Below are 439,175 nucleotides of genomic sequence, written 5' to 3' on the forward strand. Positions count from 1 at the left end.
GGCCAACGTCGCCGCCGAAGCGGGCCTGCGGGTCGTGCTCATCGACGGCAACTCCGGCCAGGGCGACCTGCGCACCTACCTGCGCCTGAACCGCACGAACCTGCCCACCATGTACGACGCGGCGATCGGCAACATCAAGGACGCCATCCTGACACCGGCGACCATCAACGCCAACCGCGAAGAAAACCTGGGCGAGATCAAGTTCGCGTTCATCGGCGCCCCGCCGGATGACATCAACGATCCATCGGTCGTCACCGATGCGCTCTACCGGGACGTCATCCACTTCGCCCGCCGCAACGCCGACCTGGTCATCATGGACACCCAGATCGTCGAATCCTCCGACCGGACCGGCGTGGTCAACATGCTGCTCCTGCCGGCCCTGGTCCACGACGCGTGGGGCATCGGCGTCGCCGACATGTCCACCGTCGGGGTCAACAACCTGAACAACCGGCTGCGGAAGTTCATCAACGAAGGCGTCCCCACCTCCCGGCTCATGGTCCTCATCAACCAGGTTCACCCGGAGCAGATGGAGATGGCCGCCAAGGCTGTCAACTACTTCCGGAACCTGGGCACCTTCCTGGGCGCCGTCGAGGCGGACATCAACGTCAAGCACGACATGAACGCCGGCCGGATCAACTCCAACAACCCGCAGCTGCGCGCCGTGATGTCCAAGGCACTGCTGCGCATCACCGGCAACGAGGCGTTCCGCACGGCCGCCGAGTACAAGCCGGAAGCGGCCAGGAAGCAGGGCGTGTTCTCCCGCGTCTTCGGAAAGAAGGCCGCATGAGCCTGAACCTTGCCTCCGAGACGGCCGCCGCCCTGATGGCGGACGCGGCCCGTTCAATCGACGAGTCCAACCGCAAACACCCCTCCCTGGAGGTGCTGTGCGCCCGGCTCGAGCGGATCATGCACGGCCTCGCCGCCAAGGCGATCCTGGACGCCGGCGAACTGCCCGAACGTGCCGGCATCGTGACCCTTCCGGTCTGGAGCTGGGAGCACCCGCTCATCGACGTCGGCCGCAAAGACAAGGCACACGGCACGGGTGAGCGGATGCTCATGCCGGTCCGCAACGCCTGGGACACCCCCGTCGTCGTGCTCGTCACCGATGAGGCCGTGCCGGTCAGCTACCGCACCCGGGGCATGGGCCACGCGACGGCAGGCCAGTCCAAGCTGGTCCGCCGCCTCGGCGAGGCCCCGGTGGCCGCCGTCACCACGCTGCCGTCCCTGACCGAGCCCGTATTTGTCGGCTCCGGCATGAAGTCCAGGAACGCCTCGTACCTGACCGCGCTGGTCAAAGCCGGGGAAGCGGCGCACTGGGACGTGCTCACCGACCTGGAACCGAAACTGCGCAGCACCGTCTTCCAGGCCCACTCCTTCGTCTGCTACGAAATCGGGCTCAGCACCGGCACCGTGGAACCGATGCTCGACGAACTCGGTCTGGAACAGGTCGTGGACGCCATGATGTACGGCGAGATCCGGGACGAGGAGGCCGGGGAGCGGGAGAAGGGCAAGCCCTCCGCCATGTTCCGACTCATCGAGCTGTGCCTGGAGCCGGACTGCTTCGTGAAGGTCGATCCGCTCAAATACATGACTAAGCACATGCGCCGCGACGCCGAGACACAGATCCGCCGCCGCCTCGGGGACCCGCACATCGGACCCAAGATCCGGGAAATCGCCCGCCGCCACCCGCGTGCGGAGATCGCCGACATCGTCGATGCCTACCGAGAGGTGTATCCGAAGGACCGGCTCTCCCTGCCGCGCGCCCGGGCCGCCCTGTCGGTGAGCCCATCTGCTTCGGCCCGCAGCACCCTGCTTGCGCCCGAAGGTTTCACCGGAAGCCCCGTCTACGAAGGGAGCCAGGCGGCATGACGCCTCCTGCACCGACCCTGGAGAAGGCGAACGCTGCCCGCCGCAGCGCCGCCGTTTACCGGGCACAATGGCTGATGCTGATCCACGACGGGATGGTCACCCCCGGCGATGTTCTGGCCGACGCCGCCGGCCCCGAAGCGCGTCCTCTGCTGAATCTGTCGCTGCGCCAGTTGCTGCTCGCCCAGCAAGGCTGGGGACGGACCCGTGCAGACAACGTGATCGACAAGATTTTGTCGGTTACTGACGCTAAGATTGAACGTCGGCAAGTAACCATCGGATGGCTTCTTGATCCGCGTGCCGGCGGCCGCAGGTTTGCCGCCTGGTTGGATGCATTTGAACCACGTTCCGCACTTGGGGGAGCAGGGTTTCCCTACGCGAAAAGGAACGCTCATGGCAGTGCTGGAATCCACAATGCCCCGGTTGGGGGGAGCCATGTCTGAGAACACCCATGACGCCATCCGGGCCATCGCCGCAGCCACCGGCAGGACCCGCGACAACCTCATCCACGAGTTCATGCGCGCCCGGATGGGTCTGTTCAAACAGATCGCCTGGGGCCTCTGCCGCCGCTTCGGCCACGCACCCGACCAGCACGTGGAAGACTTCGCCTCCATCGTGTCCATGACAGCCCTGAAAATGCTCACCGAGGAACTCGAAGACGACGAGCTGCTCGAACGCATCGAGAACTGGGAAGGAATGCTCCGGGTCCAGGCCCGCGCAGCCGTCAGGGACTACATCGACAAGGAAGGCGCCCCGATGGCGGAGATGACCTCCGCGCTGCGGCGCAAGCGTGTCCTTGACGCCACCCGGGATGAGATCCGCCGGGAAATGGGACGGGAGCCTTCGGAGCAGGAAATCGTGGATACCCACAACGCCAAAATGTGGGAGAAGCGGTCCAACCCGGTCAAACAGGGCGTCATCGCCTCCGTGGAAGACCTCCGCGTCACCCGCGCCCAGGACGACATCGCCGACCACGACTACTCGGAGCCGATCGACACGGACTTCGTGCTGCACCCCGTCGAGGGTCCGCGGTTCGTTCAGCTGATCGTGGAGCGCACGAGCGCCTACAACGAACGGCTCGGGAAGGCCGCCGAGCTCTGGCTCTCGGGCCTCTACAGCGAGGATCATGAGCCCAGGATCGCGACAGTCGACGAGATCGCCGACGCCCTGGATGTCAGCCGGTCCACGGCCCGCGCCTACGTCCGCAAAATCAAGGAATACGCGGTCCTGGTCGCACAGCAGGAGTTCGCGATCACCGAGGACGACCTCTAGGCCGGAAACCACCTGCGGAAGGGCGGCAGCCACACCGGCTGCCGCCCTTTTTGCTGGTTGGATGTCTATTCCTGCATGATCAGGAGCTCATTCGACACCGCCCGCAGCAGCCTCCCGGGCGGAAGGTCCGAGCAGGTCCGGAGCTCGGCTGGTCGACGTGGACTAACCATGTGCGTCTGACCATCCACCGTGATGTACCCGCCTGGTATGAAGAGCCCCACTGTCCATAAGTCGGCGACGCGGTGAATCTGCCCGCCTTCCGGGTCGTTGGCAAGGTCTATTCCCCATACAGCTCCTTCGATGGTGGAAATGAGGGCGTAGCCGTCGTGGACCATCACTTTCTCCGCCCGACCTTTGAGGGGTACTTTTACGGCGGACCAGCCGTGCCCGGCGACCTGGGCCCTGAAGACCCGGCCGCGCCGTATGACCAGGACGTCACCTCTGTCGGTTCTAACCAGCAGATGTTCCCCGTCGCTCGCGGCATGATGGGTGTCCGGTAACCCCGGGAGCTCCGTCGCGGACCGCAAATCGCCCAGAACCGGGGACTGTCCGAGCAGCCACAGCTGACCGTTTGCGACGACCCAGCAGCTTGAACCGATGAAGCCCGCGCGTTTGACGGAGCTTTGGATTTCATACGGAATCTTCATGGTCCGGACCTTCTTGAGCCTGCGCTCATGTGTGCTTTCTGGCCCAGACCACTCGTAGACATAGGTCGAGAAGCCGCCGACGGCCCAGGGTAGAACGTAGCGTTCGGAGAGGGAGCGGATCCCTTCTCTGAACGGTCGATAGGGGAGCGCACGGAATGTGGAATTGCCCTCGGGATTAACCGCATAGATGCGCTCTCCCTTGGACCCGAAGGCAAGGTAGCAGTAACGGCTGGAAGCCGACCGACAGGATAGTCGCGGCAGCTCTGTTTCGGGGATATGCATGCGCTGCCATTGCTCTGGCCGCCGTTCATCCCGGCACCAGAACTGTACAGGGGCTGTGATGTCATGGCGGCTCAGGACGTTTCGAGGAGGCCTTTGGATTACTGCCGTTTTAGGGATGGGGCTTTTGCGGACAGCGCCTTTCGTGGGTGTTGTGGGTGCTGCAGGGGTAGGCGCCTTCGTGTCCGCCGGGGCAGGAGGCGTACAGACACTGAAATCGCGGGCAAGCAGCGCCGCAGCTGTCGGTCGCCTGCCCGCCTCCGGGGAAAGCATAGCGTTGACCGCGGAAGCGACAGGGTCCTGCGACGCAAGCGGGGCGAGCATGCCGAAAGCCTCCCGTGCAACAGCACCAAGGGACCAGATGTCCGAAGCGAACGTCGCCGGCTGGCCGGCCAACACTTCGGGGGCCATGTACGACTTGGTCCCGATGATGAAGCCAGTGTCGGTCAGCCGTTCATCAGAGGTTCGCCGTGCAATACCGAAGTCGGCGACCTTGATCTTGCCGTCGTTGCTGATGAGGATGTTCGCCGGCTTCAGGTCCCGGTGCACCACATCGTGCTCATCATGGAGGTAGGAGAGCGCCTGGGCCAGGGTGCGCAGTAGATGGACACCAAATTCTCTAGTGAAGGCCCCGCTGCTAAGGTAGCGGCGGAGATTCGTACCTTCGACGTACTCCAGCACAAGGCATAATTCGTCTTTTTCCGGGAAGACGTCAAAGATGGTGACGATGTTCGGGTGATGGAGCTTGCCCATCACGCGTGCCTCTTTGGCAAGCCGGCGGCCGTGGTCCGGGTCGCCTACAACTTCTGGGCGAAGAACTTTCAATGCGACCAGCCGGTCCAGCTGGCTGTCGTGAGCAAGGAATACCTGACCCATTCCACCAACACCCAGTGGACGCAGGAGCTTGTAGCGGCCGTTCCCGTACGTGCCATCGGGATAGTCCGACATGGACACCTTCTTTCGTGCAGCTTGCGGAACCAGCCGCATGAGACCGGCCACGCTAGACAATATATGCGGTTGCGTACGCGATATGCGCCAGAGCCTGAACTGAGACATGTTGGGCCACGGGGATTCGCGCTGCACCCTGGCAGCCTGCTGGCTGAGCAGCATTGAAAGTGACGCCCGTGCTCCTCCGGGACGCATAGGGGTTCACCATGGAAGAGATCACAAACCAAACAGACCAGGATTCCGGCGCCCAGGAAGAGCAGCCCACGGCAACCCCCGTGCCCCTGCCCGTCCCCGCCACTGACATCAGCGAACTCACCGGCATGAACGTGCTGGACCCCAACTTCACCGGCCTGCCGCCGTGGACTGCTGCAGACTACGCGTCCAGCATCACCGGTTCCGGCGCCTACAAGCTCGCCGACTCCGGCGTCGCCCCGCTCGTCGCGGCCGCCCGCGGGTACTCCCGGATCGACAAGACCAACTACGACCAGATGGCCCGCAAGATGCAGGTCGAGGGCAACTCCAAGCAGGGCAAGCGGTTCAAGCGCACCCTCTCGGCCCCGGGCAAGGACGGCATGCTCATGCCGTGGTACTCCCTGGCCGGCATCATGAAGGCGGTCCGCGAAGGCGAACTGCCGGTCCCGCACACCTACCAGGTCCGCCCCGAATTCCCGGAGGACAATGACGCCGGTAAGCCGCTGAAGTACGAGTTCGTCTCCAACGTCGGCACCCCGCTGGACCTGCACCCGGCCATCCCGACCGACTGGATCGACACGACCCCGGTGGTCATGTTCGCCGAAGGAATGCTCAAGGGCGACTCGGCCCTGTCCGCCTACCTGGTCCACAACGGCATCAGCTACTCGGAGCTGCGCTCCGAAGACGTCGAAAACCCTGTCGCGAAGCTGCGCGAGCTGCTCGAGCGGATCCCGCAGGATGACCGGGTCCTCATCGTCTCCATCGGCGGGGTCTACAACGCCTCCGGCAACGCCGTCGACTGGCGCGAAATTGCCCTCAAGGGCCGTGTCGGCTGGATCGCGTTCGACGCTGACATCGCATTGAACCCGGCTGTGCACGCCGCCGCGAACAAGCTCTCCACCCAGCTGCTGGACAAGTCCAAGATGTCCGAGGTCCTGTACTTGAACCCGGAAATCACCTCCGGCGATGACGGGTCGATGGCGAAGGCCGGCGTCGATGACTTCCTGGCCAAGTCCGGCAACTGGGCTGCCCTGATCAACCAGCTCGATGACGTCATGCCCGACGCCCCGGCCAAGAACGCCGAAGACAAGCCCGGGAACTGGCGCGTCGGAGGCAACGGCCAGTTCGTCGAAGAATGCGTCGCGGTCAACTCCGGCGCCGGTGGCACCATCGGGGAGTACCGGTGGGAGCGGCGCGTGGACATCGGCGGCCGCGTCGTGGCGATGGAAGCCCGCCGCCAGCCGACCGACCAGGAGCTGAAGACCGGCATCTTCAACCCGAACGTGAAGTTCGAGGACATCGACGACGCCCAGGTCGAGATCGAGATTTCCTGGCACCTGCACGGCCGCGACTACACCGCCACCGTCACCGGCCCCGAAACCATCCTCGGCTACAAGCCCGAAGAATGGGACCGCAAGAAGGCCGCCGTCCCGAGGGAACTGCTGCTGCACCCGGAGTGGCCCCCGCGCGGCGCCAAGGGCGAATCCTGGCTCTCCGCCATCAAGGCCAACCGTCCCGAAGAGGTCGCGTTCAAGACCCGCTGGATGCAGATGGGCTGGGTGCCCGTCCAGGATGGCGACCCGGTGTTCCTCATCGGTGACCAGATCGTCGGCGACGTCGAATCCTCCTCCAACGTTCTGCCCGGGATCAGTGCCCGCGAAATCGACGTCATCCAGAAGTACGGCGTCGGCGAAAACATCGCCGGCGACTATGACGACGAAGAGTACCGCGAAGAGGTGCGGAAGAACTTCCGGACCATCATGGACACCTACATCAACTCCAAGGCCTGGACCGATCTGTCCACTGCCACCGTCGTCCTGGCCGGCGCGCTGCGCCCGGTCATCCCGATCCGGCCCAAGGCCACCATCTACGCGTGGGGCCCGAAGGGCAAGGGAAAATCCTGGACGGCTGAGTGCATGATGCGCTTCTGGGCCCGGCACCGCGGTGACTGGCACGAGGAGCTTCCCGGTTCGGCGAAGGACACGGCTGCGGCCATGGAGAACGCCGTTGCGCGCACCCCCATCTGGGTGATCGATGACCTGGCCCCGTCCGCGGTGCGTCGTCAGGCCGAGCAGGAAGACGCGAAGCTGGCTGACATCACCCGCGCCATCTTCAACAACGCCACGAAGCTGCGCATGAACGCGGACATGACGGTGAAGAAGTCGAACAAGCCGATGACCCAGTTGATCATGACCGGCGAAAACGAGCTGAGCACCCCGTCCGCCAAGGAGCGGCTCATCCCGCTCTACGTCGGCAAGGGCAAGCTGAACCCGGAGAGGGACGCCACCGATGCCCTCAACGCGATCGCCGCCGAGAAGGGCACGCCGGCCCGGTTCACGTCCCAGCTGATCAAGTACGTCCGCTACGCTGCGACCAACCACCCGGGAGGCTGGGCCGCGTACGTCTCCGCGATGGAGGCTGCCCGCGTCCAGCTCAAGGACCAGATCAGCGGGCTGATGAAGGAAATGGGCGCAGCATCCGGGTCCCTGGAGCGCACCTCCACCCTGGCCGCCGACGTCATGCTGACCTTCTTCATTCTGGAGAACCTGGCCCGCGAACTGGACATGGACTATGACTTCATCGACCAGTTCGCCGTCGACGGGGACATGTCCATGTCCGTCATCCAACTGGTCACCAACGCCCACGCTGAGAACCAGCAGGCCGCCCCGGGCATCTCGCTGGTCAAGGCCCTGGCTGCGCTGCTGGCCTCCGGTGAGGCGCACGTGATCTCCGGCGACGACCCGTCCCGGCCTCCCATCGAAGGCAGTGAGCAGTCCGAAGCGATGGTCAACAGCCGGCTCGGCTGGGTCGTCAGCGGCAGCGGGGACGGCAGCCTGCGCCCCTCCGGGAAGAACATCGGCACCGTGGTGACCGTGATGGACAAGAGCCGGGAGTACCACAAGGTGGTCCTGTTCTCCTCGGACACCGCTTTCAGCGCGGCCCAGAAGGCATATCCGTCCCTGATCCAGTTCGGCCAGGGACCGACGGCCGCCTGGTCCAGCGTGTGGGATGAGAACCTGCAGCCGCCGTACATCACCCGGAACAAGAACGGGCGCGGGACACTGCTGACCACCTGGCGCAAGGACCGGATCACCGGTGTCCCGATCGAGGTCGACCGCCTCCTGGACGGCGGCCTGTCACTTGAAGACCTGCCCGAAGCCAGCACCGAGTCCTAACCGCACCGGCCAGGACTCCACGGAAAGCCCCGTCGATTTCGGCGGGGCTTTCCGCATGCCAGACGAAAAAACGGCTTTTGCATATCATTTCGGAAAGCCCGGAAAGGCTGCCCGGGGTGGAAAAGCAGGAGATGTTCATGAGCAACTTAAAAGCGAAATGGCCCCCATTTGGGAGCCATGTGATAACCCTCGTCTCTAGTGACCGGATTCGTTCCTCAGGTTATCACATGGGGAGAAATCAACGGTCTCTCACAATTACCCCGACTCCACCGTAATGACACAGTCAAACACCGGGCAACCTACCCCTGGTAGTACGGGTTTATGCCCCTGCATCCCAGTGTTGGCGGCATTTTTGTGTCAGCGCAGGCCCTCACTCGACCAACTCGGCGGTACGTATAGGGCGTCTATGGAGAGGGAAAGCATTCTCTTACTAAAGGGAGGGGGTCTCTAAGGGGTCTCTAGGGGAGAGAATAGGGGCCCCTATATATATATATCTCTATTTTAGGTCGTTTAAGTAGAGTAGTAGTAGTAGGGGGCCCTATATTCCCCGCCATTCCGGGGATTTTCCCACTCCGCCGGGCGGTAGGGTCTCCGCGGTTTCGTGCGGTCGGCCGGCGGGGTGCTGGTTTCTTTCCTGCAGTCCCGTTTTGGTGTCGAATAGTGACACCCGTGGTCCGGGTCGGCGCATAGAAATTCTATGAACCAGACCACGCCACTGCTCCGCGACAAGCTCGCCTGGGACGGCAAGAAGCTCGTCGTCACCAGCGATGCCGTTATCGACAAGATCCGCCGCCAGGCGCTCTCGGCGTCCACCTCCAAGTCGATGCAGTCCTGCGCGGCGCGCTGGGTGGGGGAGCGGCTGCTGCGCAATGAAGTCGAGGACCCGTTCGCCCCGGCGCCGCTCGGGACCAGCGCCCACTCGATCATGGAAGACATGTTCGACGAGGACGTCTACGAACGCGGTGAGCGCACCCTTGCCCTGGCCGAGGCGCTGACCATCCGCGACTCGGACATCATGTGGCCTGACGTGCCGGCCGAGGACGACGGCGTCCGGGCGCTCACCCGTATCAACCGCCGGCGCTGGATCGAAGAGGTCAAGACCGCCTACGAGGGCCTGTTTGTCATCGAAGACCCGAAGACCATCGAGGTTTACGCACGGGAGCTGCAGATCGACGGACTCACTATCAATGGCGTCCCTTCGAACGGCTTCATCGACCGTGTCCGGCACGGGGTCAACAAGCGCGGCAAAGAAGGCTTGATTGTTGAAGATTACAAGGGTCTGGCCGTGACCACACCTATCCCGACTCCCGCCGGCTGGACCACCATGGGTGAGCTCTCCAAGGGCGACATCGTGCTGGGGTCCGACGGAAAGCCGACGATTGTCGTCGCCAAGTCCGGCACTCACCACCGCAAGTGCTACGAGGTTGTCTTCAGCGACGGCTCCAAGGTCGTCTGCGACAACGTCCACCTGTGGGAGATCACCGACACCTACCGGAATGTGCCGAAGGTGTCTGAGACTGTGGACGCCGATGAGTTGTTCCGCCGTGTGTCCGACCGAGCCGGCGGCCGCATTGCTATCCACATCCCGAACACCGCTCCGCTTGAACTCCCCGCTGCCGAACTGCCAATCGACCCTTGGGTCCTCGGTGCCTGGCTCGGCGACGGGCATTCCAAGACTGGAAGCCTGACTGTCGGAAATGAAGACCTTGCCGACATGTGCGAGATCATCGAGCGTCGTTGGGGTTCTGTCGTCCCGCGTGTCGCTGGTGCAAGCCACAGCGTCACCCTTTCAGCCTCACCTGTTGCTGTCGCTGAGCAGGTCCGCATTCCCGCCAACCCGGATCAGTGCGAATGGGGCCACAGCACCGCCGGTACCTGCCAAGAATGCGATGGCGTCGTTCGTCGCGCCAGGAAGACCGCATTCGCGTCCCTTCCCACAGTAGACACTCGCGTGCCTGGCCAGTGCTCACGGGGTCACGTGCTTCGGGGTTTGTCCGCGAAGAGCCATGTTTGCCTGGACTGCAAGCTCATTGTTGCCCGACACCTTGAAGCTGTGCGAGGGCCCAAGACCAACGTACCCACGGTGGAAACCATAGCCGCAGAGAAGCCTCTCCAGGGTGGATCTCTCCGGGCGAAGTTGGCCAAGTCCGGGCTGCTCCTGAACAAGCACATCCCGACGGCATATCTGCGCGGGTCCTATGAGCAGCGACTGGAACTCCTTCAGGGCCTCATGGACACGGATGGCTCTTTCAACGCCCAGCGGGGAAGGGCAGTGTTCGTCACGACTAAGCGCGCCCTCGCCGACGGGGTACGCGAGCTCGTGTCGTCCCTCGGCGTCACCGTTCAGTGGTTCGAGAAGGACTACGAGAATGCTGTCCGCCCAGACGCAACCGTGTTCATGCTCGAGTTCCGCCCCCTGAACTTCGTCCCGTTCCAGCTGGAGCGCAAGGCCTCCGCTGTTCGCCTTATGCAGGCCTCATACAAGCGGTTCCCGAAGGCTACCGAACGGTCACTGCGCCGGGACATCGTCGGCATGAACGTCGTTGATTCGGTTCCGACTGAGTGCATTGCAGTGGACGCGCCGAACCACCTGTACCTGTGCGGAACCACCATGATCCCGACCCACAACACGGGCAAGGTAGGAAATACCCGGTTCGGAGACGATCACGGGGACCAGATCCGCATCTACGCGGCCGCCCTGAAAGAGAAGACCGGCGAGCTGCCCGTCGGCGGCACGGTGCTCTACACGAAGTTCGGCAAGGCCCGCGACATCGACCTGAGCCCCGGCGCGATGTCCAAAACACTGAAGACCTTCGAGCTGTCCTGGAAGCGGCACAACCGCTACATGGAGTCCCGCGAGTTCCCGACCAAGGTCTCGGCCTTGTGCGGCTGGTGCCCGCTGATCAACGCCTGCCCGGTCGCCAAGGAGGAAGGCAAGACGGTCTCCGAGAAGGTCGCCGACCAGATGCACTCCGCGACCCACCTGGGTATCCCTGCGCTGCGCCCCGGTGCTTCCGTCGCCGCAATGGTCTCCACCGAGGACACCGTCATTACCAAGCACGGCCAGGAAGTCAGCTTCTTCATGCCGGACCCGTTCAGCTACGGCATCCCGGACGAGCAGATGGCCGAAGTGGAGAGGGCCGCGGAACTTGCCGCACACATCTACAACAGCGGGGAGAACCCGATCGCCTCACAAGACAGGATTCACGGAATGAACAAGATCACGGAACGCGAGGTGTACAAGCCGTACACCATCGAAGGTGAACTGAACCCGAACTCGTACGCCGCCATGGGCGTCTTCGGTACGGCAGAACTCGCCGTCGAAGCACTCCACCGGGGCGGTCTGCCCATCAACGGAACGAACGTCAAGGCGCTGGCCACCACCTTCCAGCACATTGTCTGCGAGTCGCAGGAGCACTGGACCGGTTCGACCTCAGCTGCGGACGGCGCCAACTCCCGGATGCGCGGTGCCCTCCGTACCGTCCTGGCCACGTTGCCGATGCCGTTCGGCGAAGACGCCGCCTCATGGGACGCCTGGGTTGCCGCCGCGATCCGCCGTTGCAAGTCCATCACAGCCGTCGCACTGCACCTGTTCACCGAAGAACGCACCGAATCCCCATGGGAAGCCCTCGCCGGTGTCACCCCGGACTCCGCGCCGGCCGCTCCTGCTCCTGCACCGGCCCCGAAGGCCGCCGTCAAGGCTGCTCCGAAGGCTGAACCTGCCCCCGCCGCGGAAGAGGCGGCACCGGCCGCTGACGAGGCTGTGGAGGCCCCTGCCGAGGCCGACGCACCGGCGGAAGCCCCTGAACCGGAGCCCCGCCGAGTCGTCCGCAAAGCCGCCAAGGCTGCCGCACCCGTCGATGACATCGACTTCGTCCCCGATGACTTCGCCGTCAACGACGACGTTTTCGCCTAACCCACCCACCTCCGCACCAAACACGAAAGCAGGACTCCATGGCCCTTGACACCAAAGAACGCAATGACATCATCCTCGGCGCCGTCGCAATGACCGGCCCGGTCGGCGACAGCCAGGCCGAGTGGGACGCCAAGCTCAAGTCCAACGCCAAGTCGCTGGCTCTGATGCTGAACGACAACTCCGACGTCGCCCGCTCCATCGCGATGCTCGCCGACTGCAAAAACTTCACCGGCACCATCCTGGGTGTCCAGAAGGAAGCTTCCTCGACCCGCGGCTTCATCGCCTTCAAGACGGTCGAATCGAAGTTCTCCCCGGACGGCATCGAAGTTGCCCGCACCGAGCGCACCGATTCCTCCGAGGAAGCCAAGGCGTTCGCGTCCCGTCTCCGCCGCGAGCTGATCGGCCATCGCGTGCTCGTGTGGATCGAAATGCAGGAGACCAAGGGCGGCCAGAAGGTCCGCATCCTCCAGCACGTCCAGGACCTCGGCGAGGACCCGGATTTCGACCCCGAAGAGGGCGCGCGCATCACACTCGAGAAGATGAAGCGCTAGAAATCCGGCCCAAAGCCCCTGTCACCGGAAACGGCGGCGGGGGCTTTGGCGTCGGGACGGCCGTCACCGGATTGTCTACGCATGTTCCAGAGTGACCGCATCTGTACCCGCGGGCCCGGAATCGCCGCGGACCGCACGCACGAAGGAGCACGACACCGTGACTACAACCCCTTACGAGACTGACCGCTACCAGCCGTCCGGTTTCATCCAGTCCGACGATGAACTCCTGAGCCCCGATGCGGCCATCGACGCCGAACTCAACGGCGAGCTGGAAGCCGACGAACCGGACACGGACCTGGACGGCATCGACGAGGACTCCGCAGACGAGAACGGCGCCGGCAGCGGCAAGGCCAAGGCTTCCGCCAAGCCCTCCCGCGGCCTGTTCCGCCGGGTGGCCGCTAAGACCATCGAAGTCCAGGGCGCCACCGACACCGTCCGCGCCCTCGCCGCAGCCCAGCTCGGGTCCTCCGACGAGGTCATCGAACTGGTCACCTCGATCATGGCCGCGGGCCGGATGTCGACCTCCCCGTTGGGCGACATCGAAACCATCCAGCACGCCATCCAGAACGAGCCCTGGTCCGTTGGCATCACCGCCACCGCCCTGGGACGTGCCCGCCTGAAGGCCATCTGGACCCTGCTCCACACCCTGGGCGCAGTCGGCACCCCGGCCCCGCCGGCGTCGGACGCCAAGGCCGGCATGGCCGTCGCGAAGGCAGTGAACGACCTGTCCGAGGACAACCAGCTGGAGCTCATCGCATCCGCTGAACTGCTCAAGCGCTCCTAACAACTTTTCAACGAAGGACGATGATGGCCCGCAACGCCAAACGCAACGCCAGGACCCAGTCGGAAGATTTTTGGGGCAACGACGCCGAGGAACTGCCCCGCGCCGACGTGGAGTCGGTGCAGCTGACCGCCAAGCGGATCAAGCTGTTCAAGGTCTGGGTCATCTCCAGCGTGGTGCTCCTGCCCATCGCGCTGCTGGCCATCATCTCCTTCCTGCCGAAGTTCCTCGACACACCGGCCGCGGTGCCGGCCCCGGTCAACCAGCTGGACTCACCTACCAAGGCCGCGGCCATGAAGTCGGTCCAGGACTGGCTGAACCAGCAACCCTCCCCGATGCCCGGCGGCAAGATCCTCTCCTGGGACGGCGTGGACATCCAGGCCGAACCCAAGACGACCACCGACAGCAAGGGCAACGTCACCGAAACCCAGGGCCTGCAGCTGAACAACCTGACCCTGATCAGCCCGTCCGGATCGATCTTCACCACCCAAGTGCAGGTGGCCTATTCCCCGACCCGCGGCGCCAAGGTCCTCGGTGACCCGACCCTGATCCCTCACGCACCCGATGACAAGCAGTCCTGGCCGAACCTGAAAGCCTGGCCGGACCTGGTCCCGGCCTCCAAGCTTCCCCCGGTAGAGCAGGCCGCCACCGCCTGGGCGAAAGCCTTCACCTCCGGGGACCCGGACGCACTGCGACTCGCCGTGGGCGATACTAACGCGGACCGCTCCTACGTCCCGCTGGTCCAAACGACCGCCTCGAACGTCACCGTCGGTGACGTCGCATCCCTCCCGTTGCCTGCGGACGCCTCAAAGGACGCGAAGCCGACCCAGGTCGTCGCCCAGGTGTCCTTCGGGATCGCCTGGGACGGACAAAACCTGACCAACAGCCAGACCCCGTCCCGGGTCACCTACGACGTGCTCATTGACAAGGCAGACACCGCAGCACCGCAGGTTGTCGCCTGGGGTGGCGCCGGGTCCGGTGAATCCCTCAAGCCGTACATGAACGCCGTCGAAGGACGCAAGATCACCGCCGCAACCATCGACAAGACCCTCCCCTCGGCTGTCCCCGCGACAGCAGGAAAGTAGACATGGCACGCAACTCCAAGGCTCCCGCAGCCCAGCCACTGATGGACGTCTCCGTCCCGACCATGATGCGCACGCTGCTTCCGGGCGGCCGGATGCTCGGCGTCGACGGGTCCCTCTGGCTGGTCCGGAAGGTACCGCTCGAACCCGTCGTGGACGCCAAGTCCATCGATGAGCGCCTCAACACCTACACCCCGCTGATGGCCGCCTACGATGAGCTTTCCGCGATGACTCACACGGCGTCGAACCGTCGCGCCCTGGCCCGCAAGGATTACCGTCAGACGCAGGAACTCCTGGTGAACCTGAAGAAGCTCTACAACCCGGAAACCGGGCACCCGATTGCCGGGTTCCTGAAAGAGTCCTTCCCGCAGCAACTCACCGAGAAGCGGCTCCTGCTGCTGGCGGTGAAGCTGAACGGCAAGCTTGGCGGCAACGGCGGGCTCAAGCACGCCATCGATTCGTTTACCGAAACACTCGTCGTCGGCGGCACCCCGCTGAGTGACTACGACACCGACCTTGCCAGAGTGGATGCGGCGCTGGCCCGCTGCGGCCTGTCGGTGCCCTCCTCCCAGGAGATCGCCATCGCCAACGCCTGGTGGAACCAGGGCCACTTCCCGGACACGGTGGACCTGCCACACTCGGACCACCTGCACGTCTTCGCCGACGCGAAAGCCGTCCGCATGGCCGACGCCGCCGGCCGGGAAGACTGCCACTCCTGGCCGGCTATCCCCAACCACCGGACCCTGACCATCGCCACCCTTGAAGGTTTCGATTTTGAGTTCGTTTCGCCCACCAGCACGCAAGCGCACTGGGCCACCGGACTGGTCGAAGACGGTGCCGTCGCGATCTCCATCCGGGCGGGCGTCGAGCCGGCGAAGATCACCCGTGCTGAACTGCGCCGCCAGCGCAAGCGCTACCTGGATGACATCAACGAACGGCTGAAGCAGAACAAGATGGAGCTCTCCGAGCAGGAGGAGATGGTCCGGACCCTCGAATCCGTCGAGGCTGTCTACGCCTCCCGGGAAGGTTCCCCGACCCTGGTGGACTGCTCCGTGCTGGTCGCCTTCGACGGAGAAGTCGAAGACATCACCCAGGCCGGCCCCAACTCGGCCGCGAACCTGCGGATCATGAACTTCCGCCAACGCCAGGCCCTGGCCGAGATGATGCTCTGCTCCTACATCAGGTCGAACCCGAACCTGCACGACATGCCGACCCAGAACGTGGCCGCGTCGGGAATTCAGTCGCTCTCCACGGTGGGAGACAAGACCGGCGCCCTCATCGGTTTCACCGAACGTGACCGCCAGCCGGCGTACGTGTCTCCGACCGCAGCGTCCACCGCCGACGGGCTCCCGCTGATGCTCGTCGCGGGTGGAACAGGGTCCGGAAAAACCCAGTGTCTGCTGTGGTCGGCGACCCAGATGAACCGGATTCCTGGCCCCCGCTCAGCCCGTTCGCCGCAGGTTATCGTCGACCCCAAGACGGAATCTGATCACTCCCCGACGGTTCTGGCCGCCGGCGGGCAGGTCATCTCCCTCGATGACCTGCAGCACTCGGACGGCATCTTTGACCCGATCCGGTTCGCCAAGAGCCCCGACGTGGGCATCGAACTGGCGGCCTCCATGCTCGGCTCGATCAACCCCTGGGGTGACGACAGGGGCAAGTACGAGGTTGCCATCTACACGGCGCTTCGCTACGGCGTCGCCAACGGTGCCACCTGCATCGGCCAGGCCCTGACGACCGCCCTCGCGCACGGCAAGGCGTCCCAGGGGATGGTCCAGCCGATCCTTGACCTCGCCGAAGCCTCCCCGATGTTCCGTGCCTGCGTGGGCATGGACCCGAACTCCCAGGCGCTGAACATCTTCGACGGCATCACCCTGATCAAGGTCGGCAACTCCCACCTGGACCTGCCAGAGCCGGGAGCCATCGAAGGTGCACCGCTGATGCAGCGCGTCTGCCTAGCCCTGGTCCGCATGATGGTGTTCGGTTCCGCCATGGCCCTGACCGGCCGCGGCGGCGTCATCCACCTCGACGAGGCCTGGGTCTTCCTCGGCGCCGGCAAGGCCGAAGTCGAACGACTCGGCCGTCTGGCCCGCTCCCAGGGGGTGCTACCCATCCTCTACACGCAGCGCGTCTCAGATGCCCTCAAAGCCGAACTGACCGGCTACATCTCCCGCGGTTTCATCCTCCCGATCGAAGACCGCATCGAAGCCGAAGCCGCTTGCCGGCTCTTCAACCTGGAGCCGACCCCGGAAAGGATGGGCCGGATCCGGGCCAAGGCCAACGTCGGTGAAGGCGAACAGATCGCACCGAACTGGAACTCGATGCGAGCCTTGCGGGACCCGCGCACCAACCAGGTCATCCGCGGTGCCATCGGGATCTACGCTGACCTGACCGGCCGGGCTGTTCCGGTCGAGGTAGTCCTGCCTCCGACCTTCCTGACCATGGCCTCCACTAACCCGGAGGACATCCGCCGCCGGCAGGAAGCGGCCCAGGCCGTCCTCGTCTAGGTCCTAGGGGAAGCCCCGGCGTCCACAGCGGCGGCGGGGCTTTTCTGTGGCTTTTTTGCGCGGCCGCACACTTCTATTTCAGAGCACACAACTTCAACCACGAGGATTCCCCAGCATGGCGCCCCCCAACTTCGTCAGACATTTTCCACGGCCCGCACTTGCCTCCGAACGGGGCGCCTTTGACCTGCCCTCGATCATCACCGGAGTGGTCGTCGTGGGCATCCTGGCAGCTGGTGTGCTGGCGGCCATCTTCGGGATCATTCCCTTTGCGCAGGACAACGGCGCCAAGCAGGACACGGCTGCGATCCGCACCGCCGAAGCGGTAGCCAAAACCAAAGACGGGCACTACATGGATTCGGCTGGCCTTGTCGCTGCCGGGTACCTTCCGCCGGCGGTTCTTTCCGCGGCGCCCGACAACTCATCGGACCCTTCCGGATTCGCCAGGGTTTCTGCGACAGGCAGATACAACTACAAGGTCTCGGCCGATGCCGCCGGCACCTGCTACGCCGGTGTTGCCCGTTCCGGGACCGGCAACGTGTACTACAGCACCAACAAGACCCCGGATCCGCAGGAGCTCGCCCCGACGACCGACACCGGCTGCGCCACCGTTGATTCCACCCAGACACTGGTCACCGCGGTGGGAGGCTATCCGGCCAAGTACATCGTGGCTGCCCCCTCCGGTTTCACCGGCTCCCTCTCCACCAACACCAGCGCCATCTTCTCGTGGGCGGTAGCCTCTGGCGCGACCGGTTACTTGGTCGAAACCTCCGTCAATGGCGGTCCATGGACAACCGTGGCAGCAAGCCAGCCGGGCACGAACATTGTCATTACGGGCAACCAGGGCGACAAGATTTCCGGACGCGTCAGCTCGGTAAACGCCGCCGGCACGTCCACGCCGACCCTTTCCATCGCCGTCAGCCTGCCGACAGGGCCCAACTTCGCCAGCCCCGTTGTTTGGACGAAGCGGACCGCCGCGCCGGCCGGCACCTGGAATGATCTTGCGGCATCTTCCGATGCGACGAAGATCTTCGCGTCCCAGAACGGCGGCCTCTACCGCTCGGCCGACTCGGGCGCCACTTGGACCAAACTCCCCGCACCCTCGGCCACTTGGGGCAAGGTTGCCTCCTCCGCAGACGGCACACGCCTCATGGCCCTTGCCAGCAACTCGGACATCTACATCTCGGCCGACTCGGGTGCAACCTGGGCGAAGAAGCAGTCCATCAGCGGGCTTGTGGCAATCGGGTCATCCGCTGACAGCAAGAACCTGATCTCAGCCGTGTACGACAGCGCTATTTACACCTCAAACAACTACGGGGCCTCATGGACAGGGCACAACCTTGCATACTCCGACATGTGGAATCAGGTGCACGTGAGTGCCGACGGCACAACCATGACTGCCACCAACGGCTACGACCCCAACCTGTACATCTCACGGGACGGCGGCGTGACCTGGAGCAAGAGCCCCACCACCAATGGCATCGGCGGCTTGGCTCTTTCGTCGGACGGCAAAACCATCCTCGTCGCGATGGGCACGAGCCTCCGCGTGTCCACTGATTCGGGAGTCACGTTCGCCCCCGCGTCAACCGGAGTCCCGACCAACCTCTCCTTCATGCAGTTCGCCATCTCGTCTGACGGCACGAAGATGGTCGCGTCGTCCTCCAGCAGTCAAGCCGGCGCCTATCCAGGGGTCTACACCTCCACGGACACCGGAAAGACCTGGATCTACCAGAACGCGGTCGGTACTGCCAGCACCTCGGGCACCAACACCGCCTTTGTCAGCACATCGGCAGACGGTGGAAAGATCGTCGCGGCGTACACCAGCATGTTCACCGGAGCCTATGGCGGCTAACCCTGAATGAAGGCGGCCCGGCATCCTTTGCGATGACCGGGCCGCTTTGGTGGACGAACTGACGGTGTGGAAACCCTGGTCTTCCGGGAGTTTCGATAGGTGATGGACGTTACACGCCAGGGTTGATGACGTTTGTCAGATCAGCCGCACACATAAGTTTCGTGCAACTGACTTCCCTGATCACTGACTCCGAATGCCACGACATCCTGCAGCGCCACGCTGACGGAATTGTAAGCGCGCCGGAGGCCCGCCGGCTCATCGCCGAGTCCCTCCACCGCTCCGGCATCGCCCAGGCAGTTGCCAAAGAAAAAGGTGGCCCCTACGGGCCCCAGATGGTCCAGGACCTGGCCCTGGAGATGGAGGAGCTTCTCTTCCAGAAAGTCATGCAGACCGAGCCGGGCGGCTTTGACCTGGATCTCGGGCTGGACGCTTCGGTGTCCGGCTGGGCCCGGAACCTGCTGCGCGCCGGCCACCTGTCGATGCTCCGGAACATCCGTACCCGCACGACATCGAAGATGACCCTCGTGGACCCGTCACCGATGCGCCAATGGCAGGACAGCTCCTGGCATGCCAGCTCCTACGTCACTTTCCATAACGCGGCCGTCTTCGACCGCACCGACCCAAACCACCTGAGTCAGAAGATGGAAGACGCTGCCGACTGGCTGCGTTCCAAGACCCGGCACCTGCGCGATTCCTCTAAGCTCGCGGCCCAGGCCGCTACCGTCATGCACGCCTACAGCGTCCCGGCCCTCGTCCGGCCCCAGATCATTGAACGCAAGCGACTCAAAGACCTCGTCGACAGCGAACCGGGCCTGGCCCACCGCTCCATTGCCGCGATGCGCTCCCTCATTGAAGGCGAACCGTACGAGGCCATCGACGAAGGGCTCATGGCCCTCTGGGATGACTACAGCTTCGAACAGATTGACACCATCACCCGCGCCGCGCCCCGTGTCGCCGGCGTCCTGGTCGACTCGATCCTGGCCGACCGTGCCCGCCCCTCCCGCACCGTGCTGCGCTCCTTCAGGGCCTCCGTCCGTGCCATGGGCAAAGGACGCGGCTGGTCACGCGTGGCCGAGGAGATCTGCGAAGCGTTCATCGCCCTGGAATTCGAGGCGTACTCATCCTTCGACACCACCGGCGCCGACTACCGCGAGGAACGGATCGCCGGCCGCCGCATCGCGATCCTCAAGGCCCCCGACGTCTTCGCCCGCGCCCTTGAATTCAAAGGCCAGCGCCTCGGACTGAACGAATCCGACATGTACGAACAACTCGACCGGCTCATCCGGTCCCTGACCGACCTGGAAGTCAAGGTACCTGAAGCAGCATGAACATCATCGACAAGATCAAGAACCGTTTCACCCGCCAGGCGCTGGCCAGCCCTGTCCGCTGGGTGGCGGCCGCCGCTTTCACCTTCGCCCACATCTTCGCCCTCGCCTCGCTGATCCTCCTCGGTCCGGGCTTCCTCAGCATGGACATCATGAGCTGGGTTTTCCCGCTGGCGGTCGTGCTGCCAGGCATCATCACCATGACGTTGCTGCCCGGCGGCTGGAAGCGCTGGTACCGGTGGGCGGCCCTGCTGGGCCTCGCCATGATGCTCTTCGAGAACTCCAACCCGTACATCGTCATCCTCTTCGGCGAAACCTGGATCCTGCACCGCAGCTGGGTTACCGAACGCACCATTGGACTCAAGCACCTCTTCAATTCCAAGCAGCGCAAGGCCGCTGTTACCGGGGTCTGCTTCAAGCCCGGCACCGAGCCGAAGAAAAAGACCAAGACGCTCCGTACCCCCAAAACTGCGTAAGGCCCGCACACCCTTACGCGCACCCGCCGGTCCGCACCGGCACGGACCCGCCCACCGCCCCAAGAGGTGGGCGGGTCCCACCATCTTCAGATGACGCCCGCCACCGGGCAGGAAGCATAGATGCCGCCATGATGCAGCAGACTCTCACCGAAACAGTCCGGCTCGCCACCGGAATTCCCGACGCTCTCGGACGCCCCGGCCAGGTCGCTTTGGTTGACCACATCGAAGAGGCAATCAGCACCACTGGCCACGTGGTGGGAGCCTGTCCTACAGGTGTGGGTAAGTCGTTCAGCCTGCTTGCGCCGGCCATGATCGCCGCAGCCGAACACGGTCAGCGAACCGTGATCAGCACCGAATCCCTGGCACTGCTGTCCCAGATCCTGCTCAAGGACGCCCCCGTTGCCGCGGCCGCGTGTGAGAAAGTCACCGGGACTAAACCCAAGGTCGCCGTCCTGAAAGGCTTCTCCAACTACGTGTGCAGCCAATCTGCGCGGGACTCAGCCGAGGCCCTGACCGACACCGTCGGGATGCGCCCCTCCCTGCCCTCGCTCCGCTCCAAGCTCAAGCGCTTGGCCAACCAGAAGAACCTTTTCCTGGACGGTCGTCCTTTCGACCCTGTTGCCGGGGTGCCTCTGCTGTTGTGGGCCCTGTCGTTGCCCGCCGACCAGGCCGGCGACAAACAGTCCTACCAGGGAAATACAACCCCTGAGCTCTGGGACGCCGTCTCCGTCGGACCCTCCGAATGCATCGGCGATACCTGCCCGGTCTTTGACTTGTGCAAGCCCCGCGCAGCCCGGACCAAGGCTGCCGAGGCGGACATTGTCGTCACCAACCACTCGATGCTGGCCGTCCAGGCCGCCAAGGGTGTCCCGGTCATCATCGGCAACAAGACCCTTGGCGAGTTCCACATCATCATGATCGACGAAGCCCATGCCCTGCCCGCGAACGTCCGCTCCGCCGGCGCCAGCGAAGTCTCCGCCGCGGCCGTCATGTCCCTGACCCGTTCCATTTCCCGAACCCTGGACGAATCCGAACCCGCCGTCGGCCGTCTCATCAAGGAGGGCAACGCCCTGGCCATCGAGCTGGAGGACGAACTCGCCGAGATGGCCAGGTACACCAAGGCCGGAGAAGTCTGCAAGATCAAGGAGGACGCCGACCCGCTCGACACCTGCGGCGACATGCTGATCGCCTGGTCCCGGAGCATCAAGAGCGCCCTGGAAGGGGCGGCCAAGTCCAAGAACATCCAGGCCCGTCTCAAGGCCAAGCGGCTCTCCGGACGGCTGGACGCGTTCATCGGTGCCGTCGGCCAGGTCAAGCTGCACCGGATCGGGACAGCACGCTGGATCGAACAGAAGACCCCGCCGGCGAACGCCAAGGTCCAGACCCCGTACTGGTGCGCCAACGCCTCCCCGGTGAACATCTCCGGACTGCTGCAGACGAACCTGTGGACCGCCCCGGCCATGCCGGATGAGGAAGACGAAACGGTCCAGGCCATGAAGGAAGCCGGGGGGTCGGTAGATGAGGAAACCGAGACGTACCCGATGACGGTCATCGCCGTCTCCGCGACCCTGCCGTCCCGGTTCGGCTACCAAGTCGGGCTGACGGCCGAGAACGTCGCCTACCCGTCCCCGTTCGACAAGGCCTACGACGACTCGCTGCTCTACATTCCCAAGCTGACGCCGGAGGAGATCCCGGAAATGTTCCCGGGATGGCGGCCCGGCACGAAAGGCAAGTTCAACGGCGCCCTCCACCAGGCGTGGGCAACCAAGAAAAACGTCGAGCTCGTCGAAGCAAACGCCGGGTCGGCGCTGATCCTGTCCGCGAACTCCACGGCCGGCAAAGCGTACGCCGCCGCCCTGCGCCGCGCCGCGAAAGGCCGCTGGAACGTCTACTCCCAATGGGACGGGCTCTCCACCCAGCAGCTGACCAACCTGTGGCGCGACGACGTGAAATCCGTGCTGGTCGGCACCAAGTCGTTCATGACCGGCGTGGACGCCAAGGGCCGCACCTGCTCCCTGGTGACCATCGACCGGATCCCTCGCGCAGCCGGCAACCCGGTCGACGACGCCCGCGTCGAGGCGATCATGGATGCCCTGCAGATCGGCAAATGGGCGGCGGACACCTATGTCTACGTCTCCGACGCCGCGCTGCTCCTCGAGCAGGCCCTGGGCCGGCTCATCCGGTCCGTGTCCGATTTCGGGATGGCAGCCATCCTGGACCCGCGGATGCTGAAAACCGGTCCGGTGTCCTACCCGGAGCCGACCTGGAAGGTCTACAAGGACGCCGCCGGCCGGTTCAGCAAGGTCACCACCAGCCAGGCAGCAGCCGAAGAATACCTCCACAAAATCAGCGCGGAAGCTTTCGCCCTCGCCTCCTGACGTTTTTCAGTTTCGCCGCACACAGATTCGTTACCGGCACCCACCACCGAGCACCACCTACCAGCCACGAAAGGCAGACACCATGTCACCCGTCACCCCCTCCACCTCCCCGAAGTCCGTCGTCATCCACAGCAAGGCAAAAGGCTGCGTCCAGTGCAACGCCATGGACCGCGCCCTTGCCAAGACCGATGTCCTGGTCACCAAAGTCGACGGCACCACGGACGAGAACCGCGAGTTCTGCAAGGGCTTGGGCCACACGCAGGCTCCCGTCGTTGTCGTCTACCAAGACGGCGTCATCATCGACCACTGGTCCGGCTTCAACCCCGGCAAGACCGCCGAACTGGCCGCAGACCCCCTGGTCGAGCGCAAGGCCCCCGTCCGCGAACTCATCGCAGCCTAGCCGCAAGCTTCGAAACCCGCTGCCCCATCCGGGCGGCGGGTTTCTGCTTTACCCGGCACATCTCATCGCGCTCCTGCCCGTTACGAGAGGCACCCATGAACACCAGAACCGCCACCGCCACGACCGCAGCCCGTCTCCTTTGCCTGCGCTTCAACGACGCCCTCCGGAACAGCCGGCCTATTCCGGAGCATTCAGCCACCCACTTCTGGAGCCCGGACAGCGGTGGCGGGTCCGTCATCGTCGGCGCCGACGGCACCTACCTTCGTGTGGACTCTTCGACCTCGTGGGACCAACACTTGAGCGCCTACGCGGCCGGCCAGCGGTCCAGAGCCGCGGGGTAAACCTTCAGACCAACGCCCGTGGGTGCCGTCTCTACGCATGCTTCCTAGTGTGAATACATTGACGATCCCGGCCCCGTCGGAGGCCCCGGCACAACAGCCTGCCGCAGGCGACGGAACCGACCCGTGGACCGAAATGGCCGCCTCGGTCGCCCTCTTCGTAGAGCGCACGGGCAACCTCCCCGTCCCCGGAGCGGAACCCGCCGAAGACGAGATGGCCGGCTGGCTTGCCGTCCAGCGCCGCGCAGCCCAGCAGGGCCGCATGGCAGGCCCGCACCGGTCCTTCCTGGACACCCGCATCCCCGCCTGGAGGCAGTCCCGCCAGGAACGCTGGAATTCACAGCTGGCCCTCCTCGCTGAGACCCGTAGCGCCGGCGCACCAGTCCGGGGACAGTTGAAGGTCTGGCTCAAATCCCAGCGCCGTACCGCGGCAGCAGGCAACCTCACCGCCGACCGCAAAGCCGCACTGGACGCCGTAGCCCCCGGCTGGGACCAACCCGCACCGGGCGCGGAATATCTGTGGCTGAGCCGGGCCGAAGACCTCGCCAACTACGTCGACTTCTCCGGCAGGCTCCCGGCCAGCGCAGGCGGCACCGCCGAAGCGACCGGACTGTACCGCTGGATGAGCTACCAGCGCGTTCTGGCACGGTCCGACAGGCTCACCAAGGCCCGCCGCAAGTGGCTGGACAAGAACGTTCCGGGCTGGCTGCCCGAGCACGACGCCAGGGAAGTCCACTGGTCCGCCCGGGCCAAGGCCCTGGAAGTTTTCAGGGAAGAGACCGGCAGGTGGCCGTCCGTGGCCGTAGCTGCGGAAAAGACACTGGCACGGTGGCTGGGGACCCAGCGCGCCGCGGCCAGGGCCGGCCAAATGGGCACTGAACGCCTGGAAGCGCTGGACGCCGCTGCCGTCGGCTGGCTCCAGGTCAGACAAGGTGCGTGACCGGGATGCTGGATGAGAAGAAGACCATCGAACTCGTGGCCGCGTTTTTCGCCGAGCACGGCCGCTGGCCCTCGGCCGCTTCGTCGTCCAGCTATGAGCGCGGCGCCGGGATCTGGTTGAACGAGCAGCGCGTCGCCGATTCGAACGGCACCATGGATCCGTTCCGGAAGTCTTTTCTGGATCACCATCTACCCGGCTGGCAATCGTCGCCGGATGACATCTGGCAGGAACGGGCACGGGAGGCCTCCGACTTCGTGCTTTGCCACGGCAGGCTTCCCGACATGGGCGCCGACGCCAAAGGGGAGCGGCTCATCGCCATCTGGCTCTCCAACCAGCGGGCTCTGCAGCAGAGCGGAAACATGCCGTTTGCCCGTCTGGGCTGGCTGAATGCGCACTGTCCCGGGTGGCTTGGCCCGGCTCCGAAACGGCCAATCTCGTTCGCCAGGCCCTTGTTCGCACTTAAACGACACCCGTCGTAAAAGTCGGCGCATAGAGAAGGCCATGAACCTACTTATCTGCGACACCGCCGACAACGCACTGGCCGACACCCAGCTCCACAACACCGTCAAAATGGCTTTTCTGGACCCCCCGTACAACACCGGCCGGAAGTTCACCCAGTACAGCGACTCCTCACCGCTGAAGGACTGGCTGGGCATGCTCGAGCGAACCCTCACCGCCGTCCGTGACACCCTCACCGAGGACGGCAGCATCTTCGTCCACCTCGACGACCAGTACATTCACCGGGTCCGCTGCATCATGGACGACGTCTTCGGGGACCGGAACTACGTCGGCACGATTATTTGGGAGAAGAAGAACCGCGGGTCCTTCCTGCACGCCCACCTGGCAGACGTCACCGACCACATCCTGATCTACGCCAAGGACAAGTCGAAGATGGCACCCCTAGTGCACTCCTCTACCGAGGTCGGCAAGCGGATCCCCGTCCACAACAAGGGCAACAAGCCCTCCGTGCTCGAGTTCCCCGCCGGGTGCATGACCTTCAACTTCCCGGACCAGACCATCCCGGCCGGCCCGATGAACACCCCGACGATCACCTCGGACCTGCTCGATGACCTGGTCGTCGAAAACGGCACCAACAAGAACGCCTTCCGGATGACCGGGCCCTTCCGCTACGGCCAGGACGCCGTGAACAAGATGGCCGAGACCCCCGGCGCCTTCATCTGCCCGCGGCAGATGCTGCGCCCGTCCTTCGTCTCCCAGGAATCCAAGGGCAAAGTGCTCACCAACCTGCAGTCGTTCCGGATCAACGGCTCGCCCACCAACGAGGACGCCCGCGCCGAGTCCGAGGCCATCTTCGGCACCGAGATGGGTGCCGCGTTCGACACCCCCAAGCCTGAGGCCCTGCTGGAAAGGCTCATCGCCGCGGCCACCGAACCCGGGGACACCGTCCTGGACTGTTTCGCCGGCTCCGGCACCACCCTGGCCGTCGCCCAGAAGTTGGGCCGGAACTGGATCGGCGTCGAGCTGAGCCCGGAAACGATTGAAAACTACATCGCCCCGCGCATCGACGGCATCCTCGCCGGCACCGACCCGCTGCCGATAGCCGGCTACAGCCCGTCGCAAGCCAGCTACAGCGTCCGCGCCTCTACGGCAGCGGCTGCCGCCTGACGCTCTGCGGGAGCACGGGCGTTGCCGCACACATAAGATCCGGCTCCTGCCAGGGCCAGCAATCCGACACCCCACATAGAGATCATCGGAGTTGCCCCGGAGAGCTGAGCACTACGGCCTAAAGCCGGACGTCAGGCTCCCCGTGCACGGTGGAGGTGAATTGGCCGGTCCCGTGCACCCCTTTGGGCAGCCGGCCCTGGCCGCCAGCCTTCGGCTGCGTGCTCTTGCCCGCTCGGGTTTCGGCTGCCTTGAGCGTCCAGGAGATTGATTCCCGTTGTCGGTAGTCCAGGATCTCCCGACTCTGGTCACTCTCGACGCTGTCGAGGTCAATGGAGGCTACGCGTTCCCCGAGGAGTGCAGGATCTATGAGTCTGGCGTCGATCAGGGCATGGACGAATTGAAAGTCTTTCTGCCGATGAGCCATGAGCTTCGCTCGGGTGACATCGTCGCCGCACGCGGTAGCTGGTCCTCGGTGTAAGACCCCAAAATCGCCTGGCTGCCAATGATGATGACCTGGTCCTGGCGGATAACGCTTGTCGCTGCACGGATTGCGTGCTCCAGTTCATCCCTTCGCAAGGAGCTGCGCCTTCTTCATGGCGATCAACCGTTCATCCCGGTCAAGGGCGCCGGCGAACGGGCTGATTTGTCGCATGTCCCTGCCCTGATCGTCGTCTTTGAGCATCTCCCGCTCCATCTCGTCCACCGGCAGTTTGAGGATCTCCTCCCACCGGTCCAGCCAGCCTTCGGCAATCGGCGCCCGGGGCGTCTCCCGCATGCGTCTGATGTTGGTCATGGCGAGATCGCGCAGCTGTTCGGGTTGCTCGTGCATCTTGGCTCCGAGGATGACGTGCAGCTCGTAAGGGAAGCGCTCCTCGCGCCGGGACTGCTGCGGGTGCCTGGAGATGGCCGTACGAAGCGCGTCCTGGATGACAGACGGGCTGCTCCCGAGCCGCGCCGCGATAGCCCTGACCGTGAGACCCGCGGCTTTCAGAGCCAGGATCGTCTCCTGCCGCCGGCGTGCGGCAGCCATCATTGCCTCCCGGGCGGCCTCCGTTTCCGCGGAGAGCTCCTTGGCTTCGTGAACCAGGCGGTCGACAAGCTCTTCATCCATATCTGTATGGTACCCCCACACACAGATGGGCGGTGGAGAGAGCACTGCAAGGAAGTGCTGCGAGGAGATGTTTGGCTGGTGACAGCGTCGGGGTGTTCCGCACACATAGGCAGGGTGAACACCACAGCGAAGCGTCAGCGTCCCGGCACCGCCCGTCCCATGACCCCCGCACCCGGCCGATCCCTGGCCGAGAAGTTCCCGGCGTTCGCTGTTGAATGGGACATCGACGGGAACGGCAGCCTCCGCCCTGAAGATGTCTCCTACGGCTCAGACCACCTGGTGTCCTGGCTGTGCCCCAACGGCCACGGCGCCTACAAGACCAAAATCTCCTACCGCACGACCCGCAACCGCGGGTGCCCGGAGTGCGGCAAGGCAAAGCTGTCCGCGCCCAAGAAGGGCAAGACCCTTGCCGAAGCTTTCCCGGAGATCGCTGCCGAGTGGGACTACGAGAAAAACCACCCGCTGACGCCGTCCGATGTTGCCCCGCGCTCAAACAAGAAGGCCTGGTTCATCTGCCCCAACGGACACGGAGCCACCGAGTCCTACATCAGCAACCGCACCGCCGGCAACGGCTGCCTCGACTGCGGCCGCCAGCGCGGAGGCCAGGCCAACTCCGCGCGCGCCAAGGCCCGCGGCACGTTCGCAGAACGACACCCCGAGCTCGTCCCCGAATGGAACACCGAGCTGAACGACTTCGGCCCCGGAGATGTCAGCCCCGGCAGTCCCAAGAGCGCTTGGTGGAACTGCCCCGAAGGTCACGAGCCGTACAACTCACAGGTGGCACGACGCCACCAGGGACAAGGCTGTCCGGTGTGCGCTAACGTGCGCCGCGCCGCGGCAATCAGCTACAAGGGTCCGAAGCCGGGAACATCCCTGGCTGACAAGCGGCCCGACCTGGTTCCGTTCTGGGACACGGAGCGGAACACTATGAATCCTGCTGACGTCACGGTCAACAGTCACCAGGTGGTGCACTGGATTTGTCCTGACGGCCACCGCTTCGAACGCAAGGTCATCCGGCGGGCGGCCAGCAACGTCTGCCCGGTCGGACGCGACGAACGCAGGACGGCGCGGGGCGCCATCGCTTCCTGATCATCTAGGAGCAAAGCCCAGAAAACCCCGGATGCTCTTGCAGCCGGGGTTTTCTACTGTCGGAACCTTGTGCGCTGCTTAGTGGCCCATGCTGGCGCCGCCGTCGACCGGAATGACCGCGCCCGAAATGTAGGACGCTTCATCACTGGCCAGCCAGCGGACAACGTTTGCGATCTCGGACGGCTCGGCGAACCGGGCTGCCGGGATGTCTTCCATGTACTTCTTTTTCACGTCGTCCGAAACTTCGTTGAACATGTCTGTGAGCACTACGCCGGGCATGATGACGTTCGCGGTGATCCCGCGGGCACCCAGCTCACGGGTGATGGAACGGGCGATGCCGATCATGCCGGCCTTGGATGCTGAGTAGTTCACCTGGCCCGGGGCACCGTAAATCCCGGACACCGAGGAGATCATCACAATCCTGCCCTTGCGCAGCTTCATCATGCCCTTGGTGGCGCGCTGAATGACGCGGAAGGCCCCTGTCAGGTTGGCGTCCAGAACCGAGGTAAAGTCGTCCTCGGTCATTCGCATCAAGAGGGTGTCCTTGGTGATGCCGGCATTCGGTACGAGGACCTCGACGGGGCCATGGGCAGCCTCAACCTCTTTGAACGCCGCGTCGATCGAGGCAGCGTCGGTGACATCGGCCTGCACACCCAGGATGCCTTCGGGCAGTTCTGTTTCGCTGCGGTAGGTGACCGCAACCTTGTCTCCGTTAGCCAGAAACGACTTGGCGATGGCGAGGCCGATGCCCCTGTTGCCGCCGGTGATGAGCACGCTGCGGGCTCCGGGCTGATCTGTCACTACGTTCGTCATGTTCTCTTTCTCTCCGTTCAGGACCGTGACATCGTATCGGCTGGATCTGAACGGGCCGTTACCGGCAGGTCTACGCATGTTTGTGAGTAGAAACGTCCACACCACCAGGAGACCCGCCATGAGCCAGAACCCCTCCCAGCAAATCACCGTCGACCAGCTCCGCAGCCGGGAAATCGTCGTCTCCGATCTGGTTGGCGCCGTCGCCGCCAAGACCGGCGCACGCAGGACTGCCATCACCGCGCCGAGTGAGCCGCTGTCGGTGTTTGGCCGGAAAATGACAGGGCACGACAACTAACTCCCGACGTTGATGTAGCCGCCGTTCCGTTGTGGACGGCGGCTTTTCTTTACCCGGAATTGTGCTGTAAACAGCGGTAAAACGGGGACAGGAAATACGAATTCCGCACACATAAAAGTCAAGGAAACCAACCGCAAAACCACCCAGGAGAATGTCATGGACGTTTGGATCGAAACCACGAACGGAACCCTCGTGAAGGCGTCCGCCACGACCCACATTTCGATGCGCCAGACCGACTCGGGCTGGGATGTCAGCGTTTCTGCCTCGGCAGCCCCCGCCCCGTTCGCGGCCGGACTGGCTGACAAAAATGCCGCCCGGACCGTGCGCAACACACTGGCCCTGAGCATGTCTACTGCATCCAGCGCTGAGACGCCCCAGGTCGTCGTCTACGAGGCCGAAGACCTGGCTGTCTCCTGCTACACGCTCGCCGCCTAGAACGGCAGAGGTCCCGGGACGGTGCGTGATACCCCCGTCGGCCGGGTTCCCGCATAGGGGAAGCCATGGCCCTCACTGCTGTCCTCACCGGGACGTATCGCAACCCCGAACTCCGCTTCAAATTCGGATGGGGAGCAGTCCTGCCCAACGGCAAGTCCGCGCAGGACTGGATGAAGAAGCTCCCCGGCCGGCGCTGGGACAACTCCGAGAAGACCTGGTACATCACCGGTACCGGCACCAACCCGGACCGCTTCTTTGCCGACAACCGGATCGAAGTGGACTTCTCTGAAGCCACCGGCGACCTGGCCGGCCTGACCTCCCTGGAACCCTTGTGGCGACCGATCATCCAGCGATCCATGAGGTTCCCGCACATGGCCTTCGTTCGGCCCCGGATGGCCGGCTTCGAACGCGTCAGCATGATCCTCGGTCCAGGAGCCGTCTGGGACAAGACACGGCAGCGTTTTGAGGTCATGCTCTCGGACCTTGTCACCGATGAGGGCGAACCCAAAAAGGGCATGCGGTTGGACCCGGACACCTGGGCCGCCGCGGTCGCAGCCCGTCAGTTGGAAGCCATCCCGGACAACGTCCGCGCCGCCGCGCGCGAGCTCGCCGCCTCCACCGGCGTCGAAGGGGACTTCCAGAAGGAAGTCTCCCCGCGGACCCAGGAACTCATCGACATTGTCGCCACCCACTCCGGCTACCTGCCCAAATGGTTCGGTCTGGCCCTCTACCCGTTCCAGCTCGCCGGCGCGTACGCGATCGCCGGCGGACACCGCGCCCTGGCAGATGCCCCTGGCCTGGGAAAAACGAGACAGGCCCTCGCCGCGGCCGCGATCAAGCGGTCCCGGCGCACTGTGATCATCGTCCCTCCTCTTGTGGTGGAGAACTGGTGCCGCGAAGCCTACGCCGCCCTGGGGCCCGGGCTGAAGAAGATCCAGCCACCTGAAGAGCCTTGCGTCGAGCCTGCGCCCTCGAAGCGGAAATCCAAAGCCAAGCCCAAGGCGCCCCCGAAGAAACCCGACTTCCCGGCCTACATCGTCCCCATCCGGGCCGGCAAGAAAGTCCCTCCATTCCCCGAGGCGGGCGTTGTGGTCGTTGCCGACTCCCTCCTCGGGTCCAGACCCGAGCTTCTGGATGACCTGGTTGCCTGGGCTCCGCAGGCTGCGCTGTTCGATGAAGTGCACCGCTCCCGCACCTGGGCCGGCAAACGCGCCACCGCGAACCGCAACCTGGCGTGCTCCATCGACGCGCTGCGACTCCCGATGACCGGCACCCCGTTCCTGCAGAACCCGGCCGAAGGTGTCAACATGCTCGCCATCGCCGGCCTCCTGGATCCGGTATTCGGCGGCGCCTCCAAGTTCATGGAGACCTATACGACGCAGAACCACTTCGGCGCGTTCCTGCCCAACCGCAAGATGCTGCCCCAGCTCGAAGAAATGCTCTCCCACAGCTGCTGGGTCCGGCGGAACAAGAGCGCCGTCCTCAAACAGCTCCCGCCCAAGCTGCGCACCACCCGCTACGTCGAAATCGATCCGAAGGGCTTCAAAGCCGCGCATGACACTCTGTACGAGAAAGTCACCGAGTGGATCGACGAGCAGCGCGCGGCCGGCGAAATCATCTCCAAGGAGACCATCAAGGACTTCGCCCGGTCCCGTGTTGACCTGATCACCCCGCTGCGCGCCGCGGCCGGCAACGCCAAGATCCCGGCTGCCATCGAGATCATCACCGACTGGATGGAAGCCACCACCGAGGTCCGCAACGGCAAAAAGATCTACACCCGGCCGCTGACCGTCTGGGTTCACCACCAGCCGGTCATGCAGGCCCTCATCGAAGCTGTTGAAAAGGCAGGCATCGCTGATGCCGGCTTCATCGACGGGGGAGTGGCCCAGCATAAACGCCAGCTCGTCGCTGACAAACTCCAGAACGGCGAGATCGGGGTTATCTTCTGCTCGATCGGAGCCGCGGGCTTCGGTATCACCCTGACCGCCAGCTCCGACACCATCTTCATCGAGACGGACTGGACACCGGCGAACATATCTCAAGCCGAAGATCGCTGCGTCGTCGAAGGTCAGCGGGTCCAGACCGATCGTGGGCCGGTCCCGATCGAGGAAATCTCCGTCGGAGACATCGTGCTGACTCACGAAGGAAACTGGCGGCCGGTCACTGACGTTTGGTCCCGAGGCTCCCGGGACAGCATGGGAACTCGGAAAGTCATCACGGAGATTGACTTCATGGGCCAGCAGGAGCCTCTCTCAGTAACTCACGACCACGAGGTCTGGGTTCGCCGAGCGAATGGCTCTGAAGAGTGGGCCTTCGCATCGACGATCCTTCCTGGAGACAACTTGGCAACTCCGAAGATGAAGACCAGCGACTTCGACATTGCGCGTATTGCCTTCCCTGATTCATGTCGGCGTTGGTCGGATGCTGATCTCAAGGCGTGGTCAGTTTGCAAGGTCTGCGGATCCGCCGATGTCCTTGCTCGCGGGCTGTGCCAAAAGCACTACACGGACATGAAACGCGAACATCGACGACAGTTCGGAGCTAAGACTCCGCTGCCGAAGCTGACCGAGCGCCGGCCCAACGGGCGCTACGTTCCGATGCCTCCATCGGTCGAGTTGACCCCGGAGTTTCTGTCGTTCTGTGGTCTCTACGTTGCGGAGGGATTCTCGACGGTCGACGAAGCTAAGGGTGCGTTCGTTTCGATCTCCGGACACCGCAATGAAGAACACATTCTTCGAGCTCACGGCGACTACATTCAGCGGACTTTCGGCTTTAAGTACACGATCCGTACAGCAACAGGCCTTGGGATAGAAATGCGGATCTACTCACAGGATCTCGCCTCCTGGTTCCAGCGCATGTTCGGCCACCGGGCACAGAACAAGCGATTCCCCTCCTGGGTATTCGACCTGTCGCATCATCAGCTTGAGCAGGTCTTCCTCGGCTATCTCGCAGGCGATGGTCACGCAAAGCTGTCTGGCAACGGAGAGAAAGTCGTCCTGGCATGGCGGTCTGTTTCGCGGACACTCAACGACCAGTTGAGTCTCATCGCGGCCACCCTGGGCTACCGCACAGGTTCGAGGGTTATCAAGGGAGGACCCAAGGAAATCCGGGGGAGAGGCTGTACAACGTTGGACGCACACGTCGGAGAATTCACAGATGACGTCCACGCCGGAAAGTGGATCTGGAGACGCGTCTCAGCCGTGACTTCCCGCTACGCACGCCGCGAGGAGCGGCTCTGGGATCTCTCTGTGGAAGGTGACGAGTCCTATATCGTTGGGGCCGCTGCTGTCCACAACTGTAACCGAATTGGGCAGGTGAACACCTGCATGGTCACGACTCTGCTGGCCACGAACACGCTGGACGCCCACATGCGGGCGATCTTGCGGAACAAGGCCAAGGATCTGGACGTCATGATGCCCGGCGCCGACAACAACGTCACCCGGATGACCTCGGTGCTGAACGAGGAGACCAACTCATACGAGGTGCTCACCGAGGAAGACCTGGAGCTCGAGAAGAACTTCAAGTCCCTGGGCGACATCGTCGAAAGCATCGTTCAGGACATCCTGCACATCCGCGGCTACGAGCTGGCGGCGTGATGAGGGCTGAACGGAATGCCGCACACATGGTGGGCATGAGCTCCATCCTGGGGTCCTGCTGATGGCGGGACTGAAGACGAAACCCGAGTACGAAGGTCTGGCCGAAGCGGTCAGCCTTGGCATCGCGCTGCTCAAAAAGGCCAAGCAGAACACCTGGCCTGAACTCGTCGAGGCCATGGGCTCAGGCAACCTACTGGTCATCAAGGCCTTCAAGGCGGTCGATCTGACCGACGCCCAACTGGAAACCGTGAACATGTGGCAGCATGTGCTGAACCTCGTGAAGGTCAACCCGGCCGTCATCCCGGTCATCTGCCCGGCCTGTGAGCACTACGTGTTGACCGCCGACACGGCACCGACCCGGTGCATGGTCACCGCAGGCTGCGAAGGCAAGCCCTTCAAAGTCACCGCGGCCACCGCCACCACCGCCACCAAGACACCAGCCGGTACGAAGGCGTCCGCTCCCGCGCCAAAGCGCGCAGCTCCGACTACCAAAGCAGACGTCGATGCGGCCGTGGCGGTCCTGGATGCGGTCACAAAGTCCGTCGGGGAATTTGCCGAGGCAAGCGCCGCCGCTGCGACACTGGAGGGCGCCGGAATCAAAACAGGATTTGCCGAGACGGCACCTGCACGCACGGCACCCGTCCGGAAAGCCCCGGCAGCCAGAGCCTCATCGAAGCCGGCACCGGAGCACGAGCACATCCCCGACGACATTCCAGAGCCACTGCCGGTGGCGGACGCCGAGCCACCTGCCGGACCCGTGGCCGAGGAAGTCCAGCCAAGCACCACGGCCTCCGCAGAACCCATCTACGACGTCGTCCTGGTCGCCGACGACGAAGACCCGTTCGCCTGAGCGACCTAGGTGCTCGCGACTCGCTTATGGACGCGCAATTCGTGCGGGAGATTCGGCCAGGACCGCCTCGAATCGCCGGTGGGTCGGCGGTACCAAACGTGTGCGATCCACAGTAGCCTTCAGGCATGAATTATTGCCGGTGTGGTCGCCAAGCCCAGATCCGTTGCACTTCTTGTGGAAGCTATGCGTGCGGAGCACATTCCGGGCCCGCGCCAGCCACATCCAATGAATTGCGAATTTCGGAAATGGCCTGCTCGTCCTGCATCCAAAGAGCCGAATCGACAAGGAAGCTTGCAATAGAAGCGTCGGTTCTGGAGCGAACGGGTACCCTACAGATCATCGATGCGCTTAGCAAAGGTGGGCTTACCGAGCATGGATTCGGATATTACAGGTCCCTCGGTGTGGCGTTCAAAACGGGCTCTCCCTGGGACGAGGCAATGAACCTTTACCGCGACTATCCCATACGTGCAAAGAACACCCGGTACTACCTATGGGTGCGCATCACCACGATGTTCGGTTCGAAGGTGAAACGGCACGACATCGGGTCCGTCCCCGGGATCCCAATATCCATCCATGATTCAGAGGGGTACACGAGAGGACGAGGACGCATTCTTGCCAGCGGCAAACTACTCAAGGACGTACCCTCTTTTAGCACCAACAAACTTTTGCTCACTTCGGAGTCAAACTCAGGCTGGACCGGCAGTGGAGTTGGATTTGGTCTAGTCGGAGCCCTCATGGCCGTAAGCGAGCACAGAAAAGTGATCGACCGTTACGCCCAGGAGCATTCGTCCCTCGTCTACAGCGAGGAAGAGTCAAAGGCTTTCCTCGTCCCGATGTTCAGTCAGTGGAAGTTGCACGCGACAGGCATCGACATTCCCGACGACATAAAAGTCTTGAAAGGTTGACGGTCAGGGCTCTTCTGTAGTGGCTCCAGTACGTTAGGGCAGCTACAGAAGACACGAGATCCTTGCGCTCAAATATCAGTGTGCCGGCACGGGCTCGCTGGCCTCTGCGAGGATCCTCGCAACCGTCGTCTTGGAGCACCCGAGACGCTGCGCAATGGCCCTCTGACTGAGCTTCTCGGCAGCCAGTTCCCGGACCTTCGCCGGGTCCACTTCAGTGCGCGTTTTCGGGGTGGTCCGCAGGTGGTCCTTTGAGTGGTCCACCCCTGGTCCATTTGCTGGTCCACCCAGTGGTCCTTTGCGTGGTCCACCCGAAGTGGTCCACTGGTCCTTCGAGTGGTCCATCTGGTCCGCGCGGACCACTTGATCGCGTGCCCGCTTGCGCCGCTGGGCCACCGATCCGTACGCCGGCGCCACCACCAGGTTGACGGTGGTCTCCGTCGCGAAGAACAGGCTGACGGGCATGATGGCGGCCAGGCAGGCACCGAAAACAACTGTCGAATTCATCTCAGTCGGGGTTCCTGCCGGGGCAAGGACGTGGGCGGCGTTGGCAAGGACAGAAACGAGAGTGAAGAATCCGATGGCCATCCAGGAAAGGGTCGTCGACTCGCCTCTGGCCCTTTGAACACTGGCCGCAATGGCATATACGAGGATTGTCGAGTCGACGACGATGGGCACCAACCATCGCAGCATTTCCGGGATTCCGGCCCATGCCGCAGCCTGGATCAAACCGAGAAACGAGAGCGTGAAACTCGCTGTCGCCAGAATGCCGACCAGGGTCAGCGAGAGCAGCACCATTTTCTGGCTGTCGGGTTCGATACGTGAGGTCATTCTTCCGCGTCCTCCCTTGCCGGTGGTCCGTCAGGACCGCTGAAGGCCCAGTCTAGGACCGGTCCACGACAATTTGCCCGGACAGTATGGACCAGTAAAGGACCACGGGTGGACCACTGAAAGGACCACCATGGACCACCCTGACGGACCACCGAAAAGACCACCCTGGACCAGAGGTGGACCACCCGATGAAAGAGACCTCTGCGTCCGCACACATGAGCCGCATGAGCAACCACAAAAAGATCCTCATTGCGCTGGCCTCTGCTGCGTTGATCCTGACCGCTGCCACGGGATGTTCGGACGGGCAGCGGAACGCAAATGCGGATGTCACCCCGGAGAGCCGTGCCGCCTACGAGCAAGCCCACTTCGACACTCCCGATGCGAAGATCGCCTCGTCTCTCGCCCTGGCAAAGATCTCCGCTGACGCCAAGGCCCAGGGTGCCGCTGCCGGTGGCGTTGCGAACACCCTGCTCAATCCGAATCAGTGGAAGGCGCAGGCCCACACGAAGCTGTGCGAATACACCAAGACCCTCATGAACAACGCCGACCGGGACGGAACCGCCGTGTCGGAGCGGACCCGCGCGATGGCAAAAATGATCCTGGACCGCTGCTGACCTGAGGGTCAGAAAATGTGACGGCAGACTTTTTTCGCCGGGTGCTGCGCGTTTTGGAAAGTTGCCGCACACACACAAAGCATGAGCAACGACAACGCATCCTCAGCCGGCATGAACCGCGTCCCGAAGGGCATCCCCACGGGCGGCCAGTTCGCAGCAACCGCGCATGCCGAGCCGACACTGAGCCTCGCCACGCAGCGGCTCAACGAACTCACCTCCGCCGAAGAGGTCATGGAGATCAGTTACAGCTCCACCAAGGTTTGGCGCCGCCGGTACAACCAGGCAGAGAAGTCGATCGTCAAGGATGAGGATGACATCGCTCAAGAGACGATGCTCCAGTTCCTTGAGGCGATGAACCGCGGCAACAAGGTCACCGACTACAAGCAGTGGTTGACCTCCACCGCTGCAAACCAGACCGTCCGGGCGACCGAAACGGTGTTCCGTGCTGAAGATCGCCGTGCCTACGTCATCTTCGAGAAGCAGCGCGAGGAAATCGAAGCCAAGATCGGCCGTCCGATGACGCAGCGCGAAAAGAGTGCTCTCGAGCAGAAGGTCCGCGACGAGTGGCACGACCCGCGCCATAAGCCGTCCAAGGACTTCATGATCGCCCGCACGTTCGACCGTTCCCTCGACGCGCCTCACGGAGTGGACGGCGGTGTCGAATCGACCCTCGGAGCGACTCTCATGAACCCGGAAACCAGCGGCCACTACATTGAACCCGGCTCCTACATGGACCGCGCACACCACGCCATGGAAGCGACCGGGGCGGCCCACAAAGCCGAAATGAAGCGACTCGCGTGGAACGCCCTCGCCGAAACCACCGGAGTGCCTATGTCGCATCCCGGCAGCCTCTCCCAGCGGCAGGTCACCAAACACCGCGGGGTCATGGATGACCACAAGAACGGTGTCCTGGGCGCCTGCAAGGCATGGTCGGTCGGCAACGACGGCGAAGCCACCGAGGCCCTCTTCGCGCCGTTCGGCGAGATCGGCTTCGAGGAGCAGGAAAAGATCGTCGATACCCTCGAGCGTTTCGGTGCGGACCGCGCCCAGACCATGTGGGAATCCGCCATGGCAATTGCCAACAACAAGCACAGCAAGAATATCTAGGAGGTCGCAGTGCCTACGAACCGAGTACCCAAAGGAGTCCGAAGCGGCGGCCAGTTCGCCGCTTCGGCCCACACGGAGCCCCTCGTCAGCATCGACACGGACTTCCCGTCCGTCGGTGACGCCGACGTCGAGCAGCTCCGCGCCCTGGCTGAGAGCAACGACCCGCTGGTCCGTGCAGAAGTGACCTCCAGCATCCGCGTACCGGATGACGTCCTGGAGCGCCTCGCCGAAGCAGATCAGCCTGCGTCGGTACGCCTGGCCGCGGTAAACACCGGCTACGCGGGCATTGCCGACCGGGCAGCAACAGACCCTGACCCGCTGGTGCGCGCAGCGGCCCTGTCCGGCTGGGACCTGTCGGATCACCACCGAGAACGACTCAGTCACGACCCGAAGGTCCAGCGGGTCATGGGGCTGATCTCCCGCTGAACGGCCGTCCCTCAAATCTCTACGCATGTGAATGAGTAGAAGTAACTCCGCTAAAGACAACGACATTCGCCACCGGCGGGTGCGTCCAAGAAAGGCATGAAATGAGCGCACTTCCCATGGCCGTCCCGACGGCAGCTGACAAAGTTGACCTCCAGGGTGGCTGGGACGCCTTCTGGGGCGCCATCACCACAGGCTTCCCCGGCATCACCACCCTGATGACCGTCGTGGGCGTCTGCCTGGTGGTCTTCGCCCTTATCAAATGGGCTTGGGACCGCCGCCGCGGCGGTGGCATGGGCCAGGGCTCGCAGCCTCTGTGGGGCGCGTTGGTCCCCGGCGCCATCCTCGCAGCCCCAGCCGTGCTGTTCCCCTTGCTCCTGAGCATCCTGGACTTTGTCGCGAATATCGCCATCAAGCTGGCCCAAACCGCAACCTCAGGCCACTAGTCCGGTCCTCGGGCTTGAACCACCACTGATGAGCCGGGGCTTTCAAGCCCCGGCTCACGTCTGAAGGGACCACTTCTTGGCCTCCATAAACTCCCTGTATCTGCTGACTCCGATGACCGGGCGCACGTCAGGTGCCGACCGCACCACTGTTATCGGCACAGTGGAAATGAAATGGAGGACCTTCTGGATCGCCGTGTTCGCCATGGTGCCAGGGGGCATTCTGGCGGGGATCTTCTTCCCGATGCTGAACGTTTGGGCCCTCTTGTGGATCCCCGCTGTTGAAGCCGCAGCGTTCCTGCTCATTGAACGCCGGTCCAAGGAAGGCCTGAAGTTGCTCACCTACCAGGCCATGTTCGACAAGAAGCGTTCGAACGTGAACACCTTTTACCTCTGCGGGCAACCAATCGACGTCAGCGGTGAATCATTCGGCACCATCCGCCAGATCACTGTCCCCGTCTACCGGGATGAAGATGACTCCCGGCCCAAGCAGTCCAACCACTTCGAAGATTTTGAGGCGTTCTCCCGATGAAGAAGTCCCTGTTCACCCGCCTGATCGGGGCGCTCATCGTGATGGCCACCCTGGTTGTCGGTTTTGCGCCGGCCGCCAGCGCCGCTGTCCCCACAGCCGAACCGTCATCCGTGACGGTCTCCGTGCCCACAGCGGAGTCCGCAGGCGACGGCACGGCGGCCACGACCAACTCCTGCGGGAGCACCTCTGACAGCAGCGGAAAGTATGCCTCCACCTCTCCTCTTCTTCCTGTCAACAGGTGGGCGGACGCGACCTCGAACATGCACTCCCGGCTCGACAACACCATGTTCGCCGACACCGCGACACTGCTTCAACGCCATGCACTGATCTCCAGCGGCATGTCGACCGGTAACTTCATGTGGTCTCTCGGCACAGGGCTTTCATCCTTCGCCATCAACTTCTGCATGCTTGACTCGATGGGAGGCGCCGCGGACAAAATCGGCGCCACCATCGGCAATGCTGTTCTTGGATCAGGCTTGCTCGCCGGCATCGTCGTACTCTCGGTCTGTGTCCTGCTCTTCCAGGCCCGCCGCCGGGGCGGGGCCGCCTGGAAGACCGTTGTCGCCAAGGGCGCTATTGTCGGCCTCCTCGCCATCATGGTCGGCGGGGCCATGAGTTCCACCGGCGGGGGCGCGGACGGCAGCGCTGCACCCTACAAACCGGGTCTGATGTCCCCGGGCTGGGTCGTCACCACGTTGAACAAAACGGTGTCCTCCCTGGCATCGGCTCCGGCCGCCGCGCTTGCAATGCCGACGACCAAAACCGGTCTCTACGACACCACCAACCCGCTTGGCTGCAACAACTACATCCAGTCACTCAAGGCCGGCTACCAGGCCACCTACGGCACCGGTGCAGACAAGCTCTCCTCAGGTGTCCCGATGATCATGTCCACCCTGTGGGAGGGGACAGGTCTCAAGACCTGGCGGACCGCACAGTTCGGCACCAGCGGACTGGACGACAACACCTACTGCCACCTCCTCGACTGGAACTCCGGTGTTCCTGTCATGGGACCGGAAATCACTGACGCCAGCTCCGCCGGTGCATCCAGCGTGCGCGGCACCATGGCCCGCTTCTGGGGTGACAACGGTTACAAGGTCAGCAACTACTTCTCCCAAGCCTGGCAGCCCACCGACAACGTCAGCCAGGACCGGTCCATGATCGGCTGGTCCACCTGCCGGTTGAACGACATGGCCGCCAACCCGAACGACAAGAACAGCTGGACCATCCAGACGGACTTCGCCAACGGCGACAAGGAAAAGAAGGTCAGTCAGGATGACTGCCGGACCTGGTTCATGGAAGGAGGCGACGTTCCAGGGGCCATGGACTGGCCCTCCGGAACCAGCGACGTCCAGGCCCGCATCCCCTCAGACCTGAAGCTGCGCGACTTCATCCTCACCCTGCACGGCAACTACAACTTCCAGGGCATGACCTCGGTCTTTGCCTACAACCTGTCGGCGCTGGCCATGCTGGGCGTCTTCGGTGCGATCGCGATCTCGATCATCGTCGCGAAGGTCGCCATGGTCATCATGATCATCACCGTCTTCTTCCTGATCATCATGTGCCTGCTGCCGAGCGCCGGAACGGACAAGCTCTCTGGCTTCGTGAAGATGCTCCTGGGCATGAACATCTTTGTCTTCGGCATCCAGATGATTTTCGCCTTGGTCGCTGTTATCTCCGACATGCTCCAAGGCATGGGCGCCACGTTCCTCGGAGGTGACGGCTCTCTGGTCGCCACCTTCTGGACCGGACTTTCGCCTCTCATGGCCGTGTACCTGCTCCACATGATGTTCACCAAGGTCATGAAGGTCCCGTCCCCGTTCAAGCTCTCCGCCGGCCTGGCCTGGGGCGCTTCAACGGCAGCGGTCGGTGGCGCCGCCGCAGCTGGTGTGGGATCCCTGCTCGACCGCACGGCCGGCCGTCACGGGGCGCGCGCCATGGGTGCAGCCAAGCGCGCCAGCGGTCGCGGACTGAGCAGTGCCATGTCCGCCGCATCCGGCGGCCGTCTGGGCAAGGGCGCATCAGCAACCCGCCGCGGGGCAGCCGCTCCGGTCGGCTCTGGTGCCCGCGGGGCGCTCTCCGGAGCCGCAGGCCTCCCGGGCGGACTGGCGAGCTCCAAGCGCCGCGGAGGCATCAACATGGCCGGTGCCTTCGGGGCAGGCGCCGCGGCTGGCGCGGTTGTGGCTGCTGCTGCCCACAATGGGGAAGCGACCGAGAACGTCGATCAGGCCACCACAGAGCAACCCCTGGCAGGGCAGACCATGTCCGAGCAAGTACGCGGCGGATACGCCGACGGTAAGCTCGACCACCTCGACTTGGTCAACTCCAACGTGCCGAACTCCAAGCTGGCCAGCGGCCAAATGGCTGCAGCGGACCGGAAGGCTATGCGCGGGGCAGCCAAGGACGAGCGGGACCGGGCACTCGAGTTCGAGAAGCAGCGCCGCGCCGAGCTTGGCCTTGCGCCGCTTCCGACCACGGCGAGAGGTAAGGCGCTGGCCTCTGTCAAGAACTCGTTTTCAGCTGCGGGCCAGCAATTCCGCGAACGCCCGGTCCGCACTATCGCCAAGTACGGTGCAGGAGCTGTCGCCGGTGGAGCACTGCTGGCACTCACCACGCCGGCCCTGGCCATCGTTCCGGTTGCGGCCGGAGCCTGGGCAGCCAAGAAGGCCATTGGTGCTGGAGCGAACAACCTGCCTGCTGCACGTCGCGAACGGGACGATGCACGCACCGAGACCTACCGCCAGGCAATGCGTCACCAGATGAAGCAGAAGACGCCGAAGGAACCAAAGATCAAGAAAAACAAGAACGGGGCCGAGACCATGGCCGGTCAGCATGCTCGCGCGGCAGATACCGCCCCGGACACACAGGAAGCACCCCTTCCCGACGAGGTCGGCAGCCGGTCGGCGCCTGCCACCGCACAATTGCCGGTCGTATAGCTCGTCGAAAATGCCTCCTGCCGGACACAAACCGGTAGGAGGCATTTAGCCGCACCGAACCTATTCGATCCAGTAGTATCAACGCCGAGCAACCGCGACGCGTTACCCGGACAACAAGCATCAAGGGAGCTTACCGACCATGACATCAGAAGGCATCAACCGTCAGCCGCAGGGCATTCCTGTCGGCGGCCAGTTTGCGCCAAACAAGCACGCGGAGGCCCCTATCCGACTTTTTGACCGAACCGACGGTTCATTCCTCAATCCGGCCCCGTCCGCAACGGCCGAACACTGCATCCAGTTCTGGTCTAGCGTCGAGATCCCTGATGAGATCATCGATCAGGTAGTCGCCGAGTACGGCAGGACACGCTCCGCGGAAATCGACGCCGACATGGAAGCCGCGATGAGTCAGTGGCGCGCCAGCTGGGAAGCCCGGAACCCGGTGCCCAAGGACAAGTACTTGGCGGAGTACCAGCAGCGATTCAAAGAAGAGTACGAACAGTACCGGCTCTCAATCCTTCCTGGGGTCACCGCTAAGCGCCCGGAGCGCCTCGGACAGTACGACACCCGCCAGTTGATCCGTGCAACCAAGATGCTCATCCACCGGCCCCACCCCGACCGCTTCCCAGGAGAAGACGAGAAGGTCCTCAACGAGAAGATTGAACTTTTCGATGGAGAGCTCACAGTCCTTGAGATTGAGCGGAAGTACCGGCTCTCCCAGGTCCGCAACGCGATGGACAAGATCTTCCGGAACGATGCCGACGCGCTTCTCAGGGCACTGGAGAGCCAGTCCGAGCAGCTTTCCGGGATCCATGAGCAACTCGTGCACCAGCGCGCTGACTTCTCCGAATACTGATCGGAACCAAACACGCAGGGCCCTTCCTAGTGGAGGGGCCCTTTTGTGTGCCGGGAGGCTGCACCGCTAGCCCGGTGGATGAAGAATGGCCCCTCCGAGGAGGGGCCTTTCGGTGACCGCTTTGGCTACTTCGCCGGAGGTCCGACTTGGTCAACGATCCAGCTGCCGTCCACCTGGATGGAGACCCGGCCTTCAAGAACAGGTCCGTTCGTGGAGTAGGCGCGGAACGTCTTGGACGCCCTGGACTCTTCTGCCAGGGAAACGTTCTGGAAAGCGGTGGTGGGAACCGTGCTGATGTCCGTCGCGGTAAACCCGGCGTACAGGTCCGGGCTGACCATCGGCTTCAGCCGGCCGAGCCAGGCATCCTTGCCGCCCGCTGTGTTCATCCATGCCTTGGTGAACGCTTCGGCGTAAACCTTCCAGTCCTTGGCGGTCACGGACTTGGAGTTGGCGCTGGCGACGTTGGTCGTGGAGGTAGCCGTGGGCACCGGCTGTATGGCGTTCTGGGGGCCTGTCGAGACCGCCTGGGAATAAGCGGCGGCAGACGGGCCTGCAGAGGCTCCTGGGGTGCCTGTGGCCCCTGGGGATGAGGGGTTGTCCAAGGCCGCGGTCGCTATCGGTGTCGGATTCACTGCGGCTGCAGGCTTAGCCTCTGCTGTCTTCGCCTGCGTGAACGCGAAGAACGCCAATGAGGCGGCCACCACGACGATCAGGCCGATGACCACAATGTTGTCCTTGAGGTATTGGACGGCAGGGTGGCTCTGGCGGGGACTGTTGGTCACAGGGTTTCTCCGATGGTTAGTTTTTCGTGCTGTCGATGTCGGCCACGTGGATGAACCCGCTGACCCAGGCGGCGGGGATTCTCATGGCGTTGTATGCGTAAGGGATGAAGTTGTACTGCTCGATGTCGATGGTGCCGTCGTTGTTGACGGCGCTGACCACCGCGACGTGGCCGGCCGCGCCGGTGGTGAACTGACCGTTGGCCCTGTTGAGGTCCTTATCAAACCAGGCGACCGCGCCGACCTTCGGGGTGTTATTCATGGGGTAGACGGAGCCGACCGTGTCTTTCCAGCCCACCGCGTCACCCCACAGGCCGACACCGAGCTTCGGAACAGTGAACGGATAGTCCTGCCCCGGCTTCCAGCCCATCTGCACGTTCATCCGCCAGGCCACGAAAGAAACACACTCGCGGTTCAACGTGCCCCACGGGTCATTGAGGTCCGGCATTGCGTCCTTGAACGGGTAGTCATCTCCCTTGCCGACGGCACCGGTGCCGACACCTCCAGCAAGGCAGCTGGAGGTGGCCGCCGATGCAGGTACCGCTCCGCCAGCCGGGGGTGCGCTCTTGGTGGTGGTGCCGTAGCTGCCGGTGGTCGGTTTTACCGTGGTCATGATCGTCCGGGCTTGTGTTTCATACGCGGCGTAGGCGTCCGGGAAGGCAGAGCCCTGGACGGCCTGCGCCGCGACGGTCACGGGCATGTCCTGCCAGCCGGGGACCCGAAGGAGAGCATCAAGGAACATGTCCGCGGACTTGGCCGGGTTCATGGCGTCTTGAACAGTGCCCCAATGGAACTCGCTTCCGTTGACCTGTTGCTGGAACAGTCCCACGGAATAAGAAATCTGCGGGGGAGCAAGGTCCTTTCCGCCTTCAGGTCCGCCGTCGGAGAGTTCCTGGGATCCGGGGACGTTGGGGTTCCAGTACATCTGAAGGCCCCCAGATTCCCGCAGGGCGACCGCCAGTGCGATGACGGCGGCCTGTTCGGGCATGCCTTTGGCCGCCACCTGGTTGACGATGGCCTGGGCATACGCTGTCTGCTTCGGGTTCAGGGTGGCTGCGCTCGGTCCGCCGATATTGACAGTGGCGGGGCTGCATTTGCTTGCCGGTGCCGCGGACATGAGATTGATGGACCCGTCAAAGGCGGATTCGGCCGTGGCCGGGTTTCCGGTGAGCGGCACGGTTTTGAGGGCCGCAACGTACTCGGTTTTGACTTTGTCCCGGATTGCCTTGGCTTCGTCGGTGTTGACCGGCTTGAGGATGTCTTCGCCCTTGTCGCCGCGGGTGTCCATGTAGCCGGCGTCCAGAGCCGGGTTGGGGAGCTTGTCGATGGTGTCCTGTGAGGACTTCTTCAGCTTGCGCGCGACGTACACCGCAGCCTTGTTGATGTTGTTCGCGTCCGCTTCGCTGATCTCGGAGCCCGCCGCCTTCAGGTCGATACCGAAGGGCCCGGTGCCCTTATCGCCGCTCTTGTTCTTCACTGTCTGATAGACCCCGGCGATGACCTCCCAAGGAACACCGCCCTGTACCGCCGCGTCCTGAATGGCCGCGAAGTCCGTCTTGTTCGAGAATGATGCCAGGGCTGCTGTATTGGCGTTGGCTTCACGGCCGGACGGAGTGGCAGTGATGGCCTGCATCGCGCCGAACACGAGGCTGGCGAGCAGGGATACTGCCAGGATCGGGGCTGCAATGGCAGCGATCGCAACGTTGCGTCCCGTCTTGGTTTTGACCGCACCTTTGAGTGCGCCGACGGCGGCTCCAGTGAGCCCTCCGGTGGCTGCTCCTTTGAGAGCCGCGACCGCGACGTCGGCGCCGTCTGCTTTGGCCTGGTCGCCGGCAGTGGGCTTCCCGTCCCGGCCGGCGGGGCCGGTTGCAGGTTCAGTCGGCCCCGGTGCGGCGGGACCGGTGCTTTCAGGGGGATTGATGCTCATACCCTGAAACATGCGCAGATTCCGGAACCACGGTCACCGCAGGATGGCTAAAGTCACCGCCGGTCGTAGCTTACGGATCTTGTCCCAGCCCTGGTTTTGGTAAGTGAGGATCTCTTCGGCCCAGGTGATCCTCAACCCGTCCGCTTCGGCCAGCGCATCGAACTGGTCTGCCCAGTGGAGGCCGGCAGGCTGGACGCTGCCGGGCGCCAAGGGTTCCAGGCCGGTGACCTGTCCGAGCGTGTACTCATCGTTGATGCAGGACAGGACGTTCCACAGCCCGTCGCCCAGATAGATGCCGTGCCGGTCCTCCCCGGCCAGGGACCAGAGTTCCCCGACGGCCGGGCAGGCGCTGTTCCGGTGGGTCACCGCGATGGCGTTCTCAGCGGTGGGCAAAGCGCTCACCGGCCTTCACCGGGACGCCCTGCGGGAAGTACTTCCGGCGGCGTGCTTCCATCCGCATGGTCGCCCAGGCGGTCGGGATTTTCGCGCCCTTGGAGGTGTTGCAGCGGGCGCAGGCGGCGACGAAGTTGGTCATTGACGTCGACCCGCCCTTGGACCACGGGTAGTGGTGGTCGCCGTGGTGCGCCTTGCCTTTGCACCGGGTGAAGAAGAAGATGCCGTCGAGCTCGCACTGTCCCCCGGCCCGGGCGAAGCCTTCAGTGCGCTGAACCGCGGAGAACAGCCGGGACGGATCAGTCGGGAACGGCCTGTTCCTGGCCGCGGCGCGGCCGGCGTAGATGAGCACCACGACTCCGGCGACGAGGACGAAAGGCACCGGATTGGCTGTGACCAGGGCAGTGATCTGAGTGGTCAACCCAGTGATAAAGGCAGTGATGGCGTCTGTGATGGCGGTGGGGGAGCTCATGATGCTTTCTCGGTGGTTGAATCGCTGTCCGTTGGAAACATGCGTAGACGGGTCCGAAAGGAAAGAGCCCCGCCCGGCCCGGTGAGGGGCTGGACAGGGCTCTTTGGTGAGACCTCGGCTGCTAGGGCTTAGAAGTCGTCGTCACCGGCGGCGACGGAGACCTTCGGCTTGGAGGCCGCGGCTGCGCGAGGAGCCGGCGCCTTCTTCGCGGGAGCGGAGCTTTCGCCACCCTCCTTCTTCGCGACCTTGTGGATCTCCAGGGTGGCGAAGCGAACCGGAGCGGAGATGTCGCTGGCGGTGAAACCGACCATCGTGATCTCCTTCTCTTCGAGCTCCTTGTTGGCGTTCTCCAGGTACACCGTCTTCGGGTACGTGTTGACGCGGGCCAGGACGATCATGCGGTCGCCCTTCTTGAAAGACTTCGCGGCGTTCTCGGCGGTCGTGCTGAAAGCCGTGAAGTTCAAGTAGTGCGTCTTCTCGTTGTCCGAGCCGCGTTCGCCTTCATTGACCGCGAGGCGGAAGTTGAGGCGGGCGATGCCCGATGCCGTGTTGGTGTTCAGTTCGGGGTCAGCAGTCAGGTTGCCGGTGAAGGGGATGTTGTACAAGGCGTAGCCTTTCGTAAGGCCCATAAGGGCTGCGGTAGAAACCCGGAACGACTCCGGCTTTCTGGTGTTCCTATGCGGTCCGGCGGGTGACGGGTGTCATTTCCGCGCAGGTGGCGCATCAGTTGGAAATAGCCCGAAACCGGGCTTCTCCTTCTGGCTTATATGTGTGCGGCGAACGCCAAAAACGTCACCGCAGAACAGGTCAATTGACGGGCAGCAGTCCGGTACCGAGGTGGCCTTCATGGATCAGGCCCATGATGGTTTCGCGGACATGAACAATGACCTCGTCGTGGCGGGCGTCGGTGGCCCGGGCGAGCATGCCGGTGAGCATCCGGGCAACATCGAGCAGGCCCATGGCCAGCTCCTTGTTGTTCGTGGTGTCCAGCAAGGCGTCGACGGAGTCGAAATCTTGGGTAGCGAAGCGTTCAAGCACAGCCAGGGCGGCGAGGGTGGTGTCCGTCTGGGGCATGTCGGTGGCGGGGCTCACGAAGGGGCTCCTTCTGCCGCACACAGCGGCGGGTAGATCTTTGGCGGTATTCCGCCTGTTCTTTCCTCATGTGTGCGGATTCCGGGGCCACTCTCACCGCCTAAGCGGCCCGGGTGTCTTCGGCCTCGCCGGCGCCCTCTTCAGCTTGCTCCAGCAGGTACCAGGTGTAGAGGGCATTGGAGCCGTCCTGCTTCGTCCACCGGGGGTCGTCGATGTCGACACCGGCGGAGATTTCCAGCAGCTGGGCGTGCCCCAGGGACGGGGACTTCACCAAGAGGATGACCACGACGTCGCCGGGGCACATAACCCGGTAGATGGATCCCGGCTGCACCTTCTTGGTGGGCCAGCTCGTGGCCGAGTGGGGCTTCACGGCAGCCGAATCACCGGAGAGGATCGTTCCGTTCAGGCCGCGGCCCAGTGCCGAGGTGGCCACAACAACCACTCGGGTCCGTGTCCTCTTCCGGTGGTCATCAAGGTCGGTGACCTCTGCGACGACCGTCTTTTCGGGCTCAACGGCGGGGGCTTTGACGGTGTCATCGTCCTTGCCGCCGTCAGGACCCTTGGGCTTGTCCGGGTTGGCGGCGCGCAGCTCGCGGTATTTGGCGGCGAAGTCGATGACCGCGGGCGGCTCGTTGATTTCCGGGGCGGTTGCCGAAGCGATCGGCCAGACTTCAAAAATGGAGAGCTCCTTGGTGGTGATGGTGTCCTGGGTCTCGGCGTCATCGTCCCCGACCGAGGTGGTGCGGACGTTGACCCTGCCGGACACGGCGACGACGTCCCCGACCTTGGGAACCACGCCGCGGCGGCGCAGGTTGGACAGCGTGCGGTCCCACATGACGCCCTGGATGGTGACCTTGGAGGATTCGAGGGCGAAGTTGGCCCGGCGGCCACCGGAGTAGCCTTTCTCCTCCCACATGGAGATGACGCCCACGGTCAGGACCGCTTCACCGTTCTCGTCCGCGATCCGGTGCAGCGGTGTGGCCTTGCCGCCGCCCGGGCCCTCCCATTCGAGGATCTCGTCCTTGAGGGACTGCAGCGGGTGGGTTCCGAGGCTGACGCCGAGGCGCTGGCGCTGACGGGTGGACTCCTCAACATCGGACCATTCGGCGTCGACCGGGGACAGGTCCGTCTTGTGGGCGGCGCGCAGGGTCATGAGCTGCCCGAGCCGGGGCCCGAACGAGTCCATGGCGCCGGCTTCGATGAGGCCCTGGATGGCGCCGACGGGAAGCTTCGTCGGTTCGGCTCCGTTCTTGCCCGGGACGGTTACGCGGGTGAGCACGTCGTGGAGGTTCTTGAACGGCCCGTTCGCGTTGCGTTCGGCGACGATGTAGTGGCCGGCGACCCCGACCTCCTTGACCTCTGCCAGACCCATCTGAACGGAGCCGTTCACCGGGGCGGTGCGGGCCAGGGACAGGTTGACGTCCGGGGCGAGAACGGTGATGCCGTCCGCTTTCAGGGACCAGAACGCGTTCATGCGCTTGTCGTCCTTGTCGGCGATGGCCAGGATCGCGGCAGCGTACTCGACCGGCCAGTTGGCCTTCAGGTAGGCGGTGACGAATGCCAGCTGGGCGTACGCGGCGGAGTGCGAGGCGTTGAACAGGTAGGAAGCGGAGCCCTTCATCAGCTCGAACATGTGGGCGGCGGTCTTCGCCGAGAACTTCGGGGAGATCATCACCCCGTCCTCGTCGAAGAACTCCTGCTCGGCGCCGGCGGCCAGCATCTGGCCGACCTCGGCCATCTTCTTGGCGTCCTTCTTGCCGACGGCCTTACGCAGCACGGAACGCTGGGAGGCATCGAACCCGGAAATGACCGTGCCAAGGCGCATCAAGGATTCCTGGAACACGAAAACCCCGTAGGTGGGGCCGAGGACCTTGGCGATCCATTCCTGCTCGATCGGGTCGGAGGTGAACTGGTTGTAGTCGACCTCTTCGAGCCCGTTTTTACGCGCGGCGTACCGGTCCGGGACCTTGGCGGCTAGCGGACCCGGACGGAACAGGGCGACAATGGCTGAAATGTCGGTCAGGGATTCCGGAACGACGTCCTGGGCGATTTTGATCATCCCTTGCGATTCCATCTGGAAGACACCACCTGTGTTGCCGGCGGCGATCAGCGCGAACGCGGCATCGACTTTCGGGTTCCCCTTGGTGTCCGGGTGGGGAATGTCATCCATGGTGAGCTTCTCGCCGGTGGACATTTCGATGTTTTCCAGCGCGGTGGAGACGATGTCCAGGTTCATCAGGCCCAGGATGTCCATTTTGAGGAACCCGTAGTCTTCGACCTCGGGGCCGTCCCAGCAGATGACCCGGGGAGCTGCCGGGTCGGCGTCTGCGGCGTGGGAAGCCCAGCGCAGGGGAACCAGTTCGTCCAGGGGTTCGGGGGAGACGACGAAGCCACAGGCGTGGATAGATTCGTTCTTGATGACCCCTTCGAAGGCACGGGCCATTTCGAGGATCTTCTGCGCGTCCTCACCTGATTCTTCGACAAGGTCACGGAAGGCCTGCCCGGCCTGGTCCTTGGTATCGGCCAGGTGGCTGAAGTCGTAGGCCTTTTCACCTGATGCGGGCACCAGGTCGGACATCTTGTTGCCGAGGCGCAGGATGTGGGTGGCCCGGTCGGAGGCTGCTTTTTCTGCGTCGCGCAGCAAGGTGGCTCCCTTGGCGCGTTCCCCGGCTTCGAAGAGTGCCTTGGCCTGGGCCTTCACTTCTTCGCTGGCGCCGGAGGGCTTCAGGATGCGGGCCGCGTCCTTGATGGCAGCCTTGGACAGTGCGACGCCGAAGGTGCCGATGCGTGCCACGTTGCCCTTGCCCCAGCGGTAGCCCAGGTAGGCGAAGACCTCGTCGCGGCGGCCCTTTTCGAAGTCGACGTCGATGTCGGGCATGCCGGCACGGCCAGGCTCGAGGAACCGCTCGAAGAGCAGGTTGTTGTAGAGCGGGTCGATGCCCACGATGCCCAGGCAGTAGGAGACGGCAGAGCCCGCCGCGGAGCCGCGGCCGGGGCCGACCAGGATCGGCTTCTTCCGGGGCGCGTCCGGGTTGTCGAACTCGATGGGGGCATCGGAGCGGCACCAGTTGATGACGTCCCACATGATGAGGAAGTAGTCCGGGAAGCCCATTTCGGCAATGATGTCCAGCTCGGTCCGGAGGCGCTCTTTAACCTCGGCGGACAGCGGGATCCGCTCCTTGGTCTCCGGGTCGTAGCCGTAGCGGTTGACGGCGCCCTGCTGGACGAGCTTTTTCAGGTAGACGTTGGAGTCATCGAACCCTTCGGGCAGCGGGTAGCGCGGCAGGCGCTGGTGCGGCGTCGGGATGACCTGGTCATCGCAGCGGTCGGCGATCACTTGGGTCATGGCGCAGGCGTCGGCCCAGGACTTGCTGCCGGGCATGATGTCGAGCATTTCCTGCTCGGACTTCACGTAGTAGCCGGAGCCGTTGAACTTGAAGCGGGCCGGGTCGTCCAGGCCCTTCTTGCTGCCGACAGCGAGGAAGCCTTCGTGTGCGGCGGCATCGTCTTCTTTTTCGTAGTGGCAGTCGTTGGTGACGACCATCGGGATGTCGTACTCGCGGGAGAGCACACCGATCGGTTTCAGGACGGACTGCTCGGCGTCGATGCCGTGGTACATGATCTCGAGGTAGACATTTTCCTTGCCGACGCAGTCGATCAGGGTGTCCAGGTTGGTCCGGGCTTCGGCGGCGAACTCGGCCGACTTCGCCAGGCAGACTTTCGCTTCGGCGGCCTGCTTCGCGGCCGTAGCATCGTCCGCGGGCTCCCGGGCTTCAAGCTCGGCGGCCTTGGCGGCTTCCCCGGCGGCGCGGGACAGTGGGCCGGCGACGGGGCCGGCCAGACAGCCGGAGAGCACGATGAGGCCTTCGCCGTGCTCTTTGAGCAGGGCGTAGTCGATGCGCGGTTTGTACCAGTACGATTCTTCGGCTTTGTTGTGCAGGGCCAGGAGGTTTTTCCAGCCGATCTCGTTGCGGGCCAGCAGGGTCAGGTGCTCGTAACGCTTTTCCTTGGTGTCACCCTTGCCGTCGTCGGCGTCGGCGGTGGTGTCGTCGTTGCGGTCCACGATCTCAGAGTTGCGCTCGAAGCGGTCACCGATGGACATGTAGATCTCGATGCCGATGACCGGCTTGATCCCTGCGGCCTTGCATGCCTTTGTGAACCTCCACGCACCGGCGAGGGAGCCGTGGTCAGTGATTGCCATGGCAGTCTGGCCGAGGTCTGCGGCTGTTTTGGCTGTGGATTTGATTCTTGCCAGGCCGTCTAGTGCGGAATGTTCGGTGTGGTTATGCAGTTGGACAAACGCCATGGGTGCCTCTGAATTCTGTCTGGCTGGATGGGGGCCGGCGGGCCCGGGATCATGCAGGACGGGAGTGCCGTCCGAGGTCTCCTATGCCGGGATGTGGCCGACGGCCAAAGACCGGTAGTGTTCCTCGAGTTCGTCCAGGAATTCCGGGGAGAAGAACTTGTAGTCAAGCTCCGGGGGATCCGTCAGTGCCGGTGCAGAGGCATCGGCGTATGAGGTGCAGGACGCGGGGCCGGGGAAGTGGAGATTCGCCATGGTCGCTATGTGTGCGGCAGGACTTGCAAAGGTCTACGGCGCCACCCTGACCTTAGAATCAGCTTCATGACGAACTACAAGGTCTTTTGGGTGCCTGAGTCCATCTCGTACAGCAACGAGGCGATTGAGGCCAAGAATTCAACAGCGCTGATCAACGAATGGTCAGAGCAGGGATACGAACTTGTGTCCGTTGCACCAGGAACTAACGCCCAAACGTACGGAGGATTATTCGTCACTTTGAAGCACGAATGATGTTGTTCAAAACTGACCCCGTTGACGTGCGAGGGCGCTCAAAGGCGGCCCCGCCACAAAGGAACCCGCAGGTTCAGCTGGGGCAAGTGCCCTCGGCGCCTGGCTCACCCGGCTTTTTGGCGGACCGGATGTGGGGGAGCGGTGAGTGCGTCGGAACGAATGGGGGCGCCCCTTCATTTCGAGGAGCGGTTGCTCGTCTGCCGACCACTGAAGCGGAAGAACGGCTGTTTGTGCTGCACAGGTAGTCGATCCGTGCTCACTTAGGTGGAGCCGCTGTGTTGTTCGCGTAGCAGGGGGTGCCCGGTGTTGAGTGGGACTCTGGCCATTTGAGAATGCCCGGGCCTTTCATGTCCGCAATGCCAATGACATATCCGTCCTGAGTGCCACCGGAGCCGGTGATGATGCATGGCATCGAGATCATGTGATCGGTATTGTCGCCGAGCATGAAGCCGCCTGGGACGTTCGTAGGCGGAGCAACGTAGATCACGTCGGGGCTCGTGTTCAATAATTCAGCAAGGCGCCCTTGCTCAGTCTCTGGAAGCTGTGCGACAGCTGCGTTCTCTGGCGCCCCGTAAATTGGGCTGAATCTGGCTGCACCAGGACAGCCAATGCATGAGGTCTGAGGGACGAAATTCAGCGGCCGGGTAGGTGTGACCTGAATAAAGCCAGTGCCTACTCCTTCAGGGTTCTCCAGACGGGCCTCGGATACAAGATAGCCGTTTGAATAGTCGCATCCGGGGCACCCGGCGTCGGGCTGTGCGTACTTGGCCCATTCCTTTGGGATTTTCCAGGCGGCGTAAATAGTCATCAAAAGGGTGCCCCCGCCACTGGTAGCCCACACTGGACGTCCGCCATCGGTTTCATCCGTGACGACTGCAGACGCCACGGTGAGGGAAGACACTTCGATATAGCCAGGATCTCCGAGCTGGATTGAAGGCTTAAATAAAGCCACATCGAGCCGGCCTTTGTAACCCTTGGCTGTTGCCAACTGCCAAGTAACGCCCATTACTCCGTTCGGCAAAACTGTTGCTCCGGCGGTGGGCTGAGGAGTTGACTGTGTGATTGTCGGGCCTATTTGTCCAGGCTCTGCAGGTGGAAGGGCTTGCGGCGTACCTGGGGAGGCGGTCGCCACTGTGGGAGTCGCACTTGCTGCGCTTGGTGACGGGAGCGAGGTGGACTGAGGTGCGGCGGCTGAGCAACTGCATAGGATCAAGGCTGCAATTAGGAGTGAGGCGAGGCGTGCTGGGGATGCTGGCATCTGGTGCTCCTGGCCGTGTATTTCCAGTCTTATAGCTGGGCTCCGTGGACCGGCCCCCAGTTGGCCAATCCCAAGGTCGTGCTTTGTCAACTTGGTGGAATGTTATCGGAGGCAACTTGATCAAGGAACCCCTAATCACTGAACCAGCAAAAGCTTTGGAATGGAAAGCCCGCGACCTAGGGTCGATTCAACGTAATCTGACCAGATCTGAATGGCCGGTGTTAGGTGTTGAATTCGGGGTTGGCCGCCCCAGTCAAACGGTTTCCCACCAGATGACGGTGCGGCCGGTAGCGGGCCAAATGGCCTTGTACGCCTCTTTGACCAGACCCTTGTCACGGAGTTCGAAGACGCGGCCGGTGACCTGGTTGATGGGTACGACGAGGTACTTTGCGATCTTGGCGTTGCAGGCGGCGCCCATCGCACTGATCGCGTTGCGGACGGCGGTCTGGCGTTCCCCGAGATCCTCGAGACTGGCGTACGCGGCGGCGCTGGTCTGCTGAACATTTGTAGTCATGCTCGCAATGTGTGCGGCGATACCGGGGCGGATCACCGGGACACAAAAAGCCGCCCCGTCACGTGGACAGGGCGGCCTTCTGTAAGCGCGGTCAGAGTTGTAAGGGCACCGGGGCAGCAACCCCTGGCGCCGGCAGCGCACCGAGCGCGTGCGCTGCCGCTTCCAGCAGCGGCAGGCCGATCAGGGCGACAACTGCAAGGACAATCACCGTGAGGATCACTGTCACGATAAGCCGCTGCCTCGTACTGGCCGGCGGCTTCTTCGATGACAGGGTCTTCTGGATGTCGGCCTCGACGTCGTACTTGGGAATGGCCCCTTCACCCATCTTCACCCGGGTCGTCACCGGCGCGGCCGGTGTGACCGGTGCTGCCACGATCTCGGTGTATCCGACGCGGCGTCGGCCGCTTTGTTTGAGAGCCTGCAGCAGGGCCTCCTCAGAGGGGTCACCGGCGGCGGCGAAAGCCGTCACTGCCCGGGGTTTCACTTCCGGGTAGAACGGGGTGATCTCGCCGGTTTCGTCGACCAAGTCACGTGTGACACTGCCGTTGGGGTGTGTGGTGGTCATCAGCAGCTTGCCGTTCTCGCCGGCGTACCGTGTCAGGAGCTGCAGCACCGAGGCCATGGCCAGGCCTGAGCCGCCGGGCACGGCAATGCCGTCGATCAGGACATCGACGGAGCCGTTGGGGTTGACCCTGGCCTCCAGCGGGATGTACTCGTCCACGGTGACTCCCATGGATCAGACCTCCTGCGGTACCTGGGGTGTCTGGAGGGACTGGAGGTCCTCCACGGATTCCCAGTAGGTGTCGCGGGTCAGCGTCAACCATGCCATGGCGTCGGAGGCAGGTCCGTCCAGGAACTCCTGAACTGTGGAGTAGATGCCGTCGCGGGCTTCGAGTTCGATCCGGTCCCAGAATTCCTGGGCGGGCTCCTCGTCGTCGGTCGGGACCTCGTCCAGTTGGACACCGGCGAGGGAGGCTACAACGGCGATCGTCTCGCGCAACTCGTGCAGCGGGGTGTTGGCTGCCTCGTCGTAGGCATCCATGATGACTTCCATGAGGGAGTCGGCCAGGATCGCCCACTGCGCTTCCGTGGCGGGCTCGGTCAGGGCCATCGCGGACTGGAGGGCCCAGTTCGGGTTGTTCTCCAGGGCCAGGTAGAGGTCCAGGTCGATGGAGTCGAGCAAGTCGTCGACGCCGCCGGCCTGCCATTCCTCGATGCGGGCCAGGTCGACCTCGTTCTCGACGTCGATGCCGACAGTAGCGAGGATGTCCAGCCATCCCTCTTCAATGCTGTAGAGCCCAGACGCGGTCAGCTCCAATGCGACACGGATGGACCACATGGTTGTGGACTCCGCTTCGAGGGCGCCGTCGGGGCCAGTGGGGAGGTTGTAGCGGCCTGCGAGGCGCGGCGGCAGCCAGAACAGCGGGTGCCACATGACCTCGGGCTTGACGGAGGCGAACTGACGTCCGCCGGGTGCCACCTGCGTGTAGATGGGCAGCGGAACGGAGCAGATCGGGTCAGCTGTGAACCGGTCCGGTGTGAGTCCGGTTGCCTCCTGCCATTCCGTGAAACGGAAGGCCGTGTCCATTGAGGACTTGGACAGGAGGAGGGTGTCGCCTGGCTCGGTGAGCATCCGGCGGCGTTTGATGTCCATGGTGATAAACCCCTGAGTGCTTGTAGTGGTTGGCCTCTGCCCTGGAACATGCGTAGACGTTTGGGCAATGGCCGTGGGGCCATTTATTGCATAGGCCCAGTATCGGCCACCGCACCTCAGAAGCGCAGGATTCGTCTCTCACCGCCGCCGGCCGCCGCCTGTGCAGAAAGCGACGGGCACGGGTCCTGGCTTCGCCGCACACATGAAAGATCATGAGTACCGCCCTGACTTACCGCCCCGTCAACACATCGCTCCGCACCTCGCCCGGAGACAGCGCGTTCCGGATCGAGACCGACGTCGAAGCTGTTGAAGAATTCCTCGCATACGTGCCGCCCGTAGAGGTCATCGAATCCCCGGAGCAGCTCGTCGTTGAACGGCCGGCCGCCCCCCTCATCCTCGAACGCGAAGTCGGCGATGAGCCCGAAGGCCCGGCCCTGGACGGGGAGATCGGCGACGACACCCGTCTGTACCTGAATCGGATCGGCGACTTTGACCTGCTGAATCCGGAGAAGGTCAACGACCTGGCCGTGGCCATCGAGGCAGGCCTGTTCGCCGAGCACGTCCTCAAAACCGCCAAACCAGAGGGTCGACGGGCCATCCTCGACCTGGATATGGTGGCCGCTGAAGGGCGCGCCGCAGTGATGGCCCTCGTGAACGCGAACCTGCGCCTCGTCGTGTCGATCGCCAAGAAGTACACCGGCCGCGGCATGGACCTCCTGGACCTGATACAAGAGGGCAACACCGGGCTCCTCCATGCAGTCAAGAAGTTTGACCACACCAAGGGGTTCAAATTCTCCACCTACGCGACCTGGTGGATCCGGCAGGCCATCACCCGCGGAATCGGCGACCAGTCCCGCACCATCAGAATCCCGATTCACGTCCACGAGCAACTCGTCAGCGTCTTCATTGTCGAGCGGGAATTCCTTCAACGCGAAGGACGCGACGGTACAGCCGAGGAGATCGCCGCAGCCAGCGGGAAGACGGTTGAGGAGATCATCCGCCTCCGCCGCCTCCGGATCGCGCCTGCGTCCTTGGACTGGGAAGTCCCGAACGGGAAGGGTGGGCTCGAACTTCTTGGCGAAACGCTGTATGACCCGGACGAGTCGACAGCCTTCGACACAACTGTCCATGACGCATTGCGCGCCGCATTGCACAGCAGGCTGGACTGTCTGACTGAGCGCGAAGCGAGCGTCATTGCTTACCGTTTCGGGCTGGCCACAGGGGAAACCATGACCTTGGATGAAATCGGCAGGATCTACGGGGTCACCCGGGAACGGATCCGCCAGATCGAAACGAAAGCCATGAAGGAACTCAGGTCGCCGGCCTCTACGTCCCGACTGCGGGACTTCTTCGACGGCCACACCAACCTGGAGATCGGTGCCCCCGATGTGCGGCCCGAACTCTCGACACCGGCCGAGGCTCTCGCGGATCCCAAGCCTGCCAAGACGCGGAAGCAGATGACCGGACCAGGAGTGGGAAAGAACAGGGCTAAATGGGAGCTTGCACTTTCGAAGCTTTCGGTATTCGTGTCCCGCGAAGGACATGCCCGCGTTCCCGTCAAGCACACCGAATCCGGGCACAGCCTCGGGGTATGGATCAACTCCCAGCGCAATGGCCTGCGCACGGGCAGCATCACCCCCGAACGGATCGCAGAGATTGACGCGGTGGACGTCTCGTGGCGCAATGGCAAGCTGGCCCCCTGGGAATCCGATCAGGTAATCCGGGAACCGAAGAACGTCCCTGAGCCTGTGATCGACGCGGTCATGGTGCCCGACGAAGTCGACCCATTTGCAGTGGCCGCCCCGAGCCGGGCCGCGACATATGTTCCAGACGACGACCCGTTCGCCGACCCAGCCTTCGGCGCGGAACTCTTCGACGCCGTCATGGTGCCCGATGACGTGGACCCGTTCGTGTGAGCCGCGGCGGAAGCCCCGTCGGCTGCCGGCCCGCATAGACCTGTCATGGCCAACAGCTCAAAAGACAAAGGCGACCGCTTCGAACGCGAGTCGGTCCCCGTCCTGGTGAACCTGCTCCCGGAGTTCGCTCTGGACAAGGCAATGCGCTACCTCGGCGCTGGACGCAAGGAAGACGTCGGGGACCTCTATGTCCTGCCCGACACCGCGGTGCAGGTGAAAGCCTGGGACGACATGGGTGGCGCGATCCGCACAGCGGTGGCCGGTTCTGTCGTCCAAGCCGGCCACGGAGACAAGGAATACGCGCTCGGCATGGTCCCGATCCTTGGCGCCCGCGCCCACCAGGTGCGCTGGCTCGCCTGTGTGGCACCGGGACACTGGCCGGTGCCGGTCGAACCGGTAGCAGAGTTCAAACTGGTCTCCAAGGCCCTCAAATGGGTCAAGGACGACACCGGCCCTTACGGATTCCGCGTCTGGGACCGGCTGGAACGCATCGGACTGCTCGGCGGCCCCGGGGAGCCTGCCCTGATCACCCCCATTGAGGCCTGGGCGGCGGCGTACCGGCAGGCACACGCGGAGCCGCTGAAGCTCGCTGCCTAACTCTGCGCCTGCTCGCGGTGACCCCTTGGAGGTCTGTTTGTTTCTGCCCATGCGCCGAGTCCGCTTGAGCGCCGGTGGTAGACGCGCTCTTGTGCCTGCGTAAGCTGACCGCGGTTGATGACGACTGCGTTGATGCCATCGACAGGGACAGTAGCTTCCGCGATGCCGTCTGGGTAGACGAAGGCAATACTCCGCGGTCCCAGAGGCATGGTGATCATCGCTGCATCCAAGAGCGGAGCCCGGACTTCTGGATTCATTCCCCGCGCCACCGATACCGCGGGACAGTCTCCCAGCAGAAACTCGGCGCCGCCAATGGCTGGGCGGATCATCAGACTGTATCCGGAGAGACGCGCCTTCGTTATCTCGAAGAAGCGAAATAGGGCATCGCGGAAGTCCACGCCAGTGGATAGCTGGGCACGTAAATCGGTGATTATTTCCTCGGCTATCTCCGCATGGATTCCCGGGGCATGCTCGAGGTGCAGGCCGCTGTGCTTCAGATTCGCCAGTCGGGATAGCATCGGCGTGTCTGAGCGAACATGCCTTTCGGCGTTGGCCAGGGCTATGTCATGAATCTGCCGTGTTGCCATGCTTCGGGCGTAGTGGAGGGCGACGAGGTCTTTCACGGCCGCCGATGTCTCGGGGGAGTAGGTGGCGGGGCTCTCATCTATCTCACGGAATGCCGGGGCGATTCTGTCCTCGACCGCCCGCCAGAGCTTTTCAGCTTCATCGGGTTCGTGTTTGACGAAGTACTTCTGGAACCCGATGGCTTTCGAGGTGCTGGGTTTCTGATGCCCGTACCTGACGTCGTACACGCCGATCAGGTCGTCGTTCGGGTCGCAAAAACGGTTCAAGAGAGCTTGCGAAACTACGTGCTGGCGCCACGTCTCGTTGTTCATTCCCATCCCCACAGGATCTCACCACCAGCACCCTCTTCGGCGGTAAAACAGTCGTGCCGCACACAAACCAGGAGAGAGAAGGAAGCATCAAGAGGAGCATTATGACCGAAAGCATCAACCGCCAGCCGCAAGGAATTCCCGTTGGCGGCCAGTTCGCGCCCACCGCCCATGCCGAACCTGACGTGGCCCTCGCCGCGTCGGCACCCGCCCGGCCCGCTGAGACGCAGCGGAAGCGTCGCGGCCATGACTTCTACCCGCCGGCCGAGGAGATGGCGTCCTGGCCTGAGCTGTACGCAACCGACGGCGACGGGCCTCTCGGTGACAAGCCGATCCAGGCGCACTACTTCCAGGGCGGCATGGATTGGTACATCGCCGAATACGACCCCAAGGCGAACGAGGCCTTCGGCTACGTGAACCTCGGGCACGGCGGCGAATGGGGCTACATCGACCTCGCCGAGGTGGAGAGCGTCCGAGGACAGTTCGGTCTGCCCATCGAGCGCGACTTGGACTTCACGCCGGGCACGCCCGCCAAGGAATGCATCCAGAAGTACAAGGACGAGGCCGCGGCTGAAGCAGCGGCGGCTCTGGCCGAGGATCGGGACGAGACAGACTTCGGCTGGGACGGTCCCGACGAGCCGGATCCGCTGAGCCCCGAAGACCGCAAGCAGTGGGACGAGCACCACCGCTTCGCCTTCAACTATGTCCACGAGGGCAATCTGCTGGGCGTCACCGGGTTTGAGGACCGGGACACCGTCGAACGCTTCGCCGGCTTCGCTGCGAACGCGTACATGGAATCAGGCTGGGACGGCATGATGGACATCCGCACCATCGCCCAGGCCTGGAGGGACCAGGAACGCCCGTTCGGCTAAGGACACCGGGGCCCGGCCAGTCTCCGGCCGGGCCTTCCTCATCCGCCTCAACACGACGTGCTGTAAGAAATATCGAACATTTGTCGCTTAAGACTGAATGTTCGAGATATTGAACAATTGGCCTCATAAGCAATATGATCGATATATGGAACATGACGAGTTGACCCCGTTCTACCGGGCCGTGGATGCCCCGTCCCTGGGGCGGTGCATCAGTGATGCGCGCAAGGAGTCCGGCCTGACTCAGCAGGACCTGGCGGATCGGCTCAAGGTGACCCGCGGCACCATCATCCGCCTCGAAGCGGGAGAGGCGGTGTCCGTTGTCGTCGCGATGCAGGCGATCAGGCTCCTGGGCCGTGACGTAGCCCTCGTGCCACGTTTCTCCAAGCTTCAGGTCAGCTCATGAGCGCACGCACCCTCGACGTCTTCCTCCGCGGTAGTCGGATCGGTGAGCTCACCGGTAGTGGACTTCGCTTGTCTTTCCAGTACGACCGGGCACCCCTGGCCGAGTATGGTGCCGAGTCCATACTGCTTTCATTGTCCATGCCTCTGAGCCGAAAAAGGATCGGCGGGCCGGAGGTCTACAACTTCTTCGACGGGCTCCTGCCGGAAGGCCAGGTGCGCTCCCACCTTGCCAAGGAAAACAGGCTTACAACACCTGACGCCTTCGGCCTCCTGCGCGTGCTTGGTGCAGACTGTGCCGGCGCCGTCCAGGTCCTGCCACCCGGCGAATCACCGGAACGCCCGGGCGCCGCCATCCCCATGACGGAGGACGAAGTGACGGGGGTCGTGGAGTCCCTCCCGACCTGGGACCTACCCGACGACTTCCTCGTCACCGCATCTCTGGGCGGCGTCCAGTCCAAGGTGTTGCTGACCAGGCACGACGACGGCTGGGCATGGCCTGGCCGCGGAGCTGTCTCCACCCACATCATCAAGCCGGAACCCCTGGATTCGAGCATTCCGGATCTCCTCGGCTCGGAGGACTGGGCGCTGAGGACGGCTTCGGCTGCCGGATTGCCGGCCGCGAACGCGCACCTGGAGAAGTTCGGAGCCCGGCAGGCCATCGTGGTGGACCGCTTCGACCGGGCGCCGGACGGAAGCCGGCTGCACCAGGAAGACTTCACCCAGGCCCTCGCGCTGACAAGCGAGGCGAAGTACGAGGGCACCTCGGCCCCGCCGTCGCGGCTGACCCGGCTGGTCAATGCGGCCGCCCCGCACACGCGCGATGACGCCGAATTCCGCAGGGACCTGCTCCGGGCCGTTTCCTTCAACGTGGCGATCGGAAACGGAGACGCCCACTCCAAGAATTACTCACTCATCCTGCGCGACGGCGGCGAAGTGCTGCTCGCCCCGCTCTACGACGTGGCGCCCACCCTGCTCCTCTATGCGCCCAGCAACAACGCAGGCCATACTGTGGCCGGTCAGATCCGCCTGGGCTACATCACCCTGGAACACCTTGTTCGCGAGGGTACGGCCTGGGGGATGGACGCGGAGGACGCACGCCAAACCGCGGTGTCCGCGCTGGAGTCTGTGGCGGCAGCGGCCGCCGCATCCTCAGCCGAGGGCAACCTCGGGTTCCTGCGGGAGCTCGTCCCGGCCCGCGTCAGCGACCTGCTCGACGGCAGCACCGCCCGGCGCGCTCTGGGCTGAGCCGCGGACTGCCCGACGTTTCCAGTGCGGGGAGAGACTTGACCGGTTCCGCACACATAGGGTCCAGAAACGAAACCCAACCCCCGGCGGTGAGGATCCGCCGGGGCCCAAGCCCTAATAGCTCAAGGCAGAGCGACCGGAACGTGAGAGTCCCGGAGGACAGCGGATTCGAGGCCGCACAGGGCACTGGCACCCGATGGTGCCATTCGCAGTAACACACACCTGGCCGGGTGCCTCCCGATGGGGCACGCGGCCGGCGTCCTGGGAGTCGGGACGGGAATCTTCCAAGCGGGTTGCTGCGCTGAAAGGTCCGGTACAGGCACCACTACGGTGCCTGCCGGGCCTTTCGCCATTCCGGGCACACGTGTCGGGCCGTCCGCACACATGAGGAGCATGGAAACACTTCCCGGCCTGGACTTCACGGCCATCGATTTTGAAGCAGCCAACTCCGACCGTGCCTCCGCCTGCGCCATCGGCGTGGCAGTAGTGCGCGGGGGAATCATCACGCAAACCCGGTCCTGGCTGATCCGCCCGCACACCGGCCTTGACTCGTTCGACCGCTATGCCACCCGCGTGCACGGAATCACCCCCGAGATGACCGCAGCTGCTCCGTCCTTGCCCGAGTCGATGAGCAAGCTGGCAACCCTGATTGGTGACGGCCCGGTGCTCGCGCACAACATGGGCTACGATGGCGCCGTTCTGCGCACGTCCTTCGAGATCGCAGGGCTGCCCAGGCCCGCCAACGAGTTCCGGTGCACCGAGACCCTCTCGCGAGCCGCGCTCCGGCTGCCCAAAAACAAGCTCGCCGACGTGGCCGCACACCTGGGCCTGCCCGCATTCGCCGCCCACAACGCCGGGGACGACGCCCGCACCTGCGCCCGCATTGCTCTGGCCCTGGCTGCCCGTCACAACGCCACTACCATCACAGGGCTCTACCGCGGGCTCGGCATCGCATGACAGCCGTAGATGCCGCCGCACAAGGAAGACATGAGCATGATCACCACTGCCGTGGCGCCCGCCGCCGGCGCCCGCTACCGCAAGCAGTCCACCGGCCGAACCTGGCACGTTGACCGGATCACCGAGGCCGGGCTCATCTCCCTCACCGAGGAGTTCTACGGCTCCGACTGCGAACGTCGCGACTACGTCACTCACGCAGAACTCGGAGCCGAGTACGCGCCGCTGACCTGACGGGGAGCTGGCATTGGGGTGCCGCACACATGAGCGGCATGAGCTCCATGACAACCCCCACCCCTCAATCCACTCCGGGCATACGCCCCGGTCTCGGTGACAGCTACCGCTGCCGCGCGACCGGCCTGGTCTTCTTCGTGGAAGGACGACGCTCCAAGGCCCGCAGCTGCCTCATCCACGACGCCAAAGGCCCGGGCCGGCAGGTCCGCGACCACGTCACCCTGGAGGAGCTGGCCACGGACTACGAGTTCCTCGGCTGCGACCACACGACTGCCTGCTGCGACACCCATGGAACCCACACGACACCTCACATGGGCTGCATCTTCCGCTAAGGAGGGGAGCGGCCGCCGGGCTGCCGCACACATGAGCTTCATGGAAGAGAACACGCCCCGAGCAGCCCGGCCCGCTCCCCGTACCGGGACTCCCCTCAAGCTGTCCGCAGTGACCCTTGCCCTGCCGCCGATCCGTATTCTGCTCGGCATCGGCTTCACTTACAGGGACAAGGTCACCGGGGAGGTTTGGACGCTCAGCATGCTTCGGTCCGGGCGCAACGTCGTCCTCGTCCGCGGCGACATGCGCAAGCCCGATGAGGTTCGCGACAAGGTCCACGTGGACACCCTGGCCGACGACTACGAGCACCTCGGCTGCGACCACGAAAACTACTGCTGCACCCTCCACCACGAACACGTCACGCCGCACCGCGGCTGCATGATGCGCTGAAGCGCACAAAAAACCCCGGCAGCCTCACCTGGCTGCCGGGGCTTTTCGACGTCACACCGGGCTCAAAGCCACATCACGCTGCCGCCGGCGCGCGGCTCGTAACGCTTGCCCACGATGGAGCGGGCGAGTGCCAGATCCTCGTCGGATGCCTCGGTGTTGAAAAAGCGGTCGCCGGACTTCAGCTCGCCTGTGAGGCGGCCGAGGAGCTGGAGTTCAAACCGGGCTTTGCGCGGGTCACCGGACGGAACGGCCTTGATGACCTTGGTGACGCCGGTGATCAGTCCGCCGAGTCCGACCAACAGGTAGCCAGCCTTGACGATCCGTTCGGCTCCGGCGCCGGTCCAGTCGCCGCGCTGGGCATTCAACCAGTCAGCGTCGCTCAGGTGCGGGGCGTCTCCCCACCATTTGCGCCAGCCGTCGGTGCTTTCCTCGGCTGGGGCCGTCTGGATCAGAGGCAGCGATCCGCCGGCGGTAACGAAGTCAGCCTTGCGAAGAGGCGTCAGGGACGACATGGACAAGTGCCTCAGGTACCCGGAGGCCAGCAGCTTGGCGATGTTCGGGCGGGTGGTGTTCAGGTAGGCCGCGGCGGCGTTCGGCGTGAGGACCTCATCGAGGATCGGTTCGGCGGGGATGATGGTGAGTTCCGGGAGGGTCATTTCTTCCTTCTTTCGATTCGTCGTCTTAAGTAATTTAACCATAGACAGCATTGTGTATATGTGTCAATGGGTTTGATGAGATCAATTTGGACCGCCGCACACATGTGCAGGGCTGCCCCATTCCCGGGGGTGCAAAACACACCCTGTTCGCGTCAGCGACGCCCGTCGTCCGCCGGGCCGCATAGGGGCAGACCAAGGGCCAGGATCACGGGCCCACGACAAAGGATGGTGCTGGGCGGTGACGGGGAAACTCATCTACTTTTCCTCGGTCTCGAACAACACCCACCGCTTCGTCGAGAAGCTCGGCCTGGCCGCTGACCGGCTGTCGGTCCGCACCTCTGATGAGACCCTGATCGCCACCGAACCGTTTGTCCTGGTCACTCCCACGTACGGGGGCGGCCCGGAGGGCGGGGCGGTGCCGAAGCAGGTCATCAAGTTCCTCAACGTGGAAGGCAACCGGAATCTCATCCGCGGGGTCATCGCGGCGGGGAACACCAACTTCCATGACTCCTACTGCCTCGCAGGGGATGTCATCGCGGCCAAGTGCCGCACACAGCTGTTGTACCGAGTCGAACTCATGGGCACCCCGGAAGACGTGGAGCGTGTCCGCACTGGATTGGAGAAATTTTGGAAACGAACACCCTTGCGCCCGAGCGCGTAAGCAAGGACGACGCCCTCCCGGAGGCGTACAAGGGCCTGGGCTATCACGAACTGAACGCCTACCTGAACCTTTACGGTCCGGACGGCAAGATGCAGTTCGGTGCTGACGTGGAAGCTGCCCGCCAGTACTTCCTGCAGAACATCAACCAGAACATGGTCTTCTTCCACGACCTGAAGGAAAAGCTCGACTACCTCGTCCTGAACCAGTACTACGAGGCGGAGCTGCTGGACAAGTACAGCTTCGAGTTCATCAAGAGCCTCTACAAGCAGGCTTACGCCCACAAGTTCCGTTTCCCAACGTTCCTGGGTGCCTTCAAGTTCTACACCTCCTACGCGATGAAGACATTCGACGGCAAGCGCTATATGGAACGCCTCGAAGACCGCGTCACCATGGTTGCGCTCGGCCTGGCCGACGGCAACGAGACGATCGCCCGACAACTGGTGGACGAGATCATCTCCGGCCGCTTCCAGCCGGCCACCCCGACGTTCCTGAACACCGGCAAGGCCCAGCGCGGCGAGCTCGTCTCCTGCTTCCTGCTCCGCACCGAAGACAACCTGGAATCCATCTTCAAGGCCGTCTCCAACTCCGGCCAGCTCTCAAAGCGCGGCGGCGGCGTGGCAGTCTGCCTGACCAACCTGCGCGAAGTCGGCGCCCCGATCAAGCAGATCGAAAACCAGTCCTCCGGGATCATCCCCGTGATGAAGCTCCTCGAAGACACCTTTTCCTACGCCAACCAGCTCGGCCAGCGCCAGGGCGCCGGCGCCGTGTACCTGCACGCCCACCACCCGGACATCAACCGGTTCCTGGACACCAAGCGCGAAAACGCCGATGAGAAGATCCGCATCAAGACCCTCTCCATGGGCGTCGTGATCCCGGACATCACCTTCGAGCTGGCAAAGAAGGACGAGGACATGTACCTGTTCTCGCCCTACGACGTCGAAAAGGTCTACGGCATGCCGTTCTCGGACATCAACGTCACCGAGAAGTACCGCGAAATGGTCGACGACGCCCGGATCAAGAAGACCAAGATCAATGCCCGTGAGTTCTTCCAGACCCTCGCGGAGATCCAGTTCGAATCCGGCTACCCGTACATCATGTTCGAGGACACAGTGAACAAGGCGAACCCGATCGAGGGCAAGATCATCATGTCCAACCTTTGCTCCGAGATCCTCCAGGTCTCCTCGGCCAGCACCTTCAACGAGGACCAGAGCTACGACGTCACCGGCAAGGACATCTCCTGCAACCTGGGCTCGATGAACATCGCCGCAGCCATGGACGGCGGGGACCTCGGCGCCACCGTCGAGGTGGCCATCCGCGGCTTGACCGCAGTGTCGGACCAGTCCGACATCAAGTCCGTGCCCTCCATCGCCAACGGCAACTCCAAGAGCCACGCCATCGGCCTTGGCCAGATGAACCTGCACGGCTACCTCGCCCGCGAAAGGATCCTCTACGGCTCCGAAGAAGGCATCGACTTCACGAACATCTACTTCGCGAACATCGTCTTCCACGCCATCCGGGCATCCAACCTGATCGCTAAGGAACGCGGCCAGGTCTTCGAAGGCTTCGAGAAGTCCAAGTACGCCACCGGCGAGTTCTTCGACAAGTACGTCACTCAGAACTGGTTGCCGGCCACGGCCCGCGTCCAGGAGCTCTTCGACAAGGCCGGCATCCACCTGCCGACGATCGCCGACTGGGAGCAGCTGAAGGCCTCCGTCATGGAGCACGGCATCTACAACCAGAACCTGCAGGCCGTCCCGCCCACCGGCTCGATCTCCTACATCAACAACTCGACGGCCTCGATCCACCCGATCGCAGCCAAGATCGAGATCCGCAAGGAAGGCAAGATCGGCCGCGTCTACTACCCGGCGCCGTACCTGACGGATGACAACCAGGAGTTCTACCAGGACGCCTACGAGATCGGCTACGAGAAGATCATCGACACCTACGCCGCTGCGACCCAGCACGTGGACCAGGGCCTGTCCCTGACGTTGTTCTTCAAGGACACCGCCACCACCCGCGACATCAACAAAGCCCAGATCTACGCTTGGCGCAAGGGCATCAAGACGCTCTACTACATCCGCCTGCGCCAGATGGCACTGGACGGGACCGAGGTAGAGGGCTGCGTTTCGTGTGCACTTTGATGCACGCTGATCTACTCTGAGTGCACAAAAATGCACATCGCAGGGAGATCCTGAGAAGGCCCCGGCAGGATGTCTGCCGGGGCTTTCTGCTGCCCGCAGCATCACGGGGAAGGAAATCCGCGGCCGCCGCACACATTGACGGTGAAGGACACGCACAGCAGACCGCCCACGATTCACTTGCCCATGTGGGCTCACAACCTCAGCGGGCCGAGCGGCCGCAGCGCAGTCCGGCAATCGCCCCGGTGACATCGCGCCGGGGCTTTCTGCTGCCCGGCGCGAAGAGATGCACCGCAGTCGCCGCACACATGAGGCGCATGGAAACCCGTAACGACCCGAAGAGCCATTTTGCCGCCGACACGGCCGGCCACCAGATGACCGTCCTGCTCGACCAGGGGCTCTACCGTCACCTGCGGTTCGCAACGCCCGGGAACTCCATCGGCTGGTACGAACTCATCACCACTCCGAACCTGCTGACCATCAACGGCGACATGGGGACCTTCATGTTCTCCCGCATGGAGGACATGCTCCGGTTCTTCGAGCGCCCCGACGGCAGCATCAACCCCGGCTACTGGGCGGAGAAAATCCATGCCTCCAGCGGTCCGGCCGCCGTCTATTCCGCGAAGGTCTTCACCGACACCGTCCGCGATGCCGCCATCGACCAGCTCGACGGCGTAGATGAGGCGCTCCATGGCCAGGCGCTGTCCGTGCTCGAGGAAGAAGTCCTCAACTACGCCGCGGAGGGTGAGGAAGAAGCGCGCAGCGCGCTGGACCGGTTCAGCCACGACCTGCTCGAACTCACGGACACGTGGGAGTACAACTTCACCAACCACTCCTTCCGCTACCTCTGGAACCTGCACGCCATCGTCCGCGGCATCACCCGATACCGGGCCCTGGCCGGCCAGTCATTGGAAGAAGCGGCCGAAGCGGCCTGACCGGAGTTTGCGGCGCGGTCTACGCATGTTCCAGAGCGATAGACCAGACCACCACTCCAAGAAACCATCCCCAAGTGCAGTCCTCAGGTTCCAGGCGCAGAACGCCCGTCGGCCACCGGGACGCATAGGGGAATCCAGACACCCTGAAAACCGTCGGATAGCTCCGGCCCGGGCACTACATCAGCACCACGAAAGAGAACAACATGGGATCCCTCCAACTCATTGAACAAGCCCACGCGATCAACTGGAACCGCATCCAGGACGAAAAGGACGTAGAGGTCTGGAACCGTCTCGTCAACAACTTCTGGCTGCCGGAGAAGATCCCGCTGTCCAACGACGTCCAGTCCTGGGCGACCCTGACCCCCGAAGAGCAGCTGCTCACCATGCGCGTCTTCACCGGGTTGACCCTGTTGGACACCATCCAGGGCACCGTCGGGGCCGTGTCCCTCATCCCGGACGCCATCACCCCGCACGAGGCCGCCGTCTACACGAACATCGCGTTCATGGAGTCCGTGCACGCCAAGTCCTACTCCTCGATCTTCTCGACGCTCTGCTCCACCAAGGAGATCGACGAAGCCTTCCGCTGGTCGGTCGAAAACGAGCACCTTCAGAAGAAGGCGAAGATCGTCATGGACTACTACGAGGGCGACGACCCGCTCAAGCGCAAGATCGCCTCCACCCTGCTCGAAGGCTTCCTGTTCTACTCCGGCTTCTACCTGCCGATGTACTGGTCCTCGCGGGCCAAGCTGACGAACACGGCCGACCTGATCCGCCTCATCATCAAGGACGAGGCCGTCCACGGCTACTACATCGGCTACAAGTTCCAGAAGGGCCTGGAGAAGGAAACCGAGGTCCGCCGCGAGGAACTCCACGAGTACACGTACGACCTGCTCATGGAGCTCTACTACAACGAGGTCCAGTACACACATGACCTCTACGACGGTGTCGGGCTGGCCGAGGACGTCAAGAAGTTCCTGCACTACAACGCCAACAAGGCCCTCATGAACCTCGGCTACGACCCGATCTTCGCCGCCGACACCACCAACGTGAACCCGGCCATCCTGTCCGCACTGTCCCCGAACGCGGACGAAAACCACGACTTTTTCTCCGGCAGTGGCAGCTCCTATGTCATGGGTTCGTCCAAGGCGGTAGCGACCGAGTCGGATGACTGGAATTTTTAGTTAGGCTCCCTAACAATAATCTTTCGCATCACACTGCGGTTCCAGCCTTTCTTCTTTTGGCAACACCGGAGTGAGTGAAATGAACCACCCCCGTCCGCGGCATGATTTCAACACGGATTTCGTGCCGCGGCGGACTTTAAGAAGCCTCAGCAGGAAGGGACGCAACGCAATGACAACGACAGCAACCCAAGCCAGACAGGACACGCCATCCGAGACCCTCTGGATCATCTGGGCTGAAGGCTTCGCGGCGACCGGGGAGTCAGAAACCGCCTGGCAGCTCAACGAAGTCCCCATCCGGGCAACCTCGCTGGATGACGCAGTGCACCAGTACAGCACCATCAGTGACAGCCGGCACCTGTTCCACCGCAGGAGCGACGGCACCTGGACCTACTGGGGCTGCCGGCTCTTTGACAACGAATCGGACGCCCGTGGGGCGTTCGGTTAGGACTTGCCGAGCATGTGAGTAGTCACCGATGAAGGGCGGCCGTCCTTTACCGCGCCCGGATTCGGGCCCGTCCGCACACATAGCCGGCATGAGCACCATCACCGCCTCCCGGCCAGCGCCCGCTACAACCAGCACCATCCTCTGGGCAGTCTCCGACGGCGCCTTCGAGAACCACTTTCTCACCTCTACCCCAGAGGCAGCCGTCTGGCTCACAGATGAGGCCATGCGGCAGTTCCGCCGCGGCCAGGAATCCTCCGTGGCAATCCATCTTCACGACCCCTTCCTGGGCGTGCTCTGGGACGCCAGCACGGACGTCCGGGACGTCTTCCGTGCCACCGGCTGGCCCCGTCTGGACGAGACCACCCTGCACCTGCGGTCCGACGTCATTGCGCTCGTCAGGGACATCCTCATCACCGACGACACCCCTCACGACGCACCGTTTCCCGGCATCTCTGACCCGCACACGTACGCCCTCGTCTGCCGCTGACACGCCAAAGAACCGGGTGGCCGCACACGTAACAGGCATGTGCACTCAATTTAATGAATCCCTGGTCGTCCGCCACGAAGACGGCCAGTTCGCAGCCCACATCCACCACGAACCCTCGATCACGCTTGCTCCGGCCCCCGAAAGGCTGGACCTGAGCGACTTTGACGCCGACTTCGCCGCGGCGCCGTCGTACAAGAGAACGCCATCGTCACCGCCCGCCACACCGACCGGCCCGAGCGCCTTGCCACCGTCCTCGCTGACGGGACTGTCGAAACGGAGCGAATCGTTCCCGCTGGCCAGTGGATCATCACGAACCCCGGCGGCGAGGAGTACGCCATCGACGATGAGAAGTTCGGCAAGAAATACGCCCCGGAGGGCCCGGAGGGGACCTACCGCGCAGCGGGGGAGATCCGCGCCTTCCAGTCGCCGGTCCAGGGCCCGATCACTATCACCGCTCCCTGGGGCGAGGAACAGCACGGCAACCCCGGCTGCTACCTGGCCGCCGGCATCGACGAGGACGGCAACCCCACCGCTGACCGCTACATCATCGGCGAGCAGGAGTTCGCTGACACGTACGTGCCCAAGATCTGAGCCATCCCTCGAAGGGCTGATGCGTGATTGGCCAGGCATAGTGCGGGCGGGGCGGGAAACCTCCCTGTCCGCACACATGCCACCGGACAGACCTTTTGAGGAGGCCACTATGACCTACGCCGAAGCCAAGCGCGCCGAATACCCTCCGCAGGACGAAGCGGAGCTGCTCATCGAATTCACCACGGAGCTGCTGGCCCGCAGTAAGTTCGCGGCCACCGGCCACGCCGGCGTGAGCTGGGACGAATGGATCGGGACCGACGAGGACACCCGGGAAGACCGCCTGAGTGCCTACCGGGTCCACTCCCTGGTCCTGGCCGGTCTGGGCATGCTCGCGTGGCCGGAGACCGAGACTCGGGACGTCAGCTGGATCATCGAAAGCCCCGGACACTACCGGGGACTGAGCGCCGTCCCGGCCCTCGACCGCATTGTCACCTTCGGCCGCGACGCCAAAGCGGCCGTCGCCTATTTCCGCGCGTGCACCACGGTGGGCCAGCCATGCCGGCTCTCCTGGTCGTTTGCCCAGGCGCCCGGGCACGGCCGTGGCTGAGACCATCGAAGCGCCTCCGGGCCACCCGGTCCTGGACTGGCTCATCGCCGACTACAGGGCCTCCTCGGCACGCCGTCGAAACAAGGGCGAGGACGAGGTTCGTCGCTACCTGGAAATCGCTGCCCTGGAACCCACAGAGGAGCTCGCCCACCAGCGGACAACCGCACTGGAGGAAGAAGCTGCGGCCCGCTATTTCGCTGCCCGCCGCGGCGTGAAGCCTCCTACCTGGAACCTTGTTGCCCGGCTCCGTGCCGCCCGTACCGTCCGCCGGCTCGCCAACGACCTCTCCGCCGCCCATAACGCGGACCGCATGTACTGGCTCGTGCACCGGAACCACCGCATGGCTGCCCGTGGCCGTGAGCTCGCCCTGCAGAAGGCCGCAATCGAAACCCACACCGCGGTCTGGGACGGAGACACCCGGACCCTCTCCTGCTCCTGCGGGGAAACTGCCGGCTACCTCACGCACATCGCCGCCTGATCGGCGCCGACGAGGCGGCCGCCCGCGAGGCCCTCCTGTACGTCCACAACAACGTCGAGACCCACGCCGGGATGTGCGGCGGCTGCGAGACCTGCGCCGGATCTTCCGCCGCCGTGCACTGCCCGGTCTGCGGAGATGCTGATGACCCCTGCCTGACCTACTTCGTGGCCGCCGGCCGCGGGCCCACAGACACCGAAGGACCCCATGAATAAGCACTACGACAACGCCATCGCAGCCCTCCGGGAGACGGACAGACTGGGCATCTCCACAGAGGCGACCGCCATGGCCGCCATGCAGACCCAGGCGACCCTGGCCGTCGCCGCAGAACAGGCCAGGACGAACCGGCAGCTCGAGCTGTCCAACATGATCGCCTACGCCCAGCTCCGACGCGCCCGACGCCGCCCCTCCCTGGACGTCGAGGAACTCGTGGACGTCCGCATGGCCTCGGCCTTCCCGGAACTCGGGGAAGCGATCCTGCCCGATGACGACGAAGACGGGATCTGATGCCTCCCCGCCTGCTCATCACCGGATCCCGCACCTGGGTTGACCGCGCCGTCGTCAGGGACGCCCTCCGCGCCTGGTGGGACACCACCGGCCGGAACCCCGAGGCCGTGCTCGTCTCCGGGGCCTGCCCGAAAGACGCCGACCGGATCTGCGAGGAAATCTGGAAGCACAACGGACTGACCGTCGAACGGCACCCGGCGCAGTGGAAGAAACCGGACGGCACCGTGGACAAGCGTGCGGGGTTCAACCGGAATGCCGCCATGGTGGACACCGGCCCGGACCACCTGATCGCCTTCATCATGGACGGCTCCAACGGGGCCACCCACACCCTGAACTACGCGAAGAAGAAGGGCATCCCGGTCACCGTCCACGAAGCGACGACCACTCCGGGAGCCTGAAGAGGGAAAGCCAGCCGGCCGCACACATATGGAACCGACGCCCGGCTGACCAGACGCCGGCACGAAGCGAAGGCAGCGATGACACCGGCAAACACCCAATCAGACCCCGGCAGCACCAATTCGCACCAGCTGCGTTGGGATTCAAACCTAGCAACACTCGTCCGGTTCATCGCCGACAATGGCCGTCCTCCCGCCCAGGGGGCCGCGGATGATGCGGAGAGGAAGCTGGCTTCGTGGCTGAACCATCAGAGAGGACATGCGCTGCCTGACCGCGTTGAAGCACTGGACCGGGCGATACGCACATGGCGGCAGACGACGTTCGACCTGAGGTGGGAGAAGCATCTGAAGGCCACGGCGGCATTCTCCGCGACCTACGGCCATCATCCACGACCCGGCAGTTCCGACCGTGACGAGAAGATGCTCGGCTCCTGGCTGGTCAAGCAACGCCAAAACACGACGCCGGAACGTGCAGCCAGGCTCGACTCAATGATCTCTGGATGGCGCGGATCTCGTGTCCAGTCATGGAGCGAAATCCTGGACAAGGTTGTGTCATTCGTAGCCGAACACGGGCACGTCCCGCACCAGACCGGTGCGGGTGAGCATGAACGAAGTCTCGCTTCCTGGCTGAAAGAGCAACGCCGATACGCTACGCCTGAGCGCGCTGCAGCCCTTGACGGCGCAGTACCGAACTGGCGCGGAAACCACCCCGGCCATCGCGCCTGGGAGGATTCCTTCACAGCCGTCCAGGACTTTCTTGCGGAGACCGGTCGGCTCCCGTCCCGCGGAGACAAAGCAGGCCGCCGGCTGGCCGCTTGGCTTTCTGACCAGTCACGGCGTGCCACCGACGAGCAGCGTGCAGCCCTCGACGCCGCACTGCCGGGGTGGGAACCCGCGGTTGTTTCCTGGGCGGAGCGTCACGCGGCCGTCGTCGCATTCCTCGCGGCCAACGGCAGGCTTCCTGAACAGACCGACACCGGCGATACACGGGTGCTCGGGGTGTGGCTTGAGAACCAGAGGTGGAACGCGACAGTACAATCCCGGTCGATCCTGGACACCTCCCTGCCGGGCTGGCACGTCACCCTCGAAGACAAATGGGATGCCCGTTTGGACGAACTGGTCGCGCACATCGCCGCAAACGGCCGCCTGCCCCGCCCTGGGGCGAAGAACCCGGAGACGTCCCTCGCCCGGTGGTTGGAGAAACAGCGCAGATTCGCGAACGCAGAGAGGGCGGTTCGTCTCGACTCCGCCGCACCAGGCTGGCGCGGGAAGAAAAAGCTCAGTGATCGGCTTCAACCATCAACTGCCTCGCCACGGTCTACGCATGGTTTGCAGTGACTTCGAATTGAAAGACCACGAATGCCATCTCGTCCGGCCCTAAACCCTCGCCGCATTCTTGCCTCACGCGCAGGTTCTTTCGACCTGGCAAGCATTCTGGTCACCACCCTCGTCGTCGGGGCTCTCCTGGCCGGCGCCCTCGTGGGGCTCTTCGGCGTCATCCCGTTCTCCCAGGACACCTCAGCCAAACAGGACCTGAATGCTGTCGTTACCGCCCAGCGCGCAGTCAAGGGAACAGGAAACCCCTACCTGCCCATGACCGGGCTCATCAACGCCGACTACCTGCAGGACCACCCCTCCATCGGCGTCTACACCAGTGCGGACAGCAGCTGCTACGTGGCCGTCTCCAAATCGGCAACCGGAGCCATGTTCTTCGTCACGAGCGAACGCACCGAGCCCGCCGCGCTGACCCGCGGAACCGACACCGGATGCATGCCCCAGCAATGGATCGAAACAATTCTTGGACCGGCCCAGGCTGCAACACCGGCACCTGCACCTTCGACAAGCCCGGCGCCCGGCCCCTCCAGTCCGGCGGCCACCGCACCTCCAGAACCAATTCCGACCCAGACCCCCACGCCGACATCCACAGCCGTTCCCAGACCATCGCCGACCGCCACAACTCCACCGCCTGCGGCCACACCATCAGCTACTGCGTCTTCCCAGCCAGCGCCGTCCCCGAGTCCGTCTGCCCCTTCTCTTTCACCCACAACTCCACCGCCTGCGGCCACACCATCGGCGACAGCGTCTTCCCAGCCAGCACCGTCCCCGAGTCCGTCGGCACCGGCCCCCTCTCCTGCAACCACAGCTCCAGCGCCTACGGCCACACCATCAGCTACTGCTTCTTCGCAACCAACTCCGCCGGCCACCGCTAACTGCCCCGGAGACCAACAGGGCCAAACCCAGGGCCAGTACGGGGACTGCAGCACCGTCGTGCCAGTCCCGGGCCTCTCTGTCACCAGCATCAGCGCCACCACGAACGCCACCTGCGCCGTCGCCGACGGCCGGGGCTACTGCTGGGGGACCGGCAAATCCGATGTCCCTCGCGAGATCGACATGTCCGGTGCACTGGCCGGCAAAGCGATCACATCCATCAGCGTCTCACCGAACCGGACCTGCGCGACGGCCGCCGGCGCCGTGTACTGCTGGGGGTCCTCAAAGAAGGACGCCCCGGCCAAATCCGTCCTGGCCGGAGCCATCGCCAGCAAGACCATTACGAACGTCGCAACAGCCCCTTCCCGTACGTGCGCTATCGCGGGCGGCCAGCCCTACTGCTGGGGCAGCGGCAACAACGACACACCAGTGCGTGTTGCCGTATCCGGTCCCCTGAGCGCCAAGACAGCCACCACGATCAGCGCGAGCAACAACTCCACCTGCGTGGCAGCCCAAGACGGCACCGCCTATTGCTGGGGGTCCGGCAACACCGATGTCCCGCAGCAGGTCGGCACGGGGGGAGCGCCGGCCGGACAGGCCGTGACAAGCATCAGCACAGCCAACAACACCGACTGCCTCACGGCCGGCGGGAAGGCGTACTGCTGGTCCGGGGGCAACTCAGCGACTCCTCAGGAGTTCAACGCCTCCGGGGCGCTGACCGGAAAGAACACCACATCGATCAGCGCCGCCACTAACCGGACCTGCGCCATCGCCGAACGCACCGCGTACTGCTGGGGACCCGGGAACTTCACATGGCAGTGGCTTTTTGGAGGATCCTGACCCGGAGATTCGGGACTACCACCCGTCTGCGACTACCTGAAGAATTGTCTGCCCCCAATGGTTCACTGAGGTCCTCTACCGTCTCGAGATATGAGGCCCGAAGATGCTGGTCCAGTTCTGCCACAAACTCTCGCAATCCTTGAAGTCCGAAGCGGGTGCCATCAACGTCACGGGAGCCCTGGTCGGCATCATCGTCACCGGGACCGTTGGAGGAGTGGCCGCGACCTCCTCCAATGGGATGATCCAGACCGCCCAGGACATGGCGGCCCGGCAGAACGCGGCCCAGGTCGGCACCGCCCAAGAGCTCGCCAAGATCATGGACGGCCGCTACACGGACCTGGCCGGGCTAGAAGCTGACGGGCACATGCCGGCGTACCGGGCCGCCGCCGGCCCCCGCCGCTTCGCCACCCAATCCGGGGCTGGCGGCACGTGCTTCGTCATTGTCAGTCGATCCGTTACCGGGAGAACTTACTTCGCCACCGATCTCATCCCTGCCCCTGAGCCCCTGGAGCCAAACTCCGCCACCGATCTCATCCCTGCCCCTGAGCCCCTGGAGCCAAACTCCGCCACAGGATGCCTGCTCTCATCCCAGGTCCAGGACATGGCTCGGTCCCTCGAGGAAGCCGCGGCGGCCACCAGTTCCTGACAGCCGGGCCCGAAGTCCCACCCTGCCGTCAGCACAGCCATCGCCGACCCGTTAGAACTCCTGGTCCGATCCGCACCCGCCGCGCCTCCTGTAAAAGGGGCCGGGCGGGTTTTTTGTGCCCAGGTACCGGACAGCGGGTAGGGGTCCCCAGCAGCTCAACGTGCTCGAGTCCACGATCCGCGACTATTGCCGACGCTGGAAACCTACCTCAACCTGCCCCGCACCTACGCCATGAGCTCTAGGCAGGCCGGAAAGAAATCAGCCCACGAGGAGTTTCTCGGACAACTGGACATCCTGGCCCGCGAGGCGGGAAAAATCCTGGACGCCGTCGTGGAAAACGACTCCTCGGCACTGGCCAACCAGGGCCGGTTCCTGGAAGGCAAATTCCGCACCTCCAGCCTGGACCTCTGATCCGCACCTCCACCAGTGCCAGGACCCTGACCTGGGGTTCTTCCGGGACCCGCGGGCGTGGGAGGATGTCCCGGTGAGACCGTTCTGAGGCTCCGCACACATAGAGTTCAAGCCCGGGCGACCGGGTATCCGAAGAACGGGGAAAGCGCGCCCCGCAGGACGGACAGGTAGGCGGATCGGCATCCGTCCGCCTGGTCCTAGATTGGAACCCCCTAAGACGGGGCCCGGAATCGATTACCGGCACTGGATGAAGGGCCCGAGACCGTGGCCTCCGGAACTAGCCGACGGATGAGAAGTGCTGAGCTGACGATGTGCAGGTCATCGCCGACGAGAGAGTCGGTCTGGTTCAACTCCAGGTGGCGGCGTTCTTCAACATAACGGAGCCGGGAAGCCAGACTTCCCGGCTCTTCTTTTTGCCCTCACTTGAGGGTTCCACTTGCGTCGATCTGCTCGCCAAGGTGCTTGAGCACCGTGGCACTCGTGTCATCATCACTGCTCTGGTAATAGCCGATGATCAGCTTGTGCTTCCCTACGCCGGTGTAAGTAACGGGGTTATAGAGTCCCCCGTCGCCTACAACTATTGCGCCTTGAGCGCTCATTTGAGCTTTGGCGGCCTCAAGCGCGGGCTGCTGGTCCACTACAAAATCGTCGTTGAGCGTGAACACAATCAGAAAAAGGATCTGAGGTGGAACGGGATTCTGACTTCTTGACTTCGGCAGTAGCGCCGGGTCCCCGTATTCGTAAATCGAGGTGCTCTTGATGTTGCTCGTGCTTACACCAAAGGTCTGATTGAAGTCCGCGGTTCCCCATTGCTTCATCGCGTCAGAATATTGCTGAGCAGTAGCCGGCGTGGGCATTGACGAACTAGGCATGCTGTAGCGGGAGTTCGAGAATGCGTTGAACGCCGCGCTCTCCGTGATTCGGCTCAGTCCGTCGATCTTTGTCGGCGGAAACTCGGTAGACCGTCCTTGCGTAGCGGTCGTTGAGACTGCAGTGGAGGCAGGCGACGAAGGCTGAGCAGTGGAAGTGCCACCGCAGCCAGCCAGAATTGGCGTGGAAAGAGCGGCCGCGATCAATGTGGCTGCAGCACGGAGTGCAATAGGCTTCAAAACAACCCCCAATGTGTGACAGCCCCAGCGGCCGTTTGGCCACATCATACGTGAACGTCCGGATCTCGCCTGCAATGTGATCGTTGATTTCATTGTCTGTACTCGTACCCCCGGGGGGCCTGAAAGAGGCAACCCGTCGGCAGGATCGGCAGGGTCTTTGTAGGGTCGGGGATTATCTAACGGCCATGCCCGGAATATCTACGCATATTTCAAGGTAGAAGCCATTGAAAGGCCCTCCCATGAAATCCGCCGTCCGCCAGTCATTGACAGCCACCCCAGCCCTGGGCGAAGGATGTCTGTCATGAACCGTTACGACGTGCTCGGCGTCAAGGAGAACGCGACACAGGAGGAGATCAAGAAGGCCTACCGGAGGTTGGCGGCCAAGACCCACCCGGACCGCAACGGCGAGGACATGACACCACTGTTCCGGTCAGTCCAGGACGCCTACGAGACGCTGTCCAACCCGCTCAAGCGTGCCGCCTACGACCGTGAGCTCAACCCCGTTTCCGCGCCCCAGCCTGAGCCCGCCGCCTACGCCGGCTCCCAGGCCTCCTACCACTACCAGGAGCCCGAGCCGCGACACGCACCGGAAGAGTCCGCAGCGCCGGCGGCCGCGCCCCGGTCTGTGCGCGACGTGAAGATCCGGAGAATCAAAATCTGGTCCATCGTCACCTTCTTCGCCGCCCTCAGTGGCTACTGGCTGGTCCAGGAGATCCAGCTCTGGCAGCTCGTGCAACCGACGGGGGGACTCAGGTTGCTGACCTTCCAGGGCCTGCCGGCGATTGTTTACGCGCTGCTTTGGGCTTTCGGGACCCTGGTTGCAGCCGTCGCCGACGACATCAGCACAGCGTTGAAGACCCCGTTCGGATGCGCGGCCATTGCAGGAGGGTTCGCCTTCATCACGGCCACAGGCTCTACCGGGATCTGGATTCCCGCCCTGGTCACAGGGATCATCTTCAGCTTCATCATCGGGCTGGCTGTCCGGCTCAAAGACCAACTGGCCGACTGGGTGCGTTGACATCCTCCCCGCACTGAAGAACGAGCCTCCCACCGCAGGCGGTGACAGCCGCGGGCCTTACCGCACACATGGGACGCATGAGTACCATCACCATGCCCGCGCCCGCAGACGTCGCGGCCACCACTTCCGAGGCTGTCCTGTCCCTCACCGATGAGCAGATCGTTGCCATCATGAACTCGTCCCGGAAGATCCAGCGACGTGTCCTGCCGAACTGCTGGGACACTGTACGGGCCGCCGCTCCGGATCTCGCCCTAGCACTGGATGAGCTCCACTCCACCGCGGCACCCAAAGACCTGCCTCGTTTTGAGGCCCTGGCCGCAGCCCACAGGAAGCAGCTGGACAAAGCCGTGAAAAGCCCCGCCGGGAAAGCAACCGCCACCCTCCTCATCGCGGCAGTCGCCCTCGGCATCGTGACGGCTGTCCTCGGATTGACCGGCGCCGCGGGGCTGCCGTTCGTCATCGGAGGGGCAGGCCTGACCGCAGCCCTGCTTACCGGCGCCTATGCTGCCGGGAGCCGACTCGCCCACCGGAGCGGCAACTGGCTGGTGGCCGACCCGGAGGCTGTCGCCTCCATCGTGTGGGACGCGGGCATCGATGCCGCCGCTGCTACTGTTCTGACGGCGCGGACAGGTCAGGATGGCCTCACTCCGGACATCCTCCGCGCACTCTCCCTGGTGTGGACACGCGCCGGCCTTGACACCGGCAACCTCATGCCCCAAATCGCTTAGTACCACCGCTTACTTCTGAAAGAGGCAACCACCATGCCCGAAACACGCACCGGCCTGCCGGCTATTTGGTCGGACGGCCTCGGCCGCGCAGGCATCCGATCCGCCCAGGCACTTCTTGTCGCAACCCTCGCCTGGGTCGTGATGTGGTCCCTGATGCGGGTACCGCTCGTCATCATCCCGGTCACCATCGCCCTGATTCTGGCCTCCGCCATCTCTCCGATGGTGCGCTGGCTGACAGGTAGTGGGTGGCCCCGCCTCGCAGCAACCGGGGCATCTTTTATCGGGATTCTGGGTGCCTTCGGCGGCGTCATCACCCTCATCGTTTTCCTCGTCCGGGCCCAGACCAAGGAGCTTGCCGCCAAAACTGCGGCGGGAATCGACCAGATGCACGCCTTCCTGAACAACGGTCCGATCCCGGTCAGTGACGAGCAGATCGCCACCACACGGGACTCCCTCCAGCATTTCTTCACCTCCAGCAGCTTCGGCGCGGAAGCGCTCACGGGTGCACGCACCGTCGGGGAAATCCTCGCTGGTTTCGTGCTCATGGCCGTCACCTTGTTTTTCTTCCTGCTTGACGGGGAGAAGATCCGGAACTTCCTCATCGGCTTCATGCCGGCCGCCCACCGGTCCAAGGCACACTTGGCTGCCGAACGCTCCACTCTCGTCCTGGGCGGCTATGTCCGCGGCACAGCCATTGTCGCCGCCGTCGACGGGCTCGTTGTCGGAACCGCCTTGGCCATCATGGGCGTCCCTCTGGCGCTTCCGTTGGGTGTGTTCATTTTCATCGGCGGTTTCATTCCGATCGTCGGCGCCACCGCGGCCGGCACGCTTGCCGTCGCCGTCGCCCTGATCTCCAACGGCCCCGTCGCCGCACTGATCGTTCTCGCAGTCGTCATCGGCGTCAACCAGCTCGAGCACCACTTCCTCCAGCAAGTCCTGATGGGCCGGGTCCTGAGCATGCACGGCCTGGCCATTCTCCTCGCCCTGGCCGCCGGGACTATGCTCGCCGGTGTGATCGGGGCTCTGCTGGCTGTACCGCTCACCGCTGCCGGCTGGACCATCATCAAGACCTGGACCAGCCGGGGAGCCACCGACGAGGCAGCTGTCCCGGAACCTGAAACCGCCGTCTGAGGCATTCCCAACCGGTAGGGCATTCCCACATAGAGGCAGCGGGAATAGAGTGATCACTCGCCGCACACATAGTGGATAAGAATGCCGCCACGATACGCGACGGCTCCACACACATAGGTTGCAACGGACCGCAAAAAGAAAGGCACCCCGTGCACCAGAACGACTCACGCCGCGAAGCGGCGAGACAAGCTGACGGCAGGTTCGGATTCCAGCCCCACGCCGAAGCGGACGTCCATCTTCCCGCGCCCCGCCGCTCGGGCCACAGGAAGTCCGGGGCGGTCGTCCTCGGTATCTCTGCCTTGCTGGCCAGTGCGGTCCTTACCGGCTGCTCGCCCAGCGGGGACGTGATCGATGCTGACTACGCCAAGGTCTGTCAGGACAAGACAACCCAGCAACGCATCGATGACAGCAAGTGCTCCGACCAGGGCCGGAGCAGCGGACACTACGGCTGGTACTTCATGCCGATGGGCTCTGCCGGGTCCTCGAACAGCCGCAGCCTGCCTGCCGTTGGCCAGAAGGTTTCCGGGGGCACCGAGTCGGTTCCCTCGGGAGCTTCCGTCAAAAGCGGCGTCCCGGCCCAAGGCTCCACTTCGGTCTCACGCGGCGGCTTCGGCAGCAGCGTCGGTGGCGGAGACAGTGCAGGTCACGGCGCCGCCGGCGACGGTGCCGGCGGACACGGCGCAGGGACGGGTGGATAGTGAAACGCCTGCCCTCCACACCCCGTCCTGACTGGGAAGAAAAGATCATGTCCCAGGGCCTGATGTTCTCCACCACCATCAAGCCGGACGGCACCAGAATCGACTACTGGCACGAAGACGCCTACTACGAGTTCACCGTCGCCGAAGTCGAAATGCTCGAGAACGTCACCGAAGAGCTGCACACTATGTGCATCGAGGCGGCCAAATACATGGCCACCGGTGCCATGGGGGATCTCGGTATCGGCAAGGAGGCCCTGGCCTTGGCGGCCCGGTCCCTCGAGAACGGGGACCCGTACGTCTACGGCCGCTTCGACCTCGCCTACGACGGCACCAACCCGCCCAAGATGCTCGAATACAACGCCGACACCCCGACCGGTCTGATCGAAGCGTCCATCGCCCAGTGGTATTGGCTGCAGGACGTCAAACCGGACCACGACCAGTGGAACGGGATCCACGAGGCACTCATCAGGTCCTGGGCGAAGTACAAGGACGCCACCGAGCTGAACACGCTTCACGTCGCACACACCGAAGTCGAGCATTCAGGTGAAGACTGGCTGACCGCCGCCTACATCCGCGACACTGCCCACCAGGCAGGGTGGGACACCGTCGGCATCAACATGTCCGACATCGGCTGGGACAAGGCATCGAAGCGTTTTGTGGGCCTGGACGACGAACCGATCGAGGCCATGTTCAAGCTCTACCCGTGGGAAATGATGATGAAGGAAGAGTTCGGCAAGCACGTCGCCGACCACCCCGAGTCGTTGCGCTGGATCGAACCGGCGTGGAAGATGTTCCTCTCCAACAAGGCGCTCCTTGCCGCGCTCTGGCACCTGTATCCGGGTCACCCCAATCTGCTCCCGTCCTACATCGACGGCCCGCACGACATGGAGGAATGGGTCGCCAAGCCGCTGCACGGCCGCGAAGGCGACAACATCATCATCCATGCCAAAGGCATCGACATCGTCCAGCCCGGCGACTACGGCGCCGAAGGCTGGTGCTACCAGGCCTGGTATCCGCTCCCGGACTTCGACGGCAACCGCCCGGTCCTGGGAACCTGGGTCGTCGACGGCGAATCCGTCGGCGTCGGCATCCGCGAATCCGATGGGCCCATCACCGACTACTACTGCCGCTTCGTCCCCAACACGATCGACGCGCCCGCACCCGAATCGAGTACGGTTTGACCATCACCACCTCAGGCCCCGTCGGCACAAAGGGGCTCTCCAAAGACGAACTTTCATTGTGGGGTAGCACCGCCATCGGGTTGGCCTCCACCGCGCCGGCCTTCTCGCTGACCTCAACACTTGGACTGATGGCAGTCGCCGTCGGCACCCACACGCCGGCCGCGTTCCTGATCGCCTTCATTCCGATGCTTTTCACCGCCTTCGCCTACAAGGAACTGAACACAGCAGACCCGGACTGCGGCACTACCTTCACCTGGGCGTCCAAGGCCTTCGGAAAGCTCACCGGCTGGATGGGCGGCTGGGGCATGGCTGTCTCCGGCATCGTCGTCATGGCCAATCTGGCCCAGATCGCCGGAAAATACCTGTGGCTGCTCATCGACAAAGACCTCGCGGACAACCTCGTCCTCACCACAGTCACAGGGGTCGCATTCATTGCCGTCATGACGTGGGTCAACTACCGCGGCATCGACATCGGCGAAAAGATGCAACAGGTCTTTGTCTGGATCCAGTACGGCGCCCTCGCCGCCTTCGCGGTCGTCGCCGCGGGCAGCCTCGCCGGAGGATCAGCGAAAGCAGGGGAGGCGTTCTCCTGGGACTGGTTCAACCCTTTCACCGTCAGTGACGTCGCAGCGTTCACCCATGCGGTCCTGCTCGCCTTGTTCGTCTACTGGGGATGGGACACCTGCCTGGCCTTGAACGAAGAAACCAAGAACCCGACCAGGAACCCGGGGCGGGCCGCTGTCCTGGCCTCTGTGCTCCTGCTCGCCACCTACGTCGGCGTCACCGTCATCGCCATGATGGTCGCCGGAACCGGGACCGACGGAACCGGCTTGTCCAATGCCAAAAACTCCGGTGACGTCCTGTACGCCCTCGCCGGTCAATTCATGGGCGACTGGTCCTGGGTGGTCGTCGTCGCCGTGCTCATCTCAGCCGTCTCCTCAACCCAGACAACCATCCTGCCGACCGCCCGCGGCACCTTGTCCATGGCGGTCCATGGGGCGCTGCCGAAGAAGTTCGGGCACGTCCACGCCAAATACCTGACCCCGACGTTCTCGACCATCCTCATGGGCGTCGTCTCGGCCGCCTACTTCGTCGGCATGACGATGATCAGCGCCGACCTGCTGACCGACTCGATCGCCGCCATCGGACTGTACATCGCCTTCTATTACGGTCTCACCGGCTTCACCTGCGCCTGGACCTTCCGGAAGACCCTCGCCTCATCGGCACGGAACCTGTGGATGCGCGGCATCCTCCCGCTGGCCGGCGGCATCATGATGGCCGTCGCGTTCATCGTCTCGGCCATCGACATGTTCCGTCCCGACTATGGCAGCACAAGCTTCGCCGGAATCGGTGGAACCTTCCTCATTGGAATCGGCTCCCTGGCCCTCGGCGCGCTCCTGATGACCGCCTGGTACGCCGCCGGCGGACGCCGTGCCGCCGCCGAACTGGCAGAAGCAACCGCCTGATCCTGGCCCGCGAGGCCGTCCCGCACCCGGCTGGGCGGTCTTTTGCATGTCCGTGGAGGGTTGACCGGGGCTCCGCACACATGAGGTCCAACACAGGAAATCCAATCGCCGGAGTGAGAGTGCTTCCTTCCCCAACCGCTTAAAGGAGCCAACCAGGCCAATGGCTGTCAAACTAACTCAATCGGAAGCCCTGGACCGCTTTCGCGACCGACACAGCGACACCTACAACTACTCCGCCGTGGAGTACCGCCAGGCGCACCGGGTAGTAACGGTAATTTGTAAAGAACACGGCCCGTTCGGCGTCAAGCCGATCAAACACTGGAAGGGTCAGGGGTGCCCTGACTGCAGAAACAACTTCCTTGCAGTCGAGGAAGTGCTCGAACGGTTCCGGGCGGCTCACGGAAGTCGCTTCGATTACTCGGCGTTCGTCTATGCTGGCCAGCACACGAAATCCGAAATTATTTGCCGGCAGCACGGCCCATTCCAGCACACTCCGCAGCTTCATTGGAGCGGTCACGTCGGCTGCGGGCCATGTCAAGAAAAGACTCTCACAGCCGAGGAATGCCTCTCGCGCTTCCGCGCCAAGCACGGCAACAGGTTCGATTACTCGAAGGTTGTCTTCACACGGGCCACCAAACCCGTCGTGATTATCTGCCCCGTACATGGTGAATTCAGAATGGTACCGATTAATCACTGGCTGAGCAGTGCAGGCTGCAAAAGGTGCTATGACCTATCACGGCGCCTCACTACGGACCAGGTTGTGGGACGCTTCGTGGAGGTCCACGGCACCTCTTACTCCTACTCCCGCTTCGTTTACGTTGAGATGCACACCGTAGGAATCGTCACATGCAAGCTCCACGGCGACTTTCCGATGTCGCCAGCCAACCACCTCACCCGCCACGGGTGCCCGTCGTGCTGGCAGAACACGGCATCCAAGCCCGAGATTGCCTGGCTCGCAGCTATCGCAGAAGCCACAGGCTGGCTGCATGACGGGGCAGTCAAAATGCCTGCCGTAACTGGCGTTGTCGACTCCGTGTTCGAGCATCCGAATCTCGGAAAGATCGTCATCGAATACGACGGAAACTACTGGCACAGCCGCCCGGGAGACCTTGATCGAGATACAGCCAAGACGGCAAGGCTGATTGAATCCGGATTTCCCGTAGCCCGGCTTCGGGCCATCAGTAAAGACAAGCCTCCCCTTGCCGATGTACCAGGTGCAGTCAACGTTTTTATTTCCGAATGGCCCGACTCCGCGGGAGTGCAAGCCGTTGTGGCAGCACTCAACAGAATGAAGGCCCCGTAACTCAAGACGTGAGAAGCCAGAATCCGGAAGGCACTGGCAACTGTGGGCAGCGCCTCGGCTTAGAAGTCCCGGGCGGTGAGCGCTGAAAGGCTAGCAAGCAAGAACGGCCTGGATATAGCTAGCCCGGCCACCTCGACATAGAGAAAGCGGCGGGAGGACATCCTCCCGCCGCTCTTTCTGCGTTCCTACTTGCTGGCGACGGCGGCCTTCAGTTTCGACCCGGCTGTGAGCTTCACGGCGTGGCCGGCTGCGATCTCGATGGTTTCGCCTGTCTGCGGGTTGCGGCCGGTGCGTGCGGCACGGTCGGTGCGCTCCACGGCCAGCCAGCCGGGAATGGTGATTTTATCGCCGCTGGATACCGATTCGGCGAATACCTCGAACAGGCCGTCGAGGACCCTGTTCACCTCCGCCTTAGCAGCGCCGGCTTTACCTGCAACCTGGTCGACCAGCTCTGAACGGTTGATTGCCATGGGGGACTCCTCCTAGTTGGTTCTGCCTTTCAGGCAAACTACCACCGGCCAGTGGTACACATTCTGGCTGCCACGCCGTGATGGCCGTTATTAACTCCTCGGACGTGCCCGCTTGTAGCGGTCGTGGGCTTTGCCGACCTGCTCCTGCCAGAACTCCATCTCATCCTGCGCGGAAGGGTCAAAGAAGTGCTCCTGCTCCGCCAGCTTGAAGAATCCTCTGCCGGGGCCGTTCTCGTCGCTCCGCTTCACCAGTGATGTGAGCATGAAATCCGGATTGATAGCCCAGTCCTGGATGGCGATTCGGCCCAGGAGCCGACCCATCTCGCCGCGGCCCTGGTCGGTGCTGAGATCAAAGCCGGGCAGCCCCGTACCTTCCATGAGTTCCTCGTTGAACTTCCCGTAGGTGGTCAGGCCCCCATCACGAGCAACCCGCTTCAGGATCTCGTGCCCCTCGACCAACAGCGCCTTCAAGTCCGATTCGCTGCGCTCTCCCATACTGCCTCCCGTTGCTTCCCGTCCAAAGTAACAGCACCCCGGGGAGCAGGCCGGCAGGCTCGGCACACATGTCGAGCGGCAACCCAGCCCAAACATCCGCCAGAAAGCAATGCCTCATGTCCCTCAGCACGATCAGCGACAGCCTCCAGAGAGGGAACGCATCATGACAACCCGCGACCACCGCGACGAACATCCGGGCTGCCGGGCCGTCTGGCACTGGCTTCCGGCCTGCAACCGCTACCGGCTCAGCATGAACCTGATCGCTGCAGCGACCGAAGACGCCCGCGGGATGCCCGAGGCCGCCCGCGCCGACTGGCTGGACTTCCTGCGCGGGTGGGCCGGTCCCCCTGGCACTTGCGCAGCAAATTCATTGCCCACCGTGAGAACTGGCGAGAATTGGAGCTCGAACTCAACCTCGCAGAGGCAGCCTCCCTGGCCAGGTTGGCGGGGGAGAAGTACCTGGCAGGCCGGACCGTCGAACAGGCCGCCGACGACGAATGGCGGCTCAAACGCCAGCGGCTCGCACTCGAGGTGCTCTACGTCTACAAGGCGCCGATTCCGGAGTACGAACCGGTGGAGGCTGGGTAGCGCGGGTACTGCATCCGCACACATGAATGGCATGACTGCTGAAAGAATCGAGAACGCCCTGGCGATTGCCGCCGCCGCACGCGAGCTGCCAATGCCGTGGCTGGTCCAGACTGACTTCCCCGCCAGGAAGGTCGTCACGGACTCGTTCCGCGACGCGCTGGGCAAACTTCCGGAATCAGAGTCCTATGAGTGGAGTATGGTCCGCCACGCGCTGCAGGCCATCGTGGACGGGCCCGACCCGCGCAGTGGTTTCTTCGAGGACCAGGCCATCCGAGCCGCCGCGCAGCTGCACGATCTCGCGCTCAAAGAGCTGACAACCCGGCTCGCCAACTCCTCCGACAGGGGCTACTAGCGGGGCGACAGTACGCCAAAGCCGCCCAGCACCTGCCGATGGCATGGCTGGCCCAAGCTGAGTTCCCCGCCAGGCCACTCGTGAAGGACTCTTTCCAGGAAGCCCTGGATGGACTGCCCGAGCCCGCCGGCTACCAGGAGAGCCTGGTCCGCTCCGCGCCGCAGACCATCGTCGACGGTGTTGACCCGCGGCGGCAGCTTCCAGGTGCAGGCCATCCGCTCCGCGGCCCAGTTCGACGACCGCGTAGTTGCTGCTGCGCTGGAGCCGAAGGTGAAGAAGGTCAGGGTCCGCAAGGGCTCGGTCACCCACCGGTACGCCGGCGGCCTGTTCGGGCGGGATTCCTACGATCACCGCGAAGTCCTCGACAAGGGCAAGGACTGGGTCAACTATGTCCACATCGACGGTCCGTGGGCCGGCATCGGGTGGACTTGCAACGGCGACCTGCAAGAACTCGTGCCGTAATTCGTCCCGGAGGACTGCATCCTTGGCCAGGACTGATAGCGACGGTAGCCTACTTCCCACTGGCCATAATTGCCCTCCGCTATAAGTCAGGCCCGTCGTTCATTGCTGGCGATGCCTGAGTAGGTGCAAACCGTTCTCTTTCAGCTTCCTCGTCGTGCAACTTCTCCTCGGCCCGCCGGTCTGCTCTCCTCGCGAAATAGTCTGCGCGCAGGCCAAAAATGACCGGTATCAGAAGCGTCACAGAGAACTCGATGATTGAGAGCCATGTGGGCAACTCCTGTTTCGCGTTGGCGGCAAACACTACGACGATGAGGGCTATGAAAAACAGGACGTGGGCTGCCAGCGGAACGCTGCTCTGTGCTTTCTGGAAATCCTTTTCACTTAGCCTGATTCCCTCACCGATAGGTGCCCTTCTTCCTGCGTAGGCGGCCCCTTCCAGATTTGCCAAAGCTTCATTGCGACGACCAGCGGCTCTTGCCAGCGACTCCCTGGCGGCGTACTCCTTTTCGTCTTCGATTCGGACCATGTTTTCAAGCGCGGTCAACGCCTCCCGGAATTCTGCTTCGACGACAATCTTGCGTGTCCTGAAAGCGTCGTCGGATTCTGTCTTTCCCTGTCTCATATCGCGGAGTTTTCTCTCGTACGTCTGGACTTGTTCGGCCCGCACTGTGCTCAGTCGCTTGATTTCTTTCGCGGACCGGGTGAGTGCCATTCTGTGGCCGGCGGTTTCGTTTTCCACAGCGACTCCTTGGCAAGGTTTCCAGCATGTCTGGCCATTAAGCCCCTTGGAGCCTGAAATCGTAAAGGTGCCGGGACGGAGACGTCCTATCCTGCCGGAGAAGTGGTGAGGGTTCTTTCCGGCGCCGTACACATGATGGTCAGAGAGGGGTCGGGCTAACTACCCGGCAGGGCTGATGTGGAACCTCACCCGAGGGCCGGTTCGATTCCGGAATAGTCCACGCTGAACCGCAAAGCTCGCTGACGGCGGTTCGTGACCAGCGGGAGTAAGCTCCCCGTTTTTGGCGGTCGCACAAATGCAAGTCAGCAGCGAAGGAGCCCCGTTACGGCCCCGTGCGGTTGGCCTGGTCCCGGCAGGAACAGGCTTCGAAAGACCTCACGCTAAATGAATGGCTGCAGGGAAGGCGTCCATGGCGACGCCCGGTACCGAGAGGTCACCGGCCTTGGCCCGTCTGCCGGCGGGCCGGGTAGGCGGGTTCGAGCCCCGCTCCTGCTACGAAGCATCGCGAGGTGCTCCCACGTCCGTAATTGGTGGGAAAACGCCGGGGTCGTCTAGCCCCTTAGACAGGCGTGCCGGTTCGAACCCGGCTGCGGGCACGAAGAATACCTGCTGTCCTCCGGGGCGGGGGCTTCACGGGTGGTGCCAACCATCCGCGGCGACGGCCGGAACAAAAACTGGCAGCCTCATAGCTCAATTGGCAGAGCGCCGGTCCGGCTGTGGCTGGAGGTTGCGGGTTCAAGTCCCGCTGAGGCAACGGGGAGTCGTCCGTCTCGCACACGCGCCGGCCCTCAAGCAGTCCCCGCTGATGTCCGGCAAGCCCAGGGGTGTGCGTGGGCAGAGAAAGAGTGCCACCATGCGTCGGCGGGGACTGCGATACGGGATGCTCGCATAGAGCGGTGTCCGGTACATGACGGCGAGGGCCGGGAAGGCAATGGCTGACCGCTGGCTTCGATGCCAGCTTGATGTACCGGGGCAGCACCGCCATCGGGTGAATGCACCGGGCCTATGCCCCGGAGAAGCACGGTTCGAATCCGGCGCGTCCCACGGTCACTCTTCACGCGCTCCGTTCCGGTAGTCTCCGTGAAGACATCAATCGATCTGGGGGAAACTTGCGCGCATCATTCTCTGTTCTGGCAGCCACCGTACTCTTGGTCGCCGGCTGTTCGGCAGCCTCTACGGGCGGTTCTGCGGCACCCTCGGCGCCGTCGATCAAATCGGCTTCCGGGACAATAGTCGGAAGCATTGTGGTGTTGAAGAATAACTTCTTCAGCGACTACAGAGAGCAATGCGGGGACTGGTCAATAACCGGATCTACCTCTGACTTTGTCACTTACGGTGAATGCCCGGGCACTCCGGCTTACTTCTGGCTTTTCGACAGTCCTGCACAACGCGACGCATACATGAGCAAGATCCGCGAGAAGAAGTTGCCGCTTCTTGTCAGTGACACTTGGGTGATCGCCTCCAGCTTGAACCTGGAAGCAGCACAGAGGGACATCGGCGGAGCCATCAACCCGTAGTGTTCAGTGCAGCACCTAGGTGGATAACGGACCGATCCACCTAGGTGCAATAGCGGATCAGCTGTTTGGTCCTGGCCGTTCAGGCGCAGTCGTCGCAGATCCCCGTGGCGGGCAGCTGGATGCCGTGGACGGCGCAGACTGGCTTCGGCCTGGGGGCTTCTTTCTTCGGCGGATTGACCTTGGCTTCGTAGACCGGGGTCAGCTGGGGGACCGCGTCGGCCGGGACATCCGGGCAGTAAGCCCGATAGCACTCCAGCCTCTCAGCAGCGGCGGCCCGTTCTCGCTCCAGCGTGCTCCCCGGTACCTCCTTGCCGGCGGCCCGCAGCACCGCGTCGAACCCGGGGCCGACCGTACCGTCCGTGGAGCTGACCACCAGGGACGACAGGGCCGGCAGATTCCGCTCACGACAGAGATGGATGACCCGGTTGAGCAGCTTCGAGCTCAGGTTACGGACCAGCATGTCGGTGCGGACGCCGGTGATGTCGAAGACACGGGTGGCGAGGTCCTTGTAGGTGATGTGGTCGTTGTAGGTCCGGGCTACCCCCTGCAGCACGGGCACAGCCGCCTCAGCCCAGCCGTCGAGAGAATCCTGGAAAGGAGTTCTGTGATCCGGCACGATCCCTCTTTCGTCAGTGGGGCCAACCCCCAGATGAATCGTAGCGGAGCCTGGAGAGCAGGCCCGGGCCGGCCTCCTTGCCCGCGGCCGATTCGCTTGGCAAAGGCACCATCCAGCACCTGGCAGCCTAACCGCCCCGGATCACCTGCCCCGTTAGGATGCAAGAAACCGGACGACAGGGGAAACGATGAGCGGCAAGCAGGACAAACGGCCAAGCGATGAGGACCTGCAGTTTCTCGCCGAGATGGGCATGACCGAGGTCGAGCCCGGCCGGTGGGTTTCCGGATGGCAGGCCGGCGATCCCGGCACGCAGGAGTGGTTCGATAGCATCGGCACCGAAGGCCAGGAACAGCTGGACCTGCTTATGCGCGCGGGGCGCGTCCAGAACGAATTCGACATGGAACAAACAGGTTCTGACACCGCCGCGAGCGTTCAGATGATCACTGAAGGGCCGCTTGCCACGACCCCACCCGGCCACAATTCCGTTCTGACCGCGTTCGTGGCCGTACGTCGCGACGCCCAGGAAGCATTCGACGCCCTCGACGGCAAGGCTATCGAAACCGCTTTCGACGAGATGTTCGAAAAGTACGAGACCATGCTCCCCCAGGACGCTTTGGCCGCTGCGCTCCGCTCGTTGGGTGTCAAGTGCAAGACCATCAACCTCGACGCCATGACGGCTGGGCCAGAAGGTCCCGATCCACGCGACTACCCGGGCTTCCGGGCCGCCGTGGTCCACATCGAGGGCGGCATCCGAAACTGGATCGACCCTGCCTGACCCGGAAAATGACGCCTCAGCTGGTTGGGACCGCACTGAAGATCCGGGCCGTCGACAGGTACATCCACCCGCCACCGACCAACACGCATTCTGGTTGAGGCCCGTCGGCTGCCGGACCGCATAGGAACACCAGCGGCCACCATCCGAGCGCCGTGGAACCAGACCAGGAAGGCCCGCTTGTGAGCCGAGAAAGAACCGGGAACGTGGTGCTTGAGCCACTGCCCGCTACGGCCTTGACCGCCCAGGAAGCCCGCGACCATATGAGCGTCCTCGAGAGGCTTGTCACCCGGGCCGCCTTCGACAAGAAGACCGCCGTGACCGTCCGGTGCTACAACAACGAGGTCATGAGCCGCGAATACGCCCGCGAGCTGTTCCGCCTCATAACTTCCGAATACGGTGTCCCCAAGGCCCGGTTTATTTCGCCGACCCTGGATGGAGCGGCTCACCTGTTCGATGCGGCCGCCGACGCCGGCAGACCCGAAGCACTTGCCGTCTTCACCATGGATGACGTGCGCACCGGGGTGCATTGCAAATCTCTGCAGCAGTACCTGACCACCCTCGGGTACTAGGCCGGGGCGCCAGATCGCGGTTGCCGCACACATGAAAGATGTACCGGGCCACTGAGCAAGCCCGGACCGAGGGAGTCGGCCTGCCAGGGCTCCCGGGACTCATACTGGCCGGTCGTGGACCCCTGTGCCACGGAGCGCCGGACATCACCCCATCGTGGGCGTCCGGGGCAGAGGTTCGGTGCTACCACCGTATTGATCTGCACACCGGGCACGCCCTGGTAGCTCAGTCGGATAGAGCATCCCCCTCCTAAGGGGAAGGTCGCAGGTTCAATTCCTGCTCAGGGCACTGGACGTGGACCCCGCATCCGGTCAGGGGCTGACCCCAAGTACCTCCATCCTTGCGCCAATCCCTTCAATTCCCTCGGCGAAGTGCGCCTCCATGCCTGCGATCCGAGCGTAACCATGAAGGCCCATCCACACCAGCGACGGGACAAGGACGTCATTCCGGCGCCGGCTCGGCTTGGGCTCACGATGCAGCGCCCAGGTCAGGCAGTCCTCAGACTGTTCGCGATAGTTCGCCGAGCTTTGCAGGGATGGATGCGACTCCTGGGTCTCGCTGAGCCAGATTTGATAAAGCCCCGAGAACAGTTCCAGGTTTTCTGCGACGACCGCAGCCAACTGCATGAACTTGTCGAGGCCCTTGAACTCCTCGCCGGCTTCATCCTGCAGGTCGCGAATCTGCTCGATCTGGTCTTCTGTGAGTGGCCATCCTGCATTCGCCGCATCCAGGATCTTTTGCAGTGACCATCGGCGCATCCGAATGAGAATTTCCACAAACTGCTGGCGCCCAAGGTCGGCCGCCCAGGAAAGACGGATTGCGTGCTCGATGGTGGAACGCACAAGAGGAGCGGCCTCGGTGCCGTAGCCCGACTTCTCGAGCTCAAAGATTGCCTCACCAGTGCGCTTCAGCCGGATCAACCAGCCCCATGCGACAGCGATGGCGTGCGCCTCAGTCTGGTCCTTCCTCGTCCAATCACCCACAAGACGGTGTGGGGGAGGTGGAGCGGCCTCGATCAACTTCACCAGATCATCGAATACGCGGCGCCAGCTGTCCTCATCCTTACCCATATACCAAGGGTGGCTCAACGATGACCGAGCCGATGCATGGCGACACGCCCGGGCTACATCACCCGTCGGCGACCACTCCGCATAGACACTTTCGAAGACCACCCTTGAAAGGCTCCAGCATGCCCACCAGTGAAACACCATACGAGGACCTCCTCGCCGACGTATTCGGCAACGGCGCCGCCAAAGGCGACAGGACCGGCACCGGAACGACCAGCGTATTCGGCCGCCAGATCCGCTTCGACCTCGCCAAAGGCTTCCCGCTCATCTGGACCAAGAGGGTCCACTGGAAATCGGTTGCCCTGGAACTGCTCTGGTTCCTGCGCGGCGAAACCAACGTCAAATGGCTCCAGGACCAGGGCGTGAAAATCTGGGATGAATGGGCCGACGAGAACGGCGACCTTGGCCCCGTGTACGGCTCGCAGTGGCGTTCCTGGCCCACCCCGGACGGCGCCCAGATCGATCAGATCGCCAACGTCGTGGAGTCCATCCGAAACAACCCGGACTCCCGCCGGCACATCGTCACCGCCTGGAACCCTGCCGAAGTCGAGAACATGGCCTTGCCGCCCTGCCACGCCTTCTTCCAGTTCTATGTCGCCCCCGGCGTCGACGGCGCCCCCGGCAAGCTCTCCTGCCAGCTGTACCAACGCTCCGCGGACATGTTCCTGGGCGTCCCGTTCAACATTGCCTCCTATGCGCTGCTGACCCACATGGTCGCCCAGCAGACCGGCCTCGAGGTCGGAGAGTTCATCTGGACCGGCGGCGACGTGCACGTCTATGACAACCACACAGACCAGGTCCTCGAGCAGCTGGCCCGGCTCGATGATGTCCGCGCCTACCCTGAGCTGAAGTTCAACTGCGTACCCGATTCGATCTTCGGCTACGTTTTCGAGGACTTCCAAATCGTCGGCTACGATCCCCACCCCGGAATCAAAGCGCCGGTCGCGGTATAGGCAACAGCGAACCAGGGCGCCTGTCCTGAGCTCCGCGTCATTGACGGGCAGGCTTCCCTGCCCGTCCGCACACATGTCGGACATGAACGAGAACGCAGGGGTGATTCGCCTCGACACACTGAACCAGTCCGAACACTGGGTGGACCGGCACGGTGAACAGCACACTCTTTCCCACATGGACAGGAATTATCTGACCAACGTGCTCTGGCACCTGCGCAAGATGGCACCCAGTCTTTACGAACGGGAGCTTTGGCGACGCAGTGAGCTGGTGTTCATTGCCGGGTTCGACCCTGTCGAATTTCCGGACCTGGAGTATCCCCGAAGTGAAGACTCTGCTGAGGAATGGTTGAACAACACCCTGCTCATCAAGGCGATCACCGTGCTGCTTGACGGCAACTGAATCCCGAAGAAAGAAGGAAAGACCATGACGCTGAAAGAGCGCCTGAAAGAAGACGTCGTAGCCCACATGAAGGCCGGCAACAAGACCGCCCTGACGACTGTCCGGAACGTCCTGGGCGAGATCAGCACCCGCGAGAAGTCCGGCAAGACCCCGGTCGAGCTCGACGACATCCAGGCGACGTCGTTGCTGCAGAAGGAAGCCGCCAAGCGTCGCGACACCGCCAGGATCTACACCGAGGCCGGCGAATCCGGCCGTGCCGCGGCTGAAGTCGCCGAAGCGGAGATCATCGAGGCGTACCTGCCCAAGGCCCTTACCCGTGACGAGGTCGAAGCGATCGTAGACGAGACCATCAAGGGACTGCAGGACGGGGGCGCAGAGCTCTCCATGCGCTCCATCGGCGTCGTGATGAAGCCGGTCACCGCCAAGGTCGCCGGCCGGTTCGACGGCAAGACGGTCAGCGAGATCGTCCGCGGGCGCCTGGGCTAGGGCCATGATCCTCACGACCCCGGTCCCGATCGAGTACGTCAACTTCGGTATCGCCGGCGGCGCCAAGTACCGGCTGATCTGCAAGCACCACCCCGAGAACGGCTATCGGACCAAGAATCCCTGGAGCCGGTCCATTTTCGTCGAGGTCGAGGGCCGGGATTGCCCGTGCCCTTCACAGGACCTCCTCGTCACCCACATCCCCGATGACCTGACGGATGAGCCGTTCGGCGGCCGCCACTTCAAGAAGGGGATGCCGGCCGGGTTTGCACCCGAGCCGGTTACTGTCCACCTCACGGTCCAACACCAGAGGTAACCCGGTGCGGCCCGCCTCGAGCGGCCCGGTACGACAACGAGAAGGCCCGGTACGACAACGAGAAGGCCCGCACCGTGATGGTGCGGGCCTTCTCGTACTACCGGCTCTCGATCTCCACCGCCGTGGAGGCAAAGGCGCCGAGCGAGGTATAGATGCCGGTCCGTGGTGGCGGCTGCGACCGTGTGCTGTCATCCATTCCCAACGTGTAGTACCAAGAGGGGGTGCTTTCGAGTTCCAGTCTGGAGCAGAGCGCCCCAAGAACGTCGTACGAGATGCCGGACTGGTCAAGGGCCCACTGGCTCGAAAAGACGAACGTGATGCCTGCGAGCCGAGCGCAGGTGACGATTTCCCGGATGCACTCGACGGACCGTGCCTTCGGCCGTCCGTCACCAGCGGGGGAGTACTCGTCTTCAACCAGGAGGTGCCGAGTGTCGTCGAGGATGACGAGGATCCTGCGCGGTGGGTAGGCGAGGTCGTCGAAGGCGGAAACGCCTTCAAGCGCGCATTGCTTGACGCGGCGCCTCACCTCAGCGAGCACCGCTTCCAGCATCTCCGCGCACCCTTCTACGGTGGATGCGAAGCTTGCTGCCCCGTCAACTCGAACGCCGTCCGCCTGTGAGTGCCCGGCCCACGCATCAGCGATATGAACGTCCATGACCTGGACAGCTTCTTCGGCCAAAGCACGCAGCAGGACGGTCTTTCCAGAGCCTGGACGTCCGGTCAGACATAAATGACCATCCGTGGCTGGCCTGAAGATTACCGGGACTTCGTACTGTTCGGTCCCAAGGGCGAAACCGAGTTCGCGCGGGACAGAGATGTCCTGCCGGGAGGCCGTTGCGCGGAGTTGGCGAAAGATGCTCATGCCCCTAAACATGCGTAGACCGCGGGGTTTGAGCAGCAGAAAGGGTCCTAGACGTGAGTGGGTGGGAGGATGTTGCGGACGTTTTCGCGCCGGTACTCAACCGGGTCCCCGAAGACGGCGAAGTCGCCGAACGGGTTGTTGGCCATGGTGGCTTTGATTGTCTCACCGTCATCCTCGGTGATCTTGATCTTCGTCCAGAGACCCTCGGCGTGGGTGACGACCTTCGCCATGGTTCCGGGCTCGAAGCGCTCCGGCCAGTCGGCAGGATCCTCTCCGGTCATGATTTCGAACTGTTCAGGGGCCAGCTTGATGTCGTTGCTCATATCCGTCATGTGTACGGACAGGTCCCTGCAGGTCCCCGCGGGAACCTGTCCTGGCGGTGCCGCACACATGAAGTCCATGCCTAAAAGGAACCAGCCGACATCCATCCGTGCCGAGCTCGTTGAGCCCCTGACCGAGATTCTCCGCGACCGCGAACTGGACATACGCCAATGGCCCGCCGATGAGGCCGCCGCATACCGTGACAACGGCGGCTTCCGCGAAGGTGCCGCCGCCGTCCAGCAAGTCAAGATGTCCAAGGCAGCGGCTGCGATCGAAGCAGTCTTCGCAGAGGCTCTCCGTGACGCCGAGCTGAAGGCCTACCTCGAAGGGGTCGCGGCAGCCCAATCCATGACCGGCTTCAGCGATGAAACGTTCCGGTCCATCCTGGACAAGGACGGCCACGCCAACATCGACCTGGACGGTAGCGTGATCTCATGACCACCCACGAGCCGGTGATCGGAATGATCTGGGCCCAGGCATCCAATGGAGTCATCGGGCGCAACGGGGCCATGCCATGGCACCTGTCCGAAGATTTCGAGCACTTCCGCCGCACCACCGAAGGTCACCCGGTCATCATGGGCCGGCGCACATGGGAATCCCTGCCGGAGAAGTCCAGGCCGCTGCCGGACCGGACCAACATCGTCATCACCTCTAATCCGGACTGGTCCGCACCCGGTGCGATCCGTGCCGGGAACATCTTCTCCGCCTTGGCCGCCACCGCGTTGCAGCCGGGAGCAGAACAAATCTGGTTCATCGGTGGCGGCACCATCTACCGCGAGGTGCTTTCCGTGGACCTGGCCGACACCGTCATGTTGACCCGCATCGATGCCGACGTCGACGGGGACACCCACGCCCCGGAGCTGGGGCCCGAATGGAAGCTGGCCTCCTCCGCCCCCGAGAATGGTTGGCACACCGCGGCTAACGGCACGCGGTACCGGATCGAAACCTGGCAGGCCAGCTGAACGCAGACGCTCGAAAGCCCTGGGGCTTTCCGGCGTCTTAGCTTCGGACCCGACGGATTCTTCCCAATAGGGCGGCCACTTGCGGTGTTCGGCCTCCACCATGAGCTTCCGGAAGAACGACGGGGGAGCGCCCCGGACTTGTCCGGACACATAAGGGCCATGCACTTCACCGTCCTCCGCGCGCCCTGGCCCATCGTCCTCAAACCCGGACTGCTCGTCCTGTTTGGCCTCCTGTCATTGGGCGGCGGCATGCTCATCGCCAGCGGACGAGCCCAGTCCACCGGAACTCTGACGCTGACCTGGCAGGAAGCGGTCCTCAGCGGGGCACTTGCCCTGGCCGCACTGATCATCCACGAAACCGGGCACGCCGTCGTGGCGCACGCCACCGGCCGCACTGTTGAACGCCTCGAATTCGGTCTGGCAGGCGGAGCGGTCACCAGCGGGGACACGACACCTTGGCGGCGGGTTGCCGCCATCGCAGCCGGACCGTTGGCGGAGATCACCGCCGGGGTGCTGATGTCGGTCGCCGGCGGCAGTTGGGGGAGCCCGCTCGGCGCCGCAGGGTTCATTGCCATCCTCAACGGCGCCGGAAACCTTCTGCCCTTCCACAAGGCTCTGGACGGTTACCGGCTCATGCGCTTCCTCCGGCTCGTATTCCAGGACGGGCGGCCTCTTGCCTGCGTCCCGTCAGGGCCGTGCCCGGCATGTACCGGAGTCGCCCTGAAACCAGGGCAGACCATGGAAGGTGCGCTGATCGGCGCCTGATGGTGAGCGCGTCAGAACTCTCCGTACGCGAGGGGTAGCCCTCTAAGGTGGCCGGCGATGTCGGCCCGCTGAGCAACGAGGACCTCGCCAAGCTCCAGTCCGCGGTCACCGTTGAAGCCCTGAAACGCCTCACCCGGAAATAGCGGCGGGGACGGCCGCGAGAGGTGGATCACATCCCCTCGTTTGCGCAAAAGTCGTCTCTCAGGTCTAAAATTACGAACAAGAAACCCCGCGACACCCCCAATTCGCGGGGTTTCTTTTTGCCTGAAAACAGGGCTCTGGTTTGATCCTGATGGCCGGCACTAGACTGACGGTCATCCGGATGCGCGGGCCCTGCAGGAGCGGAAGCATTTCCTTGCAGGGCCTTTGCGTGAGCGCCGCCGGCCCTGGCCGCACACACCCAGTGTATGACTGAAAACATGGCCCGCCAGCCTCAAGGCATTCCCACGGGCGGCCAGTTCGCCGCCACCACCCACGCAGAACCGGACGTCACCCTGGAGGAGGGCGCCGGCGAGGAATCCACCGCGGCCGGCATCATCGCCGCCAACCAGGCACCGGTCAGCCTCCGCTACGTCTCCTACGACGACCGGCTCACCGAAGATCAGATGAACATGATCCTCTCCGGCCAATGGACCGACGCCGAGAACGACGTCGACGAGAACTTCGCCGACAACGCCTACGAGGAAGCCATCACGATCGCCCGGACCGAAATCGACGAGGCCGTCGAAGCCGGAACCTTCGACCGGGAATGGGATGATCTGGACCCGGACGAGCAGGACGAAGCCCGGCACGCGGTCGAGGAGAGGGACGATTCGGACCCGATCAAAGACCTGCTCCGCAACACCCCCGACCAGCTAATGCGCACCTCCCTGGGACAGCCCGCAGAGCGCCTCTCAGAGCCCCGCTGGGCCTCCGGGCACCGGATGGACGATGGCGGCTTCACGGCCCGTCACGATGCCGTTGCCGCGCTGCTGAAAGACGCCGGAATGAACGCCGACGCACCCGAGGTCCGCGAAGCCATCGAAGAGCTGATCAACGAGGGTCCTTACGATTGGCATGAAGCAGTGGACCTGGACCTTATCTGGTACGGTCCGCTCGAGGATGCCGTCCCTACGCCCCGGGGCGAGTCCCCGGAAACCGACGGATCGAAGGTCCTCGAATTCGCCACACCCCACGTGCTGCTCATCGACAGGATGAACGGCTCCGGACACGAGGTCACCATCCCCGCACCCTTGAAGCGGACCCTGACCCGTGTCGGCTACGACGACGGCGAGGCACCGCGCACCGGCCGCGCATACCTCGACAGCAACGCCGGCGGCTACGGATGGGATTCCGTCGCCGGGGTCTACAAGCCCGCGTACAAGGACGGAGCACCCTCCCCGGCCTGGAATATCTGATCCACCCCTGACCAAAAAGAGCCCCGCCGGCCCTCGAAAGACACCGGCGGGGCTCTTTTTTTGAAGGTCAAACATATTGGCGTCGATGGTCTTCGGGATACAAAAAAAGCCCCCATTCGGGAGCCATGTGATAACCCTCGTCTCTAGTGACCGGATTCGTTCCTCAGGTTATCACATGAGGCTAAATAGCCGGTCTCTCACCTTTTATCCCATTCCACCACAATGACCCCCTCAAACACCGGGCAACCTACCCCTGGTAGTGCGGGTTTATGCCCCTGCATCCCAGTGTTGGCGGCATTTTGGTGTCGGAACAGGCCCTCACTCGACCAACTCGGTGGTACGTATAGGGCGTCCATGGAGAAGGAAAGTATTCTCTTACTAAAGGGAAGGGGTCTCTAGGGGGTCTCTAGGGGAGAGAATAGGGGGCCCTATATACATACCTCTCTTTTAAGTCGTTTAAGTAGAGTAGTAGTAGTAGGGGGCCCTATATTCCCCGCCAATCCGGGGATTTTCCCACTCGACCAGATGGTAGCGTGACGGTTGTTTGGTGGGATCCGGCGGTAGGACGGCGGTTTCCCCTCCATCTGCCGTCCCGGCGTTCTCTGCGCATGTTTCAGGGCAGGAGGAAACATGCCGAACCGCGCCGCAGCCAAGGCTGCACCCAGGAAGCCAAAGCCAGCACCGAAGAACAAGACCCGAGGGGTCGGTGCGGCAGCCCCTGCCTCCACGCCCCGGAAGCGAGCGACGACGCCCAAGCCCGGAACCGCCAAGAAGGCAGCCGCGGCGAAGACGGCCACGAAGAAGGCTCCAGCCCCAAAAGCCAGTGCGGTCACAGGACGCACCCGCAGCACCAAGGCGCCGGCGGCACAACGGACACCCGCACGCAGCACCGGAGACCGCACCCGCACCTCCCGGGCCCCCAAGCCCAAGGCGATGGAAGTCTCCTACTCCGGCCGGATCTTCCGCTCCCGGCTCGAAGCCCGGTGGGCTGTGTTCCTTGACCTGCTGGAGGTGAACTGGGATTACGAACCGTCTTTCTACCAGGTCGGCGAGGAGCTGTTCTACCTGCCGGACTTCTACCTCCCGGACCACCAGCTCTGGCTCGAAGTCAAAGGCGCCCCTTTCATGGATGCCGCCAGCATGGCAAAGGTCCTGGCCTCTGTCGCCGGGCCCATGCGCATCCCGCTCCGCGAAGCCCCGTACACGCCGAGTGACCGGCTCATCCTCGGCGGGCCCTTCAGGGCGCTGAAGCACGGGCTCATGCCGGTCCACACTCTCATCACCCCGGCCGGCCCCAGCCTCGCAGCGCTCAGCTACGCCGCCTTCGACGTCGACCCCGGCGGCCGCGCCACCCTGAACGCCATCGGCGCCCCCTGGGACACGACTGCCGCCACCGGCATCAAGGCAGCCCGCAGACCGACGCCGGCGCGGCTGCAGCTCCTGCTCGAACCCGAACCGCAGCTACGGGCCAGCACTGTCCCCAACCGGATCGCCCGCGCCTACAACGGCGCGTACCGTCTGGCCTTCGACGACGCGAGCAAGAACGTCTCTGACCATGAGGTGCTCTCGGCCGTCTCACGCCGACGTTCGGGGCGGCCACTCGGCGCGGCAGCTTGACGCGCCGATAGTCCGGCCAGCGCCGGTCCCGGTGAGCTTCGCCAGGGGTTCCGCACACATGAGGCCCATGACTGAAAACCAGACCGAAGACCTGGGCCCCGAGATCGCATCCGTCCTGACGAACATGGCGTCCACCTTCAAGAACGACCGGCACCAGAGCGAAGCGTTCCGGCGGATGGAGGCGTCCGAGAACATCGGCCAGGTCATCCGGCAACTGAACTCCGCAGTCGGCTACGCCATCATGGACGCCTGCGACATCCTGCAGGACAAGTTCGGCCTCGACGGCTCGCACGAGCTCTACAACTACCTGTTCACCGTTCCGTACCGCTGGAAGCTCTACGAAGAGGCGTACCGGGCCGAAACCCATGTCGGCTGCGTGGATCGCACCGTCACCCGGATCGCGCACGAAGTCCGCGCCGCCGGCGGCCAGGAAGCCCCCGCACCCCGCCGGGACCCCCGCTTCCAGGTCGCGGCCCTGGCCAAGGACAGCACCGGAAAAGGGATCGGTGAGGCCGCCGCCACGGACGCACTCATCCTTGCCGACCAGTTCGACGACGCACGACGCATCCAACGGCTCTCCAGCGACACCCGCACCATCACCGCGCGCATTGCAGACGGCGCCGCCGGAGTCAGCGAAGAACAGCTCCGCGGTCTGGTTCGTCTCGTCCTCGGGACTGCAGCCACCATCGCCCGCGAACAGGACGGCCTCGAGGTCTAACCGGCCAGCCCCACCCGCACCATAGCCACCTCCCGCACCGCCTTGACCCCGAAAGAGTTCCCATGACGCTTCCTGCTGCCCGCAAGCCCGCCGCACCCTTGTCCCGGCCCATCATCGCCGTCGGCATCGCTTCCACTGTCCTGATCGCCGTCGGTGCCTTCGTTCTGTCCTTCGCCTCTCTCACCGACCTGGCAGCGCGTTCGGGCATCGATGTGAACCTCGCCTGGATCTGGCCCATCATCGTCGACGGACTCATCGTCGCCGCCACCGTCGCGATCGTCGCCCTCGCCGGCCACGACCGCAAGACCCTCGCCTACCCGTGGGCGCTCCTGGGCCTGGGCGCTGTCGTGTCCACCGCCGCGAACGCCGTCCACGCCATCGTCTCGGTCAACCAGGCCAACGGCGGCGTCCCGCCGGTCGTCTCCGCCATCATGGCAGCGATGCCGCCGGTCGTCCTGCTCGCCATCACCCACCTGACCGTGCTGCTGGTTCAGAAAGCGGCCCCTGCACCGGCGCCGAAGAAGAAGACAGCCAAGGCCCCCGCGGCGCCCCGCAAGAGCGCACCGGCCGCGATCGAAGCGCACGCGCCGAGCGCACCTGCCCCGGAGTTCACCAGCGTCTTCACGGAGGTCCCCTCGGCTGCCCGGGACCTGATACCTGCCAACGCCTGAGGGTAGAACCTGCGAGGACGCCCGTCGCATCATGCCCCGCATAGGGATACCCGGGCCCCCAGCTTTTCGACCCGCGGCCCGACTCACTTAAGGAACCACCATGAATTTTCTGATTATCGCCCTGCAGGTGCTCGTCGTCGCACTGAGCATCATCCTCGGTGCCTTCATCCTCCTGCACAAAGCATCAGGTGGCGGCGTCTCCGGCATGTTCGGCGGCGGCATGACCAACAGCCTGAACTCGACCGGCGTCGCGGAGAAGAACCTCACCCGCTTCACTATCGCCGCAGCGGTCATCTGGTCCGTGGCCATCATGGGTCTGGGCATCATCACCCGGTTCACCGGCCAGTAACCAACCAGCCCTCGGGCACTACCTCAAGGAGGGCCGGCTCTTGCTGGACTCGATTACCCGCGCATTCAGGACTCCTGACCTGCGCAACAAGCTGCTCATCACCCTGGGCGTCCTGACCGTCTTCCGTCTCGGCTCCTTCATCCCGGCGCCGGGCGTGAACGCTTCCAACGTCCAGGCATGCCTGTCCCAGGGAGGAACCTCCGGCGGCATCTACGACATGGTCAACATGTTCTCCGGCGGCGCCCTGCTTTCGGAGTCCATCCTGGCCCTGGGCGTCATGCCCTACATCACCGCCTCGATCATGATGCAGTTGATGAAAGTCATCGTCCCCCGCCTCCAGGAACTGCACGCGGCCGGCGACCAGGCCACCGTCACCCAGTACACCCGCTACCTCGCCGTCGGAATGTCCGCCCTGAACGCCACCACCGTCGTCACCATGGCCCGCAGTGGAAACCTGCTGGGCAACTGCGCCCTTCCGATCGTCACCGACCAGAGCTTCATCACGGCCGCCATTATGATCATCTCCCTCGTGGCCGGGTCCCTGCTGGTCATGTGGATGGGTGAAAAGATCACCGAACGCGGCATCGGCAACGGCATGTCGCTGCTGATCTTCACCTCCGTCGCCTCCGGCTTCCCGACAGCACTGGGCACCATCGGCCGCACCCGAGGCTGGGGAGTGTTCGCTGCCGTCCTGGCCGTCGGTCTGCTCACCATCACTCTGGTCGTCCTCGTCGAACAGTCCCAACGGCGCATCCCCGTTGTCTACGCCAAGCGTGTCGTCGGCCGCCAGACCCTGGGCGGAAACACTACATTCCTGCCCATCAAGGTCAACATGGCCGGCGTCGTTCCCGTCATCTTCGCTTCCACACTGCTGTCACTGCCGAGCCTGATCACCCGGTTCGCCACCGGCAACCAGACCGGCGCCGGCCCCGAATGGGCGCAATGGATTACCGCGAACCTGACCAAAGGCGACCACCCGGTCTACATGGTGATTTACACATTGTTCATCATCGGGTTCTCGTTCTTCTACGTCGCGATCACCTTCGAACCCAAGGAGATCGCTTCGAACATGAAAAAGTACGGCGGCTTCGTCCCCGGCTTCCGCCCCGGCAAACCAACCGAACGGCTGCTCAAATACGTCTCAGACCGGATCACCACCGCAGGCGCGCTCTACATCGGCGTCATCGCACTGATCCCGCTGGTCGCCCTGGTGCTCCTGAACGCGAACCAGAATTTCCCGTTCGGCGGCTCCGCGATCCTGATCATGGTCGGCGTCGGACTCGAAACGGTCAAGCAGATCAGCTCCCAGATGGAGCAACGCTCCTACCCGGGCTTGATGCGCTGATACCTCGCCCGAAGGCCCGGCAGGCTTCCATCTGCCGGGCCTTTGGGCTACCCGCGATGACCCAAATGCGCGCCGCCGCACACATTCCAGCCATGACGACCAGCACACGACCCCGCTCCGCAGCCGCGGTCCGTGAACAGGCCCTGCTCTGCATAGCCTGCAGCGGCGGATGCCGGGACGCCAACGGCGCCTACACGCTTTGTGCATTGTGCGAGCTGGCCGAAGTATCGGTGCCGGCAGCTTAGGCCCGTCGGCCCGGTGACCGCATAGAGAATCTCAAACACGACGACGAGAGAGGCAAGCCATGCGCATCACCCAGCATTCCCCGTTCGCCACCTTGGACGAGCCGGAGACCTTGCAGAAGATCCGCAAGGGCCGCGGTCGGCTGGCCGCCTACACCTCCTCCAAACCGGCTGTCCGCAGGGAGGTCCGTCTCACCGGTCAGACCGAAATGCGCAAAGTCCTCCGCGCAGCCCGCGCCCTGAAGGTGACTCTCCAGTGCGACGAAACCCTGGAAGAACTCCGGACCCTGGCCTACGAGAGCTACCGGTCCATCACCATCGCAGATGGCCGCACCCCCATGGATCTGACCAGGATGCACCCGACCACCGTCGACCGGCTCACCGTGAACTACCTCCGTCACGTCCGCACCGTCTACGATTCGTCGCTGCTGCGGAACCGGTTCACCCCCTCGGACCTGCGCTCCTGGTACAACAAAGAGCTCAAGGCCCGCTGTCTGGAGGAGATCGCCGACTCCTACCCCGAGTTGGCCGGCGAATGCGAACGCCAGCGCATGAAAATCACCCAGACTCTGGAGGAAGCCGCAGTCGGCCGTCCGTTGAACCGCATCGACGCCGCGGCATGAGGGTGAGGCAAAGCCTGCCCTCCGCACACATGACGGGCATGACCGCAACCCAGACCGCCACACCACTCCGCTCGGCCCTGGAACGGCTTGCCCGTAAGTGGACCCTGACCCTGCCGGGCGGCGCACCGAACCGATACCACTTCTTCGGGGATGAGCTCACGGCTCTGCTGGGCACCGCCGATGACGCTGGTCTCGAGATTGCTGCCGAAGCCCTTGCCGACAACTGGGGCAACGCCGGGACCGGAGTCCCCGAAGGCCATGGCTACGTCCGCGGCTACTTCGCCTTCGATGTGAAGCAGACCGTGAAAGCCAGCAGGGACCAATGAGCCCTTCGGGCCGCCAGGAAGCCTTTCCGCCGGATCGTTGCGGGAGCCGTCACCAATCCGCCCAGGCAGACTGACCAAGCCCGGCAGTGGACCACGGGGGTTTCCTTAAGCGCCCTGCGGTTCCGGGCTTCCTCATCCTTGGTGCTGTTCTGTGCCACCACTACGCGTGCTTCATCCTCAAGGCCCATGCGTCCAATATTCCGTCCCCGGGTCGGCTGCCTTCGCCGCTGTTTTGCCCGGAAACCGCTTCGGCCGCACACAAAGAGGACATGACCAGGTGCCAGAAACCAGCGGCACCATCTACGCATGTTCATCAGTGAACGCAGCTAAGGAGCAGCACCCGTGACCACTACAGCCCGCCAGCCCAAGGGAGTGCCCGTAGGCGGCCAGTTCGCTGCCACCGCCCATGCGGAACCGGACATGCCGCTGACAGCACCCGTGGCAGCGCCGCCCATCTCGGTGCCGTCTGACCCGCAATGGTTCAAGCTCGTCTACGAGGACCGGCCCTCCAACGGTGAACGCCGGTCCTACGCCCGCATCGCCTTGGAAGATTCCCTGGCCGGCGACGACTTCGCCGTCGTCCACGACGAGGCCGCCAGGAGCGAAATCCGGGCCGAAGCCGAAAGGCACGACTCCGTGGACAAGGCCATCGGCCGAATCGGTAGCAGCAGCATCAAAGCTCACCAGTTCGGTGCAGCCACGGCGCGGGAGCTGAAGACCATCCGGGAACGCCGGCTGGCCATCGAAAGCCACTACGTCCCCACCTCTGAAGCCACCTTTGAAACCGCTGCGGCCAAGATCGGATCCAGCGCCGAAGAGTACCGCCAAACCCTCGAGGCAACCTTCCCGCACGTCGGCGAGGAATGGTACGGGCCAATGATGGAAAACCACAGGCTGCAGCCGGAGTCCTGGCAGCGCGGGCAACTGCACAACCTGGCCATCGTCAACGAACGAAACGCCGCGCTCAAGCTCCACCGGCCCGTGGTCAGCGAAGACGAGAACCCCGACTTCACCACCCACCCCGCCACCCCGCTCGAATCCCGGATCGACGGGCTGATTGCCCATGGCGGCGACCCCGCCGACCCTGCCAGCGTCCGCTACCTGGCCCATGAAGAAGGCGCCGGCTACGGCACCGTCTTCATCAAAGAAATCGCCAAACAACGCCTCGCCGCTTGGCGCCACAACCCGATCGACCGCTCCGGAAAGGCATGACCATGACCATCACCGCAACCACCCCCACGGACGACGCCCCGGTTACGTCCCCGGGTCCCATCACCGAAGCGATCGCCGCCATCCAGGCCGCCGCAATCCCCGGCATCATTGAGCGCCTGGACGGCTCGACCGTCCTGGAAAACAAGTTCATCCGGGTCGACACCGAAACCGTCCGCTTCCCCAACGGGGCGCTCGGGCAGTACTCGACCATCACCTCCGGCTCCGGCCTGGGCGTCATCACCATCCCGTTCGTGAACTTCCGCGGCATCCCCCACCTGGGGCTCGTCCGCCAGTACCGCTACCCGGTAGGGGACTTCACTCTCGAATTCCCGCGCGGCGGCTCCGATGACCTCTCCGTGGACGAAGCGGCACGTGAACTCGTCGAGGAAACCGGCCTGGACTACCACTCCGGGACCTTGCTCGGCACCCTCCGCCCGGACACCGGGATCCTGACCACCGAGGTCGCCGTCTGGAAGACCACTCACGGCATCGAACACATCCGTCCCGGCCACGTCGAGGACGAAACCGGCGCCAAGGTCGAGTGGTACAGCTACGGAGAGCTCACCGGCATGGTCCGCAACGGCCACATCACCTGCGGCATGACCCTGGCTGCAATCGCCCTGCTGGGCGCCGGCGGCCACATGAACTGCCCATAGCGTCAAGGCCCGGAGCACTATCGCTCCGGGCCGCAACGGCGGAAAATGAAAGGCATGAGGGCACTCCGCCGTCGACGCCACCATGGGGCGGTGCAGGAATCTTCACATGCCGCACACATGAGCGCCATGACTACTTCAACAGTTTCCGCACCCGCCGTAATTACTCCCGTCGAACGAGCCGCAGCCGGCCGCCAGGCCATCGCTGACTGCCCCGAGGCGTTCGAAGAACTCCAGGGCGAAGGTGACCGCGACCTCGTCGAACACGCGGCCGCGAACGATGACAACGTCAATGCGGCGTTGGACGCGATCGGCGAACTCACCGCAGAAGAGGCTCCATACCTGGGCAAGTTCCTGGCCGAGCAGCTCGTCGAAGACGCCATCAAAGCCGAGGCCCGGAAGCAGTTTGCCTCCTACCGCGCCGCACGCCGGACGGTCACCTGTGATGAGGACGCAACTCTCGCCTATGAGCCCAACGACCCCAAGCACCCCGACTTCCTGAACCGGCTCGGCGTCTAGACGCACAGCCGTACACACAAGGGGCATGAGCCCATCCACACGTGTCCCCAGCGGTATTCCCGCTGGGGGCCAATTCGCCCCCACCACCCACGCCGAGCCGGAACTCGCTCTTGACACCGAAGCCAACAGGTTCGCTCATCTGGATGACATCAGGTCCCTCGACTGTGCGGCAAGCGCCTCACTTCGGTCCCTGGAAGCGGACACCACGGCGGAAGACGAAAGCGCCGCTGACAAGGTCCGTGACGAATGGCGGCAGCGGCGGGACGAAATAGCCACAAAACTCCGGCGCAAGGAATTTTCCGACTACGCCCGCCGTCGCGAGGACGAAGCATTAGCGCTGCTTGCCTCCGCGGCCCGGGCCGACCTCCGCAACGTCGCTGACGAACTGCGCATCAAACACCCGACCGCGGCAAGGGTCGTCCTGACCCGGAACTACGACGACGGCAACCTCGCCATCTGCGTCGAATCCGTCCAAGACATTCACGGCGCCGGCCTCGATGAGGACGTCGTTGACACTGCGCAGGAATTGGTCAGCGAATACAGCTCCCGGCAGATGGCCCGCTTTGTCGACGAAAGTCCCATCGACCTGGCCTCCGCAGCCGCGTGGAACCCGCCAGGGCGCCCCGGCGCACTGTTCGGCTAAACCCGCGTTCAGCACCTCTGACGTAAACTCAACCCGCACCTACATCCAGCAAGGACATCATGACCACCACCATTGCCCGGCAGCCCCAGGGCATCCCCGTCGGCGGACAATTCGCCCACATCACCCACGCGGAACCATCCCTGAACCTGGACGCCCCCATGACCCGCCGGCAGGCGCTGGATCTCGCCACCCTGGTTCCCGGCCGGTCTCGCAGCATTGGCCCGGACGTCCACGGCATCGACGGAATCGACACGATCACGCTGACCGACAAGGGACCGCTCAGCCAACCCGCCGTGCCTTTGTTCATTGAACCGTCCGCCGCGGCCAGGATCGCACCGCCAAAACGCCTGCTGGAGATGCGCTACACCTTGCCCGCTGATGCGAACATCAGGGATCTGTACGAGTTCGACGACTGGAGCTACCGGCGTGCCCGCCAAGCCGCGCAGAACAGCGTCGAGGAAATGGCAGGGCTGGGACCCAAACCTTGGACTGTTCCTGTCTCGCACATCCCGGACACTACCGTTGACCTGGACGAGGACGGAAACCTCGCCTTCACGACCTACGAGACTTTCGCCGAGGGCAGCGCCGTTGACCCGGACGACTTCGAATCCTGGGCCTCCGAATTCTCCCGGTACAACGAGCCGACGACCAGACAGAAGCTCGCCACCTGCATCAAGGACAGCTACAACTCCTGAGCTGACCTACAAGAAAGCCCGCCGCTGATCAGCGGCGGGCTTTCGTTGCATGATGAGCCTCTTATTTCCTCGAGGACCTGGGTACCGAGGGAGCCTTCACAGGAGCGGCCGGGGCCTGAACTTTCGGTACCGGGGCAGGAACCACTGGTTTTGCTGTTGGTGCCGTCGGCGGACGGAAGTCACCAGGAACAGGCTTGTAGCCGGGCGGGTAGGGCATGGGGCTGCGCGGAGCGACCGGAAGGTCTGCCGCCGGAGTCCGAGCAGCAGTGTAGGACCGTCCGTTGTAGGAGGGCACGTAGTAGGAGCGGTACGGCGTCAACAAGGTGTACGCGGGATGAGCCAAATAGTACGGCGGAACGTATCCGGAGTAGTAGGGCCCGCACGCGAGTGGTGGCACACAGGGGCAGCCGTAATAGCTTGATGATCCTGTACTGACGTTGCCTGACCCGGAGGCCTTGGATTCACTGGCGCGGTCCGCGGTGCAGCTTGAGATCCCGATGATGGTCAGGATGATTGTCACTGCCGCCAAGGCGATGATGGCGATCTTCTTCTTACGGCTCATACCCGCTATGTGTACGGCGGCTACACCCGCCATCACCAGACACAGCAAGGGCCTCCGACTTTCGATGCTAAGTCCGGGATCTGATTCGGTGCTGCCTAACCGTTCCGATAGGCCCGTCGTCGGCGTAGGCGCATAGGGAGGACAAACCCTGAGGGGTTTCACGGCCGTGCCTTGATCGCGGGGTGTGAAGCCCTCGACTCTTGCCCCGACCTGGATGGAATGCAATGACCGCAACAACTGAAATAGCCGCAGTGATAGAAGACTCCGAGACGTCTGAGCCGACCGAAGCCACCATTGACGGCACCCCGGCCGTCGCAGACCGTCCACTCATCACCCTGGGTGACGGAAGGGTTGTCGCACCGGCCCGTGACCGGGAAGTCCTTCTGGCCTGGGGCATCGACGCACTGCTGGTCTTTCTGAGCACTTACGGAATCTATGTGATCCTTGCGACCACCATGCCCGACCCCTTCTCGTTCGCCCGTGAACTCAACGCCCTGGCCGTCTGGCCGGTTGTGGCACTCATCTACGGCTTCACAACCGGCCACCGACGCTCACTTGGGCAGCGCATCGCCGGCACCCGCACCCTCCGGATCGATACCGGCGCCGTCCCCGGAGTTCTGCGTGCCGGCTGGATGATGGTGCTTCGGGTCATGATCCTCCCCGTCGTCTTCCTGTTCTGCCTTTGCGGTGGGAGCACGTTCGGCATCAAGGACCGGCACGTGTCGATCGACGCCCTGGCCACCGGTTTGTGATGTCGAGGTTCCGTCGCTGTTTCGAGCTTGGCTGACTCCTGATTGGGAAAGATTTCGGAAGCGGTGATGCTTTTCGGAATCGCCGCACACATCTATTTCAACAACGGATTTGCCAGTCGAATCCCGTGAGAGATTTCGAGTGTACAAATTCCCGGTCTCTCAGTTACAGTTTTCTTAGCAGGCCATCCGGGTCAGCGAAATTGTTCAGGAAAGGACAAGCCATGCACGCATCATCCATGCTTAGCATTTCGGCCGTATGCGGTCGCGGCTTTGTCCTGCCCACGACCAAGCCGGCGCTGGAATCGTCCCCGAAAGCCTATGGAAACACCTGGCAGCAGCGGAATGACCACGCAAGGCACCGAAGTATCCTCTAAGTTTTGACGGCATGACCGTCCACCAGAGGCCGCTTCGGGTAAGTCCAACCCCGAGGCGGTCTCTCTTTTTGTCCCGATGAGGACACAGACAGACCGCCACCCGGCCGGAACACCCGGCACTGGGGAGGTAGCTCAGTTGGTAGAGCAGCGGACTCCAAACCCGCAGGTCGCAGGTTCGAGCCCTGTCCGCCCCGCGCAGTACAACGCACCCGCAAGGGATGCAATTGTGATTTGAGAATTCCATAGTGAACGTGAAGTAAGAGACGGAGAAATTACCGGAACGCCAATTCCGGTGATGCTACTTCTCCGCGTTCAAAAACAATTCCCGGGTCGAATAGAAGGGCTTATCGTCGCGCTATTTGATCCGGGAAACTTCGGGAGGTTACCCAAGCGGCCAAAGGGGGCGGACTGTAAATTCGCTGGCTCAACCTACGTCGGTTCGAATCCGACACCTCCCACGTGATGAGGGCCTCCGGGTCTTCCGCACACATGACGACCGTGAAAACTTCCAAGCTGAGCGCAGTCCCGAACGACGAGTTTCGCTCGATCGTCGAAGCTTCCCATACGATGCGGGATATTCTTCGCGGGTTGGGCTACGGCACCAGCAGCGGCTCAATGGGTCCTTACATCCGGGCCCGGGCTGAGAAGGAAGGCATTTCGCTGGGGCACCTCACGGGCCGAAGCGTCGTGAGGGCGTCGTGGTATCAGTACCCTCTCGACGAGATTTTGGTCGAGAACTCGTCCTATCTGAACCGAAGCCACCTGAAGGTTCGACTGATCAAAGCCGGACTACTTCGGCACGAGTGCTACGAGTGCGGCCTTCCGCCGGTCTGGAAGGGTAAGCCCCTGACGCTCCAACTGGATCACGTCAATGGCGTCAACAACGACAACCGGATCGGAAACCTTCGGTTCCTGTGCCCAAACTGTCACAGCCAGACCCCGACGCATTCCGGCCGAAATGCCGTCCATTACGTGGCGGTAGCGCCGCCGAGCCGGAAGCCAAAGGTTGCGAGACTGTGTGAATGCGGGGCCGAGATCAGCAAAACGGCGGACAGATGCAGGGTGTGCTTCCTGAAGAGCAGGGAGCGTACCGAATGGCCAAGCCACACGGATCTGCTCGAGCTTGTCGACAGGATGGGCTTCGTGAGGGCCGGCGCAAGTCTTGGAGTTAGCGACAATGCCGTAAGGAACAGGATCAGGACCAACGTCCGGTTGAAGCGGGTCTCGTAGACCCGAGGCGGAAAGGGAAGGCTCAATGCTTTCACTGGTTCGAATCCAGTATCCGCCACGCGCAGAGTAGGGGAGCTCGGCCGTCCCCGCCAGGTTCATTCCCTGGAGATCGCCGGTTCAAATCCAGCCTCTGCAACGCCCGTCTGGCGAAATTGGCAGACGCGCCAGCCTCAGGTGCTGGTATCCGAAAGGGTGTCCCGGTTCGAGTCCGGGGATGGGCACGGTGGCCATGAGCAGGGTGGCCCAAGTCCTGGCATTGCTGCAACGCCCTTGACCGGCGTGCATGCCGGGGCGATGTAAAAACAAATACCCGCCGCCGGGTGGTTTCGACCAGAAGACCGGGACAGTGGACTGCAGCGATCGTTGCCCACCCCACCGTCCGGCACCCGGTGTCTCGCCCGTCTGGCGAAATTGGCAGACGCGCCAGCTTGAGGGGCTGGTGTCCGAAAGGACGTCCCGGTTCAAGTCCGGGGATGGGCACGGCTCCCGCAGGGAGTGCATGGAAAACGCAGTACATATTGGAGGGGCCAGCCGACGGCCGGCGCCGGTCACTGCCTGGAACGCAGTTGGCGGACTTGTCCGCGTACGGGTTCGATCCCCGTCCTCTCCGCGCAGCAGTACATAGGGAGAGCAGGCGAGCGGGTTTCGCAGAACGATTGCTAATCGTTTATGACTGGTCAACGGTCTGCCGGGTTCGAGACCCGGGCTCTCCGCTCAGCGGTGAGAGAGTTTCCGGACGCCGTACACATTGGGTCCAGAAGATAACCGACACCGGCGGTGGGAGCCGCCGGAATTGGGGATATGGCGCAGCTGGTAGCGCACCTGCATGGCATGCAGGGGGTCAGGGGTTCGAGTCCCCTTATCTCCACTGGGTCCGAAAGGGTCCTCGGAGCCTGCTTTGCGGCAGACTCCCAAATGGGGCCATGGCGCAATTGGTAGCGCACCTGCTTTGCAAGCAGGGGGTTCAGGGTTCGAGACCCTGTGGCTCCACGGCTGGGAAGGGCAGCGCCCGGTCCCCAGGATGATCCCTCAGAAGGACACTGGCAACTGGGCGCCAGCCTCCCGGCATTGGTTACCAAACGAAGGAGAACGCAGTGAAAACCACCGTGTACTCCGACGCGGATGGCATCTGGGTTGCCTGGACCGATCACCGCTTCACTGCGGCGCCAGCCGATCAGACAGGCTGGCACGGCAACTGGCACCCAGTCACGATCCCCGCATCGTTCCCCGGGTACTGGGCCGAAGAGTCCGTCGAAGCGATGAACCGGATCGCAGCCCACCCTGACGTCACCGTCAAATGGCTGACGGCCTGGGAGGAAGGCGCACCGGAACAGCTGGCACCAACGATCGGCCTTCACGGCGCCGACTGGGAAATGATCCCCGGCGTTGAAGAGGACGACCTGGCCAATTGGAACTGGTGGAAGCTGGCGAAAATCCGTGAGGACGTTGCCCGCACCCGGCCTGACCGGATCGTCTGGATGGACGATGACATCAACTTCGATGCCAAGGCCCTGGCCTGGCTGGAGATGCTGGACGTACCGGTGCTGGTGATATGCCCGAGGACCGAACACGGCCTCACCAGGGACCACCTGGCCGAGATCGAAGCGTTCATCGGGACGTAGGAATGGGCCTGTAGCTGAGTCGGCCTTAGCACCGGACTTTTAATCCGGGGACGTGGGTTCGAGCCCCACCGGGCTCACGCAGAATGACAGCCGGAAAGACGGCGCATGCTTCTCTAGCTCAATTGGTCAGAGCACTCGACTCTTAATCGAGGGGTTCAGGGTTCAAGTCCCTGGGGAAGCACGAAGTGCAGCACGACTTGCCAGGCGGGATGAACCTCGAGGATCGCCGGCGGGGCGTACTGCACGTCAGATGTGGGACTACATCCCCGCCCTGGTGCATGGGGCAGAACTGGAAAGATGTCCGGCTGGCGCCGAGTAGCCAGGTTCATAGCCTGGTGAGGGCGGGCCAGCAATGGTGCCGATGGAGGATGCACCGCCGGCCGGACAGCGAGGTCTTGTGGCGCAGATGGTTAGCGCACTTCGCTGATAACGAAGGGGTCGCTGGTTCAAGTCCAGCCAAGGCCACTGCGGGTTCGTCCCGCTAATCCCGTCTAGCTCAATTGGCAGAGCAGCCGACTGTTAATCGGCAGGTTATTGGTTCGAGTCCAATGACGGGAGCGAAAGCAAGCTCGTCCCTCGCGGGGTGGACGGTAAGAGCCCGGATGATCCTTCGTGGGGGAATTGGCAAACCCGCCCGGTTCTGGCCCGGGAGTTCTCCTGGTTCAAGTCCAGGCGAAGGAGCGAAGCAAGCAGGGCCCTTGGCGGTCCTCCGGTAAGAGCCCGGAATGGAGTAGTGGCTCAGATGGCCTAGAGCACCCGCCTGTCACGCGGGAGACCGCGGGTTCGAATCCCGTCTATTCCGCGAGGGGTTTTCCCTTCACCACCTGCCCGGTTAGCTCAGACGGTAGAGCGCGTTCTTGGTAAGAACGAGGTCACGAGTTCAAGTCTCGTACCAGGCTCGGGCGCGGAAGCGCGCCGCAGTTGTGGCTGTAGCTCAGTTGGTAGAGCGCCTGGTTGTGGCCCAGGAGGTCGCCGGATCGAGGCCGGTCAGCCACCCCACGTATTCGCCCTCGTAGCTCAGGGGATAGAGCGCCTGCCTCCGGAGCAGGAGGTCGAAGGTTCGAATCCTTTCGAGGGCACGCAACACTACCTGGCCCCCATCGTCTAGCGGCCCAGGACACCGGCCTTTCACGTCGGCAGCACGGGTTCGAATCCCGTTGGGGGTACTAGCCGCGATCAGCGGAAAGCAACTACTTGGCTCCATCGTCTAATGGCAGGACGCCGGCTTCTCAAGTCGGTGACGGGGGATCGATACCCCCTGGAGCTACCACGCGCCCATAGCTCAGTTGGATAGAGCGCCGGTCTACGGAACCGGAGGCCGGGAGTTCGAGTCTCTCTGGGCGCACGCAAGACGAAACACCGGCCGGTGTAGCTCAGTTGGCAGAGCGGGCCCCTCATAAGGGCTGTGCGCTGGATCGAGACCAGCCATCGGTACGTATGTCCGGCCCGCCTGGCCCAATTGGCAGAGGTGCCGCACTCAACATGCGGAAGTTCCCGGTTCGAGTCCGGGGGCGGGCACCGTGGAGACTTTCTGGAGTCTCCTTACACATGAGTCGTATTGGATGCCGCTGCGTAGGCCTATGCGCAGCCGGAGAGCCCCAAGGGGCCGGCGATCCAAGTCCCGCCAACGGGCCGGCCGATCAACGGTGGCGGGATGAAACATAGGTCAGGCTTGTATAGCTCAGTTGGTAGAGCACCTGTTTCACACGCAGGTTGTCCGGGGCTCAAATCCCTGTGCAGGCACGGAATCCGTAAACCGAGGCCCCAGAGATGGGCAGTGCCTGAAATCGCGGACGGGGTAACGCCACGACACGGCGGGAGGCACGACGGTCTGGCCGGAATGCCTCCACTTGCTTGTATAGCTCAGTTGGCAGAGCGCCCGCTCGACATGCGGGTTGTCCGGGGTTCGAGTCCCTGTGCAAGCACTCCAGGCTGAGACACTGCAGCCGTTCGAAGTGCTGTGACCAGTTTGCGGTCGGCCCAAGGGACACCATTCAGTGTTACTGCTTCCCTAGCTCATCAGGTAGAGCACCGTGCTTGTAACACGGGGGTGGCCGGTTCGAGTCCGGCGGGAAGCTCGAGGGGCGGCACGTCCCGACAGACAAGGACCGTCAGTGCGCAACGGGGTGTAGCTCAGCTTGGCTAGAGCGCCTGGTTTGGGACCAGGAGGCCGCAGGTTCAAATCCTGTTACCCCGACGATCCACCCGCCCTTTTAGCTCAGTCGGTAGAGCATCTGTTTCGTAATCAGAAGGTCGCCAGTTCGATTCTGGCAAAGGGCTCGAACCTGTCAGTGGGAGTAGTTACCCCGCCCGGAATACCCGTCAAACTAACGGGCCGGAGTCGGACAGGATTCACGCTGGTTGGCGAAATTGGCATCGCGCCTGCCGTAGGAGGCAGGAGTTCACCCCGGATGAGAGTCCGGGCAGGAGCGTGCTCCTGGGTTCGACACCGTGGCCGGTGGCGCAGAAAGAAAATCGGGGTATGGCGCAGTTTGGTAGCGCGCGTCGTTCGGGACGACGAGGTCGCAGGTTCAAATCCTGTTACCCCGACTCTGCAGTGATGCAGATAATGGCGGGATGGCAGAGCGGCCGAATGCAACTGCCTCGAAAACAGTCGCCCGGGCAACCGGGCCGGGGGTTCAAATCCCTCTCCCGCCGCACATGTGATGAGTCGAGACATCCTTCACGGATGAGTCGGGTCATCGGTTACACCCCGGTCTTCGGACCGGGGTGTTTTTCTTTGTCTGGCCTGGTAGTCGCGGGTGGGGTCGATGGTGAGTTCGTGGATGATCTCTCCGGTGGTTGTGTCGCTGATGGTGACGTCGGTGTCGTGTATGAGCATCAGGACGTGCTTGCCGGCATAGGCGCGGCCGATGCCGATGTGGCGGAGCCGGCCCGCATGGCGGAGGGTGAGTTTCCCGTACTGGTCCACGCGGTCTACGCGTCGGCGCCAGTGGTCTCCCTGTTTGGCTCCGGCCGGTGCTGCTTTAGGCGTTGCGGTGTAGGCAGTGGCCGGTGTTCGCCGGTCCAGGGCCCGGTGCGGGCGTTCGTGGTTGTAGATGTGCCGGAACTTTCCCAGCTGCTCGTTGAGGTCATTCAGCATGTGGGCCCGCGGCTGTCCGGTCAGCCATTTCTTCAGGGTCTGGTGGAAGCGTTCGATTTTGCCCTGGGTCTGCGGGTGGCTCGGGGAGCCGTTCTTCTGCGTGATGCCCAGGGCATGGAGCTGGTGTTCGAAGGCGTTCCGCCCGCCCCGGCCGCCGGCGAGGCGGGTCGTGTAGACCATGCCGTTGTCAGTCAGGGTCGAGGCCGGCACCCCGTATTCGGCGGCGGCGGTGAGGAATGTGGCCACCACGGCAGTGACTGTGACGGGTGTGAACGCGGTGCAGGCGAGCAGGTAGCGGGAGTGGTCATCGAGGAAGTTCAGGATCTCTGTATCGGTCCCGTCGGCCAGTGCCCAGTGGGTGAAGTCGGACTGCCAGGTCTCGTTGGGCTGGTGCGCTTCGAAACGGTGCAGGGAGGCCCTCGGCCGCTTCTTCGGTTCGGGACGGATAAGGCCTGCGGTATGCAGGATCCGGCGGATCGTGGAGGTCGAGGGCGTGGGCAGGCCTTCACGGTTCAGGTGCCAGGCAATCGTGACAGGGCCCGCGTCCAGCCCGGCGGCGTCCAGTTCCCGGCGCAGGGCCAGGATACGTGCTGTGACTGCGTCGTCAGTGCAGCGGGGATTGCTGAGCGGCCGTTTCGATCGCGGTTCGACGGCGGCGATACCTCCTTCGGCTTCGCGCCGGAGGAGCTCGTGCACCCAGCGGCGGCTGACACCGTAGCGGCGGGCCGCGGCAGCGACGGTCAGGCCTTGGTCACGGACTGCGAGGACGATAACTTTCTGCTTCGACATGAATCATGCTCAACCATCCCCGGTGTGAACCATGTCCCGACTCACCGGTGAAGTGTCAGCTGTGAACCATGTCCCGACTCATATGTGAACTATGTCGTGAAACTACACACCTCTCCCGCCGCACACATGGTCACCGTCAGAAGTCCACCACTGAAAGGGACCCCATGGGCCTCAGCTTCCGCAAAACCATCAACCTCGGCAAGAAGACCCGACTGAATGTCTCCAAGTCAGGCGTCTCGGCGTCGCGCAAGATCGGGCCGGTCACAGTCAATAGCCGGGGACGGATCACGATCCGCTTGGGCAAAGGTCTTTCCTGGCGTCAGTAGCATTACCCGGCACGGATTGATCCATGCCGGCCAACGGGATGTGGCGCAGCTTGGTAGCGCACCTGGCTGGGGGCCAGGGGGCCGCAGGTTCAAATCCTGTCTTCCCGACGCGAGTGGCTATGGGGCAGTTATCTGTCCCAGCGGGCCTCGTCAGTCCACCGGGTCCGCGGGCTGGCGGCCTCTTCGGCCTGGGACTTGGCGTCGTTCCAGGCGCTTTTGAAGAACGAGCGAGCAGCCAGTGCGAACAGGGCAGCCACTCCTGTCCAAGCTACCTTCTCAAAGTTGTCCATGTCTTCCCCACATCAATCGACGATCCATCGAGCATAGCCGCCCAGGTTGCGGCGCGCTGGAAATCGTCGGTCGGCGGGTACACGCCGGGTTCACCCGGCCCGCACCACACCGGCTCCGGCCGGCTCGGTCTCTTAGCTCAGTTGGTAGAGCGCGTGTCTGAAAAGCACGAGGTCCCCGGTTCAAGCCCGGGAGTGGCCACTGGGGTGCAAGCCCTCCTCGTCCGCAGGTACGTGAACCTGCAATGTTGGTGTGGCGTAGTGGTAACGCAGCAGTCTGCCAGTCTGCAGTCGCGGGTTCGATCCCCGTCGCCGACTCGATTCACCAATGCCGTCGAAGCCCTGAAGGTAGGGCGCCTGGCTTCCAACCAGGAGATAGCGGGTTCGATCCCCGTCGCCGGCTCGATCGGCGCCTTGTGCGCCGTCATGCCTCCGTAGCTCAGTGGATAGAGCGGCGGCCTTCTAATCCGCATGTCGCAAGTTTGAATCTTGCCGGGGGCGCTAGATCTGCTTCACTATCTGTTCCGGCGCACCTACTCTTGCCGATGGCGCTCCATGGCCGCGGCAGTGATGACCTCGTCGGGCTCCAGCCTGGTGCCCCTGAAGCCGTCCATGAGGTCGTCGAGGTAGATGAACGAAACGCCGTCGGTCGGGTCAGCATCCCTGACAGTCTTTGCCTCAATGTTGGCCTGGATTTCGACTGGATCGATCTCCGTCCCGGAGGTCGCGGCCTCGAGGTCCTTGATATAGACGAACGCCGGCCCGGGGGAGTGGACTGCTGATCGGAGAGTGTTCATTTGTATCCACGCGTCCAGCTTGGCGGCGTCGATCTGCTTGTCTGCCGGGATCTTCGACTGATGCATGGCACGACGTTATCGGAAACCTCGCCGGCTATGGCGATCAGCACGCCAAAGCGTTTAGCACAGCTTGCATAGAGCATCCGCTTTGGGAGCGAAAGGCCGCAGTTTCGGATACCGATACTCCGACAAAAGATTTCATGCGGGACTGCCTACATTCCGGCGACGGTTTGTGCGGCTCGTTGCGCCAGGTATTCCTCTAGCGGCTCGGTCCGGTAGAGTGGCCGTTCTGACCGATCCCAACCGGCCTGTGTTGCGAATCCCAAGGCCCCACTCTCGGAAATATAGATTCCGTCAGCCCGGGGTGTGTCGGTTCGAACGATTCCTCTCAGGAGCTTTTCGTAGCCAGAACCCAGGTGATGGCAATAGGTGGCTACTTGATCTGCTCCACCGCCTATTAGCGATACGGTTTGCGACAGGACGATCCTGCCGTCCGAGTCGATGACTAGGGCCTGAGCGGACCTCTCAGTGTTGGTTATTGTCTTCGAGAACGGCTTGAGCGCGTAGGCCGATATGTCTGTCTGCTGGGATGGGTAGCCGTCCATGACCGTCATCTTCGGCCATCGTGCAGACTGCAGCTCTGCGAACACCTCGCTGACCAGGCCCTTCAGCAGGGGCTCCACCTCGGCCAGGATCCCGGAACGAACAGCCGCGGTCTCCAATCGGGAGGCTTCCCGAGCCTCCACTTTGAGCACCTCGCCTTGGAGCTTCTGCCGAAAGATGTCCTTGAATCCCACTAATACCCCCCGTGATGTCGAGATGCCTGTGGTGTCAGTGTAGACACCGCCTAGAAGCAGTGAGGGAGTTACCGGTGAAGTTTTCTTCCTGCGCCGCACACATGAGAGAAGTCAGGGGCGCCGAACACGGCCAGTGACCGGGTGCTTCCGCCCGATCGAACACTCTGAGAATGGTGGCTCGTAAACGAAGCCCAGTTGGCCAAGCTGGGACATCAAAAAGGACATAGCGGTGGAGGGCCTGTTCGGTGCCAGAGACCGCGTTTGGGGACCTAGCTCAGTGGCAGAGCGAGGGATGGGAGGGCGCCCTTCATCCATCCTTGGTCAGCGGTTCGAATCCGCTGGTCTCCTCGAGGCAGCTTCGGCGGCCTTACCAAAGGGGGTGACTTGGTTTCGATACCGCCTGATCATTCCGGGAAGAAGCGGGTAAGGAAGCGCACGGGAATCCTTTCAAAAATCCGGGCAACAAGAGATGCCAACGCAACTCGCAACGACTACAGCCTCGCCGCTTAATTGCGACGGGACCTAAGCGTGGTCTGTCTCAAACCGCATCAGGCAAATGGTTTCGGCCGCGGTTTAGGCATCAGCTAAAGGACACCTGAGTGACGGCAGCGCTGCGGGCCGGCATTCGTATCAGCAGCTAGACCGGGACGGTCCGTTGTTCGCCATGAACCGGCCGGGTCGATAAGCACCAAGGCGGACTACACCCGTAGAAGAGCTCGGAATCAGGGGGTACACAGGGGTTCGAATCCCCTCACCTCCACGACTCAGGCCGGGGCGCCACACCAGTGACTCCGGCCTTTTACCTGGCGCTGTGGGCGAATTGGCAAGCCGGCAGACTGCAAATCTGTGCCTTCGGGCATTGCCGGTTCGAGTCCGGTCGGCGCCTCTGAGTTATGCCTGGAAGTTTGGCCGAGTGGCAAGGCAACTGTCTTGAAAACAGTAGTCGGGTGTGAAAGCCCGCGGGGGTTCGATCCCCTCAACTTCCGCGACGGTGACGCCTAGCGATCCCTCCGCACACATGAAGTCTGCCGGGAAAACCGGCCTTCAGCCGGAAGGAACCTCCATGTCCACCACATTCAGCGCCGTCCCTGGCCCGGTCACTGGCTTCGCCATCTCCTGCGTCCACGGCCCGACAGACCACCTCTTCGAGTCCTACCCGGCCGTCCAGGAGTTCCTGCAGGCTGAGCTGGACGCCCACGGCGGCACCGGCCACCTGGCTGGTTGCGGTAACGACTTCTGCGCCGCGATGCGCATGTCCATTGAGGCTCTCGAGGCCGACCCATCCCCGCGGATGCGGGTCTCCAACTCCAACGGCGGGGCCCTGGCGTCTTTGCTCGGCTACCCCGCGGACGGCTATTCCGTCTCCGGGTCTGACACCGCGGAGGTCTTCCGGGACCGTGTCCTGGCCGCCCAGTCCACGAACTCGGACAGCGGCTACACTGCCGATCGGCTCGTGGAGCTGCTCGACATCGCCGAGTTCTGCGCCGCCCGCGGCCGAGATGTCCAGTGGGCCTGAACGGCGCTGGTGCCACCCGTCTACGCATGCTTCCTTCGTGAGCCCCTCAGTAATTAGCGCCGTCCGGCCCGTAGCGGAGATCGTCCCGTTCGACCCGAAGACACATCTCCAGGGCGCCGTCGAAGCGCTGCTGCGGTTGCGCCGCGCCGGGGGCCTCTATCCTCCGCGCAACGTGAAGGCCGCCATCAGTGACTTCGCCTACTGGCTCCTCAGCGAGGAGGTCCTGGGCCGCTGGGTCGCGCTCATTGATGGCCAGGTCGCAGGGCACATCGCCCTCACCGCTCCCCATCCGTACCTGACCGACGCCCTCGCCAGCATGGATCAGGTGCCCGTGGAGCCCGACGGTTTCTGCGAGGTCTCCAAGTTTTTCGTTGACCCGGACGCCCAAGACCGCGGAGTCGGCGCAGCGTTGTTCGACGCGGCAATCGGCTTCGCCCGCAGCCAGGGCCTTCAGCCGGCATTGGCTGTCGTGGACACGTCCCTTGCCGCCCGGCGGTTCTTTGGCCGCCACGGCATGACAGAAGCGGGCAGTCTCCGCGGGATCCACGGTGAAAAATTCGTGTTCGTCGGCGCGGCCAAGACCGTCTGGCGTCGGGAACCGGCCGTCACCGCTCGGGCCGCATAGGAAAGCCCAGACACCACCGGCCCCACCGACGAGGAACCCTTATGGCACCGCAATACCCCGTTAACCCCGAGTTGAAAAGCTTTGTCAGCACGCAGCTGCTGTTCACCCGCATGGACGAGAACGCGGCAACCGACGCCCTGGAATTCCTGGGGGTGGCAGAGGCCGGGAATGAGACGGCCGAGCACCTCATCGTGCCGGCCGAACTGGTCGGCGTCTAGCACCCCTGAACGCCCGCACCCCGAACATTCAATCCTTTTTGAAAGAGACCCGTGAGCACTTCACTCCCCGCCGAACCCCTCATCCGCGACGTCATCATCGTTGGTTCAGGACCGGCCGGCTACACCGCCGGTATCTACACCGGACGCGCCAACCGCAAGCCTCTGATCGTGGCCGGGATGATGGAGCCGGGTGGGGAGTTGATGAAAACCACGGTGGTCGAAAACTACCCCGGCTACTCCTATGGCATCGAAGGTCCCGACCTGATGGACAACATGCAGGGACAGGCCGAACGCTTCGGTGCGGAGATCCTGTTTGAGGAGGCCACGGACCTCGAACTGGACGGCCCGGTCAAGAAGGTCACTACGACCGATGGCGAGGTCTATCTGGCCCGGTCCGTGATCATCTCCACCGGCTCAGCACACCGGAAACTGGGCTTGCCGAACGAGAGCGCCCTCTCCGGCCGTGGCGTGTCGTACTGCGCCACGTGCGACGGGTCGTTCTTCCGCGACCAGGACGTCGCTGTCGTTGGCGGCGGCGATTCGGCTGCCGAGGAGGCACTGTTCCTGACCAACTTGGCGAAGTCCGTGCGCCTGATTGTCCGCGGCGACCAGCTGCGCGCCTCGAAGATCATGGCGGACCGCGTCATGAGGCAGCCGAAGATCTCGGTCGAGTTCAATACCGTCGTGACGGGTATCCTCGGCGAGGACAAGCTCCACGGGCTTATCCTCACCTCCGCTGACCGGGAGCACCCCTACACAGTGCCAGCCGACGGCCTGTTCATCGCCATCGGCAACGACCCGCGCACCGCCCTGGTCCAGGGCCAGCTGGAGCTCGCTGAGCAAGGCACCATCGCCGTGGACGGCCGAAGTTCCCGGACGAGCCTCCCGGGTGTGTTCGCCGCCGGCGACGTAATCGACCCGAGCTATCGCCAGGCTGTCACCGCCGCGGCGTCCGGTTGTGTCGCTGCCCTGGACGTCGAGCACTTCCTGGCAAACTCCGTCCCGGCACCGCTGGAGGCGGCCACGGCCTAAGCGCCGATCCGCGCTGGTGTAACTGGCAGCACGCCGGTCTTTGGAACCGGATGGTCGAGGTTCAAACCCTCGGCGCGGAGCAGAAAGACCCCCGGAGCGCACGCTCCCCGAACGACTGGACAGGCATGGAACAACTCCCGACAGGATCCCGCGTGAGGCTCGGCCAGGGCACCCGCCCGAAGGCCTGGTGGACGGTACGCGCAGTGGACGACCGTTTCACCGTCCTGACCCGGCCCGCATCCAAGAAAGACCGCGGAAGTGAGTTCACGATCATCGACAACGTCCGCGGCCTTAGCGGCCCGTGTGACCTCATCGGGCAGGGCTGGGACGTCGACGCCGAGCATGGCTGCGAGAAGCTGCTGCGGGCACTGAACTTCCACCTGGAGGTCGTGGCCAGGCTGGCGGCTGGCGAAGGATCGGTGCGTATGACGGAGACATCCACGGAGGTCTCCTACCGGAACAACGTACCGATCGAGTTTCTTCAGGTGGGTTCCTAACCACCCCCTTTTCACGTTCGCTGCGGATTTCCCAATGACAAAACCGCTCTCACACAAGTGGGCGCATAGAGCAGTCAGGAGCCGCGAACACAACAGGAAAGGGGCGCGGATGTCATGGAGAGCGTTCTGGTTCTCAACGCAGGATACGAGCCTCTGCACAGGGTTTCGCTGAAGCACGCCATCAGGATGGTCCACCGCGGTGTGGCCGAAGTCCTCAAGGACGACGGTGAGCGGCTCGGACCCTTCGCGCGCCCCCTGGTCCTGCGGCTCATTAGGTACGTGAAGATGACCTGGCGTGCCCGCCCCAGCTGCAGCAAGGAAGCGGTGAAGCGTCGCGACGGCCGCTGCGCCTACTGCCCGAAGGGGAAGGCTGAAACGGTCGACCACATCATCCCGCAGTCCCGTGGCGGCCGGAACACGTGGATGAACCTGGTCGGCTGCTGCTTCCGGTGCAACCAGAAGAAGGCTGACAGAACCCCGGCGGAGGCAGGCATGAAACTGCTCCTGACACCGTACGCACCCAAGGAGCGGCCGCCGCTGCTGCCCGACTTCGACTACGCACTCCTGGCATAGGAAAGGGCCCCTGGATCATCCGGGGCCCTTTCCTATCGGCGCATCCTAGGCGAGGATCTTTGCGAAGCTCGAGCCCAGATCGGGACAGTAGTTCTGCCCGCCGACGGTCAGCAGCTGGGTGATGTCCTTGGCCAGCTGAGGCGTCAAACCGTCAGCGGACCCGGTGGCGGCGGTGAGTGCCTGCTTCAGGAGAACATCCTTGCCGGTCGCACCGTTTCCTACGGAAGCGCAGGTTAGCTGGGCGATGACCGTCAGTTTGTCATCATCAAAAGCCGTCAGCGTGGTGGTGCCCTTGCGGGCCTCTGCGTAAAACTCTTTGTCTTTCATGACGGGCTTCTGGTAGTCCCACATCGTCTTGTTCGGCTTTGGCCCGTCCGTGGCCGCGCTGCCGAAATGCGGGTCCGCCGTGTTGGAAGGATCGGGACCGATGAACGGCGGCGTCGCCGGTGCCGCGGCAGAACATCCGGCAGCCAATGCAAGAACGGCTGCGCCGAGAGCGAGTGTTGCGAGTTTCTTCATGAGGATCCTTCAGGCAGGACGGGAATGGCATGGCCTTCATCTGGAAACATGCGTAGGCATACAGCCGGTGGCTGTGTTTTGGGCGGCCATCCATCCGGGAGAGGATGGCCTGATGACTACTGCACTGATCACCGGAGCCACATCGGGCCTAGGCGCCGAGTTCGCCCGCCAGCTCGCCGCCCGCGGCCACCACCTTGTCCTGGTAGCCCGTGACACGGCCCGGCTGCAGGAGCGCGCCATTGAGCTCACCGCGGCCTACGGCGTCGGTGTGGAGATCCTGACCGCTGACCTGCTGACCGATGACGGGGTCGCACTGGTCGCGGCACGGCTCGAGGAGGATGACCGGGCTGTCGATGTGCTGGTCAACAACGCCGGGTTCGGGCTGGCCGGCTGGTTCACCGACAACACTCTCGCCCAGGAACGCGAACACCTCCGGATCCTCGTGCAGACCCCGATGGACCTGTCCCACGCTGCACTGACGGCCATGGTCCTCCGAGGAGGCGGCCGGGTCATCAACGTCTCCTCAGTCGCCGGGTTCACCCCGCGCGGGACCTACTCGGCCGCGAAAGCCTGGGTCATCAATTTCAGCCGCTGGGCAAACGCCCACTACGGGCCGAAGGGTGTGAGCGTGACAGCGATCTGCCCCGGGTTTGTCCGCACGGAGTTCCACGGCCGTATGGGCGCCGATACCACCGGCATACGAGGCTGGATGTGGCTGGCACCGGAGCGGGTCGTCCGCGAAGGACTCCGGGACGCATTCGCAGGCAAGGCGGTGTCGATCCCGACGAAACGCTACAAGGCCCTCACTGCGGTCACAGCCAACATGCCGGATGCGCTGGCGACGAAGTTCTCCGCCCGCGGACGCTAGAGCCTGCCGGCTACGCCTCCAGGTGGAACTCGACCCGGTAGCGCATGAACCTGATGTTTTGGGCTACTGACAGCGCGCGGCGGATCTTCTGATCGTCCTCCTGGGCGATGATCACTCCCTCAACGGTTTGGCCAGGTTCGAGCAGGACCTCCTGGACGAACCCCATGTAGCGCTGGATCTGTCCGACCACGACGTCGCTGGCGCGTCCGCGCTTCAGTTCGATGACGAGCAGCCGGGTCCGGTCCTTGCTAACGGCCAGGATGTCCATGGGGCCGGTGTCGGTCGGGAATTGCTGGCCTTTGACCTGGCCGTCCTCTTCGTAGATGTCGTATTCCCGGCCAAGTGCTGTGCTGCGCCAGTTGTGCACCAGGAAGTCTTCGAGCTGCTTTTCCATCTGGAAGGCGAGCCGGTCCTGGACTTCCGAGGCGATGGCTTCGACGATGGGCTGGACGGGATCCGCGAGCTGGGTGAGTACGGCCAGTTCGTCAGCATGGGGTGCCAGCTGGAAGACCGTCATCAAGGATCCGGTCGAGGAGGCAAGGGTCGGACTCATGGCGTCACGACTGAAGGAGCCCTTCCAATCGACGCGGCGACGGTGCGGCAGGGCCGTTCCGGGGTGGTATTCGTATCCGGAGGTGACGGTCCCGTACTGGTAGGTCCGGTCAGGCTTCGGTGCAAGAACCACGTCACCTTCGAGGATGCCTTCGCAGGCCGCCCACAGGTTCCCCATGGAGAGCCCAGCCGCGATCCGTGACTTCCCCGGGTACATCTCCAGGAATACCGGGTTCAGGGCGGCGCGGAACGCGTCAGCACCTTTGCCAAGATGAGGACGGACGTCGTGGTCACCGATGAAATCGACCCCGAGGTACCCCTCCTCGATCATCTCCAGGGCGTTGGCCCCGCCGGTGCCCTGCCGCACCACATAGGTCGTCGTCATCGTTCTCCCAGTTTCGGTGGACCTTGGCTTGTTTTTGTCCCGAGCTGAACCTATACCAAGACGGCAGCGACCACTGAACCGGGGAGTACCACCGCCTGTGCTGTTTATGCGGCCAGAGGCGTCACGAGCTCGTCACGCAGATCCCGGAACATCCGGGCACCGACCTCGGTGGTGACACCGAATTCGCGGTTGCGGCGAGCCAGCACCGCCAACCGGTCGGCGGCCTCGTTTCCTTCGTCGCCCCGGTGGCCTTTCACCCAGCGGAATACGACGGGCATGTGGGTGGATTCGTCGAGGATGCGTTTGGCGAGCTTGATCTGGTCGGTGGTGAACGAGGCCGGCTGGTGGCCGGCGCCGATGATGCGCAGCAGCCGCAGGGCCGCTTTGGAGTCTGACTGGACCAGAATCGTCCCCTGGCTTCCGGCGGGGACCGGGTGGCGGCTGATGAGCGACTGCAGGGCCCACCGGATTGCAAGCAGCTCGCCGGTCAGGATGTCCCCGCACCGGGGCACGTCCACGGTTTTCTGCCCGCACGAGAGCACCATGCCGTCCTCGGCGGCGACAACCCAGCCCAGGCCGGCAACCAGTCCGCCGTTGGCGATGGACGCGTCGGTGCTGACCACCAGACTCCGGGCATCGGGGTTGAGCCGGACGTCGGTGGAGACCGGCATCTCTTCCATGGCCTTAACGACGGCGGTGCGGTAGGCGCAGATTGCGGTCGTCTCGGAGAGCAGGACATTCGGAACCGTGTCGATCATCCCGGCGATCGCCTTGCGGATGAGGATGTTGGAGACGTCCAGGACAACGTACTGGCGTTCGGAAGCGACTTCCAGGACGGCGGAGAAGGCAGCCAGCACCGCCTCTGTCCGGGTCGCTGAGAATGATTTCTGGGGCTGGACCTCGCCGGTGCGGATGCCGAGGCTGCCATCGTCTTCAAGGACGCCGATACCCCACTGCCCGGAGTTGTCGAGCACCCGGACGTGGAGGATGACGTCGGTGGGTGCCCCGGAGGGGACACGGGGTGCGGTTGTTTCCGGTGTGGCGGACATGAGGGCTCCTTCAGATCAACTGGCGGCACGCTACCGCTCACCCTTCATGTGTGCGGCATATGGACGTGAGGTACCCACGGCCGTCGGAACCGTCTACGCATGTTTCCTGATATGGACCTGACGCGTGATCTTCGGATGCTTGAAACATCCTTCAGCCGGAACTTCTACAACGGCGACTCCCTTGATGCGATCAGGCAGTCGAAAGCCGACGGCTACTTCCTGCTGACCGCACCGCATGCAACCAATCGGTGGTCCGAAGGGCGCCGGAAATTCGCCGACCAGTACACCGGCGCGATGGTGCAGCTACTCGGAGCCACCGCCGGCCAAAGCTGGCTTGCCACGGACGGGATCAGTTCGGACTGGACCTACTGGGATGAGCGCAGCGACCCGTTCAAGCTCGCCCTGGACGACATGCTCGACGAGGGCAGGTATCTGATCAACGTGGTGGGCGTCAGCGCCCGCTACGGGGCCGACCTCTACATCGGGCTCGGCAACGAACCGCGCGCCGAGGAGCTCGAAATGGCTGAACTGATCGAGGACACGTTCGCTGACTTCCACGTCATCACGGGCGGCCAGTTCAACGCCGTCAACCCCAAATCCGTCCGCACCTACGCCCGGGCCACCGGTAGCGGAGCCATTCAACTGGAGCTGGCGCCGAGCATGCGGGACCCGCTCGAACACCCGGACACGGCGGGGGAGTTCGTACTCCGGTTCGCCGAGCTGCTCGCCACTCGATCGGCCCGCTGCATGGACCGGGCCGATTCCGTACTGGTCTGACGGAAGACCCGTGTCACATCGTCTGCTCAGACAAACCTGACAGCCTCCACGACGTTTTCGGCGCGCAACACGTGTGTGGTCGCCTGCCAGGACTCGAAGCGGCCATAGTGAGCCGGTTCCAGAACAGGTTGCCAGCCTTGCTCGACTTCGCTGCGCAGGTCCGCCGGCCAGTCGGTGATTTCGGCTCCCCATCCTCCGACTGTTCTGAGCCGCTCTTCGAAATCATCGAGCACCTGCTCGAAACGAGCACGGTATTCGGCGTCACTCTCGCCCGGAAGATCGGGGACGTGCGGACGCCTGTTGAGGACCGCATGCCAGTCACCGAAATGTGAAAGAAGCACTTGTTCGCGCGGTACCTTGCACGTGAACAGCACCTCGCCTTTGGCCTGCCTGCAGAAGTCCACCAAATCCCGGCGTCCGATCTGGGCCCAGAACCAGACGGCCCCTTCGCCCTCGGTAGTGAGCCGTGCCGCCATCTGACCCTGCATCCAGGCATAAGGGACCGCATTGAACGGGTGAACCAAGGACTTGTCCGGCACATGGACGCCGGTCCCGAGGAGGGCATCCAGCACCGCTGCGGGCTGCACGGTATGGAGGAGGAGCTGGTCGGCAAAAATGTCGTAGCCCATTCTTCCCGCCGGGACGGCGTCAGCAGGTCGGGCATTTCTGATCGGAAAATTCGGCACGACAATATCATCACCGAGAACTCCGACATGACCGGTTATTCGGGGGACCGGAACCGCGGCCGCCGCACACATGACGGGATGGAAACCTGTCTCTGGAGGAACCTATGCCCTGGCTCGTCAGCATCGTCAACCGCCCTATCGCCGCACCCCGGCCTGTCTCCCCGGCTGCCCGGGCCCGATTCGACCAACTGGTCGCCCTCTGGACCCGGCACGTTCCGGCAACCGACGGGGACGGAGCAGGCGACTACGAGGACTTCGTGGAGCAGGTGGTCCACCTGGAAGCGGCCCTCGACACCTTCGGCGCCGACAACATCTGGCTAGTGATCTCCACCGATCCGGGGACCGCCGTCAACGCCGGCAACGGCGAGACCCGCCCCGCAGCGGACCTGCAGCTCCTGCCCCGCTACGGGACGCAGCCGAGCCGACGCCATCAGGACGTCGACATGGAGCAGGCCCGCCACGCTGCCGACTACTACCGTTACGAGGCGTTCCTCGCCCGCGCCGGACGCCGGTTCGCCGTCTGCGGTTTCGGGCTTGAAGGTCAAGGAGCCGAACTCGGCGACGTCCTCGCCGGCTGGGCCGCCGAGGGCCGCCGACGGGCGTTCTTGAAGTCGGTTCAGATCAAGCAGTTCGCTTTCCCGGTGGACCTGCCCGAAGGCTTCGACCCGGCAGACGGGTCACGGCTTGTCTACGACGCCCTCAACTACGGGGCGATGTATTTGGAAGGTGCGCGGGAGAGCATCATCGCCCAGGAGTTCGTGACGATGGAGTACGAATACCGGGTGTTCGTCGTCAGCAACACGGTCGCCACCGCCGCCGGATGCATCGAGGAATTCACGCCACTGGACAACAATGGCTACCTCTTCGACAACCAGCTGCGCCGTCACCGGCAGGCAAAGTCCCCGGTGGAGGCCGAACCTGCCATCGCCGGAATCCTCACCGACTTCGCACGCAATGCTGTCGACGCCCTGGCCCTGGAAGTGCCGGCGCTGACCGACTATGTCATCGACGTCGCGCTCGGCCCCGGCGGTAAGCCTCTGATCGTGGAACTGAACTCCCTGCTGAACGCCGGCCTCTACGCCAGTCAGCCGATCCGGGTGACCGAAGCGATGGCCGCTCGGGAAGGAGTCCTGGTCCGGTAGTGGGCATCCCGGCCGGCTACTGGTAAATTCCCGTCCAGGGTTTGCCGCCAACGTCTTGGATCAAGAGGCCATTCAGCGGCAGACAACGAACGCCGGAATCCGACGGACCTACCCCACCGGTGTTTGACCCGCCACCGGCGCCATTGGTGCCGGTGGCGTCAAAGTTGAGGACTCTAGTTGGCAGCGAGGTATTGGTCGATGATGGACGCCTGGATGCGTCCGCGGCCGTTCACCTGCAGTCCCTGTTTCTGGGCCCAGGCCCGGACATCCTTGGCGGAAGGCCCCGCACCCCTGCTCTCGGCCATGCCACGCTTGCGCCCACCGGTCCGCCGGGCCTTTTCAAGGAAGCCGCCCAGTCCTGACCTGAGATTCTCGGCGTGGTTCTCGTTCAGGTCTATCTCGTAATCAACGCCGTCCAGCGAAAATGTCAGAGTCTGGTTCGCGGTAGATCCGTCCAGATCATCGATAAGTTCTACAACTGTTTTCTGAGCCATCCGAAGAGGCTACCACCGGCCTTGACCTGCGGTTTTGTCATACGATGCCGTTCAGCGTTCAATACGGACCGACAGCAACCGCCATCCCTCGGGGACTACTTCGTTCAGGGCCGCATAGGCCTCCGTGTAGCTTGCCCCTTCGGTGTTGATTTCCTGCGTTTCTTTCGGGGCGATGATGCCCACAACCTTGACCATCACACCATCGTAGGGGCGGAGGCAGAGCCGGGCCGGCATTCCTGCGATCGTGTGCGGGACTTCACAAGGGTGCCGGGTGTGTCCTAGCGGACATGCCCGAAGGAAAGGCCTCCGCTCAGCGGGGCCATCTTGGTTTCCTCGCTTCAGGTCTAGCGGTACACAGACTTGACGTCGAACCTTTGGGCGGGAGCCGTCTCATTCCCGACGGAAATCGCCACCTGCCAATATCCGCCCGGCGTCACCGCAGGGTAGAGCTGGTAGTGGGCCTGGTCATCCTTCCACTGATCCGGCTCGCCCACCCGCCACACTCCGGCGCTGGGCCCGAAACAGGCCCCGGCCCAGTACGGGTACCCTGGGACACCCTGCGGTCCCGCCCCGGTGGACCGTGCGCATATCGTCCCGTCGGTCAGTTCGACGCGGACGGGACTGCTCTGTTCCGGCGCACCTGAATTGACGAACGTACTGAATTCACTTCCGATGTGCATGTTTTTCAGACGAGTGGTTTTCACTTTGCCGTTCGTGTCGACCGTCTCGCAGAGGAAGTCCCCGGACGTTGTGGGGCTCTGGAAGCAGGGATCGTAAATCCCGGGCCAATAACACCGGAAACCATCCTTCCGCGGCGCGATTTCGGATCCACTGCAGTACGCGTACTGGGCTTGATCGGCAGCGACAATTGATGCATCTTGCGTCTCCGCGACCGCTGCAAGTGCCCCGTCATGCCACGGGTCGAGCGTGACGAATCGGGTCTCGCCATCCAGAACACCAGGAGCCTTGAGTGCCAGTGCTTTGACGGTGGCGGTGAAGTCGGACCCGCCAGTGAACTCGTTGATGATCCCCAGTGCTGAGGCAACCAGGAACTGCGGCCCGGCGCTGAGGATGGCCATCACAATCTGGGCCGGCCAGGAGAGCGAGACAACGCTGCCGACGCAACCGAAGAAGGACTTGACCACCCCGGCCGCGACCCCGGGGGAGAGGGCACTTCCGGCTTGGGACGTGTCCACGATGTTCTGCATGCACCCGGCCTTGGAGACCATGTCCAGGGCCTTGGAATCGACAAAATGGCCGACAGCGACATCGAACACCTTCGCCAGGATGGACACCAGGAGCATGGCGGGAAATTGCTGGAAGCCGACTTGGACATCGTTCCCGGGTGCCCCGTTGAACGAGTATTGCGCGTCGGCGCCGGGCATCAAGATGGCCTGGTGCTTTTTGGTGAAGCCCGAGTTGCCCGCCACTGCGACTGCAAATGCGGTCGCTACGGAAACCTCAGTCTTGTTGGTCGCCTCAGCGGATGGGCTTGTCGTCGTCAGGAATGGGATCGGAGAGTTCGATGATGCCGTCACGGTCAGTGAACCGTTCGAATCACCAACGCATACCCACGCCTGCGCGGGGGAGACGGCTTTGTAGGTCGTGGCCCCGATCGTGACCGGCTTGTCCACGCAGTCAGGCTTCGGGTACTCGATTCCGAGGCTTTGCATGATGCTGTCACGCACGTTCTTCATGACCGCGCCCAGATCCAGCTGCACTGGCCACACCCAGGACAGGTGCGGCACCTGCGCCGTGATGGTGCCCGCGGCGGGGTCCCAGGTTCCATGGACAAGGTCCGGCGTGGAAGCGCCTTCGGACTGGACCATCATCGCAACTGTCGATGGTGTGTCGCTTTGCTGCTGCGCGATGAGCAGGTTTTTATCTACCGGAACGGTGACTGTGAGCGGCTTGGCGGGCTCTAGTCCGTCGCCGAGCTTGATCCTGAAAGCCTTGGAGAGGGTTTTCAGGTTGGTGCCGTCGGCTCCGGCCGGGTTGCGGTCTTCGAAGGCCGCTTCGACGTGCGTTCCGGTCGGCACCGCGCCGGCCGGAATGACGATGTGGACCCCGGATACTGTCAGGTCCGCCCCGTTGTCACCCACGACGCCGCCGGATGCTGCTGCAGGTTTCTGCGCGAACAGATCGCACGAGCTGAGAGCCAGGCACACAGCCAGCAGAACCGCCAGCAGCGGGATGAGTCGCACTCTCCGAAGTTCCCGCATTCCGTCCCCCGTCCGATGCCGTGGCTACAGCATACGAACCCCGCAGGGCCGTGGGTACAAACCAACCCAATGATTCGTCGGGCACTTTTTCTCCTCTTGCCGCACACATGGTCATGGCGGTGCCTGTGCGTCGCCGATCCTGTCTGCCATTCAATGAAGGAAACCGATGACCTGCCCGAGCACCAGCCCCCCAGCCGACACCGAAGCGATCATCCAGGTAGAGGGATTCCGGATGGACTTCGGGGCCAAAACCGTCATTGACGGTCTCTCTTTTGACGTGCGCCGCGGCGAAACGTTCGGCTTCCTCGGCGGCAACGGCTGCGGAAAGACCACGACGATCCGCGCGCTCCTGGGGATCTACCAGGCAACCGCCGGAACCCTGCACATCAACGGAAAGCCGTTCCGCCCCGAAGATGGCCGCACACTCGGCTACCTTCCCGAGGAACGTGGCCTCTACAAGAAGGAATCCGTCCTTGATGTGATGGTCTACTTTGGCGAACTCAAAGGGCTTTCCCGGAGAGCAGCACGGGGCTGGTCCATGGATTTCCTGGAGCGCGTGAACCTGGCCGACAAAGCCAAGACCCGGCTGGACAAGCTTTCCGGCGGCCAGCAGCAGAAGGTCCAGCTCGGCGTCACCATCATGAGCAAACCCGAACTGCTGATCCTTGACGAACCCGCCAAGGGTTTTGACCCGGTCAACCGCCGGCTCCTCATGGACATCATTACCGAGCAGAAACGCGATGGCGCGACGGTCATCATGGTCACCCACCAAATGGAGGAGGTCGAACAGCTTTGCGACCGGATCCTGCTGCTCAAAGGCGGCAAGGCCGAAGCCTACGGAACGGTCGCCGAGGTGCAGGACCATTACGGAACCCGTACCGCCACGATCGCCTACACCGGGGTCCTTCCCGAAGATGCCTCGTACATCCCCGTTGAGGTCCGCCAAACCGGCGCCCCCGGCGAATTCACGGCCCACCTCGCCCTGACTGATGCCGTCGACAGCGCGGAGCTGCTCAGGCACTTCGTCAGTCTTGGCGTGCGGGTCAGCTCCTTCACCACGTCACGGACCTCTCTGGAGGACATCTTCCTGCGAATCTACGGCGCCGACCCGGCCCTGGAAGGAGCCCTCTGATGGCTCACCATAACCTCCGCACCGTCGTCCGCTTCGAGTTCCTGCGGACCCTGAAGAAGAAAAGCTTCTGGGCCACCACCCTGATCGTCCCGGTTGTCATCGGCATCGTCTTCGGTCTGGTCTCCTTCAGCGGGGCCAGCGCCAGCAAATCCGTTTCAGCCCAGAAAGGGGCCACCATCTCCTTCTTGTATCTGGATGAATCCGGATTGATCTCCGCGAAGCTCGGAAAGGATTCCGGAGGCACTCCCGTGACCGACCGGCAGGCCGCCATCGAAGCCGTCCGCGCTGGAACCGCCGACGACTTCATCTACATCCCGAAATCCCCGGCCCGCGAAGCCGTCCAGGTCTACGGCAAGGACCTCGGGCTCTTCGAGTCCGGCAAATACAGTGCTGCGGCGACCCACATGATCGCCCTCGCCGTGAAAGAGAAGGTGAACAACCCGGAGCTCACCGCGCTGGCGGCAGGCAGGGTTTCCTTCTCCGAGACCATGTTCAAAGACGGGAAGGTTTCCGGCGGCATCTACGCCGTGATTCCGCCCCTGCTCTTTCTGGCTCTCTTCTACCTGGTGATCCTGTTCCTGGGCAACCAGATCCTCAACAGCACCGTCGAGGAGAAAGAAAACCGGGTCACCGAAATGATCCTGACCTCCGTAAACCCGAGTTCACTGATTATCGGCAAGATCCTGGGGATACTGGCCACCGGGGCCGTCCAGATGCTCACCGTGGGAGTGCCGGCTGCCGTCGGCTTCATCTTCCTCCGCGGCCGCGCGGGCATCCCCGACGTCTCTCTGGCCGCACTCATTCCGTCGCCATCGTCGATGATCGTCGGGGCGCTGCTGCTGACCGTCGGCTTCATCCTGTTCGCCGGGGCGCTGGTCGCGATCGGCTCGATGATGCCGACCGCCAAAGACGCGAACGGCTTGTTCGGCGCCATCGTCATCACCATGTTCGTGCCCCTCTACGCGGTGCCGCTGATTCTCAGCGACCCCGGCTCCCCGGTCGTGCAGGTCTTCACCTACTTCCCGCTCTCCGCACCGGTGACCGCCATGCTCCGCAATGGGCTCGGCTCACTCAGCGGAGGAGAGGCAGCATTCGTCATCACTGAACTGTTCATCCTCGGCGCCGCCGCGATCGCCCTGGCCGTGAAGCTGTTCCGGCACGGCAGCATCCAGTACACCTCCAAGGTCCGGCTCCGCGCCGCCTTCACCCGTAGAAGGTGACAGGGGCGGCGGCCTGCGCATTGGGTGCCCGGCCGCACACAGTCCTGGCATGACCATCTTCAACCGCCAACCCAAGGGGATCCCCGTCGGCGGCCAGTTCGCCGCGACCGCACACGCAGAGCCTTCCCTTCACCTCTCCGCAGGAACACAGGAGCTCGGCACCCGCGACACCGGCGACATGCTCGGCGCCGCCAAAGACATGCTGCGCAACGCCCTGCAGTCCCACCGGGACCGCATTGAGGCCCGACGTGCCGACCGGACCCCGCGCGCCAGGATCAACCCGGTGAAGCGGCGCCTCGCCGTCGCAGCCCTCGTCCTCGCCGCGACCACTTCCATGACCGCCTGCAGCGGCCAGAGCAACGACTGCCCCAAAGCAGCGGACTTCCCGACCTCCTCCCAGTCCGTCTCCTACGCGGGTACTTCCACGGCCAACATCACGACGGCCAGCTTCGTCATGAAGGCCGGCGGAGGCGGACACGGTCACAGCTCGGGACACTCATCCGAAGGCGGAAGCGCCGGCCACAGCGAGGGAGACGGCTCCTCATCTTCAGGTTCGACCGGCGCCCACTTCTGGCCGTGGAGCACAGGCGCCCACTCCAACCAGTGCACCGCTCACCCGGCCCCAGCCAAAGCTTCCTGATCCGAGGCGCAGGGGCAGGAACATTTATTCTGCCCCTGCGCCTTTTTCGATCTTGCCGCACACATGTAAGGCATGACAGACAACGCTTCGCGACAACCCCGCGGCATCCCCGCTGGCGGCCAGTTCGCGCATACCGCCCACGACCACCCGGCCGTCGGCCTGCGCGGGGCCCTGCACGTCGACAAGGAAGCAGCCACCTACTTCGCCGACCAGGTCGATTCCATCCAGTCCGAAGGACTTCAAGGGGCCCTGTCCGCCTCCGGCAGGAGGCTGAAGTTCACCTCCAACGACGGCCGCACCTTTGAGATCCGACAGGACGGACATCTCGACGAGGACGGCACTCCCGGCTGGGCTATCGAGAACCACGACTGCGAAGACCCTTCGGCACCCACCTACGGACGCCGCTACGAATCCCGGACAGAGAACCTCGGCGAAGACCTGGCCAATGCACTGGCGGACGCCGATGCCATCGACGCTTTCACCCTGAACGCCGGCAGCCAAAGGTATGACTTCCGCAGCTACGACCTCATCGACGGCGAGCACGCCCTGTCCGTGGCCTGCTTCGCGGACATCGAAGAATCCGGTACCGACCTGGATGTGGAGTTCGACCACGACACCGGCACGCTGAAGGTCTCACGCAACGGCGAAGAACTCACCGGGGCCGACGCCGACGAGGCTGTCCGCGACCTGATTGATTCGGTCGATGATGACGGGCCCGACGGCTCACCGACAGGCAAGCTCGCCTGGCACATGGAGCGGTCCTTCCGGATCGCCGCAGCCAAGGACGACAGCCCGGCCTGGACCCACAAACACCGCACCGAAGGACTGTCCTGGGAGGACCGCAATGACTACCGCTGACCGCCAACCCAAGGGCATCCCCGCTGGGGGACAGTTCGCCCCCTCCGCCCACGGAGAACCCGAAATGAGCCTCACCACCCCGGCCCGCCGCCCCGAACTGGATGGCTGGCCCGAAGACCTGCCCGAGCCCGAACTGGGCTTCCACGTCACCGACGAAGGGCAGATCCTCTCCTCCGCGACCCTGCCCAACGGAGACTTCATCGAGGTCTGGGAGAAGAGCAACGGCAGCGACGGCTATGACGGCCACACATTCGGCGAATGGGACGGCGCGGACGACGAGAACCTCGAACAGGCAGAACAATGGCTGACCGGCCGTCACATCGGCATCGTCGCGGCCGTCCGTGCCGAGGAGAAGGCCGCGGTGGAGCGCGCCCGTGCCCGGATCATGGCGAATGCCACCGGCATCGCATCTGCTGCCACGGACGAAGAGCTCGCCTCCACGATCGAACACAACGGATCTGCAGCCCGCCAAGCACTCCGGGACGTCGAGCTGGCCAGCGCAGGCCTGGCAGCCCGCAAGATCCTCGCCGACCACCCGACCGCCGACACAGCCGAAATCACGACCGATTCCTGGGACAACGGCGAGTTCGTGTCCGGCGCCATCGTCCGCGACTCTGGCTACAACCGGTTGACGGAGTATTTCGAGGACGATGACAATTCCAACGGTGCCAAGGAAGTCGTTGGACTGCTGAAGAACCTCGACGCGGAACCGCACAATTCCCATTGGGCCGGTGCCTTCTCGACCGGTTCCTACGGTGAAAACCTGTACACGATCGACTTGAAAAAGGCTGCAGCCTGGACCCCGGCAGGGGAAGGCGCCGCATCGGCTGCCACGTCCACGGTGGAGCCCGCACCGGCAACCCAGTCCGAGGAGCGGCCTTGCACGGACGGCCCCTGGTGTACCGCCCCGCGCGGCAAACACATCGACGGCTGCAACATGGAGAGCTTCTGATGGGCGACCGTCAGCCTCGCGGTATCCCCGCCGGCGGCCAGTTCGCTGCCACCGCCCACGGCGAGCCAGCCCTCAGCCTCGCCGCCGAAACCCCGAAGAGTATGGAGCAGATCCTCGCGGACCGCTACCTTGCCGCGAAAGACCAGTACGAGGCGCACTCCCAGAACACCTGGGTCGAAAGCGTCCGTGCCAAATACCCTGATGCAGCCTTCGCCTGCGTCGACATCAGCACGAAAGGGGACGGCCGCTTCACCTCCGGCATGGACCTGTACCGGACTGACAGCTCCCGCATCAAACTTGACGAGCAGGACAGCATTGATTTCGAAGTGAAGTACGACCCGTTCTGGGAGATGGACCGTCACGCAACCGAGGAAACGTCAGCCATCTTCGTCCCCGACTCAGGGGCGTTCAGCCTGGATTCCGTCCAGGACCGCTGGGCCGAGGTCAGCTCCTCCCCGGAACCCTCCAACGATCCGTTTGCGCACCTGACCGGCATGGACCGGGCCAAGGCGCAGTCCGCGTACGCGCAGGAGATCAACCGCGAGGCCACCGACGCTTACGTCAAGGATCTCTCGAAGAAACTGCTCGCCATCAACCCCGAGTTCGCCCGGCTCTACGTCAACCGCAACGCCGACGTCGAATCCGGATTGACGTTCAACCTGGACCATGTCGAGGACATCCACCGCAACCACGGCGACGGCGACCTCATGGCACTGGAGAACCACGACTTCCAAGACATCCACTTGGACGGCCACGTCGACTACGACGAGAAGACCGACCGGCTCTACATCAACCTCGATCCCGGCGAATAGCCGCCCCGCCCCAGACCCGGGGTGGGGCCGGAATCCCACCAAACTCACCGACGAAACGAGAACCGAGAACCGATGGAACGCACCATCCCCGACGAAGCCTGGAATCACGTCACCAGCTCGGTGATCCGCGACGGCCACCTCTACCCTGACCTGTGGCACCTTGAAAACGGCGCCATCGTCTACGAGGACTGCACCGACGAGGAGCTTCTACACTGGCTCTCCTACTTCACCCTCGACAACTACGCCGAATGGGCAGGTGCCGCCGTTGTATGCCCGCGGGCACCAGCACTCGAAGAAACCCTGTTCCGGTTCGATCATGTCGGCGCCTTCATCGCCAACGGCTACTCGAATCCCTTCCGGGACTCCGGATCCCCGGACTGGTACTTCTTCTGGACCAGGAACCACACGATGGGAGCCCTGAAGAAGTGGGCACGCTCCGTCGAAATCATCCCGATGAAGGACCTACCCCTTGGCCGCGGCGGATACGGCATCGACACCGGGCTCCGAGCATCAAGCCAGGCCTACGCCCAGTAGGCATACAAACCGCTCCACCACACGCAAACCCATGCCGGCGATCACGGTCCGGCACATAACCACCTGAAAGGCACAATGACAACCTCACCCAGCCGCCAGCCCCAAGGCATCCCCGCAGGCGGACAGTTCGCCGCCGACGTCCATGCCGAGCCTGACGTGTTCCTCGCATCCGCGGCCGCACCGCCAAAGATCATGGCCAGCGTGACCTTGCAGCAATGGCAGAACGACTACGCCATTGACATCGAAACCGTGGAATTCGACGCCGGCCGGATCCTGGCCGAAATGGCCACGGAAAAGCGGCGGGCACTCAGGGACAACTCCGATGACGCAGACCAGCTGTTCGACTCTGCCGTTCGGCTCGGTCTGGTCAAGGATCACGACGGACCGTTCTCGGTCCACGTCCAGGAGGCCATGGCAGAGGCTGAGGAAACAGACGCGGACGTCTACGCGCGCATCCTGGGAGCTCCCGCGAACCGGCCTGCCGGCGCCGTGCTGGACACACCGCTGTCCGCCTATGAAATCGGGGCCCGCGTTGACGAGGACGGCCGGGTATCCGGCCTGGCAACTATGGACATGTCCGACCTCATAGACAACAACATCGAGGGCATCAACGACAAGATCGGCAACGACCTAGTCGGATCAGAACTGCTCATGGAACCGAACGCGACCCCTGTCGAAGTTCTTGACGGCGGCACCATCCTCATGCGGTTCGAAGGCAACGCCTCGGCCATCATCGAAGGCTTCGACGACGAAGAGCGCGCCGAATACGAAGCGGGACGCTCGACGGCCGCCAACAACGGGTAGGCCGGGGATGGATTCCGGAACTGCCGCACACATGTGACGCGAGCACGTCCCACCGTGCCCTCCGGCAGAACCATCGAAGCAGCAAGGAACCTTCTTTCATGACCCAGACCCTCACCCACTTGGACAAGCCGCTTTCCGGACCTCAGGCCCCCGTCGCCGCGAAGAAAGGGTTCTTCGGATCGATCGTGCTGTTCGCCCGGCAGGTCATCGCGGAGCTGCGCAAAGTCGTCACCCCGACCCGCAAAGAACTCTTCCGCTACACCGTGACCGTGGTCGCGTTCGTCGCCATCATGATCCTGTTCGTCACCCTTGTGGACCTCGGCTTCGGAACCCTGTCGTCGCTGCTGTTCAAGGGCAGCCCCATCGGCGATCACTGACCCGGCTCCCGAAGGCGCCCTGCCGATGGCGGGGCGCCTTTTTGCTGCCCACCGATGGTTTGGAGGACGAGCCGCGTACAACGGGTGATTTTCCGCGTCATCAACCGGTCGGTTCGTGATCAAGCCGGTTTCACCCAGTACGCTAATCCCAAAATCAGCTGGCGGATGGGGGAGGTTTCGGGGATGGGCCTTGGTTTCGCGATCGTTGTCATCATTTTTGTAGTGCTGCCCTTGTCGCTCGCATGGACGTACTTTCACCATGTGGGACGCCTTCACAATTTGACGACGTGGGATGCTGCCAGGAATTACATTAGGAGGGATCTGGACGCCGGGCCGCTCACCCCCGGGCGGATCAGATTCACCTACCGCGGGAAGATGCGCGGAACCGGAATCAGGGGCCCCTCCGGTGCCTTCATGCACGTCCGCAAGATCACCGTCGAAATGCCGCAGGAAGACTTCGATTTCATCCAGCAATTCGGCCTCAAAGAGTTCACCGACCAGCTGGCAGCCTACCGTCACCGGTTCGCGCTTCAGCAGGGATGGCTATCACCTGACGAGGACGAGGTCCCGGTATCAGCCTGGCCGAATATCCAACTCAAACGACTGAGACCCAGAATCAGCTACGAAGTGGCACAGGACGGGACCACGAAGCGCATGACCGACCCCGATGATCTGTTTCGGGGCGCAACGACAGAACGCCTTGGCGGGGTTTTGACGGTGAACTTCGAAGACCAGCAGTGGAGCCTTCATCCGGAGCACAGCCCTTATGCCCTCGGGCGTTCCATCGGGAACGCGATCCGCACGGTACATCCGCACATTTCGGCGCACCAAGCCGACATTGTTTATTCAGACGGCACTTGGACCCTGCTCCCTCAGGACACCACAAACGCAACAAAGGTTGATGGGATAGTCGCCACCGGCCCGACGCCCCTGACCTCGGATTCGACGATCACCGTCGGAGCCTCCGGCCCTATAGAGATCAGGCTCGGCACCTAGGAACCGCCGGCGCTTTCGCCGTTAAGACCACCCGGACCAACACATTCAGCCGTAGAAAGACAGGAACATGCAAGAGGGGCAAAAGCTTGCAGGGCGCTACACACTCGAGCGAAGACTTGGCAAAGGCGGAATGGGCGAGGTCTGGTTGGCACGCGATGGCGAACTGAACCGCCCGGTTGCCATCAAATGCCTGAGCGAAGGTGCGGCCCCGGGGCCCGGGTATCGGCGACGACTCGAACTTGAGGCCGAGACCCTTGCAGATCTGGACGACGCACGCATCGTCCCCATCTTTGACAAGTTCATCGAGGCAAATCAGCTGTACCTCGTCATGAAATACATCGAAGGCACCGATCTAGGGGAGGCGGTAAAAACTGGCGCGATTTCCGACGCATCCAAGGTCAGCATCCTCACTGACGTTCTCGAAGCACTTACCTACCTGCACGACGAAAAAGGGGTCGTCCACCGGGATCTGAAACCATCGAATATCCTCTTGGATCGAAAAGGAAGAGCATATGTTGCCGACTTCGGCATCGCACGTTCAGCCCGTGATCCGGAAGCCACCAAATCCATTCACGTCTTCGGAAGCCTGCCCTTCATGGCACCGGAGGTCCGGGCAGGCAAGCACGCCAATAGCAGCTCGGACATCTGGTCGTTCGGCGCCGTCGCCCTGTGGCTCTTCACCGGCAAAGTGCCCGACGGAAATCTTCCACCCGGGCTGTTCGCCGGCGAGCTGACCGCACTGATCCGAGACGCCCTTGGTGCACGGCGCCCGGTCGCATCTGAACTTCTGGAGGCCTTCAAAGCAGTCAAGACAAAAGCAGGGGCTGGCGGCTTGAGCTCAAACACTGCCACTGTTCCGGTTCCAGTAATTCAGACCGGCAAGAGAAGGCGCTGGATTCTCGCCGCCGTCGGCGCCGTGGTCCTTCTTCTTGTGACTGCGATTGCCGCCATTTCGCTCCGCCCCGGGGGCTCGGCAGCACCGTCCTCGCCCCCCGTCGCGGCGCCGACGATCGAGTCTCCATCGGCCACCCCGACCACGGCCACTCCCACTCCCACTCCCACCCCGTCGACGAGTCCAAGCCCGAGCGCGACACCATCTCCGACGCCAAGCGACACGTCGACGGCTCCCGCGCCTGTGGCCGGCCCGTCGTGGGTGTACTTGTCAGATATGCAGCCAATCGAAACTCAGGCTGGGACTGGTTGTACTGGCGGGTGTGCCGGGTTCGTGGCCCGACCGGTCAGTATCGCCGGGGATGTCTACCCCCGTAGTTACCAGATGGGCCTCCTGAACGACGGAACGGAGAGCACATCACAGTGGAATGCCTACACGAAATGCACGAGTCTTGAGGCCACCATAGGACTGGATGACAGCTCAGCCTCCGTGACCGCCAGATTCGTCCTGGAACGGGAAGGCGGTACATCAGAAGAACTGGGAGTGCTGACAACGGGGGTAGCCAAGAAGGTCAAAGTCGACCTGACAGGTGTCTTCCGCTTCAAACTTGTCGCATATCTGACCCCAAAGGTGACCGGCAACGTCTATAAGGTATCCGCCTGGGGTGACGTGAGAATGCTCTGCTCTGCACTGCCGACACCGGGCTCCTGAGCAGACCTCCACGTTTCCCGGCGTCATAGCGGTTCTGCCGCACACACATCTAGCATGACCACATCAGCCCGCCAGCCCAAAGGCGTTCCCGTCGGCGGCCAGTTCGCCGCCACAGCCCACGCAGAACCGTCCGTCGCGCTCCGTGCGCCGGCGGTCCAATCCGAGTTTGTCACCGACCGGCTCCACAACCTAGGGCTCCTCGACCAGCTCACCGACGACCAAATCCACGGCGTCACTACGAAGCTCAACGATTCCCTGGACTTCACCGACCGCAATATCGAAGAGACCGCCGAGCTGGTGCACTTCCTGGACCACGGCTACTCGATCCAAACCGCCCGGGAAGCCCAGGCCGGCGTGAGCAAACTGCGCGAGCTGGGTCTGACGGATGAGGCCGACTCCCTTGAGCTCATCCGGACAGCGCAGGTCGCCAAGGCCCTGCACGCGCCCCGGCATGCTCTCGCCCAGGCCGAGCCAGTCCCGGACGGCAAAACGGAGCCCGTGCCACTGGGCGATCCGCGGCTGCAGTCCGGCGAAGTCTTCGACAGGGTCAAAGTCCACGACATAGTCTTCAACCACGCCTCCATCAGCGGCTACCCGCAGGACACCCAGGCGATACGGTTCCAGGCCAACCGGCCCCTCACCGATGCCGAGGCCTACACACTCTCCGGCGTCGTCGGCTACGCCAACAGCTCAGCGATCGGCGGCGAACCGCTGGACGACCCGTCCGTCGGCCCGCAGCGCGACACCCCTTACTCCTTCATCGCCAGCATCGACACGAACAAGGGCCGGCAGGGGAACTTCGAGAAGTTCGAAACCATGCTCCCGGAGCTGATCGCCAACGGGTCAGCGCCCCGGTCCACCAAGGGCGGCACCCGCGCCATTGAACCGTTCGGGGACCCGGACCTGAAGCTCGAGGTCTACTACGCCGAATAGTCATGTCCACGGCATTTATACCTCCGGGAAGATCTATCCACACCTCCGCACACATGAGGGCTGTCCCGCTGCAGGATGCGGTGCAAACCGCGCCCTGCAGCACCACCCCACACCAAGGAAGACCACTCTTGAGTAATCCCGCCTTCACCCGGAAGGAAAATTCCTTCCGGACCGCACCGCTCGACGGCGCCACCATGACGTACGATGACGTCATCGTCAAAACCCTCCTCACCATGGGCGTGCTGGTCGCCACCGGCGTTGTGGGCTGGATGTTCCCCGCCCTTGCCCCGGTCGGGGCCGGCGTCGCGTTCATCATCGGACTCGTCGCCGTCTTCAAGCGCAACCCGTCCGCGGTGCTGACCCTGGCTTATGCGGCGTTTGAGGGCCTGGCCGTCGGCGGCGTGTCGAAAATCTTCGAGACGACGTACCCGGGCATTGTGCTGCAGGCCGTCATTGGCACCGTTGCGGTCCTCGGTGCCACCCTCGTGGCTTTCAAGTTCGGCGGTTTCCGGGCAACACCGGCGATGATGAAGATGCTCCTGGTGGCCATGATCGGCTACCTGGTCTACAGCGTCGTGAACCTGATGCTCGTCGCTTTTCACGTCGTGAACACGCCCTTCGGGATCAGCTCGATGCACATCCCCGGCACCTCGATTCCGATCGGCGTCGTCGTCGGGCTTGTTGTGGTCGTGATGGCCGCGTTCAACTTCATCGTCGACTTCACTGTGATCGAGGACGACGTCAAAAGCGGGGCACCGGCGAACCAGGCCTGGTACAACGCCTTCGGTCTGATGCTGACCATCGTCTGGCTCTACCTGGAAATGCTGAAGCTGCTTGCATTGCTCAGGGGCGACGACTAAGAACGAGTCTCCAAAGCGACCCGATCCGCACACTGTGGGTCGGGTCGTTTTTCTTTGGAAGGGACCGGTTCTCGGACGCGTGGAGCGATGCCCGGAAGGCCGCACACATAGAAGTCAACGAACCACCGATCTACGAAGGAGCCCGCCAATGTCCGCATCATCCAGCCGCCGCCCGGCAGCGAAGCCATGCACCCCCTATCCTGCCGGACAGTCCACGCCGTTGACGTTGACGGTCAACGACCTCTCCGTTCTGATCGTCGCCCGGCGCCGCCACGACGAGAAATGCTACGACCGGGACAACTGCCCGCGCCGTGACGGCCATGCGCTGGAGAGCTTTGAAGCCTCAGTCCGCAAAACCCTCGGCGCCCTGGTGGACGCCCACGCTGCACAGGAGATCTGAGCCATGTCCTCCGAGTCCAACACCTGCATGCCCTCCCGTCGTGGCCTGTTCGAAATCGAACGCGAGCTCCTGACGGCCGCAACCGAGTCAACACCGGTTGTTGCTCACCTCGTGGCCGTCCCGGACCTCGAAGCTGACATCACCGAAGAGCTGCCCCGCTGCAAGGGCTGCAACACACGGATGCGCCCGCAAGGCACCACCGAATCCCAGTACCCGGGGACCTTCCCGGCCTGGGGCGACAACCAGTGCCGCGTCTGCGACTACGTCGCCTGCGGCAAGGACCCCGCCGACCGCTTCATCTCGGTCGAACGGGTCGGCTACCTGACCAGCCTCCGAACCAGCATCGAACGGGACCGCCAACGCCGCGGCATCCCCGCTGAAGGCAGCCTCGCCGGACGCACCCCCATCACCGAATTTCTCGAACAGATCAGCTAAGAAAGAACCCAGTCGTGAGTACCATCCCAGAAACCCCGAAGCCGCTCTGCCTCTGCATCGACTGCAACCGGCCCATGCGTCCCCGCGGTGTGCTCCTCAAGGAGATGCCCGGCACGATGGCGTGGGGTCACTCGGGCAAGTGCAAGTCCTGCGTCCAGCCCAACGGGCCCACTGACCGGAACAAGACCCCGCGGCAGCCGGCGAAGCCGGTGGTCACAGCCGAGACCGCACCGCCTCTTCCTAACGGGCGCAAAGACGTGCACCTCGAACACACCATCGCGGGTCTGAACTCGTTCATGGCCGCCCGTGAACGGCGCCTTCGCATCCAGGCCTCCAAGGCCGTTGCACAGAGTCCCCTGAGGAGGACCGCATGACCGCTCTGCATATTGGCCGATCCTTTACCGGCACCCCGGTAGAGGACAACTGCCCCTGCCCCAAGGCGCCCTGCGGTCTGGTGGACGTCGAGAACGTCCACCCCGCCTGCGACCAGCATCCGTTCGAGCACGCCAAAACGATGCGCCAGGGCCACCCGGCGGACCAATGCCCGGAACTGACCGACGGCGCCTGGGCCGATCTGAAGCTCGGGACCCTGGATTCGATCATCGCTTACATGGAAGCAACCGAGGAGGACGCATGGCGGGTAGACACGGTTCGCTCAGCCGACGGCACCACCAACTGCTTCTTCGGGCACCTGTTCAATATGGGCGTCAACGATGCGCGCGGGAACGCTCTCTGGAGCGGTTTCGAAAACCTCTGGGCCTCGACTTATATGGTCTATCCGATCAACGACGGTGCGGATTCCCGCTACCCGCAGGCCACCCCGAAACAGCGTGTTTTGGCGTACCTGCGAGACCTGGACTCCGGGGCCGCGAAAAACACCCAGCAGCTCCTGGAAGAGGACTACGCCTACTACCTTGCCGGGGAGAAGGAAATGGGCGCCCGAACCATCTGAGGACACCCGTCGCCTCCGGTCCCGCATAGGACTTTTACCAGCACGATCTCACCGGGAAGGAAACCATGACCGCCGCACGCTACGCCCAAGGCACCACCGTGGACAGCTCCGCATCCCGGGCCGAAATCGAGCGGACACTCACCCGCTACGGGGCGACATCCTTCATGTACGGCTGGGAGGAGACCCGGGCCGCTCTGGCTTTCACTGCCAACGGCCGACAGGTCCGTTTCATCCTGCCGCTGCCTGACAAAAACGATCGCAGGTTCACGCACACTCCCGCGAAAAACCAGCGGCGTACCCCGGAAGCAGCGGAAAAGGAATACGAAGCAGCGGTCCGCCAGTCCTGGCGCGCCCTGAACCTGGTCGTGAAGGCCAAGCTCGAGGCGGTCGCCGCCGGCATCGTGTCCTTCGAACAGGAATTTCTGGCCCACATTGTCTTGCCCAATGGGCGGACCGTGTTCGAGGAGACCAAAGCGGGAATTGAGCTGGCTTACACCACAGGGACCGTCAAACCGCTCCTGCAGATCGAAGGCTGAACCTTGCTGAACAACGGCCGAAGCTGCGCCAGGGACGGACTCGCCTATAACGGCTGCTCCTGTTGCAACAGTCCCGGCAGCCGCCGACGGGCCAAGAAATCCGCGAAAGCCAAAGAAAAGAAAGCCGCCATGCGCCACGAACGCACTGCCGGCTCCTACTGAAAGAAGAACGAACGACCATGTCACACCTGCACACACTCGGCGAATACCGGGACGCTATCGAGCAGTTCGCGATCTACCCGGAAGCCGGCACCGGTTCGCACCGGGCACGGCGCCACGTCACCCTGGGCCTGTACTCGGAACTGATCGGCGCTGTAGCCGCCGACTACCAGAAGGCCGAACGGGATGACGCCGGGGACTTCACCCCGGACCGGCTCATCGACCTGCAGCGTCAGATGGGTGACGCCCTTTGGTACATCACCCGCAGCATCGTCGAGTTCGACACCCACAACGCCGGCCTGATCTGGGGCAAGTCCCTGGCCGAACTGCAGAAGTCCGTCCATGTCGAGCGCAGCGTCATCGAAGCGTTCATGCCGGTGCCTCGCGCTGTTGTCCAGACCGACTTCACCCAGTGGGGCGACGTCCTGGCTCTCCTGCACCTGCTCGGCATCACCGCGGCCCGCCACGGCTGGTCCATCCAGGACCTGGCGTTCGCGAACGTCGCCAAGCTCAAGGACCGTGCCGAGCGCGGTGTCCTGCAGGGCGCGGGCGAATACAGGTGACAACCATCGAGGCCGTGGACACCCTGGACGTGCAACTGAAGATGCTCGACCAGGGCATCGAAGCGCCCTCTTACGCGAAGCCCGGGGATGCCGGCGCGGACCTGCGCACTACCATCGACGTCACCTTGGATCCGGGGGAACGCAAGCTCGTTCCGACCGGTGTCGCCGTCGCCCTTCCGTTCGGGACTGTCGGGCTGATCCACCCGCGTTCGGGCCTTGCCGCCAAACATGGCATCACCGTCGTGAACTCTCCGGGAACCATCGACGCCGGTTACCGGGGTGAGATCTCGGTCTGCCTGCTGAACACGGACAAACACAAGCCCGTGGAATTCAAGCGCGGAGATCGGATCGCCCAGCTGGTCATCCAACGGATCGAAATCGCTTCATTCATCCAGGCCGCGGAGCTTCCCGACTCGGAACGTGGCGCCGAAGGATTCGGGTCCACAGGCGGTTTTACCCTCCCGTAGCAACCCGCGAAGGGCCCGGATCGTTCGTCGAACCGGGCCCTTCGTGCCCTGACCTGCGGAAATGTCAGCTTCGCGGCGAAGTATTTTCCCGCTAGGCGCTTGCCAAACTGTCGGATGCTGCTGCTAATGTGTGGAATGCAGCACGTCAGGAAAGACCGTAGGGTGACCTGACAAGCCTTGAATCAGAATATGCAGCAGCCGACTACCTAACGGAAAAGGTCTGCCACAAGAAGAAGCCCCGGAACCTGCAACGTTCCGGGGTTTCTTTGCGTCCGGGGCCAATGACCCCTCCGCCGTTCATGTGTACGGCCAAGCCACGAACCGAGCGGTGAAAGCATTCCGGTGCCCCGCAGACATTGGGTGTACCGGCAGGGAGCCGGGAACCACCGGCACCGAATACACGATCAGCTCGGACCGGTACGGCTACGTCAAGCTGACCCCGGCCGCCGAGTAGACAAACAGAAGCCCCGGAGCGATTCCCGCTCCGGGGCTTCCTCGTTGCCCGGGGAGCCCCGGTTCTGAAGTCCTAGGAAACAGTGTGGTTGGTGCGAAGTTCCTGCGCGACTGATGCGACGTACCTGGTGTGGTTCCATCCGCGGGTCAACACCGCGGCGGTGGCAAGGTCAACGGCGATGCCCTTGTTCTGCAGCACGGCCAGGAAGGTGGCGTTCACGACGTCATCCCAGAAGACCCGGGCTTCGTCCTTGCTGACGTTGTCCGGAAGAGTGCCGTGGCCTGCGGTCCGCTCCAGTTTCTTGCGGATCGGGATGAGGCCAAGCCACAGCGCGAGGTTGACGCCCAGGAACACCAGCGGCGGGGTTTGCTGGACCATCATTCCGATGATTATGACCAGGGACCCGATCGAGATGGCGAGGGACATCAGCATGGTTACGAGCAGGCTGCCCAGGGTGCCGGTCTTTTCGGCGTCTTCGACCGTGGTTTCGACATAAGCTTTTCGGGCGCCGCGGATCCATACCTTGGGGGAGCCGAGACGTGTTTCCACTGCGGCTTCGGCGAGCTTCAGCTCCTCCGGGTGCGCCTCACGCAGCGATGAGATCACCGCGGCGTCCTGACGGAAACGGTCCAGGATGTAGCGGTGCTGCGCGGCGAGCTTCAGTTCGGCGCCATCCAGCTGAGCCGCGGCGTCAGCGGTCTGCGCCACCGTAGCAAGCGGCCTGGCCGGTGTCACGACGGATTCGAGGCCAGTGGTGCGGATCCCGTAACGGGGGGATCCGTCCTCCAACATGTACTCCGGGTTGTTGCGGATCATGCGGCTGCCTTCCGTGAGGCGGCAAGCTCGTCGGCTTCCTTCACAGTCGCCGGGCTGTAGCCGGTCAGGGCGTTCACGGCCAGGCCGATGAGGATGGCCCGGTCGGTGCCGCCCACAGTCAGGTGGCGCCGGAGAGCTTCCAGGCCACGGGTGTGACGCCTCGTCTCCTGGTCGATGCTGTCCACAGGGGCTGTCTCGCGCAGTGCGTTGCCGGCCACGCGGATCATGAATTCGGTGTCCGAACCGCCGCCAAGCAGGTGCTGCTTGATGCCGGTCAGGGCACGGGACTGCAGGTACAGGCGGGCGTTCTGCCGGGCGGCGGGGATCTGTGCCGGGGAAGGAACGGCGGTCAGGGTGGTCATGGAGGTCCTCGTCTCGAGCTCGGGTGCTTCTTACCCGTCATGTGTGCGGCGAGGCGCTCCGCTCTCTCCCTCCGGGGGCTAAGCGGCCGCGCCGGCCAGTTCCCGAATTTCGGCTCTTGTGGCCCGGGCCACCGCGACCTTCAGGGTGGATACCGTCCCGTGCTCCGGGTTGCCCTTGATGAACCCGTCAATCCAGATCCAGCGGTTCTCGTTCAACGTGGAGTAGTGCTGGTTGCGCCAGTGGCCCCGGACCCAATGCGCCCGCATCGGCGTCCGGCCTTCACGGGCCGCGGTCGCTTCGTCAGCCTCGTACCGGGCGTACTCGGGGTGCCGGAGATAGACGCGGCGGAGGTTGTCGCCCAGACTGCGCTTAGTCCGCGGCGTGATCTTCGGGTCGCGAGCTGCGGGCTCGTCCGCTGTCAGAGGTGAGCGCAGCAGCGCAAAATGTGCCTGCAGCAGGCGGACAACTCCGTTGTCAGGGTTGGCCGAAACACCTGCGTGCGTAATCCACCCAGGGTAGAGAGCCAACCGGCCAGGAATCTTCATATGGGATGCGCTGTTCTTGTCCTCACTCCAGAATCGGGTGATGAGCCAAACGTGCTCTCCGGTGTCGAAGAGATGCCACGAGAGCGCCCGCGCCTGCCGAATCGGAGGCTGGCCTTCTGTTGCGTCAATATCGATAGGCTCCTCGAAAACAAGCAGTCCGGTCGGCGCAGCGGCGTCCGCAGCTGTGATTGTGTTCGCCGGCGCCGATGCGGCCATAGCCAGCGCCATCATTGAATAATCGGTCGAGCAAAAAGTCGGCGTTGACCGCCGGATGGCATCGCGCTCGGCGTCGACGGCAGGCTTGAGTCGTGGGTAGAGTCCGCGGATCCGCTCCTCAAGAGGGACAGCGCCGAAGCCTTCGGCGTGCTTCAGAGACATCACGTGCTCTGTCATGATGAATTCAAAGGCGTTTTTGGTCGAGATCCACGATGAGATGTCTTCCTGGATCTCCAGCGTGCGTGCCTGTGGGATGGGCCTCGGCTTTGCCATATCAGCCTACTTTCCTGCGAGGGGGGCGGCTGCGGGTGAACCCGGGCCTACGGATACAGGCCATGTGTGCGGCGCGCCCGGGTTCCCTCGTCAGACGCCATTGCCGCTGCAGCCGTACACAGATAGGGCATGACCACAATCCACGCCCGACAGCCAAAGGGCATTCCCGTCGGCGGCCAGTTCGCCCCCGGCACCCATTCGGAGGCCGCCGTCACCCTGCCCCGGCAATGGGACACCATCCCGGACCTGATCGAACTCACCCAGGAAACCGAGCGCGTTCTGAACTCGCTGCGGGCCGCCGGCGGCCGCCCGCTGATCGTCGGCGGCGCCGTCCGCGACGGGCTGCTCTCCCGCACCCGGGGCGGATCGGTCGATTCAATGGACGTCGACATCGAGGTGTACGGGCTCTCCAAGGAAGAAGTCCGCAGGGCCTTGCCGGGAGATGTCAACGAATTCGGCCAGGACTTCGGGGTGTTCAACACCTCCCTCAACGGCCAGGACTTTGACGTCGCCCTGCCCAGGCAGGACAACAAGACCGGGGGACGGCCACCGCGGCTTCGTCGTCGACACCGACCCGGATATGCCGTTCGAGACTGCCTTCGCCCGCCGCGACTTCACCATGAACGCGATGGGCTGGGACTCCGCGACCGGGGAGCTCGTGGATCCGCTCGGCGGCCGCGCCGACCTGGAAGCCGGCATCCTCCGCCACCCTTCGGAGCACTTCAGTGAGGACCCGCTCCGGGTGCTGCGAGGTGTCCAGTTTGCCGGGCGTTTCGACATGGAACTGGCACCCGAGACGGCAGAACTGTGCCGGGAGATGGCGCCGGCGTTCGACCAGTTGCACAAGGACGGCATCTGGAAGCAATTCCGCAAGCTCAGCACCCAAGGCACCCATATCTCCAAGGCGCTGGAGGTCCTGCATGCGTCCGGCTGGGAGTCGCATTTCCCCGGCCTGGCGGCGACACGCGGCGTGCCCCAGGACCTGCGCTGGCACCCTGAAGGCGACGTGAACGTGCATCTCGGGCTGGCCGGCGACCAGGCGGCCGCGATCGCCCGCCGGGAAGGACTCGACGAGGAAGACACCTCCATTCTGGTCCTGGCCGCGATCACGCACGACTTCGGCAAAGCTCACTCCACCAAGGTCAAGGAGGACGGCTCCATCACTTCCGCCGGCCACCACGAAACCGGCGTTGAACCGGCGAAAGATTTCCTGGAACGGATCGGCGCCCCTGGCCGGTACCACGAGAAGATCCTGCCCCTGATCCGGGAGCACATGTGCCACACCCCGGGCGGCGGCGTCGAGGTCAGTCCCTCTGCGGTGCGCCGGCTGCTGCGGCGTCTGGATCATGCCGGCGGCGGCCCGACCCTGGAGCAGTGGTCGCTGCTGGTCGAAGCCGACAAGGCTGGCCGCGGTGAGGGCGCCCGCAAAGGAGTGGACCACCTGCCGGACTGGCTGTCCATTGCCGAACGGCTAGGGAACGAGAAGGCCATCAGCACGACACTGCTCAAAGGTCCGCACCTGGCCGAGGCCGGGATCCCGCAAGGGAAGCTGTGGGGAATCATCGTGACCCAGTCCCAGGAAGCCCAGGACGACGGCGTGTTCGATGATGAGGCAGGGGTCAAGGAGTGGCTGGCCGCCAACCAGACCGAGATCCTGAAGGAAGCAGATCGACGCCTGCAAAAAGCCAAGGCAGAGCACGCGAAGAAGAAAGCTGCCCAGACGATCCTCCTGAAAGCAAAGCAGGAAGAGCAGAAGGCTGCCGCGAAAGCCCTCAAGGATGCAAGGCATGAAACTGACCTGGCAGCGGGTGCTAGGTCATAGGTCCGGACATAGCAAGAGACCGGCCAGTCACGTGGGCTGACCGGTCTCTTGTTGAGGCTTAGAGAGCCTGGATGTTCTCCGCCTGGGGTCCCTTGGGGCCCTGGGTGATGTCGAACTGAACCTTCTGGTTCTCTTCCAGGGAGCGGTAACCGCTCGAGGCGATTGCCGAATAGTGTGCGAACACGTCAGCGCTTCCGTCGTCGGGGGCAATGAAACCAAAGCCCTTTTCGGAGTTGAACCACTTGACAGTACCTGTTGCCATGCTGATTTCCTTCACGGGTCGCTGGTCGGTTCCGCTCGTCGGATTACCGTCCCGGCCACTCACAAGCTTGAGCCTATGTGCGGCCTGCGGCCGCCGCAAGAAATTGCGTTAGAAGCGGAAGTGACTTGTGCATGACATCTATGCAGCAACAGACGGTGAGCCAGCCTCATAGATGGGCAGGCCGGCCCCGCTCAAGTCGTAGCTTTTCAACCCGACGCCTTCCAGGAACACCAGCGGCAGCGCCACCATGAAATCGCTGCCTGCCCGTGACAGGACAGCCCCGTCGCCCAGGAACGTCAGGCGCAACAGAGGTTCCTGGCGAATCATCCGGATCAGGTCCATGTGGGGCACGACAGCGGACGCTTCCCCAGTCGCGTCGACCCATGCCCGGACGGGGGCGGAGCCTCCGAGACTGATGCTGGATTGCCGGTAACCGGACAGGACCGGGATCTTCAGAGTGCTCATGCCCGCAATGTGTGCGGCGGGACCGCCTGCGCTACCCGGAGTTCAGCCATACCGGATCGAAATGCTTGCCAAACTAGCCCGCTGGGATGCTATTCCGAAGTCTGTGAAATCACCGAGAATCCTTCTGCCAAGGCACACCACCCTTTCTTTAGATTGCCTTGCACATTAATGTGCGAAGTGGTGCTGAGGGGCAGCTCGTACCGCAACCAATCCGGACAAATCATTGGGGAAATATGTCCAAAAACCCGAAGGAAACTGGTGAGCTAAACGATAGACCGGAGATGACGGACAAACCCGTGCCGGTCCAGGACACGGAAGAGGATGGGGTACCCTTCATCCCGGAAAGGGTCAGGAACGCCTACAAGCCAGTTGATGGATTCTGGCGGAATCCGGACTACTGGCCGTAGCGAGGTCGTAAGACGGCGGGGAGGACCCCAACCCTCTCCGCACACATGGTTGGCATGACGATCACCGCACCCGAACGACGGGACCAGTCCACCGTTTTCATGAAGGCGCTGGAACTCCAGTACCGGACATTTCTGCCCGAAAAGTCCTACGCGGTGATCCGCGTCGACGGCAAGGGGTTCTCCAAATACACGCGCCGCCTACAGCGCCCGTTCGACCCGAAATTTACCCGGGACATGCAGTGCACGGCCCAGTACCTGTGCGAGAACATCGACGGAGCCGTGTTCGCCTATACCCAGTCAGATGAGATCTCCGTGGTGATCTCCGACCTCGGCAACGCCAACACCCAGGCATGGTTCGGCGGGCAGGTGCAGAAGATCGTCTCCACGTCGGCGGCCCTGGCGACCGCCAAGTTCAACCGGCTCCGCCCGGAGGAGGATGCGCTGGCGCTCTTCGACGGGCGCACCCATCACCTTGACGGTGTGGAGGGGGTGCTGGAATACGTGCGGTGGCGGCAGGCCGACGCGATGAAAAACAGTGTCGGAATGCTCGCCGCCCACCACTTCAGCCACAGGACCCTGACCGGGGTGCCGGTGCGGGAGCGCAAGGCCATGCTTGCCGACAAGGGCATCTACTGGGACGGGCTGGACCAGGCCGTGAAGCAGGGAACCCTCGTTCGCAGGGTGCCCACCGAAGAGACAGTGACGTACTGGCACACGAAGCTGCACGAATTCAAGACGCTCAATGTTCAGCGCAACGTCTGGACGCCGGTTGCGGCACCGTTCTTTGATTCCGCGGAGTCACTCGGCCTGGCCGGCTAGGGTTCCTGGCACTAGGGGGCGGAAACAAAAGTGCCAGCCCGGTTACGCCGGGCTGGCACGCAGTCTTTGATGGATCAGAGAGGCCGCTTTGCGATCTTCCGGACCCACGCCGGGCTCTCAAGCCCCTGCTTCTTGTCCGTGGACAGCCGGAGACGGGCAGCCCGCACGATGACACGTTCCTGCGCCGGGCTTACTTTACGCTTCTGCGCTTCGCCGGTGGCCTTCTTTTCGGCAACTGTGCTCATGGGTCGACCTCCTTCGAGTCTTCGCTTTCTCCATTGTCCGGCATTTCCGAAAGCAAATCCAGTGTCGCCTCGCCCTCCTGCAGGGGCTTCCTCCACGCCTCTTCGAGGATCTGGGCCTCTTCCGGGCCGGCCAGTTTGCTGGTATTCAGAGCTTCCAGAACCGCAAGACCAACTTCCTGCTTTTCCGCTTTTTCGTCAAGGGCCGAGTCCAACGCCCATTGCGCCCGACGCCACCACTCCGCCCGGTTGTCGGCACGGCGCTTCTGCCACAGGGCGGCAGCTGCGATGAGGGCCGCTACGGTCGCTGCAAGCAAAGGCGCGAACGCTGCCCATACCTGCCAGTCCGCCGCCGGGGCATTGTGGACGAACACGTCGATCGGGCTCGGGGATGGAGTCGAGTTCACCGCACCAGCCTAAGCGGCAGCGACGGCGGCAAGGGGACTTCGGGCTGCGAGTCCATCGCAGCTTGCGGTCGTTTGTCTGCTGATCCCGCCTCACGGATTTCGTCGAGAACCTCGTCCAGACTGTGCGCCAGACGGATCGCTTCGATCCGGGAGATGGACATCTTCTCGGCGATCTTCCGCCACGGAACCCGCTTGGCCCGGTCAGCCTTGATCTCCGCCGCGTAGGAACGGGCAACCACGACCGACGTCGGAAAACCGGGCGAGTTCGGGTGTTTCAGCGGCCGCGGATCCAGTGGCGGCGGGGCCAGGCGGGCAGGCGCGAGCATCCAGGTCGAAGATTTCATGCCTCGAATGTGTGCGGCAGCCCACTTTCCCGGCGACGTGCTCCTCGGCGGACTATTTTGGCCCCGACCGTGGCACGGTGTCCGGCTCGAACTGTCATTCCCGCTGGGAATCGGCGCACCAACTACGATTCGAGATGACCAACCACTGAGGGGAACCAATGAAGCGCTCCACAATTCTTTCCGCATTGGCCGCGTTGCCATTCCTGGCTGTGGCTCTGGCCGGGTGCGGCCCGTCGCAAAACGCGGATGCTTGCAAGCTGTACGAGTCGGCTCAGAACAGCCTGGAATCGGCCGTGAAGGCCCAGCAGGCAGGGGCTTTGAGCCAGGCGGATGTTCGTGCGGAGTTCGCAAACCTGCCCGACGGCATCAAGGCTGCAGCGGACAGGGCGCACGGGGATGTCCTTGTGGTGATGCAGAAGTCCTACCAATATGCGACCACCTACCAGCAGTCCCAGACCCAGGACAACGGCACAGCCTTCTTCCTGCAGAGGAACGACGTCGTGACGAGTTGCAAAAATGACGGTGCGGAAATCCATCTGAATGGATAGGTCAGGTCCAACATAAAAACCGGGTCGGCAACATTGCCGGCCCGGTCTTGATGTGCGGCCGCAGGAAGTTCCGTAGCAGGGGCCGTAAGGTACCCCCTGGAACGACCTTCGCTTCATCCCGGGGCCAAAAGTTTGAAAACACCCCGGGTGATGACGTGAACGTTCGTCTTATGGCACGTATGTGTGCGGAGGTCCCAGAGTCTCTCACCGCTCCGCGCCGGCCAGATCCTGGAAGCAGGAAAACGGGCCGCAAGAATCGCTAGGTCAACCCGGTTCCTGCGCAGAGGAGAGGGTCAGGTGTGACTCAGGTCGATAAGGCAGAACCTGTTGCCTTCGGTGTCTGCGACCACCACGAAATCCGGATCGTCAGGGTATTGGTCCCATTCGACCCGGCTGCCGCCGAGTTCGCAGACACGGTCGATCATGGACTGTTGCTCATCGGGGTCCTGGACACCAACATCGAGATGCACCCGGGGATGGGCCTGTACAGGTGTGGTGCTTAGCTGCAGAGCGAGCGACGCTCCGTCCCCAGAGCAGGGGTCGAGGGTGCACCAGCGGTCGGTGCGGTGGTGATCCCGCGGCCGGTAGTCCAGCAGTTGGCTCCAGAAGCGCACAGCACGCTCAAGGTCATCGCATCCCAGGACAAGGTATCGGAGTGTAGCCACGGCACATTCTTACACCCCGGCCATGAAGTCCGGAGTCATCTGTGCCGGCTCCGGCTTGAAACGTGCGGTGAGGGAGAGGACGCTCTCCCTGGTCAGCCGTTCGATCCGGTCCTTTTCAGCCAGATGCTCACGGAGTCCGCGAAGGACAGCGCCGCCGCCCGTGCCGGTGATCCCGGTGAATTCCAATGGCGTACCGGCCACATGGACTGTCAACGTGCCGAAGCCAAAGACTGACTGCCACTGGACGAGCCCAATCCGCTCCAGCGCGATGTCGTCGCTGACCTTCCAGATGACCCCGTCGCAGAGGAAGATGAGCCGGGCATCCGTGAGGACGGCCAGTCCGAAGCAGCCTTGGTAGCGGGCCTGCGCCATCGCCTCCACGGCCTCGTCGACCCCGAGCATTTCTTCGAGGCGGGTGAGCTCGCGTCCGCTGCCGGGGGAGAGCCTGGCTTTGGTGCGGGCGGCGGTGATGTCGGGGCGGAGCTGGGTCCGGGCCATGATGATCTCTGTTCTGTGGGGTGCTATCTACCCTGGAACATGCGCAGATACTTCAACTTGGGGGCGTCGGATCCGTTTGCGCGGACTGCCCGGTAGAGCCACGCCTCCGCCTGGTGCCGCGAGCCCACATCAGCAGGCAGTAGCCGACGATAGCGAGGCAAACGACGTTGGCGAGCCAGTCGAGACCGGCGTGGAAGGCGAGGACGCGCAGCATTCCGGCGAACGGGATGTAGTAGACCATCTTGCCGATGATCTGTCCGGGCTTCACTGGCTTGTCCGGGGCCGGGTTCGCGTCTCCCTGGACGATGATCTGGCTCACGTGACCGTCGTTTGAGTCCACTTCGATGACCCGGTGTGTGATCGGGATGCCGCCGGTGATGTTGGTGTCAGGTTGGTAGGCGATGACATCCCCGGATTTGAGGGAATCGGCGGGGACCGGCTGATAGACCAGGATATGCCCAGGGGGCAGACTGGGGGCCATCGAGCCGGTCATGACCGTCAGGGCTTTTCCTCCCGTCAGAGCAGGCAGGACGCCGCCAGCGACAAGCAGCGCCAGCGCGGACCCGAGGGCCACATAGGTAAAAGTGTCGGCAAGGAGGCTCCGAAGGCTCTTTGGAGCGGCTGAGGGATGAGATGGCTCAATAATCTCAGGCATAGCGAGGGTGGTCATGGGTGAGATGTGTGCGGACATCCCATTACTGCTGCCCAGGACTTAGACGGACAGCATCCCCGTGGACGCGAAGCCGGTCAGGGCTTGCAGCGAGCGTTCACGGGCCGCCGGCCATTCCTCGGTGAGCAGGGACAGGATCACGATGTCCCGCCAGGTGCCGTCCACGCGCTGGGATGAGCGCCGTCGGGTGCCTTCGACGGTGAAGCCGAACCTGGTCAGGGACGTCAGGGACCGGTGGTTGCGGGGGTCGACGTCGCATTCGATACGACCGGCGCCGCGGGCGAACAGCCAGTCCAGCAGCGCGGTCTTTACTTCATGGTTCGCCTTCATGCCCCAGAAGGCGGGGTTGATGACGGTCCGGCCGATCTTGGCACGCTCGGTGCGGGCATGGGATTCGGTGATGCCTGTCGTACCGACAAACAAGAGCCCACCGGGAAGCCCGGTGTAGTGGATGGCGAAGATCCGCAGGCCCTCGTAGCGGCGGCGGATATAGGCCACGATTTCTTCGTGTGTTCCGGGGCGGTGGTCGCCGTCGCCGAAGCCCTGGGCCCAGATGTCGTCGTTGGCCAGGATGTGCGCAAGCGGCTCGATGTGGGCGTCAGTGAACGGGCTCAGGACGAAGCGACCCGTGGCGGTGTGAAGGGTCGGCAGGATGTTGGGAAGACGCAGTGCCATGGCGGCCTTTCAGTGCTAGGAGAACGCAACGGAGAGCCGGCCCGCTGGCCGTTCTGACCGCATGTGTGCGGCGCATCCGAAAAGCATCACTGCCGCCGGAAAAATCGAAGTAACTTCCGGGCGAACACTGAGCAACAGGGGTATTAGCCGCACACAGAATGAGCATGACGACCACTTCACGACAGCCCCGCGGCGTCCGGATCGGCGGGCAGTTTGCCCCCACCGCTCACGCCGAACCGTCCCTGACCTCTCTTGCACCTGTCGACACCCGGCCCAACGTCGGCAACGCACCGCTGAATAAGCGCGAGCTGATGGGTCCCGGCACGCTGAATGACCGCAACCCGGCCTGGACTCCGACGGCCATCAAAAAGTTCCTGGGCGAGCCGGACAAGCTGGTCCGCAACCCGGTGTACAGGAACGCCCCCCAGATGCGGATGTTTTTGACGGAACGGGTGGAGGAGATCGAGGCCACCGACGAATGGAAGACCTGGGAGGACGGCTATCTTCGCCGGAGCGCCGCCAACGGCCGCAAGAAACCGGAAGAGGAAAAGACCGCACCGAAGGTTGAGCTGGGTCACGGGCGCAACGGCTTCTACCCGGTCCTGCGGAGGTAATACAGCCTGGCGAGACTGCGTGGGAACCATTCGGGTCCGGCGAGCTATTCAGGATCTTCCGCGCACATGATTTCTGTCCGGATTGAAAGGGCCCGGGTTGACGCTAACACCGGCATGCAGCCCATAGACTGCTCAAGCACCGGAAATGACATGAGGGAGATGCCAGGACGCACATGGATAACTACGCGGAGTTCCTGGAGCGCATCGATGCCGCGATTGCCAACCTCACCAAGCGGAGGCTCATCCTCATGACGGCGCACGATGTCGTTTCTTCGGCACTGGCACACAACAATTCTGGTCTTACGCAATGGGCGGGGCGACAAATCCGGTTAGAAGAACTCCTTCGCAACGGAAGCACGGCCAACGGATCCGGACTCAAGGACCTCCACGAGGTTTCCCTCAAGATGGCATCGATGTTCAGAGGTCGGGCGCAGCGCGTAGCTGGAAGACGGGACGCAATCCGGGCGCGGACGGACGACGTCGACAGGTCACTCCAAGATCTTCGGATGAGCAAGCAGAAACTCACGTCCTCCCGCAAACTTGCCGAGGAGCGGGAGAACCTCAGCCGGATTGTCCTAGGGCTTGCCGGAACCGCGGAAGGCTCCACGACCGCAAGCCCGGACGGGGGACTCCGTGACGATTTGCGAGCAGCCAGCGAGGCTGTCGTGCTTGCCGAGGCGCTCCTCGAACTGAAAGGGGACTGAGAATGCCGCTCATGCATGGAGAGCACCACCTCACAGGCTTCACCATGAAGGAGTGGTCCGGGGGTCACGACAGGAGCGCCAGCAGCCTCTTCATTGGTTGCGGCTTCTTGACCTTCCTCTTGTGCCTTCTCCTTATGATCTTCATCGAAACGATGAGGAACCCCTTGATTGTTATCGGCATCTGCTTTGCCGTTGCCGCTCTCTACACAGTTTCCGAAATGGTATCCACCCCAACAGCGGTGAAGGTATTTCGGGCCAGGCTAACCAGGAAGGTCAACGAACTGATCCTTGAAATGACTGGGGACCCGACGGCCAAGGTTTCCGTCACGAAATTAGATGAACTGATCGAGGGTGGCCACGGTCTGCCGTTGCACATCAATGGCGTGCCGGGGATCGAACTCAAAGTGGTTGACAAGGAGCCCGGCGTGAAGCAAATCATCGCTAAAGTCACCGCTCCGGACTACGGGCTGGAAAGTTTTGACTTGCTGCTCTCTGCCGAGCTCAAACGGAAGCCCTAGCCCGGAAAACAGCCATGACCTGGCAGCCTGAAGCGCCCGGCCGTTCCTGACGGCAAGCCGGAATCGGTCCGGTCTGGCTATTTCGCGGGGTCTTTGGTGACCACCAGGATGCCGTAAACAACTCCGGGGAAGTGCCCGAGAAGCTGCCACAGCAGCGCCCAGAGGACCTTCCGGTTCAGGCCCTCGTGCAGGAATACGGCCAGCGGCGGCAGGAAGAAACACAGGACGATCAGCAGGATCTTCTTCATGCCCTCATCCTGCCTCATATGTTGGGTCGCCGGCTGACTGGATCGCGCACGGGTTGGCTGCGTGGATTCGACGTCTAGCTCCAAGGCGACCTGCGCGACGCCGGCAAGCGACCGCACCGCCCTTTCAAACAGGGCAACGCCGGCTTCTTCGTATCCGCTCGGACGGATCCCCTCCGCCTCGTTGAGGACCGGCAAGCCCTGTCCCTTCGTCCCCAGGTGGTCGCTGATGAGGTGTCGACGATCTTCTGGGCGTAGGGCGATGACGCTGGCTGTCGCTTTCAGGTCAGGGAAATAGTGCGCGTAACCCATTGATCCCCTCAAGCCTCGAATCGTCCCTCCGGTAAAGCGCGATTAAGCCGCTGGAGAGTTAGGGCGAACGCGCCGCACACATGAGGGCTGACTGTCCGGAGCCCCGGACGAATTCGGCACCACCACGAGGACGCACATGACCCAGACCTCCGAGCAGGCCCTTGAAGGATCACCCGCAAGCATCATCACCATGGAAGCCGAGGTGCACATCGTCCCGACGATCGAGATGCCGTGGGCTGATGGCACCCGCGAGTTTCCTCAGCACGCCGCGTACGACGGCTACCTCGCCTCCTTCCTGAGCCGTATGGAGACCCTGACGGCATACGGGTGCCAGGGTGTGCAGTTCGGCAAGCGCAGCTACGTGGACCTCAGCGAGGGCTACCTCCGGCTCGAAGCCAACGTACGGATCGACATCACGGCTTCCGACGCGGAAGCCTATGCCAATGCCATCGAATGGGAAGCCACGTACCCGGAATCTGACGAGGTCGAGCCCGGTCGTGATCACGAGGAGGCCGAAGGCAGACTTGGACTCTCCCTGATGAAGGTCCTCGAAAAGCGCGCAACGGACAGCGGCTACCCCGTCAACGTCCGTCTGAGCGCTCTCTATGGCCGCGCAAATCCACATGTCAGCTGGTAGTTCCGGCGCATGAATGGAAGGCCTCGCCACACGGCGGGGCCTTTCTTCTGCGGCCCCTCAGATCGTCTACGCATATTCCTTTACGTGAGCTTTCAGAATGACGCACCGGTTAGCCGCAATAATGACGCCGCACACATGGCTGGCGGCCCAACACAAGGTCGGCACTACGCCTGTCAAACGGAAAGAAAACCATGACCCGCACCTCTGATTACTACGCCAAGCAGCCCACCTTCCTCGGCAACACCGTCATTGAAATTTCAGTTCCCTCAGGACGCTTGATTGCCACCGATGACCTGCGTTCGGTAAAGCACTTCGACGTCGAGCCGCCGTTTTCCATCAACTATGGATTCGGACTCGACGCTTGGGCGAAGGAGTTCGCGGCACGAACCAACACCGCCTACGCCTTTGTCGGCAACAGCTGCCCGAGCGTTACCCGGAGGACTGACGGTCTCATTCGGGTTGTCACCCCCGCCTGGATCGAGGACGAGGACCCGGCCTTCAACGACGACGAGACCGTCGTCGCGAAGATTTGCACTGACCTCTGGGCGACAATGCTCACCGACTACCGGAACTGGTTGGAACACGGGGGCCCGGAGGTCGCTGCAGCCAACGCCGAATTTGCGTTCGACACTTACACGGTTTTCGAAGTCACTCCCGGCAAGTACCGCTGGACGGTTTACTCACATTCCGACTACTTCGACCGCGACAGTCTCGGCCGGGTCACTTAAGCGAAGCTGGAACTCATCGAGGCTTACTAATAGCGCTCCCCGAGAGTCGGTTCCTGCGTTTTGGGACCCTGCACTTGTCGTCGGCGCGGAACTACATTGCCATCTGTCGTCCCGGATGATGCGAAATGCTGTGGAAGGATTTACGCATGCTTCGGGATGCACCGCTACCTCAGACGATCCAGATCTATCTCCCTCAAGGAGACCCTGCCGGAATTCGGATGGCCGAGATCACCACGCGAACAGTGCGTGTCTTCGAAGTGCCACGGCCGCTGCTGCCAGACTTCCGGAGCATGTTGGAGTCCAAGCAGGTGAGCGTCTACTTCCTGTTTGGTTCTTCACCTGCTGGCCAGCCCGCCTGCTACATCGGCCAGTCAGGAGCCGTCGGCGACAGGCTGAAGACGCACTCGGAGAAGAAGGAGTTCTGGGACCACGCGCTGGTCGCCGTCTCGCTCACCAATGCCTGGACTAACACTCACACAGGCTTCATGGAGTGGACCGCGATCAAGAAGGCCACCGAAGCAGGCCGCTACGACCTGGACAACGACAACTACGCTTCAAACCCACACACACCAGCACCCCTGGAGTCGGACTGCCGAGAATACCTTGAGACCATCTCAGTCCTCCTCACCACCCTTGGGTACCCGGTGCTGGAGCCGGTGAAAGAAATTCGCATGGGAGACTCCCGCAGCAACGGCGTAGCCGAGACGCTGGTTTTCCGGGAGGGTGGCACCGAAGCGAGGGCAAAACCCACCACAGAGGGCCTTTTGGTTCTTGCCGGATCCGTCGGCAAGGCAACGCATCGCCCGTCCCTCTCAGCTTCGCTGGTCCGGCGCCGACAAGACCTTGTGGAGCAGGGCGTCGTGGAGATTCGCGGCAACGAGTATGTCTTCGTGAAGGACCAGCTGTTCAGCAGCCCGAGTACCGCCGGCGCTGTTGTCGTGGGCGGTAACGTCAACGGCAGAATCACATGGAAGACGCCAGCTGGGAAGACTTTCCAGCAGCTCGAGGATGAAGCGCTGAACTAGCCCCTAAGGCGCTGCAGCTCAGAAAAAGCAGCGGCAACACAACTCTCACCGGCGTCGGCAATGCTTCCGATGTCTACGCATGTTCCATTACGTGAGCATCCAGAGCATCGCCCCGGTTAGCGGCATTATCGACGCCGCACACATGGCTTCCATGCCCCTTGGAACCACGGCTGCGGCCGAAACCACCTCCAGCCTGGAACGGTATCTCGCAGAGATTCCCGACCCGGTGCTGCGCGAAAACCTGGCCCGCGAAATCGGCGGACTCAAGCGTGAGTTCGGACTCGTGTTCGAACGCCACCACCCCGAAGGCATTCGGCTGCCCAAGCACGCCGTGAAGCGCGGCTCCAAGGTCGTCATCAGTGGAGCGAAGGACTCCGTGTTTTACCGCGTGCACAGGCTCAACAAGGAGGCCGGCACAGCGATCATCGTGGACACTGAAGGCAATCAATCAGAGCACCCGGTCGCGAGCCTGACGGTGGCCAAGGAGTTCGGCGACGTCATGTACCCCGGCCTGCGGAAACTCTCCGAGATCCGCCGCGGCGACCCGGACGCACCCGTCCACACCATCATCAACGGCGAGAACTACCACGCCCTCGAAGCCCTGCAATACACGCACGCCGGCAAGGTCGACCTGATCTACATCGACCCGCCCTACAACACAGGGAACTCCGACTGGAAGTACAACGACCGCTACGTTGACGCAAAGGACGGCTACCGACACTCCAAGTGGCTCTCCTTCATGGAAAAGCGACTCCAGATTGCCAAGTCCTTGCTGAAGCCCACCGGCGTTCTGATCATGGCCATCGATGACAACGAACAATCTCGTCTTAAGATGCTGTGCGACCAGGTCATCGGTGAGCAGAACTTCATCGCGAACGTCGTCTGGCAGGGTGGCACCAACAACACCGCCCGATTCGTCGATGTGGGCCACGATTACATGCTCGTGTACGCCCGCGACATGCAGTCCCTCTCTGATGCCGGAACCCGTTGGCGCGAAGTAAAGCCCGGCGCAGATGAAATTCTGGCAGCTGCGAAGCGCGCATGGAATGACTCGGGGCAGTCCGAGTCCGAAGCAACGATCGCGCTCAGGGCGTGGTGGAAGTCTAGGGGCAAGGATGGCTTGGACCCGGGACTGTGGGAGTACAAACACATCGACAACCAAGGTCGAGTGTTCCGTCCCGGCGACCTGTCAGCACCGGACAAGCCAGAGACACGGTCACACAGGCCCATTGTGAATCCAGAGACCGGAGAGCTGTCAGGTGTCCCCAGCCGCGGTTGGGCGCTTTCAGACAGTTCGATGGACTCCCTGCTGGCGCAAGGGCGTATCTACTTCGGGTCAAGGACGGTTCCCGCGCGGAAGGTCTTCCTCGAAGAGACTACGCAACAGGTGGCCCGGGGTGTCTTCACCGCCAAGCGGACATCTGCCGCCCAGCACCTCACAAGAGTCTTGGGCTCCAAGAACTTCCCGTTCCCGAAGGACGTTGACGTACTCGCGCGGTGGATCAATATTGCCACTTCGAGCAGCTCAAAGGCCATTGTGTTGGACTTCTTCGGCGGGACCGGGACCACCGCCGAAGCCGTCATCCGGTTGAACGCCGAGGACAGCGGCACGCGCCAGGCGATCCTCGTGACCAATAACGAGTTGTCCAGGGCTGACGACGCCAAGCTGCGCAAGGCAGCCCACACACCGGGTGATGACGAGTACGAGGCCCTGGGTGTGTTCCACCACGTCACCAAGCCGCGCCTCGAAACGGTCGTCACCGGCATCCGCGAGGACGGCAGCACCTACAGTGAGGGTCTGGACGCGAACATCGCGTTCTTCGAGCTGACCTACCTGGACGAGCCCGACATTGTCCGCGGTGCAGCCTTCAACGACCTGGCCGGCCTGTTCTGGCTCAAGGCCGGCGGCGTCGGCGGCACCGTCGAGCTCACTGCTGGCGCCAAGGCGGACGGCTTTGCGATCTCCGAGTCGGGACGCACCGCGGTGCTGTTCACACCAGGCCGGGCCCAGGCCCTCGCCGAGAAGCTGGCTGCGACCGAGCACGCAATCTCACACCTTTTCATCGTCACTGACTCCGAAGCCCAGGGCGACGAAGCGGCAACACACTTCCCCGGCGGAATCACCGTCGAGCGGATCTACGGAAGCTACCTGGAAGCATTCCAGGTCAACAGGAAGGACTGACCATGAGTTTCGTGCCTATCGGGGAGATAGCGTTGGCTGATCCTCAGTTCATTAGGGGCTATGCCGTAACGCCTAAAGACGGCGACGCATGGGACGTCAATGTCCTGATTGCCGACATCGGCCATATCACCATCGAGACCAGAGAAAACCGGGAGAGTGCCGTGTTCTGGATGAATGCGCTCTCGGGTGGAAGCTTCCCCGGCCTGAAGCTGTATCTCTACGACGGCTCGGGCGATGGTCGAATCACAGTCGAGTGCGCCATGGACCACGATCTCGAACCCAAGATCGAAGAGATCGTCAGGGCAGCCTACGACGCCGATACGATCGCCCTGCATCAAATCGTCGCGCGAGACGGATCGGTCGTCTTCGAGCACCACTCCGACAACCCAAGCACAACATACCGTGGACTCGCCTTGTCCTATCGGGCACTCGTCAAGGCAGGGTTCAGTGTCAATTTCCCGGACAACTACAACGTCGACGAGATTCTGGACAGCGAATGAAATTCACCCTCACCGATTACCAGCACGACGTCACCAACACTGTCGTCCAGCGTCTGAACGCGGCCGTCGCCATGTTCGACAACGATGGGGCCCGCTCCGCCGTCGGCCTGACCGCACCAACCGGGGCCGGAAAGACCGTCATTGCCACCGCGATCCTGGAGAAGTTCTTTTTCGGCGGCGGCATCCAGTCGCCGAACAAGAACCTCACAGTCCTGTGGCTGACTGATGATCCGTCGCTGAACGAGCAGTCCCGCGACAAGATCCTCAAGGCATCCTCACTGATCCAGCCTTCGCAGATCGAGATGATCGACGCCACGTACGACCGTGAGGTCCTGGAGCCGGGCAAAATCCACTTCATCAACATCGGCCGGCTCGCCCAGGGTGCCACCTCCCACATCGCTACGGGGGATTCCCGCCGCTGGTCGCTGTGGGAGACGATCGGTAACACGGTCGCCCGCCGCAACCGGGATTTCCTGTTCATCGTCGACGAGGCCCACCGCGGCTCCGAGGTGAAGTCAGGGGACAAAAAGACGATAATGCGCACCATCCTGGACGGCGGCCCGGTCGAATTCCCGGACGGCGCCGGCAACAAGAAGACCATCGTCAACGTCCCGGTCGGCATCATGCTTGGCATCTCGGCGACCCCGAAGAAATTCGAGGACGCAATGAAGGCCACGGACGTGGACGGCAACAACCTCGCCGAGCGCACACTCTTCAAGGTCGCCGCGGACACCGCCAAGGTCCGCGACTCCGGCATGATCAAAGACCTGATCAACGTCAACCACCCGAACGACAACCAGCCCACCGACGACACGCTCGTCAGGGCTGCCGTCCGCGACCTCATCAACTACACGAAGCTGTGGGAGCAGGAAGGTGCAGCCTCCGGCGGCGTCCATCCGGTCAAGCCGCTGCTGGTCGTCCAGGTCCACGACAGGGTCTCCGAGGCGACCCTGGGCAACCTGGTGACCTCCATGGCAGCCGAATGGAAGGACGGGCTGCAGCAGGAAACCGGCAAACCCCCGGTTATCGTGCACTCCTTCGGGGAGAAGAAGCACATCGATCTTCCCGACGGCCGGATGATCCCGTACATGGCGCCGCAGAACATCGAGGAGAACCAGCACGTCAGGGTGGTCCTGTTCAAGGCAGCACTGACCACCGGCTGGGACTGCCCCCGCGCCGAGGTCATGGTGTCCCTGCGCGCGGCGAAGGAGCACACCTCCATCGCCCAGCTCATCGGTCGCATGGTCCGTACCCCGGTCGCCGGCCGGATCGACACCGATGGCCTGGACGAGCTCAACTCCGTCTCCCTCTACTTGCCGCACTACGACAAGGACGAGGTCGCCAAGGTGGTCTCCGCGTTCGTCGGTGACGCCGACGTCGAGGTCCCGGTCGCGGTGAACCCGATGCAGTTCGAGCGCACCCCTGGGATCCCGGACGCGCTCTGGGAAATCGTGTTGCCGAAGGAGATCAAGCCGAAGCGGACTTTCGCTTCCGAGACCGCGCGCCTGGCCACCCTGGGCACCCGTCTGGACGGGCTGAAGATCATCAACCCGTACAGCCCGGCGATCACCCTGACGCAGGAGGTCGAGAACCGGGTGACGGACATCCTCCTCTCCGAATACCGGCGCCTCCAGGCCGGGATCGACGACGACGCGTCCGGCCTGCTGGAAGTCACCTACGACCGGGTCGGCTATGACCAGTACACCGGTGCGACGATCACCACCACAGCCCTGGCCGTGCGCACCTCGGCGACCAATATCCGGGAGCTGCACAAGAAAGCCGAGGCCCGTATGCCCGACGCATCGGGCCGATGGCTCTACAACGCCCTCTACGCGCAGCTCGGTGACCATGAGGAAGCCGTCGTGCGTCTCTCGGCCATGTCGGTCCACGACGAAGTAATCAAGGAGCTCGAAGGAGCAGCGAGCCGCCTCATCGACTCGTGGCGGCACGACTTCCAGCCCAAGGTGTCCCGCCTGGATGCCGATGAGCGGGTCAAGCTGGACGAGATCTGGCATCCGCACGGCGTCCCGGTCCCCGGAACATTCACTTTCCCCAAGACTGTGAAGACCCGCACCCAGAAGGTCGTCACCGACGCCAAGGGCAAGGCCACGATCGAGGACCTGGAGACGTTCAAGGGCCACCTGTACTCCGACGCCAACGGCGACTACCCGATGGTTGCCACCGGCTGGGAGAAGGACGTCATCGCCAAGGAACTCGCGCAGCCGGGCCTGCTCGGCTGGTACCGGAACCCTTCCTCGGGCGCCGGCGGCCTGTCCGTGTCCTACATCGAGGGCGGCGTCGACAAGTCGATGTTCCCGGACTTCCTGTTCTTCTACCAGGTGGACGGCAAGATCGTCGTGGACATCGTGGACCCGCACAACCACAGCCTGGGTGACACCCCTGGCAAGTGGGCGGCCCTGTCCCGGTTCGCCCGCCAGAACCCGGGCGTCTTCCGCCGGGTCAGCGCGGTCATCAAGAACAAGGCCGGCGTGCTGAAGTCCCTGGAGCTCACCGGGCGGGCTAACACCGTCCTGGAGGACAAGATCGCGGCCGCCTCCGGTGGAGAAGACATCGCCTCGCTGTTCGAAGAATTCGGCGGTACCTACTAAGCGCCCCCTGGAGAGCCCTCCCCGCACGACGGGGAGGGCTCTTTCCGGCTCCGCACACATGGGGGCCATGGAACCCATCATCTGGATAAGCTTCGACGGCACCGTCCCCGTCCCGGCTCTCGCGCGGCTCTACGCGGTGTCCCGCGAATCGCTCATCGAACTGTTCGAGCGCGGCCGCCCGCTGACACAGCTCAAGTTCGGCAAGGACGGCGTCTGGATCCGCCCCGAGGACGACACTGACTGGGATGAGGCCGAGCGGATTGCCCGCATCGAGGTCGAAGGCGTGGACTTCTACACCTTCACAGACAGCATCTTCGAGTTCAACGACGACACCGAGCAGATGCTCGAGCTGGGCTACCGGGCGTACTTCGTCCCCGGTGCCGGCATCGTGGTCGACAACCCGGATACCCCTGTGGCCACCGCGGCCCAGCGATTCATCGACGACCTGTCGGGTGTCTTCGGTAAGTACGTGCCGGAGCGGCTGAACTCATGGGCTGAGTACGCGACCGCGGTGCCGAACCTGGAGCGGGCGTTCGCCCTGGCCGGCGTTGAGCGCCACGAACGCGAGAAGCAGGAACTGGTTGCCACCTTGGTCGATGACTTCCTCGCCACCCGTGCTGCCGGGCTGCCAACCGAGGGCACCGTCCGCGCCGACGAGATGGCCGTCAACACCGTCCTGGAGGCCACCGACGTCCGCTGGTGGAGCCACACTCCAGGCCGTGAGCTGTTCGTCGTCACTAAGGTCGAACCGGCCGAAAACGGCATGCTCGCCGTCACGACCGAGACCAAGTACGGCCACGAACGCACCCGCCTGGTCCGCCCGGACCGCCGCTTCCTGATCGCACAGCCCTGATTTTCGCCCGTCAGGGCGGGTTCCGCATAGTACCTCTTGGGAGGAAGCCCATTCTCAATGGCAGGTCTATCCCCGGCCCATCAAAAGTCAGATGCACACGAAAGAAACGAGTCACCATGTCGAAACGTTCCGAACCCGACAAGCTTCCCACCGTAGAGCTGGAGCAGTGGCTCATCAGCAACAAACTCGCTCGCCATACCCGCTCTGACCGGGCCTGCTTCCACCGCATGGCCGGCCTCCCCAGCATCGGCTCCGCGGCTGAAAGTGCATACGGATGCCAGGGCGGGGACTGCTACATCTCCGGCGCAATTTTCGACCACCCGCGACGTTTCAGGGTCACTGGGCGCAATCGAATCGCCGACTGCGCCGGGGTCATCTCAGCACCGTATCTGCACGCGCATGAAATGCTGCGGGACGCCGAGCTCATTTCCGACAGGTGGGGGCTGTCTTTCCGACTCGATGACGCGCGCGACGACTGGTACGGCTACGGCACGACGTCTCTCGTGCTCTGGAACCCGAAGAAGATCTCGCTTTGACAGGAGAGGGTGGCCGTCTCACTCTCATGCGGCTCAAGCCGGACACCTCGGGCAGCGTGGTCTACAAGCCGTTCAACGAGGCGGATGACTTCACCGACGGCTGGTGGGATGACGCGATCTATGGGTTCGAGCCGACCCAGCGCTTCTACTCATTCTTCGTCGGCCAGCACGAGGTCGCGCGGGTCGAGATTGAAGTTCAGGACGTCCTCAACTCGGAATACGACCAGCCAGCCCATCCCGGGCCGTATGCTGTCATCCACTTCTTTGAAGTCTCGGAGGACCACCGCCGCAAGGGCTACGGAACAAAGTCCGTTCACCTGATCGCCGACCGCTACAAGGCCATGCCGTTGGTGGCGTTCTCCGAGGGTGCGGACGATTTCTGGGGCTCTCTGGGCTGGGCCCGACACGAACACAAGACGGAGCCGGATCATTCTCGTCCGATGTACGTGAGCGAGCCCCGGTGACTGGCGCCCGTCTGCAGACGATGGCTAAACGTCGGACGATCGGCGCTTTTGGCGGCGCCTACGCATGCTTCGTGCAAGTTCTAGCCAAATACTGGTAGTTTCTGGACATGTTCAATCGCAAGCGGACCCCGTACCGTGCTGACATCGAAGCAGCCATCCCCGCGTACCGCGAGGCGGCGTCAAACATCGAACGGTCCGAGATCGCAAGCCTCGAAAGCCGGCTCGAACCAGGTGAAACGGTGCTGTTTCTTTCCGGCTACCGGGTGCTTCCACTGATCGTGTTGACCGACCGGCGGGTCCGACTCTTTTCAGACGGACGGCTGAAAGCCGATGTGTCCTACCGGCTCGCCGACATCGACAACGCGAACTGGGGTCCGTCTACCCTGTCCATGATCGTTGCCGGCACGAGAGCATCCATCCCGAACTTCCCACGGCAACACAGGACGAGGCTTATGGCTGCCTTCGAGCCCGCATGGCGAGCTGCTCGAAACCAAAGTTACGAACCCGTCCCAGCGGACAGCGACATCATTTCGCAACTGGAACGCCTGGCTGCGCTGCGCGACGCTGGGGTGGTCACGAAAGACGAGTTCGAAGCGAAGAAAGTCGAGATGCTCGCCCGGCTCTGATAGTCAGAGCCTGAACGTCGGCTCCGCGTGCTGGAAGGACGCGAAGCTGCCCCGGTTGGATGCCGCTGTTGTTTTGCCCCGGCCGGCGGCGGATGCAGCCTTTGCCATCCGGTTCTGCAGCTTTCGTTGCGCGTCCCAAAGTTCCTGCTGGAGCTTGTGCAGCTCATTCCGCCCGACCCGGTTGCCCTTCGAGTCGGTGTACTCCTCGCAGCTGGACGGCTCTTGGGCTGCGCCGATCGGCCCGTACGCCACGTGGCAGCGGTCGCCCACCCCTTCCTCGGCGGCGTATTCGTTGTTGCCCATGATGACCCCGCCGGTGTTCCGGGTCCATTTCACGGTCTTGATCCGGTTGAACAGGGCGGTGCCGGCTACCGAAGCGTGCGCCCGCTCCGTGGCACCGCGGTTCTCACCGGTGCTCCACCGGACGGTATTGCTGTCCTTGTCGAAGCTGACAGACCCTTCGCCGGCCTGGAAGCTTGTGGTCCGGTTGGTCGGGAACGGCAGATCGGACTTGAGGACCCGGGCGGGCTTGCCATCGCGGGGGAGGCCGAGGCGCCATTCGACGTCGTCAAGGAATTCCTCCGTGAACGGTGGCTTCGCAGGGCGGCTCCACGACGGCCGGTCCTGGTGGGCGTAGAACTCCTTGTGTTTGGCGTCCGTGTACTTCCGGAGCGCCGCCGTATAGGCGCCCGGGTCAGTCTGCGCTTTGCGGGTCAGGCCCTTCCAGAACGACTGGGTTTCGTCGAAAACCTTGCTCTGGTGTTCGTGGGTGGCTTTCTGCACGGCTTGGCGGACGGCGGCGAATTCTGCTGAGGGGATGGTGATTTCCCCATGTTGGGTATCCCAGTGGCCCATCGTGTTCCTTTCGTCGGATTCACTATGGGTGTGTGCGGCGGTGACCGGCCGCAGTGAATCCGCACACATGGCTGCCATGAAACGATTCCAGGTCCACGTCCGCACCCGTCTCGACACCGGAGAGGGCGGGGTGAAGAACTCCCACGTTGAGAAGCTCAGCGCGTTCAACGAGTCGCTGGTGCCCTTCTTTGAATCCGGTTCGTGCCGCATGGTCGAGTCCCTGGACGACGTCGCCTACGGGACGATCTTCGGCATCGTGGACCGCAAGAACGCACCTGCCCTGACAGGGGTGAAGTTCCGTGACTCGGAAGCCGGGACTATCCTGGTCGCCGACTTCAAGCAACGTGCAAGCGAAGCCGGACTCGAGGCCGCGGCTTCCGCGGTTTCGCGGTCTGTATACCTCGCGCAGGGAGGTCGGTAACGGCATTCCCGGCCGGGTGCTGCCGCGGATCCGTTTCGCCGCACACATCTCTGGCATGACCAAGAACGTAGAAAACCGCGCCCGCGTGCAGGCCGGCATCAAGACGGGTGGCCAATTCGCCCCAGAGGCGCACTCCGAGCCCGCCGGCCTCACCCTGACCATGGAACCATCACCGCTGGACAGGACCGCCGTCGGCATCCTCGGCGCACTGGTACGCGCCCGATCCGCCACGGAGATGGGTGCCTGGCAGCGCCGGCAGGACAAGGGACGGTACGGGTACGAGCACGAACCGCGGGACCCCGTGCCCGAGGTCCTGGTCGAACTGGATCGACGTGCTGCCGCCTTCGAGACCCTGCCAAAGCAGGAGCAGGAAGAGCTCCTGGACCAGCTGAAGATGCAAGGACACAAGTACCTGCTCGAGCCCGGCCAGCGGCTGGGCAACGACAAAGTCCAGGTGGCTGCCGACCTGGACACCAGCGGCAACACCGGTCTCGCCCTGGTCGCGCAGAGGGTCGTCGCTGACACAGGCATCCCCGGCACCATCACCTTGGCCGAAGCCGGCGACCTGACAAAATTCACAGTCCGGGACGGAGACATCAAGCACACCATCAGCGTCGGGCCGCGATCACTATCCCTCTCGACCCGCAGTGGCGAGGAAGATGACTACAGTCGCGACGATTGGTTCAGCCGTGCCGACGTCAGCAGCGTAGGCGGCTACGTGTTCGATGAGAAACGGGCCGAGTACCTCCGCCGGCTCTACGAGTCCCACCGCGAATACACCATCATGATGGACGTCGTCGCAGGCTCTTCCTTCCGGGACTCCGAGGACCACCTCGGGCAGCTGGACCGCAGCGTCCGCAGCGCCGAACTCCGGGTTGATGGCGTCGGCTACTTGCTGGACGTCTCCGGGGACGAACCGGCACTCAAGACGGACGACGGGCAGACACTCCACCCGTCCATGGTCCGCGGTTTCCTGAACCACACGGCCACCCTGACCGGACACCCGGACGGGGACGCCTTCGCCTCGGACTTGCGGGAAGTGTTCCGGGAAACGGATCGCCGGCTCGTCCGCTGATTTTTTTCGAACGAGGCCCCCGCGCAGACTCGGCGCGGGGGCCTTTCCGCGTCTCAGCAAGAATGTCGCACCGTACCCGTATCGTCTGCTTCGACTGGGACCCCACCAGTCGTCGGCGGTGGAAAGGGTACAACGTGAACAAGTTCGGCCATCCAGAGGCTGCCTTTCCACCGCCGGCAATCCCCGGCCCTGCCATCCTCCAAGTGGCACCTTCCATGCTCCCGGCGCGGGCTTCAAAGGCGAAGTCGGCGCTGCGGATTTCCGCCGGCCTGATCTCCATCGCGGTCGGCTTTTGGGGCGGAAGCGCCGCCCTGGCCCTGAATTCGATGAGCGGCTACATGGGTCCGCGCTTCGCGTGGCTGGGGTTCCTGCTCGGTTTCGCCGCCCTATGCAGTGCTGTCACCGGCTTCGTCCAGATCATCCGCCACGCCAAGAAGGATCTGCGGATCCCGGCCCTGTCGATTGCGTTCGCGGCCATCAATGTCCTTGGCTACGTGGCCGTATTCATTGCCTTCCCGCTGGTGACCCCGATGCTCGGCGGGCTAGTCTTCTCCGCCCTCGGAATCGTTCTGATCGCCCTGGCCGCGGTCTTTGACGCCTGGCCTGCCACCGCTCGTTGAGCCGCGGGCCTTCCCGGCGGGATCCGGGTCTACGCATGAGAATCAGTAAGAAGTACCGACTTACCGGAGGCGCAAGTGTTTTTCCTACCAAATCCTGACCGGAGAGTCCCGGACGACCTGATCGTGTCCGCGACCGACATCGTCGCCGGCTCAGTCTGCGAGTTCGCAGCCGTCCGCAAACTCGATGTGCTCCTTGGCCGGATCCGCGGCGTTCAGGAAGATGATGCTATGGCGGCGCTCACCGCCGCGCTGGGGGACAAGCACGAGGCAAAGGTCCTGGGCCTGCTCCGGGACGAGTTCGGGAGCTCACGGGTATACGAGGTCAAGCCGCCGCGTACTTTCGACCGGGCCGGACTCAAGGACAGGCACAGGGAAACCATCCAGGCTCTTCGGGATGGCTACGAGGTCATCTATCAGGGCAGCTTCTTCGACGCCGGTTTCCACGGCCGCGCGGACTTCCTGATCCTCCAGGAGGACGGCACGTACGCTGTGTTCGACACGAAACTGGCCCGCAGCGCAAAAACCGAGGCCCTCATGCAGCTGGCTGCTTACGCCGATCAGCTGCGGAATGCCGGCATCCCGGTCCACACCGACGGTCACCTGATCCTGGGCACCGACGAGACAACCAGTCACCCGCTGCCGGAGTCCATCCCGGTGTTCAACGCCGCTCGGGACCGGCTCCGCGCCGTCCTGGAAGCCCACCGGCTCGGATCCCGGCCGTCCACATGGGGCGACCCGCGCTGGATGACGTGCCTGAAATGCGCCGACTGCAAAGCCGAAATGGAAGCAGCCGATGACGTGATGCTCGTGCGCCGGATGAACCGGTCACGCCGGGCCAAGCTCATGCAGGCCGGGATCAAGACCATGTCCATGTTCGCCGCTGCGGACCTGACCGACGCCGGCATCAAGATGGACCCGCTGTGGGCCGAGCTTCAGGAACAGGCGCGGCTGCAGTCCGGCACCTGCGAGGTGGACGGCACCATCAACGGCGTCTCCTACGTCGTCCTGGACAACCCGGCCCTGGTCGCCATTCCGAAGCCGGACCCGGGCGACATCTTCTTCGACTTCGAAGGGGACCCGCTCTGGCAAGACCCGTCCACCGGGCAATGGGGAATCGAGTACCTGTTCGGTCTGGTGGAGTTCGCCCCGGAGGGACATGAGTTCCTTTCGTTCACCGCCCACTCGCTGGAGGAGGAACGCCAGGCACTCATCGACTTCATCGACCACGTCACCGAGCGCCGGGCCACTTACCCGGGACTTCACATCTACCACTACGCCCAGTACGAGGTCAGCGCGCTGCGGAAACTGGCCCGCCGGCACGGGGTCATGGTGGACGAAGTGGAGGAGCTTGTCGAAACCGGCGTGCTCTTCGACCTGTACGAGACAGTGAAAGGCTCCGTGCGGATCTCGGACCGGTCCTTCAGCATCAAGAAGCTGGAACCGCTCTACATGCCGGCCGGCCGGATCGGAGTCACCAACGCCGTCGACTCCATGGTCCAGTACAGCATTTACCGTGACGCAGTCGACCAGGGACAGCTGGAAACAGCGAAGTCGATTTTTTCGTCCATCAAAAGCTATAACGAATACGATTGCATTTCGACGTGGAAGCTGCGGGACTGGCTCATCAACCTCACCCGGTAGTTGGCCGGTCAGTCAGTCAGCCACCAGAACCTGCCGCGTCGCACACTTCGTGCGGCGCGGCTTTTCTGTGCGTCCGCACACATAGGATTCGCATGGGGGATTTTCGTTTCGCTTTTGCCCCTGACGCATCGACAGGAGCCGGCACCGCCGGCCACCAGGGACAGAAGGAGCACCATGGGCTTTTGGGACGCAGAAGAGACCGGCGCCGAACGCGCGGCACGCATCAAGGGTGAAAACCAGGCTGCGGAGCATGCCCGCCGGCAGGCCTCCAAGGAGGAAGAGCGCGAGCACAAGCAGCAGGAACGGTGGGACGCGGAGAATCTCCGGTATCAGCGTGCAGAGTACGAGGCGGACCTTGCCGCGTGGAAGAAGAACCCGGCGGAGTACGAACGCCGCTACTCCTCGCCGTTCGATGTTCCGGAGATGCCTGGCAACCCGATCTACGACCAGATCCGCGCGAGGTCCCAGAGGGAGCAGGCGCGGGCGCAAGCGCAGCCCCGGGACGAGCCGATGCCCGCCTTCCTGAAGGTCGGGCTGGTCGTCCTCGGAGTGATCTTTATCCTCCCGGCGCTCCTGCAGGCGATCATGCCCACCGTCGGCCACGTCCTTCAGATCATCTGGCTGATCGTCCTCAGCCTTGCAGGCCTGCTGACCGCGGTCTGGCTGGTCCTGAAGCTCACCGCGGGGGATGACCCGGTCAAGCTCCGGCGCGCACAGCTGGTGAACCCGGTCCGCATCGGCACGATCATCTACCAGGTCGTCCGCGAGCACCTGGCGGAGCGCCGGGCACGGAAGAACGCCGAGTGATGGCAGCTGCAAACCCTGTTGCGGGGGACACCGCGCGCCGGGACGACCTCGAAGCAGGGTTCCAGTTCGTACTCCAGCACGACGCCGAACTGCTGAAGCGGCTGGAGGACGCTTGACCGCGCACCTGACCGTGGCCGAGGCGAAACACTTCCTGGCCCGCTACGGGTTCTTCGTCCGCGACGAGGGTCTCCTGTCGTCCGCCCTCGCCCGGCCGGTCACCTCCGTTATGGGCCAGGACGCCTTTGCATCCCTGGAGCTCAAGGCTGCCGTGCTGCTCGAATCGGCTGCACGGAACCACCCGCTCGTGGACGGCAACAAGCGAACGTCCTGGACACTGATGGTGCTGTTCCTGTGGCTGAACGGGTACCGGCACGACTTCACCACGGATGACGCCTTCGATCTGGTTGTCGGCGCCGCCGAAGGACGCCTCGACCTGGACGAATCCAGCGCCCGCATCGGCAGCCGACTGGTTGCCAGGTAACCGGTGGGCGACAGAGCCCCGCAGGTACGAATCTGCGGGGCTCTATCGTGTTCGGGCCGGCCGGCTTAGGAGAGCACGTTGACCTGGACAGTGAAGACTTCGGCGGCCTTGGCGGCCGAGACGTAGGCGTGGTTCCAGGACTGCTTCGGGTCCGTGCTGCCGTTCGCCATGCCGCCGATCTGGTAGCCGCTCTGCTGCGTGACCGCGCCCGTATCGGCTACGCCGGTGCCATAGGCCTTGCCGTTCTGGAATTTGGCGACACCGGACCAGTCGGCGGTGACAACCCACTGGACCGGTGTGGCGGCCGGGGCTGTGCCGGTTACTGTCAGCTTGTAGTTGCTGGTCAGGCCTGCCGTGGAGACGAACTCGCAGGTCAGGGTGGCGCCGGCATTGACCTTGTAGGTGGCGCCGCCGCACGTGGCGGTTTGCGGGTCAGCTGCTGCCACGAACGGTGTGCCGCCGGCGGCCGTGACGAGCGCGCTGACCTCGGCCGCTGTCAGGCACCCGGGGACGGAGTCTGCGAGGAGCGGCTTCGGGTCGGTGACCTGGTCGGTGGCGTAGAACAGCTTGCCGGTCGCTGACCGGGCAATACCGACGTAGCAGCTGCCGGCCGCGTCCGCCTTGACCGCGGGGGCGTTGGGGGAGGAGATGAGCTGGGCTGCGGCCAGGCCCGCGGAGTCGGTGAACCGGCTGGTGTTGACCTTGGAGACGCCCTGCGCGGTCCGCACGGACCCCAGGTCCTGCTTGGCCCCGTTGTCCTGAGCGAACGGGATGACTCCGAAAACAGAGGCGAGGACACCGGCTGTGAGGATGCCGACGACAACGACCCCGACCAGGATCGAGGGCAGATCGAACGCGCCGGATTCGGAGGAGCGCAGCGCCGCGATGCGGGAGCGGAATGATGAACAGGAGAGCACGGGGGAGATCCCTTCGGTAACGGACAGCCCAGCGCTGCCACACCGGAACATGCGTAGAGGTGGCCGCCTCAGTGTTCTCTACGCATGTTTCCTACCGGAAGACACCGCCCGGTGCACCCGAGGAAAGGCACCCCATGAAGAGAACTGTTTTCGCTGCTGCACTACTGGCCACCACCTTGCTGACGTCCGGCTGCGCCGCTGAGGCGGTCACCGGTGCCGTCGCCGCGCAGGCGGCCCAGGGAAGCGCAGGCGGCCCAGGGAAGCGCAGGCCAGGCGGCCGGGCCGGTGAACGCCATCGAAAAGGCCAAAGAGCAGATCGCAGCCAAGGCGTACACCGCGCGCATTGTCGCCGAGCACGAATCGATGATGGCCGGCCAGGAGTGGAAGGTCACCGGAGCGGGCTGGAAGCCGGCTGCAGCGGTCACCATCACCCTGACCTCACCAGCAGGTGCAACCGTTGGCGTTCCGGTCCACGCCGTCGCCGACGCCAAAGGCCAGCTCAACTCCGCCATCACGCCGCTCGAAGGCACTATCACGGGGCCGTACACCCTGGTGGCAACCGACCCGACGGACGGCTCAGGACCGCACACAGCCGCCGTGAACATCTTCTCCCAATAGGTCTTCCATACCCGCGCAGCGGTGAGAGGAAGCCCCGTGTCTACGCATGTTTTTGAAGGGGCGGAAGGGCTGCACGGAGTCCCGGAATTCGTCCGCCCGCTACTCTGCCTGTGCTGCGGCAAACTCGGCGACCGGTTCGCCTTCCAGGGCGCTGTAAAACGAAAGCATCCGCTCGACCTCGATGATCCGGCCCCTTTCGCCGGGTGCGGTTCCGGCCCATGCGTCCTGCCACGGAGCCTCGCTCTTGACGACGGCGTTGAGGACGTACGGGCGCAACCCGCCGTAGGCGCTGACTACCTCGTCGATGCTTTCGAGCTGCGCCGCCGTGAACACCTCCGGGTTGCCGGGCACGTCCCGGATCAGGAAGACCCCGGGGTGGGTAGCGTGCAGCTCCGGGCTCACCGGCCCGGTGCCCCAGGCGAAGAATGCAGCGTCGGTGAGCAGCTCTTCGTCCCAGACCAGGTGCCATGCCTGGGCGTAGAAGGCCAGTTTGTGCAGGCGCATGGTCGCGATCTCACCCGTGCGGGCCAGGATGGCGGCGGCCAGGTCGAAAATGGTGGCGTCGGGTCGGGATTGAGTATTTTCCATTCCGGTCATGTGTGCGGCCATTGCCGGCTGGCTCCCCGGTGAGGACCGGCCAGAGGTCTACGCATGTTCCTGCATGACAGCACCATTGGAGGAAGTCCGTGTTCTACCCCGTACTGACCGTCGTCGTGGGCTCCATCGTGGCGATCATCTCAGCCATCTCCTTGTTCATCTGCGCCCGCGCGGGCGGGATCTTCCTCAACCAGGCTCGCTTCCTTGCCTGCGGCATCCTGTTGATCCTGCATTTTCCCCTCACCAATTTTCTGGACGGCCTGATTCTGTCCTGGTTGGAGAAGCTCGGCACCATTGACGGCAGCTCCACTGCCTCATATTGGGCCGCTACAGCCGTCGTCGTGGCCGTTCAGCTGATCATCCTGCCCACGAGCCGGGAACTGTACGCAACCTACATGGCAGACCGGCTCACCCACCGCGACCGCGTCTGACCCGAGGCCCGGTTACAACCGCAGGGGTGAAGAACGCCTTGATGAGCGAAACCGGTCATCCCGCACACATAGTGTGAGGTGACCCGGCGCGGCCTTCGTGGCTCCCGGTCCACCGCGCCCAGACCACCGTCGGATTTGCCCGTCGGTGGTCTTTCACTGCCCAGACCCGACTCCCCCCGTCAGCGAGGAGGTCCGGTCCGCCACGATAGAGGAATTTCATGAGCAAGTCAGCGCGCCGCCTGAGCGCCGCCGTCACCGCGGGGGCCGCGATGTCGGCCGTCGTCCTGTCCACCCTGATCAGCGGAACCTCCGCGTACGCCGCACCCCCGGCGGAGTACCCTGCACCCATGCAGGTCTCCGCGTCGGGTACCTACACTGTCCGTCCCGGGGACACGTTGAGCGGGATTGCCGCACGGCACGGCATCAGCCTCGCCGCCATCTTCGCGGCCAATCACATGAACATGCGCACGATCATCTACCCCGGCCAGATCATCAAGGTCGGCCCCGCAGCACAAGCTCCCGCCCCCGCACCCGTTCCTGCTGCTCCCGTTGCTCCAGCGTCCAGTGTGGTCGTGAAGGCAGGAGACACCCTCAGCGCCATCGCGGCCCGCAACAGAGTGAGCCTCGCCTCGATCCTCGCGGCCAACAACCTGCAGATGCGCTCGATCATCTACCCGGGCCAGAAGATCCTTCTGGCGCCCTCAGCACCCGCTGCGAAACCGGCACCGACAGCCCAGGCCACTGTTGCACCAACCATCACCCCGGCAGCCACCACCCACATCGTGAAGGCGGGCGACACACTTTCCCGGATCGCCGCCAGCTACGGCGTCAGCGTCTCCTCAGTGCTCTCCGCCAACGGCATGACGCTCAAAACGATCATCTACCCGGGTCAAAGGATCAAGATCGGCACTGCATCGTCGGTCAGTCCGGCTGCTCCTGTCACCGCGCCGACGGCCTCTTCGCGCGGACCGGCCTCCATCGCGAACCCATCCTCGGCCCAGCTGAAAACCATGGTCGCCGATACCGCCCGCCGCATGGGAGTGGACCCGTCCCTGGCCCTGGCGTTCGCCATGCAGGAGTCCAGCTTCCGCCAGAACGTCATTTCCCCTGCCGGGGCGATCGGAACCATGCAGGTCATGCCGAGCTCCGGGGAGTGGGCCTCCCAGCTCGTGGGCCGGCCCCTGGACCTCCACAATGCCCAGGACAACATCACCGCCGGCGTGGCAATCATCGCCTCGCTCGTGCACACCAGCCCGAGCACCGCGATCGCCATCGCCTCCTACTACCAGGGCCAGTACTCAGTCCTGCACAGGGGCATGTACGAGGACACAAAGGCATACGTCTCTTCGGTCCTGAACCACCAGAAGAGCTTCCGCTGACTCCAAGGCCGCGGGAGCGTCCCGTGGCCGGAAAACAGCGATGGCACCCTCATTGCGCAGAGGGTGCCATCGTTGAGCGGATAGGGTCAGCCCCAGGAGCCGGTGTACATCCTGGTGGAATTGATGATTCCCACGATCAGCTTTGAACCGTCAGCGGAGGACGCAAGGCCCTGCCAATCACCGGTGCCCAGGGAATCCTGGGAAACCCAGGTCGCCCCGGCATCCTTGGAGACGTAGACCAGGCCGTTCTGCTTTGCGACGGCAAGCTTCGTCCCGTCAGCCGATGAGGTGACCATGTCCCAGCTGCCGGTTCCCAGCGCCGACTGCGGGGTCCAGGTGACTCCGGAGTCGGTGGAAAGGTAGATGTTGCCATTGCTGAAGTCAGCCGCGATCAGCTTGGTTCCGTCGGCGGAGGAAGCTACGGACTGCCAGTTGTGGGATGTGAAGGTCGGGTCATGCCTGTTTACCCAGGTCAACCCGCCGTCGGTGGAGGTGAAGAGGTTGTATCCGAACTGCGCAGCAACGAGCTTCATACCGTCGGATGAGGAGGCCACTGACGTCCAATAGCCCACAGGCCAGCTCCCCTTTTGGGCCCAAGTTGCACCAGAGTCGGCTGAGACCCAGAGATGGCCCCCATACCCGGAGTCCGCGGCAACAACCCTCGTGCCATCATCCGACATGGCAATGCTGGCCCACTGCTGAGTCGTGGTTCCCGGGATGACCGTCCAGGTAGCTCCGGCGTCCGTCGACTTGTACAAACCGACCGGTGCCATGGTTGATCCCGCGTAGAAGGTCTGACCGTCCTTGGAGACAGCCAGCCCTGCCCATGAGGTGGACGGAGCGGAGGTGATCTGGGTCCAAGTCAGGCCGGAGTCAGTTGATTTGTACAAGTATCCGGTGCCGTCGCTCTTTCCGAGGATGACGGAACCATCAGCTGACATGGCGGATGGTCCGCCGCCCATGCCGGGGATTCCGGTCCGCTGCGTCCACGACAGGGTGTTAAAGCTTGCCGCCGGGGCCACCCCGGAGAGCGAGTCGGCCATCGACTGGGCGACGGCAGGGGTAAGGCAGCCGGTCGTCATGCCGGGAGTGTACAGAGTCGGTTCGCTGACCTGATCCGAGATGTAGAACATGGCACCGGAACCGGACCTGCTCAGGACCAAGAAGCAACCCTTGGCGGCGTCAACACCGGCGGCGTAATGGAGGTTCGGTACAACCGATGAGGCCCGCTCAAACCCGCCGTCGCCCGGTGTGGCGCCTGCAGCAGAGGCCGCGGGCTGGCTCAGATACCCGGCCGCTATCAGATCGGTGGTGTCCATGTACCGGCCGTCCTTGGTCTTGGCGACTCCTTCCGCGGTTCGTGCTGCTGCAGCATCCTGCTTCGCGGCGTTGTCCTGGGCGAACGGAATGACTCCGAAGATCGACGCCAGTACCCCCGCGGTGAGAATGCCGACGACGACCACTCCTACCAGGATCGAAGGCAGGTCGAAGGCGCCTGCAACGCCTCGAAGTGAGGCCTTGATGTTGTAAATGAGGTTTTGAATGTGCCGGCCGCTACTTGGTGTAGCCGGGATTTTTCTCGGGCGCATGACACTCCATTTGTTTTCAGGAGGCCGCGGAACCGAAGACCTCAATGAATAGAAGTGCAGCCGCGCGCAATAAGCGGTGACGATCATCGATATTTTTCTGAGCGAAAATCGCAAGGGCCGGTGAGCGGGATGGAATTCTCCGCACACATGAGGGCAATGACATCAACGCTGGGTACGGACCAACTGTTTACCGATCGCATCGTGGACCACCCCGACCGAGAGGATCGCAACTGTGTCGGCACTGAGAATGGACTGCAGCTGCCCTACCTCGACCTTGACGATCCGGATTTCACCTGGCCGTCCCAACCCCCGGTCAGCCTTCCCTTGCGAGCAACCGCGAACCGAACAGGTGAGGCAGCTACCGAGCTCAAGCGAAACCGCGGCGCTCTACGCGGACAGGTCAACGACGTCGAGCACTTTCCGACCCGACGTTCACTCCGGGCCGCGCAGGCCCTTGAAACGCGCGCCGTCACCACTGGATCCCAGGCCATTGCTCCCACCACGGTGATCGTTGCTTCCCATGTCGCCGAATCATACGTGGACCTGGCATCCGACCGACCTCGTCCCGACGTTCTGGTCGATGACGCGATGGATCGCGAGGCCTTGGCTGAGGATCTTGAAGCGGCGCTGCTCGCCGCACTGGAAGAAGCGCCGGAGCTCGAAGAGCCCATCGTACGTAAGCAGCGCATTGCCCTGGCACGGGCCAGGAGCGAGCCCGTTGCAAAAGACCAGGCGGACAGCGAGTACCTGACCAAGATCAAGACATATGGCCCTTTCCCGTTGCTGCGCCCGTCCCTTCGTGACTTCCGCCCCATCCTCGCGATCTCCATCTTTCTGGGCGTACTGGGCGCGGACCGCTTCTATTCAGGCAAACCGATCAGCGGAACCTTGAAGCTGGCCACGGCCGGCGGCCTCGGTGTGTGGTGGATTATCGACATCATCTCCATCCTGCGCGGCCGGACGGTAGACAAGGACGGGCATCGCTTCACCGGTGAGAAGAAATACCGGGCTGCAGCATGGCTCCTGACCATGACGCTCTTCGCAGGACTTGCCCTGTTCGCTGTCACTGCCGCGACTCCGGCCGTTACTGCGGGCATTGCGAAGGCCCACGAGGTACTCTTCCCGAAGTCCGCCCCGGTCCCGACCTGGGCCGAGATCGCAAACATCAAGGGCACCGCAGACCCTGTCATCTTCAACGTGACGGGGGACCAGCTGAGGCTGAGCTACAGCTTCCCAGGACCGGCGTACGCCTTTCTGCAGAAAATAGGCGACGCCGCCGTCCCCGCCGAAGCGCTGCTGCTCAAGGACACTAAATCAGACGGCGTCAAAGAGGTCCCGGTGACCCCCGGCAAGTACCAGCTTGTCGTGCGCGCTGACGGCGCCTGGACCGCGAAAGTCGAAGAACTGGGCGTTCACGGCTAAGCCGATCAGGACACCTCTCCATCTGTGGTGTAGTGGAGCCCATGACTGAATTAGCCGCGGGAATCCACTACGCAATTGACCCCGACCAACAGGCTCTACGAGCCGCCGACGCAGCCTGGGAGTCCGCGCGATGGGCCGCGTGGACGGTCGGCATCTCCGCGGGCATGCTCTTGCTAACGGCAGGGCTTCTTGTCGGGGCATTTCTTGCGGCAAAATACGCCAGGAAGACCTGGGAATCTACCCGCGATGAGCTTCACAACTCAAACGAAGAACTTGGCATTGTCCGCCAGGACAATCTGCAGCGAGAAGCCGTGAACGTGTCAGCGTGGCTTCAGAAAGCAAAATCCGGGAACGCTGTTGAGGTATTCGTTCGGAACGGCAATGGGGGTCCCGTCTACAACGTCACGTGCAATGTTCTGGCCAAATCAAAGCACTCGGCGACCCCAGTCATCTCAGTTCGGTCGGAGCCCTATATCGCCCTCGGCCCGGAGGATGCTAAACCGGCTAAAGGGTACGCATTCAATATGTTTCCCGATGAATACGTGTACTCCCACATTGACGGTGAGGTCCGCTACACCGTGAACCGGACAAGGAACGTGATCTTCGAATCTGAGGATGACTGGAAGCTATGGAATGGCCAAGACGATGCCGATGGGCTGGCCTTGGAACTCACCTTCCGTGACTCTGCGGGCATTTGTTGGCGCCGGGATTGGTATGGCACCCTGACGCAGCAGACTATCTGATCGAGCTGGGCAGTGAATCGCGGGTTGCCGTACACATATCCGGCATGATGAAGAAACGCGAAGACCTGGACATGGCCACCATCGTTGACGAAGCCATTTCCAACTATGCCGACTCCCGCAAACTGACAGGCGCCGTCCCGTTCGAGCAGATGAGCCAGGCCCAATTGAAGCGGATGCGTGAAGTGTTCCTGCCCGTGATCTGGAGCGCCGTACCCGCAATCCTGACCCAGCTGAACGCCAAGGCAATCCTCGCGGAGGAAACCCAGGAGGAGATCCTGGCCGATTTCAAGGTCCCCGACACCCTCGAAGGGCTGATCCAGTGAAACGGGACGCACTCGCTACGGACATCGCAACAGCCACGGACGGCTACACCGTCACTGTGACCGGGCTGAGCGAGGACCGGGATGCCGGCGAACCCAGCGTGGCAAACCGCGGCGCAGTGGAGTTGCGAATTACCAGCCCACACGGGCACGTCCTGGAATTGCATCTGCCCGGCATGGAGGCGGCAAAGCTCGTCCCGCCGCTGGTTTCCGGCGCCGTACTGCACGAGACCGAGGCGGACGTCGCCCGCCGCTATCTGCGCGATCATTCGGAGCACATGTACCCGTACCAAATCGAAAGCCTGAAGAAGCAAGCCGGGATGGAGTACGATCAGCGGCTTCTGGACGAGGCCCTGAAGACCATTACCGAGTAAAAACTACGCATGTTCCCGGGTGTAGTTCACAGCAGAAAAGCCGGACGCGGAGATTGGCCTCTACGCGTCCGGCTTTTCTGTTGTCTTCACCCTGTCAGTGAGCCGGGCCCGGTGCACCTTGCTGAAGCACCCGGCCCGGCTTATGGCGTCACCCAACACCACCCCGACACGCGATAACTCTAACCGATGGATTAAATGGTCCGCAAGCGAAGGACCCTGATGTTTCCGCCCATCAGAACGCCGGGACGGCGGTGAAAGCCTCCCAGCCCCTGCCTTCGAGGACCAGCCTGTCGTACTTGGCAACCCCGTAGAGTCGAGCCGGTCCGAAGCGCTCGTTGTTGGCGAAGAGAATCATCGCTGCAGGGGAGTGGACGACCGTCAGGCGGAAGTGGGTCATAGCCGCTCCGCCGATGCCATGGAACGGGCCGGCCGTGGAGCCGAACATTTGAATCCAGGTAAGGCAATCGACGAAGGATTCCCGCTCCCGCTCCGCGGCTTCAAGGCCGAGCGCGGCAAGGACCGGATCCACGGCGGCCATCACCTCGGGAGTCAATAGCCGGTCGATCATGATCTTTTCAACGCCGCTCATGCCGCGGCCCCGACGGGTTCGAACACGGACCAGTTGCGGGCCTCGATCGCTTTGGCGTCATACGTCGCTGCCCCGAGTACCTTCGGGTCCTGCCCGCGTTTTTCTGCGATGAGCAGCATCGTGTCCGGAGAATAGATCAGCGTGTTGGTCCCCGTCCAGGTGGGCCAGGAAATGAAGCCCGTGTAGGAGGCGGTACGGCAGGCGTCGCCGAGTCCGCGGGCGGAAAGGGCCGATGCTGCCTGAGCCTGCACGTCGGGACTGAGAAGGCCGTCGATAACCTTCCGCGCCATGCCGGTCATACGGCCGCGAGCTGGCGGGAGAACACGGCGTACGGCTCATCAAGGGGAAAGTCTTTCCCGACGATCTGCGTCACGAGCAACTGGTTGGCGGTACCGGCCGGTACGGCTTCCACCTGGGCGCCGACGGTGAGGCCTTCCTGCTGGTCGTAAAAGTCGGCTTCGACGACGGTGTAGGTCTTTGGTGCAGCCATGGGGTTCTCCTTCAACGGGGTTCTGCTGTCGGACCTGATGTGTGCGGACGTCCCCGATCGCATCACCGGGGCCGGATCCCGGGCGTGCCGCACACATAGTTACCGAATGCCCGTCCAACAGAAAGACATCATGAGTCAGAGTATTTTCGGCCGCGTCGCCCAGCTCGCAAAGGCCAACATCAACGACCTCCTGGACCGTGCCGAGGACCCGCAGAAGATGCTGGACCAAATGGTCCGGGACTACTCGGAGAACATTTCTGAAGCCGAATCCGCCGTCGCTCAGACCATCGGGAACCTGCGTCTCGCCGAGGAAGACCACAACCGTGCCGTCGGCGAAGCCGCAGACTGGGGCAACAAGGCCCTCGCCGCGTCCCGCAAAGCCGACGGGTACCGCACTGCCGGTAACACCGCGGACGCGGAGAAGTTCGACAACCTCGCCAAGGTCGCGATTCAGCGGCAGATGACCGCAGAGTCCACCGCCAAGGCCCAGGAACCGAACCTGGACGCCCAGACTAAGGTCGTCGAGCAGCTCAAACAGGGGCTGGACCAGATGAAGGCCAAGCTCGGCGAGCTGACCGCCAAGCGCAACGAGCTCGTCGCCCGGTCCCGGACCGCCGCCGCGCAGTCCCAGGTCAATGAGGCGCTCAAGTCTCTGGATGCCGCCGATCCGACGTCCACGCTGGGCCGGTTCGAAGATCGCATCCGCCGGGAAGAAGCGACCGTCCGCGGCCAGCAGGAACTCGCCTCCTCCAGCCTGGATGCACAGTTCGCATCCCTTGAGGACCTCGGGGAGCAGACCGAGGTCGAAGCCCGCCTCGCAGCCCTGAAGTCCGGGGCCACACAGCAGGCAGCTATCAACTCCTAGACTCAGCACTCACCGCTGACCGAACACGCAGGCCCCGGCACATCTCCGGGGCCTGCGTTGGCTGTTAAAGGGCTTCTTGTTGCCCTGTCTGCCGGGCACGATCGATGAGTCCGGCAAATACCCATAACGTGCTCTGGTCCATCATCCGTTCGGCCCAATCGACGATTCTCTTGTCGTATTCGCCAAGGGAGACGTCCTCGAGTGCCTCACGCCAACGGGCCCGGGCGGCAGCGACGCTATCCCCGCCATAGCGAGCCGCAACCTCCCTGATTTCCCGAATCGGCTCGGAGTCGTATGGTCCGGCTTTGAGTGTGTCCATGTCCGAATCTTCCCATTCCACAATGAAGGCCCGGAATAGCCGTCGGGAGAAGTTTCCGTCAAGCAAAACCGACTTCGGGCTGCGCTGTTTCGCCACAGCCGCACACATGCCAGGCATGACCGTGATCCCCATGAACCGCCAGCCCAAGGGCGTACCCGTAGGCGGCCAGTTCGCCGCCACCGCCCACGCCGAACCCTCAGTCTCCCTTGCCCCTGTCACCGCAGGCCGCCACGCTGCACCAGCCACCCATAACCGGCCCGTCCCCGGGTCGCTGCTCATGGCGCACTTCCAGGACCCGAAGCTTGTCGGCGAACTCGAATGGGAGATCGAACGAAGCGTCCGGGACGGGGTCTCCGACACTGAGCTCGACTACTTCTCTGAGTCCTTCAGCGACCACGTCCCGAACCTTCACCCGGAGGAAGCCTACGGCTACTTCAGCAAGGCCCGGGAAGCCTTCCACAACGGGGACAACTGGAAGGCCGTCATCACAGAAGCCGCCGCAGCAGACACAGCAGCACACCCGGGCGGGACCTTGAAGGGGGACTACCAGCCGCCCCTCGCCCAGCACCAACCCGGCTACCAGCAAGGAACCTTGACCACCGGTTCGAAGTACACCGGTTACCGCAACGCCACCGACATCTGCAAGGACATCCGGGCCGACCTGAAGGCTGCCACCGCGGCCAATTACCTGCCGGCCGGCCTGAAGTATTCAGTCACCAACGACAAGTACTCCGGCGGACAGTCGATCACCGTCACGGTCCAGGGCGTCACCGACGAGGACCAGAAGGACCCCACCGAACTGGACCTGCGCGGCGACTACGCCAAGCGCAAGGAGGCCAAGGAACTCCAGGAGCGGGTGGACGCCATCACGAACGCCTATAACCGGAGCGACATCGATTCACAGAGCGATTATTTCAATGTCGCCTATTGGGGCCGTGCCGAGATCGAAAACGACTGGTCCCGAAACTTCCGCGAGAACGAGGCAGCCCTCCGCAAAGCCGCCCGCGACGCCAAGACGAACCGCTAGAAAGAAGCAGCCATGACCAGCACCTTGATCACCCGACAGCCCAAGGGGATTCCCGTCGGGGGCCAGTTCGTCGCCACCGAGCACAGTGAAACAGGCGTGACCCTCACTCATGCAGGACCCGCGCCGCTTACTGAAGAAGCCATCCTCGATGCCGTCGCCCGTCATGAAGGCCCCGGCGCGGTCCCGGGCGTCCACCGGCGCATCGCCGAAACCACAACCGCGGGCGGGCGACAGCTGTTCCTGCAACGCTGCGACGCCATGTACAACCCGGACTCCGAATACCGGATCGACCGGTCCATCTACGGACCCACCCCTGAACAGTGCGACGCACTTGCGGCCCTGGGCTACGAGTCGGTGAACGAGTTCTCCCGGGAGAAACTCAACCGCTTCCGCGGCGTCGGATCCCTCATCGACAGCGGGGTTGGACCGGAGAGGCTGGAGGTGCTCGACAAGCTGAGCACCCACGAGCACCAGTGGTCCGCTTGGGAGAAGGAGGCTTACCTGAACACTCCGCTGGATGACCTTGAACGGGTCATCGCCGACAAGGACATGACACGTGCCGATGCGTATGTGGCCACTGTTGATCTGATGGGGAATGAGTCCCGCTCGGCACGGGCCCGCCACGCCCTTGATATGAAAATCGGCGATCGTGCACTCATCGAAGCGGACAAGTACCCGCTCGAGGTCCTGGCTGACTTGCGCGACGCCCTCCCTGAAAGCAAGCGGAACGCCGCTCAAATCGTTAATCTCGCCGACCGCGGCATCACCGGAGCGCATTTGCGCACCTACGGTTCCAAGGCCTGCGAAACCTTCACCGGCCAGCAACTCGAAGACGCCCTGGTGGCACCCAAAACCATCCGTTCCTTCCTCACCGCAGGGTTCCAGCCCTCCCTGGACGAGATGAAGACCCTCCACAGCGCCGGCTACACCTCCGGCAACGACCTCAAAGCAGCAAGCCAGGTGCTGCGCACTACCGACACGGCACGTCTGGCCGCGGCCCGCAAACACGCAACCGGCGCACAGCTGACAGTCTTTGCGGCGGCGACCGGGAAGTCACTGCGGCCCGATGATCCGAAAGCCATCGGCAGGCTCCTCAAGCTCGGCATCGAAAACCCCGACCAGCTGCGGCCCTGGACGGAGGCGTGCCATACACGGGCCAACGCCTTCATCAACCGGGACCAGAGCATTCTGGCCATCCACGCCGACGTCATCAAGGCCGGTATCACCCCGGACCGGCTAGGTGCCATCACCCGTGCAGGTATCCCCGTCACGGAAGCGGCCAAGTACAAGAACACCACCGACCTGTGGGCTGCCGGCGCCGGATACCGGGCCGCCTGGGACGCCGACCAGGCCACTCAGGTCGCGCGGCGCTGGCAGAACGAACCAACCCCCTGGGCATACACCGAAGACACCTACCTTGACGGAGAAACCTCATGACCCCCGTGAAAACCACTACCATCCCGGCCGAGCACCTGCTACGGGTCACCACGCTAAACATCAACCACGCCCCCGATGAAGTAGAACGGCGCACCGGGCTGGCATGCGATGAGCTTGGCGTCCTCCGACCCTCCGTTCTGTGCCTCCAGGAGGTCCGTTTCGAAGCCGCGGGCCGCTCCCGGCAGCTGGACACCATCGCCGCCGAGACCGGCTTGACCGTCATCTCCGCCCAGGCCCAGCACCCACGCAGGGATGGCGGGCTCTCAGGCAACGCGGTGCTCTCCTCTTTGCTGGAAATCGAATCGAGCTCCATCGACTTCGCCACACCTGACTGCCAGCTCACCAGCGCCGACTACGCCGTCCTGGAAGCCCCCACCGGCCATACCCTCATTGTCATCTCCGCTCACCTTGCCTGGGGTGGAGACAGGGAAGGGACCCGTCTGGCCCAGGTGACCGCCATCGACGGGCGCGTCCGGGCGCTGATGGACCGGTATCAGGACCGGAGCCCCGTTGCGATCCTCGCCGGGGACTTCAACACCCTCCCAGGAAGCGACACCAACAGGTACCTCAACGGCCAGGGCGCCGGCACCAACGGCGACTACACCTTCTGGACCGAAGCGTTCGCCGTCGTTGGTGATCCGGCCGAAGCCACCACGGTCGCCTCCGGAAACTACTGGGCCCAGCAGACCGCACGCATCGTCGGCATCGAATTTCCGGAAATGCTCCCTGACCGGCGCATCGATTACGTATGGACCTACGACTGGGCTTACGGCCGGCCCGGCTGCCCTGTCGCGATGCAGCGGTCTTTCACGGACACGACCCGCTACGGGTTCCCCGCCTCGGACCACTATGGGCTCACCGTGGACCTCTGGACCCCGCCGATCCTGGCCACTGTCCCCGCGAAGCTGCTCAGCACGGACGACGTCCTGACCGATCAGCTCATGCTCGACCTGGGAGAAACGCGGGAGAGCGTACTCGTGTGATCCCCGGGGCGGCCGGGGAGAGAGACCTCGGCCGCCCCACACATGTGGCCCATGACTAACGAAAGCGCCCCCGCGCGCCCATACGGCGTCTTTATCGACGCCCTGCTTGTCACCTCCACGTTTTACGGCCAGACGCCAGCCCAAATGCGCTACATCGACGCCGGACTGACCAGCGATGAAGCTCATCAACTCGCCCGGCCGGAGCTTCGCTCCCGGCTGGTGGCAGCCACCTCCTTCCGCGCCGAGGTCGTGGTTCCCGTACTCGTGGGCCTCGTTGTTTTCGGCGTATTCGGGTTCATTCCTCGACATTCGGGCACCGACCTGCCGTACCCGTTCGTGGGCGCTATTCTGGTTCTCCTGGGGCTGGCACTGGCCAGCGCAGCCATTACCGGGTCTGTATATGCCTCCCGCGTCGGCAAGCAGTTGGATACGGTCCGCGAGTCCTTCATCGCATCGGGGAAAATTGTGTCGGACTTCAATCTGCCCGACGGATTCAAGACAGACCTGAAGCGCATCGACACCGCGCTGAGCGCACTTCAAAGGAACGGCCGCGCAGACCATGACGCCCAGGCCCAGGAAGCGGTCGCTGCCCTGTTGGAGTCCAACGCGCACAAGCCTTCCGCCCGGCACCTCGAAATCGCTGAGTCTGACGCAATGGACGAAAGCTCGGTGAAGATCCGCGACTTGACCAACGAGGAACGAAAGCGGTGGCGAGCCGACATTGCGAAGGCCGAAACCCTGATTCTGGACATTGAAGCCGCCGCATCGGCTCCTGCCAACGCTTCGGTAGCGGCCTAGCCCGTCCTGGACCACTCCTGTTTTTTGTGGCAGGACCTTTCGAACGAGGCATAACTGAGGCGGTCAGGGAGAAAAACCCTGGCCGCCTCACACATGGAGACCTATGACTTCTTCCAACGCCCCTGCGCGCCCCGACTCCGCGGCCGAGGATTCCGACCCTGTCGCCATCCGCACCCGGACGCTGGCCGCGAAGGCAGCATGGGGCCGGGACGTGGCACGGGCTGAACACCTCGTTCTGGAACTGGAAGACGCCGCTGCCGGGAAGGTCCCCGCAACGGTCTGACGAGGTTCGGTGACGCTTTTCAAAACCGCCGCACACATGGGTGTCAACGGGCCCCCCGGAGTGTTCACCCACCTCCCGGGGGCCCGCACCCAACTTCAAGCGAGGATCACATTCCATGGCATCTCATGTGCTCACCAACGACCAACTGCTCGAATCCCGGGACATCGTCGCGCGTCTGCGTGAATTCGCCGTCCGCATCGGCGACCGCCACGGTGACGACGCGCCCGTCCTGACCGCCGGTATGGTCCAGGCCGTCCTTGATGATGAGCCGGGCAAGCTCGCCGACCTCGAAGCTGCGGCAGGCCTTTGATACCCGGACTGGACTTTGTCGCGATCGACTTCGAGCTCGCCAATCCGAAGCACTCCTCCATCTGCCAGATCGGCCTCGTGAAGGTCCGTGACGGCCAGCTTGGGAAGACACACACCCACTACGTGATGCCACCTCCCGGCCACCAGCACTTCGGAGACCGGCAGATCGCCGTGCACGGCATCACCCGCCGCATGATCGACGGCGCCGACGGCTGGGATCTCATGTTGCCCCGCCTGGCCGCCTTCGCCGGGGACCTGCCGTTGGTCGCCCATAACGTCACCGCCGAGCGGTCCATGATCCGTCAGACCTCCGAGGCCGCCGGTCTGGTCCCGCCTGACTTCACCTACTACTGCACCCAACGCGCAGCCCAGCTGCACATCCCCGAACAAGGCCCGTTCCGGCTCAACGTGCTCGTCGAGAAGCTTGGCCTTCCACCCTTGCAGCACCACGACGCCGGTGAAGATGCCGCCGCAGCCGCGCACCTGGCAGTTAAGCTTTCCGAAATCACCGGGATCTCCGACGTCCATGAGCTCTTCCCTATGATGAAGCCCTCACCGGCGACCAAGAAGGCGTGGAAGAAGTTCTGATGAGCGTCAATCAGCGTCGGCTGAACTTCAACACTCCACCTGCTCACAATGCACGTCAGATGGAGCTGATCGCTTGTAGGCTGGCGGACAGATGGCCCCCAGCCAGCACACTGTTCCGTTGGGTCAAGGTTCCTCATCTTTGAAAAGGGGCAAGAATGTCGGAGCTCGAAGAAGCAATGCGTGTTCAGGTTGCCGCGATTAGGGAGCAAAACGACCGGCGATCCGACGAAGCACGTCAATCTGAACGCAGGCTCCGTGAATTCCGGGACCTCTTGCTGTCCAAAGGGGTCCAGTCGGATCAGGCATATAGCCAGGATCTGCAACGTACTTATGTGGAAACAGAGCACAGGATGTTCGGCAAGTCCGTGCCTGCCCACAATCAGTACATCTTTGACTTCAAACCTGCCGCCCGTGGTTGGGTCTTATCAGACACTCTGTCTGATACGGGGTACACCGTTGGCGAGTTCCTCACCGAGAACCTTATAATTCATCGCTACTCCTCCTCGACCATCCCTGTGCCCGAAAGCAAGATCCAATATCTTGGGCTGACTAACCGTGATCTTTTGCCTTCGGCATACTTCCGCCCCGAGAGAGTCGTTCTTGTGTTGGGCGAGCAGCTCACGGGTGTTCATCGCTGGGGCGACAGCGCCGGTTTGGTGAGATTGGCCGACATCGTCCGTCGATACTTGGCATAAGTGCTGCATCGGTAGGTAGAGCTTCGTTGGATGTGCCGCACACATATGCGGCATGACTGTACCTGCCCCCGTAACGACCACGACCGACATCAAAGTCGCGACGCCGCTTAAATCCAGCGTCCTTTTGACCCTCGGCAACCTCATCGACGCCGCGTGGCCTGGCTCGCAGCTGGTCACCAACGAGGACCCGTACACCAAGCAGGTGATCTTCCGGGTCGATCACTCGGCGCGAGTGGATGTCGATGACACCGCTGCCGCGGACATGCTGGTCGAACCGGACGAGTTCGAGGTCGACATCGTGTCCTTGGGACCGGAAGGCGTCAAAACCCTGACCCCGGAGTTCATTGGCGCCAACTTCCTGCCCGTCATCAAGCAGGCTTTCGAGCAAAACCCCGAGGCGGAGAACTACCTCGAGTTCACGCTCATCGACAAGGAAGACCACCAACGGTACTTGCTGACTTTCTGCCGGTCCGCCCAGCAGACACCGCACGAGCTGCGGATGCTCGCCGAACAGGAGCTCACGGAGGCCCGGGGCAAGATCCACCGCGAATATGCGGCCGCGATCTATGCCCTGCTCGGCCACCCCCGCGGCGGCCGTCCCGATAACTACGAGGACGGCGTCAAGGCTGCCCTGGATGCCGTCCGCCAGCTTGGCTTCCCCTACTCGGATGCCGAGTCCTCTGATGGCGAGGACTGATGGGCGACCAGCCCCTCGACGTCACCGACCCACCCCTGACCCGCAGGGAACTACGACGCCGGGAAGAAGTCGCCCGCGCCCCCCAGCCCGCCCCGGAAGCCATCCCGGAGCAGCCGCCGCCACCGGCTCCAATACCTGCCGCAGCGCCCTTCCCGGGGCCGCGCAGCTCGCCTTCGGGCCGTGTCCCGCAATGGGCGATCGACGAGGCAGCCGGCCGTCCAGTGCAGGACACGGCATGGCGCTCACCTTCGCGGCCTTTGTACGACTGGCAGGCTACCCGGGACGTCCCTGCAGCCGCAGCTTACGTACCGCCGGCTGTCCGCCGCCGGTCCCCGGCCAAACGGTTCTTCCGCGCCCTTGGGCGGGCCATCGGCGACTTCTTCGGAGGCCTCTGGAACCTGATCAAGTTCCTGATACTGAGCGCCATCTTCACAGCGGCCATCTGGAATGCCCTCACCTATTTGGCCCCCGGATTCACCTCAGAAACCGGAAGGCTCCTGGCCTCCCACGGCATCAGCAGCCCGGCACTCAACCCTGTCGCGCCACCCTACTCCGGCGCCAAGCCCCAAGGGGCCGGGTCCGCCGACGGGAAAGCTCCTCCGTCCGGGGTCGAAGAATCAGACCACCACCTCGGCACCCCTGCCCCCGTACCCGGAAGCAGCAACTCCTACGCATTCATGGGCAAAGGCACCGACCAGCCCTTCATTTCCTATGACCCGTGTCGCCCCATCCACTATGTCGTGCGGCCAACGAACGCACCGGCTGACAGCGCCAAGATCATCGCCGAAGCCGTCTCCTCCGTCTCCCGGGCCACCGGCTTCGTATTCATCAACGACGGGCCAACCGACGAAGCACCGTCAACGGACCGTCCCGCTTACCAGCCGCAACGCTATGGAAACCGCTGGGCACCGGTCTTGTTCGCCTGGGAAACCCAAGCAGAGCAACCCATGTTCACCGATAACCTCATCCCTGGGTCCAAAACCACCCTGGGCCTGGGCGGCAGCATGGCTGTCACCGTTGACGGGAAAGACGCAGCCTACGTCACCGGGCAGGTCAGGCTCAACGCGGCCGCCCTGGGCACCATGTCGTACGGTACTGACGGGTACGCCACAGTCGCCGCCGCAGTCAAGCACGAGCTTGGCCACGTGGTCGGTCTGGACCATGTGGCGGATCCGACCCAGCTCATGGCGCCTTCGATGTCAGGACAGGTTCACGACTTCGGCTCCGGCGATCTCACCGGACTGGCCATGCTCGGCAACGGCAAGTGCCGCCCCAACGTCTGACCCGTCCGGGCAGGAAGATCTAGAACGCCGCACACATGATCCGGCGACACACCACGTCCATCTGAAAGCACTCCATGACAACCTTCCTCATCGTCGGCCTGATCGGCGCCGCCCTTCTGGTCGTCTCGACCTTGATCGGCGACCTGCTCGGAGCCTTCAACATCGGTGACGGCCTCATCTCGGGAGCCTCCGTCGGAGCCGGGCTGACCTTCTTCGGCATCCCCGGCTACCTCGTGCTGAGCTCCGGAGGGTCCCTCTGGCTGGCCCTTGCCGCCGGGATCGTGCTCGCTGCCGCCGCCATGCTCATGATCCGCACCATCACCCGTCGACTGGCCGCCTCATCAGAGCCTGCTACCTACGACCTGATTGGCCTGGCGGGTATCACCACCGAAGCCACCACCGCCACTTACGGCGAAGTGAAACTTTCCCACCCCCGCGAGATCAACAAACGACTCGCGTTCAGCACCGACCCCTTGCCCGCCGGGGTGTCCGTCGTCGTGACGGAAACCCTTGGTTCGAAGGTCAAGGTCGCACCCACCACAACAGAAAGGCTCTCCGAATGAGCTTTGGCCTCAACACCACAGTGATCGCAGTGGTCACCATCCTGGTCGCCTTCGTGGCGATGGGCGGCTTCATCGCCAGCCGCCTGCGTACCGTCCCGTCCAACGAGGTCCTCATCGTCGTAGGTAAGGGACTCGGGGGCAAGTCAGGCTCCGCTGCGGGTACTGCAGCCCAGGACCAGGTCTACTTCTCCGGCCGCGCCCTCGTGCTCCCCGTCCTGCAGAAGGCTTTCACCCTGAGCCTGAAGCAGCGCCAGGTGCCCCTGAACGTCACCGGCCAGGACAAGAACTTCATTAAGGTCAACGTCGTGGCGTCGATCAATTTCAAGTTCGCCGACTCGGAAGAGGACGTGCGCAAGGCTGCTCAGCGATTCCTCACCCACTCGGACGCAGAGCTCCACCATTCGATCCAGCAATCGGTCGAAGGCTCCCTGCGTTCCATCGTGGGCTCCATGACGATCGAAGACATCAACTCAAACCGTGCACAGTTCCAGAACGAGGTCCTTTCCTCGGCCAAGGCTGAACTGGCCGACCAGGGCATCCACATCGACGTCCTGAACATCTCCGACATCCAGACCCCGGGCTCGACCTACCTGGAAGACCTGGCCAAGCCGGAAGCGGCCCGCGTCCGCCAGATCGCCGCAGTGAAGGAGTCCGAGGCCCGCCAGGCCAGCGAGTTCGCCCGCATTCAGACGGAGACGAACGTCGCCGAGAAGGACAAGGACCTCAAGATCAAGGTCGCCGGGTTCCAGGCCGAAACCGACCGCCAGCAGGCTGTCGCCGACGCCGCCGGCCAGCTCTCCAAGGCCGAGCAGGACGTGAGCGTCGCCAAGCTGGAACGTGAAGCACTGACTGAGCGTGCCCTCGTGGAAGCCGAACGACTCGACATCACCCAGAAGAAGCCGGCCGACGCCGCCGCCTACGCGGCCCGTGTGAAGGCTGAGGGTGAGCGTGACGCGGCGAAGGCCAAGGCCGAAGGTGAGGCGTACCAGAAGACCACTATGGCCAGGGCGTCTAAGGAAGCCACCGTGCTGGAGGCGACCGGTAAGGCCGAGTCCGTGAAGCTGGAAGCCAACGCCGACGCCGAAGCGACGTCCGTGAAGGGCCTCTCCGAGGCGAAGTCGATCGAGGCAGTCGGCGCCGCCAAGGCCTCCGCAGCCGAAGCCCGCGCCAAGGCCCTCAACGGCTACGACAGCAACGCCCTGACTTTCGAACTGGCCGCACGCTTGCCCGAGATCGTCCGCGCCGCAGCCGAGCCGATGTCCAACATCGACAATTACACTGTGATCTCCACCGACGGTGCCTCCGATGCGACCAAGCAAGTCGGCAACGTCATCACGGAACTGCCGGCCTTGATTAAGTCCGCCACCGGTATCGACATCATGTCTGTCGTCGCCGGCATGGCCGGTGGCAAGGTGGCCGCGGGCCACTCCATCGAAGCCTCCGCTCCGGCTTCCGCGAAGGAGGACGCCCTGGTCGGCTAATCGCCCTCCGGTTGAAGGCCCCCTCCACTTTCGGCGGGGGCCTTCTTTGCGTCCGCGGGGAGAGGAAGCCCGGGCACCGCACACATGAGAGAGCATGAGCACACTAACCGACACCTTCATGCACCGCCGCCCGGTCCGACACCGCATCACAGTCCTGGACACCGACACCGACATCCACTATTTCTCCCACACCACTGACAACTACCCGGACTCCAACGGCATGTACCGCCGCCAGCGCAAGGACTACACCCGGGACAACATCGTGTTGCGCGGCTCCTACTTCATCGAAGAACTCGATGAAGACGGCGACCGCGAGGGCCGCTTCTACGTGCTGACCCCCGAAGAGTTCAGGGAACAGTTCACCGAGCACGAAGACCCGTACTTCGAATACGGCGTTCAGTTCGTTCCGCGGCCCCGGGACATCGTCTCCCACGGCGGGGACCTCAAGAATGCCCGCGAAGCCCTGAAAGCCATGCCAGTCCTGGCCGAGTCAGGGGAGTACGCCATCGTCCGGCGCCTCGTCACGGAACCCGGACCCTGGGAACGATTCGATTAACAACGAGATAGGTCCGGTGCCACACTAGTGTGGTACCGGACCCGGTACTACCGTTTTTCCTGTTGCGCTCAGCGGTTGCACTGCCAGGTATACATGCCGTTGCCGTGGGAAGCCCACGGCTGAGTCCGATACCAGGGCGTCGGGTATTGCTGCCGGCAGGCGAGGTTCATCTGGATTTGGACCAGGCCGTATGAGGTCCCGCACCGCCATCCGTCCCAGCTGTCATCGATGTTCACGGCCTGGCTGGGTGCCCCTGTGCCGCTCCAAACGTTTCTGGCGCAGTAAGCGGCGATGTTAACGCCCCCGATCGGTGCGGCTTGCGCGGGTACTGCTGCGAACAATGTTGCGGCAGCAGCAAGAGCTGTCACCGCCAGTGTGCTTGCGATTCGACCTCGGATGGGCATGGCTGTCTCCTTCGATTGATTGATCGTTTAGGTTTGGCCACCGGCAGCCCCAGTCATCCCGCAGGTAGGAGTGCAAAATAGCAGAGGCCTCAGTGCGTAGTCCACAACCACTTCTAAGCCGAGCAGGGGACAGGCTCATGCCGCACACATTGCTGGCATGAAAAGAGTCCCGGCCTACATCACCGTCCGCGAGGACCACACCACCATCATCAACAACCACCCGGAGGGGTTCCCCGTGGACGGGGATGCCTCCAACAGCAACGTTACGCTCCAACAACGCGCTGCGGCGCTCATCGCTTCCGACCCGGGTCTGCTTGCCGCAGCCCGGGCCTGGCTGGGTTCCCCGTTGCACACGAACCATCCGCTCGCACCGGAACAAGTGGCCACACACATTGCCCGGCTGTACTGCGGAGGTGCGCCGCGGTTCATCACCTTCGCCCCGTCACTCCAGAAAGCCCTGGTCGCCTCATGATCACCAAATTCCGCAAATACCGGGCCCAAGATCGCCGCCGACGGGGTCAAACCGCTGACCTTCACCGAATGGATCCTGGGCCGCATCGCCGGCAACCTCGAGGTCCGGGCAGCCACCATGGCGCAGAAACGAGGAGACTACGTCTCGCTGAACCACGCCCTGCTGAGCATCTGGGCCGGGAACCAAAGCAAAGGCGGCCACCTCGCAGCCGAACTCTCACCTCCGGAACTGAACCGCGCCATCAAAGAAGGCCGGCTCCTGCTTGTCCTTGACCAGTAGGTCCAGGAACTAAAACAGACAGGATCAGGATGTCCGATACCCCGGCGTCACGGTCCGTGCGGTCAGCGGGGAGGCTTATTCCGTCGACCGCACACATGACGGGGGTAACAGCAACCATGCAAGGAGCTCGCTATGAAGGTAGCCATCATCCCGGCAGACAACACCAAGCCGATCATCGTTCAGAACATCGACCCGGGTCTGGGGAGCCTCCAGCACCTCGTCGGCGGCGACGTCGAACTCGTCGGGCTTCGAAGCCTCGACATGAACATGTACCTCAATGAGGAAGGCAAGCTCATGAGCCTGCCCCGCAACCACCGGGCGACAGTGCTCTGCCAGCAGTCCCAGGCAATCCGCATCGATGACTACATTTGCGGAGACGCCGTCATCGTCGGCCCCTTCGATGGAGAAGGCGGGGACACCGACCTCAGCGACGTCCAGCAGCGCCTGCTGTATCGGTTCGATGCTCAATTGCTCGATTTGCACGAAGGAAAGTAAACGATGGCGTTCGACGGGGCACTGGCAGCAGTCCAAATGTCCGTCATCAATCAGCACCATGGCACCTGCCTGTCCTGCCGTCGCGAGGCATCCACGTCCAGACAGCTGACCCACACCCAATGCGAAGAGAACACCCGATGAATACACACCTGTACCGAAACATCCCGGCCGGGCAGGAAGATCTGATAGCAAGGTTGACCGAACGCTATGCCGGACAAAGGATCCGGTTCCACACCGGGTTTGTCGGATCCGTCCCCGTTCAGGCCAGCGGACGAATCGGACGCCTCTTCTTTTACTTCCGTTTCCGCGGCGACACCGCTTCACTGACGCTCGGCTCGGCGGACCACCGAAGCGCTGCCAGCAGGGCTAAACACGCGCGCCGGAAGGCCCTGAGGAAGCTCCGTCGCGGAGTTGCTGTTGACTGGTTCGGTGGCTTCATGCTTCAGCAGGACCTCCGCAGGGACACTGCTCTGGACCGTCACCCGTCCAGAGCCGTCTGGTACGCGGTCCGCAACGACGTCACCGGCGAACGCTACGCAGGCGATCTTGAGCCCGAGGAGGCAGCCGAACTGTTCATCGACATGATGTCCACACTGCAGCCGGCCGGGCCGGAACCCCGGTGGCACAAGCTCGCCAAGCTGGGCCGGGGCCCGTGGACACCGCCAATGCCGGATCACCGCGTAGTCATCCGCAAGGCTCGGCAGTAGAACCGAAATAGTCCCTGCGGATATTCATCCTAGGATTCCGAAACAACGGATAAATACCTCGTAGCATTGGTCCAGAAAATTCAAGTCAAAGGATATGATTCGCGTGAGACCAACGCACAAGGGGGACGCGTTTTGACTTCCATTTCTGCCACAACCAGGCCAGTTTCTGTCGGTGCTCGGACAAACATGGCCAGCGTGAATACGACAACACTCGCTTCGATTTGTCTTGCCGGCGTGGGCCTCAGCGCGGTCGTTGCAACATTGACCGGTAACCCGATGTTTGCCCTGGTCGGTGGTGGCACCTCTGTTATTGCATTGCTGCTCATCGCCGCGCTTGTCCCATCGGGGCAGCCGACAAAACCAATCGACGGGTCAAAGACAAACACCCTTGCCGTGATAGCCCTGGTGGCTGCGTGCATGACCGGCCTGGCTGCTGCTGCCATCATCTTTGGCCATGTTGCCCGGGATCAGATCAGCCGCGAAGGCGGACGTGGGGACAAACTTGCCCTCGCCGCCCTCATCGTGGGTTATAGCGAAGTGGCGCTTTCGGCTTTCACCGCCATGTGGCTTGTCACCTTCCTCCGATTTCACTAATTCTCCGGCAGGAATCTAGACGTTAGCGGGCTCCATCGCTTGACCATTTTCTGTTTGAAGGCCATGCCGTCTAATCGGGGCGAGATTCTTTGGGGTCCGCACACATAAACGGCATGACAAATGCACGAGAAGAAGCACAGGACCCGGCCACGACTCCGGAGCGCCTCCACGAACTCATCAACCTGGTCGGAGACCGCGGCAACATCGACTCCGACGCTGGCTGGTGCCGCGAATACGTAGCCGCCAACCCCAGCGCCTCACTGGAGACCCTGATCGAGCTGGCCGGCGACAAGAACGACTTCATGTCGCGCCTGAACGCCGCTAAAAACCCCGTCCTGGACGACAGAACCCTGTGGCTGCTGATCGACGACCCCAACGACATGGTCGCCAACGCAGCCCGGGAACGCCTGAACCTGGCCCCGAAACCCCGACCCAACACCATCGCCCGCGGCGTCCACATCCCGCGGATCGACCCGAAAACAGGACGGGTGATCAAGCCGTGAGCGGCGGATCGTTCAACTACGCCTGCGAGTTCGGCACCCTGAAAGACCTGTGGGTCGAGAAGAGCGGAATCGAGGGTATCGCCGACGCCCTCCGGGAACGCGGCCACGACGCAGCCGCGGTCGAAACTGAAGCTCTCCTGTCCGAACTGGCCGTCTTCGAGGACTACATCCGGCCCGCGCCGAACGACTTCGCGGCGTCTGGAAAGCGACGGAATGGGTTGTCTCCGGCGACTGGTCGGATGCCGATCTCACCGCCGACGTCGACAGCCTCGAGTCCGCACCGCCGTTCGCAGACACCCTGCGTATCGAAACTGCCACCGGAAGGATCGTGAAGTAATGCCCCGCGCTTATGACCTGATCGGCGACGTCACCGAACCCGCCGAAATCTTCCCGCGCCTCGGCGCCCTGGAGGCGATGGTGACGAACCTTCGGGAACGCGGACTGCACGACGCCGCCGACGAGACTGCCGAACTCCTGGCAGAAGCCCGGGCCTTCGAGGCCGCCATGCAGGCACGGTCCTGCCGGCTGCGCCGGCTCTGGAAGGCCGTCGAAACTGCGTCAGAGTCTGTTCTGGTTCCTGCGGCCGCCACCCGAAACATCACCGCCGCGGCCCTGGACTACCGGGCCGTCAGGGAGCAGGGCACCCGCAAAGATTCCATGAAGCCAGAGAGCCGCCCATGAAAAGCGCTGACCTGGCGTCCCTGCGCGCCAGGGCCGCCGAGAATGCCACCGGCGCCGTCTCCGTTGACGGCGCACTCCTGTTGGAGTTGCTGTCCCACATCGACGAACTCCGCACCGATCTGCGCAACATCGACGAATTCATTGACCGGAGCGAGCTCGAAGAAGAGAGCTACAGCGCCACCGTCTGGGCCTGGAACAACATCGTGGCCGAATTCCGGGAAGTGCCGCGGCTCAGCGGCAGCGACCTCGAGGTCATCCCAGCACCTCTGATCGAGCGCCTGGACATCGCCGAGCGCAGGATTGCGGCCGCGAGAGGACTGGCGCAGCGTGCCATCAACCGCTACAACCACCAGACCATGATCAAAGCCCGGACCGTGATCGACCTGCTCGACGGGACGACCACTACTGAGCAGTTGAACGCCTGAGCACCCGGACGTCCCGGAACCCGCCGGAGAGCTTTCGACCCCGTGCCCCACACATAGGGGGCATGGAACCGTACCGCGTCATCACCGACTTCAACGACTTCATCTGGCTGCCCATCAACTCGATCGTCTGCCCCGTCGGCCAGCCCAGCCGCGCCTACCGAAAGGCCTGGACCAATATCTTCACCACCTTCGAGTCGCCGCTGGAGACCGAGGAACGTGAGGCCTGGCAGATCCTGACCATGCACTGCACCGGGGACAAGCCCGAGGTCTGGGTGCTGTGGGACGCCGGCGCGAAGAAAGATGCGCTGCCCAAGCAGGGCGCCTTCATCACGGTGGTTCCGTCACGGTCCCCGCGGCGGAAAGCCCACATTGGCATCGGCTACGCCAAGTCGGCGATCACCGGCCAGCTCTACAGCGGCATGGCCAAGGAGGATATGTCGATCTTGCAGTTGGACCCGGCCACCAGCCAGTACGTCACCCTGCACGACATCCCCAAGGGGACCCTCAAATCCCAGCTGCCCTGGTAGCGGAAAGAAGCCATGGAACCGTACCGTATCGTCCGCTCGGAGGCGGAGCTTGACGCTGTCGCCATCGACTCTCTCGTCTGCCCGGCCTACTTCCTGGGATCCATTTACGAGAAGTCCGCCACGAACGAGTGGGTCGAGCCTGGATCCGACGAGACCTATTCGACGGCCGCAGTGTGGGAGGTCATGACCGGCTCCTACGAGACGCTGATCCTGGACGAGGACCGCGAAGTGTGGGTCCTCATCGACGCCGCCGCTCCCAAACTGCAGCGTCCGCCTCGCCCGGAGACATCCCCGGACTACGCGACACGGGTCCAGCTCCGCACCAACGAAATCATGACCCACCACAGCCTCGAGGAAGCACGGCTGGCCATCGAGGCCGCTGTGGGCGACGGGGTCACGATCGGACACACCAACATTTGGAAGCGGTCCAGGGACGCACATTATTTCCGTCCTTCCGTCTACATCGAACCGGGGACGGCGGTCTCTGATTTCCCGTGGAGGAAGGCGGGATGATCGGCAAGGCGGCCGGCACTGGCGGCTTGGTCTTGATCTAACCGGGCGGGCCGGCAAACTGTAGCGAAAATCACCATCGGGAAAACCCCGGATGTAACCTTTCGGACGCTTTATCAACGCATGTTTATTGGTATGACCCCGCGCTCCGAACACCGCTACTTCCTGTCCAGTCACGGGGTGGTTTTCGAGGCGTTTTGGCCGCGGCCGGCACGTTCGGGGCTCGACTGGGTTCGTGCGGGCCTTTACAACCTGTTCTTCGACGGTCCAACCCCTGGGAGCCCCGAACACGCAGTCGACCCTGACGCGCTGTCCGCGGCGATCGGGCATGTTGAGGAACAGGACGTTGAGGCAGCGACGAGGGCGTTCATCAAGCTGGGCTACGTCGTCAACGTGCACGAACACTCCCTGCAGTGAGGGAAGGGTGGCCTGCCGCACACATGGCAGCCATGCCTGAGATTAAACTGAAACCGGTGACCCCCGGCAAGCTGAACAAACCCGCCTGGTACCGCACCCATGTCGCGGAACTCGGCCCGGATCACAAGGCGGGCGAAGGCTCGGCCTCCCTGGTGACCGCCGACCTCTACCTGGACGGCGAGCTCATCGGCTCCGTCACGGGAACACTCAAAGCCAACAGCGCCGTCCGCGAATGGATCCCGGACCGAATCGGCGCCGGCATCAAACAGCACGGCACTGCCCGTTTCAACGCCGTCGACGCGCTGGTGCGCACCCATCTGACCGACATGCAGCAGCACCCCATCGCGCACCTGGCCGCCGCCTAGGGCTACATGCGCGGCAAGCGTCGACTATCTGCCGCCCTGCCCGCCGGGGAGCTCTTCGGTGCTTTCCGCACACATGAGGCCCATAGACCCCGACCCTTCCCGGAGGACCTCATGAGCACTAAGATTCCCAACGGCTTCCGCCTCGCCGAAGGCACCGACCTGGCCGCGTTCACGGACCGCGTCCGCAGCGTCATCGACCCGCTCCGCGATCAGGAAGACGTCAAGCTGCTTGCCATCGAGACGGCCAAGTTCGTGGACGCCTCCTGGCTGGCCGGAGACCCGGTCCTGCCCCGCGCCGCCGACACCGTCTACACCCAATGGGCTGACGCGCAGTCCAAGATGAGCGTCTACGACTACGACCACGACCTGAACCGCTTCGAACTCAGCATCGGCACCGACCCCGGCACCGGTCGCGTCATGGTGATCGCCCGCGCCGAAAACCACACCCTGATGGACGCCTTCGAGGGCATGGCTGACGTCGAAGAGTACGGTTACTGGAACCACACTGACTCTTACCCGGAGGGCGTCACCCGCGCCGACTGGGAAGTCCGCAAGACCGCCTGGGACCGGATGCTGCCCGGTCTCGGCAAACCGTCCGACACGATGGAGACCTGGATCCTGCGGGACACCGTCGAAGTCCGCGAGGAACTGCGCAGTGACACCGCCCGCCTCATTGCCTTGGCCCCGTCACGGGCGGACCGCGCCACGTTCCCCGGCAAGGACGCCTACGCCGCTTACCTGCGCAGCCGCGGCATCGAGGTCATGAAAGCCGTCCGCTTCGTCGCTTTCGGCCGGGGCGTGAGCGTCCAGCCCGTCATCGACACCCTCGCCACATTCCTCGCGCCCCTGACCGCAGAGTTGCTCACCGAAGGCTCCGGCGGCGCTGTCATCGACCCTGGCTACAAGGATGCCCTCGAAGCGACCTTCGCCGCCCTGTACGAGCAGGACAAAGACGCCCTGGCGGAGGACCACTGATGAGCACGAAGATCCATAACGGCTACCGGCTCGCCGAGGGCACCAACGTTTTCGCCTTCATCCGCCGCGTCCGCGCCGCCCTGGATCCGGTCCGTGACCGCGTTGACGGCGCCCTGCTGGCCAGGCTCTTCACCAATGCCGTGGACAGCTGCTGGCTCCGGGGCGAGACCGTCCCGCCGAGGCTTGCTTTCACCGCGTTCAACAAATGGGAGGACGAGCAGAAGAAACTCGCGGACACCGCCCGGATGAAGGACCCGAACCGGTTCGAGATGTGCCTCGGAGAAGACCCTGAGACCGGCCGCATCCTGGTCCGGCTCTACACCGAACGGACCGCCATGCGGGACGCCTTCGAAGCGATGGGCGAGGTGGAGCCCTACTCGTACTGGAACAACTACGACGCCCCCGCAGCGCTCACGGAAGACCAGTGGGAGGAACGCCGGTCCGCGTGGGAGCGCGTCATGCCCGACTACGCCCCGCCGGCGGAGACCATGCTCACCTTCGTGCTGCGCACCGACGCCAACCCGGGGACCCTCATGCTCTGTAGCATGGACGGCGGCGCCGAGGACCCGGTCCTGGGCAGGATCCCCGACCGGGCCGAAAGCATCGTCCGCACCCGCTACCTCCACCAACTCGTGACCGTCAACGGCATCGACGTCATCCCGGCGTTCCGGCACGTCGGATCCGAACGCATCGGCACCATGCTGGCCGGCCTCGCCGCCATGATCGTTGATCCCCACCTCTGGGAGATCACCCGCGAGCTGCTGCTCGAAGGCGACCCCGCGCGCACCGCGGACCCCGGGGCCCTGGTGTCCCTCCAGGCAGCCTGCGAATCCCTCTACGAGGCAGAGAAGGCCACCCTGCCCGTCCCCGCCGGCGCCTGACCCGGCCCGTCAACGCATGTGTATGGATATGAGCCCCGGAAAGCACCACAGCTACCACCTGACTGAGCGCCAGAGCATCATCGAGCTGACCTGGCCCAGACCACCCAAACAGCCGAAAGCCACCCGGAAAGGCAGGAAGCTGCGCCTGCTCCACTGCAGACCGGACCCCGGCTCCCCGGAAAGCTGCGTCAACCCGGAAGACTTCAGCGCCGCCGTCAAAATCCTGGACCAGCAGGACGTCGAATTGGCGATCTCCGCGTTCACCGGACTGGGCTACGAAGTCACCATCAGGACACTGCGATGAAGACCGGTGGCTACGCCGCGCACCTCGCGTCGCTGAAGGCACCGACGACCCCGCCTGTCCCGGTGGCGCCCGCTGATCACTTGCGGCTCTTCGGGACAACCGCCGATGTCGTGCTCGCCCACCGGGAAAAGATCACCGCGGGCGTCCCCGGCTGCACCTGCGGGAAGTCGTACCCGACAGACTCCCACAGCTACTGCGCGGTTCTGCACGCCCAGCACGTCGCCATCGAGGCAGTCACCCACGTCCTTGACGCGGCTGTTGCTGCCATCCGGGCTGACCTTGACGCATACGAGCGGGACCCGGAAGCGGTGGAGCGCTGGCAGTCATGACAGTGCGGCTGCGATCAATGCAATCAACAAGATGGCCGGCCGCGAAACCGGCAGGACCCGAACGAAAGAGACCACCATCGCATGAGCACACCCATGGACACGGCGCCCGACCTGCGTTCCGGCATCAACGCCATCACATTCTTCGCGTTCACTATGTTCTGCATTCGGCTCTGGTTCAGCATCGACCCGCAGCCCGGACCAATGACCCAGGCCATCAAAGAGGCCGGCGAGGAGCGGATGAGCGCCTACTTTGTCGTCGCCGGCGTCATGCTATTCGGGCTGTTCGCCCTGCTGCGCTACATCATCGGAGCTGCCCTGAACGGGCTGGCAGCCCAGACCGGGGGACTGGCAGCCTGGCTCTGTGTCGGCGTTTTGGTCCTGCTAGCCGCCGCCGTACTGACCCCTTACACGGCCCCTATCCTCGGCGTTGCCGTGCTGTCCGCGATGGGTGCCAACTGGTCCGTGGAAGCGGCCCGGCTCCGGCGCGCTGCGAAGTGAAGGTTAGGAAAGCCCCAGCTCCGGCAGACCGTCCACGATCCGGTTGGTCTCCAGGCTCAACGTTACGATCCGGCCGATCAGGTCGATGATGTAGCGCGGCTGCCTGTGCTCCCGGGACCAGTCATTGGGGTCATTGACGATTCCGGACGCCTTATCCGTCTTGACCTGGTACCGCTCGATGATCCAGTCCACGGCCGAGCGGGAGCCCAGCATGTAGCGCTGGGCGTCTTCCGGGATGCCCTCCAATGTGATGTGGGAGTTGTAGATGATGCGCGTCTTGTCCCACGCTCCCGCCTTGCCGGCGTATTTCATCTTCGTCACCGCGTAGCGGGCGTAGTCGTCCTTATCGACGGAAAGCCCGGTGACTACTTCGGTGAGCGGATACGGTTCCAGGGCTTCGTATCCGATGTGCATCTCAGAAAGCTTCCTGCCCGCGTCCACGAAGGCCCAGAAGCGGTCGACGCCGGGAACCTGAGGAATCCGGGGGAGCATCTTCTTCAGGTCAGCAGCAAATTTAGTTTTGTACTCGTCGGAGTGCAGGATCCCGTAGACATAGAAAAAGATGTCGTCCTTTGTGACCTCGGGCCCGTAGGCGGCGTGGTATTCGAGCAAGGCGGCATCCGTGATGTTATCGATACGCTGCTTCCATCCTGCGTCCGCGCCTAACTCGTCCAGCAGGCCACCACTGGTCGGGGTCGGATACCTGTAGCGTGCGAAGAAGTAGCCCTGGCCGGAACCCCAAAAAGAGAGATCGGGTATCTGATCCACAGCAAGGCTAGAGAACGGTTTGTCGTTGCCGACTCCAACAACGTAGAAGCCATGATTCTTGATCCCTAGGGAAGGAAAGAAACGTGGTTGTTGCGCCCGCTCGTGATTCATCAGGGGTGCAAAGTAGACATGTTGCTTGAAGAACGGCCTATAGGCAGCCTTTCTTTCGGCAGCTCTTGAGTAACCCACCTGGTCGCCTTTGCGGAGAGCATTTCGTAGGCTGCGTGCCCAGCTGATGCGAGTGGGATCGGTTGAAACGAAGGATTCAACCGGGGTAGGGGAACCTGCGGCAAGATAGCGCTCCACTTCAGCGTTATAATGCCCCATCATCCGCTTCACGTTGCTGGACAGCACTTCCTCGGACGAGCTGTAAACCCAAGCGTCCCGGTTAGTTTGCAGCCCCGCTGAGTAGACATCGAAAATTGAAGACCCGTACTTGCTGCCGAGAGGCGTGCAGGCTTCAAAAGCAGTGTTCCGATGGTTGATCCAGTCGCCGTCTGGAGTAGGCGAGATGAGCTCCCACTCGATCTCGCCGAGTTGCCCCGAGTTAACGACGGCGAGCTTTTCTTTCCTATCGATGTAATCGCCGATGTCCCGGTAGTGAAGGATGCTCTTCTCGACGGCGCCGGGCCGTTTGACAAGCATAAGAATTGCGACTGTGTTCCGGCTGCCGGAGTCGAAGATCTTCCCGCCCTCGCGTCGACTTTGCTCCCCTGCTGTACGTTGATTTCCGCGAAGGTTGTAGACGTATATGTCGTGGAATTCGGAGGTTAGTGTTTTCCGGAGCCCGTCGGCGGTGTTGCCATCGATGTAGCCGCCGTTGGAGACATAGCAGAGCACACCCCCGTCGGGGGATTTCAGGATCCGATTGGAGCCCCACCTTATGGCCCGGATGTAGGAGTCGTAGAGGGAATTCTTGTTGGTCGCCGTGGAAAGCTCTGCATAGGTACTTCGGATCGAACCATCGAGTGTCTCGTATTTGAGGTTGGCGTTGTTGTCGTTGCCGCTGGTCTGGCCGACCGAATAGGGCGGGTTTCCGATGATGACCCGGATGTCTAGCGCATTCTGGGCTACGACACGGTCATTGTTGGTAGTGAAGACGAAGTCGTCCAGCGTATCGCCGTCCTCGGTCATCTGGAATGTGTCGGTCAAAACGATGCCGTCGAACGGAAGGTACTCCACGTCAGCTGGCGACAGGCCGAAGGCTGATGCTTGGTCTTCCAAAAGCCCATGGAGGGTGGCTTCGATGTTGATCGCGGCGATGTAGTAGGCCATGAGGAGTAGCTCGTTGGCGTGCAGCTCGGACGTATATTTGCGGAGGAGGTCCTCTGGTTTGATGCGCCCCGACTGGAGCAGGCGCACGATGAAGGTGCCGGTGCCGGTGAACGGGTCGAGCACGTGCACACCCTCGTCGCTGATGGACGCGCCGAAGTCCTTGGCCAGGACGTCGTCGACGGCGCGGATGATGAAGTCCACGACCTCGACAGGGGTGTAGACGATGCCGAGGGATTCAGCGGTGCGGGGGAAGGCGAGCTTGAAGAACTTCTCGTAAAGCTCGGTGACGATCTTCTGTTTGCCTTCGGCGTTGGTGATGCCTTCGGCGCGTACCCGGACGGAACGGTAGAAGGATTCGAGGTTGGCGACCTCGGAGTCCAGGTTGTACTTCTCCAGGATGTCGACCATGGAGTCCATGACCTGGGAGACGGGGTTGTTGGCAGCGAAGGAGTAGCCCTCGAACAGAGCCTCAAACACCGGCTTGGTGATCAGGTGCTGGGAGAGCATGTCGATCGCGTCCGACTCGGTGATCGAGTCGTTCAGGTTCCCCCGCAGTCCCTGCAGGAAGACGGTGAATTCTTCCCTGGGGCGTTGGTCTTCGCCGTCCAGGATGGTCCGGATCCGCAGTACGTGCCGGTCCGCGATCTCTTTGACGTCCTTGGCCCAGGATTCCCAGTAGCGGCGGTCCCCGACCTTGCGGACCATCCGAGCGAAGATGGCGTTGCGCCACTGATCGGCGCCGGCCATGTGGAAGAGGGCCTCGGCGCCGTCCCCGGAGGTTTTCTGGCTATCGGTGCCTGATCCGTCGCCGTCCCCGAACGGGTCAGCGATCGTGATGACGTCAATCTTGTCGTTGGCATTCCGGTTCAGCTCGAGCTTGTTGATCATCGCTTCGAACCGGTCATCGTGCGCGCGGAGCGCCTGCAGGACGTCCCAGACGACCTTGTACTTCTTGTTGTCGTTCAGGGCCGTCTCGGGGTCCTGGCTGGCCGGAACGGCGATGGGCAGGATGATGTAGCCGTACTCTTTGCCCTCGGCTTTGCGCATCACCCGGCCGACGGACTGGACGACGTCGACCTGGGAGTTGCGGGGATTCAGGAACAGGACCGCGTCCAAGGACGGAACATCAACCCCCTCGGAGAGACAGCGGGCATTCGAGAGGATCCGGCAGGTCTCGTCGCCGGCATCCTCTGCCTTGAGCCAGTCCAGCTTCGCCGAGCGCTCCAGGACGTTGAACGTGCCGTCCACATGGCCTGCTTCCAACTTCAACGCAGGTGCCTCGGTGTCGCCCTGGTTGACCAGGAGCTGCCGGCCGACGAGTTCGAAGTCGGCGGCGAGCTTCTTGGATTCCTTGATGTTCCGGGCGAAGGCGACGGCCCGGTGCATCGGGGAGCCATCGGTGATCTCCAGCCTTTCGCCGTTGACCCCACGCTTGGAGAGACCGTTCCAGCAGCCGACGATCCGGGCCGCGTCATCCAGGTTCAGGTCACCGTTTTCTTCGAACAGGCCTTGGAAGGACTTGCTGACCGCTTCCTCATTCACAGCCAGGACCAGGACCTTGTAGTCGGAAAGGTGACCCATCTCCACGGCTTTGCCGAAACCGAGGTGGTGGAATTCCGGACCGTAGACAGCCTCGTCGTCCATGGAGTAGACGGTGACGTCGTCCTGGGCTGCTTTCGCCTTGGATTCCTGGACGTAGATCCGGGGCGTGGCCGTCATGTAGAGCCGCTTGCCGGACTCGATGTAGGTGTTGTCATGGACCCTGACGAACGCCGAGTCGTCATGGCTGGCTTCGGTGATGCCTGTGGTGCGGTGGGCCTCGTCGCAGACGATGAGGTCGAATTCCTGCAACCCGTCCTTCTGCGCCTGGGCGATCACGTCGATCGACTGATAGGTGGAGAACACGACGGTGATAGCTTCCTGGCCGGTGCTGATCCTGGCCCGGTTCAGGAGTTTCGCCGGATCCGTGGTGGCCGGGAATGCCAGGTCGTGGACGCTGACATCCTCGTGTTCCCGGCGGCCGACTTTCGTGTCGGAGCAAACGGCCAGTGCCCGCAGCGGAACGGTCGCCTGGGCGGTCCACTCATTCAGGGTCTGCTGGAGCAACGCGATAGAGGGGACCAGGAACAGCACGGAACCACCAATGGGGACGAGCTCCTCGACCATCTTCAGGGAGGTGTACGTCTTGCCGGTGCCGCAGGCCATGATCAGCCGGCCGCGGTCGCTGACCTCGAAGCCGCGTTTCACGTCATCGATGGCCTGGCGCTGATACTTGCGGGGCTCTTTTTGCCCGAGCTGGCGCATCTCCTCGGGGGCGTCCACGCTGAACTCGGACCAGTCGATGGTCGAATCTGCCAGATCCGCGAAACGCAGCCGTGTCATCGGCTTGGACTGTCCCTCCAACGCGTCCTCAGCGTGCTTGGACCATTTGTCTGTCGTTGAGACCACCATGCCGTAGGAGAAGTCAGTCTTGCCGACGGCGGTGAAGAAGGAGTCGATCTGCTTCTTGTCCAGGGTCCGGGCCGGGTCGTAGAACTTGCACTGGATCCCGGTCAGCTCGCCGGTATAGCGGTCCCGCGCGACCAGGTCAATGCCGGTGTCGACGTGACCGTTGCGGTCCGGCCATTCATTCCAGAGCCAGACTTCGGAGAACTGGTCGGCGTACTTGGGTTCGAGCTCGAGATAGCGCTTCATGAGGTGTTCGAACTTGGTGCCCTTATCGTGCTGGTCGGTCGCCGAGAAATAAAGGCGGTCGAGGACATCTTCGAAACTTGCTGAACCCATGAAGGTATCTTGCCTCATGTCCCAGAGCGGCGAGGAATCCGCCACGGAGGCCGGGAAGCGGCGTCGGGGATGCCGCACACATTGACTCCATGACTACTGATACTTTGACGAAGCCGATCAGCAAGCTGGCTGAACAGCTGAACGCACACCTGGAAACCCAGACGACCGAACGGGCCCTGACACTGATTGACCGCTGCGACCGTTGCAGCCAGCTTGCCCAGTCATCCTTTGTCTTCACCATCCCGGCCGACCCTCACGGCACGGGAAAGACCGAGACGGACGTTCTGCTGTGTGGACACCACACACGCCAGCACCTGCCTGCGCTGCTCGCAAAGTCTCCTGTGTCGTACTGGGTTGAACCGCAGGAACTGTTGAGTATCCGCGGCGTCAAGGTGGAAGCGAAGATGACCGCCAGGACCGGCGACGGACTCACCGGCGCTTAGTCCTCCAGCAGTCGTTGGCGCCGGGCAATGACCAGTGCCTCCTCCAGCGAGGAAGCTTCCAGTTTTTTGAGAATGGACCGCCGCTGGGACTTCACCGTGTTGACCGAGACGTTCAAGGCGCCGGCCACTTCATTCGCCGATCCGTGAAGCGAGAAGGCATTCAGGACTACCAGTTCCCTCGGCGTGAGGGACGCCGTTTCAGCCCTGTCCGGGAGGACCCCGAACGGTGCGGGGATCTCGGGCTCGTCGGCCTGGACGTACCGGGCCAGGACGTCCAGGTCTTCCTGTGGCAGCAAAGCACCGGTCATCGTCAGCCCATATTCAACCATCAGGGCCGCCGCCGCGTGTGAGTTGTCCCGGGCCGCTTCGGCGTCATTGAGCCTGCCCAGCGCAGCCGCGCGCAGCAGCAACCGGTGAACCTCAAGCCGTGGACCGAGGTCGTCGATTCCGGTCAGCTTCATCGTTTTGGCCGGGTCGCCCAAGTACAGGGCTATGCGCGCCTGCATGAGCAGGACCCGCGGGTCCGGCCTGCTGTACTTGCTGAGCACGGCATCGGCTTTCTGCGGCTGCCGGGCAATCAGATACATCGTCGCCCGCAACCGGTCCAGATCAATCTGTCCGGAGTCGTTCAAGGGAGCCTTGTGCGCCCGGCGGATTCTGGCTTCAAGCGAGGCGGGGCCCGTGATGACACCGGTGCGATGAAGATCCAACAGGGTCCGGAATCCGACTATTTGAGGCCAGAACTCCGACACCTGCATCTCGCTGGTGATCAGGTCCATGTATTCGGATGCCTCTGTATAGCTCTGCCGGTCCATGGCCTCGCGGACCTGGGCCAGCCGGTATGTCGTCGCCCAGTAGCCATCCAACATGCCCGGAGGCCAGCGCGCTTCGTTCAACCAGGCCAGGTGCATCCTGGCTTCCTTGCAGCGGCCTGCCGAGGCCAAGGCGAAGGCAAGCAGCCCGGTGGTGAGGAATGTGGAGGGCCCGGTTGCTGCCCGCCGGCTCGCGTCCAGAGATTTGCAAAGAAGATCGGCCGCGGCATCGAATTGCTGGTCGTGGATGTGGGCGATGGCGGCCTGGTCATAGAGTGTCGGCTCCAGGGCGCTGAGCCGTTCCTTCAGCTCCCATGGACTCTGCTCAAAGCCTTCGACGGCACGTTTCGCGTATTTCAATGCGGGTTCGAGTTTGCCGGCGAAACGCAGCGCGGCGCTCTCCAGTGTCAGCATCCAGATGCGCTGGCCGGCATCCATGGAGTGCTTGTACATGCCCGCGAAAACAACCGCGAGACCGAAGTACTCCAGCGCCTTCACCCTCCCCGTAGACGTAGCGTTGTGGCACAGCGCCAACGCCATGATCAGCGCCGGGTGCTTCCGCAGCCGGGAGATCGGCAGCGCACCGAGGATGTCCCGGACGGTTTTCGCCTGTGAGAGAAGGAGCGCGATGTGGTGATCGCAGGCGATCTTGGAAGCGAGGTCCAGATCACTGATGGCTATTGCCTGGCGCAGCGCATTCGCGGCGTTGCCGACAGCGAGATCGTGCTCGATGACAATCCGGGTGAGCCGGTCAATGTCCCGCGGGTCCATCGCTTTCAATGATTTCAGGAGTAAAACCCTGACCGCGGCGGTGTATTCGAAGCGCTGGTGGTCCGCGTACTGGAACCACATTCCGAGGCCCTGGTCTTCCAAGTCATTCAGAACATTCGTGACGCTCTCTGAGCCGCTCAGCTTGACCGCAAGATCCGGGGTGAACGATTCCGGGATGGAGGTTCTGACCATGAACTCTTTGGTTGCCTGTCCCAGGCTGGACTTGTCCAAGGACAAATTCAGGAAGTCTGAGACGGCGGTCTCGACGGATGCGGTGAGGTTGCTCTGTCCGGATCTCGCATGCACGGTTTCCACCGCACGGGTCAGCAGCGGGTGCCCTGCCGTGGCGGCGTGCACTTCCACTGGATCCATCGTGAATCCGCGGACCGCCAGAACCTCCCGTGTCTCCTCGACGCTCAACTGTAGAGGGACCGCCCCGATGAAGGCCGTGTCCAGGGCCAAAGCAATGGAGGGTGTTTCCAAGATGGAGCGGGTCCGCGTGGCCACAACAGCCTTCAAATGGTGGCACCGCTGCAGCACCCAGACCATGTCTTCAATGAGCTCATCGTCCTGCACCAGATCGAGCCGGTCGACGACAATAGTGGTCTGGGGGATGAACGGCACGAAACGGCGAAGCACGGCGCGGGTATCAGCGCCGGCGAGCAGCGCCTCAGCGCATTCGGAAATCAACTCGTGATGGGATTCGTCCACCCTGAGAGCGGTGCCGAGGATCATTTCCCGCCAGAATGACACACGGTCCGCGTACCGCTCATCCAGGGACACCCAGGAGATATAGCCGGTGGTGGCGCCCGAGGCGGCCCAGTCGGCAAGGGCCACGGTCTTTCCGGCGCCGGAGGGCGCGCGCACGACAATCAGGTCGTGGTCTTTCAGGAGATCGGCGATGAGTTTGGTAATGCGTGGACGGGAGACCACCGTCCTGGGAACTCTTGGTAAGCCGAAGACCGGAGAGGCTGGAGCCTCAGCGGCTGACATCATGCAGTGCGCCCCCTATGATCTGTCCGCGGGCCCCCGCCCAAGAAGTCTGATTTGTTATTCTCAGGCACACTTTACAGGCAGTACAAGAACGTCAAACGAGGAGCGTTTCGTCCGTATATCAGTGGTGCGAATCGACCCAGTCGGCCAAGGTCGGGTAGACGGGGGAGTCCAGGTGCAGCTCTGTGCGGTTGTAGAGGCCGAACCGTTCACCGATTCGCATCATCTGGTTGGGCTTGCCCTCAAGTTCGAGGACGATCAGGGCACCTGCACAGTGCATTGAAGCCCCGGTCAGCTCCCCGGCGCCGTCCTCGGAGAGATACTCGAGCGTCTTGTGGCAGTGGAAAGAAGCGTCTGCCTCGAGCGATTCGGCGATCTCCTGAGCGCGACCCCGGTCCAGGAACGGAGCGCGGTCACTGCGGAACGGACAATTACCGCAGGGTCGTTTGAGGGCGAAAGGCTGGAAGGATACGTCTGAACTCATGGCCATGATGTGTGCGGAGCGGCCTAAGGTCTTCACCGGCCAGAGCGGGGGGCCGGATCTGGATCCCGCCTTCCTCCGGTTTCAACCCCTGCCCGGTCGGGGTCCCGGTTCTGCAGCCGGCATGTCAAAGAGTGAGGAGGCATCATCCGGGGCGGCCAAGGTCATGGGCTCAACCGGCGGTTCGCCCATCGCTACGAGCAGCTCGTTGATCGAAATCTGCCCCTCCAGCTCATCGGGGATGTCTGCACACATAGAACGACGATAGGGGAACCCGGTGCGGATACCGTGTAGGAACACGCGCCCCGGTTCGGGTCAGTTGTTCCAGTCGGGGACCGTGGCGTCCAACTCACCTTTGGCCTTCCCGGGCAATCGGCCTTCGGCAGCAGCCTGCCGCAGCGCATGAAGCCAGGCCCCCAAGGAGCTCTCCTGATCATCGGTCCGGTTCCGATGCGACGGCAGGCGCCCTCGCCGTTCACGGAAGTCGGCCAGGGCCTTCAGCCGGGCCGGGAATCTCTCAGCGTCCCGGTGCTCCCGTCGGTCCGAGTCCCACTTGCCGACGGCATCCAGGGCTGCGCGCTGTCGAGGTTCAAGGGTCCCCTTCGTGGCCTTCAGGCGCTGGGCGTGGAGCCAACGACCCAAGGACGTTTCCACTTGTCCTCCACCACCCTGGCGGGGCATCCTGCCGTTCTCCCAAACGTAGGCTCTGAGCCCTGCGAGCCGAAGCTGCCAAGCCTGGCTGAGCCCGCGCAGGCTAGGGTCGGACCCCTGAGCATCCGGGTCGTGAGTGCGGAGGTTGGCGGTGTGCTCGGTCTCCAGGGATGGGTCGCGTCGCTTGGCCTCTGCCAGGACGTTCAGTACCTCAAGGATGTCATCGACGTCGCAGGCATGAGCGACTCCGGCGCCGGTGATGCCGCTGCGGTACAAGCAGATCCACTCGTCCGAAGTTTTTGTGGTGCCTGACATCAGCCGTTGTCACCACCGGTGTCCTCGGCCAGGTCTTCGATGTCACCTGATGCGATCCGGGCGGCAGTTTTTGTGTAGGCATCCTCGATGTAGGACTCGAGGTCGGCGGTCCCGATGCGCCAGACGCCACGGCCACCGACCCGTATTCCCCGGAGTTCGCCGGTTCTGAGTAGCGACCGGATCTGATTCTCCGAAACGTTCAGCTCGGCGGCAGCTTGATCGACAGTCATGAAGCGCCGAGTTGTAATGTCCTCTTTCACGGCCACTATCGTAAGGGTGCCGGATGAACGGCGGGATCAGAAACCGTGACTTTGTGGGGATTGCCACAGGGGGATCCCCGGCCCCGTCGGTAACTCAGTGGCGGAATCCGTTCTGCAACCCACCGAGTCAGGAATGTCAGCGCTGCAACGCCACGGCCACAACAAGGATCGTGGCGGCGGCCAGCACGGCCAACCCAATGTAGGACAGCCTTTGACGTCGTCGGCGACGAAGCTCCCGGCGCGCATCCCTGGCAAGCTGTCCCGAATGGTTCATGGTGGCAGGGTCGGGTCGTTCATGACTTGCTTCAGTATTCATGCGCCCCATGTGTACGGAAGTCGCGGACGGTCTCTCCGCCGCAATCCAGAGGGTCCTTGGAGTCGCTTCGCGTTGTCCGCCGGGGAGCGGGCGGTCCGCTGCCGCACACATGACGGGTATGAACGACGACACTACGCCCATCGTGCTGGCAGCCCTGGACTCCGAACCGGACTCCCGCCTGGCGATCTCCCTCCACAACCTGGGCCGAGCCGATGACGCACAGTTGATCGGCTTGGACCTCGCCAAAAGCTACGCCCGCACCACGGACCCGGCCACCTTGGCAGGGGAACAGGCCGCCGATGTCGCCCGTCTGCGCCGCGCCATGGCACTCGCCAAGAATGTGTTGCTGGAAGGCAAGGCGTTCAACATCTTCCATCGCAAGAACACCAATCCTGTTATCCGTGCCATGGCGTCCGGGACCGAAGCCCGTGAAATGGTGCAGCGCATCGTGGCCGGCGAACCTGTGCTCGCCCGCATCGCCTCGGACCGGTACACCCAACAGACGCGAGACCGGCTCACCAGACCCGAATATCTGGAGTACATCGAGTCGACCCTGGACTCAGACCCCGACGCGCGCCTGGCGATCTCTCTGAGCCGTCTGGACCATGAAGAAATCAGCCGGGTCCAGGTGCGGGAAGTCCAGGCGTGGATCAAAGAGGTGGATCTGACCGCTCTGGAGGGGCAGCTCGCGGACGACGCTGGCAGGATCCGCCGGGCCACCGAAATACTCAACCATCAGATCCTTCTCGATGGCATGACCTTTGGCAACCTCCAAGCCAACGTCTGGGATCTCCGCGGCAACCTCGCCGACTATGCGACCTCCACACCTGCCCGGGAAATTATCGACCGCATTGCGGCCGCCGTCCCCGGCATGACTGACCTGATCGCCGGGTACGAACCCGAGACAGCCTTCTAGGAGCACCATGTCGACGTTCAGCCTAAAGTCCATGAAAGACCGGATCGCAGCAGACCCGGAGACGCGGTTCGCGATCTCCCTGGACCGGCTCGCCTACGCCAAAGACAACTTTGGGCTCGGAACCGACCTGGTGCGGACCTACGTCCGCAATGTTGACCACACTAAGTTGACCGGGCAGCTTGCCCTGGACGTTGCGACTCTCCGGGCGGGGATGCAGGCCCTCACCGGCCGTAAGGAAGTCCTCGGCTCTGGGTACGGGGAACTCGCCGTTGCTATCCGTGACGCGGGAGGTTCCCTATTTGACTTCGAAACTGATGCTTGGGCTCGTGAAGTCACCGAACGGATCGGAGCCGCCGACGCGGAGCTCTCACGCCGGATAGCGGAACGCTCAACTGTCTAGCGGCAAGACCGTGAACTCTGCCTGATCTTCGGGGATGAACATGCGCCGCGGTGTGGCGCCGCCGAAGACAACCCAGACCATGGACCCGTCATCAGTCATGTCGTCAACCTTGCCCGTTCCCAAGTCCTCGGCTCCAACACGCACCCATACCTGCTGGCCGCGCCGGAGCGCGCTTCCACCGGTCCTTAATACGTTCATCTCATCGGTGTTCACAGAGCTGGCTTTCAGATCATCGGTCATGACCCCTCCAGCGTACGGTCCAAGCCCTGTCATGAGGCGAACCATGCCCGCTTGGACGTGTCGCCGACATTGGACCCCGCCGCACACATCACAGGGGTGGAAGCAACCGTCTTCCCGCAACCATTGAGAGGACACGTCATGGCCGCCCGCAAGAAGACCAGCCACAGCTTCGCCCAACCCGCCGAGCTCGTCCGGCAACGCGCGGAGTTCGCCGCTTCCGGGGCCGCCGGCACGCACGCGGACCAGAACGCACGCAAACACCGGGCAGGACAGACCAACCGTATCGGCTCCCGCAACTCCCGGCTCCGGGCCGCGATCCGGCACGAATACAGCTAGGGGCCGTTTCGAGAGCACCCGTCGGACTTTAGGCGGGTTTTTTATGCCTGAACAAGGCGATGCGCTCATACCATTGGACAGCGAGAGATTCCGGTTGCCCCGCCGGTGACGGGAATGTGAAGTGCCGCACACATCGTTGGCATGAGAACCCGCAAAGCACTCCAGATCAGCATCCTCGCAGCCGCCGCCTTCATCGGCATCGCCCAACCGAGCTTCAATGGCCTGTCTCTCCTGGCACTCCTGGCCCTCCCGGTCGTTTTTCTGCTTCAGCCGGGGGTTTTGCTCCGCATCCGTCGCCCGAAGCTCCGCCTGGTCAAGTAACCCTCACCTCCTCGAAGGGCGGCACCAGAAGTGTCGCCCTTCGTCGTGCCCTGGCCTCGGAAACAATCCGAGTCTGCACCCTGTCGGCTGGAGCGGAACGCCGTTACGATGACGATCGACGTCTATTGGGGCGGCATCACCTGCGGGGCAACCATGACGATCCAGAAGAGCCGGTTCATCACCTCCGGAAGGCCTGCAAATCGGCGCCCGATAATCCGGCCATCGAAAGAGAGCAACATGTCAGATCCTCACCAGTTCCCGCAGGGCACCGGCCGTCAGCAGTGGCCCAGTGAACAGCCCCGCCAGAACAGGCTTGCCAACCCTTACGCCGCTCAGGTCCACCCGGGCACAACAGTCGGGCCGGTTCCGCTCTGGGCTCCGCTCTATGGCGCGTCCTTGCCTGAGGCGGTCTCCAGGTTTTTCAAGAAGTACGCAACGTTCACCGGCAGGGCCAGCAGGAGCGAATACTGGTGGTGGACCCTCGTGTCGGGAGGAACAGGCATGGTCCTTGGCATCCTCATGCTGGTCGCAGGGTCCGTCGGCGCGAAGCTGGGGCCTCATGGCACCGTCATCCCCGGCCCAGGATATTGGGCTGTTCTCATCGTGGATGCCATCGTGTCCCTGGCTATCTTCGTCCCGAACCTGGCTCTGTCCGTCCGGCGCCTCCACGACACGAACAAAAGCGGCTGGATGTACCTCCTGGTCCTGGTTCCACTGGTCGGCCCCCTCTTGATGCTCGTCTTCATGGCAATGGAGCCCAACCCCGAAGGCCGCCGGTTCGACATCCCCGGTGTCGGCGCCTGGAACTCGTAAACTACACCTGCACGAACCACCAACCAGAAAGCCCCGCAGCCATTTGGCCGCGGGGCTTTCTTTGCGCCGAATGAATGAAGCACGCCATGGACGAAGAACGGGCCTATGAACGGCGTCGGGTGGCCGCGGTCGCTTAGAAGTAGCGCGCCACGTTGGGGAGCCGGACGTCGCGGAACTCCCGGACGGGACTCGTCTGGACGCCGCCCTGCGGAAGGGCACTGATCATCATGCCGTTTCCGGTGTATATGCCCACGTGCGTAATCCCGGCTCCGAAAAAGACTAGATCGCCGGGTTGTGCCTGAGTGTACGGAATCTTGTTCGGGCAGTTGTTGTACTGGCTGCTGGCCGGAGCCGGGACGGAGCGTCCGGCCGCGGCGAAGGCAAACTGGACCAGACCGGAGCAGTCGAAGGAGTTCGGACCCTTCGCGCCCCAGACGTAGGGTGCGTGCATTTTCGCGGTCGCCGCCTGGATGACAGTGGCCGCTCCTCCCGTCGCGCCCCCGCTACCCCCGCCGCCGATGTTTCCGCCGCCGCTGTGCCGGTCCCAGATCGCCCGGCGGTTTCGGTACAGGACCAGGTTCCCGTCGCCTTGGACGTACAGTTCCGCACCTGACTGTCCACCTGTGCCGGACGCCCACAGCGCCTTGCCACCGGAGGTGTAGACAACCAGGTTCCCGTCGCCTTGCATGACGGCCCAGTTGCCGGATCCGCTGGTTGCGGAGGACCATGCTGCTCCCGAGGGGCCGTACAGGACCAGGTTGCCGTCGCCCTGCATAATGAGGGTGTAGCGGCGATCCAGGGAAATCCTGGATCCCCCGGCGTTGAGCCGTGAACCGTTTCCGAGCTTGTGAAACAGAGGCCCGCTGTCCCGGGACCACGTCGGGTAGCCGTCCTTGTAGATGACCAGGTTGCCGTCGTTTTGCACCTGCAGGCTGGATGGTCCCATCCGGTCCGTACCTGAGTTCCACACCGCGCGCCCTCCGGAGGTGTAGACGACCAGGTTCCCGTCACCCTGCATGACAGCCCAGTTGCCGGCACCGTGTGTGGAGGTGGACCACAGGGCACCGGAAGGGCCGTACAAGACCAGGTTCCCATCACCTTGCATTATGAGCCGGAAACGGCCATCCGGGGAAAGCAGGGATGCCCCGGCCGGAAGGCGTACATCTCTCCCCAGTGCCGAGGCGGCAGATGCTGCGGCCACTGGCAGTAACGCCAGGGAAGCCACCGCTGCGGCTGATCCGAAAAGAACTGAACGGCGCGTGATCGGACTCGTAGCCATAGTGCGGTGCCCCCAACTCGCAGAAAATATCAGATTATGCCGTGATGCTATAGGGACAATTGTGGGAGTGTCACGCGTTCTAACCTCAGGATTTCCTTAATTCAGCAACGGCTCCCACATGGCGCGCATGGTTTTGGCGCGGCCAGCGAGCCAGGCCCGGATGGCGGGTTCGTCGGCGGGGGTGACCTTGATCCGGACGGACTGGTTGTACGGCTTGCCCTGCATCATGAAGAACAGGTCGAGGTAGTGCTGTTCGTTCCCGTCCGGATAGTCCTCCGGGAACTCCAGGTGCATGGCCCGCCAGTCCCAGCGGAACAGGCAGTTCATGTCCGGGTCCCCGTCGTGCAGCAGGGTGCCGTGCTGGATCAGGGTCGGGCCGGACCGGTCATAAGTGACCGGCTGGGAGAACTCGGCCCAGGACTCGTACCCGGTGGCCAGGCCGCGGGAGTAGAAGTTGCCGTGCTCGCAGCGGTACGGGTGCTCGATCTCCCACAGGTGCTTCGGTTTTGTCATGCCAGCAATGTGTGCGGAAACGGCGGAGTCCCTGCCCGCTGGTGCAGACAGGGACTCCGGCCGGACCGGCTACTCGGCCGTGAGTGCCACGCGGACGCGGCGGCCGAGCTTGGCTTCGTTCTGGTCGATGTCCGGGTCCTGGAGGGCCGTCTCCCAGTCGCCGTCATGGGCCCATGTCAAATGGGACATGTGACGACTCGCCATGACGCACAGACGGCCGGGGGAGAGCTGGTGGGAGCCTGCCGAGGTGTAGCCGATGAACGGGTCCATTGCGACTACCGCGTGCCACTGTCCACCCTGCATCTTGTCTGCGGTGCCGACGTGGATGCCGTCCGCCTTGAGGGTCCGCAGGATCGCGGTGATGCCGGAGGCCTGGGCGTTGTGGGCGACCACGATGGCAATGTCGGAGGCCACCAGTGGACGGGTGAACGGCTGGTCGTCATCGTCGAACTCGACCAGTTCCACGCCGATCAGGCCAGCCGCGTATTCGGCCACCTGAACCAATGTCGGCAGGTGGTCGAACGTCGGGGACGGGTCCAGCAGGAGGGGCACGATTTCGGAGACCCGGTCGCCGTTTTCGTCGGTCAGGTACCGGTCGGCGCGGGAGGATGAGAACGGGAAGTCGTAGAGCGGAGCGATGGCGTCCACGGTTTCCTGGCCGAGCCGGTACGTGGTGTCGAGAGAGTGGATTTCGGCGTTCGCCATCCGGGCGAATACTTCCGGTGCCCGCATGTGGGGAGCTGTTTCGCGGCCCCGGAACGCGGACACGTCGGCGGTCACGACGGGGCCGATCTGGCCGGGGTCACCGACCATCAGAAGCTGCTGGGCGTCATCGGAGGCGTTGGACACGTCGGCGAACGTTGCCTGGTAAGCCTCGTCGATGATCATCAGATCGCACGTCGGGCGGTTGGACGTCTTGCAGGATGCGATGGTGCGCACCACGGGGATGTTCTTGCCGCCTGCGGCAGCACCGCCGCGGGAGACCCCGATGGGAGGCTCCATACCGGAGACCGACAAGGCGACCTGCGGGTGTCCGTCCTTGTCCGGGCCAAGCTCGGCGGCGATCCTCTCGGCAATGTCGTAGGCGGCGCGTCGGGTGGCGCACGCGACAATGATTTTCAGGTTGGAGCGTTCCCGCAGGTACGCGACGGCCTGGGCGACGAGGGTGGTCTTGCCTGCTCCCGGAGGAGAATCCACAATCGTAATCGGTGCCCCTGACCAAACACTGTAAAGCGCCTTGGCGAGCGTGGAGCCCACAACCAGGGTGCGTCCGTCGTTGACGGGTTCGGCCGGGGTTTGCTCCGGGGCGTCGGTGATTGGCGCGAAGCCGAGGTCTGCGAGATCAATTCCGAGAGAAGTCATGCCCCTCATGTGTGCGGAGTATTTGAAGTGTCTCACCAGGTCACGGGTCCGGGTCGGGACCTCACGTGATAACCATCGTCTCTAAGAGGTAAAAGCCGTTCCTCAGGTTATCACGTGCATTAAAACTGCCGGTCTCTCACCGCTTTGTGCCGGCAGGCCGCTCCACCGGATTCACCCCCTGAATCAGGGGCAAATCGACTGCCGGCGGAGTGGGTTTATGGCCTTGCATCCCAGTGCTGGCGCGGATTTTCGGTCTCTGATGGCCGTCACTCGACCAACTCGGCGGTACGTATAGGGCATCTATAGAGAGGGAAAGTACTCTCTTACTAGAAGATAGGGAGTTCTAGAGGGCCTTTAGGGAAGAGAACTAGGGGCCCCTTATATATATCTCTATTTAAGGTCGTTTAAGTAGAGTAGTAGTAGTAGGGGGCCCTATATTCCCCGCCATTCCGGGGATTTTCCCACTCCGCCAGGTGGTAGGGTCCCGGCCGGTTTGTTCGAACGGCCGGCAGAACGGACCATAGGCAGCTGCAGTGCCGATTCTGCGCTCCGGGCGGTGAGCGGGGCGGCTGGCGCCGCACACATAAGAGTCATGACAGCCATTGCTACAGCCCCGACTTCCCCTAAAGACATCCTCGTCGCCTACCGTGCAGACGCCCGCGCCCAGGCCACCGCCAACGGCACCCCTGGTGACCGCTCCAGCTTCCCCGGCCTGGCCCTGACGGCCACCGGGATGATCTACTCCCGCGGTAAGGGCCTTCACTACCAGGCCACCAACGCACCCGCCGTGTCCCTCACCCCGGACGTGCTTGAGAAGGCCCTCATCGAGCCGAACGCTTCCACGGTCGTCTCCGACGCCAAGACGTGGGCCAAGATCCTCGTCATGGCCGACAACATGCCCTCCAACGACTTCAAAGCGCTGGGGCGCCGGTTGCGCATCAGCCGCGGCCTGCCGGTGTCGATGAAGCTGCCGGTCCTGACCGAAGCCCTCGGCTACCGCTACTGGCTGCCGGACACCCTGAATGAAGCCAGTCTGGATGATTGGGCGGATGCTTTCAACGTCAAGGGCCCGTCCATCGCGTTCACGATGCGTTCCCTGATCGCCCTCGCCCAGGCCGGGGCAAAGCCCACTGCTCTCAAATACGAGATCTCGGCGAAGGCTATGGAGGAAATGGAACGCAAGATCATGGAACAGGCCGCTTGGGGCGGTATCTCCAACGACTGCTACGTGTACTCGATGCTGGAAGGGTTCTCCGCCAAGGCGAACGGTCTGCGGACCATCGACCCGGGCCTGCTGGAAATGCATGTCATCGACGGGCAGGCATGCCGGATTGTTCCGATGAACTCGGACTCCCGGGAGTTCTCCGCGTCGGTGTCCTCACCGTTCAAGCTCAAAGAGGGCAAGAAGGTCCGCCTCACCGACGGCAAGGAAATGGTGGATGTCGATCTTCGCGCGCTCCGCTTCGGCGACGGCGCCCTGCACGCGGTGTTCTCCCAGCCCAGCGCACGTGGCGCCGGCCTGTTGATGGTCACCAAGGCCCGGAAGCTCGAAGCGAAGCTCTATGCCGTGGACGGCGTCTTTGAGTCCTTCGGCGCCGGACCCAAGAACAAGCGCTGGCTCGGCGACGACGTTGAGGGAGTCACCGGCCGGGACGTGCCCCTGGACGTCATGCTCGCAGGCGCACCGACCACCGACTAGTTCCCACCGCCACCCCGCCCCTGCCACCGGCTGTCATAACCCACAGGCAGGGGCGGGGGCTTATCCATAAAGGGGCTCAAAAAGTTGTTTGTTTACCACGAACCGCAAAAAGCTCCCATCTTTAACTGCAAATCGGAAGCAATTTCCCTACCAACCAACATGTGTCGGTTATCGTTTGGGGTAGTCGGGACAACTCGTAATGTTCCTCGCAGGATGAGACCAACCAGGAGGGGGAAATGGGAGTCAACGAACTCACGGATTCCGGAGCCACCAAGAATGGATCGTCGACGAATGTTGGAGGAAAGACCGGACCTGGCGCACCAAGGTCAGCGCAGAGGTGGAGGCTTCTTGCCGCCGGAGCTTGCATCGTCCTGACCATAGTCGTGGGCTTCAGCAATTTCCTTCTGCCAGATGGCGGGCCAACCGTTTACCTCGTCGCCGGTGTTGTCGTTCTTTGTTTAGTGGGATGGATGCTTTGGCGGCGGCTCCCCAAAGCCGCCTGGTTCAGTCTGGTCCCCGCGGCCGTGGTAGCGACCGTCCTGCCAGCGTGGTGGACTTGGGCACCGTGGAAGGTTTTCCCATTCCCCCTGAGCTTTTACTTGGGCCGTCAGCATCGCGCATTTTTGATAGGCGGCTATGACCCTTCTTCCTTTTTCCTCGAGTCCTTGTACACCCTTGTCATCGTCGTGGTCCTCGCGGGAATTCTGATCGCCATAGCAGAAGGAATCAACTGGATGGCAACCAGGGTGAATGCTCCCGTGACGTCGGCTCGCGTCGCCACGCAGCCCCAAGCCCTCTATAAGCAGGTAGGGACCACTACCGAGGGCGCACCGATCTTTGAAGCATTAGGGGGTCAGGGCCTGCAGCCGGCCGGCCAGAACACCTTCGCCGTTTTTGCGCTGGTCTTTGGGATTATGGGCGGCATCGCCGCGATACCGTTCGGCCATATCGCTCTCAACCAGATCAACAGGACCGGCGAACGTGGGCGCGGGATGGCAATAGCCGGGCTGATCCTTGGGTATGGCGCAGTCGCGCTTGTCGTCGTCTTGTTCATACTGGTGCGGATGTCCATTCACTGATAGGGCGTGGGTGAGACTGCGGTCTCCGAGTCTGACGGCCGGGGAGATGCCGACGGCGGTCCCCGGTATCGAGATCCTGAACCTGGCACCTCAGGCCGTTCTTGCGGATCATTTCCCGGCTGCCTGATCGTCATCGCGTCGATGGCCTGACTGATCTGGGCGTGGCCCCGGGGCTGGCTCATCAAGGAAGCGCCGGCCAGCGCCCATGGCATCTGTTGAACCCTAGGACCAGACCACGCAGAAGTTGGCGGGGAGAGGTGCGCCCCGCGCCGCACACATTAGGGGCATGAGAAACCTCACCTCTCCCAATGACGAACAAATGCTGCACTTTCAGGCCTGGCGTGCCACCGCCTTGCAGATCATGCCCTACATGGGCTCGCTGATGTTTTCGCTCCGCCCGGTCAACTCCGGTGCCGTTGACACCTTCGGTGTGGACGACGGTCACCGCTGCTACATCAACTTCGACAAGGTCATCCCGATGGGCGCCCAGTTCGGTGCCGAGGCTCTGCTGCACGAGTGCTCGCACCTCTTGGCCGAGCACTCCATGCTCGCCGAGCTGGCCGGTGTCTCCGACGACGAGCACGAAGCCTGGAATTTCGCCGGGGATTGCGCCATCAACGACGACCTGCGCGACGCCGGGTGCGACGCCCTGTCCAAGCATGGCGTGTTCGCCGCGATGATCGGTGAGCCCGACTACCAGACTCCTCTGCACTACATGGAGGTCATCCGCAAGAAGCAGGGCAACAAGCCCAAGCCCCAGCAGGGCCAGCAGGGCGGTCAAGGCCAGCCCGGCCAGAACCCCGGCAACGGCCAGGGTCAGCCCCAGTCCGGCAACACTCCGGGCCAGGGCCAGCCGGCCCCGATGAAGGGCTGTGGCTCCGGCGCCGGTGGCCGCAAGGGCGGTCACGAACTCGGTGACGACGACACGATGGGCGGCAAGGCCGAAGCGGCGTCAGCGATCGAGAAGAACCTGGTCCGCATCGCGACGGCCTCCGCTGTCCGCCAGCACCAGGAACAGCACGGTATCGGTTCGGTTCCCGGCGGCATCGCCCAGATCATCGACGAGATCCTCACCCCGTCCAAGACCCCGTGGGAGCGGGTGCTGGCCTCGCACGTCCGCCGCGCCGTCGCCCACAAGGCCGGCTACCACGACGCGACCTACAAGCGCCGGAACCGCCGACGGATGAACGAAACCATGTCCGACAGCAAGGGCCGGATCATCGGCCGCGTCATCGCGCCGGGCTACATCAAGCCGATCCCGTCCATCCACTTCTACCGGGACACGTCCGGCTCGGTCAGCGACCACGACCTCGCCATGGCGACCAACGAGGTCTACGCCATCGCCCGCAAGCTCGGCATCAAGGGTGAGGACCTGATCGTCTCGGACATCGACACGATGGTCCACCAGTCGGTGAAGTTCTCCGGCAAGGACTCCATCACGGAGATCGCCGGCCGCGGCGGCACCGACATGGGCCAGGCCATCGAACACGCCTTGTCCCTGCCGAAGAAGCCGTCCGCCATCATCATCGCCACCGACGGTGAAACCGGCTGGCCGCAGGAGCGCCCGACCGTCCCGGTGATTGTCCTGCTCATCAACGTCACGTCCCAGCACTGGATCGACAACGTCCCGGCCTGGGCGCACCTGGTGGAGGTCAAAGACAATGACTGATCCTGAGCTGAACGTCCCGCACGGATACCGCCTCCACCCGGGCACCGACCTGATGGCCCTGGCCGAGCGGCTGCGCACGGCAATGGCTCCGGTCCGGGACCGCATCGAAATCGCCCAGGTGGCCGAGTTCGCCGCCAAGGCACTGGATGAAGCCGACCTGGCCGGGACGCCGCGGCCGGTGTCGGTCATCTTCGACGCGGTCCAGGCCCAGGCCATCCACGTCGGCCAGATCCTGTCCGGGGAGCACTCCTGCCACCTGAACACCGTCACGGTCGCCGTTTCCGACGACCCGGAGACCGGTGTGTCGTACGCCCTGATGTTCCCCAAGCACCCGGCGTTCGCCGCCGAACTGGATGAGCTGGAAATCGGGGACTACTACCCGTACTGGAACGAGGAAGACGCCGGACAACAGCGCCCCACCGGCATTTCCGCCGCCGAATGGGAACGCCGGGCACAGACCTGGACCCGCGTGCTGCGCGGCACCAGCCCGTTCGAGCCGAACAGCATGTTCAGGATCGACGTCGGCAACCCCTACCCGGACGCGGACCTGATCAACCGGGCCGCCGACGTCTTCGCCGCCATGCCCACTATCGAGCAGCGGGTCCACCACGCGCTGCACGAACTTCAGAACCAGGAATTTGATTCCCACTCGGAACTGATGGCGTTTGTCGCCGCCATGCCCGCGCACCAGGAGCGCATCGAAACGTCCCTGAAGCCGATCACCCTCGAAGACATCGCCGGAGGTGCCAAGTGACCGCCGTCCCCGTGCCGGCGCCGCCGGCCGCCCGGTTCGTCCCGGCCCTCGTGGCTGTGAACGAACGCCACGGCGTGACCGTCCTCGTGGACCGGCAGCCGAATTTGTGCCGCTGGGCGGTGCACGCCCTCGTCGAGGGCAAGGACTTCATTATTTCCGGACCCGGCAAGGGTGAGCCGACCAATCCGTCCAACCGGGAACTGGCCGCGCAGATCACCCAGGCCGTCGGCCGGATCGTACGGCGCACCGGCGAAATGCCGTCACAGGTCTTCACTAGCGACTGGGCCACCGCGGAACTGCTCCGCGCCAAATCCGATCTTCCGATCACCGACCTGACCGCACCGCCGGCGGCCCTGGCCGCCGCACGCGAGGCCGTCGCCGAGGTCGAGCGCGGGCTCGTGTCCGGCCTGGTCCTGGCATGCGATTCCTCCCGCGGCCGCGGCAAGACCGTGAACGGCTGCGGCTACGTCCTGGCCTACTCCAACGGCGCCGACCCGATCCTGGGCGCCTACACCTCCGTGTCCACCCACGGCGGCATCCGTGCCGGGGAACTGGCGGCGATCCGCCGCGGACTCCAGTCCACCCTCGGCCACCACCCGGTCCTGCGTGAAGGCGTCGGGGACTTGAAGGTCCTCACCGACTCCAAGGCCGCCCTCGAGGTCCTGGACCGGGTCTCCACCGGCACCCTGCAGCCCTTCGATGACACCGACTCGGTTGCCGAATGCAAGCGCATCCTGGGTTCGGCACGCGGCGTGAACATTTCCTACGAATGGGTCCGCGGCCACAACGGGCACCCGCTCAACGAACTGGCCGACCGTCTGGCTGTGTTGGCACGCCGGAACCGTGAAATGGGTGTTGACGAACTGACCAACGCCCGGATGATCGCCTCGATCAGGGAAGACGCCAAGGACGTCCGGCTGGGGGAGTGGCTCAGGGGCCAGCGGGCCGCTTATGCGGTTGCCAAGGCTGCCTAACGACCAGCGGACGGACCCTTGCGAAGACGGTGCCACAGGCCGAAACCGCGGCCGGGGTCCCTTAGTGCGGAAATCTACGCATGTTCTTTTGTGAGCCGTCGGATTGACTCCCGCTGCCGCGCCACGATTGGACCCCGTCTTGCCCTTCTCATCGATTCCCGCCAACTTCAAAGCTTCGCTCCGTTCGGCACGGGGTGCGTTCGATCTGCCTTCGATCCTCGTCGGTGTCGTGGTCGTGGGCATCCTGGCTGCCGGCGTGTTGGCTTCCATCTTCGGGATCATCCCCTTCGCCCAGGACAACGGAGCCAAACAGGACCTTGCCGCGGTCAAGACGGCCGAGGGGGTCTCCAAGGCCCAGGCCGCCGCGTACAAGGACAAGGCCGGTCTCGTCGCCGCACCTTACATGGGTGACTCTTCTACCCTTGCTGTCGGCACCAACACTGCCAAGGACTGCTATGTCGGGCTCTCCAAGTCCGGCTCCGGGAAGATCTTCTACAACTCCGACTCCTCTCCTGATCCCCAGGAGCTGACACCGACCACGACCACGGGCTGCGTCGACCCGGCCACGCTTTCCGGGATGGTCACCCAGGTCGGCGGCTTCTCCGGCTCCAGTACTGCCTCGGGCGCGCCGACCGGGACACCTTCCCCCACGACGGGCACGGGCACCGGCACCGGCGCACTGCCGGCTGGATACACCTGGTCTAACGGGGTCCTCGACACCAACTACGTGACCGATCCGTCCTTCGAACTGGGCGCCACCGGCTGGTCCAAGCCAGCAGGCGTAATCAACAACACGTTCAACAGCAGCGTCGTGAAATCCATCAGCTTCGCGGCGGGCCAAGGCATCGGCGGAAGCAATGCGGTCCAGTTCACCACCAGCGGCACCATCCAGCCGGACCAGGCCAATATCGTCGCCTTCGACCTGCCCACGGCAGGTTACGGCCAGATCAACATGAGCATCAGCAGCCCCAGTTTCAGCGGTTCCAGCCAGGAAGTGTACGCCTCTGTAGCCAATTACGCGGCCGACGGTAGCTTCCTTTCCGAGAGTTCCCCGGTCACGGCTTCGGTGGGAGGCAGCCTCGGGTGGGCCGCCATGAACATGCAGAGGCCCTGGATGCCGACGCCGGCCGGCGGCTCACTGAAGCTGCTTGTCCGTGCCGGCGCGAACTACGACTACGCGCCGCTTGAGAACGCTGTCTTCTACGTCGACGACGTGTCCTCCACCGACAATGGCCAGTACTTCGACGGTCAGAGCGCAGCCTCCGGTGAATACAGCTACAAGTGGTCCGGCGTGCAGTACGACTCCCCCTCCCAGAAGATCACCCCGAAGCAGGTCGCCCTGCCATCGGTCATCACCCTGGGCCAGCAGTTCACCGTGCAGGGCCGCGGCTTCCCGGCAAACACGGCGGTGCACCTGGAGGATAACGACTGGCAAGAGGGACCGACCGATGTCACAACCGACTCCTCCGGCAATTTCACGACAGCCATAACCTTCCCGGCCAACACCGATCCGAACAACGGTCTGGTGGCCGGACCGGGGACGCTCCACGTCTTCTCCGGGGCGTCCCAAGCACAGCTGTACCTTCCGATCACCCTCCAGTAGACCGGGGCGAGCCCGGGTTTCGCAGTGTCTACGCATGTTTCCGGACAGATGATGATCCGAATCCTCGACGGGAGCATTTTGAAGAACCGCAACGCAGTCCGTGCCCTTGTCGCCACTTTGGCGAACGCTGCCGATTCGACCTCAAACACTCTCTCGGATGAGGAGCAAGGCGGCCAAGCCTTGACAATTTCGGTCATGACCGTTTGACATCTAGTCGGTAGAGGTCAACGCCAGAAGACCAAGAGCGGCCACCTGGTATGACCTCTTGACCCGACTGGAGCCGCTCGATTCCTGGGAACGTGAGTACTCAAGAGGGGAATGAGTTCGGGCCAGGGACGACATGCCAGGCTGTCAAACCGCTTCTTCAAGAGTTCTGGGGGCTTGAAAAATAACCGGGACTCGACTATTGAATTATTTGCTAAGCAGGCTGATGATTCACATGTGCTCGCTGGGGGCGCAAAGTTTGCTCACTGGGGAGCACAAAATTCGGGGGCGCAGCATGGCTGCTTTACGGTCTCTTTTATCTGGTCTTGTCCTTTCATCCGTCGTTCTCGCTGCGGCAACTGGAGCAAACAATCAACAGGCCGGTGCGGCTTCCGGAATCGGAGCTCTTGTCGGAGCCATCGGTGGATTCTTCGGCAAACTTTAATAAGGACAGGGGCCAAAAGTGAGCATATTCGGCAGTAGGAAGCGCAGTAGAGCCCTCCTGATCGTGCTTATCTCAGTCGTGGTCTGGAGTATCGCAGGCTACCTTATTGGGGGCTGGGCCCAGGTGCTCTTCTTCGGATTGGTGATTGGCGGTATCTTCGCGCTGTTTGGTCTTTTCGTGGCTTTTGGATCAGACAAAATCGTCAAAGACCCCAGGAGGAACAGGAAGGAGTACTAGCGGCCCATTGACCAACCTCACCAGCATGCGCACCAGCACAAGGGCGAGTTTCTACTACACGATGGACGGGCATGGCTCGATCATCCTGCTCACCGACAGCGCCCAGGCCGCAGCCGCCACGTACTCCTACGACTCCTGGGGCAACACCACCAGCTCCGGTGCCCAGGCAGCGACCAACCCGTGGACGTACGCCGGCGGATACAACGACACCACCAGCAACCGCATCAAGTTCGGTGCCCGCTACTACAACCCCTTCCATGGCCGCTTCACTCAAGTGGATCCGTCCGGGCGGGAAGCAAACCGCTACGCCTACGTCGGCTGCAACCCCATCAATGCGACAGACCAGCCTCGATGCCTACAGCGACTGCGTCAAAGCAACGATCACAGATAACATCCAGGAGGGGTTCTTCTTCGGTGCAATAACAGGTGCCATAGGAGGCGCGGCCGCTGGGGCCGGTGTAGGTGCTTTCCCGGGCGCAGTAATCGGAGCCACCGGTGGCGCAGTTCTAGGTGGTCTCGAAGGCACGATCTGGGGCCTGATCTCGTGCAACTGGAAGATCTGAGAGCAACAGGACGACCAATTCGACCCGAGTTACGAGAGGAGCACCGTGTCAGCCACCCGGCCAGAACCTAATGCGCCAATATTTCAACGTTCGGAAACTTGGCGTGCGTCCTTGAACCCTGAAAAGGTGAAGACCAAGCTTCAAGAGGCCTTTGGAGATAGACGCTATAAGGTCCAGTCATCTAATTCGGGACTGAAAGTTGAGACCGGATCAAGAACTCTATACAGGCTTTGGGGGGAGATGGTCCCTTGGGGGAAGAATAACGCTCCTGTGGGCTTGATACTGACCATCCTCCCCACAGCGGGCGGTGCCGAGGTGAAGGCATCGGCCTACGACAGATTCGGGTGGAGACTCACTGACAAGACGTTCTTCGGCGCTGATGAGACCTTTACTTCGAAAATAGACCAACTCATCCAACTGGCTCGCTCGGCTTCCGAGACCCCGGACTAGAATCATGTGCGCAATGAGCTAGCTCGTTCCTCACGGCACGTTGGGCATCACCAGGCAAACCACGGGTGGGGCGACCACCTCGTTCATCCGGGACCCGCACCAGCGCCGGATCCTTCTACTACACCACCGGCGCCCTCGGCTCTATCGTCTTGCTCACCGACAGCACCCAGGCAACCACCAACCCGTGGACCTACGCCGGCGGGTACAACGACACCGCCTGAAACCGCATCAAATTCGGCGCCCGGTACTACAACCCCTTCCGCGGCCGCTTCACACAGCCTGACCCATCTGGCCACGAAAATAATCGATACGCCTACGTTGGCTGTAACCCGGTCAATGGCGTCGACCCGAGTGGATTGGCCAGTCTATGCACTTGGGCTGTTGTGGCGGGAATACTAGGCCTTGGTGCGGCGGCAGTAGGGGTGTTCGCAGCGACTCTTGGTTCGGCGACTGTCGTTATTGGTGCAGCGACGCTCACGGCGGGGGATTTCGGCATCATCGCATCGATCATTGGGTTAGGTGGCGCCCTCGAAGCCTGGGTTGCTGTCAATGTGTGTTAGGAGTCATCGAGATGCCACGAGAATTGTTTGACGCGCTTGCCTGGATCATTCCCTTCGCTGCCATATTCACGGCCGTCGTCATCGTGTACATACGAGTCAAGCGTGAGGACCTGCACCGGCCCCTCGTCAAAAAGGGATCCACATTAGGCGGCCGAAGGAGTAATCATGGCCGAACCTGGATGGGACAGTAACGGTCATGCATCGCTTCCGACACGGCGCTGGAATTTCATCTGCCGGACAGCTTTTCAGATGGTTTCGGCCCCTACGATAAGCCTCATCACTCGTTCTATGAAGGAGTTCCATTGTCGCACCAGCAGCAACAGACCGTCCCGGCCGGTAATGCCGTCCCGCTTTGGTACCCGTATTACGGTGCGTCCATCGGTGAGGCCGCACGCCGGTTCTTCAAGAAGTACGCCACCTTCACCGGCCGGGCCAGCCGCAGCGAATACTGGTGGTGGGCCCTGATCTCCGGCGCCGTGGCCATCATTCTGAACATCATCATCTCCGCAGGCGCCACCGTCAACGACTCCGGCGCCATGGTCCCGGGTCCCGGCGCGGTCATCGGCTACATCCTCCTGGGCATCTGGGGCCTGGCCACCCTGATTCCCTCCCTTGCCCTGGTGGTCCGGCGCCTGCACGATGTGAACTTCAGTGGGTGGATGATCCTCCTAGGCCTTGTTCCGTTCCTCGGGGGCCTGGCACTGCTGATTTTCATGATTCTGCCGTCCAAGCCGGAAGGCCAGCGTTTCGACGTTCCCGCCTAGGGCCAGGGGAATCATTCACACTAAAGGCCACCGGCATCGTGCTGGTGGCCTTTGGCGTTACCGAGTCTTGGTCCACCTCCTCCCCTGGGCAGGAGCATCGCAGCCGCGATGGCCCGCGCCAAATGTCAGCATGCATGCGGCCGGGCTTACCGAGGCCCATCCTGGCCTCGGCGGGACGCTGTGACCGTCTCCTACGGGACCGGCGTCATAGTAACGGTCCAACCGCAACTGGGTGTGGGACCCGTGATGACGTCTAGGTAGTAATCGGCGGCTTTGAGGCCATAGACGTTGTTCGTTCCCGAAGCCTCATGATTGGCAGTGAAAGCCTCGGGGTCGCTCAGGCTGTCGGCTCCACTTTTTAGGGTGGCGCTGTAGTAGCAGGAGCCGAGTGTCTTCCAGCTGACGGAGTAGTCGCCTTTGAGAGCGACCTTTTTTGACGTCATTTGGCCGTCTCCGGAAAGCGTTACTGCCGCGGGAATGGGAGTTGATAACGCTGTGGGACCCGCCGTTGGCGTTCCGGACACATTTTGAGGGGCGTTCGCAGTTGGTTGAGCCTCCAGCTGACTGATTCTCGATTTGGCTGCGGCAAGTTCTGATGAACTTCCACCGCTGCCGGCCATGATCCCGACGACGAAGGCCACCACCGTCACGACGATGAACACGGCAAGGGGGACCGTCTTCGGGTTCTTCGGCCTTGCATCGAGCCAGTGGCTGCCGGTCCACCATTTCTTTGCGCCGCTTTCCGGATGGAAGTACCAGCCAGGAGGGGGCACAGGATTATGGGGCGGTGGTGGAATGCTTGACACGGCAGGCCCTTTCTAGGCTTTTCTGCCACATGCTGTGTGGCGGTTATGACCGTTGGTCATCTCTTCGCATCAATGTATAGGACGTCCCACTCCCGGGCAGTTGGCGCAACGCTGAATTGGTCCGAACCAGGGATCCACCGCGGAACGTTGCGGCCCCGCCTCTACCCGGTTGACGGAGGAGTGGCAGACTATGAGCAGTTTCGATTACTTTGACCGCACTTTGCAGCTCGGATCGGGGGAACGTCATGGATGTTGGTCGCACGGCCTTCACCGTTGCTTTTCCCGAAGCGAGGAAATTCCGGGCCGCCAGGATCATCTCGAGTATTTTCTTCCTCCTGTTCTGGGTCCTGATGGGTGTCATCCTGTTCAGCACAGCAGAAATTCCCAAATGGCCCGTGTTCATCCTCGCTGGAATCGCGATGGCTCTCTCCTTCGGGTTGCCCACGTATGAGAAACGGCAGTGGAAGGTGCTTGCCCCCATCATCAACCGCAGATTCGCAGAAGAGTTCACAGCCCACACCGAGTACGACTACCCGCAGGACGTGGACATCCTGAGCGTCCAGCGATCCATTGCCGTCCGAAGGCCTGACGGGTCCGTCTTGCTCTGGGGCGTAAGCCGGTCAAAGGATGCGTTCAAAGTATTTCCGATGACCTGAGAGCAGCGGTAACCGACGAAAGTAGGATCGACCCATCCTAGGTGGACAGATACCGCCGTGGCGCGATTTGCCAAGTATTGTCCGGCAGCCTCCAACTCGGGCTAGCTTGGGAACCCGGTTTCGGGCTGCACCAGGGTCAGGCCCCCGAACTGCACCGAGTCCGGCTCAGGGATGAAGGCTTCGCCGAAAACCATGTAGTCCTTCGCTACCGGAACGAAACCGTAACGCCGCCAGTATTTGCTAAGCGCAGCCTTGGCAGCCATATGTTCCGGGCTGCCTTCGAAGTCGCCCTCTTCGAGGACCGGGGCGGCCTGCAGAATGACCATCGGGCAGGAGCGGCCGATCGTGCGAAGGATGGCATCCATGATTGAGTGCCCGAGCCTGGTGCCGCGGAACTCGGGTTTGATGAAGATATTCTCGACATACATCAGGTCCCCGCCGTCGCCGTCAAAGAACCCGGCCTCGCCCATCAGTCCAGAGCCTTCGTTCATCAGCATTTCGGCAAGATTGGCCAGGTCCTGGTCCACGGCGTCGAGGGTGAGGAACAGCTCGATCTCCCCTGCATCGGGAATCACGGTGACGTACGCTTCGCCGACCTCGACGTCTTCGTCCGGGTCGCTGAATTCGTCGTCGAAGATCGCCGCGGTGATGCCCACCTTCCATTCGAGGGGGTAGTCCTCCGGATCATGGCCGATGCCAGGCGCGCCCCGGTACTCGAGCTCGTACTTGAACGACAGATACTGCGGGTCAATTACTGGCATGGCAGGCTCCTCGGAAAGTGCGTCGCTGCGGTTCAGACGAATTCTACGGGAGGCGAGTAGAACAGCCTCGGCGACGCGTTGGCGTAACGACGGCGGCCACGAGGTCGCTTTGGGCGGTTGGCGTGACACTATGTTGTGGGATGGGCCGAACTGCGGCCACCGTTGAATATTGGGGAAGCACGATGACGGATCATCAAGGCGAGTCTGCGCCGAACAACCTTCAGTTGGTAGTTCGCAAGAGGAAGCGCGTCATCCTTATTCTCGCCCTGGTCTTGGTTCTGGCGGTCGGGTCCGGGGCGGCTTGGTGGTTCAGTACGGGTCTTCCGGCGGCCCAGGCTGCAGATGCACAGGCGGCTGCGCAGGCATCCGCGGATGCTGCGGCAAAGAAGAAAAAGGAAGACTCGGACGCGTTCTGGGCAAAGGTCCAGGCCGACAACACCAAGCTGTACGACAAGCAGCGCAGCGACGCTGCTTCTTTCAATGCCTCCCAGGCAGCCGACCAGGCTGCCCAACAGGCCGGCACGTCCGAATCGATCCGCACCCAGATGGAAGCCCAGGGATGGACTCGGTTCTCCGGACCGTTTTACTACCAGTACGCGCCAAAGACCGAGTACAGCTGCGGCTATCTGAAATGCTCCGTCGTGCACGTCACGACCATGGCGGCGGCAGGATGCCCTGGAGGGCTGTACGTAGCGGCCAGCATTGAGTACGGTTCCTCGTCGCTGGGCCTGGCCAACAGCATCACCGCCCCGCTGGCTCAAGGTAAGGACGCCATCGTGAAACTAGACGACACCACAGGCAAAGGTGACGGCATGCGGTTGGCTGACATTCACTGCCTCTAGTCGATTTCTGGCTGGTCAAGCAAGGATTGGGCAGTTTCTGTGTAGCATGGCGTCCATTGACGGCGACGCGTCCGATTGCCCGTGGGGAGGGTTTGAATGGCCGAGGTGAGGTCGGTTCTACGTAGCCAATCGGACACGCTGCCTGTCAGGCCGCAGGCGGGGAAGTGGCAGATGCGGGCCGTTTCCTTGATCGTCGGGAACCTGGTCGCTTTTGGAGATACACGTGCTTCACACCATTAAGGACCAGGGCGGCGGCGTGATCCCGACCGTGCCATGGGAGCCGACGGTCCGGCACCCCATGCTCCACGGTTTCAGCGCCGCAGCCTGGCAGCGGGTCTCCATAACAAGTTTCCTGACGTTTATAGGCGCAGGGATCCTCATGGTTGGGTTTGCGATCGCAAGCAGCCATGGCGCCGGTGTTACCAACCTCGCCGTCGCTTTTTATTGCATGCTCCTGCTCGCGGGACTCACGGCGGCCGTGTCGGGTGCGGCCTCCACCTACAAGGCCCGCAGGGAGTACCGGCACGGCTACACGACCCTACAGAGCTTCTCCAAGTACGGCATGTACTACAGGACGCTCCTTCAACTCGACCCACACTCCGGCGTGCAAGTCAGGGCCGCCGGGGAACCGAAGCTTGCACAGTCGGAGCTCACCCAACGCTGGGTCGCTTCCCGCGCCCTGTACCCCCATGCGGACAGGATGTCCCGGCAAGACGCAGCCGAGGCGGCCGCGACGGCCAGAAGGGTCAATGAGACAAACCTGGAACTGATCAGGGCGAAATCAACCCGTGCCCGACTAGTCAACAGATTCGGCGCCGCCGCCGGGAACATGCGCGCGGACGCCCGGAAGTACACGTCCGCGGCACTCCTCACTGCCGGCGGCGGGCTCCCGGCATTGATTTTCTGCCTCGTGGGGGTATCCCTTGGAAAACCGGTCTGGGTGGTTCCTGCAATTATTCAAGGCTCCGTCATTGCCGTCCTAGCGCTGATCGGCCGGCGGAAGAGTGTGCACGCCGCGCGGCTCGCGGCGGAGTTTCTGGGTGTGGCCCTTAAAGACCTTCCGCCGTGGACGAGCATCGGCGCACCAGATTCCCCTTTCCCTAAGGACCACGCGGCGGGCAATCCTGTAGCTTAGGGACCTGGGTGGTGCTGCTTAGCCCGTGTCGATTCGTCCGACCTTTGCACCCGGTGACCCGGGCTCTCGACGGAATGTTGGCCGAGTTTGAGATACCTGAGCCGCGTGGCGAGGCTCCGGTTCCGTCTGCCCATCGGCCAGAGTTTTGTGATGACTCAGCTGTCCCGCACGCAGCGGAGGCGGGTCGCGAATCAGATCAAGGGCCGGGAGACGGTCCATCCCGAAGAGGTGACCGTGGTGCTCGCTGCCGCCCGGCAGGGTCTTGTCGTCCAACGGTTCTCACTGCGCCTGCTGCCTGCTTACGTTCTGTTCTTCCTGGGAAACCTGATGTGGACGGACTGGGTCCTCGCGAAGGTGCTGTACGTCATCACCTTGATCCTTTTCGTCGCGGTTACTCCCATCGCACTGAGAAGGATCCGGCGGACCACGGACGTCGTTCAGCGCACCGGCCCTGACGTCCGAAATACGTAGAGATTCAATCTCTTGGAAAGGCTTCGTACAAGCTAGGTCGGAGGAAGCTAGTCAGTTGTGAAAGTGCTAAGCGCCAGTTTCAGTCGCTGTTGCTGGTTGGTTCGCGTCTAGTTGTCCGCGGTGGTTCCGTCGCCGAACCTGTCGTAAAGGAACTCGGACATGGCGGTCTTGAGGGTGTCGATGTCGCAGGGAAGGGCGACGGCGTTGTGTGCGGCTCCTCGCATATCGCCGTGGAGGATGCTTTGCTCGAGCCCGTTGCAGGTTTTCTCCATGGAGCGTGCACCGACCATGTGGGCGTTGACTTTGAGGCTGAGGACGGCGTCCATGGCGTCCTCGTTTGTTGTGGCGATTGCGATTGCAAGTGGAGTTCAATTGATCGCCGGTTTGGGAAACTTCGATACCTCAAGAGCGTTTTGGAGAAAGGGCGCAGGGTTGCGACGGTGAGCCCCAACTTCCAGCGAATAGCCCCGGGCTACTGGCCTACTGGGTTGATGAAGGCCAGTCCTTCCGCGGTCTGGAAAACCGCGGTGCCGTCCCCTGATACGGCGATGGGTCCGAGAGTTGTCGTGTCACCGAGGGTCTTTGGCGTGCCGTCATTCAAGTCAAGGTACGCCGGTGTTGACGTGCCTTGCACGGCACTACTCATGCCATAAACGATTCCGTCGGCCCCAATGAAACCAGCTTTGAACGTGTCACTTGCATCGATCTGGACCACCTTCCCAGTCTCCGGGTTTGCGAAGGTGACGTTGGCGCCGTAGCCGTTCTCGTACTCGAGTACTCCAAAGTACGGCGCAAGGTTGGCACCCACGGGGTACATGCACAATTTATTGAGTTGGGGCTCGATAGAAATTGGTTTCCCGGTGTGGACGTCGATGGTTTCGCACGTGTTGGTGTTGCCGTTGGGCTCCAGAATCCTGAGATTGAGATACTTGCCAGCTGACGGAAGGCCTCCGTCGGTGTCACCGATGGCTGCGGTTTCGACAGTCCATCCCTGGCCGACAATAGGACCATAGTTGTTGTAGAAGTCCTTCTTCGGGGCTGTGACGTCTACCCCGTCAAAGCGCCCTAGCCATTTGGCATCCGTGACGGTGTCGGTTTTTCCCGTCTCCGGGTTGAAGATGTTGTGAGTCGCTGTGTCCATGCTTTGGTCACCGCTCTGTCCGTAAGTGAACAACGCTTGATTGCCGGTGGAATTGATGGGCTGGTTGTTATCTATTACAGCGTGCGTGACAAGCTTTCCTGTCGCGACGTCGAAGGATGTCAGTACTGCGCCCTTGCCGGCACTTTTCGTGCTTGTCGGATCAGGCACGAAAGTTCCGCTCTGTACGACTATCAGGTAGGACTTTCCACCGCTGGAAGCGACTGCAATGTAGGGTGCTGCCAGCCCATTGGATGACAGTTCCACAGGGGCTGGTGACTTTGCGATGACTACACCGTTTTTGTCATAAGTGGTAAATGCTGCGTCCGTGTTAGCCGAGCTATAACTCAATACCCCAATGGTTGTCTTCATGCTGTAGACCGAGTTTGCGGCTGGGCCAGATGTGTCCGGCGGGATCACCCACCCCGCACCACCCAGCCATTTCTTGGGCAGGGACTCACTAAGCGTGACCGATGGCGTCCACCCAGCACCGTGCATGACCTCAGGGGTCGGGGCGGTGGTCGACATGGGGACACCTGAGGTCAAATCGCCTGACGGCGAGGAGTCCACCGCGCCTACTGATGAAGATGAGCTTGAGGAACAACCTGTAACAACTAGCGGAGTGACCAGAGCGAATGCGCTGATGGCGACTATCGTCCTTTTGCCTATAAAGAAGCCTTGGCCGTCTCTGCTGGGACCGAAACGTAGCGGCTTGATCTGAGCCATTTTGTCCTCCATCTCCCCTGCTTTCGTAAAGAGGGGCTGCGGTCGAGACTACTGACGTCGGAAACCGCTCACTGTTCCTTCTTCCCCTTCACAATCCATTTGTCATCTGAAATGGGGACGTTTTGCGTGGGCAGGAGCCCAGCGGCATTGTCTGTCGATTCTTCCAGCACGGCGGATAATTCTCGTCCGCGTCACAATCGTCCGGCGTGTACCCCTTTCTGAGGACATGACGAGCGTCAAAGCCTCAAATCGCTTTTTACGATTGTCAGTCAGCTTTAGCATCCAGTGTGGATCGGGTAGCGGTCGAACCGTCAGCCAGATCCATCCGGGGGACAGGAAGCATCGGGCTTGCCGCCCCGGCGGAATTCGGGGGCCGCCATGGGAGGTTTCTCATCCAGATGATCCTTGCCGCTGGGGTCCCCGCCGCACCTTCACCCAGAGGGCATTCCGGCGTGAACGCCCTCTCATCGCACCCAGGGAGAACTACCATGAAAAAGCTCATTAGCGTTGCTGCCGCCGGACTCGTCCTGCTTTCCGCCCTTACCGGTTGCGGAGCATCCGGGGGGAACACCACGTGCAAGGATTTCCGCGCATCCGATTCCAGCAAGCAGACCGAAACCATCACCCAGATCCTCAAGGACAAGGGTGACAGCAAGCCCAGCCCGCTCAAGGTCTCCGCGTACAAGCTGACTGCAAAGGGTTTCTGTGAAGTGAAGAGCCCTGACACTAAGCTCAGCGAAATGTCTGGAAGCTAAGACGAAGGGCAGCAGCTGATGTCCAGAAGCGGCCGCCGGTTCCTTGTCGTGGTTCTCATCATCCTGGCAGTGGCCGGCGGCGCCCTTGGTTTCTTCATTCTCCAACCCGCGCAAGGACAGAGTGTCCCCCGTGCTACCAGCGGACCTGTCCCAGCGCCGGTGGCCGAAGCGGTTCAAAGCCTGCCGGCTGATCCGGCCGATTATGTTTCGGCGCAGAGCCCGGTTCGCGGAAGTATCGCGGCCGCCTTCCCTCCGGGAACCACCACGACCATTGTGCAGGACACATGGTCACAAACGGTTGACAATCAAGGCCTCGTCCAAGTGGCCATCACGAGGCCGGATAAGACCAAGGAGGTGTACGCGGCCATGATGGTTCTTGAAGACGGAAAATGGAAAGTTCTTGCTACATTGCCGGTGCAGAAATGATGCGTTTGGCAGCCAGGACCTTGACCGCCGTCGTGGTGGTCTGTTCGTTCATCACAGCCTTGCCGGCTGATCCTGCTTCCGCTGCCAGCCGACTTCCTGTCCCTCTAGCGGCCCAAGCTAATGCGTTTCCGGACGAGGTCTGTAGTCCCGATGTGTCACCCGCCAAGGCGAATGAGAAGGACAGCTCCGGGAAGGCGATCACTCCGACACCGATTCCCGGGAGAAGATCCGTGCCGGTGATCCTGGTCCACGGCTGGAACGGAAAAACCGACAACTTCACCCAGCCTCTCGACCTTTTCGCGGACGGGGGTGACGGCGGGAACGGAGTCCGTTTGCCTTACTCCATCACGGGACAGTTACAGACGATTCCAGGCCTCGCGGTCTACGACTTCGACTACAGCCAGTACGCCGACCGATGGGTCACCGACAGTAATATCGGTCCGCGGCTTGCCTCGGCGATCAAATGCCTGACCGACCATTACGGGACAAAAGCCGAAATCATCGCCCACTCGATGGGAGGGTTGGCCACCCGTTACGCCTTGGCGCAGACTCTATCCGGGACGACGATTGCAAATCGCGTGTCAGCTGTCGCAACTTTCGGGACACCAAACACTGGCTCCGCCGTCGCAACGGTCGCAAGCAATGCTCTGAACGGTGCAACGAACATCAAGGGCGTGGTTGGCGAAGCTGCAATCGCGGTTTGGCTCTTCACCCAGGTTTGTGGTCGGGAAATAACGCAAAGCACAACTAATCTGAGTCCGCCGTGTTCGAACGTCCCGAATTGGGCTGCTGGTTTTGACTCTGACGCCGCACGGGCAATGCACGTCGGGTCGCCCGAGCTCGCTGCGTTAGCACCATGGCCGGCAAATATTCCGGTGACGGCTGTCCAGGGATCGATCATGCTGCGCGGCCTCTCCTTGTTCGGAGCCGGCGACATCAGCGGGGGATTCAATGACGGGGACTTCATCGTCACCAACTCGTCAGCGTCAGCCTTCGCCACCACTACCAAGGACGAGACCTGCGGGTTTTCCCTGAATGCCGTGTTTGACAAGTCGGATACTCGCGTGGAGGCTACCCCAGCGGATGCTGGAACACTGAAGAACGGAGCGCTTAGCCTCGGCGTTCTGACCGGTCCAACGAATCCGTGCTTTCACGGGAACCTTCTGCAGACCATCAATGGGACCAACGTCGCGGTGGCCGCCATCAAGGCGTCAGCCCAAAATACGCCGATCCCTGAGGTGAACCAACCGCCACAGCCACCTTCACCTCCTCCGGCTGCCGCGCAGTCCGGAGCCAACGAGGGCGCCCAGACGCTCTGTTCGGTGTACTTGAAGATGACGTCAACCGAAAAGAACGCCGTCATCGTCCAGGTTGCGAGAGACCACAACTGGACGGACCGGAGCCCCGCGGCGATCAAACTCGGCCAGTACTCCGCAACCCTGTTTTGTGATACGCATTCAGGTGATGCACGCGTGGGACGGATCGACACCGGCTGATCGGCTCGGGCAGGCGTCGCACGCGGGTTGGACGGCCGGGGCAGCGGTCTGTCCTACCCTGCGACACAGATGTTGCCCGTAATCCTTTTGACAGATTCGTCATTCTTGCAAGTCACACTTGGAACATCCTCTGCCGCCGTGGAAACTGATGCTGTTCACCGGCGGCCGGTGACCACGATGGGGGTATCGCATGAATGTCGCACCAGTCCGTGCATGTGTCATTGACGACCACGACACCGTTATGGATGGTCTGGAGCTCGGCATTCACCGTGAAGGAAAACCACTGGGGGTAATCTTTGGGGGCAAAGCCCCGACGGTCGACGCCTTCCTGAAAGCCGGCCGGGCCATTTGCGATGTCGTCGCCCTGGACCTGCAGTTGGCCGACGGCTCCCGCCCAGGTGAGAACACAGCAAGGTTGATCACTGCAGGGTACAACGTGTTGGCGTTCACGTCCGGGACTAACCCAGCCCACATTCAGGAGGCTGTGGCGAACGGCGCGCTGGGCGTCTCTCTCAAAACGGACAAGGTAGTCGAAACTATTACCAAGCTCCGCCGGGTGGCGGCCGGCGAAACGATCGACGATATTTTCTTCGCCTCCGCCATCGAGGTGGACGCGGACTTCGTCGACGCCAATCTTTCCGAGCGGGAGCGAGAGTGCCTGGCGCTGTATGCCACCGGGTATAGCCAAGGACAAGTGGCACGTCGGATGGGCATCGCTGTGAGCACCGCAAAGGAGAACATTGACCGGATCCGCAAGAAGTATGTTGATGCAGGACGTCCCGCCGGCACCAAGGTCGACTTGTTTATTCGTGCTGTCGAGGACGGGATCATCGCCCCGCCGGAGCCAAAGCGAAAACGGGCTTCTTGGTTCCGGAAGGACGATGGGCAGTGAAAGCATTCGTGGCCGCCCCAACTAGTCTCTCTGCCCGGGCCACCCACAAGCTGATAGGCCGGGGTATTTCCGCCTTCGCTCTGCTGCTCCTCCTTCAGACATTCGGCCAGATCCTCAACCAGATGCAGTGGACCGCGGATTGGTGGGAGGTCGTCTTTTTGTGGACCTTCCTTGGCATTCTGGTCGTGTTCGTGGGGGCCTCGGTCCGCGGGCGCGGGCTTACCTTGTCCGCAGCTGTCCTATCGTCACTGGTCTTGATCGGCCTGCTTCTGTGGCCGGTAGCGGTGCCCACGAGCGTTCCAGCTACCATTGGAACACCCTGGCTGTGGGCAATGATTAACGTCGGCGCCGCATGGTGCACGTTCGCTTTCGGGACGATTTCCGGCTGTGCTTACACGATCTTCATCGGAGGAGCCTTCGCTGTTATCAGGACCATGCCCCAAGCCGCTTCGGCGTCGTTGCCGGTCGCATTGGAAGATGCAGCCTTCGCGACGGTCATGGGCCTGATTATCTGCGTCACCATCGGGATTCTCCGCCACGCAGCGCAACGGGTCGACACTGCGTCCGAGGACGCCATTGTTCAATACCGCGAGGCCGCCGAGGAGACGGCCATCAGCAACGAACGTCTCAGGCTTGACGCGCTCCTTCACGACAGCGTCATGACGGTCCTCATCACCGGCGCCCAGTCAGCCTCGCCTCGGGAGCGCCAAGCAAGCGCTGAGTTGGCTGGCAGTGCCCTTGAACGACTCGACCGGCAGGACGGCGAGGCCACCGAGGCAGCACCGGCAACCGTCGCCGAACTCGCCGCCCGCATCAGGTTCACTGTCGACGACGGCGTCGAAGATCCAGAGGTCGTCGTCAGCCACGACTCCCCAGACCTTCGGCTCCCCGGAATGATCGTCAGGGCAGTGTTCGAAGCGACCACGGAGGCGGTCCACAACGCGGCGCGCCACTCCGCGGCGACCCGGTGCGAGGTGCGGGTTACCGGGCACAAGTCCGGGGACAACGCCCGGGTCGCCGTCACCATCAAAGACAACGGCACCGGCTTCAACCCGGAACTAGTCTCGGACCGGAGGCTCGGAATCAAGGTGTCCATCAAGGGCCGTCTGGATTCGGTCGGCGGAACGGCCGACGTCATCTCGTCCCTGGGTGCGGGGACCGAAGTCCGCCTTGCCTGGACGGGAGCGGCGGCATGATCCGCGCGATTTCGATGACGGTCATGACAATCCTGTGCTCTGTCTTCGCGGTCCTGCACGTTATCCTTGGCCTTTTGTCATTGGACATGGTTTCGTCAACGTGGCAATCGTTGACGGCGATGGCCATCTACCTGGCTGCAACAGTCCTGGTGCTCCTCCCGGGACCTGGGCGCCTTCAGCGTTGGCGGGCGTTGTTCGCGGTGGCTGCCGTCGTGGCGATGACCATCCTCGTCGACAGTGTTTTGCCCACGAACACCTGGCCCGGATACGCGTCATGGCACGGTGCGGCCACCTATACGCTGATGGTTGTCGTCAACCTGCGGGACCGTGTGGCGATCTCCTGGCTGGGGGCAGCCTGTTCCGTGGCACTTCTCGCTCAATGGGCAGCCGGCACAACCATTGGCCTTGTCGGCGGACTTATGTTGAGCATCGCCACGGTGGGGTGGTTGACGATCGCCACCGGGATCGGTCACCTGCTTCGCACAAACGACGACAAGGTGGCCCAGTACGGTGGCGACGCGCGTACGGCCGCTGACTGGTACGCTTCCGAACGCGCCCTCAACCTGGCTCGCACTCAATGGATTGCGCACGTCCGCGAGATCACCGTTCCGGCGCTGACCAAGGTAGCCGACCCCGGCCATGAACTCTCAGACATCGACAGGCAGGAGCTTCGCCTGGTCGAAGCTCAGCTCCGCGACGAAATCCGCGGCCGTGTTCTGGCCACATCGGAAGTTGTCGCAGCTGCACGGCGGGCCAGGGAACGCGGAGTTGTGGTCCAGCTGCTCGATGACCGTCGCCAGGATATGACGCCCCGCATGCTCGCCGCCGTTTCGGAGCGGGTCGTCAGCATTCTCAACCAGGCACGAAGCGGTACCGTCACCGCCCGCCTCCGCCCCCAGGGCGGGAGGGCCGCAGTTACTATCCTCGCCTCCGACCCCGATGAGCACGACGAACCGATGCTGGTGGAGCTTCGGGATGGAAAAGACGACGCCTGACCTAGAGGGACGGGTTGTACCCCCTTTTGAGGACAAACCGGGCGACTTGTCACCAAAACGCTTCAGTGCTGGCTGACTGCGCCGATAGCATCCATCAGGATCACAGCCCCGCACCTGAACCTGGCTGGATCTCATTGGCTGGCGGCGATTGCTTCTGGCCTACGGCTGAAAAGAGGGGGAGGGCGATTTTGACCGCCTTAGTAGTCATTAGCTACATCGTGAATGCCGCAGTGTTTGCCTACGCGTTCACCCGCCCGAGCTCCGCGTGGCTCGCTGCGGACCGCAATCGATCATTCTGGCTGATGCTGCTGGCCATCATCGGCCTGATGGGGGTTCTTGGCATTGCCGCAGACGTTGCTTTTCTTATCGGTGTCCTGCCGCGGATGTCCGCGACGACCGGACCCCCGCCTTCAAAGGACCCGAACGTCCGAGCCAACCCCTTCACCAAGAACTGATCGGAGCATCTCGTGGTCTACAGCCCCTTGACCGTCACGGAGCCGGGAGAGCCGGAATCTTTCGCCTACCCGAGCATCACGGAGGACTTGAATCTGGTCTGGGACGGGCTCGACGGGGACATCATCGGCCCCATTCATGCCTCGGCCGCTTCGGTGCACCTCTATGACAACAACCGCAGCCAGTTCCGCAAGATCGCCTCCGTGGAGGACGTCCGGATCGACTGCTACGTAACCGAGTCGCGGTTCGCCATGATCTGCGAGAAATACGACAAGGGCGGCGGCTGGATCGGGGGAGGCGCCGCCCTTGTCCTGAACGCCGGAAGCAAGATCCTGGCCGCTAACCGCCGTCGCGGCAAAGCCCTCACCGGGCACCTCCGATACGCCTGGCTGCGACAGATCCTGTTCCAGCGCAAGGAAGGATTTCTGGGCATGGAGGCACTTCGGTTTGTCTACCAGTCAGAGGGCGCCCAAATGTACCTGCAGCTGACCCTGGACAAAACCACCGACAGCGCCGCGCTGGCCCACGAGCTGATGGAGCGAACAGTCGCATATCGCAAAGCTGACACCGACCCGTTTGATAGCGAAGAAGCCGAAGCTTTCGAGCGACTACTGGCAGCGGGTCGTGTCATCCAGGAGAAAGGCACGATGGGCAAATATGAATTCCCGACGAGCTGGCCTGCCGGCTCGGCGGCACAGTTCGCCCCGCCGGCGGCGCCCTCGAAGAATGCGCCCCAAGAACCGGAAAACCGCAACTAATCATGGAGGTCTCACAGTGAATAACAAGACGATCATCACCGCGCTCGGCGTCATCCTATTCTTTATTGCCGCCTTCAAAATGTCCGTCCTCGGGTACTACCCCAGCGATCTGGCATGGATGATTCCGATGTACATCGCCGGCTTCGTCGGAATCGTCGTTGGAAGAAAGATGCCTGCGAACAGAGGCTAACGCGCCCCTGGTGCTCACATTGGAGGAACCATGCCCAAGTATTCCCTGATGCTTGCCACGCTCATTGCCGGTGCCGCGCTTGCACTGTCAAGTTGCGTCGCGGCATCGCAGGCAACCCCTGCCTCCCCACCGGCTGCCTCGGCCCTGTCGAGTCACACCCTCGCGAGCTCGATTGGTCAGGACCAGCTCCCTTCGATCCTTCTGGATCAAAAGGATCAAGCCGCACTGCAAGCTATCGGCGGACAGCTGGACAAACCGAGAAGCAACACCGTTGGCTACATTGCCGATCTCACGAAGTCGTACTCTCCCGACGCCGCACCTATCTGCCTTTTCAATCGTGACGCCCCACTGGACGGCTCTGAAAACAAATCGGACAACGACTGGAATTCAGCGGTGTGGTCCGTCGAAGGCGGTAGCATGACGCTGGAGTCGGGAAACATACTTGGCGGGAGCTACCTCCAGGAAGCTGCACGTGCCTTTCCTAGCACCGCTGCCGCTACATCCCATTTGGAGGTCATCGACTCGCACATTCGCGGCTGCGCTGGATACACAGACATCAACGGCTCCAAGTTCACGACGAATCCCGACCCTCAAGGTACGTTCGGTCCAGGAACAATCTCTTGGGTCGAATCAGTCGAGATGCATTCAAAGACCACGGGGGCCGCCGCGTACCCAGACGGGACCAAATCGGAGGAGCAAAATGTCGAGTTCAAATCACGGAATGTCGTAGTTAGGGTCGCAACACTCGGCCTGACCCATGCAGATGTTCAGAAGCTCATTGATGCCGCGAAGGCAATGCTCGATGCCCTGTGACTGTACTGTTGCTAGACCTCAAGCAATCCTGATTGGCTAAGGAAACCATTGGACATGACTGCTGACCCTCGGAGACATCGACGGATCTGGGCGCTTTCTGCGGTGGCTGTGCTGATCGCAGCAGCCATCGTTGCTGCGATTATGCTCCCAGCCATGCCTACCGTCCAGCATTCCGATGGCGCTTCTCCGTCGGAGCAACCTTCGGCTTCGGCGAGTCCTTCCACTTCACCTCCCAGTGCAGCGGAGCTGGAAAGCGTCCAGACGGCACTCTCATCTGGATCGAATGATCTGGTGGCTCCATTGATTGGGGCCTCCCCGGGGACCGCATTGGCCAGCAATTTCTCCCAACAACTTGAAGACCTTCATATCCAGCTGGACCAAAAGTCCATGAAAGCTGTCGGGGGCGGCTGGGATGTCACTGCACAAGATAAAGCAGGAAAGATATGGCATGTGGGACTGATGAGAAATTCGACGGGCGTCCTCGTTATCGTTTATGGGGAGGCCGAGCAGTGAGGACCCTAACCGCCGTCCTAGTGTCCGTGGCACTAGTTCTCGGCTTGATTCTGTCTGTGACTTCCCTCCCGGCCTCAGCGGACACTCAGCTGAATTGCCAACCGCAGCCGAACAAAATCCCGGCTTCGCTGTCCGAGGTACCTGTGGTGTACGTGCACGGGTGGCTCGGAAGTGCCGACGGTTCTGCCGACGCCGCGGAAGACCTGTCTAGGGCCCTCGGGAGCGGCTACAAGGTGTTCGCCTTCGACTACTCGAAGCTGAACACCACGTGGGGTGCCGATTCGACAATCGCAGGGTGTCTTGCTGTGTACATTCAAGAGGCAGCAACTGCTTCCCGTGCTGGTAAGGGTGTCGGCAAGGCCGTGGCCGTTGCACATTCAATGGGCGGCATCGCCGTCAGGGCCGCTTCCGGGATTCTCGCTTCCACGCATAGCGAAGGCGATCTCGCCGGCCTCGTCACGCTAGGCACACCGCATCAAGGGTCACCATTCTCGGGCAACTACGCGACAGCCTCGGAATGGGAGCAGCGAAACATCCAGTTCAAGTCGCTGCCCCTACCAAAACCTGACACCGCCGCATCGAAGTGTCTCGCCTGGCCAAGGCCATCTGACTGTGCCACGGTGCCGTACCTGACAGCTGGGCAGAAGATCGCCACAATCGGCGGACAGATGACCGTCCAAATAAAACTCTTTGATCTCCAGCCGTTCCCGTCTGCGGATGCAGTTGTCGGGGACGGAATCGTCCGGCTTGATTCAGCGTGGGGCTATCTCGGCTCGGCGGCGGGCACCGTGCCGAACGGATCGCTCATCGGGATGGACATGGTCACGTGCCAGATCAGCACCAGCTACATCAACTACACCGTAATGAATCAATTCGGCCCGTTCGCAATCGGCCTTCACATGTGGACGGACTACGGTGCACTCGACCAACTTGTTGCCGGAAAGGCGGGGATCCGCGGCGCAGAATGGGCTGCTGCTATTGGTATCGCGGGCCCCCCGTGTGCGCACGGCAACCTCCCGACCAACAGACAAGCTGACGCTTTGGCCGCGAAGTACGTAAAAATAATGGCAAACGCCCGCCAGACCGAAATTGTGAAGCTCGACCCTTGGTCAAGTCCTGATGGCCCGACGGGAGCCACGCAGTTCACGTTCAGTGGTACACCGGATGTATTTTCGGGCTACTGTAGCCAGACGGACTCCTCGGATCGCCACGATGTCTACTCGTGTTCAACAGAAAAAGGGCCTGGTGGCTCTCATGCCATCTGCTTTGCCAAACCCGGATCAACCTCGGACTATGCCTGTACGGGCGGAACTCCTACAAAATGGATGGTCCTGCACGGCATGATCCGGAGCGATCAGGCGCCGACCAGTGGAGCCAATTCCGCGTTCCTCCCCGTTTTCCTCGACTTGGCGAACGGGACCAACTGCACACGGTTTCAGGGCTTCGCCGCCCCCGGTCCACCGCCCGGGCGCGACGTCGGCTACTTCTGCGAGGGCCAAGGAGGCGGTGTTGCCGGCTTCGTATGGTCGAAACCCCTCAATACCGTCGGGTCCGTGGATGCCAGGCTCTGGGACGGCAAGGCGGCTTCAGGCCAGTACCAAGTGTCCTACGGGCAAACAGGTCAGGTACCTTCTGAGGTCGAAGTTGTCCGGGCCTACGGCTAGAAATGCAAGCATCGCCTGCCTGCTCGACCAGGCCTGGCCGGACGTTTGACATGGCGCTCTGCTTCTCGTCGATCTGACGCGGGGCCGATGGCCGGCGCGCCTGAAGTAAGCCACCGAACCGTACTCCTGATCTCGATGATCGCCTAGGAACATCCATGCACGGGCTATACCGCCGGTTCCTTACTGAAAAACGTCGAGCACCCACCCGGCATCCGGAATTGCTTCGAAGTGCCGGGTGAACAGCCGGAGCAGTGCTGGCCGGGTGTCGGAGCGGAAGCCGTCAAGTATCTGGGCCATGTCCAGTTCCACGTCGTCGTCCATCGCGAAGTCGTAGTACCGGTACCGGGAAAGCAGATTCCAGACCTCGGCGTCGCCGTCCATGTCCGCCGTGAACGCGAGTGAAGACAAGAAGCGGATGAGGTCCACAGTGTCGTCCGGAGCCCACTCCCGTTGAACCATCCTGCGGGTGGTGATCCAGCGAAAATCCAGTGGTGACGGCTTCGGGAGGCCGCAGACTGTGAAGACCCCATCAACCCAGGCCAGCACATCCTCGCAGCGGGTTGCTCCAGAAAGTGCATCATCGGCGAGGTGATACAGCGCGTCCGAGTCCGGGGCCGTTGGAAGCCAGGCCAAGGACGCCTCCGTCAGCTGAGCGACCGTGCTGTATCCGCACACCCACAGCGCAACGGCGCACAGCCAGTCCGGGTCAACACACGCCGGACGGCCCTCCGGCCCACCGCTCCCCGTCACGCCTTAGCCCCCATGGCCGCCAGCCTACCGCGGGGGCGATGGTGCCGCAGGCCCTTCGGGTCGGAGGACGAGCCATATTCAAAAGCACCGACCGAAGTCGTCGTGTTTGCCACATCGATAAGCAACAACTGACAAAGCGTCTCGACGGGAAGGATGAATACCTCCTTATTCGCACCACAACCCGGTCACGATAACTCTGAGCCGAATGCGGGGAACAGGCATGCACGAAACGGTGAAGCAGCTGAGAGCTGGACGAACCGGCGGGTATCATCGGGACCATGGTGTCCCAGCGCGCTATCTTCGTCGATGCAGGTTTCCTTCTGGCCGTAGGCGGGACACAGATTGCGGGGACCTCCCTCCGGTCAGCTTTTCGCGTCGACTTCGAGAAGCTGATCCAGGGGATCGTGAAGTGCACGGAGGAACATTCCGGGCTGGATGTGCTGCGTACGTATTGGTATGACGCCTCCAAGGACGCGTTGTTCACCGATCAGCACAAACAGATAGGACTCCTGCCCGGCGTCAAGGTCAGGCTCGGACGGATCTCCTTCAACGGCGAGCAGAAGGGCGTTGACCTGAAGCTGGGCCTGGATCTGGTCGGGGTGGCCCGCAACCGGGCAGCCTCGGTTGCCTACCTTGTCTCCGGCGATGACGACCTGGCCGAAGCCGTCAAGGAAGCCCAGGACCTGGGGATGAAGGTCGTCCTGGTAGGGGTCGCCGACTCGGCGCACCGCCTCGGAGTGATGTCGGTCGCCGAGCATCTGGCCCTGCGGGTGGACAGCATCATTACCCTTCCAGCGGAGTTGATCGACGAGTGCTTCACGAAAATCGTCCAGGAAGCCCCGCGGCCAATTCCCGGGGCCCCCTCCCTCGCAGGACATCCGATGCCGCGCCCTGTTCCGAGGCCGGCTGCATCGGTGGCAAAGCCGGGGCCGCCAGCGCGTCCGCAACATGCTCTCCAGCGACCACATCCGGTGGAGGCGCATCTGGTGTACAGCTCCGGAGGCGCAGGCGCCACCTTTGTCCACGAAGACAGCCCCATGGACGTGGCACAGGAAGTCGGCGAAAGCGTCGCCGCCAGCTGGTACGGCTCGGTATCCCAAGGTGAGCTGAACGAGCTGCTCGCTGACAGGCCAATCCTTCCCGTAGAGATCGACCGGGTACTCCTGAAAGACTGCGCCCAGCGGATCGGCGAATACAAGACCGACCTGCAAGGAGTCCGCAAAGCTCTGCGCCTGGCGTTCTGGGAAAAGCTGGACGCGCTCATCTGAGTCCATTGGCGCCATTCTAGGAGCATTCAGGCGCCAGCCGCCTAAGCTAAGAGACTGTGTCCGATGAAGGCCCGCGCCCGGTTTCCGGCTGCATTCGGTGATACTCGATTCATGGTTATTCACGTCAAGCTCAGCGACCGACAGACCGCCGCCACCGACGACCCGCTGCGACGCTCGTGGTTCGGGTTCGATCCCGGGGCGACACCGGCAGAACTCTGGCAGAACAACCGCGGGGACTGGAGCCTGTTGGCGGAGCGCATTGCAGCGGAGCGCTGGGCAGAGCTGAACCATGGAGGCCGGATCGTTGTGGTGGCGGAACTGGATGGTCCTGCATACGAGATCCTGACGGGTACGACCCCGGCAAAGAAGGCCCTGTTCGGCCGCGTGCTGCCAGAGGGGCACCCGGTCCGCGAAGCCCTGTTCGAAAAGCCCGTCGTGTACCCGCCAGGCAGCAGGAACCCCAGTTGGTATGACGCCCATCCAGGAAGGGTTGCCGCAGGCGCTGGATCGTCCAGGCGAAACGGGCCAGGGGCTGCAGAAGGACGCTGCGGTCCGGTAAGCAATAGAGGACGCTGCCCAAGGATCGATTGATGAATTACTTCCGGGACCGCGGCTTTACCGTCACGGATACCCGGCTGAACCACCCCTACGACGCGGCGGACGACAAAGGAACGGAACGGATCTACCTTGAAGCCAAAGTCACCCAGAGCCGAGGGGCTTCCGTCATCGTCACCCGCAACGAGGTCAATCACGCCCGGCAGCACCCCGGTGCCTCCGTCATGGGGATCTGGTCCGCGATGAAGCTGGTGGACGGCGTCGTCGAACCGGGGTCGGGCAAGTTCAGGGTTCGCCCCTTCAAACCCGCAGGACCAGGACCTGCATCCCCGTGACTTCGACTGGATGCTACCGGACACTCCGGCCTGACGACGGTCCCGGACCGGGCCCGCGCCGGCGTCTCATGGACAGTCGTCGGCCAGTGAGGGCAAGGCGACCCCAGGGCGAAAGGGGGCGTGGGCGAGCACGTAACGGTTCGCTGACGCCCTGACGATTCGATGTCCGCCAGAGCGCCAGCGTGGACGTCAGTTCTTCTTGAGGTTTACCGTTGTCGTGGTCCCGAGCGCGCTGGCTTTGTAGCTGATGGTGCCCCCTTCGTACTTGAAGTCCTTTGTCGCGTCGCTTGAAGCCAGGAGGGCGGATTTCGTGGCTTCTGTATCCCGCTGCGACGTCCAGGCGTACGGTTCGGTGGCGCTGGTCGGCGGGGCGAACGTGCCAACCCAATAGATCGAGGTCGTATTGCCGCCATCGCTCACCCAGTTGATGGTTATCTTGTCGCCAGTGATCGTGGCTTGCTGGTACGACTTGTCGCTGTTGGAGTTGCTTTGCTTCCATGTCCCGGTAAGGTCGGGAGCCTTCGGCGCTGCCTGGTCAGCTTTGGACTCGACAGTACTCGACGTGGTAGTGCCCGCTCCACCACATCCAGTCAAGGCAAGTACGGCGGCGATGGCGATAGGAGCGATGAGATTCTTCATGGATTCCCCCATAGGAAAAAGTGAATGATGCCCGAGAATCATATGCCGCTACCGCCGCCCGATCTTCATGTGACGGCGCGAGGGGACCTATCTTCGCCGCCTCAATTGCCCCGAGAGGGCGCGGCGGTTCCCATGAACGTTCGCCTGGGAAGTGATTTCACCAAACAAGCCCACCTATACGGCAACAGGCGGCAACCACCAGGTCTGCTAGTCTCACAGACTCTAGTTAAGGGGAACGTCGTCCCGGCGCGGTTTTTCCTGTCGTTTTAAGAAGTCGACTGCACAGGCGCCCGCGGAATTCCGGGGTAGTGCAGACGAGTATGGACAATCAAATCGAAACGCCAATGCGTCCAGTGCGGTCGGCAGTGCACTCGGGTTGGGTTCGGAGTGTCGACGTCCGTCTCGAGACTAAGCTCATCGAGGACGTCATACATGCACAGAGGCCCGACCCCAGTTATACGGCGCCTCGGCCACCTCGGCGAGTTCCGCCCGAAGCGCACGAGAACACGTTCTATGCTGATCTGGCCAACTGCGAACCGGCGGTGGGAGCGAACAACACGAGTGTCCATCAGGCCAAGGGCGCTCCAGATAAGGGGTCGGGGAACCGCATGTCGGGCAACATTAAATACGAGTACAAGTCCGTCCAGACCATGCGCGGCTTGGAGAACCGCTCGATTGAAAAGGCGCAGAATGAGGGCGGTTGGGAACTCGTAGACCAGGCCCAAGGCACGCTGCGGACCACGCTGAACTTCCGGCGCGTGAAGCCCGAGACGTTCCTGTCGAAGGCATGGGACGCGTTCCGGGGTCTCGCCCCTGCGAAGCAACGATCCCTCGCGGCAGCGGTGGCCGTTCTCCTGGTCCTGGCTGCCGTCGGCATCGGAATCGCCGCCGCGCACGACAAAGGCGACCCCAAAGCCCAGAACAGCGCTACTAAGTCGACCGGGTCAGCGACCGTGAACGAGACGCCCATCACGTCGCCTACTCCGACCCCGTCGCCTAGTCTTACCCCGTCTGAAGAAACCGAGCCGATCATCACCGCCGAGAACAACAAGGAGCTCGCGGCACTGTTGAACCTCGGCGACAACTGCGACCCCTCCATGGCGCAATTCGCGGCCAAGTACCAGGACCAGAAAATTGAGTTCGACGGTTCCATCGAGAACATGCAAAAGCACGAGAAGTACGACACTCGATACGACATCCTTCTCGGCCCCGGCGACGCAGGGCCGAACACCGGCGTAGGACCCGCGTTCAAGTACGACAACGTGAACATGTTCGACCTCAACCTCACCGGCATGAACATTCCGTCCAGCGTCAGCACAGGCGCCAAGTTCCGGTTCACCGCCAAAGTCGGCGCGTACAACCCCAAGCAATGCCTGTTCTTCCTCACTCCGGTCTCCACCACAGTCCGGTAAAAGGACAAAAGCTAGCAGGGCTGCACCTCGCTGTACGTGACGATCAGCGGACTGCTTCGGCCCCGGAATGCCAGTCGATGGCGTCCGTCACGCCCTGTGTCAGGCGCCTCAGGGTGCCGGCAAGGCTGGCATCGATGCAGGGATAGGTAGCTGCGGCCTCGGCGACGATGGAGCGGATTTCCTGCCACGTGATCCAGCAGACGGTCTCCGGTATGGCCTGGACGAGATGCTCGACATCGGACGCCGTCAGGGCTGCGGCGGAGCACAATTCCTCCAACCCGATGGTGACCCCCTCGAAGAGGTCGATCCGTCCGGCTGACTGAATACGGACCGGGGGAGTGGAGGCCATGATGACCAGGAGTAGCTTGTGCTTCCGCGAGTCGGTCATCAAGGCAAGGTACTCGCGTGCCAGTTGTGTCTTCTGGAACTGGGCCGCAGTACGCGTGCCTTTGGCCTCTATGAGCACCGCGGCGGAGTCTGTCCAGATCGCGGCATCCGGTTGAACCCGGACACCGGTGCGCGGAATCGTGATCTCGTCCGGGAACATCTGCACGGTGGCTTGTTCCAGATCCGTAGCCAGCAGTGCCCGGGTCTTTTCGGCTCCATGGGCGGCAAGAATGACGGCGCCCAGGAATGCTGTCCGGGGGAGCAGCGACAGCAACAGCATCACTTCTGCCGTGAGGACGTTCTCGTCCCCGCGTCCGCCGTTCCTGAGGCGACGGATGCTCGAGCCCGCCCATGACAATTCGTCGACCAAGCGGCCGATAACTGAGACAGGCGATGCGGATTCCATGGCTTGACCCTATATGCGCAGTGTTGGATAACCCGGTAGGGCGCCGGTGTTCCGGGAAGCTCCTTAATGATCGTGCAAGCCGCACCCCCAGGAGTCATGCGAACACTCGAATCGGACCACCAAGCTTGGGAACCGAGAATCCTGGAGAGAAACACCCGAGTCGGCAGCTTTCGTTGTTATCTGACTCGCAGTCGGTAACAATCGGCAAGTGAGATTTGATGGAGTGCTTCCCGAGGACGCACCCGACCCGCGCCTCGAGCAGGCCAGGCGTCTGGCACTGATGCCGATCCCGATCATGGGGCCGGTGCCGCAGCCTTCGCTGGAAGATCCGGACATGGTCGGCACCCAGTACGCGAAAGATTCGCGAGGATACAACGAGATGTCGGCAAGCATCACCTACACGCTGTGGCGCAACCGCGCTGAGCGATCCGACCCGATAAATCTGGCCGAGTTCGACGAGCAGACGCGAAGGTCGATCGAAGACGTTCCGCCTTGGCCGCGGCCGGCCTGGCTGGTTGAAGGGGTTCAACGGATGCGGTACCCCCAGCTTTGGGAGGCCGTGCGGACCACATGGTACCGCGAGGCTCCCGAACGCTCGTCCCCGGCCCGGGTGCTGGCCGAACACATGAACCACATCCTCATCAACCGCTACCGGCGCGAATGGCTGGGAGGCGTTGCCGGGGACCGTAACGCCGGGTACCTCAGGAGTCGTCCAGCCAACGGTGAAGTGGCCGTTCGGATTGACGGAGTCGAAGTGCAGGGGGTGGAGATCGACACCGACCCCCTCGTGTACGGGGTGGGGCGTCCCTCGGACAAAGCGGGGTTGTGACGGCCGTCCTGCCACGCGATGAGCTCGGCTACATACGCATTGAATTCGCGGAACGCCCGTAGGCTTTGAGGACATCCATGGCAAGGGGTCAGGATGAAGCATCCTCGGAGTTTGGCCGCGGCCGCCGTGGTGCTCGGTTTGGCCCTTTCCGGGTGCCAGGCGGCAGCCGGACCGCCCACACCGGGATCGACCTCAGCGGTGCCCGGCCCGTCGTCCTCGGAGTTCACTGCCATCATCCAGACTGCTGTGGAGGACCGGAACGGCACGGTCCTCGATGTTCCGCCGGCTCCCCGCCTGGCCGAAGGGCAGACGACGGCGGCCTACCGGGCTAAGCGCGGACGGGACCTTCCGGTGGTGGCCCGGTCAAAGGCCGGGTTCAAGTCAAAGGGCTTCTGGTACACGGACTTTTCGACGAAGATCACGGTGGAATCCGTGGAGGTGACCGGGTCGACAGCAAGCGTCCATTTCAAGGAACTGACCGAAGAACACCAGGCCTCGGCGGCGAACGGGCCAAGCAACGTCCCGTCGGGCTACTCGGTATCGGAGACGGCTACGTTCCGGGGATCCGCGGATGGATGGCAGCTGGACAGCATCGCCCCTTCCGCGCCGGGAGGCCTCTTGCCGATGTCCATCGTCATGGGCTGAAACCGGACCTGCCCCTAGTCCTCGGTCTGTTCGGCCTAGGACCCGCCAGGCGCACAAAGAACCACGTCAACCTCTCCCTTCGATCCTTCAGAGGATTTCAATGACAGAGACTTTTAACGGCGGACTGGCAAGACTCGGAAAGATGATTAGGGTCCTCGGGCCTTGGATCGTCCTGACTCCGAGCGCATCGCATCTTGACTTTGAGATGAGGTACAACTGGATGAGGCGATTCTTCGGCCCGTGGCGGCTGGAACGTGCCGGTGTGCGCGAGGTCTACATAGGCGCGAAGGTGCAGACGGCCTGTGGGGTGCCGAACTCGACCATTCTTTCGAGCATGGCTTCTTGCTGACATTATTCCCGAATCTGTGTGCACTGCGGTGACTCAGAACCACGCACATTCCGGGGTGGAGGGATTCCGAAGGGCCCGATAATTCAATGGCGTTCGACCGAAAAGTAGCTCTCTGCGACACGAAACTCAATGCCCCATAACATTTGGCGCGTGACCGAACGGGCATTATTGTCAAGTCTTAGATGGGGGATCGTGTCATACGAAATGAACTTAGGGTGCAGCCCAGGAGTCTTTTTCTCAGGGACAAGACCTCCGCTCGCATTCAAGAAGCAATCTAGACAGGATCCGCAATGACAGAAAACAACACTCAAATCGACAAGAAGAGTGTCAAGAGTAGCGCCAAGGCCCAAGCAGCAGCTGACAAGGCTTACCGCAAGGCCTCACGTCCGTGGTTCAAGAAGAAGCGGTTCATTTTTCCATTGATCCTTGTGGTCATCATCGTCATCGCGATCGCTGCTAACTCAGGTAAGAAGGACACCTCAGCGACGAGCGCTCCGGCTGCCTCAGCAGCCAGTTCACAAGCCGCTGGCCCCGCCGCGCCGAGCGGGACCGCAGGCCAGCTTCAGGCCTTGGCCGCGGCAAAAAACTACCTGGATTCAGGTCTCGGTTTCTCGCAGGCTTCGCTTGCCAAGCAGCTTACCTCGAGTGCCGGCAACGGGTTCGCGCAGGCCGACGCCCAGTGGGCTGTCGATCACTCCGGCGCAGACTGGAACGCGCAGGCCGCCAAGGCTGCGAAAGGGTATCTGACCTCAGGTATGGGTTTCTCGCAGGCTTCGCTTACCGCGCAGCTCACCGCAAGCGCCGGCAACCAGTTCACGCAAGCGCAGGCCGACTCCGCTGTCGCCCAGTCCGGCGCGGACTGGAACGCGGAGGCCGTCAAAGCGGCGAAGGGCTACATGTCCTCAGGTATGGGTTTCTCGCGCCAGAGCCTGATCGCTCAGCTGACCAGCTCGGCCGGCAACCAGTTCACGCAACCGCAGGCCGCGTACGCCGCCGACCAGGTGGGGCTGAAGTAACTTCCTGCATTCTCATCGATCCGCTCAAACTGGGCATCTGAACTAACCCATCCAATTCTTGCGCGCTACGCCTTCCGGACCTGGATGGGTTAGTTCAGAGCAATGCCACTCTGTACAAGACCGGACCCCTCAACGTGAGTGCTGCCGGCTAGTACTGCACGAGGCCGCTCTGGATGACCTGAAGGTCAGACGTCAGTGTCTCCGTCTTGGGGATGGACGGTACCGTGCTCTTGGTCAACGCTGGCTCTTTCAAAAGCCAGTCTTGCCATTCCCGCCTCGGAATCTTCCCATTCCGGGCACCCTGCCGTTGACTCGGAGCCTCGCGGCGGCGTGGTCAGATAGGCGGTAATGCCCCGCGCCTCGACTTCCTCCACGAGGATGCGAAGCATTGTCTCGGCCATGGCCCTTGGCAGATCACCCTTCGTGTCCAGGTACGCCATCAGGCCCCGGTCTGTGAGATAGACGGGGGAACAGTAGTTTGCGGTGTATTCCCCGGTGCTTGCCATCTCGGCGGCGGTCAGCTCGTTGCCCTTGCCGTCAACGCGCATGCATCGCCCTGTGGCAACGTGGGGTGCCTCGGCAGCTTTGTCCGTTTCGTCCGAGGCGACCAGGAGGAACGGTGAAGGCCCCTCCCAGCCATCGAGGGGATCCGGGTATGCCTCGCCTTGACTGTCAAAAATGTCCGGATCGACCGTCACGTTTGCCATGCTGTCCCCTCATAGGTGCCACTTGGAGTAGCTCGGGTGAGCGCCAACGCAGCACGATGCGAACATCGTCTGCTACGGATCGTCGCTGGTCAGGCTTCCCAGTGTCGGCAAATGCATGAAGGCGGAAGCATCCGTCACGGCAGGATCCCTCTCCCAAGTAAAGGGGAGGTCCGGCCGGACCACTGTCGCGGCAGGATGGCAGCCCTTACTCTTTGGTCAGGGGCAATCGACGGAGGGGCGGGCATTGGGGAGAAGTCTCAAGGAACTGAAGTCGCTCCCGTTGCCGCTGCGTGTGGCGTGGGTGACGTGTGTTGGCACCGTTGTGGTCACCGTCCTGGTTTCGCTTGCGCTGCCGGGCGGCGTGGCCAAAGCGGTCTTCCGGTACGCCTTCGGGTTGATTGGCCTTGCCGCGTTCCTTCTAGGCATGATTCTCGTCACCAACTATCACGGCTCCCTATCTTCTGTTGCCAAGCCCTCAACGATTGGCAACGGGTCGCTGCTACGAGTTTTTCTTCGCGAGTATGGCGCCCTCTCCATGGTCATTGGCGCGATCTTCGTGGCGGTGTCCGTTTTTGTCCTGGCCTTCGTGCGCCCGTCATGACATCTTCCAGCAAGGAACGCCGTTGAAGCATTTGGGCCCCCGTGGTAACGGTCCCGGTATCTGTTACCAACACCTCGCGAGCAGTTGCGCTGTCGCGAAGCGGGACTCCTTAGCGCTAGTTTTGGCGAGTTGATTCGATGGCTCCCGGGGTATTGTTCGGGCTCGTGATAGTCGGCGCGGGCCTGTTTAGCTGGGCAATCTCACGGCCGCTGGCGCGTCGCGCTGCCAAGATCCGGACGTGGGTATCGGCGACTGCCGATGTCGTTTGGTGGACACAGCGGGGTACAACGCAGGTACGCGTCGTGGCGGTCTGTTGGATTGTCATCGGATTCTTGATCGCGATTCTCTCCCTGACAGCCGGACTGTAGTGGCCGCTCCTGTGTTGGCCATGTCAGGCCGTGCTCAAAAGTGAGTCTCGGTCTCCGACCGGATTGCCAGCTAGTACTGCACGAAGCCGCTCTGGATGTACTGAAGGTCGGCGGCCAGGGCCGCCATTTTGGTTGTGGCCGGCTCCGGTTCACCGTAGGTGTTCCCCTGGCTGTCTCCGAACCATTTGTGCCAGACCGTCGCGACGTCCTCCGGTGTGATGGGAGTGTCGGCGGTTATCAGTGCGGCGAAGTCTTCCGTCTCAGGGTCGTACTCGTCCTCGGGCGCCCCGTGCGGCAGCAACCCAAGCAGGTCGTGGGCGTTCAGGCGCTCGGTGATGGCGGTGCGCAAAGTGGTGTAGTCCGGGATGGTCGTATCCATGCCGTCAGCCTAGGAGCATCTCCCCTAGGTGGGCGGACCCCGTCTCTCAACGCAATTCCTATAGTCTTTCCTGAAGAGACGACAGCTGGGGGACCTCATGAGGACGAGTTACGTTTCCGGCCGCTGACGGGTGGTTCGGCTTTCAAAAACGGGACCGACCGGTGGGTGTTGCGAAAGACAGGATGGGGCCACTTGAAGTATCGGGTTTATGAGATTGCACGAATGGCCGGAGTGGATTCCGATACGGTCATCGAGCACCTCCGGTCGCAAGGAGAGTTTGCGCGCTCCTCAGCCAGCGGCGTGGAGGAGATTATTGCCCTCAAGGTGCTCGACTTCTTCGGTCATGACACAGCGGTGCCTGAACCTGCCCTCCTGGCGAAGAGCACGCCCGCGGAGGTAACACCGCCAACTATTTACACGTGGCAGGCAAACTCCGTAGCTGAGCCTCGCAACCAAGAGGTGCTCGGCAGGATAGCTGACCTAGAAAAGCTCTTCCCAGTAGCCGCAGAGCACCGAAAAATGCTGAAGGCGCTGGGATCCCAGTTCGTCTATGCGAAGACGTTCATCGCACCTGATGGGAAGAACTTGGGTCTGGCGCTAGCCCGCTTCAGCGGCGCAATCGAAGCAGCGTTTGGAATCACGCGAGAAGTCATGTTTTTCTATACGCCGTACCGTGACCTACAGATTCGAACGTTCACATGGGCCAAAGAAGAACTCGCATCGCTATCTCGCGATGCCACTCCCGACCTGGTCTTATTCCACTCGCCGGATGAACGCTTGACCATCAAGCTTGAGGACTGGTCACGGCTGGCTTTCACCGCCATACCGTTGGATGCCAGGCTAAACCCTGACCCTATCTCGCTAGTTCGCCTAATACGTGAGCACGTCTACGCCCGGGACCTGTTCTACGAAACGACACCCGTGCGCGGGGATCGCTTCTTCGGACGTAAGACGATCTTGCAAGAGCTCCGAGATGACGTTACCAACCAGAGGGTCTCGGGATTATTTGGCCTCCGCAAGAGTGGAAAGACAAGCATTCTCCTGCAGCTTGCAGAGCTCATTGAATCGGACACATCCGTACCAGTCTTCGTTGACCTCGAAGTGCTTCCGTCGCCACCTAGTGACCCAACCCTGCCGCTCATATCCGAGCTAGCTGCACGCCTCAGATCCGAACTGGACAAGCGCGGCATCCCCTCCCGAGAACTCGCACCCTTGGAATCAAGCCCCAGCATTTCTGAATTTAAGAGCGCGTTGCAAAAGCTCCTGACTCGTCTTGATGACAAGGGAGTCAGGGTTACTCTGATGCTCGACGAGATCGAGTTCCTCACCCCCGCCGATCAGGTCGACACTGCAGAAGGCGACTTTTCTGGGGTGGCCCAGGTGCTTGGCATCCTCCGGAGCATGGTCCAGAGCACCGAGAATTTCACTTTCTTGCTGTCTGGGCTGACCAATGACATCTTGGAGAACGGACGGCTCTACGGGCGCCCTAACCCCCTTTTCTCCTGGGCTAAAGCACGTTACCTCGGGCCGTTTGCCCGCACGGAGGCTGGTGAGCTCGCCACGGCGGTTGGCTCAAGGATGGGCATAGAGATAGAGGGTGGCGCGCTCGACGCACTCTACGACGCTTCAGGCGGTCACGCCTACCTTTACCGTAATCTTGCTTCGGCCGTAGTGGGCGACCTTCCTGTCGACACTTACCGCCGCATCATGCGTACCTCTGATGTCCTGCATCGCCTACTTCCCTGGAAAAGGTCAATTGCTGGAAATCTGGATGAGATCCTAGGTCATCTCGGCCGCTATTACCCGACTGAGGATGTCCTTCTTGAAATCCTGATGGAATCGCCGAATGAGTTTCGCTCGATCGCTCAGTCCGAAGACAAAGCCCTACACCACCTTCTCAGCCTCGGGCTCGTCCATGAATCCGGTGGACGGTTCACTCCAAGCACGCTTTTGGAGCTGAAATGACGGACCGGGGTGAGTGGATCCTCGACCTTGAACGTAAAGCACGCCGGTACTCACTGGTTTTCGTTCAGCTTGGAAGCGCCTTCTCGCCATTGCGCGATGACTTGGCGGACATACAAGGAAAGCAACTAACGACAACCGAATATCTCGACGAGCCATCCACCGACGAGCCCACCCTCCACATCCTCAAAGACTTCGAACGCGTCTTAAAAACGAGCGACACGACCATCGGCCGGTTGCGCGAGCGTGTGCTCTCAGACATTGATTCAGGGCATGTGTTCGTCCTCGTTTCCAGCATCGCAAGGAATGCCTTCGAATCCGGGCCTGGAAGTGATCTCCTTGCTGACTCACGACACGTTTTTGCACCTCTCAATCCTCTGTCAAACGAGGATCAGTTGACCGTCCTGCCTGCGTACTGCCACGGGGGGAGTGACGGGTCGGAGTTGCTCGTCAATTGCCTTGAAGAGCTTGGGTCCTCCACTGTGCATGCGCTCAGCCAGGCACTTTGGGAGGAAGGCCGCAGCCCGATGGAAAGCATTCAGGTGCTCGAGAGATCAGACATAGAGGCGCTTAGAGGTGCAGGACTCATCTCTGTCGAAGGGGACTCTGTAGTTTGGACGATCGCCAAGGCTTGGAAGAAGTTTAGGAATGCCGTTGCGCTGGCTTCCGCCAGGTACACCGAAGAAACCACGTGGCTATCAAATGCCTTCACGGATCTCTGGGTGATTGAGAGAGTCATCAGAAACAGCATCAGGGACGCTCTTATCGCAAAACAAGGTGCGAGCTGGCGCGATGGCTGCCTCAGTGCCGGGCTTAGGACCGAGGTACTCGAAAGAGCCCGTAAGGACGCTCAACCTTCGGCCAGAACCGTCAAAGAGCTGCGTGACCCACTCGAATGGCTCACGACAGTCGAGCTCCTTGAGCTGCGAGAAGAACGCGACCTCGGAGATCTTGGTCTGGAATCGTATCTCTGGACGAAGCTCCGTAATTCAGTGGTACCTATCCGGAACCGAGCCGCCCATATGCGGTTCATTGGGGCTCAGGACGCCAGAACGGTCCGTACCTGGCGCAAGATTGTCCTGAAGAACGTCGGAGCTGAGTGACTTCTATTGTCCGGGCCAGAACCTACGGCCCCCCGCTAAGCCTGGTTGGAATGACGCTGGCAATGCCAAGCAGCAGTTCAGATCGTAGGGGTGGGGCTGGATTTCCCGGCGGCTCGAATGATGAGGCATCACGCGTGCCGCGGGTCTCACAGACTCTAGTTAAGAGGGAACGTCCACTCGGCCTGGAATCCCCGCCGTTTCAGTGTCGTAGCTGTCTCGTACAGTCTGTCTCACCGGGGAGTCTTGAAACTCCTTAAGGACTTGCGAGACGAGACAGGACGGGGGCAACAGCATGAAACTCGGGTACGCGCGCATCAGCACGGGGGACCAGAACGCAGCCATGCAGGTGGAAGCACTGATCTCGGCAGGGGTGGCCGAAGACAAGATTTTCGTCGACGAAATGTCCGGGGCGAAGTCGGCGCGGGAGCGCCCTCAGATGGCGAAGCTCCTCGAGTACGCCCGGGACGGCGACGAAATCTATTGCTGGAGAATCGATCGCCTCGGCCGGTCCCTGGTCGACGTCGTCAACACGGTCAACGACATCATCTCCCGTGGCATCCGGCTGCACTCCATCATGGACGGGGTCGACCCTTCCACTCCCCACGGGCGGCTCCAGCTGGCCTTGTTCGCCAGCCTGGCCGAGTACGAGCGCGAACTCATCAACGAAAGGGTCCGGGCCGGGGTGATGGCCGCCAAGGCCCGCGGTGTCCAGTTCGGCAAACCGGCGCCCAAAGCGGAAACAGTGGAGACCAAGGTGCGGCTGTGCCGGCAGATGATGGCTGAAGGAATGTCTTCGGTTGAGGCGGCCGAAGCGGTGAACTGGTCCAAGGCCACCATGTACCGCTACCTGAAACAGTTCGGGGCGGAAACTCCTGTGACCGGACCGGTGCGGGCACGTCGCGGCTCATCCAAGTACGCAGGCCACCGGCACGATCCGGCGCCACGCTGACCATCTACGCATGTTCCTTGTCAGATGCGGCAACGGACAGGGAATGGGATAGGCGTGCAGCAGTTTGCGTGGATGAGGAATCGGTCGGTCTCTGACGATTTGGTGCAGAAGGGTTCACCTGTCGCGGTTCTGGAACCTCCCGCACCCGCGTCTGAACCGGTTGCAGAAACTCCCGCTGCACCCGAGTTCGTCTACAACCCGTGGAAACTCAAGGAGCTTCGCAGGCTGTACATCAATCTGGCCGACGGCACCAAGGTCGGCTATCTCGACCTGGCCACCCTGGACGCCGTCCCGGAATCAGTGGGAACCGTCAGGATGCTCGAGCTCGCGCTGGCCGGACTCTCCCCATTCGCCTCTGCCCGCCATTTCATTCAGGCGGCCCAGACCGGCCAGACACCTCCGCCGCCCATGCCAGCGCCTCCTGTCGTGAACGCCCTGCCCTGGTTTGATCTTGCTTCCAACCGCCCCGGCCAGCTCATTGAGACCCAGGAGGACGCCTCCTATCGCGCCGGCGTCGCCGGGGAACAGCGCACCGCCGGCGTCCTGGCCGGCCTGGAACGCATCGGCTACCGGGTGCTGCACTCGGTGCCTCTGAGCCCCCGCAAAGACATCGACCACCTGGTGATCGGCCCGACCGGACTCTGGGCCATCAACACGAAGGCCACCACATACGACGTCACGGCCAGATCCGACGGCGCCGTGTACTCAGACGGCTACCGGCAGAAGTGGGTCGAGTCGATCCTCCGGGACGCCGCCGTCGCGGGGGAGCATCTGTCTCTGGCCGCCAGGATGGACCTGCAGTGCCGGCCGCTGGTGGCCGTCTGGTCGACAATGAACGTCTCCAGCCTCTACGAGGGTCTGGTGGCAGGAGAAGCCCTGGCAGGGACCATTGCCAGGCAGCCCGGCTGGTTCCCGACCGAATGGGTGGACGTCGTCTACAACGTGGGCCGCCGCTCCGACACCTGGACGACCCACCACTAGGACTAGACGCCGGGCTCAGGCATAGAGACCCCGAGCCCGGTCAGCGACCAGGCCAGACAACCAGCCTTCGAAGTCGACTGCGTAGACTCTTTCGGTCTCAGTGGAACGGTTTCTGCTCGTTAGCCAGACGTGTCCTGAGACATCGAAGTTGATGGCGTCCTGGTAGAAGCTCAGGGTAGCGGGCCACAGGGCGTGCACCGTCTCCAGCCCGTAGTTCCCGGTCGCCCGCTCTATTTCAATGAGTCCTTCAGGTTCCACCGTTTCACTGCCCCATCCGAAGCGGCTGACGACCCGCCCCGACGGGGCCGACATGTTCGAAGGGTTCGAGAAATAGGAAGTGGCGGGATTTTGGCGATAGTGGTCGGCGAAGCTTGCCGCGATTGGAGAGAGCATCTCTCCGTCCGGGACGCGCTGGCTGTGCCGGTCGGACTCGCCGAACCGAAAGGCTCCATCGTCACTGATGAAGGCATGTGTCCGGCCGGAAGTTCTCAGATACCAGCCGTAGCCGCCAGCGACAGCTCCGGGCTGTCCATCCCGCAGGACAAGAACGAGGTCAGCAGGCACGTGGATGGCCAGATAGTTCCTTGCGTCGCGGACCGTTGCGGCGAATGAAACCCGGGCGGCCGCCTTTCCAGCATCGTAAGCGGCTTGCAGGGCATTGTTTCTGGCTTGCTGGGACTGCGCCTGCCCATGCGCCGAGTTGAGGGCGTTATTGACCATGTCTTCGAATGTCACAAGCCGTTCCTTCCTCCGGTTGGTTCACTGTACCCGGATGTCCGCGTATGAACCGTGCGGTGAGAGGGTTTCCGGACTCCGCACACATGAGAGGTAAGCAAACGGGCAACCGCCCACTTACCTCTCAGGAGAACATCATGGCAACGATCCACTCTTTCCCCGGCTCCCCGTTCCAGCGTGCACTTGCCGCCGGTGTCCAGGCCAACGTCCCCGTCGGCGTTATCGGTGAGCCCGGCCAGGGCAAGACCGCGACCATGGAATCCGCGACCTCCGGGTGGGGCCGTCACTGCGAAACAGTCATCGGTTCCAACCGTGAAGCCACCGACTTCCTCGGCGTGATGATCGAAGATGCGGGCGCGATCAAGTACTCGTCCTTCCAGTGGGTTCAGAATCTGAACAAGGCCAAGGCGGGTCTGCTCCTGCTCGACGAGTTCAACACGTCGGCGCCGTCCACGATGAAGGGCATGCTGCGCGTCGTGCAGGAACGCTACGTCGGCGACACGAGGCTCAACGACTCTGTCTCCATCGTCGCGCTGATGAACCCGATCGAAACCGCCGTGGACGCCTACGACCTCCCGGCCCCGATGGCGAACCGCATGATGCACCTCAAGTGGGTTTTCGACACGAACAACTGGCTCGAAAACGTCGCGACCGGCTTCCAGAACACGAGCCCGATCCCCCTCTCCGACATGCTGGCCGCTGACCCTGTCTCCCGCAAGGCCGCTGTGTCCGCCGCTGTGACCACGTTCTTGAAGGTCAACTCCAAGTTCATGACCCCGCCGGTCCCGACCGACCCGATCAAGGCCGGCGGCGCGTGGCCGTCCCCGCGTTCTTGGACCAACGTCATCAGCGTCCTGTCCCAGTTGGACCGTTACGACGAAGAGGCCGCGTTCCTGGTTGTTGAGGGTCTCGTCGGTGAGGGTGCCGCGACCGAATACTTCAAGTGGCTCGCCGCTGCCGACCTGCACGACCCGGCCGAAGTCATCGACGGCACCGTGGCGGTGGACTGGAAGAACGAACGTGCCGACCGCCTGTTCGCCCTCGTGCAGGGTGTGACGGCACTGGGCCTCTCCGGTGATGCCGAACTGTGGCGCAAGGCCGCCATCGTCCTCGCCAAGTGCGCCGAGGGCGGCAAGCCGGACGTGGCGTTCCCCTCCGCTCAGAAGCTCGCGAACAACCTGCCCAAGGATGTCGCTGGCCTCCCGAAGCGGTTCGCTGAGGCTTTCATGGAACTGTTCGGCAACACGAAGTACAAGGTGGCTGTCGCCGCCAAGTAGACCCGAGAGTCAAGGCCGGGACCGTCTCCATTTGAACTGGTCCCCGAAAGTTGGACTGGCTAAGTAAGATCCTAAGCCGCGAGGGCCTGGGTCCGGTATTGCACCGGGCTCAGGCCCTCGAGCTTTGTCGAGATCCGTTCGGTGTTGTACCAGCGGATGTATTCGTGCAGTGCCGCGGTCAGTGCCTCGGTGCTGATGAACCGGACGCGGTGGAAGAGCTCTTCTTTGAGATGGCCGAAGAAGTTTTCCATCACGGCATTGTCGTAGCAGTTGGCCTTGCGTGACATTGATTGGACCGCGCCGGCGCCGCCGAGGAGAGTCCGCCAGGAGAGATGCTGGTACTGGAATCCCTGGTCGGAATGCACCAGCGGTTTCTCACCATCCTTGAGGGTCGTCAACGCCTTACTCAGCGACGTGTTGGTGAGCGCCAGATTCGGGGACGAGCCGAGGGTGTACGAGATGATCTGCCGGTCGAAGAGGTCCATGACCGGTGAGAGGTAGAGTTTGCGGTCGCCGACGTTGAATTCGGTCACGTCCGTCACCCACTTCTGGTTCGGGGCGGTGGCTTCGAAATCCCGGTTGAGCACGTTCAGGGCGACGGCGCCTTGTTCGCCGCGGTAGGAGTTGTAGCGCTTCTTCCGCCGGACCTTGCAGACCAGCCCGAGTGTCCGCATCAGCTTCAGCACGGTCTTCTTCGCGGTCCTCCAGCCTTGCTTGGCCAGCTCGATGTGGACGCGTCGGTGCCCGTACCTGCCATGGTTCTTCTTAAAGATCTCCGTGACCGCGCTCTTGAGAGCCTCTTGCGGATCGGGGGCCTGGAGCCGGGCCTGGTGATAGAAGAACGTCGAGCGGGCAATGCCAGCGATGTCCAGGAGCAATTCCAGGCGGTGTTCGGCCTTGAGAGCGATGACGGCGCGGACCTTTACCGCCGATCCTCGTCCCTCAAGGCCTGCACTTTTCCCAGGAACGCCACCTCTGCCCGCAAGCGCTCGTTCTCACGGCGCAACCTTTGCAGTTCTGACTCAGGCTGCGACGGCGCCTCGAAAGGCGACTTCGGGCGGCCCCTGGGCTTCGGACGCAGTCCGTCTTCGCCTTCATTCCGATACAGGCTTGCCCACTTCTTGATCAGAAGCGGGGACGACAGCTGGAACTCCTGCGCCAAGGACACCTGGGTCTCTCCAGCCAGAAACCGCTGCACAACAGCGAGTTTGAACTCAAACGAAAACTGCCGCTTCGTTGGCTTGGCCACTAGCGTTGTACCTCCGCGAACTCTCCACCGGTCATATAACCGGCCTGCGGCCCTCTTGCTCACCCCGAGCTTTGTGGCAACGGACTTGGCGCCCCAACCGGTCTCGAACAACGCTACCGCGGCCGCGCGCTGCTCCTCGGACAACGAACTGCTCTTTAACATGAAACTGCTCCCCGTAAGTCAGAACTGAATTCTCAGTCCAACTTTCGGGGAGCAGTTCAATTCGCGGAGGGTCCCGGCCTTTCACGTTCCCGGCTCACGAAAGCAGGCCCTGGCGTCTCCCCGGGTCGGCCATTGGGCCGTTGCCCCGCCAGCGTCACCGGCCGGTCAACGGCCAGACGTCCTGCACGAAACGCGCCGCCGTCAGCAAGAGCGCCGCGGCCGCGATCCAGACACCGGCAATCTGCCACGCGGTGGCCCTCGGCCGAGGTCGATCCTCCATGGCCCTCCTGTTCCTTGTTTGAGTGGGAGAACCATCGTAGAGGCGGCTACCAGCCCCGTGGCAGGGCCGCTGTTTGCCCTGCAGGGGTTGTGCACAGCACGTCCACAGCCCTTGCGGCGCGAGCAAGTGAATCTGTGGGTAGCCGGTCCACAGAAAGATCCCGGCGAGTCACCACTCCCGGGTGTTTCGGGTCGACGGATTGTTTTCGGACTCGCGAGCATTTCAGTACTGTCGCGGAGAAGGCCATGCGCAGGCAGATCTGTCACTCTGGCACCGCAGCCGCACACAAGCTTGGTATGAGCATCGATTCCAAGCCCCGCCAGCCCAAAGGCATCCCCGTCGGCGGCCAGTTCGCCGCTATCGCACATGCCGAGCCTGGAGCAGTCCTGGCCGTCGCCCGCCACCGCCAGACCATGGCAGTCCGGCGAGAGCTGTTCCGCGCCCATGGGTTCGTCCCTGCGGCCACCATCCAGGCCGTCAACGCACCCACCTCCACCGATGACCGCGAGGAATGGTGGAACCGTAACTTCGTCGCCGCCGAATACGGCACCAACGGCAAGAACTACCCGCAGATGCCCGACGACAACACCCCGTCGATGCACACCGGCCAGGCCATGTCCGGCAAACGACGCACGCACCGGATGAACTACGGCAACAAGGACATCCAGCTGCGCATGCCGTCCGCGACCGCTATCCGGCGCTTCTCGGGCGATAACGGCAACCCGACCTTCGACGTGCCGGTCTCCGTCTCCCTCAAGGGCGGCGCCCCGGTCCAGGGCTGGGTCCGCGTCACCAAGACCGGACCGCACTCCTGGGAAACCACCACCCTGGGCGGCAATGGCGGCCCCGCCGGCGAACAGGTCGCCGAGGCTGTGGCAGCCGTGCTGGAGTCCCGCCGCGTCACCACGGCCCTGGCCAAGGTCCCGGACCTGCTGAAGGCACGGAAAGAGCGTGAAGCCGCCAAGGGCGTCGAACTCTCGCCTGTGTCTTCATCGTGGATCAACGAGATCGGCTACGACGAGAACACCAACACCATGGCCACCCGGATCGGCGACAAGCTGTACGGCCACAAGGTTTCCAAGCAGTTCTTCGAGGCTGTCAAGAACACCGAGCGGCCCGGTTCCGTGTACAACAAGCTGGTCCGGGCCCATCAGCGCACTGCAGTCAACCAGTGCGGCAAGTGCTTCCGGTTCACCTCGGCCCTGGTCGCGCACACCTGCCCGACCGGCCACAAGGCAGAGTCCGGCATCGGCCTGGCCCACGTGGAGCTCGCCCGTAAACGCGCCGAAGCGGTGGCGACCAGCAGGTCCCAGGGTGTTAGCGCGGTCGTGAACGTCGTCCCGGCGCCGGCACCCGTGAACACGGCTCCGAACCGCAACGCCCAGCCTATCCTTACCAAAAAGACAGGCTTCCCGGCGCCGCGGAAACCGCAGCCGGCCACCGGACCGGCCGCCCTGGCCGAGCACTTGAAGAGCGTCGAGTCCGGAGACTTCTGACACGCCATGAAAGCCCCTTCACCCTTTGCGGGTGGAGGGGCTTTCGTATGACCGGGGCCCAAATACGACACCCGCAGTCTGTGGTCCCGCATAGGAACTCTGACAGCACAGCAGCATTGGAAGGAATCATGACAGTCACCGGAATTCACGGCGTGGACCGCGCTGAAAATAAGAGAACCGAAGCAGTACCGCAGCGCGGGCTGTTCGTCGTCTTCGAAGGGGGCGACGGCGCCGGCAAGTCGACCCAGGTGGGCGAGCTGGCCCGTGCGCTTGAGGACCGCGGTTTCACCGTACTGCGGACCCGCGAACCAGGGGGAACACCTCTTGGAGAGAAGGTCCGGTCCCTCATCTTGGATGACAGGTACGGCGACATGAGCGACCGCACCGAAGCTCTCCTCTTCGCGGCGTCTCGTGCCGCCCATGTCAATCAGAAGATCGCACCGGCTCTGGACCGCGGCGACATGGTCATCTCGGACCGGTACATTGACTCGTCCGTCGCCTACCAGGGTGAGGGCCGCGGCCTGGGCGCCGCGGCAGTGCGGGACCTGAACAGCTGGGCCACCTCGGGCCTGGAGCCGGACCTCACCGTCCTGATCGACGTCAACCCGGAGATGGGGCGCCGCCGGCGCACCGCCGGGAACGCCTCCGAGGACCGGATCGAATCCGAAGCGGACGAATTCCACGCCCGCATCCGTGCAGCCTTCCTGAGCCAGGCGGGGCTCCGCCCGGACAAGTACCTCGTACTCCCGGCCGAACTCCCGATCAGCGACCTCGCAGACCGGGTCCTGGGCCGTGTGCTCTCCCTCCTCGAACGAGTGTCCACCGCGGCAGCTGCGCCGCATGGTGCGAGCCGCATCGTCGGGGTAACCGGAGTGGCACATGCCGGCAAGGACACCGCCGGCGCTTACCTCATCGACAGCCATGGCTACGTCCGCTACTCCCTTGCCGTTCCAATGAAGGAACACGCCTGCGTCCTGGACGTCCGGGTCAACGGCACACTTACGCTCAGCATGCTGCTCGAGCAGCTCGACTACGACTGGGCGAAGGCAGAGAACCACCGCGTCCACGGTCCGGAGATCAAGCGGACCATGGCCGCCTACCGGGACAAGCTGGTGCACGGCGTCTTCGGCCACTTCGACCGCAGTGTCGAGGATCTCCGCGACGACCTGCTGACGTTGGACCCTTTCCTTGACGGCGACGTCTCCATGCGCACCTTGCTGGACTCCGTAGGGGGTGACTGGGAGCAGGCGAAGTACCACCGCTTCCATGGCCCCGAGGTCCGCCGGCACCTGCAGATCTACGCCACGGAGGTGTGCCGGGACAACTTCGGCCAGGACATCTGGGTGCAGCTGCTGGCCCGCCGGGTCGCCGAGGACCGCCCCAGGGCGGTCGTCATCACCGACGTCCGGTTCAATGAGGAAGCGGCCTGGATCACCGCCAACGGCGGCTCCATCGTCGAAATCACCCGCCCCGGGATCGCGGCCGTCAACGGCCACATCTCCGAAGCCGGCATCGACCGCAAGTACATCGTCAACACGATCAGCAACGACGGAACGATCGACGATCTGGCCGACGCGCTGGATGACGTACTGAAACTGACACCCGCCGTCCTGGCCGCCGCATAGAGCCCCCAGAAGCTCAACCCGAAACGTTTATCAAGGAGAATCATCACCATGGCATCCATCACCATCGAAGGCGCACTGCCCGAAACCTTCCCCGTCCGTGAAGACGGCACCCAGTACCCGTTCGCCCTGGCCTGGGAAAACCGCGCCGTCTTCGCAGAAACCCGCACCGAACTGACCGCGGAACTCATCGACGGCTACGCCGAGCTGCCCGAGACCGAGGAGGGCGACACAGGTGCCCTTTACGCCCGCTACCGCGCCTCAGTCCAGATCGCCAACACCCTCCAGCAGGTCCTGGCCGCAAGCGCAGTCGAGGAGGGCACCTTCGACCCGTCCACCCAGTCCGAGGACGCGCTGACCGCCATCTTCACCGACCGGGAGCAGAAGATCGACGAGATCGCCGAATGGACGAACCAGGACGTCCCGCTGGTGCTCGTCGCCACCGAATACGCGCCGTACTCCACGGCCACGCGGCCGGCCGGCAACGTCCTGTGGGTCGACCCGTTCACCGAGACGACGTTCCTGAAGACCCTCTCGGACATCGGCATCGTGGAGCTTATCGTCAACGAAAGCTAAGAACCAGGCATGATCAGGAGTCAGACCCCGTACCGCTGAAACGGCCCGGGGTCTTTCCGTTTCCGGCCGCGCCGGGAGGCTTGGCACATGAGGATGCACCGTTGCCATTAGGCCCGCTGTGAGGGCTGAGCAGGATCCGAATTCTCTCTAGACGTGCATCCTCGTCGTCCCGCTGCCGTTGTTTTCGCTCTTGAATCAGAGGCATATTCAGCTTCGCGACTGTGTCGAGACTCTGTCTCCTTTCGGCGGTCCGCTGCCGTTCGCTAGCCCTCGCACCCCCCTCTCGCATCCACATGTCGAAGACTTTGAGGTTCGGCGGCCAAAATCTGTCGCCTACTTTCACGACGTCTCGTTGCTGAAGCTCGCGAAGATAGCGAAGGTCCTCGGCAGAGTCCGGTGACGAACCGGGAGCAGGTCTCCGGGAACGGCGACGCTTGCGTACCTCCTCAACAACGGTTACCGGGAAAGCCCAAATCCCCACGACAAACAGCACGCTGAGCACTCCAGCGAAGAAGCCTTTCTGTCGAAAAACCTCAACGACCGGCCAGGTGAATAGCAGAACGACTGTAAGGCCACCGAAGGCGGAGAGCCGAGTAAGCGCAAAGTCTGGGGTGTTACGAACCCAGTAGGCCCGCTCTCCTTGACGCCAAAGCGTCTCGATTTCTGCCTCTAGCATGTCTTCGACCATCGCCTGAGCTCTTGTTGGATTCTCGGCAGGTGACTTTACCACTGCGGCAAGTTTCAAGAGGCGCCGCCGTCGACGGAGGCCGGGCACTACGATCCACGCGGCTGTTAGTGCCGGCGACATGAATGCTCCGGCAAACAATGGGATCCATAATGCTAGGTCCGATGACGTTGAGGCTTCCGCCATCCCCAGAATTTACTCCAGTTTCACAGCTATTGACGAGGTCTGGGAACTCTCAAGCGAACATCCAAGGCTACGGCAGCGCCGTGAGATCCCCTTCTGGCACGAAGTGGGTGGGTGCGTCGGTGGCTTCCTGGACGATGCTGAGGTTGTCAGCGGTCTGCGCGAAGCGGTACGGAACGCTGTGGTCGGTCGAGCTGTCCATCACAGTGTTCAGCGCTACGGCGGCGATCTTGACAGAGCCCCACGCTTTGGGGTCAATGCCGGCCGGGACCGCGGTGCTTCCGTCCAGGGCTGTGCTTCCCGAGGTGACGGTGAGTGTGCGGCCTCCGGCGTTGGCGAAGGTAAAAGAGCTGTCCGCGGAGGCGTCGCCGTTCATGGTCTGGGTGGAAGGGTCCGAGGCTGTCCCGGAGCATTGGACCGGGTTCACTGTTGCGTCGAATGAAGGGTAGCTGACTACGGAGTTTGTCACGGTTGTCGTGCTGGCTGTCGTCGCGATTGTCCAGGTCGAGACGCGGCAGTGCCCGTCCTTTCCGGGGACGGTCATGGCAAGGTTGTGGCTGTCTGTCGGGGTGATGGCGGAGGCCCAGAGAACATCGGAGCGGAAGGCCGAGTCAGTCAGGGCGGCCTGCTTGGTGATGTCGGAGCGGGACAGGACAGCTTGCTGGAAGAGGGTGATGCCTACGATGCTGGCGCCGATCGCTCCGATCACAATGAGCATGACGAAGGAGCCGACAAGAGTGGTGATCATGAAGTTCCCGCCCTCGCTTTTGAGGTGCTCTCTGGCGCGTCGCAGCATCATTTGCCGCCTTTCAGGTATCCGGTGAAGGTGGATGGGGCGACGGGCTTGCGGGTCGCCGGGAGGGGCGGGCTGGCTGGCGTGGGCGCCCCGCTGCCGGTCTGTCCGTCGTCGTTGCGGCCCCAGCATGAGGTTTCGTTCCGGGCGTCGGTGACACAAGAGAATCCAGCGCCCGTGGAGAGGCTTCTGAGACGTTTGAATCCGGCGACCGGAGCCGGTGAGGTTACTGGCGTTGTGGAGCCGCTCTGGGCCTGTGAGAAGCCGTTCTCTCCCCAGCATTTCGCGGTGCCGTCCGTGGCTAGGGCGCAGAATGTTTTCCCGTTGCTGGTCGCGGCGGTGACCGTTGAATAGCTCGTTCCGGGATCGACGGCAGCGGGGTCCTTCGTGGCTGTCGTGGAGCCGATTCCGAGTTGTCCGGAGGAGTTGTCGCCCCAGCACCAGACGTGGTTGACCGTGTCGATGCCGCAAACAGCGGACGGAGAGGGAATCAGGGCCTGGAAGCTGTGGCCTCCGGTGACGGCCACGGGTGTCAGGGAGTCGGTCGTGGTGCCGTTTCCGAGCTGGCCGGTAGCGTTGGTGCCCCAGCACCAGGCCTGGGAAGCGGAGTCGAGGGCGCAAAGCAGCGAGGTCGCGTCGGTGCGGTCCTCGTTGGCGGCCCGAACCTGGGTGTAGGTCCGGCCGCCGGAGATTTCGACCGGGGTGCCATTCGCGGGAGCCGGATCGGTGCCGGCGCGTCCGGTCGGTGTCGTTGTCCAGCAGAAGACTTTTCCGCCGGATTCGAGGCCGCATGCGGTGCTGGCGTCCAGGGTCAGGGCGGTGAAGTTGTGGGTGCCTGCGACGGCCACCGGATCGGGGGAGGGGCCGGGTATCCCGTTGCCGGGGTTGGCTCCCCAGCACCAGGCCTGTTGGGCGCCGTCGATGCCGCACGTCGTCGTGGAGCCCTGGAACAGGGCCGTGAAGTTGTGATTGCCGGTCGGGTTCACCGGTGCCGTGGAGTTGGTTCCGACGGCGCCGCCGCCTGTCCCGAGCTGGCCTGAAGTGTTGTTGCCCCAGCACCAGGCCTTGCCGTCGTCGGCGAGCCCGCAGAAGGTGTTCCCGGTGGCGCTGACGAGGGAGACAAATTTTGCGGTGCCCTGGACTTTGACTGGCGCCGGTTTGTTGGTGGTGCTGCCATCGCCGAGTTGGCCCTGGTCGTTGGCGCCCCAGCACCAGGCGGCCTTGTCGGGGTCGATGGCGCAGGAGGAGTTGCCGCGGGAGACGAGATTCGTGAACCGGTACGGGGTGGTGTCTGCCTGGTTGGACCAGACGGGGTTGCCCATGGAGTCGTAGCCGCTGATCATCGTGGCTGTTACCTGGCGCAGGGTCTGGATCCGGTTCGTGGTGGCGCGGGTGTCGTCGGTGCCTTGGAGGGTGACGGTGTGTACACCGTTGCTGTCTGTCGTTGTGGTTTCCTGCCCGCATTGGGTGCCGCTGCAGACGTTGCCGGGGGAGGGGGCTGCCCGGATCGCGGAGTCGAGGTAGGAGTTCAGTCCGAGGTTGGCGCCGTCGTTGGCTGAGGTGAGGCTGTTCATCGCGGTGGATGCTGTCAGCGAGGCGGTGACGGCGGTGACAATGGCCGTCATGGCTATGGAAACGAACAGGACGAACACGAAGGACCCTACGAGCGATCCTCTCTCCTGGGCGAGGGCGTTGCGGGCCCGGCGGCTGAGGGTTCGGATCATTTCGGGGCCTCGTAGATCGTGAAACTGGCCGGGTCGAAGGTTGCCGGCCCGGTGGAGGAGAGCGACAGGTGGCTGCCTGCGTCGGTCAGGATGCGCCCGTAGTAGTAGCCGGCCTGGCCTGACGGGATGCTGACGTCGAAGGAGACTTCGGGATGATCGCTGTTGATGATTGAGAGTTTCGAGTCGGCGGTGACTGCTGTCACCTTGAAAACGTATCGGAGCTCGGTTTGACCTGCCGGGACGGTGAGCTTGTACATGGCGCCCGCATCACCGGGTTGCAGGGGGACAAGGGTCAGGGCTACTCCGGCTTTGACGGTGGTTGCGGATGTCTGCGAGGTCAGGCACTGGTCGGGGTCAAGATGGGTGGGATCGGCGCAGGCGGTGTCGGCGACGTCGGCGTTCCGCGGAACGGCACCGTGCAGGATGACTGTGCCGCCGGGGGTGTCCTCCCGCCACAGGGTGACCGGGACGTTCTTTCCCTGGACCGATCCGTTGACGGTTGAGGGAGCTGCCGTGAAGGAGGACAGTGCGGGCTTCTGGTCGCTGAGCGTGCTGTTGAGCAGGATGCTGCGGGCTGTACTGTGGCTGCTGCCGACCGACGCTATGGCGGCCGCGACGATGATGCCGACTGCCGCAAACAGGATGATGACGATGATCACGACCCCGGCCATCGAGTCCAGGAGCATGTCGCCGCGCTGTGAGCGGAGGAGGCGTGTTCCTCGCTTCACGGCGCTCCTTTCACGACGGGGTTCGGCTTGATGGGACATGGTGGATATGTGTGCGGCAGCAGGGGAGGAACTCCCCGGTGGAAGCAAGATGGGCCGCCCGGAACATTCCGGACGGCCCATCGGTGGTGCAGGGGACTACTTGACGGCGTTGACTGCAGCCTGGGCGTCCGTGCTGAGTGCGGACATTGCCGGAGCGTTGGTCGGGTCGATCTGGGTCGGGTTGGTGTTCTGGTCCGTGATGTAGAAGACCTTGCCCGAGCCGGACTTCGTCGCGGCGGAGAACGTGCCCACGGCGCTGGACTCGACGTCCACCTTGCCGGTGACGGAGGCGCTGACCAGGTTGCCTGCCTTGCCGGAGCCGGCCGGAGCCGGGGCCTGCAGGCCGGCGAGGTTGGTGTAACCGTTGGTCTGGGCCTTGTAGACGCCTTCAGCGGTGGTGATGGAGCCGAGGTCCTGCTGTGCGCCCTTGTCCTGGGCGAAGGGGATGACGCCGAAGATCGAGGCGAGCACACCGGCGGTCAGGATGCCGACGACGACCACACCGACGAGGATGGAGGGCAGGTCAAAGGCGCCGGCTTCGTTCTTGAACGCGTCCGAAACGCGGAGCGAGGCGGTGGACTTTGCAGCTTCGATGCGGGAGAAAGCCTGGGTCAAGGTATTTCCGTTTCTGTGAAGAAGTGGGTGAGGCCGGCTTCCCGGTGTTGCCCGGTCAGCCTTTTCTTTCGGGCTCACATACAGAAGTGCCGCCCCGCGCAAAAACTGGGAGTTTTCTTTGAGTTTTTTTGGCGGCGTTCTGCACCGGTGCCCGGAACAACAAAGAAGGGCCGCCCGGATGACCGGACGACCCTTCAACGCAGCGGTGGAGACTAGGCGAGCTTGCCGATCGCGGTTGCTGCGAGGCTGCCGGCGGCCGGTGCGGTGACCGACGCGTCGATCGGGTTGCTGTTTCCGTCCGTCACGTAGAAGACCTTGCCGGAGCCCGACTTGGTTGCTGCCGCGAACTGGCCTGCGTGGTCGGACTCGACGTCCATCTTGGAGGACGTGATGGAGGAGCTGATGAGGTTGCCGGCCTGGCCCGGGTTGGCAGCAGGGGCCTGCAGTCCGGCGAGGTCCGTGTAGTTGTTCGTCTGGGCCTTGAACACACCTTCAGCGGTCACGACGGAGCCGAGGTCCTGCTGTGCACCCTTGTCCTGGGCGAAGGGGATGACACCGAAGATCGAGGCGAGCACACCGGCGGTCAGGATACCGACGACGACAACGCCCACGAGGATCGAGGGAAGGTCAAAGGCGCCGGCCTCGTTCTTGAAGGCATCCGAAACGCGGAGCGTCGCGGTGGACTTGGCAGCTTCGATGCGGGAGAAAGCAGTCACGGGTATTCCATTCTGTTGCGAAACTTGTTGTCTGCCGGACTCACCTCGAGGCCGGCTCCGAACCTTCTTCATTCGGGCTCACAAACAGAAGTGCCCAGCCGCGCAATTATCGGCAGATTTCTTGGATAAATTTCCGGGACCGCTCCGGAGCTACGCCGCCTTCGCCGGTGATCTGCGGGTCAGATGCCCAGGGTGTTGCTGAGCATTCCGTAGGCAAGGATGGCCAGGACCGCGGCGACTGCCATGAACGGGGCCATGGCCACGTGTTTGCGCTTGCTGCCTGCCAGGCGTGCCGTGATCATGCCGGCCAGGCACAGGACGAAGGTGGTCAGGAGCCACAGCAGGGCAGCGATCGGGGAGACGGCTGCGAGCAGGGCAGCCGGGATGGGGGAGAGTTTGATGTCGCCGCCGCCGGCGAAGCCGGTGAACACGGTCAGGGCCAGCATGAAAACGAAGGTGACGGCACCGGCGATCACTGCCGGAAGGAGGACGGCGCCGCCGGTGACGGCCTGGGTAGCCAGCAGGATCAGTGCGGCCGCGATGCCGAAGACCAGGTTGTGCTTGTTGCGGATCAGCTGGGTGCAGTGGTCCAGGTAGCCGAGCACGCCGAGGCCTGCACCGAGGATGAAGGTGAGGGCCAGAAGGTGTACGGGCAGGAACAGGATGGAGACGGCGCTGGTGGCCAGCGCGCCGGCGATGCCCCATACGGAGGAGACCAGGTAGTCATGCCCGGTCAGCTCACGCAGTCCGTCTTCGTTGAAGCCTGCTTCGTGATTGCCGCGAACCGTGTCTACTGAATCGACGTGGGTGGGCGATGTAGGGCTGTTGCCGGGGATCGCGTTGACGGGTGCTTCAGCCATCGGTGTTTCGGGGAGGACGTCGATGGGGGCGGTGTGATCAAGAACGGTGGTCATTGAGAATCCAATCTGTAGTGTCCGGGCAGTGCCGGGGGTGTCTGGTGGAGAGTTTGAGGGGAGCCGGATCTAGCCGGACATTTTCATGAGGGCCGGGTAAATGGCGTACATGGGCAGGACGATGGCGACGATGAGCAGGCCGGCGACGCCGTAGACCATGTAGTTGATGATCGGGTCCAGGGTTTTGGAGAGGGTCTCGAGCTGGACGTTCGCCTCGTTCCGGTATTCAGGGGCGAGTTCGTTCATGATTTCGATTTCCTGGCGGATGGACGGTGCCGAGGAGAGCAGGTTCCGGGCATCGCCGGGGACGAGCTTTGTCTTGATGAAGTCCTTCAACGGCACACCGTCGCTGAGCATTTTCTCGGCGTGCGTGACGCAGTGGTGTTTCAGGGCCTCGTTGCCGCAGCCGTTCGCGGCGCTCTTGAGGGATTCCGGTTCACCGATGCCGGTGTCCAGGTTTGCGGAAAGCAGCTGGAAGAGCCTGCTCGTCGCGGCCAGCTGAACGATGGGACCGACCGCCCAGATGCGAATCGAGATGGTGTCCATCATGATCTTGAACTTCTGGCTTTTGCGGCCCAGGGTGACCCAATACCCCATGAACAGCAGAACGAGGAAGATCAGGCATCCGAGCACCCACTTGACCACCTCGGCGACCTGAAGGATGACCAGGGTCATCGGAGGTGTCTTGGCGCCCAGGGTGGCGAAGGTGGCGACGAACCCGGGGATGATCGCTGTCACGGCCACGAACAGAAGGCCGACGCACATCGCCATCATGAAACCGGGCTGGATGAGGTTCATCAGCAGCTTCTTCTTTACGTTCTGCGATTCGCCGACCAGCGTGGCGGCCACCTGGAGGTTCTTCTGCAGCGCCGTGGAGGTGTGGGAGGCTTCGATGAGCTCGCGGACGGTGCGGGGCAGGACTTCTTCTGCCATGAGAGCCTGTTTGAAGCCGGCGCCGTCTTCGCGCATGGTCTTGGCAGCGTTCTCGTACGCGCGGCCGATCTCGAACTTGTGGTATTGCTCGCCGACGATCTCCAGGGCACGGGCCTCGGATTCACCGACGCGCAGGACCATGGTCAGGGCGCGCAGGGACCGGGCGATGGTCTCGGGCTTGGACTTCTTGCCCTTGTACCAGACGAACGTGGCGGCCTTCTTGAGCGGGACGCCGTTCTCGTCGAATCCCAGGTCGCCCTTCTTGGCCTTCTTCTCAGCCTTTTTCTTCGCCGCTTTGGCTTCCTTGGAATCCTTGGCCGACTTGTCCTTTTTGGCCTTGGCAGGCTTCGGCTCCGTGACGAGCGTCCGGTCGGCAGGGGCGGTTTTCTTGAAGCCCCAGCCGCGGCGCGCCGGAGTGGCGTCTGCGGGCGCCTCGGTGAAGGTTTCGAAGGACACGTCCGCAGGGACCGGTGCCTGCTCTTCCAGGTTCACGCTCATGCTGCCAGCCCCATTTTTTCGTAGAGGCCAGCCCTCTTCAGGTCTTTCTCAAGATCCATAGGTGCCTTCGCGGCGGCCATGGCCACGTCGCAGGTGATTTTGCCTTTCTCCACTAGTTCGAGGAGGCTGCTCTCGAGTGTGAAGCTCCTTCGTTTTCCGCTGACCTTGTCCCCGTCGATCTGGCCGCGGATCATGTGGGCCTTTTCGTCGCGGATCAGCTCGCTGAAGTTCAGGTTGTTGATCAGCACCTCGCGGGCGGCCTGCAGCCGTCCGTCCACGGCGGGAACCAGCTTCTGGACCATTATGGCCAGCAGTGACTGGGAGAGCCGGGACCGGACCTGGGGTTGCTCGTCGGCGGTGAACTGTCCGATGAAGGAATCCAAGGCCTCGGTGATGGAGCCGGCGTGGGCGGTGGTGATGACCAGGTGCCCGGTCGTGGCTGCGTGCAGGGCGGCTTTCGCGGTCGCCGCGTTGAGCAGCTCGCCGATCACGATGACATTCGGCTTGGACCGGAGGGCATCCTCGATTGCCGTCGGGTAGTCCAGGGCGTGGGAGCCGATCTGGCGCTGGATGATGGAGGTTGAGCCGATTTCCTCGTGCACGAATTCGGTGGGGTCCTCGACCATGTAGATGTGCTTGTCGTACTCGGTGTTGACCTTCTTGATGAGTCCGGCGATCGCGGTGGTTTTTCCGGAGCCGGTGGGCCCTTCCATGATGATCAGGCCGGAGTCCTTGTGGATCAGGTCCTGGATGATCTGCGGGACCCCGACGTCATCCGCGTCCGGGATAACCGTGGGGATCAGTCGGAACGTGACGGTGATCCCGGCGAGGGATTTACGGAAGGTTCCGCGGACCCGGTACTTGTCGGTGGCCATGGCGACGGATGCGTGGCCGCGCGGTTCCAGCGGTGCGGGACGGCCTTCGGTGGCGTCGATCAGCCAGGCATCGATGTCCTCGTCGGAGAAGATCCCTTCGGGGCCTTCGTCCTTGACAAGCTTGCCGCTGCGCAGCCGACGGACCGGCTTGCCCGGGTGGATGTGCATGTCGGAGACGCGCGTGTCTCCGCAGTTGTCGATCAGGGCGTGTAGACGGGCAATCGGCACCGAGGAGCTGATCAACAACGGTCCTGTAGGTGCAGCGAGGGCAGGTGGCGGCACGAACGCCGGAAGGGTTACCTGGGTGTCGGCCGGCGCGGCAGCTGCAGTTTCGAAGGCGCGCTGTTCCCGCCTGGTCAAAAGATCATTCACCGATGACCCTCCTTGCTTCTTCTTCGTCGGTGATCCCCGCGATGACCAGACGTTCGACGTCGGCAGCGAAGGTGCTCATGGAGTTGTCTTCGGCCAGTTCCCTGAGTTGGCTCAGGGGCTGGTTGGTCATGATCGCTTCGGTCAGTTCGTCCGTGATGGTCAGAACTTCGTGGATGGGGACGCGGCCCTTGTACTTGTCGATCTCGGATTTGCCGTCCCAGTCCGGGTTCAGCTTGCCGATCAGGCGCTGGGAGACGACGCCTTTGACGGAGTCCATGACGGACAGCGGAGAGTCCACGGCAAGGTCGATCAGCCGCAGCAGGGCGGTGACGTTGTTGTTCGCGTGGATGGTCGTGATCACCTGGCGGCCGGCTTTGGCTTGGCGGACGCCGGCGGCAGCGGTGGCCTGATCACGGATTTCGCCGAGGAAGAGCGTGTCGTAGTCGGAGCGGACCAGTGCCGGGAGCAAGGCGTCGAAACCGGCGCCGTTGTCTTCGTCGACTTCGAGCTGGATGAGCCCGGGCAAGGTGCGTTCCACCGGGTCCTCGACGGTCCAGACGGTCCGGGTCGGGGTGGCGACATGCATGAGGGCGCCGTGGGCGGTAGTGGTCTTGCCCGAACCCATGGGCCCGGCAATGATGATCATCCGGTTCGCGGCCCCAAGCAGGTCGTAGAACAGCTGCAGGTTCAGCGGCGAGAAGGACAGGTCTTCGAGGCGGCGCAGCGCCCCGGACGGGGGAAGACGCATGACGATGGCGTCGCCGCCGTCGGCGGTACGGAATGCGGCGACGCGGGCTTTGCGCTGCTCACCGTTGACGTTGACCATGTAGATGGTTTCTTCGGGTGCGAACCGTCCTCCGGTTGCCAGCTTCGCGGCCGACTTGAACTTGCCGATGATGATCCGGCCCTCGATGCCCTCGACCCGGTGAACCGGCCGCATGCGGCCATCGACACGGGCCGACGCTTCGAGCTTCAAGCTGGTGTTGTCGAAGTTCAACAAGAGGTCTGAGGCGCCCATGGCCATGCAGCGCTGGACGGTCTCCTCCAGCCAGGTGGAGGTGTCCGGCTCTTCCTGGAAGTAGTCCTCCGGCAGTTCGTCCCGGGAGATCTCGGCGGCCGGGGCTGCGGATTCGAGGACAGGCCCGGAAAGCTCCAGCGAGGTGCCGGCGGCATCGGTTTCATCGGCCGCCAACGCCACAACGGGCAGTGAGCGGTCCGCATATTTGGAGTCTGCCCGGTGCCGCGGGAATTCCGAGGTGCGGCGATGGTCCATGGCTCGTTTAGCCAACGAGTGCCTCCTGCTTGGTTGCAGCGCCTGCCATGCGGGACTGGAATTTGTTCAGCGCCCGGCGGTGCAGGATCGATGAGCGGGGGTCAAAAGTCGGGTCGTTCAGGAACGCGGCGATCAGGGAGGTCTGGCCGTTGTTGGGCCGGCTGCCCAGCACGGCATTGGCGATCGCCAGGATCTCTTCGCGGACCAGGCCGAGGCCGGTGAGTTCCGCGTCCGAGGTCGCGTGGGTGTACAGGTGGCTCAGACGGGCACCGCCGAGTTCAGCGAAATAGAGGATGGCGTCCATGAGGCTGCCGCGCAGATGCTCCGGTGCCGTCGGGGCGAGCACCTCGAAGGTCAGCTCGGCGGCTTCATGGACTGACACGGCTGCCTGTTCCACGGGAGGGATGGAGGAGTCGAAGAGCGCCTCGTCGGTGAGCTCGACCCGGAAGTGGGCGCCGGCGGTAGAGAGCATCTCACGTTTGAGCATCTGGGAGAGGTAGGCCCAGGGGTCATCAGCCCGCAGGATATAGGCGTGCGCGAAGTCCTGGCGGAGTACCGTAAACGCGGTGTTGGCGACGTCAGCGGGTTCGTAGCTGACCCCGAACTTGTGCCGGAGCGATGCGGCCAGCGGTGCGCCGATCCGGGTGGTGATCTCGTCGTACAGCCAGCGGCCAGTGTCCGTGTCCCACCAGGTGCCGTACTCGGGGTCGGCCATCGGCATGGACGCCAGGACCTGCAGCAGCTCCGAAGATTCGCCGGAGGCATGCTCCGGGATGTCCGGTGTGGTCAGGACGGGCAATTCGTTCCCTTCAGCGAAGTGACATTTGCGGCCACCCCCCGGCCCATCAAGGAACATGCGTAGATTTCCGACCTAATGGCGCCCGGCGGCAACTAAATTTGCGCGGCCCATGCCTTCTAAGTGCGGAAGCTCCGGCCCGAAGGCCCCTGATGGTTGGCTTACAGATCTCCCTATGCGCCGTCCCGGTTGACGGGCCTTCGTCGGAGGCGGCGACCTGTTCCCGACTGTTTTCGGGCATGAAAAATCCCGGCCGGTGCCGTAAGGCTCCGACCGGGATCCGGTGGTATTAGTCCGTGCTGTTCTGCTGCGCAGCCCTGGGCTGGCCTGCCATGAAACCGCCGCGGACCAGTCGCTTGCGGACGGTTTCCCAGTTCTGCCCTGTGGCGCGTTGCAACTCGTCCCGGTTCGCTCCCAGCAGGTACCAGGCGCCCAGCATGGTCAAATAGCGGTTGATCGGTCCGGTGCTGGTGGCAGCATCGGCGAAGGCTTCCACCTCAAGTCGCTGCAGCTCCTGAACGTCCTCGGCGGGTACTTGAACCAGCGGCAGGGATGGCCGGCTCGCTCTCCAGAGGGTCTGTTCGTACCGGTGCAGGGCAGTGGGGAGGCTGGGCGCCTGCCCCTCCCCGTAGCGGTCATGCTGAGCGATGAATTTGAAGATGGCCTTGGGGTGCGATCCGAGGGCGCGCGCGAGGGAGTAGGCGTCCCATCCGGCCTGCGAAGCGCCGTGCAACGCCGCGAAGTAATCTGCGACGGCGGGTTTGACCCCCGATGGGGTCCTTGCTGAAGGGTCGGCTTCCACGGCCGCCGCGAGCCTGTCTTTCAGGACATGGGTCACCTCCGGGTCCACTTCGCGGATCGGGATGGCATCCAGGCGTCTGGGCCTGGCAGGGACGTCAATGCCTGCGGACCGTGGGGCATCATCCGGAAGGCCCAGGATCGCGAGCCGGATGTATTCGTGGGATACACCGTTGGCCGTTCCCAGCTGCCGGTAGGTCCAGCCGGCCTCGTGGAAGTCCCGCAGCGCGGCACCGAAAAGAATGCGGCCCGCGCCGTCTTCGCTGGCTTTGTTGTGGAGTTCAGCAAGTTGTGCCCACGGATCGGCTGCCGTGTGTGTCGGAACCATGGCTGTCACCTTTCTCTGCAGGGCATGGTGACAGACACGTTACACGCTGGCGGAATCTGTCAACTGAGAGACGGGATCCGGCTTGGGTCCGCCCGGCAGGGGAGTGGGCGTGTACGGGGCCATGCTGGGAGGCGTCTGCGAGTAGCCGTGGCGCAGTGCGCGCGCTCGGGCGCCGCCGGGCTTGTACCCGCAGGCGGCATCCAGGTCCGGCCACGAGACATGATTCTTCTTGAGCCGGATCAGCAGGGCGCTGAGTTCTTCGGAGGCGAGCCGGTCCTCGAGAGAAACCTCCAGGGCGCGGCGCTGTTCAGGGCTGGGGGAGGGGCCCAGCCGCTTGCCGACGGCCTTTGTCGCCTTCCGCGCCTGGTCCGCCAGCTCGCGTAACCACTGAACTTCCGTTTCGTCCAGGACCCGGACGGAACGGATGGGCTCCTTGCGTGCCTTGAGAACACGGGTGAAGGCGTCGAAGGCCGGGGCAGGTTCGTCGTCGATGTCCAGGTTGATCTCGGCGATCTGGCGCAGCCGTTCCCCGCTGGTGCCGAGTAGGGCACCCAGGGTGTTGTAGGGCCAGCCTGCGTCATGGTGGGCTGCGCGGATTGTGGCAATCAGGGCCCGCTCGGTGCGTATCCGCCGGAGGCTGACCTCGTCCTCGTGCTTGCGGAAGGCGGAGACGGCGGCCGCCGGGAACGGGGCCCCGAGCACGTGCTGGGTCATCCGGTAGACGGTGGCGGCGGGGAAATTTGCGATTTTCTGCGTGCGCTCCCGGGAGATGCCGAGTGCCGTCGAGGTGGTGCGGCGGGACCAGCCGGCGGCGTCAGCGGCTTTGATGACCGTTGCGAGGCGGCTGTTCGTCCACGGGTCGTGCGGGTCCAGGGCTTTGCGGAACTCGACGAACGCGGCAGCAAGGATTTTCACCTGTGCCGGCGGCATGGGGAGGTGGTCTTTCGGTCTTGCCACGACGGCCCCTGCCCCTGTTTCGGTAAAGTACCCACTTACTGTATGTCGCCGACATTTTGACGACAAGTCGGTTCGCTCAGCGGGGCGCTTCCCGGTCAGGCGGCTTGGAGCTGCGCTTGATGTTCCAAAGCCGGGATGCCGGTGATGACTCCCTGGGTGTTCAGCGCCTCAAGGATGCCGCGGGAGATCTCCTTGCGTCGTGCACCGTTCAGCCGGGCCATCGCCGGGGTCCGCATCAGTTCCAGCTCCACGGCGAGCATCGCTTCGTCGAGGATGAGATCGGGCGCGGGCGCGTTTGAACGGGTCGTGGATGCCATGGCGTCAACGCTACGTGAGAGACCGGCGGCCGCCCGGAAACGCCCGCCGGCGGCCGGGGCGCATAGAGCAGGCCATGAAGCAGGAATCCCACGAGGTGCGGGCATGATCCCGGCACCGGTCCCGGTCTTCCCGATCGCAGCCATCCTGGTGGCCGCCGCCGGGGTCTTTTTCTACGCCTCGTTCCTGGCAGGACGAGGAACGGCGCGCTCGGACCGGGGGACCAACATATGGCGGCGGACCCTGGTTGTTGCCGTCACGGCGGCGCTGCTGGGTGTCGTGACTGCTGCGTTCCTTGTGAACATCCTCGCCAGCCATGATCGGAACTACAACACGGCCGTCTGGGCGGCCCTGGCCAAAAACTACGGCGTCCAGTCAGCCATTTCCGAACAGGGCGTGAAGGAAGGTGTGCTGTTTGCGGCCATCGTGAACGGGAAAAACGTCCAGTGCACGGTGAACCTTCCGTCGACGGTGGTCTGCGACGGGCAGCCGGTGCAACCGGCAGACGGCTGACTCTCCCGCGTCTACGCATGTTCCTTGGCAGAGGCATGCACCGCATCGGTTCGTGCTGATAACCGGTAAGCGTTTTGCAAAACACATCAGGTCCGGCACCCAATGTCGGTCCTCTGAACATTGGAGAATCCATGGATCGCCTTCGCAGTGAATGGGCCAACACGTCCACCAAGAGCCGCATCGTCCTCGGCGTCGTCCTGGGCGTCGCCCTCGTCCTGATGGCCTTGTCCGTAACGGGCGTCATCGACTTCTCGCCCGTGCAGACAGGCGTCACGCAGATCAAGAAGGGCTGACCCGCCCCGACAGAAAGCCCCGCCCTGGTACGAACCCGGGCGGGGCTTTTTCACGTCTCTGCCGTCAGTGCATCCACGCGCCTCGGCTGATGGGTTCGATGACATCCGGCAGGAGCAGGATCAGCAGGGCGCCGGCGACCATGTAAGGGCCGAAGGCGAACTCATGCTTGCGCCGTCCGAGGAAGAGCAGCGGCAGTGCCACCACCCCGCCCAGGACCATAGGCAGGATCAGCGCCCCGAGCGCGGCGGCGTATCCGCTCTGGAGTCCGCAGACCAGGGCGAGGATGCCACCGAGCTTTACGTCCCCGAACCCGAGGCCTCCGGTGAAGAAGGCGACCAGCCACAGGATCACGACCGTCCCGGCCATCGAGATGACAGCGGTCAGGGCGGCCGTTCCCGTGATGGCGCCGGTGAGCACTCCGCCGGTGACTGCCAGGCCGAAAACCGGGTACATCGGCAGCACGATGGGATCGGGCAGCCGGAGGATCTTCCAGTCGATGACGGCCAGGATGACCAGGACGGCGGCGAGCAGACCGATCATGATGGCCTCGAGCGGGCCTCGGCCGGAATTCACCCACACCCCGAGCATGCCCGTGCCGAGTGCCGCCGCGGCGGTGGGCATGCCGGTTTCCACCGACATGATGGCCGGCAGCCAGGGCTCGTCGATGTCGGGAATGATTTCGACGTCCTCTGCCGCCAGGGCATCGGGCATCGGGGTCCCCGCGGGGGTGATCTGGATCGTCAATGGAGCTCCTTGGAGATCGTTGTCTGGATGGCGTCCAACAAGGCATAAAGTGGCCTTGATGCGTTGGCGCTAAAAACATGAACTGTTACACTAAATTTGCCGGTGTCCGTACCGGCCCGATGATCGCCGGCCCACGAGCCGGCAAGAGAAGAGCTGCAGCGACCATGGGCAATGCCACCGCGGAGACCCTCTACAGAATTGCCGGCCGAAAAGCCCTCGAAGGCCGCGGGTGGGATGCCCTGAATGCCCAGCTTGCCGCCGACTCGCTGGTGATCAGCGACGAGATGGCCAAGACCCCCGACGCGCTGCTGGACCTCGGACCGCTCAAAGCCCTGGAGCTGCCGGATACCGGGCTTTCCGCCGTGGCGCGCGCCTTCCGCCAGCAGCTCCTCAAAGGTCTGGACAGTTGGGGTATCGCCGGAACCGTGGGAGCTGCTCTGCCCCCTGTAGACCTCGGTGATGCTCCGCTGGATCCGGTTGAGGCGGATGCCTTCGCCCCCGGACTGCTTGCCGGTCGTCAACTCGAGGCATTCGCCTCCGCAGAGGGTATGCGCGCTGCCCGGCTCGCGGTTCTTGCCGACCGGCTCCATGCCGCCGGTGACTACCAGGCGGCTCAGCGCAGCGCACATGCCGCCGACCAGTCCAGTGTGGCCGCCCATTACGGGGCCGAAGCCGCAGCCATCGGCGACACCCGCCTCGCTGCACTGCGGACCGGATTGCTCCTGGCAGAAGACGCATTCGGCGATGAATCCGTTCCGGAGGGAATGGCCGAGGCCGTGCGGCGCGTGCGCCGGGTCCACGATGCGGCCAACCTCACCAACACTCCGATCCATTGGGAACCCATCTCCTTCTTGTCTTAGGACTTCACCCCGCCCGTCAACCGGGCGGGGGATTCTGCGTTAGTTTCGGCGTCCGGCCTCTTTCTGGCGCAGGTACGAACCGTTCCGCAGTTCCGCGTCCAGCGCCGTGCTCTCGTTGATGACGCCGTCCAGGACGAGGTTCACCAGGGACACCTCGAAGGGGATCGACCCGGAATCTTTGCTCAACAGTTGTCCGGCGATACCCTCGGTGTTGTTGTTCTTGATCATGTTCGAGATCGCCTGGTTCATCATGAGGACCTCGGTGGCCACGACTCTGCCCCCGCCGCCCTTCTTCGGGAGCAACTTCTGGTAGACGACCCCTTTCAGGGAGCGGGCCAATTGCGCACGGGTGTCGGCGACGCGGTCGGCCGGCATGGCCTCGAGGATGCGTGCCGGGGCATCGGCGGTGGAGCCGGCGTGCAGCGTGGAGAACACCAGGTGTCCGGAGCTTGTCGCGGACAGCGCGGCGGACATGGTCGCCGGGTCGCGCATTTCGCCGACCAGGATGATGTCCGGGTTTTCACGCAGCGCATCCTCCACTCCGATGGCGAAGGAGTCCACGTCGCGGCCCTTGCCGACCTCGCGCTGGACGACCAGGGACTTGCCGTGGGTGTGCCGGTATTCGATCGGCGCCTCGATGGTGATGATCTTCTTGGCGTATTTTTCCTTGGCCAGCTTGATCAGGGCCGCCAGCGAACTGGACTTGCCGGACCCGGTGACACCGATGAAAAGGTAGAGCCCGCCCTCGTCGTCGATGAAGGACCGGATGATCTCCGGCAGGCCCAGGTCATCGAAGTCCGGAACGACGGACGGAATCGTCCTGAAGACGGCCATGGGTTCTCCACCGGCGACGGCGAAGTGTCCGCGGAAGTTGGACCGTTCGGTTTGGTAGGAGAAGTCCAGTCGCTTCTCCGCCCAGAACTGTTTCCATTCCTCCTCGGTGACCATCTGGCGCAGGGCCCGGCGCAGCGTTTCAGCGTCCAGTTCCCGGGACAGGCCGTCCATCCTGACCGTCTCGCCGTGGACGCTGACCCACGGGGTGGTGCCGGCGACCAGGTGAAGGTCGGAGCCTTTCATGTCCAGCGTCCGGTACAGCAGTGAGTCCACGGCATTGGAGGTCTTGACGACCGTGGGCGCCTCGGGTGCTGCTGGAAGTGCGGGTGCGATGGCTGTTGCTGTCATGGCGGTTCCTTTCCTAGTCGATGAGGATGTGGCTGCGGACCTCGGCGAGGCTGGTAAGCCCGGCACGGACTTTGAGCAGCCCGTCGTCCTTGAGGGTGAGCATGCCGTTGGCCCTGGCGGCCTCGGCCAGGACCGAGTTGGGTACGTCTTCGGTGATGAGGTCCCGGATATGGCGGGGAAAAGTCATCAACTCGTGAATCGGCAGCCGGCCCTTGTAGCCGAGGCCGTTGCATTCGATGCAGCCGTGCTCGGAGGGCCCGTACCAGACCGATTTACCCGTCGCGGGGTCCACCTCGTCGAGATCCTCGTGGGTGAGCTTGAAGTCCATGACCAAGTCCCTGCTTGGCCTCGTGACGACCTTGCACTTGCACAGCACGCGGGGGAGCCGCTGTGCGCAGACGGCGCGCATCGTGTCCCCGAGAACGGACGGGCGCAGCCCCATTTCCCGCAGGCGCAGCACCGCTCCCGGCGCGTCGTTGGTGTGCAGGGTGGAAAGGACCATGTGGCCCGTGTTGGCGGCCGCGATGGCGGTGTGGGCGATGGCTTCCCTGTTGATTTCACCGATGAACAGCACTTCGGCGGCCGAACGGAGGGTTGTCGCCATACCGCCTTCCCAGGTGACGTTCTGGTTGACGGGAACCTGGGTGATGCCTTCGGGGATGCGCATTTCGACGGGGTCTTCGAGGGAGACAATCTTTTTGCCGGTGTCCATTAGCCATCCGAGGCTGGCGTAATGCAGGGTGGTCTTGCCGGAGCCCATGGGACCCACAGCCAGGCAGATCCCGTTCGGCTGAGCCAGAGACCGTCTCCACGCCTGCCCGGTGTCCGCACCGAAGCCGATCTCCGACAGTTCCCGGATCTCACCGCCGCCGATACGCAAGGTGACCGACTCGCCCCAAACCGCCGGCAACACGGCGACACGGATGTCGATGTCTTTGCCGTTGTAGCGGTAGGAGAAGCTGCCGTCCTGGTTTGTGAGCTCGCTGGAAGACAGCCTGGCGCGCGTCTTGATCAGACCGGCGAGACGCGGTGCGAGTTCCTTGGGCTGGAACGGCTCCTTGTGAAGCTTGCCGTCGATGCTGTATCGGACACTCAGATGCGTTGCTGCAGGTTCCAGATGAATATCGGAGGCACCAGACTCCAGTGCACCCTCGATGATCGCATCCAGGGTGTTGACGAAGTTGCTCTCGTCGCCGACGTCCACGACCGCGGCGGGCCGGTAGCTCCTGGCTTGATCGTTCAGGTCTTTCGCCGCCTGCTCCCCGGCCTGCTTCGCCTCGATGGAGGTGGAGTAGAACCGGCCCACGGCCCGGGTCAGCTCATTGTTGGACGAGTAGACGGGGACGATGTTCTTGCCGGTTTTGGACTGAAGCTGCTTGATGAGATTGTTATCGAAGGGATTGATGCAGGCAACGGTGAGATCATCCCCGTCCAGGGACAAGGGCACCACGTTGAGCTTCCTGGCGGTGTGGAATTCAATCAGGCTGATGACGTCATCGGAGATGGTCCTCCTGTCATCGATCTCTTCATACGTCCATCCGTGCATGAACGCGAAAGCCCTGCAGGTCTCCTGGTGGGAAACCCGTCCCTGGTTCCGGAGGAACGTAAGGACATTCTGACCTTGGGCGGCGGCGTTGAGTTCAGCCGATGCGAACTCCTCTGCGGTGAGGATTTTTTCCCGCACGAAGTATGCTTCGAGCCTGCTGGCGGTGAGGGCGACCATGACCGAGTGACATTCCTGACTGTTCGAGGTTTCACTTCCAAACATGCGTAGACCCGGGCCGCAGGGCCGTCCCGATGCGTCTACGCATGTTTCCCGGTGAAGAGTCCTGAACGATTTCGACAAGGAAGCAGGGAACCTGCATTGGCTGACAAAGTCATTGGCATCGACTTCGGGTCAACGGGCCTGAAAATCGCCGAAGTGAGCATTGAGAAAAATGCGGTCACCGTGGTCAAGCAGGCGTACATGCCGTTGGATCCCGGGATTATCCGTAGCGGCGGCATTTCGGCCGAGAATGTCGACCTTGTCGCGTCCGAGCTCAAGGCCTTCCTGGCCGGGAACAAGTTCACTTCGCGCGATGCGGTCATGGGCATCAACTCCGCAGCCGACGTCTACGTCAACCGGGCCATCACCCCGTGGCACGAGCCGAAGAACTACCAGACAGCGGTCGGGTTTGACATCATCGCCGATGAGTCCCTTCTCCTGGGTGCGCCCGCGGAAGTGATCATCGACGCGGTGGTGTTCGAGGAATTCAAGGACGAGGACGGCAAACGCAAGGTTGACGCCCTCCTGATCGGCGTCGGTCACAAGCTCGTCGACGCCCAGCTGGAGGTCTTGCAGAAGGCCGGGCTGAACGCCGCCGGTGCCGATCTCACCGGCCTGGGCTCCCTGAAGGCCAGCTGGATCGCCAACCGTACCCCTGGCCTGCTTGATGTCATCGTCGACATCGGACAGGACGTGACCTCAGTGCTCATTCATGAAGGCGGCAAGCCGTACGCGCTGACCCTGCACCGCGGTGTCGGCGGCGGAGACCTGGACAAGCTCATCGCCACGAACCTGCAGGACGACGCGCGCGACCGGGTAATCAAAGAGAAGGTCAGCTTCAACCGCGACTACCGGGTCCAACAGGCCATGGATCAGTACGCCTTCAAGCTCACAACCACGATCCAGGGCGCCTTCGCCAGTTACGCGAACACCTTCCCCGAAGGCCGGCGCCCGCCCCAGCCCGCCGGACTCACCCTGATCGGCGGCGGCTCGCTCGTCCACAATCTGCCGGCCACCCTGCAGGACGCCACGGGGTGGCGGACGATGACCGGCCGCTACGCGATCGACATTGCCGGGGACCCGGAACGGCACCACCTCGGGCCGATTCTCAGCACCGACTACATGGCCGCTGTCGGCCTCGCGATGGGAGCAACAGCCTGATGGCAACAATCACTACCGAGCCGCGGCCGGCGAAAGCGAAAAAGCCCAAACCCGAACGCCAGCCGAAGGCACCGCGTGAACCCAAGGCGCCAAGGCCATCGAAAGACGCCAAGACCCCCAAGACCCCTGTCGAGAAGGCTCCGGCCCCTCCCGCGTGGGCCTCGCCAGTCAAGCCGTCCCTCGTTCTGCTTCCCCCGAAGGCCCGCGGGCTCAAGGCACGCCGCCGGGCAGTCCGCCGGGCGATGTTCATGTCGCTCGGATTGCTTGGCCTGACCGCCGCCGGCTACCTTGTCGTCCTCGCCGGAACCGCGGGGGCGCAGGCTGAACTGAACAAGGAAAAAGACATCACAGCCACGTCCACCCAGTACCTGGCGCAGAACAGGGACGTCCAGGACTTCGCCAACGGCTTCATCGAACGCAAGGCCGCAGCCGCCAGCGCCCTGGACCAGGACGTGGCCTACTCGAAGGTCGTCCAATCCATCCTCAACGACAACACGGTCGGGGTGGTGTTCACCTCAATCAAGACCTCGGCCGCCGGAAGCCAGTGCGTGTCTTCAAGCCCCTTCGTATCCTCGACATCGCTCGGATGCCTCGATGTCGAAGGCAAGGCCAAGGATGTCACTTCGGTCGCCCAACTAGTGTCTGCGCTGAACCAGGACAAGACCACTCTGGCCGAACCGTACCTGACCCAGACTGTGGCAGCGGACAGCAGTGTGACCTTCAAGCTCACCGTCGGATACACCAGCCAGGCACTCTCGCTGAAGGGCCAGAAATTCAAGCCCTCCCCGGAAGAGCTTTCGTCCCTCGACACCCCGACCTCGGCCGCCGGGACAACGTCCACTCCGGCAACACAGGGAGCAAGCAAGTGAACGGCACCGCATCCAAGAACACCGGCCCGTACATTGTCGCGGGCATCGTCTCAATTTTCCTGATCGTCATCGCCTACATGATGTTCTTCCTTCCCAAGATGAACGAGTCCAAGGCTCTGGTGTCTCAGGCGGCCACCGCGCACACCAACAATGCAGCCCTGACCGCCAAGGCCGAGAAGATCGGAGCGATCGCCAAGAACATCGGGCCGCTCAAAGCCCAGGTCGATGAATTCAATCTCGCGTTCCCCTCCGCCGCGCAGCAGCAGAACATGATTGACACAATCAACCAGGCGGCCGCGTCAACGGGGGTCACCCTGACAACCCTGAACCCGTCGGCCCCGGCGCCGAAGAAGGACGACACGGCGGCAGCGCCCCCTCCTCCGGTTACCCAGGCAAAGCAGTCCGGCACGGATCTTCCCGGCCCGGCTCCGGCTCCTGCCTCGCCCGCAACCCAGGCGGCGGCTGCCTCGACGGCCCAGTTGGGAACAGTGTCGCTGAAGATTGACGGCACTGGCACCCTCGATGCAGTGCAGGCGTTCGTGGTCAAACTCGAGAGCCTGAAGCGGCCCATCCTTGTGCACGAGCTGCAGATCGACAAGCTCGAAAACGGCTATCACGTGATGGCGAACGGCGAGACCTTCCTGTCCGCACCGCTGGTCGCGCCGGCTGGTTCCAAGTAAAAGAAGATGCCGGGCCCTGGATTCTCTCTGGGCCCGGCATCAAAACTGGTTACACTTCAGTTTGCGTTACGTCAAATCTCTCACGTAGTTTGTCGATTAAGAGTTATTCACTATTGACAAGCTAAGGATTGACCATGAACAGCATGACCAAGGGCTTCGGAGTTCTCGTACTGACGGCTGCCGTCGCGCTCGGCGCATCGGGCTGCTCCCAGAACGCACCTGCCGCGGCGCCGAGCCCCACCGTTGATTCGAGCCAGCTGACCGGGGCCAAGGCTGCCGAAGCCATCAAGGGATTCGTCGCTGCCGGCACGTCGGACGCGGTCGCCAAGGCCGTAGCCGGCAAGCCGACCGCTGACACCTTCTCGCCTGCCGTGAAGTTCATCGACAAGGACGCCAACATGGCTACTGTTCAGAACACTGTCTCCGATTTCGTCCTGGTGAAGATGGCAGACCCGAAGGCCCCCGTCTCCGTAACTGTCGATGACTCCAAGGTTGTTGTCGACGGTCAGAAGGCCATGGTTCCTGCCGCCGCCGTGACGGTTACCGCCGGCGGGAAGAAGGTTTCCAACTGCGATGTCCTGGCTGCGGAGGTAAACCACCTGGTTTTCCGTGATGGTGCCTGGGTCATCACTTTCCCGGCTCCTGCTTCAGCTTCCCCGAGTGCCACTCCGAGTGCCTCTGCCAAGTAGTCCACAGCGTCTCCTGTTTCGGTTTTCCTCACGCTACTAATGTGTGCGGCATCCGTTCTTACGCTACCCATTTCCGGATGCATCAGCTGGTTTTTCATGCCGTTCTTCACCTTCATAATGTGTGCGGGATCCGCCGTCTCTGTCACCGTTGAAACCGGTCCGGGGGCGGCGGTTTTTCGCCGTGTCTTGTGCACTTGATGTGTGCGGCAAGCCCTCCCGTCCTCGCCGCCCGGGGCTGACACTGCGCCGGCGACCCGGCCATGCGGCCAGTAGCCGAGAAGCCCTTTCCGGGAGGCCGGTCAGTCCCATATCGACGCATGTTCCCCAGTATGAACACAAGCATCCAAATGACCGTTTCCCTCCGTCGGGTCTTCCGCAAGACCCGCCGTGCCCTGCGCCGATCGGCTCCGGCGGCCATGGCCCTCTGCCTGCTCGCCGCACTCGTCGGCGCCACCCTGGTCGGGGTTTTCTCCCGGTGAGCAACTAAAGAACCTCGCTGCTCCTGCGTTCGCTGGCTCGTCTACGCATGTTTCCCGGTAGATGACCGCCCGTGGCCCGATGCCCCGGGGATACGACGACCCCAGGAGCAGGCTTTGACGATCACCGCGGCACCGCCGGCAAGAAAGAACCAGACATTCGCGTTCCGGGCAGAGGGCGCTGACGGCAGGCCCAAGTCCGGCACGGCTGTCGCCTCCACCCGCGAAGCCGCGATCGCCAAGCTGGCCGCCAACCCCGAATACACGTCCATCCTTGCGGTCCGGCAGACCGGTACTACCGTGGTGGGCAAGAAATCCAGGCCCAAGGCCCGCGCCATGATTGCCGCCAGCCGGCAGCTCGCTCTCTATCTTGAGGTCGGCTACGACGAACGGGCCGCGATCACCGAGATCCTGGACGACGGGGAAATCGGCGACGTCGTGCTGGCCTACGGCCTGTCCGAGGTGCTGAAAGACATGAGTTCCGACGGCGTCAAAATGCACGTCGCAATGGCCAAGCACCCCTACATCTTCCCGGACCTGATGACACGGACCCTCGCGGCCGGGGACGCCGGCGGCTTCGTCGCGGACGCCGCAAACCAGGTGGCAAACGACCTGGAAAGCGAGGACGAACAGCGCGCCAAGGTCAAGAAGGCATTGACCTATCCCATGGTGGTGCTGGCCCTCAGTTCAGCCATTTTCATCTTCCTGATGATGTACGTCGTGCCCAAGTTCGGTGCCATGTACAAGGATCTGAGCCACGGCAAGGCGCAGCTTCCGGTCCTGACCCAGATGGTCATGGCAGTCTCGGCCCAGATGGCCTGGGCCGTCCCGCTCCTGGCCGTGCTCTCCGTCATCGGAACCATCTGGTACCGGCGCAACTCAAAGGAGACCAAGGTCCGCGAATTCGTGGACCCGCTCAAGCTCAAACTGCCGGTTTTCGGCAAGTTGTTCCGGGACATCGCCCTGACCAAGTTCTGCCGCATCATGGCTTCCCTGGCCATGCACCATGTCCACATCACCGACGCTTTGGCGATCACCGCTGGTTCTGTCGGAAACGTGGTCATGGAGAACGCCATTTTGAAGGCCCGTGACGGCAAACTCAAAGGCCAGTCCATCATGGAGCCGCTGCGCGAAGAGCCGCTGTTTCCGAAGATGTTGCTCAAGTTCCTTGCCCTGGGCGAAGACACCGGCAAAACCGCGAAGTCCCTCCAGTCTGTCGGCAAGCTGTATGAACGCGACGTCGAACACACGACCAACAACATGGAAGCCTACGTCCAGCCGATCTTCCTTATCGGGATCGCGGGCATGGTTTTGATCATCGCCCTGGCGATCTACCTTCCATATTTTTCCCTCGGGGACGTCGTCTCGCCGTACTAGATCTTAATGTCCGGGATGCAACTGAGCAAGGACGACACCGAGCTCCTACGCGCTGCTACTCAAAGGGGCTCCGGCGCCAAGGAGACGGAACTGCGCGAGTCGGAGGACAAGTAGCAGGTGCGATCAGCTTAGGCTGGCATCATCGCTGATTAGGCGGAGCCACGAAAGCGTACTTACCCTACGGCCGGGGCGGTCGGGTGTAAGGGGTTTTCCTGACAGGTACCGAGGATTTCCACTCAAAGGTCGGATTCCAGTCCCAATTGAGGGGCGGATGATTCCGAAATTTAATCCCTACCGGATCGTCGTCGAACGGATCAAAATCAACGAAGTCATCGGATCCCTGCGCCCACTTCTCAAATCGGTCTGGCATCTCGAGTACGAAACTGGCATTCAAGCCAGGCCTCGACCTTTTCCGGGATCGGCGCCCAGCGGCTTCACGCAAGGCGAGAATTGTCGTTAGTTCTGGCCACCTGCCAGCTAAGCTGTTGGCCAGCTCGGATTCATCCGTCCTTCCCTCGGTCAGAGCGAGCACAACGTAGGCGAGCAGAGTTCGAGCGGTCCGTAAAAATGCTGTCGAATCGGAGGGAGCACCCCAAGTTCTTTCTTGCGCCTGCACAAGCTCGAGCGACCCTCTAAGCTGTTTGATCACAGGCCAGGGGAATTTCGCTCCTTCATTGAGCTCTCTAACCAGACGCTCAAGTGCCTTCCCTGACTGCTCGCCTGGGGCTTCAGTCATGCCCTGATTAAGGGCTCCGTCGATCAGCCACCAGGCGACGCCCGGCACCCACCCATAGAGGCCGTAGCAGACGAAATAGTCCCACATGTCAGAAGCCGCCCTGGCCTCTTTTCCGCTACCAAGAAGCCAGTTCATGGTGACGGCATCATTTAGGGAAGCTAACTCTTCCGCGTAAGTTTCCAGCACTTCCGTTACCACTGGTGACCAGGCTTCATTAAAACGGGTACCTGATCCCGACAGTTGGAGACTTGCCCAGCCATAAAGGAACTTTCGGCGGGTAAGGGAAGCAGAGCCAGGGCGCAGGTACTCCGACTGAAAGTGGTCTCTCGCTGGCCCGCTTATCTGTAAAAGGGCCGTGAAGATCTCGGGATCACTTGCGAGTTCCCACCCTTGTGTGATGATCTCAAATCCTTTTTCTCTCGCATGCGGTGCCAGATTTGCGCCGTCCATTAAACGCAGCAAGAGAGTGGGGGGAGTTGCGCCCAGACATAGGCTGATGAAGACGTTGGTCGCCCCCCGGGTGCGTGTTTGATCAAAGCTCTGAATCAAAAGCTCCGGCAACAGAGATGTACTGTCTTTTTCATAAGCTTCGCGGAGACGCGTAGCCATGTCAGCTGCGTTCTCAGCCTCCCTTGCAAACGCTTCTGCGGCAAAAAATTCGTAGAAGGTCCTGTGTGTGAACGAGAAGATCCGCTGGCCGCCATATTTACTGGTTCCAGTTACTCCGAGAAGCCATGCGCGTCCTGCGCAGAAGTCTAGAAAGTCCTTGGCGGTAGATTCTGCCTTGCTTTGCATGAATCCAAGGTCAGACACCATGTAGTTAGAGAGGCTCTTGACAATGATTTGCTCTTCGAGTCCCGCTTGTGCAGCTGACGAGTTGTAAATCCATCGGGCAATTTCTTCCATGAGTCTGTCCATGTAGTCAGGCAGTACTTCGAAGTGTCTGATCTGACGGTGTGCGTCCCATTTATGAAAGAGAAGTTGGGCGCATTCTCTGTAAATTCCTCTTCTGTTCGCCGGAATGGCGCCGCTGTCGCGATAAAGGATGCATAGTAGGGACAAAAGCAGAGGGTTGGCTCGAAGGTCGCTGACTGCTTCCGATTCGGCGAGGAAGTGATCTACGAGATTGTCCCTTTTGTTCTTGCCAAACCAGCGTGTGCAGTACTCCTCGATCTGATCGTCGGAGAACTCTTGCAGGCGGACGCTACGGAACACCTTGGCGTTCAAGGGTGCATTTACATATCCAACCTCTCTAGTGGTGACGAGTATGGATGCAGAAGGAAACTGGGCCGTTAGGCGGTGGATTCGCTTCACCATGTCCTGACGACGAGGCAAATCCGTTATCTCATCGAGTCCATCGAAGACCACAGCAATTTTGCCCGTTAGCAACAGTGCTTCTAGCGCCGATTCCTTCACCGGCAGGTGTTCAGCAGAGAGTTGTTTCGAGGCGTACCCCACGAGCGAGTTGGTGAATCCGTCACGGGCATAGTCGCGGCACTTGAGTACCACGCTGGGTAGGACAGGATTTCGCATTTGGGGGTTGGCCAGGCCTGCTGTCAGGAACTTCACGAATGTTGACTTACCCGCTCCGGGGGAGCCCATGATGAGGACACGAAAGGGTGCACCGGATGAGACCAGCCCTCCTGAGTCTTCAATGGAATCTGTACTAACCCCGACGAAGTCTCGACTGACGTATAAATCGTCAAAGCTCACTTGGCTGTCAACTTCCGCATGGCCAATGATCGGATCCTGCTCGCCGGCGCGGATAGAGTCGGCGAGATTCACTGAAAGCTCCGCGGTTTTTTGAAGGGTTCCCAGGTCACCCGTGAGGGCAAGCAATCTACCTATGTAGGCCCGATTAGCACCTTCGTTTTCCTTGAGCCGTAGCGGTGTGGCAAGAAATTCAGAATAGGCCTCGATTTCATCCTGCAGCTCAGGGGAGTGGCTGGAGTCAGGGAGGGAGCCTCGAAACAGTGCTGCAATCGAGGCGAACAGTGCATCACCGCTTTTTACCCATTTCTGTCCACCTTGAATGTTCCACCGCTTGCATTCGTTAAGGAACGCGGTACGGGCGCCTTCGACCACATCCTCTGCCTCAGAGAGGACGGTCCCTAATGCTAGGAGGCTAAGGATGGGCTTGACCGGGTCGCTCTCAAGGAATGCGTGTATGTCGGACACCTGGGCAGCGGACAGCATCCTTTCTCCGCCTGACAGAGCACTCAGCTTCAGCCACTTCTGATCAATCGTTCCACTCAACCGGGCGCGACGATAAGCGGATCGCACGCCCTTGGTCCCCGTTTGCAGCAACGTCGAGGTGCCGCTGGCGATTGAGACGGTTGCAGCAGCGGTGGCGAGGGGTTCCATACGGGAACTTTATCCATTTTTTCTAAGTCTCGGAGGATTGGTGCCCGAAACTGAGGTTCTCCAGTCACTAGCTCTGAAGACTGGGGAGCCGCGCGCCGTTCAGGTCGGAGGCCGTGGCATGGCTGGGCGGTTCCAGGACGCGCTGGTTGGGTTGGAGAACGCACAGAAGGCGTTTGCAGCAGAGGGGCTTCCAATAGGGGGCCCAGACAATGCTTCAGCTAGCGAACGTCTACGAATGGCTCGGCGATTATGTCCGGCACTTTCGATAACCCACGCGGCAGAAGACCTTGTCGCTCATCGGCTGACCGATAGCCCCAATGAGGCTGCAATCAGCGCCGCCATCGAGTAGCAAATGTCACAGATTGTATGGGCAGCACAAAACCGTCTACTGACCTGACCACGCCTAGGAGAAGAACTGTGCAATCCGTACGGCCAACATGTCAAGAACCTTCCCCTTCGCCAGTCTCTCGAAAGACTTTGTCTATCAGGACATGACGGTGCTGACCGCGCCGTTCAAGTAATTGGTTGCGGCCTTCGCATCCGTCACGTCGGCGGTGGCTATGCTCTGGAAGCCCGCTACGCACTTCATAGTGTCAACGGCTGAGCTGATGTCCTCACCGTGGATCTTGCCGAAGACCGTCGTGTAGAGCATGCCAACAGTCTCAATGCCGAACCACAGGGCCGTCGCAAGGTAGGCCGGGGGAGAGGACTGAAGATGAACCCCCTTCAGGCCGCTCGATTCATCCACTCCACTTTTCGCCCGGGCTGATGATGTCGATGACGTTGCCGGGCTTCGAAGTGCGGTGATGTAATTGCGAGCCGGAGGACCATCTGGCCGGAATCGAGGCTCTGGTCTGCCATGGTCAGGCCCGGGGTAACAGACATAGAAATAGCCACCCATGATACTCCTACCTGGGTAAGGAGCTTTCGGCGGCCGGAGGGCTCAAGGAGAGCACAAATTGTTAATCTAGGAGCTACGCGACGTCCGATCCATTGTTAATGTCCACTGAAAAAGCCTGAAAGCAGTGGGGCCGATTGTTAATGTTCAAGCGGACTGGACACTTAAAAAATCAGGTGGTGGCGGTCCGCGGCCATCAAATACATCTCATGGCCTGAATGCCCCCGTCCACACCGGACGGGGGCATTTTGAGCGCTGCCAGGACGTGAGCCTCAGCCTGTGGGAGCCGCGGAGCCAGAATCTACGCATGTTTCCCGGTAAGGGGCGAATCCGCCCGTCAAAGACACTCCGGGCGGTCGCGACAAATGCCCGGGTTCGAGAAAGGCAAGACCTTTGGGGGAAATCTTCCGACTCCTGGATCCGCACGAGGCACGCACCCGGTTAGGTCATGGGCACCGCCTCGCAAACGAGCAGAAACGTGATGCGGGCTTCTCGCTGATCGAAATCATGGCAGGCATGGCCATCATCGCCATCCTGGCCCTGGCCATCCTGCCGCAGTTCGCCAAGTACTTCGAACGCGCCGCCGTACAGAACCTCTCCTCTGAGGTTTCCAACGCCGCGCTGACCGTTGACTCGGACTTCTCCCTCACCGGCAAGGCCAAGTACGTGCAGGCGAACGTCGACGCCTCGGTGGCTTCCGTGAACAAGGACAGCGAAACCACCCTTAGCGACGTCGTCGATGCCTCCGGCTTCTTCTACACCATCAAAGGCGTCAACGTCGCGGTCACCAATTACTGCCTGAAGTACGTCAGCGCCGGGGCCACGGCCGGCCTGCAGGTGACAACTAAGGCGGCCAACCCGACCTGCTCCTGACCGGATACCCGCCCGTCGCACGCCTGCGCGGCAGTGGGGGACCGGAATTCGAATATCTACGCATGTTCCTAGTTGTAGGCGTCTCGCCGACAACAGACATCCGGGCTTGTGTGTTGCCGCCCGAATCGAGAGAGGTTTTACCTTGAGCAATATCGCCCTTCTCCTGGATCCCCAGGAAGCCCGTGCCCGGATGAAACGCCGGGAAGACGCCGCCCCGGTCCGCAGGAAGCGCCGGGATGCCGGTTTCTCGCTGATCGAAATCATGGCAGGCATGGCCATCATCGCCATCCTGGCCCTGGCCATCCTGCCGCAGTTCTCCAAGTACTTCGAACGCGCCGCCGTGCAGAACCTCTCCTCCGAGGTTTCCAACGCCGCGCTGACCGTCGACTCGGACTTCTCCCTCACCGGTAAGGCCAAGTACGTCCAGACCAACGTGACCGCCTCGGTCGCGTCGGTGAACCACAGCCCGGATTCGACCCTGACCGGCACCGTGGACGGCACCGGCTTCGGGTACACCATCACCGGCACTAACAACGCGATCACGCACTACTGCCTGAAGTACACCAGCCAGGGTGCAGCGGCCGGCCTTCAGGTAACGCCGATGCCGGGAACCGGAACCTGCCCGTAGCAGGACCCGCTCGTGGAAGCGGTCGGGGCCACACGCTCCGGCCGCTTCCTGCAGCTAGACACCTCAAAACAACAGCACCAGCTTCAGCGGAAAGGTCCCCATGTCGGCGCACGAACACCCTACAGACGACGCCCTGTCCGAGGCCGTCGCAGGAATGGGCGCCGCACTGCTGAAGACCCTGCCGTCCCGTGGATGGGTTCACGACCGAAGCGCCGCAGCCTGGGGCGACATCGAATTCTTCGAGTCCACCGATGCCGGGCTTCAAGCCCCGCAGACCATCGACTTCGCGGAGATGATTGCATGACAACCACCTGGTCAGGACGCCGCCTCCTCCACCGGTTCATGAAGCAGGACAAGGGCTCCATCATCCTCGAAGGTGTCGTGAGCCTGGGGATCATTTCCGTTCTTACCCTCGGGTACACCAGCGTTTCCACTCATGCGACTGTCACACAACGGACCGCCGTCAACGAGACGATCGCCGTCCAGGCAGCCCAGGACGCAATGGAGAAGGCCAAATCCACCAGCTGGGCCAACGTCGGCACAGACGTCGCCTCATCCGTGGCTCTCCCCTCGGGGGTGACGCCTATCGTGGGCGGAGCCCTTCCGGCCAACCCGGTACCTTCTGTGATCCGCGGCGTTCCCATCACAGTCAAGACGGCAGTGGGCTGGCAGCAGAAACCGAACGGCATTTCGGAATTCGGCGTGAAGGTCGTCTCCGTCGAAGTTTCCTGGCAGGACGTCACCGGGGATGCCTCGACGGCGCATACGAAAACGCAACAGATCCTCATCACCCCCGGCATCGGCGAAGCCGTCCCGTCCGGGGTCCGCGGCTCGGTCGAGACCGCCCCGGTTCTCCCGACACCAACCCCCACGCCGACTCCTACTCCCACCCCGACGCCGACCCCCACCGCAACTACGCCTCCGCCAGCCCCGGCCTCTCCATTCACTGACGTGCCGACCAACCACCCCTTGTACAGCGACATCCTGTGGATGTACACCCAAGGGGTCAGCACAGGCTGGCTGGAAAGCGACGGCACCCGGACCTACCGGCCCGCCACCATGACCACACGCGACCAGATCGCCGCAGTCATCTACCGCCAGCTGGGCTCCCCGGTGTTCACCGCCCCGACGACTTCCCCGTACACGGACCTGACCCCGTCGAGCAGCTCCTACACGGAGATCACCTGGCTTGCCTCGATGGGCATCACGCCCTGGAGCGGCACGACCTACGGGTCCACGACCCAGGTCACCCGAGAAGACCTTGCGGTCCTCATGTACCGGATGGCGGGGCGCCCCGCTTACACACCGCCGACCGTTTCGCCCTTCAGCGACGTCCCGGTAAACCGGACCCATTACAAAGAAATCACCTGGCTCAATTCCACGGGCATCGCTACCGGATACCCGGACGGAACCTTCCAGCCGGGGATGAGCGTGCAGCGCGACGCCCTGGCAACCTACGTCCACGCATACAACACCCTGTTCGGCAAGACGGTCCCCGCCGTCTACTCGGCCATTGACCAGAAGTATGACGCCGTCAACGGCCCGGTCCTCCTCGGCGCGCCCTCCAGCCCCGAGGTCTCCGGTCTCGTCAGGGGCGGCAAGTACCGGTGCTACACCACCGGCTGCATCCTGTGGTCCCCGGCCCAGGGAGCCACCCTGTCCATGAACGGCCCCATCCGAACCCTCTGGGGATCCTTCGGGTTCGAGTCCAGCTGGCTCGGGTACCCGACCAACGACGGCGTCAGCGGGTTGAAGAATGGCGGCACGTCCCAGGACTTCGAAGGCGGTTCCATTTTTTGGTCCTCGGCAACCGGCGCCCATTCCGTTGATGGCGCGATCCGCGGCGCCTGGCTGGCTGCCGGAGCCCAGGACGGATGGCTCGGCTACCCGACCACCAACGAGATCACCGGCTTGAAGTACGGCGGCGCCAAACAGAACTACCAGAGCGGCTACATCTACTGGTGGCCGAATGTCGCCACCACGTACGTGCATGGTGCCATCGGTGCCACCTGGATCAGTCTCGGGGCCGAGAACAGCAGCTACGGCTACCCCCGGACCAGCGAATACATCTGGAACGGCAACCCCCGTCAGGACTTCGAGAACGGATATATGACATGGACGGCAACCGGAGGGGTGGTGCTGCACTGATGGGGGACTGGATCCGATACCGCTTCGAAGACATCCGCCGCAGGGGTGTCCGTGACAAGGGCTTCATTCTTGTCTCCACAATCATGCTGTTCGTGCTTGTCGCCGGGACGGTGTACTGGCTCATCTCGGCCACGGACCGGACCATCAAGACTTCCGTGCAGACCTCCGACTTCGTCCAGTCCGGGCAGCTCGCCGACCTGGCCATCCAGGACGCGATGTACCAGCTGAACCAGATCCAGCCGGCGACGCTGCCGAACCTCGGCTCACCGCGTACCGGCGGCACGTCGAACGACGGATCCTGGACCTGGTACGCGGACCCGGTAACCATGGGTGACGGTGGCAAACGAACCATGCTCCACGCCACCGGCACCTTCCGCGGGGCAATCCGCAAGGTCCAGGCCACCGTCGTAGGCTCACGGGTGGGCGGCTTCAAGACCGAGACGGACAAATCCATCACCTACCAGGTGGCCCCGTCCACGGCCTTCACCCACACCCTGATGGGCAAGTCTGTCACGGTCCAGAACGGCATCAGCGGCGCCGACCCCTTCCTCACCGGCTCCATCGGGCTGCTTGGCAGCGCTCTGTCAACCGCACCGGCTGCCGGAACGACGGGCACATCCACCGCCGCCACCTACCAGTACGGGCCGCAGGCAACTTCGCTGAGTGTTCCGGGTGCCATCCGTGCACCCGCCGGCCTGTCACTGAATCCATCGTTCATCACCGACAACATGAGCGGATGCGGCGGCGCCATCCCGCAGCCCTGGACCGCATCCCGCAACGGTGGCGTCCTGACCGCCAATGACACCGTCGGATGCTATTCCTCGATGAACTTCGACGTTCCGACGGTCATCCAAGGTGACGGGTCCTTCAACGCCTATGTCTCCGGCGGGGTCATGGTCAGCCAGAACATCAGCGCATCCTCGGGCACCGGGCTGAACATCTACACCAACGGCAACGTCACCTTCCCGACCGGCAGCGCCGCCGGGACCTCCCTGACGGTCCGGAACCTGTACGTCTACGCGCCGCAGGGCCTGTGCGCCACCACGACAACGGACCCGGGCGGGTTCCGTTCACTCACCAAGAGCCTGGACTTCTCCGGATCCCTGGCCTGCAACACCATCCAGGTCGCCGGTCAGTTCCGCAAGGGCGACAACACCGACATCAACTACCCGGACCATCTGGGGCCGGTCGGACCCGCCGGCGACTCCGTCTTCGACAACACCGTCTGGTACCTCGCCGATTACCAGCAGCCCTCCGGAGCCAATGCGACGCACTAGAGCAGCAGCAGGTACCAGCCCGTCGGAAAACGATTCGGCCGCACACAGGAAAGGTATGGCCATGAAAAATTTGATTGCCCGGTACAAGAAGCGTCGCCGGGACGCAGGCGTGGGCCTCGTCGATGCTATTGTCGGTATCGGTCTTGCCTCGATCATCATCGGCGGACCGATCCTCTACTTCACCACGGTGAACCAGAACGCGGCCGGCAACGCGGCCACCCAGTCCCAGAACACCGCCATTTCAACGGCACTGGACCGGACTGTTGCCAACATCCAGGCTTCCGACACCATCCTGTACGCCGGGCCCAACGAACTGGTGACGAGCTCCACCGAAGTCGACCCGGGCAAGGCGGACAACCCTGTCATCACCCGCTGGGTCGTCAACGGCACCACCCTGTACCAGCAGGCCTGGTCGGGCAAGGCCGGCGTGACCTCCTATGACCGCAGCACCCTTCCGACTGCAGCGGGCGAGAGCGCCAACCTGGTCACCCGCGTGTCCGTGGACAACCTGCAACTGACCGGCCAGCTGTTCACCTATTCCGACAAGGCCCAGGCCGACCTGCCCGTCACTGCGACGACGCCGCTGACAACGGATCCCCGGACCACGCCAAATGACGGCAAGCGGACCTACGACATCGCCCTGGTCAACATCGCGATCAAGGCCGGGACCATCGAAAACGGCACCGGCAAGACCGGCATGGTGGAGAGCAAGACTTCCGCCGCGCCGCGTGGCGTCTCCGGCAAGTCCGACGGGTCAAACAGCACCCCGCAGTGCCCGGCCGTCCTGATCACCACCTCGCCGGCCGGACTGCCCGTCATCACCTGGAACACGATGCCCGGGTTCCTGCAGTACCAGGTCAGCCGCAACAGCGGCCCTCTCGCTGTGGTCACCGCCGTACCGACCGATACCCAGAAGTCCTACACGGATGCCACCATCACCCCGGGGCCGGTGGACGTGGTCCAGTACCGGGTCCAAGCCATGAACCCGGACGGCAGCGTGGCCTCCATTGCGTGCACCCCGAAGACCTGGTCCCCGCAAATCGGCGCCCCGGTGTTCAAGAACTCCACGGTGCTGCCTTCGGCCACCCAGGCCCACGAATGGACGGATGGCACCGACAGCGCCCTCGGTCTCAAGAAGCCGCGCATTGTCCTGAGCTGGACGGCCGTGGCCGGCGCTGACAGCTACGACCTGAAATACCGCCAGCTTGACCCGGTTACCGGCAACCCGCTGACCACCGGTTTCACCTCGGCCGCCGCGGGGCTCCCCGCAGCCACGACCACCTTCACCTGGGATGAGGGCGGCTGGGCGAACTCCTACGAGTGGTACATCATCGCCAACGCCCGTACGGGACAGTCCGGCGAGTCCGCCCACATCACGACCCTCACGCACCCGCCTGCACCGCAGAACGTGACGATCACGCCGCAGTACGGCACGGGCTCTGCCCGGTTGACTTCGGGCAACAACGTCATCACCTGGAATGCCGTGCCGACAGCGGTCGCTTACGACGTCTGGCGGTACAACAGCGGCAGCACAGGCGCGGTCACCCTTCTGGGTGAGCTGAACGCGTCCACGCTCTCCTACACTGACGCGGTGCCCTACGGCACGACCTACACCTATTACGTCTCGGCCATCAACGATGGACCGCGCGGCAATGGCAGCGGCAAGGCCTCCAGCGCCAACCCCGAAGCCGGGGTCGCGCCCGCCACGGGGGTGATGCCGACTGCGTCCTTCAAGGTGCCGTCGGGCGCTACCCCGACCATGTCGACGGCGCTCTACGCAGTCACCAAAGCGCCGGGCTTCGAACGGGCCGCCAGCACCACCCCCGTGACCCCCGCACCGACTCCGGTGACCCAGCTGCAGTACCCTCCGGTCCCTGCCGAGAACCAGTCCCGTGACTACGACGGTTACAACGAGCTGGTCTGGAACCCGTCGCTGTCTGCAACCGGGTACCAGGTCGCGCGCTTCGACCAGCCCGGCGGAGCCAAGGTCTGCCTGACAGCCAAGTGCGGCAGTGTCGACGGAACAGACAGCACCTCCGGCGGCACGACAGCTACCAAGCTGGATGACCGCGGCCCGCAGGGTACCGGCCTTGCCAACGGCACGAAGTACTACTACGCCGTCCAGGCCTACAACCCCACCGGTGTCAGCGTCGATCTCTCGACCGTGAAGGCCATGACCCAGCGTCCTGCCGCCCCGGCCCTGACGCTCGTGCGCGCACCGAGCCAGACTGACCCGTCCGCGGACTTCTCCATCACTCAGAACGCAGACGCCGGCAACTCGGCAACCAACAAGTTCTGCACGACGACGACGTGCGAGTACGACCTGCTCAAGGGCACCACGGTCGTGGCCGCGAACAGCCACACACAATCCGGCGCAGCCGTGAACTGGAACGGAGCGGACAGCCCCGACGGTTCAACCACCACCTTCACGGCACGGTCGAAAAACGAAGCCGTGACCAACGGCGGCTACAGCAACACCACGTCGACCACGGTCAACACCTACCCGGGCGGCTTCTGGGTCGCAGGACGCACCGGGGACCTCGGCATGGGCCAAGGAATGCGAATCAAGGTCAACGCGACCAACATCTCCGACGCGCCCGTCGACTCCAACGGCGCCACCACCATCAAATGGAGCGGCTCCGCAGGGGCAGCCACCATGGACGTGGTGCGCCGTTCCCTCGGCGGAGACACCGTGTCACCCGGCGGGGATTCATGGGGCCTGTCCCGCAGCGCCGTCCGCGAAAACATCTACCCCGGTGCCGCTGACGGAGGCTGGGACGATCTCGCCGCACCCGGCGCGGTCTTCCAGTACAGCCTCACTGCCACCGCGCCGAACGGGCTGAAGCGGACGGTCCAATCCCAGCCGGTCCTGACCCCGGCGGCGACCTCCAAAGCCGGCCTCCTGCAGGTCACCTGCTCAGGCACCGACCAGCGCGCGTTCACGCAGGCCCAGATCGGGTACACCTCCGACGGCTCTTACTACACCGGTGCGATGTCCTGGCCGTACCCGCAGCAGATCATCGGAGCAAAGCTGATCTCCGACGCCGGACACCCGGAAGGCCTGGACGGCTCACCCGTGTACGGGATCGCCGCGCAGACCGACTACCTGGGCATTGTCAGCAACGGCACCAACTACTACTCCCCGGACAACTTCAGCTACACGGGCTGGAATTACTCGGCAACAGGACGCTGGAACGGCGGGGTGGCCTCCGGCACTGGAAAGGGCTACTACCAGGGCCTGAAGAATGGCTTCGACGTCGTCACCCGCGGCGTCACGTTCCAGCTGCCTAACCCTGCCACCGGGCAGCTGCAGTCCTACACGGAGCCGGACTCGGCGTACATCACGGCCACCATCCAGGTGACCGGAACGTTCCAGTTCAAGAACACGTGCGCACCGGCCGGCAGCACCGGCAATGCCCTGATCGAACCGCCGGCGCCGTGCTACAGCTTCACCGGTGCCTACTGCGCGGTCCCGGCTTACGAAAACCGGCCGAAGTGGCTGTCGTGGTAAGCAGGCCGGCCCGTCGGCTCACAGAGAGCATAGGGACACCATGAAGCAAGGTAAGAAGTCCTGGGGCCGCCGTCGGGTGACGGCCGTGATTGCCGGTATCACCGGCGTCGCGGCCGTCACCGTGGGTGCGGTGCTCCTCATTAACACCGCCGCCGAGGGGACGCCGCAGGCCACCGGAATTCCGGCCTACGCTCCGGCCAACTCGGATACCCTCGTGGTGGCTCCGTACACGGAGAACTGGTGGGCGAAGATCACCGCCATGGCTCCACGGGAATTCATGCTCGATCAGATCACCCCTGACCATGATCTGAAAATCGCCCACATCGGCTACTCGCGCAGCCAGGACACGGTGGAACGTCCGGTTCCCGGCCCCTTGCGGGTGTTCTTCATCGAAGCGGCCGATGCGGCGGAGGCCGGCCGCATCGCCACCTGGTTGAAATCCGCCACGGGCTACGATCACCGGGCCATCCATGTCAACGGCAGCATCATCGCCATTACCGCGGCATGGATCAAGGACTATAACGTCCCCTCCCAGTCGATGGCCTCGGACCCGCAGTTCAGGACGGCGCTGACCGATAAGAAAGCCAGCATGTGGTTCAGCCCGGTCCGCGAAGCAGCGTCCCTGACGGGGGTCGGGAACCCGGAGAAGACCAAGGCCTTGGAAACCTACGTGGAGAAGGGTATGGGCTTCAGCAACGACACCGCATGGTCCGGGACCAGTTCCGACGGACAGTCCTGGTCAGGGACCTTCACCGCGGGCGGGGTGGATCCGGCCCGGGTCAACTTCACCGATGCTTCCTCGGCACTGATGTCCCAGCGGAAGGTGCTGGCCACCATGGACACGAAGCCAGGCCAGAATACGAAGTCCACATATCTGGTTTCCGATCCCGGACTGAGTGCTGTCCTTACGACGACAACGGTGTCGGTGTCATCGGCCGGCTCCCTCGGAACGAACGCCATGCCCTCGAATGTTCCGAGCGTCCAGGATGCCAAGATGACAGCGGTGCAGAACTTGACGACCTTGACCCGGGCCGCAACCGGTGACCCGGGGGACTCTGAAAGCGTGACCTCTCGGTCGATGTCGGCCAACGGTACAGAAATGATCATGTCATTCACGTATGCTCCAACTCAGGAGAAGTGAGAGACGAGTTTTTGACGAGATGCAATCTCGCATGTAACGTCCAGGATATGGAGAAGAACTTGAAGCGACTTTATTCCGGCATCGGCACGACCGCACTGCTCGGCGCGTCTCTGGTCCTGGGGGCCGGGGCAGCCAACGCTGCCGGCTGCCCCTCCGGTGAGGTCTGGAGTCCGATGGCCGGCGGTGGCGGCTTCTGCGCACCCGCGTACAGCGGCGGCGGCTCGGGCGGCGGCACTGGGACCAACCTCGGCGGCGCCCCGGTCTACACCGCCCCTCAGGCTCCCGTGGAGCAGGGGCCGGCCGCGCCCGCGGCTCCGGTGCGCACCTACGTTCCGCAGCCTCCTGTCTACACTCCGCCTCAGGCACCGGCGGCCCCGGCTCCCGTCTATCAGGCGCCCGCACCGCAGGCTCCCGTCTACCAGGCACCCGCGGGCGGTGGCGGCTACGTTGCGCCGAGCGGGAACGCTCAGGCGGGGACCTACTCTGGCGACAGCGGCTACACGCCTCCGGCGCGGAGCTACGTGAACCCCGGAACCGGCGCCACGCTGCAGCAGACCGACGCGGGAACCTGGGTCGACGCGGCCACAGGAGCTGCGGTCGATCCTGCAACCGCCGCGGCCGCCGATGCTGCTGCACCTGCGGCAGCTCCCGACCAGGCGACTCCCGACCAGGCGGCCGCCGATGCGGCCAAGGCCCAAGCCGCCGCGAAGGCTGCCGAGGAGAAGAAGACTGCTGAGATCAAAGCGGCCGCTGAGACCGCCGTGATCAAGGAGAACGTCAAGGATGCTGTGGCGAAGGCCTGGGCCTCACGCTAGCTGGATCGTGATTTGAAATGCCCCGCCGCGGAATATGCGGCGGGGCTTTTTCGTTCCGTTTGTGGCTTGGATCGCTTGGCGTAAAGACGCTAGACTGTTACGGTAAACGCTTTTCCCGCCGCACACCCTGGAGCCCCATGACCACCGCCCCCGCAACCAGCCCCCTGGAGTCTTTCCAGCACGGCCGTGACACCTTCCTCGCCGTTGTGCTGGGCGGTATGTCAGGGCTCGAAACTTCTGTCCTGGAATTCCAGCACCAGCACGAACGGCAGGCCCGCGTCGCCGGCGCCGAGCTCGCAGAGGTACTCCGCGATAAGTCGCGGCTCGAAGACCAGCTAGGGGAGCAGGCACTGGAGCTCGAAGCGTCCCGCACCCACGTCTGCGCCGTCCCGGACACGCGTGGCTATTTCGCCGCTGATGACGCGAGTGACTCCTCGCCGATGTCTGTTCCGGCCGCAGCAGTAGCCTCCGTTTCTGAAGATGCAGCACGGACCATCTCCGAACTGCGTGCCGGTCTTGAGGCAGAACAGCGCGTTAGCGCCGGAATCCGTGCCGAGCTCGAAGCCGAGAAGATCATCAGCGCCGGACTCCGGACGGAGATCGACAAGCTCGACGGCGCCCTGGACGACGTCGAAGGACAGCTGCGCTCCGCCAGCGAGGCGCACATCCACTACGTCCGCGAGACCCAGGAGAGATTCGACCAGCGCCTCGCTGCAGGCGTCCGCGGCGCCGAGACGGGTGTCCGCGGCGAAGCGGTCCGGATCATCGAGGCGATCGCCGCCGACAACCCGGCACTGGCCGAAGCGGCCGACCTGTTCTCGGTTGCGTTCCCCGCGGAGGCAGCGCCGGAAGACAACGCGCAGGAGATCTATCCGCTGCGTGCTGAGGAGACCCAGGGAGCAGACACCGATCCTGAACAGGCTGAGGCTCCTGCAGCCCCGCAGCTGGCCGATGAGCCCGACTGGGACCATGTAGGAGCCACCACGGCACCTGCGGCCGAGGACTTTTTCAATGCCCTCCCGGCGCCGGAACCGGAAGCTGCCCCGGCGCTGATGACCCAGGCCCTCCACCCTGCCCCGGACCTGTCCGATGACGCCATCCTTGATCCGAACTTCTTCGACAACCCGGAGCCGCTCGAAATGCCCGCCGGCGAAACCGTCCAGGCGCCCGCACCGGCCGATACCCAGGCCGATGTCCCCAAGCCCGGCTACGGTCTCTTCGGTCGCAAGAAGGAAAACCAGAACGCCTAACCTCCAGACGCCTGGCCTCAACGCCCCCGGCAGATTTCCCGCCGGGGGCTGCTGGTATGTGCGAAACTTGGCGAATGGCGCGATCAACGCCAGCCACTGACCGCTGGTTACAAAACGTGCGTCGACTATTCTGGCAGGGCCTTGACCCTGTCGTACAAACGGCGGCGCTGATCTTGGTGAGCGCCGGGGTCGTCCTTATGACGCTAGGATTCACAGCAGATGCGACAGGATTCTGGAAGCACGCCTCCTTCTCGCCCAGCATCCTTTCCTCTCTTACGTCGGCCTGCTTCGGAATCCCGCTGGCTCTTGTCGTCCTCCGCTATCTGATTGATCAGCAAGATGAGCTTTCAGCCCGACGCGCAGCTTATCGCCTGGCGACGGCAACCGCCCGGCAGATGGATGATCTAGCGGAGTTGTTGATCAGAGACAAAGCTGCCCTCGAAGAGGCAAGGTCGCAAATTTTTGTTTGCATTCTCTGGAGACGCAGCTTTGATCCACTCCCTGGGGCTCGGCAATCGCGCATCGAGGCCTTTATCCCGGGGACAAGGTCATATAGGAGGAGGGCGTCGTTGCTGAGGAAATATGACGAGCCGGCGAAAAGCAACCTCCTTCGTGCTTACGAGTCGTTTCAACGGGCCATTGCTCCTCATCCGGAACGCTTTCAGATACTTCAGGAGATGGGCTTCACCTGGCGCTATCTCGATGAGACCGTCCGTCCAAAGCTCCTGGAATCTGGCTTGAACTGGCTGGATCCGGAAACCGTTGCCGAGTTGCGACGAGTCTCATGGGATCCGTTTGAGGATGACGGCAGATGGCCAGGGCAACAAATGGTCCACATCAAGGGTGACGCGGCACACATCTTGTTGTCATCGTCGATGGAACTTAAACCTGAGGTTTTCCGCAACGCGATGCTGGACCTTGCCGATAGTTTAATTTCATACAATTCAGCACTCGAACGGATACTGAGTCTCGTGAGCGAAATCAGCGACCAGCTGAGTGCTGACTCTCCGCAAAAAAGAGAACCCCAGACCCGACAGGCCACTTTGGAGAGATACCGGGACTGGGATGCTGCCAACATGGTGTCAGTAAGCGGCCGTCCGTTCTTGTCCAATGCCGAGCCGCACAGCCACTCGGCCACGGGCCCCACCACGGCAGCCAAACTGGTGGCGGCCGGGTCCTGGAATTCAGAGGACTCTAAGAAGTTCTCCAATCTGCGCCATCTGCCCCGCAATGATGCCATGCGCCATTAGATCTGTCCCTACAGGTCTCCCCCCGTTACACGGGCGGATCAGAGCCCTATCGCTCGCTGCTCAATGAGTCTTGACGCTGTTCAAATCCTGGCGATACCTAGGCCCGGCCGGCCATGTTGGACAACTGCCGGGACTGGGACGCGGCCAGCGCGGCGCCCTTCAGCGGCCTGCCGTTCTCGTCGTAAGCCGAGTCGCCCATCATGGCCATCATCGGGTCAGGCATCGCCTCGCGGCGGGCAGCTGTGGCTTCCGATTCGTCTCCAAGGGTGGGAAGATACTTGTTGATTTCTCTTGAGCTGGGCTCAACGCTCGAGGACTCCTTGACTCCGAGCTTGCGGAGTGCCCTCTGGTAGTCGTCGGTCGTGGCGAAGTACGATTTGTAGACAGCCGGCGCGTCAGCCTCTAGGGCAGCCACTCCGACGCCCTTCGCGCGTTTGCCACCGGACTTCACGTTCTCCGGCACGTTCAGTACAGCCGTCTCGTCGGCGAAGATCTGCCCACGTGCGGCCTTAGACGGGTTCACACCCTGCAGGATCTTGTGACCGATGAGGGTGCGGAGCCCTGGATCCACACCAGTATTGGCGTTGGTCGCCTGAGTAGAGATGACCATACGAACACCGACGAAGCGCAGCTCGGCGATGATCTTGCGCATGTAGGACTGGATCATGGCGCGGGCGAGGTTCCGTTCGGCGATCTCCATGAAAAGCGGGTGGTCTTTCGGGATGCCTTTTGGGACGGGGTCGGGTACGACGAGGGCGGAGACCTCGTCGATAATGACGAGGATGGGCTGGAAGCGTTTGCCGGCGGGCATGTCGAGCCAGTTATTGATACCCATCTCCTTGAGCACCTTGCTTCGGCGGGCCCCTTCATCACGGATCAGCCCAAGCGTTGCGACGGATGCTTCCAGGGAGTCACAGCCCCAGCCTCCGGGACGACAGAACGAACGTGCCCATTCGAAGTCAATGGCTTTGGAGACGTCGTCGACTACGGCCAGGGCCGCCCCGTTGGACAGGGCGTCGGCGATGATCGCGTTGAGCGTCACAGTGTTGTGGGTCGGGATGAACCCATCCGTCAGGTACAGGTGGCTCGGGTGGTTCACCCGGATGCAGCGACCCGAAGCACGCCCGACAGATCGCACGTCGGTGATGTAGATCCAGTCCTGGGTCGCGCGGACATTCCCGGCCTGACGCTCCAGCTTCCGCGGCATCCGAAAGACCGGCGTTGCCGTCGTGAAGTGGATGCGGTACCGGGTCCCGACAATCCGTCGGGTCCTGACTCCTTGACCGTCAGTGGACGTGATGGCGGCGTCGGACTCATTCATGGATGCTTTGATGCCAAGGCTCCGGATCAGCTCCAGCGCATCGGTAGCGAGTCGCTCATCGCACAGTGTCAGCTCACAGCTGCCCTTGACGTCGACGGTGCCGTCTGTGTCCATGAGGCCCTGAAGGAGCGCCAGTCGTTGTGCACTGGATGCCCGGAGGTACTCTGCGGGAATGCGCTTGTTGTAGAGCACGCCGAGCCGGTCCAGGACAGCCCGCAGTGGGCTGCTGACGTGCGTGCGTTCACAGTAGCGGCAGCTTCGGCAAAAGCGGTTTCCGCCGGAAGTCACGTGCCAGTTGGCATCGTGGCCGCTGACGCACTTGGACGGATCCTTACGGCCGAAGTGCAGCGTATGGGTTCGTCCATCGGCGAGGTGCTCGTCGCGTACGACTGGACCCCACTCCGCCTCCAGGAGCGGGCGCATGACATCAAGCTCATCTGCCCCGACGGTGATAGCGCCGGCGCGTGAGCTGCCGTCGCCGAGCCAGGCTCCCAGGAAGTACGGGTTGACAGCCAGTGCTGCTTCGGGGAGGACCAAGCTGCCGGACAACTGGACGGCGAAGTTGGCGCGTCCGTCCTGCACACGGAACGCCTCCGCGATCTCGCGGGCCTCAACGGTTTTCAACAGAGGCTGCCGGTTGGCCGGAGCGTGATCGAGGTGAGCAATCCACGCTTCGATGAACTCGTCCACCGCGTAGAACCGGGCATGTCCGGAGCCCGATCCCACGAGGTACGGGAGGGCGGCTTGTTTGGCGAACGTTCGGACTGTATTGATCGCGAGTCCGGTGAGTCGGGAGATAGTCGCGGTATCGGCACCAACCGACTGCTCGCAGGCTTCGGCCGCGATGGCACGGAGGCGCGCGAACTCTGCCTGCCGAGCCGCGTCGGTTGCTGACCTCTTCGCGAGCCTCATCGGGTAGTGGGAGTGCCGGGTGTAGCGAGTGGAAACCGTCCAGAGATGGCCCGGGTCGCAGCGGACAGTTTGACCGTCGCTGAACTCGAATTCCAGCACTTCATCATCGACCACAGGTGAGAGGTAGTCGACCTCCGTAACATCCCCCGATGCGGCGAAAACTTCATCGCCGACCTGGAGCTGACCGATCGTGGCCCAGCCAGACGGGAAGCGAGACGAAACGGGGACGGGCAGCTTGGAGTCCAGCGGCTGGCGCTTACCACTACCTGGCGTCCCCGCCACCAGCGCCCAGGCGGAGGCGGTCCAGTCAATGCTGATTTCATCGCCGGAGTCTTCGCCCGGGTCCGGCAAAACCATGCCGAACGGCGTCCGGTCAAGGCTTCCCTTGCCGAGCCGGGCCAGCGGAAAGGCGATGCCTTCCGGGAACGTCGGGGGAGCGGACGGAATGATGGACGCTGTGAGCTTCTGGGCGTTCACCTTCACGTACCAGCCGTCGCGGCCAACGACACTCGTGGCGACTTCCTCGAGCTTGGAGTCGTGCTTGGAGGGCATGTAAGTGCGAGGGAGCTCCAGGTCAAAGCCGCCGTCCCGGCGCGGCTTCACCTGGACTTCCCACGGCTTCACGCCCAGGGCCAGCGCGGCGGCGCCGCGGCAGCGGGCGGTTTCGGGGCTCAGCTGGGTGAGTACGGCCTTGCCGAGGAAGGGCTCGAACTTGGTCATCTCCCAGCCGTCCCCGTGCTGGTCGGCAAGCTTGACGGCCATCTTCTCGCCGTCGGTCGGCTTCACGGAGCGGGGGAGCCGGACCTCCTTGGTCTTGGACTTGTCATTGTGGCTGACCTCCGTGATAGCGACCTGGCGGGTGGCGACGGCGACGCCGTCTTCGATCGAGTCCACCTCGAATCCCTCGCCGTGCATGTCGGTGATTTTCTTCATCAGCGGGGACATGTGCCGGGCCGGATCGAAGCCGGGCGGGAGTTTGACGCGGATGCGTTCAGTGCTGGAAGCCACGCTGGGGGCCTTTCGTGTTGCCGATGTCTCTACCGGGAAACATGCGTAGACGAAGGCGTCGGCACCTGTTCTTGTCCTGGCCACGGGATTCGGCAGGCCTTCTGGTTATACTTTCGGCAGTTGGCTGGCGATGATGGGGGATTCGAATGTCTGATTATTGTGGTTGTGGAAGCCTGGCGAAAGCCCGCTGCCGGTGCGGGACGACAATCTGCTCGCTGCATACCCAGCATCCGCAGACATACCATAGCAATGCCTTGATGATCGCCGCACGCGTCCACGAGGGGCGAGCGGAGCACGGTCTGTTCGCAGCCCTCGACAACGCGTGGAGCGCTGCTCCAAACATCATGTGCGGAACCTGCTATTCGCGCACCATCGACGAGGTGGCAGCCCGGTACGTGACGGCATTCCGGGATCATACCGATGGCAGGGCAGAGACCATAGCCGCCGTCCTGCTCAGGAACGAATCGTGGACGACAGGGCGGGAATACCATGCCACCGAGACAATCGGACAAAAAACCCTTCGGGCGGCCGGGCATCGCGTTTCCTGGTCTCACCCGGATTCCTTGGACACCGCGGCGAGACTCTATGCCAGCAGTCACGGTGAACCTCCGGAAACGCCGATCCGGGTGAAACGCTATACCGAGCAGACGAAAATGTTCGGCGGCTCGAAGCGGGTAGAAACCGTCATCTCTCTGGGTTCGATCAGGGCATGGCCCATCACGGCACAATACAACGACGACGGCTACCAGACCCCGGTCACCGTTCTGGTTGGGTCCAGCGGCACCCATAGAGAGGCCCAGATCAGCAACCCGGTGGATGGGCAATACTTTTACGGGGAAGAGGAGATGACCAAGGCGAAGAGCATCCTGGAAGGTGCCTTCCAACCATTAGCCACTGCGGGCCTCTTTTTCTCGAAGGAACAAGCCCTCGCCAAGGCGCTCACCAGCGGCATCTGAGAGCTGTCCGGGTACGTCCAAGCGCCTGCGGGCAGTCCCGGCGCGTTACCGATGCGCGAAGGTCTCAAGAGCGCTCAGGAGGCCGTCAGGATCGTGTAACTGGTCCACTGGGCGGCCGCCGGCCAGGTCTGTCGACGACGTCACCATCCAGGCGGAGAAATAGTTGTGGGGGACTTTCAGCTCCATCGCCCGCCCAAACAAGCCGGTCACGGCCGGATGCAGCGCACCTCCCGGGCGGAACTGGAAACCGGGACAGTACGTGCCCTCGCCGATGAAGACCCTCACCAACTGCGTGAGTACCGGTTCCGGATCCGCGACGAGCGTCTCATACCGGCCACGGACCTGTTCCAGGGAAGGCAGGGTGAATTCTGCCTCAATCGCCTCCCATACGCTCTGGTCAATAGACCCTCGCATCGCCGGCGTACGCGCAGGCTCAGCCTTCACAATCGATGCAGTACGAATGGCCGTCCTTCTGGCGAGCGAGCTGAGACTTGTGCCGTACCAGGAAGCAGGAGTAGCAGGTGAATTCGTCATCCGCCTGAGGGACAACCTGGACGATCAGTTCCTCGTTGACGAATTCCCCGCCAGGGATCATTCCCTCGTCGAGGGCATCGGTTTCATCGAGCTCGCGGGTGACGCTTTGGGCGTCCGGCTTGTTCGCCGATTGCAGGGCTTCCAAGGAGCTGTCCTGGGATTCCTTGACGTCGTTGCGGAGCTCGTCGTAATCGGTTGCCACTGATCTCTTTCCGTTGAAGTGTTTGCAGCAAGCAACTTACACCATTCGCAGCCTTCGCAAATCACCAACGAAGGCGGTGGTGCTCACCGTCACGATTTAGCGTTCAAGACAAGCGCCGCCACGGTCGATCCGGAAGCCTGGTCTTTATCACGGGGACAGGGTGTCCTCGCTTCGCTCGGGTGAGAGTTCCTGCTTTGCTGTCTTGTCCCACCTCTCGTGGGCTGCCTGTCGTGTCATGCCGGCCGCGCGCCCGATGTCTGCCCAGGATGCGCTGACTGCACGGGCGGCTACCACTGTTCGGGCGAGCTTCCGCTCCGCCGCAAGACAGGCCTCTCGAGCCTGTTCCACATCAATGAGTGCCCGTACCGGCGCGATATGCTCCTGCCACTCATCATCGGTCGAGGACTCTACGACCGGAGCGGCATCGGCATAGTCCGGGGTCGCCACAAAGGCTTTGAACTGGGGGATGTCTTCGTGCTGCTTGGCGAACACCCTGGTCCAGGTCCGTCCTCGCCAGCCGCATTCGCAGGCGCCCCCCACCCGGCGACATGGACATCCGGGACGATTTCGACGTCGTCCATGTAGGGATCAACAGGGTATTTTCCTGTGATGCCTCGAACAAATTGCCCGTGACCGCTGGAGCCGTGCGCTTCGCGGCCGTCGTCCAGCACCGGAGCCGCCCACCCCTCGTGGCCGCCGCCATCAAGATCCCAGTTCATCGACATCCAATCAGTTGTCAAGACTTCCTGACAATGAGGATCCCAAGCCGAGGGGGACTTGTCATGGAATCCTGACACTGCGGTGTTGGCGCTCCCTTGCCCGTCTTTCTGAACAGCTTGGACCTTGGCCGCCCACCTGGTTGACCATGGCCTGTCCAAGGTTCTGGATGCTCAACTGCTCAAGTTCGGTCCTCGGGCCAGATGATCGTCTCGCCCATCGCTTCGAGGAACGCAGCGAAATTCTCCACGCACAACTCACCCCGGACAACGGCACTGGCGATGCCGTCCCTCCTTGACCACATGAACCGGCTGTCGTCCTTGCCGGAGACTGTATGGACCGTCATGTCCAGACGAGCGAGTTCGGCGACCAGGTCGGGACCAGGTGAAGATGCCTGTGCAATAAGATTTACGACGCCATCCCACACCTGTTCGTAGCCCTCCCAGGACAGCGGCACCGGCAACACCCCATGAGAGCGGCCGCGCGGTTTGATGGCAGAAAGCATGAGCGCGAATGGGCCCGCTTCGCCGCCGGGCATCCGGTTCAGACAAAAGCGCTTGTCGGCAGCCTTCTCGGCGCGTTCTTCCACCGCATAGGGGTTGGTACTGCGAGCCGCGTAGATCCGGGTCGTGTCCAGCGCGCGGAGCTCGTCAACGGGGAAGACCGACTCGTATTTGTTGGGGAAGACAAGCCGATCAAAGTACTTTCGGGCGCCCCAATGGTGCTTGATCCTCTTGCGAATGTCGTCAGCCTTTCCGACGTAGAACTGCCGGTACTCGTCAAAGACCAGGATGTAGGCGCCCGCAACACCGTCCCAATCCTTCAGCGACTGCACCTGTTTGAAGGTACGTCCCTTGGCCAGGACGTCTTGCAGCGCAGTCTCAAACTCGTTCACGTCGAGGGACGCGAAGTACCTCATTGATAAGTCGAAGTTCACTAAGGCGTCGTCGCGCTGTACAAGCAGATACGCATCTGAGTGCTGGGTATGATCCTCGTCCCGGTAGGCCCAAGCTGTGTCGTCCCAAAAATCGTCACTGAACATCTCACGTCTCGGACGCTCCTTAGGCTTCCGATTCGGGTACGCGTACATCTCCCTTGTCATCTTGTGGCCGAATTTGGTGCCCCGAAGTTTTTCACCGAAGTGATCGACTCCTGGAGGCGGCTCTTCGATCGGAGCGATCATCAAATTGGGCCCGGTCGCCTCGGGGACGAATGAGTCGTGAGCGAGGAGATCAGAGACCTGGATGCGCCGGATCCTTCCCGTCGCCAGATTCCTCAGTGCCAGCTCAGCACCATCGCGGGCGGCGATTTGCCATGTGTCTCCGTCGAACTGGACATAAGCGAACAGGCGAACCGATTTCACGCCGCCGCCTCAGGTGCGGCATCTGAAAGGGCCGGCAGAGAGGATTCCTTAATCCACGTTTGTGGCAGGGGGAATGACGAGTCGAGCATCAGGAGGCCTTCCGCGACGGGTACCGGATCACCTTGACATCCCGGGTCGGGATCCTCAAGGGCGGCTCGCCGTCGACAGGCGAAACCCGAAATTTGTCTCGACCGACGCGTGAACATATGCGATGCTGCCTGCATGCCAATCTCCTGGTCCGACGCAGTAATGGATGCCGACAATGAAGTCGACTTGCAGCGGTATCGTCGGGCAGTAGCGCAGGCATGTGATCTCGAGCCGCTCATCGAGTCGTTTGCCAACGAAATCCGACGGGCCGGTAAATGGCCCACGACCACAGATGAGTATTCCAAGATAACGAGCGATGTCACTCTCAGCACCAGACACTCGGGCGTGCGTCAGGTCTGGATTTCTCCGGACGCGAAGATGTGGGGAATCGGCCTCGGCGACGAAGGGTATAAGTCAGGCATCCAGCTCTACCTCGTCCGTAAGCGGTTCCACCAAGATCCCGACTTTGGGTATGAGGACGTGACCGTGACGATCGCATCAGAAGATTTCGGGCCAAGGATGGACGCGATGGAACATACGAAAGACTGGGTTCCACGCGAGCTCGTCGGTTATCTCAGGGCCAACGACATTGCCATCCCGAACTGACTCTTCGGAGTTTTCACGCGGCCAATGCGGCCGCAGAGCGTCGCCGTGAATATGGTGCCTGGCAGGTCGATTCAGGAAGGGATCTGGATTCCAGATGCGCGCAAGTAGGCGACAAGTTCCCGTGGTACCCAATCTTTGGTCCGGTCCACGGCATCCATCAGTTCGTTGAAAAACGGCGATAATGGGGGTTATGGGGGTTATGACAACTTGCTAGCTAGAACGTTGGCGCAGTGGTCTGTTGCTTTGGCCCATAGGGCTCCGTGCCGTTCGCGGGGGATAGGATCAGGCCGTGACTTACCCGCCCGTTGAACAGGAGTACCGAGTCCTCCTTTCGCGCCTTCTGCGGCTTTACCCGACTGGCGGCGCGTCGGCCTCCCGCGTCCGCCTCCGAGACCCGCACTTTGAGGTCGGACATGTGGCGCACGGCTGGTACATGCGCTGTCATCGCGGCGTCCAGGCCGTCCTGGTGCTCGAAGATGCAGGCTTCCAGGTCGAAGCCGCTCCCATCCGCCGGTCGGTCCTGGAGCACGTTGTTGCTCTGAAATGGCTCGCAGCGCAGGGTAGCGTTGTCGCGGGCATCTTACGGCGCGGTGCCGCTAACGACGCGAAGAGGCGCAAGGAAGCCATGCGGGCTGCTAACTGGACCTCGGTCGACCTGGGCCTCTTTGATGCCGTAATCCAGGACGGCCACGGCATTGACTCCCAGTACGACAACTTGCTGGCCTTCAAACACCGGTGTGAGAGGTTCGGCACATCGCATGATTGGACGACCTACCTCGCCGAGACTGCCCAGTCTCACCCCTCCTGGGAATCCGCTCTGCCCTACCTGGACGTCACCACGGGCAAGCCCGTGGCCCGCAACGCCCCAAACCCGCTGGTCGACCAGGCGGGCTTCTGCGCGATCCACCTGCTCGAGGCACTGATCTGCATCAACCAAATCATCGACAGTGACAGCCTCGCCGCAGCGCTGGACGAGATCGAGCTCTTGGTGAAGGCGCTGGTCGTGCGCCAGCGACAAGAACGCGGGCTGCCGGTTCCGCCAGAGCTTCGCACGGATGAAAGTACGAAGAAGGCCAGCATCCCGGACTTGTGATCTTCTTTTTTGACCACATCTGTGGCATCGAGCTGCTCAAGAGGTCACTTTCACGCCTCCTAGCTGCGTTGGCCGAAGGCTCTGTCCATCGCCGCCGTCGTATCGCGAAGTCCTTCCGGCAGGAGGTGTGAGTAGCGATCTAGAGTTGTAGTGATCGATCGGTGCCCCAAGTGTTTTTGGAGCTTGTAGATGTCGAGCCCGGCATGCAGAAGCCAAGAGGCATTCGAGTGCCTTAGGTCGTGAATCCGTGGCCGCTTGGTAAGACCCTTTGATTGCGCCTTCATGATCGCCCGATCCCAGACACCCCACGCGCGACGGTGGTCAATGTGAGTTCCGGCCGTGTTGAGGAATACAGGTCCGCCGGACTTTGCTGCCGCGAGGATAAGCGGACGCACCTTCGCAAAACCCGACGCGGGGAGGCCAATTGTCCTCTTGGACTGCCGGGTTTTAGTCGGTCCGATGTAAGAGACGTTATCTTCGTCTTTTGTCCAAGCGCGCACAACGTTTACCACATGCTGGCCCGAGGCAGTAGTTTGGAAATCGCGGGCCTCCAATGCAGATGCCTCAGAAAACCTGAGACCAGTGTGTATCAAAAACGTGAAGAACGCTTTGTAAGGTTGGGAAAGTTCTGCCTCAACGATTGACCATTCGTCCGGTGTGAGGAATGTCGCCGTCTCCTCTGTGGCTTCACTCTTAGGCAGCGAGACGCCTTTGCAGGGATTGTCAGGCCGTTTCTTTTCCCGGACCATCGAATTGAAGGCTGCCGAAATGAGACCGTGCACGTTCGCAATTGTCTTAGACGTCAGTCCTTTTGACTGCATGCCCTTAATCCAGGCCACGATGTCCCTATACTCCACTTCCGTGGCGTCCATTTGGCCGAGCGTGGCTGCGATATGGCATTTAAGGTTCCCCTTATAGCGCCTGACCGTGTACCCGTTCGCACTCGTCAGCAGACCGATATGGTCCTCAATCATGCGTGTGACTGTGTACTTGCCCTTGAAGTAGTCAGTAGCGCTGTCCAAGGCAGCCCCCACGTTGCTGCCGTGGGCGAGGAGAACTGTGAGCAAGAACTTGGCGCTCTCCTCGCTGTCCATCCTTTGAGTCATCCGCGTCTTTGTGTCCGGGTCGATCCACCGGACATAGTGCGTGACGGTTCCGTCTTTACGTTTTCTATTCTCTATGCATGCCACAAAAAACCACTATGCGTCGATCCCCCTTGCGGGTGTCGCATTTCAGCACTCACGTGGTTGGAAACTGCCAACGCGTGGTTGGAGACACAAAAAAACCCCGGTTTCCCGGGGTTTTCTTTGTGCGCGGAGGGGGACTTGAACCCCCACCCCCTTTCGAGGACTAGCACCTCAAGCTAGCGCGTCTGCCATTCCGCCACCCGCGCAGGTGGTGTTCGGAGCCTTGGCTCTGCGCCTCTCGGCGCTTCTCTTTCCTCCGAAGCAGCGAGAAAAACTCTAACACGGTTTCTGGGAAATGAAAAAATCGGTACTGGAAGGGGTGCTACGGACGGGAATTAGTCCGCGACAATCTGCGTCAACCGGCGCGAAAACACCTGAAAACACGCGCACCCAAACCCCGTGGCGATGGGTAGGCTGAGGGAAGCGCGCGGGAGCGTCCGCACCATTCGCCTGCCCGCCGGAGTATGCGAATCCCAGCCAGCAAGGAGAGCTCCATGACTGATATCCGACCCGAGGACGAAGTTGTCCGGATCTGCCAGGAACTCATTCGGATTGACACTTCCAATTTCGGAGACGATTCCGGGCCGGGGGAACGCGCGGCGGCGGAATACACCGCGGGGCTGATCAGCGAAGCGGGTCTGGACGTCGAAATCTTCGAGTCCGCTCCGGGCCGGGCCAACGTCGTGACGCGCATGGCAGGGGAGGATCCCGCAGCCGACGCCCTGGTGGTGCACGGCCACCTCGACGTGGTTCCTGCCCTCAAGGACCAGTGGTCCGTGGATCCTTTCAGCGGTGAACTCAAAGATGGTCTCATCTGGGGACGGGGTGCCGTGGACATGAAGGACATGGACGCCATGATCCTCACTGTCATGCGCGATTTCGCCAGGACGGGACGCAAGCCCAAGCGGGACATCATCTTCGCCTTCTTCGCGGACGAGGAAGCCGGCGGCAATCACGGCGCGCGCTACGCCGTCGAACATCGCAGGGAACTTTTCGACGGCGCGACGGAAGCGATCTCGGAAGTGGGCGGCTTCTCGGCGATGATCGGAGGCCAGCGCACCTACTTGCTCCAAACCGCGGAGAAAGGCCTTTCGTGGTTGCGGCTCGTGGCCCACGGCCGGGCAGGGCACGGTTCGCAAATCAACACGGACAACGCCATCACCCGCCTGGCCGGAGCGGTGACCAGGATCGGGGAGTACCGCTGGCCGATTGAGCTGACTCCCACCACGCGACAGTTCCTCGACGGCGTCACCGAACTGACCGGCGTCGAGTTCGATCCGGACAACCCGGAGACCCTGTTGAAGGAACTCGGCACTGTGGCGCGTTTCGTCGGAGCCACCCTCCAGAACACGTCGAACCCCACACTCCTGAGCTCGGGATATAAGCACAATGTCATCCCCGAATCGGCCGAAGCCCTGGTGGATTGCCGGACGCTGCCGGGCCAGCAGGAGCTGGTTTTCGAAACAATCAAGCAGCTCGCCGGGGACGGTGTGGACGTCAGCTATGTCAACAAGGACGTCTCCTTGGAGGTGCCGTTTGCCGGCAACCTGGTGGACGCCATGATCGATGCCTTGCACTCGGAAGACCCCGGCGCCAAGGTGCTGCCGTATACCTTGTCCGGCGGCACCGACAACAAGTCGCTCAGCAAGATCGGCATCACCGGCTACGGATTTGCGCCCCTCATGCTGCCCGAGGAACTTGACTTCACGGGAATGTTCCACGGCGTTGACGAACGGGTCCCGGCCGAGTCGCTCAAGTTCGGATCCAGGGTGCTCAGCACCCTGCTGAGCAACTACTAGGGAGAATGCCTTGATCGCCGAGGAGATCCTGCCGGACGAGTTGCTCGACCGCATCAGGAGCCGTGCCGCGGACTACGACCGGAACAACTCGTTCTTCCACGAGGATCTGCAAGAGCTCGCTGCGGCGGGGTACCTGAAGGTCTTCGTCCCGGAGCCCGACGGCGGACTCGGGCTCGGGCTCGAAGCTGCGGCGGCGCTGCAGCGCCGACTGGCCACGGCTGGCCCGGCCACCGCGTTGGCCGTCAACATGCACCTTGTCTGGACCGGCGTCGCGCATGTCCTTGCGGCCCGCGGTGACCATTCCCTCGACTTCGTCCTCCAGGAAGCCGCCAAGGGCGAGATCTTTGCGTTCGGCATTTCCGAAGCGGGCAATGACTCGATGCTCTTTGACTCGGAGACGACTGCCGAACCGCGGGACGACGGCGCCTATAGCTTCACGGGACGGAAGATCTTTACGAGCATGTCGCCGGCTTGGACCCGTCTGGGAATCTTCGGCAAGGACCGCGATGCACGGGAGGGGAGCGGAGAGCTGGTCTTCGGCTTTATCGAACGCGATACTCCCGGTCACGAGACTCTCAGCGACTGGGACACCGTGGGCATGCGTGCCAGCCAATCGAACACCACGCTCCTCCACGGTGCCGTGGTCCCGCCGGAGCGGATCTTCCGGAAGCTGCCTGTGGGGCCCCATCAGGATCCGTTGATCTTCGCGATCTTCGCGTGCTTCGAAACCCTGCTTGCCGCCGTGTATACGGGGATCGGGGAGCGGGCATTCACCCTCGCGGTTGAGGCCGCCCTGCGCCGCACCTCGGCCAAGTATGGGGGCCGCAGCTTTGCGCAAGACCCGGACATCCGCTGGAAGATTGCCGATGCCGCCATGGCAATGGACGCCATCGAAACCCATTTGTCGTCAGTAGCGCGCGACGTGGATGCCCAGGCCGACCATGGCGCCCAGTGGTTTCCAAAGTTCGTCGGACTCAAGGTGCGGGCTACGGAGAATGCCCGGACCATGGTGGATTTGGCGATCAGGGTGTCCGGAGGCTCCAGCTATTTCCGCGGATCCGAGCTTGAACGGTTGTATCGGGACGTCCTGGCCGGAATCTTCCATCCCTCCAACGATGAATCAGCGCACACCACAGTGGCCAACGCGTGGCTTGGGCCGCTCGAAAGCTGACGTGCCCGACAAGCTGGAACAGGTAGCCCGAATGGCCGCTGCTCCTAGACGGTGCGCTGCACGTTGAGTACCTTGCGGCGCAGCCAGAAACGCCGGCCGCCGCCGATGTAGAGGATGCTTCGCTCCAGTTCCCACTTGCCGTACTCGGAGTGCTCCACGAGCCGACGCCGCGCGTCGGGCAAGGAATCGTCAGGGCTCACAGTCAGCACGAGATACTCGTACTGCCTTGCGTAGTCCCGTCGGCGTTCCTCTGAACTGCTCAGAAATTGTTCTCTCATCCCTCTCCATTTTCGTCTTTTTCGGGCTAACGTGAAGTCATGAGCATCGATCCGCGTGTCGCGCTTCAGTCGCTGACAGCCGCCTTGGAAGAGCACCTTATTGCCGCTTCCGCCCGCCGGGGCGAAGGAGATCCCACTGTGGAGGCAGCGTTTTTCGCCGTCGCAGATGCCTTTGAGGTGTATGAGGATTCACTATACGAGGCCTACTCGGAAGTCACACCCCTCCAGGTGTTTGACGACGATGAAGAAGATGACGACGAGGACAGCAGCGAACTGCTCGATGAAGACGAGCTCGAGATTTTGGACCAGTAGGGCCACCGTTTCAGGCATGGTCACATCGTCGAAACGTCCTCCAGTGCCCGGGAGATTTCGGTGGGAAGCGGCGCCAGCTGTGCATCGAGTAGTTCCTTGAGCTGAACGGCATTGCGTGCGCCTACTACAGCCGTTGACACGGCTGGTCGGGAGAGCAGCCAGCTCAGCGAAACATCCACGGCGGAGCGTCCCAATCCACGCCCGGCCATGGCCACTGCTTCCACGATCCGGGCGCCCCGCGCGTCGAGGTACTTGTCGACGTAGCCGCTCAGGCGGTGCTCCGCTGCCCGGGATTCGGAGGGGATCTGTCCACGGTATTTGCCACTGAGCACGCCGCGGCCGAGGGGACCCCAGGCCATGAGGCCGAGGCCGGCGTCCTCGACGGCGGGCACCAGTTCGTCTTCCGGCTTGCGGTGCAGGAGCGAGTATTCAGATTGATTGGCCACCATGGTGAATCCCGCAACGGCGGACGCCTTGGCGGTCTGCCAACCGTTGTAATTGGAGACGCCGACGTACCGGGCGCGTCCTGACCGCAGAGCAAGGTCGAGCGCGGAAAGCGTTTCGTCCAACGGAACATTGCCGTCCCACGCATGGGCAAACCAGATGTCAACGTAGTCGGTTCCCAAGCGGGCAAGGCTGGCGTCGAGCGCGGACAGCATGGAGCCGCGGGACGCATCGATACTCCGTCGGCCGTCCGACGTCGAGACGCCCGCCTTCGTGGAGAGGACAAGCTCCGAGCGCGCAACGACGTCGCCCAGCATGGAGCCCAGGAGAGCCTCGGCTTGTCCACCGGCGTAGGAGGCCGCGGTGTCGATCATGGTCCCGCCAGCTGAAACGAAGGTATGCAGCAGCTCGCGCGCATCCTGTTCGTCCGTTTCTTCCGCCCAGGACATGGTGCCCAGGGAAAGGGTAGACACCCGAAACCCGCTATTGCCGACGTAACGCTGCTGCATAGCTGATAGCTTACGGGGAGTTCGGGTAGTTCATGACGTAGGGTCTATTCACGTGAACTGGTTAGAAGCAGCCTTCCTCGGCCTCGTGCAGGGCCTGACAGAATTCCTTCCGATTTCTTCGAGCGCGCACCTGCGTATTGTCGGCTCGTTCCTGCCCAACGCGGCGGACCCCGGCGCTGCTTTCACGGCCATTACGCAACTGGGTACCGAAACGGCTGTCATCGTCTTCTTTTGGCGGGACATCGTCAGGATTGTGCGCGCTTGGTTCGGATCGCTGCGCGGCAAGGTCTCACGGGACGATCCCGACGCCCGGATGGGTTGGCTGGTCATCCTTGGCAGCCTGCCGATCATCGTACTTGGCCTGCTCTTTCAGGACCAGATCGAGTCCGTCCTCCGAAGTCTGTGGATTGTGGCCACGATGCTCATCGTGTTCGGCATGATCCTTGCGGTAGCCGACGCTGTCGGCCGGCAGAAACGGGAGCTAAGCCAACTGAGCTACAAGCACGGCATCCTGTACGGGCTGGCGCAGGCCATGGCGCTCATCCCCGGCGTCTCCCGCTCAGGCGGAACCATCACCGCCGGCCTGTTGATGGGCTACACCCGTGAAGCCGCCGCGCGGTACTCCTTCCTGCTGGCAATCCCCGCCGTTTTCGGTTCCGGACTGTACCAGTTGTACAAGGTGGTCTCGAAGGAAGGAATCACGGGACCCTTCGGCCTGCCGGAAACGGCACTAGCGACTGTCATCGCCTTCGTCGTCGGCTTTGTCATCATCGGCTGGTTCCTCAAGTTCATTTCCACTCACAGCTACCGCGTCTTCGTCTGGTACCGGATACTCCTTGGACTCGCCCTCTATGTCCTACTCGGTTTCAATGTCATCAGCGCCTAGCACTATGGTTGAGGCTGTGAAATCGTGGACCTCCCGCCCTGTGCCTGAACTGCCCGGCAGCATGCCCCGACTCAGGCTGTTCGACACCGCCCTCAAGTCACTGGTGCAGGTAGAGCCGCGCCCGGAGCAATCCATGTACGTCTGCGGCATCACCCCCTACGACGCCACCCACATGGGCCACGCTGCCAGTTATGTCGCCTTCGACCTGCTCAACCGGGTATGGCGGGACAGCGGCCAGCGCGTTGCCTACGTCCAGAACGTGACCGACGTCGATGACCCTTTGCTGGAGCGTGCTGCCGCCACCGGCGTTGATTGGCGTGAGCTTGCCGCGAGCCAAATCGAGCTTTTCCAGACCGACATGGACGCCCTCAACGTGCTGGCTCCCGACTATTACATCGGAGCCGTCGAGGCCATTCCGATGATCGTCCCGGCGATTGAAAAGTTGATCGCGGACGAACTCGCCTACCGCGTACACGGCACCAACGGAGAACCCGACGGCGACGTCTATTACGACGTCGAGGCAGCAGGCAAAGCTTCGGATAAGCCGGACGCGTGGACACTCGGCGACATCTCGGGGCTCGGCGAAGTGGAAATGCTGGAGCTTTTCGCCGAACGGGGCGGCGATCCCGGCCGGTCCGGCAAGCGGAATCCCCTCGATCCTTTGCTGTGGCGCGTTGCCCGCGAGGGCGAGCCGAGCTGGCCCGGCGCAAGCCTCGGTGACGGACGTCCCGGCTGGCACATTGAGTGCACCGTCATCGCCCAGAAGTATCTGCCGGCTCCGTTCACCGTGCAGGGCGGCGGTTCGGACCTCATCTTCCCGCACCACGAAATGGGCGCCGGACACGCATACTCTCTCCGGGGCGTTCCCCTGGCACGCCACTACGCCCACGCCGGAATGGTGGGCCTGAACGGCGAAAAGATGAGCAAGTCCAAGGGCAACCTCGTGTTGGTGTCCAAGCTCCGCGCCGCGGGCGAAGAACCTGCCGCAATCCGCCTGGCGATCCTGGCCCATCACTACCGCTCGGATTGGTCCTGGACGGATGAAGGATTCGAGCGGGCCAAGGAACGGCTCAACACGTGGCGGGCCGCCCGGGACATTGCCCCCGAGGGGACGGCGGCGCAACTGCTGACGCGAATGCGTGCCGAACTGGCCAACGACCTCAATGCACCCGGTGCGGTTGCCGCCGTCGACGCCTGGGCAGCAGCCGCCCTCAGCGACTCCTCCAACGCCCATGTCAGCGCGCTGGACACCGCTTTGGTAAGCGACGCTGTCAACGGGCTGCTCGGCGTCGAGCTCTAAGGAGACAGCACGGAGCTTCACGAGCGGAAGCTGTCAGGGCTTATCCTTGCCCCTGCGCTTGAGGTAGCGCTCAAATTCGCGGGCGATGGATTCGCCGCTGGCCTCCGGCAGGTCAGCCGTGTCCTTCGCTTCTTCGAGCTGACGCACGTAGGCCGCGATTTCGGGGTCTTCCGTTGCCAATTCGTCCACACCGCGCTCCCAGGCCTCGGATTCCTCGCTCAGGGCCTGCGTGTCGAGAGGTACCTGGAGCAGGTCCTCGATCTTGTTCAAGATCGCTAGTTGCGCCTTGGGGGACGGCGCCTGCGCGACGTAATGCGGTACTGCTGCCCACAGCGACACCGTGGGCAGGCCCGCCAGCAGTGCGAATTCGCCCAGAACCCCGACGATGCCTACGGGTCCTTCGTACTGCGAGGCCTCCAGGTTCAGGCGCTGCCTCAACACTGTGTCGTCCGAAGTGGTGCTGACGGGGATCGGGCGGCTGTGCGGGACATCGGCCAAGAGGGCGCCAATCAGCACAACATAGTCGACTTTGAGCGTTTCGGCATGGACCAAAAGCTCGGCGGTGTAGGCACGCCAGCGGTAGGAAGGCTCGGTGCCGAGCACCAACACCACATCCACGTTGCTGTCCGGGACGCTGGCCTTGTAGAGGCGCGTGGAAGGCCATTTCACCTTGCGGGTTCCGGCTGCGGTCCGTCGTACGGTCGGTCTGGTGAACTGGAAGTCGTAATAGTCGTCGGCATCAACGGATGCCACTTTCTTTCCCTGCCACAACTTGTTCAAGTAGTGCAGGGAATCGCTGGCGGCCTCACCGGCATCGTTCCAGCCCTCGAAAGCCGCCAGCATCACGGTGATGCGCTGGCCCTCCGCCACAGGCTGGAGTAGGCGCTCAGGCTCCGGTGAAATGGCCTGTCCGTCAGGGGCTCCGTCCAAACTGTTCATCCACTCACCCTACGTCGAAGACCGCCACACACGCATGGCCTTGAGGAGGACGGCGTGGCCATAAGTCGCGCGGGGCGTGGAAGGACGATTGCGTCCCCCCGTTCCACGTAGACTTGAGGCATGCATGCCTTAGCCACCCAGCCCCTCCTCAAAGCCGCGCTATGGGACATGGATGGCACTCTGGTGGACACCGAACCATACTGGATTGCCGCGGAACGCGCCCTCGTAGAGTCCCACGGTGGCGGCTGGAGCCATGAACAAGCCATGCAGCTCGTAGGACAGTCGCTCATGCACTCGGCCGGACTTCTTCAATCCGCCGGTGTGAACCTTGCAAAGCGGGAGATCGTTGACACCTTGAGCGGCCACGTGATCGAGCGTCTCCGCGTCGAGGTGCCCTGGCGGCCCGGTGCCAAGGAATTGCTCGACGAGTTGTACCAAAGGGGCGTTCGCTGCGCCCTCGTGACCATGTCCGAAGGTCCGATGGCACGCGAAGTTGTGGCCAACCTCCCCAAGCCCTACTTTGAATTCCTGGTCACGGGGGACATCGTCAACCAAGGAAAGCCCCACCCGGAGGCCTACCTCACGGCGGTGGAACGACTTGGGCGCACAGACCCTGAGCTGACCAAGGATCATTGCGTCGCCTTGGAGGATTCCGTCCCGGGAGTTGCGGCCGCGATTGCATCCGGGGTCGTCACGGTCGGAATTCCGCACCAGATGCCCTTGCCGGAGGACCCATGCAGAACCACCTGGGACACCCTTCAGGGACGGAAGGTCGCCGACCTTGAAGCGCTCGTCGCTGCACGGGCTGCCGGCATTGTGCCTGCTGCCGCCCTCCTCGGACAGGCAAACTAAGTGAGCACTTCCGGGAAAGTCGGACATAGCACCCGCGGCGGACGGAAAGACGGGATTCCACTCGGTCGCATCGCGGGGATTCCCGTCTACCTTGCTTACTCCTGGTTCATCATTGCCGCGTTTACGGTCATCGTGTACGGGCCGGCCCTGCTGATCCGGAACCACTCGCTAGGCATCGGCGCCTACTTTGTTGCCTTTGCATATGCGCTCCTCCTCGCGCTCTCGGTGCTCGTGCACGAACTCGCGCATGCTTTGAGCGCGAAGGCTTTCAAATGGCCTACGGAGAAGATCGTGTTGAACCTCTGGGGCGGGCACACGCAGTTCGAGAGTTTCATCGCATCCCCGGGCCGCTCGGTGCTGGTTGCCTTGGCGGGACCCGTGGCCAACTTTGTCCTCGCGGGCGGGGCCTGGCTATTGCTTGAGGCCAATGTCTTCACCGGGGTGGGGGACACTCTGACGAATATTCTGATGTGGGCCAACCTGCTGATCGGCATCTTCAACGTGCTCCCGGGCCTGCCCCTTGATGGAGGACGCCTCGTGGAATCCGCGGTATGGAAGGCTACGGGCAGCCAGGAAAAGGGGACGGTGGCGGCCGGGTGGGCCGGACGGGTCATCGTGATCGTCCTGGTTGTTTGGTTCATCGCGTTGCCGTTGCTGAGCGGCAGTTCCCCCGATGTCACCCTGATGCTCATCACATTCCTTGTCTGCAGCTTCCTCTGGGTCGGCGCATCCGGTGCCATTCAGCAGGCCACGCTCCGCGGACGCCTCCCCTCGGTGAGTGCCGCGGCCTTGGCCGAACCCGCCGTCGGGATTCCGAACTCGGCCACCGTCGCCGACGTCCTGCGCGTGGCACCGTACGGTGCTCCCGCCGTCGTGATTTGCGGGCCGGACGGGCGGCCGCAAGGACTTGTCGATCCGGCTGCCGCAGCAGCCGTGCCGCCCTCCGAGATTTACGCGACACTGGTCACCGCGGTTTCGACTCCGCTTGCCGACGGCGCCTACGTGCCCAGGACATCGAACGGCCAGGAACTGATCCAGTATCTGGCCCAGCTCAACGGCGCCGAATACGCCGTGGTGGACGAAATCGGCACCGTCACGGGTCTGTTGCGCCAACAGGCCGTCGTGACAGCCATTACAGGTAAAGTAGCCCGCCGGAGCGGGCGCTCCTAGGACCTTCCCGGTAGAGTTACCTGCCGGCCGCTAAATACCCCCGACAGCAGTGCGCATCACTAAGCAGCAACTGCGGCAACAATTGACGGCCCAGCCGTACAGGAGCGAGGAAACACCCATGAGCAGCGAAACCGCCGCCAGCGACACCGAAACCGGCACCGCCAACACTGCCCTCCAACCCACGGGTGCTGCGCGGCGCCGCGGACCGTTCCGTGTGGGCGAGCGGGTCCAGCTCACCGACGAACGCGGCCGGATGAACACGATCACCCTGGAGGAAGGCGGCGCCTTCCACACGCACCGCGGTTTCCTGAACCACGATGAGATCATTGGCCAGGTTGACGGTTCGGTGGTGGCCAACAACGTCGGCCAGCAGTACCAGACGCTCCGGCCGCTCCTGTCCGACTTCGTGTTGTCCATGCCCCGCGGCGCGGCTGTTGTTTATCCCAAGGATGCGGGCCAGATCGTCACCATGGCGGACATCTTCCCAGGCGCGCGCGTGGTGGAGGCCGGCGTGGGTTCCGGAGCCCTTTCGATCTCGCTGCTTCGCGCAGTGGGCGACGGCGGCTACCTGCACTCTTTCGAGCGCCGCGAAGAATTCGCCGACATCGCCCGCGGGAACGTGGAAACCATTTTCGGCGGACCACACCCTGCCTGGAAGATCTCGCTCGGTGACTTCCAGGAGGAAGTTGTCCGCAGCGAAGAACCCGGATCCGTGGACCGCGTGGTCCTCGACATGCTGGCTCCTTGGGAATGCCTCGACGCCGTAGCGACCGTTCTGGCCCCGGGCGGCGTGTGGATCAACTATGTGGCCACCGTGACCCAGCTTTCCCGAACCGCGGAAGCCATCCGCGCCGATGGCCGTTTCACCGAACCGGACGCTTGGGAATCGATGGTCCGCGGATGGCACCTCGAAGGCCTCGCAGTCCGCCCTGACCACCGCATGGTGGCCCACACCGGCTTCCTGCTCGTTACCCGGCGGCTCGCGGATGGCGTGACGGGTATCTCCGTCAAGCGCCGCCCATCCAAGACCGAGTTCAGCGAAGAGGACCTGAATGCCTGGACTCCGGCGGCAGTGGGGGAGCGGGCCGTTTCCGACAAAAAACTGCGTCGGGCGGCACGTGATGCGATAGCCGGCACCAACGTCAAGGACAACCCCGCGCCCGCGAATTAAGGAAAGATCACAAACTGGTCCGCATTCCGGATGTCACAGGTTTCCCGACGCTTTTGAGGGCTAAGGTCTATTTATAGAAAGCGGGAAGGAGCTGATGCTTCGTGGATACGTCGAACAACGACTTCGGGCGGACAATGCCGGAGGAGCCATCGAACAAGGCCGTGACTGAGGGAAAAACGGGACACGGGGGTGGGGGGAACCAAGCGGTGGAGGACTCCTCCGGTGAGCTCACTGTCGCGGAACGCCAGATCAACATCCTTCGTGACAAACTGCGCCACATTGACCGCCAACTTGCCGCCGCCACTCAGAACAACACCAAGCTCGTCACCATGCTGGAAACGGCGAAGGCCGAAATCCTGCGGCTCAAAGGCGCCCTCGAACAGGACGGCCAACCGCCGTACAGTTTCGGGACCATTTTGCAGATCAACCCCAGGCGCCAACCAACGGCAGGTAGTACCGGCCAGGCAGCCACAGAGGAATCTGTTGACATCTTTAATGCGGGCCGAAAGATGCGGGTCGGCGTCAGCCCTCTGGTGAACCTCAACCAGCTGGCCGTGGGGCAGGAAGTCCTTCTCAACGAGGCCTTGCTCGTGGTTACGGGCCTGGGCTATGAACGGGCCGGCGAACTCGTCACGCTCAAGGAAATGCTTGGCACCGATCGCGCCCTGGTAGTGGGACGGGCCGATGAAGAGCGTGTCGTCAGGCTTTCAGGGGCATTGCAGAAGGTGCACCTGCGCGTCGGTGACGCCTTGTCTCTGGATTCCCGCACCGGCTACGCCCTGGAGAAGGTGCCGCGAGCAGAGGTGGAAAACCTCGTCCTCGAAGAAGTCCCGGATATCACCTACGAGGACATCGGCGGTTTGGGCCCTCAAATCGAACAGATCCGCGACGCCGTGGAACTCCCGTTCCTGCACCCGGATTTGTACCGCGAACACGGGCTCAAGGCACCCAAAGGCATCCTGCTTTACGGCCCTCCGGGTTGCGGTAAGACGCTGATCGCGAAGGCCGTTGCCAACTCCCTTGCCGCCCGTGCCTCCGAACGGGCCGGCAACGTGGATCTCAAGAGCTACTTCCTGAACATCAAGGGTCCTGAACTCCTTGACAAGTATGTCGGGGAAACAGAGCGCCATATCCGGCTGATCTTTGCCCGGGCCCGGGAAAAGGCTTCGGACGGCAGCCCCGTGGTGGTATTTTTCGACGAAATGGACTCATTGTTCCGCACCCGCGGAACGGGTGTTTCCTCCGACGTCGAGACAACCATCGTCCCGCAGCTCCTCAGCGAGATTGACGGCGTCGAACGGCTGGATAACGTGATTGTGATCGGCGCCTCGAATCGCGAAGACATGATTGACCCCGCAATCCTTCGGCCGGGCCGGTTGGACGTGAAGGTCAAGATCCAGCGTCCCGACGCCGAAGCGGCAGCCGACATCTTCGCCAAGTACATCACCAAGGACCTTCCTTTCCATGCGACGGACCTGGCCGAGCACGCCGGTGACGTCCAGGCTACGGTTGATGCGATTATCCAACGCACCGTCGAAGCCATGTACTCAACCGAGAAATCCAATGAGTACCTGGAAGTCACCTACGCCAATGGCGATACCGAGATGCTCTACTTCAAGGACTTCAACTCCGGAGCCGTAGTCCAGAACGTGGTGGACCGGGCCAAGAAGTACGCCATCAAGGACCTCTTGCTGACACAGCAGAAAGGCCTGCGGATCGACCACTTCCTGCGTGCAGTCGTCGATGAATTCCGCGAGCATGAGGACATGCCCAACACCACGAACCCGGATGACTGGGCACGCATTTCAGGAAAGAAGGGCGAACGCATCACATACATCCGCACCATCGTCCAGGGCAAGGCAGGCCAGGAGCCCGGGAAGTCGATCGAGACGACTCCCAACACCGGCCAGTACCTGTGACGGCCCGGCCGGAAGTTCCGCCTTCGGAGAAACTTCCGGTGGGCGGGGCGATGCGGGTCATGGGTTCGGAAACTGAATACGGTATCCATGCGCCCTCCGCCCCGGGGGCGAATGCCACAATGATGTCCGCGCGCATCATCCAGGCCTACGCCAACCTGACCCGGCAGCGGGCGGCGGGGGGTGCTGAAACCCGGTGGGACTATACCGACGAAGAACCCCTGCATGATGCTCGTGGCTGGACAGTGGAGCGTAGTGCCGCCGATCCCAGCCAGCTGACCGACAGGCCTCCGGTGCTCGACGCCGAGGCCGTTGCCCTTGCATATGGGCGGCAGGAACTCGAAGCCGACGGCAGCGACGAATCTGGCTCGCTGCTGATGAACATGGTCCTCGGCAACGGGGCGCGCCTGTATGTGGACCACGCCCACCCCGAATACTCCAGTCCCGAGGTCACGAATCCTCGCGACATCGTTGCGTGGGATGCAGCTGGCGACCTCGTCGCCTTGGCCGCCGTCCGGAGAGTGGCAGCAGATCCTGATTTGCCGGCCATCAACTTGTACAAAAACAACACTGACAATAAATCGGTGTCTTACGGCTCCCATGAGAACTACCTCATGCCCCGATCGGTGCCTTTCGGGGAGATCGTCCGGGGCTTGACGCCGTTCTTCGTCACTCGCCAAGTCATCTGCGGGGCCGGCCGACTTGGCAAGGGCCAAGACGGTTCGAAGGCCGGATTCCAGATCAGTCAGCGCGCGGACTTCTTCGAAGCAGAGGTGGGACTCGAAACCACCATCAGGCGTCCCATCATCAATACCCGTGATGAACCGCACGCCACGGCGGACAAGTACCGGCGTCTGCACGTCATCATCGGCGACGCCAACCTGAGCCAAGTGTCCAATTATCTGAAGTTCGGTACCACGGCCTTGGTCTTGAGCCTTATCGAAGCCGGCCAAGCTCCGAAGATCGAAGTGCACGAGCCCGTGGCGGGCCTCCAGGCAATCAGCCACGACACCTCACTGACGGCCACGATCAGGCTTCTCGATGGACGCCGCGTAACAGCGCTGGATATCCAGTGGATGTACTACGAGGCCGCAGCCAAACTTGCCCAGGAAACCGGGGTTTCCGACGCCTTCAGTGGGGACGGCCACACCCGGGATGTCTTGGAACGGTGGGAGTCAACGTTGGGGCTTTTGGGGAACAATCCGGCAGGTGCCGCGTCTTCCGTCGAATGGCTCGCCAAGATGTCCCTCTTGGAGGGCTACCGCAACCGTGATGGATTGGAATGGAACGACGCCCGCCTGGGACTTGTTGATTTGCAATGGTCCGACGTCAGACCCGAAAAGGGCCTTTACTATCGCCTGCTTTCCCGTGACCGGATGCAGACGATCGTCGACGACGCCGCCATCAGCCGGGCGGTCGTCGAGCCGCCATCGGACACGCGGGCATATTTCCGCGGGAAGTGTGTTTCCAGTTTCGGCAAGGACGTGGTCGGTGCCAGCTGGGATTCGGTCATCTTCGACGTTCCCGGCATCGGCAAACTCCAGAGGGTGCCCACACGGGAGCCCCTCCGCGGAACAGAAGCACTCACTGGCCAGCTCTTTCGAAAGCACGCCACCGCTGGTGCATTCCTTCGGGAATTGCTCGGCCTGGACCCGGCGCCGCCCACCCGAACGGGCAGCCCATGAAAGGTCGCCAAACTGCTTGCTAAAACCGCAGCGGCGAGGCCCGCCCCGTGGCAATATGGCATTACAGGAAGTCCCCTTTTGACGGGGATGGACAGAATGGAGAAAGAAATGGCAACCCAGGAGCAGCAGCAACCGCAGTCCCGCGACGCTGAGACCGAGGCTGACGTCCCCGAGGCCCCGCCCGCAGCGCCGGAGGCCCAGGCTTCAGTCGCCACGCAAGGCGTGGACGATCTCCTCGACGAAATCGACGGCGTCCTCGAATCGAACGCCGAAGAGTTCGTTCGGGCATTTGTGCAAAAGGGTGGCCAGTAAGCAGCCGCCAGCTAAGCTAACGGCCCGGCCGGCGCGAGGCCGCCGGGCATCGGAAGTCAGAGTCGAAGGAGCGCAGCAATGCAGGATCCAGCAGCCGGCCACCTGGCCACCCAAGCAACGTCTTCGTTCACAGAGCACCTGCAACGCTCCAGGCCTGAACTTCTCCCCTTCAACCAAGTGCTGCCCGCGGGACAGATTCCGCCAGTGCCCCACGCCACAACCATCGTCGCCCTGAGCTATCCTGGCGGCGTCCTGATGGCGGGCGATCGACGCGCCACTATGGGGAATGTCATTGCCAGCAGGCACATTGAGAAGGTCTTCCCTGCCGACGAATACTCCGTCCTGGGCATAGCCGGCACGGCGGGCCTTGCCCTCGATATCACCCGCTTGTTCCAGGTGGAACTTGAACACTACGAGAAGATCGAAGGCACCCTGCTGAGCCTGGACGGCAAAGCCAACCGGCTTGGAGCCATGATCCGGGGAAACCTCCCGATGGCCATGCAAGGGCTCGCGGTGATTCCGCTTTTCGCGGGCTTCGACCAGGCAGCCGGCGTGGGACGGCTGTTTTCCTACGACGTCACAGGCGGACGATACGAGGAATTGGAGCACCACTCGGTGGGTTCCGGTTCCGTCTTCGCCCGGGGTGCCTTGAAGAAACTGTGGCGGCCGAACCTCACCGAAGACGGGGCCGTGGCCGTCGCAGTGGAAGCCCTCTACGACGCGGCTGACGACGACTCTGCCACAGGTGGCCCGGATCCCGTCCGTCAACTCTGGCCGGTGGTATACACCGTCAATCGCGCCGGCGCCCGCCGGGTGCCCGAACGCGAGTTGGCGGCGATCGCCGGATCCATCGTTGAATCGCGCGCAGTTGCCGGACGGGAGGCTTGAGATGACCCAGCAGTTTTATGTTTCGCCCGAGCAGCTTATGAAGGACCGCGCAGACTTCGCGCGGAAAGGCATCGCCCGCGGCCGCTCCGTCGTCGTGATCAGCTGCGCGGACGGCATCGCCTTGGTGGCAGAAAACCCGTCACCGTCCCTGCATAAGATCGGCGAGATCTACGACAAGATCGCCTTCGCCGCGGTGGGGAAGTACAACGAGTTTGAGAGTCTTCGGCAGGCAGGCGTCCGTTACGCCGACGTCCGCGGCTATTCCTACGATCGCGAGGACGTCACGGCCCGCGGGCTCGCGAGCGTCTATGCGCAGAGCCTTGGCGCCGTCTTCACCGCGGAGCAAAAGCCGTTTGAAGTGGAGCTTGCAGTGGCGGAGGTGGGGCACACCCAGGCCGATGATCATCTGTATCGGCTGACCTTTGACGGTTCCATAGCCGACGAGAACGGCTTTGTGGTCATGGGGGGCCTCGCAGAACAAGTAGCTGAGACCGTCGCAGGTGGCTGGAAAGACGATCTTGACCTGGCGGGTGCCCTTCGTCTGGCGGTCAAGGCGCTGGCCACGGACAAAGAGGTGGACGCACTGCCCGGAACCGCCGTCGAAGCTGCAGTGTTGGACCGTAGCCCGGAAAGTGGGCGCGGATCCCGGCGGGCGTTCCGCAGGCTCCGCGCGGAAGAAATCACGCAGCTGCTTGCAGGGGAGGCCTGAGATGGACAAGAGAATATTCGGGATTGAAACCGAGTTCGGTATTTCGTATTCGAGCCCGGACTCACGGCCCCTGGCCCCGGAGGAAGTCGCCAGGTACCTTTTTCGGAAGGTTGTGAGCTGGGGGCGTTCCTCCAACGTCTTTCTCACCAATGGCTCGCGGCTGTACCTCGACGTCGGCTCGCACCCGGAATACGCCACAGCAGAATGTGACGACCTCGCCCAGCTGATCGCGCACGACCGTGCTGGTGAACTGATTCTCGATGACCTGGTGGATGAGGCGCAGGGCCGCCTCGCGGCGGAGGGATTCAACGGAACGGTCTATTTGTTCAAGAACAACACCGATTCCGCCGGCAATTCCTATGGCAGCCACGAAAACTACCTGATTCCCCGGCGCGGTGAGTTCTCGCGGCTCGCGGAGATCCTCATTCCGTTCCTCGTCACCCGGCAGTTGATCGCTGGTGCGGGCAAGGTTCTGAAGACGCCGCACGGGGCTACCTTCGCGTTTTCCCAACGGGCGGACCATATCTGGGAAGGCGTATCTTCGGCAACGACGAGATCCCGGCCGATCATCAACACCCGTGACGAGCCGCACGCCGACGCCGAGTTCTTCCGTCGGCTGCACGTGATCGTTGGCGATTCCAATATGTCCGAGACCACCGCCTTGCTGAAGGTGGGGACGGTAGACCTTCTCCTGCGGATGGTCGAGGCCGGAGTCATCATGCGGGACATGCGCATGGAGAATCCCATCCGCAGCATCCGTGAAATCTCCCACGACCTGAGCGGCAAAGCCCTGGTGCGGCTCGCCAATGGGAGGCAATTGACGGCCCTGGATATCCAGCGTGAGTACCTCGCGAAGGTCAGCGCCTTTGTAGCATCAAACGGAGCCCATAACCCGCACGTTCCACTTATCCTGGATCTGTGGGAACGGACGCTGGACGCCATCGATAGCGGAGACACCAGCGGAATCGACACCGAAGTGGACTGGGCCATCAAGAAGAAACTGATGGATGGGTATATGCGTCGTCATGGACTGGGCCTCGATTCCCCGAGGATCGCGCAGCTGGATCTCACATATCACGACATATCGCGCAAGCGCGGGCTCTTCTTCCTGATCCAGTCCCGCGGCGCGGCCCGGCGCATCGTAGCCGACACGGACATCAAGGATGCCGTCGACGCGCCGCCGCAGACCACCCGCGCAAAACTCCGTGGCGACTTCGTCCGGCGCGCCCAGGAACTCGGCCGCGACTACACGGTGGACTGGGTCCATTTGAAACTGAACGACCGCGCCCACCAGACTATCTTGTGCAAAGATCCCTTCCGCAGCGTCGACGAGCGAGTGGATGCCTTGCTGGACTCGATGGGCTGACTCCCAGCTTTACCGGCTATCCTTTAAGTTGGCCTTTGCCGGGCCTCTACGTGCATGTCCCGGCTGTGCCCTCCTTTTGCCCCGACGAAAGTTCATTTGTGCGACGTCTACTAGCAATGCTCATACCCGGCCTTTTGCTGCTCACCGCCTGCGGCGGAAGCCCGGCAACAACTGCAACCCCGGAGCCCACCAGTCAGTCCGCTGGTGATGTCGCCAAGCTGGATTCCCTCAAGGTCTCCGATAATGGTGACAAGAAGGCACCCGGCCTGGACTTCACCAAGCCGTTGGATGTAACTCAGCAAACCATCAAATTGGTCACCGACGGGACCGGCGACAAAGTGAAGGCCGGCCAGGTAGCGCAGATCACCTACATTGCCGTCGACGGCCATGACGGCAAGACCCTCGAAGACACTTTCCCGACCGGCTCCCAGCCCGTCGAATTGAACGATCAACTCAAAACGAACAGCGCTGTGCTTTACAACGCGCTGGTCGGCGCGAAGGTGGGCGCTGACATCGCTTTCGCCGTCCCCGGAACCGCAGCGTCGGCTGAAGCAGCGGCGACGTCATCCCAGCTGGTGGTCTTCAAGATCACTGGTGTCAAGGACGCAGTCAAGCCCCTGGACAAGCCCGAGGGCGATACCGTCACTCCGCCCGCCGGCCTCCCCACTGTCAAGGTCGACGACAAGGGAGTTCCGCAGATTTCCGTTGACGGCGCGAAGGCCCCGCAGGCCCTCGTCTCCCAGGACCTCATCAAGGGGAAGGGCGCGGTCGTCAAGGAAACGGACACCCTGACGGTCAACTACGTCGGCGTCACCTTGGCTGACGGCAAGAAGTTCGACTCCAGCTACGACAAGGGCCAGACCGCCAGCTTCGCGCTGAACGGCGTCATCAAGGGCTGGACGCAAGGCCTGACGGGCAAGACCGTCGGCTCCCGTGTCCTCCTGGTTATCCCCAAGAGCCTCGCATATGGCGACGGGGCGGCAGCCCAGGGCCAGCCCACGGGCGACCTCGTCTTCGTCGTGGACATCCTGGGCGCTCAGTAACCTCCCGCAAGACAACATTATGTTCCTATCAAATTGAGGAGTACCCATGTCATTTGGTCAGCGTGATTACGATCGCACTAAGCCGGAGATCGATTTCCCGGAGGGCGACGTCCCGACGGAACTCGTGATCGAGGACATCATCGTCGGTGACGGCGCCGAGGCCCAGACCGGCGACACCGTCTCCACCCACTACGTCGGCGTTGCATGGTCCACTGGGGAGGAATTCGACGCATCCTGGGGCCGAGGCGCACCGCTGGACTTCCGCGTCGGTGTCGGCCAGGTCATCCAGGGCTGGGACAAGGGACTGCTTGGCATGAAGGTCGGTGGCCGCCGTCGCCTGGAGATTCCCTCCGAGCTTGCCTACGGCTCCCGTGGCGCGGGTGCGTCCATCAAGCCCAACGAAGCGCTGATCTTCGTCGTTGACCTTGTGGCTGTCCGCTAGGTTTTGCAGCATTGGAAGGCGCGCCAGCGGCCGGAGAAATCCGGCGGCAGACGCGCCTTCCGCCTTTATCGGCGGAGTTTAGTAACGTTGCAACCGTGTCCGCATCACGTACCGAACGACTCCTGAACCTGCTGATCGCCCTTCTGAACACGAAGTACGGGCTGTCCCGGGCCGTTCTGAGGGACAAGGTCTACCACGACGCCGGTGACAACGACATTGCTTTCGGACGCATGTTTGAACGCGACAAGTCTGACTTGAAGCAGTTTGGCTTCGACATTGAAACACTCCTTGACCATGGGTTTGGCTCGGACGATCCCGCGTCGACGCGCTACCGCATCGGCAAGGAATCCAACCGCCTGCCGGACGTGCATCTGACGCCCGCGGAGGGAACAGTGCTGCTCCTTGCGGCGCAGTTGTGGGAACGGGCCGCCTTAGGCTCCGCTGCGGCAAGCGCGCTGCGTAAGCTGCAGGCTTCCGGCGACCTTGCCGACGTCGAGCTTCCAGCAGGCGTCCAGCCCCGCATCAAGCCGGCAGGCCAGGCGTTTGACGACATCATCCTGGCCATGAACGGCCGGCACCCTGTAAGTTTCGGCTACCGGGCGGCGAGCACAGGCAAGGACGAACGCCGCCTTGTGGAGCCCTGGGGCCTCGGGAGCCGCTTCGGGCAGTGGTACCTGGTGGGGTACGACCGGGGGCGGGAGGCGAAACGCTTCTTTAGGCTGTCCCGGATGACGAGCGATGTTCATGTCGAAACCGGGTATCACTGCGAGATTCCTGCGGGCTTCAATACACGCACAGAACTGGACAGCCTGAGCGAACTGCCCTTGCAGGAGGCCCACCTCGAAGTCGCCGAAGGCCGTTTGCTGGGCCTCCGCAAGCGTGCGGCGAGAGAGGCGGGTGCCAGGGTGGCGGGCTGCCCGCCGGATGGCAGGGATCGCCTCTCCGTGCCGTTCCGGGACAGTGACTTGCTTGCTGAAGAACTGGCGTCCTACGGTCCCCACGTTCGCGTGGTGGGGCCTCCCGAGTTGCGTGACGCCGTCGTCCGGAGGCTTGAAGGTGCTGCCACATTCGCCTCGCGTCCCGCCGTCGAAGTCCGCTTTCCCGACGCCGGCCCGGCACCCCGGGCGCGTAAGCGAACCTCGGAGGACCAACTCAACCGTATGCTGCAGTTGGTCCCTTTCCTTGTCCACAACCAGGGCCTGCCCATCCAGGACGTGGCGGACCGCTTCGGTATCAGCCGCAAGGAACTTCTCGAGGACCTGAAGATCCTGATCTGCTCCGGCCGCCCGGAAGGGTATCCGGATGACCTGTTCGACATCGATTGGGAAAACGAACACGTCTATATCCGGGAGCACCTCGAACTCAATCGGCCCGTCCGATTCAGCGTTGATGAAGCCTGCGCGCTGCTGACCGGCCTCGCCACCCTGGGCGGACTTCCCGCCCAGGCGGGAATGTCGGAAGAGGAACAAAGCGGGGCACTGGAGTCCGTGACGCTGAAACTCACGGGCGCGGCGGGGGAGTCCGGCCGTTTGGCGGCGGCCGTCGCCGGACCGCCAGTCGCCCCTGCCGACGCCGAGTCGTTCGACACCATCACCCGGGCGATTGAAGCGGGGCGCCAACTGCGTCTTCGCTACCTGTCGCCCCGGCGTGATTCGGTTTCCGAACGGGACGTGGACCCTTTTCGGCTCTATTCGCTCGACAACACCTGGTATTTCGAGGCGTACTGCCACAGCAAAGCCGGGCTGCGGAACTTCCGCCTGGACCGCATCGAGGAGATTGCGCCCAACGGACGGCCGGTTTCCAGGAGCGGTAACGCCGAGGAAGGCGTTCCCGTGAAGTTGTACACCCCCAATGACGACGACGTCGTCGTCGTCCTCGAATTGACCCGGCAAGGCGCCGGGCTGGCCGACGACTACTATGCGGAACGGACCGCCGTGCTTCCGGAAGGCGGCCTGCTCGCCGAGGTTCGATTCGGAAACGCGGACTGGTTGCCGATGTTTGTTGCCCAGCACGGTGGAGCGGTCCGAATCCTGCAGCCCGCCGAACTGGCTGACGTGTCTGCGGCATGGGTCGCTTCCGCACTTGCGCAGTACAAGCAATGAAGGCTGGTTAGACTACTCAAATGCCTTGGTGGTCCTGGATCCTCTTGTGGGTCGCTCTGATTGCGGTGTCACTACTCTGCTACGTCCTACTGGGAGTCCGGCTTTTCCGGAACTTCATGGCAACGGTGCACGAACTGAGTGCGGCGGGGGAGCGGTTTGGTCACCGCGCGCACCTTCCCGAACCGGCTGACGACGACGGCGAAGCGTCACCGAAAGTGTTTGGCGCGGCCGTTTTTGCCTCACCTGAACAGATGCGTCATGATTACGTGACGGCCAAGGCCTCCCGCCAGGAAGTGCGTCGCCAAGAGCGCGTTAAGCGCAAAGCCGAACGGGGCCAACCCCAGTCCCTGCGCGACATCGAATTAAGTTAGACGTAGGATGTATTCCAACGAAAGGACTTCCCGTGGGACGACTATTTGATGGCCCTTGGCCAATTGTCATTATCATCATCGTGGCCTTGCTGCTGTTTGCCGCACCCAAGCTGCCTTCCATGGCCCGTGCCCTGGGCCAGTCGATGCGCATCATCAAGTCCGAAGTCAAGGAAATGAAGAACGACGGCAAGCCGACGGCCAAGGACGACTCGGACCCCGTTGAAGGCAAAGTGGTCAACCACCCCGAAGCCAACAAGAGCGGCAACGACACCGACGTTCCGCCCGCAAGCCGTAGCTAAGCAGTAGTGGCAACGAAGACAGGCCGCAAAGCCAACCCCGAAGGGCGGATGGCGCTCCTAGACCACCTGAGGGAGCTCAAGAATCGGCTGATCAAATCTGCCGTCGGCGTGCTGCTAGGCGCCGTGGCAGGGTGGTTCCTTTATGAGCCGGTGGTGAACAGCCTGTCGGATCCGCTGGTCAAGATCGCCCAGGAGACCAAGAGGACCGCGGTCCTGAATTTCGCGAGCGTGGCGGATCCGTTCGACTTCAAGCTCCGTATCGCCATCCAAATCGGTTTGGTGATCTCCAGCCCGATCTGGATCTACCAGGTGTGGGCATTCATCACGCCCGGCCTGACCAAGAAGGAGCGTCGCTACACGCTCGGCTACATGGCCGCTGCGGTGCCGTTGTTCCTCATTGGCGTGTACGTTGCTTGGACGGTCATCCCTAACGTCGTGCGCGCCTTGCTGCAGTTCACGCCCCAAAATGGGGCCAACAACATCGACGCATCTCAATACTTGACGTTTGCCACGCACATGCTTCTTTTCCTCGGCATCGCATTCCTGGTACCTGTGGTGTTGGTCGGTGTCAACATGGCAGGCATTTTGAGCGGCAGGACCATCCTCAAGGCTTGGCGCATCACGGTCTTCCTCGTGTTCGTCCTGGCGGCCGTTGCCGCCCCTGGCGCGGACGCGCTGTCAATGTTCATGCTCGCCGGTCCCCTTCTGGTGCTGTTCTTTGCCGCGATCGGACTCTGCATGCTGAACGACAAACGGCGGGCCCGCCGTCAGGCGAAGGTCACCGCTGAGACGGAAGCCACGGCCGACGTCGCCACACCTGCCTCCGATCTGGAGAATCTGTAGTCCTCCGGCCACTAGTCTTGAAGCATGTCTTCCAATTCAGGGGCCCTCTCGCCCTCAGAAGCCTTTCAAGCTGCAGCGCAACGGAGTGCTGAGTCGAAAACCTATCTTGGTACTTTCACCCGGTCCTTGGAGTTCGAACTTGACGATTTCCAGCGTGCAGCATGCCGTTCCCTTCAGGAAGGCAGGGGAGTGTTGGTTGCCGCGCCCACCGGGGCTGGTAAGACGATCATTGGCGAATTCGCTATCTACCTTGCCTTGGAACGCGGTCTCAAGGCGTTTTACACGACGCCGATCAAGGCGCTGAGCAACCAGAAGTTCTCCGAGCTTTCGGCGAAGTATGGTGCATCGAACGTAGGCCTGCTGACCGGTGACACCACCATCAACGGTGAGGCACCCGTTGTTGTGATGACCACTGAGGTTCTGCGGAACATGCTGTACGCGGATTCGGACACTTTGGGCGACCTTGGCTATGTGGTGATGGATGAGGTGCACTACTTGGCAGACCGCTTCCGCGGGGCCGTTTGGGAAGAAGTCATCATCCACCTGCCCAGTGAAGTACAGGTGGTTTCACTCAGCGCGACGGTATCCAACGCCGAAGAGTTCGGGGCGTGGCTGGATACCGTGCGTGGACACACTGATGTAATTGTCTCCGAGCACCGCCCCGTCCCCTTGTGGCAGCACGTCATGGTGGGCCGTGAGATCGTCGACCTCTTCGCGGGGGACACCAGCTTCGACGAGATCGCCCCCGGGCGAGGGAGGGCGAAGCACCCCTGCTGCCGGGAGTGCGGGAGCCGGAGCGGAATCCCGGGCAGAAGGAGTTTGAGGTCAACCCGGAACTGCTGTCCATGGCGCGGGCGGAAAGCCAGATGAACTTCCGTGGCCGCTTCGGGCATGGCGGACGCAGCCGCCGCCGGCCGGACCGCCAACGCGACAATACTGCCGGGGAGCAGCGCAGTCCCGTGCGCAAGGCCAGCCGGCCACAGATCATTGCGAGCCTGGACCGCCAGGGGCTCTTGCCGGCCATTACCTTCATCTTCTCCCGTGCCGGCTGTGACGGGGCCGTCGCGCAATGTGCTGCTGCCGGGCTGTGGTTGACCACCGAACGCGAACAGCAGATCATCGCTTCCCGGGTAGATGAGGCGAGCCGCGAGATTCCTGCCGATGACCTCGATGTCCTTGGCTTTTGGAGCTGGCGTGACGGTTTGCTCCGTGGGCTCGCTGCCCACCACGCCGGTTTGCTGCCGACCTTCAAGGAAGTGGTGGAGACGCTCTTCGCCGATGGCTTGGTGAAGGCGGTTTTCGCTACGGAGACGCTCGCGCTGGGCGTCAACATGCCGGCCCGCTGCGTTGTCCTGGAGAAGCTCGACAAGTTCAACGGCGAAGCCCACGTCAACATCACGGCGGGGGAGTACACCCAGCTGACCGGCCGCGCAGGAAGACGCGGGATCGACGTCGAAGGTCACGCCGTGGTCCTTTGGCAGCCCGGAACCGATCCTGCCGCCGTTGCCGGCCTCGCTTCGCGACGCACCTATCCGCTCAACTCGAGCTTCCGGCCCACGTACAACATGAGCATCAACCTGATTGCCCAGTTCGGCAGGCCGCGGGCACGCCAGATCCTCGAATCGTCCTTCGCCCAGTTCCAGGCAGACCGTTCCGTCGTGGGGCTGGCCCGTCAGGTTCAAAGCAGGGAAGAGTCCCTTGCCGGCTACGCGGAATCCATGAAGTGCCATCTTGGCGACTTCACCGAGTATGCTAAGCTCCGGCGGGATCTGAGCGAGGCGGAGCAATTTGCCTCCCGGAGCACGTCGCGGGCCCGCAAGTCTCTGACCGTGGACTCCCTCACCCGGCTCATGCCTGGCGATGTCGTCAAGGTTTCCGGCGGCCGCACGCCAGGATACGCCGTCGTGCTCAATGCCGACCCCAACGCGCGTGAACCGCGCCCCGCGGTCCTGACCGAAGACAACCAGTTGCACAGGATCGGCGCCCACGAGGTCGAAGGACCGGTCGCTCCGGTTTCTTGGATCCGGATACCGAAGTCGTTCAACGCGAAGCTGCCCAAATCCCGCCGCGACTTGGCATCCGCTATGCGGAACGCAGTGCGCGAGGGACGCCCGCCCGCGCGGGGGACGATCCGGAACGAGGACTTTGGCCGTGCTCGCTATTTGCCGGACCAGGAAAAGAAGATCGCTGACCTCCGCCGGGCGCTGCGTGCCCATCCTTGTCACGGGTGCAGCGAACGCGAAGACCATGCCCGCTGGGCCGAGCGCTGGTGGAAACTGCGCCATGAAACCGACGGGCTCGTCAGGCAGATCCAAGGCCGGACCAACACGATCGCCAAGACGTTCGACCGCGTGTGCGATGTCCTCGCCGCTTACGGTTACCTCCAGACGTCCGACGGCGGCCACGTCACCATCAGTGCGGACGGTCAGCGACTTCGCCGTATCTACGGCGAAAAAGACCTGCTGATCTCGCAATCCATTCGGCGGGGCGCCATCAAGGACCTCGACGCAGCTGAACTTGCCGCGCTGGCTAGCACCATGGTTTATCAGGCCAAACGCGACGATCGGGGCCTTCGACCCAAGATGCCGTCGGTCTCCCTCGAAACATCCGTGGACATCGTGGTGCACGAGTGGTCTGCCTTGGAGGATGTCGAGGACAAGAACAGGCTGCCATTGACCGCTGAACCGGAGCTTGGACTTGTGTGGCCCATTTTCAAGTGGGCCAAGGGCCGGCACCTTCAAGAAGTTCTCAGCGGAACAGACCTTGCCGCAGGCGATTTCGTACGCTGGGCGAAGCAAGTGATCGACCTGCTCGACCAGATGGCCAAGATTCCCGGTCTCGAACGGCGACAGGCCAAGATGTGCCGCGAAGCGATCGATCTCATCCGCCGCGGCGTCGTGGCCTATTCCAGCGTCGCCTGAACCCCGCAGATTCCAGCAAGGAGCAATTCCATGATCCATCCAGGCGTGCCCGCCGCCACTACCCAGCCGCGCAAGGTCACGATGTACCGGAACGGCTCCGTCTACACTGCGGCGGACCCCTTCGCGACGGCAATGCTGATTGACGGAGACACGGTTGCCTGGGTCGGTTCGGAGCAGGCCGCGACCTCGATTGCGGATTCCTCGATGGAAGTCATCGACCTTCGAGGAGCCCTGCTGGCTCCCGGTTTCGTCGATTCCCACATGCATCTCACCGAGACCGGTATCGCTTCCGATTCCCTCCAGCTGGCCGGGGTCCGGTCTGGGCGGGAGCTGCTCGACGCCGTCGCCCACGCGGCAACAGCTCTTGGCCCCGCAGGCGCCGTGCTTGGCCATGGCTGGGACGAATCAACGTGGTGGGACAGGACCTTTCCCACACCGGAGGAACTCGAACGCGCCGCCGGCGGATGCAAGGTGTATTTAGCGCGCGTCGACGCGCACTCGGCTCTGGTATCAACCTCTTTGGCATCCGATGCGGGCCTCAACGGCCTTGACGGGTATGACGGTTCCGCGCACGTCCTAAGGGCCGCCCACACTGCCGCGCGCCGGGCCGCCAGGCAGCTCCCCGAAGCCGAGCGCCGCCGGTATCAGGAACTCGCGCTCCGCGAGGCGGCGGCCAACGGCTATGTCGCGCTGGCGGAAATGGCGGCCCCGCACTTCTGCAGTATTGAGGACCTCCGCATGTCGGCATCGTGGAATACCGGTGAAATGGTGCTGCCCGAGATCCTGCCCTATTGGGGCGAATTAGCTACGTCGGAAGAACATGCCGAATCCATTCTGGAACGCTTGGACGTCTCCGTCCTTGGCTTGGCAGGTGACTTGAATATCGACGGGTCCATCGGGTCGCGGACGGCTGCCCTCAGCTCCGACTACGCCGATGCACCGGGTCATCGTGGAAGCCTTTATCTCTCCGTGGAGCAGGCTTCCCGCCACATCGCAGCCTGTTCAGGGCTGGGTATCCAGGCCGGGTTCCACGTCATAGGTGACGCCGGACTGAAGACGGCGTTGGATGCCTTCGACATTGCGGCGTCGGAGGTGGGCGAGCAGCGGGTCCGTGCCGCCGCACATCGCCTCGAACATGTGGAAATGGCCGATGACGACGATCTCGCCCGATTGGCCAAGCATTCGATCACGGTAAGTGCCCAACCAGCCTTCGACGCCGCCTGGGGTGGTGCAGGAAAGCTGTATGAGCAACGCCTAGGTGCGCGAAGTGCAACGATGAATCCGTTCGGCTCGTATTACTCCGCCGGCGTACCGGTGTGCTTTGGAAGTGATAGCCCGGTCACCCCCTTGCGGCCGTGGTCCAGTGTCCGGGCATGCCTGGAGCACAGCAACCCTGATCAACGCATTTCGGCGCGGGCGGCCTTCCTGGGACACACCCGGGCAGGTTGGCGCGCCAGCAAACAGCGCAATCCCCTTTTGGGGCAATTGGTCCCCGGTGCCCCCGCTAGCTTTGCCGTCTGGGAAGTTGAAGAACTGATGGTCCAGGTGGCCGATGGCCGAGTGCAGTCCTGGTCCACGGATCCGCGTGCCCGGACGCCCCTTCTCCCGGCGCTGGATAGCGGCAGCGATCCTGTCTGCCTGCAGACCGTGCGGGATGGCCAGGAGGTCTTCGCCAGCGAAACTTTGCGGTCATAGTCGCAGAATCCTGATGCGCCAGAGAGGCCCCTGGCGTGCGTCGATGAATAAAGCCTCCGTTCAGCCGGTGCTTGACAGGATTTGTGAAGCCCGTAGCATCTAGTGTCAACAGGCTGCCACAGGGAATACCTGGTTGCCTGGCCGCGGTCCGGTTCCCTCGTCAAGAACAGGCAACGGACCCGTTGTTCCAGGACCGTGGCACTCGTAGTGGGCAGGTCCGCTATGCAGCAGAAAACGGTTCGGCCCCGACTTCACCACACGGGCCGGCACTGGACCTGGGCTTGTGGACCTGCCTGCGGCCAAGCACATCCGTTGTGGCGAGCACCACAAGTGGCCCGGAGCAGTCAAGATTGTCGTCCTATAATGGATAGTCGCGCCTGAATGCCAGCCACGCTGCCGCTCCGGCCCACTGACCGCTCCATCAAGGAAAGGCCTCTTCTTGCGTGTCCTGACGATCATCCCCACGTACAACGAGCTGGAATCGCTGCCCAAGACCCTCGGACGGCTGCGGGTGGCTGTGCCCGCCTCCGACGTCCTGGTGGTCGACGACAACAGCCCTGACGGCACGGGACAACTCGCCGACAGTATCGCGGCCGAGGACAGCCAAGTCCACGTCCTGCACCGAAAGGGCAAGGAAGGCCTCGGGGCGGCGTACGTTGCCGGCTTCAAATGGGGCATGGCCGCGGGTTACGACGTCCTTGTCGAGATGGATGCCGATGGTTCGCACCAGCCCGAGCAGTTGCCGTTGCTGCTCGATGCAATCAACGACGGAGCCGACCTCGCCATGGGCTCACGATGGGTTCCCGGTGGAGGCACCGTCAACTGGCCTCTCTACCGCCAAGCAATTTCGCGCACGGGCAGCACGTATGCGCGGATCATGCTTGGCCTGAAGATCAAGGACATCACCGGCGGTTACCGCGCGTTCCGTCGCAGTACCCTGGAGGCGCTCAAGCTGGACCAAGTCGAATCGGTCGGATACGGATTCCAGGTTGATCTGGCGTGGCGGGTTGCCAAACTCGGTCTGAAGATCGTCGAGCGTCCCATTACTTTCGTGGAGCGCGAACTCGGTGCTTCGAAGATGAGTGGCAACATTGTTGTTGAGGCCATGATCAACGTCACCAAGTGGGGGATGGCCTCCCGTTGGGCCGCACTGACCCGGAAGAAGACCCCGGTGTCAAAGTAGACCATGGCAGACAAAGGCCGGGTCCGCGCTCTGCGAAGTGAACTGGTCCCCGAAAGTTGGACTGGCTAAGTAAGATCCTAAGCCGCGAGGGCCTGGGAACGGTATTGCGCCGGGCTCAGGCCCTCGAGCTTTGTCGAGATCCGTTCGGTGTTGTACCAGCGGATGTACTCGTGCAGTGCCGCTGTCAGTGCGTCGGTGCTGATGAACCGGACACGATGGAAGAGTTCTTCTTTGAGATGACCGAAGAAGTTTTCCATCACGGCATTGTCGTAGCATTTGGCCTTGCGTGACATTGATTGGACCGCTCCGGCAACGCTGAGGAGAGTCCGCCAGGAGTGATGCTGGTACTGGAATCCCTGGTCGGAATGCACCAGCGGTTTCTCACCGTCCTTGAGGGTCGTCAGCGCCTTACTCAGCGATGTGTTGGTGAGCTCCAGGTTCGGCGAGATGCCGAGGGTGTACGAGATGATCTGCCGGTCGAAGAGGTCCATGACCGGTGAGAGGTAGAGCTTGCGATCGCCGACGCTGAATTCGGTCACGTCCGTCACCCACTTCTGGTTCGGGGCGGTCGCTTCGAAATCCCGGTTGAGCACGTTCGGAGCGACGGCGCCTTGTTCGCCGCGGTAGGAGTTGTAGCGCTTCTTCCGCCGGACCTTGCAGACCAGCCCGAGTGTCCGCATCAGCTTCAGCACGGTCTTCTTCGCGGTCCTCCAGCCTTGCCTGGCCAGCTCGATGTGGACGCGTCGGTGCCCGTACCTGCCATGGTTCTTCTTAAAGATCTCCGTGACCGCGCTCTTGAGAGCCTCTTGCGGATCGGGGGCCTGGAGCCGGGCCTGGTGATAGAAGAACGTCGAGCGGGCAATGCCAGCGATGTCCAGGAGCAATTCCAGGCGGTGTTGGGCCTTGAGAGCGATGACGGCGCGGACCTTTACCGCGGATCCTCGTCCCTCAAGGCCTGCACTTTTCCCAGGAACGCCACCTCTGCCCGCAAGCGCTCGTTCTCACGGCGCAACCTTTGCAGTTCTGACTCAGGCTGCGACGGCGCCTCGAAAGGCGACTTCGGGCGGCCCCTGGGCTTCGGACGCAGTCCGTCTTCGCCTTCATTCCGATACAGGCTTGCCCACTTCTTGATCAGAAGCGGGGACGACAGCTGGAACTCCTGCGCCAAGGCCACCTGGGTCTCTCCAGCCAGAAACCGCTGCACAACAGCGAGTTTGAACTCAAACGAAAACTGCCGCTTGGTTGGCTTGGCCACTAGCGTTGTACCTCCGCGAACTCTCCACCGGTCATATAACCGGCCTATGGCCCGCTTGCTCACCCCGAGCTTTGTGGCAACGGACTTCGCGCCCCAACCGGTCTCAAACAACGCTACCGCGGCCGCGCGCTGCTCCTCGGACAACGAACTGCTTTTTAACATGAAACTGCTCCCCGTAAGTCAGAACTGAATTCTCAGTCCAACTTTCGGGGAGCAGTTCAAAGAGCATGGACCCGGCCTTTGTCTCGGGACTGTGCCCCGAACTTTGCCGTTAAGCCGAGCGGCGTTCCCCACGACGTTCGCGCAGGATGTTCAGGCGGTCCTCGAGGATCTGCTCGAGCTCGGGGAGGCTGCGGCGTTCCAGCAGCATGTCCCAGTGCGTGCGGACGGCCTTTTCATTGGTGTCAATGGGGCGTTCGCCATCAACCAGGAGCGCTTCCTTGCCGGTCTTGGAAACCCAAACAGGGGGAATCTCCGCTTCGGACGAGAAGGTAACGAAGACCTGCTCTCCGTCTGCGCAACGGTATTCGACCCGCTGGCGCGGTGCCGGCTCCACACCGGATTCGGTTTCCATGCTCTGGGCGCCAAGACGCATGCCCCGCAGGCTGCGATCGCTCATGATTACTCCCTCTGTCTGTTCACGGAGCGAGGCTCCGCGCTAGCCGGGCGCCGTATCCACGCCGCCCGGGCTACTGAATGCACACGTTGCATCACTAGATGAAACGCGTGGCCAAGCGTTAATGTTCCGTTCGGACTGAACCGACCGGACAAATACACCATTATACGCGGATCGAAGCGCGGAGGACAAAGTGAGAGGGCTTGGACCGTTTGTGGTTACGCTGGCGGTTCCTGAGTTGGCGGCGTCGATTCAGCATGTCCGGAACCCGCGGCCGTCGTAGTCGCCGGCGCGCCAACACCGGCTGGCGGCTTCGCGGAATCGCTGAACAAGTCCGCGACGCCGCTCCCACCGTTGACGCCTCCCAGTGCGCCGCCAATCCCCTTGAGCGCCTCACCGACCTCGCTGGGGATGATCCACAGTTTGTTGGACGATCCTTCCGCAATCTTAGGCAAGGTCTGAAGGTACTGGTATGCGAGCAGCTTTTGATCGGGATTGCCCTTGTGGATGGCGTCGAAGACTTTTTGAATAGCCTGTGCTTCACCATCGGCACGGAGAATAGCCGCCTTTGCGTCCCCCTCTGCGGCAAGGATTGCAGCCTGTCGCTGGCCTTCGGCCGTGAGGATCTGCGACTGCTTGGTACCTTCCGCCGTCAGAATGGCAGCTCGCCGGTCGCGTTCGGCCCGCATCTGCTTCTCCATCGAATCCTGGATGGAGTGGGGCGGATCAATGGCTTTGAGCTCCACGCGCGAAACCCGAATTCCCCAGCGTCCCGTGGCCTCGTCCAAGACGCCGCGAAGCTGACCATTGATCTGGTCGCGGGAAGTGAGCGCTTCTTCGAGATTCAGGCCACCCACCACGTTGCGGAGGGTCGTGGTGGTCAACTGCTCAACAGCTTGAATGTAGTTGGCGATCTCATACGTCGCCGCCCGCGGATCCGTCACCTGAAAGTAGACCACGGTGTCGATCGAGACCACCAGGTTGTCCTCGGTGATGACCGGCTGTGGCGGGAAGGAGACCACTTGTTCGCGAAGATCCAGCAGCGGCAACAGGCGGTCGACGAACGGGATCAGGATGGTAAGCCCGGGTTGAGGGTTCTCTGGTACTTACCCAGACGTTCTACGACGCCTGCGCGCGCTTGCGGAATGATCCTGATCGAGCGGACCAACACAATAATCACAAATATGACGAGAACTAGCAGCACAATCGCGGCTGCGGTTCCTCCCAAGCTATCCATACAGCTCCTTCATTCCCCAGTGACGCATTTTAGTGGACTTGAGTGGCAGCGCGGCGATTACTCTTCGGCGGAGGTAACGACCGCCGTCGCGCCGTCAATTTTGGTGACCTGCACTGTCTGGCCGGCGTCGATGATTCCCGCGGCGCTGCGGGCGGTCCACACGTCACCGCCGATCTTCACCAGTCCTCCGGTCGCCGTGACGGGCTCCATGACGAGCGCCGACTGGCCGATCAGGCGGTCCACGTTGGTTCGTTGCTCGGCGGGCCCCTTCCGCAAATGTTTCAGGGCGATGGGGCGAACGAAGGCGATCATCAGTAGTGACACGACGCACAGGACAACGATCTGCAACCACAGATCGGCTCCGGCGAAGTCAGCGACAAGGGCAGCGAGCGCCCCGCCTCCGAGCATGATGAAAAAGAAGCTAAGCGTCAGCATTTCCACGACGGCAAATGCGAGGAAAACTGTGAGCCAGAGAGCCCACCAGTTGCTGCCAAGCCATTCAAACATCGTTCCCCCTGTTTCCGGACTTCCGGCGGCAGCCGGCCTGATCCGGACTGCAGCGTCGGCAAGATCACAGTCGCTATTTTTCCATCCTAGCCCGGTGTGCAGTTTCGCGTTAGGAGCCGCTTTCGGGGGAAGTGAGGACGGTGAGGCTGAACTTCGCCGTGGCATGAACCGACGGTTCCGCCGCCGTCGAGGCGATGAGGGACGAGCGCTCAAGATGGTGGCCTGCGGGTCCCATGAAGGCGACATCGGCGATGTCCCGTCCATTGAGAACCAGGTCCAGATCGAGCTGACGGGATTCGCCGGGAACCAAGAGTCCCTGCATGGATTCGGCCAGACGTTCGTCCTTGCCCGGCTCAATGCCTAACATTCCAGTCCGTTCTGCAATCTCCGCAAGGTGTCCGGTGCGGGGAGTCACGATGATTAGCCGGCCGCCCGGCCGCAACACGCGGGCGAACTCCGGCGGATTCCGGGGCGCAAAGACCACGATGACGGCATCCGCGGAACGGTCGGCGAGCGGCAAGGGACGCCAGATGTCCCACACCAGGTTGATGGCGCCGGGATTCAGCCGTGCTGCCCGGCGGAGGGCAAACTTCGAGATATCTATACCAATGGCTGCCGCGGGAGTACGGTCCAACACCGTGCGCAGATAGTGGCCGGTGCCGGTACCCGAATCCAGGACGAGGGAGCCCGGCGCGGACAGGACCGGTGCTGCCAACTCCGCGATGGCTTCAGCCAGGGGAGCGTAGTGGCCGGCAGCCAGGAAGTCATTGCGAGCAGCCACCATCTCTGCCGTGTCTGCTTCGAAAACGGTGCCCTTGCCTGTCAGCAGGTTGAAGTAGCCCTGCTTGGCGGCGTCGAAACCGTGGCCGGCGGCGCAAATCAACGAAAAAGGCGCTTCCGGGCTCAGCGCGAAAGTACCCTGGCAGACCGGGCAGCGCAGGGAAGGGACGGCATCGGAAAGCATATCGACAATCCTACGGTGGCCGGAGTGGCACGTATCGTTGTGCCCGGACGGCCGCTAGGCTCACCAGCGTGAAAGCCGAACAACTCCCGCTGCTGAACTCTGTCTCTTCCCCTGCCGCCCATCCCGATGGCACCCGTGCTGTCGTGTCGGTTACCCGGCCCGATTTTGACGCCGACGCCTACGTTGGACAACTTTGGAGCGTTCCTTTCGACCCAGCGATGCTGCCACGCCGGATCACCCGCGGATTCAGGGACACCGCGCCTGCCTTCTCGCCTGACGGCAGGGCATTGGCGTTCCTCCGGGCGACAGCGGACGGCAAGCCGCAACTGCATGTCGTGGAAGCCGACGGCGGGGAGCCGCAGGCTCTTACAGAGCAGAAATTAGGAGTTTCGGAATTTTCCTGGGCGCCCGATTCGAGCAGGATCGTGTTCTCCTCGCGGGTTCCCGAAGAAGGCCGTTACGGAACGGTCGACGGAGTCGGGGCGGGTAACGAGGACCCCCGGATGATCACCGACAAGCAATACAGGCTCAACGGGCTGGGCTATACGGCGGACAAGCCCGCCCAACTGTTCGCCGTCGACGTCCCGGAGCTTGGGGCGGAACCGGCAGTGGTTCCCGTGGGGCGGGCTGCGAAAGAACGCGGAGCTGATGCGTTCAGCTTGCTGCCAACGCCGGTGCAGTTGACGTTCGGTAAAGCCGACCACACCTCACCCTCGTTCAGCCGGGACGGCGGGAGCGTCTACTTTGTCGCGTCGCTCCACGAAGGGCACGACGCCGATATCGCCTCGGGGATCTATCGGGTCCCGGCCGCGGGTGGCGAGTTCACGGCCGTGCGTCCTGACGCTGCACCCCAGTCCGTCCACGAGGTCTGCGAATCCGGAAGCGGCGAATGGCTGTTCTTTACGGCGCAGGACCTCGGCGACGACGGACTGGACTTCGTGGCCAGGAACACGGCACTGTATGCAATTCCCGTCCGCGGCGGTGAGGCCTCGATGCTCAGCGACGTCGAAAACCAGGACCTTTCCGGCCGCCTCGTACCCTTCGGGCTGGACGGCATGCTTGCGCTCAACCCCAGCCGTGGCAGCGTGCAGCTGATCAAATGGACGGCCGACGGCGAGAGCAAGGTCCTGCTCGAGGGGCCGCGAGTGGCATCGGGTGTCTCGATGGTGGGAGACACCGTGGCCGTCAGTGTCAGCGACGCTTCCAGCAACGGCGAGCTCGGCGTGCTGGAACAGGGCGGGCTGCGCTTGCTCACCGATTTTTCCAGCGCGCTCAGGGCTGAAGCAACCATTCTCGAACCCCGGGAATTCACCGCCAACGGCAAGGATGGCTATCCGGTCCATGGTTGGGCGGTCCTGCCTGAGGGCTCCGGCCCCCACCCGGTGTTGCTCACCATCCACGGCGGTCCCTTCTCGCAATACACGGTTGCCTTCTTCGACGAAGCCCAGGTCTACGCCACGGCCGGATACGCCGTGCTGATGTGCAACCCCCGCGGATCGGCCGGATACGGCCAGGCCCACGGTGGCGCCATCAAGGAAAAGATGGGGACCGTCGACATGGCGGACGTCCTGAGCTTCCTGGACGGTGCACTGCACGCTTTTCCGACGATGGACAAAGACGCGATCGGGATCATGGGAGGGTCCTACGGCGGATATCTGACCGCTTGGATCATCGGACATGAACACCGCTTCAAGGCGGCGATTGTGGAACGCGGATTCCTTGATCCCGTGAGTTTCGTCGGCTCCTCGGATATCGGCTGGTTCTTCGGCGGCCAATACACGGGTGGCTCACCCGAGGAGATGGCAGCCCAAAGCCCCATGGCCGTCGTGAATTCCGTTCGAACGCCCACTCTGGTGATCCACAGCGAAAACGACCTCAGATGCCCGGTTGAACAGGGCCAGCGCTACTTCACCGCGCTCAAGGCACAGGGTGTGGACACGGCATTGCTCCTCTTCCCAGGAGAGGACCACGAGCTTTCACGCTCCGGTGCCCCACATCACCGGCGTCAACGCTTCGAACAGGTTCTCGCGTGGTGGGCAAAGCACTTGCCGTCAGCCGCGAACCCCGAAGTTTGAACTCCACGGCTAAGGGTTGAGGAATCCCAGCCCGTGGCGTGCCTCGTCGATTCCGGGGTACGCCCAATGGGCGGTGTATTCCGCATCGTTGGCCAAGGAACGCAGCTCGGCCCTGTCCAGATAGAGTCCTCCGTTCAAGTGGTCCGTCTCGTGCTGGACTATCCGGGCCTGCCATCCGGAGAATTCGGCCGAGGCGGCACTCCCATCGGGACGCTGGTAGTGCAGATGAACATCGCGGTGCCGCGAAACCACAGCCTGGAATCCACGCATCGACAGGCATCCTTCATAGAAGGACGCGGTAGACGTTCCCTGAGGCTGGTATCTGGGATTAAGGATCGCGAAGAAGCTCAAGGGCGTCCTCTGCCGGATCTCCGATGCAATCGGATCGATATCGAAATGGTCCTCGAGCACAGCCAGCTGCAAGGGAATGCCGAGCTGCGGTGCTGCGAGTCCCACGCCTGGGGCGGCATGCATGACATCCCGCATGCGTTCGATGAGCTGCGCCAGTTCGGTGTCCTTTAGCTGGCCATCATAAGGCGCGGCGTGTTGCCGTAACACGGGATGGCCGACTTGCACGATAGGCGGGAGGCCGTCGAGACCGAGGAGCTCCTGAACCGCGGTGCGGATCTCGGCGGCGGTAAACGGCGTATCCGGGCCGGCAGTCAAGGGGCGGGTCTCAAAGTCCATGGATTGAGCTTAGTGGGATGGCCCGCCAACCGTCCGGGCAACCCATCAGGGCTCCGGCGTCCGACCCGCTCGCGGTTGGGCGGAGATCAGTGCCTAGTGCATCGTGAATCGTCGGACCACCAGCTCCGAGAACAGCGGAAAGGTGATGGCACGGCCGATCAGCGCGTTGCGTGCGCTGAGGATCTTCGGGGGAAGGGGACGGCCCAGCGCCATGTTCAGGCTGGCCTGCCAGATGGCTTTCTTTGCGGCGCGCTGCCTGTCCCGTTCGAAGTCCGCGAGTTCCTTGGCAGCCGGACTTCTTGCTGCTGTGCGCAAGGCATCGCTGATTATGGGCGCCAAGGCAGCCGCATCCAACCAGCCCAGGTTCATCCCTTGGCCGCCGATCGGGCTGATCTCGTGTGCGGCGTCGCCGAGCAGGGAAATTCGTCCGTGAACCATTCGGGAGACCAGGCGTGAGGTGACACCGAATGCGCTGATCATCGTATTGCTTGCGGAGTCCACCGCGCTCCCGGTCCGTTTCTTGATGAGGGCGGCGAGCGTATGCGGAGTGGGTTCCGCACACGGGGCGCCGAGCCGGACTACCCACCGGCGGATTCCGCCCGGCAGCGGAAATGACTCCACAATTCCGCCCGGCTCGAGGAATAGGACGGCCTTGTTGCCGTACGTCGATTCGTCCAGGAAGTCGCCCATCACGTAGTAGTCGGGATAGGTGCGCAGCCGTGGCTCCAGTCCCAGCCCCCCGCGCACGACGGAATGGACACCGTCGGCTGCAATGACGAAGCGGCCCGAAAACTCCACCGCGCTACCGTCTTGCTGTCCACGCACACGCAGGCACCCGTCGTCGTCGACGACTTCCTCAACGTGCACCCCGCGACGAAGCGCAGCAGGATCGAGGGCCTGCACCCTGGACTCAAGAGTCCGGGTGGTGAGATATTGCGGAACGGAAAGGATGAAGGGGTACTCAGCCGAGGGGCGGGCGAAGTCCATGTCGGCTACTCTTCGGCCGCCGCTGTATGCGGCACCGTGGGTGATCCGGATGCCGGAGGAGACCAGCGTGTGCGCGGCACCTACGGCGTCGAGGGCCGCGAGTGCGGGGGGATGGATTCCGATGGCGCGGGATTGGCGGCTCGTTGTCACGTGTCGCTCCAGAACTGCAACCCGGTGCCCGAGTTGCAGCAGCAGGGCAGCGATATAGAGCCCGACCGGCCCTGCACCGACCACCACGACGTCAAACATCGGGAGCCTCGTCCGGCCGGTAGATCAGCAAGTTATGCCACATGCCGCTGGGTTCTACCATCCAGACGGGGGGAGTGGCAGCCCGGAGTTCCGCTGCTGTGTAGCTCCGCCTGATGGAGGTGAGGCCGTCACCGTGGATGTAGGAGCCAAGGCCGAGCGGCCAGAAGGCGGCCCAGAAGAGCGCGTACGCGAGGGAGCTGCGCGTCAGGTCGTTGTGCAGGGCAAGCTGTCGGCACAAGTGTTCGGAATCGCGAAGGAAGGAAGCGAGTTCCGGAGGGGCCAAGTGGTGCAGGACATGGTTGGAGATGATGATGTCGTAGGTGAGCCCTTCCGCTACGAGCTCCGAGCTGAACGCTCTTCGGTAGCGCACGCCCTCGACTGGCGCCGCGGAGTTCGCGAAGTGGAAGGCACGCTCGTCCGGATCGATTGCGGTGACGTCCAGCCGATAACCGTCTGCCGCCGCCCGGCGCGCAAGGCTTCGGGCGACGTCACCACCGCCGCAGCCGATGTCGAGGACCGTGGTGGGCACCGCCGTCGTGAGCAATGGCTTGATTTTGGAGCTGTACGTATTCCGCCAACCAGACACCACAGCGTTGACCAGCGCAAACCGCGAGTAACTCCTGTTCAGGCGGACGATCTCACAATCGGGGCGGTCCATGTCTTCAACGGCTGTCAGGTCCCGCGCGCCGAGAAAGCCGCCAGGGCGTGGGAAGGCGGACATCACAATGCAGGGGAAACGCGGGTGAACAGTCCCGTCTCAACCGTGAGGCCGGGCCCGAAAGCCATGGAACAGATGCGTTCTTCACGCTGTGCCGGGGTTTGTCCCAGAATGTGTTTCAGGACGAAGAGCACGGTGGCGCTGCTCATGTTGCCGTAGTTGCGGAGGACTTCGCGCGCTGGGACGAGCTGCTCTTCGGTGAGTTCAAGTTTCGATTCGACTTTGTCAAGGATGCTGCGGCCGCCGGGGTGGATGGCCCAATGGGTAATGTCCCGGTAGGGGAGTCCGGCCAAGGAGGAATCCCGTGCAAGCAGGGGTTCGAGCGCTCCGGTGATGTGCTCCTCGATGATGTGCGGCACGTATGTTCCGAGAATCATTTCGAAGCCTTCGTCACCGATGTTCCAGGCCATGGCTTCTTCGCCAACGGGTGTCAGGACTGTCTCGAAATGATCCAGCCTGATCACCGGGTCCGGCCCTTCAGGTTCGCGGGAAGTCACGACGGCGGCCGCCGCACCGTCCGCAAAGATCGCCGAACCCATGATGGTGTCCGGATCATTCGAGGTGCGGACGTGGAGAGAGCAAAGCTCCACGCAGATAACGAGGACGACTGCTGAGGGGTCAGCCTGACAGAATTGCCGGGCTGCGCGGAGAGCGGGGAACGCGGCGTAGCAGCCCATGAAACCCAGGTGATAGCGCTGCACCGCCGGGCTGAGCCCGAGTGCACGGACCACCTTGTAATCGGGTCCGGGGTTGAAGAATCCGGTACACGACACCGTGATGACGTGAGTTATGTCGAGTAAATCGATATCAGGACATTTCCCGACGGCGGCTTTGGCGGCCTCAATGAACAGCTTGGTGGCCTCGACGGCAAAGATCTCGTTGCGGACCTTGGTGCTGGGGCTCAGGACCTGGCCCGAGACGGGGTCGAAGAACGACGGATTTTCGGAATGGTTTTCTAAGGTCAGTTCGGCGACGGCGGTGAATCGGGTGTCAATGGCGGCTGAATCGAAGCAGGTCTTCACGAGCCGGGATCCGAGCCGCGTCAAGCCAGGTTGGGATGCAAAGACGTCACGTGCTTGTGGCTGTACGAGCACTGTGGGCGGTACGGCAGTTTCCAGAGACCTCACGTAGACCGGCATGCTTCATTGTTGGCGACGAATATGCCGTTGACAATGGCAAAGGGCGGAATTGTGGTCGTTTTGAACATTTGATGTTGCCGTGTGGTGTGTAATTTCGCTGAGCCGCGGGTCGAGCGGGTCGAGCGTGGAGGAACTCAGCTCGGAATCAGCTTCCTAGCGATGGCGTAGCAGGGACCTCCGGCCGTTTGGCTGGCCGCTCGTTCGGCACCGTGATCATGATGGCGATGATGGCGACCACCACCATGAGGAGGTTGAACAGGATGCCGATGGCCCCGCCGAAGCGAAGGCCAACGTTTTCCTGGTTTCCGATGAACAGTCCCCAGGACCGGATGGTGGCCGGGTCCATGGCCTGGGCGGCCACGTAGAGGGCCGCGGAGGCGGCGACGCCGATCGCGTTGCCCAGTGAGGAGGCCATCTTGTAGATGCCGGCGGCGGCACCGGCCTCGTCGTCGGGCACGTTCGAGAGGGCCGCATCCGTGGACGGTGTCGCGTAGAAGCCGAGGCCGATGCCGAACAATGTGAAACCGATGACGGCCAACACAATGTATTGCCCGATGAGGGTGAAGGTCATTGACGTCAACAGGATTCCGATGCCGGCGATCGCGCTGCCCCAGATCATGGGCCGCTTGGGCCCGAAGCGCTGTAGCAGTTTCTCCCCGACGCGGATGGTTGCCAGGATCGCCACGAGGTAGCCGAGGGTCAGCAGGCCGGACTGCAACGAGGACAAGCCTGCGGCGACCTGGACCAGGCCAAGGGCGACGATCAGTGTCCCGGCCGCGCCATTGAGCAGGAAATTCGAGAGGGTCGCGCCGGCGAACGTCGGGTTGCGGAACAGCTTTAGGTTCAGGACCGGATTGTTCCTGCTCGTCTCGATTCCGAAGAACACCAGTGCAGCCACGACCGCGACGACGAGGAGTCCGATTCCGGTCCAGCTCAGCCAGCCGATCCGAGGGCCTTGCGAGATATACACGTTCAGTGCCACGAGCGCGATGATGAGGCTCACCATGCCGCCCCAGTCGAATGATCCGCCGGCTTTCGCAGCCGACTTGGATTCCGGGGTGCCCCGTAGCAGGAATAATGCGATCACTGAGAGGACGATCGAGATCCAGAAGATGGACCGCCAGCCCAGGAATGATGTCGCCATCAGGCCACCGAAGAGGGCGCAGAAGCCGGAGCCGCCCCACGAACCGATCGACCAGAAAGACAACGCCCGCTGGCGCTCCTTCCCCTCATAGTAGTTCTTCACCAGGGCCATAGTGGACGGCATGATGCACGCTGCCGAGAGGCCTTGGACGATTCGGCCGCCCAACAGCGCTGTCGCCGTGAGGCCGCCGGCGTTCTCGGGGGTCAGGGCGATCAGGAGGGACCCGAGGATGCTCAGGTAGATGCCGATGTTCATGATCCTGACGCGCCCCAGCCGGTCCGCCAGCCCGCCGGCAACCACAATGAAAATGCCTGAGAACAGCGAGGTGATCGACACCGCGAGGTTTCCCAGGGTTCGCTCGATCCCCAGTGATCCTTGGATGCCCGGGATGACGTTGAGGAGGGTCTGCGCGAACAGCCAGAAGTTGATGACCGCCAGGACGATGCCGATCAGCCATGCATCGTTTGGCTTCCACTGGGTTTCGGTTTTTGTCGGGAACTGGGAAGTGCTCATGGTTCACGCATCCTCGGAGAGGTAGGACAGTCCCGTGGCTTCGTTGACGGGTGGCGCAATAAGATCAAGCTACTCCAAGACGAGGCGAAATTGGCACCCTCCGCCTGAAATTCCGCGAGGATCTGAGCGATCGAGGGGCCTGGATCTGGTGCGAACGTCGGCCGCGACGGTGTCCTTCCTCACATATTCCTCAAGCCTGACCGCAGGCAGGAACCATGTGGAAGAATCTCACCATGCGTAGAAAATCCCCACGCCGTCTAGCTTTGGCCGCCACCGCTCTTGCGGGAGTTCTACTAACTGGCTGTTCTGCACCGTCGCCAGTGCCGACTTCATCAGCTAGCATCGCGCGCCCTTCCCAGGAAAGCGCCGTCCTGGCTCGAGCGGATTCACATCATCTTCTGAAGAGCGCCAACGCGAAAGCCGCGTTGGTGCTCTTCACTGATTTCCAATGCCCCTACTGCGCCGAGATTGATCCTTTGATTCGCCAGGTCGCGAACGACTACGCGGGCCGCATCAATGTGGTGGTCCGGAACCTCCCGCTGCCGATGCACCAGAACGCCGGACCCGGTGCACAAGCCGTGGAGGCCGCGGCATCCCAGGGCAAGCTCTCGGAAATGATGGGATTGGTTCTCGGTGGACAGGAGGAATGGTCGAAAGCAGCGGATCCTCAACCGGTGTTCACTGAATACGCGCAGCGGTTGGGACTGGACGCCGAGAAATTTGCGGCCGCTTATACCTCGGCCGCAGTTCAAGAACGGATCAGCAGGGATTATTCCGATGCTGTCGCACTTGGACTGCGCGGTACACCTTCGTTGATCCTCAACGGCAAGATGCTGCGCCTGGATTCCTATACCTATGACGAGATCAAAGTGCCTCTCGATGCTGCACTAGCCAGCTAAACAGGCCAACGCCAGGGCCAGTCCGCGGAGGAACTCCACCTTACGGCCTTGGCGGAGCTCATCCCGCCGTTCGGCGCCGGACGTGTAGCCATGCGAGAGCGTCTTGTTTATCAGAGAAGTACCGGCTCGGGCACGGCGGCAAGGGCAGCCCGCGCCGACCGTGCGCAATGACACGGTCCACGGGAGTGCTGCCCAGGATCGCGAAGGCTGTGATGGTCACCGCTTCGCTGAAGTAGCGGACCGCTTCGCGGCTGACATGCTCGACGCCCGTGATTTCTAGCAATACTGCAGCGCCCGCGCCACCCGTCAACGCCAGATACCGTTCTTGGACCAAGGTCCCGTCCTCAGCGCTGATCCGCCCTCCCGGACGCAAAGTGATCAGGACGATCCCTTCCCCAGTGTCCTCCACCGTGACGTTCGGCGGGTTTGCAGAGGACGGTTCCGGGCCGCGTTCTGCGCCGGTCACGTCGGAATCAGGATTCACCTTCGCTGGAAGGTGCAGTTCAGCCTCGTCTTGGATCAGCATCGTCATCAAATCCCCCAGAATTGATTCAACTGCGACCCCGTCGACGCAGCCCCACCCGGAATCCGCCGGAGCCGAGTACAGCCTAGGCTACCCGCGAACAGGTTCGGTGTCGAAGAACCGCGTTATCTCACGTTAACCCGCTCCCAGGGCCTACGCGTGGACTACATCCAGTCCCAGCGGGGAAGTCGGTCGGCCCGGCGTGTTTCGACAGGTCCAGATGTAAACCGGAACGCAATCGTGAGGGGATAGAGCGAATTGGTTTCGGCAATTGCTTCTCTCGGGGCGGCGCCGTCGGCAATTCCGAGGGCGATGGCTGCAATGCGGTTGCTGGCCATGCCGTCACCGTAGGGGGAGGGGACGGAAGCCAATGCCTGTTCAGGGTTGCCGATGAGTAGATGGTTTGCGGCGTCGCTGATGCTTTCTCCGGGCGTGATCAGCTGGGCGAAGCCGGCTTCGATGGACTCGGGCCTTTCGGTGCTGCGCCTGATGACAAGCAGTGGCTTCTTGAGCACAGTACATTCTTCCTGCAGGCCGCCTGAGTCCGAAACCAGCAAGCTAGCCGAGCGGGCGAGGCGTAGGAATTCGTGGTGCGGCACGGAGTCAACAACCGACAGGCGTTCGGCGTAGTGGTCCAGGCCGAACTTTCGTATTGCGGCGCGGGTGCGCGGGTGGGCGATGAACAATACTGGCACGACGATCTCGGTCAGGCCCAAAAGTATCCGTTCAAGGGCGTCCCGGGTGTCGGTGTTTTCCGGCCGGTGGATCGTGGCGAGTACATAGTCCCGGCCGAAGCTCAAAGGAAGATTGCTCTTGCCGGTGGTACTGGCGAAGCTGTCCGCCAGGGCGAGAGATGCTTCCGTGGCTTCGACAATGGTGTTCCCGGTGACAGTGATGTGGTTGCTGTCGACGCCTTCGAAGAACAGGTTCTTGCGGTTGTTCAGGGTGGCGGCGCAGTGGACATCCGCCAGCGTCCCGGTCACGAGCCGATTGATTTCTTCAGGCATAGCTCGGTCATACGACCGCAACCCGGCTTCGACATGGATGACCGGGATTCCGGCGTAGTTGGCGGTCTGGGCAGCAGCCGAGACAGTGTTGGTATCACCTTGGACAATGACGGCCGAAGGTAGCCTTCGCTCGAACTCTGTTGCGAGCCCAGTCATGCAGGTGGAGATCTGGGTGGCACGGTCCTGCCCGCCGACTCCGTCGAGCACAACGTCCGGCCCCGGAAGTCCCAAGTGTTTCTGTACTTGGCCAGAGAGCTCATCATCAAAGTGCTGCCCGGTGTGGATCAGCCGTGCACGCTCGCCCAGATGCCGGACGACGTGCGCTAGCTTAATCATTTCGGGTCGCGTACCCATTACGACGGCGACGTCGGAATCGATCATTACTTACTCCTTGAGTGGTGCAACAGCGTCAGTTCTCTCGTTGGGGCAACGGTGTCGCGGTACGAATGGTGTTTCACGGGCAAGTAGCCTCGTGGGCCGGGAAAATGACGGGCCGAAGTTGCCCGGTTCCGGCAGGCGCGGACACGCTGGATGTTGCCCTCGGACCAGCGCGTTCTTTGGGTAGCGAAGCGGCTGAAACTGCTGAGGGCTTATTGACTGACGGAACCGTTCCACGGTTTGCCAGCCTCGGGGCTGATCGCGTCTAATTCTGCCAGCGGGTGAATTGGCTATTCCCTCCCAAGCCCACTGTCCTGGTGCGTTCGCATAGTGACTGCGCTGCGATCGCGTTTCGGAATTCCATGTCCTGCATGCGGATCAGGTAACGTGCGGCGGCGTTGACGAGCCTGCCGAGCTCGGGCAACGGACTGCGGTCGTTGCGGTTCTTCATCCAGGCGATGATCTGGGCTGCACCTACGGCCGGGTCCCCGAAAAGGTCCCGTCCGGCGACCTGCTCCAAGGTATTGGCAGCCATTTCACCGTCAGCGTTGACCACGCACACAATCGCCTTGTCACGATCCGCGTCTGGCGGTAGGAAATCGTCCAACGCAGAGTAAGCGGAATTCAAGGCACCACCCTCGCCCGTGCGCGCGTTCAGGTGGGTGCGTTGTATGAGATGTATGGACGGGTCGGTAGCAAGCGGGCGTGGACCAGCCCAGCGGTTGGTCGGGACGAGGATGGATAGGACGTGGATGCAAAAGGACACGACAAGTGCTGTTGAGATCGCACTCATGAGGTGAGGCCCGCGATGTCCGCTTCCTGCTGATCGTCTCCGCTCTATGGGCGAGTGGAGTGAGCGCTGACGAGGCCGGGTGCTGTTGCACTGTTAGCAAGCAACCGCACCCGGCCTCGCTCGGGTTTCTTAGCTTTGTTGCCCGTTGCGACGGAGGATGTATTTAGTGCGCACGAGCAGCAAGCCGGCTGCCAATAGCCCGCAGCCTGCGATGCGGGCTCCGGTAGCGGTGAACCCCGTCAAGGCGAGCATGGTTCCGGCTGCTACGCTGGCCGGCGGGACGCCGCCCCCGAGAACCCTGGCACCGAGCCCGACTAGCGGGTCAATCATGGGGGTCGAGGCGGACGGCACGATATTCACGTCCACCGTGCCGTTGTTGTCGATCTGCATGGCCGCTGGCGCGGACTGTGTTCCAAGGGTGGCGGCAAGGTCCATGGCGACCGTCGGAGAGAACCGGAAATATTGGCTATTGATGCCATGGCGATGGAAGCCGCGGCCAGCACAGGTGCGACGACCCGTCGGGCGCGGACTCACCGGTGATGGAACACATTGATTCTTCTCCTTGCGGCCCTCCCACGGACGTCTGGCCGCTTCGTCCCGGTCTGGTCAGTTTCCTCGGGGGCGCCGGTTATATAGCCGGGCGGGTCTTGGATGTGACGGCGTTCCCGAGAGGTTCTTTTGATCCGCCCCTCCGGCTGCGTACCGGCGGGGAAATCCAAGTCCTTGGCGGCGAAGGCCTTGGCTGTTGTATCCATTTCTTCGAACTCGACGAGCTTGCCCAAGGTGTGCGTTCTCTCGGCGCTGACGCAATTCAGCAGCCTACGATTGTAGCGGCGGGGGTGCGGCGGGTACCCGCGATTCTGCCGCAGTCTCCAGCCGCGGGGCTAGCCTGACGTGGATCCGGGAGCAACTGGTGAGCGTCTTTGGATGCCGGCTTCAAGTACTTCCGACAGGGACGTTGCACAGTTGGTGCAGGACTTGAGATGTTCTTTCATTTTCACTATCTGCTTGTCCTTGAGGATGCCCAGCGCATAGGTGGGGATGAGCTTGGATGTATTGTGACAGGCGGGATTTTCAGCCGTGGGGAGCAACTCTCTGAGGTACCCTAGCCTCAGTCCGACTTTGGCCCTGCGATGGAGGGCAACGGTTGCGTTCGGCGTCAAACCGAGGATTGGTCCGACTTCTCTGGGAGCCATAGCTTCGACCTCGAGATACCAGAGGACTTCCTGCCACCGGGGCGGTAATGATCGCAACACTGTCTGGACAAGGTCATCAGTTGTGACTCCCGCGAAGCGTTCATCGGTTCTGCCAATAGCGCCCTCGAGCGTCTCTATGTCCATCGGTTTCTCCCGCAGTTTTCTGAGGTTGAGACGCCGCATCGCATTGATCACGCTGGAGTACAGGTATGGGCCGAAGGTTTGGCTGGGGCCAAAACCTGAACGAATGGCGGACAGGATCGAGGCAAAGGCTTCATGGACAGCGTCTTCGGCTAAATGTGTGTCTGACGAATAGCGGCTGGCGACCCTGAGGGCGGTTCGCCGGTAGCGCTCGAAGAGGATGCCGTATTCTTCCGAGGAACCTGCGCGTACGGCTTCCAGCAACTCTCCATCGCTAAGTCCCTCGAGGTGCCACGGCCTTGGTTGCGTGGGACTAGAACGCGTTTCTTGGGTCAACTTATGTCTCCTGGAAAAGGTTTTTGGGTCATCCCTTTCGCAACCTTCTTGGGGATATGCGAATCGGGGCGGACCTTCAGTGACCTGTGTATCTGGGCCGGTTGGCGGCTGACTGATACCGAGCTGAGAGGCCTGTAACCACGTATGGGTCAGGCCCTTCTCCTTGCTATGTCATCCAGGCGGGGGCTCTTCGATGAGTTGTTGCATCCATTGCGGCGAGATGCCTGGAATCGCGCCGTTGTCGTCAGGTGGGAGGCTGGCATGAGCCGGTTCAGGGGCATGATCCGTCCGGCACCTGAACCGGGCTTCTTTTGGATTCTTCTAGGGAGTGGTCCATAGCTGGCTGGTGTCGCTCTTGCAGTCCCCGATAATTAGCCGCGTGTTGTCTGCGCTATTTCCGGCGTAGATGTCTGGGCAACGATTCGGGAACCACAGGGTTCGTGTAAGTCCCGGTCGCATCGGTCGGGCTGTTGTCACAGCGCTAGGTGGTGACGTTGTTCTTGTCCGTCGAATCGCTAGGGTTTACCGCATCGCTGATCGATGACCGGGTGGCGTCGTCGAAGTGCGTTCCAGAGTAAAAATCCCACGTCTGTGGGCCCGTCTTTGCATACTGTGCTACTGACTGCTGGAAATAGAATGTCCCGTCGCGATCTATAAACGGATTCGCCGGAGTGTCCTTGGCATTCCCGTGCTGGACAACGGCGCCGGAGGACACATCGTAAGTTGTTCCGGTAACCGTGTCAGTGGCCGAATTGGCACCCGGCGTCCCTAATCCCATCGTCAGACAAGCTGCGGCCGCAATCATCGCTGAAACACGCAGGGTTCGTTGCTCCAACGTAGTGGTCATTGGCCCTCCAGCAGTTCGGTGAAGGGAAGTGGCGGCCCTGGTCGACCCTGCTGCCGACAATGGCGAGTAACGGCAGTCGGTAGAGAAAAGGGGGAATGCTGGTTCGATACATACATGCAGGCAGGGGTGTTCCTTTGCATTGGCCGGGTCCTTTGCTTGGCCGGGGGTCTTGTTGGTGCGCTGGGTTTGGGCCCACGCTGCACCCCCCGAATGTTATCGATAACTTGAAGTTGCTAGGTCTACTTTGAACCCAGGATCCGGTGCCGTCAAGTCCCTATGTGACCCGTCTTTATTGCATCCTCACAGATCCGCGTTCAGCCGTGGACGTCGGACCCCGCCGGCGCTACTGATAGACAGCCTTGCCCTGTGCCGGGCGGCGTGTTACGACTGTTATGGTTGACTTGGCGGTGACTGACTTTTGGAAGCCCCGCCTCACCCTGGAGGAAAACATGGCCAAAACGCGGGCAAACAGGGCCCCGGCAATGCTCGATGTGGCGCGCGTTTCGGGCGTTTCGGCTCAGACCGTCTCCCGCGTCCTCAGCAACCATCCCAATGTTCAGGAGGGCACCCGAGACCGGGTGCTCCAAGCCGTCGAACAGCTCGGATACCGGCGCAACAACACCGCCCGGGCGCTGGTCACCGGCCTTAGCCACACAATCGGCCTGGTTTCCTTGGCCACCAACTACTATTCCCGCTCCTCGCTGGCCTTGGGCATCGAATTGGAGGCGCGGGAATCTGGTTATGCCGTCAACTCGGTCACGGCGTCCAGTCTGAGCGTGGAGGGCCTGACGGAGGCCGTGAACCGTCTGATTCTGCAGGGCGTGGACGGGCTCATCATTGCGACTCCCCTGCTCGGTGGAGCCAGCAGGATCCGCGAGCTCATTGCCCGAATTCCCACAGTGACCATCGACGGTTCCTTCGGGACGGCGGACGAATCCGTCGGCGTCGACCAGGACACCGCCGTCGTACTGGCCACCCGGCATCTTCTGGATCTGGGTCATCGGACCGTCTGGCATCTTGCTGGCCCGCAGGAATGGTCGGATGCATCAGCCCGGTTGTCTTCCTGGCGCCGCGTGCTCCAGGAAGACAACCGAGAGGTCCCCCCGGTGCTGTATGGAGACTGGAGCCCGGCATCCGGCTACCACAACGGCCTGTTGCTGGGGCGGATGCCGGAAGTGACGGCAATCCTGGTGGCAAGCGATGAAATGGCCTTCGGCGTCATGAGCGCGTTGACCGAAATGGGGCGGCGGATCCCCGAGGACGTCTCTGTCGTCGGCATCGATGACATCGATCTCTCCGCCTACGCGACCCCGCCCCTGACCACCGTGAGGCAACCCTTCCAGGACACCGGACGGCGCGCAGTGTTCCACCTGCTGCAACAGATCACCGACCCCGAGGGGCTGCACGTTCCTCGGACAGAACAACCCACCCTGATTATTCGCGGAAGCACGGCTCCTCCTCAGTCCTAAGCAGGTTTCAGGACCCTTCTCGTCCGTGGTCCACTGTGTCTTGTGGGCCTCAAGAGGGTCTTAGTTGCCGGCGCAGGGGCTTTGCCAGGACTGTTGGAGGGATTCGACGTCGTTGAGGGACACCAACAGCGAGACGGGTGTGCCGCTGGGGCACGGGGGCCTGTCCATTTTCAGAGTCAGGACAAGGTGCGAGGACGGAAGCTCGGGAGCACGGCAATCCACGGTCCCGTTCGCTGTGGTGGTGCACGTCCACCCGTTGGCAGGATCTGGTGTGATTTGGCTGATCGCGTGGCCGGATCCGGGATTGAGTTCCACGTGTGCGGTCGTCGTTGGATTGTCTGGGAATTGGACTTTGACATTCGCGACGACTTGGTTGGCCGAATGGCTGAGCACGTCGAACTGTGCCTCGAGTGCCGGTGATTGCGGCGATGCGGGGTCCGACGTCGGGGGCCCCTGAGTCTTCAGCGGCACCTGACCTTGTTCAGCGGAAGTCGGAGCCAGGAACGAAAAGGACCCGAGGACCAACGCGGAGGCGATCATGACCGTTGTGAAGATGGTCAACAGGGTGTCCTTGTTCCATTTCTTCGGGGCATCTGGATCCGTGGACTTGCGCTCACTCGAAGGGCATATCTGGGACAGGGGCGAGAGGGTCAGCGCAGGGAGGATTGCAGCACGATGTACCGCCACGTCCTGGATCTGGAGCAGGACGGTTCCGCACTTCTCGCAGGATTCGAGGTGCCGCTCAAGCGCGGCTTTGCGGCTTTGCTTGAGCGTGCCAAGGACGTAGGCCGGGATATGGGATGCCATATCCCGGCAGTTATCGGGCCCATCGACGGCGACGTGCTGCTGCAAGTAGCCCAAGCGCAGACCGTCTTTGGCACGGCGGTGGAGGGCAACTGTGGCGTTGGGTGACAGACCAAGCAACGGGCCGGCGTCGCGGGGTTGCATTTCCTCGATTTCCAAGTACCACAGCACTTCTCGCCAACGTGCCGGGAGGGCCTTGAAGGCCTCCCTGGCGGCGGCATTGTCGAACTCGCTGAGTACGGTATGCGTTTCCGGCGCGGCGACGTCGGGGAAGGCCGTGTCGAGGACCGGGGTTTCGCGCATGCTGCGGTGATTCATCCGGTAGACCGTGCGCGTCACGCTGGAGAGCAAGTACGGACCGAAAACTCCGACGGGACCGGAGCCTCCATGGATCGCGGAGAGGACGGCGGCGAAGGCTTCATTGACCGCGTCCTCGGCCAAGTGTCGGTCCGGAGTCTGCCGGCGGGCGACCCGCAGGGCGGCGTCTTTGTGGCGGCCGAAGAGGATGCCGTAGGCGTGTCCGTTGCCCGCCCGAACGGCTTCCAGCAGCTCCCCGTCAGTGAGGGAATCCAAATCGGTTGTCACAGCCTGTTCCTCTTTACGCGCGGGTTCCTCTCAGCGCGTGATCGGCCCCGGAATTGGGCTGAGGCGGATGCCACGCCGGCAGTGAGGGCACCCACCCCCCCGACAAACAGTGGCCAGTTCGGCGTCCTGGTGGTCGCCGTCGTGATCGCCGCCAGATCATGCTGGTCTGCTGGTGGAACGGGGGCGGCGCTGGGACCGGTGGCCGGGTACGCACTGACGATGGTGTCGGCGCTGCACTCCGGCGCCGGGGAGCCGGCAGGACAGTTGGAGCCGCCATCGACCACGCTGCGGAGCCTGTGGTTGGTTCCAGCGGTCGGTTTTACGGTCACGGTAAAGGTGATGGTTCGCTGCTCTCCCGCAGCTAGCTTCGTGGACCAGCTCAGCCGAGGGATGGTGTAGTCGACGGCGGCGGGAGCGTCACCGTTGTAGTGGGCGTCCTGAAGGGTCCCGTTCAAGTCAATGCTGATCCGGGGAGGATCCTGGATTGCGACAGCACCGGTGTTTGTTTGTTTTGCCGTGTAGCTCACCGTTTCTCCCGGAGCAGCAGCGGGTTTGTCCGTTGTCAGGGAGACCGACCACGACGAGACTGGATTTTCTAGGCATGCCTCCGCTTGGCGGCAGCTCTTGCTGGGGGTGGAATCCTGAGGGACGCCTGCCGGCAGGAGCCGGCTCAGTGCGACGTTATCGCCTCGTTTACCGTCAGGCTTGATCTTGGCAGAGTAGTGGATGGTCACGGTCTGGCCCGGCGCGAGTGCGCCCCGGATGGGGGCGATCCCTTCCTTTAAGGGCCCGACAGTCCATGTTGGGTTCGATGCGGTGAGGGGCCCGGCGAGTGTGGCGTCGTCGAGAACGCCGCGGAGGTCCTCGACGCGGTCGATGTGAGCGACGTTGGTCCCGTTGTTCCTGAATGCCACTGAGTATGCAAGGTCCTGGCCGACCTTAACAGGGGAGCCCGAAGCGGGGACGATCGATTTGGTCACAGTGACTTGCGGAGACGCCGCAGGGATGTCAAGAACCTGCGCGGGCGCTGCAGGCTTGCCAAGAACCTCTACCGTGGCACACTCGGGGGCTTTGAGCCCTACGAGAGTGGCGAAGTTCGCTGGGCAGTTGGTGAAAGTCTTACGGGACGGGGTGTCGCTGACAGCGGACGTTACGTTCACCGTGATGGTGCAGTCTGACTGGCTTTGCAGCAGATCACCCGAAACCGTGAACGACTTGCCTCCATCGCTTGGGGATCCGGTTCCATTGGCGCACGTGCTGGCAATCGGTACGGCGCCGGCCAGGGTGAGTCCCGACGGGAGGGCGTTGGTGAACGACCAGCCAGGTTTGGCTTCAAGATCACTCGTGTTGGTAACGGTTATTCGCAGTTCGGTCGACCCCCCTGCAGGGACTGGGACGGACGTGAATGTCTGGCTCAGGGTCGGTGTGAGGTCATAGATACTGAGGTTGTCGAAGGCATGGTCATCGCCGAAGCTGGATGGGGCTTGGTTCCTCATCTGAACACCTGCATTGTTGCCGCGGATGAGGACGGGTTTTGTCCGTTTCATGGTTCCGACCGCGACCGAATTCCCGCCGAACGTCCAGCCTGAGACGCCCTGGGGTACCGGCGAGGCGAAGAACTTCCGTCCCGGGTCGTCACAGACCGAATATGGAGCGCTACCGGTGGGGACTTCGGTTCCTGCCTGGTCGATGAAGGAAATATCGAGCTTTGAGTGGCTGGGGACGGCGCATGAAACGTCGGCGACATCAACGGACAGGGCCAGAAACCGGTTCGATTCCGGCAAAGAGATAGGATTGGCCGTTCGGAACTCGATCTGACCGAACGGTCGTGGGGAGGATATGGTGGCTTCGCCGACGACGCGGTTTGCCTGTGAGGAGGTGGCAGGGTTGGTGCCAGCCGTTGAACCGTTCGCCGGTGCTGCCGGGTTTATTGAGCCCGGCACTCCCAGCCGGTATTGGCCAAGGGTGTCGGCCAGCCGCTGAAGGTTCTGCCGGGATCCGCCCCCGCCTCTCGCGTCATCGGGGCAGTCCGGCGTTGATCCGGAGTTATAGCTCAAGATGGCTCCGTTGCACAGACTCTGGTTGAGCCAGTACGGGTCCGCCGTGTATGTGGAGCCAGAGGCTGACGTGTACGAGCGCAGCGCGGTAGCCGCCGGGCCTGCGGTCTCGAAGTCTTCGGACCAAATTTTCACCGGATCCTTGATTGCCCCGACTGACTTGGATCCCGGAGCTGCCGATGCTGGCAACGCAGGGCCGTAGCCAGAGGCAACCACTGCGCCTAGGGTGAGCCCGATGCCGGTGGTCAGTCCGGCGAACGCGCGGAAATGGGTCTTGCGCAGAGATAAGCGGCGGACAGAGCTCAACATGTGTGTTCTTTCGTCGTCTAACTTCGCCGCAACGGGTGCGGCCGATCCGGCGTACTTTCAGGTGATTGATGGCCAGGGCACATTGCGGGCTGTTCTACTTTCCGCTCGTCCGAATCACTACGGCGTGCCAAACCCCTCCGGGTCCGAACACATCTAACTAGCAGCCAGGGGTCTGATTGTGACGCGGTGAGGAATATTGGTTTTCACGCAGGGCTCTATCGGGCGAGCTGATGTCCAGCAGGGGCCATTGACTGTTGCCGCGTCATTAAACGGCGAATTCCCATGGCTCGGTTGACCGGATTCGTGGATCCGCTGGCTGTCCTGCCGATGCGCTGACCTGTGCCGAGCAGCTGGACCGCGCTGTTTGCGTTTCGCGTCCATTGCTGTGGCTGGCTTCCGTTACAGGTCGCGGTTCCCGCTCGGGTGCCCGAGGCGAGAATTCCCAAGCACGACGGGGGCGAATCTTGTGTTGCCCGCGTGGGGGAGATTTGCCGTGTCGGTACGGCTTGTCCGCATGTTCCGGCTGCCGGATCAGAGTTGTTGTCGCTGACCCAGGCCCCCGGAGGTGTGGGAGTCCTGGTCGACGGCGATGATGTCCGTATTCGTCTGGTCGCGATGCCGCTGCCCTTTTGCTGGGCGGTCAGCCCATTTTCTCCGATGAAGAGTTGGTTAGGATTTAGCGGCCGAGTTGGCCGGGGGCGCCGGTGCAGACTCGGTGAACAGGATCTTGCGGGGATTGCCGGTTGTCGCGGTGTTGAGGGCCTGGGCCACGGCCGTGAAAAGATCCTTGCGGGTGGCGCCGTTGATTGCGGTGCAGTTGTCGAGCTTCAGGGAGCCAATTCCCAAGTTGACGTAGGAGTTTACATCCGTTTGTTGGTGTCCTTGGGAACCCGAAACGACGCCCTGGCGCGTCGACGCGCCGGAAGTGTTGTAGAGACCCGAGTGTTGTAGAGACCCGCAAGCTCTCCAAATCCGTGGACCGGGGCGTAGTTGTTCAGTTCGTAATCGATGCCTGGCTGTGACGAGGAGCCCCCAGTTGGCGCCACGGAGATTTCCTTCGGTGTTCCGGGGAGCCATTCAGCAGTCGTCGACGGTCACGTTGGCGTAACGGCGTCCACCATCGGAGGCCCTTCGTGGCGACTCCTTGGTCCTGCATGAAACTGCTGGAAGGAGTAACCGCATGTCGTTCCGTCCAGTCTGGCCTGCGGAGTGCACTGGAATCGGGCACAGTCGTTGAAACCCATCATTGGGCGCGTGCTCCCTGGGGCATTCGTGTTGTTCGCGACGGGGTCCGTCGACATTGGTGTTCCTGATTGCTAAAGATCATAAATGAGATTAGTTTCAGTCGGATTTCAAAGAATGCAGGGAACTTAACCATCTGGCGAGCTCTTCGTCAAGGGTTCGGTGACAAGTCAGCGGTTGTGGGCGCGTGAAGCTCCTCGTCCACCAAATGCACTTCCCGCGGTTGATCGCAGCTGGCGTCACTTAAGCCCGGGTTCCCGCTACTCCGTCTTGCGAGGGCGGGCGGCGCAGGAGCATCAGCGCTATGGACCGGCCGGAATGACGAATAGGAAGCAGGAATCGTGACTGGGCAAAATGCGGACCGGCACCCAGTGGTCGGGGTCGGGGCAGAGACTCACTGGCAGCGCACGACGAACGGCTACGAAGGTTGCACGTGCCCACCATGGCGTTACCATCCGCGATACCCAAAACCCACAGACCCCGGTTGCGCCCAGCACGGCTCCGCCGAAAGGAATCGTTGACCACGGGGGGCCGCGGCGGCGGAAGGAATCTCGTGGGTATTTTCAGAACCAATCGAAGACCGAAAGATGCGTGAAATCGCCATGACGACATTTGCTGAAAAGAACCACGGCGGCACCGAAGTCCCTCAACCGGTCCTGCGCCCCAAAATCAAGCGCTTCTTGAAGGGTGCCGCGATTGTTTGCATCGCGCTCGCTGCCACGACAACTGCCGCCACAATTGCGCCAACCGCGCACGCAGCAACCGGCACAGACGTATTCGTTCCAGAGCTGAGTGCTATTCCTGCAAAAGGAAGCCGCCCTTCTGCTCCGAAAACTATATTTTTGAACTTTGAGGGCGGTTCATTGACGAAAACATCGTGGAATGACCTCACCGGACTAAATATCTTGCCCTTCAAAGCTAGTGGCATGACCGACGCTGAAAAGCTCGAGGCCTACCAGGAAACAGTCCAAGCCTTCTCTTCATTCGACGTGAATGTTGTGACGACAAAACCGAGCAACGATGATCTCGTGAAAACCACTCCAGCGGACACACGCTACGGGGTGGTTGTCAACATCAGCAGCAACACCAGAGCAGACCCCGGATTCGACAAGGTCTATAGCGGGCCCAGCAACACGGGAAGGGCCCCGGACAACGGCTTCGGTAGTGCCTACGAGAACCAGATCTTCGTTTCTTCCACCTACGCGAGGAATCAGGCAGTCTCACTTGTTAACGGGCAAAAGGCATACGATGGGGACCCCGGCCATGCAATTGGGAACACTGCAGTTCACGAAATCGGCCACACCCTCGGCCTGCTTCACCACGGGTTCACCCCATCAACTAACGGTCAGACCGAGTACTACAGGCCGGAGGAAGGGATCTGGGGGCCGATCATGGGTTCAACTGGGCGTGTAGCGTTTTCCCGCTGGTCGGGCGGCTATCCCAACGACACCCACCCGGGACAGGACGATATAAAAGTTATGACGACAGAACGAAGCATCAAAGATGCAACAAAGTCTGTCGGATTCGATTCCGCTGGTTCCCCAGTCAGAAGCTATTGCACGTCGAGCGATGGAACGACATTCGCGCCGGAACTCATCGGGGGAGAATGCACAGCTGCGGCCAAAGCTAATCCTGCTAATGCTGTTTCTGTTGAAACCTATTACTCTGGCAAGGTCGCCTTCGTCCAGACTCCGGAATCAACCAATCCGGCAGCTCCTCGCGAATTAAATACCACCACGACATCTCTGTCCGCGAACGGACAACTCGTAACAAACGATGCACCCAACTACTATTCCCTTCATCTTGGCAAGGGGCCGGCGTCAATTGACATAGCTCCTATCGGCCCCTTTAGCCGACTTGACGTCAAAGTTTCTCTGCTTCGATCGGGCGGTGAAATCCTCGCCGGACCCATCGACCCAGCTGCGCAGACAGTCGTTCAGAAAATGAGGAGCGGAAGCGGAACCTTTGTTCAACAGATCCCCGGCGAGGCCACTGGGACCGGTGCCCGGATTGATCTGGATGTTCCCGCCGATGGTTCATATGTTCTCAAAGTTGAGCAGGCTTCACTGGGCAAGATGAATGCCAACACTGCTGTAAAGACCGTGGCTTCTCCTACATATGGAAGCCTCGGCTGGTACACGGTTCGCGGAACAATCACGCAAGCTGAACCGTCTTCTGCGGCTGTGCCGCCGTCTTCGCCGTCTGCGCCGTCTGCTTCTGCGGCTGTGCCGCCGTCTTCGCCGTCTGCGCCGTCTGCTTCTGCGGCTGTGCCGCCGTCTTCGCCGTCTGCGCCGTCTGCTTCTGCGGCTGTGCCGCCGTCTTCGCCGTCTGCGCCGTCTGCTTCTGCGGCTGTGCCGCCGTCTTCGCCGTCTGCGCCGTCTGCTTCTGCGGCTGTGCCGCCGTCTTCGCCGTCTGCGCCGTCTGCTTCTGCGGCTGTGCCGCCGTCTTCGCCGTCTGCGCCGTCTGCTTCTGCGGCTGTGCCGCCGTCTTCGCCGTCTACGCCGTCTGCTTCTGCGGCTGCAGGAGCGCCGCGGCCGGAATCTACGGCTCCTAAAGGGCGGCAGACGGGCCCAGTTTCAGCAGTCGTAGGCACTGCCCTCGCCGAAACTGGCGCAGGCAGTGCCCCGTATTGGTTCATCGCCGGCGTGTTCGCTCTGTTCATTGGGGGCTGGGTGGTTGCTATTGCGTCCGGGCGGCGTCCCGGACGGCACTAGTGAGTCGAACAAGTTCCAGTCGAGGGTCCGCCTTCTTCGTCAATTCGGCGCGGTTTCTGCTGTTGATTCCACGAGGGCAGACGGTGGAAATGACGTGCCGTGACCGGGAAGGAGAAAGGAGGGCAAGGCGCTTGTTGATGCAAGGGTTCGGTTTAGGGGCTTGTATCCCTTAAGTACCCCCTGTTGAGGTGGGGTGGTCGTCGTTTACGGTGGCCTTGGGAGGGGCCGGGGTGGTGCCGGTTTTCGGCTGGGCGTCATGGCTCGTGAAAGAGATCGTTGCCTCTGGCCTGTCTTCCAAGCAGACCCGATTGAGGGAATTGGTGAAGGAGGGAGGCGGTGCGCTGCACCGGCGGCGGTCGTATGGGATGGATCTGTTGCGTTGGTTCCGCTTCTTGTGGGCGCTCGGGGTGGTTGGAATCAGGCGACACGGGTTGAGGCACGCGATTCTATCCGGTGGCTGCAGGTCACGGCCAAGCCCACGCGGGCGCATTGGCGCTATCCGGCTGGTGGTTCCCCGGGATCGGGCAGAGACCCGGCGGTGGCCAGAGTGAACGCGGTGACCGGCAAGCCATCTGGTGGCGATCGGTACGAGCCTGCGACGGGGGCGCATTGCGAGGGCGTGCTGCGCGGCTTCTATGATTTCCATCTGGAAGCCGGGACCGGGCCGATGCTCAACCCGTTCCCGCTGGCACCGCATGCCCGTGCCGGCCGTGCGGGAGCGCATCGCAGTCCGATGGAGCCGTTCGGCCGCGAACCCCGTGGCCGGTAGCGGCCGAAGCTCGTGACGCGCGCCGCGCAGCATCCCGGACGAGCGGTTCGATGAGCTGTTCGCGCAGTTGGGCTCGCATCGCGACCGAGCGCTCGTGGCGTTCTGGGTCTCGACCGGCGCGCGGGCCAGTGAACTGTTGGGCGCCACGGCCGGTGATGTCGATCCGGGCCAGCAGCTGATCACGGTGATGCGCAAGGGAACCCGGGTGATGCAACCGCTGCCGGCCGCACCGGATGCGTTCGTCTGGCTGCGGCTCTACCAAGCGCAGCTGGAGGACCTGGCGCCGACTGGCCGGGACGAGCCGCTGTGGTGGACGCTGCGCCGTCCGTTCCGGGCGTTGGGATACGACCCGGCACGGGCCATGTTCACCCGTGCGAACGCTGCGCTGGGGGCGAACTGGTCACTGCACGATCTTCGCCATACCGCCGCGTATCGGATGGGGCGGGACCCGCAGATGCCGTTGACGGATGTTCAGTGGGTGCTGGGCCATGCGCACCTGTCGACCACGCAGCGCTATCTGAACCCGGTGACCGAGGACGTGATCGCCGGCGTGCTGGCCTTTCACGCCAGGCAGCGCGAACGCGGCCCTGAGGCTCCGCCAGCGGCGGGATACCGGCCCGAGAGCCTGCGGATCCTTTTCGGCGAGGCCGGATCATGACCGGCAGCACGAACCAGACGATCATCCCTGAAGAGACCGCGGCAGCGGCGGCGAAAGCTACCGCGAAGCCGACCGGGGCGCAGCTGCTGGCCGCGTTCCCGCCCCGCCCGCCAGCCGCATCTTGGCCGGCCACCGAGGCAAGTCGCGCTGAGGTGCTCGCCCGGGTCTTGGCCGCGCCCTTCACCCTGGATAACCGGCTCAGCCAGCAGACGCGCCGGACAGGGGTGTTGGCCGTGTTGAGCTGGCTGCAGACCCACCCAGGCGAGAGCTGGCAGCAACGCTGGCAGGCCAGCGGCGCGGAGACCCACCCGGACTGGCGCGACATGGTCACGGTCACGGCCGCAGGCCGCTCATGCGCGCAGGCAGTATCCCGGAGGCAGTTGCCGCATCTGAGTCCGGGACTGCTGGTGCTGATCTGCGTCGATGTGATCCGACCGGGCCTCGGTTGGCTGCTGCGGTTCGTCCCCGCACGCCGCAATCTGGCCACCGAGATGGCCCGCACCTGTGACAGCTCGGCCTTCGCGGAGCTGGCAGAGTCGTGCACGCGCGCCCAGGTCGGGCTGCAGAGCGGGCAGCAGGCCCTGACCCGCATCGCCATGATCATGGCCCCCAATGGCGGACCGGTCAGCGAGGATAGGGCCGGTGATTGTGTCCAGATGCTGGAAGGCGCGGCCGGGCTGCGCGCATCCTCCGGCTTGGAAGCGCACGCCACCAGTCCGCTGTTCTACCAACTGCTTCACGCCCACGGCGTGCTCGGCGAGGATGCTCCGGCCGCGATCGAGGTATTCTCCGGCCGTGGCCAGCCAAGCTGTGAGCAGCTCATCGACCGCTACCGGATCGCCTGCCGCCCGGTGCGCGACGTATTGGTCGACTACCTGCGCGAACGCCAGCCCGCGGTTGACTTCTCCTCGCTGCAACGCCTCGCCTACGGGTGATGACCCGGACCCGAACCACCGCCGGTCCCGGCGGTGAGCAGATCACGCTCACAACGCCCAGACTGGACGGACGCAGCGTGCTCTCCGCGGTGCGGGCCTTCTACCTCGACATCGCCGAGTGGGCGCCCGGAGAGCTGTTCACCACCCGCACCGGGCAAACCCTGCGGCGCGCGGCAATGCGGACCGAGAGCACCGGGCGCGTCTGGGCAGAACACCCCGACACGGGGCAACGCCTCGACGTGACGTTCGAGGAGCACCGCGGATTCTGGACCTGGGCGATGGTTGAGGTGCTGCGCCACACCGTGCTCCGGATCGAGGAACTGACCGAGCTCTCGCACCACAGCCTGATCCAATACCGGCTCCCCGGAACCGGCGAGCTGATCCCGCTGCTGCAGATCGCCCCATCCAAGACCGACGCCGAACGGCTCCTGGTCATCTCGCCCGAACTCGCCGACGCGCTCTCTGCCATCGTGACCCGCATCCGCGCCGGACAGCAGCAAGTGCCGCTCGTGGTCTCCCACGACAAGAACGAACGCGTCTACAACCCGCCCATGCCGCTGCTGTTCCAATGGCGGCGCCGTCTGGAGAACCGGACAGTGTCCGAAGGGGCGCTCCGCAGCTACCTCGACCACGCGCTGAGCGCGCTCGGGGTCAAAGACGCCTCCGGCCACCCCATGCGCAACACCTTCCACGACTTCCGTAGGCTGTTCATCACCGACGCCATCATGCACGGCATGCCCCCGCACATCGCCCAACTCGTAGCCGGTCACCGCGACATCAACACCACCATGGGCTACAAGGCGGTCTACCCGGAGGAAGTGCTCAACACCCACCGCGCCTTCCTCGCCCGCCGCCGCGCGATACGCCCCAACGAGGAATACCGCACCCCGACCGATGAGCAATGGGACCAGTTCATCGGCCACTTCGAACACCGAAAAGTCTCCCTCGGCGACTGCGGCCGCTCCTACGACACCCCTTGCATCCACGAGCACAGCTGCCTACGCTGCCCGCTGCTACGGTCCGACCCGGACGCCCGCCAACGCCTCGCGCAGATCCGCGACAACCTCATCGCCCGCATCGCCGAAGCCGAGGCCAACCGCTGGCTCGGCGAAGCAGAAGGACTGAAAGTCAGCCTCGCCGGCGCCCGTGCCAAACTCGCACAAATGGACCAGATCAGCGCCCGCCGCCAACAATCCGTCCGGCTCGGCTTTCCCACCTTCACCGATACCGCCGGACGCGCCACCACGGGACGGCCCAACAACCCGCCCGGCTGACCCCAGCCCGGCGCCGAGCGGCTCAGCATTGGAATTCAAGACCATTTCTAGTTCGGAGAAGATGTCTCCGACGCTGCGTGGCTGGCTGATCTGGGCGCGCACGGGCTGGTGAGGGCCTCCTTCGTGCCACCGCCGCCGATCCGTGAGCTGCGGGACCTGACCCGGGCGCGGACCGTCATCACCCGGGAGCGCACCCGGGAAGTGCAGCGGCTCGAGAAACTCCTCGAGGATGCGTGCATCAAGCTCTCCTCGGTGGCCACGGACATCACGGGCGGATGCGTGCGAAGATCCCCGAGCTCACCGATGCGCTGACCGGACGGTTCCTTGACCATCACCGCTACATGGCCGCCCTGTATCTGCACCGGATCGACGCCCACACCACCGACATCAACGACCTCAGTGCCAGGATCGAGGAGGCGATGGAACCCTTTCGCGACGCCCGGGAACTCCTGATCAGCATCCCGGGATTCAGCACCACCGTGGCCGAGGTCTTCATCGCCAAAACCGGGGCCGACATGAGCGTCTTCCCGACACCTCAACAGCTGGCATCCTGGGCAGGCACGTCCCCGGGAGCCAACGAGTCCGCCGGCAGGGTCAAGTCCGCCAAAACCCGGCCCGGCAACCGCTATCTCAAAGGCGCCCTGGGCATCGCGGCGCTCTCGGCAGCAAGGTCCAACGGCACCTACTTCTCCGCCAAATACCGGCGCATCGCGTCCCGGCGCGGACCCGTCAAAGCACTCGTCGCCGTCGAACACGCCATGCTCACCGCCGCCTGGCACATGCTCACCACCGGCGAACTCTACCGGGACCCGGGAGCCGACTACTTCACCCGACGCACACCCTCCAGGACCAAGGCCCACGCGATCGGACAACTCGAATCCCTGGGCTACAAAGTCACCATCGAACCACTCACGGCAACCCGATAGATGCCGGCCCGAACAAGCTGCCCTGTTCCCCAGCCACAATCGCCGCCAACTATGGAGCCAACCTCATTTTCATGTCAGACACACTCATCCCAGCAGGGCCACGGGCCCTCTTGTCTTCAACGACACGAACTCAATTCCCCACCAACCACGAAGAGGCGGTTTAGGAAAATCAAGGGGTTGTCCGGCTTGCCAGGGATCCTCGCCTCGTGAAGGGGAAGATCCCCGGGGAGTTGGCCTCGCGGCCGGTACTGACTGGTATTACGTTGGTCCACAGTGCCGACACGGTCACCGTAATGCCGGGGCAGATCATGTTCACAGCCTGGGTCCTGAACGATACGGACTCCCCACTTCGGAGTATCCATCTGGTCACTCGTTCTTTGACGAACGCAGGTTTGACGAACGCAGTGATGGAGCCATTGATCCACGCCACCGCATCACCAGGTGAGGTTCTTTAGGATGAATGCGATGCGGCGGTTCCTGTCGCCGCCGGGACTGACTGTGGTGAATGGCTTTTCATCCTACCTGGCGGTCGCCCCACAACCCAGTTGTTCAGCAGCCCCCTAGGGCGCCGCGGAGGTGAAGTGGACGATGAGGCTCAGGAGTCGCAAAACTTTCCAGAACGAAAGTGTTTGTTTTTGTTGGAGTCCCGTCACGATCAATGGATTGCAAGCTAGTAATAGGAAGCTGGGTAACGGATGGTCCCCCGTCCGTCACCTAGCCAGTGTGCCCCTATTGTCCGCTTGGCTGTGGGGTACGGGGTTGCTGCCTGAGACCTGGCAAACTCCGCGGCCGGCCGTGAACGTGCGGCCGGCCGCACTACTGAATGCTCTGGCATCTGAAACCAGAAAATGGCTCGAAGAAGATCAATGAGCCAGATCCCAGCTGGAACGCCGAGCCGTCAAAACTTCGCGTAGCCACATGGCGCCACCTACCGACCCAGCAACCGGTTCCGCGGATCCGGCGTACGGGCCGCCCAAAAATCTGATCCAGCTTTACTATCAGTTTCGCGTCACAGGAGTCAAACTCGCGCCTACTACTTATGTAACAGCACAAGTCAAGTCACAAGCCAGTGATAGCTCGGCTGTTATACCAAGGAATCCACGACGGTCGTTTGAAAGCAGAAGCGCACTGCCTCAAATCTCCGGGCACCCGGGTCCATGCACACGTGGAGCTTCGTCCGCAGTTCAACTCGACAAGAACGGAATAATCATGACTCTTTTTTCTTTGACGCCCACCTTTAACTTCAACCTTGCCCTCCACTTCCTCAGGATCGGCTGAGGAAGTCCCGTACCCAGTAGTCGAGAAGTGCCCCGCACGTCGTGCGGGGCACTTCCCCTTGGCTGGGATCTCCACCAATCCTGCGCCGAGTTGCAAGACCACGGGCCGCAATTGAGGTCCTCAGGTTCACGATCTGGGTTCCACGATCACTGCGGCACGCAAGCTGCACCCTCAAAGGCGGAGCTTTGACGCAGCATTCAAATCCATCGGACTACGGCACACCTTGCAGGTGCCCCCGTAACGACTCGGGTCAAGACGCTCTCAAAGGGGTCGTGCATGCCTCAGCTATTTGTGCTTGCGTTTGTTCGAGCGCCGGCCGGTTGCTTTGGTGGTGGCGGTGAAGAGATTCAGCCGTTCCCGGACCAGGGCCTTGAGGAACTTGACCTCGGCGGCGGTGTCATAGCGGTAGTGGAAGGCGCGCCGGGCGGACCACGTCGCCGTTCTTCTGCTCGACATGAGCGGTGTCGTTGGACTTGTCCGGCCGGGTCCGTGCGACGTAGAAGTCTTTGTCGCCGGCCCACATGATCAGGGCGAAGTCGATGAATTCCCCGCCGTTATCGTTGTGCAGGCCGACCAGCGGAAACGGTAGCCGGGCTACGACCGCGTCAGAGGCTGCGAGCACCCATTTGTGCTCCCCGTTGCGGACCGCGTCGTTCTCGGTCTAGGCCCTGGGATTCATCGTGGCGGCAGATACTTACCCGGTGACAGCCACGAGCGCGTCCAGAACCCGTATCCTCTCCGAACCGGGTCCCGCGGGCATGCGCCCGCGCCTTGATCACCGTGACTGCCCTGCGCTGGCTCATCGTCAGTCCCATCCCTCAAGGATGTCCGCGCCTGCACCTTCCCGGACCTTTTCCAGTGAGGCAACGTATCCGGCTAGGCGGAGGTTTCCAGAGAGTCAACGCGCCCCCTTGAACCCTGTTCGCTCCAGGTCTAGCATTGCCGGCACGCACACGGCAGGAACCAACCGTCTTGTGCTGTGGGCGCACCCGAGACCGACGCCGATCAAAGGTGGTGAGGAGAGCCATGGGCAAGACAACTGCGGAGGCGTCATCAGCGGGGCTAATGGTTGACCTGATCATCTCCTTGGACGGCTATGCCTCGGCCGAGGGATGGCCCGGCTGGTGGGGACTGGAGGGGCCGGAATACTTGGCATGGCTTGAGCAAGAAGCGGGAAAGGGTTACACGACCCTCCTCGGAGCGAAAACCTACCGGCTCATGTCCAGCATGTCAGAGGCGGCCGCGGCCGAGGGCTCGGGGTTCTCCGTTGACGAGGGGGCCAGCCTGACCGGCCTCGCCACCGTGCCCAAGGTCGTCTTTTCCTCCACATTGCAGGCACCTCTGACTTGGCCGAATTCGGAGCTAGTCACCCGGGATGCGGTCGAGGCCGTGGCGGACATGAAACGCCGCGGGACGGGAACCTTGCGCACCCTTGGCAGCCTCAGCCTCTCCCGATCGCTGCTGGCTGCGGGTCTCGTGGACAGGTTCCGGGTGGTCGTCTTCCCCGTGATCACGGGCCGCACCGGGCGGGAGCGGATCTACGACGGCTATCCGGATGTCTCGCTCGAGATGGTGGACAGCAGGACCTTCGACGCCCGGCTCCAGATGCTCGAGTACGTCCCAACCGTGCTCAACGGGCCGCCAAGCAGCGGTTCAACGTGGAGCACACCAGGGGAATAGGCAGCGAACTAGTGACGTGCTTTTCAGCGTTCGGATGCCTTGGCCGCTTTGCTGGCGGCCTTGGCGGCCTGCTTGTTCGCCCGCACTTTTTTGAGCGAGTCCGAGTCCACGATGTCGGCGACAGAAAGATATGCGCCCTCCTGGCCGTAAGGTTCAGCGGCCTCGCGCCATCCTTGCGCCTGGAGCCCGCACTGTTTGCCCAGTAGTGCCAGGAAGATCTTTGCCTTTTGCTCTCCGAAGCCAGGCAATCCCTTCAACCTGCGGAGCACTTCCTGACCGTCAGGTTGGTGCTGGGTCCAGATCGCAGTTGCGTTCCCATTCCAGTCGCGCTCTACGGTCATGGCGAGGTCCTGGACGCGACTTGCCATGGAGCCGGGAAAGCGGTGGATGGCCGGACGCTCCTTGAAGATCTCAACGAAGTGTGCGGGGTCAAATTCGGCGATGGCTGCGGGCGCCACGGTCCCCATGCGGGTCCGGATCTTTTCGGGGCCGGCAAACGCAGATTCCATGGTCACCTGTTGGTCAAGCAGCATGCCGATGAGAAGTGCGAACGCGTCGTCGCTGAGCAATTGATCGACGGCGGGGTCGCCAGTGATGTGCAGTTCCATGCGCCCATCCTCCCACCCCTTTCCCCTCATCCGCAGGGGCAAATAGAGGTGAAGCCCAGCCGACATGGCCGAAAGCCCGACCGGCAAGGATCAACTCCCCAGCCCGGGTCAGCCAGGCAAAGTCTCGCGACCGGTGCCATTGGAGCAGGTCAGTCCCTGCAATTAATTACCGATTGCTGCGGCATCTCGCCTAAGGAACTCGGACTAAGGAGCGCGATCATGGGTTGGGGTCCGGCAGGGCCGAGGAATCAGCTGGCGAGGCCACCAGCAATGACCGGATGAAAGCTAAGGGCAAGGCCCGTCAAGTCGGAACCGAGGCTGGCAGGTGAAAAGATAAAAGACGCTTTCAGGAAGCGCTGATCCGCCGACGTCGGCAAGCGGGCGCGGGCCGCATAGGTCGCGCCCTCTCTATGATCCGTCTTCGCTTTGGATGCGGTCCTTCACGTCCTGAGGCATGGTGGAGCACGCGTCGCTGTCGGAGCGTTGGGCGGCATGGCTGTCTGCCGTGTCCGTAATGCCGACCGTCGCGACGGCCGCCTGCCATCCGCCCAGGCCGACGAGCTGCCGGGGCACCCAAACATTTGCGGCTCCGTTCACGAGGTTCCACACCGCAGGATGGACCCCCGTGCCCAGATAGATGCCTCCGTTGGGGTCCCGCTTGACCAGGTCGGGCAGTGGAAGAACACCCATCAGCTGCGCAGACTGGTAGTCCGACATGTTCCACGGCGGTGTTCCAAAGTAGTACCAGCTGGCGGCGCAGACCCCATACAGATGGGGCCCGAACTGGGCGTAGTTAAGGTACAGTTCCAAAGTCCGCTGGGGACTCAACGTGTAACTGAATTGGGTTGCCAGGACGGCCTCGATGCCTTTGCGGACGGCGCTCTGGTCGTCCCAGAGGAAGATGTTCTTGACCAGCTGCTGGGGGATCGTGGATCCGCTCGGGTCGGGCTTTCCCTCGAAATAGGCTTGTGCCCTGGCCTGGAAGTCTCCGAGGTCGAAGGCGCCGCTGCGGGTGCCGAGCTGTTCGTCTTCGTGGGCAATCGTCGCGGCGAGCAGATGCCGGCTGATGTGGTTGATGGAGACGAATTGGTAGACGTTGGGCTCGCCCGCCTCCAGCATGTAAGCGGTGCGCGGCGGGGTCACACCCATGCCGAACAGGAACGCAATGACCTGGATCAGGACGAGCGGGGCGGCCAGGGCCAGGAGGAGCTTACGGTGCCACTTGCGCTTACCCCGCTTAACCGGATAACTGTCCATGACGGCCGGCGGACGGGCCTGATCCGGCCCCGCTACAGGCCGCCTCGCCCGTTCCGCTGCAGGCCCTCCCGGTACCGTAGGGGTCGGCACTGGGTAGCTGACGACCTTGGTCCGCGCTAGGCCGGGCGGGCCCGGTAAAGCAAAGCTCCCCGGCTGCGAATGTCGCGGCGGGGTCGGTGGTGTTGGAGTGTCCATCGGTCTGCCTTCGCGTCTCGTTCCGCCCGGTCACCCTTAAGTGGATGGAGGATGGCACGAAAGCCTACCGGGCTGTTCTGGTTGTTACGCTCTCCGGGCCTTCAGTTTCCCTTCAGGGAGTTCCCGAACGTGTTCGATGGCTGCGGCCTTAGGTGATCCTGCGCCTGTATGCGGCGACGGCGAGAACGTAGACAACAATGGGAGGATGCCGAAGCACCACGCGAGAGGGATTTAGATTTCGCAGCCGACCGGTCGTTGTGCAAGCAGGTCTTGGATCGTGTTGGCGATTGTCAATGGCCATCAGTTGCTGCCCACCGACGGCCAGTGAATGTGCCCGCTGGTGGCCAGCAAAACTGCCCGGTGATGGCCAATAGATCTGCCCACTGCATGGTTCGGCGGGATCGGCCATCTTCGGGTCGTGTTAGTTCAGTTGGGTGACTCCTTTTCCGGCGAGGGCCTGGGTGAGGCGGATGGAGTCGCCGCTGGTTTGGCAGACGTGGGCGTGGTGCAGGAGCCGGTCCACGGTGGCCGTGGCGAGGGTTTTGGGCATGAGCTCGTCGAAGCCGGCCGGGTGCAGGTTCGAGCTGATCGCGACGGAGCGTTTTTCGTAGGCGGCGTCCACGACCCGGTAGAGGCCTTCGGCGGCGTCGGTGGCCACGGGTAACAGGCCGATGTCATCGATCACCACGAGTTCGGCGCGGAGGATTCTGGCGACCGCGCGGGTGACGCTGTCATCGGTGCGGTGGGCCCGGATCAGGGCGCCGAGGTCCTCGAGCCGGAACCACGCCACGCGCATCCCGGCTTCGACGGCCTGTTGGCCGAGGGCTTCGAGGAAGAACGTTTTCCCGGTCCCGGAGGGTCCGCAGACGACGAGGTTTTCCCGCCGGGTGATCCATTCCAGCGTCCGCAGTGCCCGCTGGGTCGGGGCCGGGATCGAGGAGGCTGCGGGGTCCCAGGCGTCGAAGGTCTTGCCTGTGGGGAAGCCTGCTGCTTTGCGGCGGGTGGCGAGCATGGACCGGGCACGGCCGGCTGTTTCTTCGGTGAACAGGGCCTTGATGACCTCGGCCGGTTCCCAGCGCTGGGCCCGTGCGGTCGCGATGAGTTCCGGGGCGAGGGCCCGGGCGTGGGGCATCTTCAGCTGGCGCATGAGCGCTTCGAGGTCTGCCGGCAGTGCCGGGGCGGTGGTGTTCGTGGTGGTGACCGGGCTCATCGGTTCTGCTCCTTCGGCGTAGCGAACGGTCCGGCGCCCATAGCTGCCCAGGCGCCGGTGCCCTGGGTCAGGGACCGGGTCTCGTCCGCGGAGTGGGCGGTGGTGCGTTGGATATTGGCGTTCAGTATCGAGGCGAGGTCCGGGTGGGCGAATCGGCCGTGGACTGCTGCGTTGCCCAGGGCTTTATCAACTTCAGCGGTCCCGGCGATTTTGGCCAGGGTCACGGCCTCGGCCATCTTCACGTTCATCCTGGCAGTGCCGGCCGCCGCGGCCTCCAGAAGCCAGGTCCTGGCGCCCTCACCGATGGCCAGGAACTCGGCCTCGCCGGCGTTGCGGGCCATCACGGCATAGTCGCCCGGGATTCTGGTCCTGGTCCCGGGGAAGTGCTCATCGATGATCGCGGGGCTGCCGGGCCTGGCTCGGCCGTGGAGTGCGGCCTCGATCGGACCGGACGGGCCGTGGTGGACGATGATGATCTGTTCGTCGGGTCCGGTGCCGTGGCAGCGGACGAACACCCGGGCTCCGAGCAGGTGCGCGGGCACGGAGTACTGGGCGTTTTCGAAGGTGACCATCGGGGTGTTCTCCGGAACGGTGCGGGCCAGTCCGAACGCGACCGTGTGCGCGGTCTCCGGGATCCGGTGCAGGCGGGATGCCTCCTCTGCGAGCACCGCGGCCGGTTTACGCCGAGTGGTGCGGTGCTCACGGTTGTTTACTTCGTCCATGAACGCCTGGCAGGCGGCCTCGAGCTCGGCGAAAGAACCGTACTCAGGCCGGAGGTTAGTGTCCTTCGGCACGAGGTCGGCCTTGGCCAGTTTCACGGACGCTTCGACTCCACCCTTCGTGGCAGGGTCCGCGGGCTGGCAGGTCAGCACGGTGATGCCGTAGTGCCGGGCGAAGTCCAGGGTCTGCTGGTTCCGCACCGGGACTCCGGCGACATGGGCGGTGGTGACGGTTTTCTCGTTGTCCGTCAGAACATAGGTCGGTGCCCCGCCCAGGATGCGGAAGCAGCGGTCCAGGGCGGCGAACACGCTCGGCGCGGTCCTGTCCCGCAACGGGATCACGATCCGGAACCGGGAGAACGCCAGCCAGGCCACGAACAGGATGGTCTTCACCCCGCCGACGCGTGGCCCGTCGCCGAAGTCATACTGCAGCCACATCCCTGGCTCTGTGATCCATGGCCGGTGAACGCGGGTGTGGCCCAGCCGCCATGCGGCTTTGACCTGCGCGATCGCACGGCGGGTGGACCGCTCCGACCCCGCATAGCCCAGGGCGAGGAGCTTCTCGTGGGCTTTGTCGGCGCGGATCCGACCCTTGGACGCCTCGATCCATTCCTCAATTTTGGGCAGGTACGCATCGGTGACCCGGGGCCGAGGCGCCGGTTCGGCGATTGGCCGGCCGGCGTCCCGCGCCGCGACATGTCTGGCAACAGTGTGGTGCGAGCATCCAGTGAGCTCCGCCGTTGCCCGTAGCGATCCGGTCAGATCGTAGGCAGCAAGAATTTCCATGATTTCTCCGTCATGCTTCATACAGGGCCTCTTCCTGAGTGACTTGGTGCGTCTAGACACCGTCATCAAATCCCGGGGAGAGGCCCCCGCCGCTTAAGACGCGGCAGGTTCAGTAAGGAAGTGGGCAGATCTCATGGCCACCGGTGGGCAGTTTTACTGGCCGTCAGTGGGCATTTTCGTGGCCGCCTACGGGCAGTTTTTCATGGCCGCTAACAGGCGATCGAGGTGACAGGCTGGTTTTCAGCGGAAGCGCGCACGGGACCCGGCATGGTTGCCGTGGGGACGAATGCCGAGTTGATGAACGGCAGGAAGATCAGCGCGTAGGAGAATCCTCCGGCACCATCCAAAGTGCAACGCCTTTCAATAGAGTTGCAGGATGGATCACGGGCCGGGACCTGGATCCGAAAGCGTATGTCCGGCGTTATCCATAACGGGCCCTACAGTTCAAACCAGCGAAGATCGGGAGCGGCAATGACTTCCGCAAGAACCTTCGCGTAGATCGTCATTATTTTCAATCCCGACAGCACCGGGATGCTCCCCGGCCGGCGGAGCAGTTCCGCGGGAAGTTGGAAGATGTTCTCAGCTACCCGGTGGACATCAGACTCCAGCCAACTAACCATGCCGGGCACGCCGTCGAACTGGCACGCGACGGCGTGCGCGGCACTGGGGATGTGCTGGTTGTGTCCGTCATACGCACTCATATGTCGGCTTCGGGCTGACTCCGGTGGTGGCTATGGATCTGGAAAAGGGCGGCAAGGGAGCTCTTCGGGGAAAGCTCTCCATCATCCGGACCTTCTTGAAGATCAAGCCATTTGAAATACGCCAGGCCGACGGTAAGCGCAGCAGGCTCTACAGTCTTGTGCTTGCCAATATTCCGGAGATGGCGAAGTACGTCACGCTGAGCGACGCGCACGACAAGCTCTCTGATGGAAAGTTAGAAGTGATCGTCCTCCCCTGCATGGCAAAGTGGAGGGTCAAATCCTTCTCCTTTCAGATCGACGGTGAAGGGAAATCCGTAGACGCACACATCGCGGTCAGGATCGAATGCGCCCCGGCGGCGCACTGAACTTTGGGACAGTCCCGCCGACGATGGGATATAGTCAGCAGCCTTAGTAATTGCTGGAATGTGGTGAGGACTTCCTCGCGAGCAAATGGCTTGGACGTCGCGATGAGGAGCATGAATGGAAATTTGGCCAGGATCCGCGTATCCGTTGGGTGCTACTTTCGATGGCACGGGGACGAATTTCGCGTTGTTCAGCGAAAAAGCGGAGAAGGTGGAGTTGTGTCTCTTTGACGAGGACGGTAATGAGGTCAGCTATACCGTCAGCGAGGTGGATGGTTATGTGTGGCATTGTTATCTTCCGCATGTTCAGCCGGGGCAGAAGTACGGGTACCGGGTGCATGGTTTGTATGATCCTGCTGCGGGTCAGCGTTTCAATCCGAACAAGCTTCTGCTGGATCCTTATGCCAAGGCTGTGCATCGGCAGATCGATTGGGATCCGGCTCTTTTCTCTTACAACATGGGGGATCCTGATTCCCGGAATGATAAGGATTCCGCGCCGCACATGATGATGGGTGTGGTGATCAATCCGTTTTTCGATTGGGCCGGTGATCAGCAGCTTCGGATCCCGTATCACCGTTCGGTGATTTATGAGGCGCATGTGAAGGGCCTGACGCAGCTTCACCCGGAGGTGCCCGGTGAGCAGCGCGGTACGTATGCCGGTGTCGCGCATCCGGCGGTGGTTGCCCATTTGAAGAAGCTGGGGGTCACGGCTATCGAGCTGATGCCGGTCCATCAGTTCACGAACGACGGTATTCTGCAGGACAGGGGGTTGAATAATTACTGGGGGTATAACACCATCGGGTTCTTCGCTCCGCATAATGGTTATAGCTCCAAGGGTGATACCGGCCAGCAGGTGCAGGACTTCAAGGCGATGGTCAGGGCTTTGCATACGGCGGGTATCGAGGTCATTCTCGATGTGGTGTATAACCACACGGCCGAGGGTAATCATCTGGGGCCCACCTTGTCGTTCAAGGGGATCGATAATTCCGCGTATTACCGTCTGGTGGAGGGTGATCTCAAGCATTACATGGATTACACGGGGACGGGCAACTCGTTGAACGTGCGCAGCCCGCATTCCTTGCAGTTGCTGATGGATTCTTTGCGTTATTGGGTGACGGAGATGCATGTGGATGGTTTCCGTTTTGATCTTGCCTCCACGTTGGCGCGGGAGTTTTATGATGTGGACAAGCTCTCGACGTTCTTTGAATTGATCCAGCAGGATCCGGTGGTCTCGCAGGTGAAGTTGATTGCGGAGCCTTGGGATGTGGGTCCGGGCGGGTATCAGGTGGGGAATTTCCCGCCGCAGTGGACGGAGTGGAATGGCCAGTACCGGGACACGGTGCGTGATTTCTGGCGGGGGGAGCCTTCCACGCTGGGTGAGTTCGCTTCGCGGTTGACTGGTTCGGCGGACCTTTACGAGCATTCGGGGCGGCGTCCGGTGGCTTCGATCAATTTCGTCACGGCCCATGACGGGTTCACGTTGGCTGACCTTGTTTCGTATAACGAGAAGCACAACGAGGCCAACGGTGAGGGTAACAATGACGGGGAGTCTCATAACCGTTCCTGGAATTGCGGGGTTGAGGGGCCCACGGAGGATCCGAAGGTCCTGGGTCTGCGGGCCCGTCAGCAGCGGAACTTCATTGCGTCCATGCTGCTTTCCCAGGGTGTTCCGATGCTGTTGCATGGTGATGAGCTGGGCCGGTCGCAGCGGGGGAATAACAACGGTTATTGCCAGGACTCGGAGTTGACGTGGATCAATTGGGAGAGTGTGGATCAGCCGTTGGTGGAGTTCACGGCGGCGGTCAGTGCGTTGCGGGCCAAGCACCCCACGTTCCGGCGGAGCCGGTTCTTTGATGGCCGTCCGGTGCTTCGGGGGGAAGGCGAGAGGCTTCCGGATATCGTGTGGCTGGACGTGGACGGGACCACGATGACGCCCTCGGACTGGGACAGCGGTTTCGGTCGCTCCGTCGGGGTGTTCCTCAACGGTGACGGGATCCGTGGCCGGGATAACCAGGGGCGCCGGATCAAGGACGTTAATTTCCTGCTGTACTTCAACGCCCACGACGATGAAGTCGGTTTCAGGGTTCCCTCGGACGAATACGCGCCCGCGTGGGACATCATCATCGATACCGCTGGCGGCGGAGCCGACACCGAACCCGTACTGGCGGAAACCGTCCTCGGTGTCGGGGCCAAATCGCTCGTGGTCTTGCGGGCACACAGCGTGCCGGACACCGACCCGGACCACTCCGTCGCCGCTTCCCTGACAGCGCTGACGCTCACGTCGACCGCCGAAACCGCGGCGCTCACGTCACCTACTGTTGCGGATCCCAAGAGAACGAGAAAGACGACGTAGAAGTAAATGGGGCGGTCGGTTCAGGAACTGGTCGCCCCATTTACTGTGAGCTGCTTCTGTGCTGAGTGAAGTCTTTTCGACTTTCTTGCCCAGGATCCTCGCATATAGGGTCACGGCAGCTCCGAGCAAGGTCGCAGCCGTTTTGCAGAAAGTGTTAATGCCGACGTCGTCTTGTTTGGCGATCCGACCCTTGTTCTCCTATGCGATCGCCAGGTCCGCAATGAGGTGCGTGGCGAATGCGGCGGTTTGCACGGCGGCTGGTCAGACGTCGACCAGCCGCCGGCGAAGAGACATGATTCCCAAAATTAGCCCGCCTGCGGCAGTCAGCAGGAGTACGGTCAGGTCCCGCGCCAGGTTGTCGGTCGACTGGTAGAAGATCGCGGCCTCCAGAGCATCCACGCCGTAGAACGTCGGTGTGAAGTGCGCTATCGTCTGGATCCATCCGGGCAAGAAAGCGGCGACGCCGATTCCCCCGCTCAGGAAGAACAGGTAGATCGCGACGTTGATCCCCGACGCCGACACCGCTGAGAATCGGCGCAAGGCGCCTCCCAGTGCCGCGCCTAGACCTGCCGCCGCTAGTGCGATGAGCCCGGTGGCCGCCAGCGCCGGCAGCCAGTACCACCCTGCTGGTCGCAGAAAGCCCGAGATCGCCGAAAGAATCAGTACCACTGCCGCCACCAGCATGGTGGTTACCCAGCACGCAAGGATCTTGCCCGCGATCAGAGTCCCGCGGCTGATCGGCGAGAGAAGCAACGCTTTGATCGTTAGGTCTTCGAATTCCCGGGCGATGGCCAGCCCGCCGTTGACGACCCCCATGAGTGTAAGGAGCAGCACCAGGATGGGCACCAGCTCAAATTGCACCAAGCCGACGTCGTGGGGCCTCAGGTCCGTCTCGGCTACGCCGATCATGATCGGGTTGTCCGGCTGGCTGGAGTAAAAGCGGGTAATCGCGGCCGGCAGCGATCGGCGCAGGTCGTTGGTGAAGTCGAGGTTGAGGTTGTTGATCCGGATCTGGACCGGGTCGGGCCGGTGCATCCGGTAGTCGTCGTCGAAGGATGCGGGGATGGTGATGACAGCCGCGACCTGGAGCGTGTCCAGCAGGCCCGAGGCCTCCTCCGAGGTCGCGGGCCGGACGCGGAACGCGTCCGAGTCTTCGAGGATTGACACAAGGCGCTGAGCCTGCGGCCCGTTGTCTTCGGCTACCACAGCCACCGGGTTGCGGCCGGTTGCCCCGGCGACGATGAAGATGATCAGCAAGAAGGCGATCGGCGGCAGTAGGCTGACCGCGATCGCCGACGGTGTCCGTGACCACGTCAATATGTCTTTCGCCGCGATGGCAAGCATCGCCCGGAGCCCTCCCATCAGTGGGCGAACCCCCGGCGCCCGAACACAAATGCCGTGAGAGCGATCGTTCCCAGCGTGAACCCGGCCAACACGATCGTGTCGACGGCCAGGTTCTGGGTGGCGGTCTGGTAACCGTGGAAGGCATGTTGGAAGGCGGCAATCGCATAGGTGAGCGGCGATGCGGCGGCGATGGCGCCGGGAATGGCGCCCAGCCAGTTCGCCGGTCCGAACGGCCCGCTCAAAAAGAAGAGCGGCAGGATGCAGGCAATGGAGAGCGGGATTGCTTGCTGGCGTCGACGAACGACCGTTCCGGCGAGGACGCCGAGGGCAAGGAAGGCTGCGATCATCAGCAGCCCGAATCCGAGCACCTCCAATGGATGGAGCGGCCACACGCCGATCAGCAAAATCACGACTCCAAGCACCAGGACTGCCGACGCGGCCGTGAGGGCTGCCGAGCCGAGCATTTTGCCCAGCCCGATCGCAAGACGGCTCACCGGCGCCAGTGCCAGCTCCTTAATGGTTCCCAGCTCGTAGTCCCTCGCGGCATTGACGCTGCCTTGCAGGATTGATGCGAGCATCAAACCAGCCACGACGATGCTCACGGCGAGGTAGGGAATGTAGCCGGTGTCCTGGGCCTGGACGTCGGCCTCGACCGCATTCACGACGACTTGTTCGGGGAACGCATCGGCGTAGAAGGACGTTATCGACAGTGGGACCGCCCGACGGATGTCGTTGGTGAAATCGACGTTGAGGTTGTTGACCTCGACCGGGATGTCGACCCGGGCTCCGGCACTTAGCGCAGCATCGAAGTCCCGCGGCACGGTCACGACGGCAACGATGCTACCGGCCCGGATCTCACGCTCCGCGTCGGCCGAGGTCGCGGTGTGGATGATAAACGAATGCGAGCCGCCCATAGCTTGAACAAAGCGTTCCGCCAAAGGTCCGTTACCGTTCATCACCACGGCGATCGGAGCTTGACCGCCGCTGATCGCGAACAGCAGGAAGAGCAGCAAGAAGTTGATCGGGATGAGGATGCCGATGATCGCGAAGAGCGGCTCACGGAGGGTTAGGCGGATGTCCGTCGCCGCCACCGCCCGGACTACGCGCAGGTCATGGCGGAGGCTCATTCCCGGAGCTCCTTGCCTGTCAGGCTCAGGAATACTTCGTCCAGGCTTGGCTCCCGGCTCTGGATTTCCTCAAGGCTTGTGGAGCCAACCACCGTCGTCACGATCCTGCCGGTGACATCGGAGCCACCTTCCACTGTGACCTTGAGGGAACTGTCGGACACGCTGACGGAGACTACGCCGGCCAACGCGCGGACTTCTCGAAGGAGGTCCTCCCCGGGAGCCGGTCGAGTGCGCATTTCGACCACGGTGTCACCGAAGCTGCGCCGCAGCTCGGACGGCGAGTCGAGCGCCACCAGTCGGCCGTGATCGATGATGGCCAAACGGTCGCAGAGGACGTTTGCCTCCTCGAGGTAGTTGGTGGTGATGAGCACAGTGGTACCCCGCTCCTTGAGCTCCAGGATCCGGTCCCAAAGCGCCCGTCTGCTCTGCACGTCAACCCCCAGAGCGGGCTCGTCGAAGTAGAGCAGCTCGGGGTCGTGGAGTAGCGCCCGCACAAGGGCCAGCCGCCGTTTCATGCCCCCGGAAAAGGTGGAGACGCGGCTTTTCCTGCGATGCTCCAGCTGCGCAAGATCGAGCAGAGCGGTGATCTTCTTGTCGAGTCCTTGCCGGGGCACGTCGAAGAGGTCTGCGTGAAAACGGAGGTTTGCTTCGGCGGTGAGCTCCTCGTAAAGGGCGTTCTCCTGCGGCACGGTCCCCAGCCGGCGTCGTATGCTTCGCGGATCCTTCAGCAGGTCGATGTCCAAGACCCTGACCCCGCCCGAGCTTGGGCGGCTCAGGCCGCTGATCATGTTGATGATGGTGGTCTTGCCCGATCCGTTGGGCCCGAGGAGGCCGAAGATCTCCCCGCGCTCAACTCGCAGACTGAGGTCGTCGACGGCGGTAAAGGAGCCGAATCGCTTTGTGACGCCCATGAGCTCGATAGCGGTTTCGCTCATGCCTCTTCCTCCTCACGTGTGACGGAATCACGGCTCCATGATGAGATGGCGCCGCACGGAATACAAGCGGTTGGCGTTGCAGTCAGGTGTGCTCGCCACCATTGGAAGAAGAAAGATGTCAGAAAACACAGCATCGCGGGCAAGAAGGTTGCGTTCTTGTTGCCGGACGGCGTCGAGCAGATTGAGCTCACCGATCCGTGGCAGGCCGTGAAGGATGCAGGTGGGTAGCCGCGGTCAGCCTGGGCCTAGGCTGACCGCGGCGGATTCCCGGATGCGGGTTAGTGCGGTGAGGTGATGAAGCCCCCGGCTACTGCGCCTCTCGTGTTGTGATGGGCAGGACGAGGCGGGATTGATGGGCGGCGTCGCGGTAGATCTTGTGGGTGACGGGCCGGCCCACCGGGAGGTGGAAGGCGTCCGGGGGGAGCAAGGCGTTGTGTTCATCTGCCAGCGGTTCGCCGTTGGAGAGTTCGGCCACGAGGCGGTGTCCGGGTTTGAAGGTGTTGGCAAAGGGGTAGAGCCGCAGCACGTACTCCTCGATCGTCCCCGGCTCCACTGGCACGGATGCTGTGTGTGGGTGGTATGGGTTGCCTTCTGTGGTCCGGTGGTCCAGTTCGCGGTGTGAGGCTTTGAGGTAGCCGGTGGTGATCAGCTGGCGTTTGCCGTTCGGGGCGGTGTCCCAGAGGCGAAGGATGAAGTTGGTGTCGCTCTGGTCGATTTCGGCGAAGATGTGTGCGGCGCCGGTGCCGATCATTTCGGTGTCGTTTTCGAACGGGGCGGTGCTCCACGAGAGGATTTCGACCTTGTCCGTTACTGTCAACGGCGCCTGGTAGAAGCCGTCCGGGGCGGCGTATTCGGCTCCCATTGGTTCAGGCTCTTCAGAGATCTTGTGCCGCGGGCGCAGGTACAGGGACTTGTATTCGATATCTTTCGGCGGCCATTGCTCCGCCGTCACTACCTCGCGGGAGCCCTCCACGAAGACGCTCACGGCCGGTTCGTCCATGACTCCGTTGTCGATGCCCTTGATCCAGTAGTCGTACCAGCGGAACATTTTGTCGTGTTCTTCGATGAAGGGGCGCGATTGCATGGGCGGGTAGGGGCCTATGGTGAGTTTTTTCGGGCCCTTCAGGGTGTTGTACAGCTCGATGGTGCCGTCAAGGGTCCACCCGCGGCCTTGGTCGAGTTGTAGCCAGACCGGAATGTCGATGTTTGGCGCGAGCGTGATGGGATTGCGCTCTTCGTACCAATCCCCGTCGAGTTCGTTCATCACGATGTCGAACCAGGCTTCGTGGTTTTTGGGGTAGTTCAGGACATGGACCAGGTTTGGCCAGGCGGCGATGTCCGGATCCTCCAGGCGCATGGCGACAAGTTTTTTCAGCTCATCGGGGGAGTGCTTTTCAATCATCCGGGATTTTACGTTGTCGGTGAACGCCCAGCCGGAGTCCCCGCCGCGGCCTTCGCGGGCGGCGCGGGGCATGAACCACATGATGCCGCCGTGGTAGGTGGTCTCGTAGAAGTCGTAGTGGCCGCCGGAAACGAAGATCGCCTTGAGGTGGGGAGGTCGCTCGGCGGCGGCCAGCACCTGCATGGAACCGAAGTAGGAGATGCCCACCATGCCGACGTTGCCATCGCACCACGGCTGGTCGGCGACCCACTCGATGAAGTCGTAGGCGTCCTGGCCGAGGGAAACACCTCCGGCGTTGTAGTTACCGATGTGCTCCCCGCCGGAGAAACCCGAGCCGCGGAGGTCGCCGATGACGTGGACGTAATCCTCCTTGACGATGCGGGCGATGTCGCCGGCCTCAATGCAGCCGTCCCACATCGGGCTGGGCCGCCGCTGCGGGGGAGTGGTGAGGGCGAGGGCCTGCAGCTCCTTGCCGTACGGGCTCAGGGCTACTAACGCCGGCCGCGGTTTGTCGTCGGGACCGTGGTATGCGTCCGCCGCAAGCTCTACTCCGTCCCGCATCGGAACCCGGAGGTCCTTGCGGACAGCAATTGTCTGCCCGCTTGCATTCAGCAACTGAAAGTCATCCATGAGTATTTACTCCTCATCTTCGGTCAAATGGTCCAACGTCGTGCGGTACCCGTGGAGGGTGGTGAAGAACGGGGCGGGTTCCAGTGTGGGATCCCCTTCGTAACCGAGGTCTTCGGCAACGCCTGCGAAGGGCGAATACGGCGAGTCCGTATCCTGCAGGCCGGAGGCCAAGCAACCGCAGGCCGCATTCTTGACTCGGGCTTCGATCTCCAGGCTCCCTTGGAGCGCTTCCCCGGCCTGTCCGGCGTCGAGCTCTACGCCGTAGGGCGTTCCGTCTTCGCGGCGGTACGGGTGCCCCAGATACAAGTGGCGGGGACGGATTTCATCGCGCAAGTATTCAAGGCTTGAGCGGTAGCCGACCGGGTCCACGAACCCCGGGAAGCCGTTGGCCGCGCCGTGGACCTGAACCGCGTCCCCGACAAACACGTCATTCTGTCCGTCGAGGACGTAGGCGACCGACCCCGGAGTGTGGCCCGGAATCGAGTGGACCGAAACGGTGACGTCCCCGCCCAACGAGAGGGTCTCACCGCCCCGGACTAATAGCGTCGGTTCCATCTCGCCCGAGATAACGGCATTCGTGGCCGCCGTCAGCTTCGCCTCGCCGTCGAGATCATGCAAGTACTGCGCCCGTCCGGAAAGGTATTCGTCCACATGGACCCGGCGCGAGCGCAAAAATGGTGCGTCGGCCTCATGGATGACCACCTGGGCGCGGCGTCCGGTGAGTTCCCAGAGGGCGTATGCCCCGCCGATGTGGTCGATGTGTCCATGGGTCAGCAGGATCCAGCGGACGTCCTCGATCCGGCGGCCGATCGCCTCCAGTGCCGGCACCATGCCTTCCGCAGGCGAGGACGCGATCCCCGTGTCGACGATGGCCGGCTCCGGGGAGTCGATGAAGAAGCTGTAGAGGCCGAACCGGCCCCACGGCGAGACCAGGGGATGTACAGCAACCGGCTTCGTCATTGACCGGGCCTCGCGTTCAGGAATTCACCTGTCACCTCGAATGCCCGGTAGAACTCCGGAATCCAAGAGAAGTTCTGGACAAAACCGTGGTTGGCGCCTGAGTAGCGGGTCACTTTTGTCTCGACGCCGGCTTCCGCCAAGCGCTGGCCGTAAAGTTCACCCTCGTCACGGAGCGGGTCGAACTCGGCCGTGATGATGAGTGCAGGTGGAAGGCCCGCAAGGTCTGCCCTTTTGATGGGGGATACGAGGGGATCCGCCGGGTCCGCGCCGCTCTCGACGTAGAAAGAGTTCCACGGCCTGAGGCCGATCGTCTCGAGCCCGTACCCCCGCGAGTTTTCCTGCAGCGACGCGTAACGCTCGACGTCGAAGTCCAGGTCCAGCGAGGGATAGAACATGATCTGATGGGTGATCCGGTTGAACCCGTCGTCGTGGGCTTTAGCAGCGACCGCCGCGACGAAATTGCCGCCCGAGCTGTCGCCGGCGATCGCGAGGTTCTTCCCGTCCCACTTCAGACTTTTGCCTTCCCCGGCAGCCCAGCGGACCACCCCGTAGCAGTCATCAAGCCCTGCCGGGAACGAGGCTTCGGGAGCCAAGCGGTAGCCCACCGAGATGACCTTGTGGCCGGTTTCCTTCGCCAGAGACCGTGCCACATGGTCGTGGGTGTCCAGGCTGCCCAGGAAGAACGCCCCGCCGTGGACGTACACCAGCAGACCATAAGAGTCCGCCTCCACCGGCGTGTAGATCCGGATGGCGACCTCGCCGGTCGCCGTCGCGGCCGTCGCATCTTCGACGACTGCGAGCGGCAGGCGGTCCGCCGCGGGGGTAACCCGCTGCTCCTCGGCGGCCCGCATCGTGGCCGGATCCGGACGGGTGCCGTCAGCCGGCGGGATGTGGTCGAGGATCTCGGCGATCTGCGGATGGATAGGCATCTTGCGACCTCCGTCTTACTGCTTGGCCGGGAACGCGGATTCCACGGCGTCGGCGTGCCAGCCCTGGCGCGACACACGCTGCAGCTCGTCCGTCAGCGGCTTGCGGGTGGCCTCGTAGATCGCCAGTGCGTCCTTGACGGAGTCGCCCTGCAGGAGTGCGTCGGCGAACCCGCCGGCGTCCAGGATCGCCGAGTTGGCGCCCTGGCCCTGGTGGTGGAGCATCGCGTGGGCAGCGTCGCCGAGCAGCGCAACGGAGTCGGTGTGCCATGAGTCCAGGGGATCGATGTCGAACACCGAACGGCTCGTCACCTGGCTCAAGTCGAGCTCCCGGGCGACCTGGATGATCCGCTCGTCGAATCCTTCGAGGATCTTCTCCAAGTACTCATGGGTGATTTCCGGCGCCCACGAGGCGTCGTCAGACGGGGCCGTGATGTCGTAGGAGAGCTGCCCGCGGTGGCGCAGCGGCAGATTGTACGCGATCGTGCCGTTCTCGCCCATGTAGAAGCGCGGGTTGTCGTCGGTGACGAGGCCGTGGGCGTCTTCGATGGAAATGACCGCGCGGTAGGCGTGCTCGCCGGAGAACACCGGTTCCTTCTGCGAGAACAGCTGGTAGCGCACCGTCGAACGGATGCCGTCGGCGCCGATGACGAGGTCGGCCGTGATGACCTCGCCGTTTTCGAAGGTCAGGGTCGCGTGGTCGCCGTTGTCCTCGATGGTCTCCAGCTTGTAGCCAAGGTGCACCATGCCTTCGGGGAGCACGCTCAGCAGGGCGTCGATGAAGTCCCCGCGGTGGATCATGCGGTTGTGGTTGACCTTCTCGTAGGCGTGCAGGAAGGGCCACTCCTCGTTGGCGAGGACGTGCTTACCGTCCGCACTGAGGATCTCAAGGTGGTCGCTGGGCGAGCTCACCGCGGCAATCGCGTCGAAGATGCCCCATTGGCGGAACAGTTCGACGGTCGGCGGGCGCAGGCCGATGCCAGCACCAACCTGGCCCAACGCGGGCGCCTGCTCATAGACGTGGACGTTCTCCGCGCCGATATTCTGCAGAGCCTTGGCAACAGCAGCGCCGCCGTAGCCGCCGCCGATGATGGCGATGTTGAGGTTCTTGATGTCTTGAGCCTTCATTGCTTAAGTCACTTTCTTGACAATTCTTGGCCAGGGCCAAGTCTGGGGAAACGGGTGGGTTGTGGGGTCTGCCCTGAAGTCAGGCGTCCAGCGATAGGAAGTCGGCCGGGTTGGTTTCGAGGAGGAGTTTGAGGGTGGCGTCGTCGATGCCGGCCTCGCGCATATCCGGGATCATGTCCTCGAAGATGTAGTTGATGGTGTGGCCCTTGACGCCTGGCCAGCCCAGGGGGCTGCAGTTGGCGTCGGCGGAGACGAGGAGTTTGTCTGCGTAGCCTTTGTTGACGAGGTTCACGAAGTGCTGCATGCGTTCGGCGCGCTTGCGGCCCCAGAAGGGCGGATCGGGAAGTTCGAGGTCGTAGCCGAAGGTGTCGAAGCCGATCCGTCCGCCTTGTTTGTAGATCCAGTCGTGCGGGGTGATCGGGGCGTTGAGTCCGTCGTCGGCGTGGCCGAAGAGCACGCGGTCCAGGGAGAGGCCTTCTTCGTTGAAGATGGCCACGGCTGGTTCGGGGTCGATGGCCAGGTGGGTCAGGATCGGTGCACCCGTGAGGACGGCGGCGCGGGCCGCGGCCCGGTAGATGCGTTTGTCCAGCTCCGTCATTCGTCCGCCGCGGCTTACGCCGACCTTGATGACGCCGGCCTTGGCGCCGGTGTTTCCGATGCCGACGGTGATCTCGTGGATGAACACTTTCGTGAGGTAGTCCACGGTGGCGCGGGAGAAGTGCGGTAGTGCGGTGTCGCCGCCGACGAACCCGGTGCAGGCCACGATGTGCACGCCTGTTTTTCGTGACAGAGACTTGTAGTAGTCGACGTCGCGGCCGTTGCAGATACCCGTGGCGTCCACGAAGGTGCCGCCGCCGTATTCGCGGAACTTCCGCAGCTTCGGCACGGTTTCTTCATAGGCTTGTTCCGGAGTCTTCCACCATTTGCTGTCCAGTTCGGATCCGGGCATGCCGTAGCCGATGTGTTCGTGGACCGCCACGATTTCCAGTTCTTCGGCCGGAATGGTTCCCAGCACTGTGTTGACCTTGGTCATTGGTTCACCTCAGGAGTTCGAAAGCTTGTTGTCGGTGGGCGGGGACGTGCTTAACGCACGGTGAGTAGCTTGCGCGGGTTCTCCGCGAGGATGCGCTGGGCGTCTTCCTCGCTCAAGCCGTGTGCCTTGAGGTGCGGTACGAACGTGGCCAGGACGTGGCTGTAGGGCAGGTTGTATTCCGGAACGCCCTTGGCGACTCCGATCGAGTTTCCCGAAAGGATGATTTTGTCGGCGTGACCGGCCTGCACGAGTTCGAGTACCAGTTCGGTGCGTTCGTGGTCGGTGAGGTAGTCCGGATGGTCATTCAAGCCCACGTGGTCGATGCCGACGAATGCTCCGCGGCGAGCCACTTCGAGGGCGGAGCCGGCGGCGTCCTTGCGGTCCAGCTCGCCCACGAGTACCCGGTCGGCCCCGACCTGCTCGTCCAGGACGATGTCCAGGTCGTGCAGGGCGTCGGCGCCGAAGCGGATGGAGACGGGGACACCGGTGTTCTTGGCGGTGCGGGCGGAGCCGCGGAACAGGCTTTCCTCGGTGGGGGTCATCCCGGCGCGGTCGGCGATGGTGGTCACGATGCCGGCGGCGGCGCGGCGTTCGAGCCGGGGGACCACCATTCCCTCGGTGACTTCCTTGCCGAAGAGATCGCTGAACTTGTCGGCCGGCCACGGGGTGGGTGGATTGGTCTGTGGCGTAAGGAAGTATCCGCCGAGTTCTTCCTCCGGGCCCAGGCCTGTGGAAGCGATGATGTGGACGCCGGTGGAGCGGGAAAGTGCCTCGTAGAGTTTGAGGTCGCGGCCGTGGAACATTCCGGTGCTGTCAACGATCGTTTGCCCGCCGTGCTCGCGGAAGTCCGTGAGTTTCGCGGCCAGCGCCTGGAAGATCTCTGCCCGGTCCATGGAGATGTCGGGAGCGTACTGGGCGCCCGGGAGCACTGACAACAAGGCCTCGTGGACCGCGACAATGCCCAATTCCGTCGCGGGGACGGGACCCAGGACCGTATTGACGGTCCGCCCATCGGCGGTATGGAACGCGTCGCCGGTATCGACGGGTATGGTGTGGCTCACTTAGCTTCTCCCTTGAAGATCGGGTTCTGAATGCAGGGGCGCAGCGGAGTGTGACCATGCCGTCGCTCCGTTGCGGTGTTGTCAGCATCACATATTTCTTTACATCGTGTCAAGGAAATTTTCGCAACGTATGTTTACTACTCAAAAAACAGATTATGAAGCCAACGCTACGTAAGCCCTCTTGACATCATGTAAAGCTTGGCTTCAGAATGTGGGGAGCGCCACATCTCTCCGGCCGATGCCGGCCAATACCTCGGTGGGCACCAGTCTTGGCGCCCCATCAGAGGATCGAACGGAAACAAGGGAGTTTCATCGATGAGTCAGACCATTTCCGTAGCGAGCCGCGGCTCGGTACGGGCCACTTTTGTGGCCGCCTACAGTGCGGTCACCCTCGCACAGATCACCAACGCATTGCCAGGGGCCCTCAGCGGCACCTTTGCCGTGGAATTCCACACCTCGGGTGCCGGACTGACCTGGATCGCGGGCATGTTCCTGATGGGCATTGTTGTATTCGAGCTCAGCTGGGGACTCCTGGGCGACATGTTCGGACGCAAGAAGCTGCTCTACGTCGGCGCTGCCGTCAGCATCGTCGGCTCCGTTATGGCCGCGATGGCGCCCACCACAGACATGATGATCGTGGCGCAGGCCATCGGCGGCATCGGGGCCGGCATCCTCTTTCCCATATCGCTTTCCATGATCGCGGCGATCACTCCTGACCACCGTGCCCGGGCAAAGGTCATCGCCACCTGGGCCGGGTTCCTCTCGCTGGGCGCGGTGATTTCCCCGATGCTCGCCGGGTTCACGGCGCAGTTCTTCACCGTGCCGGGTGGTGCACCGGGCGCCCCGAACGCCTTCAGTGGCTGGCGCGCGGCCTATTTGGTTGCGGCCGCTGTCGCCGTGCTCGTGCTTATCATCGCGGTCAAGGCAAAGGATTCCGCAGCGGCCGAGGGACGCAAGATGGACCTGCCCGGCCAGGTCACTCTCGCACTCGGCCTCATCGCCGTCCTTTACGCCACGGTGACGGCGGTTGACGCCGGCTTCGGCAGCGCCCAGGTGATCGCAAGCTACATCGCTGGCGGAATCCTGCTGCTCGCTTTCGTCGTCATCGAATCACGCACCGCGCAGCCACTGATCCACCTGTCGCTGTTCAAGAACAGCTCCTACTCGATTACCGGCATTGTGGCAGTCACCGGCATGTTCGCATTCCTCGCGATCTGCTTCAGCACGAGCGTCGCCGTCAGCGGCCTGGCGCTGGCCGAGACCTGGAAGATCGGAGTACTGTTCGTCTTCATCCAAGGCCCGGCATTCGCCTTCATTCCGGTTGTCGGATGGCTCATCCACCACGTTGCGCCACGCTGGGTGCTCACGGCCGGTTTCGCTCTCATGGCCGTCTCCGGTTTCTGGCTCTCGACGTTCGCCCTAGGCACTCCAGAGACCTTCGGTGGCACCCCGTGGACGACGTTCATTCCGCCGCTGCTGCTACTGGGTATCGGCTTCGCCCTTACGGTTGGCTCAGTGACCGCCGTGGCCATCAACACCGTCCCCGTCCAGCAAATCGGCATGGCATCCGCCACGACGAATCTCTTGCGCGACCTTGGCTTCGCGCTCGGCCCCGTCATCGGCTCGGCCATCGCCTTCGGCATTGGAGCCACGGTGTTCGCGGGTCCCCTTGCCGGGATCCTCGGGGTGGCAGGTCTGCCCGCAGATGCGGTGGCCGGGCTGGTACACGTGCCACCGTTAGGCTTCCTCTCAGGCTGGGACGGCGTTGTCGCCCAATTCTCCGGCCAAGCAGCGGCAAGCGGCGCGCCCGCCCAAGCGGTCGACGGCATGGTCAAGGCACTCGTCGCCGCCAAGCCACATATCCAGGGCGTCGCCGGGACCTCCCTGGGCCAGGGTTTCCAGACTGTCTACCTCTCCGCGGGCATCGCTGCGACCCTCTCCGCCATTCTCACTCTTTTCATCTCCGCACGGTCCTCGGCACCTACCGCGGACGCCATTGCGGAGACCACCGAAGCAAACGAGGAGGCCGCCGTCATTGATTGACGGATGGCTTCACCCCCTACTATCCGCAAGGAGAACACCGTGACTGCACCCATCGAGTCAAACATCGACATCTGGGATGACGACGTCCTCGTCGACCCCTATCCCACCTATGCCGCGCTCCGCGAGCAGGCTTCAGTGGTCCACCTTCCGAAGAACGATCTGTACGTCTTGACGCGCTACGACGTCATCCGCGACGCCCTTGGCGACCCCGAAGCCTTCTCCTCCTCCAGCATCGGATTCAACCCCATGGTCAACGAGGCGCTACAGGGCACCTCCCTGGCCTCCGACCCGCCCATTCACACGCAGCTCCGCGCCACCTTGTCCCAGAACCTCACCCCCCGAGCCCTCCGTGGCCTCAAAGTCGTCATCGACGAAAAGGCCGACAAGCTCGTCGCGGAACTGGCCGCGAGCGGCAGCTTCGAGGCCATCGACGCCTTGGCCCGTGCCTTCCCGATCGAAATCGTCGCCGACCTCATTGGCTTCAGCGGTCACGTCAAGGCCAACATGCTGCGCTGGGGCCAGGCTGCGATGCAGGTCATCGGCCCGCTGAACCAGCGCACCCAGGAGAGCTTCCCGATCGCCGGCGAGCTTTACGGCTGGTGCTCCTCGGTCACCGCGGACGACCTCACGCCCGGCTCCATTGGGCGCGGCATCTTTGACGCCGAGACCCGCGGCGACATTCCCGAGGGCTCCGCGGGCCACATCATCCACCAGTACCTCGGAGCCGGCGTCGACACGACCATCGCCTCTATCGGCAACATCGTTGCGCTGTTTGGCCACCACCCCGATCAGTTCGAGCTGGTCCGAGAGAACCCGGAACTCGTTCCCGCCGCGTTCGCTGAAGTGCTCCGCTACTGGGCGCCGGTCCATATCTGGGGCCGGAAGGCAACCCGCGATGTGGAAATCGATGGAGTCACGATTCCTGCAGGTGCCCAGGTGGGCGTCCTGTTCGGCGCCGGCAACCGGGATCCGCGCCACTACGAGAATCCCGACACTTTCGACGTGAAACGCAACCCCGTGGACCACCTCTCGTTCGGATATGGGCCGCATGGCTGCGCCGGGCAGGGCCTCGCGAAGCTCGAGGCGCACGCGATCATCGAAGCGCTTGCCCGAAGGGTAAAGACCCTGGTCCTCGCCGACGAGGCCCGCGAGCCCAGCAATATAACGCGGAGCTTCGAGGTGCTCCAGGTTGAAAAGGTGGTGGCAGCATGAGGATCGAACTGGACCGTCCCCGCTGCGAGGGTCACGGCCTGTGCGAGGAGGCAGCGCCCGCGCTGATGCACCTGGATGACGACGGCGAATTGGTCATCGATGTGCCGGAAGTGGATGGGTCCGATCTTGACGCCGCGAAGGCTGCGGTCAGGGTTTGCCCGGTCGCCGCGCTCCGATTGGCCGCGGCATGACCATGCGCAGGATTGTGGTGGTCGGCAACGGAATTGCTGGTCTCACGGCGTGCGATTCGCTCCGCTCGGCAGGTTTCGACGGTGAGTTGACGGTGGTGGGCGCGGAACGCCACCATCCGTATAGCCGCCCGGCCCTGTCCAAGGCGCTGCTGCACGGCGTCGATGGGGTGGGTGTCGACGGGAACAGCGAGGGCGCGCTGCAGGCGCACGAACTTCCCGAGCCGGGCCACGAAGCAAGGGAGTTGCTCGGCGTCAGCGCCACGGGTCTGGACGTCGACGCCCGGCTGGTTCATCTGGACGGAGGCGATGACCTGCCGTATGACGGCCTTGTTATCGCCTCCGGTTCCAGGGCGAGGCGCCTCACGGCGGGTGTGCAAGGGAATAGCTCCTCACACGAGCTCACCTTGCGCACCATCGAGGATGCCATCCTGCTCAAGGAACGCCTCGCATCGCGGCCCTCAGTCGTCGTGGTCGGTGGCGGACCACTCGGAATGGAAGTCGCCTCAGGCTGCCTGCACGTTGGCTGCGACGTCACGCTCGTCTCCGACGCCAAACCACTCTCGCGCCAGCTTGGCGACCATCTGTCGGACATGTTCACCTCCGCCGCCATCCGGCGCGGACTGCGAGTGGTTGCCGGCGGGCAGGCCCGCTTGCTGGACGACGACGCCGGGACACGGGTTGTCCTGGCCGACGGCAGCGAGCTCCGGGCCGATCTCGTGGTCACCGCAATTGGCGACGAACCGAATGTCGGCTGGTTGGCCGGCTCGCAGCTACTGACCGACGGGTCGCTGCGCGTCGACGCGCGTGGACGGCTGCGGCCGGACATCGTGGCTGCCGGCGATGTGGCGTTCTTCCCCACCCGCTACGGCGTTCAACGGGTTCCCCTGTGGACGAGCGCCATCGACCAGGCCAAGAACGCTGCGCTCGGACTGCTCCAAGGCGAAGCTGCGCCCGAGTTTACCTTCCAGCCGTACTTCTGGACCGAGGGTTTCGGCCTCTCGCTCAAGGCTGTCGGGTTCACGCCGGTGGTCGGGACGCCGGACTATTGCGAGCCGGGCGATGGCGGAGACTCGGTGCTCCTGCGCTGGCAGAACGACGACGGATTCGGCACCGCCGCCGCGGTCAATTACCGGATTCCGATCCCCAAACTGCGCCGCTTGGCTGATGTCGGTCCCGGGGCGCTACGTCGAGAGGCGCCCCTAAAGCTCTGAAACCGGATCTTGCTTCACCGTCTTGACAGCGTGTCAGGGCGTTTGCCGTCGCGCATCTTTCGCGCTTGCTGCGGACGGTTGCCTCACACCACCGATAGGATTGCCTTATGTCCTCCCTGCGAGAAGCCCAGAAGCAGCTGACGCGCGACACCATCGTGGAACGTGCGCTTGAGCTCTTCACGAAGAAGGGTTACGGCGCGACGACCATCGATGAGATCGCCGCGGCGGCCGGTACCACCCGGGTGACCTTCTATGCCTACTACCCTTCACGCAGCGACTTGATGAAGGACTTCATGGCGCGCGTCAATGCCGTCCTCGACCGTGCGGACGGCCCTGATCGTATGTCGACCGCCCCCGATCTCGTCGAGGTGGTGCGCGTCGGCGAGCTCGAGGGCATCCTTGCGTGGCTCGAGTCGCGCGCCGCGCTATGGCCGGTCTTCCGTCCGTACCTTGACGTGCTTGACGAAGCCGCCGCAGTCGATCGTGAGGTTCGGGACTTGGTGGAAGGGTGGCATGAGGAGGTCATTTCCGACATCGTCCGCGGCCTACAACTCGCCGGACGTTTCTCTGAGGAGACGCACCGCATCCGCGGAACACTCGCCTTCACGCAGCTCGACTTTGTCGCCACACTGTGGACACGACGCAAGCTCGAACCAAATCGCGACCATGCCCTCGAGGTGCTCGCCGACAGTTGGTATCACCTTCTCTGCGACGAAGGCTAGGACAGGCTGCCGCCCGGTGCGGCGGTCCGTGTGCTTGCCTAGATCCAGTCCCGTTTCTTGAAACCGAGATACAGGAATATCGATCCACCCGCCATGAGCGCGCTGGACATCCACAGTCCTGCATCGTTTTGGAAGCCGAAGAACGGCACATTCTGCCCGAAGAAGCCGGTGATGGCCGTGGGAACTGCGATGATCGCGGCCCAGCTGGTGACTTTCTTCATGACCAGGTTCATCTGGTTTCCCTGGATGCTGATGTGGGTCTCCAAGATAGTGGTGACCAGATCACGGAGCGATTCCGTCCATTCGGTGGCGCGCAGGACATGGTCGTAGACGTCCTGGAGGAAGGGCTGCATCGCGGGGCTGCAACCGATCAGGTCATCCCTCCGGAGGAGTGTGTTGAGGACTTCGCGCATGGGGAGGATGATCCGGCGCAGTTTGACGAGATTCTTGCGGAGCTCGAACGTTTTCCGCTGCAGCTCGTGGTCGGGGGAGTGGTCTTCGAAAAGCGACTCTTCGAGGGCGTCGATGTATCCATCGAGTTCCTGGACGGCATCGAAGTGGCCGTCGACGATCATGTCCAGGAGTCCCCAGAAGAGGAACGGTACCCCATGAGTGGTCAGGTCCGTCTCCGCGTCCCAGTAGGCCATGAGCCTTTCGGTGTCGAACTCGGGTCCGTGCACGGTTACCAGGGCCTTGTGGGTCACGAAAGCCGAGATCTCGGCGACGGCGAGCTCGCTGCTGCCCGGCTGTAGCTTGGCTTGATAGGCCGCCAGGAACAAATGGTTCGGGTACCGATCGAGCTTTGGCCGCTGAAAGTCATGGACCGCGTCCTCCACGGCCAGGCGATGCAGGCCAAACACCGTTTCGACGCCGAGCAGGTCATCCGCCGTCGGGTTCGTGTAGTCGATCCACAGCACGACGTCGTCCTGGTGCGCCAGCGCCTCGATTTCAGGAGCGGTGACGTCATCACGTTCGAGTTTGCCCTCGCGGTATAGCCGTATAAATACCATCCGCACCATGCTACGGGACCGTTGACACACCTCAGGACCTTGAGGAGACGTCGATGTTCAGCCGGGAAACAGCTCAGCCCGGGATATCGGCCGTGACTCGCTCACCGTTGAAATACTCGAGCTCCCAGCCGTCGATGGAATGGTGGTGGGCCAAGTTGAGCACGGCGTTGTCGATGCTTTGCAGGGTGCGGCCAATGGCACGGCTGAGGCTCAGCCGGATGAGCGTGCCGTGGGCCACCACTAGAACACGGTGGCCGGCGAACTCCTCGGCCAAGGCATGCAACGCACCCAAACCGCGGCTTGCCGCGTCGTCCTCGTCTTCGGCGCCGCGGAAGCCGCCGGGGATGCGCAAGGCATCCAGCTCGGGGCCGTCCTGCAATCCTTCTGCGTGTCCGAAGCTACGCTCGGCGAGCTCCGGCACATGCCGGGTCACCCTGAGCCCCAGCCCTCCGGCGATCAGTTTGGCGGTTTCCACGGCGCGGCTCAGCGGGGAGCAGACCACCGCGTCCCATTCGTAAGCTGAAAGGACAGCGACGGCGTCGCGCGCCTGGTTGCGCCCGACGTCGTTCAGTGGAATGTCGGTGGACCCCTGGATCCGGCGCTGCGCATTCCAATCTGTCTGGCCATGGCGGACGAGGGCGAAGGTAGTGAGGTTCATACTGTCCATTCTGCCTTGGGGGCAGCCGCCGTCCGTGCGCGTAGCTCGCGCCGAAGGATCTTGCCTGACGCGGACTTGGGAATCACTTCAACGAACTCGACAGACCGGATGCGCTTGAACGGCGCGACGCGTGCTGCAACGAATTCCATGACATCGTCGTCCCCGAGCTCGGCCGCCCCCTGCCGGACGACGAAAGCCTTCGGCACCTCTTCGCGGTCGTCCGTTCGGACTCCGATGACTGCAGCGTCCGCGATCCGTGGGTGGGTGAGGAGAAGGGCCTCGAGCTCTGCAGGGGCTATCTGGTAGCCCTTGTACTTGATGAGTTCTTTGAGCCGATCGACGATCGTCACGACCCCGTCGGCCGTGACCGTCGCGATATCGCCTGTGCGGAGGAAGCCGTCCGGATCGATCATGGCGGCGGTCGCGTCCGGACGGTTCAGGTAGCCGAGCATGACCTGCGGTCCGCGCACCAGGAGCTGCCCGGGGGCGCTCGCCCCTTCGGCGGGAACCTCGATCTCCTCGTCGGTGGCAATGTCGAGGAGCTTGCACTGCGTGTTCGGCACGGTGTATCCGACTGAGTCGAGGGGGATGTTCCCGGAATCGTCACGCGGGATGGCATGGGACACGGGGCTCAGTTCGGTCATGCCGTAGCCCTGGAGTACCGTGCACCCGAGTCGGCTCGCGACGGCGTGCCCCAGCCCGCCGTCGAGCGGTGCCGCTCCGGAGAGCACAACGCGGACTGAGGACAGATCGTAGCGGTCCACCAGTGGATGCTTCGCGAGGGCGACGGCGATGGGCGGCGCGATAAAGAGGTACGTACATCGATGGTCCTGGGTAATGCGCAGAAACTCGGCGAGATCGAACTTCGGCATGGTAACGAGCCGGGCCCGCTCGCCGAGTGCAAGATTGAGCAGCACGGTCAGACCATAGATGTGGAAGAAGGGCAAGACGGCGAGCACCACGTCGTCGGGAGTCACACGGAAAAAGGCGCGGGCCTGCGCGACGTTCGCCACCAGGTTGTACTGACTGAGCATGACGCCTTTCGGCGTTCCACTCGTCCCCGATGAATAGGGGACGACGGCGGCCGCGTGCGGGTCGACGCTGAGCCTCGGCGCAGGAAGACCGGCCTGAAGCACGTCCGTGAGCGAAGGATGCCCCGCCGCTACAGCCGGATCGCCGCCGTCGAGCACCACTATCCGCCCGGCCGGGATGCCGGCCGCCTGAGCCGCGGCCTCTGCCCGTTTGAGGAACGGCGAGATCGTGAAGAGCCAGGTGGCACCCGAATCGGCGAGCTGACGGCCGACTTCTTCGGCGGTATAGAGCGCGTTGACGGTGGTAATGGCGGCGCCCGCGCGGAGGGTCCCGTGGAAGACGACGGCGAACGCAGGGATGTTGGGACAGAACAGTCCCAGCATTGTGTCTGGTCCGACGCCCTGCTCCGCGAGCCAGCCCGCGGTGGCATCGATCTGGCCAACGAGCTTGCCGTAGCTTGTCTCTTCGCCTGAGGCGCCGTCCACAAGCGCAACCCGGTCCAGGTCGTCGATGCTTAGCCCGCCGAACAGGTATTCATAGAGAGTGGTTTCGGGGATTTCGACATCGGCGTACGGGCTGGTGAACATTGCGGCTCCTTCGGCGCACGACGCCAGGGAGTCAGACGGCCATCACGGCGTCAGCAGATGACCGGATCGAGAAGTTGACCTCTGATTGCCGGGAATCAGTCAGGTATGGAAGATGGTGGGATTGCGAACAGCGGCGGAGCGCTTCCATGGCGGAAGCGTCGACACTTGCACCGCTGACGTCGATTTCCAGGGATGCGCCCTGCATGAGTGTGTTGGCGCGGCTCACGACGCCGTAAAGCTCGTGAAGGCTGCGGGAGGTGAGGTGTCCCTGGGCAGTGATACGGATCTGGGCACTGTCGATGTCCATTTTTACGAGAAGCCGGATTTTTTCGGTCATGATTCCTCTTCCGATCAGGAACCGCAACGCTGCGGTCCGGAACCAGACTAAGCGGAGGATGTGACACGGGCAACACTAAGATCGCTTAGCTTACTTCGTCCTTGTCGCTAGGACGACACCTCGGCCAACCCCGCACAGGGTGCCTCCACCAAGGTTCCCGTGTGCCAGGTCCGGCCGGTTCGATCTCTTTGCGAGAGGGGATTATGGCGCCGAGGCGGGACGGGAAGCTGCGGCATGACGGAAGGACCGGCGTGCCGCATGGCGGGAACCGAAGGCGTGGGTGATGTTCCGCGGAGTGGAACTTCCGGGCAAAGATCGGTGATCAGGCCCATTCCGGCGTACTCGCGCACATCGCTGATCCCGCATACCGCTGCGGGCTTGTCGGGAAAGGACCTGGAGATGGCTACCACTGTGCCGTCCGGCGCTTTGAGTCTGAATTTGAAGCTCGTGTCCTCGTCGATAAAGAGTTCAAACATCCCGGTCATGCGTATCCTCCTGAACAGCGGGCGGCTGGCGACGCCCGGTAGGTCTCGCCGGCGCCGGGGCGCGACGGTGCGCCCCGGTCCCTTTTAGTCCGGCAAATGGATCATCTGACTACCAGCGTGTGATGCTCGCCACGCGGTGTGTTAACCAACATACGGGGGAAGAGCCTTGACTGGCTAGTGCATGAGGGCAACACTATGGCTGTCGCTGCTCGAGAATCCGGAGGGCTGCGTCTTGGGCGGCCAGCGCCTCGTCATCGACTATCTGGCCCGGCAAGTGTCCGGCGGCGGCGATAGCCTGCCGCAATTCCGCCACGGAACGAGGGGTACCCACGCCCAGGTGCGCCATCACGTGGCAGTTGCCGCACAGCGGTACGAGATCGGCTATCGGATCCAGCTGGTAGCCGCTGCCAAGTTGTGAAACCGGCACCACATGGTGGACGTGGACGAAGTCTTTGCCGATATCCCCGTACGTTATTTCGAAGGAGAAACCGCACACGGCGCAAGACATTCCGTGGAAAGCCAGGCAGATCCGGCGGGCTTCAAGGTTTCTCTCGTATCGGTTCGTTTCGATCCGGCTGACGGCTTCTTCCGGATAGGTTCCGGGAACGGTCCCGCATGGCTCGGAAGCCGCTGGTCCGTGCTCGCGCCACACTCGCTGGAGGAGCGGTTCCGATTCCAAGGGGATAAGCCGTCCGGAGCCACGGAAGGTGTTCCAAGCCACGTCCGGCACTTCACTGGAGAGGACACTCGACGGTATCTGGCCGCCGAGGGGGAGCAGGGCATCGAAGGCCACGCTGACGTACCGCTCGGTACCGTTCGGTACGGAACTGTTCGGCGTGGGGCGCCTGGGTGCCTCATAGCTTTCGGACATGACGACGCCGTGTCCGATGAGCCCGTGTCCGTGGAGACCCCCGCCTTGCAGGAGAAGCCATGCTTGATTGCCTGGCTGGATCCTTCGGTGTACCCCGACGTTCCACCGGTCCAGGAACTGACCTGTTTCGGTGACCTGCTCGATCACCGCGTCGTAGTCCCAATCGTTCCCACGCCCTGGGTTCCATCCCAGGATGATGGCTACCATGGCTACTCCTCCCTGGGTGCCTGTGAATCTATGCGAGTCGGGTCCGGACGATGTCGCTGACGGCTTTGCCGTCAAAGCGGCCGGCGACCTTCGCTGTGACCGGTTTCATCACGACGCCCATCTGCCTGATCGTGAGCTCCTGACCGCTGGCCTTCAGCGCTGCGATAGCTTCATCAACGATGGCCTCAACCTCGTCCGGGGTCAACATTTTGGGTAGGTATGCCTCGATCACCTCTGCTTCGGCGACTTCGGCTGCGGCGCGCTCCAGTTCGCCAGCCTCAGTGTAAATGCGGGCCGTGTCCCGGCGCTTGGCGGCTTCCTTCTGAAGCAACGCCGTCACCTGGGTGTCGTCCAGCTCGATGGGTGTCTTGCCCGACTTCTCACGCGTCTCGATTTCGCCCAAGACGTTGCGGACCGTCGTGAGCGCGGTCTTGTTACGGTCCTTCATGTGGACGACGACGTCGTCGTGCAGACGCTGCTTCAGGGTGCTCATGGTAGTTCCTTCGCCTTGGTGGTTGTTTCATTCTTCACGGTCTGGACCGTCTCCGCAGAAGAGCCATGCAGCCTGCCGGCCCGGTATCTAAAATTCTGCCTCGGGCGATCCCCCAAGAAGGCCTTCGGCGACGTAGCATCAAGGTAAGCGGCAGCCAGGAGAGTGGCGAAATGTTTGAGAGATTTACGGACCGTGCCCGTCGTGTTGTTGTGCTTGCCCAGGAAGAGGCACGCATGCTCAACCATAACTACATCGGTACCGAGCACATCCTTTTGGGTCTGATCCAGGAGGGTGAAGGCGTTGCCGCCAAAGCGCTTGAGTCCCTGAGTATTTCGCTTGAGGGAGTCCGCGAGCAAGTGCAGGAGATCATTGGCCAGGGCAGGCAAGCCCCGTCCGGTCACATCCCCTTTACCCCGCGCGCCAAGAAAGTGCTTGAGCTCGCGCTCCGGGAGGCCCTGCAGCTCGGCCACAACTACATCGGTACCGAGCACATCCTGCTTGGTCTCATCCGGGAGGGCGAAGGCATTGCCGCGCAAGTCCTCGTCAAGCTTGGCGCCGACCTGGGCCGCGTCCGCCAGCAGGTCATCCAGCTGCTTTCCGGTTACGAGGGCAAGGACACCCCTGGCTCAGTTGCCGGACCGGGGCAAGCGGAGGTGGCCCCCGCTGGTTCGGTGGTGCTGGACCAGTTTGGCCGCAACCTGACCCAGGCTGCACGCGAAAACAAGCTCGATCCCGTGATCGGCCGCGAGAAGGAGATGGAACGCGTCATGCAGGTCCTTTCCCGCCGCACCAAGAACAACCCGGTGCTGATCGGTGAGCCCGGCGTCGGCAAGACCGCCGTCGTCGAAGGCCTCGCCCAGGCGATTGTCCGCGGTGACGTCCCGGCGAGCCTGAAGGACAAGCAGCTTTACACACTCGACTTGGGCTCGGTGGTGGCCGGGTCCCGCTACCGTGGTGATTTCGAGGAGCGGCTGAAGAAGGTCCTGAAGGAAATCCGCACCCGCGGGGACATCATCCTCTTCATCGACGAGATCCACACCCTGGTGGGTGCCGGTGCTGCTGAGGGTGCCATCGATGCCGCATCGATCCTCAAGCCGTTGCTGGCCCGTGGTGAACTCCAGACTATCGGTGCCACCACCCTGGACGAGTACCGCAAGCACATCGAGAAGGATGCCGCTCTGGAGCGCCGCTTCCAGCCGATCCAGGTTCAGGAACCCTCAGTTGCCCACACCGTGGAGATCCTCAAAGGCCTGCGTGACCGCTACGAAGCGCACCACCGCGTGACCATCACGGATGGAGCGCTAGCGGCAGCGGCGAGCCTTTCGGAGCGCTACGTCTCGGACCGCTTCCTGCCGGACAAGGCGATCGACCTGATCGACGAGGCCGGTGCACGCCTGCGCATTCGCCGCATGACCCGTCCACCGGAGCTCAAAGCCATGGATGAGCGCATCGCCGAGGTCAAGATGGAGAAGGAATCGGCCATCGACGCCCAGGACTTCGAGGGTGCCGCCTCGCTGCGCGCGAAGGAGCAGAATCTTGTGGCCGAGCGCAGGGAAAAAGAGCTCCGATGGAAGTCCGGCGGCATGGGCGGCAATTCCGAGGTCGACGAGGAGCTGATCGCCGAGGTGTTGGCAAATTCAACCGGTATCCCGGTCTTCAAGCTCACCGAGGCAGAGTCGTCGCGTCTGCTGAAGATGGAAGAAGAACTGCACAAGCGGGTTGTTGGCCAGGATGAAGCAATTAGCTCAGTCTCGCGGGCCATCCGCCGCACCCGTGCAGGCCTGAAGGATCCCAAGCGGCCGGGTGGCTCGTTCATCTTCGCAGGGCCCACCGGCGTCGGCAAGACCGAGCTCGCCCGGGCCCTGGCTGAATTCCTTTTCGCCGACGAGGAGGCCCTTATCACGCTGGACATGTCCGAGTACTCCGAGAAGCACTCGGTCTCGAGGTTGTTCGGTGCACCTCCGGGCTACGTGGGCTATGACGAGGGTGGCCAGCTGACGGAGAAGGTCCGCCGTCGTCCGTTCTCCGTGGTGCTGTTCGACGAAGTGGAGAAGGCACACTCCGACCTTTTCAACTCACTCCTGCAGATCCTCGAGGACGGGCGCCTGACCGACTCCCATGGCCGGGTGGTGGACTTCAAGAACACGGTGATCATCATGACCACCAACCTGGGCACCCGGGATATTTCCAAGAGCGTGGCCACCGGCTTCCAGTCCGGCACGGACACCACCACTGGCTATAACCGGATGCGGGCGCGGGTTACCGAAGAGCTCAAGCAGCAATTCCGCCCCGAGTTCCTCAACCGCGTTGACGACATCATTGTCTTCCCTCAGCTCACGCAGGACGAGATCATCGAGATCGTGGACTTGATGATCGGACGGTTGGAGCAGCATCTGGCCGACAAGAACATGGGCATCGAGCTGACAGCCGCCGCCAAGGTTCTCCTGGCCACCCGCGGCTACAATCCCGCCATGGGTGCCCGGCCGCTCCGCCGCACCATCCAGCGCGAGATCGAGGACCAGCTCTCCGAGAAGATCCTCTTCGGCGAACTGCACCCGGGCGACATCGTGGTGGTGGACGTGGACGGCGAAGGCGACGACGCCAAGTTCACCTTCGCGGGCAACGCCAAGCCGCGCATCCCCGACGCGCTGCCCGCAGTGAGTTAACGCGAGTTAAGCACACGAGTCCGGCCGCCGTCGGGGTCGCTCAGCTTTAGGTGGCCCAGCTTGGGGTGGCTCGGTCAGACCGCATGGCCGAGGCCCGAGAGCAAGCGGGCGACGGCGTCCTCCCCGGTGGGCGGTGGGCCGAAGACCTCGCTTTGCCTGGCGGTATCCGCGACATAGCGGCCGGTTGCGAACCAGTCCATCATGGCCTTGAAGTCCTTCGCCATGGTGTTGCTCGTCCCGGGGATGGCCAGAACCTGTCTGCCGAGCAACCGGGCGGAGATCCCGGCGATTTCCTCCATGCTCACCGGCCGGTCCCAGCCGATGTCGATTCGTTGCCCGTCGACGCCGTTTGCGTCCACTGCTGCTGCAAGGTATCCCGCAAGGTCACGGGTGAGTACGAAAGTCAGTGGAACGCTCACGGATCCGAACCACGTGAGTTGCCCTTTGCTGAAAGGGTCGCCACCAAAACGCGTGACCTGGTCAAGGAATGCGCCTGGCCGTAGGGCCACGAAAGGAACCCCGAGTTCTTCCAAGCGATCCTCGGCGAGTTTCTTGTGCCAGAAATGCGGCACGTCCGGGGTTTGATCGCACGTGAGGATGCTCGTCAGAACGAATCTCCGAATGTCTGCCTGGCTGGCCGCATCGACGAGATTAATGTTGCCCACGGTGTCGATGAGGGGGCTGTCGCCCTCCCGGTGGCGGGTGTATCCCGCCGCCGAAGTGACCACGCTATCGACGCCGTCCATGGCCCGTAGGAGCGAGGCCGGCTCCATCATGTCGCCTCGCGCGATCGTGGCCCCAAGGGTTTCCAAGCGCGCCGCGTCCGAACCGTGGCGCACCAAGGCTCGGACTTGTTTGCCTCGCGCCAACAGCTCGGACACTACTTGGGCGCCCAGCAGCCCGGTGCCACCGACCACAAGCACTGGTCCGGGGCCAGCCATTATCGCCCTTCAATTCCACGAGACTCGATGAACTCCTTGAATTTGTTCAAGTCCGCCGTCACCTGCATCTCGTCAACTTGGAGCGCGGCTCCGGCCTTCTCCACGAGCGTTTCAGGTGCCCATTCGAAATGGACCTTGACGTGCGTGTGATTGGCGTCCAAGGGTGAAAACCTGATGATGCCTGCGTGCGACTTTCCATCAATGCTCCGCCAGGCAATCCGGTCGTCGGGTTCCTGATCGACTATTTCCGTATCGAATTCCCGTTCCACGCCGCCGACCTTGGTGACCCAATGGTTGGTTGTGTCACTCAGCCGGGTAACGGATTCCACACCCGACATGAATCGGGGAAACGACTCGAACCGGGTCCACTGCTCGTAGGCCGCACGAACGGGTACAGCTACGTCAATCGTCTCTTCAACCTTTTTCATTTTCCAACCTCCCTGGGACTTGCGTGAACTGGCCGCAGAGATTGCCCGTGGGGGCCGTCCTACGGGAAGCCAGCCACTCTTGAACATTAAGCCTGCCCATTATCCAAGTCCAGACCGGCCACCTCTTTGCCGTGATCAGATATTTTCGCGGCTGTTGTGTTCGCTGAGTGCCTGCCCGCGGCGGATTTCCTCTTCATCCTGCTCCTGCAGCTTCTTGCTGCGCTTGGTTCCCCGCGGACGCAGTTGGATGGTTTCCTCCGCGTCGATTCCTGCCTGGAGTTCCCGTCCGCGTTCCATTTCGGCGTCGAACTCCGCACCGAAGAGGAGGGACATGTTCAGTATCCATAGCCACAGGAGCGCCACGATCACGCCGCCGATTGTCCCGTAGGTCTTGTTGTAGCTGCTGAAGTTGGCCACGTAGAAGGCGAAGGCCACGGAGGCCAGGACGAAGACCAGGAGGGCGATGAACGAGCCGATGCTCATCCAGCGGAACCTGGGCTGTTTCACGTTCGGCGTGGCGTAGTAGAGGACCGCGATGACCGAGATGACCAGCAGAATGATGACCGGCCATTTGGCGATGCTCCATACGGCGAGCAAGTCCCCGTCGAGTCCCAAGGCAGTGCCTGCGGCGTCCGCCACAGGTCCGCTCATGGCCAGCATGCCGGCGATCAGGGCGACGACGGCAATTCCCAGCACGGTGACTCCAAGCATGGTTGCGCGAAGCTTGAGGAACGCCCGTCCCTCGTCGACTTCGTAGACGCGGTTCATGGCCCGGCTGAAGGCCCCCACGTAGCCGGAGGCGGACCAGAGGGCCGTGGCAAGGCCGATGAGGAGGGCGAAGCCGGCCGATCCGGACGTGGTGAGTTCCTCAATGGGCTGCCGGATGGCGTCCACCGTGGAGCCCGGCGCGATCTTTTGGACGACATCGAGGAGCGCCCCGGTGGTCCTTCCTGCCTGCCCAAAAAGTCCGAGGAGGGAGACGAGCGCGAGCAGTGCGGGGAAGAGCGAAAGCACCGCATAATAGGTCAAGCCGGCTGCGGCGTCAGGGCATTGGTCCTTGCCGAACTCGCGCAGGGTTCTTTTGGCGATATACGCCCAGGTCGGTTTGGCCACCTGGGTCGGGCTGGCCGGTTTTCGGGAATCATCGGCAGCGGGGGCCCTGTCCGCCTTGACGGTGCTTGTCTGGGCGGGATGTTCCGTCGTCATGGTTGTCCCTCCTTCCTATAAGGGTGGAGGAGTGCCGGCCCCGCTCCCGGGAATGTGGGAAGCGGGAGGGGGCCGGCACGCCTTCGCCGGGATCAGGACGGCTGGATCCTGTCCTTTGCTTCCGCCGCACTTTCCGTGACGTCGGAGACCGCGGCCTGACTCTCTTCCTTGACGTGGTCGGCCGCCTCGAATGCTGCATCCTTCACGTTGTCCACGGCTTCCTGGGCGGGCTCCTGAAGACCCTGCGCCACGTCCTTCGCAGCGTCGGCGAGTTCGGTGGTCAGCGGTTCCGCAGCTTCCTTGAGGGCGACGGCCGCTTCTTTTTCCTTTTCGCTGGCCGGGGCGAGGGAAGCCAACAGCATTCCGGCGCCAAAGGCTATCAGCCCGGCGGCCAGCGGATTTCCCTCGGTCTGTCTGCTCAGCCTGCGGGGAGCGTCGGCGATCGCCGTACCGGCGTCGTCGATTGCCGAGCGACCCCGATCAGCGACGTCGCCTGCAGCACCCATGACGTTCTCCCTGGCACCGAACACGGCGTCCCTGACCTTGTCGGTCTGGCGGCGGACGACGTGCGACGGCGTCACCTTGTCCGCCACGGCGTCGACATTGGTTCCGAGCCGCCTGCGGGTTTCTTCAATCTCTGCACGGATGTCGTCCGGGTTTTCACTCATCGTTGTTCCTCGCGTGGTTTGAGTGTTTCTGGGATTTCCTGGATTGTTTCGGCTGTCTGGGGCATGCCCTTGATGGATTTGAGCTCCGCTCGTCCCTTGGATGCCAGGACGGCGCCCACGATCGCCCACAAGACCGCCACAACGACGGCGGACCACCCCAGCCCCATCAGAACGCCCAATGCGTACCAAAGGGCCACCGACAGGAAGAGGAGGACAAAATGCCCGGCAACGCCGGCACCCGCCAGCATCCCCGCTCCTCTTCCCGCCCGTGCGGTGGACTGTTTCAGTTCCACCTTCGCCAGCTCCACTTCCTGGCGTATCAGGGTGGAAATGTCCTGGCTGACTTCCCCCAGGAGGTCTCCGAGGGAGGTCGTGTCCGCCTTTGCTTGTGCCGGGGTCGGCGGGAATTCGCTATCGGTCATCGTTGCCCACCGCGGTCCGTACCGGTTCCGAATAGTTGCCCTGCCTCATCCGGTTCCGCCCCGACGACCGGAACCTCGGCATGCAGACCCTTCGAGCGGTCGCGGGTAAGCGGTTCGTCGGTCAGGTCTTCCTCCGGTTGGAGCTGTTCCGTCCCCTCGCCGGCCCACGATTGCCCTTCCTGCGGGTTCCCGTAGACGGGGTCAGCGGGATAGGCGGTGGGTGCCTCCCGGGTGCGCTCATTAGAGGCGGCGAGCCTGCCGCCGTCGTTCACCGGGACCTCCGTGGCGTCGAGGTAAGCAGCGTTTGTCACGCTCGGACCCGGGAGGTGGACAGGGGGAGGGGGAACCGAATTTCCGGCTGCGGGGGCGTATACCTCCGTTGCCCTGTCGCCGGGCCGCGGCGCGGTCACGCCGGTGCTCTGCGTGCGCGCAGGGGCGTCCCCGACGCCGCTGAGGCTCCGACCGAGCCTTCCGGCCAGGACGCCGGCGCCTGCTGCGAGCAGGAGGAACGCGCCCGGACGCCGCCGGGCGAAGGTCTTCACTTCGTCGACGATCGAGCCCGGCTCCCGGTCGTCCAACCAGGTTGCCGCGGATGACGTCCGTTCCGCCGCTTGTCGCACCAGATCTGTGGCAACTCCGGGGTCATTCGCGGCCTCGGCCATGGAACGAAGCTCTTCCGAAATGGACCGAAGCCCGGCGGCGACCTTTTGCTGCTGTATGCCGGCTTGGTCGCTCAGCTCCAGTTTCGCCTGGCTGAGCAGGTCCTTCGCGTTCGCTTTCACTTCGGACGCAACGTTGGCCGCTTCGGCCTTTGTGGTGTCCACCACGGACGTCGCAGATTGTTTAGCCTGTTCCGCGGTGTTCCCGGCCTCGTCCTTGATGGCGTCCAAGGTAGATGTATCAGCGGCCGGATCCGGCATGGTGCCTCGTGTGTCCGGTGCTCGTTGAGTGGTCGGGGAGGAGGCGTAGCTCCCGTCCGTCGGCCATTGGTTCTCTGTCATCTTCGCTCTCTTTCCAAGAAGCTCTGCTGCGGATCAAGAACCAGAAGTACTGGCCTTTAGATACTAAGCGTGCTTACCTTTCTGGCGTAAGCCCCCAATCGTGGCAACTTCTGACCGGATGCGGATGCGAGCTAATTCTGCGCGCAGGCGCAGGCGTTGGCGGCCCGCCGCTCGGCTTTCAGCAGGCGCAGGCCGCCGGCCAGCACGCCCACATCGCTGAAAGCCTGAAGGCAGAGGCGTGCGCCGTTTCCCCATCGGACAGGGGCCGAGCCGCGGCATCCCCGCAACGGCGGGTCCTGCAACCTCATCGGGCGGCTGCGAGCCATCCAGCGCGTACATCACGTGCGGGATACCGTCCCGCTCAACGTTCGTCAGAACCCAGGCAAGGAAGGTACACGGTTTGGTCCATGAGTTTCTTGCTTTCCGGATGCTGCCGGAGGCGGAACCGACCCGACCAGCGCAGGACCATAGTCAATGTTTCTCCCGCGCGAAGCGTCACCGATAGGTCTCGCCGTTCCCGACCGCACGCTCCAGCCCGTGTTCCGTCGCTTGCGAGGGTGGTTTGCCTAGGGGGTGAGCAGGACCTTGATGGCCCGCCGTTCGTCCATCGCGCGGTAGGCCTCGGGCGCTTCCTCGAGCGGCATCACAGTGTCGAAGACCCTGCCGGGATTGATCGTTCCATCGAGCACGTCAGCAAGCAGTTCCGGGATATAAGTCCGGGCTGGGGCCATTCCGCCGGCAACGGAAATATTCGTGTCGAAAAGGTAGCGCAGCGGGGCTTCGGCGCCACCGGTCGGGACGCCGACGAAACCAAGAGCGCCGCCAGGACGGACACTGTGCAGAGCCTGTTCCATGGATTCCTTGGTGCCGACGCACTCCAGGACGGAATCCGCGAGGACGCCTCCGAGTAACTCGCGGACCTTCGCGACACCGTCCTCGCCACGCTCTGCAATGATATCTGTGGCTCCGAACTCGCGGGCTATCGCTTGGCGGTCCGCGTGCCTGGACATGGCAATGATCCGCTCGGCTCCGAGCCGCTTCGCCGCGAGCACGCCGCAGAGCCCCACCGCGCCGTCGCCGACAACGACGACCGTCCTACCCGGGCCGGCCTTCGCCGCAAGAGCCGCGTGGTGGCCGGTGGCCATCACGTCGGACAACGTCAGCAGGCTCGCCCGGAGGGCGTCGTCAGGTTCAGTCACGCCGGGAACCTTGACCAAGGTGGATTCGGCGAGCGGTACCCGCACTGCCTGACCTTGGCCGCCGTCGATCGCGTGGCCGCTGTCATCCTTTCCGCCCCAGCCTGCCAAATGATCGCAGGCCACCGTGACGCCGTCCAAGCACTGGGGACAACTGCCGCAGCTGACCACGAACGGAGCAATCACGAAGTCGCCGACTGCCAGGGTGGTGATGTCGTCGCCGATGCTCTCAACGGTGCCGATGAACTCGTGCCCGATCGCGGACGGCTGGTGCGTGGGCTTGACGCCGCGGTACGGCCAGAGGTCCGAACCGCAGACACAGGAGGCGGTGACTCTCACGATGACGTCGGTGGGCAGCTGGACCGTGGGGTAGTTACGGTCTTCAACACGGATGTCGCCGGGACCGTGGATGATGGTGGCGCGCATGGGGCTCCTCAAATGGTGGTTGTTGGGCTTGAACCGAGTCTATCCCCGGGGCACGGCTCGTCGCTTCCCCTGCGTCGAGCGAGCCGGCGCTGGCAGGGCCTCCACCTCCCGGACGAGGATGAGTCTGCTTCTCAGCCTGGCGTGCTAGTGTCCACGCGAGCTTCCTCTTGTGGCTGGCGCTGCCGGGAATCCACCTGCCCGTCCGCCATCCGCACAAACAACCGAATGGAAACCGCATGACCGTACCTATTTTGACCGCTCGCGAGCTCACTAAGTCCTACGGACGTGGTCCCGATCGCTTCGACGCCCTGAAGGGCGTCTCGCTGGACATTGAGCCCGGGGAATCCGTAGCGATCGTCGGGAAGAGCGGATCGGGCAAATCAACGCTGATGCACCTTCTTGCCCTCCTGGACACGCCGGGGAGTGGCACCATCACCGTGGACGGGACGGCGGCCCGGAGCTTGAACGGGCGCAAACTCAACGGGCTACGCAACGAGATGTTCGGATTCGTTTTCCAGCAGTTCTTCCTCAACCCGGCTGCGAGCGTGCTCGAGAACGTGGTGCTTCCCCTGAAAATCGCCGGTGTCGGGGCAAGGGAACGGCGCCGCCGCGGCATGGAAGTCCTGGAACAGCTCCAGATGGCAGACAAGGCCCGGAACAAGGCCGCCAATCTTTCCGGCGGACAGAAGCAACGTGTGGTGATCGCCCGCGCGTTGGTGAACAAGCCCCGGGTCTTGTTCGCCGATGAACCGACGGGAAACCTCGACACCGCCACGGGGCGGATCGTCGAAGACATCCTGTTCGACTTGAACCAAAACCATGGCATCACCCTGATCGTGGTAACCCACGACCACGAGCTGGCCGAGCGCTTCCAGCGCCGCCTGTACATCCGAGATGGCCTGCTGATCACTACCGACGAGGAGCACGCGGCATGAAACCGCTCGAAATACTGAAGACCGCCATCGCGAACAGCTTCCGCAGCAAACTGCGCACTACGCTAACTGTCCTGGCGATCTTCGTCGGCGCATTCACGCTGACCATCACCAATGGGCTCGGCACCGGCATCTCCAACTATATCGACTTGCAGCTTGCCGCCGTGGGACCGGGCAACGCCTTCACGGTGTCCAAAACCGACACCAGCGGCAATCCGGGAACCGGGCCCAAGAAATACGACCCCACCATCAAGCGCGTGGCTGCCAGCGGCAGGCCCGGGTCCTCGCAGCTCACCCTCGACCAATCTGACCTGGACAAAATCGGGGCGGTACCTGGCATCACTGGAGTTGCGCCCGTCACCAGGATCAACCCGGAATACATCCAGTGGAGCACTCACGACAAGTACCAACTCTCCGTCAGCGCACTTGCCGGAGCCCAGCCCCAACTAGCTTCGGGCACCAATCTGGATGACACCAACAGCCAGGCCCAGCTTCTTTTGCCGGTGGGCTACATCGCCCCGCTCGGATTCTCCGACAACAACCAGGCGATCGGCCAAGTCGTCACTATCGGGATCACCGACGCCACTGGCACGATGCACACGGTGGCTGGGAGCGTCGCCGGCGTAGAGCAGGACAGCCTGCTCAGCAGCTCCGGTATAGCCGTGAACAAATCCCTCTCCGCTGCCCTGAGCCAAGCCCAGGCTACCGGTGCCGTTGCCGCAGTTGCCAGCACCTGGACGGACGCGACCGCGAGCTTCGCGTCGTCGTCGTCGGCCCAAGTGAGCGACATGAAATCCAAGCTCTCCGCCGCCGGTTACACCGCCCAGACACTTGACGACAGGATTGGCACGGTCAAGACCGTGATCAGCGGGATCATCGGGGTCCTGGACGCCTTCGCCGTCATCGCCCTTCTGGCCGCGGGATTCGGCATCGTCAATACCCTGCTCATGTCCGTCCAGGAACGTACCCGCGAAATCGGTCTCATGAAAGCCATGGGCATGGGAAGCGGTTCCGTGTTTGCGCTTTTCAGCACGGAGGCGGCGTTCATCGGCTTGCTGGGGAGTGTGATCGGTTCAGCCGCAGCCATCGGCCTCGGGACCGCAGTGAGCGGCGCTCTCGCCCGCGGTCCGCTGAGCGACCTTGCAGGACTACGCATCCTTGCTTTCGCACCGGGACCCGTGGGGGCCGTTGTCCTCCTCGTCATGGTGATCGCGTTCATCGCAGGCACGCTGCCGGCGTGGCGGGCAGCACGGCAGAACCCCATTGATTCGCTGCGCTACGAATAGGGGATGGTGCTCGAACGCGCGTCATGGTGGAACGTCAGCCTTGAAACCGGGACCCGTGCAGTGGGTTCCCAGCCGATCATCACCGGGCTACTATCGTCCTCTGAGACCGCTGTGACCTAGGTCATGCGGCGGCAGTCCGACGAACTGGAGGCGCCCGATGGTGAATCCCTTGCAATGGCCCGTTCTGCGTGAGCTCCTTGAACACGACCCCACCGGCAGACATCATGCTGCCAAGTCACCCGCGACTGAACGGCTCACCGCCCGGATTGCGACGGCCGACCGGGTTGTCCCGTCGGTCTGCCCGTTCTGTGCGGTGGGCTGTGCGCAGAACGTCTACGTCAAAGACGAAAAGGTCATCCAGATCGAGGGCAACCCGGATTCGCCCATCAGCAGGGGACGTCTGTGCCCCAAAGGCTCCGCGTCGCTGCAATTGACCACGGGGGAATCACGCGAGAAGCATGTGCTGTATCGCCGTCCCTACGGCACCGACTGGGAACGACTCGATCTCGACACGGCGATGGACATGGTCGCCCGGCGGGTCGTGGACACCCGGCGTCGGACGTGGGAGTGGGAGAAAGAAGGCGTCCGGACCCGGCGGACACTCGGCATCGCGAGCCTGGGCGGGGCGACGCTGGACAATGAGGAGAACTACCTCATCAAGAAGTTGTTCACCTCGCTCGGAATCGTCCAAGTGGAAAATCAGGCCCGGGTGTGCCACAGCTCCACCGTGGCCGGCCTCGGCACGAGCTTCGGCCGCGGCGGGTCGACGACCTACCTGCAGGACCTCCAGCGGGCGGACTGCATCATTATCCAGGGTTCCAACTTCGCCGAAGCACACCCCGTCGGCTTCCAGTGGGTGATGGAGGCCAAGGAACGCGGGGCGAAGATCATCCACGTTGACCCGAGGTTCTCCCGCACCAGCGCCCTGGCCGACACCTTCGTGCCGATCCGGGCCGGCACCGACATCGCGTTCCTTGGCGGCCTGATCAACTGGGTCCTCACCCATGAGGCCTATTTCCGCGAGTACGTCGTCAACTACACCAATGCAGCCACCATCCTGCGGGACGATTTCCGCGACACCGAAGACCTTGACGGCCTGTTTTCCGGATTCAATCCCGAGGGACCCTCCTACGATCCTGAGAGTTGGCAATACGAGGGAGCCAACGTTGCCGCTTCCTCCGGGGAGCGCGAGTCGCAGGCGCACGAGGAGGGAAGCACGCTGGGGGAGTCCGGTCACGCCCACTCCCATGGTTCCGGCGGCCCGTCGCTCCGCGGCCATTGGCACCGGGACGAAACGCTGCAGGACCCGCGGTGCGTGTTCCAGACGCTGCGTCGCCACTACGCCAGGTACACCCCGGAGATGGTCGAACAAATCTGCGGCGTGCCGCAGGAGCTGTTCAACGAGGTAGCGGAAGCAATCACCGCGAACTCCGGCCGCGAGCGCACCACCGCGTTCGCCTACGCCGTCGGATGGACCCAGCACACCACCGGCGTGCAATACATCCGGGCCGCCTCGGTCCTGCAACTGCTGCTCGGGAACATCGGCCGGCCCGGCGGCGGGATCATGGCCCTCCGCGGCCACGCGAGCATCCAAGGCTCCAGCGACATTCCGACGCTTTTCGACCTCTTGCCCGGATACCTGCCGATGCCGCACGCCGAGCAGCATACCGACCTGGACGGATACATCGCGGCCGACGCGGCGGAGCGCGGCTTCTGGGCAAACATGCGTGCCTACACGGTCAGCCTGCTCAAGGCCTGGTGGGGAGACGCCGCCACTCCGGAGAACGATTTCTGCTTCGACTACCTGCCCCGGATCACGGGGAGCCACAGCACCTATGACACTGTCGCGGCCCAGCTTGACGGAAGCTGCAAGGGATATTTCCTCATGGGCGAGAATCCCGCCGTCGGCTCGGCCAACGCACATTTGCAACGCGCGGGCATGGCCGAGCTCGAGTGGCTCGTGGTGCGCGACTTCTCCTTGATTGAAAGCGCTACGTGGTGGAAAGACGGCCCGGAGATCGCCACGGGACAGATGCGGACGGAGGACCTTGCCACCGAGGTGTTCTTCTTCCCGGCTGCCGCCCACACCGAAAAGGCCGGCAGCTTTACCAACACCAACCGGCTGCTCCAGTGGCGCGAGCAGGCCATCGAGCCCGAGGCGGACCGCCGCAGCGATCTGTGGTTCATGTGGCACCTCGGGAATCGAATCCGCGGCCTCCTTGCGGGATCGAGCGACCCGGCCGACCAGCCGGTGCTGGATCTGACCTGGGATTATCCGACCGTCGGAAACCAGGCGGAGCCGGACTCGGACGCCGTCTTCGCTGAGATCAACGGCACGAAGGCCGACGGTACGCCCCTTTCGGCGTACACCGAGTTGAAAGACGACGGATCGACGTCGTGCGGCTGCTGGATCTACTGCGGTTGCCGGGCCGACGGCATCAACCAGGCTGCGCGCCGCAAGCCCCACACCGAGCAGGGCATCTCGAGTCGCGAATGGGGTTGGGCCTGGCCGGCAAACCGCCGGGAACTCTACAACCGGGCCTCCGCGGACCCGGAGGGGCGCCCGTGGAGCGAGCGGAAGAAGCTCATCTGGTGGGACGAGGAAGCCGGGAAATGGACCGGCGACGACGTACCGGACTTCGAGCCGACGAAGCCGCCGTCCTATCGCCCCGATAAGGATGCGATGGGCACGGAGGCGATCTCCGGCGTCGACCCTTTCATCATGCAGGCAGACGGGAAAGGCTGGCTCTACACCCCCTCGGGTCTAGTCGACGGACCAATGCCGGCCCATTACGAACCGCAAGAGTCCCCGTTCGAGAACATGCTGTATGGCCAACAGCGGAACCCGGTGCGCAAGCTCATGCCCCGGGAAGGAAACCGGTACCACCCCAGCGGGCGGGACCCTGGGGCGGAGGTATTCCCTTATGTGCTGACCACCTACCGGCTCACCGAGCACTTCACCGCAGGGGCCATGACCCGCTGGCTGCCGTACCTGGCGGAACTCCAGCCGGAGTCCTTCTGCGAAGTCTCGCCCGAGTTGGCCGAAGCACGTGGCCTGACGCACAAGGGCTGGGCAACGCTCATCTCGGCCCGGGGCGCCATCGAAGCCCGTGTCTTGGTAACGCACCGTATGAAGCCGCTCATGGTACAGGGGCGTGTTGTCCACCAGATTGGAATGCCTTACCACTGGGGGCCAAACGGCCTGTCAAAGGGAGACGCCATGAACGAGCTCTCTTCCATCGCTATGGATCCGAACGTCCACATCCAGGAGGTCAAGGCGCTGACCGTAGACATACGTCCCGGGAGGAGGCCCCGGGGGCAAGCCCTGTTGTCTCTGGTCAAGGATTACCGCTTGCGGGCCGCCATTGACGAGAACACCGGAGTTGAAGGAGCGAAGGCATGAGTGTCACGCAATTGGGAATGCCGTCGATCGGAGTGCCGCGCAAGGGTTTCTTCACCGACACGAGCCTGTGCATCGGCTGCAAAGCGTGCGAGGTGGCGTGCAAGGAGTGGAACTCCGTGCCGGCGGACACCGCGCTCGAACTGAGCGGTGAATCGTTCGACAATACCTCCGCCTTGGGCGCGAATTCATGGCGGCACGTCGCGTTCATCGAGCAAAAAGTCCCCGCCGCCGATCCTTCCGCGAACGACGGCGTCAAGTGGCTGATGTCCTCGGACGTCTGCAAGCACTGCACCCACGCCGCGTGCCTGGACGTTTGCCCCACCGGTGCGCTGTTCCGCACCGAGCACGGCACCGTCGTCGTACAACAGGACATCTGCAACGGGTGCGGCTATTGCGTTTCCGCGTGCCCTTACGGAGTGATCGACCAGCGCCCGGAGGATGGCCGGGTATTCAAATGCACGATGTGCTACGACCGGCTCGGTGCCGGCGAGGAGCCCGCCTGCGCGAAGGCCTGCCCCACCAAGTCCATCCAGTACGGCGAACTCGACGAGCTACGCGAACGGGCGGATGCCCGCGTGGCCGAGTTGCACGAACGCGGCGAAGAAGGCGCCAGGCTGTACGGGCACAACCCGGAAGACGGGGTCGGCGGGGACGGCGCGTTCTTCCTGCTGCTGGACGAGCCCGAGACGTACGGCCTGCCCCCGGACCCAGTGGTGACCACGAAGGACCTGCCGGTGATGTGGAAGCGCGCCGCGGGCGCCGCAGCCGGACTTCTGCTCGGCGCCGTCGCCGTTTTCTGGGGAGCCAAAAATTGAGCCCGCGCCGGAAGCATCCCGAGGAGTTCACTTCCTACTACGGCCGGCCGATTCTCAAGAAGCCGACATGGAGCGCGGTAGACATCGCGGGCTACATCTTTGCCGGTGGATTGGCAGGGGCGAGCTCCATGCTGGCGGCCGGAGCACAGCACAGCGGCAGGCCGTCGCTCGAGCGGCGCTCCAAGGTCTTGGCCCTGACCGCGATTTCAGCCTCTGCGGTGGCCCTCGTGCATGACCTTGGGCGCCCGGAACGGTTCCTCAATATGCTGCGCATGGCCAAGCCGACGTCGCCGATGAGTATGGGTTCCTGGATCCTTTCCATTTATGGCCCGCTGGCCGGGGCGAGTGCCGCATCCAACGTACTTGGCATCCTGCCGCGTGCCGGCCGTGCCTGCGGAGTCGGCGCAGCCGTGGCCGGGGCTGCCGTTGCCACCTACACGGGCGTGCTGCTCGCCGATACCGCAGTGCCCACGTGGCACGACGCCCACGAAGTGCTGCCGTTCGTCTTCGCCGGGTCCGCGGCGGCCTCGGCCGGGGGCATCGGCGCCGCCCTTGCTCCGCTCGCCGAGGCCGCTCCCGCACGCCGCATGGCGGTGGGCGGGGCAGTGGTGGAAACGCTCATGAGCTTCAAGATGGAGCGCAGCGGCCAGCTATCCACCGAGACCCTGCACCAGGGCCGCGCCGGGACGCTCTTGCGGCTCTCGAAGGCTTTCACCGTCGGAGGGGCCGTCGCACTCGCCTTGGGCGGACGCCAGTCGCGCCTCCTCAGCACGATGGGTGGCCTTTCCGTCGCCGCCGGCTCGGCGCTGCTGCGGTTCGGAGTGTTTGAAGCCGGCGTCGCCTCGACGCTCGATCCCAAGTACGTCGTCGTGCCGCAACGCCAACGCGTCGACGCTGCCGCGCAGAAGACGGATTCGGTGGGTGTGTAGCGTGAAGGCGAACCGGGAGCGAACCGGACCCGTACGCAGGTTTTTCGGTCTCCCCACCGCACGCGGAGTCTCCGGAGCGCTCGGGGAGCTTGCTTTATGGTGGCTGGCGGGAACGCTCTCGTGGCTCGTCACGGTAAGCACTGTGACGGTCCCGGAAACGGTGACGGCCGTGTCGACTGCGCTGCTCGGCGCAATGCTTGCCCGTATGGCCAGGCGGGCCATGGGGTTCCAGGCCGCAGCGCAGGGTATCTGGCTACGCTGGGCTGCCTTGGTCCCGCTCGCGGCCGTGACCGACACGGTCCGCCTGGCAGGCTGGCTTACGGGCCCGCAGGAGGAAACCCTGAGCGAGCAGCCGATGCCGGGAACCCGGCAACCCCGGGGAAGAGGATGGCGGGCAGGCGCCATGATCGCACTGTCGGCAACCCCCGGATCCGTGGTGTTCTCTTCCGACCCGGTCATGAACCGGATCCGTGTTCACGTCCTGGCCTCCGGGTGGCCGGACCTTGAACGGCACATCGCGTCAGGCACCGGTTAAGGGCCATGAATGGATGTCACAATCGTGTGGTCGGCCGCGACCTTGGCGCTACTGCTCTTCGGGGTCGCGCCTAGCCTCTTCCTGGCTGCTCGCGGAAGCAACGTCCAGCGACTGGTGGGACTCCAGCTCCTTACCGGCTCCGGCGTCATGGTGCTCATCGGCCTCTCGATCATCGCCGGTCAGTCCTCGTACCTGATCGTCCCCCTTGCGCTCGCCGCCCTTGCCGCTACTGGAACGCTTGTGTACACCAGGCTCTTGAAACCGGGCATTGACGGACAACCAACAGTGGAGGAAGAATGACTGCCGCCTTCTTTGAAGCGATTTTCGCAGGACTGGGCGTCCTGGCAGCCGCTTTCGGCTGTGTCGGCGCGGCAATGGCGCGCGAGCCCCTCGCGAGGCTGCACTTCCTGGCTCCCGTGACGACGCTCGCCGTCCCGCTTTTCTCGATCGCCGCGGTGGGCTACTTCGGCTTCTCCCTGGGAAGCGCCACCATCATCCTCATTGCCCTGGTAGTCGCTTTCAGCGGGCCCGCAGTGACGATCGCGGTCGGAAGGACGCTCGCCGACGAGCGGGGACTGGACGTAGGGAGGTCTCCCGAATGAACGAGGGAATCCTCAGTAATGTCTTGATTGCCGTCAGCCTCACCCTCGTGCTCGCCGGGGCCGCGGCCGTCGTATTCACGCGCCATCCTTCAAAGCAAGCCGTGGTCCTGTCGTACTACGGGCTGCTGCTCACCATCTTGTTTGTCGTCCTCCAAGCACCCGATGTGGCCCTCAGCCAAGTGGCGATAGGGACAGCGGTGGTTCCCTTGATCGTGGTCCTCTCGATCCGGAAGGTCTCGGCCATCCGCGCGGACCACCACCTGGAGGAGGGAGAGGAGGGTACATGACACGGCGGATCCGCCTCATCGTTCTCGGCGTCGGCATCGCTGCGTTCTCGGCGGCGATGTTGCTCGCGTTCACCGGCATGCCCCGATTCGGCGGAGACGTCCACGCTTATCGCGACGCGGCCGTCGCAGCAAGCTACGGACATGACACCGCCAACGCCGTCTCGAGCATCAACTTCGACCAACGGGGTTTCGACACTTTCGGGGAGGAGACCATCCTCTTCTGCGCCGTCGTCGGCGTCGCGGCGCTGCTGAGGCCAGTCCACCGCGAACGACGGCGGGAGGTCAGCGATGCGGGCCACGTGCTGGAGTCGACGGGCCTCCTTGTCTACGTACTTTTTCCTCTGACAGTCGTGCTTGCCGTGAACGTGGTCGCCCACGGAGCCGTCACCCCGGGCGGCGGATTCCAGGGCGGCGTCATCCTCTCAACCGGAATCCACTTGCTCTATGTCGGCGGCCGCTACTCCCTCCTGCGCAAGCTCCGGCCCCTGGGGTGGTTCCAGCAAGGCGAGGCGCTCGGCGTCGTCCTGTTCGGCGCGCTCGGAATCGCCGGCGCGGCACTCGGCTCGGCCCTGTTCGCGAACGTCATCCCGCAAGGCCAGCTCAGCGATTTCATCTCGGCGGGAACGGTACCCCTCTTCAACGTCGCCGTGGGGATGACCGTCTGCAGCAGCGTCGTCGTCCTGCTGGCCAGCTTCCTGGACCAGGCGCTCGCGATCCGAGCCGAGCGGGGGAACGGTTCCGGGCCCGACCCGCGCTCCGGACCAGAGGAGGGCACAGCCTCGTGAACCACTACGCATACTTTGTATCGGTGGGCGTCATGCTCCTTGGCGTGGCGGGGATCGCCACGAGCCGCAATCTGGTCCACACCGTTGTTTGCCTTTCCGTCGCCCAATCGGGCACGTATGTGCTGCTCATCGCCGTCGGCTTCCAATACGGCGGAGTGGCGCCTATTTTCGGCGGCCAGGTCGGCAGTCGCACGCCGGTGGTCGATCCGGTGGTCCAAGCACTGACGCTGACGGACATTGTGGTCTCGGCCGCGGTCACCTCGATGCTGCTCGCGCTCGTGATTCAGATCGCCAAGCGCCATCGGGCGATCGATCCTGACCGACTCGGTCGACTGGAGGGCTGAGCGGGTGCTGCCCGGGACCGTCGCCGCATCGCTCATGCCCACGGTCGTGATCGTCCTTATCCTAGCCGCGTGCGGCCTGATGTCCCTGGGTCCCCACCTGCCCCGGCGCTTCGCGGATGTCGTCTCCTTGGCCGCCGCCGTGGCCGCGTTGACGCTCGAGGCGCTCATGGTGGTGCCGGCCGGCAGCGCCCGCCTCGTCTACTGGATGGCCGCGTGGCAGCCCGAGGGCGGGCGCGCCGTCGGAATCGCCCTGGTCGGAGACCAGTTCAGCATCGGGATCGCCCTCTTGGCGGCAGGGCTCATGATCGCTTCCCTCGTCTTCTCGTGGCGGTACTTCGAGTCGGACACCGTCCATTTTCACGGACTAATGGTGCCCTTCCTGGCCGGCATGACAGGGTTCGCGTTTGCCGGTGATGTCTTCACCATGTTCGTGTTCTTCGAGCTGATGGGGGTCGCGGCCTACGCCTTGACCGGGCTCAAGAGCGAAGATCCCTCCGCTGTACACGGCGCCATCAACTTCGGCATCGTGAACTCGCTGGCCGCCTACTTTTCGCTTATGGGTGTCGGCCTCCTCTATGCCCGTACCGGAAGCCTGAATCTTGCAGCCATCTCCCAAGAGCTGCTTGGCGACCGGAGCCCGCTGATTGCGATCGCGTTTGTCCTGTTGTGCGCAGGGTTCCTCGTCAAGGCCGCGATCGTGCCGTTCCATTTCTGGCTCGACGATGCCCACGCAGTCGCTCCCTCGCCCGTATGCGTGCTGTTCTCGGGAGTGATGGTCGAATTGGGACTCTACGGCGTGGCCCGGATCTACTGGGAAGGCTTCAGCGGCACCCCGATCGCATCCGCGGCACAGGTCCTTTTCGCCGTGCTGGGCATCCTGACCGCCGTCGTCGGCAGCACCATGTGCTTCCT

500 protein-coding genes, 40 tRNA genes, 1 other RNA gene and 9 pseudogenes (2 of these 550 cut by a window edge) are annotated in these 439,175 nt (G+C 63.0%); 368 read left to right on the top strand and 182 right to left on the bottom strand.

Annotated elements, in window-relative coordinates; translation table 11 throughout:
• The 4 genes in view from ABD884_RS08580 to ABD884_RS08595 are tightly spaced (each overlapping or abutting the next) and all read left to right on the top strand, a layout consistent with a single transcriptional unit that may run on beyond the window.
• Positions 1–787, top strand: partial view of a ParA family protein gene (locus tag ABD884_RS08580; RefSeq protein ID WP_345043287.1) — the 3' portion only. The gene continues 1,277 nt to the left of window position 1, outside the view; only the last 787 of its 2,064 coding nucleotides appear in the window; the start codon falls outside the window, past its left edge; it ends in the stop codon at positions 785–787.
• Positions 784–1,869, top strand: a complete 1,086-nt coding sequence (locus ABD884_RS08585) for a hypothetical protein (protein ID WP_345043294.1) — start codon at positions 784–786, stop codon at positions 1,867–1,869. Before ABD884_RS08580 ends, ABD884_RS08585 begins: the two co-directional genes overlap by 4 nt.
• Positions 1,866–2,309, top strand: coding sequence for a hypothetical protein (locus ABD884_RS08590; RefSeq protein WP_345043300.1), 444 nt, complete (start codon positions 1,866–1,868; stop codon positions 2,307–2,309). The genes ABD884_RS08585 and ABD884_RS08590 overlap by 4 nt, the downstream gene beginning before the upstream one ends.
• The gene (locus ABD884_RS08595) at positions 2,302–3,138 is read left to right on the top strand and encodes an HTH domain-containing protein (RefSeq protein ID WP_345043305.1); all 837 of its coding nucleotides are present in this window, start codon (positions 2,302–2,304) and stop codon (positions 3,136–3,138) included. Before ABD884_RS08590 ends, ABD884_RS08595 begins: the two co-directional genes overlap by 8 nt.
• A gap of 65 nt (positions 3,139–3,203) precedes the next feature.
• Here the strand turns inward: ABD884_RS08595 and ABD884_RS08600 are convergent, their stop codons facing one another.
• Positions 3,204–5,063 (bottom strand): serine/threonine-protein kinase, encoded by a 1,860-nt coding sequence (locus ABD884_RS08600; RefSeq protein ID WP_345043315.1) that lies wholly within the window; start codon positions 5,061–5,063, stop codon positions 3,204–3,206.
• Between the two features lie 155 nt (positions 5,064–5,218).
• On the opposite strand from ABD884_RS08600, the gene ABD884_RS08605 reads away from it, so the two are divergent.
• The 15 genes from ABD884_RS08605 to ABD884_RS08675 all read left to right on the top strand — a co-directional run bounded on the left by ABD884_RS08605 (position 5,219) and on the right by ABD884_RS08675 (position 26,549).
• Positions 5,219–8,380, top strand: coding sequence for a toprim domain-containing protein (locus ABD884_RS08605; RefSeq protein ID WP_345043322.1), 3,162 nt, complete (start codon positions 5,219–5,221; stop codon positions 8,378–8,380).
• Between the two features lie 697 nt (positions 8,381–9,077).
• A complete protein-coding gene (locus tag ABD884_RS08610; RefSeq protein WP_345043331.1) occupies positions 9,078–12,296 on the top strand; it encodes a PD-(D/E)XK nuclease family protein in 3,219 nt (1,072 codons plus the stop codon).
• 38 nt (positions 12,297–12,334) lie between these two features.
• Entirely contained in the window at positions 12,335–12,847 is a 513-nt protein-coding gene (locus ABD884_RS08615) for a hypothetical protein (protein ID WP_345043337.1), read from the top strand.
• Between the two features lie 157 nt (positions 12,848–13,004).
• Positions 13,005–13,631, top strand: coding sequence for a hypothetical protein (locus ABD884_RS08620; protein ID WP_345043343.1), 627 nt, complete (start codon positions 13,005–13,007; stop codon positions 13,629–13,631).
• A gap of 20 nt (positions 13,632–13,651) precedes the next feature.
• Positions 13,652–14,713, top strand: coding sequence for a hypothetical protein (locus ABD884_RS08625; protein WP_345043348.1), 1,062 nt, complete (start codon positions 13,652–13,654; stop codon positions 14,711–14,713).
• A gap of 2 nt (positions 14,714–14,715) precedes the next feature.
• The gene (locus tag ABD884_RS08630) at positions 14,716–17,217 is read left to right on the top strand and encodes an ATP-binding protein (RefSeq protein ID WP_345043358.1); all 2,502 of its coding nucleotides are present in this window, start codon (positions 14,716–14,718) and stop codon (positions 17,215–17,217) included.
• Between the two features lie 115 nt (positions 17,218–17,332).
• A complete protein-coding gene (locus ABD884_RS08635) occupies positions 17,333–19,066 on the top strand; it encodes a WD40/YVTN/BNR-like repeat-containing protein (protein ID WP_345043364.1) in 1,734 nt (577 codons plus the stop codon).
• A 161-nt stretch (positions 19,067–19,227) separates the two neighbouring features.
• Complete coding sequence (locus ABD884_RS08640) at positions 19,228–20,394, top strand: hypothetical protein (protein WP_345043370.1); 1,167 nt, start codon at positions 19,228–19,230, stop codon at positions 20,392–20,394.
• Positions 20,391–20,867 (top strand): hypothetical protein, encoded by a 477-nt coding sequence (locus tag ABD884_RS08645; RefSeq protein ID WP_345043376.1) that lies wholly within the window; start codon positions 20,391–20,393, stop codon positions 20,865–20,867. The genes ABD884_RS08640 and ABD884_RS08645 overlap by 4 nt, the downstream gene beginning before the upstream one ends.
• A gap of 128 nt (positions 20,868–20,995) precedes the next feature.
• Entirely contained in the window at positions 20,996–23,245 is a 2,250-nt protein-coding gene (locus ABD884_RS08650) for an ATP-dependent DNA helicase (protein ID WP_345043383.1), read from the top strand.
• 82 nt (positions 23,246–23,327) lie between these two features.
• Positions 23,328–23,645: a thioredoxin domain-containing protein gene (locus tag ABD884_RS08655; RefSeq protein WP_345043388.1), complete on the top strand. Its 318-nt coding sequence runs from the start codon at positions 23,328–23,330 to the stop codon at positions 23,643–23,645.
• Positions 23,646–23,740: 95 nt separating this feature from the next.
• Positions 23,741–23,986 (top strand): hypothetical protein, encoded by a 246-nt coding sequence (locus tag ABD884_RS08660; protein WP_345043393.1) that lies wholly within the window; start codon positions 23,741–23,743, stop codon positions 23,984–23,986.
• A gap of 49 nt (positions 23,987–24,035) precedes the next feature.
• Positions 24,036–24,923 carry a helicase associated domain-containing protein gene (locus tag ABD884_RS08665; RefSeq protein ID WP_345043400.1) on the top strand — a complete coding sequence of 296 codons (888 nt, stop codon included), beginning with the start codon at positions 24,036–24,038 and terminating at the stop codon, positions 24,921–24,923.
• 5 nt (positions 24,924–24,928) lie between these two features.
• Entirely contained in the window at positions 24,929–25,402 is a 474-nt protein-coding gene (locus tag ABD884_RS08670; RefSeq protein ID WP_345054684.1) for a hypothetical protein, read from the top strand.
• A 22-nt stretch (positions 25,403–25,424) separates the two neighbouring features.
• Positions 25,425–26,549, top strand: a complete 1,125-nt coding sequence (locus tag ABD884_RS08675) for a site-specific DNA-methyltransferase (protein WP_345043404.1) — start codon at positions 25,425–25,427, stop codon at positions 26,547–26,549.
• A gap of 118 nt (positions 26,550–26,667) precedes the next feature.
• Here the strand turns inward: ABD884_RS08675 and ABD884_RS08680 are convergent, their stop codons facing one another.
• Genes ABD884_RS08680 through ABD884_RS08690 form a run of 3 tightly spaced genes read right to left on the bottom strand, consistent with a single transcriptional unit; the run spans position 26,668 to position 27,660 of the window.
• Positions 26,668–26,973, bottom strand: coding sequence for a hypothetical protein (locus tag ABD884_RS08680; RefSeq protein WP_345043409.1), 306 nt, complete (start codon positions 26,971–26,973; stop codon positions 26,668–26,670).
• Positions 26,931–27,125: a hypothetical protein gene (locus ABD884_RS08685; protein ID WP_345043415.1), complete on the bottom strand. Its 195-nt coding sequence runs from the start codon at positions 27,123–27,125 to the stop codon at positions 26,931–26,933. Before ABD884_RS08685 ends, ABD884_RS08680 begins: the two co-directional genes overlap by 43 nt.
• On the bottom strand, positions 27,112–27,660 hold the full coding sequence (locus tag ABD884_RS08690; protein ID WP_345043420.1) for a helix-turn-helix domain-containing protein: 549 nt from the start codon (positions 27,658–27,660) through the stop codon (positions 27,112–27,114). Before ABD884_RS08690 ends, ABD884_RS08685 begins: the two co-directional genes overlap by 14 nt.
• 114 nt (positions 27,661–27,774) lie before the next feature.
• Between ABD884_RS08690 and ABD884_RS08695 the strand changes: the two genes are divergently transcribed.
• Complete coding sequence (locus ABD884_RS08695; RefSeq protein ID WP_345043429.1) at positions 27,775–28,749, top strand: zinc-ribbon domain-containing protein; 975 nt, start codon at positions 27,775–27,777, stop codon at positions 28,747–28,749.
• Between the two features lie 78 nt (positions 28,750–28,827).
• Here the strand turns inward: ABD884_RS08695 and fabG are convergent, their stop codons facing one another.
• The gene (gene fabG, locus ABD884_RS08700; RefSeq protein WP_345054688.1) at positions 28,828–29,562 is read right to left on the bottom strand and encodes a 3-oxoacyl-ACP reductase FabG; all 735 of its coding nucleotides are present in this window, start codon (positions 29,560–29,562) and stop codon (positions 28,828–28,830) included.
• Between the two features lie 118 nt (positions 29,563–29,680).
• On the opposite strand from fabG, the gene ABD884_RS08705 reads away from it, so the two are divergent.
• The 4 genes from ABD884_RS08705 to ABD884_RS08720 all read left to right on the top strand — a co-directional run bounded on the left by ABD884_RS08705 (position 29,681) and on the right by ABD884_RS08720 (position 34,738).
• Positions 29,681–29,857, top strand: a complete 177-nt coding sequence (locus tag ABD884_RS08705) for a hypothetical protein (protein ID WP_345043434.1) — start codon at positions 29,681–29,683, stop codon at positions 29,855–29,857.
• Positions 29,858–30,013: 156 nt separating this feature from the next.
• Positions 30,014–30,292 carry a hypothetical protein gene (locus ABD884_RS08710; RefSeq protein WP_345043439.1) on the top strand — a complete coding sequence of 93 codons (279 nt, stop codon included), beginning with the start codon at positions 30,014–30,016 and terminating at the stop codon, positions 30,290–30,292.
• A gap of 65 nt (positions 30,293–30,357) precedes the next feature.
• Positions 30,358–33,888 (top strand): SNF2-related protein, encoded by a 3,531-nt coding sequence (locus ABD884_RS08715; protein WP_345043448.1) that lies wholly within the window; start codon positions 30,358–30,360, stop codon positions 33,886–33,888.
• A gap of 61 nt (positions 33,889–33,949) precedes the next feature.
• Positions 33,950–34,738 carry a hypothetical protein gene (locus tag ABD884_RS08720; protein WP_345043453.1) on the top strand — a complete coding sequence of 263 codons (789 nt, stop codon included), beginning with the start codon at positions 33,950–33,952 and terminating at the stop codon, positions 34,736–34,738.
• Positions 34,739–34,762: 24 nt separating this feature from the next.
• On the opposite strand, the gene ABD884_RS08725 is transcribed toward ABD884_RS08720, so the two are convergent.
• Positions 34,763–34,960 carry a hypothetical protein gene (locus ABD884_RS08725; RefSeq protein WP_345043457.1) on the bottom strand — a complete coding sequence of 66 codons (198 nt, stop codon included), beginning with the start codon at positions 34,958–34,960 and terminating at the stop codon, positions 34,763–34,765.
• Between the two features lie 23 nt (positions 34,961–34,983).
• On the opposite strand from ABD884_RS08725, the gene ABD884_RS08730 reads away from it, so the two are divergent.
• Complete coding sequence (locus ABD884_RS08730) at positions 34,984–35,643, top strand: hypothetical protein (protein ID WP_345043461.1); 660 nt, start codon at positions 34,984–34,986, stop codon at positions 35,641–35,643.
• Between the two features lie 75 nt (positions 35,644–35,718).
• Here the strand turns inward: ABD884_RS08730 and ABD884_RS08735 are convergent, their stop codons facing one another.
• Positions 35,719–36,471, bottom strand: a complete 753-nt coding sequence (locus tag ABD884_RS08735; protein WP_345043468.1) for a DUF2637 domain-containing protein — start codon at positions 36,469–36,471, stop codon at positions 35,719–35,721.
• A gap of 224 nt (positions 36,472–36,695) precedes the next feature.
• On the opposite strand from ABD884_RS08735, the gene ABD884_RS08740 reads away from it, so the two are divergent.
• The 7 genes from ABD884_RS08740 (at position 36,696) to ABD884_RS08770 (ending at position 43,376) form a co-directional block, all read left to right on the top strand.
• Positions 36,696–37,085, top strand: a complete 390-nt coding sequence (locus ABD884_RS08740; RefSeq protein WP_345043473.1) for a hypothetical protein — start codon at positions 36,696–36,698, stop codon at positions 37,083–37,085.
• Between the two features lie 81 nt (positions 37,086–37,166).
• Positions 37,167–38,192, top strand: coding sequence for a hypothetical protein (locus tag ABD884_RS08745; RefSeq protein WP_345043478.1), 1,026 nt, complete (start codon positions 37,167–37,169; stop codon positions 38,190–38,192).
• A gap of 9 nt (positions 38,193–38,201) precedes the next feature.
• Positions 38,202–38,618 carry a hypothetical protein gene (locus ABD884_RS08750; protein ID WP_345043486.1) on the top strand — a complete coding sequence of 139 codons (417 nt, stop codon included), beginning with the start codon at positions 38,202–38,204 and terminating at the stop codon, positions 38,616–38,618.
• A 101-nt stretch (positions 38,619–38,719) separates the two neighbouring features.
• Positions 38,720–39,061, top strand: coding sequence for a hypothetical protein (locus ABD884_RS08755; protein WP_345043491.1), 342 nt, complete (start codon positions 38,720–38,722; stop codon positions 39,059–39,061).
• 76 nt (positions 39,062–39,137) lie between these two features.
• The gene (locus ABD884_RS08760; protein WP_345043497.1) at positions 39,138–39,590 is read left to right on the top strand and encodes a hypothetical protein; all 453 of its coding nucleotides are present in this window, start codon (positions 39,138–39,140) and stop codon (positions 39,588–39,590) included.
• The gene (locus tag ABD884_RS08765; RefSeq protein WP_345043502.1) at positions 39,587–42,523 is read left to right on the top strand and encodes a TrbL/VirB6 family protein; all 2,937 of its coding nucleotides are present in this window, start codon (positions 39,587–39,589) and stop codon (positions 42,521–42,523) included. The genes ABD884_RS08760 and ABD884_RS08765 overlap by 4 nt, the downstream gene beginning before the upstream one ends.
• 139 nt (positions 42,524–42,662) lie before the next feature.
• Positions 42,663–43,376, top strand: coding sequence for a hypothetical protein (locus ABD884_RS08770; RefSeq protein WP_345043506.1), 714 nt, complete (start codon positions 42,663–42,665; stop codon positions 43,374–43,376).
• Between the two features lie 125 nt (positions 43,377–43,501).
• Here ABD884_RS08770 and ABD884_RS08775 read toward each other — a convergent pair whose 3' ends face one another.
• The 8 genes from ABD884_RS08775 to ABD884_RS08810 all read right to left on the bottom strand — a co-directional run bounded on the left by ABD884_RS08775 (position 43,502) and on the right by ABD884_RS08810 (position 52,597).
• Positions 43,502–44,158, bottom strand: coding sequence for a hypothetical protein (locus ABD884_RS08775; RefSeq protein ID WP_345043511.1), 657 nt, complete (start codon positions 44,156–44,158; stop codon positions 43,502–43,504).
• Between the two features lie 16 nt (positions 44,159–44,174).
• Entirely contained in the window at positions 44,175–46,082 is a 1,908-nt protein-coding gene (locus ABD884_RS08780) for a CHAP domain-containing protein (RefSeq protein WP_345043518.1), read from the bottom strand.
• 33 nt (positions 46,083–46,115) lie between these two features.
• Entirely contained in the window at positions 46,116–46,484 is a 369-nt protein-coding gene (locus ABD884_RS08785; protein WP_345043523.1) for a hypothetical protein, read from the bottom strand.
• Entirely contained in the window at positions 46,462–46,947 is a 486-nt protein-coding gene (locus ABD884_RS08790) for an HNH endonuclease (RefSeq protein ID WP_345043526.1), read from the bottom strand. The genes ABD884_RS08785 and ABD884_RS08790 overlap by 23 nt, the downstream gene beginning before the upstream one ends.
• A 128-nt stretch (positions 46,948–47,075) precedes the next feature.
• On the bottom strand, positions 47,076–47,576 hold the full coding sequence (locus tag ABD884_RS08795) for a single-stranded DNA-binding protein (protein WP_345043530.1): 501 nt from the start codon (positions 47,574–47,576) through the stop codon (positions 47,076–47,078).
• Between the two features lie 178 nt (positions 47,577–47,754).
• Positions 47,755–48,039, bottom strand: coding sequence for a hypothetical protein (locus tag ABD884_RS08800; protein ID WP_345043536.1), 285 nt, complete (start codon positions 48,037–48,039; stop codon positions 47,755–47,757).
• A gap of 100 nt (positions 48,040–48,139) precedes the next feature.
• Positions 48,140–52,345, bottom strand: a complete 4,206-nt coding sequence (locus ABD884_RS08805) for a DNA polymerase III subunit alpha (protein ID WP_345043542.1) — start codon at positions 52,343–52,345, stop codon at positions 48,140–48,142.
• Between the two features lie 81 nt (positions 52,346–52,426).
• The gene (locus tag ABD884_RS08810; RefSeq protein ID WP_345043547.1) at positions 52,427–52,597 is read right to left on the bottom strand and encodes a hypothetical protein; all 171 of its coding nucleotides are present in this window, start codon (positions 52,595–52,597) and stop codon (positions 52,427–52,429) included.
• A gap of 66 nt (positions 52,598–52,663) precedes the next feature.
• Between ABD884_RS08810 and ABD884_RS08815 the strand changes: the two genes are divergently transcribed.
• Entirely contained in the window at positions 52,664–52,849 is a 186-nt protein-coding gene (locus tag ABD884_RS08815) for a hypothetical protein (protein WP_345043553.1), read from the top strand.
• 256 nt (positions 52,850–53,105) lie between these two features.
• Here ABD884_RS08815 and ABD884_RS08820 read toward each other — a convergent pair whose 3' ends face one another.
• The 4 genes from ABD884_RS08820 to ABD884_RS08835 all read right to left on the bottom strand — a co-directional run bounded on the left by ABD884_RS08820 (position 53,106) and on the right by ABD884_RS08835 (position 56,275).
• Positions 53,106–54,107 (bottom strand): RodZ family helix-turn-helix domain-containing protein, encoded by a 1,002-nt coding sequence (locus ABD884_RS08820; RefSeq protein WP_345043559.1) that lies wholly within the window; start codon positions 54,105–54,107, stop codon positions 53,106–53,108.
• 253 nt (positions 54,108–54,360) lie between these two features.
• The gene (locus ABD884_RS08825; RefSeq protein ID WP_345043564.1) at positions 54,361–54,621 is read right to left on the bottom strand and encodes a hypothetical protein; all 261 of its coding nucleotides are present in this window, start codon (positions 54,619–54,621) and stop codon (positions 54,361–54,363) included.
• Positions 54,622–54,712: 91 nt separating this feature from the next.
• Complete coding sequence (locus tag ABD884_RS08830) at positions 54,713–55,354, bottom strand: hypothetical protein (protein WP_345043569.1); 642 nt, start codon at positions 55,352–55,354, stop codon at positions 54,713–54,715.
• A gap of 3 nt (positions 55,355–55,357) precedes the next feature.
• On the bottom strand, positions 55,358–56,275 hold the full coding sequence (locus ABD884_RS08835; protein WP_345043574.1) for a hypothetical protein: 918 nt from the start codon (positions 56,273–56,275) through the stop codon (positions 55,358–55,360).
• A gap of 212 nt (positions 56,276–56,487) precedes the next feature.
• Here ABD884_RS08835 and ABD884_RS08840 point away from each other — a divergent pair, with 212 nt between their 5' ends.
• Positions 56,488–58,191 (top strand): sigma-70 family RNA polymerase sigma factor, encoded by a 1,704-nt coding sequence (locus ABD884_RS08840; protein ID WP_345043581.1) that lies wholly within the window; start codon positions 56,488–56,490, stop codon positions 58,189–58,191.
• A gap of 45 nt (positions 58,192–58,236) precedes the next feature.
• Positions 58,237–58,788 carry a hypothetical protein gene (locus tag ABD884_RS08845; protein WP_345043585.1) on the top strand — a complete coding sequence of 184 codons (552 nt, stop codon included), beginning with the start codon at positions 58,237–58,239 and terminating at the stop codon, positions 58,786–58,788.
• On the opposite strand, the gene ABD884_RS08850 is transcribed toward ABD884_RS08845, so the two are convergent.
• Complete coding sequence (locus ABD884_RS08850) at positions 58,785–59,690, bottom strand: DUF4238 domain-containing protein (RefSeq protein WP_345043589.1); 906 nt, start codon at positions 59,688–59,690, stop codon at positions 58,785–58,787. The genes ABD884_RS08845 and ABD884_RS08850 overlap by 4 nt on opposite strands.
• Before the next feature lie 95 nt (positions 59,691–59,785).
• Between ABD884_RS08850 and ABD884_RS08855 the strand changes: the two genes are divergently transcribed.
• From ABD884_RS08855 to ABD884_RS08885, 7 genes are all read left to right on the top strand, one after another.
• The gene (locus ABD884_RS08855) at positions 59,786–60,553 is read left to right on the top strand and encodes a DUF2958 domain-containing protein (protein ID WP_345043594.1); all 768 of its coding nucleotides are present in this window, start codon (positions 59,786–59,788) and stop codon (positions 60,551–60,553) included.
• Between the two features lie 145 nt (positions 60,554–60,698).
• On the top strand, positions 60,699–60,956 hold the full coding sequence (locus ABD884_RS08860) for a helix-turn-helix transcriptional regulator (RefSeq protein WP_345043600.1): 258 nt from the start codon (positions 60,699–60,701) through the stop codon (positions 60,954–60,956).
• Positions 60,953–62,200, top strand: coding sequence for a type II toxin-antitoxin system HipA family toxin (locus ABD884_RS08865; RefSeq protein ID WP_345043605.1), 1,248 nt, complete (start codon positions 60,953–60,955; stop codon positions 62,198–62,200). Before ABD884_RS08860 ends, ABD884_RS08865 begins: the two co-directional genes overlap by 4 nt.
• A gap of 393 nt (positions 62,201–62,593) precedes the next feature.
• Positions 62,594–63,157: an exonuclease domain-containing protein gene (locus ABD884_RS08870; RefSeq protein WP_345043612.1), complete on the top strand. Its 564-nt coding sequence runs from the start codon at positions 62,594–62,596 to the stop codon at positions 63,155–63,157.
• Between the two features lie 30 nt (positions 63,158–63,187).
• The gene (locus ABD884_RS08875) at positions 63,188–63,388 is read left to right on the top strand and encodes a hypothetical protein (RefSeq protein WP_345043618.1); all 201 of its coding nucleotides are present in this window, start codon (positions 63,188–63,190) and stop codon (positions 63,386–63,388) included.
• A 29-nt stretch (positions 63,389–63,417) separates the two neighbouring features.
• The gene (locus ABD884_RS08880; protein ID WP_345043622.1) at positions 63,418–63,720 is read left to right on the top strand and encodes a hypothetical protein; all 303 of its coding nucleotides are present in this window, start codon (positions 63,418–63,420) and stop codon (positions 63,718–63,720) included.
• 40 nt (positions 63,721–63,760) lie between these two features.
• The gene (locus tag ABD884_RS08885; protein WP_345043626.1) at positions 63,761–64,108 is read left to right on the top strand and encodes a hypothetical protein; all 348 of its coding nucleotides are present in this window, start codon (positions 63,761–63,763) and stop codon (positions 64,106–64,108) included.
• 62 nt (positions 64,109–64,170) lie between these two features.
• Here ABD884_RS08885 and ABD884_RS08890 read toward each other — a convergent pair whose 3' ends face one another.
• On the bottom strand, positions 64,171–64,806 hold the full coding sequence (locus tag ABD884_RS08890; RefSeq protein WP_345043632.1) for a hypothetical protein: 636 nt from the start codon (positions 64,804–64,806) through the stop codon (positions 64,171–64,173).
• A gap of 196 nt (positions 64,807–65,002) precedes the next feature.
• Between ABD884_RS08890 and nrdI the strand changes: the two genes are divergently transcribed.
• The 6 genes from nrdI to ABD884_RS08920 all read left to right on the top strand — a co-directional run bounded on the left by nrdI (position 65,003) and on the right by ABD884_RS08920 (position 70,611).
• The gene (gene nrdI, locus ABD884_RS08895; RefSeq protein ID WP_345043642.1) at positions 65,003–65,425 is read left to right on the top strand and encodes a class Ib ribonucleoside-diphosphate reductase assembly flavoprotein NrdI; all 423 of its coding nucleotides are present in this window, start codon (positions 65,003–65,005) and stop codon (positions 65,423–65,425) included.
• Positions 65,392–67,566, top strand: a complete 2,175-nt coding sequence (gene nrdE, locus ABD884_RS08900) for a class 1b ribonucleoside-diphosphate reductase subunit alpha (RefSeq protein ID WP_345043649.1) — start codon at positions 65,392–65,394, stop codon at positions 67,564–67,566. The genes nrdI and nrdE overlap by 34 nt, the downstream gene beginning before the upstream one ends.
• A 314-nt stretch (positions 67,567–67,880) precedes the next feature.
• Positions 67,881–68,498: a hypothetical protein gene (locus ABD884_RS08905; RefSeq protein WP_345043654.1), complete on the top strand. Its 618-nt coding sequence runs from the start codon at positions 67,881–67,883 to the stop codon at positions 68,496–68,498.
• Between the two features lie 203 nt (positions 68,499–68,701).
• Positions 68,702–69,679, top strand: coding sequence for a class 1b ribonucleoside-diphosphate reductase subunit beta (nrdF, locus tag ABD884_RS08910; protein WP_345043662.1), 978 nt, complete (start codon positions 68,702–68,704; stop codon positions 69,677–69,679).
• Between the two features lie 79 nt (positions 69,680–69,758).
• Entirely contained in the window at positions 69,759–70,124 is a 366-nt protein-coding gene (locus ABD884_RS08915; RefSeq protein WP_345043667.1) for a hypothetical protein, read from the top strand.
• An 88-nt stretch (positions 70,125–70,212) separates the two neighbouring features.
• On the top strand, positions 70,213–70,611 hold the full coding sequence (locus ABD884_RS08920; RefSeq protein ID WP_345043673.1) for a hypothetical protein: 399 nt from the start codon (positions 70,213–70,215) through the stop codon (positions 70,609–70,611).
• 45 nt (positions 70,612–70,656) lie between these two features.
• Here the strand turns inward: ABD884_RS08920 and ABD884_RS08925 are convergent, their stop codons facing one another.
• Positions 70,657–71,241 carry a hypothetical protein gene (locus tag ABD884_RS08925; RefSeq protein ID WP_345043679.1) on the bottom strand — a complete coding sequence of 195 codons (585 nt, stop codon included), beginning with the start codon at positions 71,239–71,241 and terminating at the stop codon, positions 70,657–70,659.
• A 70-nt stretch (positions 71,242–71,311) separates the two neighbouring features.
• Here ABD884_RS08925 and ABD884_RS08930 point away from each other — a divergent pair, with 70 nt between their 5' ends.
• Positions 71,312–71,749: a hypothetical protein gene (locus tag ABD884_RS08930; protein WP_345043684.1), complete on the top strand. Its 438-nt coding sequence runs from the start codon at positions 71,312–71,314 to the stop codon at positions 71,747–71,749.
• Positions 71,742–72,227, top strand: coding sequence for a hypothetical protein (locus ABD884_RS08935; RefSeq protein WP_345043690.1), 486 nt, complete (start codon positions 71,742–71,744; stop codon positions 72,225–72,227). Before ABD884_RS08930 ends, ABD884_RS08935 begins: the two co-directional genes overlap by 8 nt.
• Here ABD884_RS08935 and ABD884_RS08940 read toward each other — a convergent pair.
• Positions 72,203–72,433: a hypothetical protein gene (locus tag ABD884_RS08940; protein ID WP_345043694.1), complete on the bottom strand. Its 231-nt coding sequence runs from the start codon at positions 72,431–72,433 to the stop codon at positions 72,203–72,205. The two genes, ABD884_RS08935 and ABD884_RS08940, sit on opposite strands and share 25 nt — an antisense overlap.
• Between ABD884_RS08940 and ABD884_RS08945 the strand changes: the two genes are divergently transcribed.
• The 6 genes from ABD884_RS08945 to ABD884_RS08970 all read left to right on the top strand — a co-directional run bounded on the left by ABD884_RS08945 (position 72,432) and on the right by ABD884_RS08970 (position 77,231).
• Positions 72,432–72,731, top strand: a complete 300-nt coding sequence (locus tag ABD884_RS08945) for a hypothetical protein (RefSeq protein ID WP_345043697.1) — start codon at positions 72,432–72,434, stop codon at positions 72,729–72,731. The genes ABD884_RS08940 and ABD884_RS08945 overlap by 2 nt on opposite strands.
• Complete coding sequence (locus tag ABD884_RS08950; protein ID WP_345043702.1) at positions 72,731–73,129, top strand: SLOG family protein; 399 nt, start codon at positions 72,731–72,733, stop codon at positions 73,127–73,129. The genes ABD884_RS08945 and ABD884_RS08950 overlap by 1 nt, the downstream gene beginning before the upstream one ends.
• 78 nt (positions 73,130–73,207) lie before the next feature.
• Positions 73,208–74,464, top strand: a complete 1,257-nt coding sequence (locus tag ABD884_RS08955; RefSeq protein WP_345043706.1) for a helicase associated domain-containing protein — start codon at positions 73,208–73,210, stop codon at positions 74,462–74,464.
• A gap of 21 nt (positions 74,465–74,485) precedes the next feature.
• Complete coding sequence (locus ABD884_RS08960; protein WP_345043710.1) at positions 74,486–76,174, top strand: RCC1 domain-containing protein; 1,689 nt, start codon at positions 74,486–74,488, stop codon at positions 76,172–76,174.
• 103 nt (positions 76,175–76,277) lie between these two features.
• On the top strand, positions 76,278–76,820 hold the full coding sequence (locus ABD884_RS08965; RefSeq protein WP_345043713.1) for a hypothetical protein: 543 nt from the start codon (positions 76,278–76,280) through the stop codon (positions 76,818–76,820).
• Positions 76,821–77,006: 186 nt separating this feature from the next.
• Positions 77,007–77,231, top strand: coding sequence for a hypothetical protein (locus ABD884_RS08970; protein ID WP_345043717.1), 225 nt, complete (start codon positions 77,007–77,009; stop codon positions 77,229–77,231).
• Between the two features lie 419 nt (positions 77,232–77,650).
• On the opposite strand, the gene ABD884_RS08975 is transcribed toward ABD884_RS08970, so the two are convergent.
• Entirely contained in the window at positions 77,651–78,340 is a 690-nt protein-coding gene (locus tag ABD884_RS08975) for a hypothetical protein (RefSeq protein ID WP_345043723.1), read from the bottom strand.
• 301 nt (positions 78,341–78,641) lie between these two features.
• Between ABD884_RS08975 and ABD884_RS08980 the strand changes: the two genes are divergently transcribed.
• The 7 genes from ABD884_RS08980 to ABD884_RS09010 all read left to right on the top strand — a co-directional run bounded on the left by ABD884_RS08980 (position 78,642) and on the right by ABD884_RS09010 (position 85,865).
• Positions 78,642–79,358 carry a J domain-containing protein gene (locus tag ABD884_RS08980; protein ID WP_345043727.1) on the top strand — a complete coding sequence of 239 codons (717 nt, stop codon included), beginning with the start codon at positions 78,642–78,644 and terminating at the stop codon, positions 79,356–79,358.
• A 77-nt stretch (positions 79,359–79,435) separates the two neighbouring features.
• Positions 79,436–80,086 carry a hypothetical protein gene (locus tag ABD884_RS08985; RefSeq protein ID WP_345043732.1) on the top strand — a complete coding sequence of 217 codons (651 nt, stop codon included), beginning with the start codon at positions 79,436–79,438 and terminating at the stop codon, positions 80,084–80,086.
• 33 nt (positions 80,087–80,119) lie between these two features.
• Complete coding sequence (locus tag ABD884_RS08990; protein WP_345043738.1) at positions 80,120–81,217, top strand: AI-2E family transporter; 1,098 nt, start codon at positions 80,120–80,122, stop codon at positions 81,215–81,217.
• A gap of 149 nt (positions 81,218–81,366) precedes the next feature.
• On the top strand, positions 81,367–81,915 hold the full coding sequence (locus ABD884_RS08995) for a hypothetical protein (protein ID WP_345043743.1): 549 nt from the start codon (positions 81,367–81,369) through the stop codon (positions 81,913–81,915).
• The gene (locus ABD884_RS09000) at positions 81,915–83,096 is read left to right on the top strand and encodes a glutathionylspermidine synthase family protein (protein WP_345043745.1); all 1,182 of its coding nucleotides are present in this window, start codon (positions 81,915–81,917) and stop codon (positions 83,094–83,096) included. Before ABD884_RS08995 ends, ABD884_RS09000 begins: the two co-directional genes overlap by 1 nt.
• Positions 83,093–84,562: an APC family permease gene (locus tag ABD884_RS09005; RefSeq protein ID WP_345043750.1), complete on the top strand. Its 1,470-nt coding sequence runs from the start codon at positions 83,093–83,095 to the stop codon at positions 84,560–84,562. The genes ABD884_RS09000 and ABD884_RS09005 overlap by 4 nt, the downstream gene beginning before the upstream one ends.
• Before the next feature lie 160 nt (positions 84,563–84,722).
• On the top strand, positions 84,723–85,865 hold the full coding sequence (locus ABD884_RS09010) for a DUF723 domain-containing protein (RefSeq protein ID WP_345043754.1): 1,143 nt from the start codon (positions 84,723–84,725) through the stop codon (positions 85,863–85,865).
• Positions 85,866–86,050: 185 nt separating this feature from the next.
• Here ABD884_RS09010 and ABD884_RS09015 read toward each other — a convergent pair whose 3' ends face one another.
• Together ABD884_RS09015 and ABD884_RS09020 are read right to left on the bottom strand one after the other, a co-directional pair.
• Positions 86,051–86,335: an HU family DNA-binding protein gene (locus ABD884_RS09015; protein ID WP_345043759.1), complete on the bottom strand. Its 285-nt coding sequence runs from the start codon at positions 86,333–86,335 to the stop codon at positions 86,051–86,053.
• Between the two features lie 90 nt (positions 86,336–86,425).
• Positions 86,426–86,830: a hypothetical protein gene (locus tag ABD884_RS09020; RefSeq protein ID WP_345043763.1), complete on the bottom strand. Its 405-nt coding sequence runs from the start codon at positions 86,828–86,830 to the stop codon at positions 86,426–86,428.
• A gap of 354 nt (positions 86,831–87,184) precedes the next feature.
• Between ABD884_RS09020 and ABD884_RS09025 the strand changes: the two genes are divergently transcribed.
• Both ABD884_RS09025 and ABD884_RS09030 read left to right on the top strand, forming a co-directional pair.
• Positions 87,185–87,418 carry a hypothetical protein gene (locus ABD884_RS09025; RefSeq protein WP_345043768.1) on the top strand — a complete coding sequence of 78 codons (234 nt, stop codon included), beginning with the start codon at positions 87,185–87,187 and terminating at the stop codon, positions 87,416–87,418.
• 31 nt (positions 87,419–87,449) lie between these two features.
• Positions 87,450–87,770 (top strand): hypothetical protein, encoded by a 321-nt coding sequence (locus tag ABD884_RS09030; protein ID WP_345043771.1) that lies wholly within the window; start codon positions 87,450–87,452, stop codon positions 87,768–87,770.
• Here the strand turns inward: ABD884_RS09030 and ABD884_RS09035 are convergent.
• A complete protein-coding gene (locus ABD884_RS09035; protein ID WP_345043774.1) occupies positions 87,767–87,985 on the bottom strand; it encodes a hypothetical protein in 219 nt (72 codons plus the stop codon). The genes ABD884_RS09030 and ABD884_RS09035 overlap by 4 nt on opposite strands.
• Between ABD884_RS09035 and ABD884_RS09040 the strand changes: the two genes are divergently transcribed.
• Positions 87,975–88,232 (top strand): hypothetical protein, encoded by a 258-nt coding sequence (locus tag ABD884_RS09040; RefSeq protein ID WP_345043777.1) that lies wholly within the window; start codon positions 87,975–87,977, stop codon positions 88,230–88,232. The two genes, ABD884_RS09035 and ABD884_RS09040, sit on opposite strands and share 11 nt — an antisense overlap.
• A gap of 79 nt (positions 88,233–88,311) precedes the next feature.
• Here ABD884_RS09040 and ABD884_RS09045 read toward each other — a convergent pair whose 3' ends face one another.
• Positions 88,312–88,971 carry a hypothetical protein gene (locus ABD884_RS09045; RefSeq protein ID WP_345043779.1) on the bottom strand — a complete coding sequence of 220 codons (660 nt, stop codon included), beginning with the start codon at positions 88,969–88,971 and terminating at the stop codon, positions 88,312–88,314.
• Positions 88,972–89,650: 679 nt separating this feature from the next.
• On the opposite strand from ABD884_RS09045, the gene ABD884_RS09050 reads away from it, so the two are divergent.
• Positions 89,651–89,725 (top strand) — tRNA-Ser (locus tag ABD884_RS09050).
• A 238-nt stretch (positions 89,726–89,963) separates the two neighbouring features.
• Positions 89,964–90,488, top strand: coding sequence for a hypothetical protein (locus ABD884_RS09055; protein ID WP_345043782.1), 525 nt, complete (start codon positions 89,964–89,966; stop codon positions 90,486–90,488).
• A 79-nt stretch (positions 90,489–90,567) separates the two neighbouring features.
• Here the strand turns inward: ABD884_RS09055 and ABD884_RS09060 are convergent, their stop codons facing one another.
• Positions 90,568–91,104, bottom strand: coding sequence for a hypothetical protein (locus ABD884_RS09060; protein WP_345043785.1), 537 nt, complete (start codon positions 91,102–91,104; stop codon positions 90,568–90,570).
• 187 nt (positions 91,105–91,291) lie between these two features.
• On the opposite strand from ABD884_RS09060, the gene ABD884_RS09065 reads away from it, so the two are divergent.
• The 3 genes from ABD884_RS09065 to ABD884_RS09075 all read left to right on the top strand — a co-directional run bounded on the left by ABD884_RS09065 (position 91,292) and on the right by ABD884_RS09075 (position 92,734).
• Positions 91,292–91,879, top strand: coding sequence for a hypothetical protein (locus ABD884_RS09065; protein ID WP_345043789.1), 588 nt, complete (start codon positions 91,292–91,294; stop codon positions 91,877–91,879).
• A gap of 152 nt (positions 91,880–92,031) precedes the next feature.
• Positions 92,032–92,448: a hypothetical protein gene (locus tag ABD884_RS09070; protein ID WP_345043792.1), complete on the top strand. Its 417-nt coding sequence runs from the start codon at positions 92,032–92,034 to the stop codon at positions 92,446–92,448.
• A 212-nt stretch (positions 92,449–92,660) separates the two neighbouring features.
• Positions 92,661–92,734 (top strand) — tRNA-Arg (locus tag ABD884_RS09075).
• A 23-nt stretch (positions 92,735–92,757) separates the two neighbouring features.
• On the opposite strand, the gene ABD884_RS09080 is transcribed toward ABD884_RS09075, so the two are convergent.
• Positions 92,758–93,516 (bottom strand): DUF5677 domain-containing protein, encoded by a 759-nt coding sequence (locus tag ABD884_RS09080; RefSeq protein WP_345043796.1) that lies wholly within the window; start codon positions 93,514–93,516, stop codon positions 92,758–92,760.
• 119 nt (positions 93,517–93,635) lie between these two features.
• Between ABD884_RS09080 and ABD884_RS09085 the strand changes: the two genes are divergently transcribed.
• The 4 genes from ABD884_RS09085 to ABD884_RS09100 all read left to right on the top strand — a co-directional run bounded on the left by ABD884_RS09085 (position 93,636) and on the right by ABD884_RS09100 (position 95,665).
• The gene (locus ABD884_RS09085; RefSeq protein ID WP_345043801.1) at positions 93,636–94,466 is read left to right on the top strand and encodes a thymidylate synthase; all 831 of its coding nucleotides are present in this window, start codon (positions 93,636–93,638) and stop codon (positions 94,464–94,466) included.
• 82 nt (positions 94,467–94,548) lie between these two features.
• On the top strand, positions 94,549–94,866 hold the full coding sequence (locus ABD884_RS09090; RefSeq protein ID WP_345043805.1) for a hypothetical protein: 318 nt from the start codon (positions 94,549–94,551) through the stop codon (positions 94,864–94,866).
• 24 nt (positions 94,867–94,890) lie between these two features.
• Positions 94,891–95,352, top strand: coding sequence for a GatB/YqeY domain-containing protein (locus ABD884_RS09095; RefSeq protein WP_345043810.1), 462 nt, complete (start codon positions 94,891–94,893; stop codon positions 95,350–95,352).
• 4 nt (positions 95,353–95,356) lie between these two features.
• Entirely contained in the window at positions 95,357–95,665 is a 309-nt protein-coding gene (locus tag ABD884_RS09100; RefSeq protein WP_345043815.1) for a hypothetical protein, read from the top strand.
• Positions 95,666–95,762: 97 nt separating this feature from the next.
• On the opposite strand, the gene ABD884_RS09105 is transcribed toward ABD884_RS09100, so the two are convergent.
• Entirely contained in the window at positions 95,763–96,527 is a 765-nt protein-coding gene (locus ABD884_RS09105; RefSeq protein WP_345043822.1) for an ATP-binding protein, read from the bottom strand.
• A 47-nt stretch (positions 96,528–96,574) separates the two neighbouring features.
• Entirely contained in the window at positions 96,575–96,850 is a 276-nt protein-coding gene (locus tag ABD884_RS09110) for a hypothetical protein (RefSeq protein WP_345043827.1), read from the bottom strand.
• Between ABD884_RS09110 and ABD884_RS09115 the strand changes: the two genes are divergently transcribed.
• The 12 genes from ABD884_RS09115 to ABD884_RS09170 all read left to right on the top strand — a co-directional run bounded on the left by ABD884_RS09115 (position 96,837) and on the right by ABD884_RS09170 (position 105,863).
• Positions 96,837–97,286, top strand: coding sequence for a hypothetical protein (locus tag ABD884_RS09115; protein ID WP_345043832.1), 450 nt, complete (start codon positions 96,837–96,839; stop codon positions 97,284–97,286). The genes ABD884_RS09110 and ABD884_RS09115 overlap by 14 nt on opposite strands.
• Positions 97,283–97,810 (top strand): dihydrofolate reductase, encoded by a 528-nt coding sequence (locus tag ABD884_RS09120; protein ID WP_345043837.1) that lies wholly within the window; start codon positions 97,283–97,285, stop codon positions 97,808–97,810. Before ABD884_RS09115 ends, ABD884_RS09120 begins: the two co-directional genes overlap by 4 nt.
• Before the next feature lie 84 nt (positions 97,811–97,894).
• Positions 97,895–98,575, top strand: a complete 681-nt coding sequence (locus ABD884_RS09125; protein WP_345043841.1) for a M50 family metallopeptidase — start codon at positions 97,895–97,897, stop codon at positions 98,573–98,575.
• 407 nt (positions 98,576–98,982) lie between these two features.
• A complete protein-coding gene (locus ABD884_RS09130; RefSeq protein WP_345043846.1) occupies positions 98,983–99,972 on the top strand; it encodes a hypothetical protein in 990 nt (329 codons plus the stop codon).
• Between the two features lie 630 nt (positions 99,973–100,602).
• Positions 100,603–101,589: a PDDEXK family nuclease gene (locus ABD884_RS09135; RefSeq protein ID WP_345043851.1), complete on the top strand. Its 987-nt coding sequence runs from the start codon at positions 100,603–100,605 to the stop codon at positions 101,587–101,589.
• Between the two features lie 67 nt (positions 101,590–101,656).
• Positions 101,657–102,307: a hypothetical protein gene (locus ABD884_RS09140; RefSeq protein ID WP_345043854.1), complete on the top strand. Its 651-nt coding sequence runs from the start codon at positions 101,657–101,659 to the stop codon at positions 102,305–102,307.
• 62 nt (positions 102,308–102,369) lie between these two features.
• Positions 102,370–102,978, top strand: coding sequence for a DUF2637 domain-containing protein (locus ABD884_RS09145; RefSeq protein ID WP_345043857.1), 609 nt, complete (start codon positions 102,370–102,372; stop codon positions 102,976–102,978).
• A 100-nt stretch (positions 102,979–103,078) separates the two neighbouring features.
• Positions 103,079–103,327 (top strand): preprotein translocase subunit SecG, encoded by a 249-nt coding sequence (gene secG / locus ABD884_RS09150; RefSeq protein ID WP_345043868.1) that lies wholly within the window; start codon positions 103,079–103,081, stop codon positions 103,325–103,327.
• 40 nt (positions 103,328–103,367) lie between these two features.
• Entirely contained in the window at positions 103,368–104,672 is a 1,305-nt protein-coding gene (secY, locus tag ABD884_RS09155; RefSeq protein WP_345043873.1) for a preprotein translocase subunit SecY, read from the top strand.
• A 92-nt stretch (positions 104,673–104,764) separates the two neighbouring features.
• Entirely contained in the window at positions 104,765–104,917 is a 153-nt protein-coding gene (locus ABD884_RS09160) for a hypothetical protein (RefSeq protein ID WP_345043880.1), read from the top strand.
• Between the two features lie 59 nt (positions 104,918–104,976).
• Positions 104,977–105,537, top strand: coding sequence for a hypothetical protein (locus ABD884_RS09165; protein WP_345043884.1), 561 nt, complete (start codon positions 104,977–104,979; stop codon positions 105,535–105,537).
• A 38-nt stretch (positions 105,538–105,575) separates the two neighbouring features.
• The gene (locus tag ABD884_RS09170; protein ID WP_345043889.1) at positions 105,576–105,863 is read left to right on the top strand and encodes a hypothetical protein; all 288 of its coding nucleotides are present in this window, start codon (positions 105,576–105,578) and stop codon (positions 105,861–105,863) included.
• On the opposite strand, the gene ABD884_RS09175 is transcribed toward ABD884_RS09170, so the two are convergent.
• Positions 105,812–106,051 (bottom strand): hypothetical protein, encoded by a 240-nt coding sequence (locus ABD884_RS09175; protein ID WP_345043893.1) that lies wholly within the window; start codon positions 106,049–106,051, stop codon positions 105,812–105,814. The two genes, ABD884_RS09170 and ABD884_RS09175, sit on opposite strands and share 52 nt — an antisense overlap.
• A 154-nt stretch (positions 106,052–106,205) precedes the next feature.
• Between ABD884_RS09175 and ABD884_RS09180 the strand changes: the two genes are divergently transcribed.
• From ABD884_RS09180 to ABD884_RS09200, 5 genes are all read left to right on the top strand, one after another.
• Complete coding sequence (locus ABD884_RS09180; RefSeq protein ID WP_345043898.1) at positions 106,206–107,075, top strand: hypothetical protein; 870 nt, start codon at positions 106,206–106,208, stop codon at positions 107,073–107,075.
• A gap of 2 nt (positions 107,076–107,077) precedes the next feature.
• The gene (locus ABD884_RS09185) at positions 107,078–107,731 is read left to right on the top strand and encodes an NUDIX hydrolase (RefSeq protein WP_345043903.1); all 654 of its coding nucleotides are present in this window, start codon (positions 107,078–107,080) and stop codon (positions 107,729–107,731) included.
• A 126-nt stretch (positions 107,732–107,857) separates the two neighbouring features.
• Positions 107,858–108,247 (top strand): hypothetical protein, encoded by a 390-nt coding sequence (locus ABD884_RS09190; protein ID WP_345043909.1) that lies wholly within the window; start codon positions 107,858–107,860, stop codon positions 108,245–108,247.
• A gap of 25 nt (positions 108,248–108,272) precedes the next feature.
• On the top strand, positions 108,273–108,890 hold the full coding sequence (locus ABD884_RS09195; protein ID WP_345043914.1) for a hypothetical protein: 618 nt from the start codon (positions 108,273–108,275) through the stop codon (positions 108,888–108,890).
• A 59-nt stretch (positions 108,891–108,949) separates the two neighbouring features.
• The gene (locus ABD884_RS09200; RefSeq protein ID WP_345043919.1) at positions 108,950–109,585 is read left to right on the top strand and encodes a hypothetical protein; all 636 of its coding nucleotides are present in this window, start codon (positions 108,950–108,952) and stop codon (positions 109,583–109,585) included.
• Positions 109,586–109,646: 61 nt separating this feature from the next.
• Here the strand turns inward: ABD884_RS09200 and ABD884_RS09205 are convergent, their stop codons facing one another.
• Positions 109,647–110,147 (bottom strand): hypothetical protein, encoded by a 501-nt coding sequence (locus tag ABD884_RS09205; RefSeq protein WP_345043923.1) that lies wholly within the window; start codon positions 110,145–110,147, stop codon positions 109,647–109,649.
• A 224-nt stretch (positions 110,148–110,371) separates the two neighbouring features.
• Between ABD884_RS09205 and ABD884_RS09210 the strand changes: the two genes are divergently transcribed.
• The 33 genes from ABD884_RS09210 (at position 110,372) to ABD884_RS09370 (ending at position 116,783) form a co-directional block, all read left to right on the top strand.
• A complete protein-coding gene (locus tag ABD884_RS09210) occupies positions 110,372–110,899 on the top strand; it encodes an RDD family protein (protein ID WP_345043928.1) in 528 nt (175 codons plus the stop codon).
• Positions 110,900–111,120: 221 nt separating this feature from the next.
• Positions 111,121–111,273 carry a hypothetical protein gene (locus ABD884_RS09215; RefSeq protein WP_345043931.1) on the top strand — a complete coding sequence of 51 codons (153 nt, stop codon included), beginning with the start codon at positions 111,121–111,123 and terminating at the stop codon, positions 111,271–111,273.
• Between the two features lie 121 nt (positions 111,274–111,394).
• Positions 111,395–111,467: transfer RNA gene (locus ABD884_RS09220), tRNA-Trp, on the top strand.
• A 182-nt stretch (positions 111,468–111,649) separates the two neighbouring features.
• Positions 111,650–111,731 (top strand) — tRNA-Tyr (locus tag ABD884_RS09225).
• Positions 111,732–111,771: 40 nt separating this feature from the next.
• On the top strand, positions 111,772–112,503 hold the full coding sequence (locus tag ABD884_RS09230) for a hypothetical protein (RefSeq protein WP_345043936.1): 732 nt from the start codon (positions 111,772–111,774) through the stop codon (positions 112,501–112,503).
• A 60-nt stretch (positions 112,504–112,563) separates the two neighbouring features.
• A tRNA-Met gene (locus ABD884_RS09235) sits at positions 112,564–112,639 on the top strand.
• A gap of 1 nt (position 112,640) precedes the next feature.
• A tRNA-Leu gene (locus ABD884_RS09240) sits at positions 112,641–112,724 on the top strand.
• A 175-nt stretch (positions 112,725–112,899) separates the two neighbouring features.
• Positions 112,900–112,983, top strand: a tRNA-Leu gene (locus ABD884_RS09245).
• 40 nt (positions 112,984–113,023) lie between these two features.
• A tRNA-Ser gene (locus ABD884_RS09250) sits at positions 113,024–113,113 on the top strand.
• A gap of 185 nt (positions 113,114–113,298) precedes the next feature.
• Positions 113,299–113,371, top strand: a tRNA-Ala gene (locus ABD884_RS09255).
• A gap of 49 nt (positions 113,372–113,420) precedes the next feature.
• A tRNA-Ala gene (locus ABD884_RS09260) sits at positions 113,421–113,493 on the top strand.
• 104 nt (positions 113,494–113,597) lie between these two features.
• Positions 113,598–114,125 carry an HAD domain-containing protein gene (locus ABD884_RS09265; protein WP_345043942.1) on the top strand — a complete coding sequence of 176 codons (528 nt, stop codon included), beginning with the start codon at positions 113,598–113,600 and terminating at the stop codon, positions 114,123–114,125.
• A 4-nt stretch (positions 114,126–114,129) separates the two neighbouring features.
• Positions 114,130–114,202 (top strand) — tRNA-Lys (locus ABD884_RS09270).
• Positions 114,203–114,232: 30 nt separating this feature from the next.
• Positions 114,233–114,306 (top strand) — tRNA-Lys (locus ABD884_RS09275).
• A gap of 210 nt (positions 114,307–114,516) precedes the next feature.
• Positions 114,517–114,590, top strand: a tRNA-Ile gene (locus ABD884_RS09280).
• Between the two features lie 20 nt (positions 114,591–114,610).
• A tRNA-Asn gene (locus ABD884_RS09285) sits at positions 114,611–114,683 on the top strand.
• Between the two features lie 48 nt (positions 114,684–114,731).
• Positions 114,732–114,806 (top strand) — tRNA-Gln (locus ABD884_RS09290).
• A 46-nt stretch (positions 114,807–114,852) separates the two neighbouring features.
• Positions 114,853–114,927: transfer RNA gene (locus ABD884_RS09295), tRNA-Asp, on the top strand.
• 24 nt (positions 114,928–114,951) lie between these two features.
• A tRNA-Thr gene (locus ABD884_RS09300) sits at positions 114,952–115,024 on the top strand.
• Positions 115,025–115,048: 24 nt separating this feature from the next.
• Positions 115,049–115,124: transfer RNA gene (locus ABD884_RS09305), tRNA-His, on the top strand.
• A gap of 7 nt (positions 115,125–115,131) precedes the next feature.
• A tRNA-Arg gene (locus tag ABD884_RS09310) sits at positions 115,132–115,204 on the top strand.
• Between the two features lie 14 nt (positions 115,205–115,218).
• Positions 115,219–115,291 (top strand) — tRNA-Glu (locus ABD884_RS09315).
• A gap of 30 nt (positions 115,292–115,321) precedes the next feature.
• Positions 115,322–115,395: transfer RNA gene (locus ABD884_RS09320), tRNA-Glu, on the top strand.
• A 1-nt stretch (position 115,396) separates the two neighbouring features.
• A tRNA-Arg gene (locus tag ABD884_RS09325) sits at positions 115,397–115,470 on the top strand.
• 17 nt (positions 115,471–115,487) lie between these two features.
• A tRNA-Met gene (locus ABD884_RS09330) sits at positions 115,488–115,559 on the top strand.
• 10 nt (positions 115,560–115,569) lie between these two features.
• Positions 115,570–115,643, top strand: a tRNA-Leu gene (locus tag ABD884_RS09335).
• Positions 115,644–115,795: 152 nt separating this feature from the next.
• A tRNA-Val gene (locus tag ABD884_RS09340) sits at positions 115,796–115,868 on the top strand.
• A gap of 109 nt (positions 115,869–115,977) precedes the next feature.
• A tRNA-Val gene (locus tag ABD884_RS09345) sits at positions 115,978–116,050 on the top strand.
• 80 nt (positions 116,051–116,130) lie between these two features.
• A tRNA-Thr gene (locus ABD884_RS09350) sits at positions 116,131–116,203 on the top strand.
• A gap of 44 nt (positions 116,204–116,247) precedes the next feature.
• A tRNA-Pro gene (locus ABD884_RS09355) sits at positions 116,248–116,322 on the top strand.
• A gap of 10 nt (positions 116,323–116,332) precedes the next feature.
• A tRNA-Thr gene (locus tag ABD884_RS09360) sits at positions 116,333–116,405 on the top strand.
• A 196-nt stretch (positions 116,406–116,601) separates the two neighbouring features.
• Positions 116,602–116,675 (top strand) — tRNA-Pro (locus tag ABD884_RS09365).
• Positions 116,676–116,696: 21 nt separating this feature from the next.
• Positions 116,697–116,783: transfer RNA gene (locus tag ABD884_RS09370), tRNA-Ser, on the top strand.
• Between the two features lie 25 nt (positions 116,784–116,808).
• Here the strand turns inward: ABD884_RS09370 and ABD884_RS09375 are convergent.
• Positions 116,809–118,017 carry an IS481 family transposase gene (locus tag ABD884_RS09375; protein WP_345043951.1) on the bottom strand — a complete coding sequence of 403 codons (1,209 nt, stop codon included), beginning with the start codon at positions 118,015–118,017 and terminating at the stop codon, positions 116,809–116,811.
• A 164-nt stretch (positions 118,018–118,181) separates the two neighbouring features.
• Between ABD884_RS09375 and ABD884_RS09380 the strand changes: the two genes are divergently transcribed.
• Together ABD884_RS09380 and ABD884_RS09385 are read left to right on the top strand one after the other, a co-directional pair.
• A complete protein-coding gene (locus tag ABD884_RS09380) occupies positions 118,182–118,343 on the top strand; it encodes a DUF4236 domain-containing protein (RefSeq protein ID WP_345043956.1) in 162 nt (53 codons plus the stop codon).
• A gap of 34 nt (positions 118,344–118,377) precedes the next feature.
• A tRNA-Pro gene (locus tag ABD884_RS09385) sits at positions 118,378–118,451 on the top strand.
• Between the two features lie 20 nt (positions 118,452–118,471).
• Here ABD884_RS09385 and ABD884_RS09390 read toward each other — a convergent pair.
• Positions 118,472–118,633: a hypothetical protein gene (locus ABD884_RS09390; RefSeq protein ID WP_345043961.1), complete on the bottom strand. Its 162-nt coding sequence runs from the start codon at positions 118,631–118,633 to the stop codon at positions 118,472–118,474.
• A 126-nt stretch (positions 118,634–118,759) separates the two neighbouring features.
• On the opposite strand from ABD884_RS09390, the gene ABD884_RS09395 reads away from it, so the two are divergent.
• The 4 genes from ABD884_RS09395 (at position 118,760) to ABD884_RS09410 (ending at position 119,131) form a co-directional block, all read left to right on the top strand.
• Positions 118,760–118,832, top strand: a tRNA-Phe gene (locus tag ABD884_RS09395).
• 45 nt (positions 118,833–118,877) lie between these two features.
• Positions 118,878–118,948 (top strand) — tRNA-Gly (locus ABD884_RS09400).
• Between the two features lie 12 nt (positions 118,949–118,960).
• Positions 118,961–119,033 (top strand) — tRNA-Gly (locus ABD884_RS09405).
• Positions 119,034–119,058: 25 nt separating this feature from the next.
• Positions 119,059–119,131 (top strand) — tRNA-Arg (locus ABD884_RS09410).
• A gap of 32 nt (positions 119,132–119,163) precedes the next feature.
• On the opposite strand, the gene ABD884_RS09415 is transcribed toward ABD884_RS09410, so the two are convergent.
• Together ABD884_RS09415 and ABD884_RS09420 are read right to left on the bottom strand one after the other, a co-directional pair.
• Positions 119,164–119,493 (bottom strand): hypothetical protein, encoded by a 330-nt coding sequence (locus ABD884_RS09415; protein WP_345043964.1) that lies wholly within the window; start codon positions 119,491–119,493, stop codon positions 119,164–119,166.
• 146 nt (positions 119,494–119,639) lie between these two features.
• Positions 119,640–120,224 (bottom strand): hypothetical protein, encoded by a 585-nt coding sequence (locus tag ABD884_RS09420; RefSeq protein WP_345043972.1) that lies wholly within the window; start codon positions 120,222–120,224, stop codon positions 119,640–119,642.
• 263 nt (positions 120,225–120,487) lie between these two features.
• Here ABD884_RS09420 and ABD884_RS09425 point away from each other — a divergent pair.
• The 11 genes and pseudogenes from ABD884_RS09425 to ABD884_RS09475 all read left to right on the top strand — a co-directional run bounded on the left by ABD884_RS09425 (position 120,488) and on the right by ABD884_RS09475 (position 124,685).
• Positions 120,488–120,572 (top strand): annotated as a pseudogene (locus tag ABD884_RS09425).
• 27 nt (positions 120,573–120,599) lie between these two features.
• Positions 120,600–120,987, top strand: a transfer-messenger RNA (tmRNA) gene (gene ssrA, locus ABD884_RS09430).
• Positions 120,988–121,029: 42 nt separating this feature from the next.
• Positions 121,030–121,110, top strand: a tRNA-Cys gene (locus ABD884_RS09435).
• Positions 121,111–121,123: 13 nt separating this feature from the next.
• Positions 121,124–121,210, top strand: a tRNA-Ser gene (locus tag ABD884_RS09440).
• A 77-nt stretch (positions 121,211–121,287) separates the two neighbouring features.
• On the top strand, positions 121,288–121,740 hold the full coding sequence (locus ABD884_RS09445) for a hypothetical protein (protein ID WP_345043977.1): 453 nt from the start codon (positions 121,288–121,290) through the stop codon (positions 121,738–121,740).
• A gap of 37 nt (positions 121,741–121,777) precedes the next feature.
• On the top strand, positions 121,778–122,365 hold the full coding sequence (locus ABD884_RS09450) for a GNAT family N-acetyltransferase (protein ID WP_345043982.1): 588 nt from the start codon (positions 121,778–121,780) through the stop codon (positions 122,363–122,365).
• Positions 122,366–122,406: 41 nt separating this feature from the next.
• Complete coding sequence (locus tag ABD884_RS09455) at positions 122,407–122,583, top strand: hypothetical protein (protein ID WP_345043986.1); 177 nt, start codon at positions 122,407–122,409, stop codon at positions 122,581–122,583.
• Between the two features lie 51 nt (positions 122,584–122,634).
• On the top strand, positions 122,635–123,615 hold the full coding sequence (gene trxB, locus ABD884_RS09460; RefSeq protein ID WP_345043989.1) for a thioredoxin-disulfide reductase: 981 nt from the start codon (positions 122,635–122,637) through the stop codon (positions 123,613–123,615).
• Positions 123,616–123,622: 7 nt separating this feature from the next.
• Positions 123,623–123,695 (top strand) — tRNA-Gln (locus ABD884_RS09465).
• Entirely contained in the window at positions 123,666–124,112 is a 447-nt protein-coding gene (locus ABD884_RS09470) for a hypothetical protein (RefSeq protein WP_345043994.1), read from the top strand. Before ABD884_RS09465 ends, ABD884_RS09470 begins: the two co-directional genes overlap by 30 nt.
• Positions 124,113–124,226: 114 nt before the next feature.
• A complete protein-coding gene (locus ABD884_RS09475; protein ID WP_345043999.1) occupies positions 124,227–124,685 on the top strand; it encodes an HNH endonuclease in 459 nt (152 codons plus the stop codon).
• A gap of 45 nt (positions 124,686–124,730) precedes the next feature.
• Here the strand turns inward: ABD884_RS09475 and ABD884_RS09480 are convergent, their stop codons facing one another.
• Positions 124,731–125,204, bottom strand: coding sequence for a hypothetical protein (locus ABD884_RS09480; protein WP_345044002.1), 474 nt, complete (start codon positions 125,202–125,204; stop codon positions 124,731–124,733).
• A 112-nt stretch (positions 125,205–125,316) separates the two neighbouring features.
• On the opposite strand from ABD884_RS09480, the gene ABD884_RS09485 reads away from it, so the two are divergent.
• Complete coding sequence (locus ABD884_RS09485; protein ID WP_345044009.1) at positions 125,317–126,072, top strand: SDR family NAD(P)-dependent oxidoreductase; 756 nt, start codon at positions 125,317–125,319, stop codon at positions 126,070–126,072.
• Positions 126,073–126,082: 10 nt separating this feature from the next.
• Here ABD884_RS09485 and ABD884_RS09490 read toward each other — a convergent pair whose 3' ends face one another.
• Positions 126,083–127,009 carry an endonuclease NucS domain-containing protein gene (locus ABD884_RS09490; RefSeq protein ID WP_345044016.1) on the bottom strand — a complete coding sequence of 309 codons (927 nt, stop codon included), beginning with the start codon at positions 127,007–127,009 and terminating at the stop codon, positions 126,083–126,085.
• A 104-nt stretch (positions 127,010–127,113) separates the two neighbouring features.
• Positions 127,114–128,058 carry a ribonuclease H family protein gene (locus ABD884_RS09495; RefSeq protein WP_345044025.1) on the bottom strand — a complete coding sequence of 315 codons (945 nt, stop codon included), beginning with the start codon at positions 128,056–128,058 and terminating at the stop codon, positions 127,114–127,116.
• Between the two features lie 99 nt (positions 128,059–128,157).
• Between ABD884_RS09495 and ABD884_RS09500 the strand changes: the two genes are divergently transcribed.
• Positions 128,158–128,835 (top strand): hypothetical protein, encoded by a 678-nt coding sequence (locus ABD884_RS09500; RefSeq protein ID WP_345044028.1) that lies wholly within the window; start codon positions 128,158–128,160, stop codon positions 128,833–128,835.
• A 26-nt stretch (positions 128,836–128,861) separates the two neighbouring features.
• Here the strand turns inward: ABD884_RS09500 and ABD884_RS09505 are convergent, their stop codons facing one another.
• Positions 128,862–129,464, bottom strand: a complete 603-nt coding sequence (locus ABD884_RS09505; RefSeq protein WP_345044033.1) for a DUF3841 domain-containing protein — start codon at positions 129,462–129,464, stop codon at positions 128,862–128,864.
• Between the two features lie 161 nt (positions 129,465–129,625).
• Between ABD884_RS09505 and ABD884_RS09510 the strand changes: the two genes are divergently transcribed.
• The gene (locus ABD884_RS09510) at positions 129,626–130,663 is read left to right on the top strand and encodes an ATP-grasp domain-containing protein (protein WP_345044038.1); all 1,038 of its coding nucleotides are present in this window, start codon (positions 129,626–129,628) and stop codon (positions 130,661–130,663) included.
• Positions 130,664–130,836: 173 nt separating this feature from the next.
• Here ABD884_RS09510 and ABD884_RS09515 read toward each other — a convergent pair whose 3' ends face one another.
• The 3 genes from ABD884_RS09515 to ABD884_RS09525 all read right to left on the bottom strand — a co-directional run bounded on the left by ABD884_RS09515 (position 130,837) and on the right by ABD884_RS09525 (position 133,379).
• Positions 130,837–131,157 (bottom strand): histone-like nucleoid-structuring protein Lsr2, encoded by a 321-nt coding sequence (locus ABD884_RS09515; protein WP_345044045.1) that lies wholly within the window; start codon positions 131,155–131,157, stop codon positions 130,837–130,839.
• Between the two features lie 51 nt (positions 131,158–131,208).
• Complete coding sequence (locus ABD884_RS09520; RefSeq protein ID WP_345044050.1) at positions 131,209–131,352, bottom strand: hypothetical protein; 144 nt, start codon at positions 131,350–131,352, stop codon at positions 131,209–131,211.
• Between the two features lie 149 nt (positions 131,353–131,501).
• Complete coding sequence (locus ABD884_RS09525; protein WP_345044055.1) at positions 131,502–133,379, bottom strand: hypothetical protein; 1,878 nt, start codon at positions 133,377–133,379, stop codon at positions 131,502–131,504.
• Between the two features lie 166 nt (positions 133,380–133,545).
• Between ABD884_RS09525 and ABD884_RS09530 the strand changes: the two genes are divergently transcribed.
• The 22 genes from ABD884_RS09530 to ABD884_RS09635 all read left to right on the top strand — a co-directional run bounded on the left by ABD884_RS09530 (position 133,546) and on the right by ABD884_RS09635 (position 149,066).
• Positions 133,546–134,511: an ABC transporter ATP-binding protein gene (locus ABD884_RS09530; RefSeq protein WP_345044062.1), complete on the top strand. Its 966-nt coding sequence runs from the start codon at positions 133,546–133,548 to the stop codon at positions 134,509–134,511.
• On the top strand, positions 134,511–135,731 hold the full coding sequence (locus ABD884_RS09535; RefSeq protein WP_345044073.1) for an ABC transporter permease: 1,221 nt from the start codon (positions 134,511–134,513) through the stop codon (positions 135,729–135,731). The genes ABD884_RS09530 and ABD884_RS09535 overlap by 1 nt, the downstream gene beginning before the upstream one ends.
• A 49-nt stretch (positions 135,732–135,780) precedes the next feature.
• On the top strand, positions 135,781–136,371 hold the full coding sequence (locus ABD884_RS09540) for a hypothetical protein (RefSeq protein WP_345044078.1): 591 nt from the start codon (positions 135,781–135,783) through the stop codon (positions 136,369–136,371).
• A 72-nt stretch (positions 136,372–136,443) separates the two neighbouring features.
• Positions 136,444–137,229: a hypothetical protein gene (locus tag ABD884_RS09545; protein ID WP_345044082.1), complete on the top strand. Its 786-nt coding sequence runs from the start codon at positions 136,444–136,446 to the stop codon at positions 137,227–137,229.
• On the top strand, positions 137,216–138,181 hold the full coding sequence (locus ABD884_RS09550; RefSeq protein WP_345044086.1) for a hypothetical protein: 966 nt from the start codon (positions 137,216–137,218) through the stop codon (positions 138,179–138,181). Before ABD884_RS09545 ends, ABD884_RS09550 begins: the two co-directional genes overlap by 14 nt.
• Entirely contained in the window at positions 138,181–138,993 is an 813-nt protein-coding gene (locus ABD884_RS09555) for a hypothetical protein (protein WP_345044090.1), read from the top strand. Before ABD884_RS09550 ends, ABD884_RS09555 begins: the two co-directional genes overlap by 1 nt.
• Positions 138,994–139,065: 72 nt before the next feature.
• A complete protein-coding gene (locus ABD884_RS09560; RefSeq protein ID WP_345044093.1) occupies positions 139,066–139,527 on the top strand; it encodes a hypothetical protein in 462 nt (153 codons plus the stop codon).
• A 75-nt stretch (positions 139,528–139,602) separates the two neighbouring features.
• Positions 139,603–140,331, top strand: a complete 729-nt coding sequence (locus tag ABD884_RS09565) for a hypothetical protein (RefSeq protein WP_345044096.1) — start codon at positions 139,603–139,605, stop codon at positions 140,329–140,331.
• A 98-nt stretch (positions 140,332–140,429) separates the two neighbouring features.
• Positions 140,430–140,708: a preprotein translocase subunit SecE gene (gene secE / locus ABD884_RS09570; protein WP_345044101.1), complete on the top strand. Its 279-nt coding sequence runs from the start codon at positions 140,430–140,432 to the stop codon at positions 140,706–140,708.
• Between the two features lie 183 nt (positions 140,709–140,891).
• Positions 140,892–141,704: an FHA domain-containing protein gene (locus ABD884_RS09575; protein ID WP_345044107.1), complete on the top strand. Its 813-nt coding sequence runs from the start codon at positions 140,892–140,894 to the stop codon at positions 141,702–141,704.
• A 67-nt stretch (positions 141,705–141,771) separates the two neighbouring features.
• On the top strand, positions 141,772–143,307 hold the full coding sequence (locus ABD884_RS09580; RefSeq protein ID WP_345044116.1) for a serine/threonine-protein kinase: 1,536 nt from the start codon (positions 141,772–141,774) through the stop codon (positions 143,305–143,307).
• A gap of 54 nt (positions 143,308–143,361) precedes the next feature.
• Positions 143,362–144,240: a hypothetical protein gene (locus tag ABD884_RS09585; RefSeq protein ID WP_345044121.1), complete on the top strand. Its 879-nt coding sequence runs from the start codon at positions 143,362–143,364 to the stop codon at positions 144,238–144,240.
• 128 nt (positions 144,241–144,368) lie between these two features.
• Positions 144,369–145,100 (top strand): Bax inhibitor-1/YccA family protein, encoded by a 732-nt coding sequence (locus ABD884_RS09590; RefSeq protein WP_345044125.1) that lies wholly within the window; start codon positions 144,369–144,371, stop codon positions 145,098–145,100.
• A 148-nt stretch (positions 145,101–145,248) separates the two neighbouring features.
• Positions 145,249–145,500 carry a hypothetical protein gene (locus tag ABD884_RS09595; protein ID WP_345044132.1) on the top strand — a complete coding sequence of 84 codons (252 nt, stop codon included), beginning with the start codon at positions 145,249–145,251 and terminating at the stop codon, positions 145,498–145,500.
• Between the two features lie 3 nt (positions 145,501–145,503).
• Positions 145,504–145,935: a hypothetical protein gene (locus ABD884_RS09600; protein WP_345044135.1), complete on the top strand. Its 432-nt coding sequence runs from the start codon at positions 145,504–145,506 to the stop codon at positions 145,933–145,935.
• 14 nt (positions 145,936–145,949) lie between these two features.
• A complete protein-coding gene (locus tag ABD884_RS09605; RefSeq protein WP_345044140.1) occupies positions 145,950–146,309 on the top strand; it encodes a hypothetical protein in 360 nt (119 codons plus the stop codon).
• Positions 146,306–146,887, top strand: a complete 582-nt coding sequence (locus ABD884_RS09610; protein WP_345044143.1) for a hypothetical protein — start codon at positions 146,306–146,308, stop codon at positions 146,885–146,887. The genes ABD884_RS09605 and ABD884_RS09610 overlap by 4 nt, the downstream gene beginning before the upstream one ends.
• Positions 146,888–146,952: 65 nt before the next feature.
• A complete protein-coding gene (locus ABD884_RS09615; protein WP_345044148.1) occupies positions 146,953–147,423 on the top strand; it encodes a hypothetical protein in 471 nt (156 codons plus the stop codon).
• A 3-nt stretch (positions 147,424–147,426) separates the two neighbouring features.
• The gene (locus ABD884_RS09620; protein ID WP_345044151.1) at positions 147,427–147,585 is read left to right on the top strand and encodes a hypothetical protein; all 159 of its coding nucleotides are present in this window, start codon (positions 147,427–147,429) and stop codon (positions 147,583–147,585) included.
• Between the two features lie 17 nt (positions 147,586–147,602).
• On the top strand, positions 147,603–148,145 hold the full coding sequence (locus ABD884_RS09625; RefSeq protein WP_345044154.1) for a nucleoside triphosphate pyrophosphohydrolase family protein: 543 nt from the start codon (positions 147,603–147,605) through the stop codon (positions 148,143–148,145).
• Complete coding sequence (gene dut, locus ABD884_RS09630) at positions 148,136–148,612, top strand: dUTP diphosphatase (protein ID WP_345054693.1); 477 nt, start codon at positions 148,136–148,138, stop codon at positions 148,610–148,612. Before ABD884_RS09625 ends, dut begins: the two co-directional genes overlap by 10 nt.
• Before the next feature lie 328 nt (positions 148,613–148,940).
• Entirely contained in the window at positions 148,941–149,066 is a 126-nt protein-coding gene (locus ABD884_RS09635; RefSeq protein ID WP_345044158.1) for a hypothetical protein, read from the top strand.
• A gap of 72 nt (positions 149,067–149,138) precedes the next feature.
• Here ABD884_RS09635 and ABD884_RS09640 read toward each other — a convergent pair whose 3' ends face one another.
• The 3 genes from ABD884_RS09640 to ABD884_RS09650 all read right to left on the bottom strand — a co-directional run bounded on the left by ABD884_RS09640 (position 149,139) and on the right by ABD884_RS09650 (position 151,279).
• Positions 149,139–149,882 carry a hypothetical protein gene (locus tag ABD884_RS09640; protein ID WP_345044161.1) on the bottom strand — a complete coding sequence of 248 codons (744 nt, stop codon included), beginning with the start codon at positions 149,880–149,882 and terminating at the stop codon, positions 149,139–149,141.
• Complete coding sequence (locus ABD884_RS09645) at positions 149,879–150,244, bottom strand: hypothetical protein (RefSeq protein WP_345044164.1); 366 nt, start codon at positions 150,242–150,244, stop codon at positions 149,879–149,881. The genes ABD884_RS09640 and ABD884_RS09645 overlap by 4 nt, the downstream gene beginning before the upstream one ends.
• Positions 150,245–150,322: 78 nt before the next feature.
• A complete protein-coding gene (locus ABD884_RS09650) occupies positions 150,323–151,279 on the bottom strand; it encodes an AcrVA2 family anti-CRISPR protein (protein ID WP_345044166.1) in 957 nt (318 codons plus the stop codon).
• A 129-nt stretch (positions 151,280–151,408) separates the two neighbouring features.
• Between ABD884_RS09650 and ABD884_RS09655 the strand changes: the two genes are divergently transcribed.
• Both ABD884_RS09655 and ABD884_RS09660 read left to right on the top strand, forming a co-directional pair.
• Positions 151,409–152,008 carry a nucleotidyltransferase family protein gene (locus tag ABD884_RS09655; RefSeq protein WP_345044170.1) on the top strand — a complete coding sequence of 200 codons (600 nt, stop codon included), beginning with the start codon at positions 151,409–151,411 and terminating at the stop codon, positions 152,006–152,008.
• The gene (locus ABD884_RS09660) at positions 151,908–153,101 is read left to right on the top strand and encodes an HD domain-containing protein (protein WP_345054697.1); all 1,194 of its coding nucleotides are present in this window, start codon (positions 151,908–151,910) and stop codon (positions 153,099–153,101) included. The genes ABD884_RS09655 and ABD884_RS09660 overlap by 101 nt, the downstream gene beginning before the upstream one ends.
• A gap of 58 nt (positions 153,102–153,159) precedes the next feature.
• Here the strand turns inward: ABD884_RS09660 and cspE are convergent, their stop codons facing one another.
• Both cspE and ABD884_RS09670 read right to left on the bottom strand, forming a co-directional pair.
• Positions 153,160–153,363: a transcription antiterminator/RNA stability regulator CspE gene (gene cspE / locus ABD884_RS09665; protein WP_345044177.1), complete on the bottom strand. Its 204-nt coding sequence runs from the start codon at positions 153,361–153,363 to the stop codon at positions 153,160–153,162.
• Between the two features lie 138 nt (positions 153,364–153,501).
• Positions 153,502–153,828 carry a hypothetical protein gene (locus tag ABD884_RS09670; protein WP_345044182.1) on the bottom strand — a complete coding sequence of 109 codons (327 nt, stop codon included), beginning with the start codon at positions 153,826–153,828 and terminating at the stop codon, positions 153,502–153,504.
• 281 nt (positions 153,829–154,109) lie between these two features.
• On the opposite strand from ABD884_RS09670, the gene ABD884_RS09675 reads away from it, so the two are divergent.
• Both ABD884_RS09675 and ABD884_RS09680 read left to right on the top strand, forming a co-directional pair.
• The gene (locus ABD884_RS09675) at positions 154,110–154,235 is read left to right on the top strand and encodes a hypothetical protein (protein WP_345044185.1); all 126 of its coding nucleotides are present in this window, start codon (positions 154,110–154,112) and stop codon (positions 154,233–154,235) included.
• 54 nt (positions 154,236–154,289) lie between these two features.
• Entirely contained in the window at positions 154,290–155,054 is a 765-nt protein-coding gene (locus ABD884_RS09680) for a tRNA(His) guanylyltransferase Thg1 family protein (protein WP_345044189.1), read from the top strand.
• Between the two features lie 74 nt (positions 155,055–155,128).
• Here ABD884_RS09680 and ABD884_RS09685 read toward each other — a convergent pair whose 3' ends face one another.
• Genes ABD884_RS09685 through ABD884_RS09695 form a run of 3 tightly spaced genes read right to left on the bottom strand, consistent with a single transcriptional unit; the run spans position 155,129 to position 156,047 of the window.
• Complete coding sequence (locus tag ABD884_RS09685) at positions 155,129–155,299, bottom strand: hypothetical protein (protein WP_345044192.1); 171 nt, start codon at positions 155,297–155,299, stop codon at positions 155,129–155,131.
• A complete protein-coding gene (locus tag ABD884_RS09690) occupies positions 155,296–155,703 on the bottom strand; it encodes a hypothetical protein (protein ID WP_345044197.1) in 408 nt (135 codons plus the stop codon). Before ABD884_RS09690 ends, ABD884_RS09685 begins: the two co-directional genes overlap by 4 nt.
• Positions 155,700–156,047, bottom strand: coding sequence for a hypothetical protein (locus ABD884_RS09695; protein WP_345044202.1), 348 nt, complete (start codon positions 156,045–156,047; stop codon positions 155,700–155,702). Before ABD884_RS09695 ends, ABD884_RS09690 begins: the two co-directional genes overlap by 4 nt.
• A 158-nt stretch (positions 156,048–156,205) precedes the next feature.
• Here ABD884_RS09695 and ABD884_RS09700 point away from each other — a divergent pair, with 158 nt between their 5' ends.
• Positions 156,206–156,595, top strand: coding sequence for a hypothetical protein (locus ABD884_RS09700; RefSeq protein WP_345044206.1), 390 nt, complete (start codon positions 156,206–156,208; stop codon positions 156,593–156,595).
• Between the two features lie 293 nt (positions 156,596–156,888).
• On the opposite strand, the gene ABD884_RS09705 is transcribed toward ABD884_RS09700, so the two are convergent.
• The 4 genes from ABD884_RS09705 to ABD884_RS09720 are packed head-to-tail and all read right to left on the bottom strand — an operon-like array spanning position 156,889 to position 159,103.
• Entirely contained in the window at positions 156,889–157,260 is a 372-nt protein-coding gene (locus ABD884_RS09705; RefSeq protein WP_345044210.1) for a VOC family protein, read from the bottom strand.
• A gap of 9 nt (positions 157,261–157,269) precedes the next feature.
• Positions 157,270–157,758, bottom strand: a complete 489-nt coding sequence (locus ABD884_RS09710; RefSeq protein ID WP_345044217.1) for a hypothetical protein — start codon at positions 157,756–157,758, stop codon at positions 157,270–157,272.
• Positions 157,759–157,810: 52 nt separating this feature from the next.
• The gene (locus ABD884_RS09715) at positions 157,811–158,428 is read right to left on the bottom strand and encodes a signal peptidase I (RefSeq protein WP_345044223.1); all 618 of its coding nucleotides are present in this window, start codon (positions 158,426–158,428) and stop codon (positions 157,811–157,813) included.
• A 42-nt stretch (positions 158,429–158,470) separates the two neighbouring features.
• Complete coding sequence (locus tag ABD884_RS09720; RefSeq protein ID WP_345044229.1) at positions 158,471–159,103, bottom strand: GNAT family N-acetyltransferase; 633 nt, start codon at positions 159,101–159,103, stop codon at positions 158,471–158,473.
• 164 nt (positions 159,104–159,267) lie between these two features.
• On the opposite strand from ABD884_RS09720, the gene ABD884_RS09725 reads away from it, so the two are divergent.
• From ABD884_RS09725 to ABD884_RS09735, 3 genes are all read left to right on the top strand, one after another.
• Positions 159,268–159,717 carry a hypothetical protein gene (locus tag ABD884_RS09725; protein WP_345044232.1) on the top strand — a complete coding sequence of 150 codons (450 nt, stop codon included), beginning with the start codon at positions 159,268–159,270 and terminating at the stop codon, positions 159,715–159,717.
• 173 nt (positions 159,718–159,890) lie between these two features.
• Positions 159,891–160,421, top strand: a complete 531-nt coding sequence (locus ABD884_RS09730; protein WP_345044236.1) for a hypothetical protein — start codon at positions 159,891–159,893, stop codon at positions 160,419–160,421.
• 2 nt (positions 160,422–160,423) lie between these two features.
• Entirely contained in the window at positions 160,424–160,939 is a 516-nt protein-coding gene (locus tag ABD884_RS09735) for a hypothetical protein (protein WP_345044240.1), read from the top strand.
• Positions 160,940–161,016: 77 nt separating this feature from the next.
• On the opposite strand, the gene ABD884_RS09740 is transcribed toward ABD884_RS09735, so the two are convergent.
• Positions 161,017–161,496, bottom strand: coding sequence for a YqaE/Pmp3 family membrane protein (locus ABD884_RS09740; RefSeq protein ID WP_345044245.1), 480 nt, complete (start codon positions 161,494–161,496; stop codon positions 161,017–161,019).
• Between the two features lie 136 nt (positions 161,497–161,632).
• On the opposite strand from ABD884_RS09740, the gene ABD884_RS09745 reads away from it, so the two are divergent.
• From ABD884_RS09745 to ABD884_RS09790, 10 genes are all read left to right on the top strand, one after another.
• Positions 161,633–162,133, top strand: a complete 501-nt coding sequence (locus tag ABD884_RS09745; protein WP_345044250.1) for a hypothetical protein — start codon at positions 161,633–161,635, stop codon at positions 162,131–162,133.
• Positions 162,134–162,324: 191 nt separating this feature from the next.
• The gene (locus tag ABD884_RS09750) at positions 162,325–162,861 is read left to right on the top strand and encodes a hypothetical protein (protein WP_345044254.1); all 537 of its coding nucleotides are present in this window, start codon (positions 162,325–162,327) and stop codon (positions 162,859–162,861) included.
• 146 nt (positions 162,862–163,007) lie between these two features.
• Entirely contained in the window at positions 163,008–163,886 is an 879-nt protein-coding gene (locus ABD884_RS09755) for a GIY-YIG nuclease family protein (protein WP_345044257.1), read from the top strand.
• 91 nt (positions 163,887–163,977) lie between these two features.
• Entirely contained in the window at positions 163,978–166,068 is a 2,091-nt protein-coding gene (locus tag ABD884_RS09760) for a site-specific DNA-methyltransferase (RefSeq protein WP_345044262.1), read from the top strand.
• 2 nt (positions 166,069–166,070) lie between these two features.
• A complete protein-coding gene (locus ABD884_RS09765; RefSeq protein WP_345044265.1) occupies positions 166,071–166,568 on the top strand; it encodes a hypothetical protein in 498 nt (165 codons plus the stop codon).
• Entirely contained in the window at positions 166,565–169,177 is a 2,613-nt protein-coding gene (locus ABD884_RS09770; protein WP_345044270.1) for a DEAD/DEAH box helicase, read from the top strand. The genes ABD884_RS09765 and ABD884_RS09770 overlap by 4 nt, the downstream gene beginning before the upstream one ends.
• 67 nt (positions 169,178–169,244) lie before the next feature.
• Positions 169,245–170,030, top strand: a complete 786-nt coding sequence (locus ABD884_RS09775) for a hypothetical protein (RefSeq protein ID WP_345044274.1) — start codon at positions 169,245–169,247, stop codon at positions 170,028–170,030.
• Positions 170,031–170,146: 116 nt separating this feature from the next.
• Positions 170,147–170,566, top strand: a complete 420-nt coding sequence (locus ABD884_RS09780) for a hypothetical protein (protein ID WP_345044277.1) — start codon at positions 170,147–170,149, stop codon at positions 170,564–170,566.
• 26 nt (positions 170,567–170,592) lie between these two features.
• Entirely contained in the window at positions 170,593–171,030 is a 438-nt protein-coding gene (locus tag ABD884_RS09785; protein WP_345044282.1) for a GNAT family N-acetyltransferase, read from the top strand.
• 107 nt (positions 171,031–171,137) lie between these two features.
• Positions 171,138–171,656: an SHOCT domain-containing protein gene (locus ABD884_RS09790; protein WP_345044291.1), complete on the top strand. Its 519-nt coding sequence runs from the start codon at positions 171,138–171,140 to the stop codon at positions 171,654–171,656.
• A gap of 3 nt (positions 171,657–171,659) precedes the next feature.
• Here the strand turns inward: ABD884_RS09790 and ABD884_RS09795 are convergent, their stop codons facing one another.
• Positions 171,660–172,589, bottom strand: coding sequence for a hypothetical protein (locus ABD884_RS09795; RefSeq protein WP_345044297.1), 930 nt, complete (start codon positions 172,587–172,589; stop codon positions 171,660–171,662).
• Between ABD884_RS09795 and ABD884_RS09800 the strand changes: the two genes are divergently transcribed.
• From ABD884_RS09800 to ABD884_RS09825, 6 genes are all read left to right on the top strand, one after another.
• The gene (locus tag ABD884_RS09800; protein ID WP_345044300.1) at positions 172,588–172,932 is read left to right on the top strand and encodes a hypothetical protein; all 345 of its coding nucleotides are present in this window, start codon (positions 172,588–172,590) and stop codon (positions 172,930–172,932) included. The genes ABD884_RS09795 and ABD884_RS09800 overlap by 2 nt on opposite strands.
• Before the next feature lie 55 nt (positions 172,933–172,987).
• Entirely contained in the window at positions 172,988–174,007 is a 1,020-nt protein-coding gene (locus ABD884_RS09805; RefSeq protein WP_345044303.1) for a hypothetical protein, read from the top strand.
• A gap of 134 nt (positions 174,008–174,141) precedes the next feature.
• Complete coding sequence (locus tag ABD884_RS09810) at positions 174,142–174,627, top strand: hypothetical protein (protein ID WP_345044306.1); 486 nt, start codon at positions 174,142–174,144, stop codon at positions 174,625–174,627.
• A gap of 123 nt (positions 174,628–174,750) precedes the next feature.
• The gene (locus ABD884_RS09815; RefSeq protein WP_345044312.1) at positions 174,751–176,268 is read left to right on the top strand and encodes a TM0106 family RecB-like putative nuclease; all 1,518 of its coding nucleotides are present in this window, start codon (positions 174,751–174,753) and stop codon (positions 176,266–176,268) included.
• A gap of 174 nt (positions 176,269–176,442) precedes the next feature.
• Positions 176,443–177,075: a hypothetical protein gene (locus ABD884_RS09820; RefSeq protein WP_345044316.1), complete on the top strand. Its 633-nt coding sequence runs from the start codon at positions 176,443–176,445 to the stop codon at positions 177,073–177,075.
• 112 nt (positions 177,076–177,187) lie between these two features.
• Positions 177,188–177,556: a type II toxin-antitoxin system death-on-curing family toxin gene (locus ABD884_RS09825; RefSeq protein ID WP_345044321.1), complete on the top strand. Its 369-nt coding sequence runs from the start codon at positions 177,188–177,190 to the stop codon at positions 177,554–177,556.
• A gap of 65 nt (positions 177,557–177,621) precedes the next feature.
• Here ABD884_RS09825 and ABD884_RS09830 read toward each other — a convergent pair whose 3' ends face one another.
• Positions 177,622–178,524, bottom strand: a complete 903-nt coding sequence (locus ABD884_RS09830; protein ID WP_345044325.1) for a hypothetical protein — start codon at positions 178,522–178,524, stop codon at positions 177,622–177,624.
• 162 nt (positions 178,525–178,686) lie between these two features.
• On the opposite strand from ABD884_RS09830, the gene ABD884_RS09835 reads away from it, so the two are divergent.
• Positions 178,687–179,091: a hypothetical protein gene (locus ABD884_RS09835; RefSeq protein ID WP_345044330.1), complete on the top strand. Its 405-nt coding sequence runs from the start codon at positions 178,687–178,689 to the stop codon at positions 179,089–179,091.
• A gap of 99 nt (positions 179,092–179,190) precedes the next feature.
• Here the strand turns inward: ABD884_RS09835 and ABD884_RS09840 are convergent, their stop codons facing one another.
• Positions 179,191–179,688 (bottom strand): Panacea domain-containing protein, encoded by a 498-nt coding sequence (locus ABD884_RS09840; RefSeq protein WP_345044341.1) that lies wholly within the window; start codon positions 179,686–179,688, stop codon positions 179,191–179,193.
• Positions 179,689–179,777: 89 nt separating this feature from the next.
• Here ABD884_RS09840 and ABD884_RS09845 point away from each other — a divergent pair, with 89 nt between their 5' ends.
• Both ABD884_RS09845 and ABD884_RS09850 read left to right on the top strand, forming a co-directional pair.
• Positions 179,778–180,119 carry a hypothetical protein gene (locus tag ABD884_RS09845; protein ID WP_345044346.1) on the top strand — a complete coding sequence of 114 codons (342 nt, stop codon included), beginning with the start codon at positions 179,778–179,780 and terminating at the stop codon, positions 180,117–180,119.
• A 218-nt stretch (positions 180,120–180,337) separates the two neighbouring features.
• Positions 180,338–181,498 (top strand): LysM peptidoglycan-binding domain-containing protein, encoded by a 1,161-nt coding sequence (locus ABD884_RS09850; protein ID WP_345044352.1) that lies wholly within the window; start codon positions 180,338–180,340, stop codon positions 181,496–181,498.
• A gap of 86 nt (positions 181,499–181,584) precedes the next feature.
• Here the strand turns inward: ABD884_RS09850 and ABD884_RS09855 are convergent, their stop codons facing one another.
• Complete coding sequence (locus ABD884_RS09855) at positions 181,585–183,087, bottom strand: WD40/YVTN/BNR-like repeat-containing protein (RefSeq protein ID WP_345044360.1); 1,503 nt, start codon at positions 183,085–183,087, stop codon at positions 181,585–181,587.
• Positions 183,088–183,243: 156 nt separating this feature from the next.
• Here ABD884_RS09855 and ABD884_RS09860 point away from each other — a divergent pair, with 156 nt between their 5' ends.
• The 4 genes from ABD884_RS09860 to ABD884_RS09875 are packed head-to-tail and all read left to right on the top strand — an operon-like array spanning position 183,244 to position 185,946.
• Positions 183,244–184,509 (top strand): TM2 domain-containing protein, encoded by a 1,266-nt coding sequence (locus tag ABD884_RS09860; RefSeq protein ID WP_345044363.1) that lies wholly within the window; start codon positions 183,244–183,246, stop codon positions 184,507–184,509.
• A gap of 41 nt (positions 184,510–184,550) precedes the next feature.
• Positions 184,551–185,252, top strand: coding sequence for a hypothetical protein (locus tag ABD884_RS09865; RefSeq protein ID WP_345044366.1), 702 nt, complete (start codon positions 184,551–184,553; stop codon positions 185,250–185,252).
• A 44-nt stretch (positions 185,253–185,296) separates the two neighbouring features.
• Positions 185,297–185,575, top strand: a complete 279-nt coding sequence (locus ABD884_RS09870) for a hypothetical protein (RefSeq protein ID WP_345044371.1) — start codon at positions 185,297–185,299, stop codon at positions 185,573–185,575.
• Entirely contained in the window at positions 185,572–185,946 is a 375-nt protein-coding gene (locus ABD884_RS09875; RefSeq protein ID WP_345044376.1) for a hypothetical protein, read from the top strand. Before ABD884_RS09870 ends, ABD884_RS09875 begins: the two co-directional genes overlap by 4 nt.
• A gap of 232 nt (positions 185,947–186,178) precedes the next feature.
• Here ABD884_RS09875 and ABD884_RS09880 read toward each other — a convergent pair whose 3' ends face one another.
• Genes ABD884_RS09880 through ABD884_RS09890 form a run of 3 tightly spaced genes read right to left on the bottom strand, consistent with a single transcriptional unit; the run spans position 186,179 to position 187,025 of the window.
• Positions 186,179–186,535, bottom strand: a complete 357-nt coding sequence (locus ABD884_RS09880) for a hypothetical protein (protein ID WP_345044381.1) — start codon at positions 186,533–186,535, stop codon at positions 186,179–186,181.
• On the bottom strand, positions 186,532–186,825 hold the full coding sequence (locus ABD884_RS09885) for a hypothetical protein (protein WP_345044383.1): 294 nt from the start codon (positions 186,823–186,825) through the stop codon (positions 186,532–186,534). The genes ABD884_RS09880 and ABD884_RS09885 overlap by 4 nt, the downstream gene beginning before the upstream one ends.
• A 5-nt stretch (positions 186,826–186,830) precedes the next feature.
• Positions 186,831–187,025 (bottom strand): hypothetical protein, encoded by a 195-nt coding sequence (locus ABD884_RS09890; RefSeq protein WP_345044386.1) that lies wholly within the window; start codon positions 187,023–187,025, stop codon positions 186,831–186,833.
• A 127-nt stretch (positions 187,026–187,152) separates the two neighbouring features.
• On the opposite strand from ABD884_RS09890, the gene ABD884_RS09895 reads away from it, so the two are divergent.
• Positions 187,153–187,890: a PspA/IM30 family protein gene (locus tag ABD884_RS09895; protein WP_345054703.1), complete on the top strand. Its 738-nt coding sequence runs from the start codon at positions 187,153–187,155 to the stop codon at positions 187,888–187,890.
• A 64-nt stretch (positions 187,891–187,954) separates the two neighbouring features.
• Here the strand turns inward: ABD884_RS09895 and ABD884_RS09900 are convergent, their stop codons facing one another.
• Positions 187,955–188,209, bottom strand: coding sequence for a hypothetical protein (locus tag ABD884_RS09900; RefSeq protein WP_345044390.1), 255 nt, complete (start codon positions 188,207–188,209; stop codon positions 187,955–187,957).
• Between ABD884_RS09900 and ABD884_RS09905 the strand changes: the two genes are divergently transcribed.
• The 13 genes from ABD884_RS09905 (at position 188,208) to ABD884_RS09965 (ending at position 198,909) form a co-directional block, all read left to right on the top strand.
• The gene (locus ABD884_RS09905; RefSeq protein ID WP_345044394.1) at positions 188,208–189,236 is read left to right on the top strand and encodes a hypothetical protein; all 1,029 of its coding nucleotides are present in this window, start codon (positions 188,208–188,210) and stop codon (positions 189,234–189,236) included. The two genes, ABD884_RS09900 and ABD884_RS09905, sit on opposite strands and share 2 nt — an antisense overlap.
• A gap of 12 nt (positions 189,237–189,248) precedes the next feature.
• Positions 189,249–190,673 carry a hypothetical protein gene (locus tag ABD884_RS09910; protein WP_345044399.1) on the top strand — a complete coding sequence of 475 codons (1,425 nt, stop codon included), beginning with the start codon at positions 189,249–189,251 and terminating at the stop codon, positions 190,671–190,673.
• A complete protein-coding gene (locus ABD884_RS09915; protein WP_345044407.1) occupies positions 190,670–191,656 on the top strand; it encodes an endonuclease/exonuclease/phosphatase family protein in 987 nt (328 codons plus the stop codon). Before ABD884_RS09910 ends, ABD884_RS09915 begins: the two co-directional genes overlap by 4 nt.
• Before the next feature lie 51 nt (positions 191,657–191,707).
• Entirely contained in the window at positions 191,708–192,454 is a 747-nt protein-coding gene (locus ABD884_RS09920) for a hypothetical protein (RefSeq protein ID WP_345044411.1), read from the top strand.
• A 103-nt stretch (positions 192,455–192,557) separates the two neighbouring features.
• The gene (locus ABD884_RS09925; RefSeq protein WP_345044416.1) at positions 192,558–192,737 is read left to right on the top strand and encodes a hypothetical protein; all 180 of its coding nucleotides are present in this window, start codon (positions 192,558–192,560) and stop codon (positions 192,735–192,737) included.
• A gap of 115 nt (positions 192,738–192,852) precedes the next feature.
• Positions 192,853–193,047: a hypothetical protein gene (locus ABD884_RS09930; protein ID WP_345044421.1), complete on the top strand. Its 195-nt coding sequence runs from the start codon at positions 192,853–192,855 to the stop codon at positions 193,045–193,047.
• Positions 193,044–193,634 (top strand): 3'-5' exonuclease, encoded by a 591-nt coding sequence (locus tag ABD884_RS09935; protein ID WP_345044426.1) that lies wholly within the window; start codon positions 193,044–193,046, stop codon positions 193,632–193,634. Before ABD884_RS09930 ends, ABD884_RS09935 begins: the two co-directional genes overlap by 4 nt.
• A gap of 155 nt (positions 193,635–193,789) precedes the next feature.
• On the top strand, positions 193,790–194,329 hold the full coding sequence (locus ABD884_RS09940) for a hypothetical protein (protein ID WP_345044429.1): 540 nt from the start codon (positions 193,790–193,792) through the stop codon (positions 194,327–194,329).
• A 52-nt stretch (positions 194,330–194,381) separates the two neighbouring features.
• Positions 194,382–195,026, top strand: coding sequence for a hypothetical protein (locus tag ABD884_RS09945; protein ID WP_345044435.1), 645 nt, complete (start codon positions 194,382–194,384; stop codon positions 195,024–195,026).
• A complete protein-coding gene (locus ABD884_RS09950; RefSeq protein ID WP_345044443.1) occupies positions 195,026–196,309 on the top strand; it encodes a matrixin family metalloprotease in 1,284 nt (427 codons plus the stop codon). Before ABD884_RS09945 ends, ABD884_RS09950 begins: the two co-directional genes overlap by 1 nt.
• Before the next feature lie 74 nt (positions 196,310–196,383).
• Positions 196,384–196,872 (top strand): hypothetical protein, encoded by a 489-nt coding sequence (locus tag ABD884_RS09955; RefSeq protein WP_345044447.1) that lies wholly within the window; start codon positions 196,384–196,386, stop codon positions 196,870–196,872.
• The gene (locus tag ABD884_RS09960) at positions 196,869–198,353 is read left to right on the top strand and encodes a flotillin family protein (RefSeq protein WP_345044453.1); all 1,485 of its coding nucleotides are present in this window, start codon (positions 196,869–196,871) and stop codon (positions 198,351–198,353) included. Before ABD884_RS09955 ends, ABD884_RS09960 begins: the two co-directional genes overlap by 4 nt.
• Positions 198,354–198,447: 94 nt before the next feature.
• Positions 198,448–198,909 (top strand): hypothetical protein, encoded by a 462-nt coding sequence (locus ABD884_RS09965; protein ID WP_345044457.1) that lies wholly within the window; start codon positions 198,448–198,450, stop codon positions 198,907–198,909.
• A 68-nt stretch (positions 198,910–198,977) separates the two neighbouring features.
• On the opposite strand, the gene ABD884_RS09970 is transcribed toward ABD884_RS09965, so the two are convergent.
• The gene (locus ABD884_RS09970) at positions 198,978–199,313 is read right to left on the bottom strand and encodes a hypothetical protein (protein ID WP_345044460.1); all 336 of its coding nucleotides are present in this window, start codon (positions 199,311–199,313) and stop codon (positions 198,978–198,980) included.
• A 157-nt stretch (positions 199,314–199,470) separates the two neighbouring features.
• On the opposite strand from ABD884_RS09970, the gene ABD884_RS09975 reads away from it, so the two are divergent.
• The 19 genes from ABD884_RS09975 (at position 199,471) to ABD884_RS10065 (ending at position 208,275) form a co-directional block, all read left to right on the top strand.
• Entirely contained in the window at positions 199,471–199,785 is a 315-nt protein-coding gene (locus tag ABD884_RS09975; RefSeq protein ID WP_345044466.1) for a hypothetical protein, read from the top strand.
• 117 nt (positions 199,786–199,902) lie between these two features.
• The gene (locus tag ABD884_RS09980; protein ID WP_345044470.1) at positions 199,903–200,064 is read left to right on the top strand and encodes a hypothetical protein; all 162 of its coding nucleotides are present in this window, start codon (positions 199,903–199,905) and stop codon (positions 200,062–200,064) included.
• 132 nt (positions 200,065–200,196) lie between these two features.
• Complete coding sequence (locus ABD884_RS09985; protein ID WP_345044475.1) at positions 200,197–200,559, top strand: DUF3846 domain-containing protein; 363 nt, start codon at positions 200,197–200,199, stop codon at positions 200,557–200,559.
• A gap of 3 nt (positions 200,560–200,562) precedes the next feature.
• Positions 200,563–200,700 carry a hypothetical protein gene (locus tag ABD884_RS09990; RefSeq protein ID WP_345044478.1) on the top strand — a complete coding sequence of 46 codons (138 nt, stop codon included), beginning with the start codon at positions 200,563–200,565 and terminating at the stop codon, positions 200,698–200,700.
• Entirely contained in the window at positions 200,697–201,266 is a 570-nt protein-coding gene (locus tag ABD884_RS09995; RefSeq protein ID WP_345044481.1) for a hypothetical protein, read from the top strand. Before ABD884_RS09990 ends, ABD884_RS09995 begins: the two co-directional genes overlap by 4 nt.
• 195 nt (positions 201,267–201,461) lie before the next feature.
• Positions 201,462–201,860 carry a DUF4190 domain-containing protein gene (locus ABD884_RS10000; RefSeq protein ID WP_345044487.1) on the top strand — a complete coding sequence of 133 codons (399 nt, stop codon included), beginning with the start codon at positions 201,462–201,464 and terminating at the stop codon, positions 201,858–201,860.
• Between the two features lie 113 nt (positions 201,861–201,973).
• Positions 201,974–202,363 carry a hypothetical protein gene (locus ABD884_RS10005; RefSeq protein ID WP_345044490.1) on the top strand — a complete coding sequence of 130 codons (390 nt, stop codon included), beginning with the start codon at positions 201,974–201,976 and terminating at the stop codon, positions 202,361–202,363.
• The gene (locus ABD884_RS10010; protein ID WP_345044495.1) at positions 202,360–202,695 is read left to right on the top strand and encodes a hypothetical protein; all 336 of its coding nucleotides are present in this window, start codon (positions 202,360–202,362) and stop codon (positions 202,693–202,695) included. Before ABD884_RS10005 ends, ABD884_RS10010 begins: the two co-directional genes overlap by 4 nt.
• 4 nt (positions 202,696–202,699) lie before the next feature.
• A complete protein-coding gene (locus ABD884_RS10015; RefSeq protein WP_345044498.1) occupies positions 202,700–203,044 on the top strand; it encodes a hypothetical protein in 345 nt (114 codons plus the stop codon).
• Positions 203,041–203,469 (top strand): hypothetical protein, encoded by a 429-nt coding sequence (locus ABD884_RS10020; RefSeq protein ID WP_345044503.1) that lies wholly within the window; start codon positions 203,041–203,043, stop codon positions 203,467–203,469. Before ABD884_RS10015 ends, ABD884_RS10020 begins: the two co-directional genes overlap by 4 nt.
• A 62-nt stretch (positions 203,470–203,531) precedes the next feature.
• Complete coding sequence (locus tag ABD884_RS10025; RefSeq protein ID WP_345044506.1) at positions 203,532–203,996, top strand: hypothetical protein; 465 nt, start codon at positions 203,532–203,534, stop codon at positions 203,994–203,996.
• A 12-nt stretch (positions 203,997–204,008) separates the two neighbouring features.
• Positions 204,009–204,509: a hypothetical protein gene (locus ABD884_RS10030; RefSeq protein ID WP_345044509.1), complete on the top strand. Its 501-nt coding sequence runs from the start codon at positions 204,009–204,011 to the stop codon at positions 204,507–204,509.
• Between the two features lie 132 nt (positions 204,510–204,641).
• On the top strand, positions 204,642–204,923 hold the full coding sequence (locus tag ABD884_RS10035) for a hypothetical protein (RefSeq protein WP_345044515.1): 282 nt from the start codon (positions 204,642–204,644) through the stop codon (positions 204,921–204,923).
• Positions 204,924–204,955: 32 nt separating this feature from the next.
• A complete protein-coding gene (locus ABD884_RS10040) occupies positions 204,956–205,288 on the top strand; it encodes a hypothetical protein (RefSeq protein ID WP_345044518.1) in 333 nt (110 codons plus the stop codon).
• Between the two features lie 111 nt (positions 205,289–205,399).
• A complete protein-coding gene (locus tag ABD884_RS10045; protein WP_345044522.1) occupies positions 205,400–206,263 on the top strand; it encodes a hypothetical protein in 864 nt (287 codons plus the stop codon).
• Positions 206,263–207,144 carry a hypothetical protein gene (locus ABD884_RS10050; RefSeq protein ID WP_345044526.1) on the top strand — a complete coding sequence of 294 codons (882 nt, stop codon included), beginning with the start codon at positions 206,263–206,265 and terminating at the stop codon, positions 207,142–207,144. Before ABD884_RS10045 ends, ABD884_RS10050 begins: the two co-directional genes overlap by 1 nt.
• A gap of 28 nt (positions 207,145–207,172) precedes the next feature.
• Entirely contained in the window at positions 207,173–207,448 is a 276-nt protein-coding gene (locus ABD884_RS10055; RefSeq protein WP_345044530.1) for a hypothetical protein, read from the top strand.
• Entirely contained in the window at positions 207,445–207,777 is a 333-nt protein-coding gene (locus tag ABD884_RS10060; RefSeq protein WP_345044534.1) for a hypothetical protein, read from the top strand. The genes ABD884_RS10055 and ABD884_RS10060 overlap by 4 nt, the downstream gene beginning before the upstream one ends.
• Positions 207,778–207,858: 81 nt before the next feature.
• Entirely contained in the window at positions 207,859–208,275 is a 417-nt protein-coding gene (locus tag ABD884_RS10065) for a hypothetical protein (protein ID WP_345044538.1), read from the top strand.
• A 3-nt stretch (positions 208,276–208,278) separates the two neighbouring features.
• On the opposite strand, the gene ABD884_RS10070 is transcribed toward ABD884_RS10065, so the two are convergent.
• Complete coding sequence (locus tag ABD884_RS10070) at positions 208,279–213,180, bottom strand: DEAD/DEAH box helicase (RefSeq protein ID WP_345044544.1); 4,902 nt, start codon at positions 213,178–213,180, stop codon at positions 208,279–208,281.
• An 11-nt stretch (positions 213,181–213,191) separates the two neighbouring features.
• Between ABD884_RS10070 and ABD884_RS10075 the strand changes: the two genes are divergently transcribed.
• The gene (locus ABD884_RS10075; RefSeq protein ID WP_345044548.1) at positions 213,192–213,545 is read left to right on the top strand and encodes a DUF7455 domain-containing protein; all 354 of its coding nucleotides are present in this window, start codon (positions 213,192–213,194) and stop codon (positions 213,543–213,545) included.
• Here the strand turns inward: ABD884_RS10075 and ABD884_RS10080 are convergent.
• The 6 genes from ABD884_RS10080 to ABD884_RS10105 form a co-directional block, all read right to left on the bottom strand.
• Positions 213,542–216,124 carry a helix-turn-helix transcriptional regulator gene (locus ABD884_RS10080; RefSeq protein WP_345044553.1) on the bottom strand — a complete coding sequence of 861 codons (2,583 nt, stop codon included), beginning with the start codon at positions 216,122–216,124 and terminating at the stop codon, positions 213,542–213,544. The genes ABD884_RS10075 and ABD884_RS10080 overlap by 4 nt on opposite strands.
• A gap of 118 nt (positions 216,125–216,242) precedes the next feature.
• A complete protein-coding gene (locus tag ABD884_RS10085; protein ID WP_345044556.1) occupies positions 216,243–216,605 on the bottom strand; it encodes a hypothetical protein in 363 nt (120 codons plus the stop codon).
• Between the two features lie 81 nt (positions 216,606–216,686).
• Positions 216,687–216,857: a hypothetical protein gene (locus tag ABD884_RS10090; RefSeq protein ID WP_345044559.1), complete on the bottom strand. Its 171-nt coding sequence runs from the start codon at positions 216,855–216,857 to the stop codon at positions 216,687–216,689.
• 60 nt (positions 216,858–216,917) lie between these two features.
• A complete protein-coding gene (locus ABD884_RS10095) occupies positions 216,918–217,568 on the bottom strand; it encodes a helicase associated domain-containing protein (RefSeq protein ID WP_345044565.1) in 651 nt (216 codons plus the stop codon).
• Positions 217,568–217,828 (bottom strand): helix-turn-helix domain-containing protein, encoded by a 261-nt coding sequence (locus ABD884_RS10100; RefSeq protein ID WP_345044571.1) that lies wholly within the window; start codon positions 217,826–217,828, stop codon positions 217,568–217,570. The genes ABD884_RS10095 and ABD884_RS10100 overlap by 1 nt, the downstream gene beginning before the upstream one ends.
• A 136-nt stretch (positions 217,829–217,964) precedes the next feature.
• Positions 217,965–218,276, bottom strand: a complete 312-nt coding sequence (locus ABD884_RS10105) for a hypothetical protein (protein WP_345044574.1) — start codon at positions 218,274–218,276, stop codon at positions 217,965–217,967.
• Here ABD884_RS10105 and ABD884_RS10110 point away from each other — a divergent pair.
• Positions 218,263–219,060 carry a hypothetical protein gene (locus tag ABD884_RS10110; protein WP_345044578.1) on the top strand — a complete coding sequence of 266 codons (798 nt, stop codon included), beginning with the start codon at positions 218,263–218,265 and terminating at the stop codon, positions 219,058–219,060. The two genes, ABD884_RS10105 and ABD884_RS10110, sit on opposite strands and share 14 nt — an antisense overlap.
• Before the next feature lie 7 nt (positions 219,061–219,067).
• Positions 219,068–219,460, top strand: coding sequence for a hypothetical protein (locus tag ABD884_RS10115; protein WP_345044581.1), 393 nt, complete (start codon positions 219,068–219,070; stop codon positions 219,458–219,460).
• Here ABD884_RS10115 and ABD884_RS10120 read toward each other — a convergent pair.
• Positions 219,449–219,700 (bottom strand): hypothetical protein, encoded by a 252-nt coding sequence (locus ABD884_RS10120; RefSeq protein WP_345044584.1) that lies wholly within the window; start codon positions 219,698–219,700, stop codon positions 219,449–219,451. The two genes, ABD884_RS10115 and ABD884_RS10120, sit on opposite strands and share 12 nt — an antisense overlap.
• A 57-nt stretch (positions 219,701–219,757) precedes the next feature.
• Here ABD884_RS10120 and ABD884_RS10125 point away from each other — a divergent pair, with 57 nt between their 5' ends.
• The 3 genes from ABD884_RS10125 (at position 219,758) to ABD884_RS10135 (ending at position 221,170) form a co-directional block, all read left to right on the top strand.
• Positions 219,758–220,036, top strand: a complete 279-nt coding sequence (locus tag ABD884_RS10125; protein ID WP_345044589.1) for a hypothetical protein — start codon at positions 219,758–219,760, stop codon at positions 220,034–220,036.
• 141 nt (positions 220,037–220,177) lie between these two features.
• Positions 220,178–220,357: a hypothetical protein gene (locus ABD884_RS10130; RefSeq protein WP_345044593.1), complete on the top strand. Its 180-nt coding sequence runs from the start codon at positions 220,178–220,180 to the stop codon at positions 220,355–220,357.
• Between the two features lie 237 nt (positions 220,358–220,594).
• Positions 220,595–221,170 (top strand): DUF805 domain-containing protein, encoded by a 576-nt coding sequence (locus ABD884_RS10135; RefSeq protein WP_345044598.1) that lies wholly within the window; start codon positions 220,595–220,597, stop codon positions 221,168–221,170.
• A gap of 133 nt (positions 221,171–221,303) precedes the next feature.
• Here ABD884_RS10135 and ABD884_RS10140 read toward each other — a convergent pair whose 3' ends face one another.
• The 3 genes from ABD884_RS10140 to ABD884_RS10150 form a co-directional block, all read right to left on the bottom strand.
• Positions 221,304–222,449: an NlpC/P60 family protein gene (locus tag ABD884_RS10140; RefSeq protein ID WP_345044603.1), complete on the bottom strand. Its 1,146-nt coding sequence runs from the start codon at positions 222,447–222,449 to the stop codon at positions 221,304–221,306.
• Positions 222,450–222,545: 96 nt separating this feature from the next.
• The gene (locus tag ABD884_RS10145; protein WP_345044606.1) at positions 222,546–222,962 is read right to left on the bottom strand and encodes a hypothetical protein; all 417 of its coding nucleotides are present in this window, start codon (positions 222,960–222,962) and stop codon (positions 222,546–222,548) included.
• A gap of 69 nt (positions 222,963–223,031) precedes the next feature.
• Entirely contained in the window at positions 223,032–224,324 is a 1,293-nt protein-coding gene (locus ABD884_RS10150) for an AAA family ATPase (RefSeq protein WP_345044611.1), read from the bottom strand.
• A 592-nt stretch (positions 224,325–224,916) separates the two neighbouring features.
• Here ABD884_RS10150 and ABD884_RS10155 point away from each other — a divergent pair.
• The 17 genes and pseudogenes from ABD884_RS10155 (at position 224,917) to ABD884_RS10235 (ending at position 235,325) form a co-directional block, all read left to right on the top strand.
• Complete coding sequence (locus tag ABD884_RS10155) at positions 224,917–226,023, top strand: hypothetical protein (RefSeq protein ID WP_345044616.1); 1,107 nt, start codon at positions 224,917–224,919, stop codon at positions 226,021–226,023.
• 236 nt (positions 226,024–226,259) lie between these two features.
• On the top strand, positions 226,260–227,102 hold the full coding sequence (locus ABD884_RS10160; RefSeq protein WP_345044619.1) for a DUF4190 domain-containing protein: 843 nt from the start codon (positions 226,260–226,262) through the stop codon (positions 227,100–227,102).
• A gap of 6 nt (positions 227,103–227,108) precedes the next feature.
• A complete protein-coding gene (locus ABD884_RS10165) occupies positions 227,109–227,252 on the top strand; it encodes a hypothetical protein (RefSeq protein WP_345044623.1) in 144 nt (47 codons plus the stop codon).
• A gap of 136 nt (positions 227,253–227,388) precedes the next feature.
• On the top strand, positions 227,389–228,771 hold the full coding sequence (locus tag ABD884_RS10170; protein ID WP_345044626.1) for a vWA domain-containing protein: 1,383 nt from the start codon (positions 227,389–227,391) through the stop codon (positions 228,769–228,771).
• The gene (locus ABD884_RS10175; protein WP_345044631.1) at positions 228,764–229,525 is read left to right on the top strand and encodes a hypothetical protein; all 762 of its coding nucleotides are present in this window, start codon (positions 228,764–228,766) and stop codon (positions 229,523–229,525) included. The genes ABD884_RS10170 and ABD884_RS10175 overlap by 8 nt, the downstream gene beginning before the upstream one ends.
• Positions 229,522–230,499, top strand: a complete 978-nt coding sequence (locus ABD884_RS10180) for an RNase H family protein (RefSeq protein ID WP_345044634.1) — start codon at positions 229,522–229,524, stop codon at positions 230,497–230,499. The genes ABD884_RS10175 and ABD884_RS10180 overlap by 4 nt, the downstream gene beginning before the upstream one ends.
• A 139-nt stretch (positions 230,500–230,638) precedes the next feature.
• Entirely contained in the window at positions 230,639–232,102 is a 1,464-nt protein-coding gene (locus ABD884_RS10185) for a hypothetical protein (protein ID WP_345044637.1), read from the top strand.
• A 24-nt stretch (positions 232,103–232,126) separates the two neighbouring features.
• Positions 232,127–232,309 (top strand): hypothetical protein, encoded by a 183-nt coding sequence (locus tag ABD884_RS10190; protein ID WP_345044640.1) that lies wholly within the window; start codon positions 232,127–232,129, stop codon positions 232,307–232,309.
• 460 nt (positions 232,310–232,769) lie between these two features.
• A complete protein-coding gene (locus ABD884_RS10195; protein WP_345044644.1) occupies positions 232,770–232,988 on the top strand; it encodes a hypothetical protein in 219 nt (72 codons plus the stop codon).
• Positions 232,989–233,013: 25 nt separating this feature from the next.
• Positions 233,014–233,379: an RHS repeat-associated core domain-containing protein gene (locus ABD884_RS10200; protein ID WP_345044649.1), complete on the top strand. Its 366-nt coding sequence runs from the start codon at positions 233,014–233,016 to the stop codon at positions 233,377–233,379.
• Positions 233,321–233,551 (top strand): hypothetical protein, encoded by a 231-nt coding sequence (locus ABD884_RS10205; protein WP_345044654.1) that lies wholly within the window; start codon positions 233,321–233,323, stop codon positions 233,549–233,551. The genes ABD884_RS10200 and ABD884_RS10205 overlap by 59 nt, the downstream gene beginning before the upstream one ends.
• Positions 233,552–233,791: 240 nt before the next feature.
• A complete protein-coding gene (locus tag ABD884_RS10210) occupies positions 233,792–234,001 on the top strand; it encodes a hypothetical protein (protein WP_345044659.1) in 210 nt (69 codons plus the stop codon).
• 65 nt (positions 234,002–234,066) lie between these two features.
• Positions 234,067–234,222, top strand: a complete 156-nt coding sequence (locus ABD884_RS10215) for a hypothetical protein (RefSeq protein WP_345044662.1) — start codon at positions 234,067–234,069, stop codon at positions 234,220–234,222.
• A gap of 6 nt (positions 234,223–234,228) precedes the next feature.
• Positions 234,229–234,300: pseudogene (locus tag ABD884_RS10220) on the top strand (hypothetical protein); the annotation flags it as partial.
• Between the two features lie 57 nt (positions 234,301–234,357).
• Positions 234,358–234,561: a hypothetical protein gene (locus tag ABD884_RS10225; RefSeq protein ID WP_345044665.1), complete on the top strand. Its 204-nt coding sequence runs from the start codon at positions 234,358–234,360 to the stop codon at positions 234,559–234,561.
• Between the two features lie 11 nt (positions 234,562–234,572).
• Positions 234,573–234,752 carry a hypothetical protein gene (locus ABD884_RS10230; protein WP_345044670.1) on the top strand — a complete coding sequence of 60 codons (180 nt, stop codon included), beginning with the start codon at positions 234,573–234,575 and terminating at the stop codon, positions 234,750–234,752.
• 111 nt (positions 234,753–234,863) lie between these two features.
• Positions 234,864–235,325: a DUF805 domain-containing protein gene (locus ABD884_RS10235; RefSeq protein ID WP_345044675.1), complete on the top strand. Its 462-nt coding sequence runs from the start codon at positions 234,864–234,866 to the stop codon at positions 235,323–235,325.
• A 191-nt stretch (positions 235,326–235,516) separates the two neighbouring features.
• Here the strand turns inward: ABD884_RS10235 and ABD884_RS10240 are convergent, their stop codons facing one another.
• On the bottom strand, positions 235,517–236,131 hold the full coding sequence (locus tag ABD884_RS10240) for a hypothetical protein (protein WP_345044680.1): 615 nt from the start codon (positions 236,129–236,131) through the stop codon (positions 235,517–235,519).
• 245 nt (positions 236,132–236,376) lie between these two features.
• Here ABD884_RS10240 and ABD884_RS10245 point away from each other — a divergent pair, with 245 nt between their 5' ends.
• Complete coding sequence (locus tag ABD884_RS10245) at positions 236,377–236,787, top strand: hypothetical protein (RefSeq protein WP_345044683.1); 411 nt, start codon at positions 236,377–236,379, stop codon at positions 236,785–236,787.
• Between the two features lie 101 nt (positions 236,788–236,888).
• Here the strand turns inward: ABD884_RS10245 and ABD884_RS10250 are convergent, their stop codons facing one another.
• On the bottom strand, positions 236,889–237,677 hold the full coding sequence (locus ABD884_RS10250; protein WP_345044686.1) for an N-acetyltransferase: 789 nt from the start codon (positions 237,675–237,677) through the stop codon (positions 236,889–236,891).
• A gap of 11 nt (positions 237,678–237,688) precedes the next feature.
• Here ABD884_RS10250 and ABD884_RS10255 point away from each other — a divergent pair, with 11 nt between their 5' ends.
• The 3 genes from ABD884_RS10255 to ABD884_RS10265 all read left to right on the top strand — a co-directional run bounded on the left by ABD884_RS10255 (position 237,689) and on the right by ABD884_RS10265 (position 239,996).
• Positions 237,689–238,390 carry a hypothetical protein gene (locus ABD884_RS10255; protein WP_345044689.1) on the top strand — a complete coding sequence of 234 codons (702 nt, stop codon included), beginning with the start codon at positions 237,689–237,691 and terminating at the stop codon, positions 238,388–238,390.
• Between the two features lie 223 nt (positions 238,391–238,613).
• Complete coding sequence (locus ABD884_RS10260; RefSeq protein ID WP_345044694.1) at positions 238,614–239,525, top strand: hypothetical protein; 912 nt, start codon at positions 238,614–238,616, stop codon at positions 239,523–239,525.
• 150 nt (positions 239,526–239,675) lie between these two features.
• Positions 239,676–239,996: a hypothetical protein gene (locus tag ABD884_RS10265; protein WP_345044697.1), complete on the top strand. Its 321-nt coding sequence runs from the start codon at positions 239,676–239,678 to the stop codon at positions 239,994–239,996.
• Positions 239,997–240,103: 107 nt separating this feature from the next.
• On the opposite strand, the gene ABD884_RS10270 is transcribed toward ABD884_RS10265, so the two are convergent.
• From ABD884_RS10270 to ABD884_RS10280, 3 genes are all read right to left on the bottom strand, one after another.
• Positions 240,104–240,322, bottom strand: a complete 219-nt coding sequence (locus ABD884_RS10270; RefSeq protein WP_345044701.1) for a hypothetical protein — start codon at positions 240,320–240,322, stop codon at positions 240,104–240,106.
• A gap of 146 nt (positions 240,323–240,468) precedes the next feature.
• On the bottom strand, positions 240,469–241,662 hold the full coding sequence (locus ABD884_RS10275) for a hypothetical protein (RefSeq protein WP_345044709.1): 1,194 nt from the start codon (positions 241,660–241,662) through the stop codon (positions 240,469–240,471).
• Positions 241,663–242,125: 463 nt separating this feature from the next.
• The gene (locus tag ABD884_RS10280; RefSeq protein WP_345044723.1) at positions 242,126–242,350 is read right to left on the bottom strand and encodes a hypothetical protein; all 225 of its coding nucleotides are present in this window, start codon (positions 242,348–242,350) and stop codon (positions 242,126–242,128) included.
• On the opposite strand from ABD884_RS10280, the gene ABD884_RS10285 reads away from it, so the two are divergent.
• The 12 genes from ABD884_RS10285 to ABD884_RS10340 all read left to right on the top strand — a co-directional run bounded on the left by ABD884_RS10285 (position 242,349) and on the right by ABD884_RS10340 (position 252,011).
• On the top strand, positions 242,349–242,615 hold the full coding sequence (locus ABD884_RS10285) for a hypothetical protein (RefSeq protein ID WP_345044726.1): 267 nt from the start codon (positions 242,349–242,351) through the stop codon (positions 242,613–242,615). The two genes, ABD884_RS10280 and ABD884_RS10285, sit on opposite strands and share 2 nt — an antisense overlap.
• A gap of 18 nt (positions 242,616–242,633) precedes the next feature.
• Complete coding sequence (locus ABD884_RS10290) at positions 242,634–243,041, top strand: hypothetical protein (RefSeq protein WP_345044731.1); 408 nt, start codon at positions 242,634–242,636, stop codon at positions 243,039–243,041.
• The gene (locus tag ABD884_RS10295) at positions 243,005–244,537 is read left to right on the top strand and encodes an esterase/lipase family protein (RefSeq protein ID WP_345044735.1); all 1,533 of its coding nucleotides are present in this window, start codon (positions 243,005–243,007) and stop codon (positions 244,535–244,537) included. The genes ABD884_RS10290 and ABD884_RS10295 overlap by 37 nt, the downstream gene beginning before the upstream one ends.
• A 190-nt stretch (positions 244,538–244,727) precedes the next feature.
• On the top strand, positions 244,728–245,429 hold the full coding sequence (locus ABD884_RS10300; protein WP_345044740.1) for a sigma factor-like helix-turn-helix DNA-binding protein: 702 nt from the start codon (positions 244,728–244,730) through the stop codon (positions 245,427–245,429).
• Positions 245,426–246,625 carry a sensor histidine kinase gene (locus tag ABD884_RS10305; protein WP_345044746.1) on the top strand — a complete coding sequence of 400 codons (1,200 nt, stop codon included), beginning with the start codon at positions 245,426–245,428 and terminating at the stop codon, positions 246,623–246,625. The genes ABD884_RS10300 and ABD884_RS10305 overlap by 4 nt, the downstream gene beginning before the upstream one ends.
• Positions 246,622–247,620, top strand: coding sequence for a hypothetical protein (locus ABD884_RS10310; RefSeq protein WP_345044749.1), 999 nt, complete (start codon positions 246,622–246,624; stop codon positions 247,618–247,620). Before ABD884_RS10305 ends, ABD884_RS10310 begins: the two co-directional genes overlap by 4 nt.
• A 188-nt stretch (positions 247,621–247,808) precedes the next feature.
• Positions 247,809–248,075 (top strand): hypothetical protein, encoded by a 267-nt coding sequence (locus ABD884_RS10315; protein WP_345044753.1) that lies wholly within the window; start codon positions 247,809–247,811, stop codon positions 248,073–248,075.
• A gap of 12 nt (positions 248,076–248,087) precedes the next feature.
• The gene (locus tag ABD884_RS10320) at positions 248,088–248,831 is read left to right on the top strand and encodes a hypothetical protein (protein ID WP_345044756.1); all 744 of its coding nucleotides are present in this window, start codon (positions 248,088–248,090) and stop codon (positions 248,829–248,831) included.
• Between the two features lie 16 nt (positions 248,832–248,847).
• On the top strand, positions 248,848–249,021 hold the full coding sequence (locus ABD884_RS10325) for a hypothetical protein (protein WP_345044759.1): 174 nt from the start codon (positions 248,848–248,850) through the stop codon (positions 249,019–249,021).
• A 30-nt stretch (positions 249,022–249,051) separates the two neighbouring features.
• On the top strand, positions 249,052–249,834 hold the full coding sequence (locus ABD884_RS10330; RefSeq protein WP_345044763.1) for a hypothetical protein: 783 nt from the start codon (positions 249,052–249,054) through the stop codon (positions 249,832–249,834).
• Between the two features lie 54 nt (positions 249,835–249,888).
• Positions 249,889–250,347 (top strand): hypothetical protein, encoded by a 459-nt coding sequence (locus tag ABD884_RS10335; RefSeq protein WP_345044768.1) that lies wholly within the window; start codon positions 249,889–249,891, stop codon positions 250,345–250,347.
• Positions 250,344–252,011 carry an esterase/lipase family protein gene (locus ABD884_RS10340; protein WP_345044773.1) on the top strand — a complete coding sequence of 556 codons (1,668 nt, stop codon included), beginning with the start codon at positions 250,344–250,346 and terminating at the stop codon, positions 252,009–252,011. Before ABD884_RS10335 ends, ABD884_RS10340 begins: the two co-directional genes overlap by 4 nt.
• A gap of 180 nt (positions 252,012–252,191) precedes the next feature.
• Here the strand turns inward: ABD884_RS10340 and ABD884_RS10345 are convergent, their stop codons facing one another.
• Positions 252,192–252,761 carry a hypothetical protein gene (locus ABD884_RS10345; protein ID WP_345044778.1) on the bottom strand — a complete coding sequence of 190 codons (570 nt, stop codon included), beginning with the start codon at positions 252,759–252,761 and terminating at the stop codon, positions 252,192–252,194.
• A 278-nt stretch (positions 252,762–253,039) separates the two neighbouring features.
• Here ABD884_RS10345 and ABD884_RS10350 point away from each other — a divergent pair, with 278 nt between their 5' ends.
• The 3 genes from ABD884_RS10350 to ABD884_RS10360 all read left to right on the top strand — a co-directional run bounded on the left by ABD884_RS10350 (position 253,040) and on the right by ABD884_RS10360 (position 254,919).
• On the top strand, positions 253,040–254,029 hold the full coding sequence (locus ABD884_RS10350) for an NYN domain-containing protein (protein ID WP_345044781.1): 990 nt from the start codon (positions 253,040–253,042) through the stop codon (positions 254,027–254,029).
• A 111-nt stretch (positions 254,030–254,140) separates the two neighbouring features.
• The gene (locus ABD884_RS10355; RefSeq protein ID WP_345044784.1) at positions 254,141–254,620 is read left to right on the top strand and encodes a hypothetical protein; all 480 of its coding nucleotides are present in this window, start codon (positions 254,141–254,143) and stop codon (positions 254,618–254,620) included.
• Positions 254,620–254,919 (top strand): protein NO VEIN domain-containing protein, encoded by a 300-nt coding sequence (locus ABD884_RS10360; protein ID WP_345044787.1) that lies wholly within the window; start codon positions 254,620–254,622, stop codon positions 254,917–254,919. The genes ABD884_RS10355 and ABD884_RS10360 overlap by 1 nt, the downstream gene beginning before the upstream one ends.
• A gap of 189 nt (positions 254,920–255,108) precedes the next feature.
• Here the strand turns inward: ABD884_RS10360 and ABD884_RS10365 are convergent, their stop codons facing one another.
• Positions 255,109–255,558: a hypothetical protein gene (locus tag ABD884_RS10365; protein ID WP_345044791.1), complete on the bottom strand. Its 450-nt coding sequence runs from the start codon at positions 255,556–255,558 to the stop codon at positions 255,109–255,111.
• Positions 255,559–255,878: 320 nt separating this feature from the next.
• Here ABD884_RS10365 and ABD884_RS10370 point away from each other — a divergent pair, with 320 nt between their 5' ends.
• Positions 255,879–256,970, top strand: coding sequence for a DUF4839 domain-containing protein (locus ABD884_RS10370; protein ID WP_345044796.1), 1,092 nt, complete (start codon positions 255,879–255,881; stop codon positions 256,968–256,970).
• 43 nt (positions 256,971–257,013) lie between these two features.
• Here the strand turns inward: ABD884_RS10370 and ABD884_RS10375 are convergent, their stop codons facing one another.
• Complete coding sequence (locus ABD884_RS10375; protein ID WP_345044801.1) at positions 257,014–257,763, bottom strand: hypothetical protein; 750 nt, start codon at positions 257,761–257,763, stop codon at positions 257,014–257,016.
• A 208-nt stretch (positions 257,764–257,971) separates the two neighbouring features.
• On the opposite strand from ABD884_RS10375, the gene ABD884_RS10380 reads away from it, so the two are divergent.
• The 4 genes from ABD884_RS10380 to ABD884_RS10395 all read left to right on the top strand — a co-directional run bounded on the left by ABD884_RS10380 (position 257,972) and on the right by ABD884_RS10395 (position 260,602).
• Positions 257,972–258,592, top strand: a complete 621-nt coding sequence (locus tag ABD884_RS10380; protein ID WP_345044804.1) for a hypothetical protein — start codon at positions 257,972–257,974, stop codon at positions 258,590–258,592.
• Positions 258,593–258,685: 93 nt separating this feature from the next.
• Positions 258,686–259,237, top strand: coding sequence for a hypothetical protein (locus ABD884_RS10385; RefSeq protein ID WP_345044809.1), 552 nt, complete (start codon positions 258,686–258,688; stop codon positions 259,235–259,237).
• A gap of 100 nt (positions 259,238–259,337) precedes the next feature.
• Positions 259,338–259,586 (top strand): hypothetical protein, encoded by a 249-nt coding sequence (locus tag ABD884_RS10390; RefSeq protein WP_345044814.1) that lies wholly within the window; start codon positions 259,338–259,340, stop codon positions 259,584–259,586.
• A 290-nt stretch (positions 259,587–259,876) separates the two neighbouring features.
• Entirely contained in the window at positions 259,877–260,602 is a 726-nt protein-coding gene (locus ABD884_RS10395) for an Ltp family lipoprotein (RefSeq protein ID WP_345044821.1), read from the top strand.
• A gap of 185 nt (positions 260,603–260,787) precedes the next feature.
• Here ABD884_RS10395 and ABD884_RS10400 read toward each other — a convergent pair whose 3' ends face one another.
• Positions 260,788–261,309: a hypothetical protein gene (locus ABD884_RS10400; RefSeq protein WP_345044829.1), complete on the bottom strand. Its 522-nt coding sequence runs from the start codon at positions 261,307–261,309 to the stop codon at positions 260,788–260,790.
• 115 nt (positions 261,310–261,424) lie between these two features.
• On the opposite strand from ABD884_RS10400, the gene ABD884_RS10405 reads away from it, so the two are divergent.
• Together ABD884_RS10405 and ABD884_RS10410 are read left to right on the top strand one after the other, a co-directional pair.
• A complete protein-coding gene (locus ABD884_RS10405) occupies positions 261,425–261,910 on the top strand; it encodes a hypothetical protein (RefSeq protein WP_345044836.1) in 486 nt (161 codons plus the stop codon).
• 137 nt (positions 261,911–262,047) lie between these two features.
• Complete coding sequence (locus ABD884_RS10410) at positions 262,048–262,278, top strand: hypothetical protein (RefSeq protein ID WP_345044839.1); 231 nt, start codon at positions 262,048–262,050, stop codon at positions 262,276–262,278.
• A 70-nt stretch (positions 262,279–262,348) separates the two neighbouring features.
• Here ABD884_RS10410 and ABD884_RS10415 read toward each other — a convergent pair whose 3' ends face one another.
• Positions 262,349–262,657, bottom strand: a complete 309-nt coding sequence (locus ABD884_RS10415; RefSeq protein WP_345044845.1) for a hypothetical protein — start codon at positions 262,655–262,657, stop codon at positions 262,349–262,351.
• A gap of 192 nt (positions 262,658–262,849) precedes the next feature.
• On the opposite strand from ABD884_RS10415, the gene ABD884_RS10420 reads away from it, so the two are divergent.
• The 4 genes from ABD884_RS10420 (at position 262,850) to ABD884_RS10435 (ending at position 267,652) form a co-directional block, all read left to right on the top strand.
• Positions 262,850–264,622, top strand: coding sequence for a hypothetical protein (locus tag ABD884_RS10420; RefSeq protein WP_345044850.1), 1,773 nt, complete (start codon positions 262,850–262,852; stop codon positions 264,620–264,622).
• On the top strand, positions 264,619–265,722 hold the full coding sequence (locus ABD884_RS10425; protein WP_345044853.1) for a hypothetical protein: 1,104 nt from the start codon (positions 264,619–264,621) through the stop codon (positions 265,720–265,722). The genes ABD884_RS10420 and ABD884_RS10425 overlap by 4 nt, the downstream gene beginning before the upstream one ends.
• A 292-nt stretch (positions 265,723–266,014) precedes the next feature.
• Positions 266,015–266,671 (top strand): recombinase family protein, encoded by a 657-nt coding sequence (locus tag ABD884_RS10430; RefSeq protein ID WP_345044861.1) that lies wholly within the window; start codon positions 266,015–266,017, stop codon positions 266,669–266,671.
• Positions 266,672–266,743: 72 nt separating this feature from the next.
• A complete protein-coding gene (locus ABD884_RS10435) occupies positions 266,744–267,652 on the top strand; it encodes a nuclease-related domain-containing protein (RefSeq protein ID WP_345044868.1) in 909 nt (302 codons plus the stop codon).
• A gap of 15 nt (positions 267,653–267,667) precedes the next feature.
• Here the strand turns inward: ABD884_RS10435 and ABD884_RS10440 are convergent, their stop codons facing one another.
• On the bottom strand, positions 267,668–268,387 hold the full coding sequence (locus tag ABD884_RS10440; protein WP_345044873.1) for a hypothetical protein: 720 nt from the start codon (positions 268,385–268,387) through the stop codon (positions 267,668–267,670).
• Positions 268,388–268,524: 137 nt separating this feature from the next.
• Here ABD884_RS10440 and ABD884_RS10445 point away from each other — a divergent pair, with 137 nt between their 5' ends.
• Entirely contained in the window at positions 268,525–269,664 is a 1,140-nt protein-coding gene (locus ABD884_RS10445; RefSeq protein WP_345044876.1) for a MoxR family ATPase, read from the top strand.
• A 71-nt stretch (positions 269,665–269,735) separates the two neighbouring features.
• Here ABD884_RS10445 and ABD884_RS10450 read toward each other — a convergent pair whose 3' ends face one another.
• The 3 genes from ABD884_RS10450 to ABD884_RS10460 all read right to left on the bottom strand — a co-directional run bounded on the left by ABD884_RS10450 (position 269,736) and on the right by ABD884_RS10460 (position 271,355).
• A complete protein-coding gene (locus ABD884_RS10450; RefSeq protein WP_345044882.1) occupies positions 269,736–270,542 on the bottom strand; it encodes an IS3 family transposase in 807 nt (268 codons plus the stop codon).
• Between the two features lie 44 nt (positions 270,543–270,586).
• Positions 270,587–271,075, bottom strand: a complete 489-nt coding sequence (locus ABD884_RS10455; protein ID WP_345044888.1) for a helix-turn-helix domain-containing protein — start codon at positions 271,073–271,075, stop codon at positions 270,587–270,589.
• 154 nt (positions 271,076–271,229) lie between these two features.
• Positions 271,230–271,355 (bottom strand): hypothetical protein, encoded by a 126-nt coding sequence (locus ABD884_RS10460; RefSeq protein WP_345044892.1) that lies wholly within the window; start codon positions 271,353–271,355, stop codon positions 271,230–271,232.
• A gap of 296 nt (positions 271,356–271,651) precedes the next feature.
• Here ABD884_RS10460 and ABD884_RS10465 point away from each other — a divergent pair, with 296 nt between their 5' ends.
• The 4 genes and pseudogenes from ABD884_RS10465 to ABD884_RS10480 all read left to right on the top strand — a co-directional run bounded on the left by ABD884_RS10465 (position 271,652) and on the right by ABD884_RS10480 (position 275,049).
• Positions 271,652–272,851 (top strand): hypothetical protein, encoded by a 1,200-nt coding sequence (locus tag ABD884_RS10465; RefSeq protein ID WP_345044896.1) that lies wholly within the window; start codon positions 271,652–271,654, stop codon positions 272,849–272,851.
• Positions 272,852–273,003: 152 nt separating this feature from the next.
• A pseudogene (gene tmk / locus ABD884_RS10470) lies at positions 273,004–273,690 on the top strand (dTMP kinase); the annotation flags it as partial.
• Between the two features lie 366 nt (positions 273,691–274,056).
• Entirely contained in the window at positions 274,057–274,476 is a 420-nt protein-coding gene (locus ABD884_RS10475) for a deoxynucleotide monophosphate kinase family protein (protein ID WP_345054706.1), read from the top strand.
• A 48-nt stretch (positions 274,477–274,524) separates the two neighbouring features.
• Positions 274,525–275,049 (top strand): hypothetical protein, encoded by a 525-nt coding sequence (locus ABD884_RS10480; protein WP_345044900.1) that lies wholly within the window; start codon positions 274,525–274,527, stop codon positions 275,047–275,049.
• A 13-nt stretch (positions 275,050–275,062) separates the two neighbouring features.
• On the opposite strand, the gene ABD884_RS10485 is transcribed toward ABD884_RS10480, so the two are convergent.
• The 14 genes from ABD884_RS10485 to ABD884_RS10550 all read right to left on the bottom strand — a co-directional run bounded on the left by ABD884_RS10485 (position 275,063) and on the right by ABD884_RS10550 (position 288,593).
• Positions 275,063–275,542, bottom strand: coding sequence for a hypothetical protein (locus ABD884_RS10485; RefSeq protein WP_345044903.1), 480 nt, complete (start codon positions 275,540–275,542; stop codon positions 275,063–275,065).
• A 445-nt stretch (positions 275,543–275,987) separates the two neighbouring features.
• Positions 275,988–276,665 (bottom strand): hypothetical protein, encoded by a 678-nt coding sequence (locus ABD884_RS10490; protein ID WP_345044907.1) that lies wholly within the window; start codon positions 276,663–276,665, stop codon positions 275,988–275,990.
• A 47-nt stretch (positions 276,666–276,712) separates the two neighbouring features.
• Positions 276,713–278,434 (bottom strand): RCC1 domain-containing protein, encoded by a 1,722-nt coding sequence (locus ABD884_RS10495; RefSeq protein ID WP_345044911.1) that lies wholly within the window; start codon positions 278,432–278,434, stop codon positions 276,713–276,715.
• The gene (locus ABD884_RS10500) at positions 278,431–279,162 is read right to left on the bottom strand and encodes a hypothetical protein (RefSeq protein ID WP_345044915.1); all 732 of its coding nucleotides are present in this window, start codon (positions 279,160–279,162) and stop codon (positions 278,431–278,433) included. The genes ABD884_RS10495 and ABD884_RS10500 overlap by 4 nt, the downstream gene beginning before the upstream one ends.
• 135 nt (positions 279,163–279,297) lie before the next feature.
• Complete coding sequence (locus ABD884_RS10505; RefSeq protein ID WP_345044920.1) at positions 279,298–279,816, bottom strand: hypothetical protein; 519 nt, start codon at positions 279,814–279,816, stop codon at positions 279,298–279,300.
• A gap of 212 nt (positions 279,817–280,028) precedes the next feature.
• A complete protein-coding gene (locus ABD884_RS10510; protein WP_345044925.1) occupies positions 280,029–280,532 on the bottom strand; it encodes a hypothetical protein in 504 nt (167 codons plus the stop codon).
• Between the two features lie 179 nt (positions 280,533–280,711).
• Positions 280,712–281,446, bottom strand: coding sequence for an A24 family peptidase (locus ABD884_RS10515; RefSeq protein ID WP_345044928.1), 735 nt, complete (start codon positions 281,444–281,446; stop codon positions 280,712–280,714).
• Positions 281,447–281,515: 69 nt separating this feature from the next.
• The gene (locus ABD884_RS10520) at positions 281,516–282,877 is read right to left on the bottom strand and encodes a type II secretion system F family protein (RefSeq protein ID WP_345044937.1); all 1,362 of its coding nucleotides are present in this window, start codon (positions 282,875–282,877) and stop codon (positions 281,516–281,518) included.
• A complete protein-coding gene (locus tag ABD884_RS10525) occupies positions 282,874–284,124 on the bottom strand; it encodes a type IV pilus twitching motility protein PilT (protein ID WP_345044944.1) in 1,251 nt (416 codons plus the stop codon). The genes ABD884_RS10520 and ABD884_RS10525 overlap by 4 nt, the downstream gene beginning before the upstream one ends.
• Complete coding sequence (locus ABD884_RS10530) at positions 284,117–285,412, bottom strand: GspE/PulE family protein (protein ID WP_345044953.1); 1,296 nt, start codon at positions 285,410–285,412, stop codon at positions 284,117–284,119. Before ABD884_RS10530 ends, ABD884_RS10525 begins: the two co-directional genes overlap by 8 nt.
• On the bottom strand, positions 285,405–286,253 hold the full coding sequence (locus ABD884_RS10535; protein ID WP_345044956.1) for a hypothetical protein: 849 nt from the start codon (positions 286,251–286,253) through the stop codon (positions 285,405–285,407). Before ABD884_RS10535 ends, ABD884_RS10530 begins: the two co-directional genes overlap by 8 nt.
• A 229-nt stretch (positions 286,254–286,482) precedes the next feature.
• Positions 286,483–287,319: a hypothetical protein gene (locus ABD884_RS10540; RefSeq protein WP_345044960.1), complete on the bottom strand. Its 837-nt coding sequence runs from the start codon at positions 287,317–287,319 to the stop codon at positions 286,483–286,485.
• 39 nt (positions 287,320–287,358) lie between these two features.
• Positions 287,359–288,276, bottom strand: a complete 918-nt coding sequence (locus ABD884_RS10545; RefSeq protein ID WP_345044966.1) for a hypothetical protein — start codon at positions 288,274–288,276, stop codon at positions 287,359–287,361.
• A gap of 95 nt (positions 288,277–288,371) precedes the next feature.
• Positions 288,372–288,593, bottom strand: coding sequence for a hypothetical protein (locus ABD884_RS10550; protein ID WP_345044973.1), 222 nt, complete (start codon positions 288,591–288,593; stop codon positions 288,372–288,374).
• A gap of 103 nt (positions 288,594–288,696) precedes the next feature.
• Between ABD884_RS10550 and ABD884_RS10555 the strand changes: the two genes are divergently transcribed.
• Together ABD884_RS10555 and ABD884_RS10560 are read left to right on the top strand one after the other, a co-directional pair.
• Entirely contained in the window at positions 288,697–289,104 is a 408-nt protein-coding gene (locus ABD884_RS10555) for a hypothetical protein (protein WP_345044976.1), read from the top strand.
• 131 nt (positions 289,105–289,235) lie between these two features.
• Complete coding sequence (locus ABD884_RS10560) at positions 289,236–289,397, top strand: hypothetical protein (RefSeq protein WP_345044981.1); 162 nt, start codon at positions 289,236–289,238, stop codon at positions 289,395–289,397.
• Between the two features lie 64 nt (positions 289,398–289,461).
• On the opposite strand, the gene ABD884_RS10565 is transcribed toward ABD884_RS10560, so the two are convergent.
• Complete coding sequence (locus ABD884_RS10565) at positions 289,462–290,142, bottom strand: prepilin peptidase (RefSeq protein WP_345044990.1); 681 nt, start codon at positions 290,140–290,142, stop codon at positions 289,462–289,464.
• 77 nt (positions 290,143–290,219) lie between these two features.
• Here ABD884_RS10565 and ABD884_RS10570 point away from each other — a divergent pair, with 77 nt between their 5' ends.
• Complete coding sequence (locus ABD884_RS10570; RefSeq protein ID WP_345045002.1) at positions 290,220–291,002, top strand: hypothetical protein; 783 nt, start codon at positions 290,220–290,222, stop codon at positions 291,000–291,002.
• A gap of 39 nt (positions 291,003–291,041) precedes the next feature.
• Here ABD884_RS10570 and ABD884_RS10575 read toward each other — a convergent pair whose 3' ends face one another.
• Positions 291,042–292,184, bottom strand: coding sequence for a type IV pilus twitching motility protein PilT (locus ABD884_RS10575; RefSeq protein WP_345045006.1), 1,143 nt, complete (start codon positions 292,182–292,184; stop codon positions 291,042–291,044).
• Between the two features lie 13 nt (positions 292,185–292,197).
• On the bottom strand, positions 292,198–293,907 hold the full coding sequence (locus tag ABD884_RS10580) for a GspE/PulE family protein (protein WP_345045010.1): 1,710 nt from the start codon (positions 293,905–293,907) through the stop codon (positions 292,198–292,200).
• Between the two features lie 141 nt (positions 293,908–294,048).
• On the opposite strand from ABD884_RS10580, the gene pilM reads away from it, so the two are divergent.
• The 6 genes from pilM to ABD884_RS10610 all read left to right on the top strand — a co-directional run bounded on the left by pilM (position 294,049) and on the right by ABD884_RS10610 (position 299,201).
• Positions 294,049–295,110 carry a pilus assembly protein PilM gene (gene pilM, locus ABD884_RS10585; protein ID WP_345045019.1) on the top strand — a complete coding sequence of 354 codons (1,062 nt, stop codon included), beginning with the start codon at positions 294,049–294,051 and terminating at the stop codon, positions 295,108–295,110.
• Positions 295,110–295,979, top strand: a complete 870-nt coding sequence (locus ABD884_RS10590) for a hypothetical protein (protein ID WP_345045024.1) — start codon at positions 295,110–295,112, stop codon at positions 295,977–295,979. Before pilM ends, ABD884_RS10590 begins: the two co-directional genes overlap by 1 nt.
• Positions 295,976–296,659 (top strand): hypothetical protein, encoded by a 684-nt coding sequence (locus tag ABD884_RS10595; protein ID WP_345045034.1) that lies wholly within the window; start codon positions 295,976–295,978, stop codon positions 296,657–296,659. The genes ABD884_RS10590 and ABD884_RS10595 overlap by 4 nt, the downstream gene beginning before the upstream one ends.
• A 134-nt stretch (positions 296,660–296,793) precedes the next feature.
• Positions 296,794–297,348, top strand: coding sequence for a hypothetical protein (locus ABD884_RS10600; protein ID WP_345045037.1), 555 nt, complete (start codon positions 296,794–296,796; stop codon positions 297,346–297,348).
• A gap of 329 nt (positions 297,349–297,677) precedes the next feature.
• A complete protein-coding gene (locus ABD884_RS10605; protein ID WP_345045042.1) occupies positions 297,678–297,827 on the top strand; it encodes a hypothetical protein in 150 nt (49 codons plus the stop codon).
• A gap of 114 nt (positions 297,828–297,941) precedes the next feature.
• Positions 297,942–299,201: a type II secretion system F family protein gene (locus ABD884_RS10610; RefSeq protein WP_345045047.1), complete on the top strand. Its 1,260-nt coding sequence runs from the start codon at positions 297,942–297,944 to the stop codon at positions 299,199–299,201.
• A 178-nt stretch (positions 299,202–299,379) separates the two neighbouring features.
• Here ABD884_RS10610 and ABD884_RS10615 read toward each other — a convergent pair whose 3' ends face one another.
• The 3 genes from ABD884_RS10615 to ABD884_RS10625 all read right to left on the bottom strand — a co-directional run bounded on the left by ABD884_RS10615 (position 299,380) and on the right by ABD884_RS10625 (position 303,186).
• Positions 299,380–302,301, bottom strand: a complete 2,922-nt coding sequence (locus ABD884_RS10615) for an NACHT domain-containing protein (protein WP_345045054.1) — start codon at positions 302,299–302,301, stop codon at positions 299,380–299,382.
• Positions 302,302–302,785: 484 nt separating this feature from the next.
• Entirely contained in the window at positions 302,786–303,049 is a 264-nt protein-coding gene (locus tag ABD884_RS10620; RefSeq protein WP_345045057.1) for a hypothetical protein, read from the bottom strand.
• On the bottom strand, positions 303,028–303,186 hold the full coding sequence (locus tag ABD884_RS10625; RefSeq protein WP_345045062.1) for a hypothetical protein: 159 nt from the start codon (positions 303,184–303,186) through the stop codon (positions 303,028–303,030). The genes ABD884_RS10620 and ABD884_RS10625 overlap by 22 nt, the downstream gene beginning before the upstream one ends.
• A gap of 406 nt (positions 303,187–303,592) precedes the next feature.
• Between ABD884_RS10625 and ABD884_RS10630 the strand changes: the two genes are divergently transcribed.
• From ABD884_RS10630 to ABD884_RS10675, 10 genes are all read left to right on the top strand, one after another.
• Positions 303,593–304,072: a prepilin-type N-terminal cleavage/methylation domain-containing protein gene (locus ABD884_RS10630; protein ID WP_345045065.1), complete on the top strand. Its 480-nt coding sequence runs from the start codon at positions 303,593–303,595 to the stop codon at positions 304,070–304,072.
• A 142-nt stretch (positions 304,073–304,214) separates the two neighbouring features.
• Entirely contained in the window at positions 304,215–304,700 is a 486-nt protein-coding gene (locus ABD884_RS10635) for a prepilin-type N-terminal cleavage/methylation domain-containing protein (RefSeq protein WP_345045068.1), read from the top strand.
• Between the two features lie 100 nt (positions 304,701–304,800).
• Entirely contained in the window at positions 304,801–305,004 is a 204-nt protein-coding gene (locus tag ABD884_RS10640) for a hypothetical protein (protein WP_345045087.1), read from the top strand.
• On the top strand, positions 305,001–306,848 hold the full coding sequence (locus tag ABD884_RS10645) for an S-layer homology domain-containing protein (protein WP_345045093.1): 1,848 nt from the start codon (positions 305,001–305,003) through the stop codon (positions 306,846–306,848). Before ABD884_RS10640 ends, ABD884_RS10645 begins: the two co-directional genes overlap by 4 nt.
• Positions 306,815–308,125 carry a hypothetical protein gene (locus ABD884_RS10650; protein WP_345045097.1) on the top strand — a complete coding sequence of 437 codons (1,311 nt, stop codon included), beginning with the start codon at positions 306,815–306,817 and terminating at the stop codon, positions 308,123–308,125. Before ABD884_RS10645 ends, ABD884_RS10650 begins: the two co-directional genes overlap by 34 nt.
• A gap of 61 nt (positions 308,126–308,186) precedes the next feature.
• Positions 308,187–311,636 (top strand): fibronectin type III domain-containing protein, encoded by a 3,450-nt coding sequence (locus ABD884_RS10655; RefSeq protein WP_345045100.1) that lies wholly within the window; start codon positions 308,187–308,189, stop codon positions 311,634–311,636.
• 40 nt (positions 311,637–311,676) lie between these two features.
• The gene (locus tag ABD884_RS10660) at positions 311,677–312,777 is read left to right on the top strand and encodes a hypothetical protein (RefSeq protein WP_345045108.1); all 1,101 of its coding nucleotides are present in this window, start codon (positions 311,677–311,679) and stop codon (positions 312,775–312,777) included.
• A 47-nt stretch (positions 312,778–312,824) separates the two neighbouring features.
• The gene (locus ABD884_RS10665; protein ID WP_345045117.1) at positions 312,825–313,592 is read left to right on the top strand and encodes a hypothetical protein; all 768 of its coding nucleotides are present in this window, start codon (positions 312,825–312,827) and stop codon (positions 313,590–313,592) included.
• A gap of 137 nt (positions 313,593–313,729) precedes the next feature.
• Positions 313,730–314,842: a hypothetical protein gene (locus tag ABD884_RS10670; RefSeq protein ID WP_345045123.1), complete on the top strand. Its 1,113-nt coding sequence runs from the start codon at positions 313,730–313,732 to the stop codon at positions 314,840–314,842.
• Between the two features lie 74 nt (positions 314,843–314,916).
• Positions 314,917–316,092 carry a hypothetical protein gene (locus ABD884_RS10675; protein ID WP_345045129.1) on the top strand — a complete coding sequence of 392 codons (1,176 nt, stop codon included), beginning with the start codon at positions 314,917–314,919 and terminating at the stop codon, positions 316,090–316,092.
• Positions 316,093–316,189: 97 nt separating this feature from the next.
• Here the strand turns inward: ABD884_RS10675 and ABD884_RS10680 are convergent, their stop codons facing one another.
• Positions 316,190–319,333: an LAGLIDADG family homing endonuclease gene (locus ABD884_RS10680; RefSeq protein ID WP_345045134.1), complete on the bottom strand. Its 3,144-nt coding sequence runs from the start codon at positions 319,331–319,333 to the stop codon at positions 316,190–316,192.
• Between the two features lie 257 nt (positions 319,334–319,590).
• On the opposite strand from ABD884_RS10680, the gene ABD884_RS10685 reads away from it, so the two are divergent.
• Positions 319,591–320,289, top strand: a complete 699-nt coding sequence (locus tag ABD884_RS10685; protein WP_345045137.1) for a hypothetical protein — start codon at positions 319,591–319,593, stop codon at positions 320,287–320,289.
• Between the two features lie 45 nt (positions 320,290–320,334).
• On the opposite strand, the gene ABD884_RS10690 is transcribed toward ABD884_RS10685, so the two are convergent.
• From ABD884_RS10690 to ABD884_RS10700, 3 genes are all read right to left on the bottom strand, one after another.
• A complete protein-coding gene (locus ABD884_RS10690; protein ID WP_345045141.1) occupies positions 320,335–320,733 on the bottom strand; it encodes a hypothetical protein in 399 nt (132 codons plus the stop codon).
• Complete coding sequence (locus tag ABD884_RS10695; protein ID WP_345045144.1) at positions 320,723–321,025, bottom strand: DUF4193 domain-containing protein; 303 nt, start codon at positions 321,023–321,025, stop codon at positions 320,723–320,725. Before ABD884_RS10695 ends, ABD884_RS10690 begins: the two co-directional genes overlap by 11 nt.
• A 147-nt stretch (positions 321,026–321,172) precedes the next feature.
• Positions 321,173–321,517 (bottom strand): hypothetical protein, encoded by a 345-nt coding sequence (locus ABD884_RS10700; protein WP_345045147.1) that lies wholly within the window; start codon positions 321,515–321,517, stop codon positions 321,173–321,175.
• A 56-nt stretch (positions 321,518–321,573) separates the two neighbouring features.
• Here ABD884_RS10700 and ABD884_RS10705 point away from each other — a divergent pair, with 56 nt between their 5' ends.
• Positions 321,574–321,819: a hypothetical protein gene (locus ABD884_RS10705; RefSeq protein WP_345045150.1), complete on the top strand. Its 246-nt coding sequence runs from the start codon at positions 321,574–321,576 to the stop codon at positions 321,817–321,819.
• A gap of 104 nt (positions 321,820–321,923) precedes the next feature.
• On the opposite strand, the gene ABD884_RS10710 is transcribed toward ABD884_RS10705, so the two are convergent.
• Positions 321,924–323,105, bottom strand: coding sequence for a GIY-YIG nuclease family protein (locus ABD884_RS10710; protein ID WP_345045153.1), 1,182 nt, complete (start codon positions 323,103–323,105; stop codon positions 321,924–321,926).
• 222 nt (positions 323,106–323,327) lie between these two features.
• On the opposite strand from ABD884_RS10710, the gene ABD884_RS10715 reads away from it, so the two are divergent.
• The gene (locus tag ABD884_RS10715; RefSeq protein WP_345045156.1) at positions 323,328–323,798 is read left to right on the top strand and encodes a hypothetical protein; all 471 of its coding nucleotides are present in this window, start codon (positions 323,328–323,330) and stop codon (positions 323,796–323,798) included.
• Positions 323,799–324,087: 289 nt separating this feature from the next.
• Positions 324,088–324,891 (top strand): DUF5677 domain-containing protein, encoded by an 804-nt coding sequence (locus tag ABD884_RS10720; RefSeq protein ID WP_345045158.1) that lies wholly within the window; start codon positions 324,088–324,090, stop codon positions 324,889–324,891.
• Between the two features lie 59 nt (positions 324,892–324,950).
• On the opposite strand, the gene ABD884_RS10725 is transcribed toward ABD884_RS10720, so the two are convergent.
• Together ABD884_RS10725 and ABD884_RS10730 are read right to left on the bottom strand one after the other, a co-directional pair.
• Positions 324,951–325,985: a tyrosine-type recombinase/integrase gene (locus ABD884_RS10725; RefSeq protein ID WP_345045162.1), complete on the bottom strand. Its 1,035-nt coding sequence runs from the start codon at positions 325,983–325,985 to the stop codon at positions 324,951–324,953.
• Positions 325,986–326,201: 216 nt separating this feature from the next.
• A tRNA-Leu gene (locus tag ABD884_RS10730) sits at positions 326,202–326,284 on the bottom strand.
• Between the two features lie 288 nt (positions 326,285–326,572).
• Here ABD884_RS10730 and ABD884_RS10735 point away from each other — a divergent pair.
• Both ABD884_RS10735 and ABD884_RS10740 read left to right on the top strand, forming a co-directional pair.
• A complete protein-coding gene (locus ABD884_RS10735; protein WP_345045164.1) occupies positions 326,573–327,877 on the top strand; it encodes a M20/M25/M40 family metallo-hydrolase in 1,305 nt (434 codons plus the stop codon).
• 10 nt (positions 327,878–327,887) lie between these two features.
• Entirely contained in the window at positions 327,888–329,048 is a 1,161-nt protein-coding gene (locus tag ABD884_RS10740; protein WP_345045167.1) for an acyl-CoA dehydrogenase family protein, read from the top strand.
• A 44-nt stretch (positions 329,049–329,092) separates the two neighbouring features.
• On the opposite strand, the gene ABD884_RS10745 is transcribed toward ABD884_RS10740, so the two are convergent.
• On the bottom strand, positions 329,093–329,326 hold the full coding sequence (locus ABD884_RS10745; protein ID WP_345045171.1) for a DUF5703 family protein: 234 nt from the start codon (positions 329,324–329,326) through the stop codon (positions 329,093–329,095).
• A gap of 39 nt (positions 329,327–329,365) precedes the next feature.
• Between ABD884_RS10745 and ABD884_RS10750 the strand changes: the two genes are divergently transcribed.
• Positions 329,366–329,638: a hypothetical protein gene (locus tag ABD884_RS10750; RefSeq protein WP_345045173.1), complete on the top strand. Its 273-nt coding sequence runs from the start codon at positions 329,366–329,368 to the stop codon at positions 329,636–329,638.
• A gap of 20 nt (positions 329,639–329,658) precedes the next feature.
• On the opposite strand, the gene ABD884_RS10755 is transcribed toward ABD884_RS10750, so the two are convergent.
• Positions 329,659–330,591, bottom strand: a complete 933-nt coding sequence (locus ABD884_RS10755) for an aldo/keto reductase (protein ID WP_345045176.1) — start codon at positions 330,589–330,591, stop codon at positions 329,659–329,661.
• 52 nt (positions 330,592–330,643) lie between these two features.
• Between ABD884_RS10755 and ABD884_RS10760 the strand changes: the two genes are divergently transcribed.
• A complete protein-coding gene (locus ABD884_RS10760) occupies positions 330,644–331,477 on the top strand; it encodes an undecaprenyl-diphosphate phosphatase (RefSeq protein WP_028267293.1) in 834 nt (277 codons plus the stop codon).
• A gap of 16 nt (positions 331,478–331,493) precedes the next feature.
• Entirely contained in the window at positions 331,494–332,777 is a 1,284-nt protein-coding gene (mshC, locus tag ABD884_RS10765) for a cysteine--1-D-myo-inosityl 2-amino-2-deoxy-alpha-D-glucopyranoside ligase (RefSeq protein WP_345045182.1), read from the top strand.
• 33 nt (positions 332,778–332,810) lie between these two features.
• Here the strand turns inward: mshC and ABD884_RS10770 are convergent, their stop codons facing one another.
• Complete coding sequence (locus tag ABD884_RS10770) at positions 332,811–333,716, bottom strand: PAC2 family protein (protein ID WP_345045186.1); 906 nt, start codon at positions 333,714–333,716, stop codon at positions 332,811–332,813.
• Between the two features lie 120 nt (positions 333,717–333,836).
• Between ABD884_RS10770 and ABD884_RS10775 the strand changes: the two genes are divergently transcribed.
• From ABD884_RS10775 to ABD884_RS10860, 18 genes and pseudogenes are all read left to right on the top strand, one after another.
• Positions 333,837–334,568: an HAD family hydrolase gene (locus ABD884_RS10775; protein ID WP_345045189.1), complete on the top strand. Its 732-nt coding sequence runs from the start codon at positions 333,837–333,839 to the stop codon at positions 334,566–334,568.
• Entirely contained in the window at positions 334,569–335,738 is a 1,170-nt protein-coding gene (locus ABD884_RS10780; protein WP_345045192.1) for a site-2 protease family protein, read from the top strand.
• A 118-nt stretch (positions 335,739–335,856) separates the two neighbouring features.
• The gene (locus ABD884_RS10785; protein ID WP_028267288.1) at positions 335,857–336,909 is read left to right on the top strand and encodes a tRNA (adenine-N1)-methyltransferase; all 1,053 of its coding nucleotides are present in this window, start codon (positions 335,857–335,859) and stop codon (positions 336,907–336,909) included.
• A gap of 101 nt (positions 336,910–337,010) precedes the next feature.
• The gene (gene arc / locus ABD884_RS10790) at positions 337,011–338,828 is read left to right on the top strand and encodes a proteasome ATPase (protein ID WP_345045197.1); all 1,818 of its coding nucleotides are present in this window, start codon (positions 337,011–337,013) and stop codon (positions 338,826–338,828) included.
• Positions 338,829–338,878: 50 nt separating this feature from the next.
• Positions 338,879–340,510: a depupylase/deamidase Dop gene (gene dop / locus ABD884_RS10795; protein ID WP_345054713.1), complete on the top strand. Its 1,632-nt coding sequence runs from the start codon at positions 338,879–338,881 to the stop codon at positions 340,508–340,510.
• Between the two features lie 108 nt (positions 340,511–340,618).
• Entirely contained in the window at positions 340,619–340,822 is a 204-nt protein-coding gene (locus ABD884_RS10800) for a ubiquitin-like protein Pup (RefSeq protein WP_345045201.1), read from the top strand.
• Between the two features lie 78 nt (positions 340,823–340,900).
• On the top strand, positions 340,901–341,710 hold the full coding sequence (gene prcB / locus ABD884_RS10805; RefSeq protein ID WP_028267284.1) for a proteasome subunit beta: 810 nt from the start codon (positions 340,901–340,903) through the stop codon (positions 341,708–341,710).
• Position 341,711: 1 nt separating this feature from the next.
• Positions 341,712–342,419, top strand: a complete 708-nt coding sequence (prcA, locus tag ABD884_RS10810) for a proteasome subunit alpha (RefSeq protein WP_028267283.1) — start codon at positions 341,712–341,714, stop codon at positions 342,417–342,419.
• Position 342,420: 1 nt separating this feature from the next.
• Positions 342,421–343,785, top strand: a complete 1,365-nt coding sequence (gene pafA, locus ABD884_RS10815) for a Pup--protein ligase (protein ID WP_345045211.1) — start codon at positions 342,421–342,423, stop codon at positions 343,783–343,785.
• A gap of 98 nt (positions 343,786–343,883) precedes the next feature.
• Positions 343,884–344,828 carry an FKBP-type peptidyl-prolyl cis-trans isomerase gene (locus ABD884_RS10820; RefSeq protein ID WP_345045213.1) on the top strand — a complete coding sequence of 315 codons (945 nt, stop codon included), beginning with the start codon at positions 343,884–343,886 and terminating at the stop codon, positions 344,826–344,828.
• Between the two features lie 46 nt (positions 344,829–344,874).
• Positions 344,875–345,270: an FKBP-type peptidyl-prolyl cis-trans isomerase gene (locus tag ABD884_RS10825; protein ID WP_345045215.1), complete on the top strand. Its 396-nt coding sequence runs from the start codon at positions 344,875–344,877 to the stop codon at positions 345,268–345,270.
• 95 nt (positions 345,271–345,365) lie between these two features.
• Positions 345,366–347,372: a helix-turn-helix transcriptional regulator gene (locus ABD884_RS10830; protein WP_345045219.1), complete on the top strand. Its 2,007-nt coding sequence runs from the start codon at positions 345,366–345,368 to the stop codon at positions 347,370–347,372.
• A gap of 20 nt (positions 347,373–347,392) precedes the next feature.
• Positions 347,393–347,743, top strand: a complete 351-nt coding sequence (locus ABD884_RS10835) for a hypothetical protein (protein ID WP_345045221.1) — start codon at positions 347,393–347,395, stop codon at positions 347,741–347,743.
• A gap of 32 nt (positions 347,744–347,775) precedes the next feature.
• Positions 347,776–348,042: a Sec-independent protein translocase subunit TatA gene (gene tatA / locus ABD884_RS10840; RefSeq protein WP_028267277.1), complete on the top strand. Its 267-nt coding sequence runs from the start codon at positions 347,776–347,778 to the stop codon at positions 348,040–348,042.
• A 48-nt stretch (positions 348,043–348,090) separates the two neighbouring features.
• The gene (gene tatC / locus ABD884_RS10845; protein ID WP_028267276.1) at positions 348,091–348,885 is read left to right on the top strand and encodes a twin-arginine translocase subunit TatC; all 795 of its coding nucleotides are present in this window, start codon (positions 348,091–348,093) and stop codon (positions 348,883–348,885) included.
• Positions 348,886–348,909: 24 nt separating this feature from the next.
• A pseudogene (locus ABD884_RS10850) lies at positions 348,910–351,806 on the top strand (DEAD/DEAH box helicase).
• A 30-nt stretch (positions 351,807–351,836) separates the two neighbouring features.
• Entirely contained in the window at positions 351,837–353,501 is a 1,665-nt protein-coding gene (locus tag ABD884_RS10855) for an amidohydrolase (RefSeq protein WP_345045226.1), read from the top strand.
• Between the two features lie 439 nt (positions 353,502–353,940).
• Positions 353,941–354,684, top strand: coding sequence for a polyprenol monophosphomannose synthase (locus ABD884_RS10860; protein ID WP_345045229.1), 744 nt, complete (start codon positions 353,941–353,943; stop codon positions 354,682–354,684).
• Positions 354,685–354,761: 77 nt separating this feature from the next.
• Here ABD884_RS10860 and ABD884_RS10865 read toward each other — a convergent pair whose 3' ends face one another.
• From ABD884_RS10865 to ABD884_RS10890, 6 genes and pseudogenes are all read right to left on the bottom strand, one after another.
• A complete protein-coding gene (locus ABD884_RS10865; RefSeq protein ID WP_345045231.1) occupies positions 354,762–355,568 on the bottom strand; it encodes an IS3 family transposase in 807 nt (268 codons plus the stop codon).
• Between the two features lie 44 nt (positions 355,569–355,612).
• Positions 355,613–356,101: a helix-turn-helix domain-containing protein gene (locus ABD884_RS10870; protein ID WP_241711087.1), complete on the bottom strand. Its 489-nt coding sequence runs from the start codon at positions 356,099–356,101 to the stop codon at positions 355,613–355,615.
• A gap of 109 nt (positions 356,102–356,210) precedes the next feature.
• Positions 356,211–356,558: an RNA polymerase-binding protein RbpA gene (locus ABD884_RS10875; RefSeq protein ID WP_028267272.1), complete on the bottom strand. Its 348-nt coding sequence runs from the start codon at positions 356,556–356,558 to the stop codon at positions 356,211–356,213.
• A gap of 215 nt (positions 356,559–356,773) precedes the next feature.
• Positions 356,774–357,792 (bottom strand): annotated as a pseudogene (locus tag ABD884_RS10880) (SPFH domain-containing protein).
• 57 nt (positions 357,793–357,849) lie between these two features.
• On the bottom strand, positions 357,850–358,299 hold the full coding sequence (locus ABD884_RS10885) for an NfeD family protein (protein ID WP_345045239.1): 450 nt from the start codon (positions 358,297–358,299) through the stop codon (positions 357,850–357,852).
• 109 nt (positions 358,300–358,408) lie between these two features.
• Positions 358,409–359,263, bottom strand: a complete 855-nt coding sequence (locus ABD884_RS10890; protein ID WP_345045243.1) for a methyltransferase domain-containing protein — start codon at positions 359,261–359,263, stop codon at positions 358,409–358,411.
• Positions 359,264–359,331: 68 nt separating this feature from the next.
• On the opposite strand from ABD884_RS10890, the gene ABD884_RS10895 reads away from it, so the two are divergent.
• On the top strand, positions 359,332–361,338 hold the full coding sequence (locus ABD884_RS10895) for a S9 family peptidase (protein ID WP_345045248.1): 2,007 nt from the start codon (positions 359,332–359,334) through the stop codon (positions 361,336–361,338).
• A 9-nt stretch (positions 361,339–361,347) separates the two neighbouring features.
• Here ABD884_RS10895 and ABD884_RS10900 read toward each other — a convergent pair whose 3' ends face one another.
• The 5 genes from ABD884_RS10900 to ABD884_RS10920 all read right to left on the bottom strand — a co-directional run bounded on the left by ABD884_RS10900 (position 361,348) and on the right by ABD884_RS10920 (position 366,775).
• Positions 361,348–362,025 (bottom strand): peptide deformylase, encoded by a 678-nt coding sequence (locus ABD884_RS10900; protein ID WP_345045255.1) that lies wholly within the window; start codon positions 362,023–362,025, stop codon positions 361,348–361,350.
• Positions 362,026–362,118: 93 nt separating this feature from the next.
• Positions 362,119–363,261, bottom strand: coding sequence for an FAD-dependent oxidoreductase (locus ABD884_RS10905; RefSeq protein ID WP_345045261.1), 1,143 nt, complete (start codon positions 363,259–363,261; stop codon positions 362,119–362,121).
• Entirely contained in the window at positions 363,254–363,982 is a 729-nt protein-coding gene (locus ABD884_RS10910) for a class I SAM-dependent methyltransferase (protein ID WP_345045265.1), read from the bottom strand. Before ABD884_RS10910 ends, ABD884_RS10905 begins: the two co-directional genes overlap by 8 nt.
• Positions 363,982–365,118 (bottom strand): type III polyketide synthase, encoded by a 1,137-nt coding sequence (locus ABD884_RS10915; protein WP_345045268.1) that lies wholly within the window; start codon positions 365,116–365,118, stop codon positions 363,982–363,984. Before ABD884_RS10915 ends, ABD884_RS10910 begins: the two co-directional genes overlap by 1 nt.
• A gap of 145 nt (positions 365,119–365,263) precedes the next feature.
• Positions 365,264–366,775 (bottom strand): MFS transporter, encoded by a 1,512-nt coding sequence (locus ABD884_RS10920; protein ID WP_035741951.1) that lies wholly within the window; start codon positions 366,773–366,775, stop codon positions 365,264–365,266.
• Positions 366,776–366,809: 34 nt separating this feature from the next.
• Between ABD884_RS10920 and ABD884_RS10925 the strand changes: the two genes are divergently transcribed.
• Together ABD884_RS10925 and ABD884_RS10930 are read left to right on the top strand one after the other, a co-directional pair.
• Entirely contained in the window at positions 366,810–367,016 is a 207-nt protein-coding gene (locus tag ABD884_RS10925) for a hypothetical protein (protein ID WP_345045277.1), read from the top strand.
• A gap of 79 nt (positions 367,017–367,095) precedes the next feature.
• Complete coding sequence (locus tag ABD884_RS10930) at positions 367,096–367,674, top strand: DsbA family protein (RefSeq protein ID WP_345045282.1); 579 nt, start codon at positions 367,096–367,098, stop codon at positions 367,672–367,674.
• Between the two features lie 58 nt (positions 367,675–367,732).
• Here the strand turns inward: ABD884_RS10930 and ABD884_RS10935 are convergent, their stop codons facing one another.
• Together ABD884_RS10935 and wecB are read right to left on the bottom strand one after the other, a co-directional pair.
• Positions 367,733–368,206: a DUF7793 family protein gene (locus tag ABD884_RS10935; protein WP_345045286.1), complete on the bottom strand. Its 474-nt coding sequence runs from the start codon at positions 368,204–368,206 to the stop codon at positions 367,733–367,735.
• A gap of 155 nt (positions 368,207–368,361) precedes the next feature.
• Positions 368,362–369,585, bottom strand: coding sequence for a non-hydrolyzing UDP-N-acetylglucosamine 2-epimerase (gene wecB / locus ABD884_RS10940; protein WP_345045292.1), 1,224 nt, complete (start codon positions 369,583–369,585; stop codon positions 368,362–368,364).
• A 14-nt stretch (positions 369,586–369,599) separates the two neighbouring features.
• Between wecB and ABD884_RS10945 the strand changes: the two genes are divergently transcribed.
• On the top strand, positions 369,600–369,851 hold the full coding sequence (locus tag ABD884_RS10945; RefSeq protein ID WP_345045297.1) for a hypothetical protein: 252 nt from the start codon (positions 369,600–369,602) through the stop codon (positions 369,849–369,851).
• Here the strand turns inward: ABD884_RS10945 and ABD884_RS10950 are convergent.
• Both ABD884_RS10950 and ABD884_RS10955 read right to left on the bottom strand, forming a co-directional pair.
• Positions 369,848–370,375 (bottom strand): glycosyltransferase family protein, encoded by a 528-nt coding sequence (locus tag ABD884_RS10950; RefSeq protein WP_345045300.1) that lies wholly within the window; start codon positions 370,373–370,375, stop codon positions 369,848–369,850. The two genes, ABD884_RS10945 and ABD884_RS10950, sit on opposite strands and share 4 nt — an antisense overlap.
• 129 nt (positions 370,376–370,504) lie before the next feature.
• Positions 370,505–370,909: a hypothetical protein gene (locus tag ABD884_RS10955; RefSeq protein WP_345045303.1), complete on the bottom strand. Its 405-nt coding sequence runs from the start codon at positions 370,907–370,909 to the stop codon at positions 370,505–370,507.
• A gap of 5 nt (positions 370,910–370,914) precedes the next feature.
• Here ABD884_RS10955 and ABD884_RS10960 point away from each other — a divergent pair, with 5 nt between their 5' ends.
• Positions 370,915–371,268 (top strand): hypothetical protein, encoded by a 354-nt coding sequence (locus ABD884_RS10960; protein ID WP_345045306.1) that lies wholly within the window; start codon positions 370,915–370,917, stop codon positions 371,266–371,268.
• Here the strand turns inward: ABD884_RS10960 and ABD884_RS10965 are convergent.
• On the bottom strand, positions 371,260–372,048 hold the full coding sequence (locus ABD884_RS10965) for an RNA polymerase sigma factor (RefSeq protein ID WP_345045313.1): 789 nt from the start codon (positions 372,046–372,048) through the stop codon (positions 371,260–371,262). The genes ABD884_RS10960 and ABD884_RS10965 overlap by 9 nt on opposite strands.
• A gap of 481 nt (positions 372,049–372,529) precedes the next feature.
• Positions 372,530–372,895: a hypothetical protein gene (locus tag ABD884_RS10970; RefSeq protein WP_345045318.1), complete on the bottom strand. Its 366-nt coding sequence runs from the start codon at positions 372,893–372,895 to the stop codon at positions 372,530–372,532.
• Positions 372,896–373,344: 449 nt separating this feature from the next.
• Here ABD884_RS10970 and ABD884_RS10975 point away from each other — a divergent pair, with 449 nt between their 5' ends.
• Positions 373,345–374,364 carry a LacI family DNA-binding transcriptional regulator gene (locus ABD884_RS10975; RefSeq protein ID WP_345045325.1) on the top strand — a complete coding sequence of 340 codons (1,020 nt, stop codon included), beginning with the start codon at positions 373,345–373,347 and terminating at the stop codon, positions 374,362–374,364.
• 60 nt (positions 374,365–374,424) lie between these two features.
• On the opposite strand, the gene ABD884_RS10980 is transcribed toward ABD884_RS10975, so the two are convergent.
• From ABD884_RS10980 to ABD884_RS11005, 6 genes are all read right to left on the bottom strand, one after another.
• A complete protein-coding gene (locus ABD884_RS10980; protein WP_345045330.1) occupies positions 374,425–375,753 on the bottom strand; it encodes a zf-HC2 domain-containing protein in 1,329 nt (442 codons plus the stop codon).
• On the bottom strand, positions 375,750–378,119 hold the full coding sequence (locus ABD884_RS10985) for a DUF7927 domain-containing protein (RefSeq protein WP_345045333.1): 2,370 nt from the start codon (positions 378,117–378,119) through the stop codon (positions 375,750–375,752). Before ABD884_RS10985 ends, ABD884_RS10980 begins: the two co-directional genes overlap by 4 nt.
• Positions 378,120–378,788: 669 nt before the next feature.
• Positions 378,789–378,965, bottom strand: coding sequence for a hypothetical protein (locus ABD884_RS10990; RefSeq protein WP_345045336.1), 177 nt, complete (start codon positions 378,963–378,965; stop codon positions 378,789–378,791).
• A 14-nt stretch (positions 378,966–378,979) separates the two neighbouring features.
• On the bottom strand, positions 378,980–379,165 hold the full coding sequence (locus ABD884_RS10995) for a hypothetical protein (protein WP_345045341.1): 186 nt from the start codon (positions 379,163–379,165) through the stop codon (positions 378,980–378,982).
• A gap of 48 nt (positions 379,166–379,213) precedes the next feature.
• Positions 379,214–379,420 carry a hypothetical protein gene (locus ABD884_RS11000; RefSeq protein ID WP_345045346.1) on the bottom strand — a complete coding sequence of 69 codons (207 nt, stop codon included), beginning with the start codon at positions 379,418–379,420 and terminating at the stop codon, positions 379,214–379,216.
• Between the two features lie 587 nt (positions 379,421–380,007).
• Positions 380,008–380,130 carry a hypothetical protein gene (locus ABD884_RS11005; protein WP_345045349.1) on the bottom strand — a complete coding sequence of 41 codons (123 nt, stop codon included), beginning with the start codon at positions 380,128–380,130 and terminating at the stop codon, positions 380,008–380,010.
• A 157-nt stretch (positions 380,131–380,287) separates the two neighbouring features.
• On the opposite strand from ABD884_RS11005, the gene ABD884_RS11010 reads away from it, so the two are divergent.
• Positions 380,288–382,075, top strand: coding sequence for a zinc metalloprotease (locus ABD884_RS11010; RefSeq protein WP_345045352.1), 1,788 nt, complete (start codon positions 380,288–380,290; stop codon positions 382,073–382,075).
• Positions 382,076–382,244: 169 nt separating this feature from the next.
• Here the strand turns inward: ABD884_RS11010 and ABD884_RS11015 are convergent, their stop codons facing one another.
• Positions 382,245–382,991, bottom strand: a complete 747-nt coding sequence (locus tag ABD884_RS11015; RefSeq protein ID WP_345055334.1) for a hypothetical protein — start codon at positions 382,989–382,991, stop codon at positions 382,245–382,247.
• Here ABD884_RS11015 and ABD884_RS11020 point away from each other — a divergent pair.
• The 4 genes and pseudogenes from ABD884_RS11020 to ABD884_RS11035 form a co-directional block, all read left to right on the top strand.
• A complete protein-coding gene (locus ABD884_RS11020) occupies positions 382,939–383,502 on the top strand; it encodes a tyrosine-type recombinase/integrase (protein ID WP_345045359.1) in 564 nt (187 codons plus the stop codon). The genes ABD884_RS11015 and ABD884_RS11020 overlap by 53 nt on opposite strands.
• Complete coding sequence (locus ABD884_RS11025) at positions 383,499–384,437, top strand: hypothetical protein (RefSeq protein ID WP_345045363.1); 939 nt, start codon at positions 383,499–383,501, stop codon at positions 384,435–384,437. Before ABD884_RS11020 ends, ABD884_RS11025 begins: the two co-directional genes overlap by 4 nt.
• Positions 384,437–385,711 carry a tyrosine-type recombinase/integrase gene (locus tag ABD884_RS11030; protein ID WP_345045369.1) on the top strand — a complete coding sequence of 425 codons (1,275 nt, stop codon included), beginning with the start codon at positions 384,437–384,439 and terminating at the stop codon, positions 385,709–385,711. Before ABD884_RS11025 ends, ABD884_RS11030 begins: the two co-directional genes overlap by 1 nt.
• A gap of 60 nt (positions 385,712–385,771) precedes the next feature.
• Positions 385,772–386,637: pseudogene (locus tag ABD884_RS11035) on the top strand (IS110 family RNA-guided transposase); the annotation flags it as partial.
• A 169-nt stretch (positions 386,638–386,806) separates the two neighbouring features.
• Here ABD884_RS11035 and ABD884_RS11040 read toward each other — a convergent pair.
• The 4 genes from ABD884_RS11040 to ABD884_RS11055 form a co-directional block, all read right to left on the bottom strand.
• Positions 386,807–387,067 (bottom strand): hypothetical protein, encoded by a 261-nt coding sequence (locus ABD884_RS11040; protein WP_345045373.1) that lies wholly within the window; start codon positions 387,065–387,067, stop codon positions 386,807–386,809.
• Between the two features lie 834 nt (positions 387,068–387,901).
• Positions 387,902–388,045, bottom strand: coding sequence for a hypothetical protein (locus tag ABD884_RS11045; protein WP_345045376.1), 144 nt, complete (start codon positions 388,043–388,045; stop codon positions 387,902–387,904).
• 155 nt (positions 388,046–388,200) lie between these two features.
• Positions 388,201–388,371 (bottom strand): hypothetical protein, encoded by a 171-nt coding sequence (locus tag ABD884_RS11050; RefSeq protein WP_345045379.1) that lies wholly within the window; start codon positions 388,369–388,371, stop codon positions 388,201–388,203.
• A complete protein-coding gene (locus ABD884_RS11055) occupies positions 388,313–388,537 on the bottom strand; it encodes a hypothetical protein (RefSeq protein WP_345045384.1) in 225 nt (74 codons plus the stop codon). The genes ABD884_RS11050 and ABD884_RS11055 overlap by 59 nt, the downstream gene beginning before the upstream one ends.
• 404 nt (positions 388,538–388,941) lie before the next feature.
• Here ABD884_RS11055 and ABD884_RS11060 point away from each other — a divergent pair, with 404 nt between their 5' ends.
• Positions 388,942–389,595 carry a dihydrofolate reductase family protein gene (locus ABD884_RS11060; RefSeq protein WP_345045387.1) on the top strand — a complete coding sequence of 218 codons (654 nt, stop codon included), beginning with the start codon at positions 388,942–388,944 and terminating at the stop codon, positions 389,593–389,595.
• A gap of 23 nt (positions 389,596–389,618) precedes the next feature.
• Here the strand turns inward: ABD884_RS11060 and ABD884_RS11065 are convergent, their stop codons facing one another.
• The 6 genes and pseudogenes from ABD884_RS11065 to ABD884_RS11090 form a co-directional block, all read right to left on the bottom strand.
• The gene (locus ABD884_RS11065) at positions 389,619–390,203 is read right to left on the bottom strand and encodes an HhH-GPD-type base excision DNA repair protein (RefSeq protein ID WP_345045390.1); all 585 of its coding nucleotides are present in this window, start codon (positions 390,201–390,203) and stop codon (positions 389,619–389,621) included.
• Between the two features lie 408 nt (positions 390,204–390,611).
• Positions 390,612–391,460 (bottom strand): transglycosylase domain-containing protein, encoded by an 849-nt coding sequence (locus ABD884_RS11070; RefSeq protein ID WP_345045395.1) that lies wholly within the window; start codon positions 391,458–391,460, stop codon positions 390,612–390,614.
• A gap of 616 nt (positions 391,461–392,076) precedes the next feature.
• Positions 392,077–392,865 carry an IS21-like element helper ATPase IstB gene (gene istB / locus ABD884_RS11075; RefSeq protein WP_345045403.1) on the bottom strand — a complete coding sequence of 263 codons (789 nt, stop codon included), beginning with the start codon at positions 392,863–392,865 and terminating at the stop codon, positions 392,077–392,079.
• Positions 392,862–394,391, bottom strand: a complete 1,530-nt coding sequence (istA, locus tag ABD884_RS11080) for an IS21 family transposase (RefSeq protein WP_345045407.1) — start codon at positions 394,389–394,391, stop codon at positions 392,862–392,864. The genes istB and istA overlap by 4 nt, the downstream gene beginning before the upstream one ends.
• A gap of 197 nt (positions 394,392–394,588) precedes the next feature.
• A pseudogene (locus tag ABD884_RS11085) lies at positions 394,589–394,720 on the bottom strand (ABC transporter permease); the annotation flags it as partial.
• 87 nt (positions 394,721–394,807) lie between these two features.
• Positions 394,808–395,071, bottom strand: a complete 264-nt coding sequence (locus ABD884_RS11090; protein WP_345045410.1) for a hypothetical protein — start codon at positions 395,069–395,071, stop codon at positions 394,808–394,810.
• A gap of 26 nt (positions 395,072–395,097) precedes the next feature.
• On the opposite strand from ABD884_RS11090, the gene ABD884_RS11095 reads away from it, so the two are divergent.
• Both ABD884_RS11095 and glgX read left to right on the top strand, forming a co-directional pair.
• Positions 395,098–395,436 (top strand): diacylglycerol kinase family protein, encoded by a 339-nt coding sequence (locus ABD884_RS11095; RefSeq protein ID WP_345045414.1) that lies wholly within the window; start codon positions 395,098–395,100, stop codon positions 395,434–395,436.
• A 115-nt stretch (positions 395,437–395,551) separates the two neighbouring features.
• A complete protein-coding gene (glgX, locus tag ABD884_RS11100) occupies positions 395,552–397,786 on the top strand; it encodes a glycogen debranching protein GlgX (RefSeq protein ID WP_345045420.1) in 2,235 nt (744 codons plus the stop codon).
• 66 nt (positions 397,787–397,852) lie between these two features.
• Here the strand turns inward: glgX and ABD884_RS26175 are convergent.
• The 4 genes and pseudogenes from ABD884_RS26175 to ABD884_RS11115 form a co-directional block, all read right to left on the bottom strand.
• Positions 397,853–398,044 (bottom strand): annotated as a pseudogene (locus tag ABD884_RS26175) (hypothetical protein); the annotation flags it as partial.
• 3 nt (positions 398,045–398,047) lie between these two features.
• Positions 398,048–399,148 carry an ABC transporter permease gene (locus ABD884_RS11105; RefSeq protein WP_425548277.1) on the bottom strand — a complete coding sequence of 367 codons (1,101 nt, stop codon included), beginning with the start codon at positions 399,146–399,148 and terminating at the stop codon, positions 398,048–398,050.
• Positions 399,148–400,257, bottom strand: a complete 1,110-nt coding sequence (locus ABD884_RS11110; RefSeq protein WP_345045427.1) for an ABC transporter permease — start codon at positions 400,255–400,257, stop codon at positions 399,148–399,150. The genes ABD884_RS11105 and ABD884_RS11110 overlap by 1 nt, the downstream gene beginning before the upstream one ends.
• Positions 400,254–401,192, bottom strand: a complete 939-nt coding sequence (locus ABD884_RS11115) for an ABC transporter ATP-binding protein (protein WP_345045436.1) — start codon at positions 401,190–401,192, stop codon at positions 400,254–400,256. The genes ABD884_RS11110 and ABD884_RS11115 overlap by 4 nt, the downstream gene beginning before the upstream one ends.
• A gap of 132 nt (positions 401,193–401,324) precedes the next feature.
• On the opposite strand from ABD884_RS11115, the pseudogene ABD884_RS11120 reads away from it, so the two are divergent.
• Positions 401,325–401,417: pseudogene (locus tag ABD884_RS11120) on the top strand (peptidase C56); the annotation flags it as partial.
• An 82-nt stretch (positions 401,418–401,499) separates the two neighbouring features.
• Here the strand turns inward: ABD884_RS11120 and ABD884_RS11125 are convergent.
• The 6 genes from ABD884_RS11125 to ABD884_RS11150 form a co-directional block, all read right to left on the bottom strand.
• Positions 401,500–403,224 carry a CocE/NonD family hydrolase gene (locus ABD884_RS11125; protein WP_345045443.1) on the bottom strand — a complete coding sequence of 575 codons (1,725 nt, stop codon included), beginning with the start codon at positions 403,222–403,224 and terminating at the stop codon, positions 401,500–401,502.
• A gap of 6 nt (positions 403,225–403,230) precedes the next feature.
• Positions 403,231–404,184 carry an MBL fold metallo-hydrolase gene (locus ABD884_RS11130; protein WP_345045450.1) on the bottom strand — a complete coding sequence of 318 codons (954 nt, stop codon included), beginning with the start codon at positions 404,182–404,184 and terminating at the stop codon, positions 403,231–403,233.
• Positions 404,181–405,113, bottom strand: coding sequence for an alpha/beta hydrolase (locus ABD884_RS11135; RefSeq protein ID WP_345045457.1), 933 nt, complete (start codon positions 405,111–405,113; stop codon positions 404,181–404,183). The genes ABD884_RS11130 and ABD884_RS11135 overlap by 4 nt, the downstream gene beginning before the upstream one ends.
• Positions 405,114–405,128: 15 nt before the next feature.
• Complete coding sequence (locus ABD884_RS11140) at positions 405,129–406,238, bottom strand: FAD-dependent oxidoreductase (protein WP_345045461.1); 1,110 nt, start codon at positions 406,236–406,238, stop codon at positions 405,129–405,131.
• A 79-nt stretch (positions 406,239–406,317) separates the two neighbouring features.
• A complete protein-coding gene (locus ABD884_RS11145; RefSeq protein ID WP_345045466.1) occupies positions 406,318–407,271 on the bottom strand; it encodes a phosphotriesterase family protein in 954 nt (317 codons plus the stop codon).
• Positions 407,272–407,321: 50 nt separating this feature from the next.
• Positions 407,322–408,332, bottom strand: coding sequence for a phosphotriesterase family protein (locus tag ABD884_RS11150; protein WP_345045469.1), 1,011 nt, complete (start codon positions 408,330–408,332; stop codon positions 407,322–407,324).
• A 315-nt stretch (positions 408,333–408,647) separates the two neighbouring features.
• Here ABD884_RS11150 and ABD884_RS11155 point away from each other — a divergent pair, with 315 nt between their 5' ends.
• The 5 genes from ABD884_RS11155 to ABD884_RS11175 all read left to right on the top strand — a co-directional run bounded on the left by ABD884_RS11155 (position 408,648) and on the right by ABD884_RS11175 (position 413,711).
• Positions 408,648–410,375 carry an MFS transporter gene (locus tag ABD884_RS11155; protein WP_345045474.1) on the top strand — a complete coding sequence of 576 codons (1,728 nt, stop codon included), beginning with the start codon at positions 408,648–408,650 and terminating at the stop codon, positions 410,373–410,375.
• A 39-nt stretch (positions 410,376–410,414) separates the two neighbouring features.
• Positions 410,415–411,587, top strand: coding sequence for a cytochrome P450 (locus ABD884_RS11160; protein WP_345045482.1), 1,173 nt, complete (start codon positions 410,415–410,417; stop codon positions 411,585–411,587).
• The gene (locus ABD884_RS11165; protein ID WP_028267238.1) at positions 411,584–411,778 is read left to right on the top strand and encodes a ferredoxin; all 195 of its coding nucleotides are present in this window, start codon (positions 411,584–411,586) and stop codon (positions 411,776–411,778) included. Before ABD884_RS11160 ends, ABD884_RS11165 begins: the two co-directional genes overlap by 4 nt.
• Complete coding sequence (locus ABD884_RS11170; RefSeq protein ID WP_345045493.1) at positions 411,775–412,989, top strand: NAD(P)/FAD-dependent oxidoreductase; 1,215 nt, start codon at positions 411,775–411,777, stop codon at positions 412,987–412,989. The genes ABD884_RS11165 and ABD884_RS11170 overlap by 4 nt, the downstream gene beginning before the upstream one ends.
• Positions 412,990–413,096: 107 nt before the next feature.
• Complete coding sequence (locus ABD884_RS11175; protein ID WP_028267236.1) at positions 413,097–413,711, top strand: TetR/AcrR family transcriptional regulator; 615 nt, start codon at positions 413,097–413,099, stop codon at positions 413,709–413,711.
• Between the two features lie 38 nt (positions 413,712–413,749).
• Here ABD884_RS11175 and ABD884_RS11180 read toward each other — a convergent pair whose 3' ends face one another.
• The 8 genes from ABD884_RS11180 to ABD884_RS11215 all read right to left on the bottom strand — a co-directional run bounded on the left by ABD884_RS11180 (position 413,750) and on the right by ABD884_RS11215 (position 419,636).
• The gene (locus ABD884_RS11180; RefSeq protein WP_028267235.1) at positions 413,750–414,721 is read right to left on the bottom strand and encodes a magnesium transporter CorA family protein; all 972 of its coding nucleotides are present in this window, start codon (positions 414,719–414,721) and stop codon (positions 413,750–413,752) included.
• Between the two features lie 73 nt (positions 414,722–414,794).
• Complete coding sequence (locus tag ABD884_RS11185; RefSeq protein ID WP_345045508.1) at positions 414,795–415,388, bottom strand: histidine phosphatase family protein; 594 nt, start codon at positions 415,386–415,388, stop codon at positions 414,795–414,797.
• Entirely contained in the window at positions 415,376–416,998 is a 1,623-nt protein-coding gene (locus tag ABD884_RS11190) for an AMP-binding protein (protein ID WP_345045511.1), read from the bottom strand. The genes ABD884_RS11185 and ABD884_RS11190 overlap by 13 nt, the downstream gene beginning before the upstream one ends.
• A 31-nt stretch (positions 416,999–417,029) precedes the next feature.
• The gene (locus ABD884_RS11195) at positions 417,030–417,335 is read right to left on the bottom strand and encodes a hypothetical protein (protein WP_345045516.1); all 306 of its coding nucleotides are present in this window, start codon (positions 417,333–417,335) and stop codon (positions 417,030–417,032) included.
• 107 nt (positions 417,336–417,442) lie between these two features.
• Positions 417,443–417,820, bottom strand: a complete 378-nt coding sequence (locus ABD884_RS11200) for a YegP family protein (protein WP_345045521.1) — start codon at positions 417,818–417,820, stop codon at positions 417,443–417,445.
• A gap of 193 nt (positions 417,821–418,013) precedes the next feature.
• On the bottom strand, positions 418,014–418,898 hold the full coding sequence (locus ABD884_RS11205) for an HNH endonuclease (RefSeq protein ID WP_345045527.1): 885 nt from the start codon (positions 418,896–418,898) through the stop codon (positions 418,014–418,016).
• Positions 418,899–418,926: 28 nt separating this feature from the next.
• The gene (locus tag ABD884_RS11210) at positions 418,927–419,391 is read right to left on the bottom strand and encodes a GatB/YqeY domain-containing protein (protein WP_345045532.1); all 465 of its coding nucleotides are present in this window, start codon (positions 419,389–419,391) and stop codon (positions 418,927–418,929) included.
• The gene (locus tag ABD884_RS11215) at positions 419,388–419,636 is read right to left on the bottom strand and encodes a hypothetical protein (RefSeq protein ID WP_345055336.1); all 249 of its coding nucleotides are present in this window, start codon (positions 419,634–419,636) and stop codon (positions 419,388–419,390) included. Before ABD884_RS11215 ends, ABD884_RS11210 begins: the two co-directional genes overlap by 4 nt.
• Between ABD884_RS11215 and ABD884_RS11220 the strand changes: the two genes are divergently transcribed.
• Complete coding sequence (locus tag ABD884_RS11220; RefSeq protein ID WP_345045535.1) at positions 419,562–422,057, top strand: ATP-dependent Clp protease ATP-binding subunit; 2,496 nt, start codon at positions 419,562–419,564, stop codon at positions 422,055–422,057. The genes ABD884_RS11215 and ABD884_RS11220 overlap by 75 nt on opposite strands.
• Before the next feature lie 74 nt (positions 422,058–422,131).
• Here the strand turns inward: ABD884_RS11220 and ABD884_RS11225 are convergent, their stop codons facing one another.
• From ABD884_RS11225 to ABD884_RS11260, 8 genes are all read right to left on the bottom strand, one after another.
• Entirely contained in the window at positions 422,132–422,998 is an 867-nt protein-coding gene (locus tag ABD884_RS11225; RefSeq protein ID WP_345045541.1) for an SDR family oxidoreductase, read from the bottom strand.
• A complete protein-coding gene (locus ABD884_RS11230; RefSeq protein WP_028267227.1) occupies positions 422,998–423,426 on the bottom strand; it encodes an SRPBCC family protein in 429 nt (142 codons plus the stop codon). The genes ABD884_RS11225 and ABD884_RS11230 overlap by 1 nt, the downstream gene beginning before the upstream one ends.
• 135 nt (positions 423,427–423,561) lie before the next feature.
• Positions 423,562–424,632: a YihY/virulence factor BrkB family protein gene (locus tag ABD884_RS11235; protein ID WP_345045548.1), complete on the bottom strand. Its 1,071-nt coding sequence runs from the start codon at positions 424,630–424,632 to the stop codon at positions 423,562–423,564.
• Between the two features lie 92 nt (positions 424,633–424,724).
• A complete protein-coding gene (locus ABD884_RS11240) occupies positions 424,725–425,300 on the bottom strand; it encodes a DUF3618 domain-containing protein (protein ID WP_028267226.1) in 576 nt (191 codons plus the stop codon).
• Positions 425,297–425,722 (bottom strand): phage holin family protein, encoded by a 426-nt coding sequence (locus ABD884_RS11245; protein WP_028267225.1) that lies wholly within the window; start codon positions 425,720–425,722, stop codon positions 425,297–425,299. Before ABD884_RS11245 ends, ABD884_RS11240 begins: the two co-directional genes overlap by 4 nt.
• Positions 425,719–426,723: a hypothetical protein gene (locus ABD884_RS11250; protein WP_345045558.1), complete on the bottom strand. Its 1,005-nt coding sequence runs from the start codon at positions 426,721–426,723 to the stop codon at positions 425,719–425,721. Before ABD884_RS11250 ends, ABD884_RS11245 begins: the two co-directional genes overlap by 4 nt.
• A gap of 131 nt (positions 426,724–426,854) precedes the next feature.
• Entirely contained in the window at positions 426,855–427,049 is a 195-nt protein-coding gene (locus ABD884_RS11255; RefSeq protein WP_345045562.1) for a hypothetical protein, read from the bottom strand.
• Positions 427,050–427,289: 240 nt separating this feature from the next.
• Positions 427,290–428,345: a zinc-dependent alcohol dehydrogenase family protein gene (locus ABD884_RS11260; protein WP_345045567.1), complete on the bottom strand. Its 1,056-nt coding sequence runs from the start codon at positions 428,343–428,345 to the stop codon at positions 427,290–427,292.
• 236 nt (positions 428,346–428,581) lie between these two features.
• Here ABD884_RS11260 and ABD884_RS11265 point away from each other — a divergent pair, with 236 nt between their 5' ends.
• From ABD884_RS11265 to ABD884_RS11320, 12 genes are all read left to right on the top strand, one after another.
• A complete protein-coding gene (locus tag ABD884_RS11265; RefSeq protein WP_345045573.1) occupies positions 428,582–429,280 on the top strand; it encodes an ABC transporter ATP-binding protein in 699 nt (232 codons plus the stop codon).
• Positions 429,277–430,563, top strand: coding sequence for an ABC transporter permease (locus tag ABD884_RS11270; RefSeq protein ID WP_345045579.1), 1,287 nt, complete (start codon positions 429,277–429,279; stop codon positions 430,561–430,563). The genes ABD884_RS11265 and ABD884_RS11270 overlap by 4 nt, the downstream gene beginning before the upstream one ends.
• A gap of 157 nt (positions 430,564–430,720) precedes the next feature.
• Entirely contained in the window at positions 430,721–433,966 is a 3,246-nt protein-coding gene (gene fdh, locus ABD884_RS11275; protein ID WP_345045585.1) for a formate dehydrogenase, read from the top strand.
• The gene (locus ABD884_RS11280) at positions 433,963–434,781 is read left to right on the top strand and encodes a 4Fe-4S dicluster domain-containing protein (RefSeq protein WP_345045588.1); all 819 of its coding nucleotides are present in this window, start codon (positions 433,963–433,965) and stop codon (positions 434,779–434,781) included. The genes fdh and ABD884_RS11280 overlap by 4 nt, the downstream gene beginning before the upstream one ends.
• Positions 434,778–435,710 (top strand): NrfD/PsrC family molybdoenzyme membrane anchor subunit, encoded by a 933-nt coding sequence (gene nrfD / locus ABD884_RS11285; RefSeq protein WP_345045592.1) that lies wholly within the window; start codon positions 434,778–434,780, stop codon positions 435,708–435,710. Before ABD884_RS11280 ends, nrfD begins: the two co-directional genes overlap by 4 nt.
• A 1-nt stretch (position 435,711) precedes the next feature.
• Positions 435,712–436,245, top strand: a complete 534-nt coding sequence (locus tag ABD884_RS11290; RefSeq protein ID WP_345045595.1) for a hypothetical protein — start codon at positions 435,712–435,714, stop codon at positions 436,243–436,245.
• A gap of 9 nt (positions 436,246–436,254) precedes the next feature.
• The gene (locus ABD884_RS11295; RefSeq protein WP_345045598.1) at positions 436,255–436,545 is read left to right on the top strand and encodes a monovalent cation/H+ antiporter complex subunit F; all 291 of its coding nucleotides are present in this window, start codon (positions 436,255–436,257) and stop codon (positions 436,543–436,545) included.
• Complete coding sequence (locus tag ABD884_RS11300; RefSeq protein ID WP_345045601.1) at positions 436,542–436,847, top strand: monovalent cation/H(+) antiporter subunit G; 306 nt, start codon at positions 436,542–436,544, stop codon at positions 436,845–436,847. Before ABD884_RS11295 ends, ABD884_RS11300 begins: the two co-directional genes overlap by 4 nt.
• Positions 436,844–437,134: a Na(+)/H(+) antiporter subunit B gene (locus tag ABD884_RS11305; RefSeq protein WP_345045604.1), complete on the top strand. Its 291-nt coding sequence runs from the start codon at positions 436,844–436,846 to the stop codon at positions 437,132–437,134. Before ABD884_RS11300 ends, ABD884_RS11305 begins: the two co-directional genes overlap by 4 nt.
• On the top strand, positions 437,131–437,919 hold the full coding sequence (locus ABD884_RS11310) for an MnhB domain-containing protein (RefSeq protein WP_345045608.1): 789 nt from the start codon (positions 437,131–437,133) through the stop codon (positions 437,917–437,919). Before ABD884_RS11305 ends, ABD884_RS11310 begins: the two co-directional genes overlap by 4 nt.
• Positions 437,916–438,263, top strand: a complete 348-nt coding sequence (locus ABD884_RS11315; RefSeq protein WP_028267215.1) for a sodium:proton antiporter — start codon at positions 437,916–437,918, stop codon at positions 438,261–438,263. The genes ABD884_RS11310 and ABD884_RS11315 overlap by 4 nt, the downstream gene beginning before the upstream one ends.
• A gap of 4 nt (positions 438,264–438,267) precedes the next feature.
• A protein-coding gene (locus ABD884_RS11320; protein ID WP_345045617.1) for a complex I subunit 5 family protein crosses the window boundary here: on the top strand, positions 438,268–439,175 show its 5' portion. 928 nt of this gene lie beyond the right edge of the window; the window shows 908 of its 1,836 coding nt (coding positions 1–908); the start codon lies at positions 438,268–438,270; its stop codon lies beyond the right edge, outside the window.

The organism is Arthrobacter methylotrophus, from assembly GCF_039539965.1.
Taxonomy (GTDB): Bacteria; Actinomycetota; Actinomycetes; order Actinomycetales; family Micrococcaceae; genus Arthrobacter; species Arthrobacter methylotrophus.

Coding starts and splice junctions, on each gene's coding strand:
- ABD884_RS08585 (WP_345043294.1), top strand. CDS start 784: ATGAGCCTGAACCTTGCCTCCGAGACGGCCGCCGCCCTGATGGCGGAC.
- ABD884_RS08590 (WP_345043300.1), top strand. CDS start 1,866: ATGACGCCTCCTGCACCGACCCTGGAGAAGGCGAACGCTGCCCGCCGC.
- ABD884_RS08595 (WP_345043305.1), top strand. CDS start 2,302: ATGTCTGAGAACACCCATGACGCCATCCGGGCCATCGCCGCAGCCACC.
- ABD884_RS08605 (WP_345043322.1), top strand. CDS start 5,219: ATGGAAGAGATCACAAACCAAACAGACCAGGATTCCGGCGCCCAGGAA.
- ABD884_RS08610 (WP_345043331.1), top strand. CDS start 9,078: ATGAACCAGACCACGCCACTGCTCCGCGACAAGCTCGCCTGGGACGGC.
- ABD884_RS08615 (WP_345043337.1), top strand. CDS start 12,335: ATGGCCCTTGACACCAAAGAACGCAATGACATCATCCTCGGCGCCGTC.
- ABD884_RS08625 (WP_345043348.1), top strand. CDS start 13,652: ATGATGGCCCGCAACGCCAAACGCAACGCCAGGACCCAGTCGGAAGAT.
- ABD884_RS08630 (WP_345043358.1), top strand. CDS start 14,716: ATGGCACGCAACTCCAAGGCTCCCGCAGCCCAGCCACTGATGGACGTC.
- ABD884_RS08635 (WP_345043364.1), top strand. CDS start 17,333: ATGGCGCCCCCCAACTTCGTCAGACATTTTCCACGGCCCGCACTTGCC.
- ABD884_RS08645 (WP_345043376.1), top strand. CDS start 20,391: ATGAACATCATCGACAAGATCAAGAACCGTTTCACCCGCCAGGCGCTG.
- ABD884_RS08650 (WP_345043383.1), top strand. CDS start 20,996: ATGATGCAGCAGACTCTCACCGAAACAGTCCGGCTCGCCACCGGAATT.
- ABD884_RS08655 (WP_345043388.1), top strand. CDS start 23,328: ATGTCACCCGTCACCCCCTCCACCTCCCCGAAGTCCGTCGTCATCCAC.
- ABD884_RS08660 (WP_345043393.1), top strand. CDS start 23,741: ATGAACACCAGAACCGCCACCGCCACGACCGCAGCCCGTCTCCTTTGC.
- ABD884_RS08670 (WP_345054684.1), top strand. CDS start 24,929: ATGCTGGATGAGAAGAAGACCATCGAACTCGTGGCCGCGTTTTTCGCC.
- ABD884_RS08675 (WP_345043404.1), top strand. CDS start 25,425: ATGAACCTACTTATCTGCGACACCGCCGACAACGCACTGGCCGACACC.
- ABD884_RS08680 (WP_345043409.1), bottom strand. CDS start 26,973: ATGGCTCATCGGCAGAAAGACTTTCAATTCGTCCATGCCCTGATCGAC.
- ABD884_RS08690 (WP_345043420.1), bottom strand. CDS start 27,660: ATGGATGAAGAGCTTGTCGACCGCCTGGTTCACGAAGCCAAGGAGCTC.
- fabG (WP_345054688.1), bottom strand. CDS start 29,562: ATGACGAACGTAGTGACAGATCAGCCCGGAGCCCGCAGCGTGCTCATC.
- ABD884_RS08705 (WP_345043434.1), top strand. CDS start 29,681: ATGAGCCAGAACCCCTCCCAGCAAATCACCGTCGACCAGCTCCGCAGC.
- ABD884_RS08710 (WP_345043439.1), top strand. CDS start 30,014: ATGGACGTTTGGATCGAAACCACGAACGGAACCCTCGTGAAGGCGTCC.
- ABD884_RS08715 (WP_345043448.1), top strand. CDS start 30,358: ATGGCCCTCACTGCTGTCCTCACCGGGACGTATCGCAACCCCGAACTC.
- ABD884_RS08720 (WP_345043453.1), top strand. CDS start 33,950: ATGGCGGGACTGAAGACGAAACCCGAGTACGAAGGTCTGGCCGAAGCG.
- ABD884_RS08725 (WP_345043457.1), bottom strand. CDS start 34,960: ATGTGGCTGGCGCGGGCCCGGAATGTGCTCCGCACGCATAGCTTCCAC.
- ABD884_RS08730 (WP_345043461.1), top strand. CDS start 34,984: ATGGCCTGCTCGTCCTGCATCCAAAGAGCCGAATCGACAAGGAAGCTT.
- ABD884_RS08735 (WP_345043468.1), bottom strand. CDS start 36,471: ATGACCTCACGTATCGAACCCGACAGCCAGAAAATGGTGCTGCTCTCG.
- ABD884_RS08740 (WP_345043473.1), top strand. CDS start 36,696: ATGAGCAACCACAAAAAGATCCTCATTGCGCTGGCCTCTGCTGCGTTG.
- ABD884_RS08745 (WP_345043478.1), top strand. CDS start 37,167: ATGAGCAACGACAACGCATCCTCAGCCGGCATGAACCGCGTCCCGAAG.
- ABD884_RS08755 (WP_345043491.1), top strand. CDS start 38,720: ATGAGCGCACTTCCCATGGCCGTCCCGACGGCAGCTGACAAAGTTGAC.
- ABD884_RS08765 (WP_345043502.1), top strand. CDS start 39,587: ATGAAGAAGTCCCTGTTCACCCGCCTGATCGGGGCGCTCATCGTGATG.
- ABD884_RS08770 (WP_345043506.1), top strand. CDS start 42,663: ATGACATCAGAAGGCATCAACCGTCAGCCGCAGGGCATTCCTGTCGGC.
- ABD884_RS08780 (WP_345043518.1), bottom strand. CDS start 46,082: ATGAGCATCAATCCCCCTGAAAGCACCGGTCCCGCCGCACCGGGGCCG.
- ABD884_RS08790 (WP_345043526.1), bottom strand. CDS start 46,947: ATGAGCTCCCCCACCGCCATCACAGACGCCATCACTGCCTTTATCACT.
- ABD884_RS08795 (WP_345043530.1), bottom strand. CDS start 47,576: ATGGGCCTTACGAAAGGCTACGCCTTGTACAACATCCCCTTCACCGGC.
- ABD884_RS08805 (WP_345043542.1), bottom strand. CDS start 52,345: ATGGCGTTTGTCCAACTGCATAACCACACCGAACATTCCGCACTAGAC.
- ABD884_RS08810 (WP_345043547.1), bottom strand. CDS start 52,597: ATGGCGAATCTCCACTTCCCCGGCCCCGCGTCCTGCACCTCATACGCC.
- ABD884_RS08815 (WP_345043553.1), top strand. CDS start 52,664: ATGACGAACTACAAGGTCTTTTGGGTGCCTGAGTCCATCTCGTACAGC.
- ABD884_RS08820 (WP_345043559.1), bottom strand. CDS start 54,107: ATGCCAGCATCCCCAGCACGCCTCGCCTCACTCCTAATTGCAGCCTTG.
- ABD884_RS08825 (WP_345043564.1), bottom strand. CDS start 54,621: ATGACTACAAATGTTCAGCAGACCAGCGCCGCCGCGTACGCCAGTCTC.
- ABD884_RS08830 (WP_345043569.1), bottom strand. CDS start 55,354: ATGGGAGTCACCGTGGACGAGTACATCCCGCTGGAGGCCAGGGTCAAC.
- ABD884_RS08835 (WP_345043574.1), bottom strand. CDS start 56,275: ATGGACATCAAACGCCGCCGGATGCTCACCGAGCCAGGCGACACCCTC.
- ABD884_RS08840 (WP_345043581.1), top strand. CDS start 56,488: ATGAGTACCGCCCTGACTTACCGCCCCGTCAACACATCGCTCCGCACC.
- ABD884_RS08845 (WP_345043585.1), top strand. CDS start 58,237: ATGGCCAACAGCTCAAAAGACAAAGGCGACCGCTTCGAACGCGAGTCG.
- ABD884_RS08850 (WP_345043589.1), bottom strand. CDS start 59,690: ATGGGAATGAACAACGAGACGTGGCGCCAGCACGTAGTTTCGCAAGCT.
- ABD884_RS08855 (WP_345043594.1), top strand. CDS start 59,786: ATGACCGAAAGCATCAACCGCCAGCCGCAAGGAATTCCCGTTGGCGGC.
- ABD884_RS08860 (WP_345043600.1), top strand. CDS start 60,699: ATGGAACATGACGAGTTGACCCCGTTCTACCGGGCCGTGGATGCCCCG.
- ABD884_RS08865 (WP_345043605.1), top strand. CDS start 60,953: ATGAGCGCACGCACCCTCGACGTCTTCCTCCGCGGTAGTCGGATCGGT.
- ABD884_RS08870 (WP_345043612.1), top strand. CDS start 62,594: ATGGAAACACTTCCCGGCCTGGACTTCACGGCCATCGATTTTGAAGCA.
- ABD884_RS08875 (WP_345043618.1), top strand. CDS start 63,188: ATGAGCATGATCACCACTGCCGTGGCGCCCGCCGCCGGCGCCCGCTAC.
- ABD884_RS08880 (WP_345043622.1), top strand. CDS start 63,418: ATGAGCGGCATGAGCTCCATGACAACCCCCACCCCTCAATCCACTCCG.
- ABD884_RS08885 (WP_345043626.1), top strand. CDS start 63,761: ATGGAAGAGAACACGCCCCGAGCAGCCCGGCCCGCTCCCCGTACCGGG.
- ABD884_RS08890 (WP_345043632.1), bottom strand. CDS start 64,806: ATGGTTAAATTACTTAAGACGACGAATCGAAAGAAGGAAGAAATGACC.
- ABD884_RS08905 (WP_345043654.1), top strand. CDS start 67,881: ATGGAAACCCGTAACGACCCGAAGAGCCATTTTGCCGCCGACACGGCC.
- nrdF (WP_345043662.1), top strand. CDS start 68,702: ATGGGATCCCTCCAACTCATTGAACAAGCCCACGCGATCAACTGGAAC.
- ABD884_RS08915 (WP_345043667.1), top strand. CDS start 69,759: ATGAACCACCCCCGTCCGCGGCATGATTTCAACACGGATTTCGTGCCG.
- ABD884_RS08920 (WP_345043673.1), top strand. CDS start 70,213: ATGAGCACCATCACCGCCTCCCGGCCAGCGCCCGCTACAACCAGCACC.
- ABD884_RS08925 (WP_345043679.1), bottom strand. CDS start 71,241: ATGCCTGGCCAATCACGCATCAGCCCTTCGAGGGATGGCTCAGATCTT.
- ABD884_RS08930 (WP_345043684.1), top strand. CDS start 71,312: ATGACCTACGCCGAAGCCAAGCGCGCCGAATACCCTCCGCAGGACGAA.
- ABD884_RS08945 (WP_345043697.1), top strand. CDS start 72,432: ATGAATAAGCACTACGACAACGCCATCGCAGCCCTCCGGGAGACGGAC.
- ABD884_RS08940 (WP_345043694.1), bottom strand. CDS start 72,433: ATGGGGTCCTTCGGTGTCTGTGGGCCCGCGGCCGGCGGCCACGAAGTA.
- ABD884_RS08950 (WP_345043702.1), top strand. CDS start 72,731: ATGCCTCCCCGCCTGCTCATCACCGGATCCCGCACCTGGGTTGACCGC.
- ABD884_RS08955 (WP_345043706.1), top strand. CDS start 73,208: ATGACACCGGCAAACACCCAATCAGACCCCGGCAGCACCAATTCGCAC.
- ABD884_RS08960 (WP_345043710.1), top strand. CDS start 74,486: ATGCCATCTCGTCCGGCCCTAAACCCTCGCCGCATTCTTGCCTCACGC.
- ABD884_RS08965 (WP_345043713.1), top strand. CDS start 76,278: ATGCTGGTCCAGTTCTGCCACAAACTCTCGCAATCCTTGAAGTCCGAA.
- ABD884_RS08980 (WP_345043727.1), top strand. CDS start 78,642: ATGAACCGTTACGACGTGCTCGGCGTCAAGGAGAACGCGACACAGGAG.
- ABD884_RS08985 (WP_345043732.1), top strand. CDS start 79,436: ATGAGTACCATCACCATGCCCGCGCCCGCAGACGTCGCGGCCACCACT.
- ABD884_RS08990 (WP_345043738.1), top strand. CDS start 80,120: ATGCCCGAAACACGCACCGGCCTGCCGGCTATTTGGTCGGACGGCCTC.
- ABD884_RS09010 (WP_345043754.1), top strand. CDS start 84,723: ATGGCTGTCAAACTAACTCAATCGGAAGCCCTGGACCGCTTTCGCGAC.
- ABD884_RS09015 (WP_345043759.1), bottom strand. CDS start 86,335: ATGGCAATCAACCGTTCAGAGCTGGTCGACCAGGTTGCAGGTAAAGCC.
- ABD884_RS09020 (WP_345043763.1), bottom strand. CDS start 86,830: ATGGGAGAGCGCAGCGAATCGGACTTGAAGGCGCTGTTGGTCGAGGGG.
- ABD884_RS09030 (WP_345043771.1), top strand. CDS start 87,450: ATGACTGCTGAAAGAATCGAGAACGCCCTGGCGATTGCCGCCGCCGCA.
- ABD884_RS09035 (WP_345043774.1), bottom strand. CDS start 87,985: ATGGCCTGCACCTGGAAGCTGCCGCCGCGGGTCAACACCGTCGACGAT.
- ABD884_RS09055 (WP_345043782.1), top strand. CDS start 89,964: ATGCACCGGGCCTATGCCCCGGAGAAGCACGGTTCGAATCCGGCGCGT.
- ABD884_RS09065 (WP_345043789.1), top strand. CDS start 91,292: ATGAGCGGCAAGCAGGACAAACGGCCAAGCGATGAGGACCTGCAGTTT.
- ABD884_RS09080 (WP_345043796.1), bottom strand. CDS start 93,516: ATGGGTAAGGATGAGGACAGCTGGCGCCGCGTATTCGATGATCTGGTG.
- ABD884_RS09085 (WP_345043801.1), top strand. CDS start 93,636: ATGCCCACCAGTGAAACACCATACGAGGACCTCCTCGCCGACGTATTC.
- ABD884_RS09090 (WP_345043805.1), top strand. CDS start 94,549: ATGAACGAGAACGCAGGGGTGATTCGCCTCGACACACTGAACCAGTCC.
- ABD884_RS09095 (WP_345043810.1), top strand. CDS start 94,891: ATGACGCTGAAAGAGCGCCTGAAAGAAGACGTCGTAGCCCACATGAAG.
- ABD884_RS09100 (WP_345043815.1), top strand. CDS start 95,357: ATGATCCTCACGACCCCGGTCCCGATCGAGTACGTCAACTTCGGTATC.
- ABD884_RS09105 (WP_345043822.1), bottom strand. CDS start 96,527: ATGAGCATCTTTCGCCAACTCCGCGCAACGGCCTCCCGGCAGGACATC.
- ABD884_RS09115 (WP_345043832.1), top strand. CDS start 96,837: ATGTCGTTGCTCATATCCGTCATGTGTACGGACAGGTCCCTGCAGGTC.
- ABD884_RS09110 (WP_345043827.1), bottom strand. CDS start 96,850: ATGAGCAACGACATCAAGCTGGCCCCTGAACAGTTCGAAATCATGACC.
- ABD884_RS09120 (WP_345043837.1), top strand. CDS start 97,283: ATGACCACCCACGAGCCGGTGATCGGAATGATCTGGGCCCAGGCATCC.
- ABD884_RS09130 (WP_345043846.1), top strand. CDS start 98,983: ATGACTGAAAACATGGCCCGCCAGCCTCAAGGCATTCCCACGGGCGGC.
- ABD884_RS09135 (WP_345043851.1), top strand. CDS start 100,603: ATGCCGAACCGCGCCGCAGCCAAGGCTGCACCCAGGAAGCCAAAGCCA.
- ABD884_RS09140 (WP_345043854.1), top strand. CDS start 101,657: ATGACTGAAAACCAGACCGAAGACCTGGGCCCCGAGATCGCATCCGTC.
- ABD884_RS09145 (WP_345043857.1), top strand. CDS start 102,370: ATGACGCTTCCTGCTGCCCGCAAGCCCGCCGCACCCTTGTCCCGGCCC.
- secG (WP_345043868.1), top strand. CDS start 103,079: ATGAATTTTCTGATTATCGCCCTGCAGGTGCTCGTCGTCGCACTGAGC.
- ABD884_RS09160 (WP_345043880.1), top strand. CDS start 104,765: ATGACGACCAGCACACGACCCCGCTCCGCAGCCGCGGTCCGTGAACAG.
- ABD884_RS09165 (WP_345043884.1), top strand. CDS start 104,977: ATGCGCATCACCCAGCATTCCCCGTTCGCCACCTTGGACGAGCCGGAG.
- ABD884_RS09170 (WP_345043889.1), top strand. CDS start 105,576: ATGACCGCAACCCAGACCGCCACACCACTCCGCTCGGCCCTGGAACGG.
- ABD884_RS09175 (WP_345043893.1), bottom strand. CDS start 106,051: ATGGGCCTTGAGGATGAAGCACGCGTAGTGGTGGCACAGAACAGCACC.
- ABD884_RS09185 (WP_345043903.1), top strand. CDS start 107,078: ATGACCATCACCGCAACCACCCCCACGGACGACGCCCCGGTTACGTCC.
- ABD884_RS09190 (WP_345043909.1), top strand. CDS start 107,858: ATGACTACTTCAACAGTTTCCGCACCCGCCGTAATTACTCCCGTCGAA.
- ABD884_RS09195 (WP_345043914.1), top strand. CDS start 108,273: ATGAGCCCATCCACACGTGTCCCCAGCGGTATTCCCGCTGGGGGCCAA.
- ABD884_RS09200 (WP_345043919.1), top strand. CDS start 108,950: ATGACCACCACCATTGCCCGGCAGCCCCAGGGCATCCCCGTCGGCGGA.
- ABD884_RS09205 (WP_345043923.1), bottom strand. CDS start 110,147: ATGAGCCGTAAGAAGAAGATCGCCATCATCGCCTTGGCGGCAGTGACA.
- ABD884_RS09210 (WP_345043928.1), top strand. CDS start 110,372: ATGACCGCAACAACTGAAATAGCCGCAGTGATAGAAGACTCCGAGACG.
- ABD884_RS09215 (WP_345043931.1), top strand. CDS start 111,121: ATGCACGCATCATCCATGCTTAGCATTTCGGCCGTATGCGGTCGCGGC.
- ABD884_RS09375 (WP_345043951.1), bottom strand. CDS start 118,017: ATGTCGAAGCAGAAAGTTATCGTCCTCGCAGTCCGTGACCAAGGCCTG.
- ABD884_RS09380 (WP_345043956.1), top strand. CDS start 118,182: ATGGGCCTCAGCTTCCGCAAAACCATCAACCTCGGCAAGAAGACCCGA.
- ABD884_RS09390 (WP_345043961.1), bottom strand. CDS start 118,633: ATGGACAACTTTGAGAAGGTAGCTTGGACAGGAGTGGCTGCCCTGTTC.
- ABD884_RS09415 (WP_345043964.1), bottom strand. CDS start 119,493: ATGCATCAGTCGAAGATCCCGGCAGACAAGCAGATCGACGCCGCCAAG.
- ABD884_RS09445 (WP_345043977.1), top strand. CDS start 121,288: ATGTCCACCACATTCAGCGCCGTCCCTGGCCCGGTCACTGGCTTCGCC.
- ABD884_RS09455 (WP_345043986.1), top strand. CDS start 122,407: ATGGCACCGCAATACCCCGTTAACCCCGAGTTGAAAAGCTTTGTCAGC.
- ABD884_RS09470 (WP_345043994.1), top strand. CDS start 123,666: ATGGTCGAGGTTCAAACCCTCGGCGCGGAGCAGAAAGACCCCCGGAGC.
- ABD884_RS09475 (WP_345043999.1), top strand. CDS start 124,227: ATGGAGAGCGTTCTGGTTCTCAACGCAGGATACGAGCCTCTGCACAGG.
- ABD884_RS09480 (WP_345044002.1), bottom strand. CDS start 125,204: ATGAAGAAACTCGCAACACTCGCTCTCGGCGCAGCCGTTCTTGCATTG.
- ABD884_RS09485 (WP_345044009.1), top strand. CDS start 125,317: ATGACTACTGCACTGATCACCGGAGCCACATCGGGCCTAGGCGCCGAG.
- ABD884_RS09490 (WP_345044016.1), bottom strand. CDS start 127,009: ATGACGACGACCTATGTGGTGCGGCAGGGCACCGGCGGGGCCAACGCC.
- ABD884_RS09495 (WP_345044025.1), bottom strand. CDS start 128,058: ATGTCCGCCACACCGGAAACAACCGCACCCCGTGTCCCCTCCGGGGCA.
- ABD884_RS09500 (WP_345044028.1), top strand. CDS start 128,158: ATGTTTCCTGATATGGACCTGACGCGTGATCTTCGGATGCTTGAAACA.
- ABD884_RS09505 (WP_345044033.1), bottom strand. CDS start 129,464: ATGGGCTACGACATTTTTGCCGACCAGCTCCTCCTCCATACCGTGCAG.
- ABD884_RS09510 (WP_345044038.1), top strand. CDS start 129,626: ATGCCCTGGCTCGTCAGCATCGTCAACCGCCCTATCGCCGCACCCCGG.
- ABD884_RS09515 (WP_345044045.1), bottom strand. CDS start 131,157: ATGGCTCAGAAAACAGTTGTAGAACTTATCGATGATCTGGACGGATCT.
- ABD884_RS09520 (WP_345044050.1), bottom strand. CDS start 131,352: ATGGTCAAGGTTGTGGGCATCATCGCCCCGAAAGAAACGCAGGAAATC.
- ABD884_RS09525 (WP_345044055.1), bottom strand. CDS start 133,379: ATGCGGGAACTTCGGAGAGTGCGACTCATCCCGCTGCTGGCGGTTCTG.
- ABD884_RS09530 (WP_345044062.1), top strand. CDS start 133,546: ATGACCTGCCCGAGCACCAGCCCCCCAGCCGACACCGAAGCGATCATC.
- ABD884_RS09535 (WP_345044073.1), top strand. CDS start 134,511: ATGGCTCACCATAACCTCCGCACCGTCGTCCGCTTCGAGTTCCTGCGG.
- ABD884_RS09540 (WP_345044078.1), top strand. CDS start 135,781: ATGACCATCTTCAACCGCCAACCCAAGGGGATCCCCGTCGGCGGCCAG.
- ABD884_RS09545 (WP_345044082.1), top strand. CDS start 136,444: ATGACAGACAACGCTTCGCGACAACCCCGCGGCATCCCCGCTGGCGGC.
- ABD884_RS09550 (WP_345044086.1), top strand. CDS start 137,216: ATGACTACCGCTGACCGCCAACCCAAGGGCATCCCCGCTGGGGGACAG.
- ABD884_RS09555 (WP_345044090.1), top strand. CDS start 138,181: ATGGGCGACCGTCAGCCTCGCGGTATCCCCGCCGGCGGCCAGTTCGCT.
- ABD884_RS09560 (WP_345044093.1), top strand. CDS start 139,066: ATGGAACGCACCATCCCCGACGAAGCCTGGAATCACGTCACCAGCTCG.
- ABD884_RS09565 (WP_345044096.1), top strand. CDS start 139,603: ATGACAACCTCACCCAGCCGCCAGCCCCAAGGCATCCCCGCAGGCGGA.
- secE (WP_345044101.1), top strand. CDS start 140,430: ATGACCCAGACCCTCACCCACTTGGACAAGCCGCTTTCCGGACCTCAG.
- ABD884_RS09575 (WP_345044107.1), top strand. CDS start 140,892: ATGGGCCTTGGTTTCGCGATCGTTGTCATCATTTTTGTAGTGCTGCCC.
- ABD884_RS09580 (WP_345044116.1), top strand. CDS start 141,772: ATGCAAGAGGGGCAAAAGCTTGCAGGGCGCTACACACTCGAGCGAAGA.
- ABD884_RS09585 (WP_345044121.1), top strand. CDS start 143,362: ATGACCACATCAGCCCGCCAGCCCAAAGGCGTTCCCGTCGGCGGCCAG.
- ABD884_RS09595 (WP_345044132.1), top strand. CDS start 145,249: ATGTCCGCATCATCCAGCCGCCGCCCGGCAGCGAAGCCATGCACCCCC.
- ABD884_RS09600 (WP_345044135.1), top strand. CDS start 145,504: ATGTCCTCCGAGTCCAACACCTGCATGCCCTCCCGTCGTGGCCTGTTC.
- ABD884_RS09610 (WP_345044143.1), top strand. CDS start 146,306: ATGACCGCTCTGCATATTGGCCGATCCTTTACCGGCACCCCGGTAGAG.
- ABD884_RS09615 (WP_345044148.1), top strand. CDS start 146,953: ATGACCGCCGCACGCTACGCCCAAGGCACCACCGTGGACAGCTCCGCA.
- ABD884_RS09625 (WP_345044154.1), top strand. CDS start 147,603: ATGTCACACCTGCACACACTCGGCGAATACCGGGACGCTATCGAGCAG.
- ABD884_RS09640 (WP_345044161.1), bottom strand. CDS start 149,882: ATGATCCGCAACAACCCGGAGTACATGTTGGAGGACGGATCCCCCCGT.
- ABD884_RS09645 (WP_345044164.1), bottom strand. CDS start 150,244: ATGACCACCCTGACCGCCGTTCCTTCCCCGGCACAGATCCCCGCCGCC.
- ABD884_RS09650 (WP_345044166.1), bottom strand. CDS start 151,279: ATGGCAAAGCCGAGGCCCATCCCACAGGCACGCACGCTGGAGATCCAG.
- ABD884_RS09655 (WP_345044170.1), top strand. CDS start 151,409: ATGACCACAATCCACGCCCGACAGCCAAAGGGCATTCCCGTCGGCGGC.
- ABD884_RS09660 (WP_345054697.1), top strand. CDS start 151,908: ATGGGCTGGGACTCCGCGACCGGGGAGCTCGTGGATCCGCTCGGCGGC.
- cspE (WP_345044177.1), bottom strand. CDS start 153,363: ATGGCAACAGGTACTGTCAAGTGGTTCAACTCCGAAAAGGGCTTTGGT.
- ABD884_RS09670 (WP_345044182.1), bottom strand. CDS start 153,828: ATGAGCACTCTGAAGATCCCGGTCCTGTCCGGTTACCGGCAATCCAGC.
- ABD884_RS09675 (WP_345044185.1), top strand. CDS start 154,110: ATGACGGACAAACCCGTGCCGGTCCAGGACACGGAAGAGGATGGGGTA.
- ABD884_RS09680 (WP_345044189.1), top strand. CDS start 154,290: ATGACGATCACCGCACCCGAACGACGGGACCAGTCCACCGTTTTCATG.
- ABD884_RS09685 (WP_345044192.1), bottom strand. CDS start 155,299: ATGAGCACAGTTGCCGAAAAGAAGGCCACCGGCGAAGCGCAGAAGCGT.
- ABD884_RS09695 (WP_345044202.1), bottom strand. CDS start 156,047: ATGAAATCTTCGACCTGGATGCTCGCGCCTGCCCGCCTGGCCCCGCCG.
- ABD884_RS09700 (WP_345044206.1), top strand. CDS start 156,206: ATGAAGCGCTCCACAATTCTTTCCGCATTGGCCGCGTTGCCATTCCTG.
- ABD884_RS09710 (WP_345044217.1), bottom strand. CDS start 157,758: ATGGCCCGGACCCAGCTCCGCCCCGACATCACCGCCGCCCGCACCAAA.
- ABD884_RS09715 (WP_345044223.1), bottom strand. CDS start 158,428: ATGACCACCCTCGCTATGCCTGAGATTATTGAGCCATCTCATCCCTCA.
- ABD884_RS09720 (WP_345044229.1), bottom strand. CDS start 159,103: ATGGCACTGCGTCTTCCCAACATCCTGCCGACCCTTCACACCGCCACG.
- ABD884_RS09725 (WP_345044232.1), top strand. CDS start 159,268: ATGACGACCACTTCACGACAGCCCCGCGGCGTCCGGATCGGCGGGCAG.
- ABD884_RS09730 (WP_345044236.1), top strand. CDS start 159,891: ATGGATAACTACGCGGAGTTCCTGGAGCGCATCGATGCCGCGATTGCC.
- ABD884_RS09735 (WP_345044240.1), top strand. CDS start 160,424: ATGCCGCTCATGCATGGAGAGCACCACCTCACAGGCTTCACCATGAAG.
- ABD884_RS09740 (WP_345044245.1), bottom strand. CDS start 161,496: ATGGGTTACGCGCACTATTTCCCTGACCTGAAAGCGACAGCCAGCGTC.
- ABD884_RS09745 (WP_345044250.1), top strand. CDS start 161,633: ATGACCCAGACCTCCGAGCAGGCCCTTGAAGGATCACCCGCAAGCATC.
- ABD884_RS09750 (WP_345044254.1), top strand. CDS start 162,325: ATGACCCGCACCTCTGATTACTACGCCAAGCAGCCCACCTTCCTCGGC.
- ABD884_RS09755 (WP_345044257.1), top strand. CDS start 163,008: ATGCTTCGGGATGCACCGCTACCTCAGACGATCCAGATCTATCTCCCT.
- ABD884_RS09765 (WP_345044265.1), top strand. CDS start 166,071: ATGAGTTTCGTGCCTATCGGGGAGATAGCGTTGGCTGATCCTCAGTTC.
- ABD884_RS09770 (WP_345044270.1), top strand. CDS start 166,565: ATGAAATTCACCCTCACCGATTACCAGCACGACGTCACCAACACTGTC.
- ABD884_RS09775 (WP_345044274.1), top strand. CDS start 169,245: ATGGAACCCATCATCTGGATAAGCTTCGACGGCACCGTCCCCGTCCCG.
- ABD884_RS09780 (WP_345044277.1), top strand. CDS start 170,147: ATGTCGAAACGTTCCGAACCCGACAAGCTTCCCACCGTAGAGCTGGAG.
- ABD884_RS09785 (WP_345044282.1), top strand. CDS start 170,593: ATGCGGCTCAAGCCGGACACCTCGGGCAGCGTGGTCTACAAGCCGTTC.
- ABD884_RS09790 (WP_345044291.1), top strand. CDS start 171,138: ATGTTCAATCGCAAGCGGACCCCGTACCGTGCTGACATCGAAGCAGCC.
- ABD884_RS09800 (WP_345044300.1), top strand. CDS start 172,588: ATGAAACGATTCCAGGTCCACGTCCGCACCCGTCTCGACACCGGAGAG.
- ABD884_RS09795 (WP_345044297.1), bottom strand. CDS start 172,589: ATGGCAGCCATGTGTGCGGATTCACTGCGGCCGGTCACCGCCGCACAC.
- ABD884_RS09805 (WP_345044303.1), top strand. CDS start 172,988: ATGACCAAGAACGTAGAAAACCGCGCCCGCGTGCAGGCCGGCATCAAG.
- ABD884_RS09820 (WP_345044316.1), top strand. CDS start 176,443: ATGGGCTTTTGGGACGCAGAAGAGACCGGCGCCGAACGCGCGGCACGC.
- ABD884_RS09830 (WP_345044325.1), bottom strand. CDS start 178,524: ATGTTCCGGTGTGGCAGCGCTGGGCTGTCCGTTACCGAAGGGATCTCC.
- ABD884_RS09840 (WP_345044341.1), bottom strand. CDS start 179,688: ATGACCGGAATGGAAAATACTCAATCCCGACCCGACGCCACCATTTTC.
- ABD884_RS09850 (WP_345044352.1), top strand. CDS start 180,338: ATGAGCAAGTCAGCGCGCCGCCTGAGCGCCGCCGTCACCGCGGGGGCC.
- ABD884_RS09855 (WP_345044360.1), bottom strand. CDS start 183,087: ATGCGCCCGAGAAAAATCCCGGCTACACCAAGTAGCGGCCGGCACATT.
- ABD884_RS09860 (WP_345044363.1), top strand. CDS start 183,244: ATGACATCAACGCTGGGTACGGACCAACTGTTTACCGATCGCATCGTG.
- ABD884_RS09865 (WP_345044366.1), top strand. CDS start 184,551: ATGACTGAATTAGCCGCGGGAATCCACTACGCAATTGACCCCGACCAA.
- ABD884_RS09870 (WP_345044371.1), top strand. CDS start 185,297: ATGATGAAGAAACGCGAAGACCTGGACATGGCCACCATCGTTGACGAA.
- ABD884_RS09880 (WP_345044381.1), bottom strand. CDS start 186,535: ATGAGCGGCGTTGAAAAGATCATGATCGACCGGCTATTGACTCCCGAG.
- ABD884_RS09885 (WP_345044383.1), bottom strand. CDS start 186,825: ATGGCGCGGAAGGTTATCGACGGCCTTCTCAGTCCCGACGTGCAGGCT.
- ABD884_RS09890 (WP_345044386.1), bottom strand. CDS start 187,025: ATGGCTGCACCAAAGACCTACACCGTCGTCGAAGCCGACTTTTACGAC.
- ABD884_RS09905 (WP_345044394.1), top strand. CDS start 188,208: ATGTCCGAATCTTCCCATTCCACAATGAAGGCCCGGAATAGCCGTCGG.
- ABD884_RS09900 (WP_345044390.1), bottom strand. CDS start 188,209: ATGGACACACTCAAAGCCGGACCATACGACTCCGAGCCGATTCGGGAA.
- ABD884_RS09910 (WP_345044399.1), top strand. CDS start 189,249: ATGACCAGCACCTTGATCACCCGACAGCCCAAGGGGATTCCCGTCGGG.
- ABD884_RS09915 (WP_345044407.1), top strand. CDS start 190,670: ATGACCCCCGTGAAAACCACTACCATCCCGGCCGAGCACCTGCTACGG.
- ABD884_RS09920 (WP_345044411.1), top strand. CDS start 191,708: ATGACTAACGAAAGCGCCCCCGCGCGCCCATACGGCGTCTTTATCGAC.
- ABD884_RS09925 (WP_345044416.1), top strand. CDS start 192,558: ATGACTTCTTCCAACGCCCCTGCGCGCCCCGACTCCGCGGCCGAGGAT.
- ABD884_RS09930 (WP_345044421.1), top strand. CDS start 192,853: ATGGCATCTCATGTGCTCACCAACGACCAACTGCTCGAATCCCGGGAC.
- ABD884_RS09940 (WP_345044429.1), top strand. CDS start 193,790: ATGTCGGAGCTCGAAGAAGCAATGCGTGTTCAGGTTGCCGCGATTAGG.
- ABD884_RS09945 (WP_345044435.1), top strand. CDS start 194,382: ATGACTGTACCTGCCCCCGTAACGACCACGACCGACATCAAAGTCGCG.
- ABD884_RS09950 (WP_345044443.1), top strand. CDS start 195,026: ATGGGCGACCAGCCCCTCGACGTCACCGACCCACCCCTGACCCGCAGG.
- ABD884_RS09955 (WP_345044447.1), top strand. CDS start 196,384: ATGACAACCTTCCTCATCGTCGGCCTGATCGGCGCCGCCCTTCTGGTC.
- ABD884_RS09960 (WP_345044453.1), top strand. CDS start 196,869: ATGAGCTTTGGCCTCAACACCACAGTGATCGCAGTGGTCACCATCCTG.
- ABD884_RS09965 (WP_345044457.1), top strand. CDS start 198,448: ATGAGCACACTAACCGACACCTTCATGCACCGCCGCCCGGTCCGACAC.
- ABD884_RS09970 (WP_345044460.1), bottom strand. CDS start 199,313: ATGCCCATCCGAGGTCGAATCGCAAGCACACTGGCGGTGACAGCTCTT.
- ABD884_RS09975 (WP_345044466.1), top strand. CDS start 199,471: ATGAAAAGAGTCCCGGCCTACATCACCGTCCGCGAGGACCACACCACC.
- ABD884_RS09980 (WP_345044470.1), top strand. CDS start 199,903: ATGGCGCAGAAACGAGGAGACTACGTCTCGCTGAACCACGCCCTGCTG.
- ABD884_RS09985 (WP_345044475.1), top strand. CDS start 200,197: ATGAAGGTAGCCATCATCCCGGCAGACAACACCAAGCCGATCATCGTT.
- ABD884_RS09990 (WP_345044478.1), top strand. CDS start 200,563: ATGGCGTTCGACGGGGCACTGGCAGCAGTCCAAATGTCCGTCATCAAT.
- ABD884_RS09995 (WP_345044481.1), top strand. CDS start 200,697: ATGAATACACACCTGTACCGAAACATCCCGGCCGGGCAGGAAGATCTG.
- ABD884_RS10005 (WP_345044490.1), top strand. CDS start 201,974: ATGACAAATGCACGAGAAGAAGCACAGGACCCGGCCACGACTCCGGAG.
- ABD884_RS10015 (WP_345044498.1), top strand. CDS start 202,700: ATGCCCCGCGCTTATGACCTGATCGGCGACGTCACCGAACCCGCCGAA.
- ABD884_RS10020 (WP_345044503.1), top strand. CDS start 203,041: ATGAAAAGCGCTGACCTGGCGTCCCTGCGCGCCAGGGCCGCCGAGAAT.
- ABD884_RS10025 (WP_345044506.1), top strand. CDS start 203,532: ATGGAACCGTACCGCGTCATCACCGACTTCAACGACTTCATCTGGCTG.
- ABD884_RS10030 (WP_345044509.1), top strand. CDS start 204,009: ATGGAACCGTACCGTATCGTCCGCTCGGAGGCGGAGCTTGACGCTGTC.
- ABD884_RS10035 (WP_345044515.1), top strand. CDS start 204,642: ATGACCCCGCGCTCCGAACACCGCTACTTCCTGTCCAGTCACGGGGTG.
- ABD884_RS10040 (WP_345044518.1), top strand. CDS start 204,956: ATGCCTGAGATTAAACTGAAACCGGTGACCCCCGGCAAGCTGAACAAA.
- ABD884_RS10045 (WP_345044522.1), top strand. CDS start 205,400: ATGAGCACTAAGATTCCCAACGGCTTCCGCCTCGCCGAAGGCACCGAC.
- ABD884_RS10050 (WP_345044526.1), top strand. CDS start 206,263: ATGAGCACGAAGATCCATAACGGCTACCGGCTCGCCGAGGGCACCAAC.
- ABD884_RS10055 (WP_345044530.1), top strand. CDS start 207,173: ATGAGCCCCGGAAAGCACCACAGCTACCACCTGACTGAGCGCCAGAGC.
- ABD884_RS10060 (WP_345044534.1), top strand. CDS start 207,445: ATGAAGACCGGTGGCTACGCCGCGCACCTCGCGTCGCTGAAGGCACCG.
- ABD884_RS10065 (WP_345044538.1), top strand. CDS start 207,859: ATGAGCACACCCATGGACACGGCGCCCGACCTGCGTTCCGGCATCAAC.
- ABD884_RS10075 (WP_345044548.1), top strand. CDS start 213,192: ATGACTACTGATACTTTGACGAAGCCGATCAGCAAGCTGGCTGAACAG.
- ABD884_RS10080 (WP_345044553.1), bottom strand. CDS start 216,124: ATGATGTCAGCCGCTGAGGCTCCAGCCTCTCCGGTCTTCGGCTTACCA.
- ABD884_RS10085 (WP_345044556.1), bottom strand. CDS start 216,605: ATGAGTTCAGACGTATCCTTCCAGCCTTTCGCCCTCAAACGACCCTGC.
- ABD884_RS10090 (WP_345044559.1), bottom strand. CDS start 216,857: ATGTGTGCAGACATCCCCGATGAGCTGGAGGGGCAGATTTCGATCAAC.
- ABD884_RS10095 (WP_345044565.1), bottom strand. CDS start 217,568: ATGTCAGGCACCACAAAAACTTCGGACGAGTGGATCTGCTTGTACCGC.
- ABD884_RS10110 (WP_345044578.1), top strand. CDS start 218,263: ATGAACGACGACACTACGCCCATCGTGCTGGCAGCCCTGGACTCCGAA.
- ABD884_RS10115 (WP_345044581.1), top strand. CDS start 219,068: ATGTCGACGTTCAGCCTAAAGTCCATGAAAGACCGGATCGCAGCAGAC.
- ABD884_RS10120 (WP_345044584.1), bottom strand. CDS start 219,700: ATGACCGATGATCTGAAAGCCAGCTCTGTGAACACCGATGAGATGAAC.
- ABD884_RS10130 (WP_345044593.1), top strand. CDS start 220,178: ATGAGAACCCGCAAAGCACTCCAGATCAGCATCCTCGCAGCCGCCGCC.
- ABD884_RS10135 (WP_345044598.1), top strand. CDS start 220,595: ATGTCAGATCCTCACCAGTTCCCGCAGGGCACCGGCCGTCAGCAGTGG.
- ABD884_RS10140 (WP_345044603.1), bottom strand. CDS start 222,449: ATGGCTACGAGTCCGATCACGCGCCGTTCAGTTCTTTTCGGATCAGCC.
- ABD884_RS10145 (WP_345044606.1), bottom strand. CDS start 222,962: ATGACAAAACCGAAGCACCTGTGGGAGATCGAGCACCCGTACCGCTGC.
- ABD884_RS10150 (WP_345044611.1), bottom strand. CDS start 224,324: ATGACTTCTCTCGGAATTGATCTCGCAGACCTCGGCTTCGCGCCAATC.
- ABD884_RS10155 (WP_345044616.1), top strand. CDS start 224,917: ATGACAGCCATTGCTACAGCCCCGACTTCCCCTAAAGACATCCTCGTC.
- ABD884_RS10160 (WP_345044619.1), top strand. CDS start 226,260: ATGGGAGTCAACGAACTCACGGATTCCGGAGCCACCAAGAATGGATCG.
- ABD884_RS10170 (WP_345044626.1), top strand. CDS start 227,389: ATGAGAAACCTCACCTCTCCCAATGACGAACAAATGCTGCACTTTCAG.
- ABD884_RS10175 (WP_345044631.1), top strand. CDS start 228,764: ATGACTGATCCTGAGCTGAACGTCCCGCACGGATACCGCCTCCACCCG.
- ABD884_RS10200 (WP_345044649.1), top strand. CDS start 233,014: ATGCGCACCAGCACAAGGGCGAGTTTCTACTACACGATGGACGGGCAT.
- ABD884_RS10205 (WP_345044654.1), top strand. CDS start 233,321: ATGCGACAGACCAGCCTCGATGCCTACAGCGACTGCGTCAAAGCAACG.
- ABD884_RS10210 (WP_345044659.1), top strand. CDS start 233,792: ATGGTCCCTTGGGGGAAGAATAACGCTCCTGTGGGCTTGATACTGACC.
- ABD884_RS10230 (WP_345044670.1), top strand. CDS start 234,573: ATGCCACGAGAATTGTTTGACGCGCTTGCCTGGATCATTCCCTTCGCT.
- ABD884_RS10245 (WP_345044683.1), top strand. CDS start 236,377: ATGGATGTTGGTCGCACGGCCTTCACCGTTGCTTTTCCCGAAGCGAGG.
- ABD884_RS10255 (WP_345044689.1), top strand. CDS start 237,689: ATGGGCCGAACTGCGGCCACCGTTGAATATTGGGGAAGCACGATGACG.
- ABD884_RS10265 (WP_345044697.1), top strand. CDS start 239,676: ATGACTCAGCTGTCCCGCACGCAGCGGAGGCGGGTCGCGAATCAGATC.
- ABD884_RS10270 (WP_345044701.1), bottom strand. CDS start 240,322: ATGGACGCCGTCCTCAGCCTCAAAGTCAACGCCCACATGGTCGGTGCA.
- ABD884_RS10275 (WP_345044709.1), bottom strand. CDS start 241,662: ATGTCGACCACCGCCCCGACCCCTGAGGTCATGCACGGTGCTGGGTGG.
- ABD884_RS10285 (WP_345044726.1), top strand. CDS start 242,349: ATGAAAAAGCTCATTAGCGTTGCTGCCGCCGGACTCGTCCTGCTTTCC.
- ABD884_RS10280 (WP_345044723.1), bottom strand. CDS start 242,350: ATGGTAGTTCTCCCTGGGTGCGATGAGAGGGCGTTCACGCCGGAATGC.
- ABD884_RS10290 (WP_345044731.1), top strand. CDS start 242,634: ATGTCCAGAAGCGGCCGCCGGTTCCTTGTCGTGGTTCTCATCATCCTG.
- ABD884_RS10295 (WP_345044735.1), top strand. CDS start 243,005: ATGGAAAGTTCTTGCTACATTGCCGGTGCAGAAATGATGCGTTTGGCA.
- ABD884_RS10300 (WP_345044740.1), top strand. CDS start 244,728: ATGAATGTCGCACCAGTCCGTGCATGTGTCATTGACGACCACGACACC.
- ABD884_RS10310 (WP_345044749.1), top strand. CDS start 246,622: ATGATCCGCGCGATTTCGATGACGGTCATGACAATCCTGTGCTCTGTC.
- ABD884_RS10330 (WP_345044763.1), top strand. CDS start 249,052: ATGCCCAAGTATTCCCTGATGCTTGCCACGCTCATTGCCGGTGCCGCG.
- ABD884_RS10335 (WP_345044768.1), top strand. CDS start 249,889: ATGACTGCTGACCCTCGGAGACATCGACGGATCTGGGCGCTTTCTGCG.
- ABD884_RS10350 (WP_345044781.1), top strand. CDS start 253,040: ATGGTGTCCCAGCGCGCTATCTTCGTCGATGCAGGTTTCCTTCTGGCC.
- ABD884_RS10355 (WP_345044784.1), top strand. CDS start 254,141: ATGGTTATTCACGTCAAGCTCAGCGACCGACAGACCGCCGCCACCGAC.
- ABD884_RS10360 (WP_345044787.1), top strand. CDS start 254,620: ATGAATTACTTCCGGGACCGCGGCTTTACCGTCACGGATACCCGGCTG.
- ABD884_RS10365 (WP_345044791.1), bottom strand. CDS start 255,558: ATGAAGAATCTCATCGCTCCTATCGCCATCGCCGCCGTACTTGCCTTG.
- ABD884_RS10370 (WP_345044796.1), top strand. CDS start 255,879: ATGGACAATCAAATCGAAACGCCAATGCGTCCAGTGCGGTCGGCAGTG.
- ABD884_RS10375 (WP_345044801.1), bottom strand. CDS start 257,763: ATGGAATCCGCATCGCCTGTCTCAGTTATCGGCCGCTTGGTCGACGAA.
- ABD884_RS10385 (WP_345044809.1), top strand. CDS start 258,686: ATGAAGCATCCTCGGAGTTTGGCCGCGGCCGCCGTGGTGCTCGGTTTG.
- ABD884_RS10390 (WP_345044814.1), top strand. CDS start 259,338: ATGACAGAGACTTTTAACGGCGGACTGGCAAGACTCGGAAAGATGATT.
- ABD884_RS10395 (WP_345044821.1), top strand. CDS start 259,877: ATGACAGAAAACAACACTCAAATCGACAAGAAGAGTGTCAAGAGTAGC.
- ABD884_RS10400 (WP_345044829.1), bottom strand. CDS start 261,309: ATGGCAAACGTGACGGTCGATCCGGACATTTTTGACAGTCAAGGCGAG.
- ABD884_RS10405 (WP_345044836.1), top strand. CDS start 261,425: ATGAAGGCGGAAGCATCCGTCACGGCAGGATCCCTCTCCCAAGTAAAG.
- ABD884_RS10410 (WP_345044839.1), top strand. CDS start 262,048: ATGGCTCCCGGGGTATTGTTCGGGCTCGTGATAGTCGGCGCGGGCCTG.
- ABD884_RS10415 (WP_345044845.1), bottom strand. CDS start 262,657: ATGGATACGACCATCCCGGACTACACCACTTTGCGCACCGCCATCACC.
- ABD884_RS10425 (WP_345044853.1), top strand. CDS start 264,619: ATGACGGACCGGGGTGAGTGGATCCTCGACCTTGAACGTAAAGCACGC.
- ABD884_RS10430 (WP_345044861.1), top strand. CDS start 266,015: ATGAAACTCGGGTACGCGCGCATCAGCACGGGGGACCAGAACGCAGCC.
- ABD884_RS10435 (WP_345044868.1), top strand. CDS start 266,744: ATGAGGAATCGGTCGGTCTCTGACGATTTGGTGCAGAAGGGTTCACCT.
- ABD884_RS10445 (WP_345044876.1), top strand. CDS start 268,525: ATGGCAACGATCCACTCTTTCCCCGGCTCCCCGTTCCAGCGTGCACTT.
- ABD884_RS10455 (WP_345044888.1), bottom strand. CDS start 271,075: ATGTTAAAGAGCAGTTCGTTGTCCGAGGAGCAGCGCGCGGCCGCGGTA.
- ABD884_RS10460 (WP_345044892.1), bottom strand. CDS start 271,355: ATGGAGGATCGACCTCGGCCGAGGGCCACCGCGTGGCAGATTGCCGGT.
- ABD884_RS10465 (WP_345044896.1), top strand. CDS start 271,652: ATGAGCATCGATTCCAAGCCCCGCCAGCCCAAAGGCATCCCCGTCGGC.
- ABD884_RS10475 (WP_345054706.1), top strand. CDS start 274,057: ATGCGCACCTTGCTGGACTCCGTAGGGGGTGACTGGGAGCAGGCGAAG.
- ABD884_RS10480 (WP_345044900.1), top strand. CDS start 274,525: ATGGCATCCATCACCATCGAAGGCGCACTGCCCGAAACCTTCCCCGTC.
- ABD884_RS10490 (WP_345044907.1), bottom strand. CDS start 276,665: ATGATCACCACTCTTGTCGGCTCCTTCGTCATGCTCATTGTGATCGGA.
- ABD884_RS10495 (WP_345044911.1), bottom strand. CDS start 278,434: ATGATCCGAACCCTCAGCCGCCGGGCCCGCAACGCCCTCGCCCAGGAG.
- ABD884_RS10515 (WP_345044928.1), bottom strand. CDS start 281,446: ATGACCACCGTTCTTGATCACACCGCCCCCATCGACGTCCTCCCCGAA.
- ABD884_RS10520 (WP_345044937.1), bottom strand. CDS start 282,877: ATGAGCGTGAACCTGGAAGAGCAGGCACCGGTCCCTGCGGACGTGTCC.
- ABD884_RS10535 (WP_345044956.1), bottom strand. CDS start 286,253: ATGTTCCTTGATGGGCCGGGGGGTGGCCGCAAATGTCACTTCGCTGAA.
- ABD884_RS10540 (WP_345044960.1), bottom strand. CDS start 287,319: ATGGTTCCGACACACACGGCAGCCGATCCGTGGGCACAACTTGCTGAA.
- ABD884_RS10550 (WP_345044973.1), bottom strand. CDS start 288,593: ATGGCATCCACGACCCGTTCAAACGCGCCCGCGCCCGATCTCATCCTC.
- ABD884_RS10555 (WP_345044976.1), top strand. CDS start 288,697: ATGATCCCGGCACCGGTCCCGGTCTTCCCGATCGCAGCCATCCTGGTG.
- ABD884_RS10560 (WP_345044981.1), top strand. CDS start 289,236: ATGGATCGCCTTCGCAGTGAATGGGCCAACACGTCCACCAAGAGCCGC.
- ABD884_RS10570 (WP_345045002.1), top strand. CDS start 290,220: ATGAACTGTTACACTAAATTTGCCGGTGTCCGTACCGGCCCGATGATC.
- ABD884_RS10575 (WP_345045006.1), bottom strand. CDS start 292,184: ATGACAGCAACAGCCATCGCACCCGCACTTCCAGCAGCACCCGAGGCG.
- ABD884_RS10580 (WP_345045010.1), bottom strand. CDS start 293,907: ATGGTCGCCCTCACCGCCAGCAGGCTCGAAGCATACTTCGTGCGGGAA.
- ABD884_RS10590 (WP_345045024.1), top strand. CDS start 295,110: ATGGCAACAATCACTACCGAGCCGCGGCCGGCGAAAGCGAAAAAGCCC.
- ABD884_RS10600 (WP_345045037.1), top strand. CDS start 296,794: ATGAACAGCATGACCAAGGGCTTCGGAGTTCTCGTACTGACGGCTGCC.
- ABD884_RS10605 (WP_345045042.1), top strand. CDS start 297,678: ATGAACACAAGCATCCAAATGACCGTTTCCCTCCGTCGGGTCTTCCGC.
- ABD884_RS10615 (WP_345045054.1), bottom strand. CDS start 302,301: ATGGAACCCCTCGCCACCGCTGCTGCAACCGTCTCAATCGCCAGCGGC.
- ABD884_RS10625 (WP_345045062.1), bottom strand. CDS start 303,186: ATGTCTGTTACCCCGGGCCTGACCATGGCAGACCAGAGCCTCGATTCC.
- ABD884_RS10640 (WP_345045087.1), top strand. CDS start 304,801: ATGTCGGCGCACGAACACCCTACAGACGACGCCCTGTCCGAGGCCGTC.
- ABD884_RS10645 (WP_345045093.1), top strand. CDS start 305,001: ATGACAACCACCTGGTCAGGACGCCGCCTCCTCCACCGGTTCATGAAG.
- ABD884_RS10650 (WP_345045097.1), top strand. CDS start 306,815: ATGGACGGCAACCGGAGGGGTGGTGCTGCACTGATGGGGGACTGGATC.
- ABD884_RS10655 (WP_345045100.1), top strand. CDS start 308,187: ATGAAAAATTTGATTGCCCGGTACAAGAAGCGTCGCCGGGACGCAGGC.
- ABD884_RS10660 (WP_345045108.1), top strand. CDS start 311,677: ATGAAGCAAGGTAAGAAGTCCTGGGGCCGCCGTCGGGTGACGGCCGTG.
- ABD884_RS10665 (WP_345045117.1), top strand. CDS start 312,825: ATGGAGAAGAACTTGAAGCGACTTTATTCCGGCATCGGCACGACCGCA.
- ABD884_RS10670 (WP_345045123.1), top strand. CDS start 313,730: ATGACCACCGCCCCCGCAACCAGCCCCCTGGAGTCTTTCCAGCACGGC.
- ABD884_RS10675 (WP_345045129.1), top strand. CDS start 314,917: ATGGCGCGATCAACGCCAGCCACTGACCGCTGGTTACAAAACGTGCGT.
- ABD884_RS10685 (WP_345045137.1), top strand. CDS start 319,591: ATGATCGCCGCACGCGTCCACGAGGGGCGAGCGGAGCACGGTCTGTTC.
- ABD884_RS10705 (WP_345045150.1), top strand. CDS start 321,574: ATGGACATCCGGGACGATTTCGACGTCGTCCATGTAGGGATCAACAGG.
- ABD884_RS10715 (WP_345045156.1), top strand. CDS start 323,328: ATGCCAATCTCCTGGTCCGACGCAGTAATGGATGCCGACAATGAAGTC.
- ABD884_RS10725 (WP_345045162.1), bottom strand. CDS start 325,985: ATGGACAGCGAGGAGAGCGCCAAGTTCTTGCTCACAGTTCTCCTCGCC.
- ABD884_RS10735 (WP_345045164.1), top strand. CDS start 326,573: ATGACTGATATCCGACCCGAGGACGAAGTTGTCCGGATCTGCCAGGAA.
- ABD884_RS10745 (WP_345045171.1), bottom strand. CDS start 329,326: ATGAGAGAACAATTTCTGAGCAGTTCAGAGGAACGCCGACGGGACTAC.
- ABD884_RS10750 (WP_345045173.1), top strand. CDS start 329,366: ATGAGCATCGATCCGCGTGTCGCGCTTCAGTCGCTGACAGCCGCCTTG.
- ABD884_RS10755 (WP_345045176.1), bottom strand. CDS start 330,591: ATGCAGCAGCGTTACGTCGGCAATAGCGGGTTTCGGGTGTCTACCCTT.
- ABD884_RS10770 (WP_345045186.1), bottom strand. CDS start 333,716: ATGAACAGTTTGGACGGAGCCCCTGACGGACAGGCCATTTCACCGGAG.
- ABD884_RS10775 (WP_345045189.1), top strand. CDS start 333,837: ATGCATGCCTTAGCCACCCAGCCCCTCCTCAAAGCCGCGCTATGGGAC.
- ABD884_RS10785 (WP_028267288.1), top strand. CDS start 335,857: ATGAGCAGCGAAACCGCCGCCAGCGACACCGAAACCGGCACCGCCAAC.
- dop (WP_345054713.1), top strand. CDS start 338,879: ATGCGGGTCATGGGTTCGGAAACTGAATACGGTATCCATGCGCCCTCC.
- ABD884_RS10800 (WP_345045201.1), top strand. CDS start 340,619: ATGGCAACCCAGGAGCAGCAGCAACCGCAGTCCCGCGACGCTGAGACC.
- prcB (WP_028267284.1), top strand. CDS start 340,901: ATGCAGGATCCAGCAGCCGGCCACCTGGCCACCCAAGCAACGTCTTCG.
- prcA (WP_028267283.1), top strand. CDS start 341,712: ATGACCCAGCAGTTTTATGTTTCGCCCGAGCAGCTTATGAAGGACCGC.
- pafA (WP_345045211.1), top strand. CDS start 342,421: ATGGACAAGAGAATATTCGGGATTGAAACCGAGTTCGGTATTTCGTAT.
- ABD884_RS10825 (WP_345045215.1), top strand. CDS start 344,875: ATGTCATTTGGTCAGCGTGATTACGATCGCACTAAGCCGGAGATCGAT.
- ABD884_RS10835 (WP_345045221.1), top strand. CDS start 347,393: ATGCCTTGGTGGTCCTGGATCCTCTTGTGGGTCGCTCTGATTGCGGTG.
- tatC (WP_028267276.1), top strand. CDS start 348,091: ATGGCGCTCCTAGACCACCTGAGGGAGCTCAAGAATCGGCTGATCAAA.
- ABD884_RS10855 (WP_345045226.1), top strand. CDS start 351,837: ATGATCCATCCAGGCGTGCCCGCCGCCACTACCCAGCCGCGCAAGGTC.
- ABD884_RS10870 (WP_241711087.1), bottom strand. CDS start 356,101: ATGTTAAAAAGCAGTTCGTTGTCCGAGGAGCAGCGCGCGGCCGCGGTA.
- ABD884_RS10875 (WP_028267272.1), bottom strand. CDS start 356,558: ATGAGCGATCGCAGCCTGCGGGGCATGCGTCTTGGCGCCCAGAGCATG.
- ABD884_RS10885 (WP_345045239.1), bottom strand. CDS start 358,299: ATGTTTGAATGGCTTGGCAGCAACTGGTGGGCTCTCTGGCTCACAGTT.
- ABD884_RS10890 (WP_345045243.1), bottom strand. CDS start 359,263: ATGCTTTCCGATGCCGTCCCTTCCCTGCGCTGCCCGGTCTGCCAGGGT.
- ABD884_RS10900 (WP_345045255.1), bottom strand. CDS start 362,025: ATGGACTTTGAGACCCGCCCCTTGACTGCCGGCCCGGATACGCCGTTT.
- ABD884_RS10905 (WP_345045261.1), bottom strand. CDS start 363,261: ATGTTTGACGTCGTGGTGGTCGGTGCAGGGCCGGTCGGGCTCTATATC.
- ABD884_RS10910 (WP_345045265.1), bottom strand. CDS start 363,982: ATGTCCGCCTTCCCACGCCCTGGCGGCTTTCTCGGCGCGCGGGACCTG.
- ABD884_RS10915 (WP_345045268.1), bottom strand. CDS start 365,118: ATGCCGGTCTACGTGAGGTCTCTGGAAACTGCCGTACCGCCCACAGTG.
- ABD884_RS10920 (WP_035741951.1), bottom strand. CDS start 366,775: ATGAGCACTTCCCAGTTCCCGACAAAAACCGAAACCCAGTGGAAGCCA.
- ABD884_RS10935 (WP_345045286.1), bottom strand. CDS start 368,206: ATGACGATGCTGATCCAAGACGAGGCTGAACTGCACCTTCCAGCGAAG.
- wecB (WP_345045292.1), bottom strand. CDS start 369,585: ATGATCGATTCCGACGTCGCCGTCGTAATGGGTACGCGACCCGAAATG.
- ABD884_RS10950 (WP_345045300.1), bottom strand. CDS start 370,375: ATGAGTGCGATCTCAACAGCACTTGTCGTGTCCTTTTGCATCCACGTC.
- ABD884_RS10960 (WP_345045306.1), top strand. CDS start 370,915: ATGGAACACATTGATTCTTCTCCTTGCGGCCCTCCCACGGACGTCTGG.
- ABD884_RS10970 (WP_345045318.1), bottom strand. CDS start 372,895: ATGACCACTACGTTGGAGCAACGAACCCTGCGTGTTTCAGCGATGATT.
- ABD884_RS10975 (WP_345045325.1), top strand. CDS start 373,345: ATGGCCAAAACGCGGGCAAACAGGGCCCCGGCAATGCTCGATGTGGCG.
- ABD884_RS10985 (WP_345045333.1), bottom strand. CDS start 378,119: ATGTTGAGCTCTGTCCGCCGCTTATCTCTGCGCAAGACCCATTTCCGC.
- ABD884_RS11000 (WP_345045346.1), bottom strand. CDS start 379,420: ATGTCGACGGACCCCGTCGCGAACAACACGAATGCCCCAGGGAGCACG.
- ABD884_RS11010 (WP_345045352.1), top strand. CDS start 380,288: ATGACCGACGCTGAAAAGCTCGAGGCCTACCAGGAAACAGTCCAAGCC.
- ABD884_RS11025 (WP_345045363.1), top strand. CDS start 383,499: ATGACCGGCAGCACGAACCAGACGATCATCCCTGAAGAGACCGCGGCA.
- ABD884_RS11030 (WP_345045369.1), top strand. CDS start 384,437: ATGACCCGGACCCGAACCACCGCCGGTCCCGGCGGTGAGCAGATCACG.
- ABD884_RS11050 (WP_345045379.1), bottom strand. CDS start 388,371: ATGTCGAGCAGAAGAACGGCGACGTGGTCCGCCCGGCGCGCCTTCCAC.
- ABD884_RS11060 (WP_345045387.1), top strand. CDS start 388,942: ATGGGCAAGACAACTGCGGAGGCGTCATCAGCGGGGCTAATGGTTGAC.
- ABD884_RS11065 (WP_345045390.1), bottom strand. CDS start 390,203: ATGGAACTGCACATCACTGGCGACCCCGCCGTCGATCAATTGCTCAGC.
- ABD884_RS11070 (WP_345045395.1), bottom strand. CDS start 391,460: ATGGACAGTTATCCGGTTAAGCGGGGTAAGCGCAAGTGGCACCGTAAG.
- istB (WP_345045403.1), bottom strand. CDS start 392,865: ATGAGCCCGGTCACCACCACGAACACCACCGCCCCGGCACTGCCGGCA.
- istA (WP_345045407.1), bottom strand. CDS start 394,391: ATGAAGCATGACGGAGAAATCATGGAAATTCTTGCTGCCTACGATCTG.
- ABD884_RS11090 (WP_345045410.1), bottom strand. CDS start 395,071: ATGAGTGCGTATGACGGACACAACCAGCACATCCCCAGTGCCGCGCAC.
- glgX (WP_345045420.1), top strand. CDS start 395,552: ATGGAAATTTGGCCAGGATCCGCGTATCCGTTGGGTGCTACTTTCGAT.
- ABD884_RS11105 (WP_425548277.1), bottom strand. CDS start 399,148: ATGGGAGGGCTCCGGGCGATGCTTGCCATCGCGGCGAAAGACATATTG.
- ABD884_RS11110 (WP_345045427.1), bottom strand. CDS start 400,257: ATGAGCCTCCGCCATGACCTGCGCGTAGTCCGGGCGGTGGCGGCGACG.
- ABD884_RS11115 (WP_345045436.1), bottom strand. CDS start 401,192: ATGAGCGAAACCGCTATCGAGCTCATGGGCGTCACAAAGCGATTCGGC.
- ABD884_RS11125 (WP_345045443.1), bottom strand. CDS start 403,224: ATGGATGACTTTCAGTTGCTGAATGCAAGCGGGCAGACAATTGCTGTC.
- ABD884_RS11130 (WP_345045450.1), bottom strand. CDS start 404,184: ATGACGAAGCCGGTTGCTGTACATCCCCTGGTCTCGCCGTGGGGCCGG.
- ABD884_RS11135 (WP_345045457.1), bottom strand. CDS start 405,113: ATGCCTATCCATCCGCAGATCGCCGAGATCCTCGACCACATCCCGCCG.
- ABD884_RS11140 (WP_345045461.1), bottom strand. CDS start 406,238: ATGAAGGCTCAAGACATCAAGAACCTCAACATCGCCATCATCGGCGGC.
- ABD884_RS11145 (WP_345045466.1), bottom strand. CDS start 407,271: ATGACCAAGGTCAACACAGTGCTGGGAACCATTCCGGCCGAAGAACTG.
- ABD884_RS11155 (WP_345045474.1), top strand. CDS start 408,648: ATGAGTCAGACCATTTCCGTAGCGAGCCGCGGCTCGGTACGGGCCACT.
- ABD884_RS11165 (WP_028267238.1), top strand. CDS start 411,584: ATGAGGATCGAACTGGACCGTCCCCGCTGCGAGGGTCACGGCCTGTGC.
- ABD884_RS11170 (WP_345045493.1), top strand. CDS start 411,775: ATGACCATGCGCAGGATTGTGGTGGTCGGCAACGGAATTGCTGGTCTC.
- ABD884_RS11175 (WP_028267236.1), top strand. CDS start 413,097: ATGTCCTCCCTGCGAGAAGCCCAGAAGCAGCTGACGCGCGACACCATC.
- ABD884_RS11180 (WP_028267235.1), bottom strand. CDS start 414,721: ATGGTATTTATACGGCTATACCGCGAGGGCAAACTCGAACGTGATGAC.
- ABD884_RS11185 (WP_345045508.1), bottom strand. CDS start 415,388: ATGGACAGTATGAACCTCACTACCTTCGCCCTCGTCCGCCATGGCCAG.
- ABD884_RS11190 (WP_345045511.1), bottom strand. CDS start 416,998: ATGTTCACCAGCCCGTACGCCGATGTCGAAATCCCCGAAACCACTCTC.
- ABD884_RS11195 (WP_345045516.1), bottom strand. CDS start 417,335: ATGACCGAAAAAATCCGGCTTCTCGTAAAAATGGACATCGACAGTGCC.
- ABD884_RS11200 (WP_345045521.1), bottom strand. CDS start 417,820: ATGACCGGGATGTTTGAACTCTTTATCGACGAGGACACGAGCTTCAAA.
- ABD884_RS11205 (WP_345045527.1), bottom strand. CDS start 418,898: ATGGTAGCCATCATCCTGGGATGGAACCCAGGGCGTGGGAACGATTGG.
- ABD884_RS11210 (WP_345045532.1), bottom strand. CDS start 419,391: ATGAGCACCCTGAAGCAGCGTCTGCACGACGACGTCGTCGTCCACATG.
- ABD884_RS11220 (WP_345045535.1), top strand. CDS start 419,562: ATGTTTGAGAGATTTACGGACCGTGCCCGTCGTGTTGTTGTGCTTGCC.
- ABD884_RS11215 (WP_345055336.1), bottom strand. CDS start 419,636: ATGGTTGAGCATGCGTGCCTCTTCCTGGGCAAGCACAACAACACGACG.
- ABD884_RS11225 (WP_345045541.1), bottom strand. CDS start 422,998: ATGGCTGGCCCCGGACCAGTGCTTGTGGTCGGTGGCACCGGGCTGCTG.
- ABD884_RS11230 (WP_028267227.1), bottom strand. CDS start 423,426: ATGAAAAAGGTTGAAGAGACGATTGACGTAGCTGTACCCGTTCGTGCG.
- ABD884_RS11235 (WP_345045548.1), bottom strand. CDS start 424,632: ATGACGACGGAACATCCCGCCCAGACAAGCACCGTCAAGGCGGACAGG.
- ABD884_RS11240 (WP_028267226.1), bottom strand. CDS start 425,300: ATGAGTGAAAACCCGGACGACATCCGTGCAGAGATTGAAGAAACCCGC.
- ABD884_RS11245 (WP_028267225.1), bottom strand. CDS start 425,722: ATGACCGATAGCGAATTCCCGCCGACCCCGGCACAAGCAAAGGCGGAC.
- ABD884_RS11250 (WP_345045558.1), bottom strand. CDS start 426,723: ATGACAGAGAACCAATGGCCGACGGACGGGAGCTACGCCTCCTCCCCG.
- ABD884_RS11255 (WP_345045562.1), bottom strand. CDS start 427,049: ATGGCTCGCAGCCGCCCGATGAGGTTGCAGGACCCGCCGTTGCGGGGA.
- ABD884_RS11260 (WP_345045567.1), bottom strand. CDS start 428,345: ATGCGCGCCACCATCATCCACGGTCCCGGCGACATCCGTGTTGAAGAC.
- ABD884_RS11265 (WP_345045573.1), top strand. CDS start 428,582: ATGACCGTACCTATTTTGACCGCTCGCGAGCTCACTAAGTCCTACGGA.
- ABD884_RS11270 (WP_345045579.1), top strand. CDS start 429,277: ATGAAACCGCTCGAAATACTGAAGACCGCCATCGCGAACAGCTTCCGC.
- fdh (WP_345045585.1), top strand. CDS start 430,721: ATGGTGAATCCCTTGCAATGGCCCGTTCTGCGTGAGCTCCTTGAACAC.
- ABD884_RS11280 (WP_345045588.1), top strand. CDS start 433,963: ATGAGTGTCACGCAATTGGGAATGCCGTCGATCGGAGTGCCGCGCAAG.
- ABD884_RS11295 (WP_345045598.1), top strand. CDS start 436,255: ATGGATGTCACAATCGTGTGGTCGGCCGCGACCTTGGCGCTACTGCTC.
- ABD884_RS11300 (WP_345045601.1), top strand. CDS start 436,542: ATGACTGCCGCCTTCTTTGAAGCGATTTTCGCAGGACTGGGCGTCCTG.
- ABD884_RS11305 (WP_345045604.1), top strand. CDS start 436,844: ATGAACGAGGGAATCCTCAGTAATGTCTTGATTGCCGTCAGCCTCACC.
- ABD884_RS11310 (WP_345045608.1), top strand. CDS start 437,131: ATGACACGGCGGATCCGCCTCATCGTTCTCGGCGTCGGCATCGCTGCG.